At 71.2% G+C, this 379,843-nt stretch carries 344 protein-coding genes, 8 tRNA genes and 1 pseudogene (1 of these 353 cut by a window edge); 236 read left to right on the forward strand and 117 right to left on the reverse strand.

The annotated features are described in order from the left end of the window. A protein-coding gene (locus AQI94_RS34590; RefSeq protein ID WP_031038699.1) for an MFS transporter crosses the window boundary here: on the forward strand, positions 1-630 show its end. Its footprint begins 972 nt before the window's first position; the window shows 630 of its 1,602 coding nt (coding positions 973-1,602); its start codon lies off the left edge, out of view; its stop codon occupies positions 628-630. 113 nt (positions 631-743) lie between these two features. Next, positions 744-1,916: an acyl-CoA dehydrogenase family protein gene (locus AQI94_RS34595; RefSeq protein ID WP_031038701.1), complete on the forward strand. Its 1,173-nt coding sequence runs from the start codon at positions 744-746 to the stop codon at positions 1,914-1,916. Between the two features lie 36 nt (positions 1,917-1,952). Here the strand turns inward: AQI94_RS34595 and AQI94_RS34600 are convergent, their stop codons facing one another. Continuing rightward, positions 1,953-2,393 (reverse strand): cell division protein SepF, encoded by a 441-nt coding sequence (locus tag AQI94_RS34600; RefSeq protein WP_031038704.1) that lies wholly within the window; start codon positions 2,391-2,393, stop codon positions 1,953-1,955. A 1,011-nt stretch (positions 2,394-3,404) separates the two neighbouring features. Between AQI94_RS34600 and AQI94_RS34605 the strand changes: the two genes are divergently transcribed. The 3 genes from AQI94_RS34605 (at position 3,405) to AQI94_RS34615 (ending at position 7,512) form a co-directional block, all read left to right on the forward strand. After that, positions 3,405-5,162 (forward strand): FAD/NAD(P)-binding protein, encoded by a 1,758-nt coding sequence (locus AQI94_RS34605; RefSeq protein WP_031038707.1) that lies wholly within the window; start codon positions 3,405-3,407, stop codon positions 5,160-5,162. Between the two features lie 90 nt (positions 5,163-5,252). Further along, positions 5,253-6,170 (forward strand): LLM class flavin-dependent oxidoreductase, encoded by a 918-nt coding sequence (locus AQI94_RS34610; protein WP_031038710.1) that lies wholly within the window; start codon positions 5,253-5,255, stop codon positions 6,168-6,170. 433 nt (positions 6,171-6,603) lie between these two features. Next, positions 6,604-7,512: a S1 family peptidase gene (locus AQI94_RS34615; RefSeq protein ID WP_031038712.1), complete on the forward strand. Its 909-nt coding sequence runs from the start codon at positions 6,604-6,606 to the stop codon at positions 7,510-7,512. Positions 7,513-7,602: 90 nt separating this feature from the next. On the opposite strand, the gene AQI94_RS34620 is transcribed toward AQI94_RS34615, so the two are convergent. Continuing rightward, positions 7,603-8,487: an alpha/beta fold hydrolase gene (locus tag AQI94_RS34620; RefSeq protein ID WP_031038713.1), complete on the reverse strand. Its 885-nt coding sequence runs from the start codon at positions 8,485-8,487 to the stop codon at positions 7,603-7,605. An 88-nt stretch (positions 8,488-8,575) separates the two neighbouring features. Between AQI94_RS34620 and AQI94_RS34625 the strand changes: the two genes are divergently transcribed. From AQI94_RS34625 to AQI94_RS34685, 15 genes are all read left to right on the forward strand, one after another. Beyond that, positions 8,576-9,448, forward strand: a complete 873-nt coding sequence (locus tag AQI94_RS34625) for a slipin family protein (RefSeq protein ID WP_031038717.1) — start codon at positions 8,576-8,578, stop codon at positions 9,446-9,448. Between the two features lie 232 nt (positions 9,449-9,680). Beyond that, positions 9,681-10,763, forward strand: a complete 1,083-nt coding sequence (locus AQI94_RS34630; RefSeq protein ID WP_078902620.1) for a S1 family peptidase — start codon at positions 9,681-9,683, stop codon at positions 10,761-10,763. 222 nt (positions 10,764-10,985) lie between these two features. Continuing rightward, positions 10,986-11,150, forward strand: a complete 165-nt coding sequence (locus AQI94_RS45210; protein ID WP_167364537.1) for a hypothetical protein — start codon at positions 10,986-10,988, stop codon at positions 11,148-11,150. After that, complete coding sequence (locus tag AQI94_RS34635) at positions 11,143-11,550, forward strand: hypothetical protein (RefSeq protein WP_031038724.1); 408 nt, start codon at positions 11,143-11,145, stop codon at positions 11,548-11,550. Before AQI94_RS45210 ends, AQI94_RS34635 begins: the two co-directional genes overlap by 8 nt. 78 nt (positions 11,551-11,628) lie before the next feature. Then, positions 11,629-12,204, forward strand: coding sequence for a phage tail tube protein (locus AQI94_RS34640; protein ID WP_020117845.1), 576 nt, complete (start codon positions 11,629-11,631; stop codon positions 12,202-12,204). 47 nt (positions 12,205-12,251) lie between these two features. Next, positions 12,252-12,542: a hypothetical protein gene (locus tag AQI94_RS34645; RefSeq protein WP_020139388.1), complete on the forward strand. Its 291-nt coding sequence runs from the start codon at positions 12,252-12,254 to the stop codon at positions 12,540-12,542. A 533-nt stretch (positions 12,543-13,075) separates the two neighbouring features. Next, positions 13,076-13,711 (forward strand): hypothetical protein, encoded by a 636-nt coding sequence (locus tag AQI94_RS34650; RefSeq protein WP_031038737.1) that lies wholly within the window; start codon positions 13,076-13,078, stop codon positions 13,709-13,711. 46 nt (positions 13,712-13,757) lie between these two features. Beyond that, positions 13,758-14,957 (forward strand): phage tail protein, encoded by a 1,200-nt coding sequence (locus AQI94_RS34655; RefSeq protein WP_031038739.1) that lies wholly within the window; start codon positions 13,758-13,760, stop codon positions 14,955-14,957. After that, positions 14,954-15,814 (forward strand): phage distal tail protein, encoded by an 861-nt coding sequence (locus AQI94_RS34660; RefSeq protein WP_031038741.1) that lies wholly within the window; start codon positions 14,954-14,956, stop codon positions 15,812-15,814. Before AQI94_RS34655 ends, AQI94_RS34660 begins: the two co-directional genes overlap by 4 nt. 61 nt (positions 15,815-15,875) lie before the next feature. After that, positions 15,876-16,958: a hypothetical protein gene (locus AQI94_RS34665; RefSeq protein WP_031038743.1), complete on the forward strand. Its 1,083-nt coding sequence runs from the start codon at positions 15,876-15,878 to the stop codon at positions 16,956-16,958. Positions 16,959-16,983: 25 nt separating this feature from the next. Further along, positions 16,984-17,985 (forward strand): hypothetical protein, encoded by a 1,002-nt coding sequence (locus AQI94_RS34670; RefSeq protein WP_031038746.1) that lies wholly within the window; start codon positions 16,984-16,986, stop codon positions 17,983-17,985. Then, complete coding sequence (locus AQI94_RS34675) at positions 17,985-19,112, forward strand: hypothetical protein (protein ID WP_031038747.1); 1,128 nt, start codon at positions 17,985-17,987, stop codon at positions 19,110-19,112. Before AQI94_RS34670 ends, AQI94_RS34675 begins: the two co-directional genes overlap by 1 nt. 16 nt (positions 19,113-19,128) lie before the next feature. After that, the gene (locus AQI94_RS45215) at positions 19,129-19,299 is read left to right on the forward strand and encodes a hypothetical protein (RefSeq protein WP_167364538.1); all 171 of its coding nucleotides are present in this window, start codon (positions 19,129-19,131) and stop codon (positions 19,297-19,299) included. Between the two features lie 112 nt (positions 19,300-19,411). Then, positions 19,412-22,846 (forward strand): DNA polymerase III subunit alpha, encoded by a 3,435-nt coding sequence (locus tag AQI94_RS34680; RefSeq protein WP_031038749.1) that lies wholly within the window; start codon positions 19,412-19,414, stop codon positions 22,844-22,846. Next, a complete protein-coding gene (locus tag AQI94_RS34685; protein WP_062230094.1) occupies positions 22,843-23,811 on the forward strand; it encodes a DNA polymerase Y family protein in 969 nt (322 codons plus the stop codon). The genes AQI94_RS34680 and AQI94_RS34685 overlap by 4 nt, the downstream gene beginning before the upstream one ends. Positions 23,812-23,895: 84 nt before the next feature. On the opposite strand, the gene AQI94_RS34690 is transcribed toward AQI94_RS34685, so the two are convergent. Continuing rightward, positions 23,896-24,270 carry a cupin domain-containing protein gene (locus tag AQI94_RS34690; RefSeq protein ID WP_031060589.1) on the reverse strand — a complete coding sequence of 125 codons (375 nt, stop codon included), beginning with the start codon at positions 24,268-24,270 and terminating at the stop codon, positions 23,896-23,898. Positions 24,271-24,364: 94 nt separating this feature from the next. Here AQI94_RS34690 and AQI94_RS34695 point away from each other — a divergent pair, with 94 nt between their 5' ends. Further along, entirely contained in the window at positions 24,365-24,808 is a 444-nt protein-coding gene (locus AQI94_RS34695) for a MarR family winged helix-turn-helix transcriptional regulator (RefSeq protein WP_031060581.1), read from the forward strand. 171 nt (positions 24,809-24,979) lie between these two features. After that, positions 24,980-25,843, forward strand: coding sequence for an esterase/lipase family protein (locus AQI94_RS34700; RefSeq protein ID WP_031060579.1), 864 nt, complete (start codon positions 24,980-24,982; stop codon positions 25,841-25,843). A 56-nt stretch (positions 25,844-25,899) separates the two neighbouring features. On the opposite strand, the gene AQI94_RS34705 is transcribed toward AQI94_RS34700, so the two are convergent. Beyond that, a complete protein-coding gene (locus tag AQI94_RS34705) occupies positions 25,900-26,898 on the reverse strand; it encodes a lytic polysaccharide monooxygenase auxiliary activity family 9 protein (protein ID WP_031060577.1) in 999 nt (332 codons plus the stop codon). 140 nt (positions 26,899-27,038) lie between these two features. Between AQI94_RS34705 and AQI94_RS34710 the strand changes: the two genes are divergently transcribed. After that, positions 27,039-27,488: a GNAT family N-acetyltransferase gene (locus AQI94_RS34710; RefSeq protein WP_031060572.1), complete on the forward strand. Its 450-nt coding sequence runs from the start codon at positions 27,039-27,041 to the stop codon at positions 27,486-27,488. Between the two features lie 21 nt (positions 27,489-27,509). Here AQI94_RS34710 and AQI94_RS46325 read toward each other — a convergent pair whose 3' ends face one another. After that, positions 27,510-27,644, reverse strand: coding sequence for a hypothetical protein (locus AQI94_RS46325; protein ID WP_020117828.1), 135 nt, complete (start codon positions 27,642-27,644; stop codon positions 27,510-27,512). Positions 27,645-27,784: 140 nt separating this feature from the next. Here AQI94_RS46325 and AQI94_RS34715 point away from each other — a divergent pair, with 140 nt between their 5' ends. Continuing rightward, positions 27,785-28,402, forward strand: a complete 618-nt coding sequence (locus AQI94_RS34715; protein ID WP_031060569.1) for a class I SAM-dependent methyltransferase — start codon at positions 27,785-27,787, stop codon at positions 28,400-28,402. Here the strand turns inward: AQI94_RS34715 and AQI94_RS34720 are convergent. Together AQI94_RS34720 and AQI94_RS34725 are read right to left on the reverse strand one after the other, a co-directional pair. After that, positions 28,399-28,902, reverse strand: coding sequence for a DUF402 domain-containing protein (locus AQI94_RS34720; RefSeq protein WP_031060566.1), 504 nt, complete (start codon positions 28,900-28,902; stop codon positions 28,399-28,401). The two genes, AQI94_RS34715 and AQI94_RS34720, sit on opposite strands and share 4 nt — an antisense overlap. Further along, the gene (locus AQI94_RS34725) at positions 28,883-29,812 is read right to left on the reverse strand and encodes a GNAT family N-acetyltransferase (protein ID WP_031060563.1); all 930 of its coding nucleotides are present in this window, start codon (positions 29,810-29,812) and stop codon (positions 28,883-28,885) included. The genes AQI94_RS34720 and AQI94_RS34725 overlap by 20 nt, the downstream gene beginning before the upstream one ends. A gap of 71 nt (positions 29,813-29,883) precedes the next feature. On the opposite strand from AQI94_RS34725, the gene AQI94_RS34730 reads away from it, so the two are divergent. Continuing rightward, positions 29,884-30,255, forward strand: coding sequence for a GntR family transcriptional regulator (locus tag AQI94_RS34730; RefSeq protein ID WP_062230096.1), 372 nt, complete (start codon positions 29,884-29,886; stop codon positions 30,253-30,255). Here AQI94_RS34730 and AQI94_RS34735 read toward each other — a convergent pair. Both AQI94_RS34735 and AQI94_RS34740 read right to left on the reverse strand, forming a co-directional pair. Further along, positions 30,240-30,971 carry a DUF72 domain-containing protein gene (locus AQI94_RS34735; RefSeq protein ID WP_031060558.1) on the reverse strand — a complete coding sequence of 244 codons (732 nt, stop codon included), beginning with the start codon at positions 30,969-30,971 and terminating at the stop codon, positions 30,240-30,242. The two genes, AQI94_RS34730 and AQI94_RS34735, sit on opposite strands and share 16 nt — an antisense overlap. A gap of 15 nt (positions 30,972-30,986) precedes the next feature. Beyond that, a complete protein-coding gene (locus AQI94_RS34740) occupies positions 30,987-32,081 on the reverse strand; it encodes a DUF5925 domain-containing protein (protein WP_031060556.1) in 1,095 nt (364 codons plus the stop codon). 167 nt (positions 32,082-32,248) lie between these two features. Here AQI94_RS34740 and AQI94_RS34745 point away from each other — a divergent pair, with 167 nt between their 5' ends. Beyond that, a complete protein-coding gene (locus tag AQI94_RS34745) occupies positions 32,249-33,670 on the forward strand; it encodes a GH39 family glycosyl hydrolase (RefSeq protein WP_031060553.1) in 1,422 nt (473 codons plus the stop codon). Between the two features lie 12 nt (positions 33,671-33,682). Here AQI94_RS34745 and AQI94_RS34750 read toward each other — a convergent pair whose 3' ends face one another. The 6 genes from AQI94_RS34750 to AQI94_RS34775 form a co-directional block, all read right to left on the reverse strand. Then, entirely contained in the window at positions 33,683-37,495 is a 3,813-nt protein-coding gene (locus AQI94_RS34750) for a lipopolysaccharide biosynthesis protein (protein WP_062230099.1), read from the reverse strand. Then, the gene (locus tag AQI94_RS34755) at positions 37,488-38,288 is read right to left on the reverse strand and encodes a polysaccharide deacetylase family protein (RefSeq protein WP_031053643.1); all 801 of its coding nucleotides are present in this window, start codon (positions 38,286-38,288) and stop codon (positions 37,488-37,490) included. Before AQI94_RS34755 ends, AQI94_RS34750 begins: the two co-directional genes overlap by 8 nt. Further along, the gene (locus AQI94_RS34760) at positions 38,281-39,270 is read right to left on the reverse strand and encodes a glycosyltransferase (protein WP_062230102.1); all 990 of its coding nucleotides are present in this window, start codon (positions 39,268-39,270) and stop codon (positions 38,281-38,283) included. The genes AQI94_RS34755 and AQI94_RS34760 overlap by 8 nt, the downstream gene beginning before the upstream one ends. Continuing rightward, the gene (locus AQI94_RS34765) at positions 39,267-40,088 is read right to left on the reverse strand and encodes a glycosyltransferase family 2 protein (RefSeq protein ID WP_031048882.1); all 822 of its coding nucleotides are present in this window, start codon (positions 40,086-40,088) and stop codon (positions 39,267-39,269) included. Before AQI94_RS34765 ends, AQI94_RS34760 begins: the two co-directional genes overlap by 4 nt. 367 nt (positions 40,089-40,455) lie before the next feature. Then, positions 40,456-41,577, reverse strand: a complete 1,122-nt coding sequence (locus AQI94_RS34770; RefSeq protein WP_031048880.1) for a GNAT family N-acetyltransferase — start codon at positions 41,575-41,577, stop codon at positions 40,456-40,458. A gap of 1 nt (position 41,578) precedes the next feature. Then, complete coding sequence (locus AQI94_RS34775) at positions 41,579-41,974, reverse strand: hypothetical protein (RefSeq protein ID WP_031048877.1); 396 nt, start codon at positions 41,972-41,974, stop codon at positions 41,579-41,581. A gap of 186 nt (positions 41,975-42,160) precedes the next feature. Here AQI94_RS34775 and AQI94_RS34780 point away from each other — a divergent pair, with 186 nt between their 5' ends. Further along, a complete protein-coding gene (locus tag AQI94_RS34780) occupies positions 42,161-42,955 on the forward strand; it encodes an SGNH/GDSL hydrolase family protein (RefSeq protein WP_031048875.1) in 795 nt (264 codons plus the stop codon). Between the two features lie 7 nt (positions 42,956-42,962). Here the strand turns inward: AQI94_RS34780 and AQI94_RS34785 are convergent, their stop codons facing one another. The 4 genes from AQI94_RS34785 to AQI94_RS34800 form a co-directional block, all read right to left on the reverse strand. Then, on the reverse strand, positions 42,963-44,543 hold the full coding sequence (locus tag AQI94_RS34785; RefSeq protein WP_031048873.1) for a serine/threonine-protein kinase: 1,581 nt from the start codon (positions 44,541-44,543) through the stop codon (positions 42,963-42,965). A 75-nt stretch (positions 44,544-44,618) separates the two neighbouring features. After that, positions 44,619-46,310, reverse strand: coding sequence for an urease accessory protein UreH domain-containing protein (locus AQI94_RS34790; protein WP_031048871.1), 1,692 nt, complete (start codon positions 46,308-46,310; stop codon positions 44,619-44,621). Beyond that, a complete protein-coding gene (locus AQI94_RS34795) occupies positions 46,307-47,764 on the reverse strand; it encodes a tetratricopeptide repeat protein (RefSeq protein WP_031048869.1) in 1,458 nt (485 codons plus the stop codon). The genes AQI94_RS34790 and AQI94_RS34795 overlap by 4 nt, the downstream gene beginning before the upstream one ends. A 204-nt stretch (positions 47,765-47,968) precedes the next feature. Next, positions 47,969-49,501, reverse strand: coding sequence for a DUF4331 domain-containing protein (locus tag AQI94_RS34800; RefSeq protein WP_199814345.1), 1,533 nt, complete (start codon positions 49,499-49,501; stop codon positions 47,969-47,971). Between the two features lie 207 nt (positions 49,502-49,708). Here AQI94_RS34800 and AQI94_RS34805 point away from each other — a divergent pair, with 207 nt between their 5' ends. From AQI94_RS34805 to AQI94_RS34815, 3 genes are all read left to right on the forward strand, one after another. After that, positions 49,709-50,251 carry a sigma-70 family RNA polymerase sigma factor gene (locus AQI94_RS34805; protein ID WP_031048864.1) on the forward strand — a complete coding sequence of 181 codons (543 nt, stop codon included), beginning with the start codon at positions 49,709-49,711 and terminating at the stop codon, positions 50,249-50,251. Continuing rightward, positions 50,248-51,072: an anti-sigma factor gene (locus tag AQI94_RS34810; RefSeq protein ID WP_062230104.1), complete on the forward strand. Its 825-nt coding sequence runs from the start codon at positions 50,248-50,250 to the stop codon at positions 51,070-51,072. The genes AQI94_RS34805 and AQI94_RS34810 overlap by 4 nt, the downstream gene beginning before the upstream one ends. Before the next feature lie 126 nt (positions 51,073-51,198). Beyond that, positions 51,199-51,468 (forward strand): hypothetical protein, encoded by a 270-nt coding sequence (locus AQI94_RS34815; protein ID WP_031045988.1) that lies wholly within the window; start codon positions 51,199-51,201, stop codon positions 51,466-51,468. Positions 51,469-51,662: 194 nt separating this feature from the next. Here AQI94_RS34815 and AQI94_RS34820 read toward each other — a convergent pair whose 3' ends face one another. Beyond that, the gene (locus AQI94_RS34820) at positions 51,663-52,445 is read right to left on the reverse strand and encodes an ABC transporter permease (protein ID WP_031045985.1); all 783 of its coding nucleotides are present in this window, start codon (positions 52,443-52,445) and stop codon (positions 51,663-51,665) included. Then, the gene (locus tag AQI94_RS34825) at positions 52,442-53,380 is read right to left on the reverse strand and encodes a daunorubicin resistance protein DrrA family ABC transporter ATP-binding protein (protein WP_031045982.1); all 939 of its coding nucleotides are present in this window, start codon (positions 53,378-53,380) and stop codon (positions 52,442-52,444) included. The genes AQI94_RS34820 and AQI94_RS34825 overlap by 4 nt, the downstream gene beginning before the upstream one ends. A gap of 63 nt (positions 53,381-53,443) precedes the next feature. On the opposite strand from AQI94_RS34825, the gene AQI94_RS34830 reads away from it, so the two are divergent. Continuing rightward, the gene (locus tag AQI94_RS34830) at positions 53,444-54,157 is read left to right on the forward strand and encodes a TetR/AcrR family transcriptional regulator (RefSeq protein ID WP_031045979.1); all 714 of its coding nucleotides are present in this window, start codon (positions 53,444-53,446) and stop codon (positions 54,155-54,157) included. Positions 54,158-54,250: 93 nt separating this feature from the next. Here AQI94_RS34830 and AQI94_RS34835 read toward each other — a convergent pair whose 3' ends face one another. Genes AQI94_RS34835 through hmgA form a run of 3 tightly spaced genes read right to left on the reverse strand, consistent with a single transcriptional unit; the run spans position 54,251 to position 57,546 of the window. Then, the gene (locus tag AQI94_RS34835) at positions 54,251-55,405 is read right to left on the reverse strand and encodes a type ISP restriction/modification enzyme (protein ID WP_062230107.1); all 1,155 of its coding nucleotides are present in this window, start codon (positions 55,403-55,405) and stop codon (positions 54,251-54,253) included. Between the two features lie 26 nt (positions 55,406-55,431). Then, positions 55,432-56,181, reverse strand: coding sequence for a GntR family transcriptional regulator (locus AQI94_RS34840; RefSeq protein WP_031045976.1), 750 nt, complete (start codon positions 56,179-56,181; stop codon positions 55,432-55,434). Positions 56,182-56,208: 27 nt separating this feature from the next. Then, positions 56,209-57,546 (reverse strand): homogentisate 1,2-dioxygenase, encoded by a 1,338-nt coding sequence (hmgA, locus tag AQI94_RS34845; RefSeq protein ID WP_031045972.1) that lies wholly within the window; start codon positions 57,544-57,546, stop codon positions 56,209-56,211. 173 nt (positions 57,547-57,719) lie between these two features. Here hmgA and AQI94_RS46470 point away from each other — a divergent pair, with 173 nt between their 5' ends. From AQI94_RS46470 to AQI94_RS34905, 12 genes are all read left to right on the forward strand, one after another. Continuing rightward, positions 57,720-58,958, forward strand: a complete 1,239-nt coding sequence (locus AQI94_RS46470; RefSeq protein WP_318658133.1) for a hypothetical protein — start codon at positions 57,720-57,722, stop codon at positions 58,956-58,958. Between the two features lie 64 nt (positions 58,959-59,022). Beyond that, the gene (locus AQI94_RS34855; RefSeq protein WP_031045966.1) at positions 59,023-59,643 is read left to right on the forward strand and encodes a TetR/AcrR family transcriptional regulator; all 621 of its coding nucleotides are present in this window, start codon (positions 59,023-59,025) and stop codon (positions 59,641-59,643) included. 91 nt (positions 59,644-59,734) lie between these two features. Then, on the forward strand, positions 59,735-61,972 hold the full coding sequence (locus tag AQI94_RS34860) for a molybdopterin oxidoreductase family protein (RefSeq protein ID WP_031045964.1): 2,238 nt from the start codon (positions 59,735-59,737) through the stop codon (positions 61,970-61,972). A gap of 138 nt (positions 61,973-62,110) precedes the next feature. After that, on the forward strand, positions 62,111-63,535 hold the full coding sequence (locus AQI94_RS34865; RefSeq protein WP_031045961.1) for a CitMHS family transporter: 1,425 nt from the start codon (positions 62,111-62,113) through the stop codon (positions 63,533-63,535). 33 nt (positions 63,536-63,568) lie between these two features. Next, positions 63,569-64,807, forward strand: a complete 1,239-nt coding sequence (locus AQI94_RS34870; RefSeq protein WP_031045958.1) for an MFS transporter — start codon at positions 63,569-63,571, stop codon at positions 64,805-64,807. A 102-nt stretch (positions 64,808-64,909) separates the two neighbouring features. Next, on the forward strand, positions 64,910-65,563 hold the full coding sequence (locus AQI94_RS34875; RefSeq protein ID WP_031045955.1) for a hypothetical protein: 654 nt from the start codon (positions 64,910-64,912) through the stop codon (positions 65,561-65,563). Further along, complete coding sequence (locus tag AQI94_RS34880) at positions 65,550-66,290, forward strand: class F sortase (protein ID WP_031045950.1); 741 nt, start codon at positions 65,550-65,552, stop codon at positions 66,288-66,290. Before AQI94_RS34875 ends, AQI94_RS34880 begins: the two co-directional genes overlap by 14 nt. Before the next feature lie 249 nt (positions 66,291-66,539). Next, a complete protein-coding gene (locus AQI94_RS34885) occupies positions 66,540-67,871 on the forward strand; it encodes an ABC transporter ATP-binding protein (protein ID WP_031045947.1) in 1,332 nt (443 codons plus the stop codon). Positions 67,872-68,739: 868 nt separating this feature from the next. Continuing rightward, positions 68,740-69,189, forward strand: a complete 450-nt coding sequence (locus AQI94_RS34890) for a DUF3574 domain-containing protein (protein ID WP_031054383.1) — start codon at positions 68,740-68,742, stop codon at positions 69,187-69,189. A 103-nt stretch (positions 69,190-69,292) separates the two neighbouring features. Then, positions 69,293-70,681: an aldehyde dehydrogenase family protein gene (locus AQI94_RS34895; protein ID WP_062230108.1), complete on the forward strand. Its 1,389-nt coding sequence runs from the start codon at positions 69,293-69,295 to the stop codon at positions 70,679-70,681. An 11-nt stretch (positions 70,682-70,692) separates the two neighbouring features. Further along, complete coding sequence (locus AQI94_RS34900; RefSeq protein ID WP_031050662.1) at positions 70,693-71,772, forward strand: Zn-dependent alcohol dehydrogenase; 1,080 nt, start codon at positions 70,693-70,695, stop codon at positions 71,770-71,772. Between the two features lie 128 nt (positions 71,773-71,900). Beyond that, the gene (locus AQI94_RS34905) at positions 71,901-73,229 is read left to right on the forward strand and encodes an MFS transporter (protein WP_031050665.1); all 1,329 of its coding nucleotides are present in this window, start codon (positions 71,901-71,903) and stop codon (positions 73,227-73,229) included. Here AQI94_RS34905 and AQI94_RS34910 read toward each other — a convergent pair. The 3 genes from AQI94_RS34910 to AQI94_RS34920 all read right to left on the reverse strand — a co-directional run bounded on the left by AQI94_RS34910 (position 73,215) and on the right by AQI94_RS34920 (position 75,638). Further along, positions 73,215-74,156, reverse strand: coding sequence for a DMT family transporter (locus tag AQI94_RS34910; RefSeq protein ID WP_037943365.1), 942 nt, complete (start codon positions 74,154-74,156; stop codon positions 73,215-73,217). The two genes, AQI94_RS34905 and AQI94_RS34910, sit on opposite strands and share 15 nt — an antisense overlap. 79 nt (positions 74,157-74,235) lie before the next feature. Then, complete coding sequence (locus AQI94_RS34915; protein WP_031050669.1) at positions 74,236-74,961, reverse strand: ArsR/SmtB family transcription factor; 726 nt, start codon at positions 74,959-74,961, stop codon at positions 74,236-74,238. Between the two features lie 35 nt (positions 74,962-74,996). Further along, on the reverse strand, positions 74,997-75,638 hold the full coding sequence (locus AQI94_RS34920) for a TetR/AcrR family transcriptional regulator (protein ID WP_031050672.1): 642 nt from the start codon (positions 75,636-75,638) through the stop codon (positions 74,997-74,999). Between the two features lie 76 nt (positions 75,639-75,714). Here AQI94_RS34920 and AQI94_RS34925 point away from each other — a divergent pair, with 76 nt between their 5' ends. From AQI94_RS34925 to AQI94_RS34935, 3 genes are all read left to right on the forward strand, one after another. Then, entirely contained in the window at positions 75,715-76,869 is a 1,155-nt protein-coding gene (locus AQI94_RS34925; protein WP_031050676.1) for an acyl-CoA dehydrogenase family protein, read from the forward strand. A 59-nt stretch (positions 76,870-76,928) separates the two neighbouring features. Further along, the gene (locus AQI94_RS34930; protein WP_031050679.1) at positions 76,929-77,216 is read left to right on the forward strand and encodes a YiaA/YiaB family inner membrane protein; all 288 of its coding nucleotides are present in this window, start codon (positions 76,929-76,931) and stop codon (positions 77,214-77,216) included. Positions 77,217-78,041: 825 nt separating this feature from the next. Further along, positions 78,042-78,668: a TetR/AcrR family transcriptional regulator gene (locus tag AQI94_RS34935; protein ID WP_031043570.1), complete on the forward strand. Its 627-nt coding sequence runs from the start codon at positions 78,042-78,044 to the stop codon at positions 78,666-78,668. A gap of 4 nt (positions 78,669-78,672) precedes the next feature. Here the strand turns inward: AQI94_RS34935 and AQI94_RS34940 are convergent, their stop codons facing one another. Further along, entirely contained in the window at positions 78,673-79,134 is a 462-nt protein-coding gene (locus AQI94_RS34940) for a MaoC family dehydratase (protein ID WP_031043572.1), read from the reverse strand. 107 nt (positions 79,135-79,241) lie between these two features. Here AQI94_RS34940 and soxR point away from each other — a divergent pair, with 107 nt between their 5' ends. Continuing rightward, positions 79,242-79,763 (forward strand): redox-sensitive transcriptional activator SoxR, encoded by a 522-nt coding sequence (gene soxR, locus AQI94_RS34945; protein WP_031043574.1) that lies wholly within the window; start codon positions 79,242-79,244, stop codon positions 79,761-79,763. Between the two features lie 134 nt (positions 79,764-79,897). Next, positions 79,898-80,632: a hypothetical protein gene (locus tag AQI94_RS34950; RefSeq protein WP_031043577.1), complete on the forward strand. Its 735-nt coding sequence runs from the start codon at positions 79,898-79,900 to the stop codon at positions 80,630-80,632. Here the strand turns inward: AQI94_RS34950 and AQI94_RS34955 are convergent. Continuing rightward, on the reverse strand, positions 80,578-81,300 hold the full coding sequence (locus tag AQI94_RS34955; protein ID WP_031043579.1) for a 3-keto-5-aminohexanoate cleavage protein: 723 nt from the start codon (positions 81,298-81,300) through the stop codon (positions 80,578-80,580). The genes AQI94_RS34950 and AQI94_RS34955 overlap by 55 nt on opposite strands. Positions 81,301-81,391: 91 nt before the next feature. Next, positions 81,392-81,994, reverse strand: coding sequence for a hypothetical protein (locus AQI94_RS34960; RefSeq protein WP_031043581.1), 603 nt, complete (start codon positions 81,992-81,994; stop codon positions 81,392-81,394). Positions 81,995-82,226: 232 nt separating this feature from the next. Here AQI94_RS34960 and AQI94_RS34965 point away from each other — a divergent pair, with 232 nt between their 5' ends. Next, the gene (locus tag AQI94_RS34965; RefSeq protein WP_031043583.1) at positions 82,227-85,013 is read left to right on the forward strand and encodes a penicillin acylase family protein; all 2,787 of its coding nucleotides are present in this window, start codon (positions 82,227-82,229) and stop codon (positions 85,011-85,013) included. A 14-nt stretch (positions 85,014-85,027) separates the two neighbouring features. Here AQI94_RS34965 and AQI94_RS34970 read toward each other — a convergent pair whose 3' ends face one another. Continuing rightward, on the reverse strand, positions 85,028-86,341 hold the full coding sequence (locus AQI94_RS34970) for a hypothetical protein (RefSeq protein WP_031043585.1): 1,314 nt from the start codon (positions 86,339-86,341) through the stop codon (positions 85,028-85,030). 72 nt (positions 86,342-86,413) lie between these two features. Then, entirely contained in the window at positions 86,414-87,646 is a 1,233-nt protein-coding gene (locus tag AQI94_RS34975) for an exo-beta-N-acetylmuramidase NamZ family protein (RefSeq protein ID WP_031043586.1), read from the reverse strand. 164 nt (positions 87,647-87,810) lie between these two features. Here AQI94_RS34975 and AQI94_RS34980 point away from each other — a divergent pair, with 164 nt between their 5' ends. Genes AQI94_RS34980 through AQI94_RS34990 form a run of 3 tightly spaced genes read left to right on the forward strand, consistent with a single transcriptional unit; the run spans position 87,811 to position 90,856 of the window. Beyond that, a complete protein-coding gene (locus tag AQI94_RS34980) occupies positions 87,811-88,572 on the forward strand; it encodes an SDR family oxidoreductase (RefSeq protein ID WP_031043587.1) in 762 nt (253 codons plus the stop codon). After that, positions 88,569-90,236, forward strand: a complete 1,668-nt coding sequence (locus AQI94_RS34985) for a class I adenylate-forming enzyme family protein (RefSeq protein WP_031043589.1) — start codon at positions 88,569-88,571, stop codon at positions 90,234-90,236. The genes AQI94_RS34980 and AQI94_RS34985 overlap by 4 nt, the downstream gene beginning before the upstream one ends. 26 nt (positions 90,237-90,262) lie before the next feature. After that, positions 90,263-90,856, forward strand: a complete 594-nt coding sequence (locus AQI94_RS34990; protein ID WP_031043591.1) for a TetR/AcrR family transcriptional regulator — start codon at positions 90,263-90,265, stop codon at positions 90,854-90,856. Between the two features lie 8 nt (positions 90,857-90,864). On the opposite strand, the gene AQI94_RS34995 is transcribed toward AQI94_RS34990, so the two are convergent. The 6 genes from AQI94_RS34995 to AQI94_RS35020 form a co-directional block, all read right to left on the reverse strand. Further along, a complete protein-coding gene (locus AQI94_RS34995) occupies positions 90,865-92,079 on the reverse strand; it encodes an acyl-CoA dehydrogenase family protein (protein ID WP_031043594.1) in 1,215 nt (404 codons plus the stop codon). Between the two features lie 5 nt (positions 92,080-92,084). Next, positions 92,085-93,119, reverse strand: coding sequence for a phosphotransferase family protein (locus tag AQI94_RS35000; RefSeq protein ID WP_031043595.1), 1,035 nt, complete (start codon positions 93,117-93,119; stop codon positions 92,085-92,087). A gap of 167 nt (positions 93,120-93,286) precedes the next feature. After that, the gene (locus AQI94_RS35005) at positions 93,287-93,583 is read right to left on the reverse strand and encodes a hypothetical protein (protein ID WP_031043597.1); all 297 of its coding nucleotides are present in this window, start codon (positions 93,581-93,583) and stop codon (positions 93,287-93,289) included. Between the two features lie 201 nt (positions 93,584-93,784). Then, the gene (locus AQI94_RS35010; RefSeq protein WP_031043599.1) at positions 93,785-94,138 is read right to left on the reverse strand and encodes a DUF202 domain-containing protein; all 354 of its coding nucleotides are present in this window, start codon (positions 94,136-94,138) and stop codon (positions 93,785-93,787) included. 11 nt (positions 94,139-94,149) lie between these two features. After that, positions 94,150-94,542, reverse strand: a complete 393-nt coding sequence (locus AQI94_RS35015) for a YidH family protein (RefSeq protein WP_031043602.1) — start codon at positions 94,540-94,542, stop codon at positions 94,150-94,152. Between the two features lie 57 nt (positions 94,543-94,599). Further along, positions 94,600-95,751: an endonuclease/exonuclease/phosphatase family protein gene (locus AQI94_RS35020; protein WP_078902699.1), complete on the reverse strand. Its 1,152-nt coding sequence runs from the start codon at positions 95,749-95,751 to the stop codon at positions 94,600-94,602. Positions 95,752-95,901: 150 nt separating this feature from the next. Between AQI94_RS35020 and AQI94_RS35025 the strand changes: the two genes are divergently transcribed. Next, entirely contained in the window at positions 95,902-96,999 is a 1,098-nt protein-coding gene (locus tag AQI94_RS35025) for a sensor histidine kinase (RefSeq protein ID WP_031043608.1), read from the forward strand. On the opposite strand, the gene AQI94_RS35030 is transcribed toward AQI94_RS35025, so the two are convergent. Both AQI94_RS35030 and AQI94_RS35035 read right to left on the reverse strand, forming a co-directional pair. Beyond that, positions 96,974-97,489: an NUDIX hydrolase gene (locus AQI94_RS35030; RefSeq protein WP_031043611.1), complete on the reverse strand. Its 516-nt coding sequence runs from the start codon at positions 97,487-97,489 to the stop codon at positions 96,974-96,976. The two genes, AQI94_RS35025 and AQI94_RS35030, sit on opposite strands and share 26 nt — an antisense overlap. A 348-nt stretch (positions 97,490-97,837) precedes the next feature. Continuing rightward, positions 97,838-98,731: a DMT family transporter gene (locus tag AQI94_RS35035; protein WP_031043614.1), complete on the reverse strand. Its 894-nt coding sequence runs from the start codon at positions 98,729-98,731 to the stop codon at positions 97,838-97,840. A 707-nt stretch (positions 98,732-99,438) separates the two neighbouring features. Between AQI94_RS35035 and AQI94_RS35040 the strand changes: the two genes are divergently transcribed. The 4 genes from AQI94_RS35040 to AQI94_RS35055 all read left to right on the forward strand — a co-directional run bounded on the left by AQI94_RS35040 (position 99,439) and on the right by AQI94_RS35055 (position 103,375). Then, entirely contained in the window at positions 99,439-100,389 is a 951-nt protein-coding gene (locus tag AQI94_RS35040; RefSeq protein WP_031050491.1) for a hypothetical protein, read from the forward strand. A gap of 29 nt (positions 100,390-100,418) precedes the next feature. Then, positions 100,419-101,951, forward strand: a complete 1,533-nt coding sequence (locus AQI94_RS35045) for an APC family permease (RefSeq protein ID WP_031050497.1) — start codon at positions 100,419-100,421, stop codon at positions 101,949-101,951. Between the two features lie 91 nt (positions 101,952-102,042). After that, a complete protein-coding gene (locus AQI94_RS35050; RefSeq protein WP_031050500.1) occupies positions 102,043-102,771 on the forward strand; it encodes a molybdopterin-dependent oxidoreductase in 729 nt (242 codons plus the stop codon). Continuing rightward, positions 102,755-103,375 (forward strand): cytochrome b/b6 domain-containing protein, encoded by a 621-nt coding sequence (locus AQI94_RS35055; RefSeq protein ID WP_031050503.1) that lies wholly within the window; start codon positions 102,755-102,757, stop codon positions 103,373-103,375. Before AQI94_RS35050 ends, AQI94_RS35055 begins: the two co-directional genes overlap by 17 nt. Positions 103,376-103,399: 24 nt before the next feature. Here the strand turns inward: AQI94_RS35055 and AQI94_RS35060 are convergent, their stop codons facing one another. From AQI94_RS35060 to AQI94_RS35070, 3 genes are all read right to left on the reverse strand, one after another. Next, positions 103,400-104,038 carry a YdcF family protein gene (locus tag AQI94_RS35060; protein WP_031050508.1) on the reverse strand — a complete coding sequence of 213 codons (639 nt, stop codon included), beginning with the start codon at positions 104,036-104,038 and terminating at the stop codon, positions 103,400-103,402. Between the two features lie 123 nt (positions 104,039-104,161). After that, positions 104,162-105,559, reverse strand: a complete 1,398-nt coding sequence (locus AQI94_RS35065) for a GntP family permease (protein ID WP_031050510.1) — start codon at positions 105,557-105,559, stop codon at positions 104,162-104,164. Between the two features lie 45 nt (positions 105,560-105,604). Continuing rightward, on the reverse strand, positions 105,605-106,111 hold the full coding sequence (locus AQI94_RS35070) for a gluconokinase (RefSeq protein WP_031050513.1): 507 nt from the start codon (positions 106,109-106,111) through the stop codon (positions 105,605-105,607). Between the two features lie 145 nt (positions 106,112-106,256). Here AQI94_RS35070 and AQI94_RS35075 point away from each other — a divergent pair, with 145 nt between their 5' ends. Then, entirely contained in the window at positions 106,257-106,958 is a 702-nt protein-coding gene (locus tag AQI94_RS35075; protein ID WP_031050514.1) for a FadR/GntR family transcriptional regulator, read from the forward strand. A gap of 1 nt (position 106,959) precedes the next feature. On the opposite strand, the gene AQI94_RS35080 is transcribed toward AQI94_RS35075, so the two are convergent. The 4 genes from AQI94_RS35080 to AQI94_RS35095 form a co-directional block, all read right to left on the reverse strand. Further along, positions 106,960-107,352 carry a YchJ family protein gene (locus AQI94_RS35080; RefSeq protein ID WP_031050516.1) on the reverse strand — a complete coding sequence of 131 codons (393 nt, stop codon included), beginning with the start codon at positions 107,350-107,352 and terminating at the stop codon, positions 106,960-106,962. Further along, positions 107,349-108,725, reverse strand: coding sequence for a M1 family metallopeptidase (locus tag AQI94_RS35085; RefSeq protein WP_062230110.1), 1,377 nt, complete (start codon positions 108,723-108,725; stop codon positions 107,349-107,351). Before AQI94_RS35085 ends, AQI94_RS35080 begins: the two co-directional genes overlap by 4 nt. A 77-nt stretch (positions 108,726-108,802) precedes the next feature. Beyond that, complete coding sequence (locus AQI94_RS35090; RefSeq protein WP_031050267.1) at positions 108,803-112,666, reverse strand: Pls/PosA family non-ribosomal peptide synthetase; 3,864 nt, start codon at positions 112,664-112,666, stop codon at positions 108,803-108,805. Between the two features lie 303 nt (positions 112,667-112,969). Further along, positions 112,970-113,054, reverse strand: a tRNA-Leu gene (locus AQI94_RS35095). A gap of 197 nt (positions 113,055-113,251) precedes the next feature. On the opposite strand from AQI94_RS35095, the gene AQI94_RS35100 reads away from it, so the two are divergent. From AQI94_RS35100 to AQI94_RS46475, 3 genes are all read left to right on the forward strand, one after another. Next, positions 113,252-114,577 (forward strand): M20/M25/M40 family metallo-hydrolase, encoded by a 1,326-nt coding sequence (locus tag AQI94_RS35100; protein WP_031050265.1) that lies wholly within the window; start codon positions 113,252-113,254, stop codon positions 114,575-114,577. Between the two features lie 146 nt (positions 114,578-114,723). Then, on the forward strand, positions 114,724-114,957 hold the full coding sequence (gene chpH / locus AQI94_RS35105; RefSeq protein WP_007380902.1) for a chaplin ChpH: 234 nt from the start codon (positions 114,724-114,726) through the stop codon (positions 114,955-114,957). Between the two features lie 148 nt (positions 114,958-115,105). Then, entirely contained in the window at positions 115,106-115,933 is an 828-nt protein-coding gene (locus AQI94_RS46475) for a chaplin (protein ID WP_062230112.1), read from the forward strand. 61 nt (positions 115,934-115,994) lie between these two features. Here the strand turns inward: AQI94_RS46475 and AQI94_RS35115 are convergent, their stop codons facing one another. Beyond that, positions 115,995-116,183 (reverse strand): DUF5703 family protein, encoded by a 189-nt coding sequence (locus AQI94_RS35115; protein ID WP_007380901.1) that lies wholly within the window; start codon positions 116,181-116,183, stop codon positions 115,995-115,997. 47 nt (positions 116,184-116,230) lie between these two features. Between AQI94_RS35115 and AQI94_RS35120 the strand changes: the two genes are divergently transcribed. Then, positions 116,231-116,902: a hypothetical protein gene (locus AQI94_RS35120; protein ID WP_031054157.1), complete on the forward strand. Its 672-nt coding sequence runs from the start codon at positions 116,231-116,233 to the stop codon at positions 116,900-116,902. 62 nt (positions 116,903-116,964) lie between these two features. On the opposite strand, the gene AQI94_RS35125 is transcribed toward AQI94_RS35120, so the two are convergent. Further along, a complete protein-coding gene (locus AQI94_RS35125) occupies positions 116,965-119,172 on the reverse strand; it encodes an ATP-dependent DNA helicase (protein WP_062230114.1) in 2,208 nt (735 codons plus the stop codon). Beyond that, positions 119,169-120,152, reverse strand: coding sequence for an aldo/keto reductase (locus AQI94_RS35130; protein ID WP_031041322.1), 984 nt, complete (start codon positions 120,150-120,152; stop codon positions 119,169-119,171). Before AQI94_RS35130 ends, AQI94_RS35125 begins: the two co-directional genes overlap by 4 nt. Before the next feature lie 175 nt (positions 120,153-120,327). On the opposite strand from AQI94_RS35130, the gene AQI94_RS35135 reads away from it, so the two are divergent. Together AQI94_RS35135 and AQI94_RS35140 are read left to right on the forward strand one after the other, a co-directional pair. After that, entirely contained in the window at positions 120,328-121,383 is a 1,056-nt protein-coding gene (locus tag AQI94_RS35135; RefSeq protein ID WP_031041320.1) for an LLM class F420-dependent oxidoreductase, read from the forward strand. Between the two features lie 225 nt (positions 121,384-121,608). Continuing rightward, complete coding sequence (locus AQI94_RS35140) at positions 121,609-122,397, forward strand: ferritin-like domain-containing protein (RefSeq protein ID WP_031041319.1); 789 nt, start codon at positions 121,609-121,611, stop codon at positions 122,395-122,397. Positions 122,398-122,404: 7 nt separating this feature from the next. Here the strand turns inward: AQI94_RS35140 and corA are convergent, their stop codons facing one another. Continuing rightward, the gene (gene corA, locus AQI94_RS35145) at positions 122,405-123,400 is read right to left on the reverse strand and encodes a magnesium/cobalt transporter CorA (RefSeq protein WP_031041317.1); all 996 of its coding nucleotides are present in this window, start codon (positions 123,398-123,400) and stop codon (positions 122,405-122,407) included. A gap of 62 nt (positions 123,401-123,462) precedes the next feature. Between corA and AQI94_RS35150 the strand changes: the two genes are divergently transcribed. The 5 genes from AQI94_RS35150 to AQI94_RS35170 all read left to right on the forward strand — a co-directional run bounded on the left by AQI94_RS35150 (position 123,463) and on the right by AQI94_RS35170 (position 128,086). Next, positions 123,463-124,149 carry a histidine phosphatase family protein gene (locus AQI94_RS35150; RefSeq protein WP_031041313.1) on the forward strand — a complete coding sequence of 229 codons (687 nt, stop codon included), beginning with the start codon at positions 123,463-123,465 and terminating at the stop codon, positions 124,147-124,149. A gap of 105 nt (positions 124,150-124,254) precedes the next feature. Next, the gene (locus AQI94_RS35155) at positions 124,255-124,845 is read left to right on the forward strand and encodes a DUF3090 domain-containing protein (protein ID WP_031041310.1); all 591 of its coding nucleotides are present in this window, start codon (positions 124,255-124,257) and stop codon (positions 124,843-124,845) included. Next, on the forward strand, positions 124,809-125,621 hold the full coding sequence (locus tag AQI94_RS35160; RefSeq protein WP_199814304.1) for an SCO1664 family protein: 813 nt from the start codon (positions 124,809-124,811) through the stop codon (positions 125,619-125,621). Before AQI94_RS35155 ends, AQI94_RS35160 begins: the two co-directional genes overlap by 37 nt. 101 nt (positions 125,622-125,722) lie before the next feature. Then, a complete protein-coding gene (mshC, locus tag AQI94_RS35165; RefSeq protein WP_031041305.1) occupies positions 125,723-126,952 on the forward strand; it encodes a cysteine--1-D-myo-inosityl 2-amino-2-deoxy-alpha-D-glucopyranoside ligase in 1,230 nt (409 codons plus the stop codon). Between the two features lie 201 nt (positions 126,953-127,153). Further along, a complete protein-coding gene (locus AQI94_RS35170) occupies positions 127,154-128,086 on the forward strand; it encodes an SMP-30/gluconolactonase/LRE family protein (protein ID WP_031041302.1) in 933 nt (310 codons plus the stop codon). 41 nt (positions 128,087-128,127) lie between these two features. Here AQI94_RS35170 and AQI94_RS35175 read toward each other — a convergent pair whose 3' ends face one another. From AQI94_RS35175 to AQI94_RS35200, 6 genes are all read right to left on the reverse strand, one after another. Beyond that, entirely contained in the window at positions 128,128-129,156 is a 1,029-nt protein-coding gene (locus AQI94_RS35175; protein WP_037941740.1) for a PAC2 family protein, read from the reverse strand. A gap of 164 nt (positions 129,157-129,320) precedes the next feature. Continuing rightward, entirely contained in the window at positions 129,321-129,992 is a 672-nt protein-coding gene (locus AQI94_RS35180) for a FadR/GntR family transcriptional regulator (protein ID WP_031041293.1), read from the reverse strand. A gap of 233 nt (positions 129,993-130,225) precedes the next feature. Beyond that, a complete protein-coding gene (locus AQI94_RS35185; protein ID WP_031041287.1) occupies positions 130,226-131,842 on the reverse strand; it encodes a glycerol-3-phosphate dehydrogenase/oxidase in 1,617 nt (538 codons plus the stop codon). 41 nt (positions 131,843-131,883) lie between these two features. Next, a complete protein-coding gene (glpK, locus tag AQI94_RS35190) occupies positions 131,884-133,425 on the reverse strand; it encodes a glycerol kinase GlpK (RefSeq protein ID WP_031041282.1) in 1,542 nt (513 codons plus the stop codon). Between the two features lie 82 nt (positions 133,426-133,507). Next, positions 133,508-134,308, reverse strand: a complete 801-nt coding sequence (locus AQI94_RS35195; RefSeq protein WP_031041279.1) for an MIP/aquaporin family protein — start codon at positions 134,306-134,308, stop codon at positions 133,508-133,510. 332 nt (positions 134,309-134,640) lie between these two features. Then, positions 134,641-135,414, reverse strand: a complete 774-nt coding sequence (locus AQI94_RS35200; protein ID WP_031041276.1) for an IclR family transcriptional regulator — start codon at positions 135,412-135,414, stop codon at positions 134,641-134,643. Positions 135,415-135,699: 285 nt separating this feature from the next. Between AQI94_RS35200 and metH the strand changes: the two genes are divergently transcribed. From metH to AQI94_RS35220, 4 genes are all read left to right on the forward strand, one after another. After that, a complete protein-coding gene (gene metH, locus AQI94_RS35205; RefSeq protein WP_031041273.1) occupies positions 135,700-139,221 on the forward strand; it encodes a methionine synthase in 3,522 nt (1,173 codons plus the stop codon). A 118-nt stretch (positions 139,222-139,339) separates the two neighbouring features. Beyond that, positions 139,340-140,038: an HAD family hydrolase gene (locus AQI94_RS35210; protein WP_031041271.1), complete on the forward strand. Its 699-nt coding sequence runs from the start codon at positions 139,340-139,342 to the stop codon at positions 140,036-140,038. Positions 140,039-140,472: 434 nt separating this feature from the next. Then, positions 140,473-142,077, forward strand: coding sequence for an ABC transporter substrate-binding protein (locus AQI94_RS35215; protein ID WP_031041268.1), 1,605 nt, complete (start codon positions 140,473-140,475; stop codon positions 142,075-142,077). A 113-nt stretch (positions 142,078-142,190) separates the two neighbouring features. After that, positions 142,191-143,771 carry an ABC transporter substrate-binding protein gene (locus AQI94_RS35220; protein ID WP_031041266.1) on the forward strand — a complete coding sequence of 527 codons (1,581 nt, stop codon included), beginning with the start codon at positions 142,191-142,193 and terminating at the stop codon, positions 143,769-143,771. 113 nt (positions 143,772-143,884) lie between these two features. Here the strand turns inward: AQI94_RS35220 and AQI94_RS35225 are convergent, their stop codons facing one another. Then, a complete protein-coding gene (locus AQI94_RS35225; protein ID WP_007380871.1) occupies positions 143,885-144,556 on the reverse strand; it encodes a response regulator in 672 nt (223 codons plus the stop codon). A gap of 14 nt (positions 144,557-144,570) precedes the next feature. Next, a complete protein-coding gene (locus tag AQI94_RS35230) occupies positions 144,571-145,422 on the reverse strand; it encodes a RecB family exonuclease (RefSeq protein ID WP_062230148.1) in 852 nt (283 codons plus the stop codon). 527 nt (positions 145,423-145,949) lie between these two features. Here AQI94_RS35230 and AQI94_RS35235 point away from each other — a divergent pair. From AQI94_RS35235 to AQI94_RS35245, 3 genes are all read left to right on the forward strand, one after another. Continuing rightward, the gene (locus tag AQI94_RS35235) at positions 145,950-147,542 is read left to right on the forward strand and encodes a site-2 protease family protein (RefSeq protein WP_031046644.1); all 1,593 of its coding nucleotides are present in this window, start codon (positions 145,950-145,952) and stop codon (positions 147,540-147,542) included. A 38-nt stretch (positions 147,543-147,580) separates the two neighbouring features. After that, on the forward strand, positions 147,581-148,483 hold the full coding sequence (locus tag AQI94_RS35240) for a tRNA (adenine-N1)-methyltransferase (protein ID WP_031046648.1): 903 nt from the start codon (positions 147,581-147,583) through the stop codon (positions 148,481-148,483). A gap of 216 nt (positions 148,484-148,699) precedes the next feature. Then, on the forward strand, positions 148,700-149,278 hold the full coding sequence (locus tag AQI94_RS35245) for a hypothetical protein (protein WP_031046651.1): 579 nt from the start codon (positions 148,700-148,702) through the stop codon (positions 149,276-149,278). A 57-nt stretch (positions 149,279-149,335) separates the two neighbouring features. On the opposite strand, the gene AQI94_RS35250 is transcribed toward AQI94_RS35245, so the two are convergent. Next, entirely contained in the window at positions 149,336-149,641 is a 306-nt protein-coding gene (locus tag AQI94_RS35250) for a ferredoxin (protein WP_031046654.1), read from the reverse strand. 244 nt (positions 149,642-149,885) lie between these two features. On the opposite strand from AQI94_RS35250, the gene arc reads away from it, so the two are divergent. The 6 genes from arc to prcA all read left to right on the forward strand — a co-directional run bounded on the left by arc (position 149,886) and on the right by prcA (position 156,050). Next, positions 149,886-151,652: a proteasome ATPase gene (gene arc / locus AQI94_RS35255; RefSeq protein WP_031046657.1), complete on the forward strand. Its 1,767-nt coding sequence runs from the start codon at positions 149,886-149,888 to the stop codon at positions 151,650-151,652. Positions 151,653-151,897: 245 nt separating this feature from the next. Next, complete coding sequence (dop, locus tag AQI94_RS35260; protein ID WP_199814332.1) at positions 151,898-153,409, forward strand: depupylase/deamidase Dop; 1,512 nt, start codon at positions 151,898-151,900, stop codon at positions 153,407-153,409. A 155-nt stretch (positions 153,410-153,564) separates the two neighbouring features. Then, on the forward strand, positions 153,565-153,783 hold the full coding sequence (locus AQI94_RS35265; protein ID WP_007380863.1) for a ubiquitin-like protein Pup: 219 nt from the start codon (positions 153,565-153,567) through the stop codon (positions 153,781-153,783). A gap of 165 nt (positions 153,784-153,948) precedes the next feature. Continuing rightward, positions 153,949-154,437, forward strand: coding sequence for an endonuclease VII domain-containing protein (locus AQI94_RS43560; RefSeq protein ID WP_225890376.1), 489 nt, complete (start codon positions 153,949-153,951; stop codon positions 154,435-154,437). Then, positions 154,389-155,234 (forward strand): proteasome subunit beta, encoded by an 846-nt coding sequence (prcB, locus tag AQI94_RS35270; RefSeq protein ID WP_031046661.1) that lies wholly within the window; start codon positions 154,389-154,391, stop codon positions 155,232-155,234. The genes AQI94_RS43560 and prcB overlap by 49 nt, the downstream gene beginning before the upstream one ends. Before the next feature lie 60 nt (positions 155,235-155,294). Further along, a complete protein-coding gene (gene prcA, locus AQI94_RS35275; protein ID WP_031046665.1) occupies positions 155,295-156,050 on the forward strand; it encodes a proteasome subunit alpha in 756 nt (251 codons plus the stop codon). A 70-nt stretch (positions 156,051-156,120) separates the two neighbouring features. On the opposite strand, the gene AQI94_RS35280 is transcribed toward prcA, so the two are convergent. Continuing rightward, positions 156,121-157,137 carry a LacI family DNA-binding transcriptional regulator gene (locus AQI94_RS35280; RefSeq protein WP_031046668.1) on the reverse strand — a complete coding sequence of 339 codons (1,017 nt, stop codon included), beginning with the start codon at positions 157,135-157,137 and terminating at the stop codon, positions 156,121-156,123. An 88-nt stretch (positions 157,138-157,225) separates the two neighbouring features. Here AQI94_RS35280 and AQI94_RS35285 point away from each other — a divergent pair, with 88 nt between their 5' ends. From AQI94_RS35285 to AQI94_RS35340, 12 genes are all read left to right on the forward strand, one after another. Beyond that, entirely contained in the window at positions 157,226-158,485 is a 1,260-nt protein-coding gene (locus AQI94_RS35285; protein ID WP_031046671.1) for an MFS transporter, read from the forward strand. Between the two features lie 9 nt (positions 158,486-158,494). After that, positions 158,495-159,856: a Pup--protein ligase gene (gene pafA / locus AQI94_RS35290; protein WP_020117715.1), complete on the forward strand. Its 1,362-nt coding sequence runs from the start codon at positions 158,495-158,497 to the stop codon at positions 159,854-159,856. A gap of 128 nt (positions 159,857-159,984) precedes the next feature. Beyond that, positions 159,985-160,989: an FKBP-type peptidyl-prolyl cis-trans isomerase gene (locus AQI94_RS35295; protein WP_031046676.1), complete on the forward strand. Its 1,005-nt coding sequence runs from the start codon at positions 159,985-159,987 to the stop codon at positions 160,987-160,989. Positions 160,990-161,077: 88 nt separating this feature from the next. Beyond that, a complete protein-coding gene (locus AQI94_RS35300) occupies positions 161,078-161,449 on the forward strand; it encodes an FKBP-type peptidyl-prolyl cis-trans isomerase (RefSeq protein ID WP_007380855.1) in 372 nt (123 codons plus the stop codon). Positions 161,450-161,637: 188 nt separating this feature from the next. Continuing rightward, a complete protein-coding gene (locus AQI94_RS35305; RefSeq protein WP_062230116.1) occupies positions 161,638-162,591 on the forward strand; it encodes a helix-turn-helix transcriptional regulator in 954 nt (317 codons plus the stop codon). Between the two features lie 19 nt (positions 162,592-162,610). After that, entirely contained in the window at positions 162,611-163,675 is a 1,065-nt protein-coding gene (locus AQI94_RS35310) for a helix-turn-helix transcriptional regulator (RefSeq protein ID WP_031052866.1), read from the forward strand. Further along, entirely contained in the window at positions 163,672-163,962 is a 291-nt protein-coding gene (locus AQI94_RS35315; RefSeq protein WP_031052869.1) for a hypothetical protein, read from the forward strand. Before AQI94_RS35310 ends, AQI94_RS35315 begins: the two co-directional genes overlap by 4 nt. Before the next feature lie 10 nt (positions 163,963-163,972). Then, positions 163,973-164,167, forward strand: a complete 195-nt coding sequence (locus tag AQI94_RS35320; RefSeq protein ID WP_031052872.1) for a hypothetical protein — start codon at positions 163,973-163,975, stop codon at positions 164,165-164,167. Positions 164,168-164,425: 258 nt separating this feature from the next. Beyond that, on the forward strand, positions 164,426-164,716 hold the full coding sequence (gene tatA, locus AQI94_RS35325; RefSeq protein ID WP_031052875.1) for a Sec-independent protein translocase subunit TatA: 291 nt from the start codon (positions 164,426-164,428) through the stop codon (positions 164,714-164,716). Between the two features lie 48 nt (positions 164,717-164,764). Beyond that, positions 164,765-165,715, forward strand: a complete 951-nt coding sequence (gene tatC, locus AQI94_RS35330) for a twin-arginine translocase subunit TatC (protein WP_031052877.1) — start codon at positions 164,765-164,767, stop codon at positions 165,713-165,715. A 31-nt stretch (positions 165,716-165,746) separates the two neighbouring features. Next, the gene (locus AQI94_RS35335) at positions 165,747-166,637 is read left to right on the forward strand and encodes a diacylglycerol kinase (RefSeq protein WP_062230118.1); all 891 of its coding nucleotides are present in this window, start codon (positions 165,747-165,749) and stop codon (positions 166,635-166,637) included. 40 nt (positions 166,638-166,677) lie between these two features. Continuing rightward, positions 166,678-169,539: a DEAD/DEAH box helicase gene (locus AQI94_RS35340; protein ID WP_031049327.1), complete on the forward strand. Its 2,862-nt coding sequence runs from the start codon at positions 166,678-166,680 to the stop codon at positions 169,537-169,539. Between the two features lie 71 nt (positions 169,540-169,610). On the opposite strand, the gene atzF is transcribed toward AQI94_RS35340, so the two are convergent. From atzF to AQI94_RS35360, 4 genes are read right to left on the reverse strand one after another with little or no spacing between them, the layout of a single operon-like run. After that, positions 169,611-171,257 (reverse strand): allophanate hydrolase, encoded by a 1,647-nt coding sequence (atzF, locus tag AQI94_RS35345; RefSeq protein WP_031049322.1) that lies wholly within the window; start codon positions 171,255-171,257, stop codon positions 169,611-169,613. A 14-nt stretch (positions 171,258-171,271) separates the two neighbouring features. Further along, entirely contained in the window at positions 171,272-174,793 is a 3,522-nt protein-coding gene (locus AQI94_RS35350) for a 5-oxoprolinase/urea amidolyase family protein (RefSeq protein WP_031049319.1), read from the reverse strand. Then, positions 174,790-175,386 (reverse strand): urea amidolyase associated protein UAAP2, encoded by a 597-nt coding sequence (locus tag AQI94_RS35355; protein ID WP_031049317.1) that lies wholly within the window; start codon positions 175,384-175,386, stop codon positions 174,790-174,792. Before AQI94_RS35355 ends, AQI94_RS35350 begins: the two co-directional genes overlap by 4 nt. After that, on the reverse strand, positions 175,383-176,207 hold the full coding sequence (locus AQI94_RS35360; protein ID WP_031049315.1) for an urea amidolyase associated protein UAAP1: 825 nt from the start codon (positions 176,205-176,207) through the stop codon (positions 175,383-175,385). Before AQI94_RS35360 ends, AQI94_RS35355 begins: the two co-directional genes overlap by 4 nt. Before the next feature lie 403 nt (positions 176,208-176,610). Between AQI94_RS35360 and AQI94_RS35365 the strand changes: the two genes are divergently transcribed. The 6 genes from AQI94_RS35365 to AQI94_RS35390 all read left to right on the forward strand — a co-directional run bounded on the left by AQI94_RS35365 (position 176,611) and on the right by AQI94_RS35390 (position 182,110). Further along, entirely contained in the window at positions 176,611-177,276 is a 666-nt protein-coding gene (locus AQI94_RS35365) for a TetR/AcrR family transcriptional regulator (protein ID WP_031040560.1), read from the forward strand. A 260-nt stretch (positions 177,277-177,536) separates the two neighbouring features. Beyond that, entirely contained in the window at positions 177,537-179,126 is a 1,590-nt protein-coding gene (locus AQI94_RS35370) for a sensor histidine kinase (RefSeq protein ID WP_167364539.1), read from the forward strand. Beyond that, positions 179,123-179,530 (forward strand): roadblock/LC7 domain-containing protein, encoded by a 408-nt coding sequence (locus AQI94_RS35375; RefSeq protein WP_007380839.1) that lies wholly within the window; start codon positions 179,123-179,125, stop codon positions 179,528-179,530. The genes AQI94_RS35370 and AQI94_RS35375 overlap by 4 nt, the downstream gene beginning before the upstream one ends. Next, positions 179,527-179,955 (forward strand): DUF742 domain-containing protein, encoded by a 429-nt coding sequence (locus AQI94_RS35380; protein WP_031040569.1) that lies wholly within the window; start codon positions 179,527-179,529, stop codon positions 179,953-179,955. The genes AQI94_RS35375 and AQI94_RS35380 overlap by 4 nt, the downstream gene beginning before the upstream one ends. Next, the gene (locus AQI94_RS35385) at positions 179,936-180,556 is read left to right on the forward strand and encodes a GTP-binding protein (protein ID WP_031040572.1); all 621 of its coding nucleotides are present in this window, start codon (positions 179,936-179,938) and stop codon (positions 180,554-180,556) included. Before AQI94_RS35380 ends, AQI94_RS35385 begins: the two co-directional genes overlap by 20 nt. 99 nt (positions 180,557-180,655) lie before the next feature. Continuing rightward, the gene (locus AQI94_RS35390; protein WP_031040575.1) at positions 180,656-182,110 is read left to right on the forward strand and encodes a cytochrome P450; all 1,455 of its coding nucleotides are present in this window, start codon (positions 180,656-180,658) and stop codon (positions 182,108-182,110) included. A gap of 16 nt (positions 182,111-182,126) precedes the next feature. Here AQI94_RS35390 and AQI94_RS35395 read toward each other — a convergent pair whose 3' ends face one another. Continuing rightward, the gene (locus AQI94_RS35395) at positions 182,127-183,071 is read right to left on the reverse strand and encodes an RluA family pseudouridine synthase (protein WP_078902656.1); all 945 of its coding nucleotides are present in this window, start codon (positions 183,069-183,071) and stop codon (positions 182,127-182,129) included. 90 nt (positions 183,072-183,161) lie between these two features. Further along, positions 183,162-184,172, reverse strand: a complete 1,011-nt coding sequence (locus tag AQI94_RS35400) for a terpene synthase family protein (protein ID WP_031040581.1) — start codon at positions 184,170-184,172, stop codon at positions 183,162-183,164. A gap of 1,086 nt (positions 184,173-185,258) precedes the next feature. On the opposite strand from AQI94_RS35400, the gene AQI94_RS35405 reads away from it, so the two are divergent. Next, positions 185,259-185,840: a GNAT family N-acetyltransferase gene (locus AQI94_RS35405; RefSeq protein ID WP_031040585.1), complete on the forward strand. Its 582-nt coding sequence runs from the start codon at positions 185,259-185,261 to the stop codon at positions 185,838-185,840. A 97-nt stretch (positions 185,841-185,937) separates the two neighbouring features. On the opposite strand, the gene AQI94_RS35410 is transcribed toward AQI94_RS35405, so the two are convergent. Next, positions 185,938-187,467: an amino acid permease gene (locus tag AQI94_RS35410; RefSeq protein ID WP_031040588.1), complete on the reverse strand. Its 1,530-nt coding sequence runs from the start codon at positions 187,465-187,467 to the stop codon at positions 185,938-185,940. Positions 187,468-187,729: 262 nt separating this feature from the next. Here AQI94_RS35410 and AQI94_RS35415 point away from each other — a divergent pair, with 262 nt between their 5' ends. From AQI94_RS35415 to AQI94_RS35425, 3 genes are all read left to right on the forward strand, one after another. After that, entirely contained in the window at positions 187,730-188,410 is a 681-nt protein-coding gene (locus AQI94_RS35415) for a PadR family transcriptional regulator (RefSeq protein ID WP_031040592.1), read from the forward strand. Between the two features lie 208 nt (positions 188,411-188,618). Beyond that, positions 188,619-189,608 (forward strand): daunorubicin resistance protein DrrA family ABC transporter ATP-binding protein, encoded by a 990-nt coding sequence (locus tag AQI94_RS35420; RefSeq protein ID WP_031040595.1) that lies wholly within the window; start codon positions 188,619-188,621, stop codon positions 189,606-189,608. After that, entirely contained in the window at positions 189,605-190,381 is a 777-nt protein-coding gene (locus tag AQI94_RS35425; protein WP_031040598.1) for an ABC transporter permease, read from the forward strand. Before AQI94_RS35420 ends, AQI94_RS35425 begins: the two co-directional genes overlap by 4 nt. Positions 190,382-190,446: 65 nt before the next feature. On the opposite strand, the gene AQI94_RS35430 is transcribed toward AQI94_RS35425, so the two are convergent. Together AQI94_RS35430 and AQI94_RS35435 are read right to left on the reverse strand one after the other, a co-directional pair. Next, entirely contained in the window at positions 190,447-191,292 is an 846-nt protein-coding gene (locus AQI94_RS35430; RefSeq protein ID WP_031040601.1) for a siderophore-interacting protein, read from the reverse strand. Positions 191,293-191,385: 93 nt separating this feature from the next. Further along, positions 191,386-192,315 (reverse strand): 5'-3' exonuclease, encoded by a 930-nt coding sequence (locus AQI94_RS35435; protein WP_225890386.1) that lies wholly within the window; start codon positions 192,313-192,315, stop codon positions 191,386-191,388. 194 nt (positions 192,316-192,509) lie between these two features. Between AQI94_RS35435 and AQI94_RS35440 the strand changes: the two genes are divergently transcribed. From AQI94_RS35440 to AQI94_RS35455, 4 genes are all read left to right on the forward strand, one after another. After that, positions 192,510-193,571 (forward strand): quaternary amine ABC transporter ATP-binding protein, encoded by a 1,062-nt coding sequence (locus AQI94_RS35440; protein ID WP_031040606.1) that lies wholly within the window; start codon positions 192,510-192,512, stop codon positions 193,569-193,571. Then, positions 193,564-196,179 (forward strand): ABC transporter permease/substrate binding protein, encoded by a 2,616-nt coding sequence (locus AQI94_RS35445; protein ID WP_031040611.1) that lies wholly within the window; start codon positions 193,564-193,566, stop codon positions 196,177-196,179. Before AQI94_RS35440 ends, AQI94_RS35445 begins: the two co-directional genes overlap by 8 nt. A gap of 293 nt (positions 196,180-196,472) precedes the next feature. Then, positions 196,473-197,042: a helix-turn-helix domain-containing protein gene (locus AQI94_RS35450; RefSeq protein WP_031040613.1), complete on the forward strand. Its 570-nt coding sequence runs from the start codon at positions 196,473-196,475 to the stop codon at positions 197,040-197,042. Continuing rightward, positions 197,039-197,755, forward strand: coding sequence for a helical backbone metal receptor (locus AQI94_RS35455; RefSeq protein WP_031040616.1), 717 nt, complete (start codon positions 197,039-197,041; stop codon positions 197,753-197,755). The genes AQI94_RS35450 and AQI94_RS35455 overlap by 4 nt, the downstream gene beginning before the upstream one ends. Here AQI94_RS35455 and AQI94_RS35460 read toward each other — a convergent pair. Further along, the gene (locus AQI94_RS35460) at positions 197,667-198,791 is read right to left on the reverse strand and encodes a TDT family transporter (RefSeq protein WP_031040617.1); all 1,125 of its coding nucleotides are present in this window, start codon (positions 198,789-198,791) and stop codon (positions 197,667-197,669) included. The genes AQI94_RS35455 and AQI94_RS35460 overlap by 89 nt on opposite strands. Before the next feature lie 70 nt (positions 198,792-198,861). On the opposite strand from AQI94_RS35460, the gene AQI94_RS35465 reads away from it, so the two are divergent. Next, positions 198,862-199,788 carry a LysR family transcriptional regulator gene (locus tag AQI94_RS35465; protein ID WP_031040620.1) on the forward strand — a complete coding sequence of 309 codons (927 nt, stop codon included), beginning with the start codon at positions 198,862-198,864 and terminating at the stop codon, positions 199,786-199,788. Between the two features lie 64 nt (positions 199,789-199,852). Then, on the forward strand, positions 199,853-200,806 hold the full coding sequence (locus AQI94_RS35470) for an aminoglycoside phosphotransferase family protein (protein ID WP_031040621.1): 954 nt from the start codon (positions 199,853-199,855) through the stop codon (positions 200,804-200,806). On the opposite strand, the gene AQI94_RS35475 is transcribed toward AQI94_RS35470, so the two are convergent. Further along, the gene (locus AQI94_RS35475; protein WP_037941693.1) at positions 200,784-201,476 is read right to left on the reverse strand and encodes a gamma-glutamyl-gamma-aminobutyrate hydrolase family protein; all 693 of its coding nucleotides are present in this window, start codon (positions 201,474-201,476) and stop codon (positions 200,784-200,786) included. The genes AQI94_RS35470 and AQI94_RS35475 overlap by 23 nt on opposite strands. 67 nt (positions 201,477-201,543) lie before the next feature. Then, entirely contained in the window at positions 201,544-202,281 is a 738-nt protein-coding gene (locus tag AQI94_RS35480; protein ID WP_031040627.1) for a FadR/GntR family transcriptional regulator, read from the reverse strand. 95 nt (positions 202,282-202,376) lie between these two features. Between AQI94_RS35480 and AQI94_RS35485 the strand changes: the two genes are divergently transcribed. The 4 genes from AQI94_RS35485 to AQI94_RS35500 are packed head-to-tail and all read left to right on the forward strand — an operon-like array spanning position 202,377 to position 206,706. Next, positions 202,377-203,735 carry a glutamine synthetase family protein gene (locus AQI94_RS35485; RefSeq protein WP_031040631.1) on the forward strand — a complete coding sequence of 453 codons (1,359 nt, stop codon included), beginning with the start codon at positions 202,377-202,379 and terminating at the stop codon, positions 203,733-203,735. A 26-nt stretch (positions 203,736-203,761) separates the two neighbouring features. Then, positions 203,762-205,135 carry an aldehyde dehydrogenase family protein gene (locus AQI94_RS35490; protein WP_031040633.1) on the forward strand — a complete coding sequence of 458 codons (1,374 nt, stop codon included), beginning with the start codon at positions 203,762-203,764 and terminating at the stop codon, positions 205,133-205,135. Continuing rightward, positions 205,132-205,914: a 3-oxoacyl-ACP reductase gene (locus tag AQI94_RS35495; protein ID WP_031040636.1), complete on the forward strand. Its 783-nt coding sequence runs from the start codon at positions 205,132-205,134 to the stop codon at positions 205,912-205,914. The genes AQI94_RS35490 and AQI94_RS35495 overlap by 4 nt, the downstream gene beginning before the upstream one ends. Positions 205,915-205,935: 21 nt before the next feature. Continuing rightward, positions 205,936-206,706: a DUF2510 domain-containing protein gene (locus AQI94_RS35500; RefSeq protein ID WP_062230119.1), complete on the forward strand. Its 771-nt coding sequence runs from the start codon at positions 205,936-205,938 to the stop codon at positions 206,704-206,706. Between the two features lie 82 nt (positions 206,707-206,788). Here the strand turns inward: AQI94_RS35500 and AQI94_RS35505 are convergent, their stop codons facing one another. Continuing rightward, complete coding sequence (locus AQI94_RS35505) at positions 206,789-207,991, reverse strand: amino acid deaminase/aldolase (protein ID WP_031053509.1); 1,203 nt, start codon at positions 207,989-207,991, stop codon at positions 206,789-206,791. Positions 207,992-209,498: 1,507 nt separating this feature from the next. Here AQI94_RS35505 and AQI94_RS46680 point away from each other — a divergent pair. Next, the gene (locus AQI94_RS46680; RefSeq protein ID WP_031060596.1) at positions 209,499-210,302 is read left to right on the forward strand and encodes a hypothetical protein; all 804 of its coding nucleotides are present in this window, start codon (positions 209,499-209,501) and stop codon (positions 210,300-210,302) included. Then, positions 210,299-211,483, forward strand: a complete 1,185-nt coding sequence (mycP, locus tag AQI94_RS35520) for a type VII secretion-associated serine protease mycosin (protein WP_031060598.1) — start codon at positions 210,299-210,301, stop codon at positions 211,481-211,483. The genes AQI94_RS46680 and mycP overlap by 4 nt, the downstream gene beginning before the upstream one ends. 17 nt (positions 211,484-211,500) lie before the next feature. Here mycP and AQI94_RS35525 read toward each other — a convergent pair whose 3' ends face one another. Beyond that, positions 211,501-212,496, reverse strand: coding sequence for a serine hydrolase (locus AQI94_RS35525; protein WP_031060600.1), 996 nt, complete (start codon positions 212,494-212,496; stop codon positions 211,501-211,503). A gap of 150 nt (positions 212,497-212,646) precedes the next feature. Here AQI94_RS35525 and AQI94_RS35530 point away from each other — a divergent pair, with 150 nt between their 5' ends. Continuing rightward, entirely contained in the window at positions 212,647-213,378 is a 732-nt protein-coding gene (locus AQI94_RS35530) for an SseB family protein (RefSeq protein ID WP_031060602.1), read from the forward strand. A 1-nt stretch (position 213,379) separates the two neighbouring features. On the opposite strand, the gene AQI94_RS35535 is transcribed toward AQI94_RS35530, so the two are convergent. Continuing rightward, positions 213,380-213,745, reverse strand: a complete 366-nt coding sequence (locus AQI94_RS35535; protein WP_031060604.1) for a DUF1844 domain-containing protein — start codon at positions 213,743-213,745, stop codon at positions 213,380-213,382. 345 nt (positions 213,746-214,090) lie between these two features. Here AQI94_RS35535 and infC point away from each other — a divergent pair. The 10 genes and pseudogenes from infC to AQI94_RS35585 all read left to right on the forward strand — a co-directional run bounded on the left by infC (position 214,091) and on the right by AQI94_RS35585 (position 224,906). Further along, a pseudogene (gene infC, locus AQI94_RS35540) lies at positions 214,091-214,799 on the forward strand (translation initiation factor IF-3). 109 nt (positions 214,800-214,908) lie between these two features. After that, positions 214,909-215,103, forward strand: coding sequence for a 50S ribosomal protein L35 (rpmI, locus tag AQI94_RS35545; RefSeq protein WP_003977225.1), 195 nt, complete (start codon positions 214,909-214,911; stop codon positions 215,101-215,103). Between the two features lie 101 nt (positions 215,104-215,204). Next, positions 215,205-215,588 (forward strand): 50S ribosomal protein L20, encoded by a 384-nt coding sequence (rplT, locus tag AQI94_RS35550; protein WP_007380809.1) that lies wholly within the window; start codon positions 215,205-215,207, stop codon positions 215,586-215,588. 96 nt (positions 215,589-215,684) lie between these two features. Continuing rightward, positions 215,685-216,530, forward strand: coding sequence for a TrmH family RNA methyltransferase (locus AQI94_RS35555; protein ID WP_031060610.1), 846 nt, complete (start codon positions 215,685-215,687; stop codon positions 216,528-216,530). 49 nt (positions 216,531-216,579) lie between these two features. Further along, positions 216,580-217,698, forward strand: coding sequence for a sensor histidine kinase (locus AQI94_RS35560; RefSeq protein ID WP_031060613.1), 1,119 nt, complete (start codon positions 216,580-216,582; stop codon positions 217,696-217,698). Positions 217,699-217,837: 139 nt separating this feature from the next. Beyond that, positions 217,838-218,959 carry a phenylalanine--tRNA ligase subunit alpha gene (gene pheS, locus AQI94_RS35565; RefSeq protein WP_031060616.1) on the forward strand — a complete coding sequence of 374 codons (1,122 nt, stop codon included), beginning with the start codon at positions 217,838-217,840 and terminating at the stop codon, positions 218,957-218,959. After that, a complete protein-coding gene (pheT, locus tag AQI94_RS35570) occupies positions 218,959-221,457 on the forward strand; it encodes a phenylalanine--tRNA ligase subunit beta (protein WP_031060618.1) in 2,499 nt (832 codons plus the stop codon). Before pheS ends, pheT begins: the two co-directional genes overlap by 1 nt. A gap of 239 nt (positions 221,458-221,696) precedes the next feature. Then, the gene (locus AQI94_RS35575; RefSeq protein ID WP_062230123.1) at positions 221,697-222,743 is read left to right on the forward strand and encodes a PP2C family protein-serine/threonine phosphatase; all 1,047 of its coding nucleotides are present in this window, start codon (positions 221,697-221,699) and stop codon (positions 222,741-222,743) included. Positions 222,744-222,944: 201 nt separating this feature from the next. Next, positions 222,945-224,285 (forward strand): hypothetical protein, encoded by a 1,341-nt coding sequence (locus tag AQI94_RS35580; protein ID WP_031056221.1) that lies wholly within the window; start codon positions 222,945-222,947, stop codon positions 224,283-224,285. A gap of 75 nt (positions 224,286-224,360) precedes the next feature. Then, positions 224,361-224,906 (forward strand): NUDIX hydrolase, encoded by a 546-nt coding sequence (locus AQI94_RS35585; RefSeq protein ID WP_031056220.1) that lies wholly within the window; start codon positions 224,361-224,363, stop codon positions 224,904-224,906. Between the two features lie 25 nt (positions 224,907-224,931). Here AQI94_RS35585 and AQI94_RS35590 read toward each other — a convergent pair whose 3' ends face one another. Continuing rightward, positions 224,932-225,189 carry a hypothetical protein gene (locus AQI94_RS35590; protein WP_031056219.1) on the reverse strand — a complete coding sequence of 86 codons (258 nt, stop codon included), beginning with the start codon at positions 225,187-225,189 and terminating at the stop codon, positions 224,932-224,934. 210 nt (positions 225,190-225,399) lie between these two features. Next, positions 225,400-226,275, reverse strand: a complete 876-nt coding sequence (locus tag AQI94_RS35595; RefSeq protein ID WP_031056216.1) for a 3-hydroxybutyryl-CoA dehydrogenase — start codon at positions 226,273-226,275, stop codon at positions 225,400-225,402. 181 nt (positions 226,276-226,456) lie between these two features. On the opposite strand from AQI94_RS35595, the gene AQI94_RS35600 reads away from it, so the two are divergent. Next, positions 226,457-227,719: a glycoside hydrolase family 10 protein gene (locus AQI94_RS35600; protein WP_031056215.1), complete on the forward strand. Its 1,263-nt coding sequence runs from the start codon at positions 226,457-226,459 to the stop codon at positions 227,717-227,719. Here AQI94_RS35600 and AQI94_RS35605 read toward each other — a convergent pair. Further along, entirely contained in the window at positions 227,688-227,888 is a 201-nt protein-coding gene (locus AQI94_RS35605; protein WP_031056212.1) for a DUF1918 domain-containing protein, read from the reverse strand. The genes AQI94_RS35600 and AQI94_RS35605 overlap by 32 nt on opposite strands. Before the next feature lie 94 nt (positions 227,889-227,982). Then, positions 227,983-228,894, reverse strand: a complete 912-nt coding sequence (locus AQI94_RS35610; RefSeq protein WP_031056210.1) for a DMT family transporter — start codon at positions 228,892-228,894, stop codon at positions 227,983-227,985. Between AQI94_RS35610 and AQI94_RS35615 the strand changes: the two genes are divergently transcribed. Further along, entirely contained in the window at positions 228,893-230,326 is a 1,434-nt protein-coding gene (locus tag AQI94_RS35615) for an aminotransferase-like domain-containing protein (protein WP_031056207.1), read from the forward strand. The genes AQI94_RS35610 and AQI94_RS35615 overlap by 2 nt on opposite strands. Here AQI94_RS35615 and AQI94_RS46685 read toward each other — a convergent pair. After that, positions 230,323-230,910 carry a DUF6461 domain-containing protein gene (locus tag AQI94_RS46685; protein ID WP_402650685.1) on the reverse strand — a complete coding sequence of 196 codons (588 nt, stop codon included), beginning with the start codon at positions 230,908-230,910 and terminating at the stop codon, positions 230,323-230,325. The genes AQI94_RS35615 and AQI94_RS46685 overlap by 4 nt on opposite strands. On the opposite strand from AQI94_RS46685, the gene AQI94_RS35625 reads away from it, so the two are divergent. Together AQI94_RS35625 and AQI94_RS35630 are read left to right on the forward strand one after the other, a co-directional pair. Continuing rightward, positions 230,900-231,340: a GNAT family N-acetyltransferase gene (locus tag AQI94_RS35625; RefSeq protein ID WP_031056203.1), complete on the forward strand. Its 441-nt coding sequence runs from the start codon at positions 230,900-230,902 to the stop codon at positions 231,338-231,340. The genes AQI94_RS46685 and AQI94_RS35625 overlap by 11 nt on opposite strands. A 73-nt stretch (positions 231,341-231,413) precedes the next feature. Continuing rightward, positions 231,414-232,007 carry a histidine phosphatase family protein gene (locus tag AQI94_RS35630; RefSeq protein WP_031056200.1) on the forward strand — a complete coding sequence of 198 codons (594 nt, stop codon included), beginning with the start codon at positions 231,414-231,416 and terminating at the stop codon, positions 232,005-232,007. Here the strand turns inward: AQI94_RS35630 and AQI94_RS35635 are convergent. Further along, a complete protein-coding gene (locus tag AQI94_RS35635; RefSeq protein ID WP_031056197.1) occupies positions 231,989-232,432 on the reverse strand; it encodes a DUF6314 family protein in 444 nt (147 codons plus the stop codon). The two genes, AQI94_RS35630 and AQI94_RS35635, sit on opposite strands and share 19 nt — an antisense overlap. A 138-nt stretch (positions 232,433-232,570) precedes the next feature. Between AQI94_RS35635 and AQI94_RS35640 the strand changes: the two genes are divergently transcribed. Further along, entirely contained in the window at positions 232,571-235,048 is a 2,478-nt protein-coding gene (locus tag AQI94_RS35640) for an alpha-L-arabinofuranosidase C-terminal domain-containing protein (RefSeq protein ID WP_031056194.1), read from the forward strand. Here AQI94_RS35640 and AQI94_RS35645 read toward each other — a convergent pair. Continuing rightward, positions 235,035-235,472: a carboxymuconolactone decarboxylase family protein gene (locus AQI94_RS35645; protein ID WP_031056191.1), complete on the reverse strand. Its 438-nt coding sequence runs from the start codon at positions 235,470-235,472 to the stop codon at positions 235,035-235,037. The two genes, AQI94_RS35640 and AQI94_RS35645, sit on opposite strands and share 14 nt — an antisense overlap. 182 nt (positions 235,473-235,654) lie before the next feature. On the opposite strand from AQI94_RS35645, the gene AQI94_RS35650 reads away from it, so the two are divergent. The 6 genes from AQI94_RS35650 to AQI94_RS35675 all read left to right on the forward strand — a co-directional run bounded on the left by AQI94_RS35650 (position 235,655) and on the right by AQI94_RS35675 (position 243,136). After that, on the forward strand, positions 235,655-238,237 hold the full coding sequence (locus tag AQI94_RS35650) for a YfhO family protein (protein ID WP_225890378.1): 2,583 nt from the start codon (positions 235,655-235,657) through the stop codon (positions 238,235-238,237). A gap of 65 nt (positions 238,238-238,302) precedes the next feature. Next, positions 238,303-239,331 carry an N-acetyl-gamma-glutamyl-phosphate reductase gene (gene argC, locus AQI94_RS35655; RefSeq protein WP_031056184.1) on the forward strand — a complete coding sequence of 343 codons (1,029 nt, stop codon included), beginning with the start codon at positions 238,303-238,305 and terminating at the stop codon, positions 239,329-239,331. Continuing rightward, positions 239,328-240,479, forward strand: coding sequence for a bifunctional glutamate N-acetyltransferase/amino-acid acetyltransferase ArgJ (gene argJ, locus AQI94_RS35660; protein ID WP_031056181.1), 1,152 nt, complete (start codon positions 239,328-239,330; stop codon positions 240,477-240,479). Before argC ends, argJ begins: the two co-directional genes overlap by 4 nt. Further along, positions 240,476-241,387: an acetylglutamate kinase gene (argB, locus tag AQI94_RS35665; protein ID WP_031056179.1), complete on the forward strand. Its 912-nt coding sequence runs from the start codon at positions 240,476-240,478 to the stop codon at positions 241,385-241,387. Before argJ ends, argB begins: the two co-directional genes overlap by 4 nt. Continuing rightward, positions 241,384-242,571, forward strand: coding sequence for an acetylornithine transaminase (locus tag AQI94_RS35670; RefSeq protein ID WP_031056176.1), 1,188 nt, complete (start codon positions 241,384-241,386; stop codon positions 242,569-242,571). Before argB ends, AQI94_RS35670 begins: the two co-directional genes overlap by 4 nt. Positions 242,572-242,590: 19 nt before the next feature. Beyond that, positions 242,591-243,136: an arginine repressor gene (locus tag AQI94_RS35675; protein ID WP_031056173.1), complete on the forward strand. Its 546-nt coding sequence runs from the start codon at positions 242,591-242,593 to the stop codon at positions 243,134-243,136. Positions 243,137-243,203: 67 nt separating this feature from the next. Here the strand turns inward: AQI94_RS35675 and AQI94_RS35680 are convergent, their stop codons facing one another. From AQI94_RS35680 to AQI94_RS35700, 5 genes are all read right to left on the reverse strand, one after another. Continuing rightward, positions 243,204-244,004: an FAD:protein FMN transferase gene (locus tag AQI94_RS35680; protein WP_225890379.1), complete on the reverse strand. Its 801-nt coding sequence runs from the start codon at positions 244,002-244,004 to the stop codon at positions 243,204-243,206. Continuing rightward, positions 243,997-244,785, reverse strand: coding sequence for an FMN-binding protein (locus AQI94_RS35685; protein ID WP_031056168.1), 789 nt, complete (start codon positions 244,783-244,785; stop codon positions 243,997-243,999). Before AQI94_RS35685 ends, AQI94_RS35680 begins: the two co-directional genes overlap by 8 nt. A gap of 28 nt (positions 244,786-244,813) precedes the next feature. Next, positions 244,814-246,196, reverse strand: coding sequence for a ferredoxin reductase family protein (locus AQI94_RS35690; RefSeq protein WP_031056167.1), 1,383 nt, complete (start codon positions 246,194-246,196; stop codon positions 244,814-244,816). Positions 246,197-246,274: 78 nt separating this feature from the next. Then, entirely contained in the window at positions 246,275-246,736 is a 462-nt protein-coding gene (locus tag AQI94_RS35695; protein ID WP_031056165.1) for an FMN-binding protein, read from the reverse strand. A 10-nt stretch (positions 246,737-246,746) separates the two neighbouring features. After that, positions 246,747-248,099, reverse strand: a complete 1,353-nt coding sequence (locus AQI94_RS35700) for a ferredoxin reductase family protein (protein ID WP_031056162.1) — start codon at positions 248,097-248,099, stop codon at positions 246,747-246,749. 149 nt (positions 248,100-248,248) lie between these two features. Between AQI94_RS35700 and AQI94_RS35705 the strand changes: the two genes are divergently transcribed. Further along, positions 248,249-248,989 (forward strand): response regulator transcription factor, encoded by a 741-nt coding sequence (locus tag AQI94_RS35705; protein ID WP_031056159.1) that lies wholly within the window; start codon positions 248,249-248,251, stop codon positions 248,987-248,989. Continuing rightward, positions 248,986-250,437, forward strand: a complete 1,452-nt coding sequence (locus tag AQI94_RS35710) for a sensor histidine kinase (protein ID WP_031056156.1) — start codon at positions 248,986-248,988, stop codon at positions 250,435-250,437. Before AQI94_RS35705 ends, AQI94_RS35710 begins: the two co-directional genes overlap by 4 nt. 19 nt (positions 250,438-250,456) lie before the next feature. On the opposite strand, the gene AQI94_RS35715 is transcribed toward AQI94_RS35710, so the two are convergent. Together AQI94_RS35715 and AQI94_RS35720 are read right to left on the reverse strand one after the other, a co-directional pair. Continuing rightward, positions 250,457-251,044: a pyridoxamine 5'-phosphate oxidase family protein gene (locus AQI94_RS35715; protein WP_031056153.1), complete on the reverse strand. Its 588-nt coding sequence runs from the start codon at positions 251,042-251,044 to the stop codon at positions 250,457-250,459. Between the two features lie 121 nt (positions 251,045-251,165). Beyond that, entirely contained in the window at positions 251,166-252,056 is an 891-nt protein-coding gene (locus AQI94_RS35720) for a hypothetical protein (protein ID WP_031056150.1), read from the reverse strand. 221 nt (positions 252,057-252,277) lie between these two features. Between AQI94_RS35720 and argH the strand changes: the two genes are divergently transcribed. The 4 genes from argH to AQI94_RS35740 all read left to right on the forward strand — a co-directional run bounded on the left by argH (position 252,278) and on the right by AQI94_RS35740 (position 256,977). Further along, positions 252,278-253,702, forward strand: coding sequence for an argininosuccinate lyase (argH, locus tag AQI94_RS35725; protein WP_031056148.1), 1,425 nt, complete (start codon positions 252,278-252,280; stop codon positions 253,700-253,702). Between the two features lie 103 nt (positions 253,703-253,805). Next, the gene (locus AQI94_RS35730) at positions 253,806-254,777 is read left to right on the forward strand and encodes an aldo/keto reductase (protein ID WP_031056145.1); all 972 of its coding nucleotides are present in this window, start codon (positions 253,806-253,808) and stop codon (positions 254,775-254,777) included. 80 nt (positions 254,778-254,857) lie between these two features. Next, the gene (locus tag AQI94_RS35735) at positions 254,858-255,406 is read left to right on the forward strand and encodes a TetR/AcrR family transcriptional regulator (RefSeq protein WP_031056143.1); all 549 of its coding nucleotides are present in this window, start codon (positions 254,858-254,860) and stop codon (positions 255,404-255,406) included. Beyond that, the gene (locus tag AQI94_RS35740; RefSeq protein ID WP_031056140.1) at positions 255,403-256,977 is read left to right on the forward strand and encodes an MFS transporter; all 1,575 of its coding nucleotides are present in this window, start codon (positions 255,403-255,405) and stop codon (positions 256,975-256,977) included. The genes AQI94_RS35735 and AQI94_RS35740 overlap by 4 nt, the downstream gene beginning before the upstream one ends. A 5-nt stretch (positions 256,978-256,982) precedes the next feature. Here the strand turns inward: AQI94_RS35740 and AQI94_RS35745 are convergent, their stop codons facing one another. Next, the gene (locus AQI94_RS35745) at positions 256,983-257,654 is read right to left on the reverse strand and encodes a lysophospholipid acyltransferase family protein (protein ID WP_031056138.1); all 672 of its coding nucleotides are present in this window, start codon (positions 257,652-257,654) and stop codon (positions 256,983-256,985) included. Positions 257,655-258,025: 371 nt separating this feature from the next. Between AQI94_RS35745 and AQI94_RS35750 the strand changes: the two genes are divergently transcribed. The 3 genes from AQI94_RS35750 (at position 258,026) to AQI94_RS35760 (ending at position 260,317) form a co-directional block, all read left to right on the forward strand. Next, positions 258,026-259,192 carry a glycerophosphodiester phosphodiesterase gene (locus tag AQI94_RS35750; protein ID WP_031056136.1) on the forward strand — a complete coding sequence of 389 codons (1,167 nt, stop codon included), beginning with the start codon at positions 258,026-258,028 and terminating at the stop codon, positions 259,190-259,192. Between the two features lie 75 nt (positions 259,193-259,267). Then, positions 259,268-259,774, forward strand: a complete 507-nt coding sequence (locus AQI94_RS35755; protein WP_031056134.1) for a sigma-70 family RNA polymerase sigma factor — start codon at positions 259,268-259,270, stop codon at positions 259,772-259,774. A gap of 45 nt (positions 259,775-259,819) precedes the next feature. Next, entirely contained in the window at positions 259,820-260,317 is a 498-nt protein-coding gene (locus AQI94_RS35760; RefSeq protein WP_031056133.1) for a GNAT family N-acetyltransferase, read from the forward strand. A 48-nt stretch (positions 260,318-260,365) separates the two neighbouring features. On the opposite strand, the gene AQI94_RS35765 is transcribed toward AQI94_RS35760, so the two are convergent. After that, the gene (locus AQI94_RS35765; RefSeq protein WP_031056131.1) at positions 260,366-260,791 is read right to left on the reverse strand and encodes a hypothetical protein; all 426 of its coding nucleotides are present in this window, start codon (positions 260,789-260,791) and stop codon (positions 260,366-260,368) included. Further along, positions 260,772-261,131 (reverse strand): hypothetical protein, encoded by a 360-nt coding sequence (locus AQI94_RS35770; RefSeq protein ID WP_031056129.1) that lies wholly within the window; start codon positions 261,129-261,131, stop codon positions 260,772-260,774. Before AQI94_RS35770 ends, AQI94_RS35765 begins: the two co-directional genes overlap by 20 nt. A gap of 70 nt (positions 261,132-261,201) precedes the next feature. Between AQI94_RS35770 and AQI94_RS35775 the strand changes: the two genes are divergently transcribed. The 9 genes from AQI94_RS35775 (at position 261,202) to AQI94_RS35815 (ending at position 273,643) form a co-directional block, all read left to right on the forward strand. Next, complete coding sequence (locus tag AQI94_RS35775) at positions 261,202-261,852, forward strand: HAD family hydrolase (RefSeq protein ID WP_031056126.1); 651 nt, start codon at positions 261,202-261,204, stop codon at positions 261,850-261,852. 321 nt (positions 261,853-262,173) lie between these two features. After that, the gene (locus tag AQI94_RS35780) at positions 262,174-263,205 is read left to right on the forward strand and encodes a methionine ABC transporter ATP-binding protein (RefSeq protein WP_031056124.1); all 1,032 of its coding nucleotides are present in this window, start codon (positions 262,174-262,176) and stop codon (positions 263,203-263,205) included. Next, positions 263,202-263,927: a methionine ABC transporter permease gene (locus AQI94_RS35785; RefSeq protein WP_031056122.1), complete on the forward strand. Its 726-nt coding sequence runs from the start codon at positions 263,202-263,204 to the stop codon at positions 263,925-263,927. Before AQI94_RS35780 ends, AQI94_RS35785 begins: the two co-directional genes overlap by 4 nt. Before the next feature lie 66 nt (positions 263,928-263,993). Continuing rightward, positions 263,994-264,818 carry a MetQ/NlpA family ABC transporter substrate-binding protein gene (locus AQI94_RS35790; RefSeq protein ID WP_031056121.1) on the forward strand — a complete coding sequence of 275 codons (825 nt, stop codon included), beginning with the start codon at positions 263,994-263,996 and terminating at the stop codon, positions 264,816-264,818. Positions 264,819-264,974: 156 nt separating this feature from the next. Beyond that, the gene (locus tag AQI94_RS35795; RefSeq protein ID WP_031056119.1) at positions 264,975-265,613 is read left to right on the forward strand and encodes a GNAT family N-acetyltransferase; all 639 of its coding nucleotides are present in this window, start codon (positions 264,975-264,977) and stop codon (positions 265,611-265,613) included. Positions 265,614-265,731: 118 nt separating this feature from the next. Continuing rightward, entirely contained in the window at positions 265,732-266,943 is a 1,212-nt protein-coding gene (gene cbiE, locus AQI94_RS35800) for a precorrin-6y C5,15-methyltransferase (decarboxylating) subunit CbiE (protein WP_031056118.1), read from the forward strand. A gap of 376 nt (positions 266,944-267,319) precedes the next feature. Next, positions 267,320-271,282: a nicotinate-nucleotide--dimethylbenzimidazole phosphoribosyltransferase gene (cobT, locus tag AQI94_RS35805; protein WP_062230125.1), complete on the forward strand. Its 3,963-nt coding sequence runs from the start codon at positions 267,320-267,322 to the stop codon at positions 271,280-271,282. A gap of 236 nt (positions 271,283-271,518) precedes the next feature. After that, entirely contained in the window at positions 271,519-272,760 is a 1,242-nt protein-coding gene (gene cobA, locus AQI94_RS35810) for a uroporphyrinogen-III C-methyltransferase (RefSeq protein WP_031052193.1), read from the forward strand. A gap of 64 nt (positions 272,761-272,824) precedes the next feature. Beyond that, entirely contained in the window at positions 272,825-273,643 is an 819-nt protein-coding gene (locus AQI94_RS35815) for a TrmH family RNA methyltransferase (RefSeq protein WP_031052191.1), read from the forward strand. Between the two features lie 72 nt (positions 273,644-273,715). On the opposite strand, the gene AQI94_RS35820 is transcribed toward AQI94_RS35815, so the two are convergent. Next, positions 273,716-275,116, reverse strand: a complete 1,401-nt coding sequence (locus AQI94_RS35820) for a serine/threonine-protein kinase (protein WP_208611878.1) — start codon at positions 275,114-275,116, stop codon at positions 273,716-273,718. Positions 275,117-275,312: 196 nt separating this feature from the next. Here AQI94_RS35820 and AQI94_RS35825 point away from each other — a divergent pair, with 196 nt between their 5' ends. The 4 genes from AQI94_RS35825 to AQI94_RS35840 all read left to right on the forward strand — a co-directional run bounded on the left by AQI94_RS35825 (position 275,313) and on the right by AQI94_RS35840 (position 277,998). Continuing rightward, positions 275,313-275,588 (forward strand): hypothetical protein, encoded by a 276-nt coding sequence (locus AQI94_RS35825; RefSeq protein WP_007380750.1) that lies wholly within the window; start codon positions 275,313-275,315, stop codon positions 275,586-275,588. Between the two features lie 196 nt (positions 275,589-275,784). Beyond that, a complete protein-coding gene (locus AQI94_RS35830; protein ID WP_028809711.1) occupies positions 275,785-275,967 on the forward strand; it encodes a hypothetical protein in 183 nt (60 codons plus the stop codon). Positions 275,968-276,667: 700 nt separating this feature from the next. Further along, positions 276,668-277,606, forward strand: a complete 939-nt coding sequence (locus AQI94_RS35835) for a phosphotransferase family protein (protein WP_031054046.1) — start codon at positions 276,668-276,670, stop codon at positions 277,604-277,606. 80 nt (positions 277,607-277,686) lie between these two features. Further along, positions 277,687-277,998, forward strand: a complete 312-nt coding sequence (locus AQI94_RS35840; protein WP_031054045.1) for a TFIIB-type zinc ribbon-containing protein — start codon at positions 277,687-277,689, stop codon at positions 277,996-277,998. A gap of 48 nt (positions 277,999-278,046) precedes the next feature. Here the strand turns inward: AQI94_RS35840 and AQI94_RS35845 are convergent. The 5 genes from AQI94_RS35845 to AQI94_RS35865 form a co-directional block, all read right to left on the reverse strand. Continuing rightward, positions 278,047-278,118: transfer RNA gene (locus AQI94_RS35845), tRNA-Val, on the reverse strand. Positions 278,119-278,150: 32 nt separating this feature from the next. After that, positions 278,151-278,222, reverse strand: a tRNA-Val gene (locus tag AQI94_RS35850). A gap of 34 nt (positions 278,223-278,256) precedes the next feature. Continuing rightward, positions 278,257-278,328: transfer RNA gene (locus AQI94_RS35855), tRNA-Val, on the reverse strand. Between the two features lies 1 nt (position 278,329). Continuing rightward, a tRNA-Cys gene (locus AQI94_RS35860) sits at positions 278,330-278,403 on the reverse strand. Positions 278,404-278,444: 41 nt separating this feature from the next. Continuing rightward, positions 278,445-278,517, reverse strand: a tRNA-Gly gene (locus tag AQI94_RS35865). A gap of 178 nt (positions 278,518-278,695) precedes the next feature. Here AQI94_RS35865 and AQI94_RS35870 point away from each other — a divergent pair. From AQI94_RS35870 to AQI94_RS35880, 3 genes are read left to right on the forward strand one after another with little or no spacing between them, the layout of a single operon-like run. Continuing rightward, entirely contained in the window at positions 278,696-279,739 is a 1,044-nt protein-coding gene (locus AQI94_RS35870) for a chorismate-binding protein (RefSeq protein WP_031060962.1), read from the forward strand. Beyond that, a complete protein-coding gene (locus AQI94_RS35875; protein ID WP_031060964.1) occupies positions 279,736-280,557 on the forward strand; it encodes an aminotransferase class IV in 822 nt (273 codons plus the stop codon). Before AQI94_RS35870 ends, AQI94_RS35875 begins: the two co-directional genes overlap by 4 nt. 50 nt (positions 280,558-280,607) lie before the next feature. Next, the gene (locus tag AQI94_RS35880; RefSeq protein ID WP_037945376.1) at positions 280,608-281,435 is read left to right on the forward strand and encodes a GNAT family N-acetyltransferase; all 828 of its coding nucleotides are present in this window, start codon (positions 280,608-280,610) and stop codon (positions 281,433-281,435) included. A 7-nt stretch (positions 281,436-281,442) separates the two neighbouring features. Here the strand turns inward: AQI94_RS35880 and AQI94_RS35885 are convergent, their stop codons facing one another. Next, a complete protein-coding gene (locus tag AQI94_RS35885; protein ID WP_031060969.1) occupies positions 281,443-281,964 on the reverse strand; it encodes a DsbA family protein in 522 nt (173 codons plus the stop codon). Between the two features lie 224 nt (positions 281,965-282,188). On the opposite strand from AQI94_RS35885, the gene AQI94_RS35890 reads away from it, so the two are divergent. Both AQI94_RS35890 and AQI94_RS45220 read left to right on the forward strand, forming a co-directional pair. Further along, positions 282,189-282,647 (forward strand): hypothetical protein, encoded by a 459-nt coding sequence (locus tag AQI94_RS35890; protein WP_031060971.1) that lies wholly within the window; start codon positions 282,189-282,191, stop codon positions 282,645-282,647. Between the two features lie 156 nt (positions 282,648-282,803). Further along, positions 282,804-282,956 carry a hypothetical protein gene (locus tag AQI94_RS45220; RefSeq protein WP_020117509.1) on the forward strand — a complete coding sequence of 51 codons (153 nt, stop codon included), beginning with the start codon at positions 282,804-282,806 and terminating at the stop codon, positions 282,954-282,956. A gap of 61 nt (positions 282,957-283,017) precedes the next feature. Here the strand turns inward: AQI94_RS45220 and AQI94_RS35895 are convergent, their stop codons facing one another. Together AQI94_RS35895 and AQI94_RS35900 are read right to left on the reverse strand one after the other, a co-directional pair. Further along, complete coding sequence (locus AQI94_RS35895; RefSeq protein WP_031060973.1) at positions 283,018-283,578, reverse strand: CGNR zinc finger domain-containing protein; 561 nt, start codon at positions 283,576-283,578, stop codon at positions 283,018-283,020. A 209-nt stretch (positions 283,579-283,787) separates the two neighbouring features. Next, a complete protein-coding gene (locus tag AQI94_RS35900) occupies positions 283,788-284,201 on the reverse strand; it encodes an SsgA family sporulation/cell division regulator (RefSeq protein ID WP_004002642.1) in 414 nt (137 codons plus the stop codon). Between the two features lie 191 nt (positions 284,202-284,392). On the opposite strand from AQI94_RS35900, the gene AQI94_RS35905 reads away from it, so the two are divergent. The 7 genes from AQI94_RS35905 (at position 284,393) to AQI94_RS35935 (ending at position 291,945) form a co-directional block, all read left to right on the forward strand. Next, complete coding sequence (locus tag AQI94_RS35905) at positions 284,393-284,854, forward strand: TIGR02611 family protein (protein ID WP_031060975.1); 462 nt, start codon at positions 284,393-284,395, stop codon at positions 284,852-284,854. Between the two features lie 76 nt (positions 284,855-284,930). Next, a tRNA-Val gene (locus AQI94_RS35910) sits at positions 284,931-285,002 on the forward strand. A gap of 370 nt (positions 285,003-285,372) precedes the next feature. Beyond that, positions 285,373-286,662, forward strand: a complete 1,290-nt coding sequence (locus AQI94_RS35915) for an extracellular solute-binding protein (RefSeq protein ID WP_031060977.1) — start codon at positions 285,373-285,375, stop codon at positions 286,660-286,662. Positions 286,663-286,676: 14 nt separating this feature from the next. Continuing rightward, entirely contained in the window at positions 286,677-287,633 is a 957-nt protein-coding gene (locus AQI94_RS35920; protein ID WP_031060979.1) for a carbohydrate ABC transporter permease, read from the forward strand. Continuing rightward, the gene (locus AQI94_RS35925) at positions 287,630-288,502 is read left to right on the forward strand and encodes a carbohydrate ABC transporter permease (protein WP_031060981.1); all 873 of its coding nucleotides are present in this window, start codon (positions 287,630-287,632) and stop codon (positions 288,500-288,502) included. Before AQI94_RS35920 ends, AQI94_RS35925 begins: the two co-directional genes overlap by 4 nt. 19 nt (positions 288,503-288,521) lie before the next feature. Further along, positions 288,522-289,115 carry a hypothetical protein gene (locus AQI94_RS35930; protein ID WP_167364540.1) on the forward strand — a complete coding sequence of 198 codons (594 nt, stop codon included), beginning with the start codon at positions 288,522-288,524 and terminating at the stop codon, positions 289,113-289,115. Between the two features lie 91 nt (positions 289,116-289,206). Next, positions 289,207-291,945 (forward strand): exo-rhamnogalacturonan lyase family protein, encoded by a 2,739-nt coding sequence (locus AQI94_RS35935; RefSeq protein WP_031050728.1) that lies wholly within the window; start codon positions 289,207-289,209, stop codon positions 291,943-291,945. Positions 291,946-292,015: 70 nt separating this feature from the next. Here the strand turns inward: AQI94_RS35935 and AQI94_RS35940 are convergent, their stop codons facing one another. After that, complete coding sequence (locus tag AQI94_RS35940; RefSeq protein ID WP_031050724.1) at positions 292,016-294,436, reverse strand: SCO7613 C-terminal domain-containing membrane protein; 2,421 nt, start codon at positions 294,434-294,436, stop codon at positions 292,016-292,018. A gap of 48 nt (positions 294,437-294,484) precedes the next feature. Here AQI94_RS35940 and AQI94_RS35945 point away from each other — a divergent pair, with 48 nt between their 5' ends. Both AQI94_RS35945 and AQI94_RS35950 read left to right on the forward strand, forming a co-directional pair. Then, on the forward strand, positions 294,485-294,931 hold the full coding sequence (locus AQI94_RS35945; protein WP_031050721.1) for an SRPBCC family protein: 447 nt from the start codon (positions 294,485-294,487) through the stop codon (positions 294,929-294,931). Between the two features lie 39 nt (positions 294,932-294,970). Continuing rightward, positions 294,971-295,042: transfer RNA gene (locus tag AQI94_RS35950), tRNA-Val, on the forward strand. A 75-nt stretch (positions 295,043-295,117) separates the two neighbouring features. Here the strand turns inward: AQI94_RS35950 and AQI94_RS35955 are convergent. After that, positions 295,118-295,843 (reverse strand): 3'-5' exonuclease, encoded by a 726-nt coding sequence (locus tag AQI94_RS35955; RefSeq protein ID WP_031050718.1) that lies wholly within the window; start codon positions 295,841-295,843, stop codon positions 295,118-295,120. 191 nt (positions 295,844-296,034) lie between these two features. Between AQI94_RS35955 and AQI94_RS35960 the strand changes: the two genes are divergently transcribed. The 3 genes from AQI94_RS35960 (at position 296,035) to thrS (ending at position 299,902) form a co-directional block, all read left to right on the forward strand. Next, positions 296,035-296,601 (forward strand): DUF4365 domain-containing protein, encoded by a 567-nt coding sequence (locus AQI94_RS35960; RefSeq protein ID WP_031050716.1) that lies wholly within the window; start codon positions 296,035-296,037, stop codon positions 296,599-296,601. After that, positions 296,598-297,836 (forward strand): hypothetical protein, encoded by a 1,239-nt coding sequence (locus AQI94_RS35965; RefSeq protein WP_062230131.1) that lies wholly within the window; start codon positions 296,598-296,600, stop codon positions 297,834-297,836. The genes AQI94_RS35960 and AQI94_RS35965 overlap by 4 nt, the downstream gene beginning before the upstream one ends. An 89-nt stretch (positions 297,837-297,925) precedes the next feature. Then, positions 297,926-299,902 (forward strand): threonine--tRNA ligase, encoded by a 1,977-nt coding sequence (gene thrS, locus AQI94_RS35970; RefSeq protein ID WP_031043125.1) that lies wholly within the window; start codon positions 297,926-297,928, stop codon positions 299,900-299,902. 28 nt (positions 299,903-299,930) lie between these two features. Here the strand turns inward: thrS and AQI94_RS35975 are convergent, their stop codons facing one another. After that, positions 299,931-300,581, reverse strand: a complete 651-nt coding sequence (locus AQI94_RS35975; protein ID WP_031043128.1) for a potassium channel family protein — start codon at positions 300,579-300,581, stop codon at positions 299,931-299,933. An 862-nt stretch (positions 300,582-301,443) separates the two neighbouring features. On the opposite strand from AQI94_RS35975, the gene AQI94_RS35980 reads away from it, so the two are divergent. Beyond that, positions 301,444-302,004 carry an HIT family protein gene (locus AQI94_RS35980; RefSeq protein WP_037942010.1) on the forward strand — a complete coding sequence of 187 codons (561 nt, stop codon included), beginning with the start codon at positions 301,444-301,446 and terminating at the stop codon, positions 302,002-302,004. Between the two features lie 141 nt (positions 302,005-302,145). Here the strand turns inward: AQI94_RS35980 and AQI94_RS35985 are convergent, their stop codons facing one another. Then, positions 302,146-303,810: a hypothetical protein gene (locus tag AQI94_RS35985; protein WP_031043133.1), complete on the reverse strand. Its 1,665-nt coding sequence runs from the start codon at positions 303,808-303,810 to the stop codon at positions 302,146-302,148. 206 nt (positions 303,811-304,016) lie between these two features. Continuing rightward, a complete protein-coding gene (locus AQI94_RS35990) occupies positions 304,017-306,215 on the reverse strand; it encodes an elongation factor G-like protein EF-G2 (protein ID WP_031043135.1) in 2,199 nt (732 codons plus the stop codon). 273 nt (positions 306,216-306,488) lie between these two features. Here AQI94_RS35990 and pgsA point away from each other — a divergent pair, with 273 nt between their 5' ends. From pgsA to AQI94_RS36065, 15 genes are all read left to right on the forward strand, one after another. After that, positions 306,489-307,226 carry a phosphatidylinositol phosphate synthase gene (pgsA, locus tag AQI94_RS35995; RefSeq protein WP_031043137.1) on the forward strand — a complete coding sequence of 246 codons (738 nt, stop codon included), beginning with the start codon at positions 306,489-306,491 and terminating at the stop codon, positions 307,224-307,226. After that, on the forward strand, positions 307,223-308,140 hold the full coding sequence (locus AQI94_RS36000; protein WP_031043140.1) for a phosphatidylinositol mannoside acyltransferase: 918 nt from the start codon (positions 307,223-307,225) through the stop codon (positions 308,138-308,140). Before pgsA ends, AQI94_RS36000 begins: the two co-directional genes overlap by 4 nt. Next, complete coding sequence (locus AQI94_RS36005) at positions 308,137-309,306, forward strand: glycosyltransferase family 4 protein (protein WP_031043143.1); 1,170 nt, start codon at positions 308,137-308,139, stop codon at positions 309,304-309,306. Before AQI94_RS36000 ends, AQI94_RS36005 begins: the two co-directional genes overlap by 4 nt. A gap of 508 nt (positions 309,307-309,814) precedes the next feature. Then, positions 309,815-310,357 (forward strand): LemA family protein, encoded by a 543-nt coding sequence (locus tag AQI94_RS36010; protein ID WP_031043145.1) that lies wholly within the window; start codon positions 309,815-309,817, stop codon positions 310,355-310,357. Positions 310,358-310,539: 182 nt separating this feature from the next. Then, entirely contained in the window at positions 310,540-311,445 is a 906-nt protein-coding gene (gene pdxS, locus AQI94_RS36015; protein ID WP_031043147.1) for a pyridoxal 5'-phosphate synthase lyase subunit PdxS, read from the forward strand. A 6-nt stretch (positions 311,446-311,451) separates the two neighbouring features. After that, the gene (pdxT, locus tag AQI94_RS36020) at positions 311,452-312,057 is read left to right on the forward strand and encodes a pyridoxal 5'-phosphate synthase glutaminase subunit PdxT (RefSeq protein WP_031043149.1); all 606 of its coding nucleotides are present in this window, start codon (positions 311,452-311,454) and stop codon (positions 312,055-312,057) included. Positions 312,058-312,106: 49 nt separating this feature from the next. Further along, the gene (locus AQI94_RS36025) at positions 312,107-312,859 is read left to right on the forward strand and encodes a YebC/PmpR family DNA-binding transcriptional regulator (RefSeq protein WP_031043150.1); all 753 of its coding nucleotides are present in this window, start codon (positions 312,107-312,109) and stop codon (positions 312,857-312,859) included. A gap of 129 nt (positions 312,860-312,988) precedes the next feature. Then, positions 312,989-313,528, forward strand: coding sequence for a crossover junction endodeoxyribonuclease RuvC (gene ruvC, locus AQI94_RS36030; RefSeq protein ID WP_031043154.1), 540 nt, complete (start codon positions 312,989-312,991; stop codon positions 313,526-313,528). Next, positions 313,525-314,130 carry a Holliday junction branch migration protein RuvA gene (gene ruvA, locus AQI94_RS36035; protein ID WP_031043157.1) on the forward strand — a complete coding sequence of 202 codons (606 nt, stop codon included), beginning with the start codon at positions 313,525-313,527 and terminating at the stop codon, positions 314,128-314,130. Before ruvC ends, ruvA begins: the two co-directional genes overlap by 4 nt. Before the next feature lie 10 nt (positions 314,131-314,140). Then, positions 314,141-315,211, forward strand: coding sequence for a Holliday junction branch migration DNA helicase RuvB (gene ruvB, locus AQI94_RS36040; protein ID WP_031043160.1), 1,071 nt, complete (start codon positions 314,141-314,143; stop codon positions 315,209-315,211). Positions 315,212-315,384: 173 nt separating this feature from the next. Beyond that, positions 315,385-315,894 carry a preprotein translocase subunit YajC gene (yajC, locus tag AQI94_RS36045; RefSeq protein ID WP_031043162.1) on the forward strand — a complete coding sequence of 170 codons (510 nt, stop codon included), beginning with the start codon at positions 315,385-315,387 and terminating at the stop codon, positions 315,892-315,894. Positions 315,895-316,025: 131 nt separating this feature from the next. Then, positions 316,026-317,783 carry a protein translocase subunit SecD gene (secD, locus tag AQI94_RS36050; protein WP_031043163.1) on the forward strand — a complete coding sequence of 586 codons (1,758 nt, stop codon included), beginning with the start codon at positions 316,026-316,028 and terminating at the stop codon, positions 317,781-317,783. 2 nt (positions 317,784-317,785) lie between these two features. Then, entirely contained in the window at positions 317,786-318,898 is a 1,113-nt protein-coding gene (gene secF / locus AQI94_RS36055) for a protein translocase subunit SecF (protein ID WP_031043165.1), read from the forward strand. Beyond that, positions 318,895-319,434, forward strand: coding sequence for an adenine phosphoribosyltransferase (locus tag AQI94_RS36060; protein WP_031043168.1), 540 nt, complete (start codon positions 318,895-318,897; stop codon positions 319,432-319,434). Before secF ends, AQI94_RS36060 begins: the two co-directional genes overlap by 4 nt. Positions 319,435-319,691: 257 nt before the next feature. Further along, positions 319,692-322,226 (forward strand): RelA/SpoT family protein, encoded by a 2,535-nt coding sequence (locus AQI94_RS36065; RefSeq protein ID WP_062230132.1) that lies wholly within the window; start codon positions 319,692-319,694, stop codon positions 322,224-322,226. Positions 322,227-322,279: 53 nt separating this feature from the next. On the opposite strand, the gene AQI94_RS36070 is transcribed toward AQI94_RS36065, so the two are convergent. Both AQI94_RS36070 and AQI94_RS36075 read right to left on the reverse strand, forming a co-directional pair. Continuing rightward, positions 322,280-323,509 carry a DUF349 domain-containing protein gene (locus AQI94_RS36070; protein WP_031048341.1) on the reverse strand — a complete coding sequence of 410 codons (1,230 nt, stop codon included), beginning with the start codon at positions 323,507-323,509 and terminating at the stop codon, positions 322,280-322,282. Positions 323,510-323,644: 135 nt separating this feature from the next. Further along, positions 323,645-324,463, reverse strand: a complete 819-nt coding sequence (locus AQI94_RS36075) for a peptidylprolyl isomerase (protein ID WP_031048339.1) — start codon at positions 324,461-324,463, stop codon at positions 323,645-323,647. A 180-nt stretch (positions 324,464-324,643) separates the two neighbouring features. On the opposite strand from AQI94_RS36075, the gene AQI94_RS36080 reads away from it, so the two are divergent. Further along, positions 324,644-325,357, forward strand: coding sequence for an MBL fold metallo-hydrolase (locus tag AQI94_RS36080; RefSeq protein WP_031048337.1), 714 nt, complete (start codon positions 324,644-324,646; stop codon positions 325,355-325,357). An 11-nt stretch (positions 325,358-325,368) separates the two neighbouring features. Next, a complete protein-coding gene (gene hisS, locus AQI94_RS36085) occupies positions 325,369-326,631 on the forward strand; it encodes a histidine--tRNA ligase (RefSeq protein WP_031048336.1) in 1,263 nt (420 codons plus the stop codon). A gap of 29 nt (positions 326,632-326,660) precedes the next feature. Here hisS and AQI94_RS36090 read toward each other — a convergent pair whose 3' ends face one another. Genes AQI94_RS36090 through AQI94_RS36105 form a run of 4 tightly spaced genes read right to left on the reverse strand, consistent with a single transcriptional unit; the run spans position 326,661 to position 330,173 of the window. Continuing rightward, entirely contained in the window at positions 326,661-327,284 is a 624-nt protein-coding gene (locus AQI94_RS36090) for a response regulator (RefSeq protein ID WP_031048334.1), read from the reverse strand. Beyond that, positions 327,281-328,480: a sensor histidine kinase gene (locus AQI94_RS36095; protein WP_031048332.1), complete on the reverse strand. Its 1,200-nt coding sequence runs from the start codon at positions 328,478-328,480 to the stop codon at positions 327,281-327,283. Before AQI94_RS36095 ends, AQI94_RS36090 begins: the two co-directional genes overlap by 4 nt. After that, positions 328,477-329,310, reverse strand: coding sequence for an ABC transporter permease (locus AQI94_RS36100; RefSeq protein ID WP_031048328.1), 834 nt, complete (start codon positions 329,308-329,310; stop codon positions 328,477-328,479). Before AQI94_RS36100 ends, AQI94_RS36095 begins: the two co-directional genes overlap by 4 nt. After that, positions 329,307-330,173, reverse strand: a complete 867-nt coding sequence (locus AQI94_RS36105) for an ABC transporter ATP-binding protein (RefSeq protein ID WP_031048325.1) — start codon at positions 330,171-330,173, stop codon at positions 329,307-329,309. The genes AQI94_RS36100 and AQI94_RS36105 overlap by 4 nt, the downstream gene beginning before the upstream one ends. A gap of 145 nt (positions 330,174-330,318) precedes the next feature. On the opposite strand from AQI94_RS36105, the gene AQI94_RS36110 reads away from it, so the two are divergent. The 3 genes from AQI94_RS36110 (at position 330,319) to rpsD (ending at position 333,288) form a co-directional block, all read left to right on the forward strand. Continuing rightward, a complete protein-coding gene (locus tag AQI94_RS36110; protein WP_031048321.1) occupies positions 330,319-330,981 on the forward strand; it encodes a vitamin K epoxide reductase family protein in 663 nt (220 codons plus the stop codon). Positions 330,982-331,022: 41 nt separating this feature from the next. Continuing rightward, the gene (locus AQI94_RS36115) at positions 331,023-332,378 is read left to right on the forward strand and encodes a replication-associated recombination protein A (RefSeq protein WP_031048317.1); all 1,356 of its coding nucleotides are present in this window, start codon (positions 331,023-331,025) and stop codon (positions 332,376-332,378) included. A 295-nt stretch (positions 332,379-332,673) separates the two neighbouring features. Beyond that, positions 332,674-333,288 carry a 30S ribosomal protein S4 gene (gene rpsD, locus AQI94_RS36120; protein ID WP_007380699.1) on the forward strand — a complete coding sequence of 205 codons (615 nt, stop codon included), beginning with the start codon at positions 332,674-332,676 and terminating at the stop codon, positions 333,286-333,288. A gap of 30 nt (positions 333,289-333,318) precedes the next feature. On the opposite strand, the gene AQI94_RS36125 is transcribed toward rpsD, so the two are convergent. After that, entirely contained in the window at positions 333,319-335,481 is a 2,163-nt protein-coding gene (locus AQI94_RS36125) for an ATP-binding protein (RefSeq protein WP_062230135.1), read from the reverse strand. 152 nt (positions 335,482-335,633) lie between these two features. Here AQI94_RS36125 and AQI94_RS36130 point away from each other — a divergent pair, with 152 nt between their 5' ends. The 15 genes from AQI94_RS36130 to nusB all read left to right on the forward strand — a co-directional run bounded on the left by AQI94_RS36130 (position 335,634) and on the right by nusB (position 351,438). Next, positions 335,634-336,071, forward strand: coding sequence for a DUF948 domain-containing protein (locus AQI94_RS36130; protein WP_107064325.1), 438 nt, complete (start codon positions 335,634-335,636; stop codon positions 336,069-336,071). Positions 336,072-336,081: 10 nt separating this feature from the next. Then, complete coding sequence (locus AQI94_RS36135; RefSeq protein WP_031056397.1) at positions 336,082-336,408, forward strand: hypothetical protein; 327 nt, start codon at positions 336,082-336,084, stop codon at positions 336,406-336,408. Next, a complete protein-coding gene (alaS, locus tag AQI94_RS36140) occupies positions 336,408-339,080 on the forward strand; it encodes an alanine--tRNA ligase (protein WP_031056399.1) in 2,673 nt (890 codons plus the stop codon). The genes AQI94_RS36135 and alaS overlap by 1 nt, the downstream gene beginning before the upstream one ends. After that, the gene (ruvX, locus tag AQI94_RS36145; protein ID WP_031056400.1) at positions 339,080-339,544 is read left to right on the forward strand and encodes a Holliday junction resolvase RuvX; all 465 of its coding nucleotides are present in this window, start codon (positions 339,080-339,082) and stop codon (positions 339,542-339,544) included. Before alaS ends, ruvX begins: the two co-directional genes overlap by 1 nt. Before the next feature lie 122 nt (positions 339,545-339,666). Further along, complete coding sequence (gene mltG, locus AQI94_RS36150; protein ID WP_078902901.1) at positions 339,667-341,403, forward strand: endolytic transglycosylase MltG; 1,737 nt, start codon at positions 339,667-339,669, stop codon at positions 341,401-341,403. Continuing rightward, positions 341,384-342,223, forward strand: coding sequence for a shikimate dehydrogenase (locus tag AQI94_RS36155; protein ID WP_031056406.1), 840 nt, complete (start codon positions 341,384-341,386; stop codon positions 342,221-342,223). Before mltG ends, AQI94_RS36155 begins: the two co-directional genes overlap by 20 nt. Before the next feature lie 118 nt (positions 342,224-342,341). Further along, positions 342,342-344,549 carry a xanthine dehydrogenase family protein molybdopterin-binding subunit gene (locus AQI94_RS36160; protein WP_031056409.1) on the forward strand — a complete coding sequence of 736 codons (2,208 nt, stop codon included), beginning with the start codon at positions 342,342-342,344 and terminating at the stop codon, positions 344,547-344,549. Positions 344,550-344,573: 24 nt separating this feature from the next. After that, positions 344,574-345,032, forward strand: coding sequence for a (2Fe-2S)-binding protein (locus AQI94_RS36165; RefSeq protein WP_031056411.1), 459 nt, complete (start codon positions 344,574-344,576; stop codon positions 345,030-345,032). 173 nt (positions 345,033-345,205) lie between these two features. Continuing rightward, positions 345,206-346,390, forward strand: a complete 1,185-nt coding sequence (gene aroC / locus AQI94_RS36170; protein WP_031056415.1) for a chorismate synthase — start codon at positions 345,206-345,208, stop codon at positions 346,388-346,390. After that, positions 346,387-346,899, forward strand: coding sequence for a shikimate kinase (locus tag AQI94_RS36175; protein WP_031056417.1), 513 nt, complete (start codon positions 346,387-346,389; stop codon positions 346,897-346,899). The genes aroC and AQI94_RS36175 overlap by 4 nt, the downstream gene beginning before the upstream one ends. Then, positions 346,896-347,987 carry a 3-dehydroquinate synthase gene (gene aroB / locus AQI94_RS36180; protein WP_031056418.1) on the forward strand — a complete coding sequence of 364 codons (1,092 nt, stop codon included), beginning with the start codon at positions 346,896-346,898 and terminating at the stop codon, positions 347,985-347,987. The genes AQI94_RS36175 and aroB overlap by 4 nt, the downstream gene beginning before the upstream one ends. A gap of 291 nt (positions 347,988-348,278) precedes the next feature. Then, entirely contained in the window at positions 348,279-349,175 is an 897-nt protein-coding gene (locus AQI94_RS36185) for a Pro-rich N-terminal domain-containing protein (protein ID WP_031056421.1), read from the forward strand. A gap of 100 nt (positions 349,176-349,275) precedes the next feature. After that, positions 349,276-350,382 carry an aminopeptidase P family protein gene (locus AQI94_RS36190; RefSeq protein WP_031056424.1) on the forward strand — a complete coding sequence of 369 codons (1,107 nt, stop codon included), beginning with the start codon at positions 349,276-349,278 and terminating at the stop codon, positions 350,380-350,382. 52 nt (positions 350,383-350,434) lie between these two features. Then, positions 350,435-351,001, forward strand: coding sequence for an elongation factor P (gene efp, locus AQI94_RS36195; RefSeq protein WP_031056426.1), 567 nt, complete (start codon positions 350,435-350,437; stop codon positions 350,999-351,001). 2 nt (positions 351,002-351,003) lie between these two features. Continuing rightward, positions 351,004-351,438 (forward strand): transcription antitermination factor NusB, encoded by a 435-nt coding sequence (nusB, locus tag AQI94_RS36200; protein ID WP_031056428.1) that lies wholly within the window; start codon positions 351,004-351,006, stop codon positions 351,436-351,438. 181 nt (positions 351,439-351,619) lie between these two features. Here nusB and bldD read toward each other — a convergent pair whose 3' ends face one another. Further along, on the reverse strand, positions 351,620-352,120 hold the full coding sequence (gene bldD / locus AQI94_RS36205; protein ID WP_007380685.1) for a transcriptional regulator BldD: 501 nt from the start codon (positions 352,118-352,120) through the stop codon (positions 351,620-351,622). Between the two features lie 253 nt (positions 352,121-352,373). Between bldD and pyrR the strand changes: the two genes are divergently transcribed. From pyrR to AQI94_RS36275, 14 genes are all read left to right on the forward strand, one after another. After that, positions 352,374-352,949, forward strand: coding sequence for a bifunctional pyr operon transcriptional regulator/uracil phosphoribosyltransferase PyrR (gene pyrR / locus AQI94_RS36210; protein ID WP_031056430.1), 576 nt, complete (start codon positions 352,374-352,376; stop codon positions 352,947-352,949). 82 nt (positions 352,950-353,031) lie between these two features. Next, complete coding sequence (locus AQI94_RS36215) at positions 353,032-354,009, forward strand: aspartate carbamoyltransferase catalytic subunit (RefSeq protein WP_031056435.1); 978 nt, start codon at positions 353,032-353,034, stop codon at positions 354,007-354,009. 5 nt (positions 354,010-354,014) lie between these two features. Next, positions 354,015-355,301 (forward strand): dihydroorotase, encoded by a 1,287-nt coding sequence (locus AQI94_RS36220; RefSeq protein WP_031056438.1) that lies wholly within the window; start codon positions 354,015-354,017, stop codon positions 355,299-355,301. Then, positions 355,298-355,873 carry a PH-like domain-containing protein gene (locus AQI94_RS36225; RefSeq protein WP_031056441.1) on the forward strand — a complete coding sequence of 192 codons (576 nt, stop codon included), beginning with the start codon at positions 355,298-355,300 and terminating at the stop codon, positions 355,871-355,873. The genes AQI94_RS36220 and AQI94_RS36225 overlap by 4 nt, the downstream gene beginning before the upstream one ends. Further along, positions 355,870-357,012, forward strand: a complete 1,143-nt coding sequence (gene carA, locus AQI94_RS36230) for a glutamine-hydrolyzing carbamoyl-phosphate synthase small subunit (RefSeq protein WP_031056444.1) — start codon at positions 355,870-355,872, stop codon at positions 357,010-357,012. The genes AQI94_RS36225 and carA overlap by 4 nt, the downstream gene beginning before the upstream one ends. After that, positions 357,005-360,313, forward strand: a complete 3,309-nt coding sequence (carB, locus tag AQI94_RS36235; protein ID WP_031056446.1) for a carbamoyl-phosphate synthase large subunit — start codon at positions 357,005-357,007, stop codon at positions 360,311-360,313. The genes carA and carB overlap by 8 nt, the downstream gene beginning before the upstream one ends. Positions 360,314-360,364: 51 nt before the next feature. Further along, positions 360,365-361,474 (forward strand): quinone-dependent dihydroorotate dehydrogenase, encoded by a 1,110-nt coding sequence (locus AQI94_RS36240; RefSeq protein WP_031056449.1) that lies wholly within the window; start codon positions 360,365-360,367, stop codon positions 361,472-361,474. After that, positions 361,471-362,310: an orotidine-5'-phosphate decarboxylase gene (gene pyrF / locus AQI94_RS36245; RefSeq protein ID WP_031056450.1), complete on the forward strand. Its 840-nt coding sequence runs from the start codon at positions 361,471-361,473 to the stop codon at positions 362,308-362,310. The genes AQI94_RS36240 and pyrF overlap by 4 nt, the downstream gene beginning before the upstream one ends. Before the next feature lie 279 nt (positions 362,311-362,589). Beyond that, positions 362,590-362,913 carry an integration host factor gene (locus AQI94_RS36250; protein WP_003977346.1) on the forward strand — a complete coding sequence of 108 codons (324 nt, stop codon included), beginning with the start codon at positions 362,590-362,592 and terminating at the stop codon, positions 362,911-362,913. A 60-nt stretch (positions 362,914-362,973) separates the two neighbouring features. Beyond that, complete coding sequence (gmk, locus tag AQI94_RS36255; protein WP_031056453.1) at positions 362,974-363,567, forward strand: guanylate kinase; 594 nt, start codon at positions 362,974-362,976, stop codon at positions 363,565-363,567. Between the two features lie 65 nt (positions 363,568-363,632). Next, positions 363,633-363,905, forward strand: coding sequence for a DNA-directed RNA polymerase subunit omega (gene rpoZ / locus AQI94_RS36260; protein ID WP_003988945.1), 273 nt, complete (start codon positions 363,633-363,635; stop codon positions 363,903-363,905). 116 nt (positions 363,906-364,021) lie between these two features. Beyond that, the gene (gene coaBC / locus AQI94_RS36265; protein WP_031056456.1) at positions 364,022-365,224 is read left to right on the forward strand and encodes a bifunctional phosphopantothenoylcysteine decarboxylase/phosphopantothenate--cysteine ligase CoaBC; all 1,203 of its coding nucleotides are present in this window, start codon (positions 364,022-364,024) and stop codon (positions 365,222-365,224) included. 240 nt (positions 365,225-365,464) lie between these two features. Further along, positions 365,465-366,673 carry a methionine adenosyltransferase gene (gene metK, locus AQI94_RS36270; protein WP_031056459.1) on the forward strand — a complete coding sequence of 403 codons (1,209 nt, stop codon included), beginning with the start codon at positions 365,465-365,467 and terminating at the stop codon, positions 366,671-366,673. Positions 366,674-366,830: 157 nt separating this feature from the next. Next, positions 366,831-368,993, forward strand: coding sequence for a primosomal protein N' (locus AQI94_RS36275; RefSeq protein ID WP_031056462.1), 2,163 nt, complete (start codon positions 366,831-366,833; stop codon positions 368,991-368,993). Between the two features lie 124 nt (positions 368,994-369,117). Here AQI94_RS36275 and AQI94_RS36280 read toward each other — a convergent pair whose 3' ends face one another. After that, positions 369,118-369,669 (reverse strand): hypothetical protein, encoded by a 552-nt coding sequence (locus tag AQI94_RS36280; protein ID WP_031056466.1) that lies wholly within the window; start codon positions 369,667-369,669, stop codon positions 369,118-369,120. A gap of 269 nt (positions 369,670-369,938) precedes the next feature. Here AQI94_RS36280 and fmt point away from each other — a divergent pair, with 269 nt between their 5' ends. After that, positions 369,939-370,871, forward strand: a complete 933-nt coding sequence (gene fmt / locus AQI94_RS36285; RefSeq protein WP_031056469.1) for a methionyl-tRNA formyltransferase — start codon at positions 369,939-369,941, stop codon at positions 370,869-370,871. Positions 370,872-371,089: 218 nt separating this feature from the next. Then, on the forward strand, positions 371,090-372,508 hold the full coding sequence (locus tag AQI94_RS36290; protein ID WP_031056484.1) for an RsmB/NOP family class I SAM-dependent RNA methyltransferase: 1,419 nt from the start codon (positions 371,090-371,092) through the stop codon (positions 372,506-372,508). Position 372,509: 1 nt separating this feature from the next. Here the strand turns inward: AQI94_RS36290 and AQI94_RS36295 are convergent, their stop codons facing one another. Further along, positions 372,510-374,666, reverse strand: coding sequence for an MMPL family transporter (locus AQI94_RS36295; RefSeq protein WP_062230137.1), 2,157 nt, complete (start codon positions 374,664-374,666; stop codon positions 372,510-372,512). A gap of 134 nt (positions 374,667-374,800) precedes the next feature. Here AQI94_RS36295 and rpe point away from each other — a divergent pair, with 134 nt between their 5' ends. The 7 genes from rpe to AQI94_RS36330 all read left to right on the forward strand — a co-directional run. Next, positions 374,801-375,487 carry a ribulose-phosphate 3-epimerase gene (rpe, locus tag AQI94_RS36300; RefSeq protein ID WP_031056490.1) on the forward strand — a complete coding sequence of 229 codons (687 nt, stop codon included), beginning with the start codon at positions 374,801-374,803 and terminating at the stop codon, positions 375,485-375,487. Positions 375,488-375,565: 78 nt separating this feature from the next. Next, positions 375,566-376,609: a sugar-binding transcriptional regulator gene (locus tag AQI94_RS36305; protein WP_007380667.1), complete on the forward strand. Its 1,044-nt coding sequence runs from the start codon at positions 375,566-375,568 to the stop codon at positions 376,607-376,609. 40 nt (positions 376,610-376,649) lie between these two features. Then, on the forward strand, positions 376,650-377,015 hold the full coding sequence (locus AQI94_RS36310) for a ribonuclease domain-containing protein (protein ID WP_031056493.1): 366 nt from the start codon (positions 376,650-376,652) through the stop codon (positions 377,013-377,015). Then, complete coding sequence (locus AQI94_RS36315) at positions 377,012-377,314, forward strand: barstar family protein (RefSeq protein WP_031056495.1); 303 nt, start codon at positions 377,012-377,014, stop codon at positions 377,312-377,314. The genes AQI94_RS36310 and AQI94_RS36315 overlap by 4 nt, the downstream gene beginning before the upstream one ends. Before the next feature lie 132 nt (positions 377,315-377,446). After that, positions 377,447-378,889: a GuaB1 family IMP dehydrogenase-related protein gene (locus tag AQI94_RS36320; RefSeq protein WP_031056497.1), complete on the forward strand. Its 1,443-nt coding sequence runs from the start codon at positions 377,447-377,449 to the stop codon at positions 378,887-378,889. A 68-nt stretch (positions 378,890-378,957) separates the two neighbouring features. Continuing rightward, positions 378,958-379,473 (forward strand): GNAT family N-acetyltransferase, encoded by a 516-nt coding sequence (locus AQI94_RS36325; protein WP_031056500.1) that lies wholly within the window; start codon positions 378,958-378,960, stop codon positions 379,471-379,473. 15 nt (positions 379,474-379,488) lie between these two features. Next, a partial coding sequence (locus AQI94_RS36330; RefSeq protein ID WP_062230152.1) for a hypothetical protein occupies positions 379,489-379,843 on the forward strand: 355 nt, incomplete at its 3' end.

Consider the following 379,843-nt stretch of genomic DNA (forward strand, 5'->3'; position numbering starts at 1 on the left):
GCGATGGCGGCGGGACTGGCCGGAGCGCGTCTGCTGCGCCGGTTCGGGCCGCGCCTGATGGTGAGCGCCGGGTTCTGCCTGACGGCCCTGGCCGTGCTGCTGCTCACCGCCATGGGCGACGCGGACAACACGGGCCTGCTGGTGTTCGGGTTCGTGCTGCTCGGGTTCGGCCTGGAGACCACGCTCTTCGGGGCGTACGAGTCGATGCTCAGCGAGGCACCGCCGGAGCAGGCGGGCGGGGCCGCCGCGATCGGCGAGACCTCGTACCAGCTCGGGGCGGGCATCGGCATCGCGCTGCTCGGCAGTGTGATGAACGCGGCGTACACACCCGGCCTCTCGCGCGTCCCCGGGGTCCCCGAGGCGGCCTCCAGATCGGCGGGCCACTCCCTGGGCGAGGCCTACGAGGTGGCCGGACGCCTCGGCGGACCCGCGGGCGTGGCCCTGCGCCGGGCCGCCCGGGACTCCTTCGTGCACGGGCTGCACGTGACCTTGCTGGTGAGCGCGGGGTTGTTGCTGCTGGGCGCGGTGATGGCGCTGCGGCTGCCGCGCACCATGCAGTGCGGTGAGGCCCCGGCGGCGGTCGGCCTTCCGGCGCCCAGGGAAGTCGCGGAGTCGCGCGTCTCCGCCTGACGGTGTCTGGATGTGCGGCACAGCGCGCTGTAACGTCGGCGACGGAAGCTTAAATTAGCGGTGCTAGTTTCCAGTCGCCCGCCCGCTGGAGCCCTTCTGCCGGAGGATGTGCCATGCCCCCGTTCGACCCCGCCGACCCCCTCGGCATCGACGACCTGCTGGAGCCGGAGGACCTGGCGATCCGCGCGACCGTGCGGACCTGGGCCGCCGACCGCGTCCTGCCCCACGTCGCCGACTGGTACGAGAAGGGCGAGCTGCCGGGGATCAGGGAACTCGCCCGGGAACTCGGGGAGATCGGCGCCCTCGGGATGTCGCTCGACGGATACGGGTGCGCCGGAGCCTCCGCCGTGCAGTACGGCCTCGCCTGTCTGGAGCTGGAGGCCGCCGACTCCGGGATCCGTTCCCTCGTCTCCGTGCAGGGCTCCCTCGCCATGTACGCCGTCCACCGGTTCGGCAGCGAGGAGCAGAAGCAGACCTGGCTGCCCCGCATGGCCGCCGGTGAGGTGATCGGCTGCTTCGGGCTCACCGAACCCGATCACGGCTCCGACCCCGGAGCCATGCGGACGTACGCCAAGAAGGACGGCACGGACTGGGTCCTCAACGGGCGCAAGATGTGGATCACCAACGGGTCGGTCGCCGGGGTCGCCGTCGTGTGGGCGCAGACCGACGACGGAATCCGCGGGTTCGTGGTGCCGACCGGCACGCCGGGGTTCTCGGCACCGGAGATCAAGCACAAGTGGTCGCTGAGGGCCAGCGTCACCAGCGAGCTCGTCCTGGACGACGTACGACTGCCCGCCGACGCGGTGCTGCCGGAGGTCGTCGGGCTCAAGGGGCCGCTCAGCTGTCTCTCGCACGCCCGGTACGGGATCGTCTGGGGCGCGATGGGGGCGGCGCGGTCGTGTTTCGAGACCGCCGTCGACTACGCGAAGACGCGGGAGCAGTTCGGGCGGCCGATCGGGGGCTTCCAGCTCACCCAGGCCAAACTCGCCGACATGGCGGTCGAACTGCACAAGGGGATTCTGCTCGCCCACCATCTGGGGCGGCGCATGGACGCCGGCCGCCTGCGTCCCGAGCAGGTCAGCTTCGGCAAGCTCAACAACGTCCGCGAGGCGATCGAGATCTGCCGTGCGGCGCGGACCATTCTCGGTGCCAACGGGATCTCCCTCGAATACCCCGTGATGCGGCACGCGACGAACCTCGAATCGGTGCTGACGTACGAGGGCACCGTCGAGATGCACCAGCTGGTGCTGGGCAAGGCACTCACCGGACTGGATGCCTTCCGGTGAAACCTGCCTGGGGCAGGGCCGGCGAGCGGCCCTGCCTCAGCTCTGGTTGAAGAAGCCGTCCGTGCGGTGCGCGGCCGGATCGCCGTTCACGATCTCCGTGTTGGCGGGGGACAGCAGGAACACCCGGGTGGACACGCGCTCGATGGAACCGCGCAGTCCGAAGATCAGCCCGGCCGCGAAGTCGACGACCCGCTTGGCGTCGCCGGCCTCCATCGCGGTGAGGTTCATGATCACGGGGACGCCCTCACGGAACAGTTCGCCGATGGCGCGGGCGTCCCGGAAGCTGTCCGGGGTCACCGTGCCGATGCGACGGCCCTTCTCCTCGGCGACGTCCGAGGCCACCTTGACCCGTGGGTCGGTGACCCAGGCATCCCCGGGCTCGGTCCCTTCGGAGTATCCGTCGTCGTCGTAGTAACGCTCGTCATCGTTGTCGTCAACGAGGCCCAGCCAGGCACTCGCCTTGCGCACCGATCCCATGGACGCCTCCTCTCACAGCGGTCTGTCTTGCTCTTGTATCCCTATGGTCATCCATGATGCGGATCGCGCGCCAAGTGAATAGCCGCCGCGCGGGGGGTTTGTGACGGTACTGGTGCACAGCGAATACGTCGAGAGCCCAGGTACCCCAAGGGTCGTGTCCCATACGGCTGCTGACTGTGAGTGAAATATGATTCTTCACGGCGTACGGGTGAGGGCTGGCGCGTACGGGTGAACGGCACGGCCGCGACGAATCCGCTGCTCAACGCCGTTCCGACCACGAGGAATCGCCGTGCCCGGATTCGCCAGGCCCGCCGCTGTCGGCGTGCGGGTATCGGTTCTGACGGCGGCTCAGGCCGGTGGAGATTCTTTTCGGCCGGAGAAGCCCGCGCGGAGCCGTTTCCCTTCCGGAGGGGAGATCCGGGACTTCGTTATCGCCGGGTCCGGCGTGCGGTTTCCCGCACAGCGGGCGGCACAGGTGCCGGGCCGCACGGCCGGACCGGGTCCGTGCCGGGGGCCCGGCGGTGAGCAGGGTGAAGCGGTCCGCGGGAAGCGAGGGACGCCGGTTGAGGGGAGGGCGCGTGTGAAGGCGGGGAAGGAGAACGCGAAAGGCGCCCCGCGGAGGCAGGGCGCGCAGTGGGTCGGCTCAACAGGAAGAGGACCACACGCGACCGAAGTCGATGTGGGAGCGCTTGACCAGCCACTGCTGCGGATGCATGAGGCAAGTGGAACAGGCATCCGGTGGGGCGTCAACCAGCCTGAGACGTACGGCTCACAGTGTGGACAACCTTGACAGCGTGGGGAAACGGCCCCGTACTCTCGGCGGATACGGCCCTGCTGAGGGGCTCGGCCGTATCTTCTGTGTCCGTGTGAAGGCACCCGTCCGAGTTCGACCGACTCGATGTCACGGAGCCTTCGCATGTCCTCCGACACCCTCCTCCACCCCTGCGCCGCGCCGGAACCGACCGGTGCGGTGGCGCAGAAACCTGACACCCGCGGTTCGGGGAGCCCCCGATGAGGCCCTCGCTGGTGATCGTCGGAGCCGGGCCGCGGGGGACCGGTCTGATCGAGCGGATCGCCGCCAACGCCCCCGAGCTGTACGACGGTTCGGGCCTCGACCTGCACCTGGTGGATCCGCACCCGCCCGGCGCCGGACGCGTCTGGCGCGCGGCGCAGTCACCGCTGCTGTGGATGAACTCGCACGCCGAGGACGTCACCATGTTCACCGACGAGACGGTGGACATGGCCGGACCCGTGCGCCCCGGCCCCACCCTGCACGAGTGGGCCGGCATCGACGGGCGCACCTTCGCGGACCGGCAGCTCCAGGGCGCGTATCTGCGCTGGGTGCACGAGCAGGCGGTGGCCGCGCTGCCGTCGTCCGTGTCCGTCCACCACCACCCCCGGCGCGCCCTGCGGGTGAGCGGGCCGCGCGAGGGACGCCAGCGGGTCTGGCTGGAGGGCCGTCCGCGCCCGCTCCCCGCCGACCTGGTCGTCCTCACCCTCGGGCACCTCGACGCCGAACTCGACGACGAGCAGCGGGACCTGGCGGCGTACGCCCGCGCCCACGGCCTCGTCCACCTGCCGCCCGACTTCACCGCCGACAGTGACCTGTCCGCGCTCGCGCCCGGCGAACCGGTCCTGGTCCGCGGGTTCGGGCTCGCCTTCGTCGACCTGATGGCGCTGCTGACCGAGGGCCGGGGCGGACGGTACGACGGGGACACCTATCTCCCGTCCGGGCGCGAGCCGGTCCTCCACGTCGGATCGCGGCGCGGGGTGCCGTACCACTCGAAGATCGGCTACGACTGGACCGGTGAGCGGCCGCCGCTGCCCCGCTTCCTGGGGCCGGCCCAGATCGACGGGCTGCTCGCCCGGCCGGCGGGCTTCGACTTCCGGCGGGACGTGTGGCCGCTGGTGGAGAAGGAACTCGGGTTCGCCCACTACCACCGGCTGTTCACCGTGCATCCGGAGCGGACCGCGATGCCCTGGAGCGACTTCGAGGAGAAGTACGCGGTCGTCGAGGCGGCCGCCGAACGGGAGACCCTGGTGGCCTCCGCCGTGCCCGATCCCCGTGACCGGCTCGACCTCGCCGCGCTCGACCGGCCGCTGGAGGGGGCGCGGTACGCGACGCACGAGGCGTTCCAGGAGGGGCTGCGGGAGTACGTCGAGACCGACCTGAGCCGTCGCCACGATCCGCGGTACAGCCCCGACCTGGCCGTGTTCCTCGGGCTGCTCTCCGTCTACGGGCAACTGGTCCGGCTCGGGGACATCGGCGGCCGGTGGCACGGGCTCTTCAGCTATCTGGCCTCAGGGCCGCCCGGCCCCCGGCTGCGGCAGCTGCTCGCGCTGTCCCGGGCCGGGGTGCTCAGGTTCGTCGGGGCGGACATGGAAGTCCGCGCCGAGGACGGGGTGTTCCGGGCGTCGAGCCCCACCGTCCCGGGCCACTCGGTCGAGGCGCGGGCCCTGGTCGAGGCCCGGCTGCCCGAGCCGACCGTCCGGCGGGCCCTCGATCCCCTGCTGCGCGCGCTGCACACCGAGGGGGTCGCCGAGAGCCCCGACGGGCTGCTGCGGGTGGACCGTGTCGACGGGCGGGTCCTGGACCGGTCCGGGCGCCCGCACCCCCGGCGCTTCGCCCTCGGGCCGCACACCGACGGCCGTACACCCGGCGCCTTCACCCGGCCGCGCACCGGCGGGCCCGCGTTCCGGCAGAACGACGCGACCGCGCGGGCCGCGCTGGAGTTCCTGGGGGAGCTCGCCGGTCGTGCGGCCGCCTGAGCCGTCGGCGCGAGACGGCCGCCGCTCCGCGCGGTCGTGGTTGTTCCCCGCCGCGGCGGGCCGGATTCTCCCCCGAAAGGACTCCCTCACATGGCTTCCTCCCACGGCCGGGGGCTCGTGCACCTCGCCGCCGCCCTCGACCAGCCGTCGGCGTACGACGCGCTTCCCTACGTCGAGGCGGCGCGGCTCGCCGAGCGCGGCGGGCTCGACTTCGTGAGCCTGGACGACACCCTCGCCCGGCCCGGCCTCGACGCGCTCGCGGTGCTGTCCCGGGTCGCGTCCGCCACCGGCCGGATCGGCCTGGTGCCCACCGTCGCGAGCACCCACCCCGAGCTCTTCCCCGCCCAGGCCGCCGTCGCGACCCTCGACCGGGTCAGCCGGGGCCGGGCCGGCTGGCGTATCGACAGGGAGACGGGTGAAGTCGCCGACGTGGCCGCGAGACTGTGGGACGGGAGAGAGGGTGACACCGAGATAGGGGACATGCCGAACGGCGGTCCGCGACCCGCGCACGGCCACCCGGTCCGTGTCGTCGACGCCACCGACGAACCCGCCCGCAGAACCGCCGCCCGGTACGCCGACGTGGCCCTCGTCCGCGCCGCGAGCGCCGCGCAGGCCGCCGCTGAACGCGATCAACTCCACGCCATGGCAGCCGAGTTCGGCCGTCGCCCCGAGGAACTGCGGGTCCTCGCCGGTCTCCTCGTCGACCTCGGCGACGGCGAGCACGCGGCCGCGCCGGGGCACGGCGGGGGCGGACCCCGCCGGACCGCGCAGGGGCCGTTGTACCGGGGCGGCCCCGTCGACCTCGCGGCACTGATCGCCACCTGGCACGGCGAGGGCGTCGTCGACGGCTTCCACCTCACCCCCGCCGAACCGCTGCGGGACCTGGAACGGCTCGTCAACGGCACGGTGGCGCTGCTCCAGCACCGCGGACTGTTCCGCACCTTCTACCCGGGCAGCACGCTCCGGGAGCACCTGGATCTCGCCGTCCCCGCCCACCGGTGCGGGTAACTCGCCGGGGGCTGTTTTCGGCGATGCGGCGAGCGGGAACGGCAGCCGCCGGTTCCGCTTTCCGTACCCGTCCGCGCCGGACGCCGGCGGCCGTACGACGGTCGGCGTGGCCGGAGCGCCGCTGACGCCCCGTCTCCTCGCCGACCACGGCATCTGCCGCTTTCCGCCGTCGCGGAAGGCCCTCGGCGCTGCTGTCACGACGGGGGAGCGGGATGCGATCCGGGGCATGACCGTTCCCTCTGAATCACAAAGGTCTTTCAAAGATTGACGGCCGAAAGGCGCCCTTGCGCCGACCGTCCGTTCGGCCGAATACTCCCCCTCAGCGCTTGTCAGGAGCACGGCGTGTTCGAAAACCGGACGCCCGCGCCGCTGACTGCGCCTCACGGGCCCCGACCCCACGCGGGCCCCCGACTTCCCTTGGAGGGAACGAAACGTGAGGATCAAGCGCACCAACCCCCGCAGTGGCATTACGAGACGGACCCGGCTGATCGCCGGTACCACCGGACTCGTGGCCGCGGCCGCGATCGCGGTCCCCAGCGCGAACGCGACCGCTGCGACCCCGTTCAGCACCACCGAGCTCAAGAGCGCCAGCAGTTCGGTGCTCAAGGCCGACATCCCGGGCACCGCCTGGGCCGTCGACAGCAAGACCAACCGTGTCGTCGTCACCGTCGACAGCACGGTCTCGCAGGCCGAGATCGCCAAGATCAAGGAGCAGGCCGGCAGCAACGCCGACGCGCTCACGATCAAGCGGACCCCGGGCAAGTTCAACAAGCTGATCTCCGGCGGCGACGCCATCTATGCGAGTAGCTGGCGCTGCTCCCTCGGCTTCAACGTCCGCAGCGGCAGCACCTACTACTTCCTGACCGCCGGTCACTGCACCGACGGTGCGGGCACCTGGTGGTCGAACTCCGGGCACACCACCACGCTCGGTTCGACCGCGGGCTCCAGCTTCCCGACCAACGACTACGGCCTCGTCAAGTACTCGACCAGCTACCCGACCTCGTCGATCTCCGGCACCGTCGGCAGCGTCGACATCACCAGCGCCGCCACCCCGAGCGTGGGCACCACGGTCTACCGCCGCGGTTCCACCACCGGCATCCACAGCGGACGGGTCACCGCGCTGAACGCGACCGTCAACTACGGCGGCGGCGACGTCGTCTACGGCATGATCCAGACCACGGTCTGCGCCGAGCCCGGCGACTCCGGCGGCCCGCTCTACTCCAACAGCGGTATCGCCTACGGTCTGACCTCCGGCGGCAGCGGCAACTGCTCCTCCGGCGGCACGACCTTCTTCCAGCCGGTCACCGAGGCCCTGAGCGCCTACGGCGTCAGCGTCTTCTAGGACCGGCAGCGGCCTGAACCGCGGCCGGCCCAGGGTGAGCCCCCGTACGCAGCCGTCGTACGGGGGCTCGTCGCGATCACGACGTCGCGATCACGAGGTGGTCCGTTCCGGGGGTGTGCACAGCCAGTCCAGTACGGCCGGCAGGGCCTCCAGGGCTCCGAAGCGGCCGGTGTCCTGCTGGAGGACGGGCCGGACCCGGGGGATGCGGTCCGCGAGCCAGCTGAAGTGGCCGACCGGGGAGAACGTGTCCTGGGCGCCGTGCCACAACAGGACGGGCCGGGTGACGGCCGCCGGGTCGAAGCCCCAGCCGCTGAGCAGGGCGAGTCCGTCGTCGAGCCAGCCGTACGACGACCCGCGCAGCGCCTCCCGGTAGGCGCGCAGCAGCATCTCCCCGACCGCAGGTTCGGAGACGGTCCGCCGGTCGGAGTCCGTGAGCCCGTCGCGCAGGGAGACCAGCAGCTGCGCGGGGTCGCGGCGGATGTCGGCGGCGCGGACGGCGAGGCGCTCGGCGAAGGCGAGCGGGTCGGTGAGCGCCAGGGTGAACTCCTCGACCTGGGAGGCCGCCATGCCGTCGAACCAGCGCAGGTCCCTCGCGTCCGGGGGCGCGGGGGACGCCAGTGCCGCCGCGCGCCGCACCCGGGAGGGCAGCAGCGCGGCGCAGGCCAGGGCGTGCGGGGCACCGCCGGAGTATCCGAGCACCGAGAAACGGCCGAGCCCGAGGGCCCCGGCCAGTTCCGCCACGTCCCGGGCGGCGTCGGCCACGCGGCGGCCCGGCAGCCGGTCCGAGTCGCCGTAACCGGGGCGGTCATAGGCGATGAACCGGATGTGCGGGTGTGCGGCGACGACGTCCCCGGGGACGACTCCGAAGCGGCAGCCCGGGGTGTCGTGCAGCAGGACCACCGGGCTGCCGTCCGGATCGCCGTACTCCTCGACCGTCAGCCGGCGGCCGTCCTGAGTCCTGATGCCGTGGACCACCCGTGTCCTCCGTCTCCCTTTGTGTACACCGCGGAGTTACCGTCGAAGTACACACCTTGAGCGCCTGGTTCGGACCCTGGGGGTCGCGATGGTCGAGGAGTTGGTGGCGGCGGGCGTAACGCTCGTGTCCGCCGGAGCGGTGTACGTGATGGCGGCCGCGCGGGTCGTCAAGCAGTACGAACGGGGCGTGGTCTTCCGCCTCGGAAAGCTCCGGCCGGACGTGCGCGGGCCGGGGTTCACGATGATCGTTCCGGGCGTGGACAAGCTCCGGAAGGTCAACATGCAGATCGTGACCATGCCGGTGCCCGGGCAGGAGGGCATCACCCGGGACAACGTCACGGTGCGGGTGGACGCCGTCGTCTACTTCAAGGTGACCTCGCCGGCCGAGGCGGTCGTCCGGGTCGAGGACTACCGGTTCGCGGTGGCGCAGATGGCGCAGACCTCGCTGCGGTCGATCATCGGCAAGAGCGAGCTGGACGATCTGCTGTCCAACCGCGAAAAGCTCAACCAGGGACTGGAGTTGATGATCGACAGTCCGGCGGTGGAGTGGGGGGTCACCATCGACCGGGTCGAGATCAAGGACGTCTCGCTGCCCGAGACCATGAAGCGGTCCATGGCCCGGCAGGCCGAGGCGGACCGGGAGCGGCGGGCCCGGGTCATCAACGCGGACGCGGAGCTCCAGGCCTCGAAGAAGCTGGCCGAGGCGGCCAAGGAGATGTCGGAGCAGCCTGCCGCGCTGCAGCTGCGGCTGCTGCAGACGGTGGTGGCGGTGGCGGCGGAGAAGAACTCGACGCTGGTGCTGCCGTTCCCCGTCGAGCTGCTGCGGTTCCTGGAACGGGCGGCGCCGACACCACAGCAACCGGTGCAGGAGCAACGTCAGCAACCGGTGCAGGAGCAACGTCCTTCTCTTGAGCCCCGGCCGGATCCGGATTCCGAAGGGTCGATTTCAGGACAGGACTAGACCTCACGGGCTGATGAGGTGTTACTCGCTCGTAGTGTTTGCAGCGTGAACGGCCTGGGGTGACCGTGGACTGTCAAAAATGGCAAGGGCGCGCAACCGCGTTCTACGCGCGTCCTGAAGTCACCCTTGTGCGCTCCCTGTGGGGTTCGGAAGAGTAAGGCCTCGTCAACCAGCCTTCCGGCCCGCGCGATCCCCACAATCTCCGGGCCGGCCCCCCACAGGAGGACGCGAGTTGAAGCACCGACGCATACCCAGGCGGCGGATCGTCGTGGCAGGTGCGGGCGTTACCGCACTGGTCGCCGCGGGAGTCACCTTGCAGACTGCGAACGCCAGCGAGACGCCGGCCTCGCCCCAGGCCAAGACCCTCTCGGCCCCGGCGGCCGGAAAGCTCGCCTCGACGCTCGGCACGGAACTCGGCGCCGACGCGGCGGGGACGTTCTACGACGCGAAGACCAGGAGTCTCGTGGTGAACGTGCTCGACGAGGACGCGGCGAAGACCGTCTCGGCGGCCGGGGCCACGGCCAGAGTCGTCTCGAACTCCCTCGCCGAGCTGAAGAGCGCGCGTACGGCGCTCGCGGATGACGCGACCATCCCGGGGACGTCCTGGGTGACCGACCCCACCACCAACAAGGTCGTCGTCACCGCCGACCGCACGGTCTCCGACGGCGAGTGGGCCAAGCTCACCAAGGTGGTCGACGGGCTCGGCTCGGTGGCCGAACTCCAGCGCACCAAGGGGGAGTTCAAGCCCTTCATCGCCGGCGGTGACGCGATCAGCGGCTCCGGCGGGCGGTGCTCGCTCGGGTTCAACGTGGTCAAGGGCGGCCAGCCCTACTTCCTCACCGCCGGGCACTGCACCGAGGCGATCTCGACCTGGTCGGACTCCAGCGGCAAGCAGATCGGCGCCAACGAGGTGTCGAGCTTCCCGGACAACGACTTCGGGCTGGTGAAGTACACGGCCGAGGTCGACCACCCCAGCGAGGTGGACCTCTACAACGGGTCCGCGCAGGCGATCACCGGGGCGGCGTCGGCGACCGTCGGCCAGTCGGTGACGCGCAGCGGGTCCACGACCCAGGTGCACTCCGGGAAGGTCACCGGTCTGGACGCGACGGTGAACTACGGCAACGGCGACATCGTGAACGGGCTGATCCAGACCGATGTGTGCGCGGAGCCGGGGGACAGCGGCGGCTCGCTGTTCTCGGGGAGCAGCGCGATCGGGCTGACGTCCGGCGGCAGCGGTGACTGCACCTCCGGCGGGGAGACGTTCTTCCAGCCGGTGACGGAGGCGCTGTCGGCGACCGGGGCGTCGATCGGCTGACGCTTCGACGGTTCGGTGGTGCGTGAAGTCCCGTCCCCCTGCGTGTGGGGGCGGGGCTTTCGCGTCTCCTGACATCGTTATCCGTTCGAGACCGCAAGTTGCTCACGCTGTGCTTGGGACGGCCGTTACATTTGCGGTTCCTGGGGCTCAACTTCCCTTTGACCGAAGGAAATTGATCTCTGGTCAGGTGCCTTCACAGCCAAACGTTTCGGGGGAAACGCTGTGCAGAAGATCCAGTTGACCTATTGGTGGAACGGGCACGAGCCCGGTGACGTCGTGGACGTCGACGACCCGGCCGCGCGGGAACTGCTCGGTGTCATCGCGCGCCCCGCGGAACCCCTGGAGGGCTCCGAGGACTCCGCGGTCTCCGAAGACTCCGATGAGTGAGCCGTACATCACCTTCCCGGACGTCGAGCAGCTGGTCGTCGATCTGCTCAAGGACCGCAGCGAGCTGGCAGGCGTCCTCGTCGACGTCGCGCCGCCCGCCGGGTTCGACGGCTCGCAGCGCGCCGTACTGGTCTCCCGGATGGGCGGTGCCTGGGCGGAGGACCCCCGGCTCGACAATCCGCTGGTCGACCTGGAGGTGTACGGCCCCTCCAAGTCCGCGGCCCACACCGTCTCCCTCGTGGCGCGTTCCCTGATGCTCCAGCTCCGGGGCGTGCGGTACGGCGGGGCGACCGTCGTGGACGTCGTCGAGGAGGACGGGCCGCGCTGGCTGCCCGACTACCGGCACGCCAGTGCCAACCGCTACGTCTCGACCACCCGCCTGGTGGTTCGCCCGGCCTGAACGGCCGTGTTCCCAGCTCGACTTCGCCGTACTCCCACACACCAGCACGTCATGTCCATCTCCCAGCAAGGAGCAGTGATGGCCGGAACGAACGCCAAGGAGATCCGGGTCGCGGGCAGTGGCCGTGTGCTCATCGCCCCGCTCGCCACCGCACCGCCCGCCGACACCGCCGCGGCGTGGGGTGCCGGGTGGAAGGACCTCGGCTACACCACCACCGACGGGGTCAAGATCTCCAAGAAGGACAAGCTGGACCCCGTGGACACCTGGCAGAGCGTCAGCTCGGCGCGGTACGTCTACTCCGACCGCGATCTCAGCTTCAAGTTCCAGCTGCTCCAGCTGAACGAGGACACCCTGCCGTTCTTCTTCGGCGGCGGGCAGGTGAAGGAGACGGCGACCGGGTCAGGGCTCTACAAATACGAGCTGGCGGCCGAGCCGAAGTTCGACGAGCGGATGCTCGGGCTGGAGTTCGTGGACGGTGACGAGGTCAAGTACCGCATGATCGTCGCCCGCGGCCAGGTGACCGAGACGGAGGAGCTCGCCCTCGTCCGTACGGCGCCCGTGAAGCTCGGTGTCACCTTCACCGCGCTGGCCACGGTGGACGGTGCCCCGCTGGCGATCTTCCTGATGAAGGACCCGAGCTTCAGCGCGGCCTGACCCCTTCGTCCCTCTCACGTCACCTCGCAGCAAGGAGTCCCACCGACATGGCCCCCTTCAACGTCAACGCCGCCCGTGCCCAGCGGCTCGAAGCAGTCGGAAAGAACTGGGAGTTCGAGGTGGACGGGGATGTGTTCCGGCTGCCCACCGAGTTCCCGCGCAGTATCGCCAAGCAGATCGCCGCGCTGGACGACAACGACATCGACGGGCTGCTGGCGCTGCTGCTCGGGGCGGAGCAGTTCGAGCGTTTCTGCAAGTACGACACGAGTGTGCAGGACGTCTCCGCGATCCTGGAGGCGTACGGCAACGACACTGGCATGTCCTTGGGGGAAGGCTGAGCCTCGGCGCGCTGGTCGACGAGCACGCCGAGGCTCTGGAGGCGGATCTGCTCCGCCACTACGGGGTCGACCTCCTCGACTGGCACCGGGGCCGCCTCTCCTCCCGCCGTCTGCGGGTCCTCGTCGAACACCTTCCGTCGGACTCGTCCTTCGCCCGGGCGGTCCACGGCGAACAGGCGGACTGGACGGTCACGGACCATCTGCTGGCGGCGGTCGTCGACCATCTGGCGGTCGCCAACTGGATGTTCGCAACGGTCCACCGCGATGAGGACACGGAACCGGCGGAGTATCCGGAGGCGGTACCGCGACCGTCGGGCGGTCCGGGCCGACTCGCTCCGGCGGTGGACGATCCACCAGTCGGCCTGTCGGACGCCACAGAGGAACGATCCGCGACCGCGGCCGAGATCGTGGCGTTCTTCGGTTCACCCTGAGACGTCCTAGACGAGAGAAGGCCATTGATGTCCAGCCCTCCTTCACCGCCCACACCGCCCAAACCGCCCACACCGCCCACACCGCCCAGTCCGGTCGAGCAGTTGCAGCAACGGATCAGCGACCTGGAGAAGGCTGCATCGAAACCCATCCTGCTGAATTTCATCGAGGTCACCACGGAGAAAAAGGTGGCGCTGGCCCTCGGGCCGGGAAAGGTCGAGGGGATGGCGGGCAACATTGCGGTCAACGCACTGAAAGCCGAGTTCAATGTCCTCGATCCCATCAAGATCTTCGGTATCCAGGACAAATATGATGAGTGGCTCCTGAGTAAGGTGAACTTGCTGAGGAAGAAGATGGGAGCCAAGGACCAGAAGCCTGAAAAGCCTCTGACTCAGGAAGAGATCAACAAGGATGAGATCAAGAGGGCGAAGTTTCGGATAAAGCTGTTGGAAGAAAGGCTGAACAAGCCGCCGAGCATCGCTGATATGCGCAGAGATATCAGTACGAATAGGAAATGGGCCGAGAACAGATTCCGAGCGCTGGCCGGCGAGAAGCATGGGCGTGAAGCTCCCCCCAAGGGCAGGAAACTCGACGCGATCCCGAACGTTCGCCAGCTGGAACGACAGGAGCAGCAACTCAGAAACACCATCAAGCAGTTCGTCCGTGTCGTGAAGGGTGCGATTCCCGAATCAGAAGCCCTTGCCAAGGAGTTGGCCAGAATCGAACAGCGGTTGAAGTAATGAGTTCTTCGACCCGCCTGCCACGCCCGTCCCACAGGAGTCGACCATGAGAACCGCACTGGTCCAGGCAACAAGCGCGCTCACCCGCTTCCGGACCGCCATGACCCAGACCAGCGCGGCCGGAAGTCGACTGCGCACCGCTGCGACGGGGGCCAGCAGTTCGGTCGATCGGCTCAGGAGCTCGGCCACTCAGGCGAGCACCGCCACCGGGCGGCTGCGGACCGGCGCCACTCAAGCAAGCGCCGGACTGAACCAGGTGCGGACCGCCGCCACCCGGGCCGCCGCCGACGTGCAGCGGGCGGGGCGGAGTGCCGCGTCCGGGGGTGGGCTGTTCTCGCGGTTCAGTCAGGGGCTGCGTACCGCCACCACCGCCCAGCGCGGGCTCAACACCGCCATGAAGGCCAACATCCTCGGTGCCATCCTCGCCCTCATCATGCCGCTCATCACCAAGCTCATCGACATGGCGATGGAGTCCAAGACCGTGCAAGCCGTCATGCAGGCGGCGTTCAAGATCATCGGGCAGGTGGTGGGGACGGTCATGAAGGGGGCGTCGGTCGCCATCAACTGGCTGATCGACGCCGGGAAGAACGTCGTCAACTGGCTCAAGGCCAACTGGCCCCTGCTCGTCGCCATTCTCACCGGCCCCGTCGGGATCGCCGTGCTCGCGATCGTCAAGAACTGGGACAAGATCAAGGACGCGGTCGCGTCGGTAAAGGACTGGATCGTCGACAAGTGGAATGCCGCGGGCAACTTTCTGCGCGGAATCCCAGGGATGATCTGGGGTTTCTTCGCCCAACTTCCTGACCAGCTGAGGGGTTTGGGAGGTGACCTCGTCATGGGCCTCATCAACGGCATCAAGAACTCCGCCGGTGCCCTTCTCAACACCGTCAAGAACTTCATCGTCAACACCATCCCCGGCCCCATCCGCAGCATCCTCGGCATCGCCTCCCCGTCCAAGGTGATGATGGGGTTCGGCGGGGACGTCGGCGAAGGCCTCGCCCTCGGCATGGAGGGGGCCGGGAACCGGGTCGCGGGCGCGGCGGGGCGGCTGGCCACCGCCACCGCGCGGAGCGTCATCGGGCCCGGTTACAGCCTCGCCGGAGTCGCGGGTGGGGCGTCGGCCCGTACCAAAGCCGCCCCCGCGAGCGCCCCCGTCACGGTCAACGTCCACCCCCGCCCCGGCCAGTCCGAGTACGAGATCGGCCGGATCACCGCCCGCGAACTCGCCTGGGCGGCCAAGCGATGAGCGGGCGTCAGCTCCAGCAGCCGGTGTTCGAGGTGGACGGCTGGGCCGGGAACACCGTCGACGACGACGGCGTCGAGTGGTGGGTCACCAGCGAGCAGGGCTGGGCCGCCACCCCGCCCGTCCGGCTCACCCTGACCGACCGCCCCGAGCGGCATGGCGCCTTCGACGCCCCCTCCTACCGGGGGCCTCGTGTGGTCACCCTGGAGGGTCTGGCCATCGCCCCCGAACGCGCCGTCCGCGAGGAGGCCAAGGACCGGCTGGCCGCCGTACTCGCCGACGGCAGCACGCTCGTGCCGCTCGTCGTCACCGAACCGCACCGCGTCCGGCGGGCGTTGGTCCGTCTCACCGCGGAGACGAAGATCGTCGACCGCAAGTCCGGTGCCTTCGAGTTCTCCCTGACCATGACCGCCCCGGACCCGCTGCGCTACTCGTACGGCCTGAACAGCAGCACCTGTCCGCTGCCCTCCTCCAGTGGCGGAGTCTCTTTCCCGCTGTCCTTCCCGCTGGACTTCGGGTCCGGTTCCTCCGGCGGCCGGCTGCTTCTGGAGAACAAGGGCACCGTCCCGACCTGGCCGGTCTGGCGGATCGTCGGGCCCTGTGTCCAGCCGGTGATCAGCAACACCGCGACCGGTGAGGAGCTCGCCTTCGAACTCACCCTCCAGGAAGGCGAGTTCCTGCTCATCGACACCGACGCGCGCTCGGTCCTGCTCCAGGGCACCGCCTCCCGCCGGGCCACCCTGCTGCCCGGTTCGGACTGGTTCCCGCTGCCGCCGGGTGCCACGCCCGTCCTCTTCCGCGCCCGTGACTACGCCCCGGCCGCCCGGCTGACCGCGGAGTGGCGGGACGCCTGGCTCTGACACCCGCCGCCCCCGGTCACCCGCACCCGCCGGCCCTCAGTCACGAGAAGGAACGCACCGCATGAAAGATTTCGAGCGCGACTCCGGATGGCTCTCCGGCGGTGTCGTGGATGCCGAGGACGCCCGGCTCGCCACCGGGGTGCTCGCCTCGGCGGCGGCCGACCCCGGCAATCCGATCGCGGCCCGCACGGGCATCAAACCCGGCCCCGGCAACCCCGGCGGCGTCGAGGCGGAGGCGACACCCTCGCGCTATGTGCAGATCCGGCCCTTCCAGGGGGTCGTGCAGGGCACCCGCGCGCCGTACGCGGGCGCCTACCTGATCACGCTCGGCCAGCTGAAGCGCCTCGACGTGCTCACCGAGGCCCCGGCCCACTCGTCGTACGCCCGGATCGTGCTCGTCGTAGCCCGGCAGACCGACCGGCAGTACGGCGACGCGAGCGACGGCATGGTGGTGCAAGTGGAGGCAGGGGCGCCCGCGGCGACGCCGGTCCCGCCGAGGCTCACCGGCGACTACCTGCCGCTCGCCCAGATCACCGTGCGGGCGAACGCGGGCTCCGTCACCCAGGCGGACATCAAGGACCTGCGGGTCTTCGCCGTGGCCGCGGGCGGAGTACTGCCGTTGCAGTCCTACGAGTCGCTCCCGGCCGACGGCTACGCCGGACAGCGGCTGTACGACCTGGAGACCGGCCTCGACCTGGTCAGCTCCGGCACGACATGGCGTCCCGCGGCCACCGGGGCGGTGGAGTTCTTCGGGCCGGCGGACACGGGCTGGCCGCTGACCAACGGCTCGGCGGGAGCCACCGCGTACATCTTCAACCAGGTGACCGTGCCCGCGGCGCCGTACCCCCGCATGCTCCTGGTCACCGGGCAGTTGATCGCGCAGACCTCGGGTGCCAACGAGCGCTGGGACCACGTGGTGCGCGGGCAGGACGGGACGACCTTGTCCCTTGCCTGTTTCCACGGGGGCCCCACAGGGATCACCAGCAGCGTCGCCCAGGGCCACCGGCTGCTGCCCGCCGCGACACGCCTCGTGCTGACGCAGTTCATCGCCCGGGGCGGCGGGATGACGACCGGTACCGCGAGCGTGGCCTCGCCCGAGGCGCACTACACCGGCCTGCGCGTGATCGCGTTCCCCGTCCCTTGACACCCCGACCAAAAGAGGCATCCGCATGAGCACGCCCACCCCAGAACGCGACTCCGGCTGGATCTCCGGCGGGGTCGTCGACGCCGAGGACGCCCGCCTCGCCACCGGTGTGTTCGCCGCGCCCGGGGCCAGCCCGGTCCAGGCCCGCAGCGGCATCCGGCCGGCCACCGGTGACCCCGGCCGGGTCCAGGCCACCGCCACCGTCTCCGGCAAGGTCACCGTCGCTCCCTTCCAGGGGGTGATCCAGGGGACCAGGGCCAGTGCGACCGGCGCCTATCTCGTCACGCTCGGCCAGCAGAAGACCCTCGACGTCCTCGGCACGAACCCCGCGGACCCCAGCAACCCGCGCAACGATCTCGTGGTGGCCCGGCAGCGCGACACGCAGTACGGCGACGCCGGCACCGGCATGACCGTCGAACTCGTCAAGGGAACGGCCGCCGCGACCCCCACCGACCCCCAGGTGACCGGTGACTTCATCCCGCTCGCCCGGATCAGGGTCGCGAAGAACGCGTCGTCCGTCGCCGCCGCCGACATCGACGACCTGCGCCCTTGGACCTCGGCGGTCGGCGGCATCCTGCGGGTCTGGGGCGAGGGCGGCCGGCCCACGTACCCCTACTCCGGCATGTACATCCACCGCTGGGACACCAACCACCTGGAGCGGTACGACAGTTCGGCGGGCTGGCGGGCGGTCAACGACGACACCGGCTGGGTCACCCTGCCCGTCCTGGCGAACTGGACCGTGTACAACAACGAGACACCGGCCGTGCGCCGGGTCGGATCCGTCGTCCACCTGCGCGGCGCCCTCCAGACCGCACTCGCCCTCTCGACCAACGGCACCCAGATCATCGCCGTCCCGGCCGCATTCCGCCCGGTGGTGGGGCACCACTGGTACACCGCGCTGGGCGGTGTGACACGAGGACTCGAACTCATGCTCCGCACCGACGGCTCCGTGGTGCTGTTCCCCCAGGGCGTCCAGCTGCCGGCCAACCAGCTGATCTACCTCGACACCACCTGGCTGGTGGACTAGTGACTGGCCGCCCGACCCGCTACACCTACTACACCGCCGACCTCGCCACCGGCGCCATCACCGACGAACTCCCCCTGTACGACGCCACGTTCAGTACCCAGCTCAACGAAGCCGGCGAGTTCCGCGCCCGGTTGCCGCTCGGCGACCCGCGGATCGCCGTCCACCGCCCCCGCGAACTCACCGAACCGGGCCGCGCCGCCCTCTACGTTGAGCGCGACGGCGTGCTCGTCTGGGGCGGGGTGATCTGGACCGTCAAGTACACCTCCGCCGATCAGCATCTGGAGATCGGCGCGGCCGGGTTCCTCTCCTACTTCGACCACCGCCGCGTCCTGCCCGCCGCCTTCGACCCGGCCGCCTCCGACCTGGGCTCCGTCAGCGTCACCTTCACCGACCGCGACCAGAGCGACATCGCCCGCGCCCTCGTCGCCGTCGCCCAGGAACACTCCCGCGGCGACATCGGGATACGCCCCGAGTCCGACGCCCTGTCCGGCATCACCCGCACGCTGGTCTATCCCGGCAGCGACCTCAAGAGCACGGGTGAGGCGCTGCGCGAACTGGCCAGCCTGGAGGACGGCCCCGACTTCCTCTTCGACATGGCGTACGGCAGCGACGGCCGTCCCGTGCGCCGACTGCGGGTCGGCACCCCGCACCTCGGCCAGCAGGGCACCCCGCACGTGTGGGAGTACGGCGCCAACCTCATCGGCTACACCTGGCCGGCCGACGGGGCCTCCACCGCGACCCGGGTCTTCGCCCTCGGGGAGCAGGGCGAGGGCAGCCAGCTGGTCGCGGTGGCCGAGGACCCCGGCACCGGGCGCCCGGTCACCGAGACCGAGGTCTCCTACGTCCATCTCACCGACATGGACCTGTTGCGCTCCCAGGCCCGCTCGGCCCTCGCCGCCGTCTCGGCCCCCGTCGTCTTGCCCGAGCTGACCGTGCGCGCGGACCGGGAACCCGTCCTCGGCTCCTATCAGGTCGGCGACGACGCCCTCGTGGTGATCAAGGACGTGTTCTTTCCGGAGGGCACCCGGTTCGGCGTACGGATCACCGGGATCGAGGTCACCCCGGGCAACGACGCGGGCGAGGAGCAGGTCCAGCTGACCGTCACACCCGCCACCAGCGCCCCATGAACCGGAGGAGTACCCCGTGACCAGGATCAACCGCCCCGACACCCTTCTCACCGAGCTCCGCGACATCAAACGGCGCCTGCACGCCCTGGAGACCGCGCAGCGCGCCACGACCGCCGGGGCCCGGCCGGCCGCCGCCGAACCCCTTGCCGAGGAATCCGCCGAGACCGACACATCCGGGTCCGAATAGGCCGTTTCCGCAGGTGGGAGGTGACTCGAACGCTGTCGTACACGTGTTCGGTTTTTGGTCTATGGTGGAGGTGAGGCGATAGGGAACTGATGTTCGACAGCGGGAGGTGCGGATGCCTGGATTCACCCATCTGCACACCGTCTCCGGGTTCTCCCTGCGCTACGGCGCCTCGCACCCGGAGCGCCTGGCCGAGCGCGCCGTCGAGCGGGGGATGGACGCTCTCGCCCTCACCGATCGCGACACCCTCGCGGGCACGGTCCGGTTCGCCAAGGCCTGTGCGAAGGCGGGGGTGCGGCCGTTGTTCGGGGCAGGCCTGGCCGTGGAGGAGGCCGAGTCCGTACGGCAGGAGCGGCGCCGTGCTCCCGTGCGCGGAGGTGCCTTCGTCGACGAGTCGGCCCCCCGGGTCACCTTCCTCGCCCGGGACGGCGCCCGCGGCTGGGCCGACCTGTGCCGGCTCGTCACGGCGGCGCACGCCGACAAGGGGGAGCGGGGCACACCGCTGGTACCCCGGGCGGAGAACCGGGGGGACGGGCTGACCGTGCTGCTCGGGCCCGCCTCCGAGGTCGGCCGTGCCCTTGCCGCCGGCCGTCCCGACCGGGCCGCCCGACTGCTCGTCCCCTGGCGGGAGACCTATGGCGACGCCCTGCGCCTCGAAGCCGTCTGGCACGGACGCGAGGGCACCGGACCCGGCTCGCTGCGGCTGGCCGCCCGTACCGTCGGATTCGCCGCCGAGCAGCGGATCCGGCCCGTGCTCAGCAACGCCGTCCGCTACGCCGACCCCGGGCTGGGCCCGGTCGCCGACGTCCTGGACTCCGCCCGCCGCCTCGTCCCCGTCGGCGCCGTCAAGGAGCTGGACTCCGGTGAGGCCTGGCTCAAGGACGAGGGCGCCATGCTGGCGGCCGCGGAGCGGATCGTCGAGGCCGCGGGCTTCCGGCGCGACACCGCGCACCGGCTGCTGGAGCAGACGCAGGCGACGGCCGCCGAGTGCCTGGTCGACCCCGAGGACGACCTCGGGATCGGCACCGTCCACTTCCCCGAACCGCACCTCGTCGGCGCGGGCCGCCGCAGCGCCCAGCGGGCACTGGCCTCACGGGCGGCGGCCGGGATGGTGCTGAAGGGATACGCGGGCAGGCGCGCCTACTGGGAGCGGATGCACGAGGAACTGGACATCATCGCCCACCACGGCTTCGCCTCCTACTTCCTGACGGTCGCTCAGGTCGTCGACGACGTACGGGACATGGGTATCCGGGTCGCCGCCCGCGGCTCCGGCGCCGGTTCCCTGGTCAATCACCTCCTGGGGATCGCCCACGCCGATCCCGTCGAGCACGGGCTGCTGATGGAGCGGTTTCTGTCCACCCGGCGGCTCGTCCTGCCCGACATCGACATCGATGTGGAGTCCGCGCGCCGCCTGGAGGTCTACCGGGCGATCATCGGACGGTTCGGGACCGAGCGGGTCGCCACCGTCTCGATGCCGGAGACCTACCGGGTGCGGCACGCGATCCGGGACGTGGGAGCGGCCCTGTCCATGGACCCCGCCGACATCGACCGCATCGCCAAGTCCTTCCCGCACATCCGGGCGCGGGACGCCCGCGCGGCACTGGAGGAACTGCCCGAACTCAAGGCGCTCGCGGAGGAGAAGCAGCGGTACGGCAGGCTGTGGGAACTGGTCGAGGCTCTCGACGCCCTTCCCCGGGGGATCGCCATGCACCCGTGCGGGGTGCTGCTCTCCGACGCGTCCCTGCTCCGCCGTACCCCGGTCGTGCCGACCAGCGGCGAGGGCCTGCCCATGTCGCAGTTCGACAAGGAGGACGTCGAGGATCTCGGGCTGCTCAAGCTCGATGTGCTGGGCGTGCGGATGCAGTCCGCGATGGCGCACGCGGTCGCGGAGGTGGAGCGGGCGACGGGGGAGCGGGTCGACCTGGACGCCGTACCGCCGGGCGACCCGGCGACGTATCGGCTCATCCAGTCCACCGAGACGCTCGGGTGCTTCCAGATCGAGTCGCCGGGGCAACGGGACCTGGTCGGCCGGCTGCAGCCGGCCACCTTCCACGATCTCGTCGTCGACATCTCGCTCTTCCGGCCGGGACCGGTCGCCGCCGACATGGTGCGGCCGTTCATCGAGGCACGGCACGGACGCGCGCCCGTCCGGTATCCGCACCCGGACCTGGAGCGGCCGCTGGAGGAGACGTACGGGGTCGTCGTCTTCCACGAGCAGATCATCGACATCGTCGACATCATGACCGGGTGCGGGCGCGGCGAGGCGGACCGGGTGCGGCGCGGGCTGTCCGACCCGGAGTCGCAGGGCCGGATCCGCTTCTGGTTCGCCCAGCACGCGGCGGCGAACGGATACAGCGCGGAAACGATCCAGCGGACCTGGGAGATCATCGAGGCCTTCGGGTCGTACGGCTTCTGCAAGGCGCACGCGGTCGCCTTCGCCGTGCCGACGTACCAGTCGGCCTGGCTGAAGGCGCACCACCCGGCGGCCTTCTACGCCGGACTGCTCACGCATGACCCCGGGATGTACCCGAAGCGGCTGCTGCTGGCGGACGCGCGGCGGCGCGGGGTGCCGATCCTGCCGCTGGACGTGAACGAGTCGGGGGTCGCACACAGGATCGAACTGGTGTCTGATAAAACCTCGGTGTGGGGCCTGCGACTCGCCCTCTCCGACGTGCACGGCATCAGCGAGGCCGAGGCGGAACGGATCGCCCAGGGGCAGCCGTACGCCTCACTGCTGGACTTCTGGGAGCGCGGGCGGCCGAGTCGTCCGGTGGCCGGGCGGCTCGCCCAGGTCGGCGCGTTGGACTCCTTCGGTGCCAACCGGCGGGACCTGCAACTGCACCTGACCGAACTGCACCGGGGCGCACGCGCCGGTCGTGGGGGCCAGCTCCCCCTGTCCGGCGGGCGGAAGACGGCCCCGGCCGGACTGCCGGACCTGTCCTCCGTCGAGAGGCTCAGCGCCGAGCTGGGCGTGCTGTCGATGGACGTCTCACGCAATCTGATGGACGACCACCGGGAGTTCCTGGAGGAGCTGGGCGTGGTCGGCGCGCGACGGCTGCGTGAGGCGCGGCACGGTGAGACCGTGCTGGTCGCGGGGGCCAAGGCGGCCACCCAGACTCCGCCGATCCGGTCCGGCAAGCGGGTCATCTTCACGACCCTGGACGACGGCACGGGGCTGGTCGACCTCGCCTTCTTCGACGACTCCCACGACGCCTGCGCGCACACCGTCTTCCACTCCTGGCTGCTGCTGGTGCGCGGAGTGGTGCAGCGGCGCGGCCCGCGCAGCCTCAGCGTGGTGGGCGCGGCCGCCTGGAACCTCGCCGAACTGGTCGAACTGCGGGACGGCGAAGGCCTCGACGCGGTGGCGGCCCGCCTGGCCGAACCGGTGCCGGCGAGACCCGGTGGCGAGGACGACGATCCGACCGGCGGCCGGCGAATCCAAATGCCGACGGGATACGAACTGCATCCGTGGGCCGATCTGCGACCGGCGGGTCAAGAGGCCTCACAGGTACGGAAGTTGTGGCACCAGAGTCCGGGGAGTGCGGGATGACCATCCTCTGCGTACGTTTCCAGCTGCCGCCGACGCGGGAGGCGGCCCTGCCCGAACTGCTCGGTCTCCTGGAGGAGTTCACCCCGGTCGTCGAGGCGCTGCCACCGGACCGGGCCCTGGCCGATCTGCGGGGCGCCGAACGGTACTTCAAGCGGGACGCCGTCGAACTGGCCTCGGTGATCCGGGTCCGCGCCCTCGCCCTGCACGGCGTCGACTGCGCGATCGGCGCCGGGCCCGGGCCGATGCTGGCCCGCATGGCGCTGAAGGACGCCCGGCCCGGGGTGACCCGCTCGGTTCCCGAGGACGCGGCGGCGGACTTCCTCGCCGGCCGGCCCGTCGCCGCGCTCCCCGGTGTCGGCGCCGCGACCGCCCGCGTCCTGTGCGAGTACGGTCTCGACACCCTGGGCCGGGTCGCCGCCGCGCCCCTGTCCACTCTTCAGCGCCTGGTCGGCGCCAAGCCGGCCCGCGAACTGCACGAGAAGGCCAACGGCGTGGACCGCGGCCGGGTGGTCCCGAACGGCGTCTCGCGCTCCCTGGCCACCGAACGCCCCTTCACCCGCGACGAGTTGGACCCCGACCGGCACCGCCGCGCGCTGCTCTCCGCCGCCGAGGAACTGGGCTCCCGGCTGCGCGCCCTCGACAAGGTCTGCCGCACCCTGACCCTCACCGTGCGCTACGCCGACCGCACCGCGACCACCCGCAGCCGCACCCTCGGCGAACCCACCGCCCACTCCGCGGCCCTCACCAGGGCGGCCTACGGCATGTACGAGACGCTCGGCCTCCAGCGCGCCCGGGTCCGCTCCATCGCCCTGCGCGCCGAGGGGCTCGACCCCGCCGAACAGGCCTCCCACCAGCTCACCTTCGACCCCACCGACGAGAAGCTCCGCCGCATCGAGGAGGCCGCGGACCGCGCCCGGGCGAGGTTCGGACCGCTGGCGGTGCTGCCGGGGGCGCTGGCGGCATAGGGCCTGTCGTTTGGATCAGGCCGGCCGTGAGGTGCGGTGCTTTTCTGGCGACGCCGGGCTGATCCAAGCGACAGGCCCTAGGGGTCAGTTGGCCCACGGGGGAGTGATGCGGGTGCCGTCGGCCAGCTCCGCCTCCAGGCCGACGGAGGTGGTGACCCAGGTGAGCGCGGTGTGATCGGTGGGGTTCTCGACGGCGAAGGTCACCCCGGGGTTGACGATCACGGTGTCGCCTGCGGTGATCCGATGGGTGACGTCGTCGAGGGTGATCAGGAGTTCGCCGATGAGCAGATGGAAGATCTCCTCGCGGTTGACGGTGTGGGCCGGCGCCTTCGTCCCCGCGGGGATCTCGCCGCGCCAGGCGCAGAGCTCCTTGGCGCCGCTGAGGGGAGTGGCGTACGAGACGAAACGGGCGCCGTGGATCTCATGGGTGACGGCGTCGGACGAGGGGACTACGGGCATGGGGGCCTCCGGATCGACATGGTCAAGCAGCTTGACTATATGGCTCTATGGTCAAGCTGCTTGACCAATTCGTCAAGGGTGTTTCAATGCCTGGGTGCAGAACTCCGAAGCCCTCGCCCTCGCCGCCGCCCTGCTCGCCGCCGCCGGTGACCTGACCCAGCGCATCAACGACGGGGTCGTCAGCCGGGGGTTCGAGGCGCGGCCCGCCTGGGGCTTCGCGTTCGCGCGGCTCGCGCCGGACGGGGCCACGGTCACGGAGCTGGCCGCCCATCTCGGGGTGACCAAGCAGGCCGCGAGCCAACTGGTGGACGAGATCGTGCGCAAGGGCTACGCCGAACGGCGGCCGCATCCCGCGGACGCGCGGGCCCGGCTCGTCGTGCTGACCGAGCGGGGGTGGGCCTGCACCCGTGCGGCGGAGGAGGCCGCGGCGGAGGCCGTCCGGGAGTGGACCGATGTACTCGGTGAGGGTGAAGTGCGCGCGTTGCGCGAGCGATTGGGGCGTATCGCTCCCTATGGTCCCATCAGGCCCGCCTGGTGACGGTTCATCAGCAGATGCATACGAAGTGGTTAGCGCTGGAAGTTTTTACTGACGCGTAACTTCACAAGTGCACTACTCGTCCGTAACTTTCGAATTGAACAGCATCCTCGTGATCCGGGTCACAGGGCGTACGGCCATCGCAACTCCCTTGAGCCGCAAGGAGATCACCCGATGCTGCCCTGGAAACGACTGCTCAGACCCCTCGCCGCCCTGCTGCTGACCGCCACGGTCGCCGTCGTCCCCGCCGCCACCGTCGCCCACGCGTCCGACGCCCCGAGCCGGGGCTGGAACGACTGGTCCTGCAAGCCCTCCGCCGCCCACCCCCGCCCCGTCGTCCTCGTCCACGGCACCTTCGCCAACTCCGTAGACAACTGGCTGGCCCTCGCCCCCTACCTGGAGAACCGCGACTACTGCGTCTTCTCCTTCGACTACGGTCAGCTCCCCGGCGTGCCCCTCGTGTACGGCCTCGGCCCCATCGACAAGTCGGCGGAGCAGCTGAGGACCTTCGTCGACAAGGTGCTCGCCGCCACCGGCGCCCCCGAGACCGACCTCGTCGGTCACTCGCAGGGCGGCCTGATGCCCCGCTACTACCTCAGGTTCCTCGGCGGAGCCGCCAAGGTGAACGCCCTCGTCGGCATCGCCCCCGACAACCACGGCACCACCCTGTCCGGCCTCACCAACCTGCTGCCGTACTTCCCTGGCGTCCAGGACCTGCTCACCACCAACACCCCGGCCCTCGCCGACCAGGTCGTCGGGTCCCCCTTCCTCGCCAAGCTCAACGAAGGCGGTGACACCGTCCCCGGCGTCAAGTACACCGTCCTCGCCACCAGGTACGACGAGGTCGTCACGCCGTACCGGAGCCAGTTCCTCAGCGGGTCCGGCGTCCACAACGTCCTGCTCCAGGACCTGTGTCCGCTCGACCTCTCCGAGCACGTGGCCATCGGGCTGTTCGACCGGATCGCCTTCCACGAGGTGGCCAACGCCCTCGACCCGGCCCACGCCACCGCCACCACCTGCGCGTCGGCGCTGAGCTGAGCGCCGCCGGGGCCTGTCCGGCCTGAGCCGCCGGTCAGGCCCCGGAGTTCATCCGGTCAACGGCCGTGCCCTCCACCGTCGTTCACCGCGCGCCGGCGCACCGAGCCGAACAGGGCCGCCGCGCCGGCCGCGAGCGTGGCGGCACCGCCCATCGCGAGATAGGAGGTGCTGCTGTCGCCACCCGTCTCGGCGAGCTTCTGCGACGTACCCGCCGCCCGCACGTCATGGGCCGGAAGGCTCTCCGTCCCCGCGGCGGCCACCGGCTCCGCCGACGTACCGGCGTCGTCGTCACCGTGCCCGTGGTGCTCGACCGTCGACTTGTCGGTGCCGTCCTCGATCTGTTCCTCGGAGGGTGCGGAGGCGCTCGGAGCCGGTGTCGCACCGCTCGCCGTGCTCCCCGAGGTGCCGCCGAACGTCACGTCCGAGCAGGAGTAGAACGCCTCCGGGCTGTCCGAGCGCTGCCATATCGCATACAGAAGCTGCTTCCCGGAGCGCTCCGGGAGCCTGCCGGAGAACGTGTAGAAGCCGCCCGAGGCGACCGGGTCGGTGGCCGTCGCGACCGGGTTCGACAGGTCGAGGTCGTCCCAGCCCAGCCGCTGCGCCGGGTCGTAGCCCGGCTTGGTGAGGTACACCGTGAAGGTGCCCTTGTGTGGAGCGGTCACGCGGTACTTGAAGGTGTACGACCCACTGCTCACGCTCGTCGCCGGCCAGTCGGCGCGGGCCAGGTCGAGCCCCTTGAACTCGTCGTTGTTCGCGCTGCACAGCCGGCCGTCCGGGATCAGTTCCTGGTGCCGTCCGTTCGCGTCGCCGATGCGGACGCCGTTCCAGTCGTAGAGCGCCTGCGTGCCTCCCCCAGAGGGGGTACCCCCAGCCGCGACCGCCGCCCTGCACGCGTCCGACTTCGGGCTCTCGGGGCCCTCCGCGTAGCACTGCGAGACCCGGCTGACCGGGTCGCCCATCGAACCGTGCGCGGACGCGGGCGCGGCGGCCAGCGCGGTCAGGGCGAACGGGGCCAGGCCGGCGGCGACGGCTGCGACCTTGCGGCGTGCGGGCATGGGGGATCTCCTCGGAACCGGTCCTGATGGGTGCCGGATCAAAGAAACCCTGAAATCCCCAGCCAGTGACGGTCGCCGACGATCTTTATGGCCCTCTTAAGGGAGTGCTGAGACGGAGATCAGACAGTTACCGTGCGCGCATGACGAACGACGAGATCCGACCCACCGAGGCGGCCGACGTGCCGACTGTGAAGGCCCTGACCGACGCGGCGTACGAGCACTACATCGAGCGCATCGGACGCGTACCCCAGCCCATGGAGCGGGACCACGCGGCGACCGTGGCCGCGGGGCAGGTGTTCGTCACGGGCGACCCCGTGGTCGGGCTCGTGGTGGTCGAGGAGCATCCGGACCATCTGTACCTCGACAACATCGCCGTCCGCCCCGAGGCCCAGGGGCAGGGCGTGGGCGGACGGCTGCTGCGGTTCGTCGAGGCACACGCGCGTGCGCTGGGCCTGCCCGAGGTCAGGCTCTACACGAACGCGATGATGTGGGAGAACCAGGAGATCTATCCGAAGTTCGGTTACGAGGTCGTGGAACGGCGAGTGGACGGGGCCTACGACCGCGTCCACTACCGCAAGCGACTGGTCTGACACGGAGCACGCCTGCCGCCGTCAGCCGTCGGGCCACCAGGTACGCGCGATGTCCTTGCGGACCTCGGGTCGTCCCGCGGGGCGCTCGTCGGCCTCCTCGGGGAGTCGCCGGGCGTCCGTCCTCTTCAGGGGCTTCTGCACGGTGGTGCGGCGCATGGCTGCCTCCTTCAGTGCCTACCGAGTTCCGCGTTCTCACGGAGGTAGACCCTTTGGGGGAGAGTTCCTCATCGGTCGCCGGTCTGTCAGTGGCGGTTGTCACGATTCGACTGTCAGTGGCGGGTGTCACTCTTGGGCGCATGACGCAGAACAGTGATGGCGGGGGCGTGTCCGAGGTGGACTGGGACGCCGAGGCGGTGTCCTTCGACGAGGAGCCGGACCACGGGTTGCGGGACCCCGAGGTGCGCGCGGCCTGGGCCGAGCGGCTGCGGGACTGGCTCCCGGGGAGAGCGTGCGACGTCCTCGACCTCGGGTGCGGGACGGGGAGTCTGTCACTCCTCGCGGCCGAGCAGGGGCACCGGGTGACCGGGGTGGATCTGTCTCCGGCCATGGTGGACCTGGCCCGCGCGAAACTGGCCGGGCGTGACGCGGTGTTCCTCGTCGGTGACGCCGCGCTGCCCCCGGTGGGGGAGCAGCGCTTCGACGTCGTCCTGGTCCGGCATGTGCTGTGGGCGCTGCCGGAGCCCGGGCGGGCACTGCGGCGGTGGTGGGGCCTGCTGCGGCCCGGTGGGCGGCTGGTGCTGGTGGAGGGGGTGTGGGCGGAGGCCGGGATACCGGCCGAGACGATCACGGGACTGGCCGAGCCGCTGGGCGGTCACGTGCGGGTGGAGCGGCTCTCGGAGCACTCCGTGCTGTGGGGGAAGGACGTGGACGACGAGCGGTACGCGGTGGTGGTGAGGGCGGTGAGGGGCGACTAGAGCGGCGGGAAGCGGCGTTCGGCGTCGGGGTGTGCCAGCTGCTCCAGTTCGTTCAGGGCAGCCCATGCCGCCGACGCCGCCTCGGGGTCCGTCCGCGACAGACCGCTCTCCTCGAACTCGTCCTCGTCCAGGCGCAGGACCTGCGTGCCGTCCGCCGACACCCACAGGTCCAGGTCCAGGTCCTCCACGACCAGCTCGGCGCCGCTCACGGTCGCCGGGCGGGTGATGTCGCAGTACCAGCCCTTCAAGGTGCCCTCCGGGGAGCGGACCTCCTTGACGGCGTACCAGCGGTCGCGCCAGTAGTGCTCGGTGAAGACGTCGCCCGGCTCGAAGCGGACGAAGCCGAAGTCACGGACGCCCTCCCCTGCCCAGAGGGCGCGGACCGTGACGCGGTTGCCGTCGTCGGTGAGGAGCTCCGCCTCGTAACGGATCTTCGTGCGGCCCGCCTTGAGCAGGACGACCTCCACCCGCCGCAAGGGCTCAGGCGAGTTCGCGGACATGACGTACCTCCGTGGCGCGGATCTCGTATCCGAACCACTTGTTGATCGCGAGCATGGGTTCGTTGCCGGCGTCATTGCCGGTGAAGGCCTCCGTGCAGCCGGCGGCACGGGCGCGGTGCAGGGAGGCGTTCTTGGCGAGCTTGGCGAGGCCGCGGCCGCGGAAGGCGCGGGCGGTGCCGGTCATGGCGGTGGCGTAGCGGCCGGCCCCGTCGGTGTGGGCGGCGCTGAAGGCGGCCGGACGGCCGTCGACCACGGCGATCGTGGTCAGGGCACGGTCGAGGAGCGGGTGCTTCCAGGTCTCCTCGATCCACGCCTCGTAGTCCGTGAGCTCGGCTTCCACATCGCTCGGTTCGTCCCCCGTGGTCTCCGCGTCCAGCTCGAAGAAGGGCCGCGGGTCGTCCGCGAAGTCGGCGGCGGTGCGCAGTTCGACGCCCGGCGGAAGGGGCTGGAGCGGCGGCAGCGTGCCGTTCGTCAGGTCCAGACGCAGGAAGTACGCGGAGCGGCTGGGCCGGTAGTCGTGCCGCTCGGCGAACACCCGGTTCTGCGGCTCGTCCAGGACCCAGGAGAACAGCCTGGTCGCCCCGTGCGCCGCCAGATGCTCCTCGGCGGTGCGGACGAGGAGAGCGCCGGCCCCGCGGCGGGTGCGGTCCGGGCGTACGTAGATGTTGAGATAGCCCTGTCCCGGCTCAGGGCTGTCGTGGGCGAGGCCGATCTGGGCCGTGCCGGTCACCTCGCCGTCCTCCTCCGTCACGAGGCAGCGGTAGTGCGCGTCAGGGTCGGTGTGGACAAGGCGGTGCAGCACGCTGGCCGGGGTCCACAGCATGAACGGGACGGCCAGATGGCGGACATGGGCGAAGGCCTCGACGTCGGCAGGGTCCTGGGGGCGCAGGTCGCGCACGGTCACGGTCATGAAGGCGCACGTTACGGGGGAGGCCCGCACGGGTGCCTCCCATTTTCCGGAGGGTGCGGGACAATCGGCTCGTGACCTTGAAGATCCACATCGACGACAGTGCGCCGCCGTACGAGCAGGTGCGGGTGCAGATCTCCGAGCAGGCGCGGGCGGGGGTGCTCCCGGTGGGGTACCGGCTGCCGACCGTGCGGGGGCTCGCCGAGTCGCTCGGGCTCGCCGCGAACACCGTCGCCAAGGCGTACCGGGCGCTGGAGAGCGACGGGGTGATCGAGACACGGGGGCGCAACGGCACGTTCGTGGCTGCCGCGGGCTCGGCGGCGGAACGTGAACTGGCCTCGGCCGCGCAGGCGTACGTCGAGCGGGCCCGGCGACTGGGGCTCACCGAGACCGACGCCCTCGCGGCCGTACGGGACGCGCTGCGGGCGGCCTACGGGGAGAGCTGAGAAAGCGAGGCGAAGGTCCGTGCGTTGCGCACGGCGGCACCGTTCGGATCGTTGTTGAAGTACACGTACACGTCCTCGTCCCCGGCCCAGGTCTCCTCGATCCGCCCGGCCCAGGTTTCCAGTGATCGTCTGCCGTAGTGCGGCCATGCCTGCGCCCGGCCCTCGTGGAGGCGGACGTACCCCCAGTCGGTGGTGCGCCACAGGGGGGTCACCGGACGGGCCCGGACATCGGCCCAGCACAGGGCCGCGCCCCGGGTCTCCAGGACCTCGCGGGTCGCGGGCGTCCACCAGGACACGTGGCGGGGTTCGACCGCGACCCGCGTCGACGCGGGGAAACAGGCCAGGCAGGCGTCCAGCAGGTCGGTGTCGGCGCGCAGCGTCGGGGGCAACTGGAGGAGCACCGGCCCCAGTCGGTCGCCCAGCCCCTGCGCGTGGTGCATCAGGCGGTGCACCGGTTCCTTCGGGTCCTTCAGCCGCTTGATGTGGGTCAGGTACCGGCTCGCCTTCACCGCCACCACGAAGTCCCCCGGCACGCGCTCGCGCCACGCCTCGAAGGTCACCCGGCTCGGCAGCCGGTAGAAGGCGTTGTTGATCTCGACCGTCGGGAAGTGCGCCGCGTACTCCTCCAGCCAGAGCCGCACGGGGACGCCGTCGGGATACAGGACGCCCCGCCAGTCCTTGTACTGCCACCCCGACGTGCCGACGAACAGGGTCATACACCCATCAAAGCACTACAGATACAGCCCCGCGTCCGCCCCGGGCCGCGGCTCCGGCACCGCCGTCGGCGACGTCCCCCGGCGCAGCGCGTACAGCTCGGCCAGGGTCGCCCCTTCGCGGCCCACGCCCTCCTCGGCGCCGAGCCAGCCCACCGCCTCACGGCGGGTCAGCGGGCCCACCTCGATGCGGGCCAGACAGCGGCCGGGGCGGACCACCGCAGGGTGCAGGCGCTCCAGGTCCTCGTTGGTGGTGACGCCGACCAGGACGTTGCGCCCCTGGCCCAGCAGGCCGTCGGTCAGGTTCAGCAGCCGCGACAGGGCCTGGCCCGCCGTGTGCTTCGCCTCGCCGCGGATCAGCTCGTCGCAGTCCTCCAGGAGCAGCAGCCGCCAGCGGCCCTTGCCCGTCGAGTCCTCCTCGCCGATCGCGATGTCCATCAGATAGCCGACGTCGCTGAACAGCCGCTCCGGGTCCAGTACGCAGTCCACCTGGCACCAGTCCCGCCAGGAGCGGGCCAGCGTGCGCAGGGCGGAGGTCTTGCCGGTGCCCGGCGGGCCGTGGAGCAGCAGAAGACGGCCCGCGATGTCCTCCGGGGTCGTCTTCATCAGGCGGTCCATCGCGTCCGCGACCGGTGCCGTGTAGTTCTCCCGCACCTCGTCCCAGGTGCCCGCGGAGATCTGCCGGGTCGTGCGGTGCGGGCCGCGCCTGGGGGAGACGTACCAGAAGCCCATCGTCACGTTCTCCGGCTGGGGTTCCGGCTCGTCCGCCGCGCCGTCGGTGGCCTGGTCGAGGACCTTCTTGGCCAGCTCGGCGTCGGTCGCCGTCACGGTCACGTCGGCGCCGCGGTTCCAGCGGGAGATCAGCAGGGTCCAGCCGTCGCCCTCGGCGAGGGTCGCGCTGCGGTCGTCGTCGCGGGCGACGCGCAGCACCCGGGCGCCCGCCGGCAGCAGGGTGGCCCCGGTGCGGACCCGGTCGATGTTGGCCGCGTGGGAGTACGGCTGCTCACCCGTCGCGAAGCGGCCGAGGAACAGCGCGTCGACGACGTCGGAAGGCGAGTCGCTGTCGTCGACGTTGAGCCGGATCGGCAGAGCCTCGTGCGGGTTCGCAGACATGCCGCCCATGATCCGGCACGAGTCCTCCCCACGCACCCGGTTTCTGTGGTGCGTCGGTTGTGTCGTGCGTGTCCCGTCCTTCCGCTCTGTCCTCTAAGTCCTGTTACAGAGCTGTGCATCTCCGGCATCTGCCCGCACCGGCGTGTTCGCGGATACCGTTGCCCCCGATGGGACGTCATGAGTGGTATTCGGGGGCACGGCGGTGGCGCCTCACCGCTCTGCTCGGGGTGGGTGCGGTGGCTCTGGCGCTGGTCGTGACCCTCCTCAACACGCTTCCGGGCGGCGGCGCGGGCACCGACGGCACCTCACGCAACGGCGACCGGGTCCACGGCACCCCGACGACCACACCGGACGCGGACACCCCGGACGTCGGCTGGGGTTTCACCCACACCCAGTTCAGCGCCGACGAGGGCAACTCCACGGCCACCGAGCGGGTCGGGCAACGCATCCGGGAAGCGGGCGGGCTCCCGCAGAACCAGCACATCATGGGCTGGGGTGCCGACAACCCCGAGCCGGTCGAGGGGCGTTACGACTTCGAGGACCTGGACCGGCGCGTCGACTTCATCCGCGCCTCCGGCTCCACCCCGATCATCACCCTGTGCTGCGCGCCGGACTGGATGAAGGGCGGCGAGGCGGGCGTCGGCAAGACCGACTGGAGCAAGGCGGCCCTGGAGACCGCGCCGGACCCCGCGCACTTCGAGGACTACGCGGCGCTCGCCGCGACCGTCGCCAAGCGGTACCCGGACGTACGCCACTTCATCGTCTGGAACGAGTTCAAGGGCTTCTGGAACGACGGGAAGGCGCGCTGGGACTACGAGGGGTACACCCGGCTCTACAACCTGGTCTACAAGGCGCTGAAGAAGGTCGACCCCAAGATCATGGTGGGCGGCCCGTACCTCGTGATGGACAGCGTCGACCCGCGCTCCGAGGACGCCTCCCCGACCTTCAAGGGCGCCTGGGGCGCGATGGACCAGCGGATCCTCGACGCCTTCGACTACTGGAACAGGAACAAGGCCGGCGCCGACTTCGTGGTCGTGGACGGCTCCAGCTACACCAACGACGACGAGCTGCTGCCGAACGAGTTCGCGGCCACCGACAAGCTCACCGCGGTGAGCCGGTGGGTGCGGCAGCGGACGGGCAACCTGCCGCTGTGGTGGGCCGAGTACTACGTCGAGCCCGCCGACAGCCGGGACGAACGCGAGGGCTGGTCCGAGAACCGCCGGGTCGCGGTCCAGGCCGCCGGAATGATCGCGCTGGCCAGGGGCGGCACCACGTCCGCCCTCTACTGGAACCCGGAGAACGAGAAGGGCACGGACTGCGCGGGCTGTCTGTGGACGCCGACCAGCGGCAGCGGCGGTGGGCAGCCCTTGCCGATGTTCGACCTCGTCAGCCGGTTCAGCACGGCCTTCCCGCCGGGGAGCGCGTACGAGAACGTCCCGGTCGCCGCCGACGACGTGCCCAACGTCCGGGTCCTCGCCACCGGCAGGACCGTGCTGGTGGTGAACACCCTGAACCGGCAGATCAGCGCCGACATCGACGGGAAGAAGTTCGACATGCAGGCGTATGAAGTCAAGTGGCTCACCCGCTGAGCCACTCGGACCTCACTTCATCGTCAGGAACCGCTGCACCAGCGCCGCCAGGAACACCGCGAGCAGCGGCAGCGCGAACCAGAAGCTGCTCTGCAGCCACCGCAGCTGCCGCACCCCCGGCCGCACCGCGACCCGCACCACCTCACGGGCCGAGAGCAGCAGGATCAGCGCCAGCGCGGCCAGCGCCCCCACCACCGACCAGGGCGTCCACGTCACCTGCGGTCCGATCGGCCCCGGGTCGGCCTTCGGGACCTTCCCGGCGGGCTGGTCCCGCAGGGCGTACAGGGTCACGTCGTCGTTGGTGAGGACCCGCCTGAGCTCCTTGCGGCTGTCGAGGTTGTCGAGCAGCCGCGGCTCCCACGTCCTCGAATAGCCGACGTCCAGACGCAGATAGGTGACCTGGCTGACGTTGACCATCAGATACGAGTTCGGGCCCGCGTCCTTCAGGGACTTGACCAGTCCGGACACCAGCACCGGGTCGGTCGGTGCCAGCGTCGGCACATAGGACACCTTCTCCATGTCCCGCGCGCCCCACGGCATCGCCGGCGTCACGTTGTTCAGCGTGTCGTTGGACAGCCACAGCACCCGCACCGTCGGATCGTCGTGCGCGTAGACGTAGTCCATCGCGGTGACCTCGCCGGGCTGGATCCGCTCGAACGGCTCGTTGCCCCAACGGGCCACCAGGAAGCCGCCGATGAGCAGCAGCCCCGCCATCAGCGCGGCCACCGGGGCGAGACTGACCCGGTCCTTCTCGCGCTCCTTCGCGGTGACCCCGGTGCGCGGGAAGAGCGCCAGCGCGGCGAGCAGACCGGCTCCGGGCAGGGCGAACATGAAGACCCGCAGGGCCATCTCACCGCCGTACGACTGCATGCCGAAGCCGAGGAACGGCACGAAGGTCAGGACGAGCAGCGCGGCTTCCCGGTACTTGTGCTCGCGGCGGCGCCACCAGCCGTAGCAGGCGAGGGCCATGACCCCGCCGGCCAGCAGCACACGCACGTACAGCACCAGCTTGTGGGTCGAACTGCCGCCCTCGATACGGCCGGAGACCGACGAGGAGACGTTGCCGCCGACGCCGCCGACCCCGCCGAACAGGTCGTCGAAGTGGCCCGACCAGTACGGCTCGGCCATCCAGCCGATCCAGGCGGCCACCATCACGGCGAACAGGATCGGCAGGCCGCGCAGTTCGCTGCGGCCGATCAGCACGAGCACCGCCAGCACGCCCAGCATCACGAACGGGGTGAGCTGGTGGGCGGGCACGCTCGCCGCGAACAGACCGATCAACACCGCTAGCAGCACCGCCCGTTGGCGGCGGTTCGTCGGTTCGACCTCGGCCTCACCCGGCCGCCGCTTCGTCCAGATCACGCGCGGGGCGCGGAACCAGACGAGCAGGACCGCCACGAACACCAGGTAGAGCAGATAGGTGAAGCCCTGCGGGGAGAAGTAGTCCTGGCCGACCCAGCCGCTGAGCACGAAGATCCAGATGCCGGTCCACTTGGCCCGCCAGCTCGCCCGCATGTGCCGGACCAGCAGGAACATCGGTACCAGGTAGAGCAGTTGGATCGCCGTCGGCCACCACCTGATGACCTCGGTGAGGTCGGTGACCCCGCACGCCCTGGCCACGAACGCGGCCGCCGCGAAGAAGCCCGGCCAGCTCCAGCGGGCGTCCAGGTCGGGCACCGCGGAACCGGTCCGGTCGATGTAGTCGATGAACCCGAGGTGCTGCCAGGCCGTCGCGAACCGCGGTTCGACCTCGATCACCGCGGGCAGCGCGTGCAGCGAGAACACGGTCGCCACCAGGGTGAGCAGCAGCAGCGCCTTGTGCTCACGGCCCAGCCAGAGCAGCGAGGCGAAGACCACGACCAGCAGCGCCGCACCGGCCAGCGTCGGCAGCGGCAGGACCGAGATCAGCCCGAGCCCGCCCATCCGGTCCAGGTCGGCCTCGCCGAGGCTCAGCGCCGGTACCCAGTACAGGAGCAGCGCGACGGCCAGCAGACAGCCGAGGAACATCCCGAGCCAGGTGGGCTGCAGCCGCTCCCGCGGGGACAGGGGCCGTGGCGGCTCCGCGGGCAGCGCCGCTTCCTCCCGCGCGGCGGGCTCCTCCGGTACGTCGATCTCCTTGCCCGTGTCGAAGGCCACCTCGAACGGCGCGTCCACCTCCGGCTCGGCCGGGCCCACGGAGGACTCGGAGCCCGGTTCCCGCGCCTGCACCGGCAGCCCGAGCTCGGAGGGCTTCTGCAGCGCCCACGTCGGCCGGTCGCGCGTCACGCCGGTCACGGGCGTGCCGGTGGGCGGGGTGCCGGGCCCGGGGCGTACGTCGGGACGGCGTTCCTGGTGGTCGAAGTCGACGTGGATGCCCAGCGCGAGGGTGTCCTGGTCGAGCGCCCACGCGGGGCGGCGGGCGCGGCCGGCGGCCGGTACCTCGCGCGTCCCGAGGTCGGCGAGGTCGCCGTCGGGAGCCGCGGTCGCGGGCACCTCGGGGGGCGGGGCGTGCCGGACCGTCCGGTAGAGCCTGGGCGCGGCGATGGCGACGATCACCGCGAGCGAGGAGATCTCGGCGACGCCCGCTCCGGTCAGCCCCATGCGGGGCAGGAGCAGCAGCGTCAGCCCGAGCACCATCGCGCACAACAGGCCCTGCAGCCAGGCGAGTCCGGAGGTGCGGCTCTGCGCGCGCAGCACCGCGAAGTACGTCTCCATGACGACCCGCAGCACCGCGCCGACGGCGAACCAGCGCAGCAGCGGGGTGGCCGCGTCCGCGTAGCCCGGCCCGAACACTCCGAGGATCCAGGGCGCCCCGAAGAACAGGACGCCGGCCACCGGCAGCATGATCCGCGCCATCCGCTTCAGCGCGGCACGGGTGTTGGCGGCCAGCCGGCCGGGGTCGTGCGAGCCCTCGACGGTCAGGGAGGCGCCCATGTTGATGGCGAGCAGGTTGCAGGTGCCGCCGATCGTCGTGGTGATGTAGAAGTACGCGTTGTCCTGGGAGCTGACCTGGGAGGCCACGATCACCGGGACCAGATAGACCACGGCGAGCGAGAACAGCGAGCCGGTGTAGTCGCCCGCCAGGAAACGCCCGATCTCCCTGAGGGAGGGCGGCTTCGCGTGGTCCTCGGTCGCCTTCACATGGCGTGGCGCCAGGCGCCGGAACACCATCCAGCCGAGCGGCAGCACCGAGACCGCGATCGCCGCGACCCACGACACGAAGACACCGGCCGTCGGGATCGCCACCGCGAACGCGACCAGGAGTCCCAGCTTCACCGCGGAGAACACGGTGTTGCCGACCGGTACCCACAGCGCGCTGCGCAGCCCGGTCAGCACGCCGTCCTGGAGGGTGAGCACGTTCCACGCGACGACGGCGGCGATGAAGCCGAGGCCGTTCACCGGCCCGTGCAGGAACCGGTACGACGGCCCCCACGCGTCCAGAGTGAGCAGGAAGACGACCGCGGCGACCGCCACGAGCACCGAACTGCCCGCGTACGTACGGGCGATGAGCCGGCCGGTGGCCCGGCCCGCGACCGGTATGAAGCGGGCCAGCGCTCCGGTCAGGGTCACCGCGGTCAGTCCCGCGAGGAGTTTCATCGCGGCGATCGCGGCGGAACCCTGGCCGACCGCCGACTCGGAGTAGTAGCGGGCTGCCGCCAGCCAGAAGCCGAGGCCCAGCACCGCGGAGATACCGGTGTTGAGCATCAGGGCGTAGGCGTTGCGGAACAGCTGGTTGCCACCGCCTGCGCCCCTGCCCAGTCCGGGCAGCCGAAGACGGCGCCCCGACTGCTCGGGCGCCTTCGCCGCGGTCGACTCGGGCTCGGTCGTGGTCGTCGTGTCAGACACGGGAACGGGAGACCTTCCGGCGGACCTGTCGTGCTCTGCGGACCAACGCGTACCCCTTGGTGAGGGCACGGTCCCTGGCGAAGTCCCGGGCGATCGCACGGCCCTGGACGAGCCGCTCGAACTCCTCGGCCGTGGTGGCGCGGCGCACGGTCAGCCGCGTCAGCGCGTACGGTCCCTGGCGGCGCCGCGCGAGGGCGTTGTTCACCGCGAGAGCCTGGCCGTACCCGGTCTCGCGCGCCGCCTCGCGCACCCGGCGGCTGGAGTAGCCGTACGGGTAGGCGAGCGAGACCGGCGCGGTGCCGACCTCGTCGCGGACGATCTCCCGGGAGTGGATCAGCTCGTGGCGCAGCGCGCCGTCGTCGAGCTGGTCGAGCTGCGGGTGTGTGTGGGTGTGGCCGCCGATCTCGACGTCCGCCGCGGCGAGTGCGCGGACCTGGTCCCAGTCCAGCATGGTGTCCAGGCCGCCGCCGGTGTCGTACGCGCCCCGGAGCCAGCCGGTGGAGACGAACACCGTGGCCGGGAAGCCGTGCTTGGCGAGCACGGGCAGGGCGTGCCGGTGGACTCCCTCGTAGCCGTCGTCGAAGGTGATCAGGACGGGCCGCTCGGGCAGCGGCCGGCCGTCGCGCCAACGGCCCGCGAGGTCCGCCGTCCTGACCGGGGTGAGCCCCGACTCGCCGACGATCTCCATCTGCCGGGCGAAGGCCTCCGGGGACACCGACAGCACGCGGGTGGCGTCGTTCGGGTCGGTGGCGACCGCGTGGTACATGAGGATCGGTACGGGCGGCTCAGCCATCTCTCTCCCCCTCGATGTCCGCGACGGTGAACGTGGCCCCGCCCCGCCGTGCCCGCACGGTGCCGATCACATACCCGCCGGCCGCCGTGAGCACCCCGGCGACGATCGCCCCCGCCCGGCCCGCGCCGCCCGGCCGGGCCAGCGCGGCGTCCCGCAGCCCGCGCACCACCCCGGACGGCAGCACCCGGGTGGCGTACCGGCGCTCGGACTCAAGTCCCTTGCCGGCGCCGACACTTCGGGCCACCAGCGCCTTCGACAGGCCCTCCGCGTACGCGCGCGTGCGGAAGTACCCGAAGTGCTCGCGCGCCTCCGGCACCCGGTGGTGGATCACCGCGCGGTCGTCGATCAGCAGGACCGCGTCCGGTCTGGCCCGGCTCAGCCGGATGCACAGCTCCGTCTCCTCGCAGCCCAGCGGGCGCTTGTCGCCGTCCCGCCCGATGCCGGTCGCGAAACCGCCCGCCACGTCGAAGGCACTGCGCCGGAAGGAGGCGTTGCCGCCCAGGACGTTGCGCACCCGGACCAGGCCGGACGGGATGCCCTTGTAGGTGCAGCCGACCACCCAGTCGAACTCCTCGGGGAACCAGGCGGGCCGGCGTCCCGACGCCCAGATCGGCACCGTACGGCCGCCGACCGCCATGACCCGCGGGTCGGCGTAGGCGGCGGCGAAGCGGCGAAGCCAGTCGCGCTCGGCGACGGCGTCGTCGTCGAGGAAGGCGATCACCTCGCCCCGCGAGGCCGCGATCCCCGTGTTGCGGCCCGCGGACAGGCCACGGGGGCCCGCGTTGGCGAACACGCGGACCTCCCGGACCTCCTTGTACTCCTTGGTCAGGCGGTCCAGCAGCGCCCGATTGTGGTCGACGACCAGCAGCGTCTCGCGGGCCGGGTACGACTGCGTCCGCACCGAGGCGACCGCCGCGAGGATGTCCTCCCAGCGGTCCTCGGTGTACACGCAGATCACGACGGAGACGTCGGGACCGCTCAAGACACCTCTCCCCGGCGCGAGTCGAGCATCGGCGAGTGATGGATGCGGCGGCGCAGCGCACGCCGGTTGGACCGCTCCCCGAGGATCACCCTGAGCACCCGGAACCCGTCCCGCACGGCCCGCAGGTTGCTCGCGCCGTGGATGCGCAGGTACTCGTAGCTCGGTATCTCCTGCACCTTCAGCCCCGCCTTGACGACCCGGATGTTCATCAGGGTCTCCACCTCGAAACCCGTGCAGTCGAGGTCGATCTTGTCGAGGCAGTGCCGCCAGAAGGCGTTGTACCCGTAGCAGAGATCCGTGTAGCGGGCGCCGAACTTGCGGTTGACGATGGTGCACAGCGCCCAGTTGCCGAGCTTGCGGATGAAGGTCATGTCGTCGGTGCCGCCGCCGTTGGCGAAGCGGGACCCCTTGGCGAAGTCCGCGCCCGAGACCAGGGCGGACACATAGGAGACGATCTCGTTGCCGTCGGCCGAGCCGTCGGCGTCGATCATGACGACGATGTCACCGGTGCAGGCCTCGAACCCGGTGATCAGGGCGTCCCCCTTGCCCTTGCCGTGCTGCTTCACCACCTTCACCTCGGGCCACAGCTCGCGGGCCACCGCGACGGTGTCGTCCGAGGAGTTGCCGTCCACCAGGACCACTTCGTGGATCCAGTCCGGAAGGGTCTTGAAGACGTACGGAAGGTTCTCCGCCTCGTTCATGGCGGGTATGACCACACTCACCGGTGGCGCTATGGCCAGGTGGGTGGAGATCGGCCGGTACTGGCTGGCTGTCGGCACATCCTGGCCCGCAGTCGCCGGGCGCAGAACTGAACTCATGAGTCTGGTTCCCTCTCGTCCGGTGGACCGCCCGCCCCCGGGCGGTCCGGTTTGTTGCTCCGGTTCGAAAGGGGGGTTCTCACACACGGCATGCCGGAAGGAAGCTCCGTACCTGCCGGGTGAGCTGGCAAAGCTGGCCGACCGCCGTCGTGCCGTGCGTGTTCAGAGAGACGACAACCGGTCGCGCGGCACGACTCGGTCACCTGTGCGGTCACCGAGCACGGCACCCCCCTACCGCGCCCCGCGTCCCCCCGTCGCGGACCTTGAGCCCTCCCCTAGAGCCGCTTGATGACGGGACGGTGCGGGTGTGTGTGATGTATGACGGTATTGACGATTGAACCCGTATGGCAAGGCCTGGAACGAGGCCTCACGTTTTTGTTGGTTTGACCGTTACAGTCCGACCTGAGCGGATCTTGCCCACCTTCTTCAGCAGCCTGTCGGCGGGTTCGAACAGCTCCGGCCGCGCCATCACGGCGTTGCGCAGTGCCCGCACCGGAACCCGGCGGACGCGATGTCCTGCCGCGACCGGGTGCCGGCGGGTCACCCACCCCTCCGACACGGTCAGTTCCCGTGTCTTCAGGGAGTCCTTGTACTCCTTCTGTCCCCGGCCCAGATCGAGGTACGCGATCCCGTCGGCGGCGGCCGCCTCGGCCATCCGCAGATGCAGGACCAGGCCCGGGGAGTACTTCGCGTCCTGCGGGTCGTACGCGGGGAACCAGCACGCGAGGACGCGTTCGGTGCGCAGCCCGAAGTGGGCGGCGACCGGCCTGCCGCCCGCGTACAGCACCGAGAGGATCCCGGCGAACTGCTGGGAGCGGGTGTGGAACAGCTGCTCCACGAGCCGGGTGATCCACTCGTGCGCGAAGCGGTCGCTGCGGCCGGTCCTGCGGTACTGGGCGGACTTCCAGTCCATCAGGGTGCGCAGGGCGGCCGGGTCGCGCTCGTCGTGGACGTAGCGCAACTCGCCCACGGTACGGGCCAGTCTGCGCTCCTTGGCGAGGGTGGTGCGGGTGAACTTCGGCGAGCGCTCCCGCAGCCCGGCCAGATAGACCGCGTACCCCTGCTCGACGTCCATGACCGGAGAGGGGAACCTGCCGGAGGCCTCCGCCTCGAACGGCCCCTGGCCCTCCACCAGATGATCGAACTCCCAGACCGCGAGCCCGCAGGCGCGCAGCAGTTCCCGCGCGTCCCAGGTGAACCCGGGCCGGTGCACCAGTCCCTGGGCGTCCGAGATGCCGAGGCCGACGGCCCGGCCGACCCCGGCGGCGGTTCTCTGGAAGGGCAGGAACGCGGCGGGCTCGCCCTGTTCCTGTGCGACGGCGATCCGCACGCCCCGTCTGCACCGGCCCACCGCGAGCGCGAACTCGGGGGACAGGAACGGGTTCGCGAGGCCCGGCGTCCCGTGGAGATGGGCCTTGGACTGCAGAGCGGTCCACGCCACCCGGTCGGCCGCGCTCAGCTCGCCGGGGCGGTGCACGCTGATGTCCACGTCAGAGGTCCTGGCCCTTCGCCGCACGGCGCTGCCGCATCAGCACCGGCAGCAGGATGAGGGCGCTGATCACGGCCATCGCCATGACGCCGCCGCGCGCCGACCAGCGGTGCGTGGCCAGCATGCCCTGGGCCACCAGCATGTTGAGGACGACCGAGCCGGCCAGCGAGGCCAGCGCCCGGGCGAACGGATCGAAGCCGCGCAGGGCGGCGGCGATACCGGCGGCGGGTGCCGCGAGCAGGAAGAAGAGCGTGAGCGGGGCGCGCAGCGGTGAGCCGGAGCCGGTGAGCGCGAGCAGGGCGCCCCAACCGCCCACGGCGGTCGCGGCGCCCGCGAGCAGTGGTGTGAAGTCTCTCCCGGAGGCGCGCGACGGTCTCCGGACGCGTGTTGTCTGCATGAGCGACGTTTCCCCCCAGAAAGCGTCGGATGCCGGACTTCAATGTCGCGCAGTGCCTGGGGGACCGTCAAGAGCACGCAGTGCAGCGGTCCATGGCATCGGCACCGATTTTGGCATGGACACTTCCCGTTGGTGCGTGTCGTTGCTACGACGGATACGGCAGAGATCCTGCTAAAGGGAGGTTCCATGAGACGTTCCCGATTTGCCGCGTACGTCGGCTCACTCCTCCTCGCCCTCGCCGCAGTCCTCACCGGGACGGGCACCGCCCACGCAGCCCAGGGCCCCTATGTGGCCCTGGGGGACTCCTATTCCTCGGGTGTCGGCGCCGGCAGCTACATCAGTTCGAGCGGCGACTGCAAGCGCAGCACGAAGGCCTACCCCTACCTCTGGGCGGCCGCCCACTCACCCTCGTCGTTCACGTTCGCCGCGTGCTCGGGCGCCCGTACGGGTGATGTTCTGGCGAACCAGCTGACCCCGCTCAGCTCCGCCACCGCACTCGTCTCCATCAGCATCGGAGGCAACGACGCCGGTTTCGCCGACGTCATGACGACCTGTGTGCTCCAGTCCGACAGCTCCTGCCTCTCCCGGATCAGCACCGCGAAGGCGTACGTCGACTCGACGCTCCCGGGCCAACTGGACACCGTCTACGCGCAGATCAGCGGCCGGGCCCCCAACGCCCACGTGGTCGTCCTCGGCTACCCCCGCTTCTACAAGCTCGGCACCACCTGCCTCGGCCTGTCCGAGACCAAGCGGAAGGCGATCAACGACGCCGCCGACTACCTCGACACCGCGATCGCCAAGCGCGCCGCGAACCACGGCTTCACCTGGGCCGACGTCCGTGGCACCTTCACCGGCCACGAACTCTGCTCCGGCAGCGCCTGGCTGCACAGCCTCAACCTGCTCAACATCGGCGAGTCCTACCACCCGACCGCGGCCGGCCAGTCCGGCGGCTATCTCCCGGCCCTGAACAGCGCGGCCTGATCACCCCTCACGGGGACGCAGTGGGGGAGGCCTCGCCGGTGCCGGTCGGGGTCTCCGCCACGCAGGTCAGCGAGAACGGGACCGAGTTGGACGTCTTCTCGACGGGGTCGCGGACCTCCACGCTGATGGTGTCCTCGAACGTCCCGCTGTCGTCCTGCGTGGTGACGAACCGCCTGTCCTCCTGCGTCCTGCCGCCACCGGCCGGGAACGTGAGCTTCTTCCAACTGCCGTTCACCGAGCCGTTCTTCGACACCCAGCGGTAGCTCACCGTCGCCGGGAGCCGCCCGACCTCCAGCGTGACCGTGAAGGTGGGGGCCGCCGACCTGTCCGGCGGGCAGCTGCCCGTGTAGTCGGTGTTCGAGCCCGACAGCGAGACGTCCACCGACTGCGGCGGGGCCGCGCTCGTGGTGCTCTTGCTCGGACTCGGCGACGGGGTGTCCTCACCGCCCGTCCCGGTCCCGGTCTCCGCGGGAGAACTCACCGCCGGGGTGGTGTCCTTGGCGGTCGCCCCGCCCTTGTCGCCGTCGTCATGGTTCAGCAGCGCGTACGTCAGCCCCGCGATCGCCAGCGCGAGGACCAGCACGCCCGCGACCAGGACGCCGGTCGCGCGGCGATTGCGCTCCGGGGGCCCGGAGGCGGCGACGGGGGTGGAGGTGGGAGTGGGGGCCGGCCGGTACGGGGCTGTCGGCGGCTCCTGCGGGAACGGTGCCGCCATGGTCGGGGCGTACGGCCCCGCCTGCACGGCATCCGCCCGGGGCGTGCCTCCCGCCGCGATGATCCGCAGCTCCTGCTCGGCCCGGTCGGCCGGCAGCCGCTCCGCGGGGTCCTTGCGCAGCAGCCCGTCGATCACCGGCGTGAGCGGACCGGCCCGGTACGGCGGCGGCAGCTCCTCGTCGACGATCGCGCGCAGGGTGCTCAGCGGGGTGTTCTGCCGGAAGGGGGAGTTGCCCTCGACGGCGGCGTACAGCAGCACGCCCAGCGACCACAGGTCCGACTCCGGGCCGGGGGTGCGGCCGAGCGCCCGCTCCGGGGCCAGGAACTCGGGCGAGCCGATCACCTCACCGGTCATCGTCAGCGCCGAACTGCCCTCGACCTGGGCGATGCCGAAGTCGGTGAGCACCACGCGGCCGTCGTTCGACAGCAGTACGTTGGCGGGCTTCACGTCCCGGTGCAGCACACCGGCCTCGTGCGCGGCCCGCAGCGCGGCGAGCACCTCGGCACCGATGTGCGCGGTCCGCTGCGGGCTGAGCGGGCCCTCCGCGTCCAGGAGCTCGGCGAGCGAGATGCCCCGCACCAGCTCCATCACGATCCACGGGCGGCCGTCCTCGGTGGCCACGTCGTACACCGTCACCACATTGCGGTTGGCGACCCGGGCCGCGGCCCACGCCTCGCGCTCCAGACGGGCGTACAGCCGCTCGACCTCGTGTGTCGCCAGCCCGTGCGGCGCCCGCACCTCCTTGACGGCGACCTCGCGGTGCAGCACCTCGTCGCGGGCGCGCCACACGGTGCCCATGCCGCCCTCGCCGAGCGGGGACAGGAGGCGGTAGCGGCCCGCGATCACTCGTTCACTGCCCGGTTCTTCGGACACGGGCGTCCCCCATTCGCATCCGGGCGAAATCTCCACTCCGCGTGATGTCGCACGTGAATTCTGTACAAAAGTAGCTCAGCCGAGTGCGGATGCCGCCCCCTTGAGCACCAATCCTGCCCCGAGAGCCACCACGACGAACGCCGACATCAGGGGCGCGGTCCTGCGCACCAGGGCGGTCATCGGGCTCGCGGCCAGGCGGGGGCGCCTGTCCAGCAGCCGTGTGACTCCACTGCCCAGCCTGACGACGGCGAATCCGGCCGCGGTCAGGGTCAGGGCGAGCCCGACCCCGTACGCCACGACGAGCAGCAGCCCGAACCAGGCCTGTCCCAGCGCGGCGGCCCCGACGAGCACGACGACGGCGGAGGGGCTGGGCACGAGACCACCGGCGAAGCCGAGCAGGATCGTGCCGCGGACGGTGGGGGCGACGGCGTGGGTGTGGGTGAAGCCGCCGTGGGTGTGTTCCAGGGCGTGGGAGTGGTCGTGGGGGTGCGGGTGATCGTGGTCGTGCTCATGGTCGTGCGGGTGCCCGTGATCATGGTCCTGCGCGGGCCCGTGCCCGTGATCATGGGTGTGTCCACTCGCATGGGTGTGCGCGTGCGTCTTCGCCGTCGCCGGGGCGGTCTCCGCGTGGGCGGCGACCAGGACCAGGGCGCGTTCCTCGGACTTCTCGACGTCGGGCTCGTGGCCGTGACCGTGGTCGTGCGCGTGGTCGTGAACGTGTCCGTGCTGGTGGGCGCGGGTGCGCAGGGCCCGGCGCAGCAGGGTGACGCCCGCCGCGGTCACCATCACCCCGCTCGCGATGCCCAGCCACGCGATCACCGAGGGCGCCGCCGCCGAGCCGGCCGTGACGAGGAGACCCAGGGCGACCACGCCCAGGGTGTGGGTGACGGTCACGGAGGCGGCCAGCGGCAGGACGTCCTTCATCCGGGCCCTGCCGCCGCGCGCCGCGGCCACCGCGGCCATCAGGGTCTTGCCGTGCCCCGGGGCCAGCGCGTGCATCGCGCCGAGGAAGACCGCGATGAGCAGGGCGAGCGCCGCGAAGCCGACGGTGAGGTCGTGCCGGGCCACCAGGGAGTCCAGGGCGCGCGTCCAGCGGTCGGCGCCACGCGGGAGCACGGAGGCGGCGGGGGCGTCCGACCGCTTCTCGGAGAGGGCCGGCCCACCGGGCCGCACCCGCAGGGAGGCGGTCACGGTGTCGGCGGGGGAGGAGAGCAACTCCTTCGGGTAGGTGGTCAGTTCGTCCGAGACCGACTTCGTGGGGACGTCCGACCCCGCGAGCGTCATCCGGTCGCCGCGCGCGGTGATCTCGCGCCAGCCGGGACCGGTGTCGGTGCCCGCGCTGTGGAAGCCGAGCCTGACGGTGGCGTCCTCGGGGAGCGGGGCGGTCAGCCGGCACTCCACGCGCAGGGTGTCGAGGCCCGCCTGACCGGGACGCACGCGCGCGTGCGCGGCCCGCACGGTCAGGGCGGCCCTGCGGCCGTCCACGGTGACCCTGCCGCCCTCCGCCGCCTTCCGGCAGCGCTGGGCGGCCCACTCGGTCATGCCGAGCCTGTCGATGTCCGGCTTGGCCTGGGTGGCCGGGATCTCGGCGAGGTCCTCGACGTGGTCGACGCGGAGCCGGCCGGGTGCGGCGACGAGACCGTCGTAGCGATTGACGGTGAAGTTGCCGAGGGGGTGCGCGCTCGCGCTGCCGGAAGGGAGCAGCGCGAGCGCACAGGCCGCCGTCAGGACGGCCGTGAGGGACGCGAACAGACGGCGGGGCTTCACTCGGACGCCTCCTTGAGAGCCTTGCGGGCCTCGCGGGCACCGAGGGGGGAGAAACCGGGGTTCAGCTTCAGCGCGGAGCCGAGGTGGTTCCGGGCTTCCTTGCGGTCACCGGTGGCGAGTTCGATGATCCCGCGGTGGTAGCGGAAGGACGCGTTGCGGTAGCCGGTGGCGGTGGCCTGCCGGGCGTACGGCAGGGCCTCCTTGTCCCGGCCGTTCACGTGCAGGGCCCAGGCGAGCGCGTCCGCGGTGTGCACGGTGTGCCGCCGGGCCCACTCGGCGCGGGCGGCGCGCAGGGCGGCGGCCTTGTCGCCGTGGTCGGCGGCGGCCATCGCGGTGTCGAGGTCGGCGTTGACGCCGTTGGCCCGGGCGAGGGCCGTCCAGGCGTCCACGAGCGCGTACTGGTCGTCGGCCCTGGCCTTGTCGCCGTCGGCGCCCCGGTCCTCGTACAGCTCACCGAGAGCGACGAGCGGCCCGGGCAGCGGATAGCGGGCCACGACGGCCTCCATGCCCTTGATCGCGGCGGCCCGGTCCCCGCTCGCGGCCTGGGCGCGGGCCCTGCCCTCCAGGGCGGGCAGGTAGGAGTCGTCGGCGGCGAGCGCGCGGGCGTAGTCGGTCAGGGCCGTGTCGTAGTCGCCCTGGTTCCAGGCGAGTTGGCCCAGCGCGGAGGCCACGTAGGCGATGTCGCCCGGAGTGGTCGCGGTGGACAGCGCCTGCTCCAGGACGACGCGGGCGGTGCGGACGTCGCCGCCGACCTCGTGGACGTAGGCGTAGCGGGTGAACACCGGGATGCCGGGCCGCCGTTCGTCCGCGAGGTCGGCGGCCTTGGACGCCTCGGCGTAGCGGCCGAGTTCGACGAGGGCGTCGATCCGGGAGGAGAGGGCGCGCTCGCTGTAGGGGTTCTGCTTCAGCACCCGGTCGGCGTAGGTCAGGGCGTCCTTGAACTCGTGCCGTGCCGCCGCGAGCGCGGCCCGTCCCGAGAGCGCCTGCTCGTTGTCCGGCTCCAGCTCCAGGGACCGCTTCAACGCCTGCTCGGCCTGCGGGTACCGCGAGGGGTCGCCCTTCGTCCGGGCCTGCTCCACGTAGGCGAGCCCGAGAGTCGCCCAGCTGCCGTAGTCCTTGGGCTGGCTGCGCAGATGGGCCTGGATCGCCTTGATGCCCGCGTCCAGGTCACCGCTCGCCATGAGCCCGGGCGAGACGGCCGACGAGGAACTGGCGACGGTGGCCGTACCGCTGCTGTCCCGCAGTGCTCCGAAGGCGATCGAACCGCCCGTCAGCGCGACGGCCAACAGGGCCGCGCAACCGGCCAGTTGAGCGGCCCGCCAGCGCCTGCCGGCCTCGGAGACCCGCCGTACGGCGGCGACCTTCTCGTCACCGGCCTGAGCAGAGGGCTCCACGGTCTCCGACGATCCGTCGTGCTCGCTCTCGGGTGCGCTGTCGGTCGTAGACCCGGACATGCCCTCTCCTGATTCGTTCGTGATGGATCGTGTACCGCGGCGCGGCCTGCACCGTGGGGGATGAGTTCGTGCAGGCCGCGCCAGTAGGAAGGGGGTGCCCGGAGTCCCTTTGGCTTTCAGGGGCGCGGGGAACTGAGCGATCAGCCCCCACGCACCCGCAGCCGCCGGACGACGGACGAGGCACCCCAGTAGGAACCGTCGGCCTCAGTAGGCGCGTCCCCGCATCCGGCGCCACCACATGAGCGCGGCACCGATGAGCGCGATACCCGCGGCCCCCGCACCTGCCGACCCGGCGATCAGCGTCATGTTGTCCGACCCGGAGGACCCGGCCGGCGACAGCGCGTCCCCGAGCTGGTTGCGGACGTCGTTCCCACCGGACGTGCCCTTGGCCAGCGGACCGCGCGAGCCCTCCGTCGGCAGCGCCACGTACGGGAAGGACTTCTCGAAGTCCTTGTCGTTCTTGTCGACCGCGTCACCGAGGTCGTTCTTGGACCCGACCAGCTCACCCTCGACGACCTGGAGCGAGGCGTCGATCACGTCGTCGGTGAGCCGACGGCCGTTCGGGAATCCGGCGTTGTCGCCATCAAGCACACCGAGCCGCTTCGGAGAATCGGTGGGCTTGATGGACGTGTTGAGGCGCAGCTCCTCCGCGGGGCGGACGTGGGGCGGCTGGTTCAGCCCCTTCACACCCTTGAGGAAGACGTCCACGAGGTCGTTGCGCGGCTCCTTCGGGGCGGGGATCTTGTAGATCGCCTCGATGAGCTTCGGCAGTTCGGGGTTGGTCACGTTCTTCAGGAACTGCCCGTCGTACTCCGGCGAGGACGCGTTGAACTTGTCCTTGTCCTTCAGCGGGTTGACGACCTCGTTGACGAGCGGGTTGCCGAGGCGCGAGACCTGGGAGTAGTACCCCTGCGCATTCCTGCGCTGGGTCGTCGACCAGATGCCCACGACCGGCTGGTGCGAGGACTCGGCGATCATCTCCGTCGGGACCTGCAGGGCGATCGAGTTGACGTTGTAGCCCTTGAGCGTGTCGTTGCCGACCTCGCTGAGGTTCCCGCCGTACAGCAGGTCGAAGACGCGCAGGTCGGCGAAGAACGGGTCGTCGGCCTGGCCGGCGAAGGCCGTCGCGTCGCCGGGAAGCTTGTAGACCGCCTGGTCGCGCAGCTTCTCGTAGTTCGGCATGGACGCCTTGCCGACGTTCGACGGCGCCACCGGTATGTCGTCGGCGACCTTCGTCTTGTACTGGACCTTCCCGTACTTCAGTCGGAAGAGCTCGATGTCGTACGTCTGTGTGACGTTGAGGTCGGGGTCGTCGAGGCTCTCGACCACGCCCGTGTTGTACAGGAACGACTTCTTGTTCTTGACGTGCGTCTTGAACGTGAAGCGGTAGAGCAGGTCGCCCTGCCCGTCCCCGTTGTTGTCGATGTGGAGGTCGTACTGCGCGTCCTCGGCGAACTGGTAGAAGTTCGGGCCGCCGCCGGGCTCCTCGAACGGGATCCAGTTGGCCACGATCGTCGTCGAGTCGGGCTTGTCGGGGCTGACGAACGCGTAGAGGTCCGTGTTGTCGTGCTGGGGGTCGCCCGAGATCAGCGGGGCCTCCCGGTGACTGGAGGCGGAGGCCGCCCCCGGTTCCAGCGTGGCCACACCGGCGGCTGCGAGCCCTCCGGCGGCCAGCGCACCACATACGAGGGTCGCGAGACTCCTGCGTCCCGAGCCGCTCATGGAGATAGGTGTCATGCCGTCCGTCCTCAGTCCAACTTGCCTGACGCTCGGGGATTCGGAGTGGTGGGCGGGGCGGATTGGTCGAATCTCAAAACTTCTTTTCTGCTGCTCGACCCGCGTTTTCGAGCTTCTGATCCGTAACCCCATCCGGAGGTGTGTTCGTTGCGAATACCTCGTGGGACGGGACGGCCCAGGTGCGGCTTTGCGGGAGGGGGCGGCGAGTTGGAAGCGGACGAGCTTCTGTTGCTCGTGGCGGGCGGGGACCAGATGGCATTCGAGGAGCTCTACGGGCTCGTGGCCGGGCCGGTGTTCGGGCTCGTACGGCGTGTGGTGCGTGATCCGGCGCAGTCGGAGGAGGTGTCGCAGGAGGTGCTGCTGGAGACCTGGCGGTCCGCCGCGCGGTTCGACCCCCGCCGGGGCAGCGCGCTGTCGTGGATCCTCACCCTCGCGCACCGCCGTGCCGTCGACCGGGTGCGCAGCGCCCGCGCCGCCGGTGAACGCGAGCAGCGTGAGGCACGCCGGGCCCACCACCCCGCCTTCGACCAGGTGACCGAGGAGGTCGAGGCGGGCCTTGAGCGCGAGTGGGTGCGCCGGTGCCTGGAGCGCCTGACCGAGCTCCAGCGGCAGTCCGTCACCCTCGCCTACTACGACGGCTACACGTACCGTGAAGTGGCCGAGCGGCTCTCGCTGCCGCTGGGCACGGTGAAGACGCGGATGCGTGACGGACTGACCCGCTTGCGGGAGTGCCTGGGAGGTGCGGCATGAGCCTCTTCCGCCGGGAAGATCTGCACTCCCTCGCGGCCCCGTACGCCCTCGACGCGCTGGAGCCCGCCGAACGGGCCCGCTTCGAGAGGCACCTGAAGGACTGCGCCAGTTGTGCGGCGGACGTGCGTGCGCTGTCCGAGGACGCGGTACGGCTCGCGTGGTCGGCCGCCGCTCCGCCGCCGTCGGCGATGCGCGACCGGGTGCTGGCCGCCGTACGCACCATCCCGCAGGAGTCCGCCGCACGGCCCGAGCCGGCCCGTGCGCGGCCGGAGCCGGTACGGGCGCGCAAGTCGCAGCTGCCGCCGCATGTCTGGGGCGCGCAGCCGCCGCCCAGGCAGCGTCAGCGGCGCCCGTTGTTCGTGCCGTTCGCGACGGCCACCGCGGCCGCGGCTCTCGTGGTGGCCTCGTTGTTCGCCGTCCAGGCCAACCGGACCCAGGACGAACTGGACGCGCAGAAGGCCCAGGCCAGTGAGATCGCCCACGTTCTCCAGGCCGTCGACGCGCGGGCGACCCGGGGACAGGACGCCCAGGGCCGAACGATCGGAGTGATCGCTTCCGCATCCGAGGGGCGCGCGGTCGTCACCCTGAGCGGGTACAGCGCGCCCCCGAGCGGCCGGGTGCGCCAACTGTGGCTCATGCGCCCGGGCGAGCAACCGCGCTCCCTCGGGCTCTTCGCCGCCGACACGCCCTTGGTCGCGAGCGGACTCGACAAGTCCGCTACATCACTGGCTGTGACGGTCGAGCCCGACGGGGGGTCACCACAGCCCACTACCCAGCCGGTTGTCCAACTCGCCCTGAAATCGGTTGGATTCGGAGAGTAATCACGGAGGGGTGGTCAACACCCTTGCGGGGAAGGTGAATCCTGTGACGCCGATACACGAGTGCCCCGACGGGGCGATAGGGTTACCCTGCCCGGGCCGGGTGGACTCGTACGGGTGGGGAGTGACATGGAACAGATAGCAGTACGCAGGGCGAGGGTCCCTGCGATCACCTGCGGGAGCAGCGCGACCAGTTCGCGCCTCGACCGCCATCTCTCGGTGCTGTCGGGACCTGCCGTCCCCCAGCGCGAGGCGGCTGAGGCGACGTCACTGATGCGCGAGCTGACCGCGCGTGACACCAGCAAGCAGGAGCGCAGTGACAGGGGTGCGCGGGTACGCCGCGTCTCGCTGTTCGCGCCGCTGCGCCGACTGCGCCGTTCGCTGTTCGGCGGGCACTGAGCCCTGGCCGCCCGGAATCGTGCTGCGATCCTGCCCGTCATCCCCACGGCATGCAGCACGATCCAGGTGAGTCGGCCGAGCGCGGGACACGTCCCCCGGCTCGGCCTCCCCGTACGCACCATCTTCGGCATGCACGCCTGCGAGGTCGGCCCGGGCCCCGACAGGGCCCGAACTCCCCTCCCGGCAAGCGGTGTTCAGCCCTCCCCGCGTGCATACCGCCGCACGGCAAGCGGTGCGAAGACCGCGATCAGCAGCGCACACCACAGCAGTGACCCGGCGATCGGATGTGCCACCGGCCAGGCGGCTCCCTCCGGCACCGGGGCGTTGCCGAACAGGTCCCGCAGGGCCGTGGTCACCGCGCTGATCGGGTTCCACTCGGCGAGGGTGCGCAGCCACCCGGGCAGTCCCTCGGCCGGGATGTACGCGTTGGACAGCAGCGGCAGGACGAACGTCGCGCCGCCCAGCTGACCGGCCGCCTCCTCGTTGCGGGTGAGCAGGCCGAGGAAGATACCGATCCAGGTGGTCGCGAACCGGAACAGCAGCAACAGCGCGAGCGCGCCCGCCGCCCGGAGCGCGGACCCCTCGACGCGCCAGCCCACCGCGAGTCCCACCAGCAGGAACGGCACCAGACCGGCCGCGGTGACCACCACGTCCGCGATCGACTGGCCCAGCGGTACGGCCGCCCGGCTGATCGGCAGGGTGCGCAGCCGGTCGGTGACGCCCCGATGCACGTCCTGGGCCGCCTGGAACATCCCGGTCATGATCCCGTTCGCCGCCGTGGCCACCAGCAGGCCCGGCACCAGGAAGGACCGGTACTCCTCGCCCGGCATCGCCAGCGCGCTGCCGAAGACATAGCCGAAGAACAGCAGCATGGTGATCGGCATGGTCTGGGTCAGGACCAGCAGCCCCGGGTTGTTCCGGATCCGCCGCAGCTGACGGCCCAGCATCGCGGTGCCGTCGTAGGCCAGCATGCTCATGCCGCAAGCTCCTCGGTGAGTCGCAGGAAGACGTCGTCGAGCGTCGGCGGCCGGATGCTCGCGTCGAGCAACGGCACACCGGCCGCGTCCAGTTCGCGCACCAGCCGGGGCAGGGTGAGCGTGGTGTCCCGGGTGACGGCGCCGACCGAGTTCCGGTCGTGGTCGAACGACGGTTCCCCGCCGGTCAGTCGGTCGAGGACCCCGGCCGCCTTCACCAGGACGTCCGCGTCCGCGACGACGACCTCGACGTGCGCCCCGATCAGCGCCTTGAGCTCGGCCGGCGAACCGGTGCGGGCGACCCGGCCCTTGTCCACCAGGGCTATGTCGTGGGCGAGCCGGTCGGCCTCCTCCAGGTACTGCGTGGTCAGCAGCACGGTCGTGCCGTCCGCCGTCAGCTCGCGCACGGCGTCCCAGATGAGGTTGCGGCTGGCCGGGTCGAGTCCGGTCGTCGGCTCGTCGAGGAACAGGATGCCGGGGCGGCGGATCAGGCTCGCCGCCAGGTCGAGACGGCGGCGCATCCCGCCCGAGTAGGTGGAGGCGGCCCGGTCGGCGGCCTCGGTCAGTCCGAAGCGCTCCAGCAGTTCGGCGGCCCGCCCGGCCGGCCCCCGCACCCGGTGCAGCCGGGCGAACAGCCGGAGGTTCTGCCGCCCGGTGAGATCTCCGTCGACCGAGGCGTACTGCCCGGTGACGGCGATGGCGCGCCGCACCGCCTCCGGCTCCCGTGCGAGGTCGTGCCCCGCGATCCGGGCGGAGCCGCCGTCCGGCCGCAGCAGCGTGGTCAGCAGCCGTACGGCCGTGGTCTTGCCCGCGCCGTTGGGGCCGAGGATGCCGCAGACCGTGCCCGGGGCCACGGCGAGATCCAGGCCGCGCAGGGCATGAACCTCCCCGAACCGCTTCTCCAAGCCTTCACTAAGTACAGCGTACGTAGAAGTCATGGCAGGACCATAGCGCACTACGTACGGTGTACGTAACTACGATGGTGGCCGAGGTGATGATCGATGGCGGGCCGAGCGGCCGTACCCGAAGTGATCTGGGCCCGTCCCGAGCGGACGGGGCGTGGGCCGAAGCCCGCGTTCACCAGGGCGGACATCGCGGCGGCGGCCGTGCGGCTGGCCGACGCCGGGGGCCTGGACGCGGTGTCGATGCGCCATGTCGCGGCCGAACTGGGCTGCGGGACGATGTCGCTGTACAACTACGTCCCCCGCAAGGAGGACCTGTTCGAGCTGATGGTGGACGCGGTCAGCGGGGAGCACGAGCTGTTCGAGCCGACCGGTGACTGGCGGGCCGACATGCTGCGCAACGCGCGCCAGACCAAGACGCTCATGCACCGGCACCCCTGGATGGTGCGGCTGATGTCAGGCGTGTACGGCTTCAGCCCCAACGCCCTGCGCTACCTGGAACACTGCCTGGCCTGCCTCGACCCGCTGGAGGCCGCTGCCGGCACGAAGATCGAGCTGGTCGCGATGCTCAACGGATGTGTGACGACGTACGTCTCGAACGAACTCTCCACGGCCGAGCGGGTGCGGTCGCTGCCGTGGTCGCAGGAGCAGGAGAACGCGGTGCGGATCGCGTACCTGGGGAGCCAGGTGGCGTCCGGGGCGTATCCGCGGCTGGCGGCGTCGTTCCTGGAGGACGCGGGGCCGATCGATCTGGACGCGGTGTTCGAGCGGATGCTGGAGCGGGTGCTGGACGGGTTCTCGCCGCGGGGGTGACGGTTCGGTGCCGGGTGCGGCGCCGTGGTGGCCGGTCGCGCCCGCGTGGCGGTAGCCGCAAATCCAACACAGCCCCGCGCCCCCGACACGGGGTCACAGCAGCGCGAACTGGCCTTCCGGGCCCTCCTCGTGGTGATCGAAGACGGACGCCGGCTTCCGCGCGCTCTCCGGCACCGGCAACACCCCCGCCTCGCGCAGGTCGCTCGCCGAGATCCGTGAAGTCGACTCGTCCTCCAGCGGCTGGAGATCCGCCAGCAGGGCCAGCACCGTGATCAGTTCGAGCAGCTCCGACGTCCACGCCTGCGGCCAGGTCGCCGGGCGGATCGCGGACAGCGTGCCCGGTTCCGGTTCCGCGACCCGGGCCGCGAACCACTGCTCCAGCACCCGCACGCCGCCCGCCTCGAAGTCCCAGGCCTCGGGCGGTACGGGGGAGACGCGTCCCTCGTCCAGCAGCAGGGCCTCCTCGTCGCGGTCGTAATCCAGGACCAGGGGACGGGAGGGTAGCGGCGCGCGGACGTACGGGCGGCGGCCCCCGGGCAGCTTCGGGCGGTCGCCGTCGCGACGCATCAGCCACAGAGCGCGGCGGCCCGACTCGACGCCGCGGGCCCACAGGTCGGGGTCGTCGGTGAGCGGGACGGCGAGGCCCGGGCGGATCGCCGTCACCGTCCACGCGAGGACGTCCAGGGGCGCCACCGGGATGCCGAGGCGGCTGCTCAGATGCTCCAGGAGGCCCGGGGCCAGGTTCGGTTCGGTGCCGCCCGGGCGGCGGTACAGCGGGCGGACGCGCCCCGGGCGGAGCAGGGGGAGCAGCGAGGTCGCGAGGAGCCGGGGGCCCTGATTGTCCGTGGGGGTCTCCACCACGAACACCTGCTCCTCGTCCGCCACCCGCCACAGCTCGGGCCGGGCCGCGTCGATCAGCCGCTGGTCCGGGATCAGCCACTGTTCGTCGAAGGGCGCGGCCAGGACCCGTACCGGCTCCGGGCACGGGCCCGATGCGCGCGCGAGCTTCTCGGTGCCGCCCGTCCGCCCCGGCAGCTGTCCGACCGCCGAGCACAGGGTGCGCGAGCGGGTGGGCTCGAACAGGGCCTCCCGGTCGGGCCCCTCGGCCTTCAGCAGAGCGTCCCAGCGGGCTCTGAGGGATGCGGCGTCGGGGCCCGTCGGCCACCCCCGGCCGAGCCGCGGCGGTGCGACGGACCACGGCATGAGGTCCGCCAGCAGCGGAGCGTCGTCGTGCGTCACGCTGGGCATCGTACGACCAGTGACGGACAGTGGGTTCACGTGGCGTCCAGAGTCACCGAGAAGGAGAACCGGTCGCCCCGGTAGTGGATCACGGCCGCGTCCAGGACCCGGCCGTCCGTGTCGTAGGTGACCCCCGTGTAGTGCAGGATCGGGCTGAGCAACGGGACTTGGAGCAGCCGGGCGGTCTCCGGGTCCGCGAGCCGCGCCTCCACCGTGTCCGTGATGCGGCCGATGTCCACCCCGACGACGTCCCGCAGCACCTTCGTCATCGGCCGGCGCGCCAGGTCCGACGGGTCGATACGGGCGGCCAGTTCGGGGCGCAGGTAGTTGCGGGCGTGGTTGGTCGGTTCGCCCGTCGTCTCGTCGCTGCGCAGCCGGTGGTACGACGCCACCTCGTCCAGGTCCGGGAAGTACTCGGCGAGTTCGGGCGGCACGGGCGACTTGCCGTGCTCCAGCAGTTCGGTCGTCATGCCGGACTGCTGGGCCACGATGGCGTCCACCGAGCCGAGCAGCCGGACCGGGCTGCCCCGGCGGGCGTCCGGCTCGATGAAGGTGCCCCGGCGCCGGTGACGGGTGATCAGTCCTTCGTCCTCCAGCTCCTTCAGCGCCTGCCGCATGGTCAGCACGCTCACGCCGTAGTGGCCCGCCAGCTGTTCCTCGGTGGGCAGGCGGAGCGGGTCCTGGGGGGAGCGGCCGAGTATCGAGGCGCGCAGGGACTGCGACACCTGGTACCAGAGCGGCAGCTTGCGGTTCAGGACGATCGAGTCCGGGGCGAAGGAGGTCACGGGCTATCCGTACCTTCCGCGGATCGGTCAGTGCAACGGGCGGAAGTGACGTTCGAGGCCGCGCCACACGTCGTCGTAGTGCGGCTGGAGGTGGTCCGCCCGGGCCGCGTGCGCGGTCAGCGTCACCGGCCAGCGCGTCTCGAACATGAACGCCAGCCCGTCGTCGACCTTCTGCGGCTTGAGCTCGGCCGCGCTCGCCCGGTCGAACGTCTCCCGGTCCGGTCCGTGCGCCGACATCATGTTGTGCAGCGAGCCGCCGCCGGGCACGAAGCCCTCCGCCTTGGCGTCGTAGGCGCCCTCGATCAGGCCCATGTACTCGCTCATCACGTTCCGGTGGAAGTACGGCGGCCGGAACGTGTCCTCGCCGACCAGCCAGCGCGGCGCGAACACCACGAAGTCGACTCCGGCCAGCCCAGGGGTGTCCGAGGGGGACGTCAGCACGGTGAAGATCGACGGGTCGGGATGGTCGTAGGAGATGGAGCCGATGACATTGAAACGGCGCAGATCGTAGGTGTACGGCACGTGGTTGCCGTGCCAGGCGACCACATCGAGCGGGGAGTGGTCGTAGGTCGCCGTCCAGAGGTTGCCGCAGAACTTGTTGACCACCTCGACCGGCCCCTCGACGTCCTCGTAGGCGGCGACGGGGGCCAGGAAGTCGCGGGGGTTGGCGAGACCGTTGGCGCCGATCGGGCCGAGGTCGGGGAGCTGGAAGGGGGCGCCATAGTTCTCGCACACATAGCCCCTGGCCGACTCGTCCAGCAGCTCCACACGGAAGCGCACGCCACGAGGGATCAGCGCCACGTGTCCCGGCTCCGCGTGCAGCAGCCCGAACTCGGTGCGCAGCAGCAGCCCGCCGCGCTCCGGGACGATCAGCAGCTCGCCGTCGGCGTCGCTGAAGACGCGGTCCATGGAGTCGGTGGCGTGGTAGAGGTGCACGGCCATGCCGGTGCGCTGGGTGACGTCGCCGTTGCCGCCGAGGGTCCACAGGCCGGCGAGGAAGTCGGTGCCCTCGACGGGCTCCGGCAGCGGGTTCCAGCGCAGCCGGTTCGGGTCCGGGACCGACTCGGTGAAGGGGGCCGTGCGGATGCGGCCGTTGTGGGTGTGCGTGAACGCCGGGTGCGCGGCGGACGGGCGGATCCGGTACAGCCAGGAGCGGCGGTTGTGCGCGCGGGGTTCGGTGAACGCCGTACCGCTGAGCTGCTCCGCGTACAGGCCCAGGGGGGCGCGCTGCGGGGCGTTGCGGCCCACGGGGAGGGCGCCAGGGACGGCCTCCGAGGCGTGCTCGTTGCCGAATCCGCAGAGGTGGGTCAGGCCCTCGGCGGTCTTGCGTGCGTCGCCGCGCGCGAGCGCTGCGTCCCCGTTCATGATCGCTCCCTTGCGGTCTGATTCCTATGGAACACCGTAGGATTGCGGTGTCCTCGGCGCAAGAGCACGTTCCGTGGAACCGATCTCCCCCTCGTGACCTCCTCAGGGAGGAGGACGAGAACCAGACCCCAGGGGGATTCGCGTTGTCGGACCTGTGTTCTACGCTCCCCGGCATGTCGTGGACGCGGGGACTCCTTGCCCTGCTCGCGGTCTGTGTCCTGCTGGTCACCGGATCCGTGAGCTGTGGCGCCGATGGGGCACGGAAGAACAAGGACGGACAGTCGGTGTCACCCGTGGGCAAGGTCCTCGACGACACCGATCACGAGGGTCGGCACTACCGCGAGGTGGACAAGGACAACGCCCCCGACGTCGGCATAGTGGTGCAGCCGGACGCCGACGACAGCTGGTCCGTGCGGCTGACCGTCGAGAACTTCACCTTCTCGCCCACGAGGACGAGGGAGAAGGCGGTCTCCGGCCGCGGTGTCGCCGTCCTCTTCGTGGACGACCGCCCCGTCACCACCCTGCGCACCCCGTCCTACCGCCTCTCGGCCGCGTACGTCTCCCAGGGCACCCACAAGGTCACCGTCCGCCTCTACGCCGACGACGGCACCGTCTGGGCCGTCGACGGCGCCCCGGTCGAGAGCACGGCCGACGTCACGGCCTCGAAACCCCAGCCCACGGGGAACGGAGCGGGGAACGGGGCTTCGGAATCGCTGTCCGGCGGGAGCGGGGGCGGCGTTTCGGGGGCGCGGGCCGCTGTGGCCGGGGACGGCGGGGCGTCGGGCCCGCGGGCCGCCGCGGGTGTGGACGGCACCGCTTCGGATGCACGGTTCGCGATGTTCGCGGGTGGAGGTGCTTCGGGTTCGCGACCGGCTGGCGTGGGTGCCGGTGGCTCGGGTTCGCGGCCGGACGTGAGTGTGGGCGGGAGCGCTTCGGGCGTGCGCTTCGCGGTGAGCGCGGTGAGCGCGGTGAGCAGTGCGGCGGCCGCGCAGGCCGTCGTGAGGGCGGGTGCGGGTCCTCTGGACGCGTCGGCCGGGCGGGGGGTCCGGGGAGGGTGCGGGGGTGTCCTGGGTTCACGGCTTGTCGTGCGTGTGGGCGGGAGTGCCTTGGGCACGGAGGTCTCCGGTTCGCCGCCACTCGTGAGTGCGGGCGGGAACGCCCTGGATGTGCGCTTCGCGGCGAGCGTGAGGGGTGGTTCCTCGGCCGCGCGGCTGGTCTGGGGTGGGTGCGGGGGCGTCCTGGGCTCAGGCTCCGGTTCGCGGCTCGTCGTGCGTGTGGGCCCGAGCGCCTCGGACGTACAGGTCGGCACCGGCACCGGCGTCGAAGAGGGTGCCTCGGCCTCGCGGCTCGCGTTCGCTGCTCGCGCGGTCTCCGCGGTGGAGGTCCCGGTGAGTGTCGGCGGTGGCCGATGAGTGCCGTGGGCCTCCGGCCCCGTACCAGGTGGCAGGGTTCACCGGACCGCGGCGGAAAGGCATCATGAAGCCCGTGCCCCAAGCGACCTCGCTTCGCCGCGCCCCCGTGCAGCGGCGCAGTGCCGAACGGCTGACCAGAATCCTCGACGCCTGCGCCGACCTGCTCGACGAGGTCGGCTACGACGCCCTGAGCACCCGCGCCGTCGCCCTGCGCGCCGGTGTGCCCATCGGCTCCGTCTACCGCTTCTTCGGCAACAAGCGGCAGATGGCCGACGCCCTCGCCCAGCGCAACCTGGAGCGTTTCACGGTCGGCGTCACCGACCGCCTCAAGGAGTCGGGCGAGGAAGGGGGCTGGCGTACGGCAATGGACGTCGTCCTCGACGAGTACCTCGCCATGAAGCGCACCGCCCCCGGCTTCTCCCTCGTCGACTTCGGCAACCAGATCCCCGTCGGCGCCCGCCACGCCGAACCCAACCACCGCGTCGCCGACCGCCTCACCGACCTGCTCTCCGGCTACCTCTCCCGCGAACCGGACGACGACCTGCGCCGCACCTTCCTCATCGCCGTGGAGACCGCCGACACCCTCGTCCACCTGGCCTTCCGGATGGCGCCGGAGGGGGACGAGCGGATCATCCAGGAGGCCCGGGAGATGTTGCGGGCCTATCTGGCGAGGGTTCTGGACTGACGCTCCCCGGAATTCCCGGGTGAAGGCCTCCCCGTCATGCATACCGGTCGGTATGCTCAACCGGACAGGCACCGCTGCCCCGGGAGGACCCGTGTCCCGCACCGCTCTGCGTATCTGCCCCCTGTGCGAGGCCACCTGTGGTCTGACGCTCACCGTCGAGGGGACCCGGGTCATCGGCGCCCGCGGCGACCGCGACGACGTGTTCAGCAAGGGGTTCATCTGCCCGAAGGGGGCCTCCTTCGGGGCCGTCGACGGCGACCCCGACCGGCTGCGCACGCCGCTCGTGCGACGCGACGGTGAGCTGCGCGAGGCCACCTGGGAGGAGGCCTTCGACGCGGTCGCCGCCGGCATCCGGGCGGTGGTCGACACGCACGGCGCGAACTCCGTCGGGGTCGTCCTCGGCAACCCCAACGTCCACACCATGGCCGGCGCCCTCTACCCGCCGGTCCTGCTCGCCGGACTCGGCACCCGCAGCGTCTTCACCGCCTCCACGGTCGACCAGATGCCCAAGCACGTCTCCAGCGGGCTGCTGTTCGGTGACGCCAACGCCATCCCCGTGCCCGACCTCGACCACACCGACCACCTGCTCCTCCTCGGCGCCAACCCCCTGGAGTCCAACGGGAGTCTGTGCACCGCACCCGACTTCCCCGGCAAGCTCAAGGCGCTCAAGGCCCGCGGCGGCACCCTCACCGTCGTCGACCCCCGGCGCACCCGGACCGCGAAGCTCGCCGACCGGCACATCGCCATCCGGCCCGGCACCGATGCCCTGCTGCTCGCGGCGATGACACACGTGCTCTTCGAGGAAGGGCTCGTGGACCCGGGGGAGCTGACCCCGCATCTCCAAGGGATCGACGAACTCCGGGAAGCCGTGAGGGACTTCACCCCGGACGCCGTCGCCGGCGCCTGTGACGTGGACGCCCCCGCCATCCGCGCCCTCGCCCGCGAACTCGCCGCCGCCCCCACCGCCGCCGTGTACGGCCGCATCGGCAGCTGCACCGTCCCGCACGGCACCCTCGCCAGCTGGCTCGTGGACGTGCTCAACATCCTCACCGGCAACCTCGACCGGCCCGGCGGCGCCCTCTTCCCGCAGGCCGCCACCGACCGGACACCCCGGCCCGCGGGACCCAGCCACGGGTTCGCGCTCGGGCGCTGGCACTCCCGGGTGAGCCGGCACCCCGAGGCCAAGGGCGAGCTGCCGCTCTCCGCGCTCGCCGAGGAGATCGACACCGCGACCGAGGAGGGCGAGCCGATCCGGGCGGTCATCGCCGTCGCCGCCAACCCCGTGCTGTCCGCCCCGGACGGCGACCGGCTCGACAAGGCCCTCGGCTCGCTCGACTTCATGGTCAGCGTGGACCCGTATCTCAACGAGACCTCGCGCCACGCCCACGTCGTGCTGCCGCCGCCCCCGCCCTCCCAGAGCCCGCACCACGACTTCGCCTTCAACACCCTCGCCGTGCGCAACCAGGTCCGCTACACCCGCCCCGCCGTCCCGCTGGAGCCCGGCCGGATGGCGGAGACGGAGATCCTCGCCCGGCTGGTCCTCGCCGCGACCGGCATGCACGGCGCCGACCCCTCCGCGGTGGACGACCTGGTCATCGGCCAGACCCTCGGCAAGGCCGTCAAGGAGACCCACTCGCCCGTGCACGGCCGCGAGCCGCACGAGCTGGCGGCACTCCTGGAGGGCGACACCGGCCCCGAGCGGCGGCTCGACATGATGCTGCGCCTCGGCCCCTACGGCGACGGCTTCGGCGTACGCCCGGACGGGCTGAGCCTGACCAGGCTGCTCGCGCATCCGCACGGGATCGACCTCGGACCGCTCAAGTCCCGGCTGCCGCAGCCGCTGAAGACCAGGAGCGGCAAGGTCGAGCTGCTGCCGCGGCCGATCGCGGACGACCTGCCCCGGCTGCGGGAGGCCCTGCGGCACCGGACCGACGGGCTCGTCCTCATCGGCCGCCGGCATCTGCGTTCCAACAACAGCTGGATGCACAACGTCCCCGCCCTCACCGGCGGCACCAACCGCTGCACCCTGCACATCCACCCCGAGGACGCCGAACGGCTCGGTCTGCGGGACGGGGGCGCGGTGCGGATCAAGGGCGCCGGGGGAGAGGTGGTCACCGAGGCCGAGCTCACCGACGGTGTGCGCCCCGGCGTGGTCAGCCTGCCGCACGGCTGGGGCCACGACCGGCCCGGGACCCGGCTCGGCCACGCCGCCAAGGACCCGGGCGTCAACGTCAACCAGCTCCTCGACGGCAGCCTGCTCGACCCGCTCTCGGGCAACGCGGTCCTCAACGGCGTACCCGTAAAACTGGCCGCCGTAGCGACGCTGTGAGCAGCGCAAAGCTGTGACCAGCAGTTTTGCGCTTATTGCTCGCATGTCAACGTCTTGTTAACGCCACTTGACGGGTCCTAACGTCAACGCACTGCCGACTCCGGTGGGAGTTCAAGGGCGAACGTTAGGTATCCACTCATGTTGACCATCCTCGGCTTCGCCATGATCGCGACCTTCCTGGTCCTGATCATGATGAAGAAGATGTCGCCGATCGCGGCGCTCGTACTGATCCCGGCCCTGTTCTGCGTCTTCGTCGGGAAGGGCGCCAAGCTCGGTGACTACGTCATCGACGGCGTCACCAGCCTCGCCCCCACCGCGGCGATGCTCATGTTCGCGATCGTCTACTTCGGTGTGATGATCGACGTCGGCCTCTTCGACCCGGTCGTGCGCGGGATCCTGAAGTTCGCGAAGGCCGACCCGATGCGGATCGTCGTCGGTACGGCGATCCTCGCCGCGATCGTCTCGCTGGACGGCGACGGCTCGACCACCTTCATGATCACCGTCTCGGCGATGTACCCGCTGTACAAGCGCCTGAAGATGAGCCTGGTCGTGATGACCGGTGTCGCCGCGATGGCCAACGGCGTGATGAACACCCTGCCCTGGGGCGGCCCGACGGCCCGCGCGGCCACCGCGCTGAAGCTCGACGCCAGCGACATCTTCGTCCCGATGATCCCGGCCCTGGCCGTCGGCCTGCTGGGCGTCTTCGTCCTCTCGTACGTCCTCGGCATGCGCGAGCGCAAGCGGCTGGGCGTGCTCACGCTGGACCAGATCCTGGTGGAGGAGAAGGTCGAGGAGACCGAGACGGTGCTCGTGGGCGCCGGCGGCTCCGGCACCGGCGACTCGAAGGCCCCCGTGGCCACCGGCGGCTCCGGCTCCGGCACCGACGCCGAGGCCGAGGACGAGGCCGGCGACGCGGAGCGCTTCCAGGTCCTCGACCCGAACCGCGCCACTCTGCGTCCCAAGCTCTACTGGTTCAACGCGCTGCTCACGCTCACCCTGCTCACCGCCATGATCATGGAGTGGCTGCCGATCCCGGTGCTGTTCCTGATCGGCGCCGCGCTCGCGCTCACCGTGAACTTCCCGCACATCCCCGACCAGAAGGCCCGCCTGGCCGCCCACGCCGACAACGTCCTCAACGTCTCCGGCATGGTCTTCGCCGCCGCCGTCTTCACCGGCGTCCTCCAGGGCACCGGCATGGTCGACCACATGGCCCGCTGGATGGTGGACGTCATCCCCGAGGGCATGGGCCCGCACATGGCCCTCGTCACCGGCGTCCTGAGCCTCCCGCTCACCTACTTCATGTCCAACGACGGCTTCTACTTCGGCGTCCTGCCGGTCCTCGCCGAGGCCGGCGCGGCACACGGTGTGACCCCGCTGGAGATGGCCCGCGCCTCGCTCGTCGGCCAGCCGCTGCACATGTCGAGCCCGCTCGTCCCGGCCGTGTACGTCCTGGTCGGCATGGCCAAGGTGGAGTTCGGCGACCACACCAAGTTCGTGGTCAAGTGGGCAGCGCTCACATGCCTGTTGATCCTCGGGGCAGGAATCCTCTTCGGAATCATCTGATCCGCTTCTTTCCCGTCCATGGAGGACTCGATCATGGCGCCCGGTGGGAACCGCGGCTGGCTGCTCCGCCTCGTCATCGCCTTCAGCTTCGCGCAGGGGGCGGTGTCGATGGCCCGGCCCGCCGTCTCCTACCGGGCCCTCGCGCTGGGCGCGGACGAGCGGGCGATCGGTGTCATCGCCGGTGTGTACGCGCTGCTGCCGCTCTTCGCCGCCGTACCGCTGGGCCGCCGTACGGACCACGGGCGGTGCGCGCCGCTGCTGCCGGTCGGCGTGGTGCTGATATCCGGCGGCTGCGCGCTCAGCGGCATCGCGGGCTCCCTGTGGGCCATGGCGGTCTGGAGCGGGGTGATGGGCCTCGGCCACCTCTGCTTCGTCATCGGGGCCCAGTCCCTCGTCGCCCGCCAGTCCGCCCCGCACGAACAGGACCGCAACTTCAGCCACTTCACCATCGGCGCCTCCCTCGGCCAGCTGGTCGGCCCGATCGCGGCGGGCGCGCTGATCGGCGGCTCCGACCGGGCGGGCACCAGTGCGCTCGCGCTGCTCGTCTCGGGTGCCGGGGCGGCGGTCGCGTGCACCTCGCTGTGGCGCATCGAGCATCCGGACACGGCGGCCAAGTCCCGTACCGGGCAGGGCGATCGGGTGCCCGTCGGGCGCATCCTGAAGTCCCGGGGCGTGCCCGGGGGCATCTTCGTGAGCCTGTCCGTACTGTCCGCGACGGACATCCTCACCGCGTACCTCCCGGTGGTCGGCGAGCACCGGGGCATCGCCCCCTCGGTGATCGGCCTGCTGCTGAGCCTGCGCGCGGCCGCCACGATCGCCTGCCGTCTGGTGCTGACTCCGCTGCTACGGCTGCTGGGGCGCGCGTTGCTCCTGACCGTGACGTGTCTGCTGGCGGCCGTGCTGTGCGCGGGCATCGCGCTGCCGGTCCCGGTGTGGGCGCTGGCCGTCATGCTCGCGGTGCTCGGCTTCTGCCTGGGCGTGGGACAGCCGCTGTCCATGACCACGGTCGTCCAGGCCGCCCCCGACGGCGCCCGTTCCACCGCGCTCGCCCTGCGGCTGACCGGCAACCGCCTCGGCCAGGTCGCCGCACCGGCCGCCGCGGGTCTGGTCGCCGGAGTGGCGGGGGTGGCCGCGCCGTTCGTGATGCTCGGGACGCTGTTGCTGCTGTCGGCCGGGGTGGCGCTGCGGTCGCCGGGACGGTCCGAAGGGGCCGGGCTGGCCGCGGGAAAGCGGCCGAGGCGCCCGGGATTGCGCCGCACGAGCGATATCTGACGGCGCGCCGGGCGTCGATGCGGTCCACCGTCGCGCGCATGACGGAGAGTGCTGCCGAAAGAGCGATTTGTATGGAAATCGTCTGAATTCGGAGGAGCGCGCATGCCCACCCTGACACTCCCACGTACCTTCCGCGTCCGAGCGGGCGCCACGGTCGTCCTCACCGCCCTCGCCGCGGCCGGCGCGTCGTGGGTGGCGGCGCCGACGGCGTCGGCCGCGGGCGAGAACGGCGACATCAGGATCCATCACGTGGGCGTGCCTTTCGGCGTCTCCAAGGATGATCCCCGGGTCTGCAAGTTCTACCTGGACGCCGTCAACTTCGACGTCCTCACCACCATCGCCTACACCATCACGCCCCAGCCCCCGCTGCCCACCGCCGCCACCGTCGCGGGCACCATCCAGCTCGCGGGCGGCGCGGGGCACACCGACCCGCTGGGGGTCGCGGACGGACAGTACAAGATCACCTGGATCGTGGCGGGCGCCCCCAAGGAGAAGGTCTTCCGCGTCAACTGCCATGACGGCAAGCGCGACGCGGAGCGCCGGCCGGGCGACCAGATCGAGGACCAGCGCGAGGGCGGCGGCTGGAGCAAGGACTCCAACGGCCCGAAGGGCGGCGTGCACGCGGGCGGCGGCGGTCTCGTCGACACCGCGGCAGCCTTCGCGCCGGTGACCGCCGCGGGTGCGGTCGGCCTGGTGGCGGTCGGCGGTGTCGCGTACTTCCGGATGAACCGCCGTCGGCCCAATGGCGCCGCGTAGGCGCAGACGCAGGCCCTGGTACCGGACCCGCGCCTACCGCCTCACCAGGACGGCCCTGCTCACGGTCGTCCTGGTGACGGTGGGGGTCCGGTGTACGGGTGAGGACACGTCGACAGCGCCGGACGGGCCCGACGGTCCGGACACCGTGGCGGCCGCCGGCCCGGAGGCGGAGCCGGCCGGTGAGCCGGCTCCCGACGCCCGCCCCGCACCCACCCGCAGGCCTCCGCCCCGCCCGCTGTCCCGGTCGCGGCCGACGACCTTCCGCATCCCGTCCCTGGGCATCGACGCCCCGGTCATGGGCCTGGGGCTCAGCAAGGGCCGGGAGTTGTCGACACCGCCGGTCGACAAGCCGAAGCTCGTGGGCTGGTACCGGGGCGGACCCACACCCGGCGAGTCCGGAACGGCGATCGCCGTCGGCCACCGCGACACCAAGACCGGCCCCGCGGTCTTCGCCGCGCTCGCCCAGGTGAAGCCCGGCAAACTGATCGAGGCGGGACGCGCGGACGGCCGTATCGCCGTCTACACGGTGGACCGGGTGAAGGTCTTCGACAAGTCGGGCTTCCCCGACAAGGAGGTCTACGGCCCGGTCCGGCGCCCGGAACTGCGCGTGATCACCTGCGGGGGACTCTTCACCCGGCGGACGGGCTACACCAGCAACGTCGTCGTCTTCGCCCACCTCACCCAGACCCGCGAGCCCCGGCCGCCGAAGAGCGCGACGGTGAGCTGAGGGCGGTACGGCGCGCCGCGGAGCGGGCCGGTGCCGCGGAGCGGGCCGGTGTGGCGCGGAGCCGGCCGGCGTGCTGAATCCGGGCGTCCGTTATCTCGCAGGCTGGACCGGAGCGCCCGATCCGGCCCAGTCTCTTCCCCCGACCGCGTGCATTCCGTTAACTTCCGTGACTCACAGCCCCGTACGACCCGCACGGGGTCACTCCACCGCGGAGCACCAGCGCCTGATCCAGCCCTCGGGGGCACCCTCATGACACGCGCCATATCTCTGCACCACGTGAGCAAGACCTACACCCGGGGCGTCCGGGTGGTGGACCGGCTCTCGCTGGACATCGCGCCCGGCGAGTTCCTCGTCCTGCTCGGCCCCTCCGGCTGCGGAAAGTCCACCGTGCTCAGGATGATCGCCGGGCTGGAGGAGATCACCGAGGGCGAGCTCAGGCTCGACGGCGAGTACGCCAACGACCTGCTGCCCGCCGAGCGGCGGATGGCGATGGTGTTCCAGAACTTCGCCCTCTATCCGAACATGACCAGCCGGGGGAACATCGGCTTCCCGCTGCGCATCGAGGCCCCCGACGAGGACCCCCGCGCCCGCGTGGACGCCACCGCCCGCATGCTGGGCATCGAGGACGTCCTCGACCGCTACCCGGCCCAGCTCTCGGGTGGCGAACGCCAGCGCGTGGCGATGGGCCGGGCCATCTCCCGCCACCCCTCCGCCTTCCTCATGGACGAGCCGCTGTCCAACCTCGACGCCAAGCTCCGCAACCATCTGCGCGCCGAAATAGCCGGACTCACCAGGGAGTTGGGCGTCACCACGGTCTACGTCACCCACGACCAGGCCGAGGCCATGTCGCTCGGCGACCGGGTGGCCGTGCTGCGCGGCGGAGTCCTCCAGCAGGTCGGCACCCCGCGCTCGGTGTACGCGCTGCCCCGCAACGTCTTCGTCGCGGCCTTCATCGGCACCCCGCGCATCAACCTGCTGCGCGGGTTGGTCCGGGCCCCGCTGGACGGCGCGATGACCATCAGCCTCGGCAAGCAGTACCTGCGGCTGCCCGAACCCCTCTCCCTGGACCACCAGTTGCTCCGCGTGCAGCAGGGGCGCGAGGTGATCGTGGGCCTGCGTTCGGAGGCGGTCCGCATCGCCAAGCGGACCTCGGCCCGCCCGGGGGAGATGCCGATCACCGGCCTGGTGGAGCATGTGGAGTTCCAGGGCCACGAGGTCCTCGTGCACTTCGACACCGGCTCCCGGCCCGCCCTTGTCCCCGATCTGGAGGCTCCGCGTGCCGCCCCGCGCCAGCCCCGGCGCCGCCGCCGCGACGGCACGGTCCTGGACCGTCTGAGAGAGCGCGCCGTCTCCCTCCGCGCGGGCCCCGTCGTGGTCCTGGAGGACCCCCCGGACCCCGCACCCGCTCCCGCCGACGCCCGCCTCCCCGGCGACCTCGTCGTCCGCACCACCCCGGACATCGACCTGCGCCGCGGCATGCAGGTGCCCCTCCTCGTCGACATCTCCCACCTCTTCGTCTTCGACCAGCACGGCGAACGCATCTGCCCGTCCCCGGACCGGCTCCCGGACCTTGACGAGTGAGGAGGGCGGGGGCACGGCGGAGGCCGCCACATCTGTCCGGCGCCCCGCCAAGCCCGCCACCGGCGCGCCCGCCGCCCCGCTGCCCGCGCGGCCTCAGGCTGGCGCCGCCCCGACCCCCGCGCCGTACCCTCGGCCGGCCCCGCCCGACCCCCCTGTTGGAGTGAACCCAGAGCACGGCACCCGATCCGCCCCGCAGCCCCACCGGCCGCGCGCCCGCCGTCCCGCTGCCGCCCGGCCTCAGACCGGTTCCCCGTGGCGCCGCCCCGATCCCAGCACGGCACCCGATCCGGCCCGCAGTCCCGCCACCGGTGCGCCCGCTGCCGCGCGGCCTCAGGCCGGCGCCGCCCCGACCCCCGCGCCCGTACCCTCCGCTGGCCCCCGCCCCGCCTCCCTGACGGAGTGACTCCAGAGCACGGCACCCGATCCGCCCCGCAGCCCCACCGGCCGCGCGCCCGCCGTCCCGCTGCCGCCCGGCCTCGGGCCTGCTCCCCGTGGCGCCGCCCCGATCCCAGCACGGCACCCGATCCGGCCCGCAGTCCCGCCACCGGTGCGCCCGCTGCCCCGCGCGGCTTCAGGCCGGCTTCGCCCCGGCGCCGCCCCGCCCCGGCCCCGCGCCCGTACCCTCGGCCGGCCCCCACCCCGCCTCCCGGATGGAGTGACCCCAGAGCACGGCACCCGATCCGCCCCGCAGCCCCACCGGCCGTGCACCCGCCGTCCTGCTGCCGCCCGGCCTCAGGCCGGTTCCCCCCGGCGCCGCCCCGACCCCCGCACCCGTACCCTCCGCCGGCCCCCACCCCACCTCCCTGATGGAGTGACCCCAGAGCACGGCACCCGGACTGCACCGTGCTCACCCGCTAGGCAAGTGCGCATGATCATGCACCTCACCCGGACCAGAGCCCTCCTCGCCGGTGCCGCGCTGCTGCTCGCCGGCGTGCCCACCGCCTGCGCCACCCTCGCCGAGGCCGACTCCGCGGCGCCGGAGCGCGGGGCGTCGTACATCGAGACGCAGCTTTTCTTCGGTACCGCGCGGCCCGACGGCGGAGCGGCCGTTACCGACCGGCAGTTCATGGCCTTCGTCGACAGGGAGGTCACCCCCGGCTTCCCGGCCGGGCTCACCGTGCAGAGCGGGCGCGGGCAGTGGCGGGACGTGGGCGGGAGGATCGAGAAGGAGCGGTCGTACGAGCTGATCCTGCTCTACCCGGTGGGGCAGGCGCCCGCGAGCGACCGGAAGATCGAGGAGATCCGGCGGGCGTACGAGAAGGAGTTCGGGCAGGAGGCCGTGGCTCGGGTGGACGAGCGGGCCCGCGTCGACTTCTGATGTCCGTGCGGAGTCCGGTCCCGCTCTGGCGCGAAAAAACTATCGTCGCTAGTTTATGAGGCCGGACGACAGCACGTCACGGCCCAGCCCGGAAGGACGCACCATGAAGGCGCACGACGGCATGTACATCGAGGGTGAGTGGCGCCCGGCCACCGGCCCGGACGTGATCGAGGTCGTGAACCCGGCCGACGAGCAGGTCATCGCGCGGGTCCCGGCCGGCACCGCCGAGGACGTCGACCTCGCGGTACGGGCCGCCCGGGCCGCCCTCCCGGCCTGGGCCGCGACCGCTCCGGCCGAGCGGGCCGCCCGCCTGGCCGCCCTGCGGGACGTCCTCGCCGCCCGCAAGGACGAGATCGCCGAGACGGTCACCGCCGAGCTCGGCTCGCCCCTGAAGTTCTCGCAGAACGTCCACGCCGCCGTCCCCGTCGCGGTCGCCGCCTCCTACGCCGAGCTCGCCGCGACGCACCCCTTCGAGGAGAAGGCCGGCAACTCCACCATCCACCAGGAGCCGATTGGCGTCGTCGCCGCGATCACGCCCTGGAACTACCCGCTCCACCAGATCGTCGCCAAGGTCGCCCCGGCCCTCGCCGCGGGCTGCACGGTCGTCCTCAAGCCCGCCGAGGACACCCCGCTGGTGGCCCAGCTCTTCGCCGAGGCGGTCCACGAGGCGGGCGTCCCGGCCGGCGTCTTCAACCTGGTCACCGGACTCGGCCCGGTCGCGGGTCAGGCACTGGTCGAGCACCCGGACGTCGACCTGGTGTCCTTCACCGGCTCCACCGCGGTCGGCCGGCGGATCGGCGCGAGTGCCGGTGCCGCACTCAAGAAGGTCGCCCTGGAGCTGGGCGGCAAGTCCGCCAACGTCATCCTGCCGAGCGCCGACCTCGCCAAGGCGGTCAACGTCGGCGTCGCCAACGTGATGTCCAACTCCGGCCAGACGTGCAGCGCCTGGACCCGGATGCTCGTCCACCGCGACCAGTACGACGAGGCCGTCGAGCTCGCCGCCGCGGCCGCCGAGAAGTACGGCGAGCGCATCGGGCCCGTCGTCAACGCCAAGCAGCAGGCGCGGGTGCGCGGTTACATCGAGAAGGGCGTGGCGGAGGGGGCCCGGCTGGTCGCCGGTGGCCCCGAATCCCCGCGCGAGCAGGGATACTTCGTCGCCCCGACCGTCTTCGCCGACGTCACCCCCGACATGACGATCGCGCAGGAGGAGATCTTCGGCCCGGTCCTGTCCGTCCTGCGCTACGAGGACGAGGAGGACGCCCTGCGCATCGCCAACGGCACGGTCTACGGCCTCGCGGGCGCCGTCTGGGCCGGCGACGAGTCGGAGGCGGTGGCCTTCGCCCGCCGGATGGACACCGGGCAGGTCGACATCAACGGCGGCCGCTTCAACCCCCTTGCCCCCTTCGGCGGTTACAAGCAGTCCGGCGTCGGCCGCGAGCTCGGCTCGCACGGTCTCGCCGAATACCTCCAGACCAAGTCCCTCCAGTTCTGAGGAGCCGTCCCGTGGTTCGTGCCGCCGTCCTTCCCGCCGTGGGCGCTCCCCTGGAGGTCACCGACATCGACCTGCCGGACCCCGGCGCCGGCCAGGTCCGGGTGCGTCTCGCCGCCGCCGGGGTCTGCCACTCCGACCTGTCCCTGTCCGACGGCACCATGCGCGTCCCCGTCCCGGCCGTCCTCGGGCACGAGGGTGCGGGCACCGTGGTCGCCGTGGGGGAGGGTGTCACCGGGGTGGCGCCCGGTGCCGAGGTCGTCCTCAACTGGGCTCCCTCCTGCGGAAGGTGCCATGCCTGCTCGCTCGGCGAGGTCTGGCTGTGCGCCAACGCCCTGAGCGGCGCCGCCGAGGTCTACGCCCGCACCGCGGCCGGCACCGACCTCCACCCCGGCCTGAACGTCGCCGCGTTCGCTGAGGAGACGGTCGTGCCTCAGTCCTGTCTGCTGCCCCTGCCCGCCGGCATCCCGCTCACCGACGCGGCCCTGCTGGGCTGCGCGGTCCTGACCGGTTACGGCGCCGTCCACCACTCGGCGCGGGTCCGGGCGGGCGAGACGGTCGCGGTCCACGGCGTCGGAGGTGTGGGCCTGGCCGCGCTCCAGGCGGCCCGGATCGCGGGCGCGTCGAAGATCGTCGCGGTCGATGTCTCCCCGGAGAAGGAGGAGTTGGCGCGCGCCGCCGGGGCCACCGACTACGTGATCGCCTCCGACACCACCGCCCGCGAGATCCGGGGCCTGACCGGCAAGCAGGGCGTCGACGTCGCCGTCGAGTGCGTCGGCCGCGCGTCGACCATCCGCGCGGCCTGGGACTCCACCCGCCGCGGCGGCCGTACGACGGTCGTCGGCATCGGCGGCAAGGACCAGCAGGTCACCTTCAACGCCCTGGAGATCTTCCACTGGGGCCGCACCCTCGCGGGCTGTGTCTACGGCAACTCCGACCCCGCCGAGGACCTGCCCGTGCTCGCCGAGCACGTCCGGGCGGGCCGCCTCGACCTCGGGATGCTGGTGACCGAGCGGATCGCGCTGGACGGCATCCCGGCCGCCTTCGACAACATGCTGGCGGGCAAGGGCGGCAGGGCCCTGGTGGTGTTCTGACCGACGGTCGCCCGGAGCCCCGTCCCGGGTGCTCCGGGCAACCTTCCCGCACAACCGTTGACCCCATACCGTCCGGTCAGTATGTTCAGCCGCCAACGTCCCCACGCACCCACCGGAGTGTGCACCGCATGGACACGGCCCCTTCCGCTCACCCCACGTCCGTAGCCGCGCCGGCGTCTCCCCAGCGCCGTCGCGTCGCCACCGCCGCCGCCCTCGCCTCCGCCGTCGAGTGGTACGACTACTTCGTCTTCGGCATAGCCGCCGCCCTCGTCCTCGGTGATCTGTACTTCCCCGCGGGCAGCTCCTCCGCCGGCGTCCTCGCCGCGTTCGCCACCTTCGCCGTCGGTTTCCTGGCCCGCCCGATCGGTGGCATCGTCGCCGGTCAGATCGGCGACAAGCGCGGCCGCAAGCCCATGCTGGTCCTCGCCCTCACCCTCATGGGCCTCGCCACCACCGGCATCGGCCTGCTGCCGACGTACGACACGATCGGCGTCGCCGCCCCGATCCTGCTCGTGCTCCTGCGCGTGGTCCAGGGCGTCGCGGTCGGCGCGCAGTGGGGCGGCGCGATGCTGCTGGCCACCGAGTACGCCCCCGAGGGCAAGCGCGGCCTGTACGGCAGTGTCGTCCAACTCGGCGTCCCCATCGGGGTGGTGACCGCCAACACGGTCTTCCTGCTGGCCGGGGCGTTCACCACGGACAGCCAATTCGCGGCCTGGGGCTGGCGCATCCCGTTCCTCATCGGTCTGTTCGTCCTCGCGCTCGCCTGGTACATCCACGCCAAGGTCGAGGAGACCCCCGAATTCCGCCAGGCGGAGCGGGAGCTGGCCGAGCAGGAGAAGACCGCGCAGACCTCCCCGCTGCGCACGGTCCTGCGCCACCACCTCGGCACGGTCCTGCTCGCGGGCGGCTCCTTCGCCGTGAACACCGCGACCTTCTACATCCTGATCACCGGCGTCCTCGACTACACCACCCGCGAACTCGGCATGAAGCGCAGTGCGGTTCTCACCGTCTCGCTCTGCATCAGCCTCACCCAGCTGGTGCTGATCCCGGCCGCCGCCGCCCTCTCCGACCGCCTCGGCCGCATCAGGATCTACGCCCTCGGCGCGGTCGGCATCGCCTTGTGGGCGGTCCCGATGTTCCTGCTCATCGACACCGGGTCGCTGCTGTGGCTGGCGGTCGCCACGTTCGTCGCCGGATGCTTCCTGAGCATCATGTACGGCCCCCAGGCCGCCCTGTTCGCCGAGCTGTTCACGCCCGAGATGCGGTACACGGGAGCGTCTCTCGGCTACCAGATCGCCGCCGTGCTCGGCGGTGGGCTCGCGCCCTTCCTGATGGTGCTGCTGCTGGAGGCCACCGGGACCTCGATGGCGGTGTCCGGGTACATCATCGTGCTCTCGGTGATCGCGCTGCTGTGCATCAAGGTGCTCGCGGGCAGGGCGCGTTCACGCGGGGTCTGACGCCTTCTCGGGCCGCGGTCCCGGTGCCGTCACCGGGGCCGCGGCCGCCCGCGCGCCGGAACGGGACCGGGACACCGCCACGCCCGCCAGGCACAGCGCCCCGCCCGCGAGCGTGAACAGGCCCGGGACCTCGCCGAGCGCCAGCCACGACATCAGGACGACCAGGGCGGGCACCGCGTAGGTGGTCGCGCCCATGCGGCCGGCGGTCGTACGGGCGAGGGCGTAGGCCCAGGTGGTGAAGGCCAGAGCGGTCGGGAACACGCCCAGGTAGACCATGTTGAGGGTCGCCGAGGCGGGTGCGTCGGCCGCGTCCGACACCAGCTGACCGGCGAACGGCAGGCAGACGACGGCGCCCGTGAGGCAGCCGAACGTCGTCACCTGCAGCGGGGTCGCCGAGCCCAGGGCCGGCTTCTGGGCGACGACTCCGCCGGCGTAGGCGATCGCCGCGAGCAGACACAGGACCACGCCGAGCACCGAGGAGCCGCCGTCGTCCGACATCGACAGGCCGACGGTGACCGCGCCCGCGAAGGACACCGCCATGCCCGCCAGCAGGCGGGGCGGCAACGCGTCCTTGAGCAGGCGGGCGCCGAGCAGGGCGATCAGGATCGGGCCGATGTTCACGACCAGCGCCGCGGTGCCCGCGTCCACCTGCTGTTCGCCCCAGTTCAGGACGACCATGTAGAAGCCGAACCAGAGGACGCCCGAGATCGCGATGCCGCGCCACGCGGAGCGCGGGGGGAGCCCTTCCCGGCGTATCAGACAGATCACGGCCAGGGCGAGGGCGCCGGAGAGCAGGCGGCCGAGGGCCAGCGCGCCGGGGGAGTAGGCGGCGCCCGCGCTGCGGATGGAGACGAAGGCCGAGGCCCAGAGGATGACGGTGACGGTGGCTGCGCCGGCTGCGAGGAGTTCGGTGCGGCGGTGGTTCATCATGCTCCTGAGGTTAGGGAAGGGGGAGCGCGGAAGCTCGCGGATTTCGGACGGCTGGGCAGCGGTCCGCGGAGGGTGTTCAGCGCAACGCCGCCCCGTCGATGCCCAGCAGCTCCGCCAGGGCCCGTTCGCCCGTCCCCGTCACCTTCACGGCGCGCTCCGAACCGATGCGTACGCACCAGCCCTCGGCGAGCGCGTGGCGGCACAGGGCCGCTCCCGCGACCCCCGCCAGGTGCGGGCGGCGCTCCGTCCAGTCGAGGCAGCCCCGGGCCAGGGGGCGGCGGCCCTTGCGGTCGAGCGGGATGCCCACGTCCTGGAACCAGGCCAGGCCCGCGTCCGTGAGGGCGAAACCGGTGTCCTGGCGCAGCAGCCGACGCGAGGTCAGGGCGTCGGTCAGGGCGATGCCGAGGCGGCCCGCGAAATGGTCGTAGCAGGTGCGGCCCCGGGCCATCGCCGAGCCGGCGCTCGACTCCCGCAGACTGCGCGGGCGCGGGACCGCGTCCGGGTCCGGGGAGACCTGCGCCGCCAGGTCCTCCACCAGGTGGGCCACCCTCGCGTCGGCCAGTCGTACGTACCGGTGACGGCCCTGGCGCTCCTCCGTCAGCAGACCGCCCGCGACCAGCTTGCCCAGGTGCTCGCTCAGGGTGGAGGCGGCGACCCCCGCATGGCGGGCCAGCTCACCCGCGGTCCAGGCCCGGCCGTCGAGCAGGGCCAGCAGACAGGCGGCCCGGGTCTCGTCGGCGAACAGGGCGGCGAGCCTCGCCAGCCGGGGTGCCTGCGGGTCCTTGGTCATGGGTCCCAGCATGCGCCGCCAACGCTTCGGCGCCCGCCGAAGTATGCCTACCCGGCGTCTGCGACCTGCTCGTACTGCTGCGTGAGACCGTCCAGCAGGGCCCGCAGTCCGGTCTCGAACGCCCGCTCGTCGATCTTCTCCTGCTGCTCGGCGAGAAGGTGCGCCTGGCCGAGGTGCGGGTAGTCCGCGGGGTCGTACGCGCTCTTGTCGTCCACGAAGCCGCCCGCGAAGGAGCCGAGCGCCGAGCCCATGATGAAGTACCGCATCAGCGCGCCGATGGACGTGGCCTGCGCCGGTGGCCAGCCCGCGTCGACCATCGCGCCGTAGACCGCGTCGGCGAGGCGCAGCCCCGCGGGGCGGCGGCCGGGGCCCCGGGCCAGGACCGGGACGATGTTGGGGTGGTCGCGCAGGGCGGTGCGGTAGGAGACGGCCCAGTCGTGCAGGGCGGTCCGCCATGCCCGGCCGTCCTCGAACATCGACAGGTCGACCTGGGCGCTCACCGAGTCGGCGACCGCCTCCAGGATCTCGTCCTTCGTCCGGAAGTGGTTGTACAGGGACGGGCCGCTGACCCCGAGTTCCGCCGCCAGCCGCCGCGTGGACAGTGCCGCGAGGCCCTCCGCGTCCACGAGCGCGCGTGCCGTCTCGACGATCCGGTCGGTGCTGAGGAGGGGCTTGCGCGGTCGGGCCATGGCGCACATAGTAGGGCTGCGGAACGTAAACTAGCAGTGCTAATTTAATGGTGCGGTTCTCGAGTGAGGTGATCCCGTGGTCGACCTGGGGCTGAGTGAGGAGCAGGCTGCCGTCCGGCAGCTGGCGCGGGACTTCGTGACCCGGGAGATCGCCCCTCATGTCGTCGCCTGGGACCGCGCCGAGGACGTCGACCGGTCGATCGTCAAGAAGCTCGGCGAGGTCGGCTTCCTGGGGCTGACGATCGACGAGGAGTACGGCGGCTCGGGCGGCGACCATCTCGCCTACTGCCTGGTCACCGAGGAACTGGGGCGGGGCGACTCGTCGGTGCGCGGGATCGTGTCCGTCTCGCTCGGGCTCGTGGCCAAGACGGTCGCCGCGTGGGGGACCGAGGAGCAGAAGCGCCGCTGGCTGCCGGGACTCACCTCCGGCGCCCACGTCGGCTGCTTCGGCCTCACCGAGCCCGGCACCGGCTCCGACGCGGGCAACCTCGCCACGCGCGCGGTGCGGGACGGCGACGACTACGTCATCGACGGCACCAAGATGTTCATCACGAACGGCACCTGGGCCGATGTGGTGCTGCTGTTCGCCCGGTCGACGGACGCTCCCGGCCACAAGGGCGTCTCCGCCTTCCTCGTGCCGACGGACACCCCCGGCCTCACCCGCCGCACGATCCACGGCAAGCTCGGACTGCGCGGCCAGGCGACCGCCGAACTGGTCCTGGAGGGGGTCCGGGTGCCCGCCTCCGCGATGGTCGGCGAGGAGGGCAAGGGGTTCGCCGTCGCCATGTCCGCGCTGGCCAAGGGGCGGATGTCGGTGGCGGCGGGGTGTGTCGGCATAGCCCAGGCCGCCCTGGACGCGGCTCTCCGGTACGCGGGCGAGCGTGAGCAGTTCGGCAAGCCGATCGCCGGGCACCAGCTGGTCCAGGAGCTCATCAGCGACATCGCCGTCGACGTGGACGCGGCCCGGCTGCTGACCTGGCGGGTGGCCGACCTGATCGACCGCGGTGAGCCCTTCGCCGTCGAGTCCTCCAAGGCCAAGCTGTTCGCCTCGGAAGCGGCCGTGCGCGCGGCGAACAACGCGTTGCAGGTGTTCGGCGGGTACGGCTACATCGACGAGTACCCGGTGGGCAAACTGCTGCGCGACGCGCGGGTGATGACCCTCTACGAGGGCACGAGCCAGATCCAGAAGCTGGTGATCGGGCGGGCGTTGACGGGGGTCTCGGCGTTCTGAGTACCGTCTGAGTAGCTGAGCGGATGTGGCGGGGGCCACGCCGGGCCGAGACTCTGGCCATGAGCGACACACCGGTCAAACAGCAGAGCACGGCCGCCTTCTACGGTCAGGCCGTCGCCTCCTTCGCCGTGGCCATGGCCGCCACCGCCGTCGGCATCTTCCGCCTGGACGCCGACGCCTGGGTGCGCGGCTTCCTCGCGATCGCCGTCCTGTACCTGGTCACCTCCGCCTTCACCCTCGCCAAGGTCATCCGCGACCGGCAGGAGGCCGGCCAGATCGTCAGCCGGGTCGACCAGGCCCGCCTGGAAAAACTCCTCGCCGACCACGACCCCTTCGAGAAGCTCTGATCGGGGCGGCCGGGGGAGGGGCCACGACCTGGGTCCTGCCCCGGCTCGGTCCGGGGCTTCCGCCGAGTGCCGGGTGGCCGGGGGCTCACGTCGAGCGGCCGGCACCCGGTGACTCCCGGCGGCTCGCCCCGTCACGCGCCCGGACGCCGGCGGCTGGACCCGGCGTACGGCCTCGGTCCCGGGACGCGGTTTGAGTGGTCCTGCGCGGCCGACGGGCGAGCCCGGCCTCGGACCGCTCCGACACGGCGGGACGCGGGACGGCTCGTACCGGGCTTTGCCGTTCCGCCCCGCACGGCTCGGCGCCCGCACCGAACAGCCGCCCCTGACGCCCCGGCTGTTCCGACCCTCACCTTTCCTCACGTGCCGTTCCGGTGCGCGGCCGGTGTCCGCGTCGACGGGCTGCCCGGTAGGTGTTCTTACGTGTTGTCTCGCCCGCACGGCTCGGCGTCCGCACCGAACAGCCGCCCCTCACGCCCCCGGCTGTTCCGTTTCCGACCGCTCACCTTTCCTCGCGTGCCGTTCCGGTCCGCGGCCGGTGTCCGCGTCGACCGGCTGTCCGGTAGGCGTTCTTGCGTGCTGTCTCGCCCCCGCGGCTCGGCGCCCCGTGTCCTCCGCTCCGGCCCGCCGCAGGTGCTCGCAGCGAACGATCACCCCTCGCGCCTCCCCGCATGCCGTTCCGGTCGGCCGGCGTTCACATCGAGCTGCCCTGGGCGCCCCGTACCCTCCACTCCACCCCACCCCCCGGCGTCCCCGGTGCGAGCAGGCTAAGCGCTCGCTCAGGTTCGGCGGTATGGTGGGGGTTCTGACTGTGGAGAGGGGCGTGCGATGAGTACGGCGGAGGAGACGGCCGACGGCGAGATGTCGGCGTGGGGCGAGGTCACGCCCGACGCGGCGCGGCGGCTGCTCGTCGCCGCGGTGGAGGCGTTCGCCGAGCGCGGCTACCACGCCACCACGACCCGGGACATCGCGGGCCGGGCCGGGATGAGCCCCGCCGCGCTCTACATCCACTACAAGACCAAGGAAGAGCTGCTGCACCGCATCAGCCGGATCGGTCACGCGAAGGCGCTGGAGATCCTCCGGGTCGCGGCCCGCCGCGAGGGCACCGCGACCGAGCGGCTCGCGGACGCGGTGAGCTCCTTCGTGCGCTGGCACGCGGGCGGCCGTACCACCGCCCGGGTCGTCCAGTACGAACTGGACTCCCTCGGCCCCGACGCCCGCGCCGAGATCCTCGCCCTGCGCCGGCAGTGCGACGCCGAGGTGCGCGGGATCATCGAGGACGGCGTGGCCTCCGGCGAGTTCGACGTCCTCGACGTGCGGGGCACGACCCTCGCCGTCATGTCGCTCTGCATCGACGTGGCCCGCTGGTTCAACGTCGACGGCCCCTGGACGCCCGACGAGGTCGGCGCGCTCGACGCCGACCTCGTGCTGCGCATGGTGGGCGCGGCCAAGTGACGGGCTACAGGTAGTACCGGGACACCGACTCCGCGACGCACACCGGCTTGTCCCCGCCCTCGCGTTCCACGCTGAAGGCGACGGTGACCTGGACGCCGCCCGCCACGTCGTCGACGCCGGCGATCTGCGCGGTGGCGCGCAGTCGGGAGCCCACGGGCACCGGCGCGGGGAAACGCACCTTGTTCGTCCCGTAGTTGACGCCCATCTTCACGCCCTCGACCTTGATCAGCTGCGGTCCGAACAGCGGCAGCAGGGACAGGGTCAGATAGCCGTGCGCGATGGTGGTGCCGAAGGGCCCCGCGGCGGCCTTCTCCGGGTCGACGTGGATCCACTGGTGGTCACCGGTGGCGTCCGCGAACAGGTCGACGCGCTTCTGGTCGACCTCCAGCCAGTCGGTGTACCCCAGTTGCTCGCCCACCGCCGTCTTCAGGTCGTCGGCGCCCGTGAAGATCCTCGGCTCTGCCATGTCCCGGCCTCCTTGCCGCAAAATATCTAAGCGACTGCTTAGCATGGTCGGCTGGGAAGCCCCTGTCAACGGACCGCGAGGGTGACGGCATGGGTAGGCTTCGAGGGGTGCCCCAGATTCCCGAGAAGATCCATGAACTCACGGTCGGCCAGCTCGCCGCCCGCAGCGGCGCCGCCGTCTCCGCCCTGCACTTCTACGAGTCCAAGGGCCTGATCAGCAGCCGCCGCACCACCGGCAACCAGCGCCGCTACTCCCGGGACGCGCTGCGCCGGGTCGCGTTCGTCCGGGCCGCCCAACGCGTCGGCATCCCCCTGGCCACGATCCGCGAGGCCCTGTCCGAACTCCCCGAGGAGCGCACCCCCACCCGCGAGGACTGGGCCCGTCTCTCCGAGTCCTGGCGCTCCGAGCTCGACGAACGCATCCGGCAGTTGAACCGCCTCCGCGACCACCTCACCGACTGCATCGGCTGCGGCTGTCTGTCCCTGGACACCTGCGTCCTGTCCAACCCGGACGACGTCTTCGGCGAGAGGCTGACGGGGTCACGGCTGCTGGTGGAGCGGGCCGGAAACCGGCAGCGGAAGGGCCGCGGGGAGCCGGAGCGGAAGGGGGCGGCGGACGAGTGCCGCTGAGCCGTCCGCTCGGTGGCACCCGTCCCGCCCGGCGGTACCGTAATCCGCTGGTGCCTCCTCCGCAGGCCTGGTAGCGTCGCGATCTTCGGTCGGCGGCGACACCGCGGCTGGAGTCCTGACGGGATCAACTCCCCATGACATCAACGGCCCTTGACGCGGCCCTCGCCGACATCGACACCGTCTTCAACGGCTTCGCCAGCCCCACCGAGACGGGCTGCGAGCGGTGTTACCTCCCCGAGGAGACGGCGACTCTGCGGACGCCGTACACGCGGGTGCCCGCCGATCTGGTCAGCCGGTTCGTCTTCGAGGGTCCCGATCACTTCGAGGACCACGCGGCGGTGATGCGCCGTCTCCTGCCGCAGACGGCGCACGCCATGGCCGACGGAAGTCTGGACGGCATCGGCTGGGAGGAGCACGGCCTGAGCAGGGTGGACTGGCGGGCCTGGCCGCCCGAGCAGGCGGCGGCCGTCGAGGCGTTCGTGCACGCCTGGTGGGACGACACGCTCACGACGCCGCAGCCGCCGTACCCCGTCCGCGAGGTGTTCGAGACCTGCGCCGCGATTCTGGACGACCTGGCGCCGCTTCTCGACCGCTTCCGGACCCAGCCGGTCGTCGAGGCGCATGTCGTAGCTTGCACGAGGGCCTGGATGTTCGACCTGATCACCGACGACTCGCCGTTCCGCTGGTGGTACCGCGGTGACGACGCCGCTCTGGTGACCGCCCTCCAGTCCTGGCTGGCGGCCCACGCGCCCGCCCCCCTCCGCGCCCAGGACGAGCCCGACCTGGCGACAAAGGCCGAACTCCTCGCCCTGCCCTACGACGACCGCTGGGACCACCCGATCTGGACGAGTGCCTCCGCCACCAACTGAGCGTTGGACAGAGCGGGTTGCCCCTCCGGCAGGAGGAGCGTGTCCTCCAGGCCGATCCGGGTCGCGAGGCCCAGCCGGCCGGCCAGGCGCAGCACCGGCCAGGCGCCCTCGTCCTCGCCGTGCAGCAGCACCGGGCGGCCGTGGGCCGTACCGAGCTCGGCGAGCAGCCTGCGCGCGGCGGCTTCCGGCGCCCGGGTGTCCGTCACCTCCGCGAGGACGCGCAGCACCTTCGGCCCGAGCGCGGACACCGCGAAGCGCTCGGCCCCGTCCGTGCCCGACCAGATGCCGGCCTCCACACCGACCCCCAGGTCGATCAGGGCGGCGGCGGTCTCCTCGGCGCCCGGCTCGTGCCAGTTCACCGAGGCGTGGTCGGGCAGCACGGTCCAGCTGCGGACTCGGGCCGCGCGGGCCGTATGGTCAGGCTCCGCCCAGGCGCCGGTCGTCACACCGACCGGGACCGACACCCGCGCACGGATCGCCTCCAGGGTCGCCGCGACCACCCGCGGCGACAGACTGTCCCGCCCGCAAGGTGTCTTGGGGTGGACGTGGATGTCCGTGGCGCCCGCCGCGACGGCCTCGGCCGCCGCCTGCGCCAGGGACCCGGGCGTGAGCGGCACCACCGACCCGTCGGCGGCCCCGCGCGGGCCGTTGAGACACACCTGCACCATGCCTCGATGGTGCCAGGCGGCACCGACAGATCAACGCTGTCAGAACAGGGGGTGCGGCATCCCCGGCGCACCCCCGGCGCGCTCGTACGCTCTAGGCCGACATCAGCAACCGCCCGCGCCTGGCGTCCGCCAGGGCCTCGGGGGTGAGCACGGGCCGCGGCACCAGGATTCCGCAGTCCACGCAGACCGGACCGGTCGAGGGTTCGTGGTCCAGTTCGTACTTCCACACGAGCCGCTCCCCGTCGCACACCGGGCACACCGCGCCCGGCTCGCGCTCCAGCGCGGAGATCAGCCTGCGCAGGACCTCGGCCAGCGAGTCATCGGGGTGCACCCGGGGGTCGTCGCACCACGCGACTCCGAACCCGCCCCAGGTCAGCCGGTGCCAGTCGTCCACACTGCCCGGCCTGCGCAACCCGTCGTGCTTCTCCTTCTTGCGCCGCTCGGCGAACTCGACCTCGTAGGCGAGCCAGACCGAACGCGCCTCCTCCAGTTCCTCCAGTGCGGCCACGAGCCGCGCTGGATCGGGGGAGCGGTCCTCGGGACCGAATCCCGCCCGGGAGCACAAGTGGTCCCAGGTCGCCCTGTGCCCGTAAGGGGCGAACCGCTCAAGGCACTTGCGCAGCGAGTAGCGCCGAAGCGCCAGATCGCACCGCGGATCCCGTACCTGTCTCGCCAGACTCCGGAAACCGGCCATCGCCCTGCACCTCCGTCACACCTGCACCTGTACTTCGGTCACTTCGGCGTCACCGCACGGACTTCCCGCGGCGTTGCCGAATAGACGTATCGACAAGCGATTTGGCTCCATCCGATTTCCGATGCCCCCCATAAGCCCGGGAACCCCTGCCAAAACTTGACGCATGTTCATCTTCAATCCCGGGGATACCGGCGGTAACGTCCGGCCACACCCCCCGTCGGTTGGAGCTGCCATGCCACGGCGCACCTCACGCACCGCACTCGACAGACTGAGAACTCCCGGCAGACTCACCGGGTTCCTGAAGTCCGCATCCATATGCGTCCTGATTGCCGGTCTTTTGTCCCCGCTTGCGCAGACCGCTTCGGCGGCCGAGGCCGCGGCGCCGAACGACTACTGCGGCGGCCAGTGTTCCGACATCCTGCCGCCCGGCGAGAACGGCAACGCGACCCTCGCGCAGGTCCTGCTCAACCAGGCCTTCGGCACCCAGCCCGACCACGCCGAGGACCAGCTCGGCCCCTACGCCAACCTGGCCAAGGGGTATCCCACGCTCACCAACTCGACCATCAACACCTTCTTCAACGACGCGTCCTTCGGGGTCGCGTCCGACCAGGTCGCCTCCACCCTGAGCCCGGCCGGCCGCACCGACGTGACGATCGTCCGCGACAAGAAGACGGGTGTGCCGCACATCACCGGCACCACCAGATACGGCACCGAGTTCGGCGCGGGCTATGCGGCCGCCCAGGACCGGCTGTGGCTCATGGACGTGTTCCGGCACGTCGGCCGCGGCCAGCTGACCACTTTCGCGGGCGGCGCTCCCTCCAACCAGGGCCTGGAGCAGCAGTTCTGGCGCAACGCGCCCTACAGCGAGGCCGATCTCCAGGCGCAGATCGACAACGCGGTCGCGAACAACGGCGCCCGCGGCCAGCAGGCCCTCGCCGACGCCAACGCCTATCTCGCCGGCATCAACTCCTACATCGACACCTCCGACAGCGGCCGCTACTTCCCCGGCGAGTACGTCCTGACCGGCCACAAGGACTCGATCACCAACGCCGGCACCATCGAGCACTTCAAGCTCACCGACCTGGTCGCGCTGGCCTCCGTCATCGGCGCCCTGTTCGGGTCCGGGGGCGGCGGCGAGGTCAACAACGCCATCTCGCTGATGGCCGCCCAGGAGCGGTACGGCGTGACGAAGGGCACCGAGGTCTGGGAGTCCTTCCGTGAGCGCAACGACCCCGAGGCCGTCCTCACCGTCCACAACGGCGAGAGCTTCCCGTACGCCGCCAAGCCCGCGAACGCACAGGGCGAGGCGCTCCCGGACGCCGGTTCGGTGACCACCGAGCCACTGGTCTACGACACCTCCGGCACCGGCGCCGACCAGAGCGCGAGCGCGGCCTCCGCCACGGCGACGGCGAACGCCCTCACCTCGGCCAAGCGCGGCATGTCCAACGCGCTGGTCGTCAGCGGGAAGTACACGGCCAGCGGCCACCCGGTCGCCGTCTTCGGACCGCAGACCGGCTACTTCGCCCCCCAACTCCTCATGCTCCAGGAGATCCAGGGCCCCGGCATCAGCGCCCGCGGCGCCTCCTTCGCGGGCCTGAGCATGTACGTCGAACTCGGCCGCGGCCAGGACTACGCGTGGTCCGCCACGACCTCCGGCCAGGACATCATCGACACCTACGCCGTCGAACTGTGCCAGGACGACTACCACTACCTGTACCACGGCACCTGCACGGCGATGGACAAGATCGAGCAGAAGAACTCCTGGGCCCCGACCACGGCCGACAGCACCGCCGCGGGGTCGTACACGATGAGGGTCTGGCGCACGAAGTACGGCCCCGTCGAGTACCGGGCGACCGTCGACGGCAAGAAGGTCGCCTACACCACTCTGCGCTCCTCCTACCTGCACGAGGCCGACTCGATCATCGGCTTCCAGATGCTCAACGATCCGGACTACGTCAAGAGTCCGCAGACCTTCCAGAGCGCGGTGCAGCACATCAACTACACCTTCAACTGGTTCTACGCCGACTCCACGCACACCGCGTACTACAACAGCGGCAACAACCCGGTGCGCGCGTCCGGCGTCGACGCCGAGTTCCCGGTGTGGGCGCAGTCGGCGTACGAGTGGAAGAACTGGGCCCCGGCGACGAACACCGCCGACTACACCCCGGCCTCCGCGCACCCCAACTCCATCGACCAGGACTACTACATCTCCTGGAACAACAAGCAGGCCAAGGACTACGCGACCGCGTCCTGGGGCGACGGTTCCGTGCACCGCGGCAACCTGCTGGAGGACCGGGTCAAGAAACTGGTCGCCGCGGGCGGGGTCACCCGGACCGCGCTGGTGAAGGCCATGGCGGACGCGTCCCTGGCCGACCTGCGCGCGGAGGACGTCCTCCCGGACCTGCTCAAGGTGATCAACAGCTCGACGGTCACCGACTCCACGGCCGCGGCCGCGGTGAGCAAGCTCCAGGCGTGGCTGACGGCCGGCGGCAAGCGCACCGAGACCTCGGCGGGTTCGAAGAAGTACGCCGACGCCGACGCGATCCGCATCCTGGACGCGTGGTGGCCGCTGCTGGCCAAGGGCATCTTCGAACCGGGCCTCGGCACCGACCTCTACACCGCCCTGCAGGCCAACCTGCCCGTCGACGAGTCCCCGTCGGCCGCGCACGGACCCACCGGCGCCCACGCGGGCAGCTCCTTCCAGTACGGCTGGTGGAGCTACGTCGACAAGGACGTCCGCGCCGTGCTCGGTGAGAGTGTGCAGGGCCCGCTGGCGGACAAGTACTGCGGCGGCGGCAGCCTCGCCACCTGCCGGGACACTCTCATCAGCACCCTGAAGACCGCGGCCGGCAAGACCGCGGCCCAGGTCTACCCCGGCGACACCCTGTGCTCGGCGGGCGACCAGTGGTGCGCCGACTCGATCGTGCAGCGCACCCTGGGCGGCATCAAGCACTACAACATCAGCTGGCAGAACCGTCCGACCTTCCAGCAGGTGGTGGAGTTCACCTCGCACAGGTGAGCCATGGCGGCGGGTCAGTGAACACGGCCCGCCGCCAGCACCAGCCGGGCCAGCTCGCGGTGGCAGATGTCGCTGTGCGCACCCGCGGGCGGCCCGCCGCGCCGGACCACGGCCGCGGCGTCGACGTTCACACAGCCCTTCGTGGGCAGCCTCGTGAGGGCTTCGGCCAGCTTCAGGGACGGCGTGCCGGGCACCGCCTGCACGCCGTCGTGGCCCATCGCACCCCACTTGGCGCCCAGGACCTGCCCGATGCCGAACTCCGCCACCCCCTGCGCGTCGCCCGCCATGCGGGAGGCCAGCGGATACAGCGTGCCGAGCGCCGAGTCATGGCTGGAGTAGCAGCACACCAGCGGCCCGTCGACCCGGTTCTGCTGCCCCTGGAGCACCCCTCCCGCGCGCGGGTCGTGCGGCAACCGGGCCGCGAACGCGTAGTGCGAGAAGGCCCCTTGGAGGAGGGTGACCGACTTGACGGTGTGCACCCCCTCCGGCAGCCCGCGCAGCGCGAACGACACCAGCCGCGCGCCGAAGCTGTGCCCCACGAGATGCACCCGTACCCTGGGCGCCTTCGCGGCGAGCTGTCCGATCACCCGGCCGAGCCCGCGTTCGCCGACCGTGCCCGCGCGCCGCTTCATCGCGTAGTACGTCCCCTGCCGCAGCAGTTCGTGCGCCCCGTCCCACGGATCGGGGACCGTGAACCCCCGTCCCCCGTCGGGGTCTTCGAGCCGCGTGATGGCCCGCGCGAACTCCTCGCACACGGTCGCCGTGGACCCGGCGAGGATGTCCGGCTCGTCCTGCGGCACCCCCTCGGCGAGCGTGTCCGCCGCGAAGAGCGCCTGCGGCCCCGGCGGCACCACCTCCACCAGAAGGCGCACCAGCCGCCCGAACTCCTCCAACTCGGCGTCTTCCCGGGACTGTTGGTCCAGCAGCCGGGCCAGCCGGTCGATCACCGTGGCCCGGCCCGGGAAGGTCTCCAGGAGGGCGTGCCGGGTGTCCTTGTCGAGCACCGGGCGCGGCGGCAGCTCGGCGGCCACGGCCCGCGGGAAGTCCGGGATCGGCTCGTCCGAGAACCGCATCGACGGCCAGACGACCCCCGCGTACCCGAGCCTCGCCGTCGGCGCGAGCACCGGGAACGGCTCGAAGAAGCGGCTGCAGAGCCGGGTCGCCGCCGAGCGGTCACTGTTCCAGCCGTGCGCGAGGACGACCAGGTCCGTGACCCCCCGGTCCGTCACCTCCGCGAGCAGCCGGTCCCGCCGGCCGGCGTCCGGGTCCCCGTCCGCGTCGAACGTCAGCTCCCAGTACGGTGTCACGCTCATCGCCGGATCCGTCATCACCGACCACCTCGTCCCCCGTAGTGGTGCGTATCGTCCTGCTACCGGGCGAAGTTGGCCATACTTCACGGCTCATCCGTAGAGCAGGTAATTCTTTCGAATCCTCCGGAAGGCGCGCAGCTCCTCCTGCCAGCCCGCCACGACCTCGTCGGTGCTCGCGCCGGCGTCGATCATCGTGCGGACCCGGGTGGAGCCGGTGAGCCGGTCGATCCAGTTGTCCGCGCGCCAGCCGAACCCGGACCAGGTCTGCTTGGCGGTCACGAGCAGCGCGACGCCGGTGCGGACGGGGTCGTACGCGGCCTTGTCGTGGACGTGGATCTGCACCCCGCCGATCGTCTTCCCCTGGAACTTGGAGAATGTCGGCGCGAAGTAGGCCTCCCTGAAGTGCACGCCGGGCAGGCCGAGTTCGTTCGCGGCGGCGGCCCAACGGCCGTCCAGGCCCTCCGCGCCCAGCAGTTCGAACGGGCGGGTGGTGCCGCGGCCCTCCGAGAGGTTCGTGCCCTCGAAGAGACAGGTGCCGGAGTACACCAGGGCGGTGTCGGGAGTGGGCATGTTCGGGCTCGGGGGGACCCAGGGCAGGTCCCAGGCGTCGTAGAACTCCGAGCGCCGCCAGCCCGTCATCAGGACCGTGTCCAGGGGGACCGGGGCGGTGAGGAACTCGCCGTTGAAGAGCCGGGCCAGCTCCGCGACGGTCATACCGTGCGCCTGGGAGATGGGCTGTCTGCCCACGAAGGTCGCGAACTCCCGGTGCAGGACCGGTCCTTGGGCCGCGCGGCCGGTGACCGGGTTGGGGCGGTCCAGGACGACGAAGCGCTTTCCGGCGAGCTGGGCCGCCTCCATGCAGTCGTACAGGGTCCAGATGTAGGTGTAGAAGCGGGCGCCGACGTCCTGGATGTCGAAGACGACCGTGTCCACGGCGGAGGCGGTGAAGACGTCGGCGAGGGCTTGGCCGCTCTTCAGGTACGTGTCGTAGACCGGCAGGCCGGTCGCGGGATCGTCGTAGCGGCCCTCGGAGCCGCCGGCCTGGGCGGTGCCCCGGAAGCCGTGCTCCGGGCCGAAGACGGCCCGTAGGTCCACCCTCTTGTCGGCGTGCATCACGTCGACGATGTGGCGGACGTCCCGGGTGACGCCGGTGGGGTTGGTGACGATGCCGATCCGCTGACCGCTGAGCTGGGCGTATCCGGCCGCGGCCAGGTTCTCGAAACCGGTCCGCCGGTGAGGGCGCGCTGCTTGGGCGGGTGGTGTGGAGGTCAGTGACGCCGTTGCCGTCGCTGCTGTCAGCAGGGTTCGTCTGGATAGGCGCATGAAGGGACCGTATGGGCTCCCGCGGGTTGTGGGCAGGGTTGCGGCACGTCGTGGCTTGTCGCGCAGTTCCCCGCGCCCCTGGAGGGGCGCAGCAGTCGCCCTTCCTTCCTACATACCGACCGGTTAGTCTGGGCCTGCAGTCGAGCCGGAGTCGAAGGAGACCGATGGTGGAAGCCCTGCAGGGTGCCGGAGTGGTTGTGACCGGGGCGGGAGGTGGCATCGGGGCCGCGCTCGCGCGGCGGTTCGCCGCGGAAGGGGCCCGGGTCGTCGTCAATGACCTCGATGCCGGGCGGGCCAAGGCCGTCGCCGAGGAGGTCGGGGGGATCGCCGTGGCCGGGGATGCCTCCTCGGTTGTCCCCGACGCGCTCGACGCCCTCGGCGGGACCGTCGACGTCTACTGCGCCAACGCCGGTGTCGCCTTCGGCGGTGACCCGCTCGACGAGAACGCCTGGGCCGCCTCCTGGGACGTCAACGTCATGGCCCATGTCCGCGCCGCCCACGCGCTGCTCCCGGGCTGGCTGGAGCGGGGCAGCGGGCGGTTCGTGTCGACCGTCTCCGCCGCCGGACTGCTGACCATGATCGGGGCCGCGCCCTACGCCGTCACCAAGCACGGGGCGTACGCCTTCGCCGAGTACCTGTCGCTGACGTACCGGCACCGCGGGATCAAGGTGCACGCCATCTGTCCGCAGGGCGTGCGGACCGACATGCTCGCGGCCACCGGGACCGCGGGTGACCTGGTGCTCAGGCCGACCGCCGTCGAGCCGGAGGACGTGGCCGAGGCGCTGTTCCGGGGGATCGAGGAGGACCGGTTCCTGATCCTGCCGCACCCGGAGGTCGCCGAGTACTACCAGGCGCGGGCCGCCGAGCCCGATCGCTGGCTGGCCGGAATGAACCACCTCCAGCGCAAGTGGGAGGAGGTCCGATGAGCGAGTCCCGCTATGCCGCCAAGCCCTGGCTCGACCTGCTCAGCGAGGCCCAGCGCGGGCCGATCGAGCCCGACGACTCGCTGGTGCACGCCCTGCGGCGGGCCGCCGCCGAGGCGCCCGAGCGGCCCTTCCTCGCCTACTTCGACGGACGGCTCGGCTACCGCGAGGTCGACGAGCTCAGCGACTCCGTCGCCGGGCACCTCGCCGCGCGCGGTCTGGAGCGCGGGGACCGGGTGGCGATCCTGCTCCAGAACTCGCCGCTGTTCGTGCTCGCGCTGCTCGGCGCGTGGAAGGCGGGCGCGGTCGTCGTGCCCGTCAACCCCATGTACAAGTCGGGGGAGGTCGGCCATGTCCTGCGGGACGGCGAGGTGGCCGCGCTGATCTGCTCCGACCGGGCCTGGGAGTCGTATCTGCGCGAGACGGCGACCGGTTCGCCGGTGCGGATCGTGCTCACCGGGTGCGAGCTGGACTTCCAGACCCGCGGGGACGCGCGCGTGCTCGGCTTCGAGCGGCTGCCGCAGGCCGAGGACGCCGACGACCTGGTCGCCGTCGCCCGGGCCGGGCACAAGGCGCCCGAAGGCCGGGACGTGACGCTCTCCGACATCGCGCTGATCAGCTACACCTCGGGGACGAGCGGCACGCCCAAGGGCGCCACCAACACGCACGGCAACATCATGTACAACGCCGAGCGGCAGCGGACCGGGCTCGCACTGCCCGAGGCGCCCGTCTACTTCGCGCTGGCGCCGCTGTTCCACATCACCGGGATGGTCTGCCAGCTCGGGGCGTGTCTGGACAGCGTGGGCACGCTCGTGCTGGCGTACCGCTTCGAGGCGGGTGTGGTCCTGGAGGCCTTCGCCGAGCACCGGCCGCACTACACGGTCGGTCCGTCGACCGCGTTCATGGCGCTGGCCGCCCACCCGGACGTCACCCGTGAGCACTTCTCGTCGTTCGTCAACATCTCCTCGGGCGGGGCCCCGCTGCCGCCCGCCCTGGTGGAGAAGTTCCGGGCCGGCTTCGGGCCCTACATCCGCAACGGCTACGGGCTGACCGAGTGCTCCGCGCCCTGCGCGTCCGTGCCGCCGGAGCGGGAGGCGCCCGTCGACCCGGTGTCCGGGACGCTCGCCGTGGGGGTGCCGGGGCCCGAGACGGTCGTACGGATCGTCGACGACAGCGGCGCCGAGGTGCCCTTCGGTGAACAGGGCGAGATCGTCGTGCGCGGGCCGCAGGTCGTGCCCGGGTACTGGCGGCGGCCGGACGCGACCGCAGAGACCTTCCCGGACGGCGAGCTGCGCACGGGTGACATCGGGTTCATGGATCCGCAGGGCTGGCTCTACGTCGTGGACCGCAAGAAGGACATGATCAACGCGTCCGGCTTCAAGGTGTGGCCGCGCGAGGTCGAGGACGTGCTGTACACGCATCCGGCGGTGCGCGAGGCGGCCGTCGTCGGGGTGCCCGACGGATACCGCGGGGAGACCGTCAAGGCGTACATCAGTCTTCGTCCGGGTGTCGAAACCGACCCCGATGCGCTCGCCGTGTACTGCAAGGAGAGACTGGCGGCCTACAAGTACCCGCGGCAGGTGGAGATCCTGCCCGAGTTGCCGAAGACGGCCAGTGGGAAGATCCTCCGTCGGGAACTCCGTTCCCGACCGCACGACAACGATTGACCTCTCGGAAGGCAGGTGGCGGCACAGTGCCCAGGACGACGGACGGAGACGGTACGCCCGTCCCGCAGCGGCTGCTGGCCGCCGCCACCCGGCTCTTCGCCGAGCAGGGCTACGACCGCACCTCCGTGCAGGAGATCGTCGAGGCGGCCGGCGTCACCAAGGGGGCGCTGTACCACTACTTCGGCTCCAAGGACGACCTCCTGCACGAGGTGTACGCGCGCGTGCTGCGCGTACAGCAGGAGCGCCTCGACGCGCTCGCCAACGCCGACGAGCCCATCGAGAAGCGGCTGCGGGCCGCCGCCGCGGACGTCGTGGTCACCACGATCGAGAACCTCGACGACGCGATGATCTTCTTCCGCTCGATGCACCACCTGAGCCCGGAGAAGAACAAGCAGGTGCGGGCCGAACGGCGCAAGTACCACGAGCGTTTCCGCGCGCTCGTCGAGGAGGGCCAGGAGGCGGGCGTCTTCTCGAAGGCGACCCCGGCCGACCTCGTCGTGGACTACCACTTCGGCTCCGTCCACCACCTGTCGACCTGGTACCGCCCCGACGGCCCGATGGGCCCGCAGGAGGTCGCCGACCACCTGGCCGACCTCCTCCTGCGGGCCCTGCGGCCGTAGCGCGCCTCCTACAGGTACTTCTTCAGCTCGCGGCGCGCGAGCGAGCGCTGGTGCACCTCGTCGGGCCCGTCCGCGATCATCAGGGTGCGGGCGCCGGCGTACAGCTCGGCCAGCGGGAAGTCCTGGCTGACACCGCCCGCGCCGTGCAGCTGGATGGCCCGGTCGATGATGTCGACGACCGCGCGGGGCGTGGCGATCTTGATGGACTGGATCTCGGTGTGGGCGCCCCGGTTGCCGACCGTGTCCATCAGCCAGGCCGTCTTCAGGACCAGCAGGCGCAGCTGCTCGACGGTCACGCGCGCGTCGGCGATCCAGTTGTGCACCACGCCCTGCTGGGCCAGCGCCTTGCCGAAGGCCGTGCGGGAGACGGCCCGCCTGCACATCAGCTCGATCGCCCGCTCGGCCATGCCGATCAGCCGCATGCAGTGGTGGATCCGGCCCGGGCCCAGGCGGGCCTGCGCGATGGCGAAGCCGCCGCCCTCCTCGCCGATCAGGTTCGAGGCCGGCACGCGCGCGTGGTCGAAGATCACCTCGGCGTGGCCGCCGTGGTAGTGGTCCTCGTAGCCGAAGACCCGCATCGCCCGCTTGACGGTGACGCCCGGGGTGTCCCGCGGGACCAGGATCATGGACTGCTGGCGGCGGATGTCCGCGCCGTCCGGGTCGGTCTTGCCCATCACGATGAAGATCTTGCAGTCCGGGTTCATCGCCCCGGAGATGTACCACTTGCGGCCCGTGACGACGTAGTCGTCGCCGTCGCGCTCGATGTGCGTGGTGATGTTGGTGGCGTCGGCGGAGGCCACCTCCGGCTCGGTCATCGCGAACGCCGAGCGGATCTCACCGGCCAGCAGCGGCTCCAGCCACTGCTTCTTCTGCCGCTCGTCGCCGAACTGGCTCAGCACCTCCATGTTGCCGGTGTCGGGCGCCGCGCAGTTCAGCGCGGTGGGCGCGAGCTGCGGGGAGCGGCCGGTGATCTCGGCGAGCGGGGCGTACTGGAGGTTGGTCAGCCCCGCGCCGTACGCGGGGTCGGGCAGGAAGAGGTTCCACAGGCCCTGCCTGCGGGCCTCGGCCTTGAGCTCCTCGACCACGGCCGGGGTGTCCCACGGCGAGTCCAGCTCGGCGCGCTGCTCCTCGGCGACGGCCTCGGCGGGGTAGACGTACTCGTCCATGAAGGCGAGCAGCTTGGCGCGCAGCTCCTCGGTGTGCGCGTCGAACGCGAAGTCCATGCGGATCAGCCTTCCTGGATGCCGTCGTGCAGAGTGGTCAGACCGTGCTGGATGAAGACCGGGACGAGGTCGCCGATGCGGTCGAAACCGCGGCCGACCGTCTGGCCCAGGGTGTAGCGGTAGTGGATGCCCTCCAGGATCACGGCGAGCTTGAACCAGGCGAACGCCGTGTACCAGGACACCGCCGAGACGTCCCGGCCCGAGCGCTCGGCGTACCGCGCGATCAGTTCGGCCGGATCCGGGTGGCCCGGGGCCTCGGCGGTCGTGGAGACCGGGGAGTCGGACATGCCCAGCGGCAGGCTGTACATCACCAGCAGGCCCAGGTCGGTGAGCGGGTCGCCGAGCGTGGACATCTCCCAGTCGAGGATCGCCTTGATGCGGTCGTCGTCGCCCATCAGGACGTTGTCGAGCCGGTAGTCGCCGTGCACGACGGTGGCGGCGGGGGACTGCGGCAGATGGCGGCCGAGGGCCGCGTGCAGCTCGTCGATGCCGGCCAGGTCGCGGTTGCGGGAGGCGTCCAGCTGCTTGCCCCAGCGGCGCAGCTGGCGGTCCAGGAAGCCCTCCGGGCGCCCGAAGTCCGCGAGCCCCACCTCCGCGGGATCCACCGCGTGCAACTCGACGAGGGTGTCGACGAGGGACAGCACGGCGTCGCGCGTGCGCTCGGGGCCGAGGGGGGCGAGCTGGTCGGCGGTGCGGTACGGGGTGCCCTCGACGAAGTCCATGACGTAGAACGGCGATCCGAGCACCTCCTCGTCCTCGCACAGCAGGACCGGCCGCGGTACCGGCACGTCCGTGGGGTGCAGGGCGCTGATGACCCGGTGCTCGCGCTTCATGTCGTGCGCGGTGGCCAGGACATGGCCCAGCGGGGGCCGTCGTACGACCCACTTCGTGGTGCCGTCCGACACCGCGTAGGTGAGATTCGACCGTCCGCCCTCGATCAGCCGGCCGGTCAGGGGGCCCTGCACCAGGCCGGGCCGCTCCAGGTCGAGCAGGCCGCGCAGCCGGTCGAGATCGAGGCCTGGCGGATGGTCGGGACTCATCGGGGCTCCTTACGCGCGCGTGAACGGGGTACGGACCATCATGCCGACTGGTCGGTATGTCGTCCAGGGGGAACGGCGAACGTGATCCGGCCCACGATAGGCCGACAGCTCCCCGCGGAGTGCGGCGGGGAGCTGTCGGTGACGCTTCCTGGTGGTCTCCGCTCAGGTCAGTGGTCGTCCCAGTGGCCCTCGTGGGCGGCGTGCCGGTGACCGTCGTGGAGGTAGTCGACGTGATCGCCGTGCAGAACGCTCTCGTGCCCGCAGTCCTGGCCGTGCCGGTGGTCGTGCCCCTCGTGCGACACATGCCCGCCCGGCTCGCACTCGTCCCAGTGCCCCTCGTGCTCGCGGTGCATATGACCGTCGTGCGCGTAGTCGACGTGGTCCTCGTGCGGTACCTCGGTGTGTCCGCAGTCCGAGCCGTGCGTGTGCGCGTGGGAGGCGTGCTCGTGGTGGAGGGTGGTCATGGTGCTCACCTTCGAAGCGACGGGCGATGACGTCGGACAGGCTGCCACGGGAGGAGTGCGTATCGGGCGATTCGGTGCGCGTGGCGCGGGGGTCCGGATGGGCCGGGGGAGCGCGGGGGCCGAGGCCGGACGGGTGCCGGGTGGGCCCGGTGCCGACCGCGCCGAGTGGCGCGTCGCCTCCGGCTCCCGGTTCAGAAGAGTTCAGAAGACCAGCGCCGCCCCGCACACCGCCATCGCCACCGTGCACAGGGCCGCGGTCGCGGCGGTCCGCGGGGTCAGGGACGGTGGGGTGTCGGACGAGGTCAGGGTGTGGATGCGGCGGTGGGCGAGGTAGAGGAAGCCGAGCCACAGCGCGCAGCACAGGGCACAGGCGATGAGGGCGGCGGGGGACGGGCCGCCGTGCAGGGCCGTCTTCACGGCGAGCACGGCGGAGACGGTGCCCGAGAGGGTCGTACGGCGCCAGGCGAGGCGGGTGCGTTCGGGCTGGAGCCCCGGATCGCGGTCCGCGGCGGCGCCCTCGCTCGCCTCTCCCTCGCTCGCCCCTCCCTCGCTCATTCCGCCCTCGCTCATCCCTCCCACCCGACGAGCACCACGAAGACCATGGCCACGGCCACCACCGCGACGACCAGGCTCAGCAGCGCCGGGAACCGGGACACCGGCAGATCCTCGCCCCGCCGCATCGCCCGCTCGCACCGCACCCAGTGGTTGACCGCCCGCAACGAGCACAGCACGCCCGCCGCGAGCAGCGCGAGCGCCAGTCCGACCCGCCATCCCCAGCGCAGATCGGGCAGGAACTGGTCCACGGCGAAGCCGCCGCCGATCAGGGCGAGCGCGGTCCGCAGCCAGGCCAGGAAGGTGCGCTCGTTGGCCAGCGAGAACCGGTAGTCGGGGGTGCTGCCCTCCTGCCGGACCGACTCGGGGGCGAACCAGACGCGGACGTTCCGTGCGAGATCGATCACGTGCACGAGCCTATCGGCCCTGCCGTCAAGGGGCGTTGCCGGTGCTCAGGGGGTGTTTCACCAACTGATCTTCGCCGCCACCGGCAGATGGTCGCTGCCGGTGGCCGGCAGGACCCAGGAGCTCTCCGGCCGCACCCCCCTGACCATGATCTGGTCGATCCGCGCCAGCGGGAACCCGGCCGGCCAGGTGAAGCCGAAGCCGTCCCCGGCCGCGTCCTGGGCCGAGGTCAACCGCGCGCCGAGTCCGCTGAAGGCACGGTCGTCCAGGGTGCCGTTCAGGTCGCCGAGCAGTACCACCCGACCGCCCCGCTCGGCGGCGACGGCCCTGCCGATCGCCTGCACGCCCCGGTCCCGCTGGTCCGTACCGAAGCCGTCCCTCGGCGTCACGCGCACGGATGCCAGGTGCGCCACGTACACCGCCAGCGGGCCCCGGTCCGTGGCCACCGTGGTGCGCAGCGCGCGCGTCGCGGCCGGGTCGAGCGGCTTGGTGGCCGCCAGCGGCCCGTAGTCCATCTCGATGTCGACCGGCCGGGTGCCCGACAGCGGCAGCCTGCTCCACAGTCCCACCGTGCCCAGCACGGCGTGGAACCGGTACGTCCCCGCCAGTTCCCTCTCGTAGGTGCCCTTGGCCTCGGGGGTGATCTCCTCCAGCGCCAGCACGTCCGCGCCGGAGGCGACCAGGTCGCGGGCGGTGGCCGCCGGGTCGGGGTTGTCGGCGCCGACGTTGTGGCTGACCAGGGTGAGGTCGCCGCCGGTGTGGGACCTGTCGCCGAGCAGCCCGCCGAAGAGGTTCAGCCACACCGTCACCGGCAGCAGCAGCGCGACCACCGCGGCGGCGGAGCGGCGCAGCAGTGCCCCGGCCAGCAGGACCGGGACGAACAGGCCGCACCACGGCAGGAAGGTCTCCACCAGACTGCCGAGGTGCCCGGGCGTGTTCGGGACGCTCCCGTGCAGCAGCATCAGCAGGCCGAGCAGCAGCGCCGACGCGGTGAGCACCGGGCCGCGCCGCCAGGGCTCGGGGCGGGCGACGGCGAGGGCCGCCCGGCGGACTCCGGCACGCCGGGCCCCCGAGCCGGTGTCCTGGCGGTGCTCGCCGTCCTGCCCGCTCTCCGCCCGGCCGGGGTTCGTCGCGTCCAGGACCGCCACGCCGTCCGGAACGTACCGTCGGCGTCGCCGGGTGAGGTGTGCCGATGGGGGGATTCGCGTCATGCCACAAGTCAAGACGGCGTGATGTTGCCGGCCCGTATGCGGATTTCGATACACGGACGATATGCGTCGGTTCGTAGCATCGGAGCATGCGTGCGCTGATCGTCCCCGTCACCGGGCAGGAGGGAGCGGACCGTGGATAGGCAGCCCGGGATGAGCGTCCGCCTCAAACTGACCCTCAGCTACGCCGGGTTCCTCATGGTCGCGGGTCTCCTGCTGCTCGCCGCGGTGTGGCTGTTCCTGCTGCGTTACGTCCCCAACCGCGCGATGCTCTACAACCCCGACGACCGGCCGACGGGCGGTGTCTTTCCGGTCCGGTCCGCCCTTCTGGAGGTCTTCGCCCCGAGGGCGGCCGCGGTGCTGGCGTTCCTGCTGGTGTTCGGCCTCGTGGGCGGGTGGATCCTCGCCGGCCGGATGCTCGCCCCGCTGACCCGCATCACGGAGGCCACCCGCTCGGCCACCCATGGATCACTCTCGCACCGGATCCTGCTGCCGGGTCACAAGGACGAGTTCCGCGAGCTCGCCGACGCCTTCGACGCGATGCTCGCCCGGCTGGAAGCACATGTGGCCGAGCAGCAGAGGTTCGCGGCCAACGCCTCGCACGAGCTGCGCACCCCGCTGGCCATCTCCAAGGCCCTGCTCGACGTGGCCCGCGCCGACCCGCACGCCGACACCGGTGAAGTCATGGCACGTCTGCACTCCGTCAACACCCGGGCGATCGACCTCACGGAGGCGCTGCTCCTGCTCAGTCGCGTCAATCAGCGGTCCTTCACCCCGGAACCCGTCGACCTGTCCCTCCTCGCGGAAGAGGCCACCGAGGAGCTTCTGCCCCTGGCGGAGAAGCACGGCGTCACCGTCGAGACCGGCGGGGTCGCCGACCCCACCACCGGGTCCCACGCGCTCCTGCTCCAGCTCACGACGAACCTCGTGCACAACGCGATCGTCCACAACCTGCCCGAGGGCGGCGCCGTGCGGGTCACGACCGGCGTCCGCCCCGGGGCGGTGCTGCTCACGGTCGAGAACACCGGCGACCGGCTCACCCCGGCGCTTGCCGCCACGCTCACCGAGCCGTTCCAGCGGGGCACCGAGCGGGTGCACACCGACCACGCGGGCGTGGGGCTCGGCCTGGCCATCGTGCAGACCATCACCCACGCCCACGACGGAACGCTCGCCCTGGACCCACGCCCTGAGGGCGGGCTGCGCATCACGGTGGCGTTCCCGGCGGTCAGCCCATCGACCGGTACGCCTTGAGCCGCTCGTAGGCCGCCAGCCCGTCCGGCACCCACTCCCAGTCCGGCAACCGCAGCTCCACCTCGTCCTCGGTCAGGAAGTCGTGCCAGGCGACCTCCTCGACCTGGGGACGGACGGGGAGCTCGCAGCGGACCTCGTACACCGCGGACCACCAGGTACGGCCGGCGCCGTCGTCGTAGAGGAACTTGAAGAGGTACTCCGGTCGGGGCAGCCCTGACACCCCCAGCTCCTCCTCGGCCTCGCGCAGGGCCGCGTCGTCGTAGGCCTCGCCCGCGCCGACCACTCCGCCGACGAACATGTCGTACAGCGACGGGAAGACCAGCTTGGTCGGCGTGCGGCGATGCACGAACAGCCGCCCCTCGGCGTCCCTGGCCTGGATGAAGACACAGCGGTGACGCAGGCCCTGCGCGTACGCCTCACCGCGCGGTACCTGCGCGACGACGTTGTCGTGCTCGTCGACGATGTCGAGGATCTCGTCAGCAGCGCTCATGCTTTCCATCCAAGCAGGGCGCGGGGCCCGGTAAGGGTGGGGGTTCCGGTACGAGTGTGTGTCTCAGCAGGGGTCCTCTTCAGGCGGGGAGCGGACCCGGGCCGGGTGTGCGTGCATGCGGGGCACATCACCGGGCCCGGGGTGCGCGTCCGCGCGGGGACACGTACCTGGGGATGAAGCCGGTAGCGGGCCTGGCGCGTGCCCGGCCCTCGAAGGCGCGCACCGCCCCGGGGCCCACCGCAGCGCATGCCCGGCCGGCGACCGCACCCATCCCGCGGCCCGCATCCAAGCCAAGGCCCATCCCCGTCCGGCACCGGACCCCCGCCCCGCCCCCGCAAGGGCCCCGCCTCAGCTCGGCTGGAGGTTGCGGGTAGGTTCCGAGCGGTCGGCTCCGCAGGGCATCGCGGGGTGCATTCCCAGCAGGACGATGCCTGTGACGACCGCCGCGAGTCCCACCGCCTCCCAGGTCAGCGCTGCCGTGTCGGTGCGCAGCCGGTCGCCAAGGAAGCCCACCCCGCACACGATCCCGGCGAGCGGCTGGGCCGCGGTCAGCGCGGGCAGCGACATCCGCAGTGGGGCGGTCTCGAACGCGCTCTGCACCAGGATGAGCCCGGTGACGCCGAGGGCCAGCACGGCGTACGGCTGCCAGCCGGTCAGCAGCTCGGCGAGGCCGCCCGCGGAGAAGCGCTGGCCGCTGACCCGGGTGAGGGCGTCCTGGACGCCGTAGAGCAGACCGGCCGCCAGGGCCAGCAGGACCGGCGCCGCGCTCAGTCGGGAGCGCTTGGCGTAGGTCGTGAGCAGCAGGGCGAGGCCGATCATGACGCCGATGATCAGCCAGTGGCGGAAGGGATCGGTGACCGCCGTACCACCGCGGGGTTCGCCCGCCACGATGAACGCCGTCACGCCGCCCGCCAGCAGCGCGAGCCCCGCCCAGCCCTGCCGGCCCAGCGGCTGCTTGGTCTGCCTGCGGGAGAGGGCGAGGGCGAACAGCAGGTTCGTGGCGAGCAGGGGTTCGACCAGGGAGACCTCGCCCTGACCGAGCGCGATCGCGCCCAGCACCATGCCGGCCACCATCAACCCGATGCCGCCGAGCCAGCGGGGCACCTTCACCAGGTCGAGGAGCAGCCGGGGGGAGAGGAAGTCGCTCAGCGGGGCCTGACGGGCCGCGTTCTGCTGGAGCACGAAGCCGAAGCCCAGGCAACAGGCAGCACTCACGGCGAGAGTCAGAACCAGAACCGACACGGTGCGTACCTCGATCGTCCGGCCGGGCGGCGGGGTGGTAGTCGCCGACTGTAGCGTCCCAGCGTCCGGCTTGCCCCTGGGAGTACCCGGATTCGGGCCGTCGACTCGGCCGCCGAACCCTTCTCGGCGGCGGGGTGTCCTGTCATGGTGCGGCGCGGGGAAGGGCGGCGCCATGGCGTACGCCACAGAAGCCGGGCCTTGACCCGGCCCCACCAGCACCGCGTCGCCACAACTTCCTCGCAGGTATGGAGAGTTGACGCGTGTAACGCGCCTTTGACCCTTGACGTAAACCATTGGCGGAGGGTTGGCTGTCCGTGATCAGCCGATGGCGGTGCGAATCGGCTCCCCGAGCTGCCCGCAACGCCTCTCGGCCTGCCCGCATCCGCACCCAGGCACCCCGTCCTGCCCTCACGTCCGTACCCACCCCGGCAGCCGCCCTGCCGTCCCGTCCCCGTCCGCCCCGGCACCCCGGCTCCCGGCTCGACCGCACCCGCCGTGGCGCCGCGGCTTCCACGCCGTCCCACCCGCCCCGCCACCCGTCCTGCCGTCCCTCCCCATCCGGCCCGGCACCCCGGCACCCCGGCACCCCGACTAGCGGCTCGACCGCACCCGCCGTGGCACCCCGCCTTCCATCCCGTCCCACCCGCCCCGGCACTCCCTTCCGCCCCACCGGCCACGCGCCATGTTCCGTGAGGAAAACCCACACGGTGTCCCCGCCCCCACCCCCCTTCGGCCGCAGTCGGAAACGCGCCTCCCAGGCCTTCGACGCGGCCCTCGACGACGCCGAACTCATCGACGCCCGCGCCGCGTTGGCGCAGGGCAGGTGGCAGGCGGCCCGGGCGCTGCTCACCCGGACGGGGGACGAGTGGGACCTGCGGGGCCACCGGGCCACGGTGCTCGCGGCCGAGCCGTACAGCGACGCCTGGGCCCGGGACTGGCTGGTGGCCGAGCCGGACTCCGCCGACGCGGCCGTACTGCTTGCCCTCGCGCTGGTCCAGCGCGTCCGGCGGGGCAAGGGCAAGCCCGCCGCCGCCCGCGAGGCCTGCCGTACCGCGGCCCGTCTCGCTCCGGCCGACCCCACCCCCTGGCTGGGCCTGCTCCTGCTGGAGCGCGACCTCGGGGCGGCCGACGAGGTGGCCGACGTCTTCGGGGAGATCCGCACGCGGCACGCCGACCACCACCACGCCCACCACCTGATGGTCGCCCGGCTCGCCGAGCGCCGCGCCGAGACGGGCCCCGACCCGCTGCACGAGGTCTACGACTTCGCCAACTGGGCCGCCGAGCAGGCCCCCGCCGACTCGCCGCTGGCGATCCTGCCGGTCATCGCGCACGCCGAGCGCTACCGAGCCCTGGCCGCCGCCGGGCACGAGCCGCCCGACCCCGCCGCCTCCGGCCACTGGACCGGACGCCGGGCCCGGCAGGTGATGAAGGCGGCCTTCGACTGGTGGCTGGAGTGGGAGCACGAGGGCCATCCGCGCCGCCTGGTCGACCTCAACTTCCTCGCCCACGCGAAGGTCTGCGAGGGCCGCGGCGCCGAGGCCGCCGCCCTCTTCCACCGCATCGGCGAACGCCCCACCCCGGCCCCCTGGTCCTATCCGGACCGCGAGCCGTACTCCGCCTTCCGTGCCGCCCGCGACCACGCGCTCGGCACGGTGTGACACCCCCGAACCCCAGAAGGACGGTCCCCATGGCCACCGAGAGTTCCAGCAAGAGCAGACCAGGCATCAGTACGTTCAAGGGGGAGGACCGCGCCCTGCGGGCCGGCCGCCTCGGCACCGGAGGCCTGCTGCTCTCCGTCCTCGCGGCGACCGCGCCCCTCATGGTCGTCGCGGGTGTCATGCCCACCACATTCGCGGTGATGGGGATCGTCGGCCAGCCCCTGCTCTTCGTCGCCCTCGGCGTCGTCCTCGTCCTGTTCAGCGTCGGCTACGCCGAGATGAGCCGGCACGTCCACAACGCGGGCGCCTTCTACGCCTACATCTCCCGCGGCCTCGGCGGCACCGCCGGGGCGAGCGCGGCCCTCGTCGCCCTGGTCGCCTACAACGCCCTCCAGGTCGGCATCTACGGCATCTTCGGCTTCGAGGTCTCCGGGCTGTTCGCCACCTACGCCGACCTGTCGGTGGCCTGGTGGATACCCGCGCTGGTGGCCGCGCTGGTCGTCGGCGCGCTGGGCTGGCTGAAGATCGACGTCAACGCGCGCGTGCTCGGCGTCCTGCTGATCATCGAGGTCGCCCTGGTCGTCATCTTCGACATCGCCGCCGTCTCCGACCCGGCCGCCCAGGGCCTGTCCCTGCACGCCTTCAACCCGGACACCCTCAGCGGCGCCGGCGTCGGCACCGCCCTGTGCTTCTGCATCGCCGCCTTCACCGGCTTCGAGCAGGCACCCGTCTACGCGGAGGAGACCAGCCGCCCCCATGTGCTCGTCCCGCGCGTGATGTTCCTCGCCGTCGGCGGCGTCGCCGTGTTCTTCGCGCTCAGCAGCTGGGCCCTGACCATCGCCACCGGACCCTCGGCCATCGTCGGCGAGGCCCAGAAGCAGAGCGCGGGACTGCTCTTCGGCCTCACCGAGGACCGCCTGGGCACCACCTTCACCGACGTGCTGCACTTCCTCTTCGTGACCGGCATGTTCGCGGCCCTGCTCAGCTTCCACAACGTCGTCGCCCGCTACGCCTTCGCCATGGGCCGCGAGGGCCTGCTGCCCGCCGCCTTCGGCCGCACCAACAGCGCGAGCGGCGCGCCCGGCACCGGCTCGCTCCTCCAGACGGCCGTGTCCGTCGTGGTCATCGCCGTCTTCGCGATCGCCGACGACAAGCCCACGGGTGACCCGACCGTGCCGGTCCTGCACCTGTTCACCTGGCTGGGCAACATCGGCTCCCTCGGCGTGATCGTGCTGATGGCGGCGGCCTCCGCGTCCGTCATCGTCTTCTTCGTCCGGCGCGGCGCGGCGGGCGCCCAGGCCTGGCGTCTGATCACCTCGGCCCTCGCCGGGATCGCCCTGCTGGTGATCGCCGTCTACACCGTGAAGGACTTCGACGTCCTGGTCGGCGCGGGCCCCGGCTCCTCGCTGAGCTGGCTACTGCCCGGCATCATCGGCCTCGCCGTGCTGGTGGGCCTGGCGCAGGGCCTGGTCATGCGGTCCCGCAAGCCCGAGGCGCACGCCCGGATCGGGCTCGGCAACGAGGCGTTCCAGCTGGAGAAGGCGGCCGAAGAGGCGTCGTGACTCTCTGAGAACCGTGAGAAGTGGTTACGGAAGTCTGACGAGCACCCGCGATACCTGGTCCCGCAGGCATCGCGGGTGTTCGAATGAGTACGTGAACTCCGAACAGCCCGAGGAGCAGCGCGGTACGCCGATCGGCCGCCGTGTCCTCCTCGGCACCCTCGGCCTGGGCGCCCTCGGCGTGGTCTCCGCGCCCACCCTGCAACGCGGTCTGGAGGCCTTCCTCGGCAGCGCCGCCGACAAGGACCCCACCGGTCTGACGGGCCTGCTCCCCAACGGCGGCGGCTTCCGCTACTACTCCGTGACGTCGTCGGTGCCGCACAAGAACGCCGGGAACTACCAGCTCAAGATCGACGGTCTGGTCTCCCGCCCGCGGACGTACACCCTGCCCGAGCTGCGGGCGCTGCCCCAGACCCGGCTGGTCAAGGACGTGCAGTGCGTGACGGGCTGGCGGGTCCCGGACACGCCGTTCGAAGGGGTACGGCTCTCCGCGCTGCTGGACGCCGCCGGGGTGACCGCGAAGGCGGGGGCCGTCCGCTTCACCTGCTTCGACGGGGCGTACTTTGAGAGCCTCACCCTCGACCAGGCCCGCCGCCCGGACGTCCTGGTGGCCCTTCGTATGCAGGACAAGGACATCGGCCACTCGCACGGCGGCCCGGTCCGCCTCTACGTGGCGCCGATGTACTTCTACAAGTCCGCCAAGTGGCTGTCCGGCATCACCGTCACCGAGGACGTGGAACCGGGCTACTGGGAGGACCGGGGCTACGACGTGGACGCCTGGGTGGGCCGATCGAACGGGCGGGACGATGAGCCTACGAACTGACACCCCCTCGCCGACCCGCGTCCGGCGTTTCGGCCGCGGCCAGAAGTGGGTCCACCGGGCCACCGCCGCCCTGATGGGCATCTGCGTCGCGACGGCGGCCTGTCTCTACGTCCCCCAGTTCGCCGAACTCGTCGGCCGCCGTGAGCTGGTGGTCCGCGTCCACGAGTGGGCGGGTCTGGCGCTGCCGGTACCGGTCCTGGTGGGCCTGGGCTCCCGCGCCTTCCGCGCCGACCTCGGCTTCCTGAACCGCTTCGGCCCGCACGACCGGGTCTGGCTGCGGGCCGCGCTGCACCGCGACAAACGCCGCTCCTCGCGGCCCGCGGGCAAGTTCAACGCGGGCCAGAAGGTCTACGCCTCCTGGATCGCCGGCGCGACCCTCGTCATGCTCGGCACCGGCCTGCTGATGTGGTTCACCCACCTCACCCCGATCCAGTGGCGCACCAGCGCGACCTTCGTCCACGACTGGCTGGCCCTGACCATCGGCATCGTCCTCGCGGGCCACATCGGCATGGCCCTCGGCGACCCGGAGGCCCGCCGCGGGCTGCGGACGGGCTCGGTGAGCCGGGAATGGGCGGACCGGGAGCACCCCCTGTGGCGGCCGTAGGGCGAGCTCACGCGACGGCCGCTGCTACGCCCCCGGCTGCCGCTCCCAGGGCCTCAGCGCCCGGAGGGTCCACAGCCCGTACAGGGCCAGCAGCGGTTTGAGGACGATCCATTCGCCGGGGCGGTAGTCGTCGGCGCGCACCAGCCGCTCCGCCAGGTCCGGGCGCTGCCGCCGCAGATAGGCGCGGGCCTTGAGGGCGTGCGCCGGCTGGGAGACGATCTTGATGCGGTCCACGTCCTCGATCAGGGGGATCACGTTGGTGATGTTCTCCCACGTCGTCGTGGACCGGTCCTCCAGGAGCACCGGGCCGTCGAAGCCGAGCGCCGACCTCGCGTAGTCGGCCATCAGGCGGGCCTCCGTGGGGCCGTCGCCCGTTGTGCCGCCACTGAAGATCACGCGGGTCCCGTGCCCACCGTCGGGGGTGGTGACGGACCGGATTCCGGCACGGACGCGCCACCGGTTGACCACGTTCACCGTCGCCCGGGAATTGCGGTAACCGAGCACCACCACGGCAGAGGAGGCGCCCGCGCCCTCGGTGTCCCCGCCCTCGGTGTCCCCGCTCTCGGCGTCCCCCACGAGTGCCCGGGACCAGCGCCGGTTCAGCCACTCTCCCCAGACCAGGGCCGCAGCCCCGGCCACCGCCAGTCCCGTCCTTCGCCGCATCCGGTGACTCTAGGGCACCTCGATGCCGGCTTCCCAGGGTCGGACCGGCGACGGCGACGGGCGAGGCCGGAAACCGCGCCTCGCCCGCCCGGGTGCCCTCGTGGCCGTACCCCTGGAAAACCCCTAGAGGACCAGCGACAGCAGCAGCACCAGACCGCCCGCCACCACGGAGATGATCGTCTCCATGACCGACCAGGTCTTGATGGTCTGGCCGACGTCCAGTCCGAAGTACTCCTTGACCAGCCAGAACCCGGCGTCGTTGACATGGCTGAAGAAGAGCGAACCGGCGCCGATGGCGAGGACGAGCAGGGCCGTGTGGGTGGTCGACATGTCGGCGGCGAGCGGGGCCACCAGGCCGGCCGCGGAGACCGTGGCCACCGTCGCCGAGCCGGTGGCCAGACGTATCGCCACGGCTATCAGCCAGGCCAGCAGCAGCGCCGGGATCGACCAGTCCTTGGAGATGTCCAGGACCATCTGACCCACACCGGAGTCGATCAGGGTCTGCTTGAAGCCGCCGCCCGCGCCCACGATCAGCAGGATGCCGGCGATCGGTGCGAGGCCCTTCTCGACGAGCGGGGTGAGACGGTCCTTGCCGAAGCCGGCCGGGCGCAGGAGCGTGAAGATGCCCACGAGGACCGAGGCCAGCAGGGCGATCAGCGGCGAGCCGACGACGTCGAAGACGCGCTGCACGGTGTGGTCGGGGTCGTCGATCACGATGTCGACCAGCGCCTTGGACAGCATCAGGACGACCGGGAGGAGGATCGTGGCGAGCGTGGGGCCGAAGGCGGGACGCCGGTCCAGTTCCTCCGAGGCGCGCTGCGGGACCATCCGGTCCGGGGCCGGGACGTCCACCCAGCGGGCCGCGAACCGGGAGAACACCGGCCCGGCGACGATCACCGTCGGGATGGCGACCAGCACGCCGAGCGCGAGGGTCACGCCGAGGTTGGCCTGCACCGCGTCGATGGCCACCAGGGGGCCGGGGTGCGGCGGGACCAGGCCGTGCATCACGGACAGACCCGCGAGGGCCGGGATGCCGATGCGCATCAGGGAGTAGTTGCCGCGCTTGGCGACCATCAGCACGACCGGGATCAGCAGCACGACGCCGACCTCGAAGAACAGCGGCAGCCCGATGACCGAGGCGATCAGGACCATCGCCCACGGCATCGAACGGCCGCCCGCCTTCGCGAGGATCGTGTCGACGATCTGGTCGGCCCCGCCCGAGTCGGCGAGCATCTTGCCGAGGATCGCGCCGAGGGCGATCAGCACGCCGACGCCGGCGACCGTGGTGCCGAGCCCGGTGGTGAAGCTGAGGATGGCCTTGTCGAGCGGCGCTCCGGCGACCGCGCCGAGCACGAGCGTGCCCAGGGTCAGCGACAGGAACGCGTGGAGCTTGAACTTGGTGATGAGCAGCACGATGACGGCGATGCCCACCAGGACGGCGATGCCCAGCTGAGCGTGACCGGCCGAGGTGATCGGCTCCGGTGCGTCCGCTGCCAGCATCTCGACGCTGAGTCTGGTCACGGGGGTTCCCTTGCAGGTACGGGGACTTCTACGGAAAGGGGGGTGTTACGGGAGTTCGGCGAGCGCCTTCGCGGCACGTTCGGTGATCTCCTGCGGACCGCCGGACACGTCCACGACGACTCCGGCCTCGTCCTCCTGGAGGGCCTGGAGCGTGGCGAACTGCGAGTCCAGCAGCGCGGTGGGCATGAAGTGCCCCTGCCGGTGCGACATCCGGTCCTCGATGAGGGAGCGGTCGCCCGCCAGGTGCACGAAGACGACCCCAGGCGCCTCGGCCCGCAGCCGGTCGCGGTACGACCGCTTCAGCGCCGAGCAGCTGACCACTCCGCCGACTCCCGCCCGCCCGTGCGCCCAGGAGCCGATGGCGTCCAGCCACGGCCACCGGTCGTCGTCGGTGAGCGGGGTACCGGCCGACATCTTGGCGATGTTGGCCTGCGGGTGGAAGTCGTCGCCCTCGGCGTACGGAACGCCCAGCCGGGCCGCGAGCAGGGGACCGATGGTGGTCTTGCCGGTGCCCGCGACGCCCATGACCACGACGACCTTCGGGGTGCTCATCGCTGCCTCACTGTCTGCTGTCCTCCTCGACGGGTGACGCCCTTGACGCCGACGCAACTGAAACCGATTAGGTAGGACTAATCAAGACCCTGTGACGAATAAGTCTGACTTTTTCTTGGTGTGACGCGCCCCGTACGCTGAGTGCATGAGCACATTGGGCCGGGGGCTGCACGGACGCGTACTGGACGCCCTCGGCCCCGCGATCACCGCGGGCGAGTACCCGCCGGGCAGCGTTCTGCGCACCGACGAACTCGCCCAGCGTTTCGACGTCTCACGTTCCGTGATGCGCGAGGCGGTCCGGGTCCTGGAGTCCATGCACCTGGTCGAGTCCCGCCGCCGCGTGGGTGTGACGGTCCGCCCCAAGGCCGAGTGGAACGTCTACGACCCCCAGGTCATCCGCTGGCGGCTGGCCGGCGCCGACCGCCCGCAGCAGCTGCGCTCACTGACCGTGCTGCGCTCGGCGATCGAGCCGGTGGCGGCGGGCCTCGCCGCCAAGCACGCGACCGCCGAGCAGTGCGCCGAACTCACCGAGTGCGCGCTCGGCATGGTCGCCCACTCCAAGGGCCACCGGCTGGAGGGCTACCTCCTCCACGACATCGCCTTCCACCGGGTGATCCTCAACGCCTCCGGCAACGAGATGTTCGCCCGCCTCGGTGACGTGGTCGCCGAGGTCCTCACCGGCCGCACCCGCCACGAGGTCATGTTCGAGGACCCCGACCCGGCCGCCGTCACCCTCCATGTCCGGCTCGCCGAGGCGATCCGCGCGGGCGACGCGGGCCACGCGGAGGAGCTGACCCGCGAGATCGCGGAGGGCGCCCTCCAGGAACTCGACATCCTCGCGCCGTAGTTCAGCCGAGGAACTCCCCGTCGACGTACACCCAGGCCCCGTCGACCCGCTCGAAACGACTGCGCTCGTGCAGGGAGCCGCCCTTGAACGAGGCGCGGAACGTCACCGTCCCGGAGCCGTGGAAGGCCGAACCGTCGGTCGTGTCCAGGATCTCCAGCCCGGTCCAGCGCATGCCCGGGTCCAGCTCCAGTGAGCCGGGCCGGGTCCGGGGGTGCCAGGTGCGCAGCAGGTAGTCCCGCTCCCGCCGCACGAAGGCGCTGTAGCGCGACCGCATGAGCGCTTCGGCGGTGGGTGCCGCCGACTTGCCCCGGTGGAAGCGGCCGCAGCACTGGTCGTACGGCTCCTGGAGACCGCAGGGACAGGAGGGCCGTTGCCGCGCGGCGCGTCGGGTCACGGCTGCACCGTGCCCGTGTTGGTCGGCGGGTGCGCCGGCCGCGCCGGAACCGGCCTCGGCAGCGGCGGCAGCGCCGCCCGGTGCGCCCACGCGTCGAGCAGCCCGGTCAGCGACTCGTCCGCGAACCGGTTGACGTGGGCGGTCAGCGTCGCGGTGGTCACCGCCCCGCCCCGGTGCAGCCCGGCCCAGCCGCGCAGCATCCGGAAGAACGCCTCGTCGCCCATCGCGCAGCGGATCGCGTGCACGGTCAGTCCGCCACGCTCGTAGAGCCGGTCGTCGAACATCGACTTGCGGCCCGGGTCGGCCAGCCGCAGGTCCTGGGGGAGCGAGGACAGCAACCGGTGTGCGGCGGCGGCCAGTTGCTGGGCCGTACGGCCCCCCGAGCGCTCCGACCACAGCCACTCGGCGTACTTGGCGAACCCCTCGTTGAGCCAGATGTGCCGCCAGTCCGCGATGGACACGCTGTTGCCGAACCACTGGTGCGCCAGCTCGTGCGCGATCAGCCGCTCCCAACCCCGGGCCCCGTCCACGTGGTTGGCGCCGAACAGCGACAACCCCTGGGCCTCCACGGGCACATCGAGCTCCTCCTCCGTGACGACGACGGCGTACTCGTCGAACGGATACGGCCCGAACAGCTCCTGGAACAGCTCCATCATCTGCGGCTGCCGCGCGAAGTCCCGTGAGAACTCCGGCAGCAGATGCGCCGGGATGTGCCCGTGCTGCGGCACCCCGCCCGGCCCCGGGTCGCCGAGCAGCACCGTCTGGTACTTGCCGATCGACAGCCCGACGAGATAGCTGGAGGTGGGCGCGGCCTGCTCGTACACCCAGGTCGTCGTGGACGCCTTGGTGGTACGGGTCAGCAGCCGCCCGCCCGCCACCACCGCGTAGGCGGACGGCGTGGTGATCGAGATCTGGTACGAGGCCTTGTCCGCGGGCCGGTCGTTGCACGGATACCAGGACGGCGCCCCGATGGGCTGGCTCGCCACCAGCGCCCCGTCCTCCAGCTCCTCCCAGCCGAGACCGCCCCAAGGGCTGTGCACCGGCCGGGGGTTGCCCGACCAGTGCACCTCGACCGTGAACGCCGCCCCGGGCCGCACCGGCTTCGCGGGACGGACCCTCAGCTTCCCGCCCCGGTGCGTGTAGTGCGCCGGCCGGCCGTCCACCCGCACCCGGCCGATCTTGAAGTCGGACAGGTTGAGCATGAACTCGGCGAGCGGGGAACGCCCCGCGATCGCGTTGATCCGGGCGCTTCCGGCCAGCCGGTTCGGGGCGGGGCGGTAGTCCAGCGCGAGCTCGTAGCGGTGCACCCGGTACCGGGCGTCACCGTGGTCCGGGAAGTACGGGTCCGAACCCGCCGCCTGCTGAACTGCCACTGCCGCTTCCGCTCCCTGCGCCGCGTTGCCACTCGGATCCGCCGGTACACCGCTCACCGACTTCGAGTGGCCCGCATTCAGGGCCGCCATGCCTCGATCGGGTTGCCGAGCCAGCGGGTGTCGTCCGGTACGGACTCCGCGGCCATGACGAGCGACGCGGGGCCCAGCGTGGTGCGGGCCCCGATCGTGCTGCCGGGCAGCACGATCCCGCCAGGGCCCAGCGTGGCGCCCTCACGGAGCACCACAGTATCCGTCCGCAAGATCCGGTCGTGGAAGAGGTGGGTCTGGAGCACACAGCCGCGGTTCACGGTCGCCCCGTCCTCCAGCGTCACCAGGTCGGTCTCCGGCAGCCAGTAGCTCTCCACCCAGACGCCCCGGCCGATCTTCGCACCGAGCCCGCGCAGCCACGCCGTCAGCACCGGCGTACCGGGCACCGCGCCCGCCAGCCACGGCACGGCCAGCACCTCGACGAAGGTGTCGGCGAGTTCGTTGCGCCACACGAAGCCGCTCCACAGCGGGTGCTCCCCACTGCGGTGCCGTCCCACGAGCGCCCACTTGGCGACCATCGACACCAGCCCGGCGACCGCACCGGCCGCGAGCAGCACGACCCCGGCCAGCGGCCAGGCCCACGGCCCCAGCGCACACAGCGCCGCCACCGTCAGCACGCCGAGCCCCGCCGAGCAGAACACGGGCAGGATCCGGCACAGCTCCACCAGTCCGCGCGCCCACAGCAGCCCCGCCGAGGGCTCGTACGTCCGGCTCTGGTCGCTGTCGGCCGAACTGCGCGGCAGCTTCACCGGCGGCAGCCCCAGATACGAGGTGCCCTTCTTCGCCTTCTTCGGCGTCGCCGAGAGCACCCCGACCAGCCCGCCGTCCGGCACGGTCCGCCCCGGCGCGGTCATCCCCGAGTTCCCGAGGAACGCCCGCCGCCCGATCTCGGCCCGCCCGATCCTGACCCAGCCGCCCCCCAGCTCGAACGGCGCGGTCAGCGTGTCGTCGGCGAGGAACGCGCCCTCGCCGACCGTCGTCAGGCTCGGCAGCGCCAGCACGGTCGACACCTCGGCACCCCGCCCGATCCGCATCCCGAGCAGCCGCAGCCACACCGGCGTGACCAGCCCGGCGTACAGCGGGAACAGCGTCTCGCGCGAGCGGTCCATCAGCTGCGTCACGGTCCACGCCTGCCACCCGACCCGGCTGTGCGTGGGGTACGTCCCCTCGCGCAGCCCCAGGCTCAGCAGCCGTACGGCGACCAGGAGCAGCAGCGCGTAGGCCAGCCCGAAGGAGAGCGTGGCCGGGACGAGGGCGAGGAAGGCACCCTTCAGGGGCGCGTACGCGGCCAGGAACGGCCGGGCGGCCAGGAAGGCCGCGCCGCCCGCCAGCACCGGGAGCATGCTCATGGAGAAGCCGGTCAGGCCGTACATCACCCGCCAGTACGTCCCCCGCGCCGGCCGCTCCTTCGGCCAGTTCCGCTTGGCCTTGCCGAGCTTGACCGCGGGCGCGCCCGCCCAGCGCTGCCCGGTCGGGATCTGGCCGGTGACCGCCGAACCCGGTGCCACCTCGGCCCGCTTGCCGACCCGGGCGCCCGGGAAGAGCATGCTGCGCGTACCGACGACGGCGTGCGCGCCCACCTTGACCTGGCCGATCTCCAGCCGGTCGCCGTCCAGCCACCAGCCCGACAGGTCCACCTCGGACTCCACGGCGGCGCCCCGGCCCAGCTTGAGCATGCCGGTGACCGGCGGCAGCGAGTGCAGGTCCACGTCCGGACCGATCTTGGCCCCGAGCGCCCGCGCGTACCGCTCCAGCCAGGAGCCGGTCAGCGATGTCGCCCCGGTGAACTCGGAGAGCCGCTCGGCGGTCCACAGCCGCAGATGGACGCTGCCGCCACGCGGGTGACGGCCGGGCCGGAGGCCGCGCAGCAGCAGCCGGGCCCCGCCCGCGGCGATCGCGAGCCGGCCGGGCGGGCTGAACAGCAGCAGGGCACCGGCCCCGACCAGCCACCACGAGGCGGACGGCAGCCAGGAGTACGGCAACAGGTTCCCGAGCGCGGCCAGCGGCACCAGCCAGCGCAGCCCCATCAGCGTGAACAGGGGGACCAGGACGAGGAGCTGGATCACCTGGGCCCGCACCGGCACCGGCGCGATCACCCGTGCCGCCCCGTCGTCCTGCGCGGACCTCTCCAGGTGCCGGGCCAGCTTCCGCAGGGTGGGCTGCTGGTAGATGTCGAGGACGGCGGCGCTCGGGTAGCGGGTGCGCAGCCGGGTGGTCAGCTGGGCGGCGGCCAGGCTGCTGCCGCCGATCGCGAAGAAGTCGTCGCGCGCGCTGGAGACCGGAATGCCGAGGACTTCCGCCCACTGCTCGGCGAGCCAGGCCTCGGTGCCGTACAGCTCCTCCGCGGGACCGCCGGTGTCGAGCTCCGCCAGGGGCCACGGCAGCGCGTTGCGGTCCACCTTGCCGGAGGTCCGGGTCGGCAGGTCGTCGACGGGGGCGAGCAACGGCACCAGCGCGGCGGGCAGTTCGGCCCGCAGCCGCTCCACGGCCGTCGCGTGGTCCCAGCCGTCCTGCGTGACGACGTAGCCGACGAGGAGCTGGTTGCCGCTGCGGGCGGTGCGCACGGCGGCGGCCGCGCCCGCGACTCCCGGCAGCGCCTGGAGCGCCGCGTCGACCTCGCCCAGCTCGATCCGCCGGCCACCGAGCTTGATCTGCTCGTCGGCCCGCCCGAGGAAGACCAGCCCCTCGGGCTCCGCCTTCACGAGGTCACCGCTGCGGTACGCCCGCTCCCAGCCCAGCGACTTCAGCGGCGCGTACTTCTCCGCGTCCTTCTCGGCGTCCAGGTACCGGGCCAGACCGACCCCGCCGATCACCAGCTGCCCGCTCGCGCCCATCGGCACGGGATCCCCGGCCTCGTCGACGACGGCCAGCTCCCAGCCGTCCAGCGGCAGCCCGATCCGGATCGGCTCCGCGCCGCTCATCAGCGACGCGCAGGCCACCACGGTCGCCTCGGTGGGCCCGTAGGTGTTCCACACCTCACGCCCCTCCGTCACCAGCCGCTGCGTCAGCTCGGGCGGACAGGCCTCACCGCCGAAGATCAGCAGCCGTACGTCGTTGAGGGTCTCGGGCTCCCACAGCGCGGCCAGTGTCGGCACCGTGGAGACCACGGTGATCTCCTGCTCGACCAGCCAGGGCCCGAGGTCGGCGCCGCTGCGGACCTGGGAACGCGGCACCGGCACCAGAGTGGCCCCGTACCGCCACGCCAGCCACATCTCCTCGCAGGAGGCGTCGAAGGCGACCGACAGCCCCGCCATGACCCTGTCACCGGGACCGATGGGGTCGTCGGTGAGGAACAGCGCGGCCTCGGCGTCCACGAAGGCGGCGGCGCTGCGGTGCGAGACGGCGACGCCCTTGGGCTTGCCGGTGGAGCCGGAGGTGAAGATGATCCACGCGTCGTGCTCGATGCCGGGCCGGGCGGCGGGGGCCGTACCGGACCCGTGGACGGTCAGCTCGTGCCCGGCGCCGAGGACGGCCCGCACCTCGGCCTCCCCGAAGACCAGCTCGGCCCGCTCGTCGGGGTCCTCGGCGTCGACGGGAACGTAGGCGGCACCGGCGGCGAGCACGGCGAGGATCGCGACGTAGAGGTCATTGGTACCGGAAGGCACCCGGACCCCCACCCGATCGCCGAGCCCGACCCCGGCCGCGGCCAGCCGCCGCCGCAGCCGCTCGACCTCGACGGCCAGGGCCCGGTAGGTGAGCTGGGTCGCCCCGTCGTCCAGGGCTAGCTCGTCGGGGTAGGACCGCACGGACGCGTCGAACACGTCGACGAGGGTGCGCGGGGAGGCCGCGGGGCCCCCGGAGAAACGGGCGGTGTCACCGAACTGTGCGCGGATCTCAGCGCTGAACTCTTCGTTGAGCAGGCCGAGAGCGCTGCTCTCGTCTATGGCTGCCATCGGTCCTCGCGTCTCGATCCCGGGCCTCCGGGGCGCTGGCGGGCCCGCAGGTCTGCCTGGGGTTGTCCGGCTCCAGCTCGTAACAAGCCGGAAATTTTAGTACGAACCTAGGCCCGCCCCACGTGATCGGCCATCCGGAAGGCGCCGTTCGGGGTGCTTCACACCCACCTGCCCCTGTCGTGACCTGCGGATCTTCACTGCCAAGAGAGATCGCCCACACTGTGCGTGAGGAGGGGCGCGTCATGCGCGCTCACCGGAAAACACGAACGGTGCCGGCCGAAGATCGGCCAGCACCGTTACTTGTGTCCGAGGGGGGACTTGAACCCCCACGCCCGATAAAGGGCACTAGCACCTCAAGCTAGCGCGTCTGCCATTCCGCCACCCGGACAAGGTGTCTGTCGTGCGGGGTTTCCCTCGCGGCGACGAAGGAAACATTACCAGGCTTTCGACAGGGCCCGATCACCCCCCGGCTCCGCCCGGAACGCGCGTGAACGACGTGTGACGGGCCGGGTCCGGTCTTGGGGCCGACCGGGTCGCGGAGAGAGGATGAGGGCAACCACCAGCAGTGACAGCGGGAGGAACAGCGTGAGCGACACGGACACGGCCAGGGGCGTCACCGGCGAGGACGAGGTCGTGGACCTCTGCCGCGAGCTGATCCGCTTCGACACCAGCAACTACGGCGACCACTCCGGCCCCGGCGAGCGCAAGGCGGCCGAGTGGGTCGCGGAGAAGCTCGCGGAAGTGGGGCTCGACCCGCAGATCTTCGAGTCGCACCCGGGCCGCGCCTCCACCGTGGCCAGGATCGCGGGTGAGGACCCGACCCGGCCGGCCCTGCTGATCCACGGCCACCTCGACGTCGTACCGGCCAACGCGCAGGACTGGACCCACGACCCCTTCTCCGGCGAGGTCGCGGACGGGTGCGTGTGGGGGCGGGGCGCGGTCGACATGAAGGACATGGACGCGATGACCCTGGCGGTCGTGCGCGACCGGCTGCGCAGCGGCCGCAGGCCGCCGAGGGACATCGTCCTCGCCTTCCTCGCCGACGAGGAGGCGGGCGGCACGTTCGGCGCCCGGCACCTCGTCGACCACCACCCCGACCTGTTCGAGGGCGTCACCGAGGCGATCAGCGAGGTGGGCGGCTTCTCCTTCACGGTGAACGAGCAGCGCCGGCTCTATCTGATCCAGACGGCCGAGAAGGGCATGCACTGGATGAAGTTGACCGTGGCCGGCACCGCCGGGCACGGCTCGATGATCCACCGCGACAACGCCATCACCGAACTGTCGGAGGCGGTCGCACGCCTCGGCCGGCACAGGTTCCCGGTGCGGGTCACCAAGACCACCCGGGCCTTCCTCGACGAGCTCGGCGACGCGCTGGGCACCGAGCTGGACCCGGAGGACATGGAGGGCACGCTCGCCCGGCTCGGCGGTATCGCCAAGCTCATCGGCGCGACCCTCAGCAACACCGCCAACCCCACCCAGCTCGGCGCCGGCTACAAGGTCAACGTCATCCCGGGCGAGGCCACCGCGCACGTCGACGGGCGCTTCCTGCCCGGCTTCGAGGAGGAGTTCCTCGCCGACCTCGACAAGATCCTCGGCCCCAAGGTCAGGCGCGAGGACGTGCACTCCGACAAGGCCGTCGAGACCACCTTCGACGGCGCCCTCGTCGACGCCATGCAGTCCGCCCTGGTCGCCGAGGACCCGGCCGCCAAGGCGATCCCCTACATGCTCTCCGGCGGCACCGACGCCAAGTCCTTCGACGAGCTCGGCATCCGCGGCTTCGGTTTCGCGCCGCTCAAGCTGCCCCCGGAGCTGGACTTCGCCGGGATGTTCCACGGTGTCGACGAGCGGGTGCCGGTGGACGGCCTCAAGTTCGGCGTGCGGGTTCTCGACCGGTTCATCGACGCGAGCTGACATGTGTTGACGCCCTTATTCGGCCGCGCGTACGAGATTGGCCGGGAAGGGTGAATGCGCTCATAAGCTCGTATCCCCAATACTCCCTCCTCGTTACAGGTGACGTGATCCGCTACTTGGGGTCGCATTGCCTACAAGGAGGAACAATGATCAAGAAGGTCGTCGCCGCTGCGGCTGCCACTGGTGGCCTGGTTCTCGCGGGCGCGGGCCTTGCCGTCGCCGATGCGGGTGCGCAGGGTGCCGCTGTGGGCTCCCCGGGTGTGCTGTCCGGCAATGTCGTGCAGGTTCCCGTTCACGTCCCGGTGAACGTCTGCGGCAACACGGTCTCCGTGATCGGCCTGCTGAACCCTGCCTTCGGCAACACCTGCATCAACAAGTGACGTTGTGCCTCGCCCTTAGTTAACAGGGATGAGCCGTCGGCCCCGGAGTGCAAGCCATGCGCTCCGGGGCCGACCGGCCTTTTCGCAAAGAAAAGGAACCGCGACACAGCGGAATTTCGAGACAAGGTCGAAAGCAGGTATTGGGTACATGCGACAAGTCACCCGCAAGGGCCTGATGACGGTGGCGGCCGCCACCGGCGTGATCGCCGCCGCAGGAGGCGCCGCCCACGCGGACGCGGGCGCGAGCGGATCAAGCGCGAACTCTCCCGGCGTGCTGTCGGGCAACACGGTGTCGGCGCCGGTGCACGCACCGGTGAACGCGTGCGGCAACACCGTGAACGTCGTCGGGGTCCTCAACCCCGCGATGGGCAACAGCTGCGCCAACAAGGGCGGCGGCGGGGTCCCCGGCGGACACGGCAACCCGGGCGGCTCCGGAGGGCACCGCGGCGGTCACGGCGGACACGGGCACGGCGGCCACGGAGCCCCCGGTTCCGGCGGCTCCGGGGGCTCGCACGCCGGCGGTCACACCGGTGGCTCACCCGGCGTGGGCTCCGGCAACCACGTCGAGGCGCCGATCGACGTCCCGGTGAACGCCTGCGGCAACAGCGTCGACGTCATCGGCATCGGTAACCCGGCCATGGGCAACGACTGCGGCAGCGGCCCCGGCGGCGGGCACCACACCCCGCCCGGATCGCCGGGACACCCCGGCACCCCCGCGCAGCCCGGCAACCCGGGGCACCCCGGCGACCCGGTGGAGCCCGGCCACCCCGGTTCCCCGGCCACCCCGCCCGCGGCGGGCGGCGGGGCCCCGGGCAGCGGCAACCACCCCGGTACCCAGACGGTCACCCAGCCCCTGGGCAGCGCGCAGCTGGCACAGACCGGCAGCGACCTGCCGATCGGGCTGGTGCTCCCGGCCGGCGCCGGGGCGCTGCTGGCGGGCGCGGTGCTCTACCGCAGGGCACGGGCCTCGGCCTAGGACATACCGCGTGCAACGGAGCGGGCCCCGCCTCGGCGGGGCCCGCTCCGTTCGTGCTGTCTCACCACGTGGCACGCACCTGGCGGATGATCCGCCGGCGCAACCGCACCCTGCGGCTGCCGTCGCGCATCAGACTCAGTCGGTCCAACTCCCAGTGTCCGTACTCGGCATGGTCCGTCAGCAGACGTGTGGCGTCCTTGCGGGAGACCCCCCGCGGTACGTACACGTCGACAAATTCGTATTCCGGCATCGCATCTATTGTGCGGGCCGGGGCCCGCTACGGATAGCGTCTGCACTATGTCTGATGCTGTGCAGCCCACCGCTGCCGAGGTACGTGCCGCCGCCGAGGCGGTCAAGACCGCGCTCGACCGCCACCTGGCCGCGGTCGAACGCAGGTCGGGGGAGGACGACCCCGCCGTCTACGAGGCCTTCAACGAACTGGCCGCGGCCGCCGAGGTGTACGACGAGCTGCTCTACGACCGCTACGACGAGGTCACCCCCTTCGAGATCCCCGGCGCCGAGGACGCCCCGCCGTACACCGGCCCCGAGGAGCCGAACGCGCTGAGCGTGCTGATCCGCCGTGACTACGCCGTGGTGGAGCCGCAGCGGCTGCTGGCGCAGGCCCAGCGGGTCGAGGCGGCCGACGAGGGGCTCGGCACGGAGGCCTCCGGCACGGTGCACGGTGCGCTGGAAGTGCTGTTCGGCGAGTTCGAGCCCGACGAGATCGCCTCCCGGCACAAGGAGTTCGGTCTTGAGGAGGGCGATTCCACGCTGTGGGTGACCGCGGCGGACGAACCGGCCGAGCCCGGCGAGTGGCTGGAGACGCCGTTCGAGCAGGTCGACGTCGAGCGGGTGGTGTGCCGGTTCGATGTCAGCGCGGTGTTCGACGACGAGGACGACCTGGACGACGCCGACGGGCCCGACGTCGAGGGCGAGGACCTGGAGCCCCTGGACGTGGATCGTCGCTGAGGCGAGGGAGTGAGCGCGGCCCCGGAGGACGATCTCCGGGGCCGCGCTCCGTTTCGGTCCGCTCAGCCGGGCGTCGGCGTCTGTGCCCCGAGGAGGACGGGCAGCCGGGTCGTCCGCGGCTTGGCCGGGATCTCGGCGACCGCCCTCGGGAGGGCCTGCTCCGCGCCGTGCACCACGGACAGGTGGCGCTCCGCCCTGCCGAACGCCGTGTAGACCCAGGGCCGGCTGAGGGCCTGCGCCGCGTCCCCGGGCAGCACCACGACCGCCGCGGGCCAGCGGCCGCCCACCGCCTGGTGCGCGGTCAGGGCCCAGCCGTGCCGCACGGACTGCTCCACCCGCTCCTTCGGTACGACCACGGGCTCACCGGAGCACATCAGGTGCAGGCCGTCCGCGTCGGCCTTCACCACCTGGCCCGGGAGCGTGCGGCCCGGTGCGGGGGAGTGGACGACACGGTCACCGGGGTCGAATCCGCCGAACCTGCCGGGGCCGGGGTTCAGGCGCTCCTTCAGGGCCGCGTTGAGGACGCGGGTGCCGGCGGCGCCGCCGTGGCCCGGGGTGATCACCTGGGTCTCCTCGGCGGGGACCCCGATCGCCCTCGGCACCGAGTCGGCGACCAGTTGCACGGTCCGGTGCACGGCCTCGCCCGCGTCCCGCACCGGCACGATCACGACCTCCTTGCCGGGGGCCTCGACCTGGTTCAGCTCACCGATGCCGATCCCGGAGACCAGCTCGCCCAGCGGTCCCGGGTCCGGCTTCCGCGAGGCGACCTGCGGACAGATCCGCGCGCCGAGCAGATCGGCGAACACCCGCCCGGGCCCCGCCGACCACAGCACCGCCGGATCCCCGCCCAGCACCAGCCGCGCCCCGTCCGGCAAGGACTCCACGAGCAGCGCGGCCGTCTCGACGTCCAGCTGAGGCGCGTCGAGCACGACGAGCAGGTCGAGATCGAACGCCCCGTCGGCGTCCCGGCCCGGCCCCTCGGCACCGGAGAGGAGTCCGGCGACGGTGGTGACCTGCCGGGCGGAGTCGTCGCTGGCGAGCAGGGCGCCGAAGCGGTCCCGGCCAAGAGGGCTGTGCGTGGCCGCCCACGACCGCAACCCCAGCCCGCGCGCCGCCACCAGCAGGGCCGCCGGTTCGGTCAGGGACGCCTCGCCGCCGGTGTGCAGGACCAGTCCGCCCGCCGCGACCGCGCGGATCAGCTCGGCGGCCGAGCCCTCGGCCGACGCCGCGGCGCGCTCCCAGTCCTCGGCCGAACCGTCCTCCTTGGGCACGGAGTTGATCAGCCGGGCCAGTCCGTCGGCGAGACTCTCCTCCGCGAGGGCGTACCTTTCGAGCCCGACCAGGATGCGGACCGGCCGCTCCGCCCCCTCCTCGTCGTCCTCCGCGGGCTCCGGAGCCGCCGGGTCGAGGGCGTCCTGGAAGACCAGGGCCTCGGCCTCGGCGATCGTGCTCTGCACGGCCGCGTCGGCGTCCGGCACGCCCCGCTGGACCAGCGCGGCCACGAGGGCCGGCATCTCCAGCACGGTGTGCCCGGCCAGCGCCGCCTGCTCCAGGAGCCAGACGGTGACCGCGCGCCCCCGCCGCTCGTCGTCCGGCGCGCACTGCGCGCCGAGGAGCGCCCGCGCGAACCCGTCGGCCTGCTCGGGCCGTACACCCGGCACCCGCAGCAACTGCCAGGGATCCGCCCGCAGTCGGTCGTCGGCCCCTTCCCCGAGGGCCGCGGCGACCTGTGCCGCGAGGTTCTCCGGCGCCCCGCCCTCGGCCAGCACACCCCGTACGGCCTCCACGGCCTCCGGCGCGGGCACGCCGACGGAACCGCCGACCCCGGGGGCCTCCACCCGCACCGGCCGGGGCCGCACCGGCTCCTGGGCGGGCCGACGGGGTGCCTCGGGTTCGCTGAAGACGGCGGCCACGGGCTTCTCCCCGCTCTCCACCGCCCGTACGGCGGCCAGGAGATCGGCCGCCGTCCCGCTGAGCTTGGCCCCGCTCGCGACCGGCCCCTGCTTCTCGGCCTTGCGCCGGGCGATCCGCTCCCGCTCGATCCGCTGCGCCGCCAACTCGGCCTCGGCCTCGGACAACCGCGCCTTCTCCGCGCCGTCCGCATCGGCGCCGGCGGCGTCACCGCCCTCGCCCGCCTCGGTCCCCGGTTCCTCGCTCACGCTGTCACCGGCGCCGCCCCCGGCCGACTCCGCCGTGCCCGCTCCACCGCCCCCCGCGCCGTCCGCCTCCTGCTCGGGCGCTTCCTCCGTGCCCTCCGGCTCCGTGCTCACAGCGTGCTCCAGTCGTGATCGGGATAGCGGTGCACGGGCGCCGACACATCGTCGAGCGCCCGGCAGATCTCGTCAGGAAGACTAAGGGCCTCCACTGACAATGCCGCCGTGAGCTGCTGCGAGTTGCGCGCGCCGACGATCGGCGCGGTCACCCCCGGCCGGTCACGGACCCATGCGAGGGCCACCTGGAGCGGCGTCACCGCGAGTCCGTCCGCCGCCGTGGTCACCGCCTCCACGATGTGGCTCGCGGTGTCGTCGAGGTACGGAGCGACGAACGGCGCCAGATGCTCCGAGGCCCCTCGCGAGTCGGCCGGGGTGGCGTTGCGGTACTTGCCCGTCAGGACGCCACGGCCCAGCGGCGAGGAGGGCAGCAGCCCGATGCCCAGGTCGAGCGCGGCCGGCAGGACCTCCCGCTCGATGCCGCGCTGCAGCAGCGAGTACTCCAGCTGGGTGGCGGCCAGCCGGGTCCGCGTGCCGGGCGCGGCAAGCTGCCAGGTACCCGCCTTGGCGAGCTGCCAGCCGCAGAAGTTGGAGACCCCGGCATAGCGGGCGCGACCGCTGCTGACGGCCACGTCGAGCGCCTGGAGCGTCTCCTCCAGCGGGGTGCAGGGGTCGTAGGAGTGGATGTGCCACACGTCGACGTAGTCCGTGCCGAGCCGGGCCAGCGAGTCGTCCAGCGCGGAGAGCAGATGGCCGCGCGAGCCGTCGACGCGGACGTCCGGGTCGGGCACGCTGCCCGCCTTCGTGGAGATGACCAGGTCCCGGCGCGGGACCAGGCCTTCTATCAGGCGCCCGAGCAGATATTCGGCCTCCCCGTCGCCGTACACGTCCGCCGTGTCGACCAGCGTGCCGCCCGCCTCCCAGAACGTTTTCAGGAGGTCCGCCGCGTCGTGCTCGTCGGTGTCCCTGCCCCAGGTCAGGGTGCCGAGTCCGATGCGGGACACGCGCAGGCCGGTACGGCCGAGATGCCTCTGCTCCATGGACGCCGAGATTACTGGCCAGAACCTGTCGCGTGGGGGCCTGTGGACAACGGATTCAGACAGGTGCGCGGTGAGGGTCGCCAGGTCACCGGCACGGACCGCGGCCTGCCCCGGACAGTCCGGCCGCGCTATGGTCTGCGACAAGGACGTTACTGATCGGTAAGGGGAATCGGCCATGCAGCTCGGGATCAACCTCGGCTACTGGGGCGCCGGAATGGACGCGGACAATCTCGCCGTCGCCCAGGAGGCCGACCGGCTCGGATACGCCGTCTGCTGGGCCGCCGAGGCCTACGGCTCGGACGCGGCCACCGTGCTCACCTGGGTCGCCGCCCAGACCGAGCGCATCGACGTCGGCTCGGCCATCTTCCAGATCCCGGCCCGCCAGCCGGCGATGACCGCGATGACCGCCGCCACCCTCGACTCCCTGTCCGGCGGCCGTTTCCGCCTCGGCCTCGGCGTCTCGGGCCCGCAGGTCTCCGAGGGCTGGTACGGCGTCAAGTTCGACAAGCCGCTGGCACGCACGCGTGAGTACGTGGAGATCGTCCGCAGGGCCATGTCGCGCGAGCGCCTCTCCTACGAGGGGCAGCACTGGACGCTGCCGCTGCCCGGCGGCCCCGGCAAGCCGATCAAGCTGACCGTGCACCCGGAGCGCGAGCACATCCCGCTGTACATCGCCGCGATCGGCCCGAAGAACCTGGAGCAGACCGGCGAGATCGCCGACGGCGCGCTGCTGATCTTCCCCTCCGCCGAGCACCTGGAGGACACCGCGATCCAGTACCTGCGGGCGGGGCGCGAGAAGGCCGGCAAGACCCTCGACGGGTTCGACGTCTGCCCGACCCTGCCGCTCGCCCTCGGCGAGGACAAGGACGTCAGCTCGCTCGCCGACACCTTCCGCCCCTACACCGCCCTGTACGTCGGCGGCATGGGCAGCCGCAAGCAGAACTTCTACAACCAGCTCGCCCAGCGCATGGGCTTCGAGGCGGCGGCCGCCGAGATCCAGGACAAGTACCTGGCCGGCGACAAGGACGGCGCCGCGGCCGCCGTCCCGCACGAGCTCATCGACAAGACCACCCTGCTCGGCTCCGTGGACCGCATCGCGGACCGTATGAAGCAGTACGCGGCGGCCGGCGTCACCACCCTGACCCTGGCCCCCGCCGGCTTCACCCTCGACGAGCGCCTCGCCTCGCTCCGCGCCGGCACCGAGGCCCTGGAGCGTGCCGGTCTCGCCTGACCGCCCTCCGGAAGCTCTACGGCCGTGGTGGGGGCTCGGGGGTCTTCCCCGCCACGGCCGTCACGTGATTCAACGCGCCCACGCCCGCGCGGTTACGCCCTCTGGCGACCCCGGTGGTCCTCCTTTTGGCGGAGTCGGCCGACACAGCTGTTGCAGCACCCCTCCCGCCGCATTTGACTCGTTCTTTGCGGATTGCCGCGGAGTCCGGCAGAGAGGTGCCTCACGATGCTTTCGGCCAAGAGTCTGTTCCAGGAGATCCTCGACCACGACGAGTCCTTCCGGCTGTTCTGCTCCATCGCGGCCAGCGGGGAGTCGCAGGGCGGCTGGGAGAACGCCCGCATCGCCGCTCTGGTGCCGCCGGGCGAACGCGAACTCGCCCCCAAGATCGCCCGGCACGGCGCCGACGAGGACAAGCACGGGCGGATCTTCAACGCCCTGATGAAGAAGCGCGGTCTCCAACCCGTCCCCGTCCCGCCGGAGACGGACTACACGATGCTCCTGGAGAAGCACGGCATCGGTCTCGCCCACGACAAGCTCAGCGGCGACGAGCCGCTGACCGTGCACGACATCGTCACCTACCTCGCCCACAGCCGTGTCACCGAACAGCGGGCCTCCGAGCAGATGGAGCTGCTGCGCAAGCACTTCGCCGACCACCCCGACCTCGGCCGGGCGGTACGGATGATCTCGGGCGACGAGGACAACCACCTCGCCTACTGCCACGAGGAACTGCTGCGCTTCGCCCGCGCCGGCCACGGCCGCGCCATCCAGCACACGCTCAGGGAATGCGCGCTGGCCGAGATCCGCGTCTACCGGGACGTCAGCCTCGCAGTGATGGCCCACATGGGACGCATCCTCGGCTGGTCCCGCGCCAAGTCCGCCGTCCTCGCCGCGGGCATCCACGGCGTCTACGCCTACGAACGCGCGGCGGGCTGGCGCCGCATGGTCTCCCTGAAGCCGCCGGAGCGCCGCGACGCCCTCGGCGGACCCGCCACCTCCGCCCCCGAGTTCGCCTGAGCACCCGCTACAGCCAGCCCCGGCGCTTGAACGTCCTGTACAGCAGCACTTCCAGCACGGCCATCAGCGCGATCACCGCCGGATACGCCCACACCCAGTGCAACTCGGGCATGTGGTCGAAGTTCATGCCGTAGATCCCCGCGATCATCGTGGGGATCGCCGCCATCGCCGCCCACGCCGAGATCTTCCGCATGTCGTCGTTCTGCCGGACGCTCATCTGCGCGAGATGCGCCGACAGCACGTCCGACACCAGCCGGTCCAGGCCCTCCACCGACTCGTTCACGCGCGCGAGATGGTCGTTGACGTCCCGGAAGAAGGGCCGTGCCTTGTCGTTCACGTACGGCACCGTCCCGCCGTACGCCCCCACGCCCGCGAGCCTGGTCAGCGGCATCGTGAGCGGCACGGTGGCCCGGCGGAACTCCAGGACCTGCCGCTTGAAGGTGTAGATCCGCGACGCGGTGCCCCGCGAACCGCCGCCGTCCGGCGAGAACACCTCCGCCTCCAGCTCCTCCAGGTCGGTCCCCAGCTCCGTCGCCACCTCCAGGTAGTGGTCCACGACGGCGTCGGCCACCGCGTACAGCACCGCGGTGGGCCCCTTGCCGAGCAGCTTCGGCTCCTGCTCCAGACGCTCGCGTACGGCCTTCAGCGGCGAGCCCACGCCATGACGGACCGTCACCACGAAGGCGTCGCCGAGGAAGAGCATGACCTCGCCGGTGGACACGGTGTCGCTGTCCGGCTCGTACACCACCGGCTTGAGGACCACGAACAGCGAGTCGTCGTACACCTCCAGTTTCGGCCGCTGATGCGCCTTGAGGGCGTCCTCCACCGCCAGCGGATGCAGGCCGAACTCCTTGGTGACCAGCTCGAACTCCTTCTCCGTCGGCTCGTGCAGCCCGATCCAGACGAACCCGCCCGCGAGCCGCGCCCGGTCCAGCGCGTCCGACAGGTCCTCGGGCCCCTCCGAACGGTGTCCCTCCCGGTAGATGGCACAGTCAACGATCACGGAGCGTATTCTCCCGTCGCTCGAAGGACGCCGCAGTCCGGCGTACGCCTACCCTGGGCCGCATGCCCACGTTGATCCTTGTCAGGCACGGACGATCCACCGCGAACACCGAGGGGCTGCTCGCCGGGTGGACGCCCGGGGTCGCCCTGGACGAGCGCGGCACCGCACAGGCCGCCTCGCTGCCCGGACGGCTCGCAGGGGTGCCGATCTCCGAGATCGTCGCCAGCCCCCTCCAGCGCTGCCAGGAAACGATTCAGCCGCTGCTCGACGCCCGCCCCGGCCTGCGGGCCCACAGCGAGGAGCGCATCGGGGAGTGCCACTACGGCGACTGGTCCGGGCGCAAGCTCGCCGAACTGATGGACGAGCCGCTCATGGAGGTCGTCCAGGCGCATCCGTCGGCGGCGGCGTTCCCGGGCGGCGAGTCCATGCGGGCCATGCAGACGCGCGCGGCGGAGGCCGTACGCGAGTGGAACGCGCGCGTGGAGCGCGATCACGGAGCCGACGCCGTCTATCTGATGTGCTCGCACGGCGACATCATCAAGTCGCTCGTCGCCGACGCACTGGGACTTCATCTCGACCTCTTCCAGAGGATCTCTGTCGAACCGTGTTCCATCACCGTCATCCGTTACACACGTCTGCGGCCCTTCCTCGTCCGCCTCGGCGACACCGGCGACTTCGCCTCCCTCGTGCCGCGCGAGGAGGCCGCGGGCGGTGACGCCCCGGTGGGTGGTGGTGCGGGCGCACCGTGATCGTCGGGCGCAGTAGGGTGAAGCGGTTCACACAAGCGCGTTGACGTACGGACGAGCCCGTCGTTCCCGTCGTTCCCGTATTCACGAATCCAATGGAGACAGGACGTGTCCCGTCAGGTGTTCCTCTTTGACCCGCCGGACCGCTTCGTGGCCGGCACGGTCGGACTGCCCGGACGCCGTACGTTCTTCCTCCAGGCCACGGCCGGCCCCAGAGTGACCAGCGTGGCCCTGGAGAAGACGCAGGTGGCCGCCCTCGCCGAGCGGATGGACGAACTCCTCGACGAGGTCGTGCGCCGCAGCGGCGGCAGCGCACCCGTGCCGGCCGTGCCGCCCACCGAGATCGCCGACACCGCGCCCCTGGACACCCCCGTCGAGGAGGAGTTCCGGGTCGGCACCATGGCCCTCGCCTGGGACGGCGAGGAGCAGCGCATGATCGTCGAGGCACAGGCCCTCGTGGAGCTGGAGGCCGAGTCCGAGGAGGACCTCGCCGAGGCCGAGGAGAGGCTCCTCCAGGACGAGGAGAACGGACCCCCGATGCTGCGGGTCCGCCTCACCGGCGCGCAGGCCCGGGCCTTCGCCAAACGCGCCCTCGACGTCGTCAACGCGGGGCGGCCGCCGTGCCCGCTGTGCAGCCTCCCGCTCGACCCGGAAGGACACGTATGTCCGCGCCAGAACGGATACCGCCGCGGAGCGTGACCACGGCAGAGGTGCTCGCCCGGGGCGAGCTGACGGTACGCGGGCAGATCCGGGACGCCTCCAACGCGGTGCTGCACTGCTCCGTCTCGTACGAGGGCCAGGAGGCCCTGTGCGTCTACAAGCCGGTCCGCGGCGAGCGCCCCCTGTGGGACTTCCCGGACGGCACCCTCGCCCAGCGCGAGGTCGCCTCGTACGAGGTGTCCGAGGCGACCGGCTGGGGCCTGGTGCCGCCCACCGTGCTGCGCGACGGGCCCTTCGGCGAGGGCATGTGCCAGCTGTGGATCGAGGGCGCGCCCGGCAGTGAGCTGCTCGCCCTGGTCGACGCCGAGGAGCCCGAGCCGGGCTGGAAGGCCATCGGCCTCGCCGAGGTCGGCGAGGGGAAGACCGCCCTCCTGGTGCACGCCGACGACGAGCGGCTGCGCAGGCTCGCCGTCCTCGACGCCGTGATCAACAACGCCGACCGCAAGGGCGGCCACCTGCTGCCCGCCGAGGGCGGCCGGCTCTACGGCATCGACCACGGTGTGACCTTCAACGTCGAGAACAAGCTGCGGACCCTGCTGTGGGGCTGGGCGGGCGAACCGCTGACGGGGGAGGCGGTCGACGTCCTCAAAGGCCTCAGAGAGGCCCTGTCGGGCGCCTTGGCCGCCCGGCTCGCCACCCTGATCACCCCCGCCGAGATCGACGCCACGCGCGCGCGTGTCGACGCGCTGCTGGACTCCGGGAAGCACCCGGAGCCGAGCGGTGAGTGGCCCGCCATTCCCTGGCCACCCGTTTGACGTGCCACTGCACAAGGGGCCGTACCGCGCAAGAAGGCCTTACCGGCCATCCGGCCCGGTCCGGTTCGTATACGGAACATCCGTCCGGTTAGGCTCATGACATGCATGCCTGGCCCGCTTCCGAGGTCCCCGCCCTGCCTGGTCAGGGCCGCGACCTGAGGATCCACGACACCGCGACCGGTGGCTTGGTCTCCCTCGACCCCGGTCCTGTCGCCCGTCTCTACGTCTGCGGTATCACGCCGTACGACGCCACCCACATGGGGCACGCGGCGACCTACAACGCGTTCGACCTCGTGCAGCGCGTGTGGCTCGACACGAAGCGCCAGGTTCACTACGTCCAGAACGTCACCGACATCGACGACCCGCTCCTGGAGCGCGCCGAGCGGGACAACCTCGACTGGGCCGCCCTCGCCGAGAAGGAGACGGTCCTCTTCCGCGAGGACATGACCGCCCTCAGGATGCTGCCGCCGCAGCACTACATCGGCGCGGTCGAGGCGATACCCGGGATCGTGCCGCTCGTCGAGCGGCTGCGGGACGCCGGCGCCGCCTACGAGCTCGAAGGCGACACCTACTTCTCCGTCGAGTCCGACCCGAACTTCGGGAAGGTCTCGAACCTCGACGCGGCCGCCATGCGGCTGCTGTCCGCCGAGCGCGGCGGCGACCCGGACCGTCCGGGCAAGAAGAACCCCCTCGACCCGATGCTGTGGATGGCCGCCCGCGAGGGCGAGCCCAGCTGGGACGGCGCCTCGCTCGGCCGGGGCCGGCCCGGCTGGCACATCGAGTGCGTGGCGATCGCCCTGGACCACCTCGGCATGACCTTCGACGTCCAGGGCGGCGGCTCCGACCTCGTCTTCCCGCACCACGAGATGGGCGCCTCCCACGCCCAGGTGCTGACCGGCGAGTTCCCCATGGCCAAGGCGTACGTCCACGCCGGCTTGGTCGCCCTCGACGGCGAGAAGATGTCCAAGTCCAAGGGCAACCTGGTCTTCGTGTCGCAGCTGCGGCGCGACGGCGTCGACCCCGCCGCCATCCGGCTGGCGCTGCTGGCCCACCACTACCGGGCCGACTGGGAGTGGACCGACCAGGTCCTCCAGGACGCCGTGGCCCGGCTGGGCCGCTGGCGTGCCGCCGTCTCCCGGCCCGACGGACCGTCCGCCGAAGCGCTCGTCGAGGAGATCCGCGAGGCCCTCGCGAACGACCTGGACGCCCCCGCCGCGCTCCTCGCCGTCGACCGCTGGGCCGCCGCACAGGAGGAACAGGGCGGCGACGACATGGGCGCGCCCGGCGTGGTGACCCGCGCGGTGGACGCGCTGCTGGGCGTGGCCCTCTAGAAGGCCGTACCGCCGTACGAAGGGGCGCTCCCTGCGCGAGGAGGGAGCGCCCCTTCGTACGGCGGACGCAATCCGTCCGGAAACTGATGTCACGTCACAATCCGGCCGACGGCTGTGGAGGCGGCTGCCATGTGATGGGGTGGGAGCGTCGCTTGACTGTTCGGGCCGGCCCCGCGCCGGCCCCTCGCGGAAGGACGCACCGTGGCACCCGCAGACCGTTCCTTCGCACGTCGCACACTCCTGACCTCGACCGCCGCGCTCACCGGAGCGGCCCTGCTCGGCGGCACCGCGCAGGCGGCCGGAACCCGGCACGCCGCGTGGCCCGCGCAGTTCCCCCTGCCCGACGGGTTCCAGCCCGAGGGCATCACCATCGGCTCCGAGCCGTACGCCTGGTTCGGCTCGCTCGCGAACGGCGACATCTACCGGGCGAGCCTGGCCACCGGCCGCGGCGGGATCGTCGCCAAGGGCGCCGGCCGCCCGACCGTGGGCCTGAAGATCGACCGGCACGGCCGCAGACTCTTCCTCGCCGGCGGTGACAGCGGCGAGATCCGGACCGTCGACGCCCGCTCCGGCGCGACCGAGCAGGTGTACGCCACCGGCGGCACCTTCGTGAACGACGTGGTCCTCACCCCGGGCGCCGCCTGGTTCACCGACTCCTTCAAGCCGGTGCTGTACCGACTGGCCAAGGGCGCGGTGACGACCGTACCGCTGACCGGGGACTGGCAGCAGGGACCCGACTTCACGGCCAACGGCATCGAGCGCACCCCCGACGGCCGCGCCCTGCTCGTGGTGAACGGCTTCGCGAACGGCGGCGGCCTCATGCGGGTCGACCCGCGCACCGGCGCCGCCCGGGCCGTCGACCTCGGCACGGCGAAACTCCCCAACGGCGACGGCCTGTTGCTGCTCGGCCGGACTCTCTACGCCGTCCAGCAGCAGCAGAACGCGATCGACGTGTTCCGGCTGAACGACTCCGGCACCCGGGGCACCGCCGTCACCCGCATCACCGACCCGCGCTTCCGCATCCCGACGACGGTGGCCGCCTGGGGCAGGCGCCTGTATCTGCCCAACGCGCGCTTCGACGTGGAGCCCACGCCCACCACCGACTACGACGCGGTGGCGGTGGACCAGGTCTGAGAGGACGGAGAGGGCGGTGCGTGTACACCGCCCTCATCCGCTCACTCCTCCGGCGACGAGTCCTCGTCGTCCGTCTCCGGTTCCCGCTCGGGTGCCCGCCCCGGATCCGTCTCCGCCTCCGGCTTCGGCGGTTTGGGGGGCTTCGTGCGTCCGCCGGGGCTGTCCCGCAGATAGGTCGAACTGTCGCTGCCGTCCGCGGTCGCGTGGCCGCCCGGCTGACCCGGCTGGCCGCCGTCCCGGCGCCGCAGATAGCGCTCGAACTCCCGGGCGATCGCCTCGCCCGAGGCCTCCGGCAGCTCCGCGGTGTCCCGGGCCTCCTCCAGCGTCTGGACGTACTCGGCGACCTCGGTGTCCTCGGCGGCCAGCTGGTCCACGCCCACCTGCCAGGCACGCGCGTCCTCGGCCAGCTCGCCCAACGGGATCCGCACGTCGATCAGGTCCTCCAGGCGGTTCAGGAGGGCCAGCGTCGCCTTCGGGTTCGGCGGCTGCGACACATAGTGCGGAACGGCCGCCCACAACGACACCGCGGGCACGCCCGCGTGGGCGCACGCCTCCTGGAGGATGCCGACGATCCCCGTGGGACCCTCGTACTTGGTCTCCTCCAGGTCCATGCGCTGGGCCAGGTCCGCGTCGGACGTGGTCCCGCTGATCGGCACCGGACGGGTGTGCGGGGTGTCACCGAGCAGCGCGCCCAGGATCACCACCAGCTCCACGCCCAGTTCGTGGGCGAAGCCCAGCAGCTCGTTGCAGAACGAGCGCCACCGCATCGACGGTTCGATACCTCGGACGAGTACGAGATCGCGCGGCTTGTCACCGCCGACGCGGACCACCGACAGCCTCGTCGTAGGCCACGTGATCTTGCGTACTCCGCCGTCCAGCCACACCGTGGGGCGGTTCACCTGGAAGTCGTAGTAGTCCTCGGCGTCGAGTGCCGCGAACACCTCGCCCTTCCACTCCCTGTCCAGATGCGCGACCGCGGTGGAGGCGGCGTCGCCGGCGTCGTTCCAGCCCTCGAACGCGGCCACCATGACCGGGTCGATCAGCTCGGGAACCCCGTCGAGCTCGATCACCCAGCGCCTCCTTCCGACGTGCCCTCGCTTAACGCACCAACCTTACGGCGTCCGGCGGGGGCGCCCGCAGCCCCCTTGCACGGGGGAGTGAACGATCACTGCCCCGTTCGCCACCCGGGAACACCCCCCGCCACCATGCCGTTCGAGGGCTTCTCACAGGCTGCTCACAGCGTGGAGCGCAGCCACTGCTCCACGCTCGCGATGTGCACGGTCGCCCAGGAGCGGGCCGCCTCGCCGTCCCGGTCCCGCAGGGCCGCCAGGATCGCGCGGTGCTCGTGCAGGGTGCGGCTGACGGCGTCCTCCTGGGTCAGACCGCGCCAGATGCGGGCCCGGGTGGTGGGCCCGGACAGGCCGTCCAGGAGGGAGCAGAGCACGGAGTTGCCGGAGCTCTGCACGATCCCGCGGTGGAAGTCGAGATCGGAGGCGACCAGTTCCTCCACCGACGGATTGGCGCCGAGCTTGTCCAACTGGGCGCCCAGCGCGTCCAGTTGCTGCTCACTGATCCGGGAGGCGGCCATCGCGGTGGCGGCCGGCTCCAGGATGCGGCGCACCGCCAGGAACTCCAGGACCGTGTCGTCGCGGTGGAAGTCCACGACGAAGCTCAGCGCCTCCAGGAGGAGTTGCGGGTCCAGGCTGGTCACATACGTGCCGTCGCCCTGCCGTACGTCCAGGATGCGGATGAGCGACAGCGCCCGCACGGCCTCGCGCAGCGAGTTGCGGGACAGCCCCAGCTCGGAGGCGAGTTCGCTCTCCTTGGGGAGCCGCTCGCCGGGGCGCAGCGCGCCGGAGACGATCATGCCCTTGATCTTCTCGATCGCCTCGTCGGTGACAGCCATGTCTTCCGGCCTCCTTCTCGCCCCGCTGTGCGCTGAGACGTCGGATGTCTCAGCTCATTATGGACGCTGCTCGGTGCCGCCCGTTTCCAGGAGGGCATCGCGCACCACCAGGCACACGAGAGGGGGCGGCTCCGTCGGCGGGGAGCCGCCCCCTCTCACAGGCCGGCCCCCATAGGGGAGGAGGGGCCGTTCTCGGGATGCCGGTCCCGGTCGGGGAGGGACCGGACCCGGGGCTACTTCTTGTCGAGCAGGTCCTGGACCTTCGCCCGGACCTCGTCCGTGGCCAGGCCGCGGATCGTCAGCGTCGTCCGGCGGCGCAGCACGTCGTCCGGCGTCTCGGCCCACTCGTTGTCCCGGGCGTACACGACCTGCGCCCAGATCTCGGGGGCGTCCGGGTGGACCCGCTCGCCCAGCTCCGGGTTCTCGTTGGCCAGCCGCGCGATGTCGAAGGCGAGCGAGCCGTAGTGGGTCGCCAGGTGCTTCGCCGTGTCGGCGGCCATGCGCGGACCCGGCGCCGGGTTGTCCACCAGCAGGCGGTGCGCGACCGCGCGCGGGTTGGCGACACCGGGAAGCGGGAGCCTCTTCGGCAGGGAGGAGATGGGCTCGAAGTCGTCACCGAGCGGAGCGCCCGGGAGCGCCTCCAGCTTCTGCATGACCGTACGGCCGATGTGGCGGAAGGTGGTCCACTTGCCGCCCGCGACGGACAGCATGCCGCCACGGCCCTCCGTGACCACGGTCTCGCGCTTGGCCTTCGCGGTGTCACCGGGCCCGCCCGGCAGCACCCGCAGACCCGCGAACGAGTACGTGATCAGGTCCCGGGAGAGCTGCTGGTCGCGGACGGAGAACGCGGCCTCGTCGAGTATCTGGGCCGTGTCCTTCTCCGTGACCGCGACATCCGCCGGGTCGCCCTCGAACTCCTCGTCCGTGGTGCCGAGCAGGAGCATGTCCTCCCAGGGCAGCGCGAAGGTGATGCGGTACTTGTCGATCGGGGTGGCCAGCGCGGCCTTCCACGGCGAGGTCCGCTTCAGGACCAGGTGGGCGCCCTTGGACAGGCGGATGGACGGCGCCGCGTTCGGGTCCTCCATCCTGCGCAGGTGGTCGACCCACGGCCCGGTCGCGTTCAGCACGAGCCGGGCGTTGACGCCGAACTCGTCGCCGGACTGCCGGTCGCGCAGGTCCGCGCCCGTCACCCGGCCCCGGGTGAACCGGAGGCCGGTCACCTCGGCGTGGTTCAGCACGACCGCGCCCGCCTCGACGGCCGCGCGGACCGTCATGAGCGCCATGCGCGCGTCGTTCATCTGGTCGTCGCCGTACACGGCCACGGCCTTGAGGTTCTCGGTCCGCAGCTCGGGCACGTCCTGTGCCGCCCTGGAGGGGGACAGGAGGTGGCCGACGCCGTCACCGAACGCCGAGAGCGCGGAGTAGGCGAAGACGCCCGCGCCGAGCTTCGCGGCGCCGTGCGGCCCGCCCTTGTACACGGGGAGGTAGAAGGTGAGCGGGTTCGCCAGGTGGGGTGCCACCTGGCGGGAGACCGCACGGCGCTCGAAGTGGTTCTCCGCCACCAGCTTCACGGCGCCGGTCTGCAGGTAGCGCAGACCGCCGTGGAGCAGCTTGGAGGAGGCGGAGGAGGTGGCGCCGGCGAAGTCGCCGGCGTCGACCAGTGCCACCCTGAGGCCGGACTGCGCGGCGTGCCAGGCGGTGGAGATGCCCAGGATGCCGCCGCCGATCACGAGAAGGTCGTACGACGCCTTGGAGAGCTGCTCCCGGGTCTCGGCGCGGCTCGGGTGGGAGCCGGAGGCCGGGTGCGTACCGAGGGCAGGCACGGACTGCAGGGTGGACTGACTGGTCATGTCGGGTTCTTACTCCTCGTCAGAGCTGTTGAGGGTGCTGCTCAGCTCTCGTCGTCCTCGAGCCAGCCCATGGTCCGCTCGACGGCCTTGAGCCAGCTCTTGTACTCACGGTCGCGCTTCTCCGCGGCCATGTTGGGGGTCCACTCGGCGGCCCGGCGCCAGTTGGCGCGCAGGTCGTCGGTGCTGGTCCAGAAGCCGACGGCGAGCCCGGCGGCGTAGGCGGCACCGAGGCAGGTGGTCTCGGCGACCATCGGGCGCACCACGGGGGCGTCCAGGAAGTCCGAGAGCGTCTGCATCAGCAGGTTGTTGGAGGTCATGCCGCCGTCGACCTTGAGGGCGGCGAGCTCGACGCCGGAGTCCTTGGTCATGGCGTCGCTGATCTCACGGGTCTGCCAGGCGGTGGCCTCCAGGACGGCACGCGCGATGTGCGCCTTGGTGACGTACCGGGTGAGGCCGGCGATCACACCGCGGGCGTCCGGGCGCCAGTAGGGGGCGAAGAGTCCGGAGAAGGCGGGCACGAAGTACGCGCCGCCGTTGTCCTCGACCGAGAGCGCGAGCGTCTCGATCTCGGCGGCGGTGGAGATCAGACCCATCTGGTCGCGCATCCACTGCACCAGCGAACCGGTGACGGCGATCGAGCCCTCCAGGGCGTAGACCGGCGCCTGGTCGCCGATGCGGTAGCCGACGGTCGTCAGCAGCCCCGAGTACGAGTTGATGATCTTGTCGCCGGTGTTCATCAGCATGAACGTGCCGGTGCCGTACGTCGACTTGGCCTCGCCCTCGGCGAAACAGGTCTGGCCGAACAGGGCCGCCTGCTGGTCGCCGAGCGCCGAGGCGACCGGGATGCCGCCGAGCAGGTCGCCCAGCTTGCCGCCGCTGACCTCGCCGTAGACCTCGGCGGAGGAACGGATCTCCGGGAGCATCGACAGCGGCACGCCGATGGACTCGGCGATCTTCTCGTCCCACTCCAGCGTGCGGAGGTTCATCAGCATGGTGCGTGAGGCGTTGGTGACGTCGGTGTAGTGCTTGCCGCCGTCGACACCACCGGTCAGGTTCCAGATGACCCAGCTGTCCATGGTGCCGAAGAGGATGTCGCCGCGCTCGGCGCGCTCACGCAGGCCCTCGACGTTGTCGAGCAGCCAGCGGGCCTTCGGGCCGGCGAAGTAGGAGGCCAGCGGCAGACCGGTCTCGCGGCGGAAGCGGTCCTGGCCGACGTTGCGGCCGAGCTCCCGGCACAGGGCGTCGGTGCGGGTGTCCTGCCAGACGATGGCGTTGTGGACGGGCTCACCGGTGTTCTTGTCCCACAGCAGCGTGGTCTCGCGCTGGTTGGTGATGCCGATGGCCTTGATGTCGTCGCGGGTGATGCCGGCCTTCTGGACGGCTCCGGCGACGACCTCCTGGACGTTGGTCCAGATCTCGGTGGCGTTGTGCTCGACCCAGCCCGGCTTCGGGAAGATCTGCTCGTGCTCCTTCTGGTCGACGGAGACGATACGTCCGTCCCGGTCGAAGACGATGCAGCGGCTGGAGGTGGTGCCCTGGTCGATGGCGGCGATGAAGGGGCCGGCGGTGTGGGCGTCGGTCACTGTGTGCTCCTGGGGATCCGTGAGTGAGGGACTGTCTACGACTGCTCTACGACTGCTTTGCTGTACGACCGCTATGGATGTTCTAAGCGAAAGCGATGTTGTAGATGCCTGCGGCGATCGCCGCGCCGATCAGCGGACCGGCGATCGGGACCCAGGCGTAGGCCCAGTCGGAGCCGCCCTTGTTGGGCAGGGGCAGGAGGGCGTGCACGATGCGCGGACCGAGGTCACGGGCCGGGTTGATCGCGTAGCCGGTCGGGCCACCGAGGGAGAGACCGATCGAGACCACCACGAGCGCGGTGATCAGGGCGCCCAGGGTGCCCAGGCCCTTGCCGTCACCGTTGAGACCCTGCGTCAGGACGGCCAGCACGAGCACGATCGTGCCGATGACCTCCGTGGCGACGTTCTGCCAGGCGACCCGGACCTCGGGGCCGGTGGAGAAGATGCCGAGCACCGGGCCCGCGCCCTTCTCCTGGGCCTCGACGGCCTTGGCGGTCGTGGCCTGCGCGCCGGGGGCGCCGACGATCTCCTTGTCGGTCAGGTGCGCCTGGAACTGGCCGTAGTAGGCGATCCAGACCAGCGTCGCGCCGATCATGGCGCCGAGCAGCTGCCCGCCCCAGTAGATCGGGACGTCGCTCCAGGAGATGCCGTCCTTCTTGAGCGCGAGCGCCAGGGTCACGGCCGGGTTGAGGTGGGCGCCCGAGAGCGGCGCCGAGGTGTAGACCGCCGTCAGAACGGCGAAACCCCACCCGAAGGTGATGGCGAGCCAGCCGGCGTTGCGGGCCTTGGAGGCCTTCAGCGTGACGGCGGCGCACACGCCTCCGCCGAGCAGGATGAGTATGGCGGTACCGATGGTCTCGCCGATGAAGATGTCGGAGCTGGACACCCGCGACTCCTTTGTCCTTCGTCCAGGGGACCGAACCCCGGGTCCCTCCGGAGGTTCGAGCTGCTCTCGGGGGTGAGAGCGATACCGGCCCATGGCGTTGTCACACTCTAGCGCGTATTGCCGGTAGGTGTTCGACAATGCCGACCGATGGACGGGAGTCTTGCTCCGGGGTTACGCGCACGTCAAGAGTTCTGTTGTCGAAAACTCGATCGTTATCGGCGGCTGTGAGTCAACGATCTTGTTTCGGCGATTTGTGACGTTATGTCAGAGTGCGACGGAAGGCACGACGAAGGGCCGGCACGTCACCGACGTACCAGCCCTGACCTGCGGTCTTAGAAGCGCCCGGCACCCAGGTCCCGCGAGACCGCGCGGGCGCAGTCCCGCACCGCCGCGATCAGCTCCGGACGCAGCGCGCCCTCCTCGTCGGGCCGGCACAGCCGCTCCACGGCGCCCGTGATGCCGACCGCGCCGACCGGCATCCGCCGCCGGTCGTGGATGGGCGCCGCGATCGACGCGACGCCCTCCCAGGTCTCCTCGACGTCCGCCGCGTACCCACGCGCGCGCGTGACGTCGAGGATCTGCTCGAACTCCGTCAGCTCGCACACGGTCCGGTCGGTGAAGGCCTTGCGGTCGCTCTCCAGCGCCTCGCTGTGCGCGACCGGGTCGTACGCCGAGAGCACCTTGCCGAGCGCCGTGCAGTGCAGGGGCTGCATGGCCCCGATCTCCAGCACCTGCCGGCTGTCGTCGGGACGGAAGACGTGGTGCACGATCAGCACGCCCTGCTGGTGCAACACGCCCAGGTGGACGCTTTCCCCGCTGGAACGGGCCAGGTCGTCGGTCCACACGAGCGCACGCGCGCGCAACTCGTGCACGTCCAGGTAGGTGGTGCCCAGGCGCAGCAGCTCGGCACCCAGCTGGTACCGCCCGGAGGCCTCGTCCTGCTCCACGAACCCCTCCGCCTGGAGGGTGCGCAGGATGCCGTGCGCGGTGCCCTTGGCCAGGTCCAGGGACGAGGCGATGTCCGACAGGCCGAGTCTCCGCTCGCCGCCCGCGAGGAGCCGCAGCATCGCGGCCGCCCGTTCGAGCGACTGGATGTTCCGTGCCATCGCCGTGCTGCCTCCGTCCCCATCGACTGCCGAGTGTTACGGCGTCGCTGCCGCTGTTCGGCAATGCCGAACACTACCGGTCGATGCCGACCTCCCGCTAATGGTCGGTCGACATCTGTTGCGTCACTGGTATCCCGCCGGTGACCTGCCCGCCATCCTCGTCCGTCCCGTGGACGTTCCGACCATCCTCCAGAGGACCCGGCTACCCTGGCGTGGTGCGCCCGGCGTGGGACGACTCGCGGGCGCCCTGAAGCCGACAGCCGTCGCAACTGAGGGAGCCCTTTCATGGCCTCGTCGCCACTGACCCCTTCCGCCGACAGCCGGACCCGTGTGTCCGCGCTCCGTGAGGCGCTCGCCACCAGAGTGGTGGTGGCCGACGGAGCGATGGGCACCATGCTGCAGGCGCAGGACCCCACCCTTGAGGACTTCGAGAACCTCGAAGGCTGCAACGAGATCCTCAACGTGACGCGCCCGGACATCGTGCGCTCCGTCCACGACGCGTACTTCGCGGTGGGCGTCGACTGCGTCGAGACCAACACCTTCGGGTCCAACCACACGGCCGCGTCGGAGTACGACATCGCCGACCGCGTGCACCAACTGTCCGAGGCCGGTGCCCGGATCGCCCGTGAGGCGGCCGACGAGCACACCGCCCGCGACGGCCGCCAGCGCTGGGTCCTCGGCTCCGTCGGCCCCGGCACCAAGCTGCCCACCCTCGGCCACATCGACTACGCCACCATCCGCGACGGCTACCAGGCCAACGTCGAGGGTCTGCTCGCCGGCGGCGCCGACGCCCTGATCGTCGAGACCACGCAGGACCTCCTCCAGACGAAGGCCTCCGTACTGGGCGCCCGCCGCGCGCTGGAGGCCACCGGCGCCGATGTCCCGCTGGTCGTCTCCATGGCCTTCGAGACCACCGGCACCATGCTGCTCGGCTCCGAGATCGGGGCCGCGCTGACCGCGCTGGAGCCGCTCGGCATCGACATGATCGGCCTGAACTGCTCCACCGGTCCGGCCGAGATGAGCGAGCACCTGCGCTACCTCGCCCGGCACTCCCGCATCCCGCTGCTGTGCATGCCGAACGCGGGCCTGCCCATCCTCACCAAGGACGGCGCGCACTTCCCGCTCGACCCCGAGGGCCTGGCCGACGCCCAGGAGAACTTCGTCCGCGACTACGGCCTCTCCCTGATCGGCGGCTGCTGCGGCACCACCCCCGAACACCTGCGCCAGGTCGTCGAGCGGGTCCGCGACCTCACGCCCTCCGAGCGCACCCCGCAGCCCGAACCCGGCGCCGCCTCCCTCTACCAGACGGTCCCCTTCCGCCAGGACACCTCCTACCTGGCGATCGGCGAGCGGACCAACGCCAACGGCTCGAAGAAGTTCCGCGAGGCCATGCTGGAGGCCCGCTGGGACGACTGTGTGGAGATGGCCCGCGAGCAGATCCGCGAGGGCGCCCACATGCTGGACCTCTGCGTGGACTACGTGGGCCGTGACGGCGTCGCCGACATGAAGGAGCTCGCCGGCCGCTTCGCCACCGCCTCCACCCTGCCGATCGTCCTGGACTCCACCGAGGTCCCCGTCATCCAGGCCGGCCTGGAGAAGCTCGGCGGCCGCGCGGTCATCAACTCCGTCAACTACGAGGACGGCGACGGCCCCGAGTCCCGCTTCGCGAAGGTCACCAAGCTCGCCCAGGAGCACGGCGCCGCACTGATCGCGCTGACCATCGACGAGGAGGGCCAGGCCCGCACCCCCGAGAAGAAGGTCGAGATCGCCGAACGGCTCATCGACGACCTGACCGGCAACTGGGGCATTCACGAGTCGGACATCCTCATCGACACCCTGACCTTCACCATCTGCACCGGTCAGGAGGAGTCCCGCAAGGACGGCATCGCCACCATCGAGGCGATCCGCGAACTCAAGCGCCGCCACCCGGACGTCCAGACCACGCTCGGCCTGTCCAACATCTCCTTCGGCCTCAACCCGGCCGCCCGCGTCCTGCTCAACTCGGTCTTCCTCGACGAGTGCACCAAGGCGGGCCTGGACTCGGCGATCGTGCACGCGTCGAAGATCCTGCCGATCGCCCGCTTCACCGAGGAAGAGGTCCAGACCGCCCTCGACCTCATCCACGACCGCCGCGCCGAGGGCTACGACCCCCTCCAGAAGCTGATGGCCCTCTTCGAAGGAGCCACCACCAAGTCCCTGAAGGCGGGCCGCGCCGAGGAACTGGCCGCCCTGCCCCTGGACGAGCGCCTCAAGCGCCGCATCATCGACGGCGAGAAGAACGGCCTGGAGGCCGACCTCGACGAGGCCCTCCAGACCCGCCCCGCCCTCGACATCGTCAACGACACCCTCCTGGACGGCATGAAGGTCGTCGGCGAGCTGTTCGGCTCCGGCCAGATGCAGCTGCCGTTCGTCCTCCAGTCCGCCGAGGTCATGAAGACCGCCGTCGCCCACCTCGAACCGCACATGGAGAAGGTCGAGGGCGACGAGGCCGGCAAGGGCACCATCGTGCTGGCCACCGTCCGCGGCGACGTCCACGACATCGGCAAGAACCTCGTCGACATCATCCTGTCCAACAACGGCTACAACGTGGTCAACCTCGGCATCAAGCAGCCGGTCTCCGCGATCCTGGAGGCCGCCGCCGAGCACCGCGCCGACGTCATCGGCATGTCAGGCCTCCTGGTCAAGTCCACGGTGATCATGAAGGAGAACCTGGAGGAGCTCAACCAGCGAGGACTTGCCGCCGACTTCCCGGTCATCCTCGGCGGAGCCGCGCTGACGAGGGCGTACGTCGAACAGGACCTGCACGAGATCTACGAGGGCGAAGTCCGCTACGCCCGCGACGCGTTCGAGGGACTGCGCCTCATGGACGCCCTCATCGGCGTCAAGCGGGGCGTGCCCGGCGCCAAGCTGCCCGAGCTCAAGCAGCGCCGGGTGCGCGCCAGTGCCGTGGCGGTGGAGGAGGAGCGGCCCGAGGAGGGGCACGTCCGCTCCGACGTGGCCACCGACAACCCGGTGCCCACCCCGCCGTTCTGGGACACACGCGTCATCAAGGGCATCCAGCTCAAGGAGTACGCCTCCTGGCTCGACGAGGGCGCCCTGTTCAAGGGCCAGTGGGGGCTCAAGCAGGCCCGCACCGGCGAGGGACCCACGTACGAGGAGCTCGTCGAGACCGAGGGCCGGCCCCGGCTGCGCGGCCTGCTCGACCAGCTCCAGACCGAGAACCTCCTGGAAGCCGCCGTCGTCTACGGCTACTTCCCGTGCGTGTCCAAGGACGACGACCTGATCATCCTGGACCAGGAGGGCAACGAGCGCACCCGCTTCACCTTCCCGCGCCAGCGCCGCGGCCGCCGCCTGTGCCTCGCCGACTTCTTCCGCCCCGAGGAGTCGGGGGAGACCGACGTGGTCGGCCTCCAGGTCGTCACCGTAGGCTCGCGGATCGGCGAGCAGACCGCCAAGCTCTTCGAGGCCAACGCCTACCGGGACTACCTCGAACTGCACGGCCTGTCCGTCCAGCTGGCCGAGGCGCTCGCCGAGTACTGGCACGCGCGCGTGCGTTCCGAGCTCGGCTTCTCGGGCGAGGACCCGGCCGACGTCGAAGACATGTTCGCCCTGAAGTACCGGGGCGCCCGCTTCTCCCTCGGCTACGGCGCCTGCCCGAACCTGGAGGACCGCGCCAAGATCGCCGACCTGCTCCGGCCCGAGCGCATCGGCGTCCAGCTGAGCGAGGAGTTCCAGCTCCACCCCGAGCAGTCCACCGACGCGATCGTCATCCACCACCCGGAGGCGAAGTACTTCAACGCCCGCTGAGCCGCCGAGCGCGGCTCGCCGAGCACACTGATCGGATAAGTCGTACACTGGTCGGTCCACCGGCAGGCCGGTTCCCCTCGTGGGAACCGGCCTGCGCGTCCCTCAAGGAGGTACGTGGATGACCAGCACGGTCCCCGCGCCATTGACCCGTACGGCAGACGGCTCCGCCCTTCAGGCCGTCCTCCTCGACATGGACGGCACCCTGGTGGACACCGAGGGCTTCTGGTGGGACGTCGAGGTCGAGGTCTTCGCCGGCCTCGGGCACACCCTCGACGACTCCTGGCGCCATGTCGTGGTCGGCGGTCCCATGACCCGCAGCGCCGGGTTCCTGATCGAGGCCACCGGCGCCGACATCGCCCTCCCCGAGCTCACCGTCCTGCTCAACCAGGGCTTCGAGGACCGTATCGGCCGCTCCCTGCCCCTGATGCCCGGCGCCACCCGGCTGCTGGCCGAACTGTCCGCGCACCGCATCCCCACCGCCCTGGTCTCCGCCTCGCACCGGCGCATCATCGACCGGGTCCTCGACTCCCTCGGCCCCCGGCACTTCGCCCTCACGGTCGCCGGCGACGAGGTGCCGCGCACCAAGCCACACCCCGACCCGTATCTGTTCGCCGCCGCCGGCCTCAGCGCGGACCCGGCCAGATGCGCCGTCGTCGAGGACACCGCGACCGGTGTCGCCGCCGCCGAGGCCGCCGGCTGCCAGGTCGTGGCCGTGCCCTCCGTGGCCCCCATCCCCCCGGCCCCCGGACGCACGGTGGTCGGATCCCTCGAAGAGGTCGACCTGCCATTTCTGCGCGGCCTGATCGCTCTTCGATGACGGAAATGCCTCGGGTGTTCACCCAGCGTGCGGAACGGATAGCGAGGTAATTCCCCAGGGCCCTGTCGCAGGAATTCGAAGCGCGCCGGACGGCCGAATTCCGACCGGTCCGCGCCCCCTGCGGGTGTGAGGTTCTTCACTCGACGGGCCCTCGACAGGCGGACCGGGCTGTGCCGAACGCCCCGCTTCGAGCGGCCCGGGCGCGCCCATGTGTCCCGATTGATGAAACCCTGCACCAATCCTTCCCCCAACGGGCCTTCGGTGCGTCCGCACCCGGTTTCGCTGTGTGATGGAAGCCCAACTCCCGTGACTGCGAACCCTCCTGCAGGTGCGGACTAATCTCCTGGTGAGAACATCGCCCTAACCCCGTGATCCGCCGCGCCAACCCCTGCATGCCGGGTACACGGACTGAACAGCTGTGGAGAAACTCGAGCATGAACCGCAAGACTTTGGTGCTGCCGGCCGTCATAGGTCTGCTCGCGCCGGTGCTCGCCGCCTGCGGCGGGTCCGACAGCGGCAGCGGCGGGGGCGACCCGATCGGGGTCGGCACCACGGACCGGTTCACCGCCACGAAGGACGCTCCCGCGCCGCTCGACCCCGCCTTCGCCTACGACGTCGGCACCTGGAACGTCCTGCGCCAGACCGTGCAGACCCTGATGATCCAGCCCAAGGGCGACGGCGAGCCCGTGCCCGAGGCGGCCCAGTCCTGCGGCTTCAGCGACAGCGGCAACGAACGCTACGTCTGCACCCTGCGCGACGGCCTGAAGTTCGCCAACGGCGACGCCGTCACCGCGGCCGACGTGAAGTACTCCATCGACCGCGCCCGCGCCATCAAGGCCGACTCCGGCGTCTTCGCCCTGCTCTCCACCATCGACACCGTCGAGACCAAGGGCGACCGCGAGGTCATCTTCCACCTCAAGACCGCCGACGCCACCTTCCCGTACAAGCTGTCGACCCCGGTCGCCGGCATCGTCAACCCCGACGACTACGAGAAGAACAAGCTCCGCGACGGCTTCGACGTCGACGGCTCCGGCCCCTACACGATGAAGGCCGACGTCAAGAACAACGTGCTCGTCGACGCCGAGTTCACCAAGAACCCCAACTACAAGGGGTCGTTGACGGTGAACAACGACAAGGTCGAACTGCGCTCCTACGACGACGCCGACGCCATGGGCGCCGCCCTCGAAAAAGGCGACATCGACCTCATCACCCGCACCCTGTCGCCCCGGCAGATCCAGAAGCTGTCCAACGAGTCCGGCGGGAGCGTCGACCTCGTCGAGATGGCCGGCCTGGAGATCCGCTACCTCGCCTTCAACACCAACGCGCCGACCGTGAAGTCCCGTGCCGTGCGCCAGGCGATGGCCCAGCTCATCAACCGCAGCGAACTCGTCTCCAAGGTCTACGGCACCCAGGCCGAGCCGCTGTTCTCGCTGGTCCCGGCCACCATCACCGGACACTCCAACTCCTTCTTCAACCGGTACGGCGACCCGAGCGTCACCAAGGCCAAGTCCCTGCTCGCGCAGGCCGACATCACCACTCCGGTGAAGCTGACCCTCCACTACACGACCGACCACTACGGCTCGGGCACCAAGGAGGAGTTCGAGGACCTGCAGAAGCAGCTCAACGCCAGCGGGCTCTTCGACGTCACCATCAAGGGCGCCCTGTGGGACACCTTCCGCCCGGCCGAGCAGAAGGGCCAGTACGACGTCTACGGCATGGGCTGGTTCCCGGACTTCCCCGACGCGGACAACTACCTCGCCCCGTTCCTCGACAAGGACAACTTCCTCGGCTCGCCCTACGACAACAGCGAGATCCGCACCACCCTGATCCCGGACTCCCGTCGCGAGGCCGACCGTCTCGCCGCGTCCGGAAGCCTGACCGAGATCCAGGACATCGTCGCCAGGGACGTCCCGGTGCTGCCGCTGTGGCAGGGCAAGCAGTACGTCGCCGCACGCGACGACGTCACCGGCACCGCCTACGCGCTCAACTCCTCCTCGACGCTGCAGCTGTGGGAACTCGGCAAGGGCGTGAGCGGCTGACCGGCCGCTCTGCCGAGGCGTGAGCGGCTGACCACCGGCCGACGCCTCCTTCGCCCCGGGCCCAGGCGGACGGGCCCGGGATTCCACAAGAATCGACGACAAGGCACTCGCTCGTGAACAAGCGCATCCAGTGGCAGGTCCTGCCCATCGTGGCGGGGCTGGCCTCCGGTCTGCTGACCGGCTGCGGCACGGAGTCGGGGGGCTCCGGGTCCGACGGCTCCTCCGTGGTCATGGGGATGTCCGACGACGTCCTCGCCACCGACCCGGCCTCCGGTTACGACCCTGGCTCCTGGCTGTTGTTCAACAACGTCTTCCAGTCGCTGCTCAGCTTCCCCAAGGGCGGCACGGAGCCGGAGCCGGACGCCGCGAAGAGCTGCGAGTTCACCGACAGCAAGACCCGGGTGTACGAGTGCACCCTCAAGGACGGCCTCAAGTTCAGCAACGGTGATTCGCTCACCTCCGAGGACGTCAAGTTCTCCTTCGACCGCATGCTGAAGATCAACGACGACGCCGGTCCCGCGATCATGTTCCCGATGCTCGACCAGGTCGAGACCCCGGACGAGAAGACCGTCGTCTTCCGGCTGAACACCCCGGACGCGACCTTCCCCAGCAAGATCGCCTCCGGTGCCGGATCCATCGTCGACCACGCCCAGTACGACGCCGACGGCCTGCGCGAGGACGGCAAGGCGTTCGGCTCCGGCCCGTACCAGCTCGACTCGTTCGACGACGACCAGGCCGTGTTCTCCGTCAACGAGAACTACAAGGGCACCGCCGAGCCCCAGAACTCCGGCGTCACGCTGAAGTTCTTCCACGGCGACCAGGCCGCCCTGAAGACCGCCCTGACCGGCGACAAGGTCGACCTCGCCTACCGCGGTCTGAGCGCGGGCGACATCGCCGACATCGAGAAGGCCTCACCCGACTCCGGCGTCGAGGTCGTCGAGGGCACCAGCGCCGAGGTCCAGCACCTCGTCTTCAACATGAACGACCCGGTCACGGGCCGGCTCGGCGTCCGCAAGGCGATGGCCTACCTGCTCGACCGCGAGGCCCTCATCCACGACGTCTACCAGGGCACCGCGACCCCGCTCTACTCGATCATCCCGGCCGGTATCGCGGGCCACAACACCGCCTTCTTCGACACCTACGGCGCCCAGCCCTCCAAGGCCAAGGCCGCCGCAGCCCTCGACGACGAGGGCATCACCGGCAAGGTGAAGCTGACCCTGTGGTCGACCCCGTCACGCTACGGCCCGGCCACCGGCCAGGAACTCAAGACGATCGCCCGGCAGCTCAACGCCAGCGGACTGTTCGACGCCGACGTCAAGTCCGTGGCCTTCGACCAGTACGAGAAGGACATCGCCGCCGGCAAGTACGGCGTCTACGTCAAGGGCTGGGTGCCCGACTACCCGGACGCCGACAACTTCACGGCCCCCTTCTTCGGCAAGGGCAACGTGCTGGACAACAACTACAGCAACAACAAGATCACCGGCTCGCTCATCCCCGAGACCGCCTCCCAGCCGGACCGCGCCGCGACGGACGAACACTTCGGCACCCTCCAGAACCTCGTCGCCGAGGACGTTCCCGTCCTGCCGGTCTGGCAGGCCAAGCAGTACGCCGTCGTCCGGGACGACGTCTACGGCCTGGAGTACTGCCTCGACGCCTCCACGGTGTTCCGCTTCTGGGAGCTCAGCAAGGGCTGATCCGACGGCTCGACGGCGAGCGTCGATCCGGCGGCCGCACACACGAAGAGGGCGCCCCCCGTCAGGTGGGGGACGCCCTCTTCGCTCCTGTACCGCTATTGCTGCTACTGCTGCTATTGCGCGCCGGGACGCACCAGACCGCTCTCGTACGCGTACACCGCGGCCTGCACCCGGTCCCGCAGCCCCAGCTTGGTCAGCACATGACCGACATGCGTCTTCACGGTGGTCTCGCTGACGAACAGATCCGCGGCGATCTCCGCGTTCGACAGCCCGCGCGCCACCAGCTTCAGCACCTCGACCTCGCGGTCGGTGAGCGTGTGCAGGGTGTCCGGCACCGGCTCGTCACCGGACGGCAGATGCGTGGCGTACTTGTCGAGCAGTCGGCGGGTGATGCTCGGCGCGAGCATCGCCTCGCCCGCGGCCACCACCCGGATCGCCTGCACGAGCTCGTTGGCCGGGGCGTCCTTGAGCAGGAACCCGCTGGCCCCCGCCCGCAGCGCCTCCACCACGTACTCGTCGAGGTCGAAGGTGGTCAGCACCAGCACCTTGGCCGGTCCGTCCCGCCCGGGACCGGTGATCTGCCGGGTCGCCTCCACACCGTCCATCCGCGGCATACGGATGTCCATCAACACCACGTCGGGCTGCAGCGCCCGCACCTGGTCGATGGCCTGAAGGCCGTCTCCGGCCTCGCCCACCACCGCCAGGTCCTGCTCGGCCTCCAGAATCATCCGGAACCCGGTACGCAGCAGCGGCTGGTCGTCGACCAGTAGGACGCGGATGGCCACGTGAGTCTCCTTCGCTAGCCCGGCCCCATTCTGCCCTGCTCGCCGATCGCCGACGTCACCGGCAGCGGGTAGGGCGGGGGAGTGCCGCCGAACTCCGGGCAGTGCTCCTGGTGATCGCACCAGCCGCACAGCTTCGTCGGACGCGGTCGCCAGTCACCCGTCTGCGTGGCCTGCCGGATCGCCTCCCACAGCGCCAGCAGCTTGCGCTCGACCCGCTCCAGGTCGGCGAGGACCGGGTCGTACGTCAGGACGTCACCGCTGCCGAGGTAGACGAGCTGGAGCCGGCGCGGGATCACGTTCTTCAGCCGCCACACCACCAGGGCGTAGAACTTCATCTGGAACAGCGCGCCCTCGGCGTACTCCGGCCGGGGCGCCTTGCCGGTCTTGTAGTCGACGATCCGCACCTCACCGGTCGGCGCCACGTCGACCCGGTCGATGATCCCGCGCAACCGCAGCCCCGACTCCAGCTCCGCCTCGACGAACAGCTCCCGCTCGGCGGGCTCCAGGCGCGTCGGGTCCTCCAGCGTGAACCACCGCTCGACGAGCCGCTCCGCCTCACCGAGCCACTGCGCCAGCCGCTCGCCTTCCGGATCGTCGGCGAACAGCTCCAGCACCTCCGGCCGGCTCTCCCGCAGCCGGTCCCACTGACCGGGGATCAGCGACTTGGCCGCGGGCGCGGTCCGCTCCCCGGCCGGCGCGTCGAAGAGCCGCTCCAGCACCGAGTGCACCAACGTCCCCCGGGTCGCCGCCGCGCTCGGCTTCTCGGGCAGCCGGTCGATCACCCGGAACCGGTACAGCAGCGGGCACTGCATGAAGTCGTTGGCACGAGAGGGGGACAAGGAGGCAGGCGCGACGGGCACCGCCACGGGCTGTGCCGTCTCTACGGCTTCTGCCGTCGCCGGTGGGGTGTCGGTGCGGGGTGGGTCCGGTGTCTCATCGGTCGCGGGCTCGGCTGTCACGGCGGCGTGGGCCGATTCCGGGTCCTGGTCGGTCGAGTGCCCTTCGTGCCGACCGGCTGTGACCGGCGTAGGCGCCCCGGGTGCGGCCGCCTCCGCGGGCTGCGCCGCGACCGCCGCGTGGGCCGCTCCAGGGTCCTCCTCGGTTCCGCCCGCGCCCTGCCGACCGGCCGCGGCCGTCCCGGGCTGTGCCGCGACCGCTGCCTCCGCCGCCCCCGCGTCGTCGGCGGCGGCCTCGGTCACGCCCTCCGTGCTCGTCTCCATGACCACAGACCATACGGCCCGCCACTGACAGTGACCCATTCGCGGCAGTGACCGCCGTGGTCCCCGAGGAAACACGGGGGTGCCGGGGCGGAACGCGCAGCGACCGCCGCATACCATCGACCCGAGACCTTCCGCACGGCAGGCGCGGAAGACGCTTCGAACGAGGGGACATCGTGGACGAGAGCGGCGGGAGCGGGCAGCCGCGGTCCGGCACGGACCGGCCGACCAAGCCCCACGCAGGGCCCACAGCCCACACCACCGACCCCACGACCCCCGACCCGCACGAGAACGGGAACCCCTCCGCCACCCCGTCCACCGAGGCCGCGCACGCCGACCGCGCCGGCGACTCCGCACAGCAGCCGGCCGCGGACGACGACGCCACCCAGGACACACCGGCCTCCGACGGCACCGGCACCCCCGCACCCGCCGAAGTCCCGCCCACCGGGAACGAGACCGGCACCGGGGACGTCGAACACCCGCCCGCCCCCGGGACCGACCCCCGGGCACCCGCCGACCTGCCACGCCCCGAAGCGCCCCGCGCACCCCACCCCACCGACGACCACCGCACCCTCGCCCACTCCGGAGCCCCCAAGAGCCCGCCGCCCCAGTCCCCCCAGCCGCGCGGCGGCCTGCTGATGGGCCGCCCCTTCGGCGTGCCCGTCTACGTCGCCCCCAGCTGGTTCCTCGTCGCCGCACTCATCACCTGGGTCTTCGGCGGCCAACTGGACCGCGTGCTCCCGGAACTCGGCGCCGCCCGCTACCTCGTCTCCCTCTTCTTCGCGGTCGCCTTCTACGCCTCGGTCCTCGTCCACGAGCTGGCCCACACCGTCGCGGCCCTGCGCTTCAAGCTCCCCGTCCGCCGCATCCAGCTCCAGTTCTTCGGCGGCGTCTCCGAGATCGAGAAGGAGGCCGAGACTCCCGGCCGGGAGTTCGTGCTGGCCTTCGTCGGCCCGCTGCTCTCCCTGATCCTCGCCGGCCTCTTCTACCTGGCCATGCAGCCCGTCGAACCCGGCACCGTCCCCGGCGTCCTGCTCGCCGGACTGATGGTCTCCAACCTCATCGTGGCCGCCTTCAACCTCCTGCCCGGCCTCCCCCTCGACGGCGGCCGCATGCTCCGCGCCGTCGTCTGGAAGATCACCGGCAAGCCCATGAGCGGCACCATCGCCGCCGCCTGGGTCGGCCGCGCCCTCGCCGTCTGCGTCCTCATCGGCCTCCCGCTGCTCACCCAGTCCGGAGCCCTCGGCTCCTCCGCCGAGGACAACGTCGGCATGGACACCGTGATGGACGCCCTGCTCGCCGCGATCCTCGCCGCGATCATCTGGACCGGCGCCGGCAACAGCCTGCGCATGGCCCGCCTGCGCGAACACCTCCCCGACCTGCGCGCCCGCACCCTCACCCGCCGAGCGGTCCCCGTCGAGACCGACACCCCCCTCTCGGAGGCCCTGCGCCGCGCCAACGACGCCGGCGCCCGCGCCCTGGTCGTCGTCGACCCCGAGGGCACCCCGCTCTCCCTCGTCCGCGAGGCCGCCATCGTCGGCGTACCCGAACACCGCCGCCCCTGGGTCGCCGTCAGCGGCCTCGCCCAGGACATCACCGACGGCATGCGCGTCTCCGCCGAACTCGCGGGGGAGGACCTGCTGGACACCCTCCGCGCAACCCCCGCCACCGAATACCTCGTCGTCGAGGACACCGGCGAGATCTACGGCGTCCTGTCCGCGGCCGACGTGGAGCGCGCCTTCGTGAAGGCCATGGCCAGACCCTCCTAGTGGTCGGCGGCCCCTCCGCGGACCGGTAGGCTGTTCACATGTCCGAACCGACCGGTGCCGCCCGCAGGCGCGGGCCCTTCAAGGTCGGGGACCAGGTTCAGCTGACCGACCCCAAGGGCCGCCACTACACGTTCACGCTCGAAGAGGGAAAGAACTTCCACACCCACAAGGGTTCCTTCCCGCACGACGAGCTGATCGGCGCACCCGAGGGCAGCGTTGTCCGCACCACCGGTAACGTCGCCTATCTCGCGCTGCGCCCCCTGCTCCCCGACTACGTCCTGTCCATGCCCCGCGGCGCCGCCGTGGTCTACCCCAAGGACGCGGGGCAGATCCTCGCCTTCGCCGACATCTTCCCCGGCGCCCGCGTCGTGGAGGCCGGGGTCGGCTCCGGCTCGCTCAGCAGCTTCCTGCTGCGTGCCATCGGCGACCAGGGCATGCTGCACAGCTACGAGCGTCGCGAGGACTTCGCCGAGATCGCCCAGCAGAACGTGGAACGCTACTTCGGCGGCCCGCACCCCGCCTGGCAGCTCACCGTCGGCGATCTCCAGGACAACCTGTCCGACGCCGACGTCGACCGCGTCATCCTCGACATGCTCGCCCCCTGGGAGTGCCTGGAGGCCGTCTCCAAGGCGCTCGTCCCCGGCGGCATCCTGTGCTGCTACGTCGCCACCACCACCCAGCTCGCCCGGACCGTCGAGTCCATCCGCGAGATCGGCTCCTTCAACGAGCCGACCTCCTGGGAGTCGATGATCCGCAACTGGCACGTGGAGGGCCTCGCCGTCCGCCCGGACCACCGCATGATCGGGCACACCGGCTTCCTGCTCACCGCCCGCCGCCTCGCCGACGGCGTCGAGCCGCCCATGCGCCGCCGCCGCCCCGCCAAGGGCGCCTACGGCGAGGACTACACCGGCCCCAACGCCGACGGAGGCGCCGGCCGCTGAGACGGCCCCGGGCCGCAAGCAACGAACAGGCGTCGGGGTGGAGTTCCCGCAGACCAGAGGAACTCCACCCCGACGCCTTCGTGTTGAGGGAGCGGCAGAAACCGCCCCCCGGACAGCCCGGACAAGTACCCACCCCGCCGTTCCCCCCACCTGTGACGTGTGGCACCATGCTGGCCACCCCCCCCACCGGCACAGCCCTCACAGGAGACGCTCCGAGTGCAGCAATCCGCCGTCCCGGAACTGGCACACACGCACACCCGCCCGATCCACTGGGTCGCCACCGCCACCGCCGTGGCGGGAGTCGTGGCCCTCTCCTCGGTCCTGCAGCCCCACCCCGCGACGGCGGCCCAGGCAGCCGGCCCCGAGGGCAGAACCGCCCCGGTGGTCACCACGGCACCCGACCCCGCGGACGTCCACTTCCCGATCGACTGCGGCCCGGTCAAGGCGAAGGTGCAGAAGCGGGTCTCCGGAGACCTCGACGGCGACGGACGGCCGGAAACAGTCGTCGTGGTGCACTGCGACGCCCCCATGGGCACCCCGCCCGACGCCGTCTACGTCATCACACACGCGAAGGGCACCGGTGAACCCCGGGTCGTCGCCACCCTGCTGAGCCCGAAGACCCGCAACACCGTCACCGACTTCACGCTGAGCGACGGAGCCGTCCTCGCGACCCTCCTCGGCTACTCCACGTCCGACGTACCCAGTTGCTGTCCGGACGTGAAGGACAAGGCGAAGTGGCAGTGGAAGGACGGCGCGTTCGTCCGCTCGACCCCCGCGGGCACGCACACCGTCTGACCGAGGCGATCACATCTGTGAGAAATCAGACAGCGGTCACGCAGGGTGTCTTTCCGGTCACTCTGCGTCCGGGCCGTAGATCTCGACCCTGTCCGAAACTCGCCGTACGTGGATGCAGTCGCCCGGACACTCCTTCGCGGAGTCGACCACATCAGCGAGAAGCGGCAGCGGTACGGGCGTTGTGGCGCCCTTGGCCTGCAGCAGCTCGTCGTCCGAGCCCTTCACATAGGCCAGACCGTCGATGTCCAGCTCGAACACCTCCGGCGCGTACTGCGCACAGATGCCGTCACCGGTACAGAGGTCCTGATCGATCCAGACCTCAAGGGTCTCGCCGCCGGCCCCGACCTCCTGCTGCACTCTCATCTCTCCTGCCGTTTATGCGTCGAGCCGAACGGGAATCCGGCCAGCTCTGACGGGTGTTGAACAGTTCGACCCTACCTTCGGCAGCTTTCCAATCTTGTTCGGTGGGTATTCCCCTGGCGTGAGGGAGAGCGCAAGGGTGAAGATCGGACACACCTCGACAGTCTTTGTGATCTAGGGGTTTCAATCGACACCCACCCAGGTAGGGTCTGGAAGCGTCCAGCTCCCCTTGGAGGAGGTGAGGACCGTGGCAGCCCACGACGACGACATGAACCGCGGCATCCGCCCGGGACGAGGGTCCGACGACCCGTCCGGGCAGATTGCCTACCTTGAGCAGGAGATCGCCGTCCTGCGACGCAAGCTCGCCGACTCTCCGCGACACACGAGGATTCTCGAAGAGCGGATCGTCGAGCTGCAGACCAACCTGGCCGGCGTGTCCGCCCAGAACGAGCGACTGGCCAACACGCTCCGTGAGGCCCGCGACCAGATCGTGGCCCTCAAGGAGGAGGTCGACCGGCTCGCACAGCCCCCCGCGGGCTTCGGCGTCTTCCTCGAAGCGAACGAGGACGGCACCGCCGACATCTTCACCGGCGGCCGCAAACTGCGGGTGAACGTCAGCCCCAGCGTCGAACTCGAAGAGCTCCGACGCGGCCAGGAAGTGATGCTCAACGAAGCTCTCAACGTGGTCGAGGCCATGCAGTACGAGAGCGTCGGCGACATCGTCACCCTCAAGGAGATCCTCGAGGACGGCGAGCGCGCCCTGGTACAGGGACACACGGACGAGGAGCGGGTGGTGCGGCTCGCCGAACCGCTGCTCGACGTGACCATCCGCCCCGGCGACGCCCTGCTCCTCGAACCACGCTCCGGCTACGTCTACGAAGTCGTGCCCAAGAGCGAGGTCGAGGAACTGGTCCTCGAAGAGGTCCCCGACATCGGCTACGAGCAGATCGGCGGACTCGGCGGCCAGATCGAGGCCATCCGGGACGCCGTGGAGCTCCCGTACCTCTACCCGGACCTGTTCAAGGAGCACGAACTGCGCCCGCCCAAGGGCGTCCTGCTCTACGGACCCCCCGGATGCGGCAAGACGCTCATCGCCAAGGCCGTCGCCAACTCGCTGGCCAAGAAGGTCGCCGAGGTCACCGGCCAGGCCACCGGCAAGAGCTTCTTCCTCAACATCAAGGGCCCCGAGCTCCTCAACAAGTACGTCGGCGAGACCGAGCGGCAGATCCGCCTCGTCTTCCAGCGTGCAAGGGAGAAGGCCTCCGAGGGCACCCCCGTCATCGTCTTCTTCGACGAGATGGAATCCCTCTTCCGCACCCGCGGCTCCGGCGTCAGCTCCGACGTCGAGAACACCATCGTCCCCCAGCTCCTCGCCGAGATCGACGGCGTCGAAGGCCTGCAGAACGTGGTCGTCATCGGTGCCTCCAACCGCGAGGACATGATCGACCCCGCCATCCTGCGCCCCGGCCGCCTCGACGTGAAGATCAAGATCGAGCGTCCCGACGCCGAGGCCGCCAAGGACATCTTCGGCAAGTACCTCACCGAACGCCTCCCCCTGCACTCCGACGACCTCGGAGAACACGGCGGCAGCAGGTCGGGCACCGTCGCGAGCATGATCCAGACGGCCGTGGAACACATGTACGCCGAATCCGAGGAAAACCGCTTCCTGGAAGTCACCTACGCCAACGGAGACAAGGAAGTCCTCTACTTCAAGGACTTCAACTCCGGCGCCATGATCGAGAACATCGTCGGCCGCGCCAAGAAAATGGCGATCAAGGACTTCCTCGACCACAACCAGAAGGGCCTTCGCGTCTCCCACCTCCTCCAGGCCTGCGTGGACGAGTTCAAGGAGAACGAGGACCTGCCCAACACCACCAACCCGGACGACTGGGCCCGCATCTCCGGCAAGAAGGGCGAGCGGATCGTCTACATCCGCACCCTCATCACCGGAAAGCAGGGCGCCGACACCGGACGCTCCATCGACACGGTGGCGAACACCGGACAGTACCTGTAAAGACAGGGCGGCTGCGGGTGCCCTCACCGGGGTACCCGCAGCCGACTGTTTTTCAGGCAACTAACCGGAACAAAGGCGAGCAAGGCAATGACGCAAATGATCTCCCCACCAGCGCAGAGCCGTTCTAGGCTCTTCGGTACCGCCGAGTCGCGCAGTGCGGGGACGGGCACCGCACACGCACCGGAGCGCCAGCGGTACTTGAGCGCCGCCCCCGACCGAGGGCGCCGCCGGGCAAGGAGGGCCGCATGACCGTACGGCGAGTAATGGGCATCGAGACGGAGTACGGGATCTCCGTCCCCGGCCACCCCAACGCCAATGCCATGCTCACCTCATCCCAGATCGTCAACGCCTACGCGGCGGCGATGCACCGGGCCCGCCGGGCCCGCTGGGACTTCGAGGAGGAGAATCCGCTGCGCGACGCGCGGGGCTTCGACCTCGCCCGCGAAGCCGCCGACTCCAGCCAGCTCACCGACGAGGACATCGGCCTCGCCAACGTCATCCTCACCAACGGCGCACGGCTCTACGTCGACCACGCACACCCCGAATACAGCTCACCCGAAGTCACCAACCCCCGCGACGCCGTCCTCTGGGACAAGGCCGGCGAACGCATCATGGCCGAAGCCGCCGAACGGGCCGCCCAGCTCCCCGGCGCCCAGCCCATCCACCTCTACAAGAACAACACCGACAACAAGGGCGCCTCCTACGGCACGCACGAGAACTACCTGATGAAGCGGGAAACCCCCTTCTCGGACATCGTGCGCCACCTCACGCCCTTCTTCGTCTCCCGCCAGGTAGTCACCGGCGCCGGCCGCGTCGGCATCGGCCAGGACGGCCACGAACACGGCTTCCAGCTCAGCCAGCGCGCCGACTACTTCGAGGTCGAGGTAGGCCTCGAGACCACCCTCAAGCGCCCCATCATCAACACCCGCGACGAACCCCACGCCGACGCCGAGAAGTACCGCCGCCTCCACGTGATCATCGGAGACGCCAACCTCTCGGAGATCTCCACCTACCTCAAGCTCGGCACCACGGCCCTCGTCCTGTCGATGATCGAGGACGGCTTCATCGCCGTCGACCTGGCCGTGGACCAGCCCGTCCGCACCCTCCACCAGGTCTCCCACGACCCGACACTCCAACGCCTGGTCACCCTCCGCAGCGGCCGCACACTCACCGCGGTCCAGCTCCAGATGGAGTACTACGAACTGTCCCGCAAGTACGTCGAAGAACGCTTCGGCGCCGACGCGGACGACCAGACCAAGGACGTCCTGGCCCGCTGGGAGGACACGCTCAACCGCCTGGAACACGACCCCATGAGCCTCGCCGGCGAGCTCGACTGGGTCGCCAAGCGAGAGCTCATGGAGGGCTACCGCCGCCGGGACGGCCTCGACTGGGACGCCGCCAAGCTGCACCTCCTGGACCTCCAGTACGCCGACGTACGGGCCGACAAGGGCCTCTACAACCGTCTCGCGGCCCGCGGCCGCATCAAGCGCCTCCTCGACGAGAACGAGGTCGAGCGGGCCCGCACCACGCCCCCGGAGGACACCCGCGCGTACTTCCGCGGCCGCTGCCTCGAGCAGTACGCCGACGACGTCGCCGCGGCCTCCTGGGACTCGGTGATCTTCGACCTCCCGGGCCGGGACTCGCTCCAGCGGGTCCCAACCCTCGAACCGCTTCGCGGAACGCGAAATCACGTCAAGGAGCTCCTGGACCGCTGCCGCACGGCAGAAGACCTGGTCAGGGTGTTGTCGGGCAACTGAATGGATCCCCGGGCCGGGTCGTCCCGCAGGGTGGAAAACCCGGCCAGAGGGAATCATCGAGATGGCCCCCGTACGTTGTAGGAACTGCGGGGCCGATGTCAGTCCCTGCAAGTAGGGTCTGATCAAGAACGTCGAACCGAGCGGGGTGAGGGGTTATGGCGACCAAGGACACCGGCGGCGGACAGCAGAAGGCCACCCGCAACACCGAGGAGGTCGAGGAGCAGACTGCGGAGACGCAGGGTTCCGAGGACCTCAAGGAGCGCCAGGAGAAGCTGAGCGACGACGTGGACTCCGTCCTGGACGAGATCGACGACGTACTCGAGGAAAATGCCGAGGACTTCGTGAGGTCCTTCGTGCAAAAAGGCGGCGAGTAAAGGCCGATTGGCTACTTTGCCTTCGTTTTGAAGGTTGCGGGGGGATGGGTGGCCGAGGAGCCGAGCAGCAAGGAGTGCCGCAAATGTAGGCGGGATCTGTCTCTCACGGCTTTTGCGCGGGACAAGAACCGGCGTGACGGCCTCCAGGTGCACTGTCGGGAGTGCGTGGCGCAGTACAGCGCCGCGCACTACCGGCGGCGCCGAGAGGCCATGGGTAAGTCGGTTCGGGAACACGTGGATGTCCCGGACGGACACAAGCTCTGCCGCACGTGCGGCGAAGTGAAGCCGCACAGTGACTGGCATCGGAATTCCACCGCATCCGATGGCCTGTCTACACGCTGTAAGGCATGTCGGGCAGTCCAGGGGCGGCAAGATTATCTCAAGCGCGAGTACGGCCTCACCGAAGCCGAGCGTGACGAGATGGTTGCCTCTCAGATGGGGCTGTGCGTGATCTGTCTGAAGGCTCCAGCCGTGCATGTGGATCATTGCCACAAGACGGGTAGGGTCCGAGGCGTACTGTGCTTCAACTGCAATTCGGCCATCGGCAAGTTGGGAGACGATCCCGACGCCGTCCGTCGGGCCGCCGCTTACCTGGAAGGAATCGCGTGGAAGCCAACACTCGTAGCACCGGGCGTCTACCAGCTGCCTTCCTGACGCCTGGGTCGTCGTCCTTCATGGACTTCCTGTCCGAGCACCAGCCGGAGATGCTGCCGGGCAACCGGCAACTGCCGCCCATGCAGGGTGTGATCGAGGCGCCGCACGGCACCACGATCGTGGCGGTCACCTTCCCCGGTGGTGTCGTGCTCGCCGGTGACCGTCGCGCCACGATGGGCAACGTCATCGCCCAGCGGGACATCGAGAAGGTGTTCCCGGCCGACGAGTACTCGGCCGTCGGGATTGCCGGCACCGCCGGTCTGGCCGTGGAGATGGTGAAGCTGTTCCAGCTGGAGCTGGAGCACTTCGAGAAGGTCGAGGGCGCCCAGCTGTCGCTGGAGGGCAAGGCGAACCGGCTGTCCACCATGATCCGTTCGAATCTCGGCATGGCGATGCAGGGGCTGGCCGTGGTGCCGCTGTTCGCGGGGTACGACGTGGACCGGGAGCGGGGGCGGATCTTCTCCTACGACGTCACCGGCGGCCGTTCCGAGGAGCACAACTTCGCCGCCACCGGGTCGGGCTCGGTCTTCGCGCGCGGTGCCATGAAGAAGCTCTACCGTGGCGACCTGACCGAGGAGCAGGCCACCACCCTCGTGGTGCAGGCCCTGTACGACGCGGCTGACGACGACTCGGCGACCGGTGGTCCCGATGTCGCCCGCCGGATCTACCCGATCGTCACCGTGATCACCGAGGACGGCTTCCGTCGGCTCACCGACGAGGAGTCCTCCGAGATCGCCCGTTCGATTCTGGAGCGGCGGCTGGAGCAGCCCGACGGCCCGCGGGCCGCGCTGCTGTAGGCGCTGGTCGTCTTGTTGAAGGTGATCGCAGTGACTTCCACAGAAAGGGACGGATAACCGGTGTCGACGCCGTTCTATGTCTCCCCCCAGCAGGCGATGGCCGACCGGGCGGAGTACGCCCGCAAGGGCATCGCCCGTGGTCGCAGCCTGGTCGTGCTGCAGTATGCCGACGGCATCGTGTTCGTCGGCGAGAATCCGTCCCGCGCGCTGCACAAGTTCAGCGAGATCTACGACCGGATCGGCTTCGCGGCCGCCGGCAAGTACAACGAGTACGAGAATCTGCGGATCGGCGGCGTCCGGTATGCCGATCTTCGTGGTTACACCTATGACCGTGACGACGTGACCGCTCGTGGTCTCGCCAACGTGTACGCCCAGACGCTGGGCACGATCTTCTCCTCGGCCGGTGAGAAGCCGTACGAGGTGGAGCTGGTCGTGGCGGAGGTCGGTGAGACGCCGGACGGGGACCAGATCTACCGGTTGCCGCACGACGGTTCCATCGTGGACGAGCACGGTTCGGTGGCGGTGGGCGGCAATGCCGAGACGATCAGCAGTTATCTGGATCAGCGGCACCAGGACGGCATGAGCCTGGCGGAGGCGCTGAAGCTGGCCGTGCAGGCGTTGTCCCGGGACACCAACGGCAGTGAGCGGGAGATCCCCGCGGAGCGGCTGGAGGTCGCGGTGCTGGACCGTACGCGTCCGCAGCAGCGCAAGTTCAAGCGCATCGTGGGGCGTCAGCTCGGCCGGTTGCTGGAGGCCGGTGGTGCGTCCACCGAGGCGGAGAGCTCGGACGAGGCGGAGGGCTCCGAGGAGGAGTAGCCGCGTCCGTCCCATCCGACGGTTTCCCTTTCTGTGCCCCGGCCGATCACCAGGCCGGGGCACAGGGCGTTCAGGAGGGCCTTGGCGGGGCCGTGGAGCCTCGTACGACCAGTTCGACGGGGATGTCTCCGGCGTCGGGTGTGCGGTCCTCCAGGACGGCGAGGAGGGCTTGCATGCCGCGTTCGCCGAAGAGTTCGGCGTCCAGTCGTACGGTCGTCAGTTCGGGGTCGAGGGCGGTGGCGAGGGCGAGGTCGTCCAGGCCGGTGACGGAGAGGTCGTCGGGGACGCGCAGGCCGAGTCGTCGTGCGGCCTTGTAGGCGCCGGCGGCGAGTTTGTCGTCGTCGCAGACGAGGGCGGTGGGGCGGGGGCCGGGTGCGGCGAGGGCGGCTTCGGCGGCGGTGAGGGCGCCGTCGATGGAGATGGGCGCGTGGGCGGTGCGGACGGTGGTGCCGGGTACCGCGGCAAGCCGTGCGGCCAGTTCTCGTGCGCGTACTTCGAAGGTCCAGGAGGGCACGTCGGCGGCGAGGTGCAGGAAGTGGCGGTGGCCGAGGTCCAGGAGGTGGGTGGCGACCTGGCGGATGCCGTCGGCGATGTCGAGGTTGACGGTGGCGGCGCCGAGGCTGCCGGAGGGGTCGCTGTCGAGCATGACGAGGGGGAGCTGGTCGCCGCGGATGGCGGTGAGGGCGTCGGCGGCCATGGAGGAGGCGATGACGCCGTCGAGGGCGGCCTGGGCGGAGGCGAAGGGGTCGCGGGCGGGGCCGATGCCTTCGGGGGAGGGGTAGAGGACGACGCCGAAGCCGTGGTCGGCGGCGACGCGGGCGGCGCCGGTGTAGACGCCGGCGAAGAACTCGGTGGTGAGGGCGGGGACGACGAGGAGGACGGTGCGGGTGTGGCCGAGGCGGAGGTTGCGGGCGGCGAGGTTGGGCCGGTAGCCGAGGTCGCGGGCGGCTTCCCGGACCCGTTCGGCGGTGGTCTCGGAGACGCGGCCGCGCCATTTGTCGCCGAGGACGAGGGAGACGGCGGCCTGGGACACTCCGGCCGCCTGGGCGACGTCGCGGCTGGTCGGTCGCGTGCTGCTGCGTGCCACCGTGGGTCCGCTCCTTCGTCTGGACGTCCGAACAGCGCACATGGTACGTATGGGAGTCGAGGTTATACGTATTACTTGGAGGCGGGACATGGCCGCGGGATACCTGGAGATCCTCAGGGCGAGGCATGCGGCACGCCTGCTGACGGGCACGCTGGTGGGCCGGCTGCCGAACGCCACCGCGGCGATCGCGATCGTGCTGTTCGTCCGGGCGGAGGGTGGCACGTACAGCCTCGCCGGAGCTCTCGCGGCCGTCTACGGGGTCGCCAACGCCGTGGGGCAGCCGGTGCTCGGGCGGTTCGTCGACCTGCACGGCCAGCCTCGTGTGCAGTTCCCGGCCGCCGTGCTCTCGGCGCTCGCGATGACCGTGTTCGCCTTCACCGGCACCGATCCGCTCCCGCTCGCCTACGCGGCCGTGGCGGCCGCGGGGCTCTTCACGCCGCCGCTGGAGGGCGGCCTGCGCGCGCTGTGGCCGAGCGTGCTGCGCCGGGAGGACCAGGTGCACACGGCGTACGCGATGGACGCGGTGGCGCAGGAAATCATGTTCACCGTGGGACCGTTGCTGGTGACGCTGTGCGTGTCGCTGTGGTCGGCGCAGGCGGCGCTGGTGGTGCTGAACGTCGTCGGGGTCCTCGGGGCGCTCTCGGTCGTCGTGTCGCCGCCCTCGCGCGCGTGGCGCTCGGGGCCGCGTGAGGCGCACTGGCTCGGGGCGTTGCGCTCGCCGGGGCTCCTGGCGCTGCTCGGCGCGTTCCTGTTCGTCGGGATCGCGCTCGGGTCCATCACGGTCGCCTCGGTGCCGTACGCGGACGAGCACGGCGGGGACGCGGTGTACGGCTGGCTGATGGCCGGGATCGGTCTCGGGGCCCTGGTGGGCGGCACGGTGTACGGGGCGCGGCAGTGGGCCGGTGAGCCCGCGCGGCGACTGCAGGTCCTGGTGGGCTTTCTGGCGGTGTGTTACCTGCCGCTGACGCTGATGCCGGGCGCGGTCGCCATGACGCTGCTGATGGTTCTCGCGGGTGTGTTCCTGGCCCCGGTGATCGCCTGCGCGTTCGTCCTGGTGGACCGGCACGCGCCGGCCGGGACGGTCACCGAGGCGTTCTCCTGGCTCGTGACGACGTTCACCGTGGGCGCCTCGGTCGGAACGGGGCTCGCGGGCCCGGTCGTCGAGGGTGGTGGGGCCGTGTGGGGCTTCGGCGTGCCGGGGGTCGCGGGGGGTGTGTCACTGGTGGTCCTGCTGGCCACCGGGCGGGTCCTCGCAGCTCCCGCCCGGCGGGCGGTGGTTGCGGCTTCATCGGAAAATGATCCAAACCGTGCTGCCGAACCCCGTTTCAGCTCGGGGGATCGGGCGTAATGTTCAGTCATGGACCGCCGCATTTTCGGGCTGGAGAACGAGTACGGCGTCACGTGTACGTTCAGGGGACAGCGGCGCCTGTCTCCCGACGAGGTGGCGCGGTACCTCTTCCGCCGTGTCGTGTCATGGGGCCGCAGCAGTAACGTCTTTCTGCGAAACGGCGCACGCCTCTATCTCGACGTGGGCTCACATCCGGAATACGCGACACCCGAATGTGACAACGTGACCGAACTGGTCACCCACGACAAAGCGGGCGAGCGCATTCTCGAAGGACTCCTGGTGGACGCCGAACGACGCCTGCACGAGGAAGGAATCGCGGGCGACGTCTACCTCTTCAAGAACAACACGGATTCGGCCGGCAACTCCTACGGCTGCCACGAGAACTATCTCGTCGCCCGCCACGGGGAGTTCTCCCGGCTCGCGGACATTCTCATTCCGTTCCTGGTCACCCGGCAGCTTCTCTGCGGTGCCGGCAAGGTGCTGCAGACCCCGCGGGGCGCGGTGTACTGCGTCAGTCAGCGGGCCGAGCACATCTGGGAGGGCGTCTCCTCGGCGACGACGCGTTCCCGGCCCATCATCAACACCCGGGACGAACCGCACGCCGACGCCGAGCGCTACCGCCGCCTGCACGTCATCGTGGGCGACTCGAACATGTCCGAGACGACCATGCTGCTGAAGGTCGGCGCGACCGACCTGGTGCTGCGCATGATCGAGGCGGGCACCGTGATGCGGGACCTGACCCTGGAGAACCCGATCCGGGCGATCCGCGAGGTCAGCCACGACATCACGGGCCGGCGCAAGGTGCGTCTGGCCAGCGGCCGCGAGGCCTCCGCGCTGGAGGTGCAGCGCGAGTACTACGAGAAGGCCGTGGACTTCGTCGAGCGGCGGGGCATCCGCACCGGCACCGTCGACCAGGTCCTGGAGCTGTGGGGCCGCACGCTGGACGCGATCGAGGCGGAGGACCTCGACCGGATCGGCACCGAGATCGACTGGGTCATGAAGTACAAGCTCATCGAGCGGTACCGGGCCAAGCACAACATGACCATGTCCCACCCGCGGGTCGCGCAGATAGACCTCGCGTATCACGACATCCACCGCCGTCGTGGGCTCTACTACCTTCTGGAGAGGAAGGGCCAAGCCGCCCGTATCTGCAACGACTTGAAGATCTTCGAGGGCAAGTCCGTTCCGCCGCAGACCACTCGGGCGCGGCTGCGCGGTGACTTCATCCGCAGGGCCCAGGAACAGCGCCGGGACTTCACGGTCGACTGGGTCCACCTCAAGCTCAACGACCAGGCGCAGCGCACGGTGTTGTGCAAGGACCCGTTCCGATCGGTCGACGACCGGGTCGAGAAACTGATCGCCGGAATGTGAGCGAAGCGTTCCGGGGCACCGCCGGAACGCAACACGGGCGCCGTACGTTTCCCGTACGGCGCCCTTCTCACGCCGTAGAGTTGCGCGCACGCCATCAACAAGATCGACCGATTACGAGGGCCCCCACCGTGCGCCGACGCTCCCTTCTCATTGCCGTTCCCGCAGGACTGGCCACACTCGCCGCATGCGGTGACGACAAGTCCGACTCGAGCAAGGCGAGCGACAGCGCGTCACCCTCGCCGTCGTCCTCGGCCTCCCAGGCACCGCCGCCGAAGATCGTCGCCGGTCCGCTGCCGGCGATCACGGCGGGCACGAAGTTCGGCGAGAAGCCGACGGTCGCCAAGGGCACCGGCGACCCGTCCAAGGACCTCGCGGTCAAGACGGTCATCGCGGGCGGCGGCACCACCATCGCCGAGGGCGACTACGTCCAGGCGCACTACCTGGGTCAGATCTGGAGCACCGCCAAGGTCTTCGACAACTCCTACGACCGCAAGACGGCCCTGGTCATCCAGCTCGCGCAGAACAGCATCATCGACGGCTGGCGGTACGCCCTGACGGGCAAGAAGGCCGGCAGCCGGGTCCAGTTCTCCGTCCCGCCCACCTGGGGGTACGGCAAGCAGGGCAACGCGCAGGCGGGCATCAAGGGCACCGACACGCTGGTGTTCGTCGTCGATGTGCAGGACACGTTCAACGCGAAGAGCTCCGCCAAGGGCAAGGACGTCGCGCAGGGCGACGCGAAGCTGCCCAAGGTCGGCACCAACACCGACGGCAAGGCCCCCTCCATCGAGATCCCCAAGGCCGACGCGCCCACCAAGCTGGTGTCGGAGTACGTCATCGAGGGCGACGGTGACGAGGTCGCGGCCGACAGCACGCTGCTCGTGCAGTACAAGGGCGTGGTGTGGGACAGCGGCAAGGAGTTCGACTCGACGTACAGCCGCAAGCAGCTGGCGTCGTTCTCGCTCCAGCAGGTCGTCAAGGGCTGGGCGCAGGGTCTGACCGGCAAGAAGGTCGGCAGCCGGGTGCTGATCTCCATCCCGCCGAAGCTGGGCTACGGCGACAACCCGCCGGCCGGCAGCGGTATCGAGAAGGACTCCACGCTGGTCTTCACCGTGGACATCCTGGCGAAGATGTGACGCACGGGGGACATGGGCGCAGGTCCCCGCGGCAGGGATGTAAGACTGGTCCCTGTTGCCTTTCCGTGAACAAGCAGGAGCGAGTGACGTGAGCATCGACAAGCCCGAGATCGACTTCCCTGAGGGCGCGCCCCCGGCGGACCTGGAGATCAAGGACATCTGGGAGGGCGACGGCGAGGTTGCGCAGGCCGGCCAGACCGTCACCGTCCACTACGTGGGCGTCTCCTTCAGCACCGGCGAGGAGTTCGACGCCAGCTGGAACCGTGGTCAGCCGTTCCGCTTCCCGCTGGGTGGCGGCCGGGTCATCAAGGGCTGGGACCAGGGCGTGCAGGGCATGAAGGTCGGCGGCCGTCGCCAGCTGACCATTCCGGCCCACCTCGCCTACGGCAACCAGAGCCCGACTCCGGCGATCAAGCCCGGTGAGACGCTGATCTTCGTGGTCGACCTTCTCGGCGTCTGATCGTCGTACCGGCGTTATCGGAGAAGCCGTAAAAGATCGCGTCGCGATCGGATCGCCGTACGACATCCGACCGGACCTGATCGACCAGGGCCCATGCCTGTCCGGGCATGGGCCCTCGGCTTTTGCCTGGCTCCTTCGGGGCGGTACGGTCAACGTCCGTAAGCACCATAGGGAGGCGAAGGGCGTCGATGGCCATTGCCAAGGCCGAGCGGCTGATGAACCTGGCGCTGTGTCTGCTCGGGACGCGACGGCCGCTGAGCAAGCGTGAGCTCCGGGAGTCCATCGAGGCCTACCTGGAAGCCAATTCCGACGACTCCTTCAACCGGATGTTCGAGCGCGACAAGGACGATCTGCGCGAACTCGGGCTCGTGATCGAGACCGTTGAGAACCTCGACGGCGAAGTCGGCTATCTCGCCCGCCGGGACAGCAACCGGCTGCCGCCCATCACCCTCGACGCCGAGGAGGCCGCCGCCCTGGGGCTGGCCGCCAAGGTGTGGCAGCAGGCCCGGCTCGCCGGCGCGGCCAGCGGCGCGCTGCAGAAGCTGCGCGCGGCGGGGCTGCCCGAGGACGTCGACCCGTACGAGGCGCACGGCGCCCTGGAGCCGCGCATCCCGGTGCACGAGGCCTCCTTCGAGCCGCTGATGCTGGCCTGCCGTGACCGCCGACCGGTCGTCTTCGACTACCGCAAGGCCACCGCCGCCCGCCCCGAGCCGCGCCATGTCGAGCCGTGGGCGCTGGAGTGCTGGCGCGGCCACTGGTACCTGGCCGGATTCGACCGGGACCGGGGCGCCGAACGGGTGTTCCGGCTCTCCCGGATCACCGGCAAGGTGCGCTCGCGCGGGGCGCGGTTCACGGCGCCGGTCCCCGACGTCGTCACCGTCCGCGAGACCGTGGCGGGCTGGGCGGGGGAGACCGCCGACCGCAGCGCGCTGATCCGGCTGCGCACCGGCGCCGGGTACCCCTTGCGGGCGAAGGCCACCTCGGTGCGGGAACTGGGCGACGGCTGGGACGAGTTGGAGATTCCGTACGGCCACGGCCTGGACGCCTGGCTGGTGGAGTTCGGTCCGGACGTGGTGGTCCTGGAGCCCGCAGAGTTGCGGGCCGACGTGGTGGACCGGCTGCGTGCCGTGGCCAAGGGCTGAGGGGGAGCGGAAGAGAACTGTGGCAGGCAAACCGGTCAGGCCCACGAACGCCATCGACCAGACCCGGCGGATGCTCTCGCTGGTGACCTATCTGAAGGAGCGTCCCGGCGCGCGGGTCGAGGACGTGGCCCGTGCCTTCGGGATCACCGAGGACGAGCTGGTCTCCGACCTCGACGTGCTGCCCATGTGTGGCACCAGCTTCCGCGGCGGCGATCTCCTCGACATCGACACCGACGGCGAGCGGATCTGGTGGCACAACCCCGCCGCCCTCGGCGAGGAGACGGCCGAGCCGCTGCGGCTCGCCGCCGACGAGGCGACCGCGCTGCTGGTGGCCGCCCGCGCGGTCTCCACGCTGCCCGGCCTCAGGGAGAGCGACCGGCAGGCGCTGCTGCGGGCCACCGCCAAGGTGGAGACCGCGGCCGGGGAGCAGGCGGGCGCGAGCTCCCGGCTGTCGGTGACCTTCGAGGCCGAGGGCGGTGTCTTCGCGGACGTCGACCGGGCCATCTCCGAGCGCCGGAGGCTGTGGATCCGCTACTACTCGCCCGCCCGTGACGAGCTCACCGAGCGCGAGATCGACCCGATCCGCCTGGTCAGCGTCGGCCACACCTATGTCGAGGCGTGGTGCCGCCGCTCCGAGGCGCGGCGCACCTTCCGGCTCGACCGGGTCGCCGAGATCAAGATCCTCGACGAGCCGTCCGCGCCGCCCGAGGTCGAGCTCAGGGACCTGTCGGAAGGGCTGGTGCAGCCCGCGGCCGAGGACCCCGAGGTGGTCGTCGAGGTCGGACCCGGCGGCCGCTGGGTCGCCGAGTACTACCCGCACGACAGTGCGGATGAGCTTTCCGACGGCGGGCTGCGTATTACCCTCCGCACCCCCGACCCGGCATCGCTGCGCAGGCTGGCGCTTCGGCTCGGCCGCGACGGCCGGATCGTCTCGCCGCGCGACCTCGCCGACAGCGCCCGCGAGGCGGCCCGTGAGGCGCTGGCGGCCTACGACGGGGTCGAGGCACAGGGCGCGCAGGCGGCGGGCGCCGGGCGCGACGGGCAGGGCGACGGTCGGTACGACAGGCAGGAGCAGGGGCTTTGAGCGAGTCGGCGACGTCCGGTGCGGGTATCTCGGTGGCTGCCGCCTTCGCGGGGATGAGAAGCGCGGCTCCCGTGACCTTCAAGGCGGGCTGCCCGGACTGCCGTGAGCGGTTCGAGCTGGCCGCCAGCGCTTTCCGCCTCGCCATCGGCGCGACCAGCCGCACCACCTTCTACTCCTTCACCTGCCCCGAGTGCGGCGCGGCCGTCCGCAAGCCCGCCGGCGAGCGGATCGTGGAGCTGCTGACCGGCGGCGGGGTCCGTACGCTGCGGCTGCACTCCACCCTCTAGGCTCGGTGCCATGTTCTGGCCGATGTTCGCGGTAGCTGTGGGTTTCGTGGGTCTCGCCGTGCTCGGTGTGCTCGCCGTCCGGGTCTTCCTGGAGGCCCGGCGTCTCGGCGTCCAGGTCGCGGACTCCGCGCGGCGCATCAACAGGGCCGCGGAGGACCTGGAGCGCGCGGCGGTGAGCACGGCCCGTTCCGTGGACTCACTGTGAGTACGGCTGAGAGTTGGGTGTGAGTAGAGCGGCGCATGCGTTTTGGGCCACTTCGCCCTGTCATCGCGGCCGGGTCGGCAGGTACGCTGCTGGTCGCGGTCCGGATAACGAGGCTCGGCCGCGAACCGGGAGTACGCACGGGGATTGCCAGGCGTTCACCCCTGAGCGTTACGATCGCTGTCAGCACGACTGATCGGACACATGTCCGACCGGTCGGACAGCACCCCACAAGCCGCCTCGGTGAGAAGGTAAAGACTTATGTTCGGAAGGCTCGGCGCCCCCGAGATCATTCTCATCCTCGTCGTCATCATCCTGCTGTTCGGCGCGAAGAAGCTTCCCGACATGGCGCGCTCGCTCGGCAAGTCCGCTCGCATCCTCAAGAGCGAGGCCAAGGCGATGAAGGAAGACGGCGGCAGCAACACGGCCACCCCGGCCGGCCCGCCCAACACCGACGAGCAGAACCCGGCTCAGCGCACCATCCAGGCCGCCCCCGGCGACGTGACGAGCTCGCGCCCGGTCACCGAGCCGACGGACACGACCAAGCGCTGACGCGGGGCCGGTGATCACCGGCCCGCCCGCACGAGATGGGAACGTGGGTTGCTCAAGTCTGCCCGCAAAGAGGAGAGGGATCCCGAGGGGCGGATGCCTCTCGCGGATCACCTTCGTGAGCTCCGCAACCGGCTCGCGAAGGCGATGCTGGCCATCGTCATCGTCACGGTCGTCGCAGCCTTCTTCTACAACGACATCATCAACTTGATCACCAAGCCGATCCTCGACTCGGTCGGCTGTGACAAGTCCTTCGCGGAACTGGCCAAGTCGACGCAGTCGACCAAGCCCTGCGCCGAGATCACGATCAACGGCCTTCTGGCGCCCTTCACGCTGGCCCTGAAGGTGTCGCTGATGGCCGGCGTCGTCGCGGCCTCGCCGGTCTGGCTCTACCAGCTGTGGGCCTTCGTCGCCCCCGGCCTGCACCGGCACGAGAAGAAGTACGCCTACGCGTTCGTGGGCACCGGCGCCCCGCTCTTCCTCATCGGCGCCTACTTCGCCTACACGGTCCTGCCGACCACGGCGCAGGTGCTGATCGGCTTCACCCCCGGCGGCACCTCCAACCTGCTGCCGCTGGACGATTTGCTCGACCTCGTCCTGCGCATGGTGCTGGTCTTCGGCCTCTCCTTCGAGCTGCCCCTGCTGCTGGTCTTCCTCAACCTCACCGGGCTGATCACCGGCAAGCGGATGCTCGGCTGGTGGCGCGGCATGATCATGGCCATCACCGTGTTCGCGGCCGTCGCCACACCGAGCACCGACCCGCTCACGATGCTGGCGCTCGCCGCGCCGATCTGGGTCCTGTACTTCGCCGCGACCGCCTTCTCCCTGCTCAACGACCGGCGCAGGCGTCGCCGCGAGGCAGAGGGGCCCGACGACGACGAGGCCTCCGACCTGGACCTGACGCCCGAGGACGTCGGCGAGGTCGAGACCGTCTCCGCCAGCCGGGCGCTGCCCGAGCAGTCGGGCACGGACCGGGTCAACGGTTATGACGACGTGACCTGACGAGCGGGAAGCGGCTCGTAAGGTCACTTCCGTGACCAGCGAGATCACCCTCTTCGTCAACCCCACCGCGGGCCGCGGCCGGGGCGCCCACGCGGCGCAGCCGGCCGCTTCCGCGTTGCGGGCGGCGGGCTTCGCCGTACGGACCGTGCTGGGCGCGGACGCCGCCGACGCCCTCGCCCGCGCGCGCGGCGCCGTCCGGGACGGCACCGGCGCCCTGATCGCGGTCGGCGGCGACGGCATGGCGAACCTCGCCCTGCAGGCCGTGGCCGGCACCCGCACCCCCTTCGGCCTGGTCGCCGCCGGCACCGGCAACGACTTCGCCCGCGCACTGGGGCTGCCGGTGCGCGACCCCGCCGCCGCGGGCCGGCTGATCGCCGAGGCCCTCAAGGAGGGCCGTGTCCACGACACCGACCTGGGGCGGGCCGGTGACCACTGGTTCGGCACCGTCCTCGCCTCCGGCTTCGACTCCCGTGTCAACGACCGCGGCAACCGGATGAGATGGCCCGCCGGCCGCCTCAAGTACGACCTCGCGATGCTCGCCGAACTGGCCGCCTTCCGGCCCGTCCCGTACCGGATCACGCTCGACGACGGCCGGGTCCACGAGGTCGAGGCGACCCTGGTGGCCGTCGGCAACGGATCGTCGTACGGCGGCGGCATGCGGATCTGTCCGGGCGCGGACCTCACCGACGGGCTGTTCGACATCACCGTGGTCGGCGACTGCAGCCGTACGACCCTGCTGCGGGTGTTCCCGCGCGTGTACCGGGGCACCCACGTCGACCATCCGAAGGTCACCGTGCTCAGGGCGGCGCAGGTCGAGATCACCGCGGAGGGCGTCACGGGCTACGCGGACGGCGAGCCGCTGGGGCCGCTGCCGCTGAGCGCGCGCTGTGTCCGCGCGGCGGTGTCCGTGGTGGGCCCTTGATCTGCGTGAAGACCGGGTTTCGCGGACCCCGATACGGATAATGATCGTCCTGTTGTCAGTGGTGCCGGGTACGCTCGAAAGCACGATGACAGAGGACCTCTCACCGGCCGAGCGGTACGCGGCAGCCCGCCTGCGGGCAGCCGAGCAGGCCACCGCGCTCGCGGGCTTCCGCGAGATGTACGACTTCGGTCTCGACCCCTTCCAGATCGAGGCCTGCAAGGCTCTCGAAGCGGGCAAGGGCGTGCTGGTGGCCGCCCCGACCGGATCCGGCAAGACGATCGTCGGCGAGTTCGCCGTCCACCTCGCCCTCCAGCAGGGCAAGAAGTGCTTCTACACCACCCCCATCAAGGCGCTGTCCAACCAGAAGTACGCGGACCTGAGCCGCCGTTACGGCGCGGACAAGGTCGGCCTGCTCACCGGCGACAACAGCGTCAACTCCGACGCCCCCGTGGTCGTGATGACCACCGAGGTGCTGCGCAACATGCTCTACGCGGGCTCGCAGACCCTCCTCGGCCTCGGATACGTGGTGATGGACGAGGTGCACTACCTCTCCGACCGTTTCCGGGGCGCCGTATGGGAAGAGGTGATCATCCACCTTCCCGAGTCGGTGACCCTGGTGTCGCTGTCGGCGACCGTGTCCAACGCCGAGGAGTTCGGCGACTGGCTCGACACCGTCCGCGGCGACACCCAGGTGATCGTCTCCGAGCACCGGCCCGTGCCGCTGTTCCAGCACGTTCTCGCCGGGCGGCGGATGTACGACCTGTTCGAGGAGGGCGAGGGCAACAAGAAGGCTGTCAACCCCGATCTCGCGCGGCTGGCCCGGATGGAGGCCCAGCGGCCGTCGTACCAGGACCGCAGACGCGGCCGGGCGATGCGCGAGGCCGACCGGGAGCGCGAGCGGCGGCAGCGGTCGAAGGTGTGGACGCCGAGCCGGCCCGAGGTCATCGAGCGGCTGGACGCCGAGGGCCTGCTGCCCGCGATCACGTTCATCTTCAGCCGCGCCGCGTGCGAGGCGGCCGTACAGCAGTGCCTGTACGCGGGACTGCGGCTCAACGACGACGAGGCGCGGGGCAGGGTGCGCGCCCTCGTCGAGGAGCGCACCGCGTCGATCCCCACCGAGGACCTGCACGTCCTCGGGTACTACGAGTGGCTGGAGGGCCTGGAGCGCGGTATCGCGGCGCACCACGCGGGCATGCTGCCGACCTTCAAGGAGGTCGTCGAGGAGCTGTTCGTACGCGGCCTGGTCAAGGCCGTGTTCGCCACCGAGACGCTCGCGCTGGGCATCAACATGCCCGCGCGCTCGGTCGTGCTGGAGAAGCTCGTCAAGTGGAACGGCGAGCAGCACGCCGACATCACCCCCGGCGAGTACACCCAGTTGACGGGGCGTGCGGGGCGGCGCGGCATCGACGTCGAGGGGCACGCGGTGGTGCTGTGGCAGCGCGGCAGCAGCCCCGAGCACCTGGCGGGACTGGCCGGCACGCGCACGTACCCGCTGCGCTCCAGCTTCAAGCCGTCGTACAACATGGCCGTCAACCTGGTCGAGCAGTTCGGGCGGCACCGCTCGCGCGAGCTCCTGGAGACCTCGTTCGCGCAGTTCCAGGCCGACAAGTCGGTCGTCGGGATCTCCCGGCAGGTGCAGCGCAACGAGGAGGGGCTCGACGGCTACAAGGCCTCCATGACCTGCCACCTCGGCGACTTCGAGGAGTACGCGCGGCTGCGCCGCGAGCTCAAGGACCGCGAGACGGAGCTGGCCCGGCAGGGAGTCTCCCAGCGGCGGGCCGAGGCGGCCGTGGCGCTGGAGAAGCTCAAGCCGGGCGACGTCATCCACGTGCCGACGGGCAAGTACGCCGGCCTCGCGCTGGTCCTGGACCCCGGCCTGCCCGCCGGCCGGTCCAACGGCCATCGGGGCTTCGAGCACCACGACGGCCCCCGGCCGCTGGTGCTGACCGCCGAGCGGCAGGTCAAGCGCCTCGCCTCCATGGACTTCCCCGTGCCGGTCGAGGCGCTGGAGCGGATGCGGATCCCCAAGTCCTTCAACCCCCGCTCGCCGCAGTCCCGTCGGGACCTGGCCTCCGCGCTGCGCACCAAGGCCGGGCACATCCCGCCGGAGCGGGCCCGTAAGAAGCGGGCGCAGGCGGCCGACGACCGCGAGATCGCACGACTGCGGACGGAGATCCGGGCGCACCCCTGCCATGGGTGCAACGACCGGGAGGACCACGCCCGTTGGGCCGAGCGCTATCACCGGCTGCTGCGCGACACCTCGCAGCTGGAGCGGCGCATCGAGGGACGCACGAACACGATCGCGCGGACCTTCGACCGGATCGTGGCCCTGCTGACCGAGCTGGACTATCTGCGCGCCGACGAGGTCACCGAGCACGGCAAGCGGCTGGCCCGGTTGTACGGCGAGCTCGATCTGCTGGCCAGCGAGTGCCTGCGGGAAGGCGTCTGGGAGGGGCTCGGCCCCGCCGAACTCGCCGCGTGCGTCTCGGCGTTGGTGTACGAGTCCCGGGTGGGCGACGACGCCATGGCGCCCAAGCTGCCGTCCGGCAACGCCAAGGCGGCGCTCGGCGAGATGGTGCGGATCTGGGGGCGGCTGGACGCCCTGGAGGAGGACTTCCGGATCAACCAGACCGAGGGGGTCGGGCAGCGGGAGCCGGATCTCGGGTTCGCCTGGGCCGCGTACATGTGGGCCTCGGGGAAGGGGCTGGACGAGGTGCTGCGGGAGGCGGAGATGCCGGCCGGGGACTTCGTGCGGTGGTGCAAGCAGGTGATCGATGTGCTGGGGCAGATCTCGGCGGCGGCGCCGGTCTCCGGGGGCGAGGGGTCCACGGTCGCGAAGAACGCGCGCAAGGCTGTTGATCTGTTGCTGCGGGGGGTTGTGGCCTACTCGTCGGTGGGGTGACCGTTCGGCAGGCGGGCGCGGGTTGACTGTGGCTGGTCGCGCAGTTCCCCGCGCCCCTGGGGTGGGTTTATCTACTCGGCGTTCAGATAGAGCCGCCAGCCTCCGTGTGCCGTGATGTCCCTGGCGTCCGTGAGGGCGGACGGCTCGCAGAGGAAGCCGGGTACATCGGTGCCGTCGGCCAGTTGCACGCTGCCGAGCGCCATGGGCCGGGGGAGGGCGGACAGGAGCCGGCCGAGGCCCGCTGCGGACATCTTCCAGATCTCCACCTCGATCTCTGCGCCGCCCTCGCCCACATGTTCCAGACCGGGCTTCGGTGGCGTTGTCAGCAGGGCGTGCAGCCGGTACACCGGGGCCGTGGTCGTCGTACGGTCCAGGCGGGCGCCCAGCGCGAGGAGTTGCGGGTTCAGCGGCTGGCCCGTCAGGTGGGCGCCGACCACCGCGAGCCGGGTCTCCGGCTGCAGGAGGCCCGCGATCCTCGCCAGGCGCTCGTCGGTGTGGGCCGGGCCGATCAGCATCACCCCGAACGGCAGGCCGTTCACCTCACCGGCCGGGACGGCGACCGCGGCCAGGTCGAAGAGGTTCGTGGAGTTGGTGAAGCGGCCCAGGCGGGCGTTGGCGCCCAGCGGGTCGGCGGCGACCTCGGCGAGGGTGGGGTGGCCGGGGGCGGTGGGCAGGAGAAGGGCGTCCGCGTCGGCCAGTTGCTCCAGGGCGCGGGCCCGCAGCGCGCTCAGGCGGTCCATGTCCGCGTAGAGCCGGTGGGCCGGGAGGTCCCGGGCCCGGGTGATGATCGCGGCGACCGTGGGGTCCAGGAACGGGTCGTTCGCCGCTGTCGCCTTGTCGACAAAGTCTCCCACCGCCGTGTAGCGCTCGGCCACGAAGGCGCCCTCGTAGAGCATCGCCGCGGCGTCCGTGAAGGGCGTGAGGTCGAGCTCGCGCACCACCGCGCCCGCCGTGACCAGCTGGTCCACCGCCGCCTCGTACGCCTGTGCCCAGCCCGCGTCCAGTTCGCCCAGCTGCTCGCGCGGAGGGATCGCGATCCGCCAGGGGCCCGGAGCGCGGCCGGGGAGGGACGGGGCCGTGCCGGTCGTCATGTGGGACAGCGCCTGCTCGGCCTCCGGGAGGGTGCGGGCGAACACCGTCACGCAGTCGATCGAGGCGCAGGCCGGGACGACCCCGGCCGTCGGGACCAGGCCGCGGGTGGGCTTGAGGCCGACGATGCCGTTGAAGGCGGCCGGCACCCGGCCCGAGCCCGCCGTGTCGGTGCCGAGGGCGAAGTCGACGAGGCCCAGCGCCACGGCGACCGCCGAACCGGAGCTGGACCCGCCGCTCACCCTGGCGGGGTCGTGGGCGTTGCGGACCGCGCCGTGCGGGGAGCGGGTGCCGACCAGGCCCGTCGCGAACTGGTCCAGGTTCGTGGTGCCGAGCACGATCGCGCCCGCCGCGCGGAGCCGGGCGACCACCGGGGCATCGGCCGCGGGATCATAGGCGTACGAGGGACAGCCCGCGGTGGTGGGCAGGCCGGCCACGTCGATGTTGCCCTTGACGGCGAACAGGCGGCCCGCGAGGGGGAGCCGCTCGCCCTGCGCGAGCCGTTCGTCGATCGCGCGGGCCTCCCGCTCGACCTCGTCCCGCGGGCGCAGATCGATCCAGATCTCGGGGCGGTCCACGGCCTCGACGCGGTCGTAGGCGGCGCGGACCCTGCTGACGGTGCTGGACATGGGTCGTTCCTCTTTCACTGTGCGGGCGGGGCCAGGACGAGCAGTGCCGTCCCCGCCTCCACCTGGTCGCCCGGCCTGGCCAGGATCTCCGCGACCACACCGGCCGTCGGCGCGTGCACCCTGGACTCCATCTTCATCGCCTCCAGGGCCAGCAGCGGCTGACCGGCCGCCACCTCGTCGCCCGGCTCGACGTTCAACTGCCATACGGAGGCGGCGAATTCGGCCTCGATCAGGCGGCCGCCCGGAGGGACCGCGATGTCGGCGGGGTCGGCCGCCGGCGTGGACGCGGACTCGGCCCGCGCGAACTCGCCCGCCGCCTCCCAGGCGTCCCGCTCGGTGGAGAAGGCGGACTGCTGGACCGCCCTGAACTCCGCTATGGACTCGGCGTGTTCGCTGAGGAAGGCCTGATACTCGGCGAGCGAGAAGGTGCCTTCCTCGATGCGGGGCACGAAGCGCCCGGACGTGATGTCGGCACGCAGCTCCAGGAGTTCGTCCGCGTCCACCGGATACCACTTGATGCGGTCGAAGAAGCGCAGCAGCCAGGGCGAGCCCGCCTCGAACGCTCCACGCTGCTGCCAGGGCGACCACACCTGGGTCGTACGGCCCACGAACTGGTAGCCGCCGGGGCCCTCCATGCCGTAGATGCAGAGATAGGCCCCGCCGATGCCGACCGAGTTCTCGGCGGTCCAGGTGCGTGCCGGGTTGTACTTCGTGGTCACCAGGCGGTGACGCGGGTCGAGGGGGGTGGCCACGGGGGCGCCGAGGTAGACATCGCCCAGGCCCAGGACCAGGTACTCCGCGTCGAAGACCGTACGGTAGACGTCGTCCACCGTGTCCAGGCCGTTGACGCGGCGGATGAACTCGATGTTCCACGGACACCAGGGCGCGTCGTCGCGCACGCCCGCCATGTAGCGGGCGATGGCCTCGCGGGTCGCCGGATCGTCCCAGGAGAGCGGCAGGTGGACCGTGCGGGAGGGGACGACCAGTTGGTCGGACGGAGGGAGGGAGGCGGTGATCTCCCTTACCGCGATGAGGAGTTCGTGCTGGGCCAGGCGGTTCGGGTCCGTCTGGATCTGGAGGGAGCGGATGCCGGGGGTGAGGTCGGTGATGCCGTCCGGGCCCTGCTCGGCCACCGCCTCCATCAGCGCGTGGACGCGCATGCGCAGCGCCAGGTCGAGCTGCATGGGGCCGAACTCGACCAGCAGGTTGTCGTCCCCGCTGCGGCGGTACGTCACGTCGCCGTCGCGGGCGAGGATGCCGCCGTCCACGATCGCCGGGCGCGCCGAGCCGTCCGTGTCCACGGGCACGAAGCGGACCGTGTCACCGGGGCGCAGCTGGCCCAGCTTCCAGCGCTCGGTGCTGATGACGGTCGCCGGGCACACGAACCCGCCGAGCGAGGGCCCGTCCGGGCCCAGCAGCACCGGCATGTCGCCCGTGTAGTCGACCGCGCCGACCGAGTACGGGGTGTCGTGGATGTTGGAGGGGTGCAGTCCGGCCTCGCCGCCGTCCGCGCGGGCCCAGCGGGGCTTGGGGCCGACCAGGCGGACTCCGGTGCGGGCCGAGTTGAAGTGGACCTTCCAGTCGGCGGCGTAGAAGTCGCGGATGTCGTCCTCGGTGAAGAACTCAGGTGCTGCGTGCGGGCCTTCGGCGGCGGCGATGTGCCACGTGGAGGTGAAGGAGGGACGGTCGGCGACCGGCGTTTCCGTGACCTGGTCTCCCTCGTCCCGGCATCCTTCGCGCAGGACGTCTCCCGTCCGCAGCGCTCGTCCGCCGTGTCCGCCGAAGCGGCCCAGCGTGAACGTGCTCGCGCTCCCGAGGAAGGCCGGGACGTCGAGGCCGCCCGCGAACAGGACGTACGTCCGCAGGCCGTGTTCGGCGGGGGCGCCCACCTCCAGGACTGCGCCCGCGGGCACGGTCACCGGCTCCCACTGCGCCACCGGAATGCCGTCGACGGTGACCGGCGCCGGTGCGCCCGTCACACAGACGGCCGTGGCGTGGGTGAACCTCAACGACGGTCCCTGCAAGGTGCATTCGAGACCCGGGGCCCCTTCCGGGTTGCCCAGCGCCCGGTTGCCGAGCCGGAAGGAACGGTCGTCCATCGGGCCGCTCGGCGGGACGCCGACCTGCCAGTAGCCGGTGCGGCCCGGCCAGTCCTGGACCGTGGTGAGGGTGCCGGCGGCCACGACCTCGATGCGCGGGGTCGGGTCCTTGATCCCGGACAGGGTCGCCGTGGAGTGGGCGGCCGTTTTGAAGTCGCTGTCGGCCAGCGCCGCCCGGACCAGGCCCAGGTTGGTCTCGATGCCGTCGACACGGGTGCGTGCCAGGGCTTCGTCCAGCCGCCGGAGCGCGTGGGCGCGGTCCGGACCGTACGCGATGATCTTCGCGAGCATCGGGTCGTACGACGTCGTCACCTCGGTGCCGGTCTCCACCCAGCCGTCGACGCGGACCCCGGTGGGGAACTCGACCCGCGTCAACAGTCCGGCGCTGGGCCGGTGTTCGCGGGAGGGGTCCTCGGCGTAGACGCGGGCCTCGACGGCGTGGCCGCGCGGGGGGCCCGGCTCGCGCACGACGTCCCGCTCGCCGCGGGCCAGGCGGAGCATCCAGGCGACCAGGTCGACGCCGTAGATCTCCTCGGTGACCGGATGCTCCACCTGGAGGCGGGTGTTGACCTCCAGGAAGTAGGCCTCCTCGCGGGCGGCGTCATAGACGAACTCGACGGTTCCCGCGGACCGGTAGCCGACGGAGGCGCACAGGTCGCGCGCGCTGTCCGTGAGTTGTGCCCGGACGTGGGCGGGGAGACCGGGCGCGGGAGCTTCCTCCAGGACCTTCTGGTTGCGGCGCTGGAGGGAGCAGTCGCGGTCGCCGAAGGTGACGACCGTGCCCGCGCCGTCGCCGAAGACCTGCACCTCGACATGGCGGGCCCGCTCGACGAGCCGTTCCAGGAAGACGCCGGCCGAGGAGAAGGAGGCGGCGGCGACGCGCTGCACCCGGTCCCAGGCGTCGGTCAGTTCGTCGGCGGAACGGCAGGCCGACATGCCGATGCCGCCGCCACCGCCGGTGGCCTTGAGCATGACGGGATAGCCGATGGCTCCGGCCGCTTCGAGGGCTTCGTCGAGGGAGGGCAGCAGGCTCGTGCCCGGCGCCAGCGGCACCCCCGCCGCCTGCGCCGCGGCCCGCGCGGTGTGCTTCGCGCCGAACAGCTCCAGCTGCTCGGGCGTCGGGCCCACGAACACGATCCCCGCGTCCTCGCAGCGGCGGGCGAACGCCGCGTCCTCGGACAGGAAACCGTAGCCGGGGTGGATGGCGCCCGCGCCCGAGTCCTTGGCCGCCTTCAGCACCAGGTCGGCGTCGAGGTACGACTCCTTCGCGGGCGCCGGGCCGAGGCGGACGGCCTGGTCGGCGAGCCGGACGTGGGGTGCGGCCCGGTCGGCGTCGGAGTACACCGCGACGGTCCGCAGGCCCAGTTCGCGGGCCGTGCGGATGATCCGGACCGCTATCTCGCCACGGTTGGCGACGAGGAGGGTGTCGAAGGTCATGCGTCGGCCCCGATCGTCATCGCGACGGGCGTCGGGTCGAAGCCGTTGCAGGGGTTGTTGATCTGGGGGCAGTTGGAGACGAGGACGAGGACGTCGCGTTCGGCGCGCAGGGTCAGGGAGAGGCCCGGGGCGGAGATGCCGTCGACGATGCCGAGGGTGCCGTCCTGCTCGACCGGAACGTTCATGTACCAGTTGATGTTGGAGACGAGGTCGCGCTTTCCGAGGCCGTGCTTCGAGCCCTCGGCGAGGAAGTTGTCCACGCACGCGTGCTGCGACCAGGTGTGGTGGCCGTAGCGCAGGGTGTTCGACTCCTTGGAGCAGGCACCGCCGACCGTGTCGTGGCGGCCCACGTCGTCGGCGGTGACCGTCATCAGCGGGGTGTGCTCGTCGGACATCAGCACGCTGCCCGTGGTGAGGAAGATGCCGCCCTGCGCCTGGATGGTGTCGGGGGCGCTGTAGCGGATCGCCGTGTCGTGGGCGTCGTAGACGAGGAAGTCGACGGCCTGGTTGCCGTGCAGGTCGGTGATGGTGAGCGTCTCGCCCTCGCGGATGACGGAGGACCAGGCGGCGCGGGCCGGAACCACGGTCTTCATGCGTGTCCCTTCGAGGCCAGGAATTCGGCGGTGTTCAGGAAGGCGCGGCGGCCTTCGGGGGTGGCGTCCCAGAGGGGGTCGCCGGCGCGGGTGGGCTCGGCGCGCCAGGCGAGGACCTCCAGGGGGGTGCTGACGTAGGCGGGCCGGGGGTCGGCGGGGTGCGGGACGTTCGCGATCAGGACTGTCACGTCCTGTTCGGCGCGGAGGGTGACGCCGGCGCGGGGGCCTGCGGAACCGGTGAAGTCGAGGCCGCCGTCCTCGCGGATCCGCACGCCCTGGAAGAAGGAGAGGGAGGGCGGGAGATCGCGGGGTTCGAGGCCGTTCGTCGCGGCCGCCAGCTTGAAGAGCTCGCGGCCGGCGGGGGAGGGGCTCTGGGGGCTGCCGTCGCCGTAGCGCGCGGTGTTGCGGGCCAGGGTGGAGGTGCCGCACAGAGCGTCGTGGCGGCCGGAGGTGTCGGCGACGACGCTCGCGAGGACGCGGCCCTGGTCGGACAGGAGCAGTTGGCCCTCACCGAGGTAGGCGTTCCACTGGACCTTGACCGTGTCGGCCACGTTCAGGCGCTCCCAGGGGCGGCCCTCCGCGTACAGGAGGAGGTGGGCGCAGGCGTCGCCGTGGAGGTCGGTGAGGCGGAGTTCGGTGCCGCGGGCGAGGACGCGGTGCGTGTAGTTGCCGCCCGCGACGGTCTCCGCCCACACCAGGGGGCCCGCCGCGGCGGACGGGTCCGGCCAGTCGCCGGCCGGGACGACGGGCATGGCCTCGGTACGGGTGCCCTCCTGCGCACGGGCGTGGTCTCGGGCTCCGTATGTGGTCTCTGTGGCCATGGCGGACCTCCGGCTCCGGGGGGTGTTTCTGTCGCTTGACAGAAATTAGGGGTGGGGGAGGTCGGGGGGGTTGCCCGGGTGTTGCGAGGGGGTTACCGGGGGCTCACGGCGGACGGCGGGCCGGTCGGTTGGTGGCGGGGCGGTGGGGCGGTGGGGGAGGGTTGTCGAGTGTGGCTTGGTGGGGGCGGGGTGGTCGGGTCGTCGGGTGCGGCCCGGTGAGGGCTGGTCGCGCAGTTCCCCGCGCCCCTGGGGTGTTGAGGTTCGCCGGGGTGCGATGCTCGCCCGGAGATGCCTTCACCTGCCTGCCGCTCGCCCCGCGGACGCGGGGGCTGTGTGCTCGGACGCGGTGCCCCCGAGTCGTCGGGTGACGTCTGTCCTGGCCCCGTGTGCGAGGATCGAACGCATGGGTACGACAGGTGGGACGGCGGAGTCCGGGCGGCGGGTCGGCAGGCCGCGGGCCGATCGGCGGCCTGCCAGCGGGCTCGCCCCGCGCGACGAACTCCTCGTCGCAGCGGCCGAGTTGTTCACCTCGCTGGGGTATGCCGCCACCAGTACCCGGGCCGTCGCCGAGCGCGCGGGCATGCGGCAGGCGTCCATGTACCACTACGTCTCCGGCAAGGAGGAGCTCCTCGCCGAGCTCCTGGAGTCCACCGTCACGCCCTCGCTGGCGTACGCCCGTGAGCTGCTCGCGGACGACAGGGTCCCGGCCGAGAGCCGGCTGTGGGAGCTGTGTCGCGCGGACGTCGAGGTGCTGTGCGGTGGCACGCACAACCTCGGAGGGCTCTATCTGCTGCCCGAGGTGCGCGCCGAGCGCTTCGCCGGCTTCCATGCCGTGCGCGCCGAACTCAAGGACGCCTACCGGCAGCTGATCGCCGCGACGGTCGCGGGCGGCGCCCTCGCCAAGAGCGAGCTCGATCTGCGTACCGACCTGCTGTTCGGTCTGATCGAGGGTGTGATCCTCGTGCACCGCTCCGACCCCGAGCGGCCCGTCTCCGCCTTCGCGGAGGCGACCGCGGACGCCGCCCTGCGCATCGTCGGAGTCCGGGACCGGCACCCCGCCGGAAGCTGATCTTCACTCGCCGCGGTGAGCGGTCGGTGAGGGGAGTTCGCACGCCCGTGCGCCATGACTCCTCGTGTTCGAGTGGTGCCTGAGCGTGTAAATGACCCGAGGGTACTCCAGTCACAATGCCCGTTTCAGGCGCTTGCTGAATATGACACGGCGATGATCCGGTCGGACTAAGCTCGCCCGCAGCGCACCGAGTTGATGTGTATTCGTGCGCTTGTTCCCTATATGTGCGACTCCCCGTCGATACGTCTCAGAGGGCCCACATGGTGAGTGTTCAATCCCCCCCAGGACGCCGTGAACTGCCGTATGCGCGCGTGCTGTTGCTCCCCGCCATAGTCATGGCCGCGATGACCGGGACCGGTGTCGCGCTGGTGCAGCAGCCCGCCAGGGCCGCGGTCGGCTGGTGCGGTGCCGTCGCCACGCTGCTGGTGATCGCGGTGGCGGCCGAAGCCGTCCGGCGCGGTCGTGAACTGCGCGAGCAGCGACTTGAGCACATGCGTCACACGGCTCATCTGAAGCAGCGCATCGCCGACCACGACCAGGACCTGATCCGGTTCGCCAAGGAGATCGCGCCCACCGCGCTGGACTGGCTGCGCCGCGGAAGTTCCCCCGGAGAGGTGATTCGCCGACTCGGTGAGTTCGACCCGTCGTGGGCGGACCTGCCCGAGCCGCAGATCCGGCTGCTCAAGACGGTGCTCACCATCGTCGACACCGAGGAGATCATGCGCGACGCCGCGCAGCGCTCCTTCGTGAACATCGCCCGCCGCGTCCAGGCCATCGTCCACCAACAGGCCAACGAACTGCGGGAGATGGAGGAGGACCACGGACGCAACCCCGAGGTCTTCGACGACCTGCTCCGCATCGACCACGGCACCGCGCTGATCGGCCGGCTCGCCGACTCCATCTCCGTGCTCGGCGGCGGTCGCCCCGGCCGCCAGTGGCCCGAGCCTGTCGCGCTGTACAGCGTGCTGCGCGGCGCCATGTCCCGGATCCTGGAGTACCGGCGCATCGACCTCTCCTCGATCGCCAAGGTCAACGTCAAGGGCACCGCCGTCGAGCCGGTCATCCACGCCGCGGCCGAACTCCTCGACAACGCCACCCGGTACTCGCCGCCCCAGAGCAAGGTGCACGTCACCGCGACCGAGGTGCAGACCGGCGTCTGCATCGAGATCGAGGACGCCGGCGTCAGCCTCAGCGAGGAGGCCCGGCTGCGGGCCGAGGGCATGCTGGAGCGGGCCAAGGCCGGCGTGGACTTCCAGGACCTCGGCGAGTCGCCGCGCCTCGGCCTCGCCGTCGTGGGCCGGCTCTGCCAGGCGTACGACATGCAGGTCTCCCTGCGTGCCTCCGCGTACGGCGGCGTCCGCGCCATCCTCGTCGTACCCAGCGACATGCTCACCGACGAGCCCGGCGTCGGACTCGCCCACGGCATCGGCGCCACCGCCGTCCCCAAGGCGGAACTCGGCGCGCTGCCCGGCCCCAAGCGCACCATCAAGAAGCGCCGCCCCACCAGCCCCAAGTTCACGACGCCGGTGTCCATGGAGGACGACGTCCCCGAGGTCACCGAATGGACGGCCAACGGGCTGCCGCAGCGGCGCAGCCGGGTCAAGACCTCGCTCACCCAGCGCTACGCCGAGCAGGCCGAGATCGAACGGGCCGAGCGGGAAGGCCGCCCGACGATCTGGTCGACGGCCCAGCGCGAGCCGGAGCCCGAGCCGAAGCCGGACGACACCCCACCGGGCCTGTGGGTCCAGGCGTTCATGGACGGCCTCAAGCGCCCCACCGCTTCCACCGCCAGTCAGCCGACCGACGAACCGGCCCGTACCGAGGCCGAAGACGAGGGGAACCTCAAGTGATCCAGCAGCGAGGCAACTTCGACTGGATGCTCCAGGACCTCGCCAAAGGCGTACCGGGCATCCAGATGATCGTGGTGCTCTCCGCCGACGGCCTGCGCATCGCCCGCCACGGCGGCGACCCGGACACCGCCGACCGCGTCGCCGCGGCCTGCGCGGGCCTGCAGAGCCTGGCGGGTGCCGTCGCGGGGGAGATCCCGGGCAGCGACGGCAAGATGAAAATGGTCCTCATCGAGATCCACGGCGGCTACTTCTACCTCATGGCCGCCGGTCCCAACGCCTATCTCGCGGTGCTCTCGGACATCATCACCGAACCCGGCCACATGAGCGCCCGCATGAGCGATCTGGTCGTCCGCATCGGCGCGCACCTCACCAGCCCGCCCCGGCGCAACGGGCAGACCGTATGACTCCTCCACAACGCCGACGGCGATTCCCCAAGGCCGGTCAGGAACCGGAACCCCCGACCCCGCAGGAGGGCAAGGCCCAGGACCCACCCGAGGGGCCGAAGAAGAACCCCGAGCGGCTGTACGTCATCACCGGCCCCGACGGAGCCGAGCGCTCGGAACTCGACCTGGTCACCTTAATCGTGGCGCACGCCGACCCACCGCCCTCCGCCACGCCCGAGCAGGCGGCGCTGCTCAGGCTCTGCACGGCCCCCCTGTCCGTGGCCGAGCTGTCCGCCTATCTCAGCCTGCCGTTCAGCGTGGTGACCGTCCTGCTCACCGAGCTGCTGACGGCCGAACTGGTGACGGCGCGCGCCCCTGTGATCCGCCAGGCGCTTGCCGACCGTTCCCTCCTCGAAGCGGTGATGCATGGACTTCAAAGGCTCTGACACCATCCCCGGTCCGCGAACAGAGGACCACCTGCCCCCGACCGCCGAGGCCGCGGTGAAGATCGTCATCGTCGGCGGCTTCGGCGTCGGCAAGACGACCATGGTCGGCTCGGTCAGCGAGATCAAACCGCTGACCACCGAGGAGACCATGACCCAGGCCGGCATCGGGGTCGACGACAACTACGGCTCCGAGACCAAGACGGCCACCACCGTGGCCATGGACTTCGGCCGCATCAGCATCACCGAGCAACTGGTGCTCTACCTCTTCGGAACCCCCGGCCAGGAACGCTTCTGGTTCCTGTGGAACGGCCTGTTCGAAGGCGCGCTCGGCGCGGTGGTCCTGGTGGACACCCGACGCCTCGAAGTCAGCTTCGACGTCATGGACCGCCTGGAGGAACGGGGCGTGCCCTTCGTCGTGGCGGTCAACACCTTCCCCGACGGGCCGCGCCACGCCATCGAGGACCTCCGCGGCGCGCTCGACCTCAGCGCGGACATTCCCATCGTCGAGTGCGACGCGCGCCGGCGGGCGTCGAGCCGGGACGTGCTGATGACCTTGATGCGGTTCCTTCATTCGCTGGCGGTGGAGAAGGCTCCCGTGTGAGCCGAGGCCGCCCCGCCCAACCCCCAACGCCCTTCCTGTACGCCCGGTTTCGCTCGAACCGGGGAGCCCTTCACCTACCTCAGCCTCGGAGCGACCATCGTGACGCCTGAACCCTTCACCCCGGCCGGTACGTACGACCCCGCGGGCCCCCCGCCCGGCTGCCCCGCACATGGCATCGGTCCTGGTGGACTGCGTCGGCTGTACGGCCCTGGGGCGGAGGACCTGGAGGCCGTGTACGAAGAACTGCGCACCGAGCACGGAGCCGTGGCCCCCGCGCTGGTGCACGAGGACGTGCCGATCTGGGTGGTACTCGGCCACAGCGAGAACATGCACCTGGTGCGCACCCCCTCGCACTTCAGCCGTGACACCCGGCTGTGGGGACCCATGCAGGACGGCACGGTCAAGCCGGATCACCCGCTCATGCCGCACCTCGCGTGGCAGCCGCTGTGCTGTCACGCGGAGGGCGACGAGCACCTGCGCCTGCGGGCCGCGGTCAACGGCGCCATCTCGACCATCGACCACCGGGGCGTCCGCCGCCACATCAACCGGGCGACCCAGCACCTCGTCAACAGGTTCTGTGAGCGGGGCCAGGCCGACCTGGTCCGCCAGTTCGCCGAGCGCCTGCCGATGATGGTGATGTGCGAGATCCTCGGCATGCCCGACGAGTACAACGACCGGATCGTCGAGGCGGCCCGCGACCTGCCCAAGGGCACCGAAACAGCCATCGCCAGCAACGAATACATCATGGACGTCCTGATGCGGCTCACCGCTCGCCGCCGGGCCCAGCCCGAGGACGACTTCACCAGCCACCTCATCAACCACCCGGCTCAGCTCACCGACCAGGAGGTCAGCCAGCACCTGCGACTCGTCCTGATCATCGCGTACGAGAGCACCGCCAACCTCCTGGCCAACGTACTGAGGGTGGTACTGACCGACCCGCGGTTCCGTGCCCAGTTGAACGGCGGCCAGATGACGGTGCCCCAGGCGGTGGAGCAGTCGATGTGGGACGAACCGCCGTTCAGTACGATTCTTGGATATTTCGCCAAGCAGGACGCCGAGTTGGGCGGGCAGCGCATCCGCAAGGGCGACGGTCTGATCCTGGGCATCGCGCCGGGCAACGTCGATCCGCGCGTCCGTCCCGACACCAAGGCCAACATGCAGGGCAACCGCTCCCACCTGGCCTTCAGCGGCGGTCCCCACGAGTGCCCGGGTCAGGACATCGGCCGGGCCATCGCCGATGTCGGCGTCGACGCGCTGCTGACCAGGCTTCCGGACGCGGAACTCGCCTGCGACGAGGACGATCTGGAGTGGGAGGAGACCCTTTCCAACCGGCACCTGGTGGCCCTGCCGGTGAAGTTCGCGCCCAGGCCCCAGCAGGACGTCATGGCACGGCCCGCGCACCCGGCTCCTTCCCAGCGCCGCAACGACTGGCAGGTCAGCACGCCGCAGCGGGAGCCGGTGGTGCCGGAGCCCGTCGCTCCGGCACCGGTTCCCGAACCGGTCGTAAGGCTGGGTGCGTTCCAGCGCCTCCTGCGCTGGTGGCGTGGCGAGTGAGCCGAGGGCACCGGAGTCACCCGGCCGCCCACTCCGCGTAGGACGACCAGGCGCGCAGCACGCGCGGGCTGACGAAACGGTGCTGGCGTCCCGTGACCGGATCGGTGAACTCCAGGACCCGAGCCAGCAGCTGGAGCGGCCGCCGGAAGTCGCCGGGCGCCACGGGGGCGGTGACCACCGGATAGAGGGGGTCGCCGAGGATCGGTACGCCGAGGGCGCTCATGTGCACCCTGAGCTGATGCGTCTGCCCGGTACCCGGCGTGAGCCGGTACCGGGCGCGCCCGTCGCGGTGCTCCACCAACTCGATGCGGCTGACGGCGTTGGGCTCTCCCTCGACCTCCTGGGCGGCCAGGACTCCGCGCTCCTTGACGATGCGGCTGCGCACGGTGCGGGGGAGGGGCAGGGCCGGGTCGTACGGGGCGACGGCTTCGTACTCCTTGGCCACCCGTCTGTCCCGGAACAGCGACTGGTAGGCGCCGCGTTCCTCGGGCCGCACGGTGAACATGACCAGGCCGGCCGTCAGCCGGTCCAGGCGGTGCGCGGCGCCCAGCGCGGGGATGTCCAGCTGCCGGCGCAGCCGTGCCAGGGCCGTCTCGGCGACATGACTGCCGCGCGGGGTGGTGGCGAGGAAGTGCGGCTTGTCGGCCACCACCAGGTGCTCGTCGCGGTAGATGACGTCGATCGGGAACGGAACCCGCTCCTCGTCGGGCAGGTCCCGGTGGAACCACACGGACATCCCCGGCACGTACGCCATGTCGCGTGGCACCGCGCGTCCGGCGGCGTCCACGATCCGGCCCGCCTCCAGCATCCCGTCGATCACCTCGGCCCCGGCCGCGAGCCGCGCCACGAGATGATCCCGCACGGTCTCCCAGGCGTCACCGGGCGGCAACCGCACCCGCACCGGATCGACCCCGTCGCGCTGCGGCAGGGGAGGGGGCGGGGGCGGAGTACGGCGTCTCATCACGATCAAGCGTACGAGGCTGCACCGACAGTGGCGGCGAGACGCGGGTCGACAGGGGTGAGACACGAGGACGGGAGCCGCCCCGGGCCGTCAAGAGCCGAGCCTCTTGGTGGGCCCTTGCCCCGGGGCCGGCGCCTGATACCGCGTGGCGCTGTCCTGCCAGACGTGGAAGCCGGTGAGGTGGTCGCGCAACGCCTTCATGACCGCGGACACCTGCTCGCGGTCCGCACTGTCCAGGCGCAGCTGGTCGCAGAGTTCCGGGAGCTGGGTGGCCTCCAGGTGTTCGTATTCCGACAGCCTGGCCGTGCGCAGCCGCGTGACCGAGGCCGCGGCCTGGTCGATGGTGAGCTCCAGGAACTTGGCGAACACGAGGACGGAGTTGCAGGTCTCGTCCTCGTCCTCGACTTCACGCCGATAGGAGCGGATGTCGTTGTGAAGCGCCTGAATGTCCGTCCAAGCGTCCATCAGCGCACGGAACGGCCGCGAGCGGCGCACGCGGACCGGTACCTCCGCACCTGCCACATGCTCGGCGAGGCAGACTCCGACGGGGCCGCCGTACGAGCCGCGACGGCGGACAAGGTACTCGGCAGGATCGGGGATCCGCCCGTTGCGTATGCATTCAAGCTCCCAGCACTGCCCGTCGGCGTATTGCATCTGGGCTTTCAGCATGTCGCGTTTCCAGGCGGTGGACCGGGTCGGGGCCAGGCGGAGCCATATGTCGGCGAGGGACCTCTCGATGGGGTTCTCCGGCTCGGGCATCGTATGGGCGGTGCCGTCCAGGGGCATGAACAGCGGAAGCCGGTCGACCATGGCTCGTGCTCCGGCGAGGTCACGGTCGGCCTTGAACGTGCGCACGAACAGCAGGTCGAGAGCGAACATCCACGCGTACACGTGGTACATCAGGAACAACTCGTCCCTCGGTGCGACGGGATAGCACCATGCGGCACATTCGGGGAGCCGGATGGCCGACCACTCGTCCGGAGTGGCTGAGATGGGCAGGAGTTCCATGCTGTACGTCCACGCGTCGCCGTCGCGGCGCAGCAGGTCGACGCTCGGATTTTCCCGCCACGCGTAAGGTAGCGAGGACGAGGTAATACTCATCGTGCTGATCTCCCGTCGCGTATTCAAGACCTGGAACGGCCAGTCCTTCTCAGGTCCTTCGGCTGGGGTAGAACACGGAATTGACGGGCGTTCCGGGAGTGCGGGTACTCGGGACGCGAGGGGGCGTGGGTCACGGTCGGGGTGACGCGCGCCTGGCGAAGTGTGCGTGCCCGATCAGTGGCACGGCCCGGGCGACTCGCCTGGAGCAGAGCCATTCATGATGCCCTCCGGGTGGCGGATCCGACGAAGTCCATGAACTACGCGTTGTGTTCCTTACGCTGCGCCCGCAGCGTGGCTGAACTCGTGCACGAAACCGGCCTCGTCAACTGCGCGCCCTGCGGCCGTGGTTCTCGCGGCGGCAGCCGGACGGAACGGAGGAGCGGTGGCCACCACCGCCACGACAGCGTTGTCGCAGGCGAGGTCGTGGATCATCCCTACCTTCCAGTGCCACCACGGGTTTCGTCAACTGTGCGGGGCGAGTTGACGTCCCTGTCAGGCGCCGCAGCGAACGGCTGCGAGGGGCGCTCCGGAGGGATGCCGGCCGGTTGTTCTCGACGGCATTCCGGGGCGCCCGGCCGGTAAGAGGGGGGCACTCGACCCGGCTGGATTCGCACTGGTACACGCACACGCCGACCGTGCCGAGCCTGCCGACCATGCCGACCGAATCGGCGCCTCGCGCGGACCACCCTCCCGGGACCCTCCGCCGACCATCGTAGCCATCCGGCCACCACCCTCACCGGCCCGGGTGCGACACCGCTCATGCCCGCACTTCACCCTGACAGCCCACCACTTCGCACCATGCGACGATTTCCGGCCGCGGGCTAGGGGGCGCAGCCCCGGCGCACGAAGCGGATCGCCTGGCCGCCGGATGCACGGCCGCGCATTCCAGGCCGAAGATGCGCCGCGAATACCACCCCCGTTTGCGGCAGTTGGGAAGCAAGTTCGTCGCGGGGACGGCACCTCCGGCCCGGGCGGCCGGAAAGCGGGCATCGGTCGCCCGGGGGTGGAACGCGGGGTTCCTGCCGCCCGCTCGTCAAGAGGAAAATCCGTTGGGACGGGCCTCGTCCGGTTGGCAGGATGCGGGTCATGCCGTACCTCACCGCCCCGGTGCTCGCACCCGGCACCCTCTCCCGCACCGCCCAGCCCACCCTCCCCACCGGCGACGGACTCCTCCTGCGCCCCTGGCGGCCCGAGGACGCGCCCGCGGTGCACACCGCGTTCCAGGATCCGGCGATGTGGCAGTGGCACGCCCGAGCCGCCGACTCCGAGGAGGAGGTCGGCGGCTGGATCGAGGAGTGGCGGCAGGCCTGGGCCGGGGAGGAGACCGCTCAGTGGGCCGTGGTGGACGGTGGCACCGATCTGCTGCTCGGCCGGGTGGCCCTGCGCGAGATCCGTCTCGACGACGGGCAGGCCGAGATGGCGTACTGGACGACCGCCGGGGCCCGGGGGAAAGGTGTCGCGGCGCGTGCCACGGTCGCCCTGTCCCGCTGGGCTCTCGACGTCGTCGGGTTCCACCGTCTCGAACTCATGCACGCCGTACGGAACGAGGCCTCGTGCCGGGTCGCGACCAAGACGGGCTTCCTCCTGGAAGGCACCAAGCGGAGTGCGGTGCTCCATCCGGACGGCTGGCACGACATGCATCTGCACGCGCGCCTGCGGGGCGACTGAGAGGCGACCGGGAGACAGTCGGGAGGCAGTCGGGAGGCAGTCGGGAGGCAGCCGGGGGGCAGCCGGAGGGGCGCCTCGAACGCCCCTCTCCCTCTCCCTACCCCACTGGCGCACGCCGGCGCATCGCACGCCACGCCACGCCGACCACCAGCGTCGCGGCCAGGAACAGCACCGTGAACCACTGGAAGTACCAGTGCCCGCCCGCCGGGTCGTACACCTCGGCCCGGGGCCAGGCCAGGTTGACGGTCATCAGGAGGCCGTAGAGGAGGGCCAGGGCGTTGACCGGGATGCCCCAGCGGCCCAGGGAGAACAGGCGTCCGCCTTCCTCGTCCGTGCCCGACGACGTGAACTCGCCCCGCACGCGACGGATCAGCAACGGGCCCGTGACCATCGCGTACGCCAGGTACAACATCACGATGCAGGTCGTGCCGATCGCCAGGAACGCCTCCGGCGAGGCGAAGTTCAGCAGGAGCAGGGCGGCGGCCAGGATGCCGACGACCAGGGCGGGGGCCGTGGGCATGCCGGTGCGGGGGTTCACGCGCGCGAGGCGGCCCGCGAAGGGCAGTTGGCCGTCGCGGGCCATGGAGAAGAGCATGCGGCAGGCCGCCGTCTGGATGGCGAGGGTGGCCACCGTGATCGCGATGACCACGTCGGCCAGCAACGCCTTGCCGACCCCGTCGCCGAGGCTGCTGGTGAGGACGTAGCTGAGGCCGTCAACCGACAGGTGCCCGTCGGTGAGGCTGGGGGCGGCGAGCAGACCGCCCAGGACGATCAGGCCGCCGAGCGCGCCGGCCGAGCCGAGCGCCGTCAGGATCGTGCGGGGCGCCACACGCCGGGGGTTGCGGGTCTCCTCGCTCATCTCGCCCGCGCTGTCGAAGCCGATCATCACGTAGGCCGCCGTGAACGAGCCCACCAGCAGTGCCCCGAACAGACCGCTCTGCGCGGCACCCGTGGTGTGGAAGGTGATGCTCGGGGTGCGCTCGGAGTGGGTCAGCAGAAGCACGATGATCAGCACCGCGCCGATGATCTCGGCGGTGACGCCGACCCGGTTGACCAGGGACAGGACCCGGTTGTCGAGGATGTTCACGACGGTCGTCAGGACCAGCAGGATCACGCCGAGGACGGCCGCGTTGGCCGCCCCGTCCGCCGAGGTCGGCGCCGGGTCGGTGCCGACCAGCTGGAAGCCCGACCAGATCGCCGGCAGCACCATCTGCAGGGCCAGCGCCGCCGCGGCGACCACGACGACCTGCCCGATCACCATGATCCAGCCGGCGAACCAGCCGAAGACCGGGGTGGAGAGGCGGGACGACCACTGGTAGATCGCGCCCGAGAGCGGGTAGCGGGCCGCCAGTTCCGCGAAGCAGGCCGCCACCAGCAGCTGCCCGACCAGGACCACCGGCCAGGCCCAGAAGAAGGCCGGGCCGCCGAACGCGTAGCCGAAGGCGAAGAACTGGAAGACGGTCGTCAGGACCGAGATGAAGGAGAACCCGGCCGCGAAGGACGCGTACCGGCCCAGACTGCGGTGCAGCTCCTGGGGATAGCCGAACTCGGCAAGGGACCGGTCGTCGGGGGAGGAGGGGGAGTGCGGGGGATCGGGACGGACGTCGGAGGGACTGGTCGTCGTCACAGCGGCACCTGCCTTCGGCGGCATGAGGGCGAGAGAGCGGAACAGCGGTGCGGGAGCTGAATTCCTGTCGGGTGACAGAAATTAGGGAGAGGCTGTTTCGGGTGCGTGACGCAGGCGTGTCGGAGCGGCGCCCAAGTCCTCACTCCCTTGCGTGGGCCGTCTATACGCGATACATCGTGTCTATTGACGGTCTGTCGTAGGTCGCGATATGTTCGGCCACGGATATTCGGGGGTGAGGTCGGGAAGGTCGGGAGGTGAGGTCATGGGGCGTCGCAAGCTCCGCAACCCCCTGGCGCTCGCCGTGCTGGCGACGCTGTGGCAGAAGCCGATGCATCCCTACGAGATCGCCCAGACCCTGCGCCGCCAGGGCAAGGACTCCAGTACGAAGATCAATTACGGCTCGCTCTACACGGTCGTGCAGAACCTCGAGAAACATGGATTCGTCGAGGTCACGGACGTGGAGCGGCAGGGCAACCGGCCCGAGCGGACCGTCTACGGCATCACGCCGGCCGGGCGCCAGGAGGCCACCGAGTGGATGTCGGACCTGGTGGCCTTCCCGGCCAAGGAGTACCCGATCTTCGAGACCGCGCTCTCCCTGCTCGGTGTGCTGCACCCCGACGAGGTGGTGCCGCTGCTGAAGGAGCGGCTCGACGCCCTGGAGGTGCAGATCGCGAGCGGCCGAGGCGCGCTGGAGAAGCTGTACGAGACGCTGCCCCGGCTCTTCCTCGTGGAGAACGAGTACCAGCTCCACATGGTCGAGGCGGAGGCGGAATGGGTCCGCGGCTTCCTCGACGAGCTCACACAGGGCGCGCTCCCCGGCATCGAGGAGTGGAAGGCGTTCCACGAGCCACGGCCGGAACGGGAATCAGGGCCGGAACGGGAATCAGGGCCTGAGCGAGAGCCGGGACCTGAACCGGAATCAGGATCCGAACGAGAACCATGATCTGAACCACGAACCATGAACCACGAACCAATGATCTGAACAAGAACAGGCCCCGGCACGGCTGTTGCAGCAGCCCGCCGGGGCCTCGAACCCCGAACTGAATCCGCCCTGAGGCACATCCAGGCGATCGAGGTGCGGCACGCCCAGGATAGCCCGGTGCTCCTCACGCGGATCAGTTGTCGTCCGCTCGGCCAGGAGAGCACCTGCCATGAACACCCGTGCGCCCGCGATCGAGGCGCGTCAACTGATCAAGACCTACGGCGGCCAGGTCACAGCCCTCGACGGCATCGACCTCGCCGTCGAGCGGGGCAGCGTCTTCGGCCTGCTCGGCCCGAACGGCGCCGGCAAGTCGACCACCGTCAAGATCCTCACCACCCTGGCCCGCCCCGACTCCGGCACGGCCACCGTCGCGGGCCATGACGTGCTGCGCCACCCGGACCGGGTCCGGCGGGCCATCGGGGTGGTCGCCCAGGGTTCCGGTGCCGACCCGGTCGCCACCGGCCGCGAGAACCTCCGGCTCCAGGGCCGGCTCTACGGCCTGAAGGGCGCCGCCCTCGAACAGCGGGTGGACGAGCTCCTGGACCGCTTCACGCTCACCGAGGCGGCCCGGCGTCCGGTCAAGGGCTACTCGGGCGGCATGCGACGCCGGCTCGACGTCGCTCTCGGCCTGGTGCACCGCCCCGAGGTGCTCTTCCTCGACGAGCCCACCACCGGTCTCGACCCCGAGGCCCGCAGCGCCATGTGGGACGAGATCGGCCGGCTCGCGGCGGAGGAGGGACTGACGATCCTGCTCACCACGCACTACCTCGAAGAGGCCGACCGGCTCGCCGAGCGCGTCGCGGTCGTCGACCGTGGCCGGATCGTCGTCGAGGGCACCCCGGACGCCCTCAAGGGCGAACTTCGCGGCGACGCCGTGCATGTGGAGCTGCGCGAGCCGCTCGGCGACGCGGGGCGCACGCTGCTCACCGGCGCCCTGCGCGGGGTGCCGGGTGTGCACGAGGTGCTGGCCGACGGACACCGCGTCAGCGTCCGCGCCGACGACGGGGCCGCCGCCGTACCCGCCCTGCTCGCCGCCCTGGAGCGGGCCGGGGTCAAGGTCGCCACCGCGACCGTCGCCCGCCCGTCCCTCGACGACGTCTACCTGCGCTACGCGGGCCGCCGTTACTCCGGGACCGAAGACCTGGTGGGTGCCCGATGAGCACGGCCGTCTCCCAGACCTGGTACATGACGCAGCGTCAACTCATGGTGTTCGTACGGCAGCCCGCGTTCGCGATCATCACCCTGATCCAGCCGGTGGTCTGGCTGTTCCTGTTCGGCAGTCTCTTCAGGAAGGTCGTCGAGCTCGGCGGCTTCGGGACCACCTCGTATCTCGACTACCTCGTCCCCGGTGTGGTCGTGATGAGCGCGCTCGGCTCCAACATGTGGGCCGGCATGGGCACGTTGGAGGAGATCCAGCGCGGGACACTGGACCGGTTCCTGACCACTCCGGTCAGCCGGGCCGCGCTGATGAACGGCAACGTCGTCAACAACGGCCTGGTCACCGCCTTCCAGTCGCTGGTCATCGTCCTGCTCGGGCTCCTCGGGGGCGCCGACTACCCGGGCGGTGTCACGGGGATCGCCGTCCTGGTGCTCGCCTCGGTCCTGCTGGGCACCGTCTTCGGGGCGCTGTCCAACGCGCTCGGCATGCTGGTGCGGGAGCGGGAGTCGATCATCGGGATCAACACCTTCCTGCTGCTCCCGCTCACCTTCCTGTCCAGCGCCTTCATGGCGCCCTCGCAGATGCCCTCCTGGATGCGGCACATCGCCGACTTCAATCCGCTGAACTGGGCGATGGTGGCGGGCCGTTCGGCCCTGTCCGCCGATCCCGACTGGGGCGTCGTGGCCAGCCGCGGGGGAGCGCTGCTCGGGCTGGCGGTCGTGGCGGTGTGGCTGTCGATCCGCACGTTCCGTTCGTACCAACGGTCGGTGTGACCGCTCCCGGACACGAAGAAAGGGGCGGCACCCTTGAAGGTGCCGCCCCTTTCAGGGACGTAGGCCTAAGCAGCGGGCGCCGCCCCCTCCTGCTCCGCCTCGATGCGCGCGTTCCAGTCCCGCTTGGAGGCCTGCCAGCCGTCCTCGTTGTGGCCCAGGCGCCAGTAGCCGGAGATCGACAGGTCCTCGCGCGGGACCGCGCGTTCGACCCGCAGCAGGTGGCGCAGCTGCTTCACGAAGTGCGCCTCGCCGTGCACGAACGCGCACAGCCGGCCCTCGGGGAACTCCAGCGCGCGGACGGCCTCCACCAGAGCCTCGCCGACCGGGCGGGAGCCGCGGTGCAGCCAGACGACCTCCACATCGGAGTCGATCTTCTGCACCTCCTCGGGCCCGGACACCTCGATGAAGGCGTGCGCCCGGGTCCCGTCGGGCAGCGCCTCCAGGGAGCGGGCGATCGCGGGCAGCGCGCTCTCGTCCCCGACGAGCAGATGCCAGTCGGCGTCCAGGTCGGGGGCGTAGGCGCCGCCCGGGCCCATGAAGCGCACGGTCTCGCCCGGCTGGACCCGCACCGCCCAGGGGCCGGCCAGGCCCTCGTCGCCGTGGATCACGAAGTCCAGGGTGAGCTCGCGGTGCTCGGCGTCCCAGTGGCGCACGGTGTACGTGCGGGTCACGGGCCACTGCTCGCGGGGGAACTCCTCGCGGATCCGCTGCATGTCGAAGGGCTCGGGGTAGGTCGCGCCCCCGGCCGGGAAAAGGATCTTGACGTAGTGGTCGGTGCAGGTGTCCGCCGCGAACTCGGCGAGTCCGTCGCCGCCGAGCACCACGCGCTGCATGTGCGGGGTGAGGCGTTCGGTGCGCACCACCTGGGCGGAGTGGGGCTTCCGCGGCTTGCGTCCCGGTCCTTCTGCCATGGCGGCCTCCCAGTTCCCTACGCTTAGGCTTACCTAAGTTAGCATCAGCCTCCCTGGCGACGGCACGCCACTCGTGGAAAGCGAGGGCAATATTTACGCGCCGAGCGTCGTCACCAGTCGTTGCAATGATCCACCAAGCCCCCACCGCTCTGCCAGCTTCTCCAGGGCTGCGGGATCGCGCGGCGTGCGCGGGAGCGCGGTCTCCACCTGAGGCAGCGGAACATCACCGGCCACCCGCACGACCTTCGGCGCCACGGCCACGTACGGCCGCGACTCGTCCAGCCGCTTGCGCTGCGACGGTGTGAGCTTCGCCTTCGGGTCGTCGACCGCCGCCATGATCCCGGCCAGGTCGCCGAACTCGGTGAGCAGCTTGGCCGCCGTCTTCTCGCCGATGCCGGGCACGCCCGGCAGGCCGTCGCTCGGGTCGCCGCGCAGCAGTGCCAGATCCACGTACCCGCGGCCGTCGACGCCGTACTTCTCGCGCAGCCACGCCTCGTCGGTCAGCTGGAGCGTGCCGACGCCCTTGAGGGGATACAGGACCCGCACCTCGCGCTCGTCGTCGACCAGCTGGTACAGGTCGCGGTCGCCGGTGACGATGTCGACCGGACCGGTCGCCCGCGCGGTGAACGTGCCGATCACGTCGTCCGCCTCGTATCCGGCCACCCCCACGCGCGCGATGCCGAGCGCGTCCAGGACGGCCTCGATGACCGGCACCTGCGGCGACAGGGTGTCCGGCACCTCCTCCTCGTCCGGTCCGCCCTCGCGCTCCTCGGCGACGCGGTGCGCCTTGTAGGAGGGGATGAGGTCGACCCGCCACTGGGGGCGCCAGTCGGCGTCCATGCACGCCACCAACAGGTCCGGATGGTGGTCCTTGACCAGGCGGTCGATGAATTCGAGCAGGCCGCGCACGGCGTTCACCGGCGTGCCGTCGGGTGCCTTCACGGACTCCGGCACCCCGAAGTAGGCACGGAAGTAGAGCGAGGCGGTGTCGAGGAGCATCAGTCGTCCGGTCACGTCTCGCATCATGCCGTACGGCACCGACACCGGCCGTCGTCGCGCGATCCGTTCGGCGGTGTGAGCGTCCTGTGAACCAGGACACCTGTGTGTTTGGCCCAAAGGCTTATGGGCAGGCGCGGCCTCGGAGCGAGGCAGGTTGCACCTTCAACTGTTCGCGGCCCTTCGTCTCCCACCCAGTGGTCAAGAGGCAAGAGGTACGCGTGTCATCACGGCTTGAGGCAGAGCAGCTGTACAAGGTCTTCGGCAGACGGCCGGACGAGGCGGTCGACAGGCTCCGCGAGGGCGCGGACCGGGAGGGACTGCGCGCCGAGGGCACCACCGCCGCGGTGATCGACGCCTCCTTCACCGTGGACCCGGGCCAGATCTTCGTCGTCATGGGCCTGTCCGGCTCCGGCAAGTCCACGCTGCTGCGCATGCTCAACGGCCTCCTGGAGCCGACCGCGGGCCATGTCCGCTTCGACGGCCAGGACCTCACCGCGCTCAGCGACCGCGAGCTGCGCGCCGTACGCGCCCAGAAGATCAGCATGGTCTTCCAGCACTTCGCGCTCTTCCCGCACCGCAGTGTCCTGGAGAACGCCGCCTACGGCCTCGCCGTCCAGGGCGTCCCCAAGGCCGAGCGCGTCGAGCGGGCGACCGAGGCCCTGGAGCTGTGCGGCCTCAAGGGCTGGGAGAAGTCCTGGCCCGACGAGCTGTCCGGCGGCATGCAGCAGCGGGTGGGCCTGGCCCGCGCCCTCGCCACCGACGCCGACCTGCTCCTCATGGACGAGTCCTTCAGCGCGCTCGACCCGCTGATCCGCCGGGACATGCAGGACCAGCTCCTCCAACTGCAGAAGACCCTGAAGAAGACCATCGTCTTCATCACCCACGACCTCAACGAGGCCATGCGGCTCGGCGACCGGATCGCCGTGATGCGCGACGGCCGGATCGTCCAGATCGGCAGCGCGGAGGACATCCTCGTGCGGCCCGCCGACGACTACGTCGCCTCCTTCACCAAGGACGTCGACCGCTCCCGGGTCCTGACCGCGTCCGCCGTGATGGACACGGACGTGAGCGGCGCCACGGCCGACTGCGGCTGCGCGGACGACTGCGAGACCGCGACGCCCGACACGCCCTTCACCGAGCTGTGCGCTATGAGTGCCCGCTCGGGTCACCCGGTGGCCGTCCTCGACGCGAAGCACCGGCTCGTCGGTGTGGTCGCGCAGGAGCGCCTGATCGGCTTCCTCGGCGACGCCGAGTCCGCCCAGGAGGCCGCTCATGCCTAGGATCCCGCTCGGCGACTGGGTCAACGACACCGTCGACTGGCTGCTCGACCACGTGTCCTGGCTCTTCGACTTCCTCAAGACCGTCTTCACCGGCACCTACGACGGCATCGACGCCGTCCTCCAGGCGCCCCAGCCCCTGCTGCTCGCGGGCATCTTCGCCGTGATCGCGTTCTGGCTGCGCGGCACCCTGGCCGGTGTCCTCACCTTCGCGGGATTCGCCTTCATCGACTCCCTCGAACTGTGGGAGGACGCGATGACGACGCTCTCCCTGGTCCTCGTCGCCACGATCATCGCTCTGGTGATAGCCGTCCCCGTGGGCATCTGGGCGGCCCGCTCGCACCGGGTCAGCGGCCTCGTCCGCCCCGTCCTGGACTTCATGCAGACGCTGCCCGCGATGATCTACCTCATCCCGGCGATCCTGTTCTTCGGCACCGGAGCCTCCGCGGGCATCGTCGCCACCCTGATCTTCGCGCTGGCTCCTGGTGTCCGCATGACCGAGCTCGGCATCCGCCAGGTCGACAAGGAGCTCGTCGAGGCCGCCGAGGCGTTCGGCACCACCCCTCGCGACACCCTCCTGCGGGTCCAGCTTCCCCTGGCGCTGCCCACGGTGATGGCCGGCGTCAACCAGGTGATCATGCTCGGCCTGTCCATGGCCGCGATCGCCGGCATGGTCGGCACCGGCGGCCTCGGCGGTGACGTCAACGAGGCCATCGGCCAGCTCAACGTGGGTCTCGGTTCCGAGGCCGGGGTCGCCATCGTGATCCTCGCGATCTACCTGGACCGCATGACCAGCGCACTCGGCACCCAGGTCTCCCCGCTGGGCCGCCGCGCCGCCGCCAAGGCCCGCGCGTCCCAGGGCGGCCTGAAGATCTGGTCCTACCGTCCCCGCCCCCAGTTCGCCGTGATCGGCGTCGTCGTCCTCGCCCTCGTCGCGGGCGGCATGGGGATCTTCGGGAATTCCTCGGGCGAGGCCACGGCCGTCTCCGGCGGCAAGGACGTAGGCCAGGGCAAGAAGATCAGCATCGGTTACGTCCCCTGGGACGACGGGGTCGCCTCCACCTTCCTGTGGAAGGAGATCCTGGAGGAACGCGGCTACCAGGTGGACGCCAAGCAGTTCGACGCGGGCCCCCTCTACACCTCCCTCGCCTCCGGCAACGCCGACTTCATGACCGGCGCCTGGCTGCCCACGACCCACGAGCAGTACTGGAAGAAGTACGGCAAGCAGCTCGACGACCTCGGCGCCTGGTACGACAAGACGTCTCTCGAACTGAGCGTTCCCTCGTACATGAAGGACGTCGACTCGCTGGCCGACCTCAAAGGCAAGGCCTCGCGGTTCGGCGGGAACATCACCGGCATCGAGTCCAGCGCCGGAGAGATGGCCCTGCTCAAGAGCAAGGTCCTGAAGGCGTACGGCCTCGACAAGGAGTACAAGGTCGTCGACAGCTCCACGCCCGCCATGCTGGCCGAGCTCAAGCGGGCGTACGCCCAGAAGGACCCGATCGTCGTCACGCTCTGGTCGCCGCACTGGGCGTACAACGACTACGGCCTGAAGAAGCTCAAGGACCCCAAGGGCGCCTGGGGCTCGGGCGACGGCATCCACACGGTGGCCCGCAAGGGCTTCGCCGGCGAGAACCCGGTCGTCGGGCAGTGGCTGAAGGACTTCAAGCTGGACGAGAAGCAGCTCACCAGCCTGGAGGCCGAGATCAACAAGGCCGGCAAGGGCAAGCAGCAGGACGCCGTGCGCACCTGGCTGAAGCAGCACCCCGGACTGGTCGACAAGATGGCCCCCGTCAAGGACAGCGGCACTCCGGCCGAGGCGAAGCAGCCGGTCGACGTGGCCTGGTTCCCCTGGGACGAGGACATCGCCGTCACCTATCTCTGGAAGAACGTGCTCGAAAAGCGCGGCTACCGGCTGAACCTCAAGCAGATGGACGTCGGCCCGGTCTACACCGGCCTCGCCTCCGGAGACCTGGACCTCAACTTCGACGCCTGGCTGCCGTACGCCCAGAAGAACTACTGGGACCAGAGCAAGGACAGCCTCGCCGACCTCGGCACCTGGTACGAACCGACCTCGCTGGAGGTCGCCGTGCCCTCGTACGTCAAGGGTGTGAAGTCCTACGAGGACCTCAAGGGCAAGGCCTCCCTGTTCGACGGGAAGATCATCGGCATCGAACCGGGCACCGGCGAGATGAACCTCCTCAAGAACAAGGTCCTGCCGGGCTACGGCCTCGACAAGGAGTACGAGGTCGTCGACGGTTCCACGCCCGCGATGCTGGCCGAGCTCAAGCGGGCGTACGCCAGGAAGCAGCCCGTCGCCGTCGTGCTGTGGTCGCCGCACTGGGCCTACAGCCAGTACGACCTGACCAAGCTGAAGGACGACAAGAAGTTCTTCGGTGAGGGCAACACGATCCGCACCATCGCCAACGAGAAGTTCCCCGGGGAGTATCCCCAGCTCACCAAGTGGATCAAGGGATTCCATATGAGTGAGGACGAGCTCGGTACCCTGGAGAGCGAGATCAACAAGTACGGCCAGGGTCACGAGGAGCAGGCGGTCACCGCCTGGCTGAAGGAGCACCCGGAGATGGTCGGGCGGATGACACCGTCATAACCGCTCCGCGAGCACGGTAAGGATCCGGCCAACCACATAGAGCTATGCCATCGCCCGAACTCCGATGCCGACAAGGGGACTTGGGCGGCTCGCGCCGGACGGGTGACCGAAACCCGGCCCCCTGGCACTCTCCAGGGGGCCGTTCGGCTGGCGCGAAGTGTGAGGTACGGTCGCACGCCGTACGGCATCGATGTGACGGCCGCGTGAAACGGTTTGCCGAACATGCGTAGGGTGCAGACAACTCATCAGGGGACGGGTCACAGGACCGACGAGCGGAGGAGGGAGCCGGAGCCATGGGCGACCACAAAGAACAGCCCCTTCGGGTCGGCGCGGCCGTGCGCCGCAGGCGCCGCGTGCTGGAACTCACCCTCGCCGTCGTCGCCGAGCGCAGCGGCCTCTCGGTCCCCTTCCTGAGCCAGATCGAGAACGAACGCGCCCGCCCCAGCCGCAGCTCCCTGGAGAAGGTCGCCGACGCCCTGCGCACCACCGCTGTGGAACTCCTCGCCGCCGCCGACCCGGCGTGCAGTGTCGACGTCGTGCACGCCGAGGGCCCGGAGCCGGGCTGCGAGCCGCGGATGCGCTCCCTGGTGCGCGGCCACCACCAGATGCATGCCCAGGAGTTCACCGGTGACCATGACGCGGGCCGTGAATTCCAGTACCGCAACGACCAGTTGATGTACGTGGCCGACGGCGCGGTGGACGTCGAGGCCGAGGGGCGCGCCTACCGGCTGGGCCGCGGCGACACCCTGTACCTGACCGGCGGGGTGCGGCACCGCTGGCGGGCGACCGTGGCGGACACCCGCGTGGTCGTCGTCGCCGTGGCCGAACACATCGAGGCGGTCCAGGACCGGCCCCGGCAGTGAGGGTCGTCTCCCTGGTCCCCTCGCTGACCGAGGCGATCGCCCGCTCGGCACCCGGCGCCCTGGTCGGCGCCACCGACTGGTGCACCCACCCCGCGGACCTGGACGTCGAGCGGATCGGCGGCACCAAGAACCCCGGCCTCGACCGGATCGTCGCCCTCGCCCCCGACCTGGTGATCGCCAACGAGGAGGAGAACCGCCCGCCGGATCTGGAAGCCCTGCGCGAGGCGGGCCTTCAGGTCCTGGTCACCGAGGTCCGGGACGTCCCGCAGGCCTTCCGTGAGCTGGCCCGGGTCGTCGAGGCGTGCGGTGTCCTCCGGCCGCGCTGGCTGGACGAGGCCGAGGAGGCGTGGGCGGCGCTCGCACCCCCGTCGCGCCGTACGACGGCGGTCGTGCCGATCTGGCGGCGCCCCTGGATGGTGCTGGGCCGGGACACCTTCGCGGGTGATGTCCTGTCCCGCCTGGGCGTGGACCACCTGTACGTCACCCACGAGGACCGTTATCCGCGCATCCCGCTGGAGGAGCTGCGGGCGGCTGCCCCGGACCTGGTCGTCCTCCCGGACGAGCCGTACCGCTTCACCCCCGACGACGGCCCGGAGGCTTTCCCCGGTCTGCCCTGCGCGCTCGTCAGCGGACGGTACCTGACGTGGTACGGGCCGTCACTGGCCGAAGCGCCACGGGCACTGGGCGAGGCCCTGCGAGCAGCGCTCCGCTGACGAGCCCGCGCGCGGTCTGCACGGCGGCCGTGGCCCAGGCGGCGACGAGCACGGCGTACAGCCCGGTGGCGAGCCCGTCGTAGACCACGAGCCCGGTGTGCCGGGCCAGCGCCTCGGCGCCCGTGACACAGGTGCCGACGGGGAAGGTGAACGCCCACCAGGTCATCGAGAACCGCATCCCGTGCCGACGGGCCCGGACCGTGTGCGCGGTGGCGAGCCCCAGCCACAGCAGCGCGAACCCCATGACGGGAACCCCGTACAGGACCGCGAGGACGCCGAAGCCCTCACTGTAGGGCGCCGGTACGACACCAGGGGCCACGTCCGCGAACTTGCCGACCGCGGTGGTGGACTGGCCGAGCGGGCCGAGCACCAGGAAGAGGGTTGGGGTGAGGGCGAGGGGGAGCGGTCCGCCGGTGACGATCCGGGCGAAGACCAGCGGCAGCATGACCAGGGTCGCGAGGAGGCTGAGCCCGAACAGCGCGAAGCAGCCGAGGAGCAGGGTCTCGCGCGGCTGACCTGCGGGGAGATACGGCACGAGGAGCGGCCCGAGGGCGGCGGACACCATGGGCGCGACGAGGGGGAGCAGCCACACGGGTGTGGCCTGCCGCGGCTCGGCCCGCTGCCGTACGGCCATGAGGTACGGCACGGCGACGGCGGCCGCGAGTCCCACGGCCGTGCCGGCGGTGAACAGCACGGCGTCGACAGCGACCGCGGCCGTCGTCCCGATCCAGTCCCGGCCGACGGTGAGGGCACCGCCGCCCACGGCCAGCAGGGCCATGGCGAGGCAGCCGTAGAAGGGGGCCGCGCCGGGGTCCAGGAGGTGGGCGCGGGCCTGGTCGGCGTGGTGGCGCCAGTGCAGGGCGCGGGCAGCGAGGAGGACGAGCAGCAGGGCCAGGGACAGCAGCCACACGGCGGCGCAGATCGTGCGCAGGCCGGGGAGGTGCACGGGGAGCGCGACGCCGGCGGTGGCGACGATCGCGGTGCCCATGACGCAGGCGTACCAGTTGGGCCCGAGGTGACGGACGGCGGTGACCATGTCTCCACGGTGCCGTTCGGGAAGAGCCGCTACCAGGGAGTATGGCTCTATGAGGGCATAAGCTGTCTTTATGAGCGGTGTGGAGGAGCGGGAGACGGCGGTGGGCGGGGGACTGTCCCACCGGGTGCCGGATCTGGGCGGGCTGGAACTGCTGCTGGCCGTGGCCCGGCTGGGGAGCCTGGGCGGGGCGGCGCGGGAGCTGGGCATCACCCAGCCGGCGGCGAGCAGCCGGATCCGCTCCATGGAGCGGCAGTTGGGGGTGGCCCTGGTCGACCGCTCACCCCGCGGCTCCCGGCTCACGGACGCCGGGGCGCTGGTCACGGACTGGGCGCGGCGGATCGTGGAGGCGGCCGAGGCCTTCGACGCCGGGGCGCAGGCGCTGCGGGTCCGCCGGGACTCCCGGCTGCGGGTGGTGGCGAGCATGACGATCGCGGAGTACCTGCTGCCGGGCTGGCTCCTGGCCCTGCGCGCGGGGCGTCCGGACACGGCGGTGTCGCTGCACGCGGGGAACTCGGCGACGGTCGCGGAGCGGCTGCTGTCGGACGAGGCGGACCTGGGTTTCGTGGAGGGCCTGACGGTCCCCTCGGGCCTGGACTCGGTGGTGATAGCCCACGACCACCTGATCGTGGTGACGGCCCCGGGCCATGTCTGGGCCCGCCGCCGACGCCCCCTGGAAGCCGCCGAGCTGGCCGCGACGCCGCTGATCCTCCGGGAGAAGGGCTCGGGCACCCGCCAGGTCCTGGACGCGGCTCTGGGCGGCCTGGCCCGCCCCCTGATCGAGCTCTCGTCCACCACGGCGGTGAAGGCGGCGGCGGTCAGCGGGGCGGGCCCGGCGGTCCTGAGCGAACTGGCCGTGGGCGAGGAACTCGCGCTGCGCCGGCTGGTGCGGGTGCCGGTGGCCGGGGTGTCACTGGCCCGGGACCTGCGTGCGGTGTGGCCCACGGGCCACCGGCCGGTGGGCCCGGCACGGGACCTGTTGTCGCTGACCCGGGACTAGGTGTTTCCCGTCCCGGGCGAAAACCCTTGGCCAGGCGGCACGGCGGACCCGCACCATGAACGGCATGACCGCCACCGCCCCGCCCGCCGCCGGTGTCCGCACCCCCTGGGAGGACCTCCCCGAGACCGTGCGCGACGCCGTCGCGGACGTGCTCGGCGAGCCCGTGGTCCACGCCACCACGCAATCCGGCGGTTTCTCCCCGGGCGTCGCCACCCGGGTCCGTACCGCCACCGGCCGCCGCGCCTTCGTCAAGGCGGTCAGCGCCGACACCAACCCCTACAGCCCGCAGCTGCACCGCGCCGAGGCCCGCAACGCCGCCGCGCTTCCGGCCGCCGTACCGGCGCCCCGCCTCCTCGACACCTACGACGACGGCACCTGGGTGGCTCTCGTCTACCAGGACGTCCCCGGCCGCCAGCCCCATGTGCCGTGGCAGAAGGCCGAGTTGGAGCGCGTCCTGGACGCGGTGGCGGAGCTGGGCCGCACACTCACCCCGTCCCCGCTCGACGTACCGCCCGCCGCCACGGCCCTGGGCGGCACCTTCAGCGGCTGGCGGGAACTCCTCGGCCGCGGTGACCTCACGGCAGGACTCGACCCCTGGGCCGCCACCCACCTGCCCCGCCTCGCGGAGCTCGCCGCCCCCTGGCCCGAGGCCATCAGCGGTGACACCCTCGCCCACGGCGACCTGCGGGCCGACAACATCCTGCTGACCGACGACGGCCGTACCGTCTTCGTCGACTGGCCGCACGCCCTGCGCGCCACCGTCTGGTTCGACCTGCTGGTGATGCTGCCGTGCGTCCGCGCCCAGGGCGGCCCGGACCCGGAGGAACTGTTCACGGCGCATCCGCTGGGCGCGGGCGCCGACCCCGACGCCGTCACCACCGCCCTCGCCGCCCTGACCGGCTACTTCCTCCACCACTGCCTGCTGCCCCCGCCGCCGGGCATCCCCACCGTCCGGGCCTTCCAACGGGCTCAGGGCGACGCGGCCCTGGCCTGGCTCAGGCGCCGGCTGCGGCTCTGACGAGAGCCTGCGTCACCCGCAGGTCCTCGCCCATCTCCGGATGCCACTGCACCCCCACCACCCACTGCGGGCCGGGGAGTTCGACCGCCTCCACGGTGCCGTCCGCCGCGTGCGCCGACGCCAGCAGGCCCGCCCCGAGGCGGTCCACCGCCTGGTGGTGGTAGGCCGGTACGGAGGTCTCCTCCGGGACGAGGTCGCCGTACACCGTGCCCGGTACGGGCTTGACCGGGTGGTGGCCGAAGACACCGATGGTCTGCGCGTGGCCGTCGACGTGCTGGACGAGGGTGCCGCCCAGGGCCACGTTCAGGAGCTGCATGCCCCGGCAGATGCCCAGCAGCGGGAGACCGGCCGTCAGCGCCGCCTTGATCAGGGCCAGTTCCCAGGCGTCCCGGGCGCGCGCGGGTGGGCCGGTGCGCGGGTCGGGGGTGGCGCCGTAGCGGACCGGCTCCACGTCCGGGCCGCCCGCGATCACCAGGCCGTCCAGGCGGGCCACCGTCGCCGCCGCGTGCTCCGGGGCGTCCGGCGGGAGCATCGCGGCCAGCCCTCCGGCCCGCTGCACCAGACGCGGATAGCCGGCCGGCAGCAGCGCCGCCTCCAGCTCCCAGACGCCCCAGCGGGCCCCGGCCTCCAGATACGTGCTGACGCCGATCAGCGGTCGTACGGTCGTCACTCGGCCCTCCCAGGCTTGCAATGGCCCACAGGCATACCTTTGCCCCAGAGGCCGTCCCACGGCAAGGTCACGCCAGGAATCCCCGCAGCAGGGCCGCCGTCCCCGCGCAGTGCTCCCGCATCATCTCCCGCGCCCCGTCCGCGTCCCCGTCGAGGACCGCCTCGACCAGCGCCGCGTGCTGGCGCTGCGAGTGCTCCAGGTTGCGGACCAGGAGCGGGATGCAGTCCAGCAGATCGTTCACCGAGGCCCGTACGGCCGCGTACTGCGCGGTCAGGGTCGGCGAGCCGCACAGCTCGGCGATCGTCAGGTGCAGCAGGGTGTCCAGGCGTCGGTAGTCCCCGAGCGGTGCCTCCTGGGTGGCCGCCAGCGCCGCGCGCAGCCGCTGCGCCTGCTCGTCGGTGAGGCCGTGCGCCGCGCACAGGCCCGCCGCGCCCACCTCCAGGACCTCCCGGAAGCGCAGCACGTCCTCGATGTCCGTCTCGGCGATCCGGCGCCGCAGCTCCTCCTCGCCCACCGCGTCCGGCGTGCGGGGCAGCACGAACGTCCCTCCGTACCGCCCGCGCCGCGACTCCACCAGCCCCTGGTCCTGGAGCACCTTCAGCACCTCGCGCAGGGTCACCCGGCTGATCCCGAGCCGCTCCGCGAGCTCCCGCTCGGCTGGCAGCCGCTCGCCCCCCGGCACCAGCCCGAGCCGCACCACCTGCAGGATCTGCTCCAGCGCCTCCTCGAAGCCGTTGCCCGCCCTGACCGGCCGCAGCACCGGAGTCAACCGGTCGTCCGGGCCGCCGTCAGCGTCCACCGACATATGGCCGAGCCCCCTTCCCAAGCAATGGTTCAGAGCAATACCTTATGGCTCCCGGCCCGGTCGGAAAAACGCGCAGCAGCCGAAGGAGCTCTCCCGTGGCAGACCGCACACCCCCGCTCAGCGTCGAGGAGCTGCACGCCCTCGTCGCGAGCGGCGAGATCGACACTGTCGTCCTGGCCTTCCCCGACATGCAAGGGCGGCTCCAGGGCAAGAGGTTCGCCGCCCGCTTCTTCCTCGACGAGGTACTCCACCACGGCACCGAGGGCTGCAACTACCTCCTCGCCGTCGACACCGAGATGAACACCGTCGACGGCTACGCGATGTCGTCGTGGGACCGCGGCTACGGCGACTTCGCCATGCACCCGGACCTCGGCACCCTGCGCCGCGTGCCCTGGAACGCCGGCACGGCCATGCTGATCGCCGACCTCGCCTGGAACGACGGCTCGCCGGTCGTCGCCGCGCCCCGCCAGATCCTGCGCCGCCAGCTGGAGCGGCTCGCCGAACTCGGCTACCGCGCCCAGGTCGGCACCGAGCTGGAGTTCATCGTCTTCAAGGACACCTACGAGCAGGCCTGGGACGCCCGGTACCGGGGGCTGACCCCGGCGAACCAGTACAACATCGACTACTCGGTGCTGGGGACCGGCCGTATCGAGCCGCTGCTGCGCCGGATCCGCAACGACATGACGGCCGCCGGTCTCACCGTCGAGTCCGCCAAGGGGGAGTGCAACCCCGGCCAGCACGAGATCGTGTTCAAGTACGACGAGGCCCTGACCACCTGCGACCAGCACGCGATCTACAAGACCGGCGCCAAGGAGATCGCCGCGCAGGAAGGCGTGTCGCTCACCTTCATGGCCAAGTACGACGAGCGCGAGGGCAACTCCTGCCACATCCACCTCTCGCTCGCCGACGCCGACGGCGGCAACGCGATGGCCGGCCCCGACGGGATGTCGGACGTGATGCGGCACTTCCTCGCCGGGCAGCTCGCGGCCCTCCGGGACTTCTCGCTCCTCTACGCCCCCAACATCAACTCCTACAAGCGGTTCCAGCCCGGCTCCTTCGCCCCCACGGCGGTCGCCTGGGGCCACGACAACCGCACCTGCGCCCTGCGGGTCGTGGGCCACGGCCGCTCCCTGCGCTTCGAGAACCGGCTGCCCGGCGGTGACGTCAACCCGCACCTCGCGGTCGCCGGACTGGTCGCGGCCGGGCTGTACGGCATCGAGCAGAAGCTGGAGCTGCCCGAGGCCTGCACCGGCAACGCCTACACCGCCGAGTACGCACAGGTCCCCACCACCCTGCGAGAGGCCGCCGAACTCTGGGAGAACAGCCCGATCGCCCAGGCCGCCTTCGGCGACGAGGTCGTCGCGCACTACCGCAACATGGCCCGCGTCGAGCTCCAGGCCTTCGACGCGGCGGTCACCGACTGGGAGCTGCGCCGCTCCTTCGAACGTCTGTGATGTCGACGTCTGTGAGAGGTACTTCGTTGTCGTACGAGCATGAACTGACCGTCCTCAACCCGGCCACCGAGGAGGTCGTCGCCACCGTCCCCGCCGCCACCGCGGCCGACGTGGACGCGGCGGTCGCCCGCGCGTCGAAGGCGCAGGCCCGCTGGGCGGCCGTCGCCCCCGCCGACCGGGCGCGGCTGCTGCGCCGGTTCGCCGACGTGGTCGACCGGCATGTCGAGGAACTGGCCCGGCTGGAGGTCCGGGAAGCCGGTCACCTCCTCGGCAACGCCCGCTGGGAGGCGGGCAACGTCCGTGACCTGCTCGCCTATGCGGCAGGCGGGGTGGAGCGGCTCAACGGCCGCCAGATCCCGGTCCCCGGCGGCCTCGACATCACCCTCCTCGAACCCCTCGGGGTGGTCGGCGTCATCGCGCCCTGGAACTTCCCCATGCCGATCGCCGCCTGGGGCGCGGCGCCCGCGCTGGCCGCCGGCAACGCCGTCGTCCTCAAGCCCGCCGAGACCACCCCGCTCACCGCCCTGCGGCTCGCCGAACTCGCCCTGGAGGCAGGGCTGCCGGAGGGCCTGTTCCAGGTGCTGCCCGGCCACGGCCCGGTCGCGGGCACCGCACTCGTGGAACACCCCGAGGTCGCGAAGATCGTCTTCACCGGCTCCACCCGCACCGGCCGTGACGTCATGGAGCGCTGCGCCCGCCAGGTCAAGCCGGTCACCCTCGAACTGGGCGGCAAGAGCCCCAACATCGTCTTCGCGGACGCGGACCTGAAGACGGCCGTCGACCCCTTCTCCTTCCTCGACAACTCCGGCCAGGACTGCTGCGCCCGCACCCGGATCCTGGTCCAGGAGTCGGTCTACGAAGAGGTCCGGGAACTGCTCGCCGACGCCGTCGCCTCCGTGGTGGTGGGCGACCCGGCCGACGAGAAGACCCAGATGGGCCCGCTGATCTCCCGTCAGCAACTGGACAGGGTACGGCGGTTGGTGCCCGCGGACGCGCCCGGTCTGCGCGGCGGCGCGCCCGACGGGCCCGGCTTCTGGTTCGCGCCGACCGTCCTCACCGGCGAGGCGCCCGACTCCGAGGCCGCCCGCGAGGAGATCTTCGGCCCGGTCGCCGTCCTGCTGCCCTTCACCGACGAGCAGGACGCGATCCGGCTCGCCAACGACACCCCCTACGGCCTCTCCGGCTCCCTGTGGACCCGCGACATCGGCCGCGCCCTGCGCCTGTCCCGGGCCGTCAAGGCGGGCAACCTGTCCGTCAACTCGCACTCCAGCGTCCGCTACTGGACCCCCTTCGGCGGCTACAAGCAGTCCGGACTCGGCCGGGAGCTCGGCCCGGACGCCCTGACCGCCTTCACCGAAACCAAGAACGTCTTCATCAGCACGGAAGGCCCCGCCCAGTGACCGATCAGATTGTGTGCCGTCGCCTCGTCGGCCGGACGGCCGTCATCACCGGAGCCGGCAGCGGCATCGGTCTCGCCACCGCCCGCCGGCTCGCCTCCGAGGGCGCCCACGTCGTCTGCGCCGACGTCGACGAGGTCCGCGGCAAGGCCGCCGCCGACGAGGTCGGCGGGCTCTTCGTCAAGGTCGACGTCACCGACCCGGAGCAGGTCGAGGCGCTGTTCAAGGCGGCGTACGACACCTACGGCAGCGTCGACGTCGCCTTCAACAACGCGGGCATCTCGCCGCCCGACGACGACTCCATCCTGGAGACGGGCCTTGAGGCCTGGAAGCGGGTCCAGGAGGTCAACCTGACCTCCGTGTACCTGTGCTGCAAGGCCGCGATCCCCTACATGCGGCGGCAGGGCAAGGGGTCCATCATCAACACCGCGTCCTTCGTGGCGCGGATGGGCGCGGCCACCTCCCAGATCTCGTACACCGCCTCCAAGGGCGGCGTGCTCGCCATGTCCCGTGAACTGGGCGTGCAGTTCGCGCGCGAGGGCATCCGCGTGAACGCCCTGTGCCCGGGCCCGGTCAACACCCCGCTGCTGCAGGAGCTGTTCGCCAAGGACCCCGAGCGGGCCGCGCGGCGCCTGGTGCACATTCCGGTCGGCCGGTTCGCCGAGGCCGAGGAGATCGCCGCCGCCGTGGCCTTCCTGGCCAGCGACGACTCCTCCTTCGTCAACGCCAGTGACTTCCTCGTGGACGGCGGCATCTCGGGGGCGTACGTCACACCCATGTAGGTCTCGCCCTACAGTGCCTCAATGAGCAGGACGCTCCCGCCCGGCCGGTACCCGGACCCCGACGCTCCGCTGCTGGAGCGCCGGTGGGACGGGACCGCCTGGACGGACCACCGGCGCGCCCCCGAGGCCCCCGGCCCGCCACGAGCGGCCGGACGGACCGCGGTGCGCGCCAGGGCCGTCGCCCTCACGGCCTGCGGGACCGTCCTCGTCGCCGCGATCGTCAGCGGGGCGCTCGCCCTCGCCCGGGGCGACGGGGACGACGTGGTGGCGGACACGGCTCCGACGGTCGCGAGCCCGACGCCCACCACCGTCCCGCCGGGCCCGGCACCCGCCCCGTCCCGCCTGGACGACGAACTCGACGGCATCAGCCTGCCGTTGCCGGACGGCTGGGGCCCCTCCCCGTACGTCACCCCCGACCACGTCGTGATGACCACCGACGGCGGCAGGGTCTTCACCCGCACGCTGCCCGCCGGGCCCGGGACCACCCCGGCAGCCCTCGCCCGCAGGGACGTACCGCAGGCCGCCGACACGTCCTACGGCGGCATCCGCAGCCACCGGGTCGTCAGGTCGGAGCGCGTCGCCGTCGCCGGCCGCGCCGGATACCTGGTGCGCTGGCGTGTGAAGACGGCCCAGGGGACCGGTGGTTACGTCCAGTCGCCGGCCCTCACCCCGGACCGCGGCGGACCCCCCGGCGCCGTCGTCGTCCGCTTCGCCTTCGACGCGGGTCCGGACGGGCCGCCGCTCGCCGACATGGACCGGATCACCGGAGGGATCCTGCCCATGGACCGCTGACCTAGGGCCTGTCGTTTGGATCAGCCCGGCGTCGCGAGAAAAGCACCGCACCTCACGGCCGGCCTGATCCAAACGACAGGCCCTAGAGAAACGTGTGGCCTTCCCCGCGGTACGTCGGCACGGTCTCCGTCACCGCGTCCCCCTCGATCAGGTGCAGCTTCTCGAACCGCTCGCACAGCTCACCGGCCTTGGCGTGCCGGAACCACACCTTGTCGCCGAGCAGCAGGTCGTCGGCGGGGGCGCCGAGCAGCGGGGTCTGCACCTCGCCGGGCCCCTCCTGCGGGTCGTACGTCAGCCCTTCCGGCAGATACGGCACGGGCAGCCGGTCGGGTCCGGCCGCACCGGAGGCCGGGTAGCCGCCGCCGAGCACGGTCACCACGCCGACCCCGGGCCTGCGCACCACGGGCATGGCGAACAGGGCGGCCGGACGCCCGCTGAAGGACGTGTAGTTGTCGAACAGCCTCGGCACGTACAGCCCCGAACCCGCGCCGATCTCGGTGACGGCGTCCTCCGCGGCGGTGTGCTGCACACTGCCCGTGCCGCCGCCGTTGACGAACTCCAGGTCCGGTACGACGGCCCGCACCGCGCGCACCACCGCGGCACGCCGTTCGGCCAACTCCTTGCGGGCGGTGGCCTGCATCAGCCGTACCGCCCGCGAACGCAGCGGACGTCCGGCCACCGAGTCCCCGACCCCGGCGATGTGCCCCTCGTAGGCCATGATCCCCACGACCTGGAACCCGGGGCGCCGGGCCACCGCGCGGGCCATGTCGGCGACCTGGGCGGGGGAGTGCAGCGGCGAACGCCGGGCACCGACCCGGACCCGGCCGCCGAGGAGCTTGAGCGAGGTGTCCAACTCCAGGCAGACGCGGATCACTTCGGTGCCGCCCGCGCGGGCACCGTCGATGAAGGCGAGCTGGGCGGGGTCGTCGACCATCACCGTCACGGCTGCGGCGAGCTTGGGATCGGCGGCGAGCTCGGCGTACCCGGCGCGGTCCGCGGAGGGGTAGGCGAGCAGGATGTCGTCGAAACCGCTCCGGGCCAGCCACAGGGACTCGGCGAGGGTGAACGACATGATGCCCGCGAAGCCGTCCTTCGCCAGCACACGTTCGAGCAGGGCCCGGCACCGCACGGACTTGCTGGCGACGCGGACGGGCTTGCCCGCCGCCCGGCGGACGAGATCGTCCGCGTTGGAGTCGAAGGCGTCCAGGTCCACGATCGCGACGGGGGCGTCGAGATGGGCGGTGGCCCGGTCGTAACGGGCCCGGTCGGCGGCGCGTGCAGTCATGAACGAAGCCTGCCAGACAGGATTACCGCAGGGTAGGGGGACGTTCCGGGCAGATGCCCCCGGCCTGGCGGACTGGTTCCCGTTCGCCCAGGAACAACCCGTAGAGTGACGCGCACGCACGCAGGGCTGTTCGCCCGCCCGTCGCCGCCGCGCCGGGATGCCGGCCCTTCCGTGCGGGTATGCGTGCCCGGACGGCGGTCTTCCACACCGACGACTCCGGCGAGGGCCCGCGCACGACCGAACGGCCCGGACATGAGGAAACGGGGGGTGCATGAGCACGGAAGCACGCCGCGCCTCGATTCCTCCACGCCCGGCGACCCCGCCGCGACCGGCCCAGCCGCCGGCGGTCGGCGAGAGCGGGCCCGGCTCCCCGTCGTCCGAGGAGTCGGTCGAGCGAGCCGTTGTCGAGCCGGGCGGACGGACGAGCGACGACTCCGACTGGCAGGCGTTCGGCGAACGGGACCGACGGGGCTCCGGGACGGCGGCGCGGCCGACGTTCGGCGGGTTCGACTGGCAGGGACCGCGAGAGAGGGACGGCCACGTGCCGGGCAACGCGCAGCGGGGGTCCGCCGACTCCGGCCGCTCGGTCGGCGACATGAGCGCGGGACGGGAGTCCGGCGCGGGCAAGGAGCCGTCCCAGGGGGCAACCGCGGCGGGGCCGCCGCCGATACGCACGACGAACCACGCCGGCCCGGATGCGACGCCGGCCCGCGATGAGTCCTACGGCACCTCGGACACCCGCCGGACCGACGGGGACGGTTCCGGCCGGGCCCCCTCGACGCCCGCGGACCCCTCCGGTGCACCGGCACAGCCCCGCACCGGCCCCGGCGCCCAGGCCCCCCGGCGCCAGGAGCCTTCCGGCCCGGCAGCCCCCCACCCCGGCAGCATCCCGCCGCCGCCCCCGGCCTCGGCCCGCTTCCCCGACACCCCACCGGCGCCCGAGTCGCCGTCCACGCCCCCTCGCAGGCCCGCCCCCGGCCCGATGCCGCCCGCCCCGAGCGCCGGGAACCGGGCTCCGGGTGCCCGGCCGCGCCCGGCGAGCCAGACGCCGGAGTCGTACGGGCCGGGCACCGCCGGGACCTCCACGCAGCCCCGCACGCCCGCCCCCGGCCCGATGCCGCCCGCTTCAGGTGCCCCGTCGCGTGCGACGGACACCGGTGGTGCGGCCGTGCCGCCCCGGCCGAGGACTCAGCCCACCGTTCCGCCGCGCCGCACCGGCGCCCCCGCCGAGACCGTCTCGGAGACGACCTTCCGGATGCGGCCCGTTCCGTCCGCCGGGAACGGCCGGGCGGAGTCCGGCGGCACCGCCGTACCGCCCATGCCCGACGCCCGCCCCGGCTCCGGCGCTCGGCCCGCCGCGCCCGCCCGCCCCGGATTCCCGCCGCGCCCCACACGTCAGGCGCCGGTCCCGGGCGTCACGGGCGTGCCCCCGGCTCCGGACCCCGCTCTCTCCTGGAGCGCCGCCCTGCCCCAGCAGGACGCAACTCCCGGCAGCGGGCGGCCTGTTGTGTCATTCGGCGAGCCCGAGGTCGGTTACAAGGAGCGGTCGTGGGGAGTGCGGATCCCTCCCCGGATCGCCGCCGTGGCCGCGTGCGTCGTGCTCGGGGTCGGGCTCATCGGCGGTGCCGTGACCGGGAGTTGGTTGATCGGCGGCTCCGGAGACGAGGGCCGCGGCGACACCTTCACCCAGGCCGGCGAGCTGTGGCACAGCGTGCCCGTCGACCAGCTGTTCCCGCCGACCGTGGACGGCCAGGGCGCCGGGCCCGGCGGCGCCGACCGCACCTGGACGCGGATCGCCGTCGCCCCGGACAGCGGCTGCCGGAACGCCTTCGACCCCCTGCTGCGCAAGGCCCTCGCCCCCGTCGGCTGCGAACGGCTCCTGCGCGCCACCTACGCGGACGCCACCCAGAGCTACGTCACCACCGTCGGCCTCCTGTTCACCGATGCCGACGCCACCGCCATGCGCGAGCTCGACACCCGCTTCACCCGGGAGGGCCTGACCTCCCGCACCGACCTGATGCCCCTGCCGTACGCAGCGAAGAACACCCTCGCGGCCGGATTCGGCGCCGGGCAGCGGGCCTCCTGGACGATCTCCGTCCTCACCGACGCCCCGGTCGTCGCCTACGCCGTCTCCGGCTGGGCGGACGGCCGTACGGTCGACACCCCGGAGCCCGCCGAGAAGGCCATGGAGTCCGGCGACACCACCCCCGCCGCGCAGGCCGGCCTCGGCAACGAGGCCCAGGGCCTGGCCGACCGCGTCGAACGGGCCCTGCGCAAGACGGTCACCTCGCCCCCGGAGCAGTCCTCATGAGCCTCACCACCCGCAGGGCAGGCCTCCTGAGCGTCCTCCTCGCCGCCTCCGTCGCCCTCGTCCCGCCCACCGCCGCGCACGCCGACGGCATCCGCGCCAAGCAGTGGGCCCTGGACGCCATGCACACCCAGCAGGCCTGGCAGACCACCAAGGGCGCCGGCGTCACCGTCGCCGTCCTGGACACCGGCGTCGAGAACGACCACCCCGACCTCGTCGGCAACGTCCTCACCGGCAAGGACATGATCGGCTTCGGCGCCACCCGGGGCGACCGCTCCTGGGCCCGGCACGGCACCGCCATGGCCGGCATCATCGCCGGCCACGGACACGGCGTCGGCAACGGCGACGGGGTCATGGGCATCGCCCCGGAGGCCAAGATCCTCCCCGTCCGCGTGATCCTGGAGGACGGTGACCCGGCCCGCGCCAAGGCCCGCAACACCCGCGGCAACGCCCTCGCCGAGGGCATCCGCTGGGCCGCCGACCACGGCGCCGACGTCATCAACCTCTCCCTCGGCGACGACTCCGCCTCCGCGCACCCCGAGGCCGGCGAGGACGACGCCGTCCAGTACGCCCTCAGCAAGGGCTCCGTCGTCGTCGCCTCGGCGGGCAACGGCGGCGAGAAGGGCGACCACATCTCCTACCCGGCCGCCTACCCGGGCGTCATCGCCGCGACCGCCGTCGACAAGTTCGGCACCCGCGCCTCCTTCTCCACCCGCCGCTGGTACGCCACGGTCGCCGCTCCCGGTGACGACGTGGTCATCGCCGACCCCGACCACAAGTACTACGAGGGGTGGGGCACCAGCGCCGCCTCCGCGTTCGTCTCGGGCGCGGCGGCCCTCGTCAAGGCCGCCCACCCCGACCTGACGCCCGCCCAGATCAAGCGCCTCCTGGAGGACACGGCCCGCAACGCCCCCGCGGGCGGCCGCGACGACTCCCGGGGCTTCGGCTTCATCGACCCCGCGGCGGCGCTCAAGGCGGCCGACCGGCTGGAGCCGCAGGGCCTGCGGCCCGCCGCCTACGACGAGAAGTACTTCGGTTCGGGCCCGGACACCGCCGCATCGGGCGACGACACGGCCAGTTGGGCGGCTCCGCTGGCGGGCGGCGCGGGCGTGGCCCTGCTGATCGCCGCGGTCTTCCTGTGGCGGGGCCGCCGCGGCCCCCGGCAGTCCTACGAGAGCTTCTGAGACGGGCTCCGAAGCTCTCAGTGAGCCGCCGCACTCGTGGCGCTCGCCGAAGCCGACGCGGACGCGTCCTCGCCCGTGAACACCGACACCGCCGCCTTAGCCGCCGACTCCACCAGCGAAATGCCTTGCGCCTGCGTGGAGTTGCCGTTCGACAGCACGGCCACCAGATAGCCGTGGCCGGCCACCGACACCCGCCCGATGCTGTTGACGTCCCACAGCCCGGTCGTACTGCGCGGCAGCCACCCGTTCTTCAGCGCCCAGCCGGACCCGTCGGCCGCCGCCGACACGCCCCACCGCTGGTCGGCCTCGATCTGACCCATCAGATCCTGGAGATACGACCGCGAGGCCTCGCTCAGCTTCGAGTCGTCCCCGAACACCTGCTGGAGCAGGGTGAGCTGGTCCGAGGCCGTGGTCCGGGTCAGCCCCCACAACGCCCCGTCGCCGCCCGCCGTACCGGTCAGCCCGAACGTCCTGTTGGCGGCGTCGAGTCCCGCGGCCTTCCCGATGGTGTCCCACAGCGCCGACGCCGAGGCGTTGTCGCTGTTCTCGATCATCGTCGTCGCGTACGCCTTCTCACGCGCGCTCAACCGGGTGCCCGCCTCTTGGTGCCGGAGCAGCAGCGCCGCCAGGATGTCGACCTTCACGATGCTCGCCGTGTCGAAGGCGCCGTCGCCGTGGACCGCGCTGTCGCCCGACTCCAGGTCGAGCACCGCCGCCGAGACCTTCTGCGCGCCCGTCACCCGCACCGACGTCATGGCGTCGGCCAGCTTCTCGTCGAGATCCACCACGGACTCCGCCACCGCCGCCTCCTGCGTCGTGGTCGCCGTCGAGGGCGAGACCGACGGCGTCGCCGCCGACGATACGGCGCCGCTCCCGGTGTGCGCCTGCGCCTTCACGTACACCGTCCCGCCGGCCGTGGCACCGACGACGGCCACGCAGGCCAGCGCGGTGTACGTCAACGACCGTCGGGGGACCCTGCGGGCACGGCGTCTGGCGGCTCTGGAGGACTCCATGGCGCCGATGCTCGGGCCGCCGACTGTGCGGACCGTTAGACGGACGTTAGAGGTGTGTCAGCGAACTCTGAGAAACCCGTGAAAGCGGTCACGGGCACGTTTCCGGGCCCGCACAACCGCAACAGCAAGCCCCCTATAGGGTCGGTGACCGTGGCGAACAAGAACATTCCCGACCCCGGCTTCTCCGACGACGACGGCTCCGCCGATCCCCGGCTGAGCGCGGCGCTCGCGGCCTGGGCCGAGGACCGCGCCGCCGTGGGCCCCGTCCTGGAAGCGCTCAAGGGCGCCCGGCTGCTCGTCCCCGTGGTGGCCGTCCTCGGCGAGGTCGAGGAGGACGAGAACGGGCTGCGCCGCGAGAAGACCAGCGACATGGCCGTCCCCACCCTCAGGGCCGGAGCCCGGACCGCCCTGCCGGCCTTCACCTGCACCGACTCGCTGGCCCGCTGGGACCCCGAGGCCCGCCCCGTCGCCGTACCCCTGCACCAGGCGCTGCAGGCCGCCGCGCACGAGAAGGCCGACACGGTCGTACTGGACCTGGCGGGCCCGGTGCCCTTCGAGCTGACCGGTCCCGCGCTGCTCGCGCTCGCCGAGGGCCGTGTGAACGCCGACCCGCTGGCCGACCCCGCCGTGATCGGGGCGGTACGGGACGCCGTGGCCGCCGAGTCCGCCGTGCTCCGCGCCCACCTGGGGCCGGGGCAGGCCGACGGCACCCTGGCCCTGGTGCTGGAGCCGTCCGCGACGCCCGCGGACGCCGCACGGGCCGTCGCCGAGCGCCTGGCCGCCGACGAGACACTGAGGGCCCGCCTGGTGCGCGGCCTCGACCTGGCAGTCCTGCCGGCCGGGGCCACGCCGCCGGGCGAGCCCTTGTACGTACGGGGATGAACTAGCCGTAGACCGGCCCGGTGTACTTCTCGCCGGGGCCCTGGCCCGGCTCGTCCGGGACCAGGGACGCCTCGCGGAAGGCCAGCTGGAGGGACTTCAGGCCGTCCCGCAGCGGGGCCGCGTGGAAGGAGCTGATCTCCGTCGCGCTGCCGTCCAGCAGACCGGCGAGGGCGTGGATCAGCTTGCGGGCCTCGTCCAGGTCCTTGTACTTGTCGCCCTCCTCGGTCAGACCGAGCTTCACGGCGGCGGCGCTCATCAGGTTGACGGCGACCGTCACGATCACCTCGACGGCGGGGACCTCGGCGATGTCGCGGGTCATCTCGTCGAAGCCGGGGGAGTCAGGGGACGCGGGAGGGGTGTCACTCATGTCCCACACGATAGGGCCCGGCGCCCGCCGGTTCGCACCACCCCCGGGTTGCTGCTAACCTTGTGTGACGACCGGCCGGACACACCTGTGTGTAAGTGTGACCGGCCCACAAGTGGAGGCTCCGATCTCCCACCCGACCGCCCTCCGGGACGGCGGGTCACCCCGGTCAGGCGGCCGCCATCGTTCCGTACGGACGATGGAGTCGCCCGAAAGCGCGCCCCGCGGCATCGCGGCGGTGCTCCGGCAGTGTTTGGAGCCCCGTCTGTGATCGTCCGGGGCATTTTTTGTGCTTCGGCGCGGTTAGGTCTGACGAAAATGACGTACGCGGCGGTCCGCCAGATTGCCGTGTGGTGCTAACCGAGGAGGATCCATCAGCGCCGAGCCCCGCATCAACGACCGGATTCGCGTTCCAGAGGTGCGACTTGTCGGTCCCAGTGGCGAGCAGGTGGGCATCGTCCCCCTGGCCAAGGCACTGGAGCTTGCGCAGGAGTACGACCTGGACCTGGTCGAGGTGGCGGCAACCGCCCGTCCGCCTGTGTGCAAGCTCATGGACTACGGGAAGTTCAAGTACGAGTCGGCCATGAAGGCCCGTGAGGCGCGCAAGAACCAGGCGCACACGGTCATCAAGGAGATGAAGCTCCGGCCGAAGATCGACCCGCACGACTATGACACCAAGAAGGGTCACGTCGTCCGGTTCCTCAAGCAGGGCGACAAGGTCAAGATCACGATCATGTTCCGTGGTCGCGAGCAGTCTCGGCCGGAACTCGGCTACCGACTGCTGCAGCGGCTCGCGGAGGACGTGGCCGACCTCGGGTTCGTGGAGTCGAACCCGAAGCAGGACGGCCGAAACATGATCATGGTTCTCGGTCCGCACAAGAAGAAGACCGAGGCGATGGCCGAGGCCCGCCAGGCGCAGGAAGCCCGCAAGGCAGACGCGAAGGCCAACCCCGGCAAGTCGCAGAACGCCGCGGAGTCCGACTACGTCGAGGACGAGTCCGAGGCCGAGGTCGAGGCCCAGGTCGAGACCCCGGCAGAGGCTCCCGCCGAGGCGTGACCCCGGGGGACGCGAGTCCCCAGGACCCAACCGATACAAGAGCGACGCTCACAGTGCCCGGTTTCAGGACCGGGCACCGGAGCGCCACCGACGAGGAGAGAACGGCGCTATGCCGAAGAACAAGTCGCACAGCGGTGCCAGCAAGCGCTTCAAGATCACCGGCTCCGGCAAGGTGCTCCGTGAGCGCGCCGGCAAGCGCCACCTGCTCGAGCACAAGTCGTCCCGCGTGACGCGTCGCCTCACCGGCAACGCCGAGATGGCCCCGGGCGACGCCGCGAAGATCAAGAAGCTTCTCGGCAAGTGACGTACGCGGCGCTCTCCCCGAGCGCCGTACGTCTGGACCGGGACCCCATCGATACCGGGCCGTGTGAGTCCAACCACGGCCCCGCTACAAGGAGTTAACAAGTGGCACGCGTCAAGCGGGCAGTCAACGCCCACAAGAAGCGCCGGGCGATCCTCGAGGCGGCCTCCGGCTACCGCGGTCAGCGTTCGCGCCTGTACCGCAAGGCCAAGGAGCAGGTCACCCACTCGCTGGTCTACAACTACAACGACCGCAAGAAGCGCAAGGGCGACTTCCGTCAGCTGTGGATCCAGCGCATCAACGCCGCTGCCCGCGCCAACGGCATCACGTACAACCGCTTCATCCAGGGTCTGAAGGCCGCGAACATCGAGGTCGACCGCAAGATCCTGGCCGAGCTGGCCGTCAACGACGCGACCGCCTTCGCGGCGCTCGTCGAGGTCGCCCAGAAGGCGCTGCCGGCGGACGTGAACGCCCCCAAGGCCGCGTGACGCCGCGCCGGCTCTAGGCCGACGTGACGGTGTGGACCCGCAGGCTGTGAAGCCTGCGGGTCCGCTGTTTCCCGAAGACTTCCGAAGGTGAAGAGCATGTCCCCGGTCACCCCCGAGTTGATCTCCCCCCGTTCCCCCCGTGTCTCCGCCGCCCGGCGGCTCGCGAAGCGGAACTTCCGGGGGAAGGAGCGGCTGTTCCTGGCCGAGGGGCCGCAGGCCGTGCGGGAGGCCGCCGGACACGGTCTGGTGGAGCTGTTCGCCACCGTCGAGGCCGCGGAGCGGTACGCCGACATCGTCGGGGAGGCCCGGGTTGTCGGCGCCCGGGTGCACCTCGCCTCCGAGGACGTCATCGCCGACATCTCGACGACCGTCACCCCACAGGGGCTCGTCGGGATCTGCCGGTTCCTCGACACCCCCTTCGAGGAGATCCTCGCCGCCCGCCCCCGGCTCGTCGCCGTGCTCGCGAACGTGCGCGACCCGGGGAACGCCGGCACCGTCCTGCGGTGCGCCGACGCGGCCGGCGCCGAGGCCGTCGTCCTGACCGACGCCTCCGTCGATCTCTACAACCCCAAGGCCGTACGGGCCTCCGTGGGCTCCCTGTTCCATCTGCCCGTCGCCGTCGGCGTGCCCGTGGAGGACGCCGTGGAGGGGCTCAGGCGGGCCGGGGTGCGGATTCTCGCCGCCGACGGGGCCGGCACCGACGACCTCGACGCCGAGCTCGACCGGGGCACCATGGGCGGGCCGACCGCCTGGGTGTTCGGCAACGAGGCCTGGGGGCTCCCGGAGGAGACCCGCGCACTCGCGGACGCCGTGGTGCGCGTCCCGATCCACGGGAAAGCCGAGAGCCTGAACCTCGCCACCGCGGCCGCCGTATGTCTCTATGCGTCAGCCCGTGCACAGCGCGCCCCCGGAGGGTGCCGCTCCGTCACCGACAACCAGTAGGGTGACCAGCTCGGGGGCCCCTCAGACGCCTGAGAGGTGGGGTACGGGGATGAGTGTCGGCACGAGGAGCACGCAAGGCGTGTCCGAGGCCTGTGCCGGTGGTCTCGCCGAGCTCGGCATCGATCCCGACCAGCTGCCCGACGGCCTCGTCGTCGCGGACGAGCAGGGCCGTGTGATCTGCTTCAACGCCGCCGCGGCCCGGATCACCGCCCTGCCCGCCGAGGACGCCCTCGGACAGCGGCTGGAGAAGGCCCTTCCGTTAGAGGATCTGGAGGGGCGGCGCTGGTGGCAGCTGACCGATCCCTACGGCGGGCTCGCGATCCGCAGGCGACAGCCCGAGCGGAATCTGCTGCTGCCGGGCGGCCGTGAGGTCCTGGTCTCCGCGCAGTACGTGCGCACCGAGCCCACCGGACCCGTCCACCGGGTCGTGGTCGGCCTGCGCGACACCGAGGCCCGCCGCCGCACCGAGCGCAGCCACGCCGAGCTGATCGCCACCGTCGCCCACGAACTGCGCTCCCCGCTCACCTCCGTCAAGGGCTTCACCGCGACCCTGCTCGCCAAGTGGGAGAGGTTCACCGACGACCAGAAGCGCCTGATGCTGGAGACCGTCGACGCGGACGCCGACCGGGTCACCCGGCTCATCGCCGAGCTGCTCGACATCTCCCGCATCGACTCCGGGCGCCTGGAGGTCAGGCGTCAGCCCGTCGACATCGGCGCCGCCGTCGGACGCCACATCCAGGCCTACGTCGCCGCGGGCCTCGCCGCCGACCGGTTCCTGCTGCGCCTGGAGCAGCCGCTGCCCATGCTGTGGGCCGACCCCGACAAGATCGACCAGGTGCTCAGCAACCTGCTCGAAAATGCGGTGCGGCACGGCGAGGGAACCGTCACCATTGCCATCACGCCCACGGCGTCCCCCCGCGAGGACGAGGACACCGGCACGTCGGTCACGGTGAGCGACGAGGGTCCCGGCATCCCGGAGGAGTCCATGAACCGCGTCTTCACCCGCTTCTGGCGGGGCAGCAAGCGCGGTGGCACCGGCCTCGGGCTCTACATCGTCAAGGGCATCGTCGAGGCCCACGGCGGCACCATCACGGTCGGCCGCGGCCCCCAGGGCGGCGCCGAGTTCCGATTTACGTTGCCCGTGAGCGCTCCGGCCTATCTGAGCTGAGTGCCCGCGGGCGCATCCGTACACCCCCACCCCGTTAGACTCGGCCTTTGGCACCCATGTGTCCCATGGACGGCCCTCTGACCTCTGAGTGAGTCGGTGACGGGGACCTTCAGCCAGCCAATCGGAAGCACGGGAAGAGATGTCGGCACCGAACAAGTCGTACGACCCTGTAGAGGTCGAGGCCCTGAAACCGGAAGAGATCGAGCGCATGCGGGAAGAGGCGCTCGCCGCCTTCGCCGCAGCGGACTCCCTCGAAGCGCTCCAGGAGGCCAAGGTCGCCCACACCGGGGGCGCCTCCCCGCTGGCCCTCGCCAACCGCGAGATCGGCGCCCTGCCCCCGCACGCCAAGGCCGCCGCCGGCAAGCTCGTCGGCCAGGCCCGGGGCGCGGTGAACAAGGCCCTCGCCGGCCGGCAGGCCGAACTGGAGGCCGAGCGCGACCAGCGCGTGCTGGTCGAGGAGGCGGTGGACGTCACCCTGCCGTACGACCGCGTACCGGCCGGCGCCCGCCACCCGCTCACCACGCTCTCCGAGCGCATCGAGGACGTCTTCGTGGCCATGGGCTACGAGGTCGCGGAGGGCCCGCAGGTCGAGGCCGAGTGGTTCAACTTCGACGCGCTCAACATCGGCCCGGACCACCCGGCCCGCGGTGAGCAGGACACCTTCTTCGTCGAGGGCCCCGAGGGCGGCACCGAGTCCGGAGTCGTGCTGCGCACCCACACCTCGCCCGTGCAGATCCGCTCGCTGCTCAGCCGTGAGCTGCCGGTCTACGTGATCTGCCCCGGTGTCGTCTACCGCACCGACGAGCTGGACGCCACGCACACCCCGGTCTTCCGCCAGGTCGAGCTGCTGGCCGTCGACGAGGGCCTGACCATGGCCGACCTCAAGGGCACCATGGACCACATGGTCCAGGCCCTGTTCGGCGAGGGCATGAAGACCCGGCTGCGCCCGAACTTCTTCCCCTTCACCGAGCCGTCCGCCGAGATGGACATGGTGTGCTACGTCTGCCGCGGCGAGTCCGTCGGCAACCCCGACCGCCCCTGCCGCACCTGCTCCTCCGAGGGCTGGATCGAGCTGGGCGGCTGCGGGATGGTCAACCCCAAGGTGCTGACCGCCTGTGGCGTGGACCCGCAGAAGTACAGCGGCTTCGCCTTCGGGTTCGGCATCGAGCGGATGCTGATGTTCCGCCACAACGTCGAGGACATGCGAGACATGGTCGAGGGTGACGTCCGGTTCACCCGGCCGTTCGGGATGGAGATCTGATGCGGGTCCCGCTTTCTTGGCTGCGGGAGTACGTCGACCTGCCGGCGACCGAAACCGGCCGTGACGTCCAGGCCAAGCTCGTTTCCGCGGGCCTTGAGGTCGAGACCGTCGAGCACCTCGGCGCCGACCTCAAGGGCCCCCTGGTCGTCGGCCAGGTGCTGACCATCGAGGAGCTGGAGGGCTTCAAGAAGCCGATCCGCTTCTGCACGGTGGACGTCGGCCAGGCCAACGGCACCGGCGAGCCCCAGGAGATCGTCTGCGGCGCCCGGAACTTCGCCGTCGGCGACAAGGTCGTGGTCGTGCTCCCGGGTGCCACGCTGCCCGGCGGGTTCTCCATCTCCGCGCGCAAGACCTACGGCAAGACCTCCCACGGCATGATCTGCTCCGGCGACGAGCTGGGGATGGGCGACGACGGCAGCCACGGCATCATCGTGCTGCCGCCGGAGACCGAGGTCGGCAAGGACGCCATCGAGCTCCTGGAGCTGGTCGACGAGGTCCTTGACATCGCCGTCACCGCCAACCGCGGCGACTGTCTGTCCATCCGGGGCGTGGCCCGCGAGGCCGCGATCGCCTACGGCCTTCCGCTGAGCGACCCCGCGCTGCTCGACGTGCCCGGCCCGAACGCCTACGGCTACCCGGTCCAGGTCTCCGACCCGCTCGGCTGCGACCGCTTCACCGCGCGCACCGTCACCGGTCTGAGCCCGGAGGCCCGCTCCCCGCTCTGGCTCCAGCGCCGGCTCCAGAAGGTCGGCATGCGCCCGATCTCGCTCGCCGTCGACGTCACCAACTACGTGATGATGGAGCTCGGCCAGCCGCTGCACGCCTACGACCGCTCCTTGGTCCAGGGCATCATCGGGGTGCGCCGGGCCGAGGAGGGCGAGCGGATCAGGACCCTCGACGGCGTCGAGCGGAAGCTGCACGCCGAGGATCTGGTCATCACGGACGAGCGCGGCCCGATCGGCCTCGCCGGTGTGATGGGCGGCGCCGACACCGAGATCGCCGACCACGCCGAGGCCGAAGGCACGACGGACGTCGTCATCGAGGCGGCCCACTTCGACGCGGTCTCCATCGCGCGTACGGCCCGCCGCCACAAGCTGTCCTCCGAGGCGTCCCGGCGCTTCGAGCGCGGTGTCGACCCGCAGGCCGCCGCCGCTGCCGCGCAGCGCACGGTCGACCTGCTGGTGCTGCTCGCGGGCGGCACCGCCGAGGCCGGGGTCACCGAGGTCGTCGCCCCGTCGGCCCCGCACACCATCAGCGTCCCGGCGGACCACCCGGACAAGGTCGCGGGTGTCACCTACGGCCGCGAGACCGTCGTACGGCGTCTCCAGGAGGTCGGCTGCGACGTGTACGGGCAGGACGAGCTGATCGTCACCGTGCCGTCCTGGCGTCCCGACCTCCAGGAGATCAACGACCTGGCCGAAGAGGTCATCCGTCTTGAGGGCTACGAGAACCTGCCCTCCACGCTGCCCAGGCCGCCGGCCGGGCGTGGCCTGACCCACCGGCAGCGGCTGCACCGCCGGGCCGGCCGGGTGCTGGCCGGTGCCGGGTACGTCGAGGCGCCGAACTACCCCTTCGTGAGCGAGCAGGTCTTCGACCAGCTCGGCCTGGAGGCCGATGACCCGGCCCGCCGGGTCGTCCGGCTGACCAACCCGCTCAACGACGAGGAGCCCGCGCTGCGGACCTCGCTGCTGCCGGGGCTGCTCGGCGCGCTGCGGCGCAACGACGGACGCGGGTCGCACGACCTGGCGCTGTTCGAGACCGGGCTGGTCTTCCTGCCGCGCTCGGAGCAGCGGGTCGCCGCGGTGCTGCCGGTCGACCGGCGTCCCACGGACGAGGAGATCGCCGAGCTGGACGCCGCGCTGCCGGAGCAGCCGCGGCACGTGGCCGCGGTGCTCGCCGGAGCCCGCGAACAGGCCGGCTGGTGGGGCAAGGGCCGTCCCGCCGACTGGGCCGACGCGGTCGAGGCCGGTCGCCTGGTCGCGCGTGAGGCCGGGGTCGAACTGGTCGTCCGCGGGGGACAGTACGGGCCGTGGCACCCGGGCCGGTGCGCCGAGTTCGTCGTCGGCGACACCGTGGTCGGGCACGCCGGTGAGCTGCACCCGCGGGTCGTGAAGGCGTTCGGGCTGCCCCCGCGCACCTGTGCGATGGAGCTGGACCTGGACGCCCTGGAGGCGGCCGGCGACGACACCCCGCAGGCGCCGGGCATCTCCACGTTCCCGGTGGCCACGCAGGATGTCGCCCTGGTCGTCGACAAGTTCGTGCCGCACGCCGAGGTCGAGGCCGCGCTGCGTGAGGGTGCGGGCGAACTCCTGGAGGCGATCCGGCTGTTCGACGTGTACGAGAACGAGGAGCAGCTGGGTGACGGGCGGAAGTCGCTGGCGTACGCGCTGCGCTTCCGCGCGGGTGACCGGACGCTGACCGTGGACGAGGCGTCCGCGGCTCGGGACGCGGCGGTTGCTCTGGCGGGGGAGCGGACCGGAGCGGTGCTGCGCGGTTGAGCGCCGTGGGGGTTTCTGCCGGTGGCCGGCCGCGGCGCCGTCGTGGCTGGTCGCGCAGTTCCCCGCGCCCCTGGGGATGTGGGGCTGCGCCCACACACCCCCATATCTGGTCACCTCACTCGATTGAGTGAGTTCTCCCGGTGATCTGGTCCTTTTGGTCCACACGCTCGACAGAATCGGACCGGCCTTTCGAGGCCGGTCCGATTGCGTGTGCAGGGCCTATTTGGGGGGCCATCGGCATGATGTGCATCAAGGCTGCGGTTCCCCGGGCGGGGTCGCTGCGCCGTGTGCTCTCGATGGGACTCCCCACCATGTGGGGTGCCGTCGCGGTCACGTACAAGCTGACCTGCCCGCTCGCGCAGCAGAACGGCCTGGGCGCGCGGGTCGCCACCAGCGCCGTGTTCTTCGCCGTGGGCACCGGGCTGATCGTCCATGTCCGGCGCGCCCTGCTCCGCGAACTGCGACAGGCCCGGCAGATCGCGGGTGCCGCCCAGAGCGCGCTGCTGCGGCCGCTGCCCCCGCGCATCGACGGCCTCACCGTCGCCGCCGCCCAGCTGTCCGCCGACCGGGGCGCCACCATCGGGGGCGACCTGTACGAGGTCGTCGCCACGGAACACGGCGTACGGGTCATCATGGGCGACGTCCGCGGCCACGGCCTCGCCGCCATCGGTACGGCGGCCGCGGTCCTCGGCAGCTTCCGCGAGGCCGTCCACGACGAACCCGACCTCGGCGGAGTGCTCCGCAGACTGGACCGGGCACTCGCCCGCCACCTCCGCGACCGCGCCGAGCGGGACGGCACCGCCGCGGAGGACTTCGTGACCGTGCTGATGCTGGAGATCGGGCGGGACGGCGAGCTCAGGGCCCTGAACTGCGGTCACCCGTGGCCGTACTTGCTCAGCGGCTCGGTCGTCGAGCCCCTTTCCTGCGCAGACCCGATGCCGCCCCTGGGACCCTTTCCCCTGCCCGCCGACTTATCGGGCCTCCAGTGCGGCCACCTGCTGCCGGGCGAGACCCTGATCCTGCACACGGACGGCGCGGAGGACGCCAGGGACACCGGCGGCCGGTTCTTTTCACTGCGTGAAGCGCTCGGTGGCTCTGTGGGGAGGCCCCCTCAAGCCGTACTCGGCAGGGTCTTCACGGCGCTGCTGGACCACACGGCCGGCAAACCGAAGGACGACGTGGCCTTACTCGTCCTGAGAAACGAGGGTCAACCGCATCCCACCCAAGGGGCGCGGGGAACTGCGCGACCAGCCACCACGCACCCGCAGCCGACCAGGCACCGCTGACCGGCCAAGCCCACGGCCAGGCCACCGCACTGTACGAGGGGGAGCCGGCGGCCCGGCCGGCCTCTTGCGAGGCAGTTCAGTCAACCGGCCGGAAACTCTCCGCGACAGTGCGCACACCCTACGGATTCGGGCACTCCGTTCACACCCCGTGTGAAGACGGACCCACTAATCTGACGGCACCGAGCCACCCGGGGGGCACAGATGCAGCCCAACACTCTGCTCGACGCGATCCTCGACGAAGCCGGGATCTCGCACGCCGGGCTCGCCGCACATGTGAATCAGGCCGGGAGGGCACGCGGCCTCGCGCTCAGGTACGAACACACCGCCGTGGCACGGTGGTTGAAGGGCCAGCGCCCACGCGGCCAGGTGCCCGACCTGATCTGCGAGGTGCTCGCACGCCGGCTCCAGCGCCCCGTCACCCTCGACGACATCGGCCTCGGGGTGCCCGGCGAGCCGTCCGCCCCGCACGGCACCTCCCTGTCCGGCTTCGTGGAGCGGGCCACCGCCCTGTGGCGCTCCGACGAACAGCAGCGCCCGCACATCCTGGGTGCCCCCGCGGTCACCGGCACACCCGCGGTCATGCCCGTCTGGGAGTGGGAGAACCCACCCGAGGACGTCGACGTCTCCCGCGGCGGCCGGCACCGCGTCACGCCCGCCGACATCGAGATGCTCCGCGCGGCCCGCACCCACTACGAGCAGATGTACCGCAAGGCCGGCGGCATAGCGACCCGCACCCGGATCGTCGGCTTCCTCAACGCCGAGGCCGCCCCGCTGCTGCGCGGCAGCTACACCGACGAGACGGGCCGTCAACTGCACCGCGCCACCGGCGGTCTGGTCGCGGTGGCCGGGATCTGCGCCTACGACTCCGACGCGCACGGGCTCGCCCAGCGCTACTTCCACCAGGCCCTCAGGCTCGCCAAGGCCAGCGGCGACCGGGGACTTGGCGCATACGTCATCGCGCTGCTGGTCAACCAGTCCCTGTTCATGCGGGAGTACCGCCAGGCCGTCGCCTTCGCCGAGGCCGCGCTGCGGGCCGCGGGCAAGCACATCACCCCGGCGCTCGCCTGCGACCTCTACGCGATGCAGGCCAAGGCGTACGCGCACCTCGGCGACGGCACGACCGCGCTGTCCTGCATCCGGCGGGCCGAGCAGGCCGCCGAACGCATCCGGCGCGGATACGAGCCGGACGAGACCGGCTATGTCCAGCCGGGCCTGGTCAACGTCCAGGTGGCGGAGGCACTTCTCAGCCTCGGCGAACTCGCGGCTGCGGCCGCGCACGCGGCGGCCGCCGTCGACAACCCCGCTCATGACCGGGGCCGGGTGCACCGGCTCGCCATGCTCAGCACGATCGAACTGCGCCAGGGGAACACGGACAAAGCGGTGGCCACCGCCGTGCAGATGGCGGAACAGGCCCGGGGAATGGAGTCCCAGCGCCTGCGCGACAGGCTCAGAGCTGTGCGCGAACACCTGGTCCGGAGTGGCTGCGCGGGCACGTCCGCCGCGGCCGAACTGATCGACGGCGCACTGCGCGTGCCCCTGTAGGCCGGCACACGGACGCCGACACCCCACAGTCCCTGCTGCGATATTGCCACTTACTCGACGGAAGGTGGCAGAACCGTGCAGTGGACGAAACAGAACGAACAAACTGTGTATGAAAACCGCTGGTTCAGCGTCAATCTCGCCGATGTCGAGCTGCCGGACGGCCGGCATCTCGACCACTTCCTGATACGGCTGCGGCCCGTCGCCGTCGCCACGGTGGTGAACGAGGCCAACGAGGTCCTGCTGCTGTGGCGCCACCGCTTCATCACCGACAGCTGGGGCTGGGAACTCGCCGCGGGGGTGGTCGAGGACGGCGAGGACATCGCCGTCGCGGCCGCCAGGGAACTCGAGGAAGAGACCGGCTGGCGACCGGGGCCGCTCCAGCACCTCATGAGCGTGGAGCCCTCCAACGGGCTCACCGACGCCCGGCACCACATCTACTGGGCCGACGAGGGCGAGTACATCGGGCACCCCGTGGACGACTTCGAGTCGGACCGCCGGGAATGGGTCCCCCTGAAGCTCGTTCCCGACATGGTCGCCCGTGGGGAGGTCCCGGCCGCCAACATGGCGGCCGCGTTACTCCTGTTGCATCATCTGAAGCTCGGTCAGGACGCCTTGCCCTGATTCCCCACCCTGATGTCCCGAGGCCTCAGCGACCGAGTGCCTGCCAGATCGCCACGACGAGCGCGCCCACGGCGGTGATCGCCGCGACCGCGGGGAGCGGCCAGCGGGCGTGCTCCAGGGCGATGATCCGTGCGCTCAGATCGTCGATCTCCTTGTCCGTCTCCTCCGTACGGTGGCTGAGCAGAGCCAGGCCTCCCTCGACGCGTGCGTACGCGACATCGAGGCGGCGCCGTAACTCTGCGAGTTCTCCATGGACCACGGGATGCTCCGGTTCGGCGGTCACTGGTCCGCTCCTTTCCGTAGTCGTCACACCCCTTGCATGTGCACGAAGAGTCAACTCGCCTGGTGGACACGTGGGGAGAGTGTGCGATGGGCATATGCGAGCCCGGCGCGCACACGGTGTGTGAATACGGCGGGCCCGGCACTCGCAGGAGTACCGGGCCCGTGTTCGTCGCACTGTGTCATCAACACCCTGGAACGGACAGGGTGCAGGTCAGCCGTAGGTGTAGAAGCCCGACCCGGACTTGCGGCCCAGCCGGCCCGCGTCGACCATGCGCTGGAGCAGCGGGGGAGCGGCGTACAGCGGCTCCTTGTACTCCTCGTACATCGAGAAGGCGACCGAGGCGACCGTGTCCAGGCCGATCAGGTCCGAGAGCTTCAGCGGGCCCATCGGGTGGGCGCAGCCCAGCTCCATGCCGTTGTCGATGTCCTCGCGGCTCGCGATGCCCGACTCGAACATCCGGATCGCGGACAGGAGATACGGGATCAGCAGCGCGTTGACCACGAAGCCGGAGCGGTCCTGGGCGCGGATCGCGTGCTTGCCGAGCAGCTTCTCGGCGAACTGCTGGGCGCGGGCCAGGGTGCCCTCGGACGTGGTGAGCGCCGGGATCAGCTCGACGAGCTTCTGCACCGGGGCCGGGTTGAAGAAGTGGATGCCGACGACCTGGTCGGGCCGCGAGGTGGCGACCGCCAGCCGCACCAGCGGGATGGAGGAGGTGTTGGACGCCAGGATCGCGTCCGGGCGGGTCACCACCTGGTCGAGCACCTGGAAGATCTCGGTCTTCACCTGCTCGTTCTCCACGACGGCCTCGATGACCAGATCGCGGTCCGCGAACTCGCCGAGGTCGGTGGTGAAGGAGAGCCGGGCCTGGGTGGCCGCCAGCTCGTCCGCGCTGATCTTGCCGCGTTCGGCGGCCTTGGTCAGGGAGTTGAACAGCCGGGTACGGCCGATCTCCAGGGCCTCGCCGGTGGTCTCGGCGACCTTCACGTCCAGACCGGCGCGGGCGCACACCTCGGCGATGCCCGCCCCCATCTGGCCGCAGCCCACGACTCCGACACGTGCGATGTCTCCGGCCGGGAAGTCCGTCACTTCGTCCCTTTCGCTGGTCTTCACCTGGTGGCAGGCCGGCGGTGGCCGGATCCTGCTCCGTTCGAGCACGTTACTCCCAAGTATCGATGATCGATCGTCTGGGTCCGGCATCGTTCGGGCATTCTGGGGCGCGGAGACGATCCGTGACCGAGCGGATCCGTGGTGTAGGGGGAGTGTGCACATGGGACGTCTGTCGCGCCGGGCCTTCGCGCTGGCCGCGCTGTCCACCCTGACGACGGCCTCGGGAGCGGCCGCCGCGCCGGGCCGTCCGAGGAAGCGGGCGGCCGGCGAGATGCGGGGCGTGTGGCTGGCCACCGTGTCCAACCGGGACTGGCCGTCGAAGCCGGGGCTGACCGCCGCACAGCAGCGCACGGAACTGATCGCCCACCTCGACCGGGCGGTGGCGGACCGTCTGAACGCGGTGATGTTCCAGGTACGGCCCACCGCCGACGCCCTGTGGCCCTCGCCCTACGAGCCCTGGTCGCAGTACCTCACCGGGACCCAGGGCAGGAACCCGGGCTGGGACCCGCTCGGCACCGCCGTCGCCGAGGCGCACCGGCGGGGCCTGCAGCTGCACGCCTGGTTCAACCCGTACCGGGTCGCCAACCACACGGACCCGACGAAGCTGGTCGCCTCCCACCCCGCGCGCAGGCACCCGGACTGGGTGGTGCCGTACGGCGGGAAGCTCTACTACAACCCCGGACTGCCCGAGGTCCGCGCCTTCGTCCAGGACGCGATCCTCGACGCGGTGCGCAAGTACCCGGTGGACGCGGTCCACTTCGACGACTACTTCTACCCGTACCCGGTGGCCGGCCAGACCTTCGACGACGACGCGGCCTACGACGCGTACGGCGGCGACTTCTCCAACCGGGCCGACTGGCGGCGGCACAACATCGACAAGCTGGTCCTGGAGACCGCGGCCCGCGTCAAGCGCGTCCGGCCCACCGCACAGTTCGGCATCAGCCCCTTCGGGGTGTGGCGCAACGCGGCCACCGACCCGCTCGGCTCGGACACGCGCGCGGGTGTGCAGTCGTACGACGACACCTTCGCGGACACCCGCAAGTGGGTGCGCGAGGGCTGGATCGACTACCTCGTGCCGCAGCTCTACTGGAACATCGGCTTCGCCGCCGCCGACTACGCCGAACTCGTGCCCTGGTGGGCACGACAGGCACGCGGGAGCAAAACCAGGCTGTACCTCGGCGAGGCGCTCTACAAGGCGGGGGACCCCGCGCAGCCCGCGGCCTGGCAGGACCCCGCGGAGCTGTCCCGGCATCTCACGCTCGCGCACGCCCACGCACAGGTGCGCGGGCATGTGTTCTTCGCCGCGAAGGAAGTCGCCGCCGACCGCATCGGGGCGATGGCGCGGGTGGTCGCCGACCACTACCGGGAGCCGGCGGCACCCCCGCGCCGCATCACCGGCCCAGCTGCTGGAACCGGTGCCTGATCTCGGTGTCGGGGCCGGGTGAGCACACGCCCTCGTGCCCGTCCTCGAAGCGGACGCGGTACGGGGGGTTGCCCTCCTGACCCATCACTTCGACGATCTCGCCGACCTTGTCCTGCTGTCCGACCACCCTGCCGTGCTGGACAAGCTGGTCGCCCACGGTTGCACGCATCGTCTGGGGCCTCCTCACCACATGCGGGAGCAGCGGTCCGTGGCCCCGATTTTACGGCGCGGGGGCTGGGTTGCGACCGGCGCGTGCACGCCTCTCAGCCCCGCGCCCGCTGGGTGACCGCGATGCACACCAGCACCGCCGCGGCCGTCAGCGGGGCGGCCACCGTCAGGTGCTCGCCGAGCAGCAGCACCGACCACACCAGTGTGAGCAGGGGCTGGGCCAACTGCAACTGGCTGGCCTTGGGGATCCCGATCGCCGCCATGCCCCGGTACCAGACGACCAGGCCGACGAACTGCGAACCCGCCGCCACCCACAGCAGCCCGGCGACGCTGTGCGCGGTCAGGTGCACGGGCTCGTACGACAGCGCGAGCACCGCCGCCGGCACACCGAACGGCAGGCACAGCACCAGCGCCCAGGCGATGACCTGCCAGCCGGGCATCACCCCGGCCAGCCGGCCGCCCTCGGTGTAGCCGGCCGCGCACACCAGCAGCGCGGCGAACAGATACAGGTCGGCGGCGGTCAGGGCGCCGCCGCTCTGCTGCACGGTGAAGGCGACCACCGCGGCGGCCCCCGCGAGCGCCGCCGTCCAGAAGGTGCGCGAGGGGCGGGTGCCCATGCGCAGGGCGGAGAGCAGCGCGGTCGTCAGGGGGAGCAGACCCACCACGACGGCGGCGTGCGCGGTGGTCGACGTCCGGAGGGCCAGCGTGGTCAGCAGCGGGAACCCGACGACAACCCCGGCGGCGACGACCGCGAGCCCGGGCCAGTGGGGGCGGCTCGGCAGTGGCACTCGCAGCGCCAGCAGACAGCCGCCCGCGACGAGTGCCGCGAGGACGCTGCGCACGGCGACGAGGGACCAGGGCCCGAAGCCCTCAAGACCCCACGCCGTGGCGGGGAAGGTGAGGGAGAACGCGGCGACCCCGAGGGCGGCCTGGACGGTCCCGAAGGTCTTCGCCGGAGCGGGAACCGCTATCCGGGTCGGTGCGGTAGCGCTACTCTCTACTCTCATGCAAGAGCGTAGCAGTGTCCATGAACTGGCGGAACGGCTCCGAACCGAGCTCGACCGCTACTCTCCAGGTGAAAAGCTCCCGTCGAGCCGGGCCCTCGTCGACCGGTTCCGGGTCAGCCCGGTGACCGTCTCCCGCGCCCTCGCCCAGCTCGCCGCCGAGGGACTTGTGGTCACCCGGCCCGGCGCCGGTGCCTTCCGCGCCCGGCCGCGCACCGCCGCCACCGCGACCGGGGACACCTCCTGGCAGGAGGTCGCGCTGAGCGCGGACGGCGCCGCCGACCTGGTACCGCGCTCGGTCGACGCGTCCGGCGTCCTGGTCTCGCTGGCCGCCCCGCCCCCCGGGGTGATCGAGTTCAACGGCGGCTATCTGCACCCCTCCCTCCAGCCCGAGCGGGCGATGTCCGCCGCCCTGGCCCGCGCGGGCCGCCGCCCCGGAGCCTGGGGGCGGCCGCCGACGGAGGGGCTGCCGGAACTGCGCGAGTGGTTCGCGCGGAACATCGGCGGCGCGGTCACGGCCGCCGAGGTCCTGATCACCGCGGGCGGCCAGTCGGCGCTCACCACGGCACTGCGCGCCCTGGCCCCGCCCGGAGCGCCGGTCCTCGTCGAGTCGCCCACCTACCCGGGCATGCTGGCGATCGCGCGCTCCGCGGGTCTGCGCCCGGTCCCGGTCCCGGTGGACCCCGACGGGGTCAGACCCGCCCTGCTCGCCGACGCCTTCCGGGCGACCGGCGCCCGGGTGTTCGTCTGCCAGCCGCTCTTCCAGAACCCGACCGGCGCGGTGCTGGCCCCGGAGCGCCGGGGCGAGGTGCTGCGGATCGCCCGCGAGGCCGGTGCCTTCGTCGTCGAGGACGACTTCGTACGACGGCTCGTGCACGAGGACGCCGGCCCGCTGCCGCGCCCGCTGGCCGCCGACGACCCCAACGGAGTCGTCGTCCATGTGAGCTCGCTGACCAAGGCGACCTCGCCGAGCTTCCGGGTGAGCGCGCTCGCCGCGCGCGGCCCGGTGCTGGAGCGTCTGCGCGCGATCCAGATCGTCGACACCTTCTTCGTGCCCCGCCCGCTCCAGGAGGCGGCCCTGGAACTCGTCGGCTCCCCGGCCTGGCCCCGCCATCTGCGGTCGATCTCCGCGGAGTTGAAGGCCCGCCGCGACGCGATGACCACCGCCCTGCGCCTGGGCCTGCCCGACCTGGCCCTCCCGCACATCCCCTCGGGCGGCTACCACCTCTGGCTGCGCCTTCCCGACGGCACCGCCGAGACCGCCCTGACGTCGGCGGCCCTCCGCGCGGGTGTCGCGATCACCCCCGGCCGCCCCTACTTCAGCGCCGAACCCCCGGCCGGACACCTGCGGTTGAGCTTCGCGGCGGTGGCGGGTCCGCAGGAGATCCAGGAAGGCGTACGACGACTTCGTACGGCCCGCGAGGAGGTGGCCTAGTCGCGCGGCACCGCGAACAGCTCCGGCGTCACGCGTATGCCGGTCAGGCGGTGGGCGAGAGCGAAGGAGGCGCCGGTCAGGGACGCGTAGTAGTCGTCGTGGCCGCCGTCCTCGTCGCGCTCGGTCAGGTCGAGCCCCGACTCCCGCATCTCGGCGAGGAGTTCGTCGGGACGGCTCGCGTAGCGTTCGTCGGCGAAGAGCGGCTGGAAGCCCAGACGCAGATCGCCGTCCTCGTACCAGCGGAAGCCGTCCACCGCGTTGACGTCGAGGAAGTGCGAGACCACCCTCCGGCCGTGTGACAGCGGACGCATGAGCGCGTCGGTGACGCCGAGATACCCGTTGAACTCGACCATGAGCGCCCAGCCACGGGCGCGGCCCCGACGAACCGGCCGAGGCCGGACGCCTCGGCCGACGGCCCCGACAGCGCGTCCACGCCGACGATCCGGCGCCGTCCCTCGGCTCCCAGCGCCCGGAGCAGCTGCATCGCACCCGCCACCGAGAACGCCGTCCGCTTGGGGAAAGCGGGCCGAAAACCGTTCGACGCCGGCCACCGTGACCTGCGAATCTCCCGGCATGACCGACATCCCGCCGCTCGCCGAGGGCTACGAGCTCTCCACCGACCCCGACCGCCTCGACGCCGCCCGGGTGCACCACTGGCTGTCGACCGACGCGTACTGGGCGATCGGGCGGACGCGGGAGAAGCAGGACCGGGCGATCGCCGGGTCGCTCAACTTCGGGGTGTACGTGGTGGAATCGGGGGATCAGGTAGCTTATGCCCGGGTGATCACCGACCTGGCCACCTTCGCCTGGCTCTGCGACGTGTACGTGGACCGGTCGGTTCGGGGCGAGGGGGTCGGCACGGCGCTGGTCGGCGCCGTGCGCGAGCATCTGCGGCCCTACGGCCTCAGGCGCGTTCTGCTCGCCACCCACGACGCCCACGAGGTCTACGGGAGACTCGGGTTCGCGCCGCTGGCGGAACCGGATCACTGGATGGCGCTCGTCTTCGGGCAGTGAGCCCCGGGGCACCCTCGGTAACTCCCCGGTAACACCTCTTGACCTGCGCACTTTCGCGGCTCACGATCGCCGCATGCAACTCCGGGTCACGTTCGTCGCCGCCGCGCGCAGTTCCTCACTGCTCGCCGAGCGGTTCGAGGACGACCGCCCGCTCGACCAGGCCGGATGGGACCAGGTGCTGGGCGTGGCGCACGAGCTGCTGCCGCTCGCGGCGGCCGAACTGCGGTACTGCTCGCCCACGCCCCGCAGTCGCGCCACCGGGGACGCCCTCGGGTACTCCCCGCTGGTCCAACTCGGTCTGCGCGACTGTGACATGGGGCGTTGGCGCGGGCTGACCCTCGGTGAGGCGATGGCCCGCGAGCCGGAGGCCGTGGATGCCTGGCTCGCCGACCCGCGCGCGACCCCGCACGGCGGCGAGTCGCTGCTGACCTTCGTCACCCGGGTCGGGGAGTGGCTCGACACCCGGCCCCTGGAGGACGGCGGCCGTATCGTCGCCGTCGCGGAGCCCGCCGTGGTCCGGGCCGCCCTGGTGTACGCCCTGAAGGCGCCGCCGTCGACCTACTGGAACATCGACGTACGCCCCCTGTCCGCCATCACGGTGACCGGGCGGGCCGGCCGCTGGAATTTGCGGTTCGAAGAGGCGCGGGCTCAGCCGACGCGCGCGTAGTCGGTCGTCAGGACCAGGTCCTTCGCCGGGCCGCCCACCCGCCACACCGTGCGCCAGTGGTCCGTGTCCAGGACGGTGAACTCGCCCCGGTAGAGGTCCGCCGCGCAGGGGTGGTCGGCGACATGGTGGCCGGATGTCAGGTCGAGGTCGTGGAAGGGGCGCCCGTCGGAGAAGCGGACGTCCGCCGTGCCCGGCGTCCCGCCCGGCAGGAAACGGAGGGTCCGTTCCGCTGGGCGCGGGACTCCCCGCCAGACGAAGACACCCGACTCCGCGGACAGCAGTCCGCCGCCCTCCAGTCGGCCGAAAACGGTCGTACCGGAGAACCGCCCCTCGTCCCCGCTCGCCAGATCCCGCACGGTCCGCTCGGTCCGCCAGCTCCCGGACAGATACCTCAGCGCATCCGTCACTGGCCAGAAGCCGCCCATCCGGCTCTCCTTCCGACACTTTCGAAACCCGCGCGACCCGTTGACGCTCCGGATCACCCTCCCTATCTTGCCGTTCGAAGTGCTGATCATCGTTTGGTATTTCGAACGTCACCTTCGACAGAGAGCCGCGGAGCATCCATGTCACGCACCCGCTGGAGACTCGGTCTCGGCGCCACCGCCTTCCTGGTGGCCGCCGGTCTGGTCCCCGCCCCCGCCCATGCCGAGGACGTCACCGACTACGCGATCACCGTCGACCCGGCCGCCAAGGGCCCGAGGATCGACGACACGATGTACGGCGTCTTCTTCGAGGACATCAACCGGGCCGCGGACGGCGGTCTGTACGCCGAACTCGTGCAGAACCGGTCCTTCGAGTACTCCACCGCCGACAACTCCTCGTACACCCCCCTCACCTCGTGGACGGTCGACGGCACCGCCCAGGTCGTGAACGACGACGGGCGTCTTGCCGAGCGCAACCGCGCCTATCTCTCCCTGGCGGCCGGTTCGTCCGTCACGAACGCCGGCTACAACACCGGAATCCCTGTCGACGCGGGCAAGAAGTACGACTTCTCGGTGTGGGCCCGGGCCGCGGCCGGCAGCACCCTGAGCGTGTCGCTCCAGGATGCCGACGGAACCCTGGCCACCGCCCGCGAGGTGGCCGTGACGAAGAGCGGCTGGGCCCGGTACCAGGTCACCTTCACCGCCACCCGGACCAGCAGCGCCGGCCGCCTCACGGTGGCCTCCTCCGCCGCGGCCGCCCTCGACATGGTGTCCCTCTTCCCGCGCGACACCTACCGCGGTGAACCCAACGGCCTGCGCAAGGACCTGGCCGAGAAGGTCGCCGCCCTGCACCCGGGGTTCGTGCGTTTCCCGGGCGGCTGCCTGGTCAACACGGGCTCGATGGACGACTACAGCGAGGCCTCCGGCTGGCAGCGCAAGCGGTCCTACCAGTGGAAGGACACCATCGGCCCGGTCGAGCAGCGCGCGACGAACGCCAACTTCTGGGGCTACAACCAGAGTTACGGCCTCGGCTACTACGAGTACTTCCGCCTCTCCGAGGACATCGGCGCCATGCCGCTGCCCGTGGTGCCCGCCCTGGTGACCGGCTGCGGCCAGAACAAGGCCGTCGTCGACGAGGCCCTGCTCAAGCGGCACATCCAGGACACCCTCGACCTCATCGAGTTCGCCAACGGCCCGGCGAGCTACACGTGGGGCAAGGTGCGGGCGAGGATGGGCCACCCCAAGCCCTTCCACCTCACCCACATCGAGGTCGGCAACGAGGAGAACCTGCCGACCGAGTTCTTCGCCCGGTTCAAGCAGTTCCGCGCCGCCGTCCAGGCGAAGTACCCGGACATCCAGGTCATCTCCAACTCCGGCCCCGACGACTCCGGTACGACCTTCGACACGGCCTGGCAGCTCAACAAGGACGCCAAGGTCGACATGGTCGACGAGCACTATTACAACAGCCCGCAGTGGTTCCTCCAGAACAACGACCGCTACGACTCCTACGACAGGAACGGCCCGAAGGTCTTCCTCGGCGAGTACGCCTCCCAGGGCAACACCTTCAAGAACGGCCTCACCGAGGCGGCGTTCATGACCGGCCTGGAGCGCAACGCCGACGTCGTCAAACTCGCCTCCTACGCACCGCTGTTCGCCAACGATGACTACGTCCAGTGGCGCCCGGACCTGATCTGGTTCAACAACCACGCGTCCTGGAACTCCGCCAACTACGAGGTCCAGAAGCTGTTCATGAACAACGTCGGCGACCGCGTGGTGCCCTCGACGGCCACCGGCACGCCCTCGCTGCTCGCCCCGATCACCGGCGCGGTGGGCCTCTCGACGTGGGCGACGACGGCGGCGTACGACGACGTGAAGGTCACGGCTGCCGACGGCCGTGCGCTGCTCACCGACGACTTCTCCTCCGGCGCCTCGCAGTGGACCCACACCGGTGGCGGCAGCTGGAGCGTCCAGGACGGGCAGTACGTGCAGAGCGACGTGAACGCCGAGAACACCATGGTCTCGGCCGGTGACCCGTCCTGGCACGACTACGACCTGAAGGTGAAGGCCACCAAGAAGGCCGGCAAGGAGGGCTTCCTCGTCGCCTTCGGCGTCAAGGACACCGGGAACTACTACTGGTGGAACATCGGCGGCTGGAACAACACCCAGAGCGCCGTCGAACAGGCCGTGGACGGCGGCAAGTCGACGCTGATCTCCAAGGCGGGGTCGGTCGAGACCGGCCGGGCCTACGACATCGACGTCAAGGTGCGCGGCCGCCAGGTGACCCTCTACCTCGACGGGCAGGAGTGGGGCAGCTTCACCGACGACAAGCCCGCCGAGCCGTTCCGCCAGGTCGTCACCAGGGACCTGAAGACCGGTGAGCTGATCGTCAAGGTCGTCAACGCCCAGGACTCGGCGGCCCGTACGGCCGTCGACCTGGGCGGCGCCAAGGTCGCGTCCAGGGCCCGGGTGACCACCCTGGCGGCCGCCCCGGACGCCGTGAACAGCGAGACCTCGACCGCGGTCGCCCCGGTGAGGTCCACCTTCGACGGGGTCGCCGGGAAGTTCTCGTACACCTTCCCGGCGAACTCGGTCACCTTCCTGAGGATCAGGCAGAGGTAGCCGACGGGTCGGCGGGCTGCTGTCCGACGGGCAGCAGCCCCCGCTCGCCGAACACCTTCTTGGCCACGGCCGTGGCGTTCAGGGCCCTCGGGAACCCGCAGTAGCCGGCCGACTGCAACAGCGCCTCGACGATCTGCTCGGGGGTCAGGCCCACGTTCAGGGCCGTGTTGATGTGCACCTCCAGCTGGGTCTCGCAGCCGCCGAGCGCGGTGAGCATGCCCAGCGTGACCAACTGGCGGTCCCGGGGCGCGAGTTGAGGTCGCGAGTAGATCTCGCCGAACCCCCAGGCGATGACCTGGTGGCCCATCTCCGGGCTGATGTCGGCCAGTGAGTCGACGACCAGCTGTCCCACCTCGGGATTGACGCTCCCCAGCATCTCCAGGCCGCGCGCGAAACGCTCCTCGCGGGTGGTGCTCTCACTCATGTCAGCTCCCTCTGCCCGTACGGTCCCCTCGGCCACCGTCGCCTCCGGGTCGTACGGAATTCACTGCACCGCCATCTGCGGTAGGACAACCAACCGTATGCACCCCCGGTCTGAATCGGTGCAGCAACAACGCACGGGGCGAACGCCCCGGACGGGGGCTTGAATTGACCAGTACACACGGCGTGCGACCGACCGTCCCGCCCGAACCGAGGACCGCGGACGAGCACCCAGGGGAGCGGCCGCCGCCCGGGCCGGGGCAGGCCGCCCTGCTCGCGGCCGCGCTCACCGTGGTCGTGCTCTGCGCGGCCGACGCCGTCGCGGGCAGCTACCCCTTCGGCCCGCGCACCCGCAACGTCAACGACCTGGGCAACCAGTACGTGCCGTTCCACGCGCACCTGTGGGACCTGCTGCACGGACGCGCCACCGGTGGCCTGCTCGTCAACTGGCAGTCCGGGTTCGGCGCCAGCTTCCTGCCCGACCTCGGCACCTATCTGACCAGTCCGTTCGCGCCGCTCGTGGCGGTGTTCCCCCGGGACGAGATCGACCTCGCGGTGTACGTGATCACCGTGCTGAAGATCGCCTGCGCCGGGGCCGCCATGGCCTGGCTGCTGCCGAGACTGCGTCCGGGGCGCTGGTGGGCGGCGGGCCTGCTGGGCGCGTCCTACGCCCTGTGCGGCTGGACCGTGGCGACCGCCTCGTACAACCTCATGTGGCTCGACGGGCTGATCGCGCTACCCCTGCTGTGCATGGTCGGCGAGTGGGTGCTGAGCGGCCGGCGCCCGCTCCTCGCGGTGCTGGTGGTGACGGCCGCCTGGATCGCCAACTTCTACACGGCCTACATGGCCACCCTCGCCGCCGCTCTGGTGTTCCTGCTGCGGCTGTGGCCGGCCGGTCTGCCGCGCCGCCGCACGCTCGGCGCGGCGGGCCGGGCCGTCCTGACCTTCGCCCTCGGCATCGGCCTGGCCGCGCCTGTGGTGACGGTCGTCTACTTCGGCAGCGCGCACGCCTCCGAGGGCCGGTTCACGCGGTTCGCGCCGGTGGGCACGGAGGACCTGCTGGCCCGGCTGCTGCCGACGACGTACAGCTTCGGCTCCCCGGCGCTCTTCGTGGGCACCACGGCCCTGCTGCTCGCCCTCGCCCTGCCCTTCCACCGCGCGGCACCCCGCCGGGTGCGCGCGGGGTGGACGCTGATGATCGTCGTCGTGACCCTGTCCCTGCAGTGGGGTCCGGCCCATCTGATGTGGCACGCCTTCGCCGAGCCGCAGGGCAGTTCCTACCGCCAGACCTTCGTGGTGTGCGCCCTGCTGGTGATCGCGGCCTGGCACACGCTCTCCTACGGTCCCCTCGACCGCCGTGCCCTGGGCGCCGCGGCCGGACTGCTCGCGCTGCTCGCCCTGGTCGCGAGCGGCAGCCAGCTGGTCCGCTCCTTCGCCTGGCCGGTGTTCCTGACAGCGGCCGTGGGCGCGCTGCTCGGGCTGGTCCTGCTCGGCCGCGAGCGACCCGTGCTGCGCATGGCCCCGGCCGCGCTCGCCGCCGTACTGCTCGTCGGGGCGCAGCTGGGCGAGGCCACCGCCACCGACGCGGTGGCCACCCGGATGCGGTTCGGGCACATGGACGACTACGCCCCCTGGGGCCGGCGGCAGCAGGACCAGGCCGAGGCGGTCGCGCAGGCCGACGGCTGGCCCCGCTACCGCACCGACCCGGGCCGCGAGCAGACCGTCGGCAACGACCCGCTGGAGGTCGGCGGGCAGGGCGCCCAGTACTACAGCAGCCACACCTCGGCCGTGCTCAGCAGTACGCTCACCGCTCTCGGCGGCGGCTGGACCTCCGGCGGCCGCAGCCTCCAGAGCCTGGACAACGCGGTCACGGACGTCCTGTTCTCGGTGGGCGCCCGGGTGCACTCCCCGCCGGACCCGCACCAGAACTGGTTCCCGCAGGACGGCACCGGGGAGACCGTGACCCGTGAGGACGTCCCGCCGCTGGTGACGGTACGGCCGTCCGCCGCGACCGGTGCCTTCGGGCCGTCGCCCTACCGCAACCAGGAGATGCTGCTCGGCGCCCGCGTCTACACCCTGCCTCGCCTCACCGTCCGCAACGGCGCCGGGAAGCGGCCGTACCGCAGCACCGACCGGCGCCAGGGTGTGCGGGTCGGGGCGAAGGCGACGATCACCGCCCGGTGCCGGGCGGGCAGCGAGGTCTACCTCTGGGCGCCGTACTTCGGGGGCACCGCGCGGCTCGCCGGAACCTCCGCCCACGGTCCGACGGGACGGTTCCGAGCCGACTGGCGGCCCCTCACCAAGATCGCCGCGATGCAGCGGCTCGGCACGGTCCCGGACTCCGGGCGCGTCACGATCGACCTGTCCGCGAACCGCTTGGGTGTCGTGCCGGACCAGGCGGTCGGCTGCCTGGACACCGGGCGCCTGCATACCGTGGTACGACAGCTCAGGGCCACCGGCGCCACCAAGGTCACCGTCTCCGGCTCCGGCGGCACGATCCGGGCCCGGCTCCCGGCGGGCAGCAGCGGGGTCGCCGTGGTGGCCGCGCCCCGCATCGCCGGCTGGCGCTGCGCCGCCGGTGACGCGGCCCTCGTACCCGCGAAGCAGTACCACGGGCTGATCGCCGTACCGCTCGACGCCACCTCGACCAGCGTCACCTGCGCGTTCCGTCCGCCCGGTCTGCGCCTGGGGACCGCGGTCGGGGGCGCTTCGCTCGCGGTTCTCGCCGGGCTCGGGGTGTTCGGGGCCGTGCGTCGGCGGAGGGCGTGAGTATGCACGCGGTTGCATAAACGTGCAGCGAAACGTATAGTCATGCCATCCAGGAGGAGGATGACATGGCGGTACGGGCGGCAGTGGCCGGAGCGAGCGGGTACGCGGGCGGTGAGGTCCTGCGACTGCTTCTGGCGCACCCCGAGGTCGAGGTCGGCGCGCTGACCGGCAACTCCAACGCCGGGCAGAAGCTCGGCGCGCTCCAGCCCCACCTGCTGCCGCTGGCCGACCGGGTGCTCCAGGAGACCACGGCTGACGTCCTTGCCGGTCACGACGTCGTCTTCCTCGCTCTGCCGCACGGCCAGTCCGCCGCCGTCGCCGAGCAGCTCGGCCCGGATGTCCTGGTCGTCGACATGGGCGCCGACTTCCGGCTGAAGGACGCGGCCGACTGGGAGAGGTTCTACGGCTCCGCGCACGCCGGCACCTGGCCCTACGGCCTCCCCGAACTGCCCGGTGCCCGCACCGCGCTGGAGGGGGCCAAGCGCATCGCGGTGCCCGGTTGCTATCCGACCGCCGTCACGCTCGCCCTCTTCCCGGCCTACACCGCGGGGCTCGCCGAGAACGAGGCCGTGATCGTCGCCGCCTCCGGCACCTCCGGCGCGGGCAAGGCGCCCAAGCCCAACCTGCTGGGCAGCGAGGTCATGGGCTCCATGTCGCCGTACGGCGTCGGCGGCGGCCACCGGCACACGCCCGAGATCGTCCAGAACCTCAGCGGGGCGGCGGGGGAGCGCGTCTCCGTCTCCTTCACCCCGACCCTCGCGCCGATGCCCCGCGGCATCCTGGCCACGTGCAGCGCCAAGGCGAAGCCCGGCGTCACCGCCGAGTCCGTCCGTGCCGCCTACGAGAAAGCCTTCGCCGACGAGCCCTTCGTCCACCTGCTCCCCGAGGGCCAGTGGCCCGCCACGGCGTCCGTCTACGGTTCCAACGGCGTTCAGGTGCAGGTCGCCCTCGACGAGGCCGTGGGCCGCATCATCGCGATCAGCGCCATCGACAACCTGGCCAAGGGCACCGCCGGCGGTGCCGTCCAGAGCATGAACATCGCCCTCGGTCTCCCCGAGGAGCTCGGTCTTTCCACGATCGGAGTCGCACCGTGAGCGTCACGGCAGCCAAGGGATTCGAGGCGGCGGGCATCGCCGCCGGAATCAAGGAGAACGGCAACCCGGACCTGGCCCTCGTGGTCAACACCGGGCCCCGCCGCGCCGCCGCCGGTGTCTTCACCTCCAACCGTGTGAAGGCCGCGCCGGTGCTGTGGTCCGAGCAGGTCCTCAAGAGCGGCGAGCTGACCGCCGTCGTGCTCAACTCCGGTGGCGCCAACGCCTGTACGGGGCCGAAGGGCTTCCAGGACACGCACGCGACCGCCGAGAAGGTCGCGGACGTGCTCGGCATCGGCGCCGGAGAGGTCGCCGTCGCCTCCACCGGCCTCATCGGCCTCCTCCTCCCCATGGACAAGCTGCTGCCCGGAGTCGAGACCGCGGCCGCCCAGCTCTCCGAGCACGGCGGCGAGAAGGCCGCCATCGCCATCAAGACCACCGACACCGTCCACAAGACGTCCGTGGTGACCAAGGACGGCTGGAACGTCGGCGGCATGGCCAAGGGCGCGGGCATGCTCGCCCCCGGCCTCGCCACCATGCTGGTCGTCCTCACCACCGACGCCGACCTCCCGAGCGACCTGCTGGACAAGGCACTTCGGGACGCGACGCGGACCACCTTCGACCGGGTCGACTCCGACGGCTGCATGTCCACCAACGACACCGTGCTGCTGCTCGCCTCGGGCGCCTCCGAAGTGACGCCCGCCTACGAGGAGTTCGCGGAGGCCGTGCGGCAGGTCTGCGACGACCTCGGCCAGCAGCTCATCCGGGACGCCGAGGGCGCCAGCAAGGACATCAAGGTCGAGGTGGTGAACGCGGCCAGCGAGGACGACGCCGTCGAGGTCGGCCGCTCCATCGCCCGCAACAACCTCCTCAAGTGCGCCATCCACGGCGAGGACCCCAACTGGGGCCGCGTGCTCTCCGCGATCGGCACCACGAAGGCCGCCTTCGAGCCCGACCGGCTCAACGTCGCCATCAACGGCGTCTGGGTCTGCAAGGACGGCGGTGTCGGCGAGGACCGCGACAAGGTCGACATGCGCTACCGCGAGGTGCACATCGTCGCCGACCTCGCCGCCGGGTCCGAGACCGCCACCATCTGGACCAACGACCTCACCGCCGACTACGTCCACGAGAACAGCGCGTACTCGTCATGAGCAGCCCCACGCGGAAGCACACCGCGCTCCCCAAGGCCCAGATCCTCATCGAGGCGCTGCCCTGGCTGGTCCGCCACAACGGCAAGACCGTCGTCATCAAGTTCGGCGGCAACGCCATGATCGACGAGGACCTCAAGTCCGCCTTCGCTCAGGACGTCGTCTTCCTGCACCACGCCGGGCTCAAGCCGGTCGTCGTGCACGGCGGCGGTCCGCAGATCAGCGCCGCCCTCGACAAGCACGGCATCGTCAGCGAGTTCAAGGCAGGCCTGCGCGTCACCACCGAGGACGCCATGGACGTCGTACGGATGGTGCTGGCCGGGCAGGTGCAGCGCGAGCTGGTCAACCTGCTCAACGAGCACGGGCCGCTCGCCGTCGGAATGACCGGCGAGGACGCCCACACCATCACCGCCACCAAGCACCAGCCCGAGATCGACGGCGAGTTGGTCGACATCGGGCGGGTGGGCGAGATCACCGCGATCGACACGGGCGCGATCGAGGCACTGCTCGCCGACGGCCGGATCCCGGTCGTCTCCTCGATCGCCCGGAGCCAGGACGACGGACATGTCTACAACGTCAATGCTGATACGGCGGCTGCGGCACTCGCTGCTGCTCTGGACGCCGAAACCCTCATGGTCCTCACGGACGTCGAGGGCCTCTACGAGGACTGGCCGCACAGCGACGAGGTGATCAGCCGCCTCACCGCTTCCCAACTAGAGAAGCTGCTGCCGGAGTTGAGCTCCGGCATGGTCCCGAAGATGGAGGGCTGCCTGCACGCCGTACGCAACGGCGTGACCACGGCCCGCGTCATCGACGGGCGGGTCCAGCACTCGATCCTGCTGGAGATCTTCACCGACGAGGGCATCGGCACGATGGTCGTGCCGGACGTGCAAGAGGGGGACGCCGTATGACCGACAATCAGGAGCTCACCCAGCGCTGGCAGGGCTCGCTCATGAACAACTACGGCACCCCCCGCCTGCCTCTCGTCCGCGGTGAGGGACTCAAGGTGTGGGACAGCGAGGGCCGGCAGTACCTCGACTTCGTCGGGGGCATCGCCACCAACGCGCTCGGCCACGCGCACCCGGCGATCGTCGAGGCCGTCAGCAAGCAGATCGCGTCCCTCGGCCACATCTCCAACTTCTTCATGGCGGAGCCGACCGTCGCCCTCGCCGAGCGGCTGCTCCAGCTCTTCGGCCGCGACGGCAAGGTCTTCTTCTGCAACTCCGGCGCCGAGTCCGTCGAGGCCGCCTTCAAGATCGGCCGGCTGACCGGGCGCACCCAGATGGTCGCCACCGACGGCGGCTTCCACGGCCGGACCATGGGCGCCCTCGCCCTCACCGGCCAGCCTGCCAAGCGGACCCCCTTCCTGCCACTGCCCGCCGACGTGACCCATGTGCCGTACGGCGACGCGCAGGCACTGGCCGCCGCCGTCACCGAGGACACCGCACTCGTCGTCATCGAGCCCATCCAGGGCGAGAACGGTGTGGTGGTGCCCCCGGCCGGCTACCTCAAGGCGGCCCGGGCGATCACGGCGGCCAAGGGCGCGCTGCTGGTCCTCGACGAGGTGCAGACCGGCATCGGCCGTACCGGGCACTGGTTCGAGTACCAGGCCCACGAGGGCGTCCTGCCGGACGTGGTCACCCTCGCCAAGCAGCTCGGCGGCGGACTGCCGCTCGGCGCGACCGTCGCCTTCGGACGGGCGGCCGAACTGCTCCAGCCCGGGCAGCACGGCACGACCTTCGGCGGGAACCCGGTGGCCTGTGCCGCGGGCCTCGCCGTTCTCGACACCATCGCGAACGACGGGTTGCTGGAGAACGTCAAGCGGCAGAGCGAGAAGCTGCGCGACGGAATCGAGGCACTGGGGAACCCGCTGGTCTCCCATGTCCGGGGCGCGGGCCTGCTCCTGGGTATCGTGCTCACCGAGCCGCTCGCGCCGCAGGTGCAGCAGGCGGCTCAGGAGGCCGGTTTCCTGGTGAACGCGCCCGCCCCCGACGTCGTACGGCTGATGCCGCCGCTGAACCTCCGCGACGACGAGGTGGACGCGCTTGTCCAGGCTCTCCCCGGCATCCTGGGTGTCGCCGAGGGAGACGGATGATCCGGAGAATGAGACGACGATGAGTCATGCGCAGGAGCACGAGCACCACGGGGTCGCGGGGCCTGCCGTGCCGCAGACGCGGACCGCGCGCCACCGGCGGATCGTGGACATCCTCAACCGGCAACCGGTGCGGTCGCAGAGCCAGTTGGCCAAGCTGCTGTCCGACGACGGGCTGAGCGTCACCCAGGCGACGCTCTCCCGGGACCTCGACGAGCTGAACGCGGTCAAGATCCGCAACACCGACGGTGATCTCATCTACGCGGTGCCCAGCGAGGGGGGTTTCCGGACGCCCCGGGCGCCGCTGGGGGAGTCGGCGAAGGAGGAGCGGATGCGGCGGCTCTCCCAGGAGCTGCTGATCTCCGCGGAGGCCTCGGCGAACCTCGTGGTCCTGCGGACTCCTCCGGGGGCTGCGCAGTTCCTTGCCTCGGCGATCGATCAGGCCGAGCTGCAGGACATTCTGGGGACGATCGCCGGTGACGACACGTTGATGCTGATCAGCCGGAATCCTACGGGGGGACAGGCGCTCGCCGAGCATTTGTTGCGGTTGGCTCAGAACGGGCACTGAGGGTTGTGTCGGTCGGGTGCGGGTGTGTGGGGGCTGGTCGCGCAGTTCCCCGCGCCCCTAAAAGCCCTCACCCCAACCTGGCTGCCAAGCCCCCCGTGCACCGGACCTCGTCCCCGGCTGTGATCAGCAACGCTTCTACGTCCGGCAGGCTCTCCAGCCAGGCCAGGCCCTCCCGCGAACCCATCGCGAAAGCCGCCGTCGCCCAGCAGTCCGCCCAGGTGATGGTGGGGGCCACCACGGTGACCGCCAGCAGGTCCGTGACCGCCGAGCGGCCCGTGCGGGGGTCGACGATGTGGGCGCCGCGTTCGGCCGTGCCGGACGTCGCCACCGCCAGTTCCGCTGCGCCCGCCGCCGAGACCACCGCGGCCAGACCTCCCGGGCGCAGGGGGTCCGAGACCCCCACCCGCCACGGGCGCGCCGGGCCCGGTACGCCCAGCAGCTGGACGTCTCCGCCACCGTTGACGCTCACCCCCGTCGCCCCGGCCAGGGCCATGCGGCGGGCCGCGCGTTCCACCGCCCAGCCCTTGACGATGCCCGTCGGGTCCAGGCGGCCCTCGTAGCGCATGCTGAACCAGCCGTCGCTCAACCGCTCGGCCTCGGCGCCGAGTTCGAGGACCTCGGCGACCTCGGGGTCGCAGTCGTCGACCGTCAGCTCACCGCGGGCCAGGCGGGAGACCTGGCTGTCGTCGCGGTAGGTGCTGAACACCTCGTTCACCCGGTGCAGCCCCGCCACCGCCTCCCGCAGTGCCGCCTGCACGGCAAGGGGTTCCCCGCCGCGGACGTCGAAGGAGAAGACCGTCCCCATGACCTCCTCCGCGTGACGCACCGCGGCGGGAGCTTGTGCCGACTCGGCCACCGTGTCAGCCACCGGCCTGGTCCAGCGCGGACTGCAGCGACTTCTTGTAGCCCTCGCTGGTGTAGGTGGCACCGGACACCGAGTCGATGTCCGCGCTGCCGGCCGCCACGGCCTCCTGGTTGAGCTTCGGGACGGACAGCGCCGTCTTCTGGTCGCTGGTCCCGCCCTTCGGAGCCTGCACGGCCTCGGCCTTGGTGATCTTGCCGCCGCTGACCGTGATCCGGACCTGGACCGGGCCGTACTGGGTCTGGGAGACCGTACCGGTGACCGTCTTGGCGGCAGCCCCGGCGTTGCCGCCGGCCGGCTGGGAGGGCTGGGCCGAAGGCTGGGCGGGGGCGGCCGCGTTCGCCTTGTCGATCGCCGACTGGAGCGACTTCTTGTAGCCCTCGCTGGTGTAGGTCGCCCCGGAGACCGTGTCGACGTCGGCCTTCTGCTTGGCGACCGTGTCCTGGGTGAGCTTCGGGATGGACAGCGCGGTCTTCGCGTCGCTCTCGCCGCCCTTGGGCGCCTGGACCGCCTCCGCCTTGGTGATCTTGTTGCCGCTGACGGTGATACGGACCTGGACGGGACCGTACTGGGTCTGGACCACGTCCCCGGTGACCGCGCCGCCGGCGGCCGCCCCGGTGCCGCCCTGGGCCGACTCCTGCGCCGCCGCCGTCTGCTGCGGGATCGTTCCGCCCGCCTGGGCGGACGCCGGGTCCGAGGAGGGCTTCAGCGACAACAACAGCACGACACCGGAGACGGTGGCGGCGGTCGCGAGCACGACTCGACGGACGGGGTGAGACTTCCTCATCGCTTCAACAGCTCCTGAATTCCCGTCGTCACATCTCGAACGACTCGTGATGGATGCGGCGGGCGGGCACACCCGCGCCGCGCAGTGCTTCGTACACGGACTGCGCGAAACCGTTCGGCCCGCACATGAACACGTCGTGCTTGTCGATGTCGGGGAGCTTGCGCTGGAGGGACTCGGCGGAGATGTCCGGGCGCTCCCCGTCCGGACTGTTGACCGCGTACATCAGGCGGGCGCCGCGCTCGTCGGCGATGGTGGCCAGCTCGTCCCACAGGGCCAGGTCCTGGGTGGTGTTGGCCCGGTACAGCAGGGTGATGTCACCGGCCGCGCCCGGCAGGGTCTCGAACAGGGCCCGCATCGGGGTGATGCCGACACCGCCGGCCACCAGCAGCACCTTGCCGCGGCTGCGACGCTGGGCGGTCAGGGCGCCGTACGGCCCCTCGGCCCACACCTTGGTGCCGGGCACCAGCTCGCGCAGCCGCTCGCTGTGGTCGCCGATCGCCTTCACCGTGATCCGCAGCATGCCCGGTCGGGGCGCCGCGGACAGCGAGTAGGGGTGGGAGCTGAACCGCATGCCCGGGGCGAGGAACCGCCAGCGGAAGAACTGGCCCGCCTCCGCGCCCATCCGGTGCAGCTTGCGCCCGCCGATCAGCACCGAGACCACACCCGGTGTCTCCTCGACGACCGCCTCGACGTACATGCGGTGACGCAGGTTCAGCCGGATCGGCGTGAGGATCCGGTACCAGACCACCAGCGCGGTGACCGAGCCGTACAGCGCGTACCAGACGGTCTTGGCGACCGGCTCGACCGCGAAGTCGTTGCCGGTGGTCAGCTGGTGCCAGAAGGTCAGGAAGACCGCCGCGTACGTCAGCAGGTGCACGTGGTACCAGGTGTCGTACGGAATCCTCTTGCGCACCCCGCCGATGGACATCAGTCCGATGACGAACAGCAGCCCGGTGCCGATGGCCGCCTTGCCCATGTCCGGGAGCTGGTTGATGGAGTCCATCGTCTGCTGGACGATGTCGCCGAGCCCCTTGCCGGCCTGCAGGGCGTAGCCCCACATGATCAGGAAGACGTGGGCGACGACCAGGCAGAGCGTGTAGCGGCCGGTCATCGCGTGCCAGCGGGCGACCCGGTCGGAGCCCACCCGGCGCTCCAGCGCGGGCACCCGGGCCATCTGCAGCACCACGAGCGCCATCAGATATCCGGCCAGCAGACCGGTGATCCGGCCCGCGTTGAGGATCTTGCTGTTGTCGTCGGCCACGGACGGCGTGTTGTGCCACCACAGCCACAGCACACCGGCCGCGCCCGCCCATACGGCGAGCAGCAGGACGGTCGCCGGGGAACGGCGCGGGCGGATGCGGCGCATCGTCTGGCGGCGGGCGGCGCGGCCGCCTGCGAGCGTCGTGGTCACGTTTCCTCCGGGGGCGGGGGCAAGGGGGGGTGGGCGTGGTCCCTTGGTCCTTGGATACGTGCCGTGACGCCGGTGTGTTCAGCTGGCGGCGGAGTCCAGTGCGGACTGGAGTGACTGGCGGTAACCGTCGCTCGTGTACGTGGCTCCCGAGACCGTGTCGATGTCGGCGCTCTGGGCCTGGAGGGCCTCGCTGCGCAGCCGGGGGATCGCATAGCTGTTGATCTCCTGGTCCCGCGGGTTGTCCGTGGGGTAGGTGACCGCGGTGACGTCGGTGAGTCTGCCGCTCTTGACCGTGATGCGGACCTGGACCGGGCCCCAGCGGGTCTGGACCGTGTCGCCGGTCACCGTCCGGGTGCCGGTGGTGGTCGTTCCCCCGGTGCCGCTCGACGCGCTCGAACTGCCGGTGGGCGCGGGGACGGCGAGGGCGGCCGCGGGCGAGGCGTGCGGCTTCAGCGACAGCAGCATCACCATGCCGGAGACGGTGGCGGCGCTCGCCAGCACGATGCGGCGCAGCGGACGGTTCTTCTTCAGCGCGTGCACGGGTGAGGCCTCACAGCTCGAAGGATTCGTGGTGGATACGGCGATCGGGCACTCCGGCGGCGCGCAGCTCCCCGTACAGCTCCCGGGCCAGCCCGTGCGGACCGCAGAGGTAGACATCGTGACCGGCCAGGTCGGGGACGGCCGCCCGCAGCGACTCGGCGCTGATACGGGGCCGTTGTCCCTCGGGCCCGTTGAGCAGGTAGTGCACCCTCGCCCCGCGCCAGCGCGCGAGGGCCTCCAACTCACCGCCCAGCGCGAGGTCTTCGACCGTGCGCGCCCGGTACAGCAGGGTGACCTCGCCCGGCAGCGTCTCGAACAGCGCCCGCAGCGGGGTGATGCCGACCCCGCCCCCGATCAGCAGCACCTTGGGCGAGGTCTGCCGCTCCACGGTCAGGGAGCCGTACGGCCCCTCCGCCCACACCCGCGTCCCCGGCCGCAGCAACGCCACGGCGGCACTGTGGTCACCGAGGGCCTTGACCGTGATCCGCATCCGGTCGCGGCGCGGCGGCGCCGACAGCGAGTACGGCGTCGACGTCCAGCCCATGCCCTCGCCGAGGAACCGCCAGCGGAAGAACTGCCCTGCTTGCGCGCCCAGTTCGTCCAGCCGCCGCCCGCGCACGACGACCGAGTACACCCCGGGCGCCTCCCGGTGCACCGACTCCACCCGCAGCCGGTGGCGCAGGTTCAGCCGCACCGGCGCGAGGATCCGGAACCACAGCACCAGGGCGGCGACACCGAGGTAGAGCGCGTACCAGGCGGCCGTGGCCGGCGTGTTGCCGTTGAAGTCGTTCCCGAGGGCCAGTTGGTGCCCGAAGGTGAGGAACACGGCCGCGTACGTGAGGAGATGGACGTAGTACCAGAACTCGTAGCTGGTCCGGCGGCGCACCGCACGGGCGGAGGTGACGCCGACCGCGAGGAGGATCACGGTGCCGGCGGTCGCCTTGAGCATCTCCGGGTAGTCCAGGACCACCGTCACGGTCTCGTGCCACAGCGAGGCGCCGTCCTGGGCGGCGTACCCCGCGAGGATCAGCCCGATGTGCGCGAGCAGCAGGGTGACGGTGTAGCGGCCGGCCATCGCGTGCCAGCGAGCGACCCGGTCCGAGCCGACCCGCCGCTCCAGCACCGGAACCCGCGCCATCAGACCCACCAGCACCGCGCAGGCGTACCCGCACAGCAGCCCGGCGATCCGACCGGCCCCGGTCAGCCATCCGGCGGTACCGACCACGGAACCGGTGTCCGACCACCACAGGGCGAGCACGGCCGCCGCTCCCGCCCAGAGCAGGGCCAGTACGACACCCGCGGGTGATCGTCGCGCGGGCGGCGCCACGGCCGGTGCGGCCCGCCGCTCGTACACGGTGGTCATGGGGGTGTCCTTTCGCCTGTCCGGGACACAACTGTGCAAGGGGAACCTCTCAGGACCCTCTGAACCGGCCCCCGCTGAGCGGACTCAGAGGAAACTCAGAGCCTCCACGGACGGCCGCGGCCCCGACGAGGGGCGATCCTGGAAGAGCCATGAACACCACCCGCTCCGGCCGCCCCGCGCTCACCCGCCCCGACGGCACCCCGCTGCGCGTCCTCGTCGTCGACGACGACCCCGATCTCGCCGAGGTCCTGTCCGGCGCCCTGCGCTACGAGGGCTGGCAGATCCGCACGGCCGGCGACGGTGCCTCGGCGGTGGCCGCGGCCCGGGAGCTGCTGCCCGACGCCGTCGTCCTGGACGTGATGCTCCCGGACACCGACGGCTTCGCCGTGCTGCGCGCCCTGCACACCGTGAAGGCCGATGTGTGCGTGCTCTTCCTGACCGCCCGGGACGCCGTCGAGGACCGCATCAAGGGCATCACGGCGGGCGGCGACGACTACGTGACCAAGCCGTTCAGCCTGGAGGAGGTCGTCGCCCGGCTGCGCGGACTTCTGCGCCGCGCGGGCATGGCCCGCCAGCTCGACGAGGGTCCGCGGCTGACCGTCGGCGACCTGGTCATGGACGAGGACGCCCGCGAGGTCACCCGCGGCGGCGAGCTGATCGAACTCTCCCCGACCGAGTTCGAGCTGCTGCGCTTCCTCATGCGCAACCCGCGCCGCGTGCTCAGCAAGGCGCAGATCCTCGACCGGGTGTGGTCCTACGACTTCGGGGGCCGCGCCCATGTCGTCGAGCTGTACATCTCCTACCTGCGCAAGAAGGTGGACGCCGGCCGCGAGCCGCTGATCCACACGGTGCGCGGGGCGGGATACGTGATCAAGCCGGCGACGCCGTGAGGGACCTGCGGCCGCACACGCTGCGGGCCCGGCTCACCCTCGGCCTGGTGGTGCTGCTGGCGGTGAGCTGCGCGGCGGTCGGGGTCGCCGCGGTCCTCGGGCTGAAGGGCTTCCTCACCGGTCGCCTCGACGAGCAGCTCACCGAGGCGGGGAACCGTTTCGCGGTCAGCCTGGAACACGCGGGCCTGCCGGAGAAGGACGACCACGACGGCGACGAGCACGCCGACACCCGCCGCCAGGCCACCGGCACCTTCGGCGCCCGGCTGGTGGACGGCACGGTCACCAACGCGGCCGTCGTCCGCTCCAGCGGCACCCTGAACGTCGACCTGACCGCCGCCGACCGCGAGCGGCTCGCGGCCGTCCCGGTCGACGGCCGGGGCCACAGCATCGGGCTCTCCGCCCTGGACGACTACCGGGTGCTCGCCACCCGGGGACTGGACGGCGACGTCCTGGTCACCGGGATGCCCCTGGAGCCCGTCGAGGTCACCGTCCACCGCCTGGAACTGGTCGCCGGGATCGTCTTCGGCGCGGCCCTCACCGCCGCCGGTATCGCGGGCGCCCTGTGGGTGCGCTGGTCCCTGCGCCCGCTCAGCAGGGTCGCCGCCACCGCCACCCGGGTCAGCGAACTCCCGCTGGCCAGCGGGGAGGTGGCCCTCCCGCCGCGCGCCCCGCAGGCCGACCCGCGCAGTGAGGTGGGCCGGGTCGCCGCCGCCTTCAACCGCATGCTGGGCCACGTCGAGGACGCCCTCACCAAACGCCACGCCAGCGAGGAACGGCTGCGCAGCTTCGCCGCCGACGCCAGCCACGAACTGCGCACCCCGGTCGCCTCGGTCCGCGGCCACGCCGAACTCGCCCTGCTGCACCCCGGCCCGCTGCCGGCGGAGATCACCCGGGCCCTGGAACGCATCGCCGCCGAGTCGACCCGCATGGGCGCCATGGTCGACGACCTGCTCCTGCTGGCCCGCCTGGACGCGGGCCGCCCCCTGGAGGCCGTCCCCGTCGACCTCACCCGCCTGGTCCTCGACGCCCTCACGGACGCGCGGGCCACCGGTTCCGGTCACCGCTGGGAGCTGGACCTCCCCGAGGACCCGGTCACGGTGACGGGAGACGAGCACCGCCTCCACCAGGTGCTGGCCAACCTGCTGTCCAACGCCCGCCTGCACACCCCGGCCGGCACCAAGGTGACCGTGACACTGGAGAGCGATGCCACCACCGTGCTGCTGAAGGTCCACGACGACGGCCCCGGCATCCCGGAGGAGGTCCGGCCCGGCGTCTTCGAACGCTTCACCCGCGCCGACCGCAGCACCAAGGCGGAGACCGGCGGCGCGGGCCTCGGCCTGTCGATCGTGGCGGCCGTGGTGGAGGCGCACGGGGGAGAGGTGGCGGTGGAGAGCGGGCCGGGCTCGACGACCTTCACGGTGCGTCTGAGGGCAGCGGCCCCGGCGTAGGCGAGCGGGGCGGAGCGCTTCAGGCCACGGACGGCGGCAACGGCAGCGGCAGCCCGGGCAGGCCGTCGAGGCTCGTCGCGATGTGCTCCTTCTTGGCGAAGTACGCGCTGAGCGACGCGTCGTCCTCGCGCGCGAACCGCTTGCCGTGCAGCTCGCGGTCGCCCTCGTACGCCATGTACGGCACCGCGTAGCCGCAGGAGTCCCGGACGAGTTCGGCCGTCACGACGACGATCGCCCGCAGTCCGTGGGCGGTCGGGTCGATGTCCGGGAAGTGCGCGAGCAGTTCCGGGAAGCGCGGGTCGTCCCGGAAGACCGGCTCACCGCGCCCGTGCACCCGGACGATGTTCGGCGGCCCCTGGAACGCGCACCACATGAGGGTGATCCGGCCGTTCTCCCGCAGATGCGCGACCGTCTCGGCGGTGGAACCGGCGAAGTCGAGGTAGGCCACGGTGAGTTCGTCGAGGACCGCGAAACAGCCGCGCAGACCCTTGGGGGAGAGGTTGACCGTGCCGTCGCCGGAGAGGGGAGCGGTCGCCGTGAAGAAGAGGGGCTGCGCCTCGATGAAGGAGCGGAGCCGGCCGTCTATGCGCTCATAGGTCTTTCCCATGTCCAAGCATTATGGGTGCAGACCTTTCGCCTGTCTAAGGAATTCGGACGTGCCCGTGCAGGACGACGTCCGTGGCCGCCCCGGCCGGCGCTCACACGGGGCGGCCACAGCGCCTGTCACGTCACTTGGTGAGCGTGCAGGCGGCCAGGGAGTCCAGGCCCTGCGGCTTCTCCGCGGTCCGGCCGATGGAGATGGCGATGCGGTCGATCGTCGACTTCCGCTTGTCGGCCAGCGGGCCGAGGATCGCGTTCTGGACGAAGTTGGGGCCGCCCTGGCCGACGGTGTCGACGAGTCGCTTGTTGGCCTCGTCGATCTGGGTCTGCAGCAGGGTCAGGTTGCGGTCGACCTCGGCCTGCGCGGTGGCCGGGATCGCGGGCAGCTGCGAGGCCACGTCCGGGCAGGAGATGGCGCCGGCTCCGGCCGCCTCACCCGCGTCTCCGGCATTGCCCGCGTTCCCGGTCTCCTCGGCACCGGCCGCCTCGCTCGGCGTGGCCCCCGCCTCGGCGCCGGCTCCGGCCTCTTCGCCCGCGCCCGCGCCGGCTTCCTCACCGGTGTCGGCGGCGCCGCCCGCGTTGAGGGTGCAGGGGGCCAGAGCGTCCAGGCCCTGCGGCTTGTCCGCGGTCCGGCCGATGGCGGTGGCGATGCGGTTGACGGTGGCGATCCGCTTGTCCTCCAGCGGGCCCAGGATGGCGTTCTGGACGAAGTTGGGGCCGCCCTGGCCGACGGTGTCGACGAGTCGCTTGTTGGCCTCGTCGATCTGGGTCTGCAGCAGGGTCAGGTTGCGGTCGACCTCGGCCTGCGCGGTGGCCGGGATCGCCGGGAGCTGCGAGGCCACGTCAGGGCACGTGATGCTGCCGACGTCGGCCAGCGTCCGGGCGGTGGTGGTCCCGCTCTTGGAGGTCTCCCCGGCGAGGGCGGTACCGGCGACGATCGCCCCGGTCAGTGCCACGGCGGCGGCGCCGCCGATGATCGCCACGCGGCGCTTGTTGTACTTCGGAAGAGCCCTGGACATGCGGATGCCTCACTCGGGGTCGGGAAGTGGTCTGCGGTGACAAACGCGGCGCCTGCGTTCGGCGTGGAATACGGGCAAGCGGTTTCCCGTGTTCAAAGGGAGCGCAAATTCTCCGCCGCGGTGCGAGCCTGAAGGGCGACCCGGGGCCCGGATTGACGAATCATGCAGGACTCTGCATAATCATGCATACCCTTGGAGTGCAGCGGTGAGGAGCAACGCAAGTGAGCAGCAACAGCGGTGACGTCCGGCTCTGGGGCGGTCGTTTCGCCGACGGTCCCGCCGAGGCGCTGGCGAAGCTGTCCGCATCCGTCCACTTCGACTGGCGGCTCGCGCCGTACGACATCGCCGGTTCGCGTGCCCACGCGCGCGTGCTGCACAAGGCGGGCCTCCTGAGCGAGGACGAGCTCCAGCGCATGCACGCGGGGCTCGACCAGCTGGAGGCCGACGTGGCCGACGGCTCCTTCGTGGGCACGATCGCCGACGAGGACTGCCACACGGCCCTGGAGCGGGGCCTGCTGGAGCGCGTCGGTCCCGACCTCGGCGGCAAGCTGCGGGCCGGCCGTTCCCGCAACGACCAGATCGCCACCCTCTTCCGCATGTACCTGCGGGACCACGCCCGGATCATCGGCGGGCTGATCGCCGAGCTCCAGGACGCCCTGGTCGGTCTGGCCGAGGCCCACCCGGACGTGGCGATGCCCGGCCGTACCCACCTCCAGCACGCCCAGCCGGTGCTGTTCGCCCACCACGTCCTGGCCCACGTCCAGTCCCTGTCCCGGGACGCGGAGCGGCTGCGCCAGTGGGACGAGCGCACGGCCGTCTCGCCGTACGGCTCGGGCGCCCTGGCCGGTTCCTCCCTGGGCCTGGACCCGGAGGCGGTCGCGAAGGACCTCGGCTTCGAGCACGGCAGCGTCGGCAACTCCATCGACGGCACGGCCTCCCGTGACTTCGTCGCCGAGTTCGCCTTCATCACCGCGATGATCGGCGTCAACCTCTCCCGGATCGCCGAGGAGATCATCATCTGGAACACGAAGGAGTTCTCCTTCGTGACCCTGCACGACGCGTTCTCCACGGGCTCGTCGATCATGCCGCAGAAGAAGAACCCGGACATCGCGGAGCTGGCGCGCGGCAAGTCCGGCCGCATGATCGGCAACCTGACGGGCCTGATGGCTACGCTCAAGGCGCTCCCCCTCGCGTACAACCGCGACCTCCAGGAGGACAAGGAGCCCGTCTTCGACTCCTGCGACCAGCTGGAGGTCCTGCTCCCCGCCTTCACCGGCATGATGGCGACCCTCACCGTCAACCGTGAGCGCATGGAGGAACTGGCCCCGGCCGGCTTCTCCCTCGCCACCGACATCGCCGAGTGGCTGGTCAAGCAGGGCGTGCCCTTCCGTGTGGCCCACGAGGTCGCCGGCGAGTGCGTCAAGGCCGCGGAGGCCGAGGGCAAGGAACTGAACGACCTGACGGACGACCAGTTCGCCAAGATCTCCGCCCACCTGACCCCCGAGGTCCGCACGGTCCTGAACGTCCCGGGCGCCCTGGCCTCCAGGAACGGCAGGGGCGGCACGGCCCCGAGCGCGGTGGCGGTGCAGCTGGCAGAGGTGAAGGCAAACGTCGCGGCTCAACACCAGTGGGCCAAGCGCCTTTAGGGGCGCGGGGAACTGCGCGAGCGACCACAACGCTCCCGCACCCGCCAAAACGCCGCACAACCCACCCCCTGAAGCGAAGGGCATCCCGAGTTACGTTGTCGGCATGCCCTTCGCCCGCCTCGCCACCGCCACCACCCCCACCGCCCACATCGGCCTCGGCCTGGCCGCAGTCGGCCGCCCCGGCTACATCAACCTGGGCCGAGACGAAGACCTGGGAGACGACCGCAGCGTAGAGAACCTCCGCACCCGAACCCACGAACTCCTCGACGCCGCCTATGCCCAGGGCGTCCGCTACTTCGACGTGGCCCGCTCCTACGGCCGCTCGGAGGAGTTCCTGGCAGCCTGGCTCCATCAGAACCCCGGCCGGAACGACGTGGTCATCGGCAGCAAGTGGGGCTACACCTACACCGCCGACTGGACCACCGACGCCGAGAAGCACGAGGTCAAGGACCACAGCGTCCGGACGTACGACCGTCAGCGCGCCGAGACCGCGGAACTGCTCGGCGATCGCCTGGACCTCTACCAGATCCACTCCGTGACCCCGGACAGCCCGGCCCTCACCGACAAGGACCTGCACGCGAGGCTCGCGGAGGCGGCCGCCCAGGGCACCAGCATCGGCTTCTCGACCAGTGGCCCCGCCCAGGCGGACGCGATCCGCGCCGCGCTGGAGGTGACCGTCGACGGCGAACCCCTCTTCCGGACCGTCCAGTCGACGTACAACGCCCTGGAGACCTCCGCCGGCCCGGCGCTCGCCGAGGCTCATGACGCCGGTCTCACGGTGATCGTCAAGGAGGGCATGGCCAACGGCAGGCTCGCCGGACCGCATGCTCCGCAGGCCCTGAAGGCGGTGGCCGAGGAGACGTCCCTGGGCTGTGACGCCGTGGCCCTCGCGCTCGTGCTGCGTCAGCCCTGGACCGGAGTCGTCCTCTCGGGAGCCGCCACCACCGGCCAGCTCGCCTCCAACCTGCACGCCGCCGTCGTCGACCTGGACGACGAGCAGCTGTCGCGGCTCGCGGCGCTGGTGGAGGAGCCGCAGACGTACTGGGAGCGGCGCGGACAGCTGCCCTGGCACTGAGGACGTCACTTCAGTCAAGACAATGAGACGCCGATACCTCGTGTGAGACAAGAATGTCTCACACGAGGTATTCTCGTCTCATGGCTGTCGATCGTGACCACGTGCTGCGCAGTGCCGCGGCCCTGCTGACCCGCAAATCCACCGCGACCATGGACGAGGTCGCCAGGGCCGCCGGGATCAGCCGCGCCACGCTGCACCGCCACTTCGCGGGACGGGACGCACTCGTGCGGGCGCTGGAGGAGCACGGCATCGCCGAATGCGAGGCGGCGCTCGACGCGGCCCGCCTCGACGAGGGGTCCGCGAGCGACGCCGTACACAGGCTCGTCCGTGAGATCGAGCCCGTCGCCGGGCTGCTGGCCTTCCTCTACGGCGAGAACGAACTGTGGGAGGACGGCGGAGGCGACTCCTGGTCGCGGCTGGACCTCCGCATCGCCTCGGTGTTCGTACGAGGCCAGCAGAACGGCGAGTTCCGTATCGACCTCAGCCCGGTCTGGCTCACCGAGGCGCTCTACGGACTCGTCGCCTCGTGCGCCTGGGCCGCTCAGGCCGGCCGCGTGGCTCCCAAGGACTTCACCCACATGATCACCGAGCTGCTGCTCGGTGGCGCACTACGGAGAGAGGAATCATGACCAGCACCCTGCAGCCGGCGACCACGACCGAGGCGGTGAAGCGTCCCGGCCGTTGGCTCGCGCTGTCCGTCCTGGTGCTCGCCGTGCTGCTGGTGGCCGTCGACGCGACCGTCCTCGGCCTCGCGACCCCCTACATCAGCGAGGACCTGAGGCCCACCGGAACCCAGCTGCTGTGGATCGGTGACGTCTACTCGTTCGTCATCGCGGGCCTGCTGGTGTCGATGGGCAGCCTCGGCGACCGCATCGGCCGCAAGCGGATCCTGCTGCTGGGCGCGACGGCGTTCGGCGCGATATCGATCCTCAACGCCTATGCGACGACACCGGAGTTGATGATCCTGGCGCGGGCCCTGCTCGGCGTCGCCGGCGCGACCCTGATGCCCGCCACCCTGGCCCTGATCCGCAACCTCTTCCACGACCCGCGCGAACGCAGCCTCGCCGTCGGCATCTGGGGCGCGACCGCCTCCGCCGGCACGGCGATCGGCCCGATCGTCGGCGGCTTCCTCCTCGAACACTTCTGGTGGGGTTCGGTCTTCCTGATCAACCTGCCGGTGATGGCGGTACTGGTCCTCGTCGGCATCAAATGCCTGCCCGAGTCCCGCGACCCGAACCCGGGCCCCTGGGACACGACCAGCGCCGCGCTGTCCCTGTTCGGCATGATCGCGGTGGTGTACGCCGTCAAGGAGGCCGCGGCGCACGGCATCACGGGGGAGTCGGTCGCCTCCGGCCTCCTGGGAGCGGCCGCCCTGTACGCCTTCGTCCGCCGCCAACTCACCCTCCCCGCCCCCCTCCTCGACATGCGCCTGTTCCGCAACCGCGGCTTCAGCGGCGCCGTCCTGGCCGACCTCCTGACCATCCTCGGCCTCTCCGGCCTGGTCTTCTTCCTGTCCCAGTACCTGCAACTCGTGCAGGGCATGGGCCCGTTGAAGGCGGGCCTGGCGGAACTCCCGGCCGCGGTGGGCGCGGTGGCGGCGGGCCTGGTCGCGGGCACGGTCGCGCGCCGCTCCTCGGTACGCGCGGTCGTCTCCGGCGGCCTCGCGGCCATCGGCCTGGCCCTTGCCCTGCTCACCCTGCTCGACGAGTCCACGGGCTACCCGATGCTGGGCACCGCCCTGCTGGTGGTCGGCGTGGGCGCGGGCTTCTCGTTCACGGTGACGGCGGACGTGATCCTCTCCTCCGTACCGAAGGAGCAGGCGGGCGCGGCATCCGCCGTATCGGAGACGGCGTACGAACTCGGCGCGGCCCTGGGAATCGCCGTGCTCGGGTCCATCGTCACGGGTGTCTACCGGGGGTTCACCGCTCCGGTGGATACTCCGGCGGGAGCGCACGAGTCGCTGGGCGGCGCGGTGGAGTCGGCAGCCGGCATGCCCGCCCGGCAGGCACAGGACATGCTGGCGGCGGCCCGAGAGGCCTTCGTCGACGGCCTGGCCATCGCGGCGGGCGCGGGAGCGGCAGTTCTGCTCGCCACAGCGCTGGCGGCCTGGTTCATGCTGAAGAACCAACGGCTGGACAAGGGCTTTCAGGGGCGCGGGGAACCGCGCGCTCAGCCCCCGCGCACCCGCACCCGGCAGTGAGCCGGTTACGCAGCCTTGGCCTTCGTGGCGTACATGTCCACGTACTCCTGCCCCGACAGCCGCATGACCTCGGTCATCACCGAGTCCGTCACGGCCCGCAGCACATAGCGGTCGCGGTCCATCCCGTCGTAGCGGGAGAACTCCATCGCCTCACCGAAGCGGACCGTCACCCGCCCGGGCCGGGGCATCCCCGCCCCGCCCGGCTGCAGCTTGTCCGTGCCGATCATCGCGAAGGGGACCACCGGCGCACCCGTCATCAGCGTCAGACGGGCGATCCCCGTACGACCCCGGTACAGCCGGCCGTCGGGCGACCGGGTCCCTTCGGGGTAGATCCCGAAGACCTTCCCCTCCTCAAGGACCCGTCGCCCGGTCATCAGCGCGGCCACGCCGCCGCGACCGCCGTCGCGGTCCACCGGGATCATGCCGACGCCGGTGAAGAACCAGGCCATGAGGCGGCCCTTGAGGGACTTGCCGGTGACGTACTCGTCCTTGCCGATGAAGAAGACCTGCCGGTCGCACACCAGCGGAAGGATCATCGAGTCGATGAAGGTGAGGTGGTTGCCGGCCAGGATGACCGGACCGTCGCCCGGGATGTGCTCCGCGCCCTCCACCTGTGGGCGGAACATCAGGCGCATGATCGGTCCGAGCACTGCCTTGATGAGCGCGAAGCGGGACAACGGGCCCTCCGGTGTCAAGAGAACTACCAGGGAAACTGTATGAGTCTGTGCAGGTGAGGACATTACTCGCGGCTCGGGGGGTCGTGCACATCGGGCACCCGCGGTTCACCGAGGTCTTACGCACTGTTGACACTCGTTTACCTGCGGATGGGCCTCGTTGCCTCCCGGAAACCCGGGCGGAACGATGTGACGGAGGTCGCCCCGATCGACGCGTACCCCGCCTCTCCGCCATGAAGCCGACGAACCATCAGACATCTGTTCCCATGCGACATCCCGCGTCACCCGCGTGTTCCGCCGGAGGTCTCCCGCTCGTCACGGACCCGGACCTACGATCGGCCCGCATCGAAGAGGCGACGGCAGGAGGGGTCCCCATGGGATCGCAGGACGAGCACACGGACGGCACCGGACGACGGGCACTTCTCGGGGCCGCGATGTTCGGCGCCGGGGGAGCGGTCCTCGGTCTCTCCGGTACGGCGAGAGCCGCGACCGCCGGATCCGCCGGGCACGGCGGCGGGCTGAAGAGCCTGCCCGTGCCGACGATCATCGGCCACCGGGGTGCCAGCGGCTACCGCCCCGAGCACACCTTCGGCTCCTATCAGCTGGCCCTCGACCTGGGCGCCGACATCGTCGAGGCAGGCGACCTCGTCCCCACCCGGGACGGGCACCTCGTCTGCCGCCACGAACCGGAGATCGGCGGCACCACCGACGTCGCCGACCACAAGGAGTTCGCCGACCGCAGGAAGACCAAGGTCCTCGACGGCGTCTCCGTCACCGGCTGGTTCACCGAGGACTTCACGCTCGCCGAGCTCAAGACGCTCCGCGCGATCGAGCGCATCCCGGCCAACCGCCCGCACAACACGCTCTACAACGGCCGCTGGGAGATCCCCACCTTCGAGGAAGTCCTCAGGTGGCAGGACGAGCAGACCCGCAAGCGTGGCAAGCAGGTCTGGATCTACCCCGAGACCAAGCACCCCACCTACTTCCGGGGGCTCGGCCTGGGCCTGGAGGAGCGGGTCGCGAAGCTGCTGCACAAGCACGGCAAGGCCGGGCGCAACGCGCCGGTCATCCTCCAGTCCTTCGAGCCGACCAGCATCCAGCGCCTGAACAAGCTCGTCGACAACCCCCTGGTCGTGCTCCTGTCCGCCGCGAACACCCGCCCCTGGGACTTCGTCGCGACGGGCGACCCCCGCACGGTCGCCGACCTGATCACCCCCAAGGGCCTCAGGGAGATCGCGGGCTACGCCCAGGGCATCGGCCCGACCCTCGACCTGGTCATCACGAAGAAGGCCGACGGCAGCCTGGACCAGGAGACCACCCTGGTCGCCGACGCGCACAGGGTCGGGCTGATCCTGCACCCCTACACCATGCGCAACGAGAACCCCTTCCTGCCGGCGGAGTACCGCAGGGGCACGGACGCGGACGCCTACGGAGACGTCTTCGGCGCCTTCCGGAGGTACTTCGCCACCGGTATCGACGGCGTCTTCACGGACAACGCGGACACCGGAGTCCTCGCCCGCCAGGACTTCGTCAACGGCTGAGCCGCCGGCCCCCGATCGGGGTGACTTACGGCCGCCCGGGCAACCCACGACCCGGGCGGCCGTGTCGTACCGCATATGACGCACGACTTGGTCGCCACCCTGCGCCCGCTGCTCTCCGCCGAGGCCTCCGCGGAGGCACATGCCTCCGGTACGGAACCCGCAGATCTGGAACAGGCGGTCTGGCTCCGCCTCCTGGAGCACCTGGAGACCCAGGGCCCGCCCCTCGACCCGCCCGGCTGGCTCCGCCGCGCGGTCCGCTCCGAGTCCCGCCGCAGCCGCCGTACGACCCGCCTGGAACGGCCGTACGACACCGAGCCCGCGGCCGACGACGACCGCACCCCCGAGCAGCTCACCCTCGCGGCGGCCCGGCGCAGGGCCCTGCACGACGCGGTGCGCCGACTGCCCGGCCGCTGCCCCTCGCTGATGGCGGCCCTCCTGTCCCCGAGGGACCTCACCTACCGGGAGATCGCGGGGGAGTTGGGTATCTCACAGGGCAGTCTGGGTCCGGAACGTTCCCGATGTCTGGGATGTCTGCGACGACTGCTTGCACCGGAGGTTGCGACACGCCGAACACGGGGATAGGAGTGGGGGACAACAGGCGATCAGGTGAGCGGGAGGCGTGCGCACATGGGCATGAGCGTGACCATCTCTGCGGCGGCCGAGCAGGACGCGGAGCAGATCTTCAGGCTGCAGTACCTGTGCTTCCAGAGTGAGGCGGCGCTGTACGGCAACTACCGCATCGATCCGCTCGTCCAGACCCTGGACTCGGTCCGTGCCGAGGTGACCTCGGACTGCGTCTTCGTGGCCCGCCTGGGAGACGAAGTGGTCGGCTCGGTCCGCGGCCGCGTCACCGAGGACGGCTCGGCCGCCATCGGCAAACTCTGCGTCCACCCGCGCCTCCAGGGCCACGGCATCGGGGCAAGGCTCCTCCGGGCGGCGGAAGCGGCTCTGGCGGACGAGCGCGGAGCGACGAGCTTCCGCCTCCACACCGGCCACCGCAGCGAGGGCAACCTCCGCCTGTACCGCAAGGTCGGCTACCAGACGGTGGGCACGTCGGAGGGCACGGACGGAGTACCGATGATCGTCCTGGAGAAGCCCGCGGGCACATACGCAGCCACGGCTTGAGCACCTACCGCGATCAGACACATACGGCCGGATGCCGCCCGACAGACCTCAGGCGGCATCCCCGGCGGGCACACCCTTGCGCAACCAGTAGATGGCGGAGAGCGGCAGCAGCACGGGGATGAACAGGTACCCCATCCCGAAGTCCGACCACACGGTCGCATCAGGAAACGCGGACGGCTCGATCAACGTCCATGTGCCCACGGTCAACACACCCACAAGTTCGGCGACGCAGCACGCCAGCGCCACCCTGCGAGCCGTCTCTCCACCCCGGACCAGCGTGTACGTGATGAATCCGTACACGACACCTGCCACCGCGGACAGCGCATAGGCAAGCGGCGCCCGGTCGAACTCGGTGGAGATCTGGTACGCGGACCTCGACACAGCTCCGACGACCATCACGCCGTACAGCCACACCAGCAGCGTCCCCGGCCCACTGATCAAACGTCGGCTCACGTCAGCTTCCCCAGATGTCATAGAGCCGCACCTCCAGAACGGCCAGCACCACACCGCCGGCGGCAACCGTCACCGATCCCCACCGCGTCCGCTCCGCGAGCGACATGAACCCCGCCGCCGGCACACACGCGAACGCCCCCAGCAGATAGGCGACGAAGATCGTCGTGCCCTGCTCCGGCTTCTCGCCCCGTGCGAGCTGCACGATCCCGATCACCAGCTGGACCAGCGCCAGCACCGACACCACGGCCATGCCGATGAAGTGCCAGTCCTTGGTCGGCTCGTCACGGTAGGCGGCCCAGCCGCACCAGGCGGCCAGCAGCAGCGCGGCGACGCCGGTCACCAGCGTCAGGACATCAAACATGCGGCGAGCCTATTACGGGTCCAAAAGGCCTGACGCGGCCGCCCCCGCACCGCGCCGTAGGGTCGGGGGCATGAAGATCCATGCCGAAGCCCTCCTGTTCGACAACGACGGAACCCTCGTCTCCTCCCTGGAATCGGTGCACCGCTGCTGGACGCGCTGGGCCGAGGAGTTCGGCCTCACCCAGGAGGCCTTCGAACGGGTCGAACTGCACGGGCGCCCGGCCGTGGAGATAGCCGCCGACCTGCTGCCCGCCGACGTCGTGCCGCGGGCCCTCGCGAGGATCGAGGAGCTGGAGGTGGAGGACGTGCCCCACGGCGGTGTCCAACTGCTCCCCGGGACCACGGCCTTCCTCGACTCCCTGCCCGCCGACCGCTGGGCCGTCGTCACCTCCGCCACCCGACGCCTGGCCGAGGCCCGGCTCGAAGCCGTCGGCATCCTCCCCAAGACCCTGGTCGCCGCCGACGACGTCACCCGCGGCAAGCCCGACCCCGAGCCCTACCTGCTCGCCGCCCGCGAACTCGGCGTCGACCCGTCCCGCTGCGTCGTCTTCGAGGACGCCCCCGCGGGTCTGCGCGCCGGCCGCGCCGCCGGTATGACCACCGTGGCCTTGACCACAACCCACCAGGCCCACGAGCTGGACGCCGACCTGGTGGTGGAGAACCTGTCGGCCCTGTCCGCCCTGGTCACCGGCGGGAACGTGGAGATCTCCGTCCGGCCCTGACGCCTGTCCACCGCTGTCCGCCATTCGGACAACGGGTTCTTGGTCGCTCCCATACGTCTGCTTTACTGATCGCATGACCACGACGAGCTGCCGCACCCTTGCGACCGAGGCGACCATGACGCCCGGTGCTCGTTGTATGTGTCGAATGTGCGCCTGTTAGAGGGCCCCCGCACCACCTCCTGAGCCTCGCGCCCCGAAGCGAGCCGCCCCGGCACGTCCGTACGCCGTGAACGCCGTACGTGACCCATGTGCCCGCGCACGACTTCTCTCCCGTACCAGGGCACACCCACGCCCGCGTACTCGACAGTGACGGAAACCCCAGTGATCACGACAACAGGCCTGACCAAGGTCTACCGCTCGCGCGGCCGTGAGGTCACCGCCCTGGACGGCGTCGATCTGCACGTCCGCGAAGGCGAGGTGTACGGCGTCATCGGCCAGTCCGGCGCCGGCAAGTCCTCGCTCATCCGCTGCGTCAACCTGCTGGAGCGCCCCACCGCCGGCACGGTCACCGTCGCCGGACAGGACCTCACCGCCCTCGCGGGCCGCGGACCCCGCGCCGGCAAGGAGCTGCGGCAGGCGCGCAGCCGTATCGGCATGGTCTTCCAGCACTTCAACCTGCTGTCCACCCGGACGGTCCAGGACAACGTCGAGCTGCCGCTCGAAATCCTCGGCAAGTCCGGCAAGGAGCGCTCCCGCAAGGCACGTGAGCTGCTGGACCTCGTCGGACTCGCCGAGCAGGCGGGCGCCTACCCGGCCCAGCTCTCCGGCGGTCAGAAGCAGCGCGTCGGCATCGCCCGCGCCCTGGCCGGCGACCCCAAGGTGCTCCTGTCCGACGAGGCCACCAGCGCCCTCGACCCCGAGACCACCCGCTCGATCCTCCAGCTGCTGCGCGACCTGAACCGGCAACTGGGCCTGACCGTCCTGCTCATCACCCACGAGATGGACGTCGTGAAGTCGGTCTGCGACTCGGCGGCCCTGATGGAGAACGGCCGCATCGTCGAGTCCGGCACGGTCAGCGAACTGCTCGCGACCCCCGGTTCCGAACTGGCCTCCGCGCTCTTCCCCGTCGGCGGCGCCGCCACCGGCGAGGACCGGACCGTCGTCGACGTCACCTTCCAGGGGGAGGCGGCCACCCAGCCGGTCATCTCGCAGCTCTCGCGCACCTACAACATCGACATATCGATCCTCGGCGCCGCCATCGACACCGTCGGCGGCCTCCAGGTCGGCCGGATGCGCATCGAACTGCCCGGCCGCTACGAGGACAACGTCGTGCCGGTCGGCTTCCTGCGCGAACAGGGACTGCAGATCGATGTCGTCGGTGAGCAGCAGCTGGTGAAGGAAGGTGCCCAGTGACCTGGTCCGAGATGCAGCCCCTGCTGGAGCAGGCGTGTTGGGACACCCTCTACATGGTCGGCTGGTCCACCGTCATCGCCGTCGTGGGCGGCCTGCCGCTCGGGGTCCTGCTCGTCCTCACCGACCGCGGCGGACTCCTCCAGAACGTCGTCGCGAACAAGGCCATCGGGCAGGTCGTGAACGTCGCCCGCTCGATGCCGTTCATCATCCTCATGGTCGCGCTCATGGGCTTCACCCGCTCGATCACCGGGACGACCATCGGCCGTGAGGCCGCCATCGTGCCGCTCGCCATCGGGGCGATCCCGTTCTTCGCGCGCCTCGTCGAGACGGCTGTCCGTGAAGTGGACGGCGGGCTCGTCGAGGCCGTGCAGTCGATGGGCGGCAACACCTGGACGATCGTCCGCAAGGTCCTCGTCCCCGAGGCCCTGCCCTCGCTGATCGCCAGCACCACCACCACGATCGTCGCCCTCATCGGCTACTCCGCGATGGCCGGCACGGTAGGCGCCGGCGGCCTCGGCGACATCGCCATCCGCTACGGCTACCAGCGCTTCGAGACCCAGCTCATGTGGATCACCGTCGCGATCCTCGCGGTCGTCATCTCGCTCATCCAGTTCGCCGGCGACTACGCGGCCCGCTCGCTGCACCGGCGGGGCGGACGCTCCGGACCGGCGCCGAAGCTCCGTCTGCTGAAGGCATCCACGGCGGACACCAAGACCGTCTGACGCTCTCCCGAATTTCCCGTGCACCCCTTCACGGGATCGCTGCACCCAAAAGGAAAGGCACTTTTCGTGCGTAACACCGCAAAGCTCACCACCGCCGTCCTCGCCGCCGGAGCCCTCACCTTCGGGCTCAGCGCGTGCGGTTCGTCCGGTTCCGCCTCCGACACCAGCGGACCGCTCGTCGTCGCCGCGAGCCCCACCCCGCACGCGGAGATCCTCAACTACGTCAAGGAGCACCTGGCGAAGAAGGCGGGCCTCGACCTGGAGGTCAAGGAGTTCAGCGACTACACGACGCAGAACCCGGCCACGGAAGACGGCTCGGTGGACGCCAACTACTTCCAGAACCAGCCCTACCTCGATGACTTCAACAAGAAGCGCGGCACCCACATCGTGCCCGTCGTCACGGTCCACCTGGAGCCGCTCGGCCTCTACTCCCACAAGGTCAAGAGCGCCGACGCCCTCAAGAGCGGTGCGACGATCGCCGTCCCGAACGACAGCGTGAACGAGGCCCGTGCCCTCAAGCTGCTCGACACCAACGGGATCATCACGCTCAAGGACGGCGTGGGCAACGAGGCGACCCCCGCCGACATCACCAAGAACCCGAAGAACCTCAAGTTCAAGGAGCTGGAGGCGGCCCAGACCCCGCGCTCCCTGGACGACGTCGACGCGGCCGTCGTCAACGGCAACTACGCCATCGAGGCCGACCTCAAGCCCGCCTCGGACGCCCTCGTCCTGGAGTCCGCCAAGAACAACCCCTACGGCAACTTCCTCGCGGTGAAGGACGGCAACGAGGACGACCCGCGGGTGAAGAAGCTCGCCAAGCTCCTCACCTCCGCCGAGGTCAAGAAGTTCATCGAGGACAAGTACGCCGGTTCCGTCATCGCGTCCTTCTGAGCGCCGTAAGGCTACCGGCGCGTATACGACGTATCGCCACGCACGGGGTCCACTCCATCACCATGTGTGGGCCCCGTGATGCGGTTCGGTGCTTTCATGCTGCATGCTGGGCAGTTCAGCAGGCCCTGCAGGTTTCCCACGGTTACGGAGTGGCGCATGACTGGCACCTTCCCCAACATCTCCATCAGCACGGAGCGGTTGGTGCTGCGCCCCCTCGACGAGGACGACGTACCCGCACTGGCCGAGATGATGAACGACGAGCAGGTGGGGGCCTGGACCGACGTCCCCCAGCCGTACGGCGAGGAACAGGCGCACGGCTGGGTCACGCAGTACGCGCCGACCGAGCGGGAGGCCGGCCGCGGGATCACCTTCGCGGTCACGGAGTTCCTGACCCAGCGCCTGGTCGGCATCGTCCAGCTGACCAAGACCAACTGGCACGTCCGCTCGACGGAGTTGTCGTACATCATCGCCCCCTGGGCCCGCGGCGAGGGCTACGCCTCCGAGGCCACGCTCGCCACCGCCCAGTGGCTGTTCACCGACCAGAAGTTCGAGCGGATCGAGCTGCGCACGGCGGCCGACAACACCGCCTCCCAGCAGGTCGCCCAGAAGATCGGCTGCATCAGCGAAGGCGTCCTGCGGGGCGCCTGCATAGCGCACGTCCGCGCCGACGACGGCACCTGGAGCGACGTCCGCACCGACTTCATCGTGTGGAGCCTGCTGCCCGAGGACCTCGACGGAGCGGGCGGCCAGCTGGCCGACACGGACGGCTTCACGACGTACTCCGACTGGAACTGACCGCTTGGGGGCACCGGCCGGCGAAAGCGCTTCCGAGGCGGAGCGGGTACCCTCACGGAGCCGCCCGCGGGCTGCCCACCGACGACAACCTGCGCACACCCCTGGAGACTGAGAGACGATGGCCGACCGGGTCACGGTGATCGGCTGGGACGGCTCGCCGCTGACGGCCGCGGCACGCTCCGCCCTCGGCGCCGCCACGCTGGTCGCGGGCGCCGCCCACCATCTGGCACTCCCCGAGGTGCCACCCAACGCCGAACGCATCCGCCTCGGCAGCGTCGCCCTCGCGGCCCGCCGTATCACCGGCCACCGCGGCACCGCGGTCGTGCTCGCCGACGGCGATCCCGGCTTCTTCGGCGTCGTACGGACCCTGCGCGCACCCGAGTTCGGCCTGGAGGTCGAGGTCGTCCCCGGTGTCTCCTCGGTCGCCGCCGCCTTCGCCCGCGCCGGCATGGCCTGGGACGACGCCCAGGTGGTCGTCGCCCACCGGCGCACGCTGCGCCGCGCGGTGAACGTGTGCCGGGCCCACCCCAAGGTCGCCGTCCTCACCTCGCCCGGCGCCGGACCCGCCGAACTCGGCCTGCTGATGGAGGGTGTCCACCGCACCTTCGTCATCTGCGAGGAACTGGGCACCGACCGCGAACAGGTCACCGTCGTCACCTCCGACAAGGCCGCCGACCACACCTGGCGCGACCCCAACCTCGTCATCGTCATCGGCGGCACCGCGGCCGTCACGGAGGACGGCGGCTGGATCGCGGGCCGCGACCCGGCCGCCACGCCCCGCGGCTGGACCCTGCCCGCCGAGGCCTACGGCGGCCTCATGGGCGAGGGCGAACTGGAACCGCTCCGCGCGGCCCAACTCGCCCGCCTGGGACCGCGCGTCGGCGACCTCGTGTGGGACATCGGCTGCGGCAGCGGAGCCTTCGCCACCGAGGCCGCCCGAGCCGGGGCCGCCGTCATCGCCGTCGACCGCGACCTGAGGGCCTGCGAGCGCACCGAGGCCAACGCCCGTGCCTTCGGACTCCAGGTCCAGATCGTCCCCGGCATCGCCCCGCACGTCCTGGAGAACCTGCCCGAACCGGACGTCGTCCGCGTCGGCGGCGGGGGAGTGGCTGTGGTCTCCGCGGTCGCCGACCGGCGTCCGCAGCGGATCGTGGCCCACGCGGCCACCCGTGACGAGGCCGAACTCGTCGGCCGCGACCTCACCGAGCACGGCTACCGCGTCGAGTGCGCCCTCCTCCAGTCCGTCGAACTCGACACCCGGGCCTGGACGGAGACGGAACGGAGTGTCGCGTTCCTGCTCAGCGGGGTGCTGCCGGACCGTACGGCCTGACGCTGCCCGTCGTGCGTTCGGTGTCCCCGTGATCCTGTTGTCGTACTGCGCGCGGTAGGCTGGCCGACCGTTGTACCGCTCCCGCTGCCCGGCATTCGTTCGTCAATGTCCGGAAAGCGCGCCCGTTTTGGGATGGGTGCGGTACGGCAGAACCGGAGGACGCGCAACGTGGCGCAGTCCACAGTGGGCTGTCGCGGATCAACCTGTCGCGACGGGAGAACGGCCGGGACAATGCCAGTTAATGGCTTTGTCGTCTTTCTCGGCGGGCCGTTCGTGCCGCTGGGCACGCACGCTCGTTCTTCATCACGGGGGCGGTCGGTGCGCCGTCCCCGGTGAGCTGGTCGTAGAAGCACTAACCGATGGGCGAGGGGTACGCATGACCGACACCGGCCAGGTTCCGGGCGAGGGACTGCCGGAGAACGCAGGCATGGTGGAACAGCCGGGCGTCCCCGCGCCGGGTGCGTACACCTACCTCTCCGAGACCACCGCCGAGGACGAAGACCTGTTGCTGCTGCCGGGCGCCCAGAGCCCTTGGGGCAACGAGGTCGCCCCGCCCGCCCCGGAGCCGGTCGTCGAGACCGTCCACGAGCCGGGCCCGCACGAGATGTCCGGCCGGGACAGCGGAGCGCACGATCTGAGCGCGGTCCGCACCCCCCAGCTCCAGGCTCCTTCGGTGCCGATCCCGCCCATCACGCCCCGACGGCCGCTGCACCTCGGTCCGCCGATCCCCGACGCCTCCGCGAGCCCGGTCCGCTCCCTCGCCGATCGCGGCCCCGCGGGCGCGCCGGTACGGCAGCCGGTCATGCCCGGCGCCGAGTACTTCGACGCCCCGCAGCCGCAGGGCGCGGTCCCGTGGGGCGCCCCGGCCCAGGCCGCCGTCCAGGTGCCGGTGAGCACGGTGGCCCCGGCTGCCGAAACGGTTGTTCCGGCCCCGGAACCCGTGGGCGCGGCGCAGGCCGCGGTGGCCCGCCTCGCCTCCGAGGCCGTAGGCGCCGAGTACGAGGTCGCGGTGGCCCCGGTGCCGGACGCCGGGCCGGGCCCCGAGGCCGAGCCGGCGCCGGAGCCCTCGCAGGCTCCCGCTGCCGAAGCGGTCCAGGTCATGGGCGACGGTTCCGGGGCGGACGGAGTGCAGCCGGTGGCGGCCGAGCCCGCCGCTGCCGTCGGCGCCGATCCGAGCGAGGGGCAGGTGGGGCAGGTGCCGGGAGACGGCTCCCTGCCCGACGAGGTCCAGCCCGCCGTCGGCGCGGACCTGCCGGACGTCGACGCCGCCGAGGCCGCGCCGGTGACCGAGGAGGCCGAGCAGGTGCCCGTGCCCGAGGCCGTGGCTGTCGTGGAGGTCCCCGCTGCGGCGGTCGACGCCGATGCCGTCGTGCCGGTCGCCGAGCCCGTCGAGGCCGAGCCCGCGGTGACGGAGGCGGAGGTCGCCGGAGCCGAGTCGGCCGCGGAGGAGCAGGACGCGGTGGCCGCCGAGGCCCCGCAGGCTGTTGTCGCTGCGGAAGAGGCCGCGCCTGAAGTGGTCGCGCCTGAAGCGGTCGTACCTGAAGCGGTCGCCCCGGAGGCGGTTGCCGTCGAGGACGTGCCCCAGGCACCGGTGCTCGCTCCCGAGGCTGCCCAGGAAGCCGTCGCCGCCCCGGAAGTGGCAGCTCCGGAAGCTGTCGCCCCGGAAACCGCAGCTCCGGAAGCCGCGCTCCCCGTCGAAGAAGCCGTAGCCGAAGAAGCCGTGGCTGAGGAAGCCGTAGCCGAGGAAGCCGTAGCCGAGGCCACCCCGGACGCCCCCGAAGCCGTAGCTCTCCAGGCACCCGCGGAGGCGTCACCGGCCCCGCAGCCCGCGGACGCCGTCACCGCACCGGCCGAAGACCTCCCCGCACTCGCGGAGGACGACTCTGCCGCCGACGCTCCCGGGCCGTCCCTCGCGGAGGCCTTCGTGCCGCTCCTCGGCGAGCTGCCCCAGCCCCTCCCCGTCGAGAGCGCGGCGCCCGCCGAGCAGCAGACGGCAGCCGAGCCCGAGCAGGCCCCCGAGCCCGCCCTTGCCGCCCAGACCGTGTCCACCGGGGAGCCGCAGCCGGCCCACGTCGTACCGGCCCCGGACCTCGACCGGCCCGCCCCGCAGGATCCCGCCCGGGAGGCGCCGGAGCCCGTCGCGGCGGACGCGGCCGACACGGACGTGCGGCCCGCCGCCCACGAGGAGTTCCCGCCCACCCCGGACCAGGCACCGCAGGGCCCGCAGGCGCCGCTGCCGCAGCCGTTCGCGGCGGAACTGCCCGACGCTCAGCTCCAGTTCGCGGCCCCCGGTTCCACGGAGCCGCCCGTCGTCCTGCCCGCGGGAGTTCCCCTGGAACCCCAACCGGGCCAGCCCCTGGGTGAGTTCGTGCCGGTGGACGGAACCGTGCCGACCACCCCGCACCTCGCGCCGACCCCGCCGCACCCCCTGTCGCTCCCCGCGGACGACACCGGGCAGGCCGTGGTCCCGGCCCCGCGCGAAGCGGTCGGCGACCCCCAATTCGCCCAGCAGGCGGACGACCTGGACACCCGGGCCGCCGATCAGGAAGACCAGGAAGACCAGGAAGTGAGCACGGCTCCCGTGGAAGAGGCACGACAGTCCACGGGCCCCGCCGCGCCCGCCTACGACGACGCAGAGCGCGAGGCCGTCCTCAAGGTCATGCGGGAGCGCCGCGACATCCGCAACGGCTTCCGCAGCGACCCGATCCCGCACGAGGTGCTGCTCCGGGTCCTGGAGGCCGCCCACACCGCGCCCTCCGTCGGCCACTCGCAGCCCTGGGACTTCGTCGTCATCCGCTCCGCCGAGACGCGCGCCGCGATGCAGGACCTGGCCCAGCGCCAGCGCGAGGCCTACGCCAAGTCGCTGCCCAAGGGCCGGGCCAAGCAGTTCAAGGAACTGAAGATCGAGGCCATCCTCGAAACCCCGGTGAACATCGTCGTCACCGCCGACCCGACCCGCGGCGGCCGCCACACCCTCGGCCGCCACACACAGCCGCAGATGGCCCCGTACTCCGCCGCGCTCGCCGTGGAGAACCTCTGGCTCGCCGCCCGCGCCGAGGGCCTCGGCGTCGGCTGGGTCAGCTTCTTCGACGAGCGCGAGATGGTCCGCGCCCTCGGCCTGCCCGACCACCTGGAGGTCATCGCCTACCTGTGCGTCGGGTACGTCGACGAGTTCCCGGACGAGCCCGAGCTGATGCAGGCCGGCTGGTCCAAGCGGCGCCCGCTGTCCTGGGTCGTGCACGAGGAGACGTACGGCCGCCGCGCCCTGCCCGGCGAGGAGCCGCACGACCTGCTCGGCGAGACCGTCGCCCAGATCCGCCCGCTGGACGCCAAGGCGCTCGGCGAGGCCTGGGAGCGGCAGAAGCGGATGACCAAGCCGGCCGGCGCGCTCGGCATGCTGGAGATCATCTCCGCCCAGCTGTCCGGGCTCTCCCGGCAGTGCCCGCCGCCGATCCCGGAGCCCGCGGCCGTCGCGATCTTCGCCGGTGACCACGGCGTGCACGCCCAGGGCGTCACCCCCTGGCCGCAGGAGGTGACGGCCCAGATGGTCGCCAACTTCCTCGGCGGCGGCGCGGTCTGCAACGCCTTCGCCGGCCAGGTGGGCGCCGAGGTGTGCGTGGTCGACGTCGGCGTGGCCTCCGAACTCCCGGCCACCCCCGGCCTGTTGCCCCGCAAGATCCGGGCCGGCACCTCCGACATGACCACCGGCCCCGCGATGACCCGCGAGGAGGCCAAGCAGGCCATCGAGGTCGGCATCGAGACCGCGCGCGACCTGGTCGCGGCCGGCAACAAGGCGCTCCTCACGGGCGAGATGGGCATCGCGAACACCACCGCGTCCGCCGCCCTGATCTCGGTCTTCACCGGCACCGACCCCGCCGAGGTCACCGGCCGCGGCACGGGCATCAACGACGAGACCCTGGCCCGCAAGACCGAGGTCGTGCGCCGCGCGATCGAACTCCACCAGCCGGACCCCGCCGACCCGATCGGCGTCCTGGCGGCCATCGGCGGCTTCGAACACGCGGCGATGGTGGGCCTGCTGCTCGGCGGCGCCTCCCTGCGCACACCGGTCATCCTCGACGGGGTCAGCGCGGGCGCCGCCGCCCTGGTGGCCCGAGCGATCGCCCCGGAGGTCCTCGCGGCCTGCATCGCGGGCCACCGCAGCGCGGAACCCGGACATGTGGCCGCCCTGAACAAGCTCGGCCTGCGCCCCTTGGTCGACCTCGACCTCCGTCTGGGCGAGGGCACGGGCGCGCTCCTGGCCCTGCCGCTGGTCCAGAGCACGGCGCGGGCGATGCACGAGGTGGCGACCTTCGACTCCGCAGGGGTCACCGAGAAGTAGGCGCCGGGCGAGAGACCCGGGGACGCTCCGTCTCCGGGTCTCTTCGCACGCAGGTCCGGGACGGCAGGCCGTCGTGCGTCCGTGGGCAGTCGTCCCACAGGGCGGGACGGGTGAGCACGGACGCCTGCGCCCGGCAATGACGCCCAGCCACCGGACACCTCAGCCGCCGTCCCCACCCACCCCGTAAAATCCGCACGTCAGGGCCACTGCACAGCCGTAAAGAGGAGCCGCCCCTCATGGCCGAGAACCCCGCCTACCCCGTAGGCCTCCGCCTCACCGGCCGCAAGGTCGTCGTCCTCGGCGGTGGCCAGGTCGCCCAGCGCCGCCTCCCGGCCCTGATCGCGGCGGGCGCGGACGTCCTCCTCGTCTCCCCCGAGGCGACCCCCTCCGTCGAGGCCATGGCGGACGCCGGGGAGATCACCTGGCACCGGCGCCCCTACGCCGAGGGCGACCTGGAAAACGCCTGGTACGCCCTCATCGCCACCAGCGACCCCGAGGCGAACACCCGTGCCTCCGCCGAGGCCGAGCGCCACCGCGTCTGGTGCGTCCGCTCCGACGACGCCGACGCCGCCACCGCCTGGACACCGGCGACGGGCCACAGCGAGGGCGTCACGGTCGCCGTGCTCACGACCAACGCGAAGGGCCGCGACCCCCGCCACACGGCGGCCGTCCGGGACGCGGTCGTCGAGGGCCTGCGCGACGGCACCCTGGTCGCCCCCCACTACCGCACCCGCACCCCCGGCGTCGCCCTCGTCGGCGGCGGCCCCGGCGACCCCGACCTGATCACGGTCCGCGGCCGCCGGCTGCTCGCCGAGGCCGACGTCGTCATCGCCGACCGCCTCGGCCCCCGCGACCTCCTCGCCGAACTGCCCTCGCATGTCGAGGTGATCGACGCGGCGAAGATCCCGTACGGCCGCTTCATGGCCCAGGAGGCCATCAACAACGCCCTGATCGAGCACGCCAAGCAGGGCAAGTCGGTCGTACGGCTCAAGGGCGGCGACCCCTATGTCTTCGGCCGTGGCATGGAGGAGCTGCACGCCCTCGCCGAGGCCGGCATCCCCTGCACGGTCGTGCCCGGCATCTCCAGCTCGATCTCGGTCCCGGGCGCGGCCGGCATCCCCGTCACCCACCGGGGCGTGGCCCACGAGTTCACCGTGGTCAGCGGCCACGTGGCCCCGGACGACGAACGCTCCCTGGTCGACTGGGCCTCGCTCGCCAAGCTCACCGGCACCCTCGTGATCCTCATGGGGGTCGACAAGATCGGCCGGATCGCCGAGACGCTGGTCGCCCACGGCAAGTCGCCCGACACCCCGGTCGCCCTGGTCCAGGAGGGGACGACGGCCGCCCAGCGCCGGGTGGACGCCACCCTGGCGACGGTCGCCGAGGTGGTCGTCGCCGAGGACGTCAAGCCCCCGGCCGTCATCGTCGTCGGCGAGGTCGTCGCCGTGGGACCGCAGGTGTCGGAGCCCTCGGAGTAACCCGGGGTAACACAACCCGTTCCCAGCCGTTGGCACCGCTCCCAGGACAAGGCAGTATCACCCTGTGGCCGATCTCATCACCGTCGAGGATCCCGACGACCCGCGCCTGCACGACTACACGGGCCTGACCGACGTCGAACTGCGCCGCAAACGCGAGCCGGCCGAGGGCCTGTTCATCGCCGAGGGTGAGAAGGTCATCCGCCGGGCGAAGGACGCGGGCTACGAGATGCGCTCCATGCTGCTCTCCGCCAAGTGGGTCGACGTCATGCGCGACGTCATCGACGAACTCCCCGCCCCGGTCTACGCCGTCAGCCCGGAACTCGCCGAGCAGGTCACCGGCTACCACGTGCACCGCGGCGCGCTCGCCTCCATGCAGCGCAAACCGCTGCCCACGGCGGCCGAGTTGCTCCAGAGCGCCCGGCGCGTGGTGGTCATGGAGTCGGTCAACGACCACACCAACATCGGCGCGATCTTCCGCTCGGCGGCGGCCCTCGGCATGGACGCCGTGCTGCTGTCCCCGGACTGCGCCGATCCCCTGTACCGCCGCAGCGTCAAGGTCTCGATGGGCGCGGTCTTCTCCGTCCCCTACGCCCGCCTCGACACCTGGCCCAAGAGCCTGGACTCGGTCCGCGAGGCCGGTTTCACCCTCCTCGCCCTCACCCCGGACGCCAAGGCGAAGACCCTCGACGAGGCCGCCCCGCACAGGATGGACCGGGTCGCGCTGATGCTCGGCGCCGAGGGCGACGGCCTGACCACCCAGGCCCTGGTCGCCGCCGACGAATGGGTCCGCATCCCGATGGCCCACGGCGTCGACTCCCTCAACGTGGGAGCGGCGGCCGCGGTCGCCTTCTACGCGGTCGCCACCGGACGCCCCCAGGCCTGACCAGCGGTTTCCTCCCGCCCGGGATCGCCTACGAGGGTCCCGGCGGCGTGCTCGGTCCGTGCCGCCGTTCCCCTACGACCGCTGCTGCGGCGCCGGGTCCGGCAGCGTGTGCACCTGTCCCTGCCGCTGCTCCCGTACGACGCCGTCGCCGTCGCCGCCGAGTCCGCGCGACGGTCCCTGGCAGCCCTGGGCCGCGGCGATGCCGAGCGCCACGAGCAGCGTCACGACGACGAACACGAACAGCCGCTGGCGCAGGAGGCGCGGGTTCGCGGGGCGCAGCCCCGTCTTGGTGTTCCTGGGGGCCGGGCGGCCGGTACCGCTGCGCGGCGCGGGCCGGCTTCCGCTGCCGGAGCGGGTGGTGTTCCGCGAGGCGGCGGGGGTCGGCCGGGGGCCGGAGCGGGAGGAGGGCACGCCGTTGCCGCGCGGGGTGCTGCCGCCGCGTGACGGGGCACCGCCTCGGGCGGCGGCCTGGCCCCGGCCCTGTCCGGAACCGCGGGCCGGGGAACCCGCCTGGGAGCCGGAGGGGCCCGGCTGTCCCTGGGGGCGTCGCTGCGCGGCCCGCTCCGGATAGGTGTCGGCGATGCGCCCGGTGGGCCGGTCCGCCTCGCCGGCGCGCGGGCCGGGCGGGCGCAGATCCGGCAGGTCCTGTGCCTCGCGGGCCGCGATCTCCTTGAGCCGCAGGGACAGTTGGAGGGTGCTCGGCCGCTCCTCGGGGTCCTTCGCCAGACAGGCGCGGATGAGCGGGGCCACCGCGTCGGGCACACCGTGCAGCTGGGCCTCCTCGTGCACCACGCGGTACAGCATCACCTCGGAACTGCCGTGCCCGAAGGGCGAGTCGCCCATCGAGGCGTACGCCAGGGTCGCGCCCAGGGAGAATACGTCCGTGGCCGGCGTCACCGCGGCGCCGCGCACCTGCTCGGGCGCGAGGAAGCCGGGGGAGCCGACGGCGGTGCCGACATGGGTGAGGGTGGAGGCCCCGGTCGCCCAGGCGATACCGAAGTCGATGATCCGGGGGCCCTTGGGGGACAGGAGGATGTTCGACGGCTTGAGGTCGCGGTGCACGACCCCCGCCTCGTGCACGGCGACGAGCCCCTCCGACAGGGCGGCCCCGATGGAGGCGACCTCGGCGGCGCCGAGAGAACCCTCGTCGGCGACCTTGTCGTGGAGGGAGGGGCCGGGCACGTACTGGGTGGCGAACCACGGACGGTCCGCTTCCAGGTCCGCGGCGACGAGCCGGGCGGTGCAGCCGCCGCGGATCCGCCGGGCGGCGGAGACCTCGCGCGCGAACCGGGACCGGAACTCCTGGTCCTCGGCCAGATCCGGCCGGATGACCTTCAGCGCGACCCGCTGCCCCTTGCGGTCGGAGCCCAGGTAGACGACTCCCATCCCCCCGGCGCCGAGCCGTCTGTGAAGCCTGAACGAGCCGACGACGCGCGGGTCCTCGCGCCTCAGGCGCATCATCGCCATGTTCATCCCCGCTGCCCGGTCCGTGTGACGAGCCACAGCTTACGTTTCCGCGGGCCGCCGCGCGCAGAGGCCGCGCCCTCTCGTCCCGATGGATTGTCAGTGCCGGGTGGGAGAATTGAAGGGTGGTCAGGGAGCCGGAGGGCGGGCGGACTTCGGTTCTGATGTGATCCCAACCACCCGTCGCAGAAGGGGGATTGAACCCGTGAAGGGTGATCGCGTGGAGATAGTCGTGGACGCAGGGGACACGACGCGTACGTACGAGGTGGTGGCGAGCAGGGCGGGCCGCCGGGTGGAGACGGCGGTACGACGAGGTGTCGTGGAAGTGAGCGAAGTCACGCGGAACGGATCGGTGGTGCGGACGGCCCGTTTCATGGCGACCCGGGTGCTGGCTCTGGTGGAGCAGCCGGTGCCGCGTGAGGACAGCTCGGAGAAAGCGGGGCAGACCGGGCGACCCCTCCGGGAAGACCCGGAGACCTAGGTCCTCGTCTCCACCCACGGGAGTACTTCGCTGGTCATGGCTCATCCTCGGGGAGGCCCGGCAATCGGTACGAGGGCATGACGTGCCGGAGGGCCGTGACGCCTAGATTTGAGGTCAAGCGGCGGGTGCAGCACTCGTCCCCCGAGGTCAGACACCCGCCGCTGCCAACGACAACAGAACGGTCAGGAGAGGGACCATGGCTCTTACGGCACCGCGGACACTGTCCCGCACACGTCAGCCCCGCCGTACGGGCCGCCGTCACCCGCTGGTGGCGACGCTGATGGCCCTTCCTCTGGCGGTCCTGCTCCTCGTCGTCTTCGACGGCTGGGAGACAGTGGCCACACAGGCGTCGTCCGTGGGAGTGATGCTGGGGCGCTGAGCGGCGACCCCAGGCCCGGAAGAGCGGTCCGGGCGGGGACATCAGCCCATGAAACCCCGTGGGGACGGGGGTGCGGCGGACGGCAAAATGCCGGCGCAGCTGGGGAGCTGCGCCGGCATTGCTTTGCCCTTTTGCGGGTTCGGGTTCGTGTGCGGCTGGGTGGGGGCGGGCGTTTTGCGCAGTTCCCCGCGCCCCTGGGGGGGGGGTGGGTGGGTTGTGGGTCGGGGACGGGGGGGGGGGTATCCGTCCTCGGTCCGGCGCTTCTGCTGCTTCAGCTGTCCCCTGCAACGGACGCCGGCCGCTGCGGGCGGACACCCCCCACCCCGTCCCCTTCTCGCCGTACCCGGCCAACGGTTCCGTCGTGGCACACGTGACTGCACCCCCCTAGGGGCGCGGGGAACTGCGCGACCAGCCCCCACCGGCCGGCAGCCGCAACACGACCAAACCCGTGGGGCAAGGTGGGGTCCGTAGGGGCGCCGTTGACCGTAGCTCCTCAGGGGCGCGGGGAACTGCGCGACCAGCCCCCACCGGCCGGCAGCCGCAACACGAACCGAACCCGCACCCCCGTAGGCGCCCCGCCCAAGCCCAGCGCAGCTGCCCGCGGGGAACTGCGCGATCAGCCCTCACCGGCCCGCACCCGCAACACGAACCGAACCCGGCACATACTTAGGCGCCCCCACCCCCGCCGCCAGGGAGGACCGTGACCACCCACCCCCTGCTCGCCGAGCTCACCCTCAGAGTGAGAACTGAGGCGCACTCCGGCAAGGAGAAGGCGTGTGCGTGCGGCGCGGCAATCCTCGCCGACCGTCCCGACGCCACCGTGGTCCGGCACGCCGACACCGTCGCGAAGGCGCACGCCCCCGACACGACCCCCGCCGACCTGGCCCCCCGTCTGGCCACGGCCGCCCGCCTGCCCGGCATCCTTCTGCCCCCGCTCGGCGAGACCCCCGTCGATCTGCACGGCAGGCTCGTCACCTTCTGGCCGTACGGCGAAGCCGTGGACCCGGAGAACCCCGAGGCCGCGCCCTGGGAAGCGGCCGCCACCCTCCTCGCCCACCTTCACCGCACCCCGGCCCGCCCCGGTCTGCCCCCGATGCGCGGCCCTGTCAAGGCGGCTCACGCCGTTGCCCGTCTCCTCGCCGCCACCCGCGAGGGGTACGCCCTTCCCGTGCTCCGCGCCTGGCTCACCCTCCCGGCCTGGGCCCGTGGCGAGGCACCCATGGTCGACACCACGACCCTCTGCCACGGTGACCTGCACCTCGGACAGCTCGTCCGCCACCCCGCTCCCGGCGGCCCCTGGCGTCTCATCGACGTCGACGACCTCGGCGTAGGAGAACCGGCCTGGGACCTGGCCCGCCCCGCCGCCTGGTACGCCTGCGGCCTGCTGCCGCCCGAGGACTGGTCCCGTTTCCTCGGCGCCTACCGGGCGGCCGACGGCCCCGCTGTTCCGGCCGGCGGTGACCCCTGGCCGGCCCTGGACGTCCCCGCCCGTGCCCTCACCGTGCAGACCGCGGCCCGGGCGATCGTCAAGGCGATCGAGGCGGACCGCGCGCTGGACGACGTGGAGCTCGCGGTCGTCGAGGCCTGTGACCGAATGGGTTCCACCCCGCCGCAGTTGGCGAACGGTTTCGCGAAGTAGGGTGCAACCGACCAGAGCCGGACAGAGTCTGTCCTGGCGTAACGCTAAGCAGGATCAACCGGCGAGGAGTTGAGCCGACGATGCAGTGTCCGAAGTGCCACGCCCCGATGCACACGTACAACCGCAACGGTGTCCAGATCGAGCAGTGCAGCGGCTGCCGCGGGATCTTTCTCGACTACGGCGAGCTGGAGGCGCTGACCCGTCTGGAGGGCCAGTACGGCGGCGGCCCCGTCGTTCCGCCGCCTCCGGCCGCTCCGCAGTACCCCGCCGCGCCCGGCGCACCGGCGTGGGGTGCGCCGCAGCACGGCGGCGGTCACTACGGCGGTCACGGGGGTCATCACGGCGGCCACCACCGCAACCGCGGCTTCGGCCACATGCTGTTCTCCAGCTGACCCGGAGACGAAGAAGCCCCCGGCCGCAGGGCCGGGGGCTTCGGTGTGTGCGCGATACTGGGATTGAACCAGTGACCTCTTCCGTGTCAGGGAAGCGCTCTCCCGCTGAGCTAATCGCGCGGGAAACCACGATCATGATCGTGTGTACTGCGTGCGCGATACTGGGATTGAACCAGTGACCTCTTCCGTGTCAGGGAAGCGCTCTCCCGCTGAGCTAATCGCGCGGGTCAGACCTTCGACGATCTCTCGAAGATCCAGTGGACGATACTGGGATTGAACCAGTGACCTCTTCCGTGTCAGGGAAGCGCTCTCCCGCTGAGCTAATCGTCCTTGGAGGTGGAGACGGGATTTGAACCCGTGTAGACGGCTTTGCAGGCCGTTGCCTCGCCTCTCGGCCACTCCACCAGGAGTGTTGGGGGATCGGGAAGATCTCCCTTGCTCTTTCGAGCGAACGACGAGGTTCGAACTCGCGACCTCAACCTTGGCAAGGTTGCGCTCTACCAACTGAGCTACGTTCGCCTGTCCTTCCGGTCCGCTTGCGCGGCCCGGCGACGAGTTGAACTCTAGCGGATTCCGGGGCCAGCACAAAAACGCGTTTGCGCAGCGTGCTGCGGTGCGCATGTCGACGTACGTGGTCAGGTCGGCCGGAAGGACATGGTCAGGTCATCCGCGGGACACCCGCCATAGACTCGGCAACGTGCTCGACCTCGCTCCTCTCGCCCGTTTCGGCGACCGCGTCGCCACCGGTCTCCTCGATGTCACCAGCGATCCCGCGGCCCTGGACTCCAGCGGCTTCTGGGCCGTCGCGGCGGACTTCGAGGGCGGTCTGACCTGCGCCCGCTTCGCCGACGTACGCCGGGCTCCGGTGCCGGCTCCGGTGCCCGGGGCGTGGCGGGGTCCGGCGGCCGGTGACTGGACGTCGTCGCTGGATCGCGCCGCGTACACCGAGGGCGTACGACGGATCCGCGCGCACATCGCCGCCGGCGAGGTCTACCAGGCCAATCTGTGCCGTGTGCTGACCGCGCCCCTCGCGCCCGGCGCCGACGTGGACGCGCTGACCGCGCTGCTGGCCCGGGGTAACCCGGCGCCGTACGCAGGAACGATTCGGCTGCCGGAGCACGGGGTGGAGATCGCCACCGCGTCCCCCGAGCTGTTCCTGCGGCGGGAGGGGCGGGTCGTGGAGTCCGGGCCGATCAAGGGGACCGGGCGGACCGAGGCCGATCTGCTGGCCAAGGACTACGCCGAGAACGTGATGATCGTGGACCTCGTGCGCAACGACCTCGGGCGGGTGTGCGCCACGGGCAGCGTCACCGTGCCCGACCTGTGCGCCGTGGAGAAGCACCCCGGCCTCGTTCACCTCGTGTCGAGTGTGCGGGGCGAGCTGCGCGAGGGCGCGGGCTGGGCCGAGCTGTTCGGAGCGGCCTTCCCGCCCGGTTCGGTCACCGGCGCGCCGAAGTCGAGCGCCCTGCGGATCATCGAAGGCCTGGAGACCGCGCCCCGGGGGCCGTACTGCGGAGGCGTCGGCTGGGTCGACGCCGACCGGGGGACCGCGGAGCTGGCCGTCGGCATCCGCACCTTCTGGATCGACCGGGCCGAGGGCGTGCTGCGTTTCGGTACCGGCGCCGGGATCACCTGGGGCTCCGACCCCGAGGGGGAGTGGCGGGAGACCGAGCTGAAGGCGTCCCGGCTGCTCGCGGTAGCGTCGGGAACGTACGAGGTGAGTGGAGGGACCCTTACGTGAAGATCTGGCTCGACGGCGGGCTGCAGGACATCGAGACCGCCCGCGTCTCCGTCTTCGACCACGGGCTGACCGTGGGCGACGGCATCTTCGAGACCGTGAAGGCGGTGGACGGCCGTCTCTTCGCCCTCACCCGGCATCTCGACCGGCTGACACTGTCGGCGCGGGGTCTCGGGCTGCCCGACCCCGATCACGACGAGGTGCGCCGCGCCTGCGCCGCCGTACTCGAAGCGAATCCGATGCCGCTGGGCCGCTTGCGCATCACCTACACCGGTGGCCACGGGCCCCTCGGATCCGACCGGGGCGAGCACGGGCCGACCCTGGTGGTCGCCCTCGGCGAGTCCGCCCCGCGGCCCGACTCCACGGCCGTGATCACCGTCCCGTGGACGCGGAACGAGCGGGGCGCCCTCACCGGGCTCAAGACCACCTCGTACGCCGAGAACGTCGTCGCGCTCGCCCGCGCGCGTGAGGGCGGTGCCTCCGAGGCGCTGTTCGCCAACACGGTCGGGCAGCTGTGCGAGGGCACCGGGTCGAACGTCTTCGTCGTGCTCGACGGCGAGATCCACACTCCGCCGCTCGCCTCCGGCTGCCTCGCGGGCATCACGCGCGCGCTGACCGTCGAGTGGACCGGGGCCAGGGAGACCGACCTGCCGCTGGACGTCCTGGAGCGGGCCGACGAGATCTTCCTCACCTCGACCCTGCGGGACGTCCAGGCCGTCCATCGCGTCGACGCGCGTGAACTGCCGGGCGCGCCGGGCCCGGTGACCGCCAAGGCCCTGCGTGTCTTCCAGGAGCGGGCCGGGGACGACCTCGATCCGTAAGAGCCGCGGATATTGAGCTGCTCCGGCGCGCGGCAGCGGGTAGAAATCCGGTGATGACCACCACCCTGCGGCCGACCGAGCCGCTCCAGCACGGCGCCGACGGGGCGCTGTCCCGCCACTACACGGTGTGCGTGAACAGCCGTCCCGTCGGGGCGATACACCTGGCGACCCACCCGTCCTTCGGGCCGGCCGTCGCCCAGATCCGGGACCTGCGGATCGACGAGCCGGACCGCGGGCGCGGCCGCGGCACGGTCGCCGCACTCGCCGCCGAGGAGGTGGCACGAGGCTGGGGCTGCGGACAGGTGGAGATCAGGGTCCCCGCCGACGCCGAGCCCGCGCTGCGGCTCGCCACCGTGCTCGGCTACGTCCATCGCAACCGCGGAATGGAGAAGCCGCTCGGCGCCGAGGCGCCCGAACTGCCCGCGGGCAGCCGGGGCAGGCCCATGACGGAAGCCGAGTTCTGGCCGTGGGCGGAGCGCGGCATCACGGAGTACGCCGGCGACTGGAGCGCGCGAGGGGTACCCGAGGCCGAGGCGAGGGAGAGGTCGCGAAGGGACCACGAAAAGCTGGTGCAGCGGGGACTTGCGACGCCGGAGGCCCTGTTCAGCGTCCTGGAGCACGACGGCGTCCGGGTCGGGGTCCTGTGGCTGGAGCTCATCGACGGCCAGGCCTTCGTCTACGACGTCGAGACGGAGGAGGCCTTCCGCGGCCGGGGCCACGGCCGTTCCCTGATGCTGCTGGCCGAGGCCCAGGCGATCGCGTCCGGCAGACGGGTCCTGGGCCTCAACGTCTTCGCGGGCAACACACCCGCCGAGCGGCTCTACGAGTCACTGGGGTACGTGACGGTGGGTTACTCGATGTACAAGAGCCTGCTCTGAGGCGCGCTCACTCCTGCCCGGCGAGCAGCCGGTCCGTGATCTCCTCGATCCGCGCGCGCAGCCCGTCCTGGCTCTTGCCGCCGTCGAGACGCTCGCCGCCGATGACGTACGTCGGGGTGCCGCTCACCCCGATCGCCTTGCCCTCGGCCTGGTCGGCGTCGACGATCAGGATGTGCCGGCCGTCGATCAGCGCGGTGTCGAACTCCTCGGCGTCGAGCCCCAGTTCACGGGCGGCCTCGACCAGGAAGGCCTCGCCCTTGCGGCCCAGCTCCTCGACCCGCCCGAGCACGGCCTCGACGTACTCCCAGCCGCTGCCCTGCTCCAGGGCCTCCTCGGCGGCCTGCGCGGCGGCGAAGGAGTGCTTGTTCTTCTCCAACGGGAAGTGCCGCAGCCGAAGTTCCAGACGGTCGCCGTAACGGGCACGCAGGGCCCGGAGGTCGTCCAGCGCGTCACGACAGTCCGGGCACTGGAGGTCGCACCAGACATCGAGAACGGGCGCGGCGGCACGGGCGGGGGAGGGGTCGCTCATGGGCCCAGTCTCCCAGCTCGGGCCCCGCCGGCCGAATCGCCCCCGGCCGCCCACGACGGCGTTTACCCGCGTCACGGGTATGAGCCCGACCGGCACCTGCGGAGGAGGTGACCCGGAGATGTCCCTGATGTCCGGCCGGGGCATGGCCCGGCGGGGGTCGGGAGGTGCAGGATGGATAGGGACGAAGCGGCACGTTGCCGATCGAGCCCCGCCTGGAGGACCGGATGATTGCCGAGACCGTCTGTTCCGCCGTCGCCGCGGCCGGCCTGGGCATCGCGGCGGTCACCGCGTACCGGAAGCGTTTCCTCGCGGCCACCCGGCTCGCCGCCTACTCCCTTCTCCCGCTCGGTCTGGTGATGACCGGCGTGGTCGACTGGCTCGCGGACACCGCCTTCAGCCCGACCGCCTGGGCGGGCTTCGGTGTGCTCGGCCTGTCGTGGGTGCTGTTCTCGACCACGCGCGCGGTGGAGCGCCGCCGCGGTGGCACCCGCAAGGAGCGCAGGGCGGCCCGTGGCGCCCAGCGGGAGGCGGTGGCCCCCGCGGCCTCCGCGCCCTCCCTCGACCCGGCCGCGCGCACCCCGGCGACCCGCCCCGCGGGCAGGTCGCGGGCCCCGGAGTCCGCCAAGTCGGCCGGGGACGACTTCAGTGACATCGAGGCCATCCTGAAGAAGCACGGCATCTGAGGATCGCGCGGTGAACTGAAACGTTCGCAGTGGCGTCCGCGTCGGTCGGTAAGTGATCACGACTCGAAACGGACATCACGGAATCCGGCGAACTCCCGGTCATTCCGGGCGTGTTGATCGCGTCGCGGTCGCCGACTGCGCCATCATCGCCGCGAGATGCTGGACACGAAACAAAGCGATACCGCGCCGCCGCAGGACGAGCCGCGTGGATGCCTCTTCGCCCTTTCCCAGCCACCGCTGATGATCTTCCTTGCGGTGATCGGGTCTCTCCTGCTCATGGCTGCGCTGCACGATCTGCTGCTGCTCTGAGCCGTACCCGTGGTCCCCGGCGTCACCCGTCGGGGACCACGACGACACCCACGCGCGGGACTCAGCCCGCGGCTTCCTTGCGCCGCGCCCGGTAGGCGGCCACATGCAGACGGTTTCCGCAGGTCCGGCTGTCGCAGTAGCGTCGCGAGCGATTGCGGGACAGGTCGACGAAGGCCCGCCGGCAGTCGGGCGCCTCACAGCGCCGCAGTCGCTCCTGCTCACCGGCCACCACGAAGAACGCCAGGGCCATCCCGCAGTCGGCCGCCAGGTGGTCGGCGACGGAGGCGCCCGGCGCGAAGTAGTGCACATGCCACTCGTAGCCGTCGTGATCGGTGAGCCGGGGAGTGGTGCCCGCGGCCGCGACCAGATCGTTGATCAGGGCGGCGGCGGCCCGGGCGTCCGGGGCGGCGAAGACCGAGGCGAACCGGCCGCGGATCTTGCGCACCGCGGAGAGATCGAACTCCGAGAGCACCCCGACATCGCTGATCTCGTGGTTTCGTACGAAATCCGCGAGCGCCGCGACATCCGGCAGCGCGTCCGGCGACGCGTCGTCCTCCGGTGCGGTGTTCACCAGATCGACCACGGTGTCGAGTGCGCACCGGGTGTCGTGGGTGATCAGCACGATTCGCTCCCTGGCCTGGGGGTCGGGCGAACGCCCGCCGATGCTGGCCGATGGTAGTGGCTCGCCGGGGCTCGGTGGCGGGCCGCACGACAGGCGCCGTGGCTGCGGAGCGCTCCGCAGCCACGGCGCCTGTCATTCCCTATGCGGTTGTACCTGCCCGAGCCGTCTCCCCGAGTGGACGGCGCCGGGCGGCTCTGTACGCCCTCGCCCTAGCTTTCCGCCAGGATGTGCGAGAGCTCCTGATCCAGATCGAAGTGACGGTGCTCCGTGCCGGGGGGCACGGCGGCGTCGGTCCGCTTCAGGAACGACTCCAGGGCCCGCGCCGGGGCCTCGAGCAGTGCTTCGCCCTCCGGAGAGCTCAGGGCGATGCACACGACGCCCTGACCGTGGCTGCGCGACGGCCAGACTCGGACGTCGCCGGTTCCGGTGGGCCGGTGGAGGCCCTCCGCGAGGAGGTCGCGGGCGAACACCCACTCGACGGTTTCCTCGGCTCCGGTGTGGAAGGTGGCGTGCACGGCGTAGGGGTCGGCCGTGTCGTACCGCAGGCCTGCGGGGACAGGCAGGGAGGACTCGCTCGACACAACGAGGCGCAGGTGCAGCTCGCAGCTGACCGTGGTGTTCATAAGCGCCAGGGCCTTTCGCTCAGTGTGCGCTCGGGGATTCGCACGTCGGCGAAATCGACATGCCACCTACGGTGCCGTTGTAAACCCCTCTGAGTGTTTTGCGTGCCTTTACGTAACTCTTCCGGCCGAGGGCCCCTTGCGGAGGTACGACCATTCCGGTGACCGGTTTCTCTCCGGTAGGGTTCGGCTGTATGAATACGGGGAGTGACGAGCCGCGCGAGGTTGCCGTGGCACCTGAAGAGCGGGCCGGCGAGAAGTCGGACGAGGCGCAGGACGAGCAGGGGCTCGGTTCCAGGGCGCCGGAATTCATCAGGTCGCGGCGGCTGCTGCACCTGAGCTGGCAGGTCCTGGTCTTCGTCATCGGTCTGGCGGTCGTGGTGGCCGGCATCATCATGCTGCCGCTGCCCGGGCCCGGCTGGGTCGTGATCTTCGGCGGTATGGCGATCTGGGCGACCGAGTTCGTCTGGGCCCAGCTCGTCCTGCGCTGGACCAAACGCAAGGTGACCGAGGCGGCCCACCGCGCCCTCGATCCCCGGGTGCGCCGGCGCAACATCATCCTCACCTCGATCGGCCTGGTGATCATCGGCGCGATCCTCGGGGTCTACCTCTGGAAGTTCGGCTTCGAGATGCCCTGGAACATCAAGGACCAGTGAGCCGCGCGGGGGTGCCGAGGCCGTCACCGCTGGTCACAGGCACCCCCTGACATGGGGTAATGTACGTCCTGCGCCCGGGCGATTAGCTCAGTGGGAGAGCGCTTCGTTCACACCGAAGAGGTCACTGGTTCGAACCCAGTATCGCCCACCCGGACCGACGGCCCGTCTGCGAGATCGCGGACGGGCCGTCGGCGTGTGCGGAGGTCGCGGCCGCCGGCTCCGCTTCTCGTGACGGTCCCGCCGAGGCGTCCTCGCCCGCCGTCCTTTTCCGGCCGCCCGCCCGGCGCCCACGTCGACCCGCCTGATGTTCGACCGGTCGATCCCGCCGCTCTCACCTGGGGGATCGTCAGTTCACAGGTACCGCGCGCCCCTTGGCGGCGCTCCGGCCTCTCACCACACTCTCAATAAATTCCTGTCCGAATCATTGACGCACCTCCGGGGCCTCCGTAGCTTGTGCCAGCAAGCGCTTACTTGAAACGATTCATGCAGGCGGCGACGCTGCGGGGAGGGACTCGACTGTGGGAACCGGCAAAAATGTCGAGAGGCGAACGATCCTGAAGGCGGCCGGGGCTACGGCGGCGACGCTGGGGCTGGCCGCGACGACGGGGTGCGGCGGTGACAGCGGCAGTTCCGGAGACGGGACGGTGACACTGCGTTACGCGTGGTGGGGTGGCGAGCCGCGCACCATCGCCATCAAGAAGACGATCGCGCTCTTCGAGAAGAAGTACCCGAAGATCAAGATCAAGCCTGAATTCACCGACTACGAGGCGTTCTGGGAGAAGTTCCAGACCCAGGCCTCCGGCGGGAATCCGCCGGACGTATTCCAGAATGCGGTCGGTTTCCTGCGCAAGTACGACAAGCGCGGTGTTCTGCTGGATCTCAAGTCGCAGGCCGACTCCGGGAATCTGAGCCTGGACAACTTCCGCAACGGTGTTCTGGCGAACGGTCAGGTCGACGGCAAGCAGATAGCCGTTCCGGTCGGCGCCAACACCATGGCACTTGTCATCGACCTCAAGGCCTTCAAGAAGGCGGGCGTCGAGGCGAAGTTCGGCTGGACCTGGGACGAGTACTTCGAGGCGCTCCAGACGATCCAGGACAAGCTGAAGATCGCGGGCGACACCGGCTACTTCAGCATCATGTATCTGTACGACCTGTATCTGCGTCAGAACGGCAAGGCGTTCTTCACGGATTCCGATCTCGGCTTCACCGAGGACGATCTGACGCAGTGGTGGACGGACGGCTACAAGCGCGTCAAGTCCGGGCTCGTCGCCGACCCGAAGAAGATCGAGCAGGTCAAGCCCAAGTCCGGGCTCTCGGCGGGCCTCGCCGCCTCCGAGTTCACCTGGGACAACTTCTCCATCCGCTACGAGGGCGAGGGCGAGTCGGACTACGGACTCGCGCCGATCCCCACCACGGACGGCAAGCAGACCGGCCAGTACCTGGGCTCGCTGATGCTCAGCGGCTTCTCCGGGACCAAGCATCCCAAGGAGGTCGCCCAGTTCATCAGCTTCATGGTCCACGACCCCGAGGTCGGCAAGATCATGGGCTACGACCGCGGCATCCTCGCCACCACTGAGCAGTACGACGCGTTCAAGCCGGCCGACGCCCAGAACAAGGGTGTCGCGGCCTACGAGGACGAGGTCGCCAAGGCGGGCGTGCTCGGGAAGATCACCCCGCACCCGTCCGGCGCCGACGTCATCGAGGCCGCCTTCCTGCGCCTCGGCGGTGAGGTCGCCCAGGGCAAGTCCAAGCCGGCCGACGCCGCCAAGGCGCTGTTCAGCGAGGCCAAGGCCGCGTTCGCGGGCTGAGGGGACGTACCACCATGACGCTCGTCAAGGAAGCGCCCGTGCGCCCGGCCGGGAAGCGGCCCGCCGCTCCCGCCGCCGGGCGGCGCGGGCGGCGCCGCGAGAACCTCGCCGGCTATCTCTTCATGTCGCCGTGGATCGCGGGATTCCTGCTGCTCACGGCGGGGCCGATGATCGCGTCGCTGTACTACGCGTTCACCCGGTACAACCTGTTCACGCCGCCCGAGTGGGTGGGCTTCGACAACTTCACCACGATGTTCCAGGACCCGCGCTGGCAGAAGTCGGTGGAGGTCACGCTCAAGTACGTCGTCGTGGCCACTCCGCTGAAGCTGCTGCTGGCGCTCGGCGTCGCGCTGCTGCTCGCGCAGAGCCGGCGCGGGCAGGGCCTGTACCGGGCCGCGTTCTACATGCCCTCCCTCATCGGGGCCAGCGTCTCCGTGGGCTTCGTGTGGCGGGCGCTGTTCTCCGACGACGCGATCGTGGACCGCACGCAGAAGATCTTCGGCGTCGACGTGGGCGGCTGGATCGGCAACCCGGACTACGTGCTCTACGCCCTGGTGGCCCTGAGCATCTGGCAGTTCGGTGCCCCGATGGTGATCTTCCTGGCCGGCCTCAAGCAGGTCCCGAGGGAGCTGTACGAGGCGGCCGAGGTGGACGGGGCCGGCCCCTTCCGCAGGTTCTGGAACATCACGCTGCCGATGATTTCCCCGGTGCTCTTCTTCAACGTGCTGCTGGAGTCCATCCACGCGTTCCAGGTGTTCGGCTCCGCCTACGTCGTCTCCGACACCCGGTGCGGGCCCGCCGACGCCACCCTTGTCTACACCTGTTACCTCTACCAGAAGGGCTTCAAGGAGGCCCAGATGGGCTTCGCCTCCGCGATGGCCTGGTCGCTGGTGGTCGCGGTGGCGCTGGTCACGGCGGTGCTGTTCTGGTCGCAGAAGAAGTGGGTGCACTACGAGGAGGCCGCCAAGTGACCACTGTCAGCACCCCCGCGGTGCGCACCGCGAACGAGCGGCGGCGCACCGGATCGATCGCCTGGCACGTGGGCGCGCTCGCCGTCCTCGCCGTCGTCCTCTACCCGGTGATCTGGGTCCTCGGTGCCTCGTTCAAGCCGAGCAAGGACATCATCGCCAGCATCGACCTGCTGCCCACCAAGCCGGTCTGGGCGAACTTCTCCGGCCTCGCCGACGGCATCTCCGGCATCTCCATCGGCAGCTTCTTCACCAACTCGCTGATGTACGCGGGCCTCGCGGTGGCCGGTGTCGTGATCTCCAGCTCGCTGACCGCGTACGCCTTCGCCAAGATCCGGTTCGCCGGGCGGAACCTGCTCTTCACCCTGATGATCGGCACCCTGCTGCTGCCGTATCACGTGCTGCTCATCCCGCAGTACGTGATGTTCCGCAAGCTGGAACTCGTCGACACGCTGGTGCCGTTGGTGGCCGGCAAGTTCCTGGCGACGGAGGCGTTCTTCGTCTTCCTGATGGTGCAGTTCATGCGCGGGCTGCCGCGCGAGCTGGACGAGGCCGCCAAGCTCGACGGCTGCGGGCATCTGCGGACCTACTGGTCGATCGTGCTGCCGCTGTGCCGCCCCGCTCTGATCACCAGCGCGATCTTCACCTTCATCAACGCGTGGAACGACTTCATGGGGCCGTTGATCTACCTCAACACCCCCTCCAAGTACACCGTCTCGCTGGGCCTGATGATGTTCCGCGACCAGGAGGGCATCTCCAACTACGGCAGCATGATCGCGATGTCGCTGGTGGCCCTGGTGCCGGTCATCGCCTTCTTCATGGCCTTCCAGCGCTATCTGATCGACGGCATGGCGACGTCCGGACTGAAGTGAGAGGGCTGAGGCGGTCACCATGGCGCAAGCACGTGTGAAGGCACGCAAGTCCTCCGTGTTCGGCGGCGAGCGCTTCGCTCTCTTCGCCGAGTCCCTGCTCACCGGCGTGTGGATCGCCGTGGCCTGCCTCGGCCTCGTCACCTACCCGGCGGCCTTCGCCGCCGGGGCCCGGCACCTGCGCCGTCGTACCGGCCACGAGGGCGGCGGCTGGCGGGAGTTCGTCGGTGACTTCCGTACGGCCGTGCGCCGCGGGTGGCTCGTCGGGGTCGCCGGGTGGGTGACCGCGGCCGCGGTCTGGGTCGACGTCCAGACCGCGCGGGCCGGGATCCCCGGCGGCCCGCTCGTCGGGGCCGTCGGACTGTTCGCGCTGATCGCCCTCGCGGTGGCCGGGCTGCGCGCGTCGGCGGTCTGGGCACCGGGCGCCTCATGGCGCGCGCTGCTCGCGGACGCCGTACGCCGGACCCTGCGCGACCCCGCCGGGTCCTTCCTGATCATCGCCGGTCTGGCCGTCGTCGCCCTGTCCGCGGGGTTCGTCGCGCCGCTTGCGGTCCCGGTCCTCGGGGCCGTCGCGGCGGCGGCCGTCGCCGTGGAGGAGCGCTACCGGCGCCGCTGACGAGCGGTGCCCTCGTCCCAGGGTCGGCGTCCCGGCGCCGCACCTCTCTCTGTCATGCCCCTGACTAGCCTGTCCATGGAAAGGAACGGCCATGTCCCCCATCCCCCGCAGGTCCATCCTCAAGGCGGCCGCGGTCGCCGGTGCCGCCGCGCAGTTCAGCTGGGCGCTAGGGGCCAAGGACGCGCAGGCCGCGCCCAGAGCCGCCGAGGCCGACGACTCTCCCGTGACCCTGGACTGGCTGGAGGACGGCGGCCTCGGTGCCGCGCCCGGCTCCACCGTCGGTGTCCCCTGGCCCAGGGGCACCTACCAGGAGGACCAGAAGTTCGCCGTCACGGACGCGGACGGCAAGGCCGTGCCGGTCCAGTCCTGGCCGATCGCCTACTGGCCCGACGGTTCGCTCAAGTGGACCGCCCACGCGGTCAGTTCGGGCAACGGCAAGCTGTCGCTGAGCGCCGGCGACACGGCCGTACCCGACAAGAAGGTCACCGTCGACCAGAGCGGCGGCACCATCACCGTCTCCACCGGCGTCATCACCGCGAAGATCGGCAAGTCGGGGGCGACCCTCATCAAGTCGGTCACCCGCGGGTCGACGGAGATCGCCAGGAACGGGCGGCTCGTGCTGATCCGCCAGCCCGAGATCGAGGACGAGGACCAGGGCGCGGTCAGGACCGAGCGCTTCGAGGGGGCCATCTCCGCGGTCACCGTCGAGCAGTCGGGCCCGGTCCGCGCGGTCGTCAAGATCGACGGCAAGCACCGCAAGGGCAACCGGAGCTGGCTGCCGTTCTCGATCCGCCTCTACTTCTACGCGGGCGCCGACTCCTTCCGCATGGTGCACACCATCACCTACGACGGCACCCAGGAGCCCGGCAAGGCGAGCGGCGACTTCATCCGCGGCCTCGGCGTCCGCTTCACCGTGCCGATGCGCGACCAGGCCTACGACCGCCACATCCGCATCGGCGGCGAGGGCACCGGTCTGCTGCGGGAGGCGGTCAAGGGCATCACCGGACTGCGCCGCGACCCCGGCATCGCCGTCCAGGAGGCCCAGTACGCGGGCCAGAAGCTGCCGGACCCGTCCACCTGGGACCAGCGGGTCACCACCCGGCTCCAGTACATCCCCGAGTGGGGCGACTACACCCTCTCCCAGCTCTCCTCCGACGGCTTCACCGTGCGCAAGCGCACCAAGAAGGGGCACGGCTGGATCGGCGCCGGCGGCGGCAGGCGGGCCTCCGGGTTCGGCTACGTCGGCGGCGCGAGCGGCGGATTCTCCTTCGGCCTGCGGGACTTCTGGGAGCGGCACCCCTCCCAGCTCGACATCCGTGACGCCCAGACCGACGAGGCCGAGGTCACCCTCTGGCTCTGGTCGCCCGAGGCCCAGCCCATGGACCTGCGCTTCTACCACGACGGCATGGGCCAGGACACCTTCGCCGAACAGCTCGAAGGCCTGAACATCACCTACGAGGACTACGAGCCGGAGTTCGGCACGCCCTACGGCATCGCCCGCACCTCGGAACTGCTGTTCTGGGCCAACGAGTCGACGCCGACGCCGCAGGCCCTGGCCGAACAGGTCGAGGCCGTCCGGGTGCTGCCCCAGCTCGCCGCCCCGCCCAAGCAGCTCATCAAGGCGAAGGTCTTCGGACCCGGCCTGTACTCCGAGCCCGACCGGTCCACGCCCGCCAAGGCGAAGATCGAGGACCACCTCGACTTCCTCTTCACCTACTACAGGGACCAGGTGGAGCAACGCCGTTGGTACGGCTTCTGGGACCACGGCGACATCATGCACACCTATGACACCGTCAGGCACCAGTGGCGGTACGACATCGGCGGCTACGCCTGGGACAACTCCGAGCTCTCGCCGGACCTCTGGCTCTGGTTCGCCTACCTCCGCAGCGGGCGCGCGGACATCTTCCGGTTCGCCGAGGCGATGACCCGGCACACCGGCGAGGTCGACGTCTACCACCTCGGCCAGTGGGCCGGACTCGGCACCCGGCACGGCGTGCAGCACTACGCCGACAGCGCCAAGCAGCAGCGCATCGCCAACACGACGTACCGCCGCTACTACTACTTCCTCACCGCCGACGAGCGGGTCGGCGACCTCATGCACGCCAACGTCGACTCCGACGAGACGTTCCTCGTACTGGACCCCCTGCGCAAGGTACGCACCGATCCGTACACGCCCGACCGGCACGCCCTGTCGGTCGGCTTCGGCACGGACTGGAGCGGGCTGGTCTCGGCCTGGCTGACGGAATGGGAGCGCAAGGGCCCGAAGTGGGAGAAGGCCAAGGCGCGGGTCCTGTCGACGATGGAGGGCATCGCCGCCCAGCCGAACGGGTTCGTGCAGGGCAGTGGGCTGTACGACCTCGACACGGGCAAGTTCGCGGTGGCCTCCGCGCCGGTCGTCGGCGTCTCGCACCTCTCCGCCGTCTTCGGACTCAACGAGCTGTGCGCCGAACTCATCGACCTCGTCGACATGCCCAAGTTCAACGAGGCGTACTTCGACTACTGCCGCTACTTCAACGCGACCAAGGCCGAGCAGGCGGCGCGCTACGGCTCCAACTTCGGCTCGCTGCTGCTGTTCCAGGGGCACTCGCGGCTGGACGCGTACGCGGCCGTGAAGACCGGGGACGCGAAGCTGGCCGCCCGCGCGTGGGACAAGTTCTACAACTCCGACGGGTACAAGGAGTCGGCGCCCTGGAAGACGGAGGCGTTGAGCGGGCCGGTGTCTTTGGTCGCGGGGAGTGAGGCGGCCTGGGTGTCGACCAATGACACCGCGCTGTATGGACTTGCCGCTATCGAGAACCTGGCGCTCCTTGGGGACAAGATTCCGTCGTAGGGGTTGAGGTTGTGGGGAACTGCGCGTCCGTTGTGGCTGGTCGCGCAGTTCCCCGCGCCCCTGGGTGGGTTTAGTGCAGGCTTCCCAGGAAGTCCCGCATCCTTCGGACATCCCTGATGCGTCGCTCGTACGTTGCTCCCAGCGCGAGGAGCAGGAGGCCTGCAAGCGCCGGGGGTACCCAGCGGGGGAGGGCGTCCGCCACCTGGACTATGTACGGGGCCAGTTCATGGAGGGCGTCCAGGGTCAGGACCGAGCCGCCCAGGAGCAAGGGGGCCTGGAGGTTGTAGCCGCCGCCCATCAGGGTGAGGGACAGCGCCGCAAGGCCCAGGAGCAGCGGGCGGGTCCAGTCGGGGTCGTTCCAGGCCATGATCAGGCTCGGCAGAAGGGTGGCGGCCAGACCCGGGCCGTACGCCGTCCAGGACGAGGTCTCCGGGACGCGCCGCCTGCGGAGGCGGCCGACGAGCAGGGCCGGGATCGTGACCGGGAGTGTGTACGCCTCGGGGATGTCGACCTCCCAGGCCGCCAGGCGCACCCAGGCGGCCAGGAGGAACAGGGCGGCGGCCGCGTAGCCGAGGGGGCGGCGGTCCTCGCGGATCGCCGTGCCCGCGGTGATCACCGCGCACAGGGCCAGGACCAGGGCGAGCATCGGGAGCTCGGTGGTGGCCAGGGCGATGGCCAGGAGCGCGGCCGCGGCTCCGGTCAGTTCGATCGGCAGGATCGCGGGGGAGTCGGTGAGCCGCCAGGCCAGCAGGGCCGCGGCCGCCGGGACCGTCAGGACGAGCAGCGCCGTGTGCGGGGCCGACCAGTCGGCGGCGGCGCCGGTCGCGCAGGCCAGGGCGACGGCGTATCCGAGGGCGGTGGGCGCGGTGACGGCCGCGGCACGCCAGGAGGCCGCCGCGAACAGCACGACCAGGACGCACAGCGTGGTCAGGGTCGCCGGCCGGGTGGCGAGGGAGAGGAAGGCGAGGCTCACGGACGCCACGAGCGCCGGGACGAGAGCGACGGGCCGGGAGGACAGGAGGACGGCCGCCGCCAGGGCCCCCGCCGTCGCCGCGCCCTGGATCAACAGGCCCACGGCGTAGGGGAGTTCCAGCACGGCCGGAACGACGAGGAGCGTGCCCCAGGCCAGGCCCAGGGCGGCGGTCCGTGCCCGCGGGCGCCAGGTCGTGTCGCGCACGGCCAGTGCGAGGACGCCCGCCAGCGCGGCCAGGACCAGCGGGGCCGTCCCGGAGTACGGCGGCCAGGTCAGGTGGGACGTCACCGCGGCGCGCGCGTCCGGCGGGGTGCCGGTCCACGCCTGCGAGGCCCAGGACAGCGGCCCCAGCACGACCACGCCGACGACGGGCAGCGTCCACAGGAGGGACAGTGCCTGCACCGCACCGGACGCCCACAGCAGACCCCGCCGTACCGTCTCCGGCAGCCCGCTCGGCAGCAGCACCGCCAACAGGGCGATACCGAGGGCCAGATGCACCGGGACCGTCCACACCTCGGGCAGCGCCGACCGGGCCACCCCGCCGAGGGCGGCCACCGCGAGCAGACCCGCGGTGAGGGAGAGTCCGAGGGACTGCTCCTCGCCGGGCACACGGGTCGCCCCACGGCTGCCCTGCCACGCGGCGCTCAGGGCGATCGCGCTCGCCAGGAGAAGGAGCGCCGCCGCACGGGCGGCGGCGCTCGGGCCGGAGGCCGACCAGGTCAGCCAGCCGGCGGCCAGTACGCCCCAGGCGCCCACGCCGTACGCGACGATCACGGCGACCACGCGCAGGGGCCCGGGCGACGTCCGGAGTGCCACGACCGTGTCGAACCCGGCCGTCACCAGGAGTGCGGCCGTGAGCCCGTACGAGCCCGCGTCGGCCGCGATCGCCCAGAAGAACAGCGGGAGCTGGGCCGCGACCAGTCCGGCCGGACGGGGCAGACGCAGCTCGCACACGCGCGGCAGGAGGCCGTACGCCGTCCAGAGCCCCGCCAGCAGGGTCGAGGCGACCGCCGTGTACGGCGCCCCGGCGCTCTCCGGGAACACGGCCCCGTGCAGCGCCACCGCGTCCAGGACCGTCAGCGCCAGACCCAGTCCCGCCACCGACTCGGCCGTGGAGCGCAGGCCGCGCCGCAGCAGCGGAAGCGGGGCGGCGAGCGCGGCCACCGTGACGGCGCCCAGGACCAGGGCGCGGCCGGCGATCCCCAGGTGACCCCAGCTGACCAGGGTGAACACCATCGCCGCGACGGTGAGCAGGACACCGCCGAGCACCAGGAGCACGTTCTGCACGCTCGGTGCGCTCGCCTCGGGGCGGACAGGTGCGGCGGGCCTTTGTCCGGTCGGCTGCGGCGCCTGCCACTTCGGCTGGAGCGCGGCGACCAGCCAGGCCCGGCGGGCCAGCAACTGGGCCCGGCGGGCGTCCAGTTGCCACAGCTCGGCGTCGAGGAGCCGCAGTTCCTCGGCCGGGGGCGGGATGTGCGTCATGCCCTGAAGTGTGGTCCGGGTCACGCGCCGCGACATGAGTACGGGTACTCAGGGCGTACTCGGATCCGATGCCAGACTCTCCCCATGGACTGGACCCGATACCGCTTCCGCAGCCTGTGGTCCCTGCCCGCGAAGCCCGCGGTGGTCTACGACGCGCTGGAGCGGGCCGAGGACTATCCGCGCTGGTGGCCCCAGGTGCGCGAGGTGCGACGGCTCGACGACACCACCGGGGTGATCACGATCCGCGCCGTGCTGCCGTACGACCTGGTCTTCACCGCGCACGAGGTGCGGCGCGACCCGGCGGCCGGGGTGCTGGAGATCGCGATGGACGGTGATCTCGACGGCTGGGCGCGCTGGACGATCACCGCGGACGGCGACGGCAGCCTCGCCCGCTACGACCAGTTCACCGAGGTGAACAAACCGCTGCTGAGGCGCTTCGCGGTGCCCGGACGGCCGGTCTTCCTGGCCAACCACCGGCTGATGATGCGCGCCGGACGGCGGGGGCTGGCCGCCTACTTGGAAGCGGTTTGAAGGAAACCCGCGGGGACCTGTATTGTTCAGTGCGTTCCCGGGCGATTAGCTCAGTGGGAGAGCGCTTCGTTCACACCGAAGAGGTCACTGGTTCGAACCCAGTATCGCCCACCCGGAAAAGAAACCGGTCTGCACACGCAGGCCGGTTTTTTGTGTGCCCCCAACCCCGTCGCGCCGCACGCTCCGTCACGCCGCCGCTGGCAGATCCGGCCGCAGCGGCCACGCCGGGTCCACCGACTCCTCCGAGCCGCTGCGCGCGAACCAGGCCTGCAGACCCCGCGCCTGGGCCGCGTGCCACACCGCCTGGAGGCTGTGCAGCTCGGGCGGTTCCAGCCGCTCCAGCCGGGCGGCGAAACGGCGCCCGACCGCCCGTACGACATCCAGCGCGGCCTGCGCGTCGGCCGCCGCGTCGTGCGCGCCGTCCAGCGCGACGCCGTAGTGCTCGCACAGGTCGGTGAGGGTGCGGCGGCCCTTGCGGTAGCGGTCCAGGTGCTTGTCGAGGACCCGTGGATCCAGCACCAGCAGCGGTGAGGAATCCAGCCAGCGGTCCAGCGACGAGGCGCGATGGCGGCGCAACTCCCGGTCCAGGATGGTCAGATCGAACGGAGCGTTCATCACGACCAGCGGACGGTTCGCCACCGCCTGCTCCGCCAGCGTCTCGGCTATCTCGAACATCACCGGCGCCGGCCAGCGGCCGTTGCACTGGAGATGCTCGTCCGTCAGCCCGTGCACCGCCGTCGCCCCGGCGGGCACCGGCACACCCGGATTGACCAGCCACCGGCTCACCCGCGGCCGGGTCCCCGCCGCGTCCTGGACGACGACGGCGGCCGACACGATCCGGTCGGTCTCCACGTCCACGCCGGTGGTCTCGGTGTCGAAAGCGGCCAGGGGCCCTTCGTACCAGCACGTCATAGCAACACAACCCCTCGTTCACCCACGGCAGCTGACGCACCGTCTTCTGCCTGTTTGGTGATACCCGGGCTGTTTGCGCCGTACGCCGGAAGGACACAACAGGAGTGCGGGTCTTTGCAGTTCAGCGGCCCGGCGTGGGATTCCTGTGGCCCTTGTGAGGGCATGGCACTTGGCTTGGAAGGCTGTTGGTCATGGCGATAGCGCAGCCCGAGCGGGGCGGGCTGCTGCCCGAACGTACGGGCCCCCTTCGCGGCACGCTCGCCACCACCGCCTGCATGGAGACACTGCAGGTGGGCTATCTGCACGCCGTCGCGGCGGCGGCCGGCTGTTCGCTGTCGCAGCCCTTTCCGGACAACGGCATCGACTGGCACGTCAGTCACGGCGCGCCCGGACACACGGTGGACGACGAGGTCACCATCAAGGTGCAGCTCAAGTGCACCTACCAGGTGGCCCCGAACCCGCCCGGCCGCTTCTTCTCCTTCACGCTCGACAACGACCACTTGCGCAAACTCGCCCGCACCCCGGTCTCGGTGCACAAGATCCTGGTGGTCATGCTCGTGCCGAGAGCCCAGGACGACTGGCTGCGCGCCGGCCACGACCGCCTCGACCTCCGGCACTGCTGCTACTGGGTCAACCTGGCCGGCCACCCCGTCACCGGCCGGACCCGGACCACCGTGCGGATCCCCACCAACCGCATCTTCGACGACCGGGCGCTGTGCGAGATCATGACGCGGGTCGGGACGGGAGGCAGACCATGACCCACCGCCCGCTGGAGGAGCCACTGCGCGCGGTGCGCCCCCACCCGGAGGCGCACTGGGACCGTCCGCCGACCCCCGACGAGGTCGACCCCGCCGTCCTGAGCGCCCTGCTGCACCGGCACGGCTGGCAGCGGCGGGGCGGCGCCCCCGGTCGCTACGGCCGCTGGATCCCGCCGGGGCCGGGCGGCCGCGGAACCAGCCTGCTCGTGCCCGAGAGCCGCGCCTTCCCCGACAGCGACGACCTCCTCGGCGAGGCCCTCGTGGCCCTGTCCCGCAGCGGCACGCCCTCCGCGCGCGAGGTGCTCCTCGGCCTCGCCGTGCCCAGCGACGAGATCCGCTGGTGGCGCGACGTCCCGACCGGCCCCGCCGACGCCACGCCCTGGACCGTCGAGGAGCAGCTGCGCGCCGCCGCCCGCCAGACCCTGCTCGCCGGCGCGCTCGCCACCCGCGCGCGTGCCGGCTACTACGGCGCCCGTTACCGCCGTACGGCCGCCGCGTCCCTCGACACCGTCCTGGTCGGCTCCGCCGCGGGTGGCCGCAGGCTCACCGCCTTCGTGCCCGTCGACACCGGCCGCCCGCTCGCCGTCCGCCTCCACCAGGCGCTCTGCGCCACCCGCGAGGCCATCGACTACCAGCGGGCCACCGGCGGCATGGACGCCTTCGACGGCGCCGTGGAGGCCGGCGTCAGCAGGGAGCTCACCGAGGCGCTGATCGCCCTCGTGCGCGGTACGGAGGGCGCCCGGATAGCCGTCGAATGGGCACCCGCCGCCGGGGTCCCCGCCGGGTGCGCGGCGTCCTCGGAGGCCGTCGAGTTCTCACCAGGCGACCTGCCCGTGCTGCGCGAGGCCGGGGCCCGCTTCCTGCGCGAGGAGCCCTCCGTCGCGGTCCGACTCACCGGCACCGTGGTGCGGATGCGCAGGTCGGGACCGCGCGGCGACGGCTCGGTCCGGCTGCGGGTGATCGCCGGCGCCGAGATACCGCACGTCCGGCTGACCCTGGACGAGGAGGCGTACCGGATCGCCGGGCACGCCCACCTCGTCGGGCTCCCGGTTCGGGTGCACGGCAGGCTGGAGAGCCGCGGCGGCTTCCGCAGGCTCACCGGGGCCACGGGTGTCGTGCCCGTGCAGGTCGACGAGGCCGAGCGGGACCGGCTGATGAAATCCCTCCAGGAGAATCTCGACTTCTTCGAGGAGGCCTGCGAAGGGTCGTACGAGGAGTCCCGCGAAGGGGACTGATTTCGCGGAGGTGGGGGCCGGGTCGGTACGATCGCCTCTTGCGTGCGCTCCTGGTATGGCGCCGCACCCCCTTCAGTCAGGAGAGACCGGTGTCAGACGTCCGTGTGATCATCCAACGCGATTCCGAGCGGGAAGAGCGCGTGGTGACGACGGGCACTACGGCCGCCGAGCTCTTCGCCGGCGAGCGCTCGATCGTCGCCGCGCGCGTGGGAGGCGAGCTCAAGGACCTCGCGTACGTCCTGTCCGAGGGCGACGCCGTCGAGGGCGTCGAGATCTCCTCCGAGGACGGCCTCAACATCCTGCGCCACTCCACCGCGCACGTGATGGCGCAGGCCGTGCAGGAGCTGTTCCCCGAGGCCAAGCTGGGCATCGGCCCGCCGGTCAAGGACGGCTTCTACTACGACTTCGACGTCGAGAAGCCGTTCACGCCCGAGGATCTCAAGGCCATCGAGAAGAAGATGCAGGAGATCCAGAAGCGGGGCCAGAAGTTCTCCCGCCGCGTGGTGACCGACGAGGCGGCTCGTGAGGAGCTGGCGTCCGAGCCGTACAAGCTGGAACTCATCGGCATCAAGGGCTCGGCCTCCTCGGACGACGGCGCGGACGTCGAGGTCGGCTCCGGCGAGCTGACGATCTACGACAACCTCGACGCCAAGACCGGCGACCTGTGCTGGAAGGACCTCTGCCGCGGTCCCCACCTGCCCTCCACCCGGAACATCCCGGCGTTCAAGCTGATGCGCAACGCGGCCGCCTACTGGCGCGGCAGCGAGAAGAACCCCATGCTCCAGCGCATCTACGGCACCGCGTGGCCGACCAAGGACGAGCTGAAGGCGCACCTCGACTTCCTCGCCGAGGCCGAGAAGCGCGACCACCGCAAGCTCGGCTCCGAGCTCGACCTCTTCTCCATCCCGGAGCAGATCGGCTCCGGCCTCGCCGTCTTCCACCCCAAGGGCGGCATCATCCGCCGGGTGATGGAGGACTACTCGCGCCGCCGGCACGAGGAGGAGGGCTACGAGTTCGTCTACACCCCGCACGCGACGAAGGGGAAGCTCTTCGAGCAGTCCGGGCACCTGGACTGGTACGCCGACGGCATGTACCCGCCCATGCAGCTCGACGAGGGCGTGGACTACTACCTCAAGCCCATGAACTGCCCGATGCACAACCTGATCTTCGACGCGCGCGGCCGCTCCTACCGCGAACTGCCGCTGCGCCTCTTCGAGTTCGGGACCGTGTACCGGTACGAGAAGTCGGGCGTCGTGCACGGCCTCACGCGTGCGCGTGGCTTCACCCAGGACGACGCGCACATCTACTGCACCCGTGAGCAGATGTCGGAGGAGCTCGACAAGACGCTCACCTTCGTCCTCGGCCTGCTGCGCGACTACGGCCTGACCGACTTCTACCTGGAGCTGTCCACCAAGGACCCGGAGAAGTTCGTCGGCTCGGACGAGGTCTGGGAGGAGGCGACCGAGACCCTGCGCCAGGTCGCCGAGAAGCAGGGCCTGCCCCTCGTGCCCGACCCGGGCGGCGCCGCCTTCTACGGCCCGAAGATCTCCGTCCAGACGAAGGACGCCATCGGCCGGACCTGGCAGATGTCCACGATCCAGCTGGACTTCAACCTGCCGGAGCGCTTCGAGCTGGAGTACACCTCGCCCGACGGCTCCAAGCAGCGCCCGGTCATGATCCACCGCGCCCTGTTCGGTTCCATCGAGCGGTTCTTCGCGGTGCTCCTGGAGCACTACGCGGGCGCCTTCCCGGCGTGGCTGGCCCCGGTCCAGGCGCTGGGCATCCCGATCGGCGACGCGCACGTCGAGTACCTGGAGAAGTTCGCGGCCGCGGCCAAGAAGCAGGGCCTGCGGGTCGAGGTCGACTCCTCGTCCGACCGCATGCAGAAGAAGATCCGCAACGCCCAGAAGCAGAAGGTGCCCTTCATGGTCATCGCGGGCGACGAGGACATGGCGGGCGGCTCAGTCTCCTTCCGCTACCGCGACGGCTCGCAGGAGAACGGCATCCCCTTCGACGAGGCCATCGCGAAGATCGCGAAGGTCGTGGAGGAGCGGGCGCAGGTCTGATCTCCGTACGGCGGGGCCCTCGGGGAGTTCAGCTTCCCGGGGGCCTCTCGTCGTCCTCCCGGGAGAACACCTGGAGCAGCCAGGAGGCGAAGGTGCCGGTCACGGCGGCGAGCAGGGCCATCCCGATCATCATCACGCCGACCGCGATCAGCCGCCCCAGCGGGGTGACCGGGGTGACGTCGCCGTAGCCGACGGTGGTCAGGGTGGCGCAGGCCCACCAGACGGCGTCGCCGAAGGTGGGCATGGTGGTACCGGGGGCGTCGCGTTCCTGCTGGTACACGGCGAGGGCGCCGGCGAAGCCCAGCAGAAGGGTCGACAGACCGGAGTACGCGATCACGCGCGCGTGCAGGGCGAGCCGGGGTTCGCCGCGGCGCCGCAGCACGGCCTCGTACACCTTCACCACCCTGAGCGGCCGCAGCAGCGGCAGGAGCAGGACCACGGTGTCCAGCACATGCTTCCGCACGAAGCGGTGACGCTGCCCGCTGAGGCGCCAGCGCACCGCGTAGTCCACGGCGAAGAGCGCCCATGCGGCCAGCGTCACCGCCAGACAGAGGTCGAGCACGGCCTGCGGGAGGCCGGGGGCCAGGACCCGGAGCGCGTACGAGGCGAGGAAGGCCATGGAGGCGACGGCGAGAGGGATCTCGGTGTGCTGCTCCCAGTGGGCCTGGCGGTGGGCCATGCCGACGGGGTCGGGACGACCGCCGCTGCCGGGTCGGCGGTGGGCCGGGCGGTGGGTCCGGGGGGTGCCCGTGCCGTGAGACCGGGAGGCGTCCGCGCCGGGGGCTCGGCGGTGGGCGGCGGCGCGTGGCGGGCGGCCGGGTGTGCTGTGGGGCCGGTGGTCTGCGGTGTTGTGGATGTCGGGTTCGTGGGTGGCGTGGGGGTCGTGCGTGGCGCGAGTGGCATGGGGGTCGCGCCTGGCGCGGATGGCGTGTGGGTCCTGGGCCTCGTCGTCTGCCGCGCCGCGGCCTTCGGGCTCGCCTGTGCGGTCGAGATCGGGAGCGTGGTCACTGGAGGGCTTCCGCGCGTCGGGGTCCTGAGGGTCGTGAGGCCGGCGCGCGTCCGTGCCGTTGGTGCCGTGGCGGTCGCTGTCGGGGCGTGTGCGGTTGTCGTCGGTGCCGTGCCGGTCGTCGCCGGGGCGTGCGTCTGTGTCGTCGGGCCCGTGCTCGTGGTCGCCGGGGCTCGTGTGGTTGTCGCTGGTCTCGTGCCCGTTGTCGTCGGCCTCGTGCTCGTTCTCGCCGGGGTGTGTGCGGTTGTCGTTGGTCTCGTGCCGGTCGTCATCGGGGCGTGAGCGCTTGCCGTCGGGCCCGTGGTCGTTCTCGCCGGGGTTCGTGTGGTTGTCGTCGGTCTCGTGCCCGTTGTCATCGGGGCGTGCGTCCGTGTCGTCGGGCCCGTGCCCGTCGTCGCCGGGCCGCGTGCCGCTGTCGTCGGCCCCGCGCTCTTCGCCGCCGGGGCGCGTGCCGCTGTCGTCGTCCACTTGCCCAGCTTGGCCCGGGCTGCTTTTCGCACAACCCCGCCGACACGGCGCGAACGGGCGAAGTCATATGCTGCTTTGCATGACGAGTGAGCCGGAGCAGCAGTTGGGAGTGGGGACGCAGGACGCGTTCCAGCGTCTGTGGACACCCCACCGGATGGCCTACATCCAGGGCGAGAACAAGCCGACCGGCCCGGGTGCCGACGACGGCTGCCCCTTCTGCTCGATTCCGGCCAAGTCGGACGAGGACGGTCTGGTCGTCCGGCGCGGCCGGCTGGTGTACGCGGTGCTCAACCTCTACCCCTACACCGGCGGCCATCTCATGGTCGTGCCCTACCGTCACGTGGCCGACTACACCGAGCTGACCGAGCCGGAGACCGCTGAGCTGGCGGCGCTGACCAAGCAGGCGATGACGGCCCTGCGGACGGCCTCCGGGGCGCACGGCTTCAACATCGGCATGAACCAGGGGACGGTCGCCGGCGCCGGTATCGCCGCCCATCTCCACCAGCACATCGTCCCGCGCTGGGGCGGCGACACGAACTTCATGCCGGTCGTCGGCCACACGAAGGTGCTGCCGCAGCTGCTGGGCGACACCCGCAAGATGCTGTCGGAGGCGTGGCCGACGGTCTGAACTCGGCTGGGTCCGGCATCTCCAGCCCGTCCGGCGTTTGAGGACGAGGCCGTCCAGGCCGAAGGGGGTCTGGGGGCGCAGCCCCCAGGGAACCGGCACCCAGACCCACCCGCACGTCGACCCGGGCCGCCCGCCGGAGGCCTACGCGTCGTAGACATCCGCCTTCCGCGGCGACACGTCCTGCACCTGCGTGCTCAGGAAGCCCGCCCGCGTGCCGAACTTCTCGGTGTCCACGCCGTTCTCCGCCAGGACCCGGATCGCCGCCGAGTGCACCACCCTCAGTACCGGCGTCGCGGCGCGCAGCGCGTCGTCGGCCATGAAGCGGTGCCGCCATGGCTTGTCCGCCCAGGCGTGCCGCAGACCGAACGGCTCGGGCAGCGCGAGCGAGCCGCCGAGCCAGTTGAGCAGCGGTGGGTACCAGGTCAGGGGCGCCCGGGCGGTCAGACGGACCACCTCGTCCGCGTCGACCAGCGGGAGCTTGATCTTCTTGGTCTCCCAGAACCTGACCTGCTTGGCGACTTCCTTCTCCTTGGCCGCCGGCTTCGAGGTGAACAGCCCGTGCACCGGCCCCAGGGCGTGCCCGGTGACCTCGATGCGCAGCGTCTCGTGCAGCACGGTCACCGTGATCAGCATGGTGAGGACCAACTGGCCCTCCCACAGCGTCCACTGGACGCCCAGATAGTGCCGGTCGCCGCCACCGAACTGCTGCTTGTTGCAGATGTCCTGTATCGCGTGGGTCTTGACCTGGTAGGCGTCCACGTCCGTGCCCCCGGGCCGGGACACCTCCTTCGCGCCCTCCGCGATCGGGGTGACGACCCAGTGCCGTATGGACGGCTTCGGGAAGCCGCCGGTGTTGATGGTGTTGCGCTCCAGCATGCGGAGCTGGTCGTGGATGGAACGGACGACGTCCCAGCTGCGGAAGGGATGGATCTCCCGGGTGGGGTCGGCGGACACCAGGTCCTCGGCGAGCTGCCAGCTGCCCCAGCGGGTGCCCATGCCGAGTATGCCCTTGGGACCGGCGTAGAAGACCGAGTTGGACTGCTGCTCGGCGCTGAGCGTGGCCAGGGACTGGCGCAGTTGCTCGGCCGCGGTCTCGCCGGGGTTGCTCGGCACCGCCTCGGGCACCTTGGCGCCCACGCTGCTGCCGGCCAGCAGACTGGCCCAGCGCTCCCGGAGGTCCCTGGCGGTGCGCTCGCAGATCTGCTTGGCCCAGAACCAGCCGACCACGGGAAGGGCCACGCACGCGCGTGCGTACCAGCCCCAGAAACCTCCGAACGGCATCTTGATCAGGAAGAGCACGGCCAGCGCGCCCATCGCGACGAGCAGGGCGGTGGCGAGCGCGCCCGCCTGCTTGTTGTCCTCGCGCTTGGCGATGTTGGTGCGCAGCGTGAAGACCAGCAGCCAGACGAGGAGTCCCGGCAGGAAGAGCACACCACACAGCACCATCACGGCGGTCAGCCAGTTGTCCCGGTCCCGGCGGATGTTGTTCGCCGCGAGACAGTGCTCGACCACGACCTGCGGCTCGGCGCCGAAGGACTGGATGAGCGGCTTGCGCCCCACGCCGAGCATGCGCGCGACCACGGCCGTGGAGAACGCCTCGCCCAGGTTGGGGCGGAAGATCTTCGCCCACTTGCGGCCGCCCTTGACGGCCGACTCGTGCCACTCGTTGTTGGCCTTGAGGATCTCCTCCACCGGATTGTCCCGATAGGCCGCCGAGGCCAGCGCGAACGTCGCCGTCTGCGCCTCGTCGCCCGTGCGCGGCACCTGCGGACCGAAGATGTCCGCGTAACCGCCGTCAACGGTCATTCCCGCCCCCGATCGCCGCCGGACTCACCCACTGCGGCCTTCCCGACTTCCGTGCTTCGCACACCTGTTGATCAGGTCATCAGCGTATCCGTACGCGCTGACATTAATCGGCGGACGGCCGAAGCCGCCCGCCGATTCGGAGGGGAGCGTTCCAGAACCGTCACCCGAGAGGCTCCGGACGCCACTTGTGCGGCATCCGGACCCAACTACGAGGCGGCACGCGCCTCTTCACGGATCCTCTCGGCGATCTGCGGCGGCATGGGCTCGTGCCGCGCGTAGGAGCGGCTGAAGCGCGCGGTGCCGTGCGAGAGGGACCTGAGGTCCACCGCGTACCGCCCGATCTCGATCTCGGGCACCTCGGCCTTGATGAGCGTGCGGCCGCCGTTGGTCTGCTCGGTGCCCAGCACCCGGCCACGCCGCCCGGACAGGTCGCTCATCACGGCGCCCACATAGTCGTCGCCGACCAGCACGGACACCTCGGAAACCGGCTCCAGCAGATGGATCCGGGCGTCCGCCGCCGCCTCCCTGAGGGCCAGCGCCCCGGCCGTCTGGAACGCGGCGTCCGAGGAGTCCACGGAGTGCGCCTTGCCGTCCAGCAGCGTGACCCGGACGTCGATCAGCTGATGGCCGGTGGCCACCCCCTTGGCCGCCTGCGCCCGTACGCCCTTCTCGACGGACGGGATGAACTGCCGCGGCACCGCGCCGCCGACGACCTTGTCCACGAACTCGATGCCCGAACCACCGGGCAGCGGTTCCACCTCGATCTCGCAGATGGCGAACTGCCCGTGCCCACCGGACTGCTTCACATGCCGCCCGCGCCCGGCCGACTTGTCGGCGAACGTCTCCCGCAGCGGCACCCGGTGCGGTACGAGGTCGACCTGTACGCCGTAGCGGCTGCGCAGCCGCTCCAGCGCCACGTCGGCATGCGCCTCGCCCAGGCACCACAGGACGACCTGGTGGGTGTCCTGGTTCTGTTCGAGCCGCATGGTCGGGTCCTCGGCGACCAGCCGGGCGAGGCCCTGCGAGAGCTTGTCCTCGTCCGCCTTGCTGTGCGCCTGGATGGCGAGGGGCAGCAGCGGGTCCGGCATCTCCCACGGCTCCATGAGCAGCGGGTCGTCCTTGGCGGAGAGGGTGTCGCCGGTCTCCGCGCGGCTGAGCTTCGCCACGCACGCGAGGTCGCCCGCGATGCAGTGCGAGAGCTGGCGCTGCTGCTTGCCGAAGGGGGCGGACAGGGCGCCGATGCGCTCGTCGACGTCGTGGTCCTCGTGCCCGCGGTCGGCGAGCCCGTGCCCGGAGACATGGACCGTCTCGTCGGGGCGCAGGGTCCCGGAGAAGACCCGCACCAGCGAGATCCGGCCGACATACGGGTCGGACGCCGTCTTCACGACCTCCGCGACCAGCGGCCCCTCGGTGTCGCACGCCTTGATCTCGCGCGGCTTGCCGTCGATGGTCGTGACGCCCGGCGTGGGGTGCTCGAACGGCGTCGGGAACCCGCCCGTGACCAGCTCCAGCAGCTCGACCGTACCGAGCCCCTGCCGGGCGCCGTCGGTCGCGGGGGCGGCGGCCAGGACCGGATGGAACACCCCGCGCGCGACGGCCCGCTCCAGGTCCTCCACGAGCGTCTTGAAATCGATCTCCTCGCCGCCCAGATAGCGGTCCATGAGGGTCTCGTCCTCGCTCTCCGAGATGATCCCCTCGATCAGCCGGTTGCGGGCCTCCTCGATCCCCGGCAGCAGGTCCTCGCCCGGCTCGGACTCCTTGCGCTCCCCGGACGAGTAGTCGAACAGCTTCTGCGACAGCAGTCCGGTCAGCCCGGTCACGGGCGCGTGCCCGTCGGGTCCCTGCGGCGCGCGCAGCGGCAGATAGAGCGGGAGCACGGCGTCGGGGTCGTCGCCGCCGAAGGCCTCCGCGCAGATCCGCGTCATCTCCTCGAAGTCCGCCCGCGCGGCCTCAAGGTGCGTGATCACAATCGCGCGGGGCATGCCGACGGCCGCGCACTCCTCCCACACCATGCGGGTGGAGCCGTCGACCCCGTCCGAGGCCGAGACGACGAAAAGGGCCGCGTCCGCCGCTCGCAGACCGGCCCTGAGTTCCCCGACGAAGTCGGCGTATCCGGGGGTGTCCAGAAGGTTGATCTTGTACCCGTCCCACTCGACGGGCACCAGGGAGAGCTGTACCGAGCGTTGCTGCCGGTGCTCGATCTCGTCGTAGTCCGAGACGGTGCCGCCGTCCTCCACGCGGCCCGCCCGGTTCACTGCTCCCGCGGTGAGTGCGAGAGCTTCCACCAATGTCGTCTTGCCCGATCCGGAGTGGCCGACCAGCACCACATTCCGTACGGACGCGGGGTGGTCGGCCGCTGTTGCCCTGCCGGCGGCTCCGGGGTGTGCGTTCGCCTTGTCGCCCATGGCCTTGCCTCCCGTGCACGGTGAGGTCACTGTGGGCGCGGACATGCGGACCCGCGTGCGGTGCGGCTCCGGTGACGCCCGCGGTCCTTCGAGCTTTCCACTCCCGTCACGGTGCGTCCATACGACGGACGCGATCGCGCCGTGACCCGGATGCGCCGAGCCCGTGACACCGGCTCCGGGTGCCCGGCCGTCGCCCACGCGCGCGCGTGGCTACGATGGGCCAGCCGGTGGCCAGCAGGGGCCGAGCCGGCCACACCGACCGTCGGGAAGGCCATGCTGAACAAGTACGCGCGTGCATTTTTTACGCGTGTCCTCACCCCGTTCGCCTCATTTCTGATCAGAAGGGGCGTCAGCCCCGACACGGTCACGCTCCTCGGCACCGCCGGAGTGGTCGCGGGCGCGCTGGTCTTCTATCCCATGGGCGAGTTCTTCTGGGGCACGGTCGTGATCACGCTGTTCGTGTTCTCCGACCTCGTCGACGGCAACATGGCCCGCCAGCTCGGCCGTTCCAGCCGCTGGGGCGCCTTCCTCGACTCCACCCTCGACCGCGTCGCCGACGGCGCGATCTTCGGCGGCTTCGCCCTCTGGTACGCGGGCGGGGGCGACGACATCGTCCTGTGCGCGGTCTCCATCTTCTGCCTGGCCAGCGGCCAGGTGGTGTCGTACACGAAGGCCCGTGGCGAGTCGATCGGGCTGCCGGTCGCCGTCAACGGCCTCGTGGAGCGTGCCGAGCGCCTGGTGATCTCGCTGACCCTGGCTGGCCTCGCGGGCCTGCACAAGTTCGGCGTGCCCGGCATCCAGTACCTGCTGCCGGTCGCGCTGTGGATCGTCGCCGTCGGCAGCCTGGTCACGCTGATCCAGCGAGTCGTCACGGTCCGCCGCGAGTCGGCGGAGGCCGAGGAGGCCGCCGCGGAGCCGGGTGCCGACTCGGACGCCGCCGACTCCGGTGCCGCCGAGGCGGACGTGGCCGGGGAGAACTCCCGGCAGCAGGGGAGCGAGGCCGCGAAGTGAGCGCCCAGGAGCGGCTGACGGACTCGCTGTACGGCCTCGGCTGGGGCGTGGTGAAGAAGCTCCCCGAGCCGGTCGCCGTGCGCCTCGGCCGGAGCATCGCCGACCTGGCCTGGAAGCAGCGCGGCAAGGGCGTGCTCCGCCTGGAGAGCAACTACGCGCGCGTGGTGCCCGACGCGAGCCCCGAGCGCCTCGCCGAGCTCTCGCGCGCGGGCATGCGGTCGTATCTGCGCTACTGGATGGAGTCCTTCCGGCTGCCCGCCTGGAGCAAGGACCGCATCAAGAGCGGCTTCGCCCCGAAGGGCCTCCACCACCTCACCGACGGACTCGCCGCGGGCAGGGGCGTCGTCCTCGCGCTGCCGCACATGGCCAACTGGGACCTCGCCGGCGCCTGGGTCACCACCAAGCTGGAGACCCCGTTCACCACGGTCGCCGAACGGCTCAAGCCGGAGACGCTGTACGACCGTTTCGTCGCCTACCGCGAGGGCCTCGGCATGGAGGTGCTCCCGCACAGCGGCGGCACCGCCTTCGGCACGCTGGCCCGGCGGCTGCGGGACGGCGGCCTGGTCTGTCTGGTCGCCGAGCGCGACCTGTCGTCGTCCGGCGTCGAGGTGCAGTTCTTCGGCGAGGCGACCCGCATCCCCGCGGGCCCTGCCCTGCTGGCCCAGCAGACGGGCGCGCTGCTGCTGCCGGTGACACTCTGGTACGACGACTCGCCCGTCATGCAGGGAAGGGTGCACCCCCCGGTCGAGGTGCCCGGGACAGGTACGCGGGCCGAAAAGACGTCTGTCATGGCACAGGCGCTGGCCGATGCCTTCGCCACAGGGATCGCCGACCACCCGGAGGACTGGCACATGCTGCAGCGCTTGTGGCTGAAGGACCTCGAACCCCGACCCTCGGACGGGGCCCGCCCGTGAGAATCGGCATCGTCTGCCCGTACTCCTGGGATGTGCCGGGTGGCGTGCAGTTCCACATCCGCGATCTCGCCGAGTACTTCATCCGGCTCGGCCACGAGGTGTCCGTCCTCGCCCCGGCCGACGACGACACCCCGCTGCCGCCGTACGTCGTCTCGGCCGGCCGCGCGGTCCCGGTGCCCTACAACGGCTCGGTGGCCCGGCTGAGCTTCGGCTTCCTGTCGGCGGCACGGGTGCGCCGCTGGCTGCACGACGGCGCGTTCGACGTGGTCCACATCCATGAGCCGTCCTCGCCGTCCCTCGGCCTGCTGACCTGCTGGGCCGCGCAGGGCCCGATCGTCGCCACCTTCCACACCTCGAACCCGCGCTCGCGGGTCATGGTCGCCGCGTACTCGATCCTCCAGGCCGCCCTGGAGAAGATCAGTGCCCGGATCGCCGTCAGCGAGTACGCCCGCCGCACGCTCGTCGAGCACCTCGGCGGCGACGCGGTGGTCATCCCCAACGGCGTGGACGTCGACTTCTTCGCCAAGGCCGAGCCGAAGCCCGAGTGGCAGGGCGACACGATCGGCTTCATGGGGCGCATCGACGAGCCCCGCAAGGGCCTGCCGGTGCTGATGAAGGCCCTGCCGAAGATCCTCGCCGAGCGTCCGCGGACCCGGCTGCTGGTCGCCGGGCGCGGCGACGAGGAGGAGGCAGTGGAGTCCCTTCCCGAGGAGCTGCGCGCGCGCGTGGAGTTCCTCGGCATGGTCAGCGACCAGGACAAGGCCCGCTTCCTGCGCAGCGTCGACCTGTATGTCGCCCCCAACACCGGCGGCGAGAGCTTCGGGATCATCCTGGTCGAGGCCATGTCAGCGGGCGCCCCGGTGCTCGCCTCCGACCTCGACGCCTTCGCCCAGGTCCTCGACCACGGCGCGGCGGGCGAACTCTTCGCCAACGAGGACGCGGACGCACTCGCCGAGGCGGCGGTACGGCTGCTCGGCGACCCGTCGAGGCTCGCCGAACTCCGCGAGCGCGGCAGCGCCCACGTCCGCCGCTTCGACTGGTCGACCGTCGGGGCGGACATCCTGTCGGTCTACGAGACGGTGACATCGGGCGCGGCGGCGGTGGCAGCGGCGGACGACGACCGTGGCCCGGGACTGCGAGCACGGCTGGGCCTGGCCAGGGACTGACCGCGACGCGGGCGTCGGACGCGGGGGATCTTGTTCGGCCGCCGCTGGGGCGGCGTGGCGGGGTCTGGTTGGTGGGCGCTGGGTCGGTGCTGTGCCGGGGCCTGGACGGTCGGCGGCGGGCCGTGCCGTGCCGGTTCCCGGTTTCGGCGGCCATGAGTTCGTGCCGAGCTGGGACGTGCTTCGACCGCCACGACCTGCCTGGCCGGTGGCGGGTCGGCGCCCGGTCGGAGTCCGCTTGGTCGGAGACGGGTCGGGGCTGTGCTCAGGGCTTGCCCGGTAGCGGAGGGTCGGTGCCGGGCCGGAGCCTGCCGGGGTGGCCACAGCCTCGCCGAGCCGGACTCGTTTCGCCGGCCACCACCGTGCCGTGGCGGGGTGCCCCGTGTTGTCGGTGGCCGTCTCGTACCCCGCCGCCCCCGCCGCCCCTTGAAGGACGGTCTCGCGCTTCCGAGCGCCCCGACCCCGTGCCTGGCCCACCCAGCCCCCACCCGCCCCGATAGCCTTGCTGCCCGTGACTCCCACCCTCATCTGGATTCTCGTCGCGCTGGTCGCGATCGGCCTTTACCTGAGCTGGACCGCGGGCCGTCTCGACCGGCTGCACGCCAGGATCGACGCCACGCGCGCGGGCCTGGACGCGCAGTTGCTCCGGCGGGCGTCCGTGGCCCAGGAACTGGCCACCTCGGGCGTGCTCGACCCGGCCGCGTCGATCGTCCTGTACGAGGCCGCACACGCCGCCCGGCAGGCCGAGGAGGAGCAGCGGGAGGTGGCCGAGAGCGAGCTGAGCCAGGCGCTGCGGGCCGTGTTCGCGGAGATGGCCCAGGTGGAGGGGATCCGTGAGGCGCCCGGGGGAGAGGCGGCGGCCCACGAGCTCACCGAGGCCGTACGACGCGTCCCGATGGCTCGCCGCTTCCACAACGACGCCGTCGGCGCGGCCCGCCGGCTGCGCCAGCACCGCAAGGTCCGCTGGTTCCGCCTGGCCGGCCACGCCCCCTTCCCGATGGCCTTCGAGATGGACGACGAGCCGCCCGCGGCCTTGGTGGACCGGGCCGCGTAGGGAGACGGGCCTGGAGGTCCACGAGGTCCAGGGCGGCGGCCACCACCGCGGCTACGGCTCCAGCCAAGCCCACTGGAGCGCCAAAACGATCCACCGGCTCCCCATTGGCCCTTGCAGTGGACTGGTCCGGTGACGTTTCCTCGGTGCTGCAGCAGTCCCTTTCACTTCAGCGAGGTCAACCCGTGTCCAGCACCGAGAACCAGGCTCCCGAGACCGGCACCGCGCGCGTGAAGCGCGGTATGGCGGAGCAGCTCAAGGGCGGCGTGATCATGGACGTCGTCACGCCGGAGCAGGCGAAGATCGCGGAGGACGCGGGTGCCGTCGCCGTCATGGCCCTGGAGCGGGTCCCCGCCGACATCCGCAAGGACGGCGGCGTGGCCCGGATGTCCGACCCTGACATGATCGAGGGCATCATCGAGGCCGTGTCCATCCCGGTCATGGCGAAGTCCCGCATCGGCCACTTCGTCGAGGCCCAGGTCCTGCAGTCCCTCGGCGTCGACTACATCGACGAGTCCGAGGTCCTCACCCCGGCCGACGAGGTCAACCACAGCGACAAGTTCGCCTTCACGACCCCCTTCGTCTGCGGTGCCACCAACCTGGGCGAGGCCCTGCGCCGCATCGCCGAGGGCGCGGCCATGATCCGCTCCAAGGGCGAGGCCGGCACCGGCAACGTCGTCGAGGCCGTCCGCCACCTGCGCCAGATCAAGAACGAGATCGCCCGCCTGCGCGGCTACGACAACAACGAGCTGTACGCCGCCGCCAAGGACCTGCGCGCCCCGTACGAGCTGGTCAAGGAGGTCGCCGAGCTCGGCAAGCTCCCGGTCGTGCTGTTCTCCGCCGGTGGTGTGGCCACCCCGGCCGACGCCGCGCTCATGCGCCAGCTCGGCGCCGAGGGCGTCTTCGTCGGCTCCGGCATCTTCAAGTCCGGCGACCCGGCCAAGCGCGCCGCCGCCATCGTGAAGGCCACCACCTTCTACGACGACCCGAAGATCATCGCGGACGCGTCCCGCAACCTCGGCGAGGCCATGGTCGGCATCAACTGCGACACCCTGCCCGAGGCCGAGCGCTACGCCAACCGCGGCTGGTAACCAGTCATGAGCACTCCTGTCATAGGCGTCCTGGCCCTCCAGGGCGACGTCCGGGAGCACCTCGTCGCCCTGGCCGCGGCCGACGCCGTGGCCAGGGCGGTGCGGCGCCCCGACGAACTCGCCGAGGTGGACGGCCTCGTCATCCCCGGCGGCGAGTCCACCACCATCTCCAAGCTGGCCGTGCTGTTCGGCGTGATGGAGCCGCTTCGCGCGCGCGTGCATGCGGGCCTGCCCGTCTACGGCACCTGCGCGGGGCTGATCATGCTGGCCGACAAGATCCTCGACCCGCGCTCGGGTCAGGAGACGATCGGCGGGATCGACATGATCGTGCGCCGCAACGCCTTCGGACGTCAGAACGAGTCCTTCGAGGCCGCGGTCGACGTCAAGGGAGTTCCGGGCGATCCGGTGGAGGGCGTCTTCATCCGTGCCCCCTGGGTGGAGTCCGTCGGCGCCGAGGCCGAGGTGCTCGCCGAGCACGGCGGTCACATCGTCGCGGTCCGCCAGGGCAACGCGCTCGCCACGTCGTTCCACCCGGAACTGACCGGCGACCACCGCGTGCACTCCCTGTTTGTCGACATGGTGCGCGCGAACCGGACGCGGGAGTCCTTGTAGGATCTCAGGCGTTGGTTGCAGGGATGGGTTACGCGAAGGAGACAGGCAGATGTCCGGCCACTCTAAATGGGCTACGACGAAGCACAAGAAGGCCGTGATCGACGCCAAGCGCGGCAAGCTCTTCGCGAAGCTGATCAAGAACATCGAGGTCGCGGCCCGCATGGGCGGCGTCGACATCGAGGGCAACCCGACTCTCTACGACGCCATCCAGAAGGCGAAGAAGCAGTCGGTCCCGAACAAGAACATCGACTCCGCGGTCAAGCGCGGCGGCGGCCTCGAAGCCGGCGGCGCCGACTACGAGACGATCATGTACGAGGGCTACGGCCCCAACGGCGTCGCGGTGCTCATCGAGTGCCTGACCGACAACCGCAACCGCGCCGCCTCCGACGTGCGCGTCGCCATGACCCGCAACGGCGGCAACATGGCCGACCCCGGCTCGGTGTCGTACCTCTTCAACCGCAAGGGCGTCGTCGTCGTCCCCAAGGGCGAGCTCACCGAGGACGACGTGCTCGGCGCCGTCCTGGACGCGGGTGCCGAAGAAGTCAACGACCTGGGTGAGTCCTTCGAGATCCTCAGCGAGGCCACCGACCTGGTCGCCGTCCGCACCGCCCTCCAGGACGCCGGGATCGACTACGACTCCGCCGACGCCAACTTCGTCCCGACCATGCAGGTCGAACTGGACGAGGAGGGCGCCAGGAAGATCTTCCGGCTGATCGACGCCCTCGAGGACAGCGACGACGTCCAGAACGTCTTCGCCAACTTCGACGTGAGCGACGAGGTCATGGAGAAGGTGGACGCCTGAGCCGACGCTCAGCTGTGAACGGGCCGACGGGGCACACCCGTCGGCCCGTCCCTTTGCCGGGCGTTGCTGGCGGTCGTTGTCGGTGGCACCCGATAGCCTGCACAAACAGGCGAGCGAAGGAGGGGGAGCGTGCGCGTACTCGGGGTGGACCCCGGTCTCACGCGATGCGGCGTGGGCGTCGTCGAGGGAGTCGCGGGCCGGCCGCTCACGATGATCGGCGTCGGGGTCGTCCGCACGCCCGCGGACGCCGAGTTGGGACAGCGGCTCGTCGCCGTCGAGCAGGGCATCGAGCAGTGGCTGGACGAGCACCGGCCCCAATTCGTCGCCGTGGAGCGGGTGTTCAGCCAGCACAACGTGCGTACGGTGATGGGTACCGCCCAGGCCAGCGCCGTCGCCATGCTGTGCGCCGCCCGCCGCGGCATCCCGGTCGCCCTGCACACCCCGAGCGAGGTCAAGGCCGCCGTCACCGGCAGCGGCCGCGCCGACAAGGCCCAAGTAGGCGCCATGGTCACCCGCCTGCTGCGGCTCGACGCCCCGCCCAAGCCGGCCGATGCCGCCGACGCGCTCGCCCTCGCCATCTGCCACATCTGGCGCGCCCCCGCCCAGAACCGACTCCAGCAGGCCGTCGCCCTGCACACAGCCACAGCACGGAAAGGCCGTACGGCATGATCGCCTTCGTGAGCGGCACGATCGCCGCCCTCGCCCCCGACACCGCGGTGGTCGAGGTCGGCGGTGTCGGCATGGCGGTGCAGTGCACGCCGAACACACTGTCGACCCTTCGCCTCGGTCAGCCGGCCAAGCTCGCCACCTCCCTGGTCGTACGCGAGGACTCTCTCACCCTCTACGGCTTCGTCGACGACGACGAGCGTCAGACCTTCGAGCTGCTCCAGACCGCCAGCGGAGTCGGCCCGCGCCTCGCCCAGGCCATGCTGGCCGTGCACGCGCCGGACGCGCTGCGCCGGGCGGTGGCCACCGGCGACGAGAAGGCGCTCATCGCCGTGCCCGGCATCGGCAAGAAGGGCGCCCAGAAGCTGCTCCTGGAGCTCAAGGACCGGCTGGGCGAGCCGATCGGCGCCCCCGCGATCGGCGCTCCCGTCACCCAGGGCTGGCGCGACCAGCTGCACGCCGCCCTGATCGGCCTCGGGTACGCCACGCGCGAGGCCGACGAGGCCGTCACCGCCGTGACCCCGCAGGCGGAGGCGTCCGAGGGCACGCCCCAGGTGGGCCAGCTGCTGAAGGCCGCCCTGCAGACCCTGAACCGCGCCCGCTAGGAGAACGTCAGTGAACTGGGACGACACCACCGACGAAACCGCCGCCGAGCGGCTCGTCGGTGCGTCCGCCGACCGTGAGGACCAGGCTGTCGAGGCCGCCCTGCGCCCCAAGGACCTGGACGAGTTCATCGGCCAGGAGAAGGTCCGCGAACAGCTCGACCTGGTCCTGCGGGCCGCACGCGCGCGCGGCGCCACGGCCGACCACGTGCTGCTCTCCGGTGCCCCCGGCCTCGGCAAGACCACCCTGTCTATGATCATCGCGGCCGAGATGGGCGCCCCCATCCGCATCACCTCCGGCCCCGCCATCCAGCACGCCGGCGACCTCGCCGCGATCCTCTCCTCCCTCCAGGAGGGCGAGGTCCTCTTCCTCGACGAGATCCACCGCATGTCGCGGCCCGCCGAGGAGATGCTCTACATGGCGATGGAGGACTTCCGCGTCGACGTGATCGTCGGCAAGGGCCCCGGCGCCACCGCCATCCCGCTGGAACTGCCCCCGTTCACCCTGGTCGGCGCCACCACGCGCGCAGGCCTGCTGCCGCCCCCGCTGCGCGACCGCTTCGGCTTCACCGCCCACATGGAGTTCTACGAGCCCGCCGAGCTGGAGCGCGTCATCCACCGCTCGGCCAACCTCCTCGACGTCGAGATCGGCTCCGAGGGCGCCGCCGAGATCGCGGGCCGTTCCCGCGGCACGCCCCGCATCGCCAACCGTCTGCTGCGCCGGGTCCGCGACTACGCCCAGGTCAAGGCCGACGGGATCATCACCCGCGACATCGCCGCTGCCGCGCTCAAGGTCTACGAGGTCGACGCCCGCGGCCTCGACCGCCTCGACCGCGGAGTCCTGGAGGCGCTGCTCAAGCTCTTCGGCGGCGGCCCGGTCGGCCTGTCCACCCTCGCGGTCGCGGTGGGGGAGGAGCGCGAGACCGTCGAGGAGGTGGCCGAGCCGTTCCTCGTCAGGGAAGGTCTGCTCGCCCGCACCCCGCGCGGACGGGTCGCCACTCCCGCCGCATGGGCGCATCTCGGCCTCACCCCGCCCCGCTCGGCGTCCACGGGAAACGGACAACAGGACCTGTTCGGGACGTGATGCCTTTGTGACGGCGAAGCATTGGCCGGGTCCGGAACCCAGGTGCGATGCTGAGCGTTGTTCCATGCGCGCGGACTCGCTTAGACTCCGCCGATGCCGCCTTTGTCGGCGGCATGCATACCCCCAACCATCAGGCCGCTCACTTCGCGGTCGCGTGAAGGAAGTACCGACCCGTGAGTCTCGTGACCCTCCTCCCGTTCATCGTGCTCATCGGGGCCATGTTCCTGATGACCCGCTCGGCCAAGAAGAAGCAGCAGCAGGCCGCGAGCATGCGGAACGACATGCAGCCCGGCAGCGGCGTCCGCACCATCGGGGGCATGTACGCCACGGTCAAGGAGGTCAACGAGGACACGGTCCTCCTCGACGCCGCTCCCGGCGTCGATCTTCTCTTCGCGAAGAACGCCATCGGTGCCGTCCTGACCGACGACGAGTACAACCGCATCGTGCACGGCATCGAGCACGACCTGAAGTCCGAATCCGACGTCGTCCCGGACGACGCCTCCTCCCTCACCGAGACCGACGAGTCCGCCGACGAAGCTGCCGCCGCCTCCGACGAGAAGTCCGTCGATCTCGGTAAGAAGGACACGGCCGAGGAGCCCGCGGACGACGCGCCCGCCGAGGCCGCCGAGGCGAAGTCGGACGACGAGCCGAAGAAGACCGACGGCGACTCCGACGCGAAGTAGTCGCACTCCGGGGTGCGCGCCGCCAGCTCGGCGCGCCCCGGACCTGCGCGGCTCGCACGGGATCCCGACACCAGTCATGGCCGCCCGCCCGCCGACCGGCGCGAGAGCGGCCCGAGAGGGAGTACGAGAAGGTGGCAGCACCTAAAAGGGGCCGGAGCGCGAGTGCCCAGAGCAAGCCGGGGCGCACGCTGGCCCTGATCCTGATCGCCATCGTGGCGCTCACCGGTGGAATGTTCCTCTCCGGACACACCACCCCGCGCCTCGGCATCGACCTTGCCGGAGGCACCAGCATCACGCTGGAGGCCAAGGCCGACCAAGGGTCCGCGATCAACAAGGCCAACATGGACACCGCGGTCGAGATCATGAACCGTCGTGTCAACGGCCTGGGCGTCTCCGAGGCGGAGGTGCAGACCCAGGGTGACCGCAACATCATCGTGAACATCCCCAAGGGCACCAACTCCAAGGAGGCCCGCGCCCAGGTCGGCACCACCGCCAAGCTGTACTTCCGTCCGGTCCTGGCCCAGGACGCCACCGGCAGCGCCGCGGCCTCGCCGAGCCCCTCCGCCAGCGGCTCCTCGACCGCCTCGCCGAGCCCCTCCGCGAGCAAGTCCGGCTCCACGGGCGAGAAGGCGACCTCGTCGTCCTCCCCGTCGGCCTCCGCCACCTCGCAGGGCCGCGCCGTCACCGACGCGCTGAAGGCCGACTCCACCCCGTCGGCGTCCGCGAGCGCTTCGAGCTCCGCCTCCCCGTCGGCCCCCGCGAGCACCGCTCCGTCCGCCGCCGAGGCCAAGCTCCAGGCCCAGTACACCGCCCTGGACTGCTCCAAGAAGGAGCAGCGCACCACCGCGGGCAAGGGCGCCAAGCCCGGCGACACCACGGTGGGCTGCGGCGAGAGCTCCGGCGTCTGGTACAAGTACCTGCTCGGCCCGGCCGCCGTCGACGGCACCGAGGTCAAGAAGGCCCAGGCGGTCTTCGACACGCAGACCGCCGCCGGCTGGCAGGTCACGATGACCTTCAACGGCAAGGGTTCCAAGAAGTTCGCGGACATCACGGGCCAGCTCGCGAAGAACACCCAGCCGCAGAACGAGTTCGGCATCGTCCTCGACGGCGAGGTCGTCTCCAGCCCCTACGTCAGCTCCTCGATCACCGGCGGCAGCGCCCAGATCTCCGGCAGCTTCACGCAGGACGAGGCGCAGAACCTCGCCAACATGCTGTCGTACGGCGCCCTCCCGCTCTCCTTCAAGGAGCAGAGCGTGACCACGGTGACCGCGGCGCTCGGCGGTGACCAGCTGCACGCCGGTCTGCTCGCCGGTGCCATCGGCCTCCTGCTGGTCGTGATCTACCTGGTGGCCTACTACCGGGGTCTGTCGCTCGTCGCGATGGCCTCGCTGCTGGTCTCCGGCATCCTCACCTACGTGCTCATGGCGCTGCTCGGCCCGGCCATCGGCTTCGCGCTGAACCTGCCGGCCGTGTGCGGTGCCATCGTCGCCATCGGTATCACCGCGGACTCGTTCATCGTCTACTTCGAACGCATAAGGGACGAGATCCGCGAGGGCCGCTCGCTGCGCCCCGCCGTCGAGCGGGCCTGGCCGCGTGCCCGGCGCACCATCCTGGTCTCCGACTTCGTGTCGTTCCTCGCCGCCGCGGTGCTGTTCATCGTGACGGTCGGCAAGGTCCAGGGCTTCGCGTTCACGCTCGGTCTGACCACCGTGCTCGACGTGGTCGTGGTCTTCTTCTTCACCAAGCCGCTGATGACGCTGCTGGCCCGCCGGAAGTTCTTCGCGAGCGGCAGCAAGTGGTCCGGTCTCGACCCGAAGAGCCTGGGTGCCAAGCCGCCGCTGCGCCGCACCCGCCGTCCTTCCGCCCCCGCCCACACGAAGGAGGCGTGAGCATGTCGAAGCTCGGCAACCTCGGCGCCCGACTGCACCGTGGCGAGATCAGCTACGACTTCATCGGCCACCGCAAGCTCTGGTACAGCATCTCGATCCTGATCACCATCACGGCGATCGTGGGCCTCGCGGTACGCGGCCTCAACATGGGCATCGACTTCCAGGGCGGCGCGGTCTTCACCACCGAGAAGACCAGCGTCTCGGTCTCCCAGGCCGAGGACTACGCGAAGGAAGCCTCCGGCCACGACGCCGTCGTGCAGAAGCTCGGCAACGGCACGCTGCGCATCCAGATCGCCGGCATGGACACCCAGCAGTCCGACCAGATCAAGACGGACCTGGCCAAGGACTTCAAGGTCGACCCGGAGACCATCGCCGCCGACCTGGTCGGACCGAGCTGGGGCGACCAGATCGCCAACAAGGCCTGGCAGGGTCTGGCGATCTTCATGGTCCTCGTCGTGATCTACCTGGCGATCGCCTTCGAGTGGCGCATGGCCATCGCGGCCCTCGTCGCCCTGATCCACGACATCACCATCACGGTCGGCATCTACGCCCTCGTCGGCTTCGAGGTCACGCCGGGCACGGTGATCGGTCTGCTGACCATCCTCGGTTACTCGCTCTACGACACGGTGGTCGTCTTCGACTCCCTCAAGGAGCAGACGAAGGACATCACCAAGCAGAACCGCTGGACCTACAGCGACATCGCCAACCGGTCGATCAACGGCACCCTGGTCCGCTCGATCAACACCACGGTGGTCGCGCTGCTTCCGGTGGCGGGCCTGCTGTTCATCGGTGGCGGCTTCCTCGGCGCGGGCACGCTCAACGACATCTCGCTGTCGCTGTTCGTCGGTCTCGCCGCCGGTGCGTACTCCTCGATCTTCATCGCCACGCCGCTCGTCGCCGACCTCAAGGAGCGCGAGCCGGCGATGAAGGCCCTCAAGAAGCGGGTCCTGGCCAAGCGCTCGCAGGCCACTGCCGAGGAGGAGCTCGCCGAGGTCCGGGGCGACTTCGAGGACGACGGTGAGCCGGAGGACTCCACGCACGCGGTGGTCGGTCCGCGCACCCAGCCCGCCTCCCGCGGCCGTGGCCGCGGCCGTCCCTCGGGCAAGCGCCGATGACCGGCATCGAGGAGCTGCTGCTCAGCCGGATCCGCGATGTGGCCGACTACCCGGAGCCGGGGGTGATGTTCAAGGACATCACCCCGCTCCTGGCGGACCCGGCGGCGTTCACGGCGCTCACCGACGCGCTGGCCGCGGTCGCCGCGAGCACCGGTGCCACGAAGGTCGTCGGTCTGGAGGCCCGGGGCTTCATCCTCGGCGCCCCGGTCGCCGTCCGCGCGGGACTCGGCTTCATCCCCGTGCGCAAGGCGGGCAAGCTCCCCGGGGCGACCCTCAGCCAGGCCTACGACCTGGAGTACGGCTCGGCGGAGATCGAGGTGCACGCGGAGGACCTGTCCGCCGACGACCGCATCCTGATCGTCGACGACGTGCTGGCCACAGGCGGTACCGCCGAGGCGTCCATCGAGCTGATCCGCCGCGCGGGCGCCGAGGTGGCGGGCCTCGCGGTGCTGATGGAGCTGGGCTTCCTGAGCGGCCGTGCCCGTCTGGAGCCCGCCCTCCGAGGTGCTCCCCTGGAAGCACTGCTCGTGGTCTGACCCTGCCGACGCAGTACGAGAACGGCCGTCCCGGTACCTCCCGGGGCGGCCGTTCCGCGCTCACCGGGGCGCGGGAACCGTGCGGCCGGCCACCACGGCGGGTGCGCCGCACGCTCCGGAATGCCGACGGCCGCCCCTCGCGTTGCAGAGGTTGACGTCCCTCACATCGGCCTGAAGGCGATGCCGGGGCGCAGGATCGCTACCATGGGTTCTCCGGAGCCTGACCGGGGGACCCGGATCGCGCACGAGGAGTCCTCTTGCCAGACGAGGCCCAGCCACTGACCGCCGCCAAGCCCGAGCCCGCCTCGGCGCCCGCGGCGAAGCCCGCGCCGGACGCGAAGACCGCGACGAACGACGCCCGCGGGCCGGTCGAGCACGCCCAGTCCGCGCCCGTCGACAAGCCCGCCGAGTCGGTACGGCCCAAGCCGGTCCCGGCCGAGAGCCCCGCGCAGTCGGCCCCCGCGCCCCGCCCGAACGCCGGCCAGCCCGCCCGTACCGGCTCCTCCAACCGCGTCCGCGCCCGCCTCGCCCGTCTCGGTGTCCAGCGCTCCAACCCGTACAACCCGGTCCTGGAGCCCCTGCTGCGGATAGTGCGCAGCAACGACCCGAAGATCGAGACGGCGACGCTGCGCAAGATCGAGCAGGCCTACCAGGTCGCCGAGCGCTGGCACCGGGGCCAGAAGCGCAAGAGCGGCGACCCGTACATCACGCACCCGCTCGCCGTCACCACCATCCTGGCCGAGCTCGGCATGGACCCGGCCACGCTGATGGCCGGCCTGCTGCACGACACGGTCGAGGACACCGAGTACGGCCTGGACCAGCTCCGCCGCGACTTCGGCGACTCGGTCGCGCTGCTCGTCGACGGCGTCACCAAGCTGGACAAGGTCAAGTTCGGCGAGGCCGCGCAGGCCGAGACCGTGCGCAAGATGGTCGTCGCCATGGCCAAGGACCCGCGCGTCCTGGTCATCAAGCTCGCCGACCGCCTGCACAACATGCGCACCATGCGCTACCTCAAGCGCGAGAAGCAGGAGAAGAAGGCGCGCGAGACGCTGGAGATCTACGCTCCGCTCGCCCACCGCCTCGGCATGAACACCATCAAGTGGGAGCTGGAGGACCTCGCCTTCGCGATCCTCTACCCCAAGATGTACGACGAGATCGTACGGCTGGTGGCCGAGCGGGCGCCCAAGCGTGACGAGTACCTGGCCATAGTGACCGACGAGGTGCAGTCCGACCTGCGCGCGGCCCGGATCAAGGCCACCGTCACCGGACGGCCGAAGCACTACTACAGCGTCTACCAGAAGATGATCGTCCGCGGCCGCGACTTCGCGGAGATCTACGACCTGGTCGGCATCCGCGTCCTCGTCGACACCGTCCGCGACTGCTACGCCGCCCTCGGCACCGTGCACGCGCGATGGAACCCGGTCCCCGGCCGGTTCAAGGACTACATCGCGATGCCCAAGTTCAACATGTACCAGTCGCTGCACACGACGGTCATCGGGCCCAACGGCAAGCCGGTCGAGCTGCAGATCCGCACCTTCGACATGCACCGCCGCGCCGAGTACGGCATCGCCGCGCACTGGAAGTACAAGCAGGAGGCCGTCGCCGGCACCTCCAAGGTCCGCTCGGACCAGCCGAGGACCACCGGCAAGGACGACCACCTCAACGACATGGCGTGGCTGCGCCAGCTCCTCGACTGGCAGAAGGAGACCGAGGACCCCGGCGAGTTCCTGGAGTCCCTGCGCTTCGACCTCTCGCGCAACGAGGTCTTCGTCTTCACCCCCAAGGGCGATGTCATAGCGCTGCCGGCCGGTGCCACCCCGGTGGACTTCTCCTACGCGGTGCACACCGAGGTGGGCCACCGCACCATAGGAGCCCGCGTCAACGGCCGCCTCGTACCGCTGGAGTCGACCCTGGACAACGGCGACCTCGTCGAGGTCTTCACGTCCAAGGCGCCCGGGGCCGGACCGTCCCGGGACTGGCTGAACTTCGTGAAGTCGCCGCGGGCCCGCAACAAGATCCGTGCCTGGTTCTCCAAGGAGCGCCGCGACGAGGCGATCGAGCAGGGCAAGGACTCCATCGTCCGCGCGATGCGCAAGCAGAACCTGCCGATCCAGCGCATCCTCACCGGTGACTCCCTGGTCACGCTCGCGCACGAGATGCGGTACTCCGACATCTCCGCCCTGTACGCGGCGATCGGTGAGGGGCATGTCTCCGCGCAGAACATCGTGCAGAAGCTCGTCTCCGCCCTCGGCGGCGAGGAGGCGGCCACCGAGGAGATCGACGAGGCGGTTCCGCCGAGCCGCAGCCGCCGCAAGCGGCGTTCCAACGCCGACCCGGGCGTCATCGTCAAGGGCGTCGAGGACGTGTGGGTCAAGCTGGCCCGCTGTTGCACCCCCGTGCCCGGCGACCCGATCATCGGCTTCGTCACCCGGGGTAGTGGCGTATCGGTTCACCGCAGCGACTGCGTCAACGTGGAGTCACTGTCCCGGGAGCCCGAGCGGATCCTCGAGGTCGAGTGGGCGCCCACACAGTCCTCGGTCTTCCTGGTCGCCATCCAGGTCGAGGCCCTGGACCGCTCCCGGCTCCTCTCCGACGTCACCCGTGTCCTGTCCGACCAGCACGTCAACATCCTCTCCGCGGCCGTGCAGACCTCCCGCGACCGCGTCGCCACCTCCCGCTTCACCTTCGAGATGGGCGACCCGAAGCACCTCGGTCACGTCCTGAAGGCGGTCAGGGGAGTCGAGGGCGTGTACGACGTGTACCGCGTGACCTCGGCGCGGAACCGGACGTAGACGCACGGAAGGGCCCCGGGAAACCGGGGCCCTTCCGCAGGTACGGCTTTCGGTCAGCCGCCGAACTCCTCAAGACCCTTGAGCGCCTGGTCCAGGAGTGCCTGGCGGCCCTCCAGCTCACGCTCCAGCTTGTCGGCCCTGGCGTTGTTGCCCTGGGCGCGGGCCTGGTCGATCTGGCCCCGGAGCTTGTCCACGGCGGCCTGGAGCTGGCCGGTCAGACCCGCGGCACGCGCGCGTGCCTCCGGGTTGGTCCGGCGCCACTCGGTCTCCTCGGCCTCCTGGAGGGCGCGCTCGACCGCGTGCATCCGGCCCTCGACCTTCGGCCGGGCGTCCCGCGGGACGTGGCCGATGGCCTCCCAGCGCTCGTTGATCGTGCGGAAGGCGGCGCGGGCGCTCTTCAGGTCGCCGATCGGCAGGAGCTTCTCGGCCTCCTCGGCCAGCTCCTCCTTCAGCTTGAGGTTCTCGGTCTGCTCGGCGTCCCGCTCGGCGAAGACCGAGCTGCGGGCCGCGAAGAACACGTCCTGGGCGCCGCGGAAGCGGTTCCACAGGTCGTCCTCGTGCTCGCGCTGGGCGCGGCCGGCGGCCTTCCACTCGGCCATCAGCTCGCGGTAGCGCGCGGCCGTCGGACCCCAGTCCGTCGAGCCGGACAGTGCCTCGGCCTCGCCGACCAGCCGCTCCTTGGTCCTGCGGGCCTCCTCGCGCTGCGCGTCCAGCGAGGCGAAGTGGGCCTTGCGTCGCTTGGAGAAGGCCGAGCGGGCGTGCGAGAAGCGGTGCCACAGCTCGTCGTCGGACTTGCGGTCCAGGCGCGGCAGCCCCTTCCAGGTGTCCACCAGCGCCCGCAGCCGCTCACCGGCGGCCCGCCACTGGTCGGACTGGGCCAGCTCCTCCGCCTCGACGACCAGCGCCTCCTTGGCGTGCCGGGCCTCGTCGGACTGCTTGGCGCGCTGCTGCTTGCGCTCCTCGCGACGCTTGTCGACGGTCTCCACGAGCTTGTCCAGCCGCACCTTGAGCGCTTCCAGGTCGCCGACCGCGTGATGCGCGTCGACCTGCTCGCGGATGTGGTCGATGGCCGCAGTAGCGTCCTTCGCCGACAGGTCGGTGGTCTTGACTCGCTTCTCGAGGAGGCCGATCTCGACAACCAGGCCCTCGTACTTGCGCTCGAAGTAGGCCAGGGCTTCCTCGGGGGTGCCGGCCTGCCAGGAACCGACGACCTGCTCGCCGTCGGCCGTACGCACGTACACGGTCCCCGTCTCGTCGACGCGGCCCCACGGGTCGCTGCTCACAGCGCCTCCTCCACATGATGCCTGCGGGAGGCTTCCCCGCCCCCGGGCATCGTCCACAGTTTCGTCACGGCCAACATAGGCGACCGGCGGGTTGCCTGTCCGCATCCCGCGCGACCGAAATTTCGCACTTGACGGTCAGGATTCGGTGACGGTCGCCTTGTTGATCACGACGGTCGCGTTCGGTGCGCCGTCGCCCGCTCCGGTGCTCTCACCGGCCGCGGCGATCTTCTTCAGCACCTTCATACCGGATTCCGAGATGGTGCCGAACGGGGTGTAGCTCGGCGGCAGCTGGCTGTCCTGGTAGACGAGGAAGAACTGGCTGCCGCCGGTGTGCGCCTGACCGGTGTTCGCCATGGCCACGGTGCCCGCCGGGTAGACGTTGGACTTGAGGCTCTTGTCCTTCAGGTTCTCGTCCGGGATGGTGTAGCCCGGTCCGCCGCTGCCGGAGCCCGTCGGGTCGCCGCACTGCAGGACGTAGATGCCGTTGGTGGTGAGCCGGTGGCACTTGGTGTGGTCGAAGAAGCCCTTGTTCGCGAGGAAGTCGAACGAGTTCACGGTGTGCGGGGCCGCCGACGCCTTCAGCGCGATGTCGATCTTGCCGCAGGTGGTGGCGAGGTCCAGGGTGTACTTCGCCGACTTGTCGATGGACATCGCCGGCTCCTTCTTCCAGGTCGCCGTCTTGACCTTGCCCGCGGCGGCCTTCTCGCACGGGTCCGGCGCCTTGCTGGTCGCCTGCGCGCTCGGGGTCGCCTCCGCGCTCGCGTTGGCCTTGTCGTCGTCCTTCATGACTCCGGACGTGTAGAGCGCCAGGCTGCCCACCAGGATCACGCCGAGCACCGACGCGATCACAGAGTTGCGTACACGGGCCTTGCGGCGCGCGGCCGTGCGCCGCTGCTGCTGCCGCAAGAACTTCTCCCGCGCGAGCTGCCGCTTCCGCTGTTCCTGGGTGACCACGGGGTTCTCTCCTCATGCGTCTCGTCCGCCGACCGGCACGCATGCGTCCTATGAACCGACCGCCTGCGTGTGCCCCGTACCGTATATGGGTTCGCTGAGGAATCGGCAGCGCCGGTAGGCTCTGACCACTGGGGCAGCCGCCCGGAAGACCGCCCGTACCGACACAAAACGAGGACGATCGTGCTCATTGCCGGGTTCCCCGCCGGGGCCTGGGGGACGAACTGTTATCTCGTCGCCCCCGCCGCCGGTGAGGAGTGCGTGATCATCGACCCCGGCCACCAGGCCGCCGAAGGCGTCGAGGAAGCGCTGAAGAAGCATCGGCTCAAGCCCGTCGCCGTCGTCCTCACCCATGGCCACATCGACCACGTGGCCTCGGTGGTCCCGGTCTGCGGAGCGCACGGAGTACCGGCGTGGATCCACCCCGAGGACCGCTACATGATGAAGGACCCGTCGATGGGTCTCGGGCGTTCCGTCGGGATGCCGCTCATGGGCGAGATCACCGTGGGAGAGCCGGACGACGTCAAGGAGCTGACCGACGGCGTGAAGCTGGAGCTGGCGGGCCTGGAACTGTCCGTCGCGCACGCGCCCGGCCATACCAAGGGGTCGGTGACCTTCCGGATGCCCGAGACCGCGGAGATCCCCTCCGTGTTCTTCTCCGGGGATCTGCTGTTCGCCGGCTCCATCGGACGCACCGACCTGCCCGGCGGTGACATGGCCGAGATGCTCGACTCGCTGGCGCGCGTGTGCCTGCCGCTCGACGACTCGACCGTGGTGCTGTCCGGCCACGGCCCCCAGACGACCATCGGCCAGGAGCGTGCCACCAACCCGTATCTGCGGGACGTGGCCGCCGGCCAGGGAGAGGGTTCGCACACCCCTCCCCGACGAGGAATGTGACGAGAGACTTCGTGAGCACCTTTCAGGCCCCCAAGGGCACGTACGACCTGATCCCGCCGGACAGCGCCAAGTTCCTGGCCGTCCGCGAGGCGATCGCCGCTCCGCTGCGCACCTCCGGCTACGGCTACATCGAGACGCCCGGCTTCGAGAGCGTCGAGCTGTTCGCGCGCGGGGTCGGTGAGTCCACCGACATCGTGACCAAGGAGATGTACGCCTTCGAGACCAAGGGCGGCGACAAGCTCGCCCTGCGTCCCGAGGGCACCGCCTCCGTACTGCGGGCGGCGCTGGAGGCGAACCTGCACAAGGCGGGCAACCTCCCGGTCAAGCTCTGGTACTCCGGCTCGTACTACCGCTACGAGCGCCCCCAGAAGGGCCGTTACCGCCACTTCTCGCAGGTCGGCGCCGAGGCGATCGGCGCGGAGGACCCGGCGCTGGACGCCGAGCTGATCATCCTGGCCGACCAGGCGTACCGCTCGCTCGGCCTCAGGAACTTCCGCATCCTGCTCAACAGCCTGGGCGACAAGGAGTGCCGGCCGGTGTACCGGGAGGCACTGCAGACCTTCCTGCGGGGTCTCGACCTCGACGAGGAGACCCTGCGCCGCGCGGACATCAACCCGCTCCGCGTCCTCGACGACAAGCGCCCGGACGTCCAGAAGCAGCTGGCCGACGCGCCCCTGCTGCGCGACTACCTCTGCGACGCCTGCAAGGCGTACCACGAGGAGGTCCGTGAGCTGATCACCGCGGCGGGCGTGGCCTTCGAGGACGACCCGAAGCTGGTGCGCGGCCTCGACTACTACACCCGTACGACCTTCGAGTTCGTCCACGACGGTCTGGGCTCCCAGTCCGCGGTGGGCGGCGGCGGCCGCTACGACGGGCTGTCGGAGATGATCGGCGGCCCCGCGCTGCCGTCCGTCGGCTGGGCGCTCGGCGTCGACCGCACGGTCCTCGCCCTGGAGGCGGAGGGCGTCGAGCTCGAACTCCCCTCCACCACCAGCGTGTTCGCGGTGCCGCTGGGGGAGGAGGCCCGCCGGATCCTGTTCGGCAAGGTCATCGAGCTCCGCAAGCTGGGCATCGCGACGGACTTCTCCTACGGCGCCAAGGGCCTCAAGGGCGCCATGAAGAACGCCAACCGCAGCGGCGCCCGCTACACCGTCGTCGCCGGCGAACGCGACCTCGCCGAGGGCGTCGTACAGCTCAAGGACATGGAGTCCGGGGAGCAGTCGGCGGTCGGGGTCAACGAGATCGTGGCGGAGCTGGAGTCACGACTGGGCTGAGCGCGACGGAGTGAGGGGGCGAGTCCCCCTCACTCCAGCAGCCCGAACCGCATGGCGCTCGTCACCGCCGCCGTCCGGTCGTCCACGCCCAACTTGGCGAAGACACGCAGGAGATGGGTCTTCACCGTCGACTCGCCGATGAACAGCCTGCGTCCGATCTCCGCGTTGGTGCAGCCCTCCGCCACCAGGCGCAGCACCGCCGTCTCGCGCTCCGAGAGCCGGGGCCGGGCCGGCCTGGTGCGCAGCTGGTCGACCAGGCGGGCGGCGACCGAGGGCGCCAGGACCGTCTCGCCGCGCGCGGCGGCCCGTACCGACTCCGCCAGTTCGGCGCGGGGCAGGTCCTTGAGGAGATAGCCGGCCGCCCCCGCCTCCACGGCCCGCAGGATGTCCCGGTCCGTCTCGTACGTCGTCAGGACGATCACCCGGCAGGGCAGCCCCGCCTCCGTCATCCGCACGATCGACTCCACGCCCGAGCCGCCCGGCATCCGCAGGTCCATCAGCACGATGTCGGGCCGGAGCTGCGCGGCCAGCGCCTCCGCCTGCGGCCCGCTGGACGCGTCGGCGACCACTTCCAGGTCCGGCTCCGCGGTCAGCATGGCCCGCAGGCCCTCCCGTACGACGGGATGGTCGTCGGCCAGGATGATCCGGATCATGGACGGCTCCTCGGGGGCGGTACGGGCAGGCGGACGGTGACCGTGGTGCCGTCGCCGGGGGAGCTGTGCACCCGGACCGTCCCGCCGGCCTCGGCGGCGCGGGCGCGGAGCCCCGCCAGACCGTAGCCGTCACGGGCGGCCCCCGGGTCGAAGCCGTGACCGTCGTCCCGCACGAAGAGGGTGAGGCTGTCGTCGGCGTAGTCGAGACCGATCCCCACGGTGGCCGAACGTCCCGCGTGCTTGCGGCAGTTGGTGAGCGCCTCCTGGCACGAGCGCAGGGCGACGACCTCGGAACCCGCGGGCAGCGGACGGATCCGCCCGGTCACGTCGAGCTTCGCGGCATGCCGGGCCGCCAGCCGGAACAGGGCGTCCGGCAGCGAGGAACCCTCCAGGTCGGCGGGGGTGCCGTCGGCGACCAGGGCCCGTGCCTCGGCGAGGTTCAGCCGGGCCGTCTCGTCCATCAGGGCCAGATGGCGGCGGGCCTGCGGCACGTCGTGGTCGAGCTCGGCCTCGACGGCCTGGATCAGCATCAGCAGGCTGGTGAAGCCCTGCGCGAGGGTGTCGTGGATCTCCCGGGCCATGCGCTCGCGCTCGGTCAGCGCCCCCTGCACCGCCGACAGCCGCGCGACCTCGTGCCGGCTCGTGTCCAACTCGGCGATCAGGGCCGCCCGTTCCTGGCTCTGCTCGATGATCCGGATGACATAGCTGCCCACGGCCACCGAGAAGACCAGGGTGACGAGGGCGAACAGCCCGTTGAAGAAGACGTCCTGGTCGCTCGGCCACCACAGCAGCGCCCAGCCCACCACGGGAGCGAGACTGATCACGGCGACGGCGGTCAGCGCCCACCGCATCCGCAGCGTCATGAAGCACTGGGGGACGAGGGCGAAGGTCATCAGCCGGGTCTCGCCCACCAGGATCGCCGAGGGCAGGAACAGCGCCATCATCGTGCCGATGTAGAGGAGCGTCTCGCGTGCGTCGGGCGGATCCTGCCGCAGCAGCGGCCGCCCGACCCGTACGAAGAGCGGGACCAGCGGCACCAGCAGCGCCGCCGCGGTCGCCCGGACCGGCCACCCGGGCTGTCCCGTGCCCAGCACGAACACCAGGGTCGCCAGCCAGATCAACGCGAAGTAGGTGTCCCAGAGCCGGAAGGAGCGCTCCCAGGAGTACGCGCCCCCGGCGTCCGCCGGACCGCTCATCCCTCGCGCCGGTTCTTCCACCGGAAGGTCAGCAGACACAGCAGCAATCCTCCGACGCACCACGCCCCCAGCACCAGGGCGGTGCGCCCGAACTCCCAGCCGCCGGCCTGCTCCAGAACCTGCGCGGAGTCCGGCAGGAACACCCCGCGCAGCCCCTGGCACATCCACTTCAGCGGGAACAGCGCACCGATGTTCAGCATCCAGTCGGGGATCGTGTCGATCGCGATGTACACCCCGGAGATGAACTGGAGGACCAGGAAGGGCAGGACGACCACCGAACTCGCGCTCTTGCTGGACCCCGGCACCGAACTGACCGCGATGCCGAGCAGCGCGCACGCCGTGAGGCCGAGCACGAAGATCCAGGCGAAGGCGCACCACCTGCCGGCGTCCGAGGGCAGGGCGACGTCGTAGAGCGTGGTGCCGACGAGCAGCAGGATCGCCGTCTCCAGGACGCCGGTGACCAGAACCAGCCAGATCTTGCCGAGGAAGTACGCCGCCGGCGGCATCGGCGTCCCGCGCAGCCGGCGCAGCACCTTCTCGTCCCGCTCCACGGCGATCGAGACGCCGAGCGACTGGAAGCTCGTCGACATGATGCCGGCGGCCATCATCGCCGGTACGTACAGCTGCGAGGCCTTGATGCCCGCCCCCTCCACGTCGTCGTTGAAGATCGACGCGAACAGGAACAGGAAGACCACCGGGAAGGCGAAGGTGAACACCACCTGGTCGCGCTGGCGGAAGAACTGCCGGATCTCCAGGGCGCCCCGCCGCAGCCCCAGTCCCCAGACACCGGGCAGCCTTTCGGTACGGGGCCGTACGGCGGTCGCGGTCATCGCGCGTCCTCCTGTCCGGTGAGCCGGAGGTAGACGTCCTCCAGCGTGGGGCGGCTGACCTGGAGCCCCGGGATCTCGCCGTCGAAGCGGCGCATCAGCTCGGCGACCGTCCTGGTCGGGGTGTCCGTGGCCACCGCGCGCGGGGCACCGTCCGGCTCGTTCCACTCGACGGTCGCACCGGAGCCGTACCGCTCCCGCAGGGCGGCCGGCTCGCCCTCGGCGACGACCCTGCCCCGGGAGACCACGGCCAGCCGGTCGGCGAGCGCCTCGGCCTCCTCCAGGTAGTGCGTGGTGAGCAGGATCGTCGTGCCCTCGACGGAGAGCTTGCGGATCAGGTCCCAGAACTGGCGCCGGGCCGCCGGGTCGAAACCGGTCGTCGGCTCGTCCAGGAGCAGCAGCTCGGGGTCGCCGATCACACCGAGCGCCACGTCGAGGCGCCGGCGCTGACCGCCCGACAGGGCCTTGATCCGGCTGCCCGCCTTGCCCTCCAGGCCCACCAGCCCGATGACCTCCTCGGGGTCCCGTGGCCGCGGGTAGTAGCGGGCGAAATGCCGGACGGTCTCCGCGACCGTCAACTCGGCGGGCGCGGATTCGTCCTGCCAGACGATTCCCACACGGGATCGCCACGCGCGCGTGGCGTGCGCCGGGTCGGCGCCGAGCACGGACACCTCGCCCGCGTCCCGGTCCCGGTTGCCCTGGAGGATCTCCACCGTGCTGCTCTTGCCCGCGCCATTGGGTCCGAGCAGGCCGAACACCTCGCCCGTGCGGATGCCGAGATCGATCCCGTCGACCGCGGTCACCTCGCCGTACCGCTTGCGCAGCCCTCGAACGTGCACCGCGAGTTCGTTCGCGTGTGTGGTCATGCCCCTGAGCCTCGGCCGGAACCGAACGCTCGGGGACGACCGTGCGTACTTCCTTATGTCCACCGAACGGTGGACAAGCCGCCGTGTGCGGCACAATGGCCCCTGCCCGAAGAAGGTCCAACTCTCAAGCAGACGGATCGGCGTGATGAGCAAGACCACAGTGAAAGACGTCTCCACGGATCCTGAGCCCTCGTCGGCGCGCCCCGACGCCGCGCCCCGGACGGTGGGCAGCAGCCGTGCCTTCGCGCTGCTGATGGTGATCACCGGTGCCGCCGGACTGCTCGCCGCGTGGGTCATCACGATCGACAAGTTCAAGATCCTTGAGGGCAAGGTCAGCGGCAAGACGTTCACGCCGAGCTGCTCCCTCAACCCGATCGTCTCCTGCGGCAGCGTGATGGAGAGCAAGCAGGCCGCCGCCTTCGGGTTCCCCAACCCGATGCTCGGCCTCGTCTGCTACGGCATCGTCATCTGCGTCGGCGTGAGCCTGCTCACCCGCGCCCGCTTCCCGCGCTGGTACTGGCTCACCTTCAACTTCGGCACCCTGTTCGGGGTGGCCTTCGTGACCTGGCTCCAGTTCCAGTCGCTGTACCGCATCAACGCCCTGTGCCTGTGGTGCTCGCTGGCCTGGGTCGCGACGATCACGATGTTCTGGTACCTGACCTCGTTCAACATCCGCAACGACCTGCTGCCGTCCCCGGGCTGGCTCAAGCGGTTCCTCGCCGAGTTCACCTGGGTCCTGCCGGTCACACACTGCGGCATCATCGCGATGATGATCCTGACCCGCTGGGGCGACAAGCTCTGGGCCTGAGCCTTGGGGCGTTGTCAGTGGCGTGACATAGGGTTTTGAGCGTGGAGCCCGATCTGTTCACCGCCGCGGCGGAAGAGCGCCAGGAGAAGGACCCGGCCGGCAGTCCCCTGGCGGTCCGGATGCGCCCCCGCACCCTCGACGAGGTCGTGGGCCAGCAGCATTTGCTCAAGCCGGGCTCGCCGCTGCGCCGGCTGGTCGGCGAGGGCAGCGGCGGTCCCGCCGGTCCCTCCTCGGTGATCCTCTGGGGCCCGCCCGGCACCGGCAAGACGACCCTGGCGTACGTCGTCTCCAAGGCGACGAACAAGCGTTTCGTGGAGCTCTCCGCGATCACCGCCGGCGTCAAGGAGGTCCGCGCGGTCATCGAGGGCGCCCGCCGCGCCACCGGCGGCTTCGGCAAGGAGACCGTCCTCTTCCTCGACGAGATCCACCGCTTCAGCAAGGCCCAGCAGGACTCCCTGCTGCCCGCGGTCGAGAACCGCTGGGTGACCCTGATCGCGGCCACCACCGAGAACCCGTACTTCTCGGTGATCTCGCCCCTGCTGTCCCGGTCGCTCCTGCTGACCCTCGAACCCCTCACCGACGACGACCTCCGAGGGCTTCTGAAGCGGGCGCTGAGCGACGAGCGCGGCCTGAAGGACGCCGTCGCCCTCCCCGAGGACACCGAGGACCACCTCCTGCGGATCGCCGGCGGCGACGCCCGCCGCGCCCTGACCGCCCTGGAAGCGGCCGCCGGGGCCGCGCTCGACAAGGGCGAGCCGGAGATCTCCCTCACCACGCTGGAGGAGACGGTCGACCGCGCGGCCGTGAAGTACGACCGCGACGGGGACCAGCACTACGACGTGGCCAGCGCCCTCATCAAGTCCATCAGGGGCTCCGACGTGGACGCGGCCCTGCACTACCTGGCCCGCATGATCGAGGCCGGCGAGGACCCCCGCTTCATCGCCCGCCGCCTGATGATCTCCGCCAGCGAGGACATCGGCCTCGCGGACCCGACCGCCCTGCCCACCGCCGTCGCCGCCGCCCAGGCCGTGGCGATGATCGGCTTCCCCGAGGCCGCGCTGACGCTGAGCCACGCCACCATCGCCCTCGCCCTGGCCCCGAAGTCCAACGCCGCGACCATGGCGATCGGCGCCGCCATGGAGGACGTGCGCAAGGGACTGGCCGGGCCGGTGCCCCCGCATCTGCGGGACGGCCACTACAAGGGCGCCGCCAAGCTCGGGCACGCGCAGGGGTACGTCTACCCGCACGACCTGCCCGAGGGGATCGCCGAGCAGCAGTACGCCCCGGACGCCATCAAGGACCGCGAGTACTACGAACCCACCCGGCACGGCGCCGAGGCCCGGTACGCGGACGCGGTGGAGTGGACCCGCAGGCACCTCGGTCGCAAGCGGTCCTGAGCACCCTGTAGAATCCCTCGAAGTGCTGTGTCCCGTGCAGTCAGAACGGGACGGTCAGCCGGAACCCCAGTGGGTTCCAGGAGCGTCGCGCACCGTTCGAATGGTGTCGCGGGCAGCCCACCACCACCCGTCGCATGACGGGAAAGGTCGGTGGGCCACTCGCGTGCTGCACGTATGTGCCCAGACCAGGGGAGCGGCTGCCCACCAGGTCCTTCGCGGACCCGGCGGGTTTCCCCGGCTGCGGATTGCGACCTCCCATAACCCTGACGAGCCGAACACCGAGAAATGAGAGATTGTGGCGAACCAGCCCCGCCCCAAGGTCAAGAAGTCGCGTGCCCTCGGCATCGCGCTGACCCCGAAGGCCGTCAAGTACTTCGAGGCCCGTCCCTACCCCCCGGGTGAGCACGGCCGTGGCCGCAAGCAGAACTCGGACTACAAGGTCCGTCTGCTCGAGAAGCAGCGTCTGCGCGCGCAGTACGACGTGTCCGAGCGTCAGCTCGTCCGCGCCTACGAGCGTGCCGCCAAGACCCAGGGCAAGACCGGTGAGGCCCTGGTCATCGAGCTCGAGCGTCGTCTCGACGCCCTGGTCCTGCGTTCGGGCATCGCCCGCACGATCTACCAGGCCCGCCAGATGGTCGTCCACGGCCACATCGAGGTCAACGGCCAGAAGGTCGACAAGCCGTCCTTCCGCGTCCGTCCCGACGACGTCGTGATGGTCCGCGAGCGCAGCCGCGAGAAGACCCTCTTCTCGATCGCCCGTGAGGGCGGCTTCGCCCCGGAGGGCGAGACCCCGCGCTACCTCCAGGTGAACCTCAAGGCCCTGGCGTTCCGCCTGGACCGTGAGCCGAACCGCAAGGAGATCCCGGTGATCTGCGACGAGCAGCTCGTCGTCGAGTACTACGCCCGCTGATCACCCGCAGGCCGTAGCACCCGCACCACCTCAGCCCGCCGTCTCCCCGCCCTTCCGGGTGGGCGAGGCGGCGGGCTGCTGCATGCCGTGGGCCACGTCGGTGTGCCGCTCGCGGCCCCGCGGAGCCGGCAGCCCGCCCGCCGGGTGGGCACGGCCCAGCGCCCGGGACACCGCCGCCTCCCGCCCGAGCGCCCGGCCCTGTCGTACGCACTCCTCGTACCGCTCGTCGCCGAGCCGCTCCCGAACCGTCGCCTCGCAGAGCTCGTGCGGGGCGTTGTAGTAGGCCGAGCCGAACAGCGGCAGGCCCACCGACGGCCACAGCGCGGCCGCCGCACCCTGGAGCACGGCGGCCTCGGCCGCGTCGCCCGAGGTCACCGTGACCAGGGCCAGGAGCTCGATCGACAGCACCGAGCCCAGCAGGTCGTGGAAGGCGTGCGCGCAGGCCAGACAGTCGGTGAGCAGCTCACGCGCGCGGCCCGAATCCCCCTCGCTCCAGGCCGCGTACGCCAGGACGTACAGGGCGTACGACCGCGCCCAGCGCTCGCCGTGGTCCTCGCACACCCGGCGCACGTCCTCGCACAGCCGGACCGCGTCCGGCAGATCGCCCAGGAAGGCGCGGGCCATCGCCAGCTCGACCTGGGCCATCAGCACGTTGCTGTTGAGCTCGCCGATCTCCTGGTAGCGCTCCAGGGACGAGCGCAGCAGCCGCTCCGCGCGGGGCATGTCGTCCGAGACGAGAGCCAGACAGCCCGAGCGGTGCTCGGCGTACGCCTCGGCCGTCGCGTTCGCGGACCGCTCAGCCTCCGTCCGGCACTCCTCCAGCGCCGCCAGCGCCGGCACGGTGTCGCCCTGGAGGATCGCCACATAGCCGAGGACCCACAGGGCCTTCAGGCGGGCGTGCTCGGGGCCCGGCTCCAACTCGACGCTGCGCTCCAGCCAGTGCCGTCCCTCCGAGAGCCGGCCGCAGCCCACCCAGCAGAACCAGAGGGAGCCGGCGAGATGCCGGGCCAGCTCCGCCCCGTCCGGCTCGGTCAGGCAGTACTCCAGGGCGCCGCGCAGATTGGGCAGTTCGGCCTCGATCCGCGCGGCCACCTCGTTCTGCCGCGGGGAGAACCAGTCCAGCTCGCACCAGGTCGCCAGGCCCACGTACCAGTCGCGGTGCCGCCTGCGCAGCCGGACCGCGTCGCCCGTGGCCTCCAGCCACTCGGCGCCGTACGCCCGGACCGTGTCGAGCATCCGGTAGCGCACGCCGGTCGCGGTCTCCTCGCGGGCCACCACCGACTGGGCGAGCAGCGCGGACAGGACGTCGAGTACGTCGTCGGAGTGCAGCCCGCCGCCGCTGCACACGTACTCGGCGGCCTCCAGGTCGAACCGGCCGGCGAAGACCGAGAGCCGTGACCACAGCAACCGCTCCTCGGGCGTGCACAGTTCGTGGCTCCAGCCGATCGCCGTGCGCAGTGTCCGATGGCGGGGCAGCGTGTCCCGGCCGCCGCCCGTCAGCAGCCGGAACCGGTCGTCGAGCCGCTCCAGCAACTGCCCGGGACACAGGGCCCCGAGCCGGCCCGCGGCCAGCTCGATCGCCAGCGGAATGCCGTCCAGGCGCCGGCACAGCTCCCGCACATGCGGATCCTCGCCGACCGTCACCCCCTGCCGTCCGGCCCGCTCCGCGAACAGTTCCACGGCCTCGTCCTCGCGCAGCGGGCCCAGCGCGAAGACCTGCTCCCCGGCGACCCGCAGCGGCCGGCGTCCCACGGCGAGGACGGTCAGCCCCGGAACCTGCCCCAGCAGGTCGGCGACCAGCGCCGCGCACGCGTCCACCAGATGCTCGAAACCGTCGAGGACCAGCAGGAGCCGACGCCCGGCCAGGTGGGTCAGCAGCGTCTCGCGCGGGAGCCGGGCGGTGTGGTCCGTCAGACCCAGCGTCTCCACGACGGCGTAGTCGACGAACTCCGGGTCGCGCACGGCGGCCAGCTCGACGCGCCACACCCCGTCGGGCGGGGTGCGCAGGCCGCCCGCCACCCGTGCCGCCAGCCGCGACTTGCCGATACCGCCGGGGCCCGTCACCGTCACCAGCCGCGAGGCGTCCAGCGCCCGTGCCAGCTCCGGGAGTTCCGCGCGGCGGCCCACGAAGCCGTCGAGCTCCAGGGGCAGATTGCGGTTCACCTCGGTGTCGTCGGGCTGATGACTGTGCATGGAACACGGAGCGTACTGAAGCGTATGCACTCCGTACAATCGTCATGGACAACCCGGGCGCGGGCGAGGGGTAATCCGGTGCGGACCCTCGTCCCCGGCGCGATAGGCTCGGCGGAGACTTTTTCCATAGACAGCACGGATTCAGGGAGCGGGTGCACACAGTGTCCGGTGGAGAGGTTGCCGGGATCCTGGTGGCCGTCTTCTGGGCGATCCTGGTCTCCTTCCTCGCCGTCGCGCTGGCGAGGCTGGCCCAGACGCTCAAGGCGACCACCAAGCTCGTGGCGGACGTGACCGACCAGGCCGTCCCGCTGCTGGCCGAGGCCTCCACCGCGGTGCGCTCCGCGCAGACCCAGATCGAGCGGGTCGACGCGATCGCCTCGGACGTCCAGGAGGTCACGTCGAACGCCTCCGCGCTGTCCACCACCGTCGCCTCCACCTTCGGCGGCCCCCTGGTCAAGGTCGCGGCCTTCGGCTACGGCGTGCGCCGCGCGATCAGCGGCCGCAAGGACGACGACGTGCCCCCGAAATCCTCCCGGCGTACCGTGATCGTGGGCCGGACGGTTTCCCGGGGCCGAGGCAAGAAGGGCTGAGGCTCAAGAGATGTTCCGCCGTACTTTCTGGTTCTCCACGGGCGTGGCCGCGGGTGTCTGGGCCACCACCAAGGTGAATCGCAAGCTGAAGCAGCTGACTCCCGAGAACCTCGCCGTCACTGCGGCCAACAAGGCGATCGAGACGGGCGGCCGGCTCAAGGACCGCGCGGTCGGCTTCGCGCTCGACGTGCGCGACAACATGGCCCAGCGGGAGGCCGAGCTGACGGACGCCCTCGGTGTCCGCGAGGATCCCGAGCTTCCCGCCCCCAGGCGCATCGCCGCCATCGAGAACACGACGTACACCAGGCATTCGTACAACCGGAATGAGGACCACTGATGGAGTCGGCCGAGATTCGCCGCCGCTGGCTGAGCTTCTTCGAGGAGCGCGGGCACACCGTCGTCCCTTCGGCGTCGCTCATCGCGGACGACCCGACTCTGCTCCTCGTCCCCGCCGGCATGGTGCCCTTCAAGCCCTACTTCCTGGGTGAGGTCAAGCCGCCCTTCGACCGCGCCACCAGCGTCCAGAAGTGCGTGCGCACGCCGGACATCGAAGAGGTCGGCAAGACCACCCGGCACGGCACGTTCTTCCAGATGTGCGGCAACTTCTCCTTCGGCGACTACTTCAAGGAAGGCGCCATCAAGTACGCCTGGGAGCTGCTCACCAGCCCCCAGGACAAGGGTGGTTACGGCCTTGAGGCCGATCGTCTGTGGATCACCGTCTACAAGGACGACGACGAGGCCGAGCGCATCTGGCACGAGGTCGTCGGCGTGCCCAAGGAGCGCATCCAGCGCCTCGGCATGAAGGACAACTACTGGTCCATGGGCGTCCCCGGACCCTGCGGTCCCTGTTCCGAGATCAACTACGACCGCGGCCCCGAGTTCGGTGTCGAGGGCGGCCCCGCCGTCAACGACGAGCGGTACGTGGAGATCTGGAACCTCGTCTTCATGCAGTTCGAGCGCGGCGAGGGCATCGGCAAGGACAACTTCGAGATCCTCGGCGAGCTCCCCAGCAAGAACATCGACACCGGCCTCGGACTCGAGCGCCTGGCGATGATCCTGCAGGGCGTGCAGAACATGTACGAGATCGACACCTCCATGGCCGTCATCAAGAAGGCCACCGAGCTGACCGGTGTCGCCTACGGCGACGCCCACGACTCGGACGTCTCCCTGCGCGTGGTCACCGACCACATGCGCACCTCCGTGATGCTCATCGGCGACGGTGTCACCCCGGGCAACGAGGGCCGCGGCTACGTCCTGCGCCGCATCATGCGCCGCGCCATCCGCAACATGCGCCTGCTCGGTGCCACCGGCCCGGTCGTGCTCGACCTCGTCGACACCGTGATCGCCATGATGGGGCAGCAGTACCCGGAGCTGGTCACCGACCGCGAGCGCATCGAGAAGGTCGCCGTCGCCGAGGAGAACGCCTTCCTCAAGACGCTGAAGGCCGGCACCAACATCCTCGACACGGCGGTCACCGAGACCAAGCTGGCGGGTGGCAAGGTCCTCGCCGGTGACAAGGCGTTCCTGCTCCACGACACCTGGGGCTTCCCGATCGACCTCACCCTGGAGATGGCCGCCGAACAGGGCCTGTCCGTGGACGAGGACGGCTTCCGCCGCCTGATGAAGGAGCAGCGGGAGCGCGCCAAGGCCGACGCCCAGGGCAAGAAGACCGGCCACGCCGGCGCGGGCGCCTACCGGGCCATCGCCGACCAGGCCGGCGCGACCGAGTTCCTCGGCTACTCGGACACCGAGAGCGAGTCCACGATCGTCGGCATCCTCGTCGACGGCGCCTCCTCCCCGGCCGCCACCGAGGGCGACGAGGTCGAGATCGTCCTGGACCGCACGCCGTTCTACGCCGAGGGCGGCGGCCAGATCGGCGACACCGGGAAGATCAAGGTCGACTCCGGTGCCGTCATCGAGATCCGCGACTGCCAGAAGCCGGTCCCGGGCGTCTACGTCCACAAGGGCGTCGTCCAGTTCGGCGAGGTGACCGTCGGGGCCAAGGCCCACGCCTCCATCGACAACCGCCGGCGCACGGCCATCGCCCGCGCCCACTCGGCCACCCACCTCACCCACCAGGCCCTGCGCGACGCCCTCGGCCCCACGGCCGCCCAGGCCGGTTCCGAGAACCAGCCCGGCCGCTTCCGCTTCGACTTCGGTTCCCCGTCCGCGGTTCCCACCGCCGTGATGACCGACGTCGAGCAGAAGATCAACGAGGTGCTCGCCCGCGACCTCGACGTCCGCGCCGACGTCATGGGCATCGACGAGGCCAAGAAGCAGGGCGCCATCGCCGAGTTCGGCGAGAAGTACGGCGAGCGGGTCCGCGTGGTGACCATCGGCGACTTCTCCAAGGAACTGTGCGGTGGCACCCACGTGCACAACACCTCGCAGCTCGGCCTGGTCAAGCTGCTCGGTGAGTCGTCGATCGGCTCCGGGGTCCGCCGTATCGAGGCGCTCGTCGGTGTCGACGCGTACAACTTCCTCGCCCGTGAGCACACCGTCGTCGCCCAGCTCCAGGAGCTGATCAAGGGCCGTCCGGAGGAGCTCCCGGAGAAGGTCTCCGCCATGCTCGGCAAGCTGAAGGACGCCGAGAAGGAGATCGAGAAGTTCCGCGCGGAGAAGGTGCTCCAGGCCGCCGCCGGTCTCGCCGAGTCCGCCAAGGACGTCCGCGGGATCGCCGTCGTCACCGGGCAGGTCCCGGACGGCACCACCCCGGACGACCTGCGCAAGCTGGTCCTCGACGTGCGCGGCCGCATCCAGGGCGGCCGGGCCGCCGTGGTCGCCCTCTTCACCGTCAACAACGGCAAGCCGCTGACGGTCATCGCCACCAACGAGCCCGCCCGCGAGCGCGGTCTCAAGGCCGGTGACCTGGTCCGCACGGCCGCCAAGACCCTCGGTGGCGGCGGTGGCGGCAAGCCGGACGTCGCCCAGGGCGGCGGCCAGAACCCGGCCGCGATCGGTGCGGCCGTGGACGCCGTGGAGCGCACGGTCGGGGAGACGGCCAAGTAATGCGCCGAGGCCGCAGGCTCGCGATCGACGTCGGGGACGCCCGTATCGGGGTCGCCTCGTGCGACCCGGACGGGATCCTCGCCACCCCGGTGGAGACGGTCCCGGGCCGGGACGTCCCGGCGGCCCAGCGCCGGCTGAAGCAGCTGGTCGAGGAGTACGAACCGATCGAGGTCGTCGTCGGTCTCCCTCGCTCCCTCAAGGGGGGCGAGGGCCCGGCCGCCGTGAAGGTCCGCGGCTTCGTCCAGGAGCTCGCCCGGGGGATCGCGCCCGTTCCGGTCAGGCTCGTCGACGAGCGGATGACGACCGTGACGGCCAGTCAGGGACTGCGCGCATCCGGAGTGAAATCCAAAAAGGGCAGATCGGTCATCGACCAGGCAGCGGCCGTGATCATTCTTCAGCAGGCCCTGGAATCCGAACGGGTGTCAGGTAAAGCACCCGGCGAGGGCGTCGAAGTGGTCATCTGATCGCGATACGGTAACGTTCCGCGCGATGCGGCGACATTCGAACAGTCACCGCACAGAAAGAGGCGGAGCGGGAGCCGGATCGTGGAAGCAGGTGACCGCCGCCTCGCGGCTCTAGGGGATCGATGACTGAGTATGGCCGGGGCGAGGGCTCCGAACCGTGGAATCCCGAGGACCCGTTGTACGGGGACGGTGGATGGGAGGGACAGCAGGCCCACGCGGGTCAGCAGTCCCCCTACGGCGGCCAGCCGCAGCACTACCCGCAGCAGCCGCAGCAGCAGTACGACAACGGTGGCTGGGGCGACGCCCAGCAGGCCGCCTATGGTCAGGCGCAGCAGCAGTACCCGCAGCACAACGGCCAGTACGACCAGCACCAGCAGTACAACCACCAGTACGACCAGCAGCAGTACGGTCAACAGCAGTACGACCAGCAGGCCTATCAGGACCAGCAGCAGCAGTCGTACGACACCAACGGCTGGCCGACCGGCACCCAGGCGCAGGTCCCCTACCCCGCCGACCCGTCGGATCCCTACGGTCAGCAGGCCGCCGCGTACGGCGCCGAGCAGCAGGACTACTACGGCAGCCCGGACGCCTACCCGCCGCCGGAGCCGCCGAGCCGCCGGCGTGCCGAACCGGAGCCGCAGCAGACCGACTGGGACCCGGGCCCCGACCAGGGCGAACACGCGTTCTTCGCGGGCGGTGAAGACGACCAGGACGACGACTCGGACGACCCGCAGGGCGGCCGCGGCGACCGGCGGGGCCGGGGCGGCAAAGGGTCCAAGAAGCGCAAGAGCGGCTGCGCCTGTCTGGTGGTGCTGCTGGTGTTCGGCGGCGGTACCGCGGGTGTCGGGTACTTCGGGTACCAGTTCTACAAAAATCGTTTCGGCGCGGCTCCGGACTACGCCGGGGACGGGACGAGCCAGATGGTCACCGTCCAGATCCCCAAGGGCGCGGGCGGGTACGCGATCGGGCGGCTGCTCAAGGACGCGGGTGTCGTCAAGAGCGTCGACGCATTCGTGTCCGCCCAGGAGCAGAACGACAAGGGGAATTCGATCCAGGCCGGCGCCTATCTCCTGAAGAAGGAGATGTCCGCCGACAGCGCCGTGGCGATGATGCTCGACCCGAAGAGCCAGAACAACGTGCTGGTCGCTCCGGGGGTGCGGAACGCCGCCGTCTACAAGAGGATCGACGAGAAACTCGATCTTGCTTCCGGTACCACCAAGAAGACCGCCGAACAGAAATACAAGAGTCTCGGGCTGCCGAGTTGGGCGAACGACAACAAGGAGATCAAGGACCCGCTGGAGGGCTTCCTGTATCCGGGCACCTATCCCGCGGCGAAGGGCATGAAGCCCGAATCAGTGCTGAAGGAGATGGTCACCCAGGCCGCCGACAAGTACGCCGCGTACGACCTGGAGGCCAAGGCCAAGGCGCTCAAGCTGGACAGCCCGCTCCAGGTCGTCACGGTCGCCAGCCTGGTGCAGGCCGAGGGCAAGACGGAGGACGACTACCGCAAGATGGCGGAGGTCGTCTACAACCGGCTCAACCTCGCGAACCCCGAGACCTACGGGTTCCTGCAGTTCGACTCGACCTTCAACTACGTGAAGAACGAGAGCAACATCGAGATCTCCGAGAAGGAGATCAACAGCAACAAGGACCCGTACAACACGTACACGAACAAGGGTCTGCCGCCCGGACCCATCGACAACCCGGGCGACACCGCGATGAAGGCGACACTCGATCCGACCGACGACGGCTGGTACTACTTCGTCGCGACCGACGGTGTGAACAAGACCGAATTCGCCAAGACCCACGCCGCATTCCTACGGCTCAAGGAAAAGTTCAATGCAAGCACGGGCAGCTGACGCCCGCCGGGCCGCCGTTCTCGGCAAGCCCATCGCCCACTCCCTCTCGCCGGTCCTGCACCGGGCCGCCTACGAGGAGCTGGGGCTCACGGGCTGGTCGTACGACCGGTTCGAGGTCGACGAGGCCGCGCTGCCCGGGTTCGTCGAGCGGCTCGGGCCGGAGTGGGCCGGGCTGTCGCTGACCATGCCGCTCAAGCGGGCGGTCATCCCGCTGCTGGACGGCATCAGTGACACGGCCGCCTCGGTGGAGGCGGTCAACACGGTGGTGTTCACCGAGGACGGCCGTCGCCTCGGCGACAACACCGACATCCCGGGGATGGTCGCCGCCCTCAGGGAGCGGGGCATCGAGCAGGTCGACTCGGCGGCGATCCTCGGCGCCGGCGCCACCGCCTCCTCCGCGCTCGCCGCGCTGGCCCGGATCTGCACCGGTGAGGTGGTCGCCTACGTGCGCAGCGAGGCCCGCGCCGCCGAGATGCGGCAGTGGGGCGAGCGCCTCGACGTCGAGGTCCGCACCGCGGACTGGGCGGACGCGGCCGAGGCCCTGCGCGCCCCCCTGGTGATCGCCACCACCCCCGCCGGGGCGACGGACGCCCTCGCCCACGCCGTGCCGGAACGCCCCGCGGCCCTCTTCGACGTGCTCTACGACCCCTGGCCGACCGAGCTGGCGGCCCGCTGGTCGATGATCGGCGGAGCCGTGGTCAGCGGTCTCGACCTGCTGGTGCACCAGGCGGTGCTCCAGGTCGAGCAGATGACGGGGCGGACACCCGCGCCGGTGGACGCCATGCGCAAGGCGGGCGAGCACGCGCTCGCGGCCCGCTGACGTGAGGTGACCGAGCGGGACATGGTGATCCTGTGAAGGCGCTGTACTGAGAAGTAGCCCCAGGTCATGCTCTGCGGACGGCCCGGCAGAGTCGGCGGGCCGCCGAACGGAGCCCGCCATGACCCGTCACGCCCGGCGCCGGTTTCTCACCTATCTGGTGGCCGCGCCCGCTCTCGCCGTAGCGACCAAGTTCGGTGTCGACGTCTACGCGCCCGGGAGCGCCGACGCCGCGATCCCCACCCCGCCGGCACCGGCCGATCTGGTCGACCTGGGCGATCTGCTGATCCTCGCCGGAAAGCCCACCGCGGACATGCTCGTCCTGAGCGTCGACGAGGACGGCGGCGTCGACTTCCGGCTGCCGCGCGAGGAGGTCGGCCAGGGGCTCACCACCGCCGTGGCCATGCTGGTGGCGGAGGAGCTCGACACCCCGCTCGACCGGGTCCGTGTCCACCTGGAGGACGCCCGGCCCGAACTGCTGTTCAACCAGCTCACCGGCAGTTCCAACTCGGTGCGTTCGCTGTACGACCCGGTGCGCCGGACGGCGGCGGCCGCGCGGGCCAGGATGGTCGCGGCGGCGGCCCGGCAGTGGGGGCTGAAGGCGAGCGAGCTGACGGTCCGCGCCGGAGTGGTGATCGCGCCGGACGGCCGCACGGCCTCCTACGGCTCCCTGACGGCGGCGGCCGCGACCCTGGACCTGGGCTCGCTCACGGTCACGCCGAAGAACGAGTCCGAGCACACCCTGGTCGGCACCCCCACCTCCCGCATCGACGCCCGCGCCCTCGTCACCGGCGCGCACCCGTACACCCTCGACCTCGACGTGCCCGGCGCCAAGCCCTGCATGGTGCGCCGCCCGCCCACCATCAACGGCACGGTGAAGTCGGTCGGCAACGAGGCCGCCGTACGGGCCATGCCCGGGGTCCTCGACGTGGTCGTCATCGACTCGGGCGTCGCCGTGGTCGCGGAGACGTTCGGGCAGGCCCTCGACGGCAAGAACGCCCTGGAGGTCACCTGGGGCGGCGGCACGGTCGACACCCTGTCGGACAGCGACATCCGCGCCCGCCTCAAGGCCGCCACCCCCTCGCTCGACCTGCTCGGGGCGCTGGTGAAGAAGGTGGACACCGAGTTCGACTTCGCGTTCGCCAGCCATGCCCCGCTGGAGACCAACTCGGCCGTCGCGGACGTACGGGCGGACCGCGCCGAGATCTGGTCCGGCCTCAAGTCGCCGATCGTCGCCCAGGCGGCGATCGCGCAGGCCGTCGGACTGCCGGTGTCCAAGGTCAAGGTGCATGTGATGCAGTCGGGCGGCTCCTTCGGGCGGCGGCTCTTCTACGACGCGGCCCTGGAGGCCGCCGTGGTGTCCAGGAAGAGCGGGCGGCCCGTACGGCTGATGTGGTCCCGGATCGACGACATGCGGCACGGACGGATGCGGCCCGCCACCCACCACCGCATCCGCGCCACCTACGCGGCCGGGCAGGTGCTCACCTTCCAGCACCAGGTGGCGGCCGTGGAGACCGACTTCCGGCACGGACTCGGCGACGCGGTCACCGCCGCCGCGGCGGGTCTGCCCACCGGCCTCGGCAACGCGACCTTCGCCCAGACGCTCTTCCTGAACACGGTGAAGTCGCCGTACAACTTCGGCGTGACCACGCAGACCCTCACCGAGGTGCCGCTCAAGATGCACACCGGGTCATGGCGCTCGGTGTACTCGGCCAATACCCGCGGCGCCGAGGAGATCGTCGTCGACGAACTGGCCGCCAGGCTCGGCAAGGACCCCGTGGAGTTCCGGCGGTCGTTCCTCAAGACCGAGCGGCAGCGAGCCGTCCTCGACCGGGCCGCCAAGGAGGGCGACTGGGGCCGCGGACTGCCCGACGGGTGGGCCCAGGGCATCGGCTTCCACGAGGAGTACAAGTCCTGCACGGCCTGTCTCGTCGAGATCGACGCCACCGACCCGAAGAAACCCAGGGTGACCAGGGCGGTGATCGTGGCCGACGTGGGCCGGGTGATCAACCCGCGCGGCCTGGAGGCACAGCTCCTCGGCGGGCTCACGGACGCCATCTCCACGACGCTCAGGGCGGGCCTGCACATCGACAAGGGCCTGCCCCTGGAGGGCAGCTACTCGCAGTTCCACTACGCGCGCCAGAAGGACGCCCCGAAGGACGTGAAGATCCACGTGCTCGAAGGCGCCGGCGAACCGGGCGGCGCGGGCGAGCTGGGTGTCCCCGCCGCGGTCGGAGCCGTGGCCAATGCCTACGCGCGAGCCACCGGCACCAGGCCGCGCAGCTTCCCCGTCAACTTCGACGTCGACTTCACCCCCTTCCCGCGCTGACCCCGCCCGGTTCCAGGAGCCCGCATGCCCTCCCACACCTTCACCGTCAACGGGAAGTCCGTCACCGTCGACGCCCCCGACGACCTGCCCCTGCTCTGGGCGCTGCGCGACCTGCTCGGCATCCGCGGCCCCAAGTACGGCTGCGGCATCGACGTCTGCAAGGCCTGCACCAGCCACCTCGACGGCGAGGCCTTCAACCCCTGCGTGCTCCCCGTCTCCGAGGCCGCGGGCCGTGAGGTCACCACCATCGAGGGGCTCGCCGACGGCGACCGGCTGCACCCCGTCCAGGAGGCCTGGCTGGAACAGGACGTGGCCCAGTGCGGCTACTGCCAGCCCGGCCAGATCATGGCGGCGGTCGCCCTCCTCAAACGCACGAAGAACCCCACGGACGCCGACATCGACGCGATCGCCAACGTCTGCCGCTGCGGCACCTACTTCCGCATCCGGGAGGCGATCAAGAGCGCGGCGGAGCGGATGGCCTGAGGGTCCGGTACGCCCGTCCACGTCCGTCTGCTGGACCTGTGACCGGTTGTCGCGGCCGGACGTGGGAGGATCGGAGGCGGCGGGCCGGGGCCGCGCACCTGGTCGCGCCGTTGCCGTACGCGAGGACGCGCGTAAGCAGGGCAGTACCAGGGCGCGAGCACTGAGGAGCACCGTTGAGCAGGTTGCGCTGGCTGACCGCGGGGGAGTCCCACGGTCCCGCACTCGTGGCGACGCTGGAGGGCCTTCCCGCCGGTGTCCCCATCACCACGGAGATGGTGGCGGACCACCTGGCGAGGCGTCGGCTGGGCTACGGCCGCGGTGCCCGGATGAAGTTCGAGCAGGACCAGGTCACCTTCCTCGGCGGTGTCCGGCACGGTCTGTCCCTCGGCTCCCCGGTCGCGATCATGGTGGGCAACACCGAGTGGCCGAAGTGGGAGCAGGTCATGTCGGCCGACCCCATCGACCCGGAGATCCTGGCGGGGCTCGCGCGCAACGCCCCGCTGACCCGCCCCCGCCCCGGCCACGCCGACCTCGCGGGCATGCAGAAGTACGGCTTCGACGAGGCCCGGCCGATCCTGGAGCGCGCCTCCGCGCGGGAGACGGCGGCCCGGGTGGCACTGGGCGCGGTGGCCCGGTCGTACCTCAAGGAGACGGCCGGCATCGAGATCGTCAGCCACGTCGTCGAACTGTGCTCGGTGAAGGCCCCGCAGGGCGTCTACCCGACCCCGGCCGACGTCGAGAAGCTGGACGCCGACCCGCTGCGCTGCCTGGACGCGGACACCTCTAAGGCGATGGTGGCCGAGGTCGACCAGGCCCACAAGGACGGCGACACCCTCGGCGGCGTGGTGGAGATCCTGGCGTACGGCGTGCCCGTGGGCCTCGGCTCGCACGTGCACTGGGACCGCAAGCTGGACGCCCGCCTCGCGGGGGCGCTGATGGGCATCCAGGCGATCAAGGGCGTCGAGCTCGGTGACGGTTTCGAGCTGGCGCGGGTCCCGGGCTCCAAGGCGCACGACGAGATCGTGAAGACTCCCGAGGGCATCCGGCGCGTCTCCGGCCGCTCCGGCGGCACCGAGGGCGGACTGAGCACGGGTGAGCTGCTGCGGGTGCGGGCCGCGATGAAGCCCATCGCCACCGTCCCGCGGGCCCTGCAGACCGTGGACGTGACCACCGGCGAGGCCGCCCAGGCCCACCACCAGCGCTCCGACGTGTCCGCGGTGCCGGCCGCCGGCATCGTCGCCGAGGCGATGGTGGCGCTCGTCCTGGCCGACGCGGTGGCCGAGAAGTTCGGTGGCGACAGCGTGCCGGAGACCCGCCGCAACGTGCAGTCGTACCTCGACAACCTGGCCATCCGATGAGCCCTGTGGTCGTCCTCGTCGGTCCGATGGGCGTGGGCAAGTCCACCGTCGGACGGCTGCTCGCCGAACGCCTCGCGACGGGGTACCGGGACACCGACGACGACATCGTGGCCGAGCAGGGCCGCGCGATCGCGGAGATCTTCGTCGACGAGGGCGAGGCCGCCTTCCGGGCGATCGAGAAGGCCGCCGTGAGCCGGGCGCTCGCCCAGCACGACGGGATCCTCGCGCTCGGCGGCGGCTCCATCCTCGACGAGGACACCCGCGCCCTGCTGGCCGGGCAGCGGGTCCTGTACCTGTCGATGGACGTCGAGGAGGCGGTCAAGCGCACCGGCCTGAACGCCGCGCGCCCCCTCCTCGCGGTCAACCCGCGCAAGCAGTGGCGCGAGCTGATGGAGGCCCGCCGCCACCTGTACGAGTCGATCGCCACGGCGGTCGTGGCCACCGACGGCCGTACCCCCGAAGAAGTCACCGACATCGCGCTGGACGCACTGGAGTTGAAGGAAGCATGAGCGAGGCAGTGACGCGCATCCAGGTCGGCGGCACCGCGGGCAGCGAGCCGTACGAGGTCCTGGTCGGACGTCAACTCCTGGGCGAGCTCGGTGCGTTGGTCGGGGAGAAGGCCCAGCGGGTCGCGGTCGTCCACCCCGAGGCGCTCGCCGGCACCGGGGACGCGCTGCGCGCCGACCTCGCCGAGCAGGGCTACGAGGCCGTCGCCATCCAGGTCCCGAACGCGGAGGAGGCCAAGACCGCCGAGGTCGCCGCCTACTGCTGGAAGGCGCTCGGCCAGTCCGGCTTCACCCGCTCCGACGTCGTGGTCGGCGTCGGCGGCGGCGCGACTACCGACCTCGCCGGGTTCGTGGCCGCGACCTGGCTGCGCGGGGTGCGCTGGATCGCCGTACCGACGACCGTGCTCGCCATGGTCGACGCGGCGGTCGGCGGCAAGACCGGGATCAACACCGCCGAGGGCAAGAACCTCGTCGGTGCCTTCCACCCGCCCGCCGGCGTCCTGTGCGACCTGGCCGCGCTGGACTCCCTGCCGGTCAACGACTACGTCTCCGGGCTCGCCGAGATCATCAAGGCCGGCTTCATCGCCGACCCGGCGATCCTGGAGCTCATCGAGTCCGACCCCGAGTCCGCGCGCACCCCGGCCGGCCCGCACACCGCCGAGCTCATCGAGCGCTCGATCCGGGTCAAGGCCGAGGTGGTCTCCTCCGATCTCAAGGAGTCGGGCCTCAGGGAGATCCTCAACTACGGCCACACACTCGCCCACGCCATCGAGAAGAACGAGCGGTACAAGTGGCGGCACGGCGCCGCGGTCTCCGTGGGCATGCACTTCGCCGCCGAACTGGGCCGTCTGGCGGGCCGGTTGGACGACGCGACCGCCGACCGCCACCGCACGGTCCTGGAGGCGGTCGGCCTGCCGCTGCACTACCGCTACGACCAGTGGCCCAAGTTGCTGGAGACCATGAAGGTCGACAAGAAGTCCCGCGGCAACCTGCTGCGGTTCATCGTCCTCGACGGACTGGGCAAGCCCACCGTGCTGGAGGGTCCGGACCCGGCCGTTCTGCTCGCCGCGTACGGCGAGGTCGGCCAGTAAGTCCCGCGACGGGCGTTCCGCCTGATTCGCCTTGCGCCAGGGGCACTTCGGGGCGCCCCCGGCCGTTTCACCAAACGTGGGCCGGGGGCGGTACCGTTCGATGGCGAGCGGGGTATGCACCACCCCGTAACCAGCGCCGATCAGCCTGACGCGAGTGAGCCGGAGGGGCGCGTCGGAGACGAGAGGACGACCGAGCGGAGGCCTTCGGGCCGCGCCCGGCCGGGCTCCCGGCACCGACGCGAGCGCCCCGGAGGCGAGCGAGCCGAAAAAGACGAGACGGAGTGGCACCGGATGCAGCACGCAGTGGGTTCTCCGCTGCCGCCGCCCCATCAGCCGGGGCAGGGACCGGCCGCCGGCTGGTCGCCGGCCGCACATCACCCGGGACCGCATCACCCGGGTGCGCACCAGGGCTCCGCCCCGGTGCCCCCACCGCCGTCGGCACCGGGCTTCACCCCGGCTCCGGTGCCGCCGACGCCACCGCATTCCCAGGCACCGCCCGCGCCGCCGGTCCCGCCCGCGCCGCAGCACTCACCGGGGCCGGTGCCGGACACCACCGGCCATGTGCCCCTGCCGCCGGGCGCCCCCGTGGGCGCCCCCAGCACCCCGCCCTTCGCCGCGCCCGACCCCGCGGGCACCACCCTCGCGGTACTGCTCATCGGTCCGGCGGGCGCCGGAAAGACGAGCGTCGCCAAGTACTGGGCCGACCATCGCCGGGTCCCCACCGCACACATCAGCCTCGACGACGTACGCGAGTGGGTCCGCTCGGGCTTCGCCGACCCGCAGTCCGGCTGGAACGACCACTCCGAGGCCCAGTACCGCCTCGCCCGCCGCACCTGCGGCTTCGCCGCCCGCAACTTCCTCGCCAACGGCATCTCCTGCATCCTCGACGACGCGGTCTTCCCGGACCGGCCGGTGGTCGGCCTCGGCGGCTGGAAGCGGCACGTGGGCCCGGGGCTGCTGCCGGTGGTCCTGCTGCCCGGCCTGGAGATCGTCCTGGAGCGCAACGCGGAGCGGTCCGGCAACCGCCGCCTGACGGACGAGGAGGTGGCACGGATCCACGGCCGGATGGCCGGCTGGTACGGCTCGGGTCTGCCGATCATCGACAACTCCCAGATGGACGTACCGCAGACGGCGAGGGTCCTGGACGACGTCCTGGCACGCTCCATCGCGAGCCCACCGAACTGGTAGCGGCCCCGGAAGGGGCGCGGGGTGTGCCGACGACCAGCGGCTCCTCCCCACTCGGACCTCTCAAACAGCGGCATATCGGGAGAACTCCTACGCTCAAGTCATGTCAGAGGTGTACGCCACCCGCAGAACCCGCCTACGCGATCGCTGCCAGGCCGGCGGCAGCCGGTCCGCGCTGATCTCCCGCCCGGCCAACGTCCGCTACCTCGCGGGCACCGCCCCACAGGGCAGTGTGCTGCTGCTCGGCATGACCGAGGACCTGCTGGTGTGCGCCGGCCCCCCGGACGACCGGCCCGGCGCCGGCCGCCCCGACGAGGCCCTGCGACTGCACCACCTCTCCGCCGCCGGAGGCGACCCGGCTGTCGCCGCGGCCGACCTCGCCACCGCTCAGGGAGCGGACTCGCTCGCCGTGGAGGAGGGGCATCTCACGGTCGCCCGGCACCGGGCGATCCGCTCGGTCGTCCCGCGGCTGCGCCTCGCCGACCTCGGGGGAGCGGTCGAACAGCTCCGCGTCATCAAGGACGAGGAGGAGATCTCCTGCCTGCGCATCGGCGCCGAGATCGCCGACCAGGCACTGGGCGAGCTCCTGGAGTCCATCCTCGTCGGCCGCACCGAGCGCCATCTCGCCCTGGAACTGGAGCGCCGCCTCGTCGACCACGGGGCCGACGGCCCGGCCTTCGCCACCTCCGTCGGCACCGGCCCGAACTCCGGCCGTCCCGCCCACCGCCCCACCGACCGCCGCGTCGAGGAGGGTGACTTCCTCTCCGTCTGCCTGGGCGCGAACTACCGCGGCTACCGCTGCGAGATCGGCCGTACCTTCGTCATCGGTACGTCCCCCGCGGACTGGCAGATCGAGCTCTACGACCTCGTCTTCGCCGCTCAGCGGGCCGGACGGGAGTCCTTGACACCCGGCGCCGCCTACCGTGACGTGGACCGGGCGGCACGCCAGGTACTGGAGTCCGCGGGCCACCACGAGGGGCTCCCGACCCTCATCGGACACGGTGTGGGACTGGAAATCGACGAGGACCCGCAGTTGGCCCCCGCGGCCATGGGTAAACTGGACGCTTGCGTGCCGGTCACCGTCGAACCGGGGGTCCACCTCCCGGGACGGGGCGGCGTCCGGATCGATGACACGCTCGTCGTACGCCCCGAGGCGGACGGCGGACCCGAGCTACTCACCATCACGACCAAGGAGCTGCTCGCACTATAGGCAAGGTGCGTGCGCCGGGGTCGTCCACGTCAGTCCAGGAGATTCCGCAACCGTGGCTTCCACGAACGACCTCAAGAACGGCCTGGTGCTCAAGCTCGAAGGCGGCCAGCTCTGGTCCGTCGTCGAGTTCCAGCACGTCAAGCCCGGCAAGGGCCCCGCATTCGTGCGCACCAAGCTCAAGAACGTGCTGTCCGGCAAGGTCGTCGACAAGACGTTCAACGCCGGCGTCAAGGTCGAGACGGCCACTGTCGACAAGCGCGACATGCAGTTCTCGTACATGGACGGCGAGTACTTCGTCTTCATGGACATGGAGACCTACGACCAGCTGATGATCGACCGCAAGACGGTCGCCGACGCCGCGAACTTCCTCATCGAGGGCTTCACCGCGACCGTCGCGCAGCACGAGGGCGAGGTGCTCTTCGTCGAGCTGCCGGCCGCCGTCGAGCTGGTCATCCAGGAGACCGAGCCGGGCGTCCAGGGCGACCGCTCCACGGGCGGCACCAAGCCCGCCACTCTGGAGACCGGTCACCAGATTCAGGTCCCGCTCTTCATCACCACCGGTGAGAAGATCAAGGTCGACACCCGCACGAGCGACTACCTCGGCCGGGTGAACAGCTAACCGTGGCTGCTCGCAACACGGCCCGCAAGCGCGCCTTCCAGATCCTCTTCGAGGGCGACCAGCGCGGCGCCGACGTCCTGACGGTCCTGGCGGACTGGATCCGGCACTCCCGGGAAGACACCCGGCAGCCGCCGGTGAGCGAGTACACGATGCAGCTGGTCGAGGGCTACGCGGAGCACGCGCGGCGTATCGACGAGCTGATCGCGCAGTACTCGGTCGGCTGGACGCTGGACCGGATGCCGGTCGTCGACCGCAACATCCTGCGTCTGGGCGCCTACGAGCTGATCTGGGCCGACGAGACCCCGGACGCGGTGGTGCTCGACGAGATGGTGCAGCTGGCCAAGGAGTTCTCCACGGACGAGTCGCCCTCGTTCGTGAACGGCCTGCTGGGCCGGCTCAAGGACCTGAAGCCCTCGCTGCGCCGAGACGAGGCGTGAGCGGGACGCCGAGGCGGATCGAGACACGAATTGCCTGAGGGCCCGCAGCGTGACTGCTGCGGGCCCTCAGGCGTGTGCGTACCCGCGAGCCCCCTTCGGCCCGCACAAAGCCGCCGGGGTGGCCGGAACCGTGAAGTTCCGGCCACCCCGGCGGCACGTTTCTGCTGAGGCTGGGAGCGGCTCAGCTGTCCTCGTGGGACACCGCGCGACGCGCGTCCGCGTCCAGCACGCCCCAGCTGATCAGCTGCTCCGTGAGGACCGAGGGGGACTGGTCGTAGATGACGGCGAGTGTGCGCAGGTCGTCCTGGCGGATCGAGAGCACCTTGCCGTTGTAGTCACCGCGCTGGGACTGGATCGTCGCCGCGTAGCGCTGGAGGGGGCCCGCCTTCTCGGCCGGGACGTGGGCCAGCCGCTCCAGGTCCAGGACCAGCTTCGGCGGGGGCTCGGCGGCCCCGCCCGGAGTGGTGCCGGGCAGCAGCTCCTGCACCGGAACGCCGTAGAAATCCGCCAACTCGGCAAGGCGCTGCACGGTCACCGCGCGGTCGCCACGCTCGTACGAACCGACCACGACCGCCTTCCAGCGTCCCTGGGACTTCTCCTCGACACCGTGGAGGGAAAGGCCCTGCTGGGTGCGGATGGCCCGGAGCTTGGCCCCGAGCTGTTTGGCGTATTCGCTGGACATATAGCTCCCCGGACACTGGATCGACGCGGCCGCAGTGGTTTCGAGCCGCGCGTCTGGTAACTCACTGTGAGGTTACGCAGCGTGACTCTTCTGCGTCAAGCCGAATGGTCCACACCGGCTCTTCCGTGAGAGTGGTGACCGATTGGGCCAAGGGGGTGATCAGGGGCCTCGTTCCGGCCTGCTACCGTGGATGGCGCAAATCCGACGTCCTTTAAGGTCCGTCCCGTGAGGCGGAGAAGGAGGTCCGTTTCTTATGGACAAGCAGGACACTTCCGATATCCAGGCGTCCGATGCCCGGCCCGTTCTCGAAGGCCCCGACATCGCGCGCGTGCTGACCCGCATCGCCCACGAGATCGTCGAACGCGCCAAGGGCGCCGACGACGTGGTGCTCCTCGGCATCCCCACCCGGGGCGTCTTCCTCGCCCGGCGGCTCGCCGCGAAGCTCGAGGAGATCACCGACCGCGGAATCCCGGTCGGTTCGCTCGACATCACCATGTACCGCGACGACCTGCGCATGCATCCGCCGCGCGCACTGGCCCGCACCGAGATCCCCGGTGACGGCATCGACGGCCGCCTGGTCGTCCTCGTCGACGACGTGCTCTTCTCCGGCCGCACCATCCGCGCCGCCCTGGACGCCCTGAACGACATCGGGCGCCCCCGCGCGGTGCAGCTCGCGGTCCTCGTCGACAGAGGCCACCGCGAACTGCCCATCCGCGCCGACTACGTCGGCAAGAACCTCCCCACGTCGTTGCGGGAGACGGTCAAGGTCCAGCTCGTCGAGGAGGACGGTCGCGACACCGTGCTGCTCGGTGTCAAGCCGGCCCACTAGCAAGCCCTGACGGCACGCCTGCCTTCGGCGCGCCCTCGCTTGCCCCGATATCTCCCCTGAACTGCCTTACGGAGCCTGACAGATGCAGCGTCATCTCATCTCGGCCGCCGACCTCACCCGCGACGACGCCGTCCTGATCCTCGACACCGCCGAGGAGATGGCCCGGGTGGCCGACCGGCCGATCAAGAAGCTGCCGACCCTGCGCGGCCGCACGATCGTCAACCTCTTCTTCGAGGACTCCACGCGTACGCGTATCTCCTTCGAGGCCGCGGAGAAGCGGCTCTCGGCGGACGTCATCAACTTCACCGCCAAGGGCTCCAGCGTGTCCAAGGGCGAGTCCCTGAAGGACACCGCCCAGACCCTGGAGGCCATGGGCGTCGACGCCGTCGTCATCCGCCACGGCGCCTCCGGGGCGCCGTACCGTCTCGCCAACTCCGGCTGGATCGACGCGGCCGTCATCAACGCCGGTGACGGCACCCACCAGCACCCGACCCAGGCCCTGCTGGACGCGTTCACCATGCGCCGCCGGCTCGTCGGGCGGGACGCCGGGATCGGCCAGGACCTGGCCGGCAAGCGCATCACGATCGTCGGGGACGTCCTGCACAGCCGGGTCGCCCGCTCCAACGTCGACCTGCTGCACACCCTCGGCGCCCAGGTCACCCTCGTCGCCCCGCCCACCCTGGTGCCGGTCGGCGTCGAGACCTGGCCCTGCGAGGTGGCCTACGACCTCGACAGCACGCTCGCCAAGTCCGACGCGGTGATGATGCTGCGCGTCCAGCGCGAGCGCATGAACGCCGCGTTCTTCCCGACCGAGCGCGAGTACTCGCGGCGCTACGGCCTGGACGGCGACCGGATGGCGCGGATGCCGGAGCACGCCATCGTGATGCACCCCGGCCCGATGGTCCGCGGTATGGAGATCACCGCCGAGGTCGCCGACTCCGACCGCTGCACCGTGGTGGAGCAGGTCGCAAACGGAGTCTCCATCCGGATGGCCGTCCTCTACCTGCTCCTGGGCGGCAACGAGCCCGCCGTCAGCCACACCCGTACCGAGGAGAAGTAAGTCACATGAGCAAGATCCTGATCCGTGGTGCGAAGGTGCTCGGCGGCGAGCCGCAGGACGTGCTGATCGCCGGCACGACCATCGCCCAGGTGGGCGCCGGTCTGCCGGCCGAGGGCGCCGAGGTCGTCGAGGCAGACGGCAAGGTGCTCCTGCCGGGACTCGTCGACCTGCACACCCATCTGCGCGAGCCCGGCCGCGAGGACTCCGAGACCGTCCTCACCGGGACGCGCGCGGCCGCCTCCGGCGGCTACACCGCCGTGTTCGCCATGGCCAACACCTTCCCGGTCGCGGACACCGCCGGTGTGGTCGAGCAGGTCTGGCGGCTGGGCAAGGAGCACGGCTACTGCGACGTGCAGCCCATCGGGGCCGTCACCGTCGGCCTGGAGGGCCGCAAGCTCGCCGAACTGGGCGCCATGCACGAGTCGGCCGCCGGGGTCACGGTCTTCTCCGACGACGGCAAGTGCGTCGACGACGCCGTGATCATGCGCCGCGCGCTGGAGTACGTGAAGGCCTTCGGCGGTGTCGTCGCCCAGCACGCGCAGGAGCCGCGGCTGACCGAGGGCGCCCAGATGAACGAGGGCATCGTCTCCGCCGAGCTGGGCCTCGGCGGCTGGCCCGCGGTGGCCGAGGAGTCGATCATCGCCCGGGACGTCCTGCTCGCCGAGCACGTCGGCTCCCGCGTCCACATCTGCCACCTGTCGACCGCCGGGTCCGTCGAGATCGTGCGCTGGGCCAAGTCCCGCGGCATCGACGTCACCGCCGAGGTCACCCCGCACCACCTGCTCCTCACCGACGAGCTGGTGCGCACCTACAACCCGGTCTACAAGGTGAACCCGCCGCTGCGCACCGAGCGGGACGTGTTCGCCCTGCGCGAGGCCCTGGCCGACGGCACCATCGACATCGTCGCCACCGACCACGCCCCGCACCCGCACGAGGACAAGGACTGCGAGTGGGCCGCCGCCGCCATGGGGATGGTCGGCCTGGAGACCGCGCTGTCAGTGGTGCAGGAGACCATGGTGGACACCGGGCTCCTCGACTGGGCCGGGGTCGCCGAGCGCATGTCCCTCGCGCCCGCTCGCATCGGACGGGCCACGGGCCACGGCCGTCCCGTCTCGGCTGGTGAGCCCGCCAACCTCACGCTGGTCGACACGGAATACCGTGGGTCGGTGGACCCCGCGGGCTTCGCCTCGCGCAGCCGCAACACTCCCTACGAGGGGCGTGAGCTGCCGGGCCGTGTCACGCACACCTGGCTCCGGGGCAAGGCCACGCTCGTCGACGGGAAGCTCACGTGACATCTCTGCAGCATCTGGCGTACCTCGCCGCCGAGAAGAAGTCGGCCGAGGTCACCGACTGGGCCGCCCGCGTCGGCTGGCTCGTCGGCCTCGCCCTGTTCGTCGCGCTCGTCTACTGGCTGATGCGCGAGGGCTGGAAGTGGCGCGGCACGCTCCAGGGCGACCTGCCCGAGCTCCCCACCGCGCCGGACGACCCCGGCCCGGTGAGACTGAGCATGAGCGGTCGCTACCACGGCTCCACCACCGCCGGGCAGTGGCTCGACCGGATCGTGGCGCACGGCCTGGGCACCCGCAGCCGGGTCGAGCTCACCCTGACGGACGCGGGACTGGACGTCGTACGCCCCGGCGCGACCGACTTCTTCGTCCCGCGCGAGGCGCTGCGGGAGGCCGTGCTCGGCAAGGGCATCGCGGGCAAGGTCCTGACCGAGGGCGGGCTGCTCCTGGTGACCTGGGCGCACGGCGAACGGCTGATCGACTCGGGGTTCCGCTCGGACCACGCGGCCGAGCACACCGAGTGGGTCGACGCCATTAACTCCATGATCAACAAGACGGAAACGGAAGGCGCACGATGACGACCTCCACAAGGGGGGCCTCGAAGGCTCCCGCGGTACTCGTCCTGGAGGACGGCCGGATCTTCCGCGGCCGCGCCTACGGGGCCGTGGGGGAGACCTTCGGCGAGGCCGTGTTCTCCACCGGCATGACCGGCTACCAGGAGACCCTGACCGACCCTTCGTACGCCCACCAGATCGTCGTCGCGACCGCCCCGCAGATCGGCAACACCGGCTGGAACGACGAGGACGACGAGTCCCGCCGCATCTGGGTCTCCGGCTACGTCGTCCGCGACCCCGCGCGTGTGCCGTCCAACTGGCGGGCCAAGCGCTCCCTGGACGACGAGCTGGTCGCGCAGGACATCGTCGGGATCTCCGGCATCGACACCCGCGCCCTCACCCGCCACCTGCGCGAGCGCGGCTCCATGCGCTCCGGGATCTTCTCCGGCGAGGCCATCGCGGCCGAGTCCGAGCTCGTCGCGCGCGTGCAGGCCCAGCCGCACATGAAGGGCGCCTCGCTGTACGAGGAGGTCGCCACCAAGGAGACGTACGTCGTCCCCGCGGTCGGTGAGAAGAAGTTCACCGTCGCCGCCATCGACCTCGGCATCAAGGGCATGACCCCGCACCGCATGGCCCAGCGGGGCATCGAGGTGCACGTGCTGCCGGCCACGGCGAGCGTCGACGAGGTCTACGCCGTCGAGCCGGACGGGGTGTTCTTCTCCAACGGCCCCGGCGACCCGGCGACCGCCGACGGCCCGGTCGCCCTCATGACCGCCGTGCTGGAGCGCAGGACGCCCCTGTTCGGCATCTGCTTCGGCAACCAGATCCTCGGGCGCGCCCTCGGCTTCGGCACCTACAAGCTGAAGTACGGCCACCGGGGCATCAACCAGCCCGTGCAGGACCGTACGACCGGCAAGGTCGAGGTCACCGCGCACAACCACGGATTCGCCGTGGACGCGCCGCTCGACAAGGTCAGCGACACGAAGTTCGGCCGCGCCGAGGTCTCCCACGTGTGCCTGAACGACGACGTCGTGGAGGGGCTCCAGCTGCTCGACCAGCCGGCCTTCTCCGTCCAGTACCACCCCGAAGCGGCAGCCGGCCCGCACGACGCCGCCTACCTGTTCGACCGCTTCGTATCCCTGATGGAGGGCCAGCGTGCCTAAGCGCACCGATATCCAGTCCGTCCTGGTCATCGGCTCCGGCCCGATCGTCATCGGCCAGGCCGCCGAGTTCGACTACTCCGGCACCCAGGCATGCCGCGTGCTCAAGGCCGAGGGCCTGCGCGTCATCCTCGTCAACTCCAACCCGGCGACGATCATGACCGACCCGGAGATCGCCGACGCCACCTACGTCGAGCCGATCACCCCGGAGTTCGTCGAGAAGATCATCGCCAAGGAGCGCCCCGACGCCCTGCTGCCCACCCTGGGCGGCCAGACGGCCCTCAACACGGCGATCTCGCTGCACGAGGCCGGCACCCTCGACAAGTACGGCGTCGAGCTGATCGGCGCCAACGTCGAGGCCATCAACAAGGGCGAGGACCGCGACCTGTTCAAGGACGTCGTGGAGGAGGTCCGCAAGAAGATCGGGCACGGCGAGTCCGCCCGCTCGGTCATCTGCCACTCCATGGACGACGTCATCAAGGGCGTCGAGACGCTCGGCGGCTACCCGGTCGTCGTCCGCCCGTCCTTCACCATGGGTGGCGCCGGCTCCGGCTTCGCTCACGACGAGGAGGAGCTGCGCCGCATCGCCGGCCAGGGCCTGACCCTCTCGCCGACCACCGAGGTGCTCCTGGAGGAGTCCATCCTCGGCTGGAAGGAGTACGAACTGGAGCTGATGCGCGACAAGAACGACAACGTCGTGGTCGTCTGCTCCATCGAGAACTTCGACCCGATGGGCGTGCACACCGGCGACTCGATCACCGTCGCGCCCGCCATGACGCTCACCGACCGCGAGTACCAGGTGCTGCGCGACGTCGGCATCGCGATCATCCGCGAGGTCGGCGTCGACACCGGCGGCTGCAACATCCAGTTCGCGGTGGACCCCGAGGACGGTCGCGTGATCGTCATCGAGATGAACCCGCGCGTGTCCCGCTCCTCGGCGCTCGCCTCCAAGGCGACCGGCTTCCCGATCGCCAAGATCGCCGCGAAGCTCGCCGTCGGCTACACGCTGGACGAGATCCCGAACGACATCACCGAGCAGACCCCGGCCTCCTTCGAGCCGACCCTCGACTACGTGGTCGTCAAGGCCCCGCGGTTCGCCTTCGAGAAGTTCCCCTCCGCCGACTCCACCCTCACCACCACCATGAAGTCGGTCGGCGAGGCCATGGCGATCGGCCGCAACTTCACCGAGGCCTTCCAGAAGGCGCTGCGCTCGCTGGAGAAGAAGGGCAGCCAGTTCACCTTCGTGGGCGAGCCCGGCGACAAGAAGGCTCTCCTGGAGGCGTCCGTACGGCCCACCGACGGCCGTATCAACACCGTCATGCAGGCCATCCGCGCGGGCGCCACGCCCGAGGAGGTCTTCGCGTACACGAAGATCGACCCCTGGTTCGTCGACCAGCTCTTCCTGATCAAGGAGATCGCGGACGAGCTGGCCGAGGCGCCCGAGCTGACCCGTGAGCTGCTCGCCGAGGCCAAGCGGCACGGCTTCTCCGACCAGCAGCTCGGCGAGATCCGCGGCCTGCGCGAGGACGTGGTGCGCGAGGTGCGGCACGCGCTCGGCGTACGCCCGGTCTACAAGACGGTCGACACCTGCGCGGCCGAGTTCGCCGCGAAGACGCCGTACTTCTACTCCTCCTACGACGAGGAGAGCGAGGTCGCGCCCCGGACCAAGCCCGCGGTGATCATCCTGGGCTCGGGTCCGAACCGCATCGGCCAGGGCATCGAGTTCGACTACTCCTGTGTGCACGCGTCCTTCGCGCTGTCGGAGGCCGGGTACGAGACGGTGATGGTCAACTGCAACCCGGAGACCGTCTCCACCGACTACGACACCTCCGACCGGCTGTACTTCGAGCCGCTCACGCTGGAGGACGTCCTGGAGATCGTCCACGCGGAGCAGCAGGCCGGCCCGGTCGCGGGTGTCATCGTGCAACTCGGCGGGCAGACCCCGCTGGGCCTCGCGCAGGCGCTCAAGGACAACGGCGTGCCGGTCGTGGGCACCTCGCCCGAGGCGATCCACGCCGCCGAGGACCGCGGCGCCTTCGGCCGGGTCCTCGCCGAGGCCGGCCTGCCGGCCCCCAAGCACGGCACCGCCACCACCTTCGCGGGCGCCAAGGCCATCGCGGACGAGATCGGCTACCCGGTCCTCGTCCGGCCCTCCTACGTCCTCGGCGGACGCGGCATGGAGATCGTCTACGACGAGACCCGCCTTGAGTCCTACATCGCCGAGTCGACCGAGATCAGCCCCTCGCGGCCGGTCCTCGTCGACCGCTTCCTGGACGACGCCATCGAGATCGACGTCGACGCCCTCTACGACGGCCAGGAGCTCTACCTGGGCGGCGTGATGGAGCACATCGAGGAGGCCGGCATCCACTCCGGCGACTCGGCGTGCGCGCTGCCGCCGATCACCCTGGGCGGCTTCGACATCAAGCGCCTGCGGGCCTCCACCGAGGCCATCGCGAAGGGCGTCGGGGTGCGCGGACTGATCAACATCCAGTTCGCGATGGCCGGCGACATCCTCTACGTCCTCGAAGCCAACCCGCGCGCGTCCCGTACCGTCCCCTTCACCTCGAAGGCGACCGCGGTGCCGCTCGCCAAGGCCGCCGCCCGCATCTCGCTGGGCGCCACCGTCGCCGAACTGCGCGCCGAGGGCCTGCTCCCGGCCAACGGCGACGGCGGCGAACTCCCGCTGGACGCGCCGATCTCCGTCAAGGAGGCCGTCATGCCGTGGTCGCGCTTCCGCGACATCCACGGCCGCGGCGTCGACACCGTCCTCGGCCCGGAGATGCGCTCCACCGGCGAGGTCATGGGCATCGACTCCGTCTTCGGCACGGCGTACGCCAAGTCGCAGGCGGGTGCCTACGGCCCGCTGCCCACCAAGGGGCGCGCGTTCATCTCGGTCGCCAACCGCGACAAGCGCTCGATGATCTTCCCGGCCCGCGAGCTCGTCGCCCACGGCTTCGAACTGCTCGCCACCTCCGGCACCGCCGAGGTCCTCAAGCGCAACGGCATCAACGCCACCGTCGTGCGCAAGCAGTCCGAGGGCACCGGCCCGAACGGCGAGAAGACCATCGTCCAGCTCATCCACGACGGCGAGGTCGACCTGATCGTCAACACCCCCTACGGCACCGGCGGCCGCCTCGACGGCTACGAGATCCGTACGGCGGCCGTGGCGCGGTCGGTCCCGTGTCTGACGACGGTCCAGGCGCTCGCCGCCGCCGTCCAGGGCATCGACGCCCTCAACCACGGTGACGTGGGTGTGCGTTCACTCCAGGAACACGCGCAGCACCTGACCGCGGCCCGCGACTAGAAGCCCTGAGGGGGACACCGGAAACGGTGTCCCCCTCTTCATGAGGACACCATGTACAAGATCTTCTTCAATCTCGTCTTCCAGCGCATGGACCCCGAGAAGGCCCACTACCTGGCCTTCCGCTGGATCCGGCTCGCCGTCCGTATCCCCGTGCTGCGCACCTTCGTCGCGGCCGCCCTCGCGCCCCGCCACAAGGAGCTGCGCACCGAGGCCTTCGGGCTGCGCATGCACGGCCCCTTCGGCCTGGCCGCGGGCTTCGACAAGAACGCGGTCGCGATCGACGGCATGGCGATGCTCGGCTTCGACCACATCGAGATCGGCACGGTGACGGGGGAGGCCCAGCCGGGCAACCCCAGGAAGCGGCTGTTCCGCCTCGTGCCGGACCGCGCGCTCATCAACCGCATGGGCTTCAACAACGAGGGCTCCCTGGCCGTGGCGGCCCGTCTGGCGTCCCGTGAGCCGGTCTTCAAGACCGTCGTGGGCGTCAACATCGGCAAGACCAAGCTCGTCCCCGAGACGGAGGCGATCGGCGACTACGTGAAGTCCGCGGAGCGGCTCGCGCCCTTCGCCGACTACCTGGTCGTCAACGTGTCCTCGCCCAACACGCCCGGCCTGCGCAACCTGCAGGCCACCGAGGCGCTGCGGCCGCTGCTGACCGCCGTCCGCGAGGCCGCCGACCGGATCGTCGCGCACCGCCGGGTCCCGCTCCTGGTGAAGATCGCGCCCGACCTCGCCGACGAGGACGTGGACGCCGTCGCCGACCTCGCCGTCGAGCTCGGCCTGGACGGCATCATCGCCACCAACACCACCATCGCGCGCGAGGGACTCGGTCTGACCTCCGGACCCGCCCTGGTGCAGGAGACCGGCGGTCTCTCCGGAGCACCCCTCAAGGAGCGCTCCCTGGAGGTCCTCAGGCGCCTGTACGCGCGTGTGGGCGATCGGATCACCCTGGTGGGCGTCGGGGGCGTCGAGAACGCCGAGGACGCCTGGCAGCGCATCCTGGCCGGTGCCACGCTCGTCCAGGGCTACAGCGCCTTCGTCTACGAGGGGCCCTTCTGGGCCCGCGCCGTCCACAAGGGCCTCGCCGCGCGCCTGCGCACGAGCCCGTACGCCACCCTCGCCGACGCGGTCGGCGCCGACGTGAGGAACATCACCGTATGACCGAGCCCTTCGGCGCCCGACTGCGTCAGGCCATGGACGAGCGCGGCCCGCTGTGCGTGGGAATCGACCCGCACGCCTCACTGCTCAGCGAGTGGGGCCTGAACGACGACGTGGCCGGTCTGGAGCGCTTCAGCCGCACGGTCGTCGAGGCACTGTCCGACCGGGTCGCCGTGTTCAAGCCCCAGAGCGCGTTCTTCGAGCGCTTCGGCTCGCGCGGGGTCGCCGTCCTGGAGAAGACCGTCCAGGAGGCCCGCGCGGCCGGTGCGCTGGTCCTCATGGACGCCAAGCGCGGTGACATCGGCTCGACCATGGCCGCCTACGCCGAGGCCTTCCTGCGCAAGGACTCCCCGCTGTTCTCGGACGCCCTGACGGTGTCGCCGTACCTCGGCTACGGCTCGCTCTCGCCGGCGATCGCGCTGGCGCGCGAGAGCGGCGCGGGCCTGTTCGTGCTGGCCCTGACCTCCAACCCGGAGGGCGGCGAGGTCCAGCACGCGGTCCGCGCGGACGGCCGGAACGTCGGCGCGACCATGCTGGCCCATCTGGCCGCCGAGAACACGGGCGAGGAGCCCCTGGGGTCCTTCGGCGCCGTCGTGGGGGCAACCCTGGGCGATCTGTCGACGTACGACCTGGACATCAACGGCCCGCTCCTCGCGCCCGGCGTCGGCGCGCAGGGGGCCACTCCGGCCGATCTGCCGCGGGTCTTCGGGGCCGCGATCCGCAATGTCGTCCCCAACGTCAGCCGCGGGGTGCTGCGGCACGGCCCCGACGCCGGTGCGCTGCGCGACTCCGCCGAGCGGTTCGCGGACGAGATCCGGTCGGCGCTGCCGAACGCGTGACGACGTTCGAACCCCTCGTTCGAGTGCTCCGACGAGGGGTTCGAGGCCCGCTTGAGTCTGAATACATCCTCAAATCCGGGGCAGTATGTCAGGAATGTCCGGCCTGACGGAGGCTGACCAGGACTTTTCCGCTGTTCTCGCTGACTCTGGCGGACTTGGCCGCTAGTCTCCGACGCAGAGTCAACGGGCGAGCGTGTTGCTCGTGGCTCCCCAGGTGTGGGGCGACTAGGTTCCTCACCGGTCCGTATCCGACAGTTCGACATCCGAGGTGACGTAGGCGTGGCTCTTCCGCCCCTTACCCCTGAACAGCGCGCAGCCGCGCTCGAAAAGGCCGCCGCGGCTCGCCGGGAGCGGGCCGAGGTCAAGAATCGACTCAAGCACTCCGGCGCCTCTCTCCACGAGGTCATCAAGCAGGGCCAGGAGAACGACGTCATCGGCAAGATGAAGGTCTCCGCCCTGCTCGAGTCCCTGCCGGGCGTGGGCAAGGTCCGCGCCAAGCAGATCATGGAGCGGCTCGGCATCTCCGAGAGCCGTCGTGTGCGCGGCCTCGGCTCCAACCAGATCGCTTCGCTGGAGCGTGAGTTCGGCAGCACCGGTTCCTGAACCGGGTCTCTCCGGGAAGGGGAGTCCCGGGCACTCCGGGATTGCTGGAATAATCGCTGCATGGCTGCAACATTCCGGGGGACGACCCCCGAGCCCCCGGACGTACGTCCGCGGCTGACCGTGCTCTCCGGCCCCTCAGGGGTCGGCAAGAGCACGGTCGTCGCTCATATGCGCAAGGAGCACCCCGAGGTCTGGCTCTCGGTGTCGGCGACGACCCGCAAGCCGCGCCCGGGTGAGAAGCACGGCGTCCACTATTTCTTCGTCACCGACGAGGAGATGGACAAGCTGATCGCCAACGGCGAGCTGCTGGAGTGGGCCGAGTTCGCCGGCAACCGCTACGGCACACCGCGTGCGGCCGTGCTGGAGCGGCTGGAGGCGGGCGAGCCCGTCCTGCTGGAGATCGACCTCCAGGGTGCCCGGCAGGTCCGTGAGTCCATGGCGGACGCCCAGCTGGTGTTCCTGGCTCCTCCCTCCTGGGAGGAGCTCGTGCGCAGACTCACCGGACGGGGCACCGAACCGCCCGAGGTGATCGAGCGCCGCCTGGAGTCGGCGAAGATCGAACTGGCGGCTGAACCCGAGTTCGATGTGACCTTGGTCAACACCTCCGTCGAGGACGTGGCGCGCGAGCTGCTAGCCTTGATGGATGTTGTGTGATCGTGCCTGCTCATCGAGGCTTGATCATTCGCACTGAATCTTTCCCATCCATCGGAAGGTAGAGCGTGTCCTCTTCCATCTCCGCGCCCGAGGGCATCATCAACCCGCCGATCGACGAGCTCCTCGAGGCCACTGACTCGAAGTACAGCCTCGTGATCTACGCGGCCAAGCGGGCCCGCCAGATCAACGCGTACTACTCGCAGCTCGGCGAGGGCCTGCTGGAGTACGTCGGTCCGCTGGTGGACACCCACGTCCACGAGAAGCCGCTCTCGATCGCCCTGCGCGAGATCAACGCGGGTCTGCTGACGTCCGAGGCCGTCGAGGGCCCGGCGCAGTAGTAGCACTTTCAGCTTTTCGCTGACTTATCCACAGGCCCGGCAGCGCGACTGCCGGGCCTGTGGTGTGTGATGGACCCGTACGCCGCCCGCGTACGTTGCCGAGCCGGGGAGAGACGGTGGACAAGCCGAAGGTCGTGCTGGGGGTCAGCGGCGGCATCGCCGCGTACAAGGCCTGCGAGCTGCTGAGAAGGCTCACGGAGTCCGGCCATGACGTCCGCGTCGTCCCCACCGCCTCCGCACTGCACTTCGTGGGCGCCGCCACCTGGTCCGCCCTGTCCGGCCACCCGGTCTCGACCGAGGTCTGGGACGACGTCCACGAGGTCCCGCACGTGCGCATCGGGCAGCACGCCGACCTCGTCGTGGTGGCCCCGGCCACGGCCGACATGCTCGCCAAGGCGGCACACGGCCTGGCGGACGACCTCCTCACCAACACGCTCCTCACGGCCCGCTGTCCCGTCGTCTTCGCACCCGCCATGCACACCGAGATGTGGGAGCACCCGGCCACCCAGGAGAACGTGGCGACCCTCCGCCGCCGCGGCGCCCTCGTGATCGAACCGGCCGTCGGCCGTCTGACCGGCGTCGACACCGGCAAGGGCCGGCTGCCGGATCCCGCCGAGATCTTCGAGGTCTGCCGCCGCGTGCTGGCCCGCGGTGCCATCGAGCCCGACCTGAGGGGCCGGCACGTCGTCGTCAGCGCCGGCGGCACCCGCGAGCCCCTCGACCCGGTCCGCTTCCTCGGCAACCGCTCCTCCGGCAAGCAGGGCTACGCCCTCGCCCGCACCGCGGCCGCGCGCGGCGCCCGGGTGACGCTGATCGCGGCGAACACCGGCATGGCGGACCCGGCCGGTGTGGACGTGGTCCAGGTGGGGACGGCCGTCCAGCTGCGCGAAGCGGTCCTGAAGGCGGCGGCCGACGCCGACGCCGTCGTCATGGCGGCGGCGGTCGCGGACTTCCGGCCGCAGACGTACGCGGCCGGAAAGATCAAGAAGAAGGACGGCCAGGACCCCGACCCCATCGTCCTGGTGCGGAATCCGGACATCCTCGCCGAGATCTCGGCCGAGCGCGCCCGCTCCGGTCAGGTGATCGTCGGATTCGCCGCCGAGACCGACGACGTGCTGGCCAACGGCCGTACGAAGCTGCGGCGCAAGGGCTGCGACCTCCTCGTGGTCAACGAGGTGGGGGAGCGCAAGACCTTCGGGTCGGAGGAGAACGAGGCGGTGGTGCTGGGCGCCGACGGCAGTGAGACCCCGGTGCCGTACGGCCCCAAGGAGTTCCTGGCCGAAACCGTATGGGACCTGGTGGCGCGGCGCCTGAACTGAGGGTTTCCTTCGCTTCTCGGTCCCCACGAACCTCTGTCGCAGAGGTGTGGCGCCCCTGGCCAAGTCCGCTCCGAATTGGGCACAATGCCCGTGCCGCAGGTCACGGCACTCCCGAGAGGCGAGACAGGGGGGCCGGTGACCGAGGTCGACCGATAAACTGTTCTCGGACGTTGCCGGGCGCAGCCCCCGAGCCCGTCCGCCAATGATCAGCCAGCAGCCGCTGCAACCCCAGGGAGCGTTGTGTCCCGTCGTCTGTTCACCTCGGAGTCCGTCACCGAGGGCCACCCCGACAAGATCGCTGACCAGATCAGTGACACCATCCTCGACGCGCTCCTCAAGGAGGACCCGACCTCCCGGGTCGCTGTCGAGACCCTGATCACCACCGGTCTGGTGCATGTGGCCGGTGAGGTCACGACCAAGACCTACGCGCCGATCGCCCAGCTGGTGCGCGACAAGATCCTGGAGATCGGTTACGACTCCTCGAAGAAGGGCTTCGACGGCGCCTCCTGCGGTGTCTCGGTGTCGATCGGCGCGCAGTCCCCCGACATCGCGCAGGGCGTCGACACGGCGTACGAGAACCGGGTCGAGGGCGACGAGGACGAGCTGGACCGCCAGGGCGCGGGTGACCAGGGTCTGATGTTCGGTTACGCGACGGACGAGACCCCCACCCTGATGCCGCTGCCGATCTTCCTGGCGCACCGTCTCGCCAAGCGCCTCTCCGAGGTCCGCAAGAACGGCACCATCCCCTACCTGCGCCCGGACGGCAAGACGCAGGTCACCATCGAGTACGACGGCGACAAGGCCGTCCGTCTCGACACGGTCGTCGTCTCCTCGCAGCACGCGTCCGACATCGACCTGGACTCGCTGCTCGCTCCGGACATCCGCGAGTTCGTCGTGGAGCCGGAGCTCAAGGCGCTCCTCGACGAGGGCATCAAGCTGGACGCGGACAGCTACCGCCTTCTGGTCAACCCCACCGGCCGGTTCGAGATCGGCGGCCCGATGGGTGACGCGGGCCTGACCGGCCGCAAGATCATCATCGACACCTACGGCGGCATGGCCCGCCACGGCGGCGGTGCCTTCTCCGGCAAGGACCCGTCCAAGGTGGACCGCTCGGCCGCGTACGCGATGCGCTGGGTCGCCAAGAACGTCGTGGCGGCGGGTCTCGCCTCCCGCTGCGAGGTCCAGGTGGCCTACGCCATCGGCAAGGCCGAGCCCGTGGGCCTGTTCGTCGAGACCTTCGGCACCGAGAAGGTCGACACGGACAAGATCGAGAAGGCGATCGACGAGGTCTTCGACCTGCGTCCGGCCGCCATCATCCGCGACCTCGACCTGCTGCGCCCGATCTACTCCCTGACGGCGGCGTACGGCCACTTCGGCCGTGAGCTGCCGGAGTTCACGTGGGAGAAGACCGACCGCGTCGAGGCGCTGCGCAAGGCCGCGGGCCTGTAGGTCCGTCAGCCCCCGCGGTTTCGTCACCGAGGCCCGGTGTCCCTCTGGGATGCCGGGCCTCGGCGCGTCCCGGGGCGCCGGGCCGAGGCGTCCCGCCGGCCGCCCCTCCGGGTCCGGGCGGCGTCGGTTGTCAGTGGGGTTTGGTAAGAATGCAGGCGTGAGCAGCGAGAACGGGTCGGTGGACGAGGGCGCCGGGGGAGCGCAGCCCGAGCAGCTTGCGTTCATTCGGGAGAGCGTGCGCAAGGCCAAGGTGCCGCGGGCCAAGCCCCGGACCTGGCGGGGGGCCGCGCTGGCCAAGGAGCTGCCGGTCGCGCGGGTGCTGGTGGACAAGGGCGTGCTGCATCTCGACCGGTACTTCGACTACGCCGTGCCCGAGGAGCTCGACGCGGCCGCACAGCCCGGGGTGCGGGTGCGGGTGCGCTTCGGGGCCGGGCGCGGGCGAGTCCGGGAAGGGCGGCGCGAGGGGGGAGGGCTGATCGACGGGTTCCTCGTCGAGCGGCTCGCGGAATCCGACTACTCCGGGCCGCTGGCGGCACTCGCCCAGGTCGTCTCGCCCGAGCCGGTGCTCAGCGAGGAGCTTCTGGGACTGGCGAGGGCCGTCGCCGACCGGTACGCGGGCAGCCTCGCCGATGTGCTCCAGCTCGCCGTGCCGCCTCGCAGCGCCCGCGCCGAGCAACGCCCCTCGCCCGAGCCGCTGCCGCCGCCCCCCGCGCCGGAGGCGGGGTCCTGGGGGCGGTACGAGCGCGGGGCGGCGTTCTTGGAGTCACTGGCCTCGGGGGGAGCGCCGCGCGCGGTGTGGAACGCCCTGCCCGGGCCGGAGTGGAGTGCGGAGCTGGCGCGGGCCGTCGCCGCGACCCTGGCCTCGGGGCGGGGCGCGCTCGTCGTCGTGCCGGACGGCCGGGCTGTCGCGCGCGTCGACACCGCGCTGACCTCGGTGCTGGGCGAGGGGCGGCATGCGGTCCTGACCGCCGACGCCGGGCCCGAGAAGCGGTATCGGGAGTGGCTGGCCGTGCGGCGTGGCGCCGTGCGGGCCGTGGTCGGGACGCGGGCCGCCATGTTCGCACCGGTGCGGGACCTCGGGCTCGTCGCGCTCTGGGAGGACGGCGACGACAGCCACAGTGAGCCGCATGCCCCGCAGCCGCATGCGCGCGAGGTGTTGTTGTTGCGTGCCGCGCTGGACAAGTGCGGCTTCCTGCTGGGCAGTTGGAGCTGCACCGTGGAGGCCGCGCAGCTCGTGGAGAGCGGCTGGGCCCGGCCGCTGGTGGCCTCGCGGGAGCAGGTGCGGGCGGTTGCCCCGCTGGTGCGGACCGTCGGGGACCAGGATCTCGCCCGGGACGAGGCGGCGCGGGCGGCCCGGCTGCCCACGCTCGCCTGGCAGGCCGTCAGAGAGGGCCTGCGACACGGGCCGGTGCTCGTGCAGGTGCCGCGACGGGGGTATGTGCCGCGGATGGCCTGCGCCAACTGCCGGGAGCCCGCGCGCTGTCGGCACTGCGCCGGCCCCCTGGAGGGGCAGGAGTCCGCGGCCGCGCTGCGGTGCGGATGGTGCGGGCGTGAGGAGGGGGCCTGGCACTGTCCGGAGTGCGGGGGGTTCCGGCTGCGGGCGCAGGTGGTGGGGGCCCGGCGCACCGCGGAGGAGCTGGGGCGGGCGTTTCCGGCTGTTCCGGTGCGGACGTCGGGGCGTGAGCATGTGCTGGACACCGTGCCGGGGGCACCGGCGCTGGTCGTGAGTACACCGGGGGCGGAGCCGGTCGCCGAGGGCGGGTATGCGGCGGCGCTGCTGCTGGACGGCTGGGCCATGCTCGGGCGGCCCGACCTGCGGGCCGGGGAGGACGCGCTGCGGCGCTGGATCGGGGCGTCGGCGCTGGTGCGGGCGCAGGAGGCGGGAGGCACCGTGGTGGTGGTCGCCGAGCCCACGCTGCGCCCCGTGCAGGCTTTGGTGCGCTGGGACCCCGTGGGCCATGCGGTGCGGGAACTGGGCGAGCGGGCCGAGCTGGGGTTTCCGCCGGTGTCGCGGATGGCCGCGGTGTCGGGGACCGGGCAGGCGCTCGCCGAGTTCCTGGCGGCCGCGGAACTACCCGCTGAGGCCGAGCTGCTGGGGCCCGTGCCGCTGCCGGTGACGGGGGCGGCGGGACCTCGGAGGGTGGGGGCGCCGCCGGTCGGGGAGCAATGGGAGCGGGTGCTGGTGCGGGTTCCGCCGGGGCGGGGGGCCGCGTTGGCGGCTTCGCTCAAGGCCGCGCAGGCTTCGCGGATGGCCCGGGGCGGAGGGAGCGGGGGCGAGGGGGCGGTCTGGGTGCGGATCGATCCCCCTGACATCGGGTGACGGTTGCCTCTGGGAGGACGGGGGGCATCGGACCAGCGGTCGCGGGACGGGCGTACGCCCGGGTGGTCCGGACATGCGTCTGCCCTCCCGGTCGTGAGGTGGGAGGGCAGAGAAGGGAGACGGGTCAGCCGTTGCGGGGGCCGGGGAAGGCTGTGGGCCTTGCCTCCTCGCGGAGCGCGGGGCTGCCCGCGGTGGGCTGGGTCGGCATGGAGCGGGCCGCGGGGACCGTGGGAACCGACGGCACCGTGGGGATACCGGTGTTGACGCTGACCGTGCGGGTTCCCGGCGCCTCCGTGGCGCGCTCGGCGTCGGCTGTCGCCTGGGCCGCGGCACGGCGGGCGCCGTAACGACGGTGGACCGCCTGCTTGGTGACGCCGAGGGCGGAGCCCACCGCGTCCCACGAGAACCCGAGCGAGCGGTCGAAGTCGACCGCGGCCGTCACCAGGGTCTCGACGCTGTCGCGCAGTTCCTGCGCGAGACGGACCGTGGGGGCGGGGGCGCGTCCGTAGACGACGAAGCCCGTGGAGGGGCCGGAGCGGCGCGGGCGGTAGACGTTGCCCAGCTGGGCGGTCAGGGTGCGCAGTGCGTCCACCTGCCGGCGGACCCGCTCGATGTCCCGCACCAGCAAGTGCAGGCTGGCCCGAGCCTGGGCGTCGTGGGTTGCGTGGTCGGCCATGAACAAGCCTCTCGAACCGGCGTGGCAAAGGATGGGGCCGCGATCGCGGCCCGTTGTGGTCAACTCTTTCTTGACCAACGCGTCTACGCTCCGCTGGTCACGCACTGGGGGCGTACCGGCATATGCGTGCGCCGGGGGTGGGGGGTTCGCGCCTTGGCCGGGAGCGCGGGCCGTGTCCGTGGGTTCCGCTCCCGGCCGTGCGGCGGCCGAGGCTCGCCATAGACTTGTGTGTTGCCCGTCGTCACCCGTCCGAGAGGCCCTGCCCACCCATGAAGCTCGTCTTCGCCGGTACCCCCGAGGTCGCCGTTCCCGCCCTGGACGCTCTCATCGCCTCCGGGCGGCACGAGGTCGCCGCTGTCGTCACGCGGCCGGACGCGCCGGCCGGGCGGGGGCGCAGGCTGGTCGCGAGCCCGGTCGCGGAGCGGGCCGAGGAGGCGGGGATCGAGGTGCTGAGGCCCGTCAAGCCGCGCGATCCGCAGTTCCTCGAACGGCTTCGCGAGATCGCCCCGGACTGCTGTCCCGTCGTGGCCTACGGCGCCCTGCTGCCCCGCGTGGCCCTCGACATCCCCGCCCACGGCTGGGTCAACCTGCACTTCTCGCTGCTGCCGGCCTGGCGTGGGGCCGCTCCCGTGCAGCACTCCATCATGGCGGGGGACGAGATCACGGGCGCCTCGACCTTTCTCATCGAGGAAGGGCTGGACTCCGGGCCCGTCTACGGCACCGTCACCGAGGAGATCCGGCACACCGACACCAGCGGTGACCTGCTGACCCGGCTGGCCTTCGCCGGGGCCGGGCTGCTGGCCGCGACCATGGACGGCATCGCGGACGGCACCCTGAAGGCCGTACCGCAGCCGACGGAGGGCATCACCGTCGCCCCGAAGATCACCGTCGAGGACGCACGGATCGACTGGGCCGCGCCCGCGCTGCGGGTGGACCGGGTGGTGCGGGGATGCCACCCCTCGCCCGGCGCCTGGACGACCTTCCGCGGCGAGCGGCTCAAGCTGATCCAGGTCCAGCCGGTTCCCGACCGTAGGGATCTCGCTCCCGGTGCCCTCGCCGTCGGCAAGAACAGTGTCCACGTCGGGACCGGGTCGTACGGCGTGGAACTGCTGTGGGTGCAGGCACAGGGGAAGAAGCCGATGAAGGCCGCTGACTGGGCGCGCGGCGTCAGGATCGCGGACGGCGAGACCGTCGGCACGTGAGGCGGACCGGTCGGTCGGGCGGGTGGGCCGGCGGCCGGTGGCACGGGCTGAGGACGAGCGTGTCTGTGCGGTCGGCAGGGCGGACCGGATCGGCCGAGCGGCGTCCTCGGTCGGCGGTGGCCGTCTCGGCGTCGTCGGGCCCCCTCGAAGGGTCACCTGGCCTTCGGCGGACGTACGCTTGGGCTCTGTCCAGACCTTGAACCCGGAGCACCTTTTTCGTGAGCGAGCAGCCCCGTCGGCCCCGCAAACCCGGCAAGCCCTACCGTCGGCCCCAGAAGGACCCCGTCCGCTTCCTCGCCTTCGAGGCGTTGCGGGCCGTGGACGAGCGGGACGCGTACGCCAACCTCGTCCTGCCCCCGCTGTTGCGCAAGGCGCGGGAGAAGGAGGGTTTCGAGGCGCGGGACGCGGCGCTCGCGACCGAGCTGGTGTACGGCACACTGCGGCGGCAGGGGACGTACGACGCGATCATCGCCGAGTGCGTCGACCGGCCGCTGCGTGAGGTCGATCCGCCGGTGCTCGACGTGCTGAGCCTCGGGGCGCACCAGCTGCTCGGGACGCGCATCCCGACGCACGCCGCCGTGTCCGCCTCCGTCGAGCTCGCCCGGGTCGTGCTCGGGGACGGACGGGCCAAGTTCGTCAACGCCGTACTGCGGAAGATCGCTCAGGACGACCTCGACGGGTGGATCGCGAAGGTCGCTCCGCCCTACGACGACGACCCCGAGGACCATCTCGCCGTCGTGCACTCCCACCCCCGCTGGGTCGTCTCCGCGCTGTGGGACTCCCTCGGCGGCGGGCGGGCCGGTATCGAGCGGCTGCTGGAGGCCGACAACGAACGCCCCGAGGTGACCCTCGTCGCCCGGCCGGGGCGGGCCACCACCGAGGAGCTGCTGCGCCAGGAGTCCGCCGCGCCGGGGCGCTGGTCGCCGTACGCCGTGCGGCTGGCCGAGGGCGGTGAGCCCGGGGCCGTCGGCGCCGTGCGCGAGGGCCGGGCCGGGGTGCAGGACGAGGGCAGTCAGCTGGTCGCGCTGGCCCTCGCGAACGCGCCGCTCGAAGGCCGGGACGAGAAGTGGCTCGACGGGTGCGCGGGACCGGGCGGCAAGGCCGCGCTGCTCGCCGCGCTCGCGGCCGAGCGCGGTGCCATGCTGCTCGCCTCCGAGAAGCAGCCCCATCGCGCCGGGCTGGTCGCCAAGGCGCTCGCCGGGAATCCGGGGCCGTATCAGGTGATCGCCGCGGACGGGACCAAGCCGCCGTGGAGGCCGGGGAGCTTCGACCGGGTGCTGATGGACGTGCCGTGCACGGGGCTCGGGGCGCTGCGGCGACGGCCGGAGGCCCGGTGGCGGCGTCGGCCCGAGGACCTGGAGGGGTTCGGGCCGTTGCAGCGGGGCTTGTTGAGCACCGCGCTGGACTCCGTCAGGGTGGGCGGGGTTGTCGGGTACGCCACTTGTTCGCCCCACCTTGCGGAGACGCGGGCCGTGGTGGAGGACGTGCTCAAGCAGTGGCCCTCCGCCGAACTCGTCGACGCGCGGCCGTTGTTCCCCGGTGTGCCGGAGCTGGGGGAGGGCCCGGACGTGCAGTTGTGGCCGCATGTGCACGGTACCGACGCGATGTATCTGGCGGTCATCCGTAGGACAGGGTGATCTAGTCGCGTGTCTGCGGCGCCGTCGTGGCTGGTCGCGCAGTTCCCCGCGCCCCTGGGTCGGTCGGCTCCTCCCTGGCCAGGCTGTGCGGCCACCAGACCTTCGGACCCACGTCCAGGAACAGGGACGTGACCAGCACCGACCGCACGATGAACGTGTCCAGCAGGACGCCCAGCGCCACCGTGAAGCCGATCTCCGCGAAGGCGACCATCGGCAGGGTGCCCAGGGCGGCGAAGGTGCCGGCCAGGACGAGGCCGGCGGAGGTGATGACGGCGCCGGTCGCGGCCAGACCCGTGATCACGCCCGCACGGGTGCCTCCGTGGGCCGCCTCCTCGCGGATGCGGGTGGTCAGGAAGATGTTGTAGTCGATGCCCAGAGCCACCAGGAAGACGAACACGAACAGCGGGAAGTCCGTGGACTCGCCCGCGTAGTCGAAGAGGTGGCGGAAGGCCAGGGCGCTGATGCCGAGGGCCGCCGCGAAGGACAGGATCACCGTCCCGATCAGCAGCAGCGGGGCGATCAGGGCGCGCAGCAGGGCGCACAGGATCAGCAGGACGACCGCGAGCACCAGCGGGATGATCAGTATGTTGTCGTGCGTGGTCGCCCTGTCCATGTCGAGCAGGGCAGCCGTACCGCCGCCGACCTGGGCATCGGCGGCCGGGACCGCGTGGACGGCGTCCCGGACCCGTTCCACCGTCTGTTTCGCGGCCTCGCTGTCGGCCGGGGCGGTCATCGTCGCCTCGAAGAGGACCTTGCCCTCGTGCGACGGTTTCGTGCCCGGTGGCAGGCCGAGGGACGTGGGCACGACGCCCCGTGTTCCCGCGACCGCCTCGCCGACCTGTCGTGCCTGGGCCTGGTTGCTGACCACGACCAGGGGATCGCCGCTGCCCGCCGGGAAGTACTTCCCGGACACTTCCTGGCCGACGATCGAGTCCGGTTTCCCGGTGAACGCGTCCGCGTTGCTGATGCCTTCGGCGCGCAGCTGGATCAGGCCGAGCGAGCAGACCACGAGGGCCGCTGCCGTGGCGCTCCAGACCATCCGGGGGCGGAGGGCCATACGGCGGCCGGCGCGGGCCCACAGGCCGCTCTCGATGCGGTCGGGGGCGCCGAAGTGCGGAATGGCCGGCCAGAACATCCAGCGGCCGAAGATCACCAGCAGGGCCGGGAACAGGGTGGTCATCGCCAGCAGGGCGACCGCGACACCGATCGCGGCGACCGGGCCGAGGCCCCGGGTCGAGTTCATCTCGGCGGTCAGCAGGACCAGCATGCTCAGGACGACGGTCGCGCCGGAGGCGAGGACCGCGGGGCCCGCACGGTGCAGGGCGCGGGCCATCGCCTCGTGGCGGTCCTCGTGATGGTGCAGTTCCTCCCGGTAGCGGGCGACCAGCAACAGGGCGTAGTCGGTCCCCGCTCCGAAGACGAGGACGGTCAGAATGCCCGCGCTCTGGCCGTTGACGGTCAGTCCCGCGTGCTGGGCGAGCAGGTAGATGAAGGCCTGCGCGGTGAACAGCGCGGCGACCACCGAGAGCAGCGGGACGAGGAGCAGGGTGGGGCTGCGGAAGGTGATGAGCAGCATGACCACGACGACCGCCATCGCGGACAGCAGCAGGGTCGAGTCGATGCCCTCGAAGGCCTTCGAGAAGTCCGCGGACGTACCGCCCGGGCCGGTGATGTGCACGGCGAGACCGTTGCCGCCCTTGCCCACGACGTCACGCAGCGAGTCGACCGCGGGCGCGATCTCCTGCCAGCCCTTCTCGTCCATGGTGATCGGGACGAGGATCTGGGCCGCGCGCGGGTTGTCCTGCCGGTCGTAGACCGGCCCCCGGGTCTCCGCGCCGCGGATGCCGTGCGCCGTGAGCCGCTTGATCTGGGCCGTGTCCCGGGCGATCGCGGCGCGCTCCTGCGCGGTGAGGCCGCTGTCGCGCGCGTAGACGACGACGGCGGGGATCTGTTCCGGCCTGAAGCCCTCGGAGAGCTGGAGGACCTGGGTCGACTCCGCGGAGCCGGGCAGCCAGGAGGCCGCGTCGTTGTCCTGGGCGTCGGTGAGCTTGGAGGCGAGGGGCGCCGTCAGGAACAGCACCACCAGCCACAGCGCCAGTACCACCCACTTGGCACGCCGTCCGCAGACGAAGTGCGCGATGCCTCGATTCCCGGTCATGGCCACCCCCGGCGCCACCAGTCGAGCCGATCAGCCGCCCAGCATGACACGCACAGCTCGTCCACAACATCCGATGAACGGCTTAGGTCTGGACCGGCGCGCCCGTTCGCGCCCCGGCATGGGAGGCTTGGGGCATGGCCGCGCAGATCAACCCCAGCATCCTGTCCGCCGACTTCGCCCGCCTCGCGGACGAGGCGCGGGCGGTCGAGGGAGCCGACTGGCTCCACGTCGACGTCATGGACAACCATTTCGTCCCGAACCTCACGCTCGGTGTGCCGGTCGTAGAGTCTCTGGCCCGTGCGACGGACACCCCGCTGGACTGCCATCTGATGATCGAGGCCCCCGATCGCTGGGCGCCCCAGTACGTAGAGGCGGGGGCCTCCTCCGTCACCTTCCATGTGGAGGCGGCAGCCGCTCCGGTCCGGCTCGCCCGGGAGATCCGGGCCAAGGGTGCCCGCGCCTCCATGGCGCTGAAGCCCGCGACGCCCATCGAGCCGTACGAGGACCTGCTCCCCGAGCTCGACATGCTGCTGATCATGACGGTCGAACCCGGTTTCGGGGGACAGGCCTTCCTCGACATCATGCTCCCCAAGATTCGCCGGACCCGCGAGTTGATCAGCAAGCACGGGCTGGAACTGTGGCTCCAGGTCGACGGCGGCGTCTCGGCGTCCACCATCGAGCGCTGCGCGGACGCGGGCGCCGATGTCTTCGTCGCCGGATCGGCGGTGTACGGGGCATCCGACCCGGCAGAGGCGGTACGTGCATTGCGCAACCAGGCGGAGGGGGCGACCGCGAAGGCTTCGTGGGCGTGCGACCACTGAGCGTCAGGAACGTGAACGGCTCCGATCAGGGCTGATCAAGTGCGCCGGATCTGCAAGGATGAACGGCGAATCCAGAGTGTGAACAGCAGTGAGGAGAACGCCGTGTCGGGTATGTCGGCGGGCCGGTCAGCCATGCGGATGGGACCCGCTGAGCTGGTGCAGGCGGCGGCCATGGCCCGCCGCTTCTACCTGGAGGGCAAGTCCAAGATCCAGATCGCGGAGGAGTTCGGCGTCAGCCGCTTCAAGGTGGCCCGGGTCCTGGAGACCGCCCTCGAACGTGATCTCGTACGCATCGAGATCCGCGTGCCGGCCGAGCTGGACGCGGAGCGCTCGGACGCGCTCCGGGCCCGCTACGGCCTCAGGCACGCCGTCGTGGTCGAGTCCCCGGCCGAGGCCGAGGAGACTCCCGACCCCGAGAACCTGGGAGAAGTGGCCGCCGACCTGCTCGGCGAACTGGTCGACGAGGGCGACATCCTGGGCCTGGCCTGGGGCCGCTCCACCATCCACATGGCGGCCGCCCTCGACCGGCTCCCGCCGTGCACGGTGGTGCAGTTGACGGGGGTGTACGACGCCGGGACCGCCGAGCGCGGTTCGGTGGAGGCGGTGCGGCGGGCCGCCCAGGTGTCCGGCGGGGACGCCCACCCCATCTACGCGCCGATGCTGCTGCCGGACGCGGCCACCGCGATCGCGCTGCGCAACCAGCCCGGGATCGCACGGGCCTACGAGTACTTCGACAAGGTCACGGTCGCCTGTGTCTCCATCGGCTCCTGGGAGCCGGGCATCTCGACGGTGCACGACATGCTCAGCGACGAGGAGCGCGGCCACTACGCCTCGCTCGGTGTCGCCGCCGAGATGTCCGCGCACCTCTTCGACACCGAGGGCCGCAGGGTCGGGCGGGACCTGGGCGAGCGGTGCATCACCGTCAAGGCCGACCAGCTCCGCCGTATCCCCGAGGTCGTCGCGATCGCGGGCGGGCAGCGCAAGGCGGCCGCGATCGACGCGGTGCTGCGCTCCGGGCTGGTCACCAGCCTGGTGACGGACACCTCCGCCGCGGACTACCTGATGACGGCGGGGACACCGCCGAAGCCGGCACTGAACAGGGCGGACCCGGACGGGCCCTGACGGGCGGTCATGCGGGGACGGCCGTGGCAGCATCGCACCCATGCTGCTGCGGTTCGTCTCCCGGATTCTGCTGTGCGTCCTCGTGCTGGCCGGATGCTCGGCCGGACACGACCCCTCGCCCGGCGGGGACCTGGCCACCGTCCAGGCGGCGAAGCTCCCCGCCGAGGCCCGGCAGACCCTCGAACTCATCGACCGGGGCGGCCCGTTCCCGTACCAGAAGGACGGCGCCGTCTTCGGGAACTTCGAGCGGCTGCTGCCCGCGCACCGGCGCGGCTACTACCACGAGTACACCGTCCCCACGCCGGGCTCGCGCGACCGCGGGGCCCGGCGCATCGTCACCGGGCAGGGCGGGGAGATCTACTACACCGATGATCACTACGACTCGTTCAGGGCGGTACTGAGATGACGGCACGCGTGGTCACGCTGGACCTCGACGGGGTCACGGACAAGGCGGGCCTGATGGACCGCTGCGCGCGGGACCTGCGGCTGCCGGACTGGTTCGGCCGCAACTGGGACGCGCTGGCCGACGTCCTGTCCGACCCGGACCTGTGGTCCGGGGACGGGGTCGAGGAGGAGACCGTCGTGGTCGTACGGCACTGGGACCGTTACGCCGAGGCGCGGCCGGACGAGTGGGCGACCGCGCGCGAGGTGTTCGCGCAGGCGTCCGCGCTCACCGTGGCGCTCGCGCTTGGAGGTTCGTCCTAGGGCCCCCGCGGCCGGTCTGGACGATTCGCCCGTGGGTGTCTCTCCGCCCGGCATGGGAGAATGAAGTACGTGCTCTTTCCCCCTGGCTGACCTGTCCGGGGGCCACCTCTGATCGACTGGGATGTGCAGCACGTGCGTTTCCTCAACGACATCCAGCCCCCGTACGACCTGACGTACGACGACGTCTTCATGGTCCCGAGCCGCAGTGCCGTGGGCTCGCGTCAGGGCGTGGACCTCAGCTCCCCGGACGGCACGGGCACCACCATCCCGCTGGTCGTCGCCAACATGACCGCGATCGCCGGGCGCCGCATGGCCGAGACCGTGGCCCGGCGCGGTGGCCTCGTGGTCATCCCGCAGGACATCCCGATCGAGGTCGTCACCGAGGTCGTCTCCTGGGTGAAGAGCCGCCACCACGTCCTGGACACCCCGATCGTGCTGGCCCCGCACCAGACCGTCGCCGACGCGCTCGCCCTGCTGCCCAAGCGCGCGCACAACGCCGGGGTGGTCGTCGACGAGGAGGGCCGGCCCGTCGGTGTCGTCACCGACCAGGACCTGTCCGGGGTCGACCGTTTCACCCAGCTCGCCGAGGTCATGTCGCGCGATCTGCTGCTGCTCGACGCGGACATCGACCCGCGTGAGGCCTTCAACCGGCTCGACGGGGCCAACCGGCGCTACGCCCCCGCCGTGGACCGGGAGGGCCGTCTCGCCGGCATCCTCACCCGCAAGGGCGCCCTGCGCGCCACGCTGTACACGCCTGCCGTCGACGCGCAGGGCAGGCTGCGGATCGCCGCCGCGGTGGGCATCAACGGCGACTTCGCGGAGAAGGCCAAGCAACTGCTCGACGCGGGCGTCGACACGCTCGTCATCGACACCGCGCACGGCCACCAGGAGTCGATGATCACCGCGATCCGGACCGTGCGGGCGCTCGACCCGCAGGTCCCGATCGTGGCCGGGAACATCGTGGCCGCCGAGGGGGTGCGGGACCTGATCGAGGCCGGCGCGGACATCATCAAGGTGGGTGTGGGCCCCGGCGCCATGTGCACCACCCGCATGATGACCGGCGTGGGCCGGCCGCAGTTCTCCGCGGTCCTGGAGTGCGCGGCGGAGGCGAAGAAGTACGGCAAGCACGTGTGGGCCGACGGCGGTGTCCGGCACCCGCGCGATGTCGCCATGGCGCTGGCCGCCGGTGCGTCCAACGTGATGATCGGGTCGTGGTTCGCGGGCACCTACGAGTCGCCGGGCGACCTCCAGCAGGACGCGAGCGGGCGGCTCTACAAGGAGTCCTTCGGCATGGCGTCCGCGCGGGCGGTGCGCAATCGCACGTCGGACGAGTCGGCGTACGACCGGGCCCGCAAGGCGCTGTTCGAGGAGGGCATCTCGACCTCCCGGATGTTCCTCGACCCGGCCCGCCCGGGTGTCGAGGACCTGATCGACTCGATCATCGCGGGCGTCCGCTCCTCGTGCACCTACGCCGGCGCGGGCTCTCTGGAGGAGTTCGCCGAGAAGTCGGTCGTGGGCATCCAGAGCGCGGCCGGTTACGCGGAGGGCAAGCCGCTGCACGCCAGCTGGAGCTGAGTCCCGTACTGCGCGGCCCCCGTCGGAATTCGGGGGCCGTTCGCGTGCGCGGACCGTACGGTCGGCGCATGGAGATCACCGTCTGCCGCGGCGGCGACGTCGCGCTGCTCGACCGGTACATGGGCTCGCCGGGGGCCACGTCGTTCCACGCCCGGCGGTTCGCCCGGCAGGAGGCGGGGGAGTGCACCTACCTCGTCGCGTGGCTGGACGGGCGGCCCGTGGGGCACGCGGAGCTGCGCTGGGTGGGCTGCGCGGCGCCCGAGGTCACCCTGGACTGCCCCGAGATCGGCGGCCTCGCCGTGTGGCCGGAGGAACTGCGCTCGCGGGGTATCGGCACCCAGCTGATCCGGGCCGCCGAGTCACGGGCACGGGAACGGGGTCTGACGACCGTGGGCATCGGGGCCGGGAAGGACAACCCGCGCGCGGCCGCCCTGTACGCACGGCTCGGCTACCGCCCGGTGACCGACTACCTGGACCGCTACACCTACCAGGACCACGACGGCACGACCCGTGAGTGCGTCGACGCCTGTGTGTTCCTCGTCAGAGAACTCCCGTCAGGCAGCCTTGACGTCAAGCCTGCTTGACGCGAGTCTGGGGGTATGACGACACCGGAGAGCATCGAGCCGCAGTACACCCTGCTGACCGCCGTCTCCCGCCTCGACGAGCTCCGCATGCGGGAGTCCATGGGCGAGGGCGGGGCCACGGACGCCCCCGACCGGACCGAACTCCTCGAACTCCTCGCACTGAGCGAGGTCGTGGCCCGCAAGGCGTCCTACGGCCGTCAGCTGACCGTCCGCGCGGCCCGCGAGGCCGGCGCCTCCTGGTCGCAGATCGGGGCCGCGCTGGGCACCAGCAAACAGGCCGCCTGGGAGGCCCACACCCGCTGGATCGACACCCAGGCGGCGGCGTACGGCAAGCCGGGGCAGATGGGGTACGACGAGGTGGACGTGGCCG

The organism is Streptomyces pseudovenezuelae (assembly GCF_001513955.1).
Classification (GTDB): Bacteria; Actinomycetota; Actinomycetes; order Streptomycetales; family Streptomycetaceae; genus Streptomyces; species Streptomyces pseudovenezuelae.

What these genes read in the sequence shown, in the direction of transcription:
- AQI94_RS34595 (WP_031038701.1), top strand. Translation starts at nt 744, where the DNA reads ATGCCCCCGTTCGACCCCGCCGACCCCCTCGGCATCGACGACCTGCTG.
- AQI94_RS34600 (WP_031038704.1), bottom strand. Translation starts at nt 2,393, where the DNA reads ATGGGATCGGTGCGCAAGGCGAGTGCCTGGCTGGGCCTCGTTGACGAC.
- AQI94_RS34605 (WP_031038707.1), top strand. Translation starts at nt 3,405, where the DNA reads ATGAGGCCCTCGCTGGTGATCGTCGGAGCCGGGCCGCGGGGGACCGGT.
- AQI94_RS34610 (WP_031038710.1), top strand. Translation starts at nt 5,253, where the DNA reads ATGGCTTCCTCCCACGGCCGGGGGCTCGTGCACCTCGCCGCCGCCCTC.
- AQI94_RS34625 (WP_031038717.1), top strand. Translation starts at nt 8,576, where the DNA reads ATGGTCGAGGAGTTGGTGGCGGCGGGCGTAACGCTCGTGTCCGCCGGA.
- AQI94_RS34635 (WP_031038724.1), top strand. Translation starts at nt 11,143, where the DNA reads ATGAGTGAGCCGTACATCACCTTCCCGGACGTCGAGCAGCTGGTCGTC.
- AQI94_RS34640 (WP_020117845.1), top strand. Translation starts at nt 11,629, where the DNA reads ATGGCCGGAACGAACGCCAAGGAGATCCGGGTCGCGGGCAGTGGCCGT.
- AQI94_RS34645 (WP_020139388.1), top strand. Translation starts at nt 12,252, where the DNA reads ATGGCCCCCTTCAACGTCAACGCCGCCCGTGCCCAGCGGCTCGAAGCA.
- AQI94_RS34655 (WP_031038739.1), top strand. Translation starts at nt 13,758, where the DNA reads ATGAGAACCGCACTGGTCCAGGCAACAAGCGCGCTCACCCGCTTCCGG.
- AQI94_RS34660 (WP_031038741.1), top strand. Translation starts at nt 14,954, where the DNA reads ATGAGCGGGCGTCAGCTCCAGCAGCCGGTGTTCGAGGTGGACGGCTGG.
- AQI94_RS34665 (WP_031038743.1), top strand. Translation starts at nt 15,876, where the DNA reads ATGAAAGATTTCGAGCGCGACTCCGGATGGCTCTCCGGCGGTGTCGTG.
- AQI94_RS34670 (WP_031038746.1), top strand. Translation starts at nt 16,984, where the DNA reads ATGAGCACGCCCACCCCAGAACGCGACTCCGGCTGGATCTCCGGCGGG.
- AQI94_RS34680 (WP_031038749.1), top strand. Translation starts at nt 19,412, where the DNA reads ATGCCTGGATTCACCCATCTGCACACCGTCTCCGGGTTCTCCCTGCGC.
- AQI94_RS34685 (WP_062230094.1), top strand. Translation starts at nt 22,843, where the DNA reads ATGACCATCCTCTGCGTACGTTTCCAGCTGCCGCCGACGCGGGAGGCG.
- AQI94_RS34690 (WP_031060589.1), bottom strand. Translation starts at nt 24,270, where the DNA reads ATGCCCGTAGTCCCCTCGTCCGACGCCGTCACCCATGAGATCCACGGC.
- AQI94_RS34700 (WP_031060579.1), top strand. Translation starts at nt 24,980, where the DNA reads ATGCTGCCCTGGAAACGACTGCTCAGACCCCTCGCCGCCCTGCTGCTG.
- AQI94_RS34705 (WP_031060577.1), bottom strand. Translation starts at nt 26,898, where the DNA reads ATGCCCGCACGCCGCAAGGTCGCAGCCGTCGCCGCCGGCCTGGCCCCG.
- AQI94_RS34710 (WP_031060572.1), top strand. Translation starts at nt 27,039, where the DNA reads ATGACGAACGACGAGATCCGACCCACCGAGGCGGCCGACGTGCCGACT.
- AQI94_RS46325 (WP_020117828.1), bottom strand. Translation starts at nt 27,644, where the DNA reads ATGCGCCGCACCACCGTGCAGAAGCCCCTGAAGAGGACGGACGCCCGG.
- AQI94_RS34715 (WP_031060569.1), top strand. Translation starts at nt 27,785, where the DNA reads ATGACGCAGAACAGTGATGGCGGGGGCGTGTCCGAGGTGGACTGGGAC.
- AQI94_RS34720 (WP_031060566.1), bottom strand. Translation starts at nt 28,902, where the DNA reads ATGTCCGCGAACTCGCCTGAGCCCTTGCGGCGGGTGGAGGTCGTCCTG.
- AQI94_RS34725 (WP_031060563.1), bottom strand. Translation starts at nt 29,812, where the DNA reads ATGACCGTGACCGTGCGCGACCTGCGCCCCCAGGACCCTGCCGACGTC.
- AQI94_RS34735 (WP_031060558.1), bottom strand. Translation starts at nt 30,971, where the DNA reads ATGACCCTGTTCGTCGGCACGTCGGGGTGGCAGTACAAGGACTGGCGG.
- AQI94_RS34740 (WP_031060556.1), bottom strand. Translation starts at nt 32,081, where the DNA reads ATGTCTGCGAACCCGCACGAGGCTCTGCCGATCCGGCTCAACGTCGAC.
- AQI94_RS34745 (WP_031060553.1), top strand. Translation starts at nt 32,249, where the DNA reads ATGGGACGTCATGAGTGGTATTCGGGGGCACGGCGGTGGCGCCTCACC.
- AQI94_RS34755 (WP_031053643.1), bottom strand. Translation starts at nt 38,288, where the DNA reads ATGGCTGAGCCGCCCGTACCGATCCTCATGTACCACGCGGTCGCCACC.
- AQI94_RS34765 (WP_031048882.1), bottom strand. Translation starts at nt 40,088, where the DNA reads ATGAGTTCAGTTCTGCGCCCGGCGACTGCGGGCCAGGATGTGCCGACA.
- AQI94_RS34775 (WP_031048877.1), bottom strand. Translation starts at nt 41,974, where the DNA reads ATGCAGACAACACGCGTCCGGAGACCGTCGCGCGCCTCCGGGAGAGAC.
- AQI94_RS34780 (WP_031048875.1), top strand. Translation starts at nt 42,161, where the DNA reads ATGAGACGTTCCCGATTTGCCGCGTACGTCGGCTCACTCCTCCTCGCC.
- AQI94_RS34795 (WP_031048869.1), bottom strand. Translation starts at nt 47,764, where the DNA reads ATGTCCGGGTCTACGACCGACAGCGCACCCGAGAGCGAGCACGACGGA.
- AQI94_RS34800 (WP_199814345.1), bottom strand. Translation starts at nt 49,501, where the DNA reads ATGACACCTATCTCCATGAGCGGCTCGGGACGCAGGAGTCTCGCGACC.
- AQI94_RS34810 (WP_062230104.1), top strand. Translation starts at nt 50,248, where the DNA reads ATGAGCCTCTTCCGCCGGGAAGATCTGCACTCCCTCGCGGCCCCGTAC.
- AQI94_RS34815 (WP_031045988.1), top strand. Translation starts at nt 51,199, where the DNA reads ATGGAACAGATAGCAGTACGCAGGGCGAGGGTCCCTGCGATCACCTGC.
- AQI94_RS34820 (WP_031045985.1), bottom strand. Translation starts at nt 52,445, where the DNA reads ATGAGCATGCTGGCCTACGACGGCACCGCGATGCTGGGCCGTCAGCTG.
- AQI94_RS34825 (WP_031045982.1), bottom strand. Translation starts at nt 53,380, where the DNA reads ATGACTTCTACGTACGCTGTACTTAGTGAAGGCTTGGAGAAGCGGTTC.
- AQI94_RS34830 (WP_031045979.1), top strand. Translation starts at nt 53,444, where the DNA reads ATGGCGGGCCGAGCGGCCGTACCCGAAGTGATCTGGGCCCGTCCCGAG.
- AQI94_RS34835 (WP_062230107.1), bottom strand. Translation starts at nt 55,405, where the DNA reads ATGCCCAGCGTGACGCACGACGACGCTCCGCTGCTGGCGGACCTCATG.
- hmgA (WP_031045972.1), bottom strand. Translation starts at nt 57,546, where the DNA reads ATGAACGGGGACGCAGCGCTCGCGCGCGGCGACGCACGCAAGACCGCC.
- AQI94_RS46470 (WP_318658133.1), top strand. Translation starts at nt 57,720, where the DNA reads ATGTCGTGGACGCGGGGACTCCTTGCCCTGCTCGCGGTCTGTGTCCTG.
- AQI94_RS34855 (WP_031045966.1), top strand. Translation starts at nt 59,023, where the DNA reads ATGAAGCCCGTGCCCCAAGCGACCTCGCTTCGCCGCGCCCCCGTGCAG.
- AQI94_RS34865 (WP_031045961.1), top strand. Translation starts at nt 62,111, where the DNA reads ATGTTGACCATCCTCGGCTTCGCCATGATCGCGACCTTCCTGGTCCTG.
- AQI94_RS34870 (WP_031045958.1), top strand. Translation starts at nt 63,569, where the DNA reads ATGGCGCCCGGTGGGAACCGCGGCTGGCTGCTCCGCCTCGTCATCGCC.
- AQI94_RS34875 (WP_031045955.1), top strand. Translation starts at nt 64,910, where the DNA reads ATGCCCACCCTGACACTCCCACGTACCTTCCGCGTCCGAGCGGGCGCC.
- AQI94_RS34880 (WP_031045950.1), top strand. Translation starts at nt 65,550, where the DNA reads ATGGCGCCGCGTAGGCGCAGACGCAGGCCCTGGTACCGGACCCGCGCC.
- AQI94_RS34885 (WP_031045947.1), top strand. Translation starts at nt 66,540, where the DNA reads ATGACACGCGCCATATCTCTGCACCACGTGAGCAAGACCTACACCCGG.
- AQI94_RS34890 (WP_031054383.1), top strand. Translation starts at nt 68,740, where the DNA reads ATGATCATGCACCTCACCCGGACCAGAGCCCTCCTCGCCGGTGCCGCG.
- AQI94_RS34895 (WP_062230108.1), top strand. Translation starts at nt 69,293, where the DNA reads ATGAAGGCGCACGACGGCATGTACATCGAGGGTGAGTGGCGCCCGGCC.
- AQI94_RS34905 (WP_031050665.1), top strand. Translation starts at nt 71,901, where the DNA reads ATGGACACGGCCCCTTCCGCTCACCCCACGTCCGTAGCCGCGCCGGCG.
- AQI94_RS34910 (WP_037943365.1), bottom strand. Translation starts at nt 74,156, where the DNA reads ATGAACCACCGCCGCACCGAACTCCTCGCAGCCGGCGCAGCCACCGTC.
- AQI94_RS34915 (WP_031050669.1), bottom strand. Translation starts at nt 74,961, where the DNA reads ATGCTGGGACCCATGACCAAGGACCCGCAGGCACCCCGGCTGGCGAGG.
- AQI94_RS34920 (WP_031050672.1), bottom strand. Translation starts at nt 75,638, where the DNA reads ATGGCCCGACCGCGCAAGCCCCTCCTCAGCACCGACCGGATCGTCGAG.
- AQI94_RS34930 (WP_031050679.1), top strand. Translation starts at nt 76,929, where the DNA reads ATGAGCGACACACCGGTCAAACAGCAGAGCACGGCCGCCTTCTACGGT.
- AQI94_RS34935 (WP_031043570.1), top strand. Translation starts at nt 78,042, where the DNA reads ATGAGTACGGCGGAGGAGACGGCCGACGGCGAGATGTCGGCGTGGGGC.
- AQI94_RS34940 (WP_031043572.1), bottom strand. Translation starts at nt 79,134, where the DNA reads ATGGCAGAGCCGAGGATCTTCACGGGCGCCGACGACCTGAAGACGGCG.
- AQI94_RS34950 (WP_031043577.1), top strand. Translation starts at nt 79,898, where the DNA reads ATGACATCAACGGCCCTTGACGCGGCCCTCGCCGACATCGACACCGTC.
- AQI94_RS34955 (WP_031043579.1), bottom strand. Translation starts at nt 81,300, where the DNA reads ATGGTGCAGGTGTGTCTCAACGGCCCGCGCGGGGCCGCCGACGGGTCG.
- AQI94_RS34960 (WP_031043581.1), bottom strand. Translation starts at nt 81,994, where the DNA reads ATGGCCGGTTTCCGGAGTCTGGCGAGACAGGTACGGGATCCGCGGTGC.
- AQI94_RS34965 (WP_031043583.1), top strand. Translation starts at nt 82,227, where the DNA reads ATGCCACGGCGCACCTCACGCACCGCACTCGACAGACTGAGAACTCCC.
- AQI94_RS34970 (WP_031043585.1), bottom strand. Translation starts at nt 86,341, where the DNA reads ATGACGGATCCGGCGATGAGCGTGACACCGTACTGGGAGCTGACGTTC.
- AQI94_RS34975 (WP_031043586.1), bottom strand. Translation starts at nt 87,646, where the DNA reads ATGCGCCTATCCAGACGAACCCTGCTGACAGCAGCGACGGCAACGGCG.
- AQI94_RS34980 (WP_031043587.1), top strand. Translation starts at nt 87,811, where the DNA reads ATGGTGGAAGCCCTGCAGGGTGCCGGAGTGGTTGTGACCGGGGCGGGA.
- AQI94_RS34985 (WP_031043589.1), top strand. Translation starts at nt 88,569, where the DNA reads ATGAGCGAGTCCCGCTATGCCGCCAAGCCCTGGCTCGACCTGCTCAGC.
- AQI94_RS34995 (WP_031043594.1), bottom strand. Translation starts at nt 92,079, where the DNA reads ATGGACTTCGCGTTCGACGCGCACACCGAGGAGCTGCGCGCCAAGCTG.
- AQI94_RS35000 (WP_031043595.1), bottom strand. Translation starts at nt 93,119, where the DNA reads ATGAGTCCCGACCATCCGCCAGGCCTCGATCTCGACCGGCTGCGCGGC.
- AQI94_RS35005 (WP_031043597.1), bottom strand. Translation starts at nt 93,583, where the DNA reads ATGACCACCCTCCACCACGAGCACGCCTCCCACGCGCACACGCACGGC.
- AQI94_RS35010 (WP_031043599.1), bottom strand. Translation starts at nt 94,138, where the DNA reads ATGAGCGAGGGAGGGGCGAGCGAGGGAGAGGCGAGCGAGGGCGCCGCC.
- AQI94_RS35020 (WP_078902699.1), bottom strand. Translation starts at nt 95,751, where the DNA reads ATGACGCGAATCCCCCCATCGGCACACCTCACCCGGCGACGCCGACGG.
- AQI94_RS35025 (WP_031043608.1), top strand. Translation starts at nt 95,902, where the DNA reads ATGAGCGTCCGCCTCAAACTGACCCTCAGCTACGCCGGGTTCCTCATG.
- AQI94_RS35030 (WP_031043611.1), bottom strand. Translation starts at nt 97,489, where the DNA reads ATGAGCGCTGCTGACGAGATCCTCGACATCGTCGACGAGCACGACAAC.
- AQI94_RS35045 (WP_031050497.1), top strand. Translation starts at nt 100,419, where the DNA reads ATGGCCACCGAGAGTTCCAGCAAGAGCAGACCAGGCATCAGTACGTTC.
- AQI94_RS35055 (WP_031050503.1), top strand. Translation starts at nt 102,755, where the DNA reads ATGAGCCTACGAACTGACACCCCCTCGCCGACCCGCGTCCGGCGTTTC.
- AQI94_RS35060 (WP_031050508.1), bottom strand. Translation starts at nt 104,038, where the DNA reads ATGCGGCGAAGGACGGGACTGGCGGTGGCCGGGGCTGCGGCCCTGGTC.
- AQI94_RS35070 (WP_031050513.1), bottom strand. Translation starts at nt 106,111, where the DNA reads ATGAGCACCCCGAAGGTCGTCGTGGTCATGGGCGTCGCGGGCACCGGC.
- AQI94_RS35075 (WP_031050514.1), top strand. Translation starts at nt 106,257, where the DNA reads ATGAGCACATTGGGCCGGGGGCTGCACGGACGCGTACTGGACGCCCTC.
- AQI94_RS35090 (WP_031050267.1), bottom strand. Translation starts at nt 112,666, where the DNA reads ATGGCAGCCATAGACGAGAGCAGCGCTCTCGGCCTGCTCAACGAAGAG.
- chpH (WP_007380902.1), top strand. Translation starts at nt 114,724, where the DNA reads ATGATCAAGAAGGTCGTCGCCGCTGCGGCTGCCACTGGTGGCCTGGTT.
- AQI94_RS46475 (WP_062230112.1), top strand. Translation starts at nt 115,106, where the DNA reads ATGCGACAAGTCACCCGCAAGGGCCTGATGACGGTGGCGGCCGCCACC.
- AQI94_RS35115 (WP_007380901.1), bottom strand. Translation starts at nt 116,183, where the DNA reads ATGCCGGAATACGAATTTGTCGACGTGTACGTACCGCGGGGGGTCTCC.
- AQI94_RS35120 (WP_031054157.1), top strand. Translation starts at nt 116,231, where the DNA reads ATGTCTGATGCTGTGCAGCCCACCGCTGCCGAGGTACGTGCCGCCGCC.
- AQI94_RS35130 (WP_031041322.1), bottom strand. Translation starts at nt 120,152, where the DNA reads ATGGAGCAGAGGCATCTCGGCCGTACCGGCCTGCGCGTGTCCCGCATC.
- AQI94_RS35135 (WP_031041320.1), top strand. Translation starts at nt 120,328, where the DNA reads ATGCAGCTCGGGATCAACCTCGGCTACTGGGGCGCCGGAATGGACGCG.
- AQI94_RS35140 (WP_031041319.1), top strand. Translation starts at nt 121,609, where the DNA reads ATGCTTTCGGCCAAGAGTCTGTTCCAGGAGATCCTCGACCACGACGAG.
- AQI94_RS35150 (WP_031041313.1), top strand. Translation starts at nt 123,463, where the DNA reads ATGCCCACGTTGATCCTTGTCAGGCACGGACGATCCACCGCGAACACC.
- AQI94_RS35160 (WP_199814304.1), top strand. Translation starts at nt 124,809, where the DNA reads ATGTCCGCGCCAGAACGGATACCGCCGCGGAGCGTGACCACGGCAGAG.
- mshC (WP_031041305.1), top strand. Translation starts at nt 125,723, where the DNA reads ATGCATGCCTGGCCCGCTTCCGAGGTCCCCGCCCTGCCTGGTCAGGGC.
- AQI94_RS35180 (WP_031041293.1), bottom strand. Translation starts at nt 129,992, where the DNA reads ATGGCTGTCACCGACGAGGCGATCGAGAAGATCAAGGGCATGATCGTC.
- AQI94_RS35185 (WP_031041287.1), bottom strand. Translation starts at nt 131,842, where the DNA reads ATGACCAGTCAGTCCACCCTGCAGTCCGTGCCTGCCCTCGGTACGCAC.
- AQI94_RS35200 (WP_031041276.1), bottom strand. Translation starts at nt 135,414, where the DNA reads ATGGCACGGAACATCCAGTCGCTCGAACGGGCGGCCGCGATGCTGCGG.
- metH (WP_031041273.1), top strand. Translation starts at nt 135,700, where the DNA reads ATGGCCTCGTCGCCACTGACCCCTTCCGCCGACAGCCGGACCCGTGTG.
- AQI94_RS35210 (WP_031041271.1), top strand. Translation starts at nt 139,340, where the DNA reads ATGACCAGCACGGTCCCCGCGCCATTGACCCGTACGGCAGACGGCTCC.
- AQI94_RS35215 (WP_031041268.1), top strand. Translation starts at nt 140,473, where the DNA reads ATGAACCGCAAGACTTTGGTGCTGCCGGCCGTCATAGGTCTGCTCGCG.
- AQI94_RS35240 (WP_031046648.1), top strand. Translation starts at nt 147,581, where the DNA reads ATGTCCGAACCGACCGGTGCCGCCCGCAGGCGCGGGCCCTTCAAGGTC.
- AQI94_RS35250 (WP_031046654.1), bottom strand. Translation starts at nt 149,641, where the DNA reads ATGAGAGTGCAGCAGGAGGTCGGGGCCGGCGGCGAGACCCTTGAGGTC.
- dop (WP_199814332.1), top strand. Translation starts at nt 151,898, where the DNA reads ATGACCGTACGGCGAGTAATGGGCATCGAGACGGAGTACGGGATCTCC.
- AQI94_RS35265 (WP_007380863.1), top strand. Translation starts at nt 153,565, where the DNA reads ATGGCGACCAAGGACACCGGCGGCGGACAGCAGAAGGCCACCCGCAAC.
- AQI94_RS35285 (WP_031046671.1), top strand. Translation starts at nt 157,226, where the DNA reads ATGGCCGCGGGATACCTGGAGATCCTCAGGGCGAGGCATGCGGCACGC.
- pafA (WP_020117715.1), top strand. Translation starts at nt 158,495, where the DNA reads ATGGACCGCCGCATTTTCGGGCTGGAGAACGAGTACGGCGTCACGTGT.
- AQI94_RS35305 (WP_062230116.1), top strand. Translation starts at nt 161,638, where the DNA reads ATGGCCATTGCCAAGGCCGAGCGGCTGATGAACCTGGCGCTGTGTCTG.
- AQI94_RS35320 (WP_031052872.1), top strand. Translation starts at nt 163,973, where the DNA reads ATGTTCTGGCCGATGTTCGCGGTAGCTGTGGGTTTCGTGGGTCTCGCC.
- tatA (WP_031052875.1), top strand. Translation starts at nt 164,426, where the DNA reads ATGTTCGGAAGGCTCGGCGCCCCCGAGATCATTCTCATCCTCGTCGTC.
- AQI94_RS35340 (WP_031049327.1), top strand. Translation starts at nt 166,678, where the DNA reads ATGATCGTCCTGTTGTCAGTGGTGCCGGGTACGCTCGAAAGCACGATG.
- atzF (WP_031049322.1), bottom strand. Translation starts at nt 171,257, where the DNA reads ATGTCCAGCACCGTCAGCAGGGTCCGCGCCGCCTACGACCGCGTCGAG.
- AQI94_RS35350 (WP_031049319.1), bottom strand. Translation starts at nt 174,793, where the DNA reads ATGACCTTCGACACCCTCCTCGTCGCCAACCGTGGCGAGATAGCGGTC.
- AQI94_RS35355 (WP_031049317.1), bottom strand. Translation starts at nt 175,386, where the DNA reads ATGAAGACCGTGGTTCCGGCCCGCGCCGCCTGGTCCTCCGTCATCCGC.
- AQI94_RS35360 (WP_031049315.1), bottom strand. Translation starts at nt 176,207, where the DNA reads ATGGCCACAGAGACCACATACGGAGCCCGAGACCACGCCCGTGCGCAG.
- AQI94_RS35365 (WP_031040560.1), top strand. Translation starts at nt 176,611, where the DNA reads ATGGGTACGACAGGTGGGACGGCGGAGTCCGGGCGGCGGGTCGGCAGG.
- AQI94_RS35370 (WP_167364539.1), top strand. Translation starts at nt 177,537, where the DNA reads ATGGTGAGTGTTCAATCCCCCCCAGGACGCCGTGAACTGCCGTATGCG.
- AQI94_RS35380 (WP_031040569.1), top strand. Translation starts at nt 179,527, where the DNA reads ATGACTCCTCCACAACGCCGACGGCGATTCCCCAAGGCCGGTCAGGAA.
- AQI94_RS35385 (WP_031040572.1), top strand. Translation starts at nt 179,936, where the DNA reads ATGGACTTCAAAGGCTCTGACACCATCCCCGGTCCGCGAACAGAGGAC.
- AQI94_RS35395 (WP_078902656.1), bottom strand. Translation starts at nt 183,071, where the DNA reads ATGAGACGCCGTACTCCGCCCCCGCCCCCTCCCCTGCCGCAGCGCGAC.
- AQI94_RS35400 (WP_031040581.1), bottom strand. Translation starts at nt 184,172, where the DNA reads ATGAGTATTACCTCGTCCTCGCTACCTTACGCGTGGCGGGAAAATCCG.
- AQI94_RS35405 (WP_031040585.1), top strand. Translation starts at nt 185,259, where the DNA reads ATGCCGTACCTCACCGCCCCGGTGCTCGCACCCGGCACCCTCTCCCGC.
- AQI94_RS35415 (WP_031040592.1), top strand. Translation starts at nt 187,730, where the DNA reads ATGGGGCGTCGCAAGCTCCGCAACCCCCTGGCGCTCGCCGTGCTGGCG.
- AQI94_RS35420 (WP_031040595.1), top strand. Translation starts at nt 188,619, where the DNA reads ATGAACACCCGTGCGCCCGCGATCGAGGCGCGTCAACTGATCAAGACC.
- AQI94_RS35425 (WP_031040598.1), top strand. Translation starts at nt 189,605, where the DNA reads ATGAGCACGGCCGTCTCCCAGACCTGGTACATGACGCAGCGTCAACTC.
- AQI94_RS35430 (WP_031040601.1), bottom strand. Translation starts at nt 191,292, where the DNA reads ATGGCAGAAGGACCGGGACGCAAGCCGCGGAAGCCCCACTCCGCCCAG.
- AQI94_RS35435 (WP_225890386.1), bottom strand. Translation starts at nt 192,315, where the DNA reads ATGCGAGACGTGACCGGACGACTGATGCTCCTCGACACCGCCTCGCTC.
- AQI94_RS35445 (WP_031040611.1), top strand. Translation starts at nt 193,564, where the DNA reads ATGCCTAGGATCCCGCTCGGCGACTGGGTCAACGACACCGTCGACTGG.
- AQI94_RS35450 (WP_031040613.1), top strand. Translation starts at nt 196,473, where the DNA reads ATGGGCGACCACAAAGAACAGCCCCTTCGGGTCGGCGCGGCCGTGCGC.
- AQI94_RS35460 (WP_031040617.1), bottom strand. Translation starts at nt 198,791, where the DNA reads ATGGTCACCGCCGTCCGTCACCTCGGGCCCAACTGGTACGCCTGCGTC.
- AQI94_RS35465 (WP_031040620.1), top strand. Translation starts at nt 198,862, where the DNA reads ATGAGCGGTGTGGAGGAGCGGGAGACGGCGGTGGGCGGGGGACTGTCC.
- AQI94_RS35470 (WP_031040621.1), top strand. Translation starts at nt 199,853, where the DNA reads ATGACCGCCACCGCCCCGCCCGCCGCCGGTGTCCGCACCCCCTGGGAG.
- AQI94_RS35480 (WP_031040627.1), bottom strand. Translation starts at nt 202,281, where the DNA reads ATGTCGGTGGACGCTGACGGCGGCCCGGACGACCGGTTGACTCCGGTG.
- AQI94_RS35500 (WP_062230119.1), top strand. Translation starts at nt 205,936, where the DNA reads ATGAGCAGGACGCTCCCGCCCGGCCGGTACCCGGACCCCGACGCTCCG.
- AQI94_RS35505 (WP_031053509.1), bottom strand. Translation starts at nt 207,991, where the DNA reads ATGACTGCACGCGCCGCCGACCGGGCCCGTTACGACCGGGCCACCGCC.
- mycP (WP_031060598.1), top strand. Translation starts at nt 210,299, where the DNA reads ATGAGCCTCACCACCCGCAGGGCAGGCCTCCTGAGCGTCCTCCTCGCC.
- AQI94_RS35525 (WP_031060600.1), bottom strand. Translation starts at nt 212,496, where the DNA reads ATGGAGTCCTCCAGAGCCGCCAGACGCCGTGCCCGCAGGGTCCCCCGA.
- AQI94_RS35535 (WP_031060604.1), bottom strand. Translation starts at nt 213,745, where the DNA reads ATGAGTGACACCCCTCCCGCGTCCCCTGACTCCCCCGGCTTCGACGAG.
- rpmI (WP_003977225.1), top strand. Translation starts at nt 214,909, where the DNA reads ATGCCGAAGAACAAGTCGCACAGCGGTGCCAGCAAGCGCTTCAAGATC.
- AQI94_RS35555 (WP_031060610.1), top strand. Translation starts at nt 215,685, where the DNA reads ATGTCCCCGGTCACCCCCGAGTTGATCTCCCCCCGTTCCCCCCGTGTC.
- AQI94_RS35560 (WP_031060613.1), top strand. Translation starts at nt 216,580, where the DNA reads ATGAGTGTCGGCACGAGGAGCACGCAAGGCGTGTCCGAGGCCTGTGCC.
- pheS (WP_031060616.1), top strand. Translation starts at nt 217,838, where the DNA reads ATGTCGGCACCGAACAAGTCGTACGACCCTGTAGAGGTCGAGGCCCTG.
- pheT (WP_031060618.1), top strand. Translation starts at nt 218,959, where the DNA reads ATGCGGGTCCCGCTTTCTTGGCTGCGGGAGTACGTCGACCTGCCGGCG.
- AQI94_RS35575 (WP_062230123.1), top strand. Translation starts at nt 221,697, where the DNA reads ATGATGTGCATCAAGGCTGCGGTTCCCCGGGCGGGGTCGCTGCGCCGT.
- AQI94_RS35580 (WP_031056221.1), top strand. Translation starts at nt 222,945, where the DNA reads ATGCAGCCCAACACTCTGCTCGACGCGATCCTCGACGAAGCCGGGATC.
- AQI94_RS35600 (WP_031056215.1), top strand. Translation starts at nt 226,457, where the DNA reads ATGGGACGTCTGTCGCGCCGGGCCTTCGCGCTGGCCGCGCTGTCCACC.
- AQI94_RS35605 (WP_031056212.1), bottom strand. Translation starts at nt 227,888, where the DNA reads ATGCGTGCAACCGTGGGCGACCAGCTTGTCCAGCACGGCAGGGTGGTC.
- AQI94_RS35615 (WP_031056207.1), top strand. Translation starts at nt 228,893, where the DNA reads ATGCAAGAGCGTAGCAGTGTCCATGAACTGGCGGAACGGCTCCGAACC.
- AQI94_RS35610 (WP_031056210.1), bottom strand. Translation starts at nt 228,894, where the DNA reads ATGAGAGTAGAGAGTAGCGCTACCGCACCGACCCGGATAGCGGTTCCC.
- AQI94_RS35625 (WP_031056203.1), top strand. Translation starts at nt 230,900, where the DNA reads ATGACCGACATCCCGCCGCTCGCCGAGGGCTACGAGCTCTCCACCGAC.
- AQI94_RS46685 (WP_402650685.1), bottom strand. Translation starts at nt 230,910, where the DNA reads ATGTCGGTCATGCCGGGAGATTCGCAGGTCACGGTGGCCGGCGTCGAA.
- AQI94_RS35630 (WP_031056200.1), top strand. Translation starts at nt 231,414, where the DNA reads ATGCAACTCCGGGTCACGTTCGTCGCCGCCGCGCGCAGTTCCTCACTG.
- AQI94_RS35635 (WP_031056197.1), bottom strand. Translation starts at nt 232,432, where the DNA reads ATGGGCGGCTTCTGGCCAGTGACGGATGCGCTGAGGTATCTGTCCGGG.
- AQI94_RS35640 (WP_031056194.1), top strand. Translation starts at nt 232,571, where the DNA reads ATGTCACGCACCCGCTGGAGACTCGGTCTCGGCGCCACCGCCTTCCTG.
- AQI94_RS35645 (WP_031056191.1), bottom strand. Translation starts at nt 235,472, where the DNA reads ATGAGTGAGAGCACCACCCGCGAGGAGCGTTTCGCGCGCGGCCTGGAG.
- argC (WP_031056184.1), top strand. Translation starts at nt 238,303, where the DNA reads ATGGCGGTACGGGCGGCAGTGGCCGGAGCGAGCGGGTACGCGGGCGGT.
- argB (WP_031056179.1), top strand. Translation starts at nt 240,476, where the DNA reads ATGAGCAGCCCCACGCGGAAGCACACCGCGCTCCCCAAGGCCCAGATC.
- AQI94_RS35670 (WP_031056176.1), top strand. Translation starts at nt 241,384, where the DNA reads ATGACCGACAATCAGGAGCTCACCCAGCGCTGGCAGGGCTCGCTCATG.
- AQI94_RS35675 (WP_031056173.1), top strand. Translation starts at nt 242,591, where the DNA reads ATGAGTCATGCGCAGGAGCACGAGCACCACGGGGTCGCGGGGCCTGCC.
- AQI94_RS35685 (WP_031056168.1), bottom strand. Translation starts at nt 244,785, where the DNA reads ATGAGGAAGTCTCACCCCGTCCGTCGAGTCGTGCTCGCGACCGCCGCC.
- AQI94_RS35700 (WP_031056162.1), bottom strand. Translation starts at nt 248,099, where the DNA reads ATGACCACCGTGTACGAGCGGCGGGCCGCACCGGCCGTGGCGCCGCCC.
- AQI94_RS35705 (WP_031056159.1), top strand. Translation starts at nt 248,249, where the DNA reads ATGAACACCACCCGCTCCGGCCGCCCCGCGCTCACCCGCCCCGACGGC.
- AQI94_RS35715 (WP_031056153.1), bottom strand. Translation starts at nt 251,044, where the DNA reads ATGGGAAAGACCTATGAGCGCATAGACGGCCGGCTCCGCTCCTTCATC.
- AQI94_RS35720 (WP_031056150.1), bottom strand. Translation starts at nt 252,056, where the DNA reads ATGTCCAGGGCTCTTCCGAAGTACAACAAGCGCCGCGTGGCGATCATC.
- AQI94_RS35730 (WP_031056145.1), top strand. Translation starts at nt 253,806, where the DNA reads ATGCCCTTCGCCCGCCTCGCCACCGCCACCACCCCCACCGCCCACATC.
- AQI94_RS35735 (WP_031056143.1), top strand. Translation starts at nt 254,858, where the DNA reads ATGGCTGTCGATCGTGACCACGTGCTGCGCAGTGCCGCGGCCCTGCTG.
- AQI94_RS35740 (WP_031056140.1), top strand. Translation starts at nt 255,403, where the DNA reads ATGACCAGCACCCTGCAGCCGGCGACCACGACCGAGGCGGTGAAGCGT.
- AQI94_RS35750 (WP_031056136.1), top strand. Translation starts at nt 258,026, where the DNA reads ATGGGATCGCAGGACGAGCACACGGACGGCACCGGACGACGGGCACTT.
- AQI94_RS35755 (WP_031056134.1), top strand. Translation starts at nt 259,268, where the DNA reads ATGACGCACGACTTGGTCGCCACCCTGCGCCCGCTGCTCTCCGCCGAG.
- AQI94_RS35760 (WP_031056133.1), top strand. Translation starts at nt 259,820, where the DNA reads ATGGGCATGAGCGTGACCATCTCTGCGGCGGCCGAGCAGGACGCGGAG.
- AQI94_RS35765 (WP_031056131.1), bottom strand. Translation starts at nt 260,791, where the DNA reads ATGACATCTGGGGAAGCTGACGTGAGCCGACGTTTGATCAGTGGGCCG.
- AQI94_RS35770 (WP_031056129.1), bottom strand. Translation starts at nt 261,131, where the DNA reads ATGTTTGATGTCCTGACGCTGGTGACCGGCGTCGCCGCGCTGCTGCTG.
- AQI94_RS35775 (WP_031056126.1), top strand. Translation starts at nt 261,202, where the DNA reads ATGAAGATCCATGCCGAAGCCCTCCTGTTCGACAACGACGGAACCCTC.
- AQI94_RS35795 (WP_031056119.1), top strand. Translation starts at nt 264,975, where the DNA reads ATGACTGGCACCTTCCCCAACATCTCCATCAGCACGGAGCGGTTGGTG.
- cbiE (WP_031056118.1), top strand. Translation starts at nt 265,732, where the DNA reads ATGGCCGACCGGGTCACGGTGATCGGCTGGGACGGCTCGCCGCTGACG.
- cobT (WP_062230125.1), top strand. Translation starts at nt 267,320, where the DNA reads ATGACCGACACCGGCCAGGTTCCGGGCGAGGGACTGCCGGAGAACGCA.
- cobA (WP_031052193.1), top strand. Translation starts at nt 271,519, where the DNA reads ATGGCCGAGAACCCCGCCTACCCCGTAGGCCTCCGCCTCACCGGCCGC.
- AQI94_RS35820 (WP_208611878.1), bottom strand. Translation starts at nt 275,116, where the DNA reads ATGAACATGGCGATGATGCGCCTGAGGCGCGAGGACCCGCGCGTCGTC.
- AQI94_RS35830 (WP_028809711.1), top strand. Translation starts at nt 275,785, where the DNA reads ATGGCTCTTACGGCACCGCGGACACTGTCCCGCACACGTCAGCCCCGC.
- AQI94_RS35840 (WP_031054045.1), top strand. Translation starts at nt 277,687, where the DNA reads ATGCAGTGTCCGAAGTGCCACGCCCCGATGCACACGTACAACCGCAAC.
- AQI94_RS35885 (WP_031060969.1), bottom strand. Translation starts at nt 281,964, where the DNA reads ATGAGCGACCCCTCCCCCGCCCGTGCCGCCGCGCCCGTTCTCGATGTC.
- AQI94_RS35890 (WP_031060971.1), top strand. Translation starts at nt 282,189, where the DNA reads ATGATTGCCGAGACCGTCTGTTCCGCCGTCGCCGCGGCCGGCCTGGGC.
- AQI94_RS45220 (WP_020117509.1), top strand. Translation starts at nt 282,804, where the DNA reads ATGCTGGACACGAAACAAAGCGATACCGCGCCGCCGCAGGACGAGCCG.
- AQI94_RS35900 (WP_004002642.1), bottom strand. Translation starts at nt 284,201, where the DNA reads ATGAACACCACGGTCAGCTGCGAGCTGCACCTGCGCCTCGTTGTGTCG.
- AQI94_RS35905 (WP_031060975.1), top strand. Translation starts at nt 284,393, where the DNA reads ATGAATACGGGGAGTGACGAGCCGCGCGAGGTTGCCGTGGCACCTGAA.
- AQI94_RS35920 (WP_031060979.1), top strand. Translation starts at nt 286,677, where the DNA reads ATGACGCTCGTCAAGGAAGCGCCCGTGCGCCCGGCCGGGAAGCGGCCC.
- AQI94_RS35930 (WP_167364540.1), top strand. Translation starts at nt 288,522, where the DNA reads ATGGCGCAAGCACGTGTGAAGGCACGCAAGTCCTCCGTGTTCGGCGGC.
- AQI94_RS35935 (WP_031050728.1), top strand. Translation starts at nt 289,207, where the DNA reads ATGTCCCCCATCCCCCGCAGGTCCATCCTCAAGGCGGCCGCGGTCGCC.
- AQI94_RS35940 (WP_031050724.1), bottom strand. Translation starts at nt 294,436, where the DNA reads ATGTCGCGGCGCGTGACCCGGACCACACTTCAGGGCATGACGCACATC.
- AQI94_RS35945 (WP_031050721.1), top strand. Translation starts at nt 294,485, where the DNA reads ATGGACTGGACCCGATACCGCTTCCGCAGCCTGTGGTCCCTGCCCGCG.
- AQI94_RS35955 (WP_031050718.1), bottom strand. Translation starts at nt 295,843, where the DNA reads ATGACGTGCTGGTACGAAGGGCCCCTGGCCGCTTTCGACACCGAGACC.
- AQI94_RS35960 (WP_031050716.1), top strand. Translation starts at nt 296,035, where the DNA reads ATGGCGATAGCGCAGCCCGAGCGGGGCGGGCTGCTGCCCGAACGTACG.
- AQI94_RS35965 (WP_062230131.1), top strand. Translation starts at nt 296,598, where the DNA reads ATGACCCACCGCCCGCTGGAGGAGCCACTGCGCGCGGTGCGCCCCCAC.
- AQI94_RS35975 (WP_031043128.1), bottom strand. Translation starts at nt 300,581, where the DNA reads ATGGCCCACCGCCAGGCCCACTGGGAGCAGCACACCGAGATCCCTCTC.
- AQI94_RS35980 (WP_037942010.1), top strand. Translation starts at nt 301,444, where the DNA reads ATGCTGCTTTGCATGACGAGTGAGCCGGAGCAGCAGTTGGGAGTGGGG.
- AQI94_RS35985 (WP_031043133.1), bottom strand. Translation starts at nt 303,810, where the DNA reads ATGACCGTTGACGGCGGTTACGCGGACATCTTCGGTCCGCAGGTGCCG.
- AQI94_RS35990 (WP_031043135.1), bottom strand. Translation starts at nt 306,215, where the DNA reads ATGGGCGACAAGGCGAACGCACACCCCGGAGCCGCCGGCAGGGCAACA.
- pgsA (WP_031043137.1), top strand. Translation starts at nt 306,489, where the DNA reads ATGCTGAACAAGTACGCGCGTGCATTTTTTACGCGTGTCCTCACCCCG.
- pdxT (WP_031043149.1), top strand. Translation starts at nt 311,452, where the DNA reads ATGAGCACTCCTGTCATAGGCGTCCTGGCCCTCCAGGGCGACGTCCGG.
- AQI94_RS36025 (WP_031043150.1), top strand. Translation starts at nt 312,107, where the DNA reads ATGTCCGGCCACTCTAAATGGGCTACGACGAAGCACAAGAAGGCCGTG.
- ruvA (WP_031043157.1), top strand. Translation starts at nt 313,525, where the DNA reads ATGATCGCCTTCGTGAGCGGCACGATCGCCGCCCTCGCCCCCGACACC.
- secF (WP_031043165.1), top strand. Translation starts at nt 317,786, where the DNA reads ATGTCGAAGCTCGGCAACCTCGGCGCCCGACTGCACCGTGGCGAGATC.
- AQI94_RS36060 (WP_031043168.1), top strand. Translation starts at nt 318,895, where the DNA reads ATGACCGGCATCGAGGAGCTGCTGCTCAGCCGGATCCGCGATGTGGCC.
- AQI94_RS36090 (WP_031048334.1), bottom strand. Translation starts at nt 327,284, where the DNA reads ATGATCCGGATCATCCTGGCCGACGACCATCCCGTCGTACGGGAGGGC.
- AQI94_RS36095 (WP_031048332.1), bottom strand. Translation starts at nt 328,480, where the DNA reads ATGAGCGGTCCGGCGGACGCCGGGGGCGCGTACTCCTGGGAGCGCTCC.
- AQI94_RS36100 (WP_031048328.1), bottom strand. Translation starts at nt 329,310, where the DNA reads ATGACCGCGACCGCCGTACGGCCCCGTACCGAAAGGCTGCCCGGTGTC.
- AQI94_RS36105 (WP_031048325.1), bottom strand. Translation starts at nt 330,173, where the DNA reads ATGACCACACACGCGAACGAACTCGCGGTGCACGTTCGAGGGCTGCGC.
- AQI94_RS36110 (WP_031048321.1), top strand. Translation starts at nt 330,319, where the DNA reads ATGAGCAAGACCACAGTGAAAGACGTCTCCACGGATCCTGAGCCCTCG.
- AQI94_RS36125 (WP_062230135.1), bottom strand. Translation starts at nt 335,481, where the DNA reads ATGCACAGTCATCAGCCCGACGACACCGAGGTGAACCGCAATCTGCCC.
- AQI94_RS36135 (WP_031056397.1), top strand. Translation starts at nt 336,082, where the DNA reads ATGTTCCGCCGTACTTTCTGGTTCTCCACGGGCGTGGCCGCGGGTGTC.
- alaS (WP_031056399.1), top strand. Translation starts at nt 336,408, where the DNA reads ATGGAGTCGGCCGAGATTCGCCGCCGCTGGCTGAGCTTCTTCGAGGAG.
- ruvX (WP_031056400.1), top strand. Translation starts at nt 339,080, where the DNA reads ATGCGCCGAGGCCGCAGGCTCGCGATCGACGTCGGGGACGCCCGTATC.
- mltG (WP_078902901.1), top strand. Translation starts at nt 339,667, where the DNA reads ATGACTGAGTATGGCCGGGGCGAGGGCTCCGAACCGTGGAATCCCGAG.
- AQI94_RS36155 (WP_031056406.1), top strand. Translation starts at nt 341,384, where the DNA reads ATGCAAGCACGGGCAGCTGACGCCCGCCGGGCCGCCGTTCTCGGCAAG.
- AQI94_RS36160 (WP_031056409.1), top strand. Translation starts at nt 342,342, where the DNA reads ATGACCCGTCACGCCCGGCGCCGGTTTCTCACCTATCTGGTGGCCGCG.
- AQI94_RS36165 (WP_031056411.1), top strand. Translation starts at nt 344,574, where the DNA reads ATGCCCTCCCACACCTTCACCGTCAACGGGAAGTCCGTCACCGTCGAC.
- AQI94_RS36175 (WP_031056417.1), top strand. Translation starts at nt 346,387, where the DNA reads ATGAGCCCTGTGGTCGTCCTCGTCGGTCCGATGGGCGTGGGCAAGTCC.
- aroB (WP_031056418.1), top strand. Translation starts at nt 346,896, where the DNA reads ATGAGCGAGGCAGTGACGCGCATCCAGGTCGGCGGCACCGCGGGCAGC.
- AQI94_RS36185 (WP_031056421.1), top strand. Translation starts at nt 348,279, where the DNA reads ATGCAGCACGCAGTGGGTTCTCCGCTGCCGCCGCCCCATCAGCCGGGG.
- AQI94_RS36190 (WP_031056424.1), top strand. Translation starts at nt 349,276, where the DNA reads ATGTCAGAGGTGTACGCCACCCGCAGAACCCGCCTACGCGATCGCTGC.
- bldD (WP_007380685.1), bottom strand. Translation starts at nt 352,120, where the DNA reads ATGTCCAGCGAATACGCCAAACAGCTCGGGGCCAAGCTCCGGGCCATC.
- pyrR (WP_031056430.1), top strand. Translation starts at nt 352,374, where the DNA reads ATGGACAAGCAGGACACTTCCGATATCCAGGCGTCCGATGCCCGGCCC.
- AQI94_RS36215 (WP_031056435.1), top strand. Translation starts at nt 353,032, where the DNA reads ATGCAGCGTCATCTCATCTCGGCCGCCGACCTCACCCGCGACGACGCC.
- AQI94_RS36220 (WP_031056438.1), top strand. Translation starts at nt 354,015, where the DNA reads ATGAGCAAGATCCTGATCCGTGGTGCGAAGGTGCTCGGCGGCGAGCCG.
- carA (WP_031056444.1), top strand. Translation starts at nt 355,870, where the DNA reads ATGACGACCTCCACAAGGGGGGCCTCGAAGGCTCCCGCGGTACTCGTC.
- AQI94_RS36240 (WP_031056449.1), top strand. Translation starts at nt 360,365, where the DNA reads ATGTACAAGATCTTCTTCAATCTCGTCTTCCAGCGCATGGACCCCGAG.
- pyrF (WP_031056450.1), top strand. Translation starts at nt 361,471, where the DNA reads ATGACCGAGCCCTTCGGCGCCCGACTGCGTCAGGCCATGGACGAGCGC.
- gmk (WP_031056453.1), top strand. Translation starts at nt 362,974, where the DNA reads ATGGCTGCAACATTCCGGGGGACGACCCCCGAGCCCCCGGACGTACGT.
- AQI94_RS36280 (WP_031056466.1), bottom strand. Translation starts at nt 369,669, where the DNA reads ATGGCCGACCACGCAACCCACGACGCCCAGGCTCGGGCCAGCCTGCAC.
- fmt (WP_031056469.1), top strand. Translation starts at nt 369,939, where the DNA reads ATGAAGCTCGTCTTCGCCGGTACCCCCGAGGTCGCCGTTCCCGCCCTG.
- AQI94_RS36295 (WP_062230137.1), bottom strand. Translation starts at nt 374,666, where the DNA reads ATGACCGGGAATCGAGGCATCGCGCACTTCGTCTGCGGACGGCGTGCC.
- rpe (WP_031056490.1), top strand. Translation starts at nt 374,801, where the DNA reads ATGGCCGCGCAGATCAACCCCAGCATCCTGTCCGCCGACTTCGCCCGC.
- AQI94_RS36310 (WP_031056493.1), top strand. Translation starts at nt 376,650, where the DNA reads ATGCTGCTGCGGTTCGTCTCCCGGATTCTGCTGTGCGTCCTCGTGCTG.
- AQI94_RS36315 (WP_031056495.1), top strand. Translation starts at nt 377,012, where the DNA reads ATGACGGCACGCGTGGTCACGCTGGACCTCGACGGGGTCACGGACAAG.
- AQI94_RS36325 (WP_031056500.1), top strand. Translation starts at nt 378,958, where the DNA reads ATGGAGATCACCGTCTGCCGCGGCGGCGACGTCGCGCTGCTCGACCGG.